401 protein-coding genes, 3 tRNA genes, 3 pseudogenes and 1 riboswitch (2 of these 408 running past the window's edge) are annotated in these 454,612 nt (G+C 71.9%); of the genes and pseudogenes, 178 read left to right on the top strand and 229 right to left on the bottom strand.

What is annotated here, in order from left to right; translation table 11 throughout:
* Positions 1-250, bottom strand: partial view of a hypothetical protein gene (locus tag ACZ6RC_RS10250; RefSeq protein ID WP_469580638.1) — the beginning only. Its footprint begins 428 nt before the window's first position; the window shows 250 of its 678 coding nt (coding positions 1-250); it begins with the start codon at positions 248-250; its stop codon lies off the left edge, out of view.
* A 156-nt stretch (positions 251-406) separates the two neighbouring features.
* On the opposite strand from ACZ6RC_RS10250, the gene ACZ6RC_RS10245 reads away from it, so the two are divergent.
* The 3 genes from ACZ6RC_RS10245 to ACZ6RC_RS10235 all read left to right on the top strand — a co-directional run bounded on the left by ACZ6RC_RS10245 (position 407) and on the right by ACZ6RC_RS10235 (position 4,285).
* A complete protein-coding gene (locus ACZ6RC_RS10245) occupies positions 407-1,621 on the top strand; it encodes a sensor histidine kinase (protein WP_469580635.1) in 1,215 nt (404 codons plus the stop codon).
* Positions 1,609-2,259: a response regulator gene (locus tag ACZ6RC_RS10240; RefSeq protein ID WP_469580632.1), complete on the top strand. Its 651-nt coding sequence runs from the start codon at positions 1,609-1,611 to the stop codon at positions 2,257-2,259. Before ACZ6RC_RS10245 ends, ACZ6RC_RS10240 begins: the two co-directional genes overlap by 13 nt.
* A 181-nt stretch (positions 2,260-2,440) precedes the next feature.
* Complete coding sequence (locus ACZ6RC_RS10235) at positions 2,441-4,285, top strand: glycosyl hydrolase family 18 protein (protein WP_391139203.1); 1,845 nt, start codon at positions 2,441-2,443, stop codon at positions 4,283-4,285.
* Positions 4,286-4,405: 120 nt separating this feature from the next.
* Here ACZ6RC_RS10235 and ACZ6RC_RS10230 read toward each other — a convergent pair whose 3' ends face one another.
* From ACZ6RC_RS10230 to ACZ6RC_RS10110, 25 genes are all read right to left on the bottom strand, one after another.
* Complete coding sequence (locus ACZ6RC_RS10230) at positions 4,406-4,852, bottom strand: DUF2550 domain-containing protein (RefSeq protein ID WP_391139204.1); 447 nt, start codon at positions 4,850-4,852, stop codon at positions 4,406-4,408.
* A gap of 127 nt (positions 4,853-4,979) precedes the next feature.
* The gene (locus ACZ6RC_RS10225) at positions 4,980-5,354 is read right to left on the bottom strand and encodes a F0F1 ATP synthase subunit epsilon (RefSeq protein WP_391139205.1); all 375 of its coding nucleotides are present in this window, start codon (positions 5,352-5,354) and stop codon (positions 4,980-4,982) included.
* Between the two features lie 109 nt (positions 5,355-5,463).
* Positions 5,464-6,906, bottom strand: a complete 1,443-nt coding sequence (gene atpD / locus ACZ6RC_RS10220) for a F0F1 ATP synthase subunit beta (protein ID WP_453613781.1) — start codon at positions 6,904-6,906, stop codon at positions 5,464-5,466.
* The gene (locus ACZ6RC_RS10215) at positions 6,906-7,823 is read right to left on the bottom strand and encodes a F0F1 ATP synthase subunit gamma (RefSeq protein WP_391139207.1); all 918 of its coding nucleotides are present in this window, start codon (positions 7,821-7,823) and stop codon (positions 6,906-6,908) included. Before ACZ6RC_RS10215 ends, atpD begins: the two co-directional genes overlap by 1 nt.
* Positions 7,824-7,843: 20 nt before the next feature.
* Positions 7,844-9,442, bottom strand: a complete 1,599-nt coding sequence (atpA, locus tag ACZ6RC_RS10210) for a F0F1 ATP synthase subunit alpha (protein ID WP_391139208.1) — start codon at positions 9,440-9,442, stop codon at positions 7,844-7,846.
* A 132-nt stretch (positions 9,443-9,574) separates the two neighbouring features.
* Complete coding sequence (locus tag ACZ6RC_RS10205; protein WP_391139209.1) at positions 9,575-10,390, bottom strand: F0F1 ATP synthase subunit delta; 816 nt, start codon at positions 10,388-10,390, stop codon at positions 9,575-9,577.
* Positions 10,387-10,929, bottom strand: a complete 543-nt coding sequence (locus ACZ6RC_RS10200; RefSeq protein ID WP_355107928.1) for a F0F1 ATP synthase subunit B — start codon at positions 10,927-10,929, stop codon at positions 10,387-10,389. The genes ACZ6RC_RS10205 and ACZ6RC_RS10200 overlap by 4 nt, the downstream gene beginning before the upstream one ends.
* 41 nt (positions 10,930-10,970) lie before the next feature.
* Positions 10,971-11,228, bottom strand: a complete 258-nt coding sequence (gene atpE / locus ACZ6RC_RS10195; RefSeq protein ID WP_158990502.1) for an ATP synthase F0 subunit C — start codon at positions 11,226-11,228, stop codon at positions 10,971-10,973.
* Between the two features lie 91 nt (positions 11,229-11,319).
* Positions 11,320-12,129 carry a F0F1 ATP synthase subunit A gene (gene atpB / locus ACZ6RC_RS10190; RefSeq protein WP_355107930.1) on the bottom strand — a complete coding sequence of 270 codons (810 nt, stop codon included), beginning with the start codon at positions 12,127-12,129 and terminating at the stop codon, positions 11,320-11,322.
* Between the two features lie 228 nt (positions 12,130-12,357).
* Positions 12,358-12,795 (bottom strand): hypothetical protein, encoded by a 438-nt coding sequence (locus ACZ6RC_RS10185; RefSeq protein WP_391139210.1) that lies wholly within the window; start codon positions 12,793-12,795, stop codon positions 12,358-12,360.
* Positions 12,796-13,058: 263 nt separating this feature from the next.
* The gene (locus ACZ6RC_RS10180) at positions 13,059-14,417 is read right to left on the bottom strand and encodes an MraY family glycosyltransferase (protein ID WP_391139211.1); all 1,359 of its coding nucleotides are present in this window, start codon (positions 14,415-14,417) and stop codon (positions 13,059-13,061) included.
* Between the two features lie 107 nt (positions 14,418-14,524).
* Entirely contained in the window at positions 14,525-15,772 is a 1,248-nt protein-coding gene (locus ACZ6RC_RS10175) for a serine hydroxymethyltransferase (protein WP_391139212.1), read from the bottom strand.
* A gap of 121 nt (positions 15,773-15,893) precedes the next feature.
* Positions 15,894-16,538 (bottom strand): arsenate reductase/protein-tyrosine-phosphatase family protein, encoded by a 645-nt coding sequence (locus ACZ6RC_RS10170; protein WP_391139213.1) that lies wholly within the window; start codon positions 16,536-16,538, stop codon positions 15,894-15,896.
* Complete coding sequence (locus ACZ6RC_RS10165; RefSeq protein WP_391139214.1) at positions 16,535-17,182, bottom strand: L-threonylcarbamoyladenylate synthase; 648 nt, start codon at positions 17,180-17,182, stop codon at positions 16,535-16,537. The genes ACZ6RC_RS10170 and ACZ6RC_RS10165 overlap by 4 nt, the downstream gene beginning before the upstream one ends.
* A gap of 73 nt (positions 17,183-17,255) precedes the next feature.
* On the bottom strand, positions 17,256-18,101 hold the full coding sequence (gene prmC / locus ACZ6RC_RS10160; RefSeq protein ID WP_391139215.1) for a peptide chain release factor N(5)-glutamine methyltransferase: 846 nt from the start codon (positions 18,099-18,101) through the stop codon (positions 17,256-17,258).
* A gap of 50 nt (positions 18,102-18,151) precedes the next feature.
* Positions 18,152-19,228, bottom strand: coding sequence for a peptide chain release factor 1 (gene prfA / locus ACZ6RC_RS10155; RefSeq protein ID WP_391139216.1), 1,077 nt, complete (start codon positions 19,226-19,228; stop codon positions 18,152-18,154).
* A gap of 106 nt (positions 19,229-19,334) precedes the next feature.
* Complete coding sequence (gene rpmE, locus ACZ6RC_RS10150; protein ID WP_137993330.1) at positions 19,335-19,553, bottom strand: 50S ribosomal protein L31; 219 nt, start codon at positions 19,551-19,553, stop codon at positions 19,335-19,337.
* 167 nt (positions 19,554-19,720) lie between these two features.
* A complete protein-coding gene (locus tag ACZ6RC_RS10145; RefSeq protein ID WP_391139217.1) occupies positions 19,721-20,842 on the bottom strand; it encodes an LCP family protein in 1,122 nt (373 codons plus the stop codon).
* A gap of 264 nt (positions 20,843-21,106) precedes the next feature.
* Positions 21,107-23,203 carry a transcription termination factor Rho gene (rho, locus tag ACZ6RC_RS10140; RefSeq protein ID WP_469580610.1) on the bottom strand — a complete coding sequence of 699 codons (2,097 nt, stop codon included), beginning with the start codon at positions 23,201-23,203 and terminating at the stop codon, positions 21,107-21,109.
* 419 nt (positions 23,204-23,622) lie between these two features.
* Positions 23,623-24,540, bottom strand: a complete 918-nt coding sequence (gene thrB, locus ACZ6RC_RS10135) for a homoserine kinase (RefSeq protein WP_453613763.1) — start codon at positions 24,538-24,540, stop codon at positions 23,623-23,625.
* A gap of 316 nt (positions 24,541-24,856) precedes the next feature.
* Positions 24,857-25,927: a threonine synthase gene (thrC, locus tag ACZ6RC_RS10130; protein WP_391139220.1), complete on the bottom strand. Its 1,071-nt coding sequence runs from the start codon at positions 25,925-25,927 to the stop codon at positions 24,857-24,859.
* A gap of 6 nt (positions 25,928-25,933) precedes the next feature.
* A complete protein-coding gene (locus tag ACZ6RC_RS10125; protein ID WP_391139668.1) occupies positions 25,934-27,232 on the bottom strand; it encodes a homoserine dehydrogenase in 1,299 nt (432 codons plus the stop codon).
* 107 nt (positions 27,233-27,339) lie between these two features.
* Positions 27,340-28,731, bottom strand: a complete 1,392-nt coding sequence (gene lysA / locus ACZ6RC_RS10120) for a diaminopimelate decarboxylase (RefSeq protein WP_469580606.1) — start codon at positions 28,729-28,731, stop codon at positions 27,340-27,342.
* Positions 28,732-28,742: 11 nt separating this feature from the next.
* Positions 28,743-29,876: an ArgS-related anticodon-binding protein NrtL gene (gene nrtL / locus ACZ6RC_RS10115; protein ID WP_469580604.1), complete on the bottom strand. Its 1,134-nt coding sequence runs from the start codon at positions 29,874-29,876 to the stop codon at positions 28,743-28,745.
* A gap of 220 nt (positions 29,877-30,096) precedes the next feature.
* Positions 30,097-30,651 (bottom strand): response regulator, encoded by a 555-nt coding sequence (locus ACZ6RC_RS10110; RefSeq protein WP_453613757.1) that lies wholly within the window; start codon positions 30,649-30,651, stop codon positions 30,097-30,099.
* A 111-nt stretch (positions 30,652-30,762) separates the two neighbouring features.
* Between ACZ6RC_RS10110 and ACZ6RC_RS10105 the strand changes: the two genes are divergently transcribed.
* A tRNA-Arg gene (locus ACZ6RC_RS10105) sits at positions 30,763-30,834 on the top strand.
* Positions 30,835-30,989: 155 nt separating this feature from the next.
* On the opposite strand, the gene ACZ6RC_RS10100 is transcribed toward ACZ6RC_RS10105, so the two are convergent.
* Both ACZ6RC_RS10100 and ACZ6RC_RS10095 read right to left on the bottom strand, forming a co-directional pair.
* Positions 30,990-31,619, bottom strand: coding sequence for a hypothetical protein (locus ACZ6RC_RS10100; protein WP_469580601.1), 630 nt, complete (start codon positions 31,617-31,619; stop codon positions 30,990-30,992).
* A gap of 32 nt (positions 31,620-31,651) precedes the next feature.
* Positions 31,652-31,873 (bottom strand): annotated as a pseudogene (locus ACZ6RC_RS10095) (tyrosine-type recombinase/integrase); the annotation flags it as partial.
* A gap of 167 nt (positions 31,874-32,040) precedes the next feature.
* On the opposite strand from ACZ6RC_RS10095, the gene ACZ6RC_RS10090 reads away from it, so the two are divergent.
* From ACZ6RC_RS10090 to ACZ6RC_RS10080, 3 genes are all read left to right on the top strand, one after another.
* Complete coding sequence (locus tag ACZ6RC_RS10090) at positions 32,041-32,493, top strand: cytidine/deoxycytidylate deaminase family protein (RefSeq protein WP_469580599.1); 453 nt, start codon at positions 32,041-32,043, stop codon at positions 32,491-32,493.
* Between the two features lie 232 nt (positions 32,494-32,725).
* Positions 32,726-35,428 carry a dsDNA nuclease domain-containing protein gene (locus ACZ6RC_RS10085; protein WP_469580596.1) on the top strand — a complete coding sequence of 901 codons (2,703 nt, stop codon included), beginning with the start codon at positions 32,726-32,728 and terminating at the stop codon, positions 35,426-35,428.
* 52 nt (positions 35,429-35,480) lie between these two features.
* On the top strand, positions 35,481-36,083 hold the full coding sequence (locus tag ACZ6RC_RS10080; RefSeq protein WP_469580593.1) for a tetratricopeptide repeat protein: 603 nt from the start codon (positions 35,481-35,483) through the stop codon (positions 36,081-36,083).
* Between the two features lie 345 nt (positions 36,084-36,428).
* Here ACZ6RC_RS10080 and ACZ6RC_RS10075 read toward each other — a convergent pair whose 3' ends face one another.
* Positions 36,429-36,773, bottom strand: a complete 345-nt coding sequence (locus ACZ6RC_RS10075) for a hypothetical protein (protein ID WP_469580591.1) — start codon at positions 36,771-36,773, stop codon at positions 36,429-36,431.
* 377 nt (positions 36,774-37,150) lie between these two features.
* On the opposite strand from ACZ6RC_RS10075, the gene ACZ6RC_RS10070 reads away from it, so the two are divergent.
* Both ACZ6RC_RS10070 and ACZ6RC_RS10065 read left to right on the top strand, forming a co-directional pair.
* A complete protein-coding gene (locus ACZ6RC_RS10070) occupies positions 37,151-38,053 on the top strand; it encodes a hypothetical protein (protein WP_469580589.1) in 903 nt (300 codons plus the stop codon).
* Positions 38,054-38,162: 109 nt separating this feature from the next.
* Positions 38,163-38,753: a hypothetical protein gene (locus ACZ6RC_RS10065; RefSeq protein WP_469580586.1), complete on the top strand. Its 591-nt coding sequence runs from the start codon at positions 38,163-38,165 to the stop codon at positions 38,751-38,753.
* Positions 38,754-38,765: 12 nt separating this feature from the next.
* On the opposite strand, the gene ACZ6RC_RS10060 is transcribed toward ACZ6RC_RS10065, so the two are convergent.
* The 3 genes from ACZ6RC_RS10060 to ACZ6RC_RS10050 form a co-directional block, all read right to left on the bottom strand.
* Positions 38,766-40,073 carry a hypothetical protein gene (locus ACZ6RC_RS10060; protein WP_469580583.1) on the bottom strand — a complete coding sequence of 436 codons (1,308 nt, stop codon included), beginning with the start codon at positions 40,071-40,073 and terminating at the stop codon, positions 38,766-38,768.
* A 106-nt stretch (positions 40,074-40,179) separates the two neighbouring features.
* Entirely contained in the window at positions 40,180-40,563 is a 384-nt protein-coding gene (locus ACZ6RC_RS10055; RefSeq protein ID WP_469580580.1) for a DUF6083 domain-containing protein, read from the bottom strand.
* A gap of 185 nt (positions 40,564-40,748) precedes the next feature.
* Complete coding sequence (locus ACZ6RC_RS10050; protein ID WP_469580578.1) at positions 40,749-41,348, bottom strand: nuclease-related domain-containing protein; 600 nt, start codon at positions 41,346-41,348, stop codon at positions 40,749-40,751.
* A 548-nt stretch (positions 41,349-41,896) separates the two neighbouring features.
* On the opposite strand from ACZ6RC_RS10050, the gene ACZ6RC_RS10045 reads away from it, so the two are divergent.
* Both ACZ6RC_RS10045 and ACZ6RC_RS10040 read left to right on the top strand, forming a co-directional pair.
* Complete coding sequence (locus ACZ6RC_RS10045) at positions 41,897-42,910, top strand: DUF5954 family protein (protein ID WP_469580574.1); 1,014 nt, start codon at positions 41,897-41,899, stop codon at positions 42,908-42,910.
* Positions 42,911-43,025: 115 nt separating this feature from the next.
* Positions 43,026-43,862 (top strand): hypothetical protein, encoded by an 837-nt coding sequence (locus ACZ6RC_RS10040; protein ID WP_469580572.1) that lies wholly within the window; start codon positions 43,026-43,028, stop codon positions 43,860-43,862.
* Between the two features lie 159 nt (positions 43,863-44,021).
* Here the strand turns inward: ACZ6RC_RS10040 and ku are convergent, their stop codons facing one another.
* A complete protein-coding gene (gene ku, locus ACZ6RC_RS10035; RefSeq protein ID WP_469580569.1) occupies positions 44,022-45,107 on the bottom strand; it encodes a non-homologous end joining protein Ku in 1,086 nt (361 codons plus the stop codon).
* A gap of 59 nt (positions 45,108-45,166) precedes the next feature.
* Here ku and ligD point away from each other — a divergent pair, with 59 nt between their 5' ends.
* Positions 45,167-46,051 carry a non-homologous end-joining DNA ligase gene (ligD, locus tag ACZ6RC_RS10030; RefSeq protein WP_469580566.1) on the top strand — a complete coding sequence of 295 codons (885 nt, stop codon included), beginning with the start codon at positions 45,167-45,169 and terminating at the stop codon, positions 46,049-46,051.
* A gap of 40 nt (positions 46,052-46,091) precedes the next feature.
* Here the strand turns inward: ligD and ACZ6RC_RS10025 are convergent, their stop codons facing one another.
* The gene (locus ACZ6RC_RS10025; RefSeq protein ID WP_469580563.1) at positions 46,092-47,063 is read right to left on the bottom strand and encodes an ATP-dependent DNA ligase; all 972 of its coding nucleotides are present in this window, start codon (positions 47,061-47,063) and stop codon (positions 46,092-46,094) included.
* 483 nt (positions 47,064-47,546) lie between these two features.
* On the opposite strand from ACZ6RC_RS10025, the gene ACZ6RC_RS10020 reads away from it, so the two are divergent.
* The 5 genes from ACZ6RC_RS10020 to ACZ6RC_RS10000 all read left to right on the top strand — a co-directional run bounded on the left by ACZ6RC_RS10020 (position 47,547) and on the right by ACZ6RC_RS10000 (position 55,222).
* The gene (locus ACZ6RC_RS10020; RefSeq protein ID WP_469580560.1) at positions 47,547-49,943 is read left to right on the top strand and encodes a PBS lyase; all 2,397 of its coding nucleotides are present in this window, start codon (positions 47,547-47,549) and stop codon (positions 49,941-49,943) included.
* A gap of 180 nt (positions 49,944-50,123) precedes the next feature.
* Complete coding sequence (locus ACZ6RC_RS10015; RefSeq protein ID WP_391139235.1) at positions 50,124-50,927, top strand: hypothetical protein; 804 nt, start codon at positions 50,124-50,126, stop codon at positions 50,925-50,927.
* Positions 50,924-52,279 carry an ATP-binding protein gene (locus tag ACZ6RC_RS10010; RefSeq protein ID WP_469580556.1) on the top strand — a complete coding sequence of 452 codons (1,356 nt, stop codon included), beginning with the start codon at positions 50,924-50,926 and terminating at the stop codon, positions 52,277-52,279. Before ACZ6RC_RS10015 ends, ACZ6RC_RS10010 begins: the two co-directional genes overlap by 4 nt.
* 94 nt (positions 52,280-52,373) lie before the next feature.
* Positions 52,374-53,753, top strand: a complete 1,380-nt coding sequence (locus ACZ6RC_RS10005) for an FtsW/RodA/SpoVE family cell cycle protein (protein ID WP_469580553.1) — start codon at positions 52,374-52,376, stop codon at positions 53,751-53,753.
* Positions 53,750-55,222 carry a penicillin-binding transpeptidase domain-containing protein gene (locus tag ACZ6RC_RS10000; protein WP_469580550.1) on the top strand — a complete coding sequence of 491 codons (1,473 nt, stop codon included), beginning with the start codon at positions 53,750-53,752 and terminating at the stop codon, positions 55,220-55,222. The genes ACZ6RC_RS10005 and ACZ6RC_RS10000 overlap by 4 nt, the downstream gene beginning before the upstream one ends.
* A 93-nt stretch (positions 55,223-55,315) precedes the next feature.
* On the opposite strand, the gene ACZ6RC_RS09995 is transcribed toward ACZ6RC_RS10000, so the two are convergent.
* Positions 55,316-55,870, bottom strand: a complete 555-nt coding sequence (locus ACZ6RC_RS09995; protein WP_469580547.1) for a hypothetical protein — start codon at positions 55,868-55,870, stop codon at positions 55,316-55,318.
* Positions 55,867-63,750, bottom strand: coding sequence for a ricin-type beta-trefoil lectin domain protein (locus ACZ6RC_RS09990; protein WP_469580544.1), 7,884 nt, complete (start codon positions 63,748-63,750; stop codon positions 55,867-55,869). The genes ACZ6RC_RS09995 and ACZ6RC_RS09990 overlap by 4 nt, the downstream gene beginning before the upstream one ends.
* Before the next feature lie 609 nt (positions 63,751-64,359).
* Here ACZ6RC_RS09990 and ACZ6RC_RS09985 point away from each other — a divergent pair.
* Positions 64,360-67,512, top strand: a complete 3,153-nt coding sequence (locus ACZ6RC_RS09985) for an FG-GAP-like repeat-containing protein (RefSeq protein WP_469580541.1) — start codon at positions 64,360-64,362, stop codon at positions 67,510-67,512.
* 133 nt (positions 67,513-67,645) lie between these two features.
* Here the strand turns inward: ACZ6RC_RS09985 and ACZ6RC_RS09980 are convergent, their stop codons facing one another.
* On the bottom strand, positions 67,646-68,524 hold the full coding sequence (locus ACZ6RC_RS09980) for a hypothetical protein (protein WP_469580538.1): 879 nt from the start codon (positions 68,522-68,524) through the stop codon (positions 67,646-67,648).
* A gap of 57 nt (positions 68,525-68,581) precedes the next feature.
* Complete coding sequence (locus ACZ6RC_RS09975) at positions 68,582-69,691, bottom strand: ferritin-like domain-containing protein (RefSeq protein WP_469580535.1); 1,110 nt, start codon at positions 69,689-69,691, stop codon at positions 68,582-68,584.
* 189 nt (positions 69,692-69,880) lie between these two features.
* Here ACZ6RC_RS09975 and ACZ6RC_RS09970 point away from each other — a divergent pair, with 189 nt between their 5' ends.
* The 5 genes from ACZ6RC_RS09970 to ACZ6RC_RS09950 all read left to right on the top strand — a co-directional run bounded on the left by ACZ6RC_RS09970 (position 69,881) and on the right by ACZ6RC_RS09950 (position 74,229).
* Positions 69,881-70,816 carry an AurF N-oxygenase family protein gene (locus tag ACZ6RC_RS09970; RefSeq protein ID WP_391139243.1) on the top strand — a complete coding sequence of 312 codons (936 nt, stop codon included), beginning with the start codon at positions 69,881-69,883 and terminating at the stop codon, positions 70,814-70,816.
* A gap of 194 nt (positions 70,817-71,010) precedes the next feature.
* Positions 71,011-71,742 carry a TetR/AcrR family transcriptional regulator gene (locus tag ACZ6RC_RS09965; RefSeq protein ID WP_469580532.1) on the top strand — a complete coding sequence of 244 codons (732 nt, stop codon included), beginning with the start codon at positions 71,011-71,013 and terminating at the stop codon, positions 71,740-71,742.
* A gap of 10 nt (positions 71,743-71,752) precedes the next feature.
* Complete coding sequence (locus ACZ6RC_RS09960) at positions 71,753-72,070, top strand: hypothetical protein (protein WP_453613719.1); 318 nt, start codon at positions 71,753-71,755, stop codon at positions 72,068-72,070.
* A gap of 76 nt (positions 72,071-72,146) precedes the next feature.
* A complete protein-coding gene (locus tag ACZ6RC_RS09955; protein ID WP_469580529.1) occupies positions 72,147-73,532 on the top strand; it encodes a C40 family peptidase in 1,386 nt (461 codons plus the stop codon).
* 61 nt (positions 73,533-73,593) lie between these two features.
* On the top strand, positions 73,594-74,229 hold the full coding sequence (locus ACZ6RC_RS09950; RefSeq protein ID WP_469580526.1) for a DinB family protein: 636 nt from the start codon (positions 73,594-73,596) through the stop codon (positions 74,227-74,229).
* 80 nt (positions 74,230-74,309) lie between these two features.
* Here ACZ6RC_RS09950 and ACZ6RC_RS09945 read toward each other — a convergent pair whose 3' ends face one another.
* From ACZ6RC_RS09945 to ACZ6RC_RS09925, 5 genes are all read right to left on the bottom strand, one after another.
* A complete protein-coding gene (locus tag ACZ6RC_RS09945) occupies positions 74,310-75,548 on the bottom strand; it encodes a styrene monooxygenase/indole monooxygenase family protein (RefSeq protein ID WP_453613711.1) in 1,239 nt (412 codons plus the stop codon).
* Positions 75,549-75,699: 151 nt separating this feature from the next.
* Positions 75,700-76,452 (bottom strand): GTP-binding protein, encoded by a 753-nt coding sequence (locus tag ACZ6RC_RS09940; protein ID WP_469580523.1) that lies wholly within the window; start codon positions 76,450-76,452, stop codon positions 75,700-75,702.
* Positions 76,433-76,846 (bottom strand): DUF742 domain-containing protein, encoded by a 414-nt coding sequence (locus tag ACZ6RC_RS09935; RefSeq protein WP_391139250.1) that lies wholly within the window; start codon positions 76,844-76,846, stop codon positions 76,433-76,435. Before ACZ6RC_RS09935 ends, ACZ6RC_RS09940 begins: the two co-directional genes overlap by 20 nt.
* Entirely contained in the window at positions 76,843-77,322 is a 480-nt protein-coding gene (locus tag ACZ6RC_RS09930) for a roadblock/LC7 domain-containing protein (RefSeq protein ID WP_391139251.1), read from the bottom strand. Before ACZ6RC_RS09930 ends, ACZ6RC_RS09935 begins: the two co-directional genes overlap by 4 nt.
* Positions 77,319-80,420 (bottom strand): sensor histidine kinase, encoded by a 3,102-nt coding sequence (locus tag ACZ6RC_RS09925; RefSeq protein ID WP_469580517.1) that lies wholly within the window; start codon positions 80,418-80,420, stop codon positions 77,319-77,321. Before ACZ6RC_RS09925 ends, ACZ6RC_RS09930 begins: the two co-directional genes overlap by 4 nt.
* 365 nt (positions 80,421-80,785) lie before the next feature.
* Here ACZ6RC_RS09925 and ACZ6RC_RS09920 point away from each other — a divergent pair, with 365 nt between their 5' ends.
* Complete coding sequence (locus ACZ6RC_RS09920) at positions 80,786-81,577, top strand: hypothetical protein (RefSeq protein WP_469580514.1); 792 nt, start codon at positions 80,786-80,788, stop codon at positions 81,575-81,577.
* A gap of 116 nt (positions 81,578-81,693) precedes the next feature.
* Here ACZ6RC_RS09920 and ACZ6RC_RS09915 read toward each other — a convergent pair whose 3' ends face one another.
* Complete coding sequence (locus ACZ6RC_RS09915; RefSeq protein ID WP_391139254.1) at positions 81,694-82,176, bottom strand: MarR family winged helix-turn-helix transcriptional regulator; 483 nt, start codon at positions 82,174-82,176, stop codon at positions 81,694-81,696.
* A gap of 243 nt (positions 82,177-82,419) precedes the next feature.
* Here ACZ6RC_RS09915 and ACZ6RC_RS09910 point away from each other — a divergent pair, with 243 nt between their 5' ends.
* Positions 82,420-83,256, top strand: a complete 837-nt coding sequence (locus tag ACZ6RC_RS09910) for a lysozyme (RefSeq protein WP_469580511.1) — start codon at positions 82,420-82,422, stop codon at positions 83,254-83,256.
* A 72-nt stretch (positions 83,257-83,328) separates the two neighbouring features.
* On the opposite strand, the gene ACZ6RC_RS09905 is transcribed toward ACZ6RC_RS09910, so the two are convergent.
* Both ACZ6RC_RS09905 and lon read right to left on the bottom strand, forming a co-directional pair.
* Positions 83,329-83,988: a DUF5701 family protein gene (locus ACZ6RC_RS09905; RefSeq protein ID WP_391139256.1), complete on the bottom strand. Its 660-nt coding sequence runs from the start codon at positions 83,986-83,988 to the stop codon at positions 83,329-83,331.
* A gap of 279 nt (positions 83,989-84,267) precedes the next feature.
* The gene (gene lon / locus ACZ6RC_RS09900) at positions 84,268-86,712 is read right to left on the bottom strand and encodes an endopeptidase La (RefSeq protein ID WP_469580506.1); all 2,445 of its coding nucleotides are present in this window, start codon (positions 86,710-86,712) and stop codon (positions 84,268-84,270) included.
* 137 nt (positions 86,713-86,849) lie between these two features.
* Here lon and ACZ6RC_RS09895 point away from each other — a divergent pair, with 137 nt between their 5' ends.
* The 7 genes from ACZ6RC_RS09895 to ACZ6RC_RS09865 all read left to right on the top strand — a co-directional run bounded on the left by ACZ6RC_RS09895 (position 86,850) and on the right by ACZ6RC_RS09865 (position 95,474).
* Entirely contained in the window at positions 86,850-87,476 is a 627-nt protein-coding gene (locus ACZ6RC_RS09895; RefSeq protein ID WP_469580503.1) for a GNAT family N-acetyltransferase, read from the top strand.
* 155 nt (positions 87,477-87,631) lie between these two features.
* Entirely contained in the window at positions 87,632-88,222 is a 591-nt protein-coding gene (locus tag ACZ6RC_RS09890; RefSeq protein ID WP_469580501.1) for a hypothetical protein, read from the top strand.
* Between the two features lie 305 nt (positions 88,223-88,527).
* The gene (locus ACZ6RC_RS09885) at positions 88,528-89,193 is read left to right on the top strand and encodes a spermidine synthase family protein (RefSeq protein WP_453613691.1); all 666 of its coding nucleotides are present in this window, start codon (positions 88,528-88,530) and stop codon (positions 89,191-89,193) included.
* Between the two features lie 59 nt (positions 89,194-89,252).
* A complete protein-coding gene (locus tag ACZ6RC_RS09880; RefSeq protein ID WP_391139261.1) occupies positions 89,253-89,990 on the top strand; it encodes a response regulator transcription factor in 738 nt (245 codons plus the stop codon).
* The gene (locus tag ACZ6RC_RS09875) at positions 89,987-91,072 is read left to right on the top strand and encodes a HAMP domain-containing sensor histidine kinase (protein WP_391139262.1); all 1,086 of its coding nucleotides are present in this window, start codon (positions 89,987-89,989) and stop codon (positions 91,070-91,072) included. The genes ACZ6RC_RS09880 and ACZ6RC_RS09875 overlap by 4 nt, the downstream gene beginning before the upstream one ends.
* Before the next feature lie 259 nt (positions 91,073-91,331).
* Positions 91,332-95,177, top strand: coding sequence for a multifunctional oxoglutarate decarboxylase/oxoglutarate dehydrogenase thiamine pyrophosphate-binding subunit/dihydrolipoyllysine-residue succinyltransferase subunit (locus tag ACZ6RC_RS09870; protein WP_469580496.1), 3,846 nt, complete (start codon positions 91,332-91,334; stop codon positions 95,175-95,177).
* Between the two features lie 111 nt (positions 95,178-95,288).
* Positions 95,289-95,474: a DUF6104 family protein gene (locus tag ACZ6RC_RS09865; RefSeq protein WP_260228030.1), complete on the top strand. Its 186-nt coding sequence runs from the start codon at positions 95,289-95,291 to the stop codon at positions 95,472-95,474.
* A gap of 69 nt (positions 95,475-95,543) precedes the next feature.
* Here ACZ6RC_RS09865 and ACZ6RC_RS09860 read toward each other — a convergent pair whose 3' ends face one another.
* Positions 95,544-96,359: a hypothetical protein gene (locus ACZ6RC_RS09860; protein WP_453613683.1), complete on the bottom strand. Its 816-nt coding sequence runs from the start codon at positions 96,357-96,359 to the stop codon at positions 95,544-95,546.
* 215 nt (positions 96,360-96,574) lie between these two features.
* On the opposite strand from ACZ6RC_RS09860, the gene ACZ6RC_RS09855 reads away from it, so the two are divergent.
* Positions 96,575-97,447, top strand: a complete 873-nt coding sequence (locus ACZ6RC_RS09855) for a DUF4097 family beta strand repeat-containing protein (protein ID WP_391139265.1) — start codon at positions 96,575-96,577, stop codon at positions 97,445-97,447.
* 1 nt (position 97,448) lies between these two features.
* Positions 97,449-98,393: a PadR family transcriptional regulator gene (locus tag ACZ6RC_RS09850; RefSeq protein ID WP_469580490.1), complete on the top strand. Its 945-nt coding sequence runs from the start codon at positions 97,449-97,451 to the stop codon at positions 98,391-98,393.
* A gap of 119 nt (positions 98,394-98,512) precedes the next feature.
* On the opposite strand, the pseudogene ACZ6RC_RS09845 reads toward ACZ6RC_RS09850, so the two are convergent.
* The 3 genes and pseudogenes from ACZ6RC_RS09845 to ACZ6RC_RS09835 form a co-directional block, all read right to left on the bottom strand.
* Positions 98,513-99,811: pseudogene (locus tag ACZ6RC_RS09845) on the bottom strand (cellulase family glycosylhydrolase); the annotation flags it as partial.
* A 211-nt stretch (positions 99,812-100,022) separates the two neighbouring features.
* Positions 100,023-100,988 (bottom strand): zinc-binding dehydrogenase, encoded by a 966-nt coding sequence (locus ACZ6RC_RS09840; protein ID WP_391139268.1) that lies wholly within the window; start codon positions 100,986-100,988, stop codon positions 100,023-100,025.
* Positions 100,989-101,192: 204 nt separating this feature from the next.
* Positions 101,193-102,404, bottom strand: a complete 1,212-nt coding sequence (locus tag ACZ6RC_RS09835; protein WP_469580487.1) for an NAD(P)-dependent malic enzyme — start codon at positions 102,402-102,404, stop codon at positions 101,193-101,195.
* Between the two features lie 535 nt (positions 102,405-102,939).
* Between ACZ6RC_RS09835 and ACZ6RC_RS09830 the strand changes: the two genes are divergently transcribed.
* The 3 genes from ACZ6RC_RS09830 to ACZ6RC_RS09820 are packed head-to-tail and all read left to right on the top strand — an operon-like array spanning position 102,940 to position 105,643.
* Entirely contained in the window at positions 102,940-103,914 is a 975-nt protein-coding gene (locus tag ACZ6RC_RS09830) for an ABC transporter substrate-binding protein (protein ID WP_391139270.1), read from the top strand.
* 29 nt (positions 103,915-103,943) lie between these two features.
* Positions 103,944-104,876, top strand: a complete 933-nt coding sequence (locus tag ACZ6RC_RS09825) for an amino acid ABC transporter permease (protein WP_391139271.1) — start codon at positions 103,944-103,946, stop codon at positions 104,874-104,876.
* A 5-nt stretch (positions 104,877-104,881) separates the two neighbouring features.
* On the top strand, positions 104,882-105,643 hold the full coding sequence (locus ACZ6RC_RS09820; protein WP_391139272.1) for an amino acid ABC transporter ATP-binding protein: 762 nt from the start codon (positions 104,882-104,884) through the stop codon (positions 105,641-105,643).
* A 104-nt stretch (positions 105,644-105,747) separates the two neighbouring features.
* Here ACZ6RC_RS09820 and ACZ6RC_RS09815 read toward each other — a convergent pair whose 3' ends face one another.
* The gene (locus tag ACZ6RC_RS09815; protein WP_469580482.1) at positions 105,748-106,512 is read right to left on the bottom strand and encodes a class I SAM-dependent methyltransferase; all 765 of its coding nucleotides are present in this window, start codon (positions 106,510-106,512) and stop codon (positions 105,748-105,750) included.
* A gap of 94 nt (positions 106,513-106,606) precedes the next feature.
* Here ACZ6RC_RS09815 and ACZ6RC_RS09810 point away from each other — a divergent pair, with 94 nt between their 5' ends.
* Positions 106,607-107,185: a CGNR zinc finger domain-containing protein gene (locus ACZ6RC_RS09810; protein WP_453613671.1), complete on the top strand. Its 579-nt coding sequence runs from the start codon at positions 106,607-106,609 to the stop codon at positions 107,183-107,185.
* On the opposite strand, the gene sodX is transcribed toward ACZ6RC_RS09810, so the two are convergent.
* Positions 107,140-107,592 carry a nickel-type superoxide dismutase maturation protease gene (sodX, locus tag ACZ6RC_RS09805; RefSeq protein WP_391139275.1) on the bottom strand — a complete coding sequence of 151 codons (453 nt, stop codon included), beginning with the start codon at positions 107,590-107,592 and terminating at the stop codon, positions 107,140-107,142. The two genes, ACZ6RC_RS09810 and sodX, sit on opposite strands and share 46 nt — an antisense overlap.
* A 151-nt stretch (positions 107,593-107,743) precedes the next feature.
* Here sodX and sodN point away from each other — a divergent pair, with 151 nt between their 5' ends.
* Positions 107,744-108,139: a superoxide dismutase, Ni gene (gene sodN / locus ACZ6RC_RS09800; protein ID WP_215065625.1), complete on the top strand. Its 396-nt coding sequence runs from the start codon at positions 107,744-107,746 to the stop codon at positions 108,137-108,139.
* 201 nt (positions 108,140-108,340) lie between these two features.
* On the opposite strand, the gene ACZ6RC_RS09795 is transcribed toward sodN, so the two are convergent.
* Genes ACZ6RC_RS09795 through ACZ6RC_RS09785 form a run of 3 tightly spaced genes read right to left on the bottom strand, consistent with a single transcriptional unit; the run spans position 108,341 to position 109,922 of the window.
* Complete coding sequence (locus tag ACZ6RC_RS09795; protein WP_453613668.1) at positions 108,341-108,808, bottom strand: GNAT family N-acetyltransferase; 468 nt, start codon at positions 108,806-108,808, stop codon at positions 108,341-108,343.
* Positions 108,805-108,969, bottom strand: coding sequence for a hypothetical protein (locus tag ACZ6RC_RS09790; protein ID WP_469580477.1), 165 nt, complete (start codon positions 108,967-108,969; stop codon positions 108,805-108,807). Before ACZ6RC_RS09790 ends, ACZ6RC_RS09795 begins: the two co-directional genes overlap by 4 nt.
* Complete coding sequence (locus ACZ6RC_RS09785) at positions 108,966-109,922, bottom strand: LysR family transcriptional regulator (RefSeq protein ID WP_469580474.1); 957 nt, start codon at positions 109,920-109,922, stop codon at positions 108,966-108,968. Before ACZ6RC_RS09785 ends, ACZ6RC_RS09790 begins: the two co-directional genes overlap by 4 nt.
* Before the next feature lie 186 nt (positions 109,923-110,108).
* Between ACZ6RC_RS09785 and snpA the strand changes: the two genes are divergently transcribed.
* Positions 110,109-110,771 (top strand): snapalysin, encoded by a 663-nt coding sequence (gene snpA / locus ACZ6RC_RS09780; protein ID WP_453613663.1) that lies wholly within the window; start codon positions 110,109-110,111, stop codon positions 110,769-110,771.
* Positions 110,772-110,861: 90 nt separating this feature from the next.
* Here the strand turns inward: snpA and ACZ6RC_RS09775 are convergent, their stop codons facing one another.
* Positions 110,862-111,281 (bottom strand): DUF6304 family protein, encoded by a 420-nt coding sequence (locus ACZ6RC_RS09775; RefSeq protein WP_453613660.1) that lies wholly within the window; start codon positions 111,279-111,281, stop codon positions 110,862-110,864.
* 459 nt (positions 111,282-111,740) lie between these two features.
* Entirely contained in the window at positions 111,741-112,328 is a 588-nt protein-coding gene (locus ACZ6RC_RS09770; RefSeq protein ID WP_469580470.1) for a dihydrofolate reductase family protein, read from the bottom strand.
* Positions 112,329-112,446: 118 nt separating this feature from the next.
* On the opposite strand from ACZ6RC_RS09770, the gene ACZ6RC_RS09765 reads away from it, so the two are divergent.
* Positions 112,447-113,049, top strand: a complete 603-nt coding sequence (locus ACZ6RC_RS09765) for a TetR/AcrR family transcriptional regulator (protein ID WP_453613656.1) — start codon at positions 112,447-112,449, stop codon at positions 113,047-113,049.
* Here ACZ6RC_RS09765 and ACZ6RC_RS09760 read toward each other — a convergent pair.
* Entirely contained in the window at positions 113,030-114,058 is a 1,029-nt protein-coding gene (locus ACZ6RC_RS09760; protein WP_391139670.1) for a family 2 encapsulin nanocompartment cargo protein polyprenyl transferase, read from the bottom strand. The genes ACZ6RC_RS09765 and ACZ6RC_RS09760 overlap by 20 nt on opposite strands.
* A 180-nt stretch (positions 114,059-114,238) precedes the next feature.
* The gene (locus ACZ6RC_RS09755; protein WP_391139284.1) at positions 114,239-115,654 is read right to left on the bottom strand and encodes a family 2B encapsulin nanocompartment shell protein; all 1,416 of its coding nucleotides are present in this window, start codon (positions 115,652-115,654) and stop codon (positions 114,239-114,241) included.
* 266 nt (positions 115,655-115,920) lie between these two features.
* Between ACZ6RC_RS09755 and ACZ6RC_RS09750 the strand changes: the two genes are divergently transcribed.
* On the top strand, positions 115,921-116,511 hold the full coding sequence (locus ACZ6RC_RS09750) for an N-acetylmuramoyl-L-alanine amidase (RefSeq protein ID WP_391139285.1): 591 nt from the start codon (positions 115,921-115,923) through the stop codon (positions 116,509-116,511).
* 142 nt (positions 116,512-116,653) lie between these two features.
* Positions 116,654-117,571, top strand: coding sequence for a 1-aminocyclopropane-1-carboxylate deaminase/D-cysteine desulfhydrase (locus tag ACZ6RC_RS09745; RefSeq protein ID WP_469580464.1), 918 nt, complete (start codon positions 116,654-116,656; stop codon positions 117,569-117,571).
* Positions 117,572-117,791: 220 nt separating this feature from the next.
* On the opposite strand, the gene ACZ6RC_RS09740 is transcribed toward ACZ6RC_RS09745, so the two are convergent.
* Complete coding sequence (locus tag ACZ6RC_RS09740; protein WP_469580461.1) at positions 117,792-119,390, bottom strand: Na+/H+ antiporter; 1,599 nt, start codon at positions 119,388-119,390, stop codon at positions 117,792-117,794.
* Positions 119,391-119,437: 47 nt separating this feature from the next.
* Here ACZ6RC_RS09740 and ACZ6RC_RS09735 point away from each other — a divergent pair, with 47 nt between their 5' ends.
* The 3 genes from ACZ6RC_RS09735 (at position 119,438) to ACZ6RC_RS09725 (ending at position 121,306) form a co-directional block, all read left to right on the top strand.
* Positions 119,438-119,698: a UBP-type zinc finger domain-containing protein gene (locus tag ACZ6RC_RS09735; protein WP_391139288.1), complete on the top strand. Its 261-nt coding sequence runs from the start codon at positions 119,438-119,440 to the stop codon at positions 119,696-119,698.
* Between the two features lie 259 nt (positions 119,699-119,957).
* Positions 119,958-120,371 (top strand): ATP-binding protein, encoded by a 414-nt coding sequence (locus tag ACZ6RC_RS09730; RefSeq protein WP_015036094.1) that lies wholly within the window; start codon positions 119,958-119,960, stop codon positions 120,369-120,371.
* Positions 120,368-121,306: an RNA polymerase sigma factor SigF gene (locus ACZ6RC_RS09725; protein WP_391139289.1), complete on the top strand. Its 939-nt coding sequence runs from the start codon at positions 120,368-120,370 to the stop codon at positions 121,304-121,306. Before ACZ6RC_RS09730 ends, ACZ6RC_RS09725 begins: the two co-directional genes overlap by 4 nt.
* A gap of 94 nt (positions 121,307-121,400) precedes the next feature.
* Here ACZ6RC_RS09725 and ACZ6RC_RS09720 read toward each other — a convergent pair whose 3' ends face one another.
* Positions 121,401-121,838 (bottom strand): hypothetical protein, encoded by a 438-nt coding sequence (locus tag ACZ6RC_RS09720; RefSeq protein WP_453613652.1) that lies wholly within the window; start codon positions 121,836-121,838, stop codon positions 121,401-121,403.
* A gap of 74 nt (positions 121,839-121,912) precedes the next feature.
* Between ACZ6RC_RS09720 and ACZ6RC_RS09715 the strand changes: the two genes are divergently transcribed.
* On the top strand, positions 121,913-122,881 hold the full coding sequence (locus tag ACZ6RC_RS09715) for a diacylglycerol/lipid kinase family protein (RefSeq protein WP_391139291.1): 969 nt from the start codon (positions 121,913-121,915) through the stop codon (positions 122,879-122,881).
* 317 nt (positions 122,882-123,198) lie between these two features.
* The gene (locus tag ACZ6RC_RS09710) at positions 123,199-123,456 is read left to right on the top strand and encodes a WhiB family transcriptional regulator (protein ID WP_003953983.1); all 258 of its coding nucleotides are present in this window, start codon (positions 123,199-123,201) and stop codon (positions 123,454-123,456) included.
* A 173-nt stretch (positions 123,457-123,629) separates the two neighbouring features.
* On the opposite strand, the gene ACZ6RC_RS09705 is transcribed toward ACZ6RC_RS09710, so the two are convergent.
* Together ACZ6RC_RS09705 and ACZ6RC_RS09700 are read right to left on the bottom strand one after the other, a co-directional pair.
* Positions 123,630-125,096, bottom strand: a complete 1,467-nt coding sequence (locus tag ACZ6RC_RS09705) for a sensor histidine kinase (protein WP_391139671.1) — start codon at positions 125,094-125,096, stop codon at positions 123,630-123,632.
* A gap of 354 nt (positions 125,097-125,450) precedes the next feature.
* On the bottom strand, positions 125,451-126,059 hold the full coding sequence (locus tag ACZ6RC_RS09700) for a TetR/AcrR family transcriptional regulator (protein ID WP_453613650.1): 609 nt from the start codon (positions 126,057-126,059) through the stop codon (positions 125,451-125,453).
* An 83-nt stretch (positions 126,060-126,142) separates the two neighbouring features.
* Between ACZ6RC_RS09700 and ACZ6RC_RS09695 the strand changes: the two genes are divergently transcribed.
* Complete coding sequence (locus tag ACZ6RC_RS09695) at positions 126,143-126,895, top strand: SDR family oxidoreductase (RefSeq protein WP_469580454.1); 753 nt, start codon at positions 126,143-126,145, stop codon at positions 126,893-126,895.
* Positions 126,896-127,091: 196 nt separating this feature from the next.
* Positions 127,092-127,877, top strand: coding sequence for a glucosamine-6-phosphate deaminase (gene nagB, locus ACZ6RC_RS09690; protein ID WP_391139294.1), 786 nt, complete (start codon positions 127,092-127,094; stop codon positions 127,875-127,877).
* Between the two features lie 148 nt (positions 127,878-128,025).
* On the opposite strand, the gene ACZ6RC_RS09685 is transcribed toward nagB, so the two are convergent.
* The 4 genes from ACZ6RC_RS09685 to ACZ6RC_RS09670 form a co-directional block, all read right to left on the bottom strand.
* Positions 128,026-129,543, bottom strand: coding sequence for a glycoside hydrolase family 3 protein (locus tag ACZ6RC_RS09685; RefSeq protein WP_391139295.1), 1,518 nt, complete (start codon positions 129,541-129,543; stop codon positions 128,026-128,028).
* Between the two features lie 8 nt (positions 129,544-129,551).
* Positions 129,552-130,415: a carbohydrate ABC transporter permease gene (locus ACZ6RC_RS09680; RefSeq protein ID WP_391139672.1), complete on the bottom strand. Its 864-nt coding sequence runs from the start codon at positions 130,413-130,415 to the stop codon at positions 129,552-129,554.
* A gap of 23 nt (positions 130,416-130,438) precedes the next feature.
* Positions 130,439-131,434 carry a carbohydrate ABC transporter permease gene (locus ACZ6RC_RS09675; protein ID WP_453613646.1) on the bottom strand — a complete coding sequence of 332 codons (996 nt, stop codon included), beginning with the start codon at positions 131,432-131,434 and terminating at the stop codon, positions 130,439-130,441.
* Between the two features lie 73 nt (positions 131,435-131,507).
* Complete coding sequence (locus tag ACZ6RC_RS09670; RefSeq protein ID WP_391139297.1) at positions 131,508-132,788, bottom strand: extracellular solute-binding protein; 1,281 nt, start codon at positions 132,786-132,788, stop codon at positions 131,508-131,510.
* A gap of 285 nt (positions 132,789-133,073) precedes the next feature.
* On the opposite strand from ACZ6RC_RS09670, the gene ACZ6RC_RS09665 reads away from it, so the two are divergent.
* The 5 genes from ACZ6RC_RS09665 (at position 133,074) to ACZ6RC_RS09645 (ending at position 139,582) form a co-directional block, all read left to right on the top strand.
* Complete coding sequence (locus ACZ6RC_RS09665) at positions 133,074-133,838, top strand: GntR family transcriptional regulator (RefSeq protein WP_046907340.1); 765 nt, start codon at positions 133,074-133,076, stop codon at positions 133,836-133,838.
* A 132-nt stretch (positions 133,839-133,970) separates the two neighbouring features.
* Positions 133,971-134,222, top strand: a complete 252-nt coding sequence (locus ACZ6RC_RS09660; protein WP_391139298.1) for a DUF3311 domain-containing protein — start codon at positions 133,971-133,973, stop codon at positions 134,220-134,222.
* Complete coding sequence (gene mctP / locus ACZ6RC_RS09655; RefSeq protein WP_391139299.1) at positions 134,219-135,844, top strand: monocarboxylate uptake permease MctP; 1,626 nt, start codon at positions 134,219-134,221, stop codon at positions 135,842-135,844. Before ACZ6RC_RS09660 ends, mctP begins: the two co-directional genes overlap by 4 nt.
* Positions 135,845-135,939: 95 nt before the next feature.
* Positions 135,940-136,062, top strand: a riboswitch (cobalamin riboswitch).
* Positions 136,063-136,196: 134 nt separating this feature from the next.
* Positions 136,197-138,566 (top strand): ribonucleoside-diphosphate reductase subunit alpha, encoded by a 2,370-nt coding sequence (locus ACZ6RC_RS09650; RefSeq protein WP_469580448.1) that lies wholly within the window; start codon positions 136,197-136,199, stop codon positions 138,564-138,566.
* Positions 138,566-139,582, top strand: coding sequence for a ribonucleotide-diphosphate reductase subunit beta (locus tag ACZ6RC_RS09645; RefSeq protein ID WP_391139301.1), 1,017 nt, complete (start codon positions 138,566-138,568; stop codon positions 139,580-139,582). The genes ACZ6RC_RS09650 and ACZ6RC_RS09645 overlap by 1 nt, the downstream gene beginning before the upstream one ends.
* A 68-nt stretch (positions 139,583-139,650) precedes the next feature.
* Here ACZ6RC_RS09645 and def read toward each other — a convergent pair whose 3' ends face one another.
* The 8 genes from def to ACZ6RC_RS09605 form a co-directional block, all read right to left on the bottom strand.
* Positions 139,651-140,280 (bottom strand): peptide deformylase, encoded by a 630-nt coding sequence (def, locus tag ACZ6RC_RS09640; RefSeq protein WP_453613640.1) that lies wholly within the window; start codon positions 140,278-140,280, stop codon positions 139,651-139,653.
* Between the two features lie 67 nt (positions 140,281-140,347).
* Positions 140,348-141,328 carry a tetratricopeptide repeat protein gene (locus ACZ6RC_RS09635; RefSeq protein ID WP_391139303.1) on the bottom strand — a complete coding sequence of 327 codons (981 nt, stop codon included), beginning with the start codon at positions 141,326-141,328 and terminating at the stop codon, positions 140,348-140,350.
* Between the two features lie 79 nt (positions 141,329-141,407).
* Positions 141,408-142,655 carry an HD-GYP domain-containing protein gene (locus ACZ6RC_RS09630; protein WP_391139304.1) on the bottom strand — a complete coding sequence of 416 codons (1,248 nt, stop codon included), beginning with the start codon at positions 142,653-142,655 and terminating at the stop codon, positions 141,408-141,410.
* Positions 142,652-144,184, bottom strand: a complete 1,533-nt coding sequence (locus ACZ6RC_RS09625) for an HD-GYP domain-containing protein (protein WP_469580443.1) — start codon at positions 144,182-144,184, stop codon at positions 142,652-142,654. The genes ACZ6RC_RS09630 and ACZ6RC_RS09625 overlap by 4 nt, the downstream gene beginning before the upstream one ends.
* 202 nt (positions 144,185-144,386) lie before the next feature.
* Entirely contained in the window at positions 144,387-144,713 is a 327-nt protein-coding gene (gene rsrA / locus ACZ6RC_RS09620) for a mycothiol system anti-sigma-R factor (protein ID WP_453613635.1), read from the bottom strand.
* Positions 144,710-145,363, bottom strand: a complete 654-nt coding sequence (locus ACZ6RC_RS09615) for a sigma-70 family RNA polymerase sigma factor (protein ID WP_391139673.1) — start codon at positions 145,361-145,363, stop codon at positions 144,710-144,712. Before ACZ6RC_RS09615 ends, rsrA begins: the two co-directional genes overlap by 4 nt.
* A gap of 252 nt (positions 145,364-145,615) precedes the next feature.
* Positions 145,616-146,248: an alpha/beta hydrolase family protein gene (locus ACZ6RC_RS09610; RefSeq protein WP_453613632.1), complete on the bottom strand. Its 633-nt coding sequence runs from the start codon at positions 146,246-146,248 to the stop codon at positions 145,616-145,618.
* A gap of 115 nt (positions 146,249-146,363) precedes the next feature.
* Complete coding sequence (locus ACZ6RC_RS09605) at positions 146,364-147,179, bottom strand: SOS response-associated peptidase (RefSeq protein ID WP_453613631.1); 816 nt, start codon at positions 147,177-147,179, stop codon at positions 146,364-146,366.
* A gap of 124 nt (positions 147,180-147,303) precedes the next feature.
* Between ACZ6RC_RS09605 and ACZ6RC_RS09600 the strand changes: the two genes are divergently transcribed.
* The 4 genes from ACZ6RC_RS09600 to ACZ6RC_RS09585 all read left to right on the top strand — a co-directional run bounded on the left by ACZ6RC_RS09600 (position 147,304) and on the right by ACZ6RC_RS09585 (position 150,781).
* Positions 147,304-147,990 (top strand): M50 family metallopeptidase, encoded by a 687-nt coding sequence (locus ACZ6RC_RS09600; RefSeq protein WP_391139308.1) that lies wholly within the window; start codon positions 147,304-147,306, stop codon positions 147,988-147,990.
* A gap of 29 nt (positions 147,991-148,019) precedes the next feature.
* Positions 148,020-149,348, top strand: coding sequence for a 3-phosphoshikimate 1-carboxyvinyltransferase (gene aroA, locus ACZ6RC_RS09595; RefSeq protein ID WP_391139309.1), 1,329 nt, complete (start codon positions 148,020-148,022; stop codon positions 149,346-149,348).
* 3 nt (positions 149,349-149,351) lie between these two features.
* Positions 149,352-150,365, top strand: coding sequence for a ribosome small subunit-dependent GTPase A (gene rsgA, locus ACZ6RC_RS09590; RefSeq protein ID WP_391139310.1), 1,014 nt, complete (start codon positions 149,352-149,354; stop codon positions 150,363-150,365).
* Positions 150,366-150,457: 92 nt separating this feature from the next.
* Positions 150,458-150,781, top strand: a complete 324-nt coding sequence (locus ACZ6RC_RS09585) for a DMT family transporter (protein ID WP_391139311.1) — start codon at positions 150,458-150,460, stop codon at positions 150,779-150,781.
* On the opposite strand, the gene ACZ6RC_RS09580 is transcribed toward ACZ6RC_RS09585, so the two are convergent.
* Positions 150,747-151,394: a TetR/AcrR family transcriptional regulator gene (locus tag ACZ6RC_RS09580; RefSeq protein ID WP_469580436.1), complete on the bottom strand. Its 648-nt coding sequence runs from the start codon at positions 151,392-151,394 to the stop codon at positions 150,747-150,749. The genes ACZ6RC_RS09585 and ACZ6RC_RS09580 overlap by 35 nt on opposite strands.
* A 106-nt stretch (positions 151,395-151,500) precedes the next feature.
* On the opposite strand from ACZ6RC_RS09580, the gene hisN reads away from it, so the two are divergent.
* Both hisN and ACZ6RC_RS09570 read left to right on the top strand, forming a co-directional pair.
* Positions 151,501-152,301, top strand: a complete 801-nt coding sequence (hisN, locus tag ACZ6RC_RS09575; protein WP_391139313.1) for a histidinol-phosphatase — start codon at positions 151,501-151,503, stop codon at positions 152,299-152,301.
* A 206-nt stretch (positions 152,302-152,507) separates the two neighbouring features.
* A complete protein-coding gene (locus ACZ6RC_RS09570) occupies positions 152,508-152,909 on the top strand; it encodes a CBS domain-containing protein (protein ID WP_391139314.1) in 402 nt (133 codons plus the stop codon).
* Positions 152,910-153,022: 113 nt separating this feature from the next.
* On the opposite strand, the gene ACZ6RC_RS09565 is transcribed toward ACZ6RC_RS09570, so the two are convergent.
* The gene (locus ACZ6RC_RS09565; protein ID WP_391139315.1) at positions 153,023-154,492 is read right to left on the bottom strand and encodes a catalase; all 1,470 of its coding nucleotides are present in this window, start codon (positions 154,490-154,492) and stop codon (positions 153,023-153,025) included.
* A 169-nt stretch (positions 154,493-154,661) separates the two neighbouring features.
* Between ACZ6RC_RS09565 and ACZ6RC_RS09560 the strand changes: the two genes are divergently transcribed.
* Complete coding sequence (locus ACZ6RC_RS09560) at positions 154,662-155,081, top strand: Fur family transcriptional regulator (protein WP_391139316.1); 420 nt, start codon at positions 154,662-154,664, stop codon at positions 155,079-155,081.
* Between the two features lie 173 nt (positions 155,082-155,254).
* On the opposite strand, the gene ACZ6RC_RS09555 is transcribed toward ACZ6RC_RS09560, so the two are convergent.
* From ACZ6RC_RS09555 to ACZ6RC_RS09540, 4 genes are all read right to left on the bottom strand, one after another.
* Positions 155,255-155,328: transfer RNA gene (locus ACZ6RC_RS09555), tRNA-Met, on the bottom strand.
* A gap of 68 nt (positions 155,329-155,396) precedes the next feature.
* Positions 155,397-157,379 carry an SEL1-like repeat protein gene (locus ACZ6RC_RS09550; RefSeq protein WP_453613627.1) on the bottom strand — a complete coding sequence of 661 codons (1,983 nt, stop codon included), beginning with the start codon at positions 157,377-157,379 and terminating at the stop codon, positions 155,397-155,399.
* Between the two features lie 208 nt (positions 157,380-157,587).
* A tRNA-Met gene (locus tag ACZ6RC_RS09545) sits at positions 157,588-157,661 on the bottom strand.
* A 52-nt stretch (positions 157,662-157,713) separates the two neighbouring features.
* Positions 157,714-160,725: a UPF0182 family membrane protein gene (locus ACZ6RC_RS09540; protein WP_469580430.1), complete on the bottom strand. Its 3,012-nt coding sequence runs from the start codon at positions 160,723-160,725 to the stop codon at positions 157,714-157,716.
* A 135-nt stretch (positions 160,726-160,860) separates the two neighbouring features.
* Here ACZ6RC_RS09540 and ACZ6RC_RS09535 point away from each other — a divergent pair, with 135 nt between their 5' ends.
* Entirely contained in the window at positions 160,861-161,415 is a 555-nt protein-coding gene (locus ACZ6RC_RS09535; RefSeq protein ID WP_469580428.1) for a PPA1309 family protein, read from the top strand.
* 133 nt (positions 161,416-161,548) lie between these two features.
* On the opposite strand, the gene ACZ6RC_RS09530 is transcribed toward ACZ6RC_RS09535, so the two are convergent.
* From ACZ6RC_RS09530 to ACZ6RC_RS09515, 4 genes are all read right to left on the bottom strand, one after another.
* Positions 161,549-162,637, bottom strand: a complete 1,089-nt coding sequence (locus ACZ6RC_RS09530) for a YlbL family protein (RefSeq protein ID WP_453613620.1) — start codon at positions 162,635-162,637, stop codon at positions 161,549-161,551.
* 75 nt (positions 162,638-162,712) lie between these two features.
* The gene (locus ACZ6RC_RS09525) at positions 162,713-162,952 is read right to left on the bottom strand and encodes a hypothetical protein (protein ID WP_391139702.1); all 240 of its coding nucleotides are present in this window, start codon (positions 162,950-162,952) and stop codon (positions 162,713-162,715) included.
* A 257-nt stretch (positions 162,953-163,209) separates the two neighbouring features.
* Positions 163,210-163,671: a molybdenum cofactor biosynthesis protein MoaE gene (locus ACZ6RC_RS09520; RefSeq protein WP_469580424.1), complete on the bottom strand. Its 462-nt coding sequence runs from the start codon at positions 163,669-163,671 to the stop codon at positions 163,210-163,212.
* A gap of 79 nt (positions 163,672-163,750) precedes the next feature.
* The gene (locus ACZ6RC_RS09515; RefSeq protein WP_391139322.1) at positions 163,751-164,860 is read right to left on the bottom strand and encodes an SDR family oxidoreductase; all 1,110 of its coding nucleotides are present in this window, start codon (positions 164,858-164,860) and stop codon (positions 163,751-163,753) included.
* A gap of 194 nt (positions 164,861-165,054) precedes the next feature.
* On the opposite strand from ACZ6RC_RS09515, the gene ACZ6RC_RS09510 reads away from it, so the two are divergent.
* Both ACZ6RC_RS09510 and ACZ6RC_RS09505 read left to right on the top strand, forming a co-directional pair.
* Positions 165,055-166,581: a zinc-dependent metalloprotease gene (locus ACZ6RC_RS09510; RefSeq protein ID WP_469580421.1), complete on the top strand. Its 1,527-nt coding sequence runs from the start codon at positions 165,055-165,057 to the stop codon at positions 166,579-166,581.
* Positions 166,578-167,111 carry an NUDIX hydrolase gene (locus tag ACZ6RC_RS09505; protein WP_469580420.1) on the top strand — a complete coding sequence of 178 codons (534 nt, stop codon included), beginning with the start codon at positions 166,578-166,580 and terminating at the stop codon, positions 167,109-167,111. The genes ACZ6RC_RS09510 and ACZ6RC_RS09505 overlap by 4 nt, the downstream gene beginning before the upstream one ends.
* 96 nt (positions 167,112-167,207) lie before the next feature.
* Here the strand turns inward: ACZ6RC_RS09505 and ACZ6RC_RS09500 are convergent, their stop codons facing one another.
* The 4 genes from ACZ6RC_RS09500 to ACZ6RC_RS09485 all read right to left on the bottom strand — a co-directional run bounded on the left by ACZ6RC_RS09500 (position 167,208) and on the right by ACZ6RC_RS09485 (position 170,975).
* The gene (locus ACZ6RC_RS09500) at positions 167,208-167,963 is read right to left on the bottom strand and encodes an AIM24 family protein (protein WP_453613607.1); all 756 of its coding nucleotides are present in this window, start codon (positions 167,961-167,963) and stop codon (positions 167,208-167,210) included.
* Positions 167,964-167,981: 18 nt separating this feature from the next.
* On the bottom strand, positions 167,982-168,662 hold the full coding sequence (locus tag ACZ6RC_RS09495) for an AIM24 family protein (RefSeq protein WP_391139326.1): 681 nt from the start codon (positions 168,660-168,662) through the stop codon (positions 167,982-167,984).
* A gap of 13 nt (positions 168,663-168,675) precedes the next feature.
* A complete protein-coding gene (locus ACZ6RC_RS09490; protein ID WP_469580415.1) occupies positions 168,676-170,289 on the bottom strand; it encodes a TerD family protein in 1,614 nt (537 codons plus the stop codon).
* Between the two features lie 107 nt (positions 170,290-170,396).
* Positions 170,397-170,975, bottom strand: coding sequence for a M48 metallopeptidase family protein (locus tag ACZ6RC_RS09485; RefSeq protein ID WP_391139328.1), 579 nt, complete (start codon positions 170,973-170,975; stop codon positions 170,397-170,399).
* Between the two features lie 189 nt (positions 170,976-171,164).
* Between ACZ6RC_RS09485 and ACZ6RC_RS09480 the strand changes: the two genes are divergently transcribed.
* Both ACZ6RC_RS09480 and ACZ6RC_RS09475 read left to right on the top strand, forming a co-directional pair.
* Positions 171,165-172,364, top strand: a complete 1,200-nt coding sequence (locus ACZ6RC_RS09480; protein ID WP_469580412.1) for a TOMM precursor leader peptide-binding protein — start codon at positions 171,165-171,167, stop codon at positions 172,362-172,364.
* Complete coding sequence (locus ACZ6RC_RS09475) at positions 172,357-173,727, top strand: ABC1 kinase family protein (protein WP_469580409.1); 1,371 nt, start codon at positions 172,357-172,359, stop codon at positions 173,725-173,727. The genes ACZ6RC_RS09480 and ACZ6RC_RS09475 overlap by 8 nt, the downstream gene beginning before the upstream one ends.
* A gap of 49 nt (positions 173,728-173,776) precedes the next feature.
* On the opposite strand, the gene ACZ6RC_RS09470 is transcribed toward ACZ6RC_RS09475, so the two are convergent.
* The 5 genes from ACZ6RC_RS09470 to ACZ6RC_RS09450 form a co-directional block, all read right to left on the bottom strand.
* The gene (locus tag ACZ6RC_RS09470; RefSeq protein ID WP_391139331.1) at positions 173,777-173,959 is read right to left on the bottom strand and encodes a hypothetical protein; all 183 of its coding nucleotides are present in this window, start codon (positions 173,957-173,959) and stop codon (positions 173,777-173,779) included.
* Positions 173,960-174,053: 94 nt separating this feature from the next.
* A complete protein-coding gene (locus ACZ6RC_RS09465; protein WP_391139332.1) occupies positions 174,054-174,377 on the bottom strand; it encodes a hypothetical protein in 324 nt (107 codons plus the stop codon).
* On the bottom strand, positions 174,374-174,751 hold the full coding sequence (locus ACZ6RC_RS09460) for a WhiB family transcriptional regulator (RefSeq protein ID WP_391139333.1): 378 nt from the start codon (positions 174,749-174,751) through the stop codon (positions 174,374-174,376). The genes ACZ6RC_RS09465 and ACZ6RC_RS09460 overlap by 4 nt, the downstream gene beginning before the upstream one ends.
* Positions 174,752-174,925: 174 nt before the next feature.
* Positions 174,926-175,294: a hypothetical protein gene (locus ACZ6RC_RS09455; protein ID WP_391139334.1), complete on the bottom strand. Its 369-nt coding sequence runs from the start codon at positions 175,292-175,294 to the stop codon at positions 174,926-174,928.
* Between the two features lie 171 nt (positions 175,295-175,465).
* Complete coding sequence (locus ACZ6RC_RS09450; protein ID WP_469580404.1) at positions 175,466-177,667, bottom strand: ATP-dependent DNA helicase UvrD2; 2,202 nt, start codon at positions 177,665-177,667, stop codon at positions 175,466-175,468.
* Between the two features lie 163 nt (positions 177,668-177,830).
* Here ACZ6RC_RS09450 and ACZ6RC_RS09445 point away from each other — a divergent pair, with 163 nt between their 5' ends.
* Complete coding sequence (locus tag ACZ6RC_RS09445) at positions 177,831-178,073, top strand: mycoredoxin (protein ID WP_328905725.1); 243 nt, start codon at positions 177,831-177,833, stop codon at positions 178,071-178,073.
* 98 nt (positions 178,074-178,171) lie between these two features.
* On the opposite strand, the gene nudC is transcribed toward ACZ6RC_RS09445, so the two are convergent.
* From nudC to ACZ6RC_RS09420, 5 genes are all read right to left on the bottom strand, one after another.
* A complete protein-coding gene (gene nudC / locus ACZ6RC_RS09440) occupies positions 178,172-179,116 on the bottom strand; it encodes an NAD(+) diphosphatase (RefSeq protein WP_391139675.1) in 945 nt (314 codons plus the stop codon).
* Positions 179,117-179,167: 51 nt separating this feature from the next.
* Entirely contained in the window at positions 179,168-180,607 is a 1,440-nt protein-coding gene (locus ACZ6RC_RS09435) for a dipeptidase (RefSeq protein ID WP_469580401.1), read from the bottom strand.
* A gap of 10 nt (positions 180,608-180,617) precedes the next feature.
* Positions 180,618-184,226 (bottom strand): UvrD-helicase domain-containing protein, encoded by a 3,609-nt coding sequence (locus ACZ6RC_RS09430; protein WP_469580397.1) that lies wholly within the window; start codon positions 184,224-184,226, stop codon positions 180,618-180,620.
* Positions 184,227-184,327: 101 nt separating this feature from the next.
* Positions 184,328-187,807, bottom strand: a complete 3,480-nt coding sequence (locus ACZ6RC_RS09425; protein ID WP_469580395.1) for an ATP-dependent helicase — start codon at positions 187,805-187,807, stop codon at positions 184,328-184,330.
* 173 nt (positions 187,808-187,980) lie between these two features.
* Complete coding sequence (locus ACZ6RC_RS09420; protein ID WP_453613585.1) at positions 187,981-188,337, bottom strand: MGMT family protein; 357 nt, start codon at positions 188,335-188,337, stop codon at positions 187,981-187,983.
* Between the two features lie 156 nt (positions 188,338-188,493).
* On the opposite strand from ACZ6RC_RS09420, the gene ACZ6RC_RS09415 reads away from it, so the two are divergent.
* The 3 genes from ACZ6RC_RS09415 (at position 188,494) to ACZ6RC_RS09405 (ending at position 194,745) form a co-directional block, all read left to right on the top strand.
* Positions 188,494-191,322, top strand: coding sequence for a lysylphosphatidylglycerol synthase domain-containing protein (locus ACZ6RC_RS09415; protein ID WP_469580391.1), 2,829 nt, complete (start codon positions 188,494-188,496; stop codon positions 191,320-191,322).
* A gap of 196 nt (positions 191,323-191,518) precedes the next feature.
* The gene (locus ACZ6RC_RS09410) at positions 191,519-193,093 is read left to right on the top strand and encodes an alpha/beta hydrolase (protein ID WP_469580388.1); all 1,575 of its coding nucleotides are present in this window, start codon (positions 191,519-191,521) and stop codon (positions 193,091-193,093) included.
* A gap of 83 nt (positions 193,094-193,176) precedes the next feature.
* Complete coding sequence (locus tag ACZ6RC_RS09405; RefSeq protein WP_469580385.1) at positions 193,177-194,745, top strand: alpha/beta hydrolase; 1,569 nt, start codon at positions 193,177-193,179, stop codon at positions 194,743-194,745.
* Positions 194,746-194,812: 67 nt separating this feature from the next.
* Here the strand turns inward: ACZ6RC_RS09405 and moeZ are convergent, their stop codons facing one another.
* The 7 genes from moeZ to ACZ6RC_RS09370 form a co-directional block, all read right to left on the bottom strand.
* Positions 194,813-195,991, bottom strand: coding sequence for an adenylyltransferase/sulfurtransferase MoeZ (gene moeZ / locus ACZ6RC_RS09400; protein ID WP_391139343.1), 1,179 nt, complete (start codon positions 195,989-195,991; stop codon positions 194,813-194,815).
* Between the two features lie 63 nt (positions 195,992-196,054).
* Positions 196,055-196,798: a spherulation-specific family 4 protein gene (locus tag ACZ6RC_RS09395; protein WP_391139344.1), complete on the bottom strand. Its 744-nt coding sequence runs from the start codon at positions 196,796-196,798 to the stop codon at positions 196,055-196,057.
* Complete coding sequence (locus ACZ6RC_RS09390) at positions 196,786-197,745, bottom strand: NAD-dependent epimerase/dehydratase family protein (RefSeq protein ID WP_365714467.1); 960 nt, start codon at positions 197,743-197,745, stop codon at positions 196,786-196,788. The genes ACZ6RC_RS09395 and ACZ6RC_RS09390 overlap by 13 nt, the downstream gene beginning before the upstream one ends.
* A 180-nt stretch (positions 197,746-197,925) precedes the next feature.
* Positions 197,926-199,278, bottom strand: coding sequence for a hypothetical protein (locus ACZ6RC_RS09385; RefSeq protein WP_469580379.1), 1,353 nt, complete (start codon positions 199,276-199,278; stop codon positions 197,926-197,928).
* A 13-nt stretch (positions 199,279-199,291) separates the two neighbouring features.
* A complete protein-coding gene (locus tag ACZ6RC_RS09380) occupies positions 199,292-200,926 on the bottom strand; it encodes a DUF3492 domain-containing protein (RefSeq protein ID WP_469580377.1) in 1,635 nt (544 codons plus the stop codon).
* A 262-nt stretch (positions 200,927-201,188) separates the two neighbouring features.
* A complete protein-coding gene (locus ACZ6RC_RS09375; protein WP_469580375.1) occupies positions 201,189-202,484 on the bottom strand; it encodes a DUF3152 domain-containing protein in 1,296 nt (431 codons plus the stop codon).
* 188 nt (positions 202,485-202,672) lie between these two features.
* Complete coding sequence (locus ACZ6RC_RS09370; protein WP_391139348.1) at positions 202,673-203,740, bottom strand: alpha/beta fold hydrolase; 1,068 nt, start codon at positions 203,738-203,740, stop codon at positions 202,673-202,675.
* 137 nt (positions 203,741-203,877) lie between these two features.
* Between ACZ6RC_RS09370 and ACZ6RC_RS09365 the strand changes: the two genes are divergently transcribed.
* The 4 genes from ACZ6RC_RS09365 (at position 203,878) to ACZ6RC_RS09350 (ending at position 205,776) form a co-directional block, all read left to right on the top strand.
* Complete coding sequence (locus ACZ6RC_RS09365) at positions 203,878-204,093, top strand: hypothetical protein (RefSeq protein WP_391139349.1); 216 nt, start codon at positions 203,878-203,880, stop codon at positions 204,091-204,093.
* Positions 204,094-204,240: 147 nt separating this feature from the next.
* Complete coding sequence (locus ACZ6RC_RS09360; protein ID WP_453613569.1) at positions 204,241-204,900, top strand: TetR/AcrR family transcriptional regulator; 660 nt, start codon at positions 204,241-204,243, stop codon at positions 204,898-204,900.
* A gap of 149 nt (positions 204,901-205,049) precedes the next feature.
* The gene (locus tag ACZ6RC_RS09355; protein ID WP_365714460.1) at positions 205,050-205,277 is read left to right on the top strand and encodes a DUF3107 domain-containing protein; all 228 of its coding nucleotides are present in this window, start codon (positions 205,050-205,052) and stop codon (positions 205,275-205,277) included.
* Positions 205,278-205,503: 226 nt separating this feature from the next.
* A complete protein-coding gene (locus ACZ6RC_RS09350; protein WP_391139351.1) occupies positions 205,504-205,776 on the top strand; it encodes a hypothetical protein in 273 nt (90 codons plus the stop codon).
* 267 nt (positions 205,777-206,043) lie between these two features.
* On the opposite strand, the gene ACZ6RC_RS09345 is transcribed toward ACZ6RC_RS09350, so the two are convergent.
* Positions 206,044-206,778 carry a ferritin-like fold-containing protein gene (locus ACZ6RC_RS09345; protein WP_391139352.1) on the bottom strand — a complete coding sequence of 245 codons (735 nt, stop codon included), beginning with the start codon at positions 206,776-206,778 and terminating at the stop codon, positions 206,044-206,046.
* A 520-nt stretch (positions 206,779-207,298) separates the two neighbouring features.
* On the opposite strand from ACZ6RC_RS09345, the gene ACZ6RC_RS09340 reads away from it, so the two are divergent.
* Positions 207,299-209,458 (top strand): DEAD/DEAH box helicase, encoded by a 2,160-nt coding sequence (locus ACZ6RC_RS09340; protein ID WP_469580368.1) that lies wholly within the window; start codon positions 207,299-207,301, stop codon positions 209,456-209,458.
* 108 nt (positions 209,459-209,566) lie between these two features.
* On the opposite strand, the gene ACZ6RC_RS09335 is transcribed toward ACZ6RC_RS09340, so the two are convergent.
* The gene (locus ACZ6RC_RS09335; protein ID WP_469580365.1) at positions 209,567-210,568 is read right to left on the bottom strand and encodes an endonuclease/exonuclease/phosphatase family protein; all 1,002 of its coding nucleotides are present in this window, start codon (positions 210,566-210,568) and stop codon (positions 209,567-209,569) included.
* A gap of 77 nt (positions 210,569-210,645) precedes the next feature.
* Between ACZ6RC_RS09335 and ACZ6RC_RS09330 the strand changes: the two genes are divergently transcribed.
* Complete coding sequence (locus ACZ6RC_RS09330; protein WP_469580362.1) at positions 210,646-211,503, top strand: alpha/beta fold hydrolase; 858 nt, start codon at positions 210,646-210,648, stop codon at positions 211,501-211,503.
* A gap of 124 nt (positions 211,504-211,627) precedes the next feature.
* Here ACZ6RC_RS09330 and ACZ6RC_RS09325 read toward each other — a convergent pair whose 3' ends face one another.
* Positions 211,628-212,563: an NYN domain-containing protein gene (locus ACZ6RC_RS09325; protein ID WP_391139356.1), complete on the bottom strand. Its 936-nt coding sequence runs from the start codon at positions 212,561-212,563 to the stop codon at positions 211,628-211,630.
* Positions 212,564-212,739: 176 nt separating this feature from the next.
* Between ACZ6RC_RS09325 and ACZ6RC_RS09320 the strand changes: the two genes are divergently transcribed.
* A complete protein-coding gene (locus tag ACZ6RC_RS09320) occupies positions 212,740-212,892 on the top strand; it encodes a hypothetical protein (RefSeq protein ID WP_086024648.1) in 153 nt (50 codons plus the stop codon).
* Between the two features lie 154 nt (positions 212,893-213,046).
* On the opposite strand, the gene ACZ6RC_RS09315 is transcribed toward ACZ6RC_RS09320, so the two are convergent.
* The 4 genes from ACZ6RC_RS09315 to ACZ6RC_RS09300 all read right to left on the bottom strand — a co-directional run bounded on the left by ACZ6RC_RS09315 (position 213,047) and on the right by ACZ6RC_RS09300 (position 216,636).
* Positions 213,047-213,652, bottom strand: a complete 606-nt coding sequence (locus tag ACZ6RC_RS09315; RefSeq protein WP_391139357.1) for a MarC family protein — start codon at positions 213,650-213,652, stop codon at positions 213,047-213,049.
* A 420-nt stretch (positions 213,653-214,072) separates the two neighbouring features.
* Positions 214,073-214,933, bottom strand: a complete 861-nt coding sequence (locus ACZ6RC_RS09310; RefSeq protein WP_469580358.1) for a PHP domain-containing protein — start codon at positions 214,931-214,933, stop codon at positions 214,073-214,075.
* A 251-nt stretch (positions 214,934-215,184) separates the two neighbouring features.
* Positions 215,185-215,823, bottom strand: coding sequence for a DUF6758 family protein (locus tag ACZ6RC_RS09305; protein WP_391139359.1), 639 nt, complete (start codon positions 215,821-215,823; stop codon positions 215,185-215,187).
* A gap of 228 nt (positions 215,824-216,051) precedes the next feature.
* Positions 216,052-216,636, bottom strand: a complete 585-nt coding sequence (locus ACZ6RC_RS09300) for a suppressor of fused domain protein (protein ID WP_469580354.1) — start codon at positions 216,634-216,636, stop codon at positions 216,052-216,054.
* Between the two features lie 425 nt (positions 216,637-217,061).
* Here ACZ6RC_RS09300 and ACZ6RC_RS09295 point away from each other — a divergent pair, with 425 nt between their 5' ends.
* Both ACZ6RC_RS09295 and ACZ6RC_RS09290 read left to right on the top strand, forming a co-directional pair.
* A complete protein-coding gene (locus ACZ6RC_RS09295; protein WP_469580351.1) occupies positions 217,062-218,189 on the top strand; it encodes a magnesium and cobalt transport protein CorA in 1,128 nt (375 codons plus the stop codon).
* A 49-nt stretch (positions 218,190-218,238) separates the two neighbouring features.
* The gene (locus ACZ6RC_RS09290; RefSeq protein ID WP_469580348.1) at positions 218,239-218,751 is read left to right on the top strand and encodes a hypothetical protein; all 513 of its coding nucleotides are present in this window, start codon (positions 218,239-218,241) and stop codon (positions 218,749-218,751) included.
* Between the two features lie 13 nt (positions 218,752-218,764).
* Here ACZ6RC_RS09290 and ACZ6RC_RS09285 read toward each other — a convergent pair whose 3' ends face one another.
* Entirely contained in the window at positions 218,765-219,571 is an 807-nt protein-coding gene (locus tag ACZ6RC_RS09285) for a hypothetical protein (protein WP_469580346.1), read from the bottom strand.
* A gap of 198 nt (positions 219,572-219,769) precedes the next feature.
* Here ACZ6RC_RS09285 and ACZ6RC_RS09280 point away from each other — a divergent pair, with 198 nt between their 5' ends.
* The 3 genes from ACZ6RC_RS09280 to ACZ6RC_RS09270 are packed head-to-tail and all read left to right on the top strand — an operon-like array spanning position 219,770 to position 222,829.
* On the top strand, positions 219,770-221,041 hold the full coding sequence (locus tag ACZ6RC_RS09280; RefSeq protein WP_391139364.1) for a magnesium transporter MgtE N-terminal domain-containing protein: 1,272 nt from the start codon (positions 219,770-219,772) through the stop codon (positions 221,039-221,041).
* Positions 221,031-221,651, top strand: a complete 621-nt coding sequence (locus tag ACZ6RC_RS09275; protein ID WP_469580343.1) for a DUF1003 domain-containing protein — start codon at positions 221,031-221,033, stop codon at positions 221,649-221,651. Before ACZ6RC_RS09280 ends, ACZ6RC_RS09275 begins: the two co-directional genes overlap by 11 nt.
* Before the next feature lie 44 nt (positions 221,652-221,695).
* Positions 221,696-222,829 (top strand): Mrp/NBP35 family ATP-binding protein, encoded by a 1,134-nt coding sequence (locus tag ACZ6RC_RS09270; RefSeq protein WP_391139366.1) that lies wholly within the window; start codon positions 221,696-221,698, stop codon positions 222,827-222,829.
* Between the two features lie 171 nt (positions 222,830-223,000).
* Here ACZ6RC_RS09270 and ACZ6RC_RS09265 read toward each other — a convergent pair whose 3' ends face one another.
* From ACZ6RC_RS09265 to sigE, 5 genes are all read right to left on the bottom strand, one after another.
* Complete coding sequence (locus ACZ6RC_RS09265; RefSeq protein ID WP_391139367.1) at positions 223,001-223,630, bottom strand: hypothetical protein; 630 nt, start codon at positions 223,628-223,630, stop codon at positions 223,001-223,003.
* An 80-nt stretch (positions 223,631-223,710) separates the two neighbouring features.
* Positions 223,711-224,178, bottom strand: coding sequence for a sec-independent translocase (locus ACZ6RC_RS09260; protein ID WP_391139368.1), 468 nt, complete (start codon positions 224,176-224,178; stop codon positions 223,711-223,713).
* A gap of 91 nt (positions 224,179-224,269) precedes the next feature.
* On the bottom strand, positions 224,270-226,312 hold the full coding sequence (locus tag ACZ6RC_RS09255) for a S1C family serine protease (protein ID WP_469580339.1): 2,043 nt from the start codon (positions 226,310-226,312) through the stop codon (positions 224,270-224,272).
* 76 nt (positions 226,313-226,388) lie between these two features.
* Positions 226,389-227,375 carry an anti-sigma factor family protein gene (locus ACZ6RC_RS09250; protein ID WP_469580336.1) on the bottom strand — a complete coding sequence of 329 codons (987 nt, stop codon included), beginning with the start codon at positions 227,373-227,375 and terminating at the stop codon, positions 226,389-226,391.
* Positions 227,372-228,130, bottom strand: a complete 759-nt coding sequence (gene sigE, locus ACZ6RC_RS09245; protein ID WP_453613531.1) for an RNA polymerase sigma factor SigE — start codon at positions 228,128-228,130, stop codon at positions 227,372-227,374. The genes ACZ6RC_RS09250 and sigE overlap by 4 nt, the downstream gene beginning before the upstream one ends.
* Positions 228,131-228,271: 141 nt before the next feature.
* Between sigE and ACZ6RC_RS09240 the strand changes: the two genes are divergently transcribed.
* Positions 228,272-228,937 carry an O-methyltransferase gene (locus tag ACZ6RC_RS09240; protein WP_391139372.1) on the top strand — a complete coding sequence of 222 codons (666 nt, stop codon included), beginning with the start codon at positions 228,272-228,274 and terminating at the stop codon, positions 228,935-228,937.
* Between the two features lie 116 nt (positions 228,938-229,053).
* Here ACZ6RC_RS09240 and ACZ6RC_RS09235 read toward each other — a convergent pair whose 3' ends face one another.
* The gene (locus ACZ6RC_RS09235; protein ID WP_006346801.1) at positions 229,054-229,221 is read right to left on the bottom strand and encodes a DUF3117 domain-containing protein; all 168 of its coding nucleotides are present in this window, start codon (positions 229,219-229,221) and stop codon (positions 229,054-229,056) included.
* A 323-nt stretch (positions 229,222-229,544) separates the two neighbouring features.
* Here ACZ6RC_RS09235 and chcB point away from each other — a divergent pair, with 323 nt between their 5' ends.
* Positions 229,545-230,348 carry a 2-cyclohexenylcarbonyl CoA isomerase gene (gene chcB, locus ACZ6RC_RS09230; protein WP_391139373.1) on the top strand — a complete coding sequence of 268 codons (804 nt, stop codon included), beginning with the start codon at positions 229,545-229,547 and terminating at the stop codon, positions 230,346-230,348.
* Between the two features lie 61 nt (positions 230,349-230,409).
* Here the strand turns inward: chcB and ACZ6RC_RS09225 are convergent, their stop codons facing one another.
* On the bottom strand, positions 230,410-230,994 hold the full coding sequence (locus tag ACZ6RC_RS09225) for a DNA-3-methyladenine glycosylase I (RefSeq protein ID WP_469580331.1): 585 nt from the start codon (positions 230,992-230,994) through the stop codon (positions 230,410-230,412).
* Positions 230,991-231,311, bottom strand: a complete 321-nt coding sequence (locus tag ACZ6RC_RS09220) for a DivIVA domain-containing protein (RefSeq protein ID WP_469580329.1) — start codon at positions 231,309-231,311, stop codon at positions 230,991-230,993. Before ACZ6RC_RS09220 ends, ACZ6RC_RS09225 begins: the two co-directional genes overlap by 4 nt.
* A 104-nt stretch (positions 231,312-231,415) precedes the next feature.
* Between ACZ6RC_RS09220 and folP the strand changes: the two genes are divergently transcribed.
* Entirely contained in the window at positions 231,416-232,276 is an 861-nt protein-coding gene (gene folP, locus ACZ6RC_RS09215; protein ID WP_391139376.1) for a dihydropteroate synthase, read from the top strand.
* A gap of 116 nt (positions 232,277-232,392) precedes the next feature.
* On the opposite strand, the gene ACZ6RC_RS09210 is transcribed toward folP, so the two are convergent.
* Both ACZ6RC_RS09210 and dapE read right to left on the bottom strand, forming a co-directional pair.
* Positions 232,393-233,142, bottom strand: coding sequence for an LOG family protein (locus ACZ6RC_RS09210; protein WP_391139377.1), 750 nt, complete (start codon positions 233,140-233,142; stop codon positions 232,393-232,395).
* A 75-nt stretch (positions 233,143-233,217) separates the two neighbouring features.
* Positions 233,218-234,309, bottom strand: coding sequence for a succinyl-diaminopimelate desuccinylase (gene dapE, locus ACZ6RC_RS09205; RefSeq protein WP_391139378.1), 1,092 nt, complete (start codon positions 234,307-234,309; stop codon positions 233,218-233,220).
* A gap of 29 nt (positions 234,310-234,338) precedes the next feature.
* Here dapE and ACZ6RC_RS09200 point away from each other — a divergent pair, with 29 nt between their 5' ends.
* Positions 234,339-235,322, top strand: coding sequence for a hypothetical protein (locus ACZ6RC_RS09200; protein WP_453613518.1), 984 nt, complete (start codon positions 234,339-234,341; stop codon positions 235,320-235,322).
* Positions 235,323-235,631: 309 nt separating this feature from the next.
* Positions 235,632-236,084: an ATP-binding protein gene (locus tag ACZ6RC_RS09195; RefSeq protein WP_453613515.1), complete on the top strand. Its 453-nt coding sequence runs from the start codon at positions 235,632-235,634 to the stop codon at positions 236,082-236,084.
* Between the two features lie 79 nt (positions 236,085-236,163).
* On the opposite strand, the gene ACZ6RC_RS09190 is transcribed toward ACZ6RC_RS09195, so the two are convergent.
* Together ACZ6RC_RS09190 and fdxA are read right to left on the bottom strand one after the other, a co-directional pair.
* On the bottom strand, positions 236,164-237,270 hold the full coding sequence (locus ACZ6RC_RS09190; RefSeq protein WP_391139381.1) for a bifunctional succinyldiaminopimelate transaminase/glutamate-prephenate aminotransferase: 1,107 nt from the start codon (positions 237,268-237,270) through the stop codon (positions 236,164-236,166).
* 84 nt (positions 237,271-237,354) lie between these two features.
* Positions 237,355-237,675: a ferredoxin gene (gene fdxA / locus ACZ6RC_RS09185; protein ID WP_003985062.1), complete on the bottom strand. Its 321-nt coding sequence runs from the start codon at positions 237,673-237,675 to the stop codon at positions 237,355-237,357.
* A gap of 112 nt (positions 237,676-237,787) precedes the next feature.
* Between fdxA and ACZ6RC_RS09180 the strand changes: the two genes are divergently transcribed.
* From ACZ6RC_RS09180 to ACZ6RC_RS09165, 4 genes are all read left to right on the top strand, one after another.
* Entirely contained in the window at positions 237,788-238,789 is a 1,002-nt protein-coding gene (locus tag ACZ6RC_RS09180; protein ID WP_469580322.1) for a GNAT family N-acetyltransferase, read from the top strand.
* Complete coding sequence (locus ACZ6RC_RS09175; RefSeq protein ID WP_469580318.1) at positions 238,786-239,619, top strand: transglutaminase family protein; 834 nt, start codon at positions 238,786-238,788, stop codon at positions 239,617-239,619. Before ACZ6RC_RS09180 ends, ACZ6RC_RS09175 begins: the two co-directional genes overlap by 4 nt.
* Positions 239,620-239,727: 108 nt before the next feature.
* Positions 239,728-240,051 carry a GatB/YqeY domain-containing protein gene (locus tag ACZ6RC_RS09170; protein WP_391139677.1) on the top strand — a complete coding sequence of 108 codons (324 nt, stop codon included), beginning with the start codon at positions 239,728-239,730 and terminating at the stop codon, positions 240,049-240,051.
* Positions 240,052-240,218: 167 nt separating this feature from the next.
* Positions 240,219-241,907 carry an alpha/beta hydrolase gene (locus ACZ6RC_RS09165; protein WP_469580315.1) on the top strand — a complete coding sequence of 563 codons (1,689 nt, stop codon included), beginning with the start codon at positions 240,219-240,221 and terminating at the stop codon, positions 241,905-241,907.
* Between the two features lie 64 nt (positions 241,908-241,971).
* On the opposite strand, the gene ACZ6RC_RS09160 is transcribed toward ACZ6RC_RS09165, so the two are convergent.
* Together ACZ6RC_RS09160 and ACZ6RC_RS09155 are read right to left on the bottom strand one after the other, a co-directional pair.
* The gene (locus ACZ6RC_RS09160; RefSeq protein WP_469580312.1) at positions 241,972-242,247 is read right to left on the bottom strand and encodes a DUF397 domain-containing protein; all 276 of its coding nucleotides are present in this window, start codon (positions 242,245-242,247) and stop codon (positions 241,972-241,974) included.
* Complete coding sequence (locus tag ACZ6RC_RS09155; RefSeq protein ID WP_469580309.1) at positions 242,219-243,058, bottom strand: helix-turn-helix domain-containing protein; 840 nt, start codon at positions 243,056-243,058, stop codon at positions 242,219-242,221. Before ACZ6RC_RS09155 ends, ACZ6RC_RS09160 begins: the two co-directional genes overlap by 29 nt.
* 116 nt (positions 243,059-243,174) lie before the next feature.
* On the opposite strand from ACZ6RC_RS09155, the gene ACZ6RC_RS09150 reads away from it, so the two are divergent.
* From ACZ6RC_RS09150 to ACZ6RC_RS09140, 3 genes are all read left to right on the top strand, one after another.
* The gene (locus tag ACZ6RC_RS09150) at positions 243,175-243,399 is read left to right on the top strand and encodes a hypothetical protein (protein ID WP_391139387.1); all 225 of its coding nucleotides are present in this window, start codon (positions 243,175-243,177) and stop codon (positions 243,397-243,399) included.
* Between the two features lie 289 nt (positions 243,400-243,688).
* The gene (locus ACZ6RC_RS09145; protein WP_391139388.1) at positions 243,689-244,267 is read left to right on the top strand and encodes a phosphoesterase; all 579 of its coding nucleotides are present in this window, start codon (positions 243,689-243,691) and stop codon (positions 244,265-244,267) included.
* Positions 244,264-245,838: an alkaline phosphatase D family protein gene (locus ACZ6RC_RS09140; RefSeq protein WP_469580305.1), complete on the top strand. Its 1,575-nt coding sequence runs from the start codon at positions 244,264-244,266 to the stop codon at positions 245,836-245,838. The genes ACZ6RC_RS09145 and ACZ6RC_RS09140 overlap by 4 nt, the downstream gene beginning before the upstream one ends.
* 94 nt (positions 245,839-245,932) lie before the next feature.
* Here the strand turns inward: ACZ6RC_RS09140 and ACZ6RC_RS09135 are convergent, their stop codons facing one another.
* The 4 genes from ACZ6RC_RS09135 to ACZ6RC_RS09120 all read right to left on the bottom strand — a co-directional run bounded on the left by ACZ6RC_RS09135 (position 245,933) and on the right by ACZ6RC_RS09120 (position 249,784).
* Positions 245,933-248,131, bottom strand: coding sequence for a hypothetical protein (locus ACZ6RC_RS09135; RefSeq protein WP_469580302.1), 2,199 nt, complete (start codon positions 248,129-248,131; stop codon positions 245,933-245,935).
* A gap of 173 nt (positions 248,132-248,304) precedes the next feature.
* Positions 248,305-248,649 (bottom strand): DUF6113 family protein, encoded by a 345-nt coding sequence (locus tag ACZ6RC_RS09130; protein ID WP_453613496.1) that lies wholly within the window; start codon positions 248,647-248,649, stop codon positions 248,305-248,307.
* Positions 248,650-248,657: 8 nt separating this feature from the next.
* On the bottom strand, positions 248,658-249,548 hold the full coding sequence (mshB, locus tag ACZ6RC_RS09125; RefSeq protein ID WP_469580298.1) for an N-acetyl-1-D-myo-inositol-2-amino-2-deoxy-alpha-D-glucopyranoside deacetylase: 891 nt from the start codon (positions 249,546-249,548) through the stop codon (positions 248,658-248,660).
* 41 nt (positions 249,549-249,589) lie between these two features.
* Positions 249,590-249,784: a hypothetical protein gene (locus tag ACZ6RC_RS09120; RefSeq protein WP_137993529.1), complete on the bottom strand. Its 195-nt coding sequence runs from the start codon at positions 249,782-249,784 to the stop codon at positions 249,590-249,592.
* A 166-nt stretch (positions 249,785-249,950) separates the two neighbouring features.
* Between ACZ6RC_RS09120 and ACZ6RC_RS09115 the strand changes: the two genes are divergently transcribed.
* Positions 249,951-252,122, top strand: coding sequence for a S9 family peptidase (locus ACZ6RC_RS09115; protein WP_469580295.1), 2,172 nt, complete (start codon positions 249,951-249,953; stop codon positions 252,120-252,122).
* 22 nt (positions 252,123-252,144) lie between these two features.
* On the opposite strand, the gene ACZ6RC_RS09110 is transcribed toward ACZ6RC_RS09115, so the two are convergent.
* From ACZ6RC_RS09110 to ACZ6RC_RS09050, 13 genes are all read right to left on the bottom strand, one after another.
* Positions 252,145-253,197, bottom strand: a complete 1,053-nt coding sequence (locus tag ACZ6RC_RS09110) for an ABC transporter ATP-binding protein (protein WP_391139393.1) — start codon at positions 253,195-253,197, stop codon at positions 252,145-252,147.
* Positions 253,190-254,173: an ABC transporter ATP-binding protein gene (locus tag ACZ6RC_RS09105; protein ID WP_391139394.1), complete on the bottom strand. Its 984-nt coding sequence runs from the start codon at positions 254,171-254,173 to the stop codon at positions 253,190-253,192. Before ACZ6RC_RS09105 ends, ACZ6RC_RS09110 begins: the two co-directional genes overlap by 8 nt.
* 6 nt (positions 254,174-254,179) lie before the next feature.
* A complete protein-coding gene (locus tag ACZ6RC_RS09100) occupies positions 254,180-255,166 on the bottom strand; it encodes an ABC transporter permease (RefSeq protein WP_391139395.1) in 987 nt (328 codons plus the stop codon).
* Positions 255,159-256,082, bottom strand: a complete 924-nt coding sequence (locus ACZ6RC_RS09095) for an ABC transporter permease (RefSeq protein WP_391139396.1) — start codon at positions 256,080-256,082, stop codon at positions 255,159-255,161. The genes ACZ6RC_RS09100 and ACZ6RC_RS09095 overlap by 8 nt, the downstream gene beginning before the upstream one ends.
* A 78-nt stretch (positions 256,083-256,160) precedes the next feature.
* Entirely contained in the window at positions 256,161-257,786 is a 1,626-nt protein-coding gene (locus tag ACZ6RC_RS09090) for a peptide ABC transporter substrate-binding protein (protein ID WP_391139397.1), read from the bottom strand.
* Positions 257,787-257,945: 159 nt separating this feature from the next.
* Positions 257,946-259,091: an ABC transporter ATP-binding protein gene (locus tag ACZ6RC_RS09085; RefSeq protein ID WP_391139398.1), complete on the bottom strand. Its 1,146-nt coding sequence runs from the start codon at positions 259,089-259,091 to the stop codon at positions 257,946-257,948.
* On the bottom strand, positions 259,084-260,142 hold the full coding sequence (locus tag ACZ6RC_RS09080; protein ID WP_391139399.1) for an ABC transporter ATP-binding protein: 1,059 nt from the start codon (positions 260,140-260,142) through the stop codon (positions 259,084-259,086). The genes ACZ6RC_RS09085 and ACZ6RC_RS09080 overlap by 8 nt, the downstream gene beginning before the upstream one ends.
* A gap of 14 nt (positions 260,143-260,156) precedes the next feature.
* Complete coding sequence (locus ACZ6RC_RS09075; protein ID WP_453613482.1) at positions 260,157-261,110, bottom strand: ABC transporter permease; 954 nt, start codon at positions 261,108-261,110, stop codon at positions 260,157-260,159.
* On the bottom strand, positions 261,103-262,035 hold the full coding sequence (locus tag ACZ6RC_RS09070; protein WP_469580838.1) for an ABC transporter permease: 933 nt from the start codon (positions 262,033-262,035) through the stop codon (positions 261,103-261,105). Before ACZ6RC_RS09070 ends, ACZ6RC_RS09075 begins: the two co-directional genes overlap by 8 nt.
* Before the next feature lie 171 nt (positions 262,036-262,206).
* The gene (locus ACZ6RC_RS09065) at positions 262,207-263,847 is read right to left on the bottom strand and encodes a peptide ABC transporter substrate-binding protein (protein WP_453613479.1); all 1,641 of its coding nucleotides are present in this window, start codon (positions 263,845-263,847) and stop codon (positions 262,207-262,209) included.
* A gap of 436 nt (positions 263,848-264,283) precedes the next feature.
* A complete protein-coding gene (gene typA / locus ACZ6RC_RS09060; protein WP_469580285.1) occupies positions 264,284-266,185 on the bottom strand; it encodes a translational GTPase TypA in 1,902 nt (633 codons plus the stop codon).
* A 312-nt stretch (positions 266,186-266,497) separates the two neighbouring features.
* Positions 266,498-269,110 carry an ABC transporter substrate-binding protein gene (locus ACZ6RC_RS09055; protein ID WP_469580282.1) on the bottom strand — a complete coding sequence of 871 codons (2,613 nt, stop codon included), beginning with the start codon at positions 269,108-269,110 and terminating at the stop codon, positions 266,498-266,500.
* A 254-nt stretch (positions 269,111-269,364) separates the two neighbouring features.
* A complete protein-coding gene (locus tag ACZ6RC_RS09050) occupies positions 269,365-270,390 on the bottom strand; it encodes a glycoside hydrolase family 18 protein (RefSeq protein ID WP_453613476.1) in 1,026 nt (341 codons plus the stop codon).
* Between the two features lie 127 nt (positions 270,391-270,517).
* Here ACZ6RC_RS09050 and ACZ6RC_RS09045 point away from each other — a divergent pair, with 127 nt between their 5' ends.
* Positions 270,518-272,767 (top strand): TPM domain-containing protein, encoded by a 2,250-nt coding sequence (locus ACZ6RC_RS09045; protein ID WP_469580279.1) that lies wholly within the window; start codon positions 270,518-270,520, stop codon positions 272,765-272,767.
* Positions 272,768-272,801: 34 nt separating this feature from the next.
* Positions 272,802-273,509, top strand: a complete 708-nt coding sequence (locus ACZ6RC_RS09040) for a PspA/IM30 family protein (RefSeq protein ID WP_469580276.1) — start codon at positions 272,802-272,804, stop codon at positions 273,507-273,509.
* A gap of 145 nt (positions 273,510-273,654) precedes the next feature.
* Here the strand turns inward: ACZ6RC_RS09040 and ACZ6RC_RS09035 are convergent, their stop codons facing one another.
* The 5 genes from ACZ6RC_RS09035 to ACZ6RC_RS09015 form a co-directional block, all read right to left on the bottom strand.
* Complete coding sequence (locus ACZ6RC_RS09035) at positions 273,655-276,228, bottom strand: SpoIIE family protein phosphatase (protein WP_469580275.1); 2,574 nt, start codon at positions 276,226-276,228, stop codon at positions 273,655-273,657.
* A gap of 147 nt (positions 276,229-276,375) precedes the next feature.
* Positions 276,376-276,795, bottom strand: a complete 420-nt coding sequence (locus ACZ6RC_RS09030) for an ATP-binding protein (protein ID WP_391139409.1) — start codon at positions 276,793-276,795, stop codon at positions 276,376-276,378.
* Positions 276,796-277,059: 264 nt separating this feature from the next.
* Positions 277,060-277,491, bottom strand: a complete 432-nt coding sequence (locus ACZ6RC_RS09025; RefSeq protein WP_469580270.1) for a (deoxy)nucleoside triphosphate pyrophosphohydrolase — start codon at positions 277,489-277,491, stop codon at positions 277,060-277,062.
* Between the two features lie 24 nt (positions 277,492-277,515).
* Positions 277,516-277,695: an SPOR domain-containing protein gene (locus ACZ6RC_RS09020; RefSeq protein WP_391139411.1), complete on the bottom strand. Its 180-nt coding sequence runs from the start codon at positions 277,693-277,695 to the stop codon at positions 277,516-277,518.
* Between the two features lie 549 nt (positions 277,696-278,244).
* Positions 278,245-278,997, bottom strand: coding sequence for a GntR family transcriptional regulator (locus tag ACZ6RC_RS09015; RefSeq protein WP_391139412.1), 753 nt, complete (start codon positions 278,995-278,997; stop codon positions 278,245-278,247).
* Positions 278,998-279,253: 256 nt separating this feature from the next.
* On the opposite strand from ACZ6RC_RS09015, the gene ACZ6RC_RS09010 reads away from it, so the two are divergent.
* Complete coding sequence (locus ACZ6RC_RS09010; RefSeq protein WP_469580268.1) at positions 279,254-280,642, top strand: glycoside hydrolase family 18 protein; 1,389 nt, start codon at positions 279,254-279,256, stop codon at positions 280,640-280,642.
* A gap of 117 nt (positions 280,643-280,759) precedes the next feature.
* Here ACZ6RC_RS09010 and ACZ6RC_RS09005 read toward each other — a convergent pair whose 3' ends face one another.
* Positions 280,760-281,809 carry a DUF4190 domain-containing protein gene (locus tag ACZ6RC_RS09005; RefSeq protein WP_469580266.1) on the bottom strand — a complete coding sequence of 350 codons (1,050 nt, stop codon included), beginning with the start codon at positions 281,807-281,809 and terminating at the stop codon, positions 280,760-280,762.
* A 466-nt stretch (positions 281,810-282,275) separates the two neighbouring features.
* Entirely contained in the window at positions 282,276-283,847 is a 1,572-nt protein-coding gene (locus tag ACZ6RC_RS09000) for a S8 family peptidase (RefSeq protein WP_469580262.1), read from the bottom strand.
* A gap of 191 nt (positions 283,848-284,038) precedes the next feature.
* Here ACZ6RC_RS09000 and ACZ6RC_RS08995 point away from each other — a divergent pair, with 191 nt between their 5' ends.
* Positions 284,039-285,169, top strand: a complete 1,131-nt coding sequence (locus ACZ6RC_RS08995) for a threonine synthase (protein WP_469580261.1) — start codon at positions 284,039-284,041, stop codon at positions 285,167-285,169.
* Between the two features lie 19 nt (positions 285,170-285,188).
* On the opposite strand, the gene ACZ6RC_RS08990 is transcribed toward ACZ6RC_RS08995, so the two are convergent.
* Positions 285,189-285,671, bottom strand: a complete 483-nt coding sequence (locus ACZ6RC_RS08990) for a cupin domain-containing protein (RefSeq protein ID WP_469580258.1) — start codon at positions 285,669-285,671, stop codon at positions 285,189-285,191.
* A gap of 150 nt (positions 285,672-285,821) precedes the next feature.
* On the opposite strand from ACZ6RC_RS08990, the gene ACZ6RC_RS08985 reads away from it, so the two are divergent.
* The 7 genes from ACZ6RC_RS08985 (at position 285,822) to ACZ6RC_RS08955 (ending at position 293,116) form a co-directional block, all read left to right on the top strand.
* Positions 285,822-286,250 (top strand): ester cyclase, encoded by a 429-nt coding sequence (locus tag ACZ6RC_RS08985; protein ID WP_453613459.1) that lies wholly within the window; start codon positions 285,822-285,824, stop codon positions 286,248-286,250.
* A gap of 251 nt (positions 286,251-286,501) precedes the next feature.
* Entirely contained in the window at positions 286,502-286,882 is a 381-nt protein-coding gene (locus tag ACZ6RC_RS08980) for a CPCC family cysteine-rich protein (RefSeq protein ID WP_469580256.1), read from the top strand.
* Complete coding sequence (locus tag ACZ6RC_RS08975) at positions 286,879-287,172, top strand: hypothetical protein (protein WP_469580254.1); 294 nt, start codon at positions 286,879-286,881, stop codon at positions 287,170-287,172. The genes ACZ6RC_RS08980 and ACZ6RC_RS08975 overlap by 4 nt, the downstream gene beginning before the upstream one ends.
* 308 nt (positions 287,173-287,480) lie before the next feature.
* Positions 287,481-288,728 (top strand): helix-turn-helix domain-containing protein, encoded by a 1,248-nt coding sequence (locus tag ACZ6RC_RS08970; protein ID WP_469580835.1) that lies wholly within the window; start codon positions 287,481-287,483, stop codon positions 288,726-288,728.
* A gap of 292 nt (positions 288,729-289,020) precedes the next feature.
* Entirely contained in the window at positions 289,021-289,815 is a 795-nt protein-coding gene (locus ACZ6RC_RS08965; protein ID WP_469580250.1) for a toll/interleukin-1 receptor domain-containing protein, read from the top strand.
* Entirely contained in the window at positions 289,812-291,782 is a 1,971-nt protein-coding gene (locus ACZ6RC_RS08960; RefSeq protein WP_469580247.1) for a hypothetical protein, read from the top strand. The genes ACZ6RC_RS08965 and ACZ6RC_RS08960 overlap by 4 nt, the downstream gene beginning before the upstream one ends.
* A complete protein-coding gene (locus ACZ6RC_RS08955) occupies positions 291,779-293,116 on the top strand; it encodes a hypothetical protein (RefSeq protein WP_469580244.1) in 1,338 nt (445 codons plus the stop codon). Before ACZ6RC_RS08960 ends, ACZ6RC_RS08955 begins: the two co-directional genes overlap by 4 nt.
* Positions 293,117-293,326: 210 nt before the next feature.
* On the opposite strand, the gene ychF is transcribed toward ACZ6RC_RS08955, so the two are convergent.
* Complete coding sequence (ychF, locus tag ACZ6RC_RS08950) at positions 293,327-294,415, bottom strand: redox-regulated ATPase YchF (protein ID WP_391139422.1); 1,089 nt, start codon at positions 294,413-294,415, stop codon at positions 293,327-293,329.
* Positions 294,416-294,619: 204 nt separating this feature from the next.
* On the opposite strand from ychF, the gene ACZ6RC_RS08945 reads away from it, so the two are divergent.
* Positions 294,620-295,234, top strand: coding sequence for a DUF6542 domain-containing protein (locus ACZ6RC_RS08945; protein ID WP_391139423.1), 615 nt, complete (start codon positions 294,620-294,622; stop codon positions 295,232-295,234).
* A gap of 24 nt (positions 295,235-295,258) precedes the next feature.
* Here ACZ6RC_RS08945 and ppgK read toward each other — a convergent pair whose 3' ends face one another.
* Both ppgK and ACZ6RC_RS08935 read right to left on the bottom strand, forming a co-directional pair.
* Positions 295,259-295,999, bottom strand: coding sequence for a polyphosphate--glucose phosphotransferase (gene ppgK / locus ACZ6RC_RS08940; protein WP_391139424.1), 741 nt, complete (start codon positions 295,997-295,999; stop codon positions 295,259-295,261).
* A gap of 34 nt (positions 296,000-296,033) precedes the next feature.
* The gene (locus ACZ6RC_RS08935) at positions 296,034-297,038 is read right to left on the bottom strand and encodes a 4-hydroxy-3-methylbut-2-enyl diphosphate reductase (protein ID WP_391139425.1); all 1,005 of its coding nucleotides are present in this window, start codon (positions 297,036-297,038) and stop codon (positions 296,034-296,036) included.
* Between the two features lie 184 nt (positions 297,039-297,222).
* Between ACZ6RC_RS08935 and ACZ6RC_RS08930 the strand changes: the two genes are divergently transcribed.
* The 4 genes from ACZ6RC_RS08930 to ACZ6RC_RS08915 all read left to right on the top strand — a co-directional run bounded on the left by ACZ6RC_RS08930 (position 297,223) and on the right by ACZ6RC_RS08915 (position 301,137).
* Positions 297,223-298,578 carry an APC family permease gene (locus ACZ6RC_RS08930; protein ID WP_469580830.1) on the top strand — a complete coding sequence of 452 codons (1,356 nt, stop codon included), beginning with the start codon at positions 297,223-297,225 and terminating at the stop codon, positions 298,576-298,578.
* A 199-nt stretch (positions 298,579-298,777) separates the two neighbouring features.
* Positions 298,778-300,142 (top strand): exodeoxyribonuclease VII large subunit, encoded by a 1,365-nt coding sequence (gene xseA / locus ACZ6RC_RS08925; RefSeq protein WP_391139426.1) that lies wholly within the window; start codon positions 298,778-298,780, stop codon positions 300,140-300,142.
* Between the two features lie 34 nt (positions 300,143-300,176).
* Entirely contained in the window at positions 300,177-300,404 is a 228-nt protein-coding gene (locus ACZ6RC_RS08920; protein ID WP_391139427.1) for an exodeoxyribonuclease VII small subunit, read from the top strand.
* 142 nt (positions 300,405-300,546) lie between these two features.
* Entirely contained in the window at positions 300,547-301,137 is a 591-nt protein-coding gene (locus tag ACZ6RC_RS08915; protein WP_391139428.1) for a malonic semialdehyde reductase, read from the top strand.
* Positions 301,138-301,281: 144 nt separating this feature from the next.
* On the opposite strand, the gene ACZ6RC_RS08910 is transcribed toward ACZ6RC_RS08915, so the two are convergent.
* Entirely contained in the window at positions 301,282-301,833 is a 552-nt protein-coding gene (locus ACZ6RC_RS08910; RefSeq protein WP_469580235.1) for a DUF4245 domain-containing protein, read from the bottom strand.
* A gap of 115 nt (positions 301,834-301,948) precedes the next feature.
* On the opposite strand from ACZ6RC_RS08910, the gene glpX reads away from it, so the two are divergent.
* A complete protein-coding gene (glpX, locus tag ACZ6RC_RS08905; RefSeq protein ID WP_391139430.1) occupies positions 301,949-302,980 on the top strand; it encodes a class II fructose-bisphosphatase in 1,032 nt (343 codons plus the stop codon).
* Positions 302,981-303,121: 141 nt separating this feature from the next.
* Here the strand turns inward: glpX and ACZ6RC_RS08900 are convergent, their stop codons facing one another.
* The 3 genes from ACZ6RC_RS08900 to ACZ6RC_RS08890 all read right to left on the bottom strand — a co-directional run bounded on the left by ACZ6RC_RS08900 (position 303,122) and on the right by ACZ6RC_RS08890 (position 306,316).
* Positions 303,122-303,490 carry a WhiB family transcriptional regulator gene (locus tag ACZ6RC_RS08900; protein ID WP_391139431.1) on the bottom strand — a complete coding sequence of 123 codons (369 nt, stop codon included), beginning with the start codon at positions 303,488-303,490 and terminating at the stop codon, positions 303,122-303,124.
* 248 nt (positions 303,491-303,738) lie between these two features.
* The gene (locus ACZ6RC_RS08895; protein WP_391139432.1) at positions 303,739-304,428 is read right to left on the bottom strand and encodes a DUF1707 SHOCT-like domain-containing protein; all 690 of its coding nucleotides are present in this window, start codon (positions 304,426-304,428) and stop codon (positions 303,739-303,741) included.
* Between the two features lie 166 nt (positions 304,429-304,594).
* Complete coding sequence (locus tag ACZ6RC_RS08890) at positions 304,595-306,316, bottom strand: hypothetical protein (RefSeq protein ID WP_469580230.1); 1,722 nt, start codon at positions 306,314-306,316, stop codon at positions 304,595-304,597.
* Between the two features lie 267 nt (positions 306,317-306,583).
* On the opposite strand from ACZ6RC_RS08890, the gene ACZ6RC_RS08885 reads away from it, so the two are divergent.
* Together ACZ6RC_RS08885 and ACZ6RC_RS08880 are read left to right on the top strand one after the other, a co-directional pair.
* The gene (locus tag ACZ6RC_RS08885) at positions 306,584-308,251 is read left to right on the top strand and encodes a fumarate hydratase (protein ID WP_391139434.1); all 1,668 of its coding nucleotides are present in this window, start codon (positions 306,584-306,586) and stop codon (positions 308,249-308,251) included.
* Positions 308,252-308,341: 90 nt separating this feature from the next.
* Positions 308,342-308,980, top strand: a complete 639-nt coding sequence (locus tag ACZ6RC_RS08880; protein ID WP_391139435.1) for a lipoprotein — start codon at positions 308,342-308,344, stop codon at positions 308,978-308,980.
* A gap of 91 nt (positions 308,981-309,071) precedes the next feature.
* Here the strand turns inward: ACZ6RC_RS08880 and ACZ6RC_RS08875 are convergent, their stop codons facing one another.
* Positions 309,072-310,625, bottom strand: coding sequence for a ricin-type beta-trefoil lectin domain protein (locus ACZ6RC_RS08875; RefSeq protein WP_469580225.1), 1,554 nt, complete (start codon positions 310,623-310,625; stop codon positions 309,072-309,074).
* A gap of 106 nt (positions 310,626-310,731) precedes the next feature.
* On the opposite strand from ACZ6RC_RS08875, the gene ACZ6RC_RS08870 reads away from it, so the two are divergent.
* The 3 genes from ACZ6RC_RS08870 (at position 310,732) to ACZ6RC_RS08860 (ending at position 315,042) form a co-directional block, all read left to right on the top strand.
* Positions 310,732-312,141: a class II fumarate hydratase gene (locus ACZ6RC_RS08870; protein ID WP_469580222.1), complete on the top strand. Its 1,410-nt coding sequence runs from the start codon at positions 310,732-310,734 to the stop codon at positions 312,139-312,141.
* Between the two features lie 94 nt (positions 312,142-312,235).
* Positions 312,236-312,901, top strand: coding sequence for a cytidylyl-2-hydroxypropylphosphonate hydrolase (gene fomD / locus ACZ6RC_RS08865; protein WP_453613383.1), 666 nt, complete (start codon positions 312,236-312,238; stop codon positions 312,899-312,901).
* A gap of 290 nt (positions 312,902-313,191) precedes the next feature.
* On the top strand, positions 313,192-315,042 hold the full coding sequence (locus tag ACZ6RC_RS08860; RefSeq protein ID WP_391139439.1) for a SpoIIE family protein phosphatase: 1,851 nt from the start codon (positions 313,192-313,194) through the stop codon (positions 315,040-315,042).
* A 188-nt stretch (positions 315,043-315,230) separates the two neighbouring features.
* Here ACZ6RC_RS08860 and ACZ6RC_RS08855 read toward each other — a convergent pair whose 3' ends face one another.
* Positions 315,231-317,420 carry a transglycosylase domain-containing protein gene (locus ACZ6RC_RS08855; RefSeq protein WP_469580216.1) on the bottom strand — a complete coding sequence of 730 codons (2,190 nt, stop codon included), beginning with the start codon at positions 317,418-317,420 and terminating at the stop codon, positions 315,231-315,233.
* A gap of 258 nt (positions 317,421-317,678) precedes the next feature.
* On the opposite strand from ACZ6RC_RS08855, the gene ACZ6RC_RS08850 reads away from it, so the two are divergent.
* From ACZ6RC_RS08850 to ACZ6RC_RS08840, 3 genes are read left to right on the top strand one after another with little or no spacing between them, the layout of a single operon-like run.
* Complete coding sequence (locus tag ACZ6RC_RS08850) at positions 317,679-318,203, top strand: PadR family transcriptional regulator (protein WP_391139441.1); 525 nt, start codon at positions 317,679-317,681, stop codon at positions 318,201-318,203.
* Positions 318,200-318,892 carry an ABC transporter ATP-binding protein gene (locus ACZ6RC_RS08845; RefSeq protein ID WP_469580212.1) on the top strand — a complete coding sequence of 231 codons (693 nt, stop codon included), beginning with the start codon at positions 318,200-318,202 and terminating at the stop codon, positions 318,890-318,892. Before ACZ6RC_RS08850 ends, ACZ6RC_RS08845 begins: the two co-directional genes overlap by 4 nt.
* Positions 318,889-321,240, top strand: a complete 2,352-nt coding sequence (locus tag ACZ6RC_RS08840) for an FtsX-like permease family protein (RefSeq protein WP_469580208.1) — start codon at positions 318,889-318,891, stop codon at positions 321,238-321,240. Before ACZ6RC_RS08845 ends, ACZ6RC_RS08840 begins: the two co-directional genes overlap by 4 nt.
* An 86-nt stretch (positions 321,241-321,326) precedes the next feature.
* On the opposite strand, the gene ACZ6RC_RS08835 is transcribed toward ACZ6RC_RS08840, so the two are convergent.
* The gene (locus tag ACZ6RC_RS08835) at positions 321,327-322,289 is read right to left on the bottom strand and encodes a hydrogen peroxide-inducible genes activator (RefSeq protein ID WP_469580206.1); all 963 of its coding nucleotides are present in this window, start codon (positions 322,287-322,289) and stop codon (positions 321,327-321,329) included.
* Between the two features lie 134 nt (positions 322,290-322,423).
* Here ACZ6RC_RS08835 and ACZ6RC_RS08830 point away from each other — a divergent pair, with 134 nt between their 5' ends.
* Both ACZ6RC_RS08830 and ACZ6RC_RS08825 read left to right on the top strand, forming a co-directional pair.
* On the top strand, positions 322,424-322,978 hold the full coding sequence (locus tag ACZ6RC_RS08830; protein WP_365714362.1) for a peroxiredoxin: 555 nt from the start codon (positions 322,424-322,426) through the stop codon (positions 322,976-322,978).
* A gap of 16 nt (positions 322,979-322,994) precedes the next feature.
* A complete protein-coding gene (locus tag ACZ6RC_RS08825; protein WP_365714361.1) occupies positions 322,995-323,528 on the top strand; it encodes an alkyl hydroperoxide reductase in 534 nt (177 codons plus the stop codon).
* A gap of 141 nt (positions 323,529-323,669) precedes the next feature.
* On the opposite strand, the gene ACZ6RC_RS08820 is transcribed toward ACZ6RC_RS08825, so the two are convergent.
* The 5 genes from ACZ6RC_RS08820 to ACZ6RC_RS08800 all read right to left on the bottom strand — a co-directional run bounded on the left by ACZ6RC_RS08820 (position 323,670) and on the right by ACZ6RC_RS08800 (position 329,463).
* Complete coding sequence (locus ACZ6RC_RS08820) at positions 323,670-324,368, bottom strand: hypothetical protein (protein ID WP_469580202.1); 699 nt, start codon at positions 324,366-324,368, stop codon at positions 323,670-323,672.
* Positions 324,365-325,882: an AI-2E family transporter gene (locus ACZ6RC_RS08815; protein WP_469580198.1), complete on the bottom strand. Its 1,518-nt coding sequence runs from the start codon at positions 325,880-325,882 to the stop codon at positions 324,365-324,367. The genes ACZ6RC_RS08820 and ACZ6RC_RS08815 overlap by 4 nt, the downstream gene beginning before the upstream one ends.
* Before the next feature lie 124 nt (positions 325,883-326,006).
* Positions 326,007-326,696, bottom strand: coding sequence for an aggregation-promoting factor C-terminal-like domain-containing protein (locus tag ACZ6RC_RS08810; RefSeq protein WP_391139447.1), 690 nt, complete (start codon positions 326,694-326,696; stop codon positions 326,007-326,009).
* Positions 326,697-327,071: 375 nt separating this feature from the next.
* Positions 327,072-328,394: a PhoH family protein gene (locus tag ACZ6RC_RS08805; RefSeq protein WP_391139448.1), complete on the bottom strand. Its 1,323-nt coding sequence runs from the start codon at positions 328,392-328,394 to the stop codon at positions 327,072-327,074.
* A gap of 307 nt (positions 328,395-328,701) precedes the next feature.
* On the bottom strand, positions 328,702-329,463 hold the full coding sequence (locus tag ACZ6RC_RS08800; RefSeq protein ID WP_469580195.1) for an isoprenyl transferase: 762 nt from the start codon (positions 329,461-329,463) through the stop codon (positions 328,702-328,704).
* 110 nt (positions 329,464-329,573) lie between these two features.
* Between ACZ6RC_RS08800 and mgrA the strand changes: the two genes are divergently transcribed.
* Together mgrA and ACZ6RC_RS08790 are read left to right on the top strand one after the other, a co-directional pair.
* Complete coding sequence (gene mgrA / locus ACZ6RC_RS08795) at positions 329,574-330,611, top strand: L-glyceraldehyde 3-phosphate reductase (RefSeq protein WP_453613365.1); 1,038 nt, start codon at positions 329,574-329,576, stop codon at positions 330,609-330,611.
* A 447-nt stretch (positions 330,612-331,058) separates the two neighbouring features.
* Positions 331,059-332,228 carry a winged helix DNA-binding domain-containing protein gene (locus ACZ6RC_RS08790; protein ID WP_469580191.1) on the top strand — a complete coding sequence of 390 codons (1,170 nt, stop codon included), beginning with the start codon at positions 331,059-331,061 and terminating at the stop codon, positions 332,226-332,228.
* Between the two features lie 44 nt (positions 332,229-332,272).
* Here ACZ6RC_RS08790 and ACZ6RC_RS08785 read toward each other — a convergent pair whose 3' ends face one another.
* Both ACZ6RC_RS08785 and ACZ6RC_RS08780 read right to left on the bottom strand, forming a co-directional pair.
* Positions 332,273-333,832 carry a DUF2079 domain-containing protein gene (locus ACZ6RC_RS08785; RefSeq protein WP_469580188.1) on the bottom strand — a complete coding sequence of 520 codons (1,560 nt, stop codon included), beginning with the start codon at positions 333,830-333,832 and terminating at the stop codon, positions 332,273-332,275.
* A 25-nt stretch (positions 333,833-333,857) separates the two neighbouring features.
* Entirely contained in the window at positions 333,858-334,673 is an 816-nt protein-coding gene (locus ACZ6RC_RS08780) for a prepilin peptidase (protein WP_469580185.1), read from the bottom strand.
* Between the two features lie 41 nt (positions 334,674-334,714).
* Here ACZ6RC_RS08780 and ACZ6RC_RS08775 point away from each other — a divergent pair, with 41 nt between their 5' ends.
* Positions 334,715-335,107, top strand: a complete 393-nt coding sequence (locus ACZ6RC_RS08775) for a DUF192 domain-containing protein (protein ID WP_469580183.1) — start codon at positions 334,715-334,717, stop codon at positions 335,105-335,107.
* Here ACZ6RC_RS08775 and ACZ6RC_RS08770 read toward each other — a convergent pair.
* Both ACZ6RC_RS08770 and ACZ6RC_RS08765 read right to left on the bottom strand, forming a co-directional pair.
* A complete protein-coding gene (locus tag ACZ6RC_RS08770) occupies positions 335,079-336,215 on the bottom strand; it encodes a hypothetical protein (RefSeq protein WP_469580180.1) in 1,137 nt (378 codons plus the stop codon). The genes ACZ6RC_RS08775 and ACZ6RC_RS08770 overlap by 29 nt on opposite strands.
* A 59-nt stretch (positions 336,216-336,274) precedes the next feature.
* Positions 336,275-336,670, bottom strand: a complete 396-nt coding sequence (locus ACZ6RC_RS08765; RefSeq protein ID WP_469580177.1) for a hypothetical protein — start codon at positions 336,668-336,670, stop codon at positions 336,275-336,277.
* Between the two features lie 122 nt (positions 336,671-336,792).
* On the opposite strand from ACZ6RC_RS08765, the gene ACZ6RC_RS08760 reads away from it, so the two are divergent.
* Complete coding sequence (locus ACZ6RC_RS08760) at positions 336,793-337,785, top strand: hypothetical protein (RefSeq protein ID WP_469580173.1); 993 nt, start codon at positions 336,793-336,795, stop codon at positions 337,783-337,785.
* Between the two features lie 23 nt (positions 337,786-337,808).
* Here ACZ6RC_RS08760 and ACZ6RC_RS08755 read toward each other — a convergent pair whose 3' ends face one another.
* The 14 genes from ACZ6RC_RS08755 to ACZ6RC_RS08690 all read right to left on the bottom strand — a co-directional run bounded on the left by ACZ6RC_RS08755 (position 337,809) and on the right by ACZ6RC_RS08690 (position 349,377).
* A complete protein-coding gene (locus ACZ6RC_RS08755) occupies positions 337,809-338,417 on the bottom strand; it encodes an OmpA family protein (protein WP_469580170.1) in 609 nt (202 codons plus the stop codon).
* A gap of 14 nt (positions 338,418-338,431) precedes the next feature.
* Complete coding sequence (locus ACZ6RC_RS08750; RefSeq protein ID WP_469580167.1) at positions 338,432-339,013, bottom strand: hypothetical protein; 582 nt, start codon at positions 339,011-339,013, stop codon at positions 338,432-338,434.
* A 32-nt stretch (positions 339,014-339,045) separates the two neighbouring features.
* Positions 339,046-339,699 (bottom strand): pilus assembly protein TadG-related protein, encoded by a 654-nt coding sequence (locus ACZ6RC_RS08745; protein ID WP_469580828.1) that lies wholly within the window; start codon positions 339,697-339,699, stop codon positions 339,046-339,048.
* 2 nt (positions 339,700-339,701) lie between these two features.
* Positions 339,702-339,926 carry a Flp family type IVb pilin gene (locus tag ACZ6RC_RS08740; protein WP_469580164.1) on the bottom strand — a complete coding sequence of 75 codons (225 nt, stop codon included), beginning with the start codon at positions 339,924-339,926 and terminating at the stop codon, positions 339,702-339,704.
* A 108-nt stretch (positions 339,927-340,034) separates the two neighbouring features.
* Positions 340,035-340,745 carry a response regulator gene (locus ACZ6RC_RS08735; RefSeq protein WP_469580162.1) on the bottom strand — a complete coding sequence of 237 codons (711 nt, stop codon included), beginning with the start codon at positions 340,743-340,745 and terminating at the stop codon, positions 340,035-340,037.
* A complete protein-coding gene (locus tag ACZ6RC_RS08730) occupies positions 340,742-342,112 on the bottom strand; it encodes a sensor histidine kinase (protein WP_469580159.1) in 1,371 nt (456 codons plus the stop codon). Before ACZ6RC_RS08730 ends, ACZ6RC_RS08735 begins: the two co-directional genes overlap by 4 nt.
* Before the next feature lie 5 nt (positions 342,113-342,117).
* On the bottom strand, positions 342,118-343,005 hold the full coding sequence (locus ACZ6RC_RS08725; RefSeq protein WP_391139464.1) for a DUF5936 domain-containing protein: 888 nt from the start codon (positions 343,003-343,005) through the stop codon (positions 342,118-342,120).
* An 18-nt stretch (positions 343,006-343,023) separates the two neighbouring features.
* Positions 343,024-343,962 carry a type II secretion system F family protein gene (locus ACZ6RC_RS08720; protein ID WP_469580154.1) on the bottom strand — a complete coding sequence of 313 codons (939 nt, stop codon included), beginning with the start codon at positions 343,960-343,962 and terminating at the stop codon, positions 343,024-343,026.
* A 15-nt stretch (positions 343,963-343,977) separates the two neighbouring features.
* Positions 343,978-345,318, bottom strand: a complete 1,341-nt coding sequence (locus ACZ6RC_RS08715) for a CpaF family protein (RefSeq protein WP_391139466.1) — start codon at positions 345,316-345,318, stop codon at positions 343,978-343,980.
* Positions 345,315-345,758 carry a TadE family protein gene (locus ACZ6RC_RS08710; RefSeq protein ID WP_469580150.1) on the bottom strand — a complete coding sequence of 148 codons (444 nt, stop codon included), beginning with the start codon at positions 345,756-345,758 and terminating at the stop codon, positions 345,315-345,317. Before ACZ6RC_RS08710 ends, ACZ6RC_RS08715 begins: the two co-directional genes overlap by 4 nt.
* A gap of 140 nt (positions 345,759-345,898) precedes the next feature.
* Positions 345,899-346,276 carry a TadE/TadG family type IV pilus assembly protein gene (locus ACZ6RC_RS08705; RefSeq protein ID WP_453613331.1) on the bottom strand — a complete coding sequence of 126 codons (378 nt, stop codon included), beginning with the start codon at positions 346,274-346,276 and terminating at the stop codon, positions 345,899-345,901.
* 3 nt (positions 346,277-346,279) lie between these two features.
* Positions 346,280-347,569: a CpaE/TadZ family protein gene (locus ACZ6RC_RS08700; protein WP_453613328.1), complete on the bottom strand. Its 1,290-nt coding sequence runs from the start codon at positions 347,567-347,569 to the stop codon at positions 346,280-346,282.
* Positions 347,570-347,576: 7 nt separating this feature from the next.
* Complete coding sequence (cpaB, locus tag ACZ6RC_RS08695; RefSeq protein WP_391139470.1) at positions 347,577-348,284, bottom strand: Flp pilus assembly protein CpaB; 708 nt, start codon at positions 348,282-348,284, stop codon at positions 347,577-347,579.
* Positions 348,285-348,438: 154 nt separating this feature from the next.
* Positions 348,439-349,377 (bottom strand): hypothetical protein, encoded by a 939-nt coding sequence (locus ACZ6RC_RS08690; RefSeq protein WP_469580145.1) that lies wholly within the window; start codon positions 349,375-349,377, stop codon positions 348,439-348,441.
* A gap of 405 nt (positions 349,378-349,782) precedes the next feature.
* Here ACZ6RC_RS08690 and ACZ6RC_RS08685 point away from each other — a divergent pair, with 405 nt between their 5' ends.
* Positions 349,783-351,492 carry a chitinase gene (locus tag ACZ6RC_RS08685; protein ID WP_391139472.1) on the top strand — a complete coding sequence of 570 codons (1,710 nt, stop codon included), beginning with the start codon at positions 349,783-349,785 and terminating at the stop codon, positions 351,490-351,492.
* Positions 351,493-351,564: 72 nt separating this feature from the next.
* On the opposite strand, the gene ACZ6RC_RS08680 is transcribed toward ACZ6RC_RS08685, so the two are convergent.
* Positions 351,565-352,872, bottom strand: coding sequence for a serine/threonine-protein kinase (locus ACZ6RC_RS08680; RefSeq protein WP_469580825.1), 1,308 nt, complete (start codon positions 352,870-352,872; stop codon positions 351,565-351,567).
* A gap of 174 nt (positions 352,873-353,046) precedes the next feature.
* Between ACZ6RC_RS08680 and ACZ6RC_RS08675 the strand changes: the two genes are divergently transcribed.
* The 4 genes from ACZ6RC_RS08675 (at position 353,047) to helR (ending at position 359,838) form a co-directional block, all read left to right on the top strand.
* A complete protein-coding gene (locus ACZ6RC_RS08675; RefSeq protein WP_453613320.1) occupies positions 353,047-354,384 on the top strand; it encodes a M14 family metallopeptidase in 1,338 nt (445 codons plus the stop codon).
* Between the two features lie 135 nt (positions 354,385-354,519).
* On the top strand, positions 354,520-356,634 hold the full coding sequence (locus ACZ6RC_RS08670) for a serine/threonine-protein kinase (RefSeq protein ID WP_469580140.1): 2,115 nt from the start codon (positions 354,520-354,522) through the stop codon (positions 356,632-356,634).
* Positions 356,616-357,497, top strand: coding sequence for a TIGR04222 domain-containing membrane protein (locus tag ACZ6RC_RS08665; protein ID WP_469580138.1), 882 nt, complete (start codon positions 356,616-356,618; stop codon positions 357,495-357,497). The genes ACZ6RC_RS08670 and ACZ6RC_RS08665 overlap by 19 nt, the downstream gene beginning before the upstream one ends.
* A gap of 199 nt (positions 357,498-357,696) precedes the next feature.
* Entirely contained in the window at positions 357,697-359,838 is a 2,142-nt protein-coding gene (gene helR / locus ACZ6RC_RS08660; protein ID WP_469580135.1) for an RNA polymerase recycling motor ATPase HelR, read from the top strand.
* 42 nt (positions 359,839-359,880) lie between these two features.
* Here the strand turns inward: helR and ACZ6RC_RS08655 are convergent, their stop codons facing one another.
* From ACZ6RC_RS08655 to ACZ6RC_RS08640, 4 genes are all read right to left on the bottom strand, one after another.
* The gene (locus ACZ6RC_RS08655; protein ID WP_469580133.1) at positions 359,881-361,326 is read right to left on the bottom strand and encodes a GntP family permease; all 1,446 of its coding nucleotides are present in this window, start codon (positions 361,324-361,326) and stop codon (positions 359,881-359,883) included.
* Positions 361,327-361,426: 100 nt separating this feature from the next.
* Positions 361,427-361,837 carry a RidA family protein gene (locus ACZ6RC_RS08650; RefSeq protein WP_469580130.1) on the bottom strand — a complete coding sequence of 137 codons (411 nt, stop codon included), beginning with the start codon at positions 361,835-361,837 and terminating at the stop codon, positions 361,427-361,429.
* Positions 361,838-361,847: 10 nt separating this feature from the next.
* A complete protein-coding gene (locus ACZ6RC_RS08645; protein ID WP_469580127.1) occupies positions 361,848-362,600 on the bottom strand; it encodes an IclR family transcriptional regulator in 753 nt (250 codons plus the stop codon).
* Complete coding sequence (locus ACZ6RC_RS08640; protein ID WP_469580822.1) at positions 362,597-363,724, bottom strand: sugar kinase; 1,128 nt, start codon at positions 363,722-363,724, stop codon at positions 362,597-362,599. Before ACZ6RC_RS08640 ends, ACZ6RC_RS08645 begins: the two co-directional genes overlap by 4 nt.
* 193 nt (positions 363,725-363,917) lie before the next feature.
* Between ACZ6RC_RS08640 and ACZ6RC_RS08635 the strand changes: the two genes are divergently transcribed.
* Together ACZ6RC_RS08635 and ACZ6RC_RS08630 are read left to right on the top strand one after the other, a co-directional pair.
* Complete coding sequence (locus tag ACZ6RC_RS08635) at positions 363,918-365,201, top strand: amino acid deaminase (RefSeq protein ID WP_469580124.1); 1,284 nt, start codon at positions 363,918-363,920, stop codon at positions 365,199-365,201.
* Between the two features lie 14 nt (positions 365,202-365,215).
* Positions 365,216-366,835, top strand: a complete 1,620-nt coding sequence (locus ACZ6RC_RS08630) for an N-acyl-D-amino-acid deacylase family protein (RefSeq protein WP_469580121.1) — start codon at positions 365,216-365,218, stop codon at positions 366,833-366,835.
* 65 nt (positions 366,836-366,900) lie between these two features.
* Here the strand turns inward: ACZ6RC_RS08630 and ACZ6RC_RS08625 are convergent, their stop codons facing one another.
* The 3 genes from ACZ6RC_RS08625 to mptB form a co-directional block, all read right to left on the bottom strand.
* Positions 366,901-368,067 (bottom strand): DNA gyrase subunit B, encoded by a 1,167-nt coding sequence (locus ACZ6RC_RS08625; RefSeq protein ID WP_469580118.1) that lies wholly within the window; start codon positions 368,065-368,067, stop codon positions 366,901-366,903.
* A gap of 320 nt (positions 368,068-368,387) precedes the next feature.
* Entirely contained in the window at positions 368,388-368,936 is a 549-nt protein-coding gene (locus ACZ6RC_RS08620) for a DUF4262 domain-containing protein (RefSeq protein WP_469580116.1), read from the bottom strand.
* A gap of 98 nt (positions 368,937-369,034) precedes the next feature.
* Positions 369,035-370,477 (bottom strand): polyprenol phosphomannose-dependent alpha 1,6 mannosyltransferase MptB, encoded by a 1,443-nt coding sequence (gene mptB, locus ACZ6RC_RS08615; RefSeq protein WP_469580114.1) that lies wholly within the window; start codon positions 370,475-370,477, stop codon positions 369,035-369,037.
* A gap of 199 nt (positions 370,478-370,676) precedes the next feature.
* Here mptB and ACZ6RC_RS08610 point away from each other — a divergent pair, with 199 nt between their 5' ends.
* On the top strand, positions 370,677-371,888 hold the full coding sequence (locus ACZ6RC_RS08610) for a pyridoxal phosphate-dependent aminotransferase (protein WP_391139483.1): 1,212 nt from the start codon (positions 370,677-370,679) through the stop codon (positions 371,886-371,888).
* Positions 371,889-372,024: 136 nt separating this feature from the next.
* Entirely contained in the window at positions 372,025-372,417 is a 393-nt protein-coding gene (locus ACZ6RC_RS08605; protein ID WP_391139484.1) for an SCO4983 family protein, read from the top strand.
* A gap of 202 nt (positions 372,418-372,619) precedes the next feature.
* Here ACZ6RC_RS08605 and ACZ6RC_RS08600 read toward each other — a convergent pair whose 3' ends face one another.
* On the bottom strand, positions 372,620-374,443 hold the full coding sequence (locus ACZ6RC_RS08600; protein ID WP_391139485.1) for a phosphoenolpyruvate carboxykinase (GTP): 1,824 nt from the start codon (positions 374,441-374,443) through the stop codon (positions 372,620-372,622).
* A 207-nt stretch (positions 374,444-374,650) separates the two neighbouring features.
* On the opposite strand from ACZ6RC_RS08600, the gene trhA reads away from it, so the two are divergent.
* Positions 374,651-375,325: a PAQR family membrane homeostasis protein TrhA gene (gene trhA, locus ACZ6RC_RS08595; RefSeq protein ID WP_469580109.1), complete on the top strand. Its 675-nt coding sequence runs from the start codon at positions 374,651-374,653 to the stop codon at positions 375,323-375,325.
* A gap of 8 nt (positions 375,326-375,333) precedes the next feature.
* Complete coding sequence (locus ACZ6RC_RS08590) at positions 375,334-375,957, top strand: TetR/AcrR family transcriptional regulator (RefSeq protein WP_391139487.1); 624 nt, start codon at positions 375,334-375,336, stop codon at positions 375,955-375,957.
* Here ACZ6RC_RS08590 and ACZ6RC_RS08585 read toward each other — a convergent pair.
* From ACZ6RC_RS08585 to ACZ6RC_RS08575, 3 genes are read right to left on the bottom strand one after another with little or no spacing between them, the layout of a single operon-like run.
* Positions 375,923-376,939, bottom strand: coding sequence for a glycoside hydrolase family 26 protein (locus ACZ6RC_RS08585; protein WP_469580106.1), 1,017 nt, complete (start codon positions 376,937-376,939; stop codon positions 375,923-375,925). The genes ACZ6RC_RS08590 and ACZ6RC_RS08585 overlap by 35 nt on opposite strands.
* A gap of 1 nt (position 376,940) precedes the next feature.
* Positions 376,941-377,585 (bottom strand): vitamin K epoxide reductase family protein, encoded by a 645-nt coding sequence (locus ACZ6RC_RS08580; protein ID WP_391139489.1) that lies wholly within the window; start codon positions 377,583-377,585, stop codon positions 376,941-376,943.
* Between the two features lie 18 nt (positions 377,586-377,603).
* Positions 377,604-378,107, bottom strand: coding sequence for a DUF5949 family protein (locus ACZ6RC_RS08575; protein WP_391139490.1), 504 nt, complete (start codon positions 378,105-378,107; stop codon positions 377,604-377,606).
* Between the two features lie 198 nt (positions 378,108-378,305).
* On the opposite strand from ACZ6RC_RS08575, the gene ACZ6RC_RS08570 reads away from it, so the two are divergent.
* Positions 378,306-378,761: a tyrosinase family oxidase copper chaperone gene (locus ACZ6RC_RS08570; RefSeq protein WP_469580102.1), complete on the top strand. Its 456-nt coding sequence runs from the start codon at positions 378,306-378,308 to the stop codon at positions 378,759-378,761.
* On the top strand, positions 378,745-379,611 hold the full coding sequence (locus tag ACZ6RC_RS08565; protein ID WP_469580098.1) for a tyrosinase family protein: 867 nt from the start codon (positions 378,745-378,747) through the stop codon (positions 379,609-379,611). The genes ACZ6RC_RS08570 and ACZ6RC_RS08565 overlap by 17 nt, the downstream gene beginning before the upstream one ends.
* Before the next feature lie 76 nt (positions 379,612-379,687).
* Here ACZ6RC_RS08565 and ACZ6RC_RS08560 read toward each other — a convergent pair whose 3' ends face one another.
* From ACZ6RC_RS08560 to ACZ6RC_RS08535, 6 genes are all read right to left on the bottom strand, one after another.
* Positions 379,688-379,972, bottom strand: a complete 285-nt coding sequence (locus ACZ6RC_RS08560; protein ID WP_391139493.1) for a chaplin — start codon at positions 379,970-379,972, stop codon at positions 379,688-379,690.
* A gap of 291 nt (positions 379,973-380,263) precedes the next feature.
* A complete protein-coding gene (locus tag ACZ6RC_RS08555) occupies positions 380,264-380,776 on the bottom strand; it encodes a hypothetical protein (protein ID WP_391139494.1) in 513 nt (170 codons plus the stop codon).
* Positions 380,777-380,941: 165 nt separating this feature from the next.
* A complete protein-coding gene (locus ACZ6RC_RS08550) occupies positions 380,942-381,946 on the bottom strand; it encodes a hypothetical protein (RefSeq protein ID WP_469580094.1) in 1,005 nt (334 codons plus the stop codon).
* A 259-nt stretch (positions 381,947-382,205) separates the two neighbouring features.
* Positions 382,206-382,472 carry a hypothetical protein gene (locus ACZ6RC_RS08545; RefSeq protein ID WP_391139496.1) on the bottom strand — a complete coding sequence of 89 codons (267 nt, stop codon included), beginning with the start codon at positions 382,470-382,472 and terminating at the stop codon, positions 382,206-382,208.
* Positions 382,473-382,717: 245 nt separating this feature from the next.
* Positions 382,718-383,206, bottom strand: a complete 489-nt coding sequence (locus ACZ6RC_RS08540; protein ID WP_469580091.1) for a hypothetical protein — start codon at positions 383,204-383,206, stop codon at positions 382,718-382,720.
* Positions 383,207-383,462: 256 nt separating this feature from the next.
* Positions 383,463-383,702 carry a chaplin gene (locus ACZ6RC_RS08535; protein WP_391139498.1) on the bottom strand — a complete coding sequence of 80 codons (240 nt, stop codon included), beginning with the start codon at positions 383,700-383,702 and terminating at the stop codon, positions 383,463-383,465.
* Between the two features lie 469 nt (positions 383,703-384,171).
* Here ACZ6RC_RS08535 and ACZ6RC_RS08530 point away from each other — a divergent pair, with 469 nt between their 5' ends.
* The 8 genes from ACZ6RC_RS08530 (at position 384,172) to ACZ6RC_RS08495 (ending at position 393,813) form a co-directional block, all read left to right on the top strand.
* Positions 384,172-385,323, top strand: coding sequence for a glycosyltransferase (locus tag ACZ6RC_RS08530; RefSeq protein ID WP_469580088.1), 1,152 nt, complete (start codon positions 384,172-384,174; stop codon positions 385,321-385,323).
* Positions 385,320-386,774 carry a sugar transferase gene (locus ACZ6RC_RS08525; RefSeq protein ID WP_469580087.1) on the top strand — a complete coding sequence of 485 codons (1,455 nt, stop codon included), beginning with the start codon at positions 385,320-385,322 and terminating at the stop codon, positions 386,772-386,774. Before ACZ6RC_RS08530 ends, ACZ6RC_RS08525 begins: the two co-directional genes overlap by 4 nt.
* Before the next feature lie 2 nt (positions 386,775-386,776).
* Positions 386,777-388,099 (top strand): O-antigen ligase family protein, encoded by a 1,323-nt coding sequence (locus tag ACZ6RC_RS08520; RefSeq protein WP_391139501.1) that lies wholly within the window; start codon positions 386,777-386,779, stop codon positions 388,097-388,099.
* Between the two features lie 223 nt (positions 388,100-388,322).
* Positions 388,323-390,104, top strand: coding sequence for a murein biosynthesis integral membrane protein MurJ (murJ, locus tag ACZ6RC_RS08515; protein ID WP_469580084.1), 1,782 nt, complete (start codon positions 388,323-388,325; stop codon positions 390,102-390,104).
* Positions 390,013-390,837 (top strand): polysaccharide deacetylase family protein, encoded by an 825-nt coding sequence (locus ACZ6RC_RS08510; protein WP_469580819.1) that lies wholly within the window; start codon positions 390,013-390,015, stop codon positions 390,835-390,837. The genes murJ and ACZ6RC_RS08510 overlap by 92 nt, the downstream gene beginning before the upstream one ends.
* The gene (locus ACZ6RC_RS08505; RefSeq protein ID WP_469580083.1) at positions 390,834-391,979 is read left to right on the top strand and encodes a glycosyltransferase; all 1,146 of its coding nucleotides are present in this window, start codon (positions 390,834-390,836) and stop codon (positions 391,977-391,979) included. Before ACZ6RC_RS08510 ends, ACZ6RC_RS08505 begins: the two co-directional genes overlap by 4 nt.
* The gene (locus tag ACZ6RC_RS08500) at positions 391,976-392,668 is read left to right on the top strand and encodes a YveK family protein (RefSeq protein ID WP_469580082.1); all 693 of its coding nucleotides are present in this window, start codon (positions 391,976-391,978) and stop codon (positions 392,666-392,668) included. The genes ACZ6RC_RS08505 and ACZ6RC_RS08500 overlap by 4 nt, the downstream gene beginning before the upstream one ends.
* Entirely contained in the window at positions 392,665-393,813 is a 1,149-nt protein-coding gene (locus ACZ6RC_RS08495; RefSeq protein ID WP_391139505.1) for a GNAT family N-acetyltransferase, read from the top strand. Before ACZ6RC_RS08500 ends, ACZ6RC_RS08495 begins: the two co-directional genes overlap by 4 nt.
* A 705-nt stretch (positions 393,814-394,518) precedes the next feature.
* Here ACZ6RC_RS08495 and ACZ6RC_RS08490 read toward each other — a convergent pair.
* Positions 394,519-395,733: pseudogene (locus ACZ6RC_RS08490) on the bottom strand (glycoside hydrolase family 26 protein); the annotation flags it as partial.
* Positions 395,734-395,987: 254 nt separating this feature from the next.
* Positions 395,988-396,218: a chaplin gene (locus tag ACZ6RC_RS08485; RefSeq protein WP_391139686.1), complete on the bottom strand. Its 231-nt coding sequence runs from the start codon at positions 396,216-396,218 to the stop codon at positions 395,988-395,990.
* A 612-nt stretch (positions 396,219-396,830) separates the two neighbouring features.
* On the opposite strand from ACZ6RC_RS08485, the gene ACZ6RC_RS08480 reads away from it, so the two are divergent.
* Positions 396,831-397,871: an LCP family protein gene (locus tag ACZ6RC_RS08480; protein ID WP_469580081.1), complete on the top strand. Its 1,041-nt coding sequence runs from the start codon at positions 396,831-396,833 to the stop codon at positions 397,869-397,871.
* Positions 397,872-397,932: 61 nt separating this feature from the next.
* On the opposite strand, the gene ACZ6RC_RS08475 is transcribed toward ACZ6RC_RS08480, so the two are convergent.
* From ACZ6RC_RS08475 to mca, 4 genes are all read right to left on the bottom strand, one after another.
* A complete protein-coding gene (locus ACZ6RC_RS08475) occupies positions 397,933-399,981 on the bottom strand; it encodes a thioredoxin domain-containing protein (protein ID WP_469580078.1) in 2,049 nt (682 codons plus the stop codon).
* 153 nt (positions 399,982-400,134) lie between these two features.
* Positions 400,135-400,527 carry a rodlin gene (locus ACZ6RC_RS08470; RefSeq protein WP_391139508.1) on the bottom strand — a complete coding sequence of 131 codons (393 nt, stop codon included), beginning with the start codon at positions 400,525-400,527 and terminating at the stop codon, positions 400,135-400,137.
* 389 nt (positions 400,528-400,916) lie between these two features.
* A complete protein-coding gene (locus ACZ6RC_RS08465) occupies positions 400,917-401,156 on the bottom strand; it encodes a hypothetical protein (RefSeq protein ID WP_391139509.1) in 240 nt (79 codons plus the stop codon).
* Complete coding sequence (mca, locus tag ACZ6RC_RS08460; RefSeq protein ID WP_391139510.1) at positions 401,149-402,030, bottom strand: mycothiol conjugate amidase Mca; 882 nt, start codon at positions 402,028-402,030, stop codon at positions 401,149-401,151. The genes ACZ6RC_RS08465 and mca overlap by 8 nt, the downstream gene beginning before the upstream one ends.
* Positions 402,031-402,130: 100 nt before the next feature.
* Between mca and ACZ6RC_RS08455 the strand changes: the two genes are divergently transcribed.
* The 4 genes from ACZ6RC_RS08455 (at position 402,131) to ACZ6RC_RS08440 (ending at position 408,145) form a co-directional block, all read left to right on the top strand.
* Complete coding sequence (locus ACZ6RC_RS08455; protein ID WP_391139511.1) at positions 402,131-402,532, top strand: DUF4307 domain-containing protein; 402 nt, start codon at positions 402,131-402,133, stop codon at positions 402,530-402,532.
* A 190-nt stretch (positions 402,533-402,722) separates the two neighbouring features.
* Complete coding sequence (greA, locus tag ACZ6RC_RS08450; RefSeq protein WP_391139512.1) at positions 402,723-403,220, top strand: transcription elongation factor GreA; 498 nt, start codon at positions 402,723-402,725, stop codon at positions 403,218-403,220.
* A 157-nt stretch (positions 403,221-403,377) separates the two neighbouring features.
* The gene (locus tag ACZ6RC_RS08445) at positions 403,378-405,837 is read left to right on the top strand and encodes a protein kinase domain-containing protein (RefSeq protein WP_469580075.1); all 2,460 of its coding nucleotides are present in this window, start codon (positions 403,378-403,380) and stop codon (positions 405,835-405,837) included.
* Positions 405,838-405,841: 4 nt separating this feature from the next.
* Positions 405,842-408,145 (top strand): protein kinase domain-containing protein, encoded by a 2,304-nt coding sequence (locus ACZ6RC_RS08440; protein WP_469580074.1) that lies wholly within the window; start codon positions 405,842-405,844, stop codon positions 408,143-408,145.
* A 49-nt stretch (positions 408,146-408,194) separates the two neighbouring features.
* Here the strand turns inward: ACZ6RC_RS08440 and ACZ6RC_RS08435 are convergent, their stop codons facing one another.
* The 3 genes from ACZ6RC_RS08435 to ilvA form a co-directional block, all read right to left on the bottom strand.
* A complete protein-coding gene (locus ACZ6RC_RS08435) occupies positions 408,195-409,055 on the bottom strand; it encodes an ABC transporter permease (protein WP_391139514.1) in 861 nt (286 codons plus the stop codon).
* Positions 409,052-410,083, bottom strand: coding sequence for an ATP-binding cassette domain-containing protein (locus ACZ6RC_RS08430; protein WP_391139515.1), 1,032 nt, complete (start codon positions 410,081-410,083; stop codon positions 409,052-409,054). Before ACZ6RC_RS08430 ends, ACZ6RC_RS08435 begins: the two co-directional genes overlap by 4 nt.
* A 179-nt stretch (positions 410,084-410,262) precedes the next feature.
* The gene (ilvA, locus tag ACZ6RC_RS08425; RefSeq protein ID WP_391139516.1) at positions 410,263-411,492 is read right to left on the bottom strand and encodes a threonine ammonia-lyase; all 1,230 of its coding nucleotides are present in this window, start codon (positions 411,490-411,492) and stop codon (positions 410,263-410,265) included.
* A 147-nt stretch (positions 411,493-411,639) separates the two neighbouring features.
* Here ilvA and ACZ6RC_RS08420 point away from each other — a divergent pair, with 147 nt between their 5' ends.
* The 4 genes from ACZ6RC_RS08420 to ACZ6RC_RS08405 all read left to right on the top strand — a co-directional run bounded on the left by ACZ6RC_RS08420 (position 411,640) and on the right by ACZ6RC_RS08405 (position 413,281).
* On the top strand, positions 411,640-412,155 hold the full coding sequence (locus tag ACZ6RC_RS08420) for a MarR family winged helix-turn-helix transcriptional regulator (RefSeq protein ID WP_391139517.1): 516 nt from the start codon (positions 411,640-411,642) through the stop codon (positions 412,153-412,155).
* A gap of 31 nt (positions 412,156-412,186) precedes the next feature.
* Entirely contained in the window at positions 412,187-412,768 is a 582-nt protein-coding gene (locus ACZ6RC_RS08415; protein WP_469580072.1) for a sigma factor-like helix-turn-helix DNA-binding protein, read from the top strand.
* Positions 412,765-413,010 (top strand): hypothetical protein, encoded by a 246-nt coding sequence (locus ACZ6RC_RS08410; protein ID WP_469580070.1) that lies wholly within the window; start codon positions 412,765-412,767, stop codon positions 413,008-413,010. Before ACZ6RC_RS08415 ends, ACZ6RC_RS08410 begins: the two co-directional genes overlap by 4 nt.
* Positions 413,011-413,089: 79 nt before the next feature.
* Positions 413,090-413,281 (top strand): DUF1059 domain-containing protein, encoded by a 192-nt coding sequence (locus ACZ6RC_RS08405; RefSeq protein WP_391139520.1) that lies wholly within the window; start codon positions 413,090-413,092, stop codon positions 413,279-413,281.
* A 208-nt stretch (positions 413,282-413,489) separates the two neighbouring features.
* Here the strand turns inward: ACZ6RC_RS08405 and ACZ6RC_RS08400 are convergent, their stop codons facing one another.
* Entirely contained in the window at positions 413,490-414,644 is a 1,155-nt protein-coding gene (locus ACZ6RC_RS08400; RefSeq protein ID WP_469580067.1) for a cystathionine gamma-synthase, read from the bottom strand.
* A gap of 218 nt (positions 414,645-414,862) precedes the next feature.
* Here ACZ6RC_RS08400 and ACZ6RC_RS08395 point away from each other — a divergent pair, with 218 nt between their 5' ends.
* The 3 genes from ACZ6RC_RS08395 (at position 414,863) to abc-f (ending at position 418,625) form a co-directional block, all read left to right on the top strand.
* Complete coding sequence (locus tag ACZ6RC_RS08395) at positions 414,863-415,975, top strand: hypothetical protein (protein ID WP_469580065.1); 1,113 nt, start codon at positions 414,863-414,865, stop codon at positions 415,973-415,975.
* A 79-nt stretch (positions 415,976-416,054) separates the two neighbouring features.
* Entirely contained in the window at positions 416,055-416,714 is a 660-nt protein-coding gene (gene msrA / locus ACZ6RC_RS08390; protein WP_469580063.1) for a peptide-methionine (S)-S-oxide reductase MsrA, read from the top strand.
* A 255-nt stretch (positions 416,715-416,969) separates the two neighbouring features.
* On the top strand, positions 416,970-418,625 hold the full coding sequence (abc-f, locus tag ACZ6RC_RS08385; RefSeq protein ID WP_469580061.1) for a ribosomal protection-like ABC-F family protein: 1,656 nt from the start codon (positions 416,970-416,972) through the stop codon (positions 418,623-418,625).
* On the opposite strand, the gene ACZ6RC_RS08380 is transcribed toward abc-f, so the two are convergent.
* Positions 418,593-418,964: a DUF1330 domain-containing protein gene (locus tag ACZ6RC_RS08380; RefSeq protein WP_469580060.1), complete on the bottom strand. Its 372-nt coding sequence runs from the start codon at positions 418,962-418,964 to the stop codon at positions 418,593-418,595. The two genes, abc-f and ACZ6RC_RS08380, sit on opposite strands and share 33 nt — an antisense overlap.
* 159 nt (positions 418,965-419,123) lie before the next feature.
* Positions 419,124-420,170, bottom strand: a complete 1,047-nt coding sequence (locus ACZ6RC_RS08375; protein ID WP_391139526.1) for an NAD(P)-dependent alcohol dehydrogenase — start codon at positions 420,168-420,170, stop codon at positions 419,124-419,126.
* A gap of 129 nt (positions 420,171-420,299) precedes the next feature.
* Between ACZ6RC_RS08375 and ACZ6RC_RS08370 the strand changes: the two genes are divergently transcribed.
* Positions 420,300-421,160 (top strand): helix-turn-helix domain-containing protein, encoded by an 861-nt coding sequence (locus ACZ6RC_RS08370; RefSeq protein WP_391139527.1) that lies wholly within the window; start codon positions 420,300-420,302, stop codon positions 421,158-421,160.
* 76 nt (positions 421,161-421,236) lie between these two features.
* On the opposite strand, the gene ACZ6RC_RS08365 is transcribed toward ACZ6RC_RS08370, so the two are convergent.
* Both ACZ6RC_RS08365 and ACZ6RC_RS08360 read right to left on the bottom strand, forming a co-directional pair.
* On the bottom strand, positions 421,237-422,502 hold the full coding sequence (locus tag ACZ6RC_RS08365; RefSeq protein ID WP_469580057.1) for a L,D-transpeptidase: 1,266 nt from the start codon (positions 422,500-422,502) through the stop codon (positions 421,237-421,239).
* 275 nt (positions 422,503-422,777) lie between these two features.
* A complete protein-coding gene (locus ACZ6RC_RS08360; RefSeq protein WP_453613235.1) occupies positions 422,778-423,149 on the bottom strand; it encodes a hypothetical protein in 372 nt (123 codons plus the stop codon).
* A 109-nt stretch (positions 423,150-423,258) separates the two neighbouring features.
* On the opposite strand from ACZ6RC_RS08360, the gene ACZ6RC_RS08355 reads away from it, so the two are divergent.
* A complete protein-coding gene (locus ACZ6RC_RS08355) occupies positions 423,259-423,543 on the top strand; it encodes a hypothetical protein (protein ID WP_453613234.1) in 285 nt (94 codons plus the stop codon).
* An 87-nt stretch (positions 423,544-423,630) separates the two neighbouring features.
* Here ACZ6RC_RS08355 and hutH read toward each other — a convergent pair whose 3' ends face one another.
* From hutH to ACZ6RC_RS08330, 5 genes are all read right to left on the bottom strand, one after another.
* Positions 423,631-425,172, bottom strand: coding sequence for a histidine ammonia-lyase (gene hutH / locus ACZ6RC_RS08350; RefSeq protein WP_469580814.1), 1,542 nt, complete (start codon positions 425,170-425,172; stop codon positions 423,631-423,633).
* 151 nt (positions 425,173-425,323) lie between these two features.
* The gene (locus ACZ6RC_RS08345) at positions 425,324-426,439 is read right to left on the bottom strand and encodes a GGDEF domain-containing protein (RefSeq protein ID WP_453613231.1); all 1,116 of its coding nucleotides are present in this window, start codon (positions 426,437-426,439) and stop codon (positions 425,324-425,326) included.
* Positions 426,440-426,532: 93 nt separating this feature from the next.
* Positions 426,533-427,330, bottom strand: a complete 798-nt coding sequence (locus tag ACZ6RC_RS08340) for an enoyl-CoA hydratase/isomerase family protein (protein ID WP_391139532.1) — start codon at positions 427,328-427,330, stop codon at positions 426,533-426,535.
* 165 nt (positions 427,331-427,495) lie between these two features.
* Positions 427,496-428,641 (bottom strand): adenylate/guanylate cyclase domain-containing protein, encoded by a 1,146-nt coding sequence (locus tag ACZ6RC_RS08335; RefSeq protein ID WP_391139533.1) that lies wholly within the window; start codon positions 428,639-428,641, stop codon positions 427,496-427,498.
* A 370-nt stretch (positions 428,642-429,011) separates the two neighbouring features.
* A complete protein-coding gene (locus tag ACZ6RC_RS08330; RefSeq protein ID WP_469580055.1) occupies positions 429,012-429,863 on the bottom strand; it encodes a biotin--[acetyl-CoA-carboxylase] ligase in 852 nt (283 codons plus the stop codon).
* Between the two features lie 133 nt (positions 429,864-429,996).
* On the opposite strand from ACZ6RC_RS08330, the gene ACZ6RC_RS08325 reads away from it, so the two are divergent.
* Positions 429,997-431,589, top strand: coding sequence for an acyl-CoA carboxylase subunit beta (locus tag ACZ6RC_RS08325; protein ID WP_391139535.1), 1,593 nt, complete (start codon positions 429,997-429,999; stop codon positions 431,587-431,589).
* Positions 431,590-431,598: 9 nt separating this feature from the next.
* Complete coding sequence (locus ACZ6RC_RS08320; RefSeq protein WP_391139536.1) at positions 431,599-431,811, top strand: acyl-CoA carboxylase subunit epsilon; 213 nt, start codon at positions 431,599-431,601, stop codon at positions 431,809-431,811.
* 121 nt (positions 431,812-431,932) lie between these two features.
* Here ACZ6RC_RS08320 and ACZ6RC_RS08315 read toward each other — a convergent pair whose 3' ends face one another.
* Positions 431,933-433,189 (bottom strand): SGNH/GDSL hydrolase family protein, encoded by a 1,257-nt coding sequence (locus tag ACZ6RC_RS08315; RefSeq protein WP_469580052.1) that lies wholly within the window; start codon positions 433,187-433,189, stop codon positions 431,933-431,935.
* A 76-nt stretch (positions 433,190-433,265) separates the two neighbouring features.
* Between ACZ6RC_RS08315 and ACZ6RC_RS08310 the strand changes: the two genes are divergently transcribed.
* The 3 genes from ACZ6RC_RS08310 to ACZ6RC_RS08300 all read left to right on the top strand — a co-directional run bounded on the left by ACZ6RC_RS08310 (position 433,266) and on the right by ACZ6RC_RS08300 (position 434,919).
* The gene (locus ACZ6RC_RS08310) at positions 433,266-434,009 is read left to right on the top strand and encodes a TetR/AcrR family transcriptional regulator (protein WP_469580051.1); all 744 of its coding nucleotides are present in this window, start codon (positions 433,266-433,268) and stop codon (positions 434,007-434,009) included.
* Between the two features lie 75 nt (positions 434,010-434,084).
* Positions 434,085-434,213 (top strand): morphogenic membrane protein MmpB, encoded by a 129-nt coding sequence (mmpB, locus tag ACZ6RC_RS08305; RefSeq protein ID WP_261992414.1) that lies wholly within the window; start codon positions 434,085-434,087, stop codon positions 434,211-434,213.
* 100 nt (positions 434,214-434,313) lie between these two features.
* On the top strand, positions 434,314-434,919 hold the full coding sequence (locus ACZ6RC_RS08300; protein WP_391139539.1) for a nucleoside triphosphate pyrophosphatase: 606 nt from the start codon (positions 434,314-434,316) through the stop codon (positions 434,917-434,919).
* A 180-nt stretch (positions 434,920-435,099) separates the two neighbouring features.
* Here the strand turns inward: ACZ6RC_RS08300 and ACZ6RC_RS08295 are convergent, their stop codons facing one another.
* Entirely contained in the window at positions 435,100-435,525 is a 426-nt protein-coding gene (locus ACZ6RC_RS08295) for a hypothetical protein (protein ID WP_453613218.1), read from the bottom strand.
* Positions 435,526-435,887: 362 nt separating this feature from the next.
* Between ACZ6RC_RS08295 and ACZ6RC_RS08290 the strand changes: the two genes are divergently transcribed.
* Both ACZ6RC_RS08290 and ACZ6RC_RS08285 read left to right on the top strand, forming a co-directional pair.
* A complete protein-coding gene (locus tag ACZ6RC_RS08290) occupies positions 435,888-437,642 on the top strand; it encodes an acetyl/propionyl/methylcrotonyl-CoA carboxylase subunit alpha (RefSeq protein ID WP_391139541.1) in 1,755 nt (584 codons plus the stop codon).
* Between the two features lie 101 nt (positions 437,643-437,743).
* Complete coding sequence (locus ACZ6RC_RS08285; RefSeq protein WP_469580048.1) at positions 437,744-438,289, top strand: TetR/AcrR family transcriptional regulator; 546 nt, start codon at positions 437,744-437,746, stop codon at positions 438,287-438,289.
* 53 nt (positions 438,290-438,342) lie between these two features.
* Here ACZ6RC_RS08285 and ACZ6RC_RS08280 read toward each other — a convergent pair whose 3' ends face one another.
* Together ACZ6RC_RS08280 and ACZ6RC_RS08275 are read right to left on the bottom strand one after the other, a co-directional pair.
* The gene (locus ACZ6RC_RS08280) at positions 438,343-439,272 is read right to left on the bottom strand and encodes a DeoR/GlpR family DNA-binding transcription regulator (protein ID WP_391139689.1); all 930 of its coding nucleotides are present in this window, start codon (positions 439,270-439,272) and stop codon (positions 438,343-438,345) included.
* Between the two features lie 224 nt (positions 439,273-439,496).
* On the bottom strand, positions 439,497-440,936 hold the full coding sequence (locus tag ACZ6RC_RS08275) for an NAD(P)H-quinone dehydrogenase (RefSeq protein WP_391139543.1): 1,440 nt from the start codon (positions 440,934-440,936) through the stop codon (positions 439,497-439,499).
* A 169-nt stretch (positions 440,937-441,105) separates the two neighbouring features.
* Here ACZ6RC_RS08275 and ACZ6RC_RS08270 point away from each other — a divergent pair, with 169 nt between their 5' ends.
* The 5 genes from ACZ6RC_RS08270 (at position 441,106) to ACZ6RC_RS08250 (ending at position 449,785) form a co-directional block, all read left to right on the top strand.
* Entirely contained in the window at positions 441,106-441,543 is a 438-nt protein-coding gene (locus ACZ6RC_RS08270) for a gamma-glutamylcyclotransferase family protein (RefSeq protein ID WP_058941468.1), read from the top strand.
* 231 nt (positions 441,544-441,774) lie between these two features.
* Complete coding sequence (locus ACZ6RC_RS08265; protein ID WP_453613213.1) at positions 441,775-442,578, top strand: purine-nucleoside phosphorylase; 804 nt, start codon at positions 441,775-441,777, stop codon at positions 442,576-442,578.
* A gap of 585 nt (positions 442,579-443,163) precedes the next feature.
* Positions 443,164-444,816, top strand: a complete 1,653-nt coding sequence (locus tag ACZ6RC_RS08260; RefSeq protein ID WP_469580046.1) for a phospho-sugar mutase — start codon at positions 443,164-443,166, stop codon at positions 444,814-444,816.
* A gap of 274 nt (positions 444,817-445,090) precedes the next feature.
* Positions 445,091-446,275: a mannosyltransferase family protein gene (locus ACZ6RC_RS08255; RefSeq protein ID WP_469580044.1), complete on the top strand. Its 1,185-nt coding sequence runs from the start codon at positions 445,091-445,093 to the stop codon at positions 446,273-446,275.
* 114 nt (positions 446,276-446,389) lie between these two features.
* Positions 446,390-449,785, top strand: a complete 3,396-nt coding sequence (locus tag ACZ6RC_RS08250) for a FlgD immunoglobulin-like domain containing protein (protein ID WP_469580042.1) — start codon at positions 446,390-446,392, stop codon at positions 449,783-449,785.
* A 73-nt stretch (positions 449,786-449,858) separates the two neighbouring features.
* Here the strand turns inward: ACZ6RC_RS08250 and ACZ6RC_RS08245 are convergent, their stop codons facing one another.
* Entirely contained in the window at positions 449,859-450,491 is a 633-nt protein-coding gene (locus ACZ6RC_RS08245) for a PH domain-containing protein (RefSeq protein WP_391139548.1), read from the bottom strand.
* A gap of 111 nt (positions 450,492-450,602) precedes the next feature.
* On the opposite strand from ACZ6RC_RS08245, the gene deoC reads away from it, so the two are divergent.
* Genes deoC through ACZ6RC_RS08230 form a run of 3 tightly spaced genes read left to right on the top strand, consistent with a single transcriptional unit; the run spans position 450,603 to position 453,888 of the window.
* The gene (gene deoC, locus ACZ6RC_RS08240; protein WP_391139690.1) at positions 450,603-451,562 is read left to right on the top strand and encodes a deoxyribose-phosphate aldolase; all 960 of its coding nucleotides are present in this window, start codon (positions 450,603-450,605) and stop codon (positions 451,560-451,562) included.
* A 6-nt stretch (positions 451,563-451,568) separates the two neighbouring features.
* The gene (locus ACZ6RC_RS08235) at positions 451,569-453,005 is read left to right on the top strand and encodes an aldehyde dehydrogenase family protein (RefSeq protein WP_391139549.1); all 1,437 of its coding nucleotides are present in this window, start codon (positions 451,569-451,571) and stop codon (positions 453,003-453,005) included.
* Positions 452,998-453,888: an aldehyde dehydrogenase family protein gene (locus ACZ6RC_RS08230; RefSeq protein ID WP_391139550.1), complete on the top strand. Its 891-nt coding sequence runs from the start codon at positions 452,998-453,000 to the stop codon at positions 453,886-453,888. The genes ACZ6RC_RS08235 and ACZ6RC_RS08230 overlap by 8 nt, the downstream gene beginning before the upstream one ends.
* Before the next feature lie 83 nt (positions 453,889-453,971).
* Here the strand turns inward: ACZ6RC_RS08230 and ACZ6RC_RS08225 are convergent, their stop codons facing one another.
* On the bottom strand, positions 453,972-454,379 hold the full coding sequence (locus tag ACZ6RC_RS08225) for a hypothetical protein (RefSeq protein ID WP_453613200.1): 408 nt from the start codon (positions 454,377-454,379) through the stop codon (positions 453,972-453,974).
* Positions 454,380-454,499: 120 nt separating this feature from the next.
* On the opposite strand from ACZ6RC_RS08225, the gene ACZ6RC_RS08220 reads away from it, so the two are divergent.
* A protein-coding gene (locus ACZ6RC_RS08220; protein WP_469580040.1) for a uridine kinase family protein crosses the window boundary here: on the top strand, positions 454,500-454,612 show its start. The gene runs 520 nt beyond the window's last position; 113 of the gene's 633 nt are visible here — the first part of the coding sequence; the start codon lies at positions 454,500-454,502; its stop codon lies off the right edge, out of view.

The raw sequence follows: 454,612 nt of genomic DNA, 5'->3' as shown, positions 1-454,612 counted from the left end.
TCACGGTGCGGTGGCCGTGGCCGACGGTGTAGCCGATGTAGAGCGCCGCGAGGCCGTGCTTCCAGCTCGGGTCGGCGCCGTTCTTCAGGTCGACGGCGGTGACGACGAGGAGCAGGACCTCCAGGAGCGGCTCGCACAGCAGCAGGGCGAGACCCGTGCGCGGCATCTTCAGCAGGTACCGGGTGGCCAGGCCGGCGGCCAGCAGCACCCAGAAGCCGACCTCGCAGATCACGATCAGCGTGACGATCACGGTACTCACCCTTTCGCTCGGGACCCCTCCAGCGTCCCGTGGCATCCCGCCCGGATCGTCGTCGCCGATGACGACCTGCGACTACATCCTTCGACGGAGGGCCGGATCGGCCCGCACGGCGAGGCTCGGCACCCGCCCGCCGTGTTGGATGAGGGGGTGACACTCCCCCGACCGCACCGCGACGACCTGCTCATCGCCGCCGGCGGCCTCGCCGTCGGTCTGCTGATGTGGTCCTTCGGGCTGCACACCCAGACCGACCGGCTGATCACCGCCCGCTGGGCGACGCTGGTCCCGCTCGCCGTCATGGCCGCGATGGCGACCCTGCGCCGCTCCCAGCCGCAGACCGCGCTGGCCGTCGGCACGCTCGCCCTGGTGGCGGACCAGTTCACCTACGGCAGCCTGGTGACCGCGCTGATGTTCACGGACCTGGTCTACGCGGCCGTGGTCTACGGCTCGCCCCGCTCCGCCCGGCGCATCCCGTACACCACGGGTCTGATCACCGTCGGCGTCACGATCGGCTTCCTCGTCTGGTGGCAGAACGCGATCGCCCTGCTGGTCGGCCTGATCACCGGCATGGTCTCCTTCCTGCCCGCCGTCACCGGTGCCGTCGTCCGCAATCACCGGCAGGCCGCCGACGCCGCCCGGCTGCGCGCCGAGCAGACCGCGCTGCTCGCCGAGATGGACCGCAGTCAGGCCGTCGTGGCCGAGCGTGCCCGGATGGCGCGGGAGCTGCACGACATGGTCGCCAACCACCTCTCCGCCATCGCCATCCACTCCACGGCCGCGCTCTCGCTCGACGACCCGGGGACCACCCGGCAGGCGCTGACCGTGATCCGGGAGAACAGCGTGGCCGGTCTCGCGGAGATGCGCCGGCTGATCGGGCTGCTGCGGGACAGCAGCGGGGACGCCGAGCCGGCGGCCGCGCCGACCCTGGACGGCCTGGACGCGCTGCTGGCCCAGGCGTCGACGAACGGCGGGCCGAGCGGGCTGACATTCGTGCTCGCGGACACCCGGCCAGAGGACGGCGGGGCGCTGCCGGCCCCGGTCGAGCTCGCCGCGTACCGGATCGTGCAGGAGTCGCTGACCAACGCCCTCAAGCACGCCGCCCCCGGCGAGGTGCGGGTCGAGGTCGGCCGCCGCCGGGACGGGGCCCTGACGGTGGGGGTGACCAGCGCGCTCGGCGGGCAGCCCGGGCCGCGCGCCCCGGGCTCCGGGGCGGGTCTGGTGGGGATGCGGGAGCGGGTGACGCTGCTGGACGGGGAGTTCGAGGCCGGTCCGGTGACGGCGGCCGACGGACGGAAAGAATGGCTGGTGCGGGCGGTCCTGCCCGTCGGTACGAGCGACAAGGAGCCGTCGGCATGGTACGGGTGATCGTGGCCGAGGATCAGAGCGCGGTCCGGGCGGGGCTGGTCCTGATCCTGGGCAGCGCACCGGACATCGAGGTCGTCGGCGAGGCCGCGGACGGGGAGCGGGCGGTCGAGCTGGCCCGCGCGCTCCGACCGGACGTCGTCCTGATGGACGTGCAGATGCCCCGCATGGACGGCGTGACGGCGACCGGCCTCGTCGTCTCCGAGGGCCTCGCCGATGTGCTGGTCCTGACCACCTTCGACCTCGACGCGTACGTCTTCGGCGCGCTGCGGGCCGGGGCGGCGGGCTTCCTGCTGAAGAACACGGAGGCCGGGGAGCTGATCGAGGCGGTACGGACCGTGGCACGCGGTGAGGGGATGATCGCGCCGGCGGTCACACGCCGGCTGATCGCCGAGTTCGCGTCGCCGAGCCGCCCGTCCCGGACGCCGGGCGGGACCGACCCCGCCGTCCTGGACGTGCTGACACCCCGGGAGCGGGAGGTGCTCTCGGCGCTCGGCGACGGCCTGTCGAACGCCGAGATCGCGGTGCGTCTCGACATGGCGGAGGCGACCGTGAAGACGCACGTCAGCAAGGTGCTGAACAAGCTGGAGCTGCGCAGCCGCGTCCAAGCGGCCGTCCTGGCCCAGGAGTTGGGTGTCTGATCGCCCCGGGGGCCACCGGCGCCGACGGGCGGCCGGTCCCTCCGGTGCGGCGGCGCCGGACCCCCCTCCGACTTTGGTCTGGACCTCTTGACGGTTGGTCCAGACCTTTCTACGCTCGCGGGGCGCGCGCACCTTTCACGGACCACCCCCAGATTGCCCGTCCGCAACTTGAGGAGCACCGTTGAGCACTCAAGCACCGACGCGCAGAACAGGGTTCAGACACCGGGCTGCCGCCGGTCTGACCGCCCTGATCCTGCCTCTGGCCGCCATGGTCGGCCTCGCCACACCCGCCGAGGCAGCCGCCGCGGCCACCGCCACCTACACCAAGGCCTCCGACTGGGGCTCCGGCTTCGAGGGCCGGTGGACGGTGAAGAACACCGGCACCACCACCCTCTCGTCCTGGACCGTCGAGTGGGACTACCCCTCCGGCACCTCCGTCACCTCCGCCTGGGACGCCACCGTCACCAGCGCCGGCACCCACTGGACCGCCAAGAACGTCGGCTGGAACGGCACCCTCGCCCCCGGCGCCTCCGTCTCCTTCGGCTTCAACGGCACCGGCTCCGGTTCCCCGACCGGCTGCAAGATCAACGGCGCCTCCTGCGACGGGTCCACCCAGCCCGGCGACAACGCGCCCTCCGCCCCCGGCACCCCGGTCGCCTCCGACATCACCAACACCTCGGTCAAGCTGACCTGGACCGCCGCCACCGACGACAAGGGCGTCAAGAACTACGACGTCCTGCGCGACGGCACCAAGGTCGCCACGGTCACCGGCCTCACGTACACCAACACCGGCCTGACCGCCGGGACCGACTACGCCTACACGGTCGTCGCCCGCGACACCATCGACCAGACCGGCCCGGCCAGCGGCACGGCGAGCGTCCGCACCACGGGCGGCGGCGGGGGCAACCCCGGCACCGCGGTCAAGATGGGCTACTTCACCAACTGGGGCGTCTACGGCCGCAACTACCACGTGAAGAACATCGTGACCTCCGGCTCCGCCTCCAAGATCACGCACATCAACTACGCCTTCGGCAACGTCACCGGCGGCAAGTGCACGATCGGCGACGCCTACGCCGACTACGACAAGGCCTACACCGCCGACCAGTCCGTCGACGGTGTCGCCGACACCTGGGACCAGCCGCTGCGCGGCAACTTCAACCAGCTCCGCAAGCTGAAGAAGGCCCACCCGAACATCAAGGTGCTGTGGTCCTTCGGCGGCTGGACCTGGTCCGGCGGCTTCGGCCAGGCCGTGCAGAACCCGACCGCCTTCGCGCAGTCCTGCTACGACCTGATCGAGGACCCGCGCTGGGCCGACGTCTTCGACGGCATCGACCTCGACTGGGAGTACCCGAACGCCTGCGGCCTGTCCTGCGACACCAGCGGCCCGGCCGCCTTCAAGAACATGATGCAGGCCATGCGCGCCAAGTTCGGCGCGAACTACCTGGTCACGGCGGCCGTCACGGCCGACGCCTCGGCCGGCGGCAAGATCGACGCCGCCGACTACGCCGGCGCGGCGCCGTACATGAACTGGTTCAACGTGATGACGTACGACTTCTTCGGCGCCTGGGCGGCGAAGGGCCCGACGGCCCCGCACTCCCCGCTCACCTCCTACGCCGGCATCCCCCAGGCGGGCTTCAACTCCGCCGAGGCGATCGCCAAGTTCAAGGCGCAGGGCGTCCCGGCGAACAAGCTGCTGCTCGGCATCGGCTTCTACGGCCGCGGCTGGACCGGCGTCACCCAGTCCGCGCCGGGCGGCACCGCCACCGGACCGGCCGCCGGAACGTACGAGCAGGGCATCGAGGACTACAAGGTCCTGAAGAACTCCTGCCCGGCCACCGGCACGGTCGCCGGAACGGCGTACGCCCACTGCGGCACCAACTGGTGGAGCTACGACACCCCGGCCACCGTCACGTCCAAGATGTCCTGGGCGAAGAACCAGGGCCTGGGCGGGGCGTTCTTCTGGGAGTTCAGCGGTGACACCGGCAACGGCGAACTGGTCGGCGCGATCAACGGCGGACTGAGCTAGCCCCACGGAAAACAACGGCGGGGACGGTGCAGCACACCGTCCCCGCCGTCATGATGTCTCAGGCCACATTCACCCTCCCCCAGACTTCGTCCGGGGGGACCCCCATCCAGAGGGGGCCGATCAGGCCACATTCACCCTCTGGCCCGGAGGCGCTGCCTCCAGCCAGGCGAGGAAGCCGGTCAGCGCGTCCTCGCTCATCGCCAGCTCCAGGCGGGTCCCCCGGTGCATACAGCCCTGGATCACCGCGTCGGAGAGCAGCGCCAGCTCCTCCTCGCCCTCGGGCATCCGGCGCTCCAGGACCTCGATGGCCGAGCGCTCCAGGACCCTGCGCGGGCGGGGGGCGTACGAGAAGACACGGAACCAGGCGACCTGGTCGCCGCTGTAGCGGGCGACGCCGTACACCCAGCCCTTGCCGGACGGGTCGGGTTCCTCGGGGACGTCCCAGCGCAGCGAACAGTCGAAGGTGCCGCCGGCCCGCTGGATCAGTCTGCGCCGCAGACCGAAGACGAAGAGCCCGATCACCACCAGTGCGACGACCAGGCCGCCCAGGAGCAGAGCGAGGAACATCTTCACCGACCTCCTCGCTGCGTCCCGTAACCGAATACAACCAGTATCTGCATCGCCTCAGCCGCGACACGGTCTGGAGAATTCCAGCCGTGCCGCGGCTGAGGGCACAACTCTCGGCGGCGGTCCGTCAGTGGACCGCTACCGCGCGCAGCCGGACATCGGCGCGACGCTCGGCGGCGGCGTCCGAATCCGACTTGGCGCGCTCCAGCGCGCGCTCGGCGCGCTGGGCGTCGATCTCGTCCGCCAGCTCGGCGATCTCCGCGAGCAGAGACAGCTTGTCGTCGGCGAACGAAATGAATCCACCGTGCACGGCGGCGACGACAGTGTTGCCCTCGCTCGTGCGGATGGTCACCGGGCCCGACTCCAGCACACCGAGCAGCGGCTGGTGGCCGGGCATGACGCCGATGTCGCCGGAGGTGGTACGCGCGATGACCAAGGTGGCCTCGCCGGACCAGACACTCCGGTCCGCGGCGACCAGCTCGACGTGCAGCTCAGCAGCCAAGGGTGGCTCCTCGGGTCACCACCCGGCGGTCGTGCCGGGTGTTGGGGTCAATTCTAGGGGGCGTGACGAGGGGGGCGGGCACACCCGCCCCCCTCACAGAGCACGGGGCTCAGGAGACGCCGAGCTCCTTGGCGTTGGCCTTGAGGTCCTCGAGGCCACCGCACATGAAGAACGCCTGCTCGGGGAAGTGGTCGTACTCACCGTCGCAGATCGCGTTGAACGCGGCGATCGACTCGTCGAGCGGAACGTCCGAACCGTCCACGCCGGTGAACTGCTTCGCCGCGTGGGTGTTCTGGGACAGGAAGCGCTCGACACGGCGGGCGCGGTGGACAACGAGCTTGTCCTCCTCGCTCAGCTCGTCGATACCGAGAATCGCGATGATGTCCTGGAGGTCCTTGTACTTCTGCAGGATTCCCTTGACGCGCGTGGCGGCGTCGTAGTGCTCCTGCGCGATGTAGCGCGGGTCCAGGATCCGGGACGTGGAGTCCAGCGGGTCCACGGCCGGGTAGATGCCCTTCTCGGAGATCGGACGGGAGAGAACCGTCGTCGCGTCGAGGTGGGCGAAGGTGGTGGCCGGAGCCGGGTCGGTCAGGTCGTCCGCGGGGACGTAGATCGCCTGCATCGAGGTGATCGAGTGACCACGGGTCGAGGTGATGCGCTCCTGGAGGAGACCCATCTCGTCGGCCAGGTTCGGCTGGTAACCCACCGCGGAGGGCATACGGCCGAGCAGGGTCGACACCTCGGAGCCCGCCTGCGTGAAGCGGAAGATGTTGTCGATGAAGAACAGCACGTCCTGCTTCTGCACATCGCGGAAGTACTCCGCCATGGTCAGACCGGCCAGGGCGACGCGCAGACGGGTGCCCGGGGGCTCGTCCATCTGGCCGAAGACCAGCGCGGTCTTGTCGAGAACGCCGGCCTCCTCCATCTCGACCATGAGGTCGTTGCCCTCACGGGTGCGCTCGCCGACACCGGCGAAGACGGAGACACCGTCGTGCAGCTTGGCCACACGGACGATCATTTCCTGGATCAGAACGGTCTTGCCGACACCGGCACCACCGAACAGACCGATCTTTCCACCCTTGACGTACGGGGTGAGAAGGTCGACGACCTTCAGGCCGGTCTCGAACATCTCGGTCTTGGACTCGAGCTGGTCGAAGGCCGGGGCCTTGCGGTGGATCGTCCAGCGCGGCGCGTCGGCCACGGTGGACTCGTCGGCGTTGAGCACCTGGCCCAGCGTGTTGAACACGCGACCCTTGGTGACGTCACCGACGGGGACGGTGATGCCCGTGCCCGTGTTGGTCACCGGGGCCTGGCGGACCAGACCGTCGGTGGGCTGCATGGAGATGGTGCGCACGACGCCGTCACCGAGGTGCTGGGCGACCTCGAGGGTCAGCGTCTTGGTCGCGCCCTCCTCGGCCGGGTCCGGAACCTCGACGTGCAGCGCGTTGTAGATCTCCGGCATCGCGTCGACGGGGAACTCCACGTCGACGACCGGGCCGATGACCCGGGCGACGCGGCCCGTGGCGGCGGCCGTCTCAACAGTGGTCGTCATTACTTGTCACTCCCCGCGGTCGCGTCGGCCAGGGCTGCCGAGCCGCCGACGATCTCGCTGATTTCCTGGGTGATTTCGGCCTGGCGGGCCGCGTTGGCAAGTCGGGAGAGGTTGTTGATCAAGTCTCCCGCGTTGTCGGTCGCCGACTTCATCGCGCGGCGCGTGGCGGCGTGCTTGGAGGCAGCCGACTGGAGCAGCGCGTTGTAGATCCGGCTCTCGACGTAGCGCGGCAGAAGGGCGTCGAGGACGTCCTCCGCCGACGGCTCGAAGTCGTACAGCGGGCGGAGCGTGTCCGACTCGCCCGCCTCCTTCGCCACCTCGTCGAGGCTGAGGGGCAGCAGCCGGGCCTCGACCGCCGTCTGCGTCATCATCGAGACGAACTCGGTGTAGACGATGTGGAGCTCGTCCACGCCGCCCTCGGCGGTGTCCTTCTCGATCGCCTCGATCAGCGGAGCCGCGATCTTCTTGGCATCCGCGTACTCGGGCTGGTCCGTGAATCCGGTCCACGAGTCGGACAGCTTGCGCTCACGGAAGTTGTAGTGCGCGATGCCACGGCGACCGACGACATAGATGTCGACCTCGCGGCCCTCGCCCTCCAGCTTCCTCGTCAGCGCTTCCGCCGCCTTGATGGCGTTGGAGTTGAACGCGCCGGCCAGACCGCGGTCGCTCGAGAGGAGCAGGACCGCGGCACGGGTCGGGTTCTCCACCTCGGTGGTCAGCGAGTGCTTGTCGTTCGCACCCGTGGCCACCGCGGTGACCGCGCGGGTCAGCTCGGTCGCGTACGGGGTCGACGCCTGCACCTTGCGCTGCGCCTTGACGACACGCGAGGCGGCGATCATCTCCATCGCCTTGGTGATCTTCTTCGTCGCGGTGACGGATTTGATGCGACGCTTGTAGACCCGGAGCTGCGCTCCCATGAGTCAGGTCCCTTCCGTCGTCACTTCGAGACGTTGACGGCAGCGGAAGCGTCGTCGCCCAGCAGCTTCCCGTCAGAGGTCTCGAACTGCTTCTTGAACTCCGCGATGGCGTCGGCGACGGCCTGCAGGGTGTCGTCCGACATCTTGCCGCCCTCACGAATGGAGCTCATGAGACCGGAGTGGCTCTGGCGCAGGTACGCCAGCATCTCGGCCTCGAAGCGGCGGATGTCGGCGACCGGGACGTCGTCCATCTTGCCGGTGGTGCCGGCCCAGACGGAGACGACCTGGTTCTCGGTGGGCATCGGCTGGTACTGAGCCTGCTTGAGCAGCTCGACCATGCGCTGACCACGCTCCAGCTGCGCCTTCGACGCGGCGTCCAGGTCGGAACCGAAGGCGGCGAACGCCTCCAGCTCACGGAACTGGGCCAGGTCCACACGGAGGCGACCGGAGATCTGCTTCATCGCCTTGTGCTGGGCGGAGCCACCGACACGGGAGACCGAGATACCGACGTTCAGGGCCGGGCGCTGGCCGGCGTTGAACAGGTCGGACTCCAGGAAGCACTGGCCGTCGGTGATGGAGATGACGTTGGTCGGGATGAACGCCGAGACGTCGTTGGCCTTCGTCTCGACGATCGGCAGACCGGTCATCGAACCCGCACCCAGCTCGTCCGAGAGCTTCGCGCAGCGCTCGAGCAGACGCGAGTGCAGGTAGAAGACGTCACCCGGGTAGGCCTCACGGCCCGGCGGGCGGCGCAGCAGCAGCGACACGGCGCGGTAGGCGTCGGCCTGCTTCGACAGGTCGTCGAAGACGATCAGGACGTGCTTGCCCTGGTACATCCAGTGCTGGCCGATGGCGGAACCGGTGTACGGCGCCAGGTACTTGAAGCCGGCCGGGTCGGACGCCGGGGCGGCGACGATCGTCGTGTACTCGAGCGCACCGGCCTCCTCCAGCGCGCCGCGCACGGACGCGATGGTGGAGCCCTTCTGGCCGACGGCGACGTAGATGCAGCGGACCTGCTTGTTCACGTCGCCGGAGCGCCAGTTGTCACGCTGGTTGATGATCGTGTCGACGCACAGCGCGGTCTTGCCGGTCTGACGGTCGCCGATGATCAGCTGACGCTGGCCGCGGCCGACCGGGGTCATGGCGTCGACGGCCTTGTAGCCGGTCTCCATCGGCTCGTGGACCGACTTACGGGCCATGACGCCCGGGGCCTGCAGCTCGAGGGCGCGGCGGCCCTCGGTCGCGATCTCGCCGAGGCCGTCGATCGGGTTGCCGAGCGGGTCGACGACGCGACCCAGGTATCCCTCGCCGACACCGACGGAGAGGACCTCACCGGTGCGCTGCACCGGCTGTCCCTCCTCGATGCCGCTGAACTCGCCGAGGACGATCGCACCGATCTCGCGCTCCTCGAGGTTGAGGGCGAGACCGAGGGTGCCGTCCTCGAACTTCAGCAGCTCGTTCGCCATGGCCGAGGGCAGACCCTCGACCTTGGCAATGCCGTCGCCGGCCAGGCTGACCGTTCCGACCTCCTCGCGCGAGGCCGCGTCCGGCTGGTACGACTGGACAAAGTTCTCCAGCGCGTCCCGGATCTCCTCCGGCCGGATCGTGAGCTCCGCCATCTGGGTTCCCTGCTCTCCTTGTTGGGCCCGAAGTTTCTTAAGGGGTCTGGGGGCCGACCCCCAGGAATCTTCTGCAATCTCTGCACGGCCCAACCGGGCCGCTGGTGATGCTTTGTTGTGTTGGTGGCAGACTCAGCCGGCCAGTCGCCGGGTCGCCTCGTCGAGGCGCTCCGCGATGGTCCCGTTGATGACCTCGTCACCCACCTGCACCGTGATCCCGCCGAGGACCGAAGGGTCCACGTCCAGGTTCAGGTGCATCTGACGGCCGTAGAGCTTCGCCAGTACGGCACCGAGGCGCTGCTTCTGCTGGTCGGTCATCGGCACCGCCGAGGTGACGACGGCGACCATCCGGTCCCGGCGCGCCGCGGCGAGCTTGGAGAGGGACTCGAGTCCCGCTTCCAGGCTACGTCCACGGGGCTGGGTCACGAGACGGACGACCAGGCGCTCGGTGACCGGGTTGGCCTTGCCGCCGAGCAGGCTGCGGAGCAGCTCGCCCTTGGCGGTCGCCGTGGCGGCCTTGTCGGTCAGCGCCGAGCGCAGCTCGGTGCTGGAGGTGACGATCCGGCCGAACCGGAACAGCTCGTCCTCGACGTCGTCCAGCGCGCCGGCCTGCTGCGCCGTGGTGAGGTCGGCGATGTTCGCCAGCTCCTCGACCGCGTCGACCAGGTCACGCGACTGCGACCAGCGGGAACGCACCATGCCGGACACCAGGTCGACGGTCTCGCCGCCCACCTGACCGCCGAGCAGTCGCCGGGCGAGCTCGGCCTTGGCCTCGCCACCCTGCGCCGGGTCGGTCAGGACCCGACGCAGCGACACCTCGCGGTCGAGCAGCGCGGTGACAGCCGCCAGCTCACCGGCGAGCTTCGCCGTGTCGACCGAGGTGTTGTCGGTCAGCGCGTCGAGGGACTCGCGTGCGGCGGCCAGCGCCTCACGGCTCGCTCCGTTCATCGGACGGCCTCGGCCTTCTCCTCGAGCTCATCGAGGAAGCGGTCGATCGTGCGGCTCTGGCGGGCGTGGTCCTCGAGGGACTCGCCGACCAGCTTGCCGGCCAGGTCGGTGGCGAGCTTGCCCACGTCCTGGCGCAGCGAGGTCGCCGCGGCCTTCCGGTCGGCCTCGATCTGGGTGTGGCCGGCCGCGATGATCTCCTCGCGCTGGCGCTGGCCTTCCGCCTTCATCTCCTGGATGATCGCGGTGCCCTGCTCCGTCGCCTCCTGGCGAAGACGCGCGGCCTCATGGCGGGCCTCGGCGAGCTGGGCCTTGTACTGCTCCAGCACGCTCTGGGCCTCGATCTGGGCCGACTCGGCCTTCTCGATGCCACCCTCGATGGCCTCGCGACGCTGCTCCAGAACCTTGTTGATGTTCGGGAGGAGCTTCTTGGCGAGGAAGCCGAAGACGATGACGAAGGCGATCAGGCCGATGACGAGCTCGTCGAGATGCGGGATCAGAGGAGGCTGGGGCTCCTCCGCCGCAAGAAGCAGAGCGTTCACATCAGTGCCTTCCGTAAAAAGATCTGGGCTGTCGGTCCGGCTTACTGGTAGACGAAGCCCATGACGATGCCGATGAGGGCGAGCGCCTCACAGAAGGCGAAGCCCATGATCTGGTTGGTGCGGATCAGACCGGCGGCCTCGGGCTGGCGGGCGAGGGCCTGCGTGCCGTTACCGAAGATGATGCCGACGCCGACGCCGGGGCCGATCGCGGCGAGGCCGTAGCCGATCGACGCGACGTTGCCGACGACGTTCTCCTTCGCGCTGGCGGCGAGGTTGACCATGTCGAGAGCAGCGGACATGCCGTTACTTCCTTCTCTTTCAATGACCCGGTGGGGGTTGGCCACCGGACGACTGATGGTTTTTGGGGGTGGAGCGGCTGGTCTGGTCGGCTCAGTGGTGCTCGGCGAGCGCGCCCTGGACGTAGCTGCAGGCCAGGAGGACGAAGACGTACGCCTGGACGGCCTGGATGAAGAGCTCGAAGGCGGTCATCACGAGCACCATCACGAACGAGGCGCCGGCGTAGACGAAGCCGAGGCCGTTCATGAGGTACCAGGTGGCCAGCGAGAACATCACGATCAGCAGGTGACCGGCGAACATGTTCGCGAACAGTCGGACCGCGTGCGTGAAGGGCCGGATGATCAGGTTCGAGAAGAACTCGAGGACGACGACCATGGGAAGGATCGCGCCGAGCGACTTGTCGTAACCGACGATGTTCTTCCACCCGCCGACGAAGCCGTGCTTCTTGAAGGTCAGCGAGATCCACATGACGTACACGATCAGCGCGAGACCGGCCGGGAAGGCGATCAGCGAGGTGACCGGGAACTGGGCGAGCGGAATGATCGACCAGAGGTTCATGATCCAGACGAAGAAGAACAGCGACACCATGAAGGGGACGTACTTCTCGCCGTCCTTCTTGCCGATGATCTCGTAGACGATGCCGCGGCGGACGAAGTCGTAACCGGCCTCGCCGACCATCTGCATCTTGCCGGGGATCAGCTTGGGCTTGTTGAAGGCGGCCCAGAAGAACCCGACGACCACGATGGAGCCGAGGAGGGCGAGCAGCATCGGCTTGGTGATGTCGATGCCCCCCACCGTCGCGACGGGCTCGTACATGAACGTGTGCAGGCCCGGCGCCGGGAAGCCGCATCCACTGAAGATGTGGCAATCCGGGTCGAAGGCAAGCGTCTGGTCAGCACTCACCGCGGGCTCCTTCAGCGTGGCGCATAGGTACGGCAACCTCGTTGTGTCGGCGCGGCACGCAGCCGCGGGTCGGCACTGGACTGGTGGTCTTACGGATAAGGGGGCGGCGGTTCGGCATCATGCCTCGCGCTGGGACAGGCGTCGGCTCGGATGCCCGCGCCCGCAGTGCCGCAGTTGGCACCGGACGATAGCAGGAAGCCGATGGAGCCTTTATCCCGGCCCTACCCCTCACGTCGACGACCCCGTGCTCCCGGGCTTGTCACCCTTCGAGGAGTCGGGCTCGACGTACATGATCTTGGCCTTCATGTAGGCGCGGGCCTGTGCGGCGATCCACACGATGGTCGCCGCGAGCAGGGTGAAGGCGAAGGCCTTGAAGTTGAACCACGTGGTGTTCTTGAGCAGGGCCATCAAGATGAAGAGAAGCAGCAACTGCGCCGTGTAGAGCAGCAGCCCCATGGCCTGGAACAGGTGCGGCAGCGACTTGGCGGTCCGTTGGAGCACCACCAGCCCGATGCCCATGAAGCCGATGACGACCGCGCAGCCGAGAACGGCGCCGAGCACTCCTTCGCCGCCGGCGACCACACCGCTGATGACCGCGGCGATGGCGCCGGTGGCAGCAGCGGGAATGGCAGCTGACAGAAGGATGCGTGCGTCGTTCGACGGCATGGCGGTGTCTCCGCATTGCTGGTGGGGGCGATGGTGTCGTCAGGGACGAGCGTAGGCCCGGTCCGAGGTGAGTCTCGGGGCCAAGGGACCGTCGCACTACGGTCCTTCGGCACTGTCGCCGGGTCTCGTGAACGGTATCACAAACTATTTGAATAGGTCTTTACTCATGAGGTGTGCGGACTGTCACACATGAGAGCTAACGCGCGCGTGTGTGCAGCGCGCGAGGGTGACTTGTCTGGTATTAACCGCCGATGCGACGTTCGTCAACTCGGCGTTCCGGCCTTCCGTCGGTCGGTGAAGCGCGAGCGGTGACCGATGGCGGTGGCGCCGTTGACTCCCGCGGGGACCGGCAGGCGTTCGGACGGGTCCCCCGACGGCTCCCCCGCCGCCTCCGCGGAAGCGGCGTCGTCCGCGTGGGCGTGGACCGGAGGCACGGCCTCCATGCGCGGCACCGGACGGCGCCGGTAGCGGGGCGGAACGAACGACTCCGCCCAACGCGGAGCGCGCGGGGTGAAGCGCGGGAGCAGCAGCAGGACCAGTCCGATCGCGCTCAGCAGGACGACCGTCAGGACGATCCACATCGACGTCGAGTGCACCGAGTACGCCAGCGTCCCGAAGGCGATCAGCGCCGACCAGAAGTACATGATCAGGACGGCCCTGCTGTGCGAGTGCCCGACCTCCAGGAGCCGGTGGTGCAGGTGCCCGCGGTCGGCCGCGAACGGCGACTGCCCGTTCCAGGTGCGGCGCACGATCGCCAGGAAGAGGTCGGCCATCGGGATCGCGATGATGGTCAGCGGCAGCACCAGCGGGATGAAGACCGGCAGGGCGGCGTGGGTGGCCTCGCGGGTCGAGCCCTCGAAGAGCCGCAGCACGTCCGGGTCGACCTGACCGGTGATGGAGATCGCCGAGGCGGCCAGGATCAGGCCGATCAGCATCGAGCCGGAGTCGCCCATGAAGATCCGCGCCGGATGCATGTTGTGCGGCAGGAAGCCCAGGCACATGCCCATGAGAATGGCGGCGAAGAGCGTCGCGGGGGCGGCCGCCTCGATGGTGTAGCCGTACCAGAGCCGGTACGCGTAGAGGAAGAAGGCCGCGGCGGCGATGCAGACCATGCCGGCGGCGAGCCCGTCCAGGCCGTCCACGAAGTTCACGGCGTTGATGGTGAGCACCACGAGGGCGACCGTGAGGAGGGTGCCCTGTCCGCGGGTGAGCGCGACGGTGCCGACACCGGGGATCGGCAGCCACAGGATCGTCAGACCCTGGATCACCATCACGCCCGCGGAGATCATCTGCGCGCCCAGCTTGATCAGCGCGTCCAGCTCGAACTTGTCGTCGAGGACGCCGATCAGCCAGATCAGGGCGGCACCGGAGAGCAGCGCGCGCGGCTCGTTGGAGAGCTCGAAGACGCTGTTCAGGTTCTGCAGGTGGTCCGCGACGAGCAGACCCGCGCACAGCCCGAAGAACATGGCGATGCCACCGAGCCGCGGAGTCGGTTCTCGGTGTACGTCGCGGGCACGGATCTCCGGCATCGCCCCGGTCGCGATGGCGAACTTCCGCACCGGACCGGTCAGCAGATAGGTCACCGCGGCCGTGACACAGAGCGTCAGCAGGTAATCACGCACGGGCTGCCCCACAGGAATCGCTGGCCATCTCAGCCCCACACCCTAGCCGTGCTGTCCATGTGGTTGAGGACATCGGGGGCCGGAGGATGGTTGCGGTCCGCTCTTCTTCACCGTCCATACGGGGGAAATCGCCCGGCAAGGTCCCGGACTTCCGCCCGTACCCGGGCCGTCTCCTCGGGGTCGTCGCGCAGTGCGGCGGTGAACAGCCGGGCGATCCGGTTCATCTCCGCGTCGCCCATCCCCTGCGTGGTCACGGCGGCGGTGCCGAGGCGGATGCCCCGGCCGTCGCCGTACGGCAGGGCGCAGGTGTCAAGGACCGCGCCGGCCGCGGCGAGCCGGGTGCGGGCGGTGGGACCGTCGACACCGAGGGGGGCGGGGTCGGCGGTGATCAGGTGGGTGTCGGTGCCGCCGGTGGTGATCGCGAAGCCCTCCGCGGCGAGGGCGTCGGCGAGGACGCGGGCGTGGGCGACGACCCGGTGGGCGTACGCGGCGAAGGCGGGCGCCGCCGCCTCGCCGAAGGCGACGGCCTTGGCGGCGATGGTGTGCATCTGGGCGCCGCCCTGGGTGAAGGGGAAGACGGCCCGGTCGACGCGTCCGGCGAGCTCCGCGCCGCACAGGATCATCCCGCCGCGCGGTCCGCGCAGCACCTTGTGGGTGGTGGCGCAGACGAGGTCGGCGTACGGGACGGGGTTGGGGGCCGCTCCCCCGGCGACCAGGCCCATGGGGTGGGCGGCGTCCACGATGAGGTAGGCGCCGACCTCGTCGGCGATGGCGCGGAAGATCGCGTAGTCGAGGTGGCGGGGGTACGAGATGGAGCCGCAGACGATCGCCTTGGGGCGGTGGTGGCGGGCGAGGGCGGCGACCTGTTCGTAGTCGACGAGGCCGGTCTCGGCGTCGACTCCGTACGGGACGAACTCGAACCAGCGCCCGGAGAAATTGGCCGGCGAGCCGTGGGTGAGGTGCCCGCCGTGGGCCAGGCCCATGGCGAGGACGGTGTCACCGGGGCGCAGCAGGGCGGCGTAGGCGGCGAGGACGGCGGAGGAGCCGGAGTGCGCCTGGACGTTGGCGTGTTCGGCGCCGAAGAGGGCCTTGGCCCGCTCGACGGCGATCCGCTCGGCGGCGTCGGCGAACTCGCAGCCGCCGTGGTGGCGGGCGCCGGGATAGCCCTCGGCGTACTTGTTGGCGAGCGGGGAGCCGAGCGCGGCGAGGACGGCGGGCGAGGTGAAGTTCTCGGCGGCGACGAGCTGGAGCCCCTCGGCCTGCCGGCGACCCTCCCCGAGCAGCACATCGGCGATCTCCGGGTCCTGCCGGCGCAGGACGTCGAGATCCTCATCGGGGGGAGCGGTGACCGGCATCTGTGGCTCCAGGCGCGTGGGCTGGGCTTCAGCTCCAATGTAGGCGCGTCCGGCCGGGTCCGCCCGGTGTCCCCCGGCGCTCTGGGCCGGACGGCCCAAGCGCCGGGTGCCGGCGTCCCGGTCAGCGGCGGGCCGGGACGCCGGTCAGGGCGGTGACCACGGGGTCCAGGGCCGTGTTGATCTCGTCGCCGATCGAGCGGAAGAAGGTGATCGGGGCGCCGTACGGGTCGTTGACCTCGTCCGCCTCGACGGTGGGGGCCAGCAGCCACCCGCGTAGAGCCGCCGCCGCGCGCACCAGCGCACGCGCGCGTTCGACCATGCCGTCGTCGAGCGGGTCCGGCAGCGTGGCCGGGTCTATGGCCCGTACCAGTCGGGTGAACTCCTTCAGGGTGAAGGTGCGCAGCCCCGCCGAGTGACCCATCGAGATGACCTGCGCCCGGTGGTCCCGGGTCGCCGTCAGGACCAGGTCCGCGCGGATGACGTGCTCGTCGAGGAGCTCACGGCCGACGAAGCCGGTGGCGTCCGCGCCGAAGTCGGCGAGGACCAGCTCCGCGTTGGCCTCCATCGGGGCCCCCTCGTGGCCCCAGGTGCCCGCGCTCTCCACGATCAGGCCGCCGCCCCGGGGGTCGCCCAGGCGGTCGCACAGGGCATGGCGAGTCAGCCGCTCGGTGATCGGCGAGCGGCAGACGTTGCCGGTGCTGACGTGGAGAATGCGGAAGGAAGTGCTCTCGTGCCCCGCTATGCCACGCCCCTCAGGGGCGGTCAATTGGCCACCTCGAGGTCGGGTACGACCTTCCGGAGCTCCTCCGGGGACAGCGCGCCCTCGCGCAGCAGCAGCGGCACCCTGCCCGTCACGTCGACGATGGAGGACGGCACGATGCCCGGGGTGGGGCCGCCGTCGAGGTAGACGGAGACGGAGTCGCCGAGCATCTCCTGGGCCGCGTCGCAGTCCTCCGGCGAGGGGTGTCCCGTCAGGTTCGCCGAGGACACCGCCATCGGGCCGACCTCGGTCAGCAGCTCGATGGCGACCGGGTGCAGCGGCATGCGGATCGCGACGGTGCCCCGGGTGTCCCCCAGGTCCCACTGGAGCGACGGCTGGTGCCGTGCGACCAGGGTCAGGGCGCCCGGCCAGAACGCGTCGACGAGCTCCCAGGCCTGCTCGGAGAAGTCCGTGACGAGGCCGTGCAGGGTGTTCGGGGAGCCGATGAGCACCGGCGTGGGCATGTTCCGGCCACGGCCCTTGGCCGCGAGCAGGTCCGCGACGGCCTCCGAGCTGAAGGCGTCCGCACCGATGCCGTAGACGGTGTCGGTGGGCAGCACGACCAGCTCGCCGCGGCGGACGGCGGACGCGGCCTCGCGCAGCCCGGTGACTCGGTCGGTCGCCTCGTTGCAGTCGTATCGCCGAGCCATTACTCGCCTGCCTCCCTCTTTCTGGTCACTCGGTCCGCCGGGACGGCGGCCGTCCTCGTCCCGTGCGGGGACGTCATGGCATCGCCTTGCGGGCGGTCGCGAAGCGCGGCCGGTTGTTCAGGTCGGGGTGGTCGGCGGCGTCCGCCCAGCCGGCCTCCTCGTTGAAGATCCACGGGACCTGTCCGCCCTGGGTGTCCGCGTGCTCGATCACCACCAGGCCGCCGGGCCGCAGCAGCCGGTGCGCGGTGCGCTCGATCCCCCGGATGGTGTCGAGACCGTCCTCGCCGGAGAACAGCGCCATCTCGGGGTCGTGGTCGCGCGCCTCCGGCGCGACGTACTCCCACTCGGTGAGCGGGATGTACGGCGGGTTGGAGATGACCAGGTCGACCTGGCCGTCGAGGTCCGGGAGCGCGCTGAGCGCGTCGCCCTGGTGGACGGTGACCCGGGAGCCCTCGGCGTTCTTGCGGGTCCACACCAGTGCGTCGTCGGAGAGCTCCACGGCGTGCACGCGCGAGCGCGGCACCTCCTGCGCCATGGCGAGCGCGATGGCGCCCGAGCCGGTGCACAGGTCCACGATCAGCGGTTCGACCACGTCCATCGCCCGTACGGCGTCTATGGCCCAGCCGACGACCGACTCGGTCTCGGGGCGGGGCACGAACACGCCCGGTCCGACCTGGAGTTCCAGGTAGCGGAAGAAGGCCCGCCCGGTGATGTGCTGGAGCGGTTCGCGCGCCTCGCGGCGGGCGATCGTCTCCCAGTAGCGGGCGTCGAAGTCGGTGTCCTTGACGTTGTGCAGCTCCCCCCGCTTGACGCCGTGCACGAACGCGGCGAGCTCCTCCGCGTCGAAACGCGGTGAGGGAACGCCGGCGTCGGCCAGCCGCTGGGTGGCCTGGGCCACCTCGGCAAGCAGCAGGTTCACGCTGGTCCTCCGTGGTGCGGGGGGTGGGGCTGACAACGTCCTACGCGGTGTTACGCCGCCGCGAGCTTCGCGGCGGAGTCGGCGTCGACGCAGGCCTGGATCATCGCGTCCAGGTCGCCGTCGAGGACCTGGTCCAAGTTGTACGCCTTGAAGCCGACGCGGTGGTCCGAGATCCGGTTTTCCGGGAAGTTGTACGTCCGGATCTTCTCGGACCGGTCGACGGTGCGGACCTGGCTGCGGCGGGCGTCGGCGGCTTCGGCCTCGGCCTTCTCCTGGGCTGCGGCGAGCAGCCGGGACCGGAGGATGCGCATGGCCTGCTCCTTGTTCTGGAGCTGGCTCTTCTCGTTCTGGCAGGAGGCGACGATGCCGGTCGGCAGGTGCGTGATGCGTACGGCGGAGTCGGTGGTGTTGACGGACTGGCCGCCGGGCCCCGACGAGCGGTAGACGTCGATGCGCAGGTCGTTGGCGTGGATCTCGACGTCGATCTCCTCGGCCTCGGGGGTCACGAGGACACCGGCGGCGGAGGTGTGGATGCGGCCCTGGGACTCCGTGGCGGGCACGCGCTGGACGCGGTGCACCCCGCCCTCGTACTTCAGGCGCGCCCAGACGCCCTGGCCGGGCTCGGTGGCGCCGTTGCCGCCCTTGGTCTTCACGGCGACCTGGACGTCCTTGTAGCCGCCGAGCTCGGACTCGGTGGAGTCGATGATCTCGGTCTTCCAGCCGACGCGCTCGGCGTAGCGCAGGTACATCCGGAGCAGGTCACCGGCGAAGAGCGCGGACTCGTCGCCGCCGGCGCCGGCCTTGATCTCGAGGATGACGTCCTTGTCGTCGCTGGGGTCGCGCGGGACGAGCAGCAGCCGCAGCTTGTCGGTCAGCTGCTCGCGCTGCTTCTCCAGCTCCTTGACCTCGGCGGCGAAGTCGGGGTCGTCGGCGGCGAATTCCTTCGCCGTCTCGATGTCGTCCGCCGTGCTCTTCCACGCCTTGTACGTGCCGATGATCGGGGTCAGCTCCGCGTAACGCTTGTTGAGCTTGCGCGCGTTCGCCTGGTCGGAGTGGACCGAAGGGTCGGCGAGCCTCTTCTCGAGATCGGCGTGTTCGCCGACCAGTTCCTCGACCGCTTCGAACATCGGTGCTCCTGATTTTGACTCGTGAAGGCGTGAAGGACTGCGGGGACGGCAAAGCGCCGGTCCGGTCCCCCCTGCGGGAGCGACCAAGGACCGGCGCAGTGACGTGCTACTTCTTGGCCGCAGCCTTGCCGAAGCGGGCCTCGAAGCGGGCGACGCGGCCGCCGGTGTCGAGGATCTTCTGCTTGCCCGTGTAGAACGGGTGGCACTCGGAGCAGACCTCGGCACGGATGGTGCCGTCGGTGAGGGTGCTACGGGTGGTGAACGACGCGCCGCAGGTGCAGCTGACCTGGGTCTCGACGTACTCGGGGTGGATCTCGCGCTTCAAGGTGTCTCCTAGTTTCGGGAGGGCTCCGGGTCGCCGTGCGGATTGCACCTGCGTGAACCGGGACCGACGTACCAGTCTGCCAGGACCGGCCGTATCTCCCAAAACCGGGTCCGTGGTGAAACTATTCCGGGTCGGGGCGGACGGTCGCGTACCGGCTCCCGGGAGGGTCAGCGCACGATGCCGTCGGCCTTGCCGGTGGCCGCGTTCTCGGTCGCCGAGGCGGGGATCGGGCGGTCCGCCTTCAGGGCCTTCCAGACCTGCTGCCCCTGGGCCTCCAGCGGGATGACCCGGTTGGGGTCGGCGGGGTCGTACTCCACCGGCATCGTGATCATGTGCACGTCGTCCGCGCCGAGGCCGGAGAGCCCCTTGGCGAAGCTCATCAGCTCGTTGACGGAGTCGAGCTCGGAGTCCGGGGTGATCGCCTTGGTGGCGGTGTCGGCGATGCCCAGGAGCTTCTTCGGGTCGGTGAAGACGCCGACGTCCTTCACCTGCTCGATGAAGGCCTTCATGAAGGCCTGCTGGAGCTGGATGCGGCCGAGGTCGCTGCCGTCGCCGACGCTCTTGCGGGTGCGGACCAGGCCGAGGGACTGCTCGCCGTCGAGGGTGTGGGTGCCCGGGGCGAGGTCGAGGTGGCTCTTGGCGTCCTCGATGGGCTCGGTGGTGGTGATCTCCACCCCGCCGAGCTTGTCGATCAGCTTCTTGAAGCCGGTGAAGTCGACCTCGACGTAGTGGTCCATGCGGATGCCGGACATCGACTCGACGGTCTTCACGGCGCAGGCCGGGCCGCCGACCTCGTACGCGGTGTTGAACATGGCCCGGGTCTCGGGGGCGACGGTGGTGCCGTCGGCGTCGGAGCAGCTCGGGCGCTCGACGAGGGTGTCGCGCGGTATGGAGACGACGCTGGCCTTCTTGTGGCCTTCGTAGACGTGGACGACCATCGCGGTGTCGGAGCGGGCGCCGCCCTCGTCCTTGCCGTAGGCGCCGTTGTCGCCAGAGCGGGAGTCGGAGCCGAGGACGAGGATGTCCATCGAGCCGTTGTCGAGGTTCTTGGGGCGGTCCGTGCCGAGCTGGGCGTTGATGTCGACGCCCTCGAGGTTGCCGTTGAGCTTGACGTAGACGTAGCCGAGCCCGGAGCCGCCGACGACGACGAGCGCGGCCGCGCTCCAGGCGGCGACGGTCAGCGCGCGGCGGCCCTTGGGAGGCTGCTTGCGGCGGCGGCCGCTCGGGGGCCCCACCACGCCACCCGGGCGGAGGGGGCGTATTCGGCCGCCCTTGTTCTGCTCGGTCATCTGCTTTCCTCAGGTCCTCGGTTCACCTTGTGTGACGGCGAAACACCCGAAAGGGTTGCACGGCTCCCTGTGTGGGCAAGCCGGGCGAGGCCCCGCGACGCACTGTGCCCACCGTACGAGGCACGGTGGGCACAGTGGTCTTTACGCAGGTCACGGCGGCACCGCGAGCCCGGGGGCCGCGCTGCCGCCGTGTGACCGAGGTCTCGCGTCCGGGAGCCTGTCGGCTCGGTGCGCGGGACCTCGGGGCGACTGCCTCAGAGGCGACTAGTCGTTGCCGTTGCCATTGCCGGCGCCGGGGGTCGTCTTCTGGATCTGGAGCAGGAACTCGCCGTTCGACTTCGTCTGCTTCATCTTGTCGAGCAGCAGCTCGATCGCCTGCTGCTGGTCGAGCGCGTGCAGCACGCGACGCAGCTTCCAGGTGACCGCGAGCTCGTCGGCGCCGAGCAGGATCTCTTCCTTGCGCGTACCCGAGGCGTCGACGTCGACGGCCGGGAAGATGCGCTTGTCGGCGAGCTTCCGGTCGAGCTTGAGCTCCATGTTGCCGGTGCCCTTGAACTCCTCGAAGATCACCTCGTCCATGCGCGAGCCGGTGTCGACGAGCGCGGTGGCCAGGATGGTCAGCGAGCCGCCGTCCTCGATGTTCCGCGCCGCACCGAAGAAGCGCTTCGGCGGGTAGAGCGCGGTCGAGTCGACACCACCGGACAGGATGCGGCCGGAGGCCGGGGCGGCGAGGTTGTACGCGCGGCCCAGGCGGGTGATCGAGTCGAGCAGGACGACCACGTCGTGGCCCAGCTCCACGAGACGCTTGGCGCGCTCGATGGCCAGCTCGGCGACGGTGGTGTGGTCCTCGGCCGGGCGGTCGAAGGTCGAGGAGATGACCTCGCCCTTGACCGACCGCTGCATGTCGGTGACCTCTTCCGGACGCTCGTCGACCAGGACGACCATCAGGTGGCACTCGGGGTTGTTGTGGGTGATCGCGTTGGCGACCGCCTGCATGATCATGGTCTTGCCGGTCTTCGGCGGGGCCACGATCAGGCCTCGCTGGCCCTTGCCGATCGGCGACACGAGGTCGATGATCCGCGTGGTCAGCACACCCGGGTCGGTCTCCAGGCGGAGCCGGTCCTGCGGGTAGAGCGGGGTCAGCTTGTTGAACTCCGGGCGGCCGCGGCCGGAGTCGGCGGCCATGCCGTTGGAGGAGTCGAGGCGGACCAGCGCGTTGAACTTCTCGCGGCGCTCCCCCTCCTTCGGCTGACGCACGGCACCGGTGACGTGGTCACCCTTGCGCAGGCCGTTCTTGCGGACCTGGGCGAGGGAGACGTACACGTCGTTCGGGCCGGGGAGGTAGCCGGAGGTCCGGATGAACGCGTAGTTGTCGAGGATGTCGAGGATGCCCGCGACGGGGATCAGGACGTCGTCGTCGGAGACCTGCGGCTCACCGGCGGCGAACTCGTCGCGGCCACGGCGGCCACGGCGGTCGCGGTAGCGGCCGCGACGGCCGCGACGGCCGCCCTCGTCGTCGAAGTCGTCCTGGGGGCCGGTGTTCTGCGGCTGGCCGCCCTGGCGCTGCTGGCGCTGGCCGCCCTGGCCACCACCCTGCTGGTCGTCGCCCTTGCCACCACGGTCGCGGCGGTCGCGCTGACGGTCACCACGGTCACCGCGGTCACCGCGGTCCCGGCGGTCGCCACGCTCGCCGCGGTCCCGGCGGCCACGGCCCTCGGCCGTGTCGAGGGAGCCATCGGCCTTGCCGTCGGAGGAGGTCTCGGGGCGGGGCTCCGTACGGGTGTCCGTACGGGTCTCGACCTTGGCCTCGGTCTTCACGGCCTGGGCGGTGTCGCCCTTGGCCTCGGCCTCCGGGCTGCCGGCCGGGGCGGTGGCGCGGCGGCGGCGGCGCTCGCCGGCGGGCTGGTCGTCTCCCCCGGAGCCTGCGGCCTGGGAGGGGCCCCCGACGGGCTGGCCCGGGATGTCGATCTGCTGCTGGGCCACGGCCTTCTCGGCCTTCTCGGCCTTCGGCGCGGCCTCGGCGGCGGTGTCGCCGGTACGGGCCTTGGAGGTGGCGCGGCGCTTGGGCTTGGTCTCGGCCGTGTCGGCGGCCTTGGCGGGAGCGGCGGCTCCCGCTCCGCCGGAGCCCCCGGCCTGCGCCTCCTTGATGACCTCGATCAGCTGGCTCTTGCGCATGCGCGCGGTGCCCCTGATGCCGAGGCCGGACGCGACCTGCTGCAGCTCGGCCAGGACCATGCCCTCGAGGCCGGTGCCGGAGCGGCGGCGCCGTGCGGTGGTGCCAGTGGCAGCACCTGCGGCGGGCGCGGCGGTGTCGACACTGTTGTCGGCAGTCACGCCCATCAGATCGGTGGTGTCGCTCACGAAGGGTCCTTCCCTGGAGCGGACGTCGGCCATCTGGCTCGGCGACCGGTTGTGCTGTCCGACGACGGTCCTGCTTGTGGACCGGGCCGGGGCGGTGGTCCCGCCGGGTACGGCGGAGAGAAACGTGCTGTGGGTCCGGCCCGAGGCCCCCTGCTCGGCCCTCACGGGGAAGAGCGAGGGGTGTCGTGCCGGTTCCGGAGCGTGCTCGAAACTGCTCAGGCAGGCTGCTCAGGCAGTTGGGGAGGCTCCCGGAAGAATGGGTGGTCCCTGATGGGGACACTCAGCACCGCGCCACAAAGACGTCGGGTGCAGACTTGAGGTTAACACTACCGGCTCCAACAAACATTCCCCCTCTCCCTCACCGGCAATCCCGTGTTCCGGGCGCGTACGGCGCGCTCAGGCCCTCGGACCGTCCGGTCTCAGGGCGCGAGCGGCAGCACGCTCGCTCCGGACACATCGAGGTCGAGCCGGTTCGCGGCCCATCCCTCGCCCGCCAGTCGGGCGACCTTGTCGGCCGTCCCGTGTTCGGCCAGCGCGAGGACCGTGGGGCCCGCGCCGGAGATGACCGCGGGGACGCCGTCCGCCCGCAGCCGGTTCACGAGCGCGATGCTCTCGGGCATCGCGGGGGCCCGGTACTCCTGGTGCAGCCGGTCCTCGGTGGCCGCGAGCAGCAGCTCGGGGCGGCGGGTGAGCGCCTCCACCAGGAGGGCGGCGCGCCCGGCGTTGGCCGCGGCGTCGACGTGCGGGACGGTGCGCGGCAGCAGCCCGCGGGCGGTCTCGGTGAGCACGGGCTTCCCGGGGACGAAAACCACCGGAACGATGGAATCGGCGGGATCCATCCGGATCGCCCGCGCGGCGCCGGACTCGGTCCAGGCGAGCGTGAATCCGCCGAGGAGACAGGCGGCGACGTTGTCGGGATGTCCCTCGATCTCGGTGGCCAGTTCGAGGAGGGCGGCCTCGTCCAGCCGGGCGTCCCCGCCTATGGTCACGGCCCGGGCGGCGACGATGCCGGCGCAGATGGCGGCGGAGGAGGAGCCGAGGCCGCGGCCGTGCGGGATGCGGTTGGCGCAGACGACCTCGATGCCGCGCGGCTGGCCGCCGAGCAGGTCGAAAGCGGTGCGCAGGGAGCGTACGAGCAGGTGGTTCTCGTCGCGCGGGAGCGTGTCGGCGCCCTCACCGGCGATGTCGATGTGCAGCCCGGAGTCGGCGACTCGGACGACGACGTCGTCGTACAGGCCCAGCGACAGCCCGAAGGCGTCGAAGCCCGGGCCGAGGTTGGCGCTGGTGGCGGGAACGCGCACCCGTACGGCGGCGGCGCGGAACGCGGGACCGGCCATCGCTCGATGACTCTCCTTGACTTGCGACTGCGGGGGTCTGCACTGCGGGATGTGGCGGCGGGGATGGTGACGCGGGTTTTCAAGAGAAGTACGCGAGACCCGGGGGCCGTTTCTGCCGCGGAGGCGACAACGGCAACGACACCGCGCATATGCAACGGGGCGGGTTCGGTACAGCCTATCGAAGGAAGGTTCTGTGGCGACATAGGGCGCACAGGAGGCGCACGATGCGTGTCGCGAGCCTTCCTGTGCGCCGATGTACGTTCCTGAGCGAGTCCGGCCCTCCGGGTGTCGCGGGAGGGCCGGGCCGCGAGGGGAGTTACGCCAGGCCGAGGCGCTCGGCGGCGGCGGCCGCGTCGACCGGGACGGTGACGGGCTGGGGCGCTCCGGCGACCGCCCAGTCGGGGTCCTTCAGGCCGTTGCCGGTGACGGTGCAGACGATCCGCTGGCCGGGGTCGACCTTGCCCTGCTCGGCGGCCTTCAGCAGGCCGGCGACGGAGGCGGCGGAGGCGGGCTCCACGAAGACGCCCTCCTGCGAGGCCAACAGGCGGTACGCGCGCAGGATCTCACGGTCCGTCACCTCGTCGATGAAGCCGCCGGACTCGTCCCGGGCCGCGATCGCGTAGTCCCAGGAGGCCGGGTTGCCGATGCGGATCGCGGTGGCGATGGTCGACGGGTCCTTGACGACCTCGCCGCGCACCAGCGGCGCCGAGCCGGAGGCCTGGAAGCCCCACATGCGCGGGCGGTGCGTGGAGAGCGCGTCGGCGGCGTACTCGGTGTACCCCTTCCAGTACGCCGTGATGTTGCCGGCGTTCCCGACGGGCAGGACGTGGATGTCGGGGGCGTCGCCGAGCATGTCGACGATCTCGAAGGCGGCGGTCTTCTGGCCCTCGATACGTACCGGGTTGACCGAATTGACCAGCGCCACCGGGTAGTTCTCGGAGAGGGAGCGGGCCAGGGTGAGGCAGTCGTCGAAGTTGCCGTCGACCTGGAGGATCTTCGCGCCGTGCACGAGGGCCTGGCCCATCTTGCCGAGCGCGATCTTGCCCTGCGGCACGAGGACGGCCGACACCATGCCGGCGCGTACGGCGTAGGCCGCCGCCGAGGCGGAGGTGTTGCCGGTGGAGGCGCAGATGACGGCCTGCGCGCCCTCCTCCTTGGCCCGGGTGATGGCCATGGTCATGCCGCGGTCCTTGAAGGAGCCGGTGGGGTTGGCGCCCTCGACCTTGAGGTGCACCTCGCAGCCCGTGCGCTCGGAGAGGACCTGGGCGGGGACGAGCGGCGTGCCGCCCTCACGGAGCGTGACGACCGGCGTCGTGTCCGTGACCGGAAGGCGGTCCCGGTACTCCTCGATGATGCCGCGCCACTGGTGGGTGCCCTTGCTGGTCATGGGTCCTTACTCCCCTTCAACACGCATGATGCTGGCGACACCGCGCACGGTGTCGAGCTTGCGCAGCGCTTCGACGGTCCCGGAGAGGGCGGCGTCGGGCGCGCGGTGGGTGACGACGACGAGGGAGGCCTCGCCGCCGCCGTCGGGTCGGCCTTGCTGGCGCACCGTGTCGATCGATACGCCGTGCTCGGCGAAGACCGTCGCGACCTGGGCGAGAACGCCCGGCTTGTCGGCCACGTCGAGGCTGATGTGGTACCGCGTCACCACGTCGCCCATGGGGCTCACGGGCAGCTGGGTGTACGCGGACTCGCCGGGGCCCGTGGCCTCGTTGAGCTTGTTGCGGCAGACGGCGACGAGGTCGCCGAGTACGGCGGAGGCGGTCGGAGAGCCGCCGGCGCCGGGGCCGTAGAACATGAGCCGCCCGGCGGCCTCCGCCTCGACGAAGACCGCGTTGTAGGCCTCGCGGACGGAGGCGAGCGGGTGGCTGAGCGGGATCATCGCGGGGTGCACGCGCGCGGTGACGGACCCGCCGTCCGCGGAGCGCTCGCAGATGGCGAGCAGCTTGATGGTGCAGCCCATCCGCTTGGCGGAGGCGAAGTCGGCTGCGGTGACCTCGGTCATGCCCTCGCGGTAGACGTCGTCGAGGCGCACGCGCGTGTGGAAGGCGATTCCGGCGAGGATCGCGGCCTTGGCGGCGGCGTCGAAGCCCTCCACGTCGGCGGTCGGGTCGGCTTCGGCGTACCCGAGGGCGGTGGCCTCGTCGAGCGCCTCGGAGTAGCCGGCGCCGTTGGTGTCCATCCGGTCGAGGATGAAGTTGGTGGTGCCGTTGACGATGCCCATCACCCGGTTGATCTTGTCGCCGGCGAGGGACTCGCGCAGCGGCCGGATCAGGGGGATGGCGCCCGCGACGGCGGCCTCGTAGTAGAGGTCCTGGCCGTGCTGGTCGGCGGAGGCGTAGAGGTTCGCGCCGTCCTGGGCGAGGAGCGCCTTGTTGGCCGAGACGACGGAGGCGCCGTGCTCGAAGGCGGTGGTGATGAGGGTGCGGGCCGGCTCGACACCGCCGATGACCTCGACGACGACGTCGATGTCGCCCCGTTTGACCAGGGCGGTGGCATCGGTGGTGATCAGCTCCGCGGGGATGCCCTCGCGGACCTTGTCGGGGCGGCGGACCGCCACGCCGGCGAGCTCGACCGGGGCGCCGATGCGCGCGGCGAGGTCGTCGGCGTGCGTCGTCATGATGCGCGCCACCTCTGAGCCGACCACACCACAGCCCAGCAGCGCAACCTTCAGCGGACGCGTACGCATCATCCGACCTCGTTTCTCGTACTTCTTCGTATCTCTACGGTGGGACCAGTCTCACTCACCGGACGGAGGTTTCTGCCCTCCGTCCGGATCCTGAGACATCTATTTCATCAGCCGACATCGAGACGCAGGAGATCTTCCTCCGTCTCGCGCCGGACGATCACCCGGGCCGCGCCGTCGCGGACGGCGACGACGGGCGGGCGGAGCGCGTGGTTGTAGTTGCTGGCCATGGAGCGGCAGTACGCGCCGGTGGCGGGCACGGCGATGAGGTCGCCGGGCGCCAGGTCGGCGGGCAGGAACGCGTCCTTGACCACGATGTCACCGCTCTCGCAGTGCTTGCCGACGACGCGGGAGAGCATCGGCTCGGCGTCACTCGTCCGCGACACCAGGGCGACGCTGTATTCGGCGTCGTACAGCGCGGTGCGGATGTTGTCGGACATGCCGCCGTCGACGCTGACGTACGTCCGCAGCCCTTCGAGGGGCTTGACGGTGCCGACCTCGTAGAGGGTGAACGCGGTGGGGCCGACGATGGCGCGGCCGGGCTCGACGGAGATGCGGGGGGTGCGGAGCCCGGCGGACTCGCATTCGCGGGTGACGATCTCGTTCAGGGCCTTGGCGATGTGGTGGGGCTCGCGGGGGTCGTCGTCGGAGGTGTAGGCGATGCCGAGGCCGCCGCCGAGGTCGATCTCGGGCAGTTCGACGCCGTGCTCGTCGCGGACCTCGGCGAGCAGCTGGACGACGCGGCGGGCGGACACCTCGAAACCGGCCATGTCGAAGATCTGGGATCCGATGTGCGAGTGGATCCCGATGAGTTCGAGCCCGTCGAGCTTGAGGGCACGCCGCACGGCCTCGGCGGCCTGCCCGCCGGCCAGCGCGATGCCGAACTTCTGGTCCTCGTGGGCGGTGGCGATGAACTCGTGGGTGTGGGCCTCGACGCCGACGGTGACGCGGATCTGGACGCGCTGGCGCTTGCCGAGGGACTGGGCGGTGTGGGCGACGCGGACGATCTCCCGGAAGGAGTCGAGGACGATGCGGCCGACCCCGGCCTCGATGGCGCGGCGGATCTCCTCGGGCGACTTGTTGTTGCCGTGGTAGGCGATGCGTTCGGCGGGCATGCCGGCGTCGAGGGCGGTGGTGAGCTCTCCGGCGGAGCACACGTCGAGGTTGAGCCCTTCCTCGGTGAGCCAGCGGACGACGGCCCGGGAGAGGAATGCCTTGCCGGCGTAGAAGACGTCCGCGTCGGCGCCGAAGGCCTCGGCCCAGGCGCGGCAGCGGGCGCGGAAGTCGGACTCGTCGAGGAAGTAGGCGGGTGTGCCGAACTCCTGCGCGAGCCGGGTCACCGGCAGCCCGGCGACGGTCACGACGCCGTCGTCGCCCCGGTCGACGGTCCTGGACCACACCTTCGGGTCGAGGAGGTTGAGGTCGGCGGGCGGGGCGGAGTAGTGGCCCTCGGGGTAGACGTCGGCGTGACGGGGCCCGGCGGGGTGGGCGGAACGGCTCATGTCTGCATCTTTCACATCTGGTCGGGGGCGCTGATGCCGAGCAGGGAGAGGCCACCGGCGAGCACCGTCCCGGCGGCTTCGGCGAGCGCGAGCCGGGAACGGTGGGCGGCCGAGGGTTTCTCGTCGCCGCGGGGCAGCACGGTGTGCTGGAAGTCGAGCAGCGCGTCGGCGGTGGCCTCGAGGTGCCGGGCGACCCGGTCGGGGGCGCGCAGGCGGGCGGCGGATGCGAGGACGAGGGGGTGGTCGCCGAGGTGGGTGGCGAGTTCCCGTCCGTCCTCAACGTGCTCCTCGGCCGCGCTCCGGAAGCCGAGCTGTCCGGCGTTGCGGAGGAGGGCGCGGGTACGGGAGTGGGCGTACCGGACGCGGAAGAGGGGGTTGCCCTCGGACTGGCGCAGGAGGTCGTCGCCGAGCCGGGGCGCGTCGTGCGCGGCGGCGGCGAGGAGCCCCCAGCGGGCGGCGTCGACGCCGAGGCGCCGGGCGAGCTGGGGGGCGGTGTACGGGGCGGGGAGGGGTGCGACGTCGGTGGCGAGCCGGCCGCGGCTGCCCTGGGCCTCGATCCGTACCCCGAGCCGGGTCCAGGCGGGGTCGGCGGCGTCCTCGCAGCTGGTGCGGACGAGGCAGCCCTGGGAGACGAGGATGCGCCGCAGGGCGTCGGCCGTGACGGCGGCCCGTACGTCGGCGCGGTAGGCGGGCTGGGCGCGTTCCCCGGTGGGTGGGCGCCATCCGTAGCGGGGGCCGAGGCGCAGGATGTCGCGCACGAGGGTCTGCTGGGCGTCGTCCCGGAGGGTGAAGTTGAGAAACCCGGGGCCGGTGACGTCGACGGAGGCGAAGGGGGGCTGGGGGTGGGGGGGCTGGGGGAGGATGCCGGGTTCGGTGGCGTCGGCGGGGAGGTCGCCGGCAGCGGGGCGGGGCTCGGGGTGGGGTGGCTCTTGGAGGATGCGGGCGAGGATCTCGGCGATGTCCCGGGGCGCGAGCCCGGCTTCGCGGGCCAGCTGGAGGGCGACCCCACTGACCCAGTCCCCGCGTCCCCCGGCCCGGGGCCGCTCGATCTTGACCCGCTCGGGCACGGTTCCCCGCAGCACACCACGGTCGACCGCGCTGCGCACGGCGTGCAGCACGGTGAGGGAGAGGTCCGCGGGGGTCACGGCACAAGCGTAGGGGAGGAGGGGGGTCGGAACGCGAACCGGTTTCGCGATGCGGGCAGGGGGGGGGGGGGGGCGGCGGGTCTCGGGTCTGCCGGGTCTCACGGGCGAAGAGGACAGGGAAGACGGGACCGGGGATACGGGACCGGGGATACGGGCAGACAGGGCAGGGCATCGGAGCGACGAGGGTCGGAGGGGGGCGGGCCGGAGGGAGGAGGGGGCGCTATCGAGGCGAGCGGCGGCTCGCGCTCCCCGCCTGTCCGGCCCCTAGTCTGCTGCCGTCGACGGACGGCGACCCCTCCTGCCCGCCACCACGGCGCTCCCCGCGCCGGCCACCGCGCTCGTGTTGTCCCCGGCCTTCCCGGCGCATGAGCTGCCGCACGACCCGGACGAGTTCGGTGGGCTCGAAGGGCTTGGCGAGGAACGCGTCGATGCCGGCGGCGCCACCGTCCAGGTCGTAGTCGGTGCAGGCGCTGACGATCGCGACGGGCAGATGACTGGTACGCGGATCGGACCGCAGCCGCTCGGCGGTCCGCAGCCCGTCCAGTCGGGGCATCACGACGTCGAGGGTGACGACATCAGGACATACCTGATGCACGACATCCAGACACTCGGCACCATCGGCCGCGGTCACGACCTCGAAGCCCTCAAGCTCGAGGTTGACCCTGATCAACTGCCGGATCACGCGGTTGTCATCGACAACGAGCACCCGGCCGGGCACGCCTGACACACGACGAGAGTAGGTCGCGGGCAGAGGCTGCGTCCGGGTTTTGCCCACTTCCGACCCGTGCGGGGGAACGAGGACGCGGTGACGCGACGGAAATACCTGTTCACAGGCACGTCCCGGATGCTGGTAGGGTTCTACCCGTCGCCGCCGAACGCGGCGGACGCCCCCGTAGCTCAGGGGATAGAGCAACGGCCTCCGGAGCCGTGTGCGCAGGTTCGAATCCTGCCGGGGGCACTCCAGCTACTCAGTGTGCAAGTGTCGCTGACCAGCTGAAGTGCCAAGCATGAAGGCCCGAACTCAGTCCCACTGAGTCCGGGCCTTTGTCATGGTTACGCACTGGTCCTGTGTGAGGAGCGTGTGGGCCACACGTCAGTCGGATGCCTCCCTGATCACCCGTCGCGCCCGCTCGTAGTACTGCTCACGCGTCCCGTCGAGCCCACTGGCATCCGGACGCGTCGTGAGATTCGACAAGGCTTCAGCAGTTCCTTCCGCCCACCCGCCATAGGCATCGAAGACGGCGTTGGCCCTCCGCCGGAGCTCCAGGTCCGGCATGACCTCGATGACGGGCAGGGCGTCGTCATGTGCCGGCGGACGACGGCGGCGCACTCGTCGTACAGGAGCGTGGCAGCCAGGGTGTCGGCTGCCTCCGTGGCCTCACCGATCTTCGCCCGGAAGTCCTGGAGCATCGTCGAGATGGTCGTAGAGGTGGCGATCACCTGCTCGCGAATGCGCTGCTCGTGGGCCAGCTTGGCCTCATGGTCGCGCTTCGCGGCCTCCAGGGCGTCGGCGTGCTGTTGCCTCCTCCCCTCGGTCCGTCCGGTGAAGTAGTGGGTGATCCAGACCGCGGCGGCCGAGCTGATGAGCACGGCTCCGGCAGAGATCGCCGCAGTGACCCACTGGCTGTCCTGCACCACCGTCGTGGTTACGGACCCCGTCGTGGTCGTCGTCTGCCGGCCGCCGCACCCGGAAATGACCAACAGGATCCCCAACAGCCCTAACCGGCTCGCCACTTGTCGCATGAGCGCAGATTAGTGTGAGCCATTCCTCGTGCTCACAGGGGTTCTGCCCATCCCATGGCTTTCGCGATCTTCGCGTTGTTCAGCTCCTCGTGGCCGTCGATGCAGCCTTCGTATCGCCGGTGAATGACCTCTGGCGAGTTGCCGGCACGGCGGGCGACCTCAGCCACCGGAACTCCGGCGTTCAGCCAGTTCGTGATGCAGGTGTGCCGCAGGTCGTACGGCCGACGCGCGAGCGGCGAGGCGGCCCGGTCGGGGGTCCACCTCGCCATCGCCCCGCTAGTCGTCGGCGACCCGGGCGCCCCCGCTTTCTGAACCCCGCCACCTACCCCGGCGGGTCCACCCGCCGTATGCGCCTCGCCGAGACCAGCACCATCGGTGACGTGGCCCTTCTCCGCTACCTGCCCAATCAGGAGGGATCCGCATGACGCACGCCGACGATGTGACCTGGATGGAACGGGCCATCGAACTCTCCCGCAAGTGCCCGCCGGCCGAGGGCGCCTTCTCGGTCGGCGCCATCATCGTGGGCGCCGACGGCGCGGAGCTCGCCAACGGCTACTCCCGCGAGACGGACGCCCACGTCCACGCCGAAGAAGCAGCCCTGGCCAAGCTCCCGCAGGATGACCCCCGACTGGCCGGCGCCACGCTCTACAGCACGCTGGAACCCTGCTCGGAACGCAAGTCCCGCCCCCTCACCTGCACCCAACTGATCCTCCGCTCCCCCATCCGGCGAGTGGTCATCGCCTGGCGCGAGCCAAGCCTCCTGGTAGCCGACTGCGTGGGCGTGGAGACCCTCCGCAGCGAGGCGATCGAGGTGATTGAGCTGTATGACCTCGCCGACCGGGCACGCGCCGCCAATGCGCACCTGCTGCCGTAGCCCAGTTCTCTTCGCATGCGCCGAGCAGGCGATGCGAAGCCTCTCCCCCGAAGCCTGACTAGGCAGTGAGGAACCTGCCACGAGAAACGTGCTGCCGCACGGCTGAAGTCCATGCATACCAAAGGCCAACGGCGCGTGCTGCCATCCACAGATGCGCTGCGAAGCACCTTGCTTAACGATCACTGCCAGTGTCAGAATGTTACACAGAGTGGTACGCGCAACTGGAGGCTTCGTGGGTGGGCAGCGGGATATTTCCGACCTGGCGAAATTGCTCATATCCGAGCCGGTGGAAGACTCGGGTAGCGACACGGCTTCGCGCTATAACTTCCAGTATCAGTGTGCTGCCCGCCACTGCTTTGCCATGCTCAACGACAGCCAGCTTTCAGTAATCATTTGCGAGTGGCATGTCGATTACATCCTCGGCTATCACGATGGAACCTACGAACTGGTTTCCGTAAAGCATCGCGAACCGAGCCTAGGCCCATGGTCCTTCTCTGACCTCTGGAACAGGGGCGGCCTAGCAACGCTATTCGAGCGCTGGAAGTCAACCCCGGAATCATCGTGTCGACTCGTAACTAACGGCGCCCTCAAGCCGACGCAAGGAGATGCACTCTCCTTCGCAACCGCCCTAACCAGGAAGTCGGCAGATAGCTGGACTACCGACGTAGCGAAAAAGCTGAGCTGCGGGGAGCAGCAAGCCAAGTCATTCTTGCTGAAGCTACGTATCGAGCATGGGATTCCTGATCGTGTTACTCTACGGTCTCATGAGATCCTCACGACGGTAGAAAAATCTCTCAAAGACGCTCAGTTAGGCGTTGCACCGTCAGACGCCTGGGACTCCATCGTGACTCTTGTTGCGTTTAAGTCCAGAGATCTCGATAATCGCGATTTATCTTCAATCGATCTCGCGAGCCCGGTGGCGCTCGATGCAGACACTCTAATCTCCTCCAAGGTAGCCCGGCGAACGATCCGACGCGTCGACGTCACTGAAGCTCTTTCCCCTGTCAACATTATCAGCCTGACCCAGCGCAGATCCGTATCGAATACTTGGTCGAGGGAGCCGGCATCCAACTTCGTGGGGCGCGGTGAAATATTCGACCAGATCGCGGAAGTCATTGACAGGCGGCGCACCGAAAATCCGGCGATCGCCTTGATCGGAATGAGCGGCGTAGGGAAAAGTGAGCTGCTCGCGCAATACGCATGGCGCCACGAGCACGAGTACGAATTCATTTGGTGGGTGCGCGCCGATTCATGGGGATCGATACGATCGGACTTGACTCCACTCTGCGAGAAACTCGGCCTGCCTACACCCGATTCCAACGACGGAATCTACCAGATGAAGGAATACTTTCGGACGCACCGGGGCTTAATCCTGCTCGACGGCGCCCCAGCAGATCGCAAGATCGTGAGTTTCCTCCCACGGGCATCGGAGGCACGGTTCATAATTTCTAGCCTCGATCAGAGGTGGGCGTCATACGTACCGATAGTCCAGGTTCTTCCGCTGGCCGAGGACGAGGCTCAATTGCTCTTGTCCGGGGTGCTCACTACAACCCCTCCGGATGATCTCGCCAAGCTGAACAATGCTCTACACGGATTACCTCTCGCCTTGAAGCAAGCCGCTGGATACATCAACGCCTCAGGAATCTCTCCAAGCGTTTACAGCGGAATGGTACGCCGTCGAACGCGAGAGCTTTTGGACCGGTCTGCACCACCAGAGCATATGGGCCTGACGGCCACCCTCTCTATCACCCTCGAAAGATTGCGAGAGCAACATCCCATCGCGCTGGAAATGCTTGGCGGTCTTTCTTACATTGCATCAACCGTGTTTCCTTCCGAACTCTTCGGGTTCGAAATTTCACGACATGATTCACAGGAGGACGTTGAGCCAACCCGCGATGCAAGCGGAATCGGAAGTCTCGCATCCGCCGAGTTGGGCAAGATCTCAGCCAGTACTACCCTCCTTCTGGAGAAGCTGAAGGACCCTCTTCTCCTTTTTGATGCAGTCGCAGATTTGCAGCGATTTTCTCTGATCGATGCACAGCAGACGGGAATCAGTTGCCACGCACTAACTCAGGCGGTCGTCCGGGGGTCTCTCACCACGTCGGAGCAGAAAGCGTCGGTCGAAGCAGCTGCAACACTCGTCCACAAGGTCGCGTGCTATAGCCCTATCGATTCGAGGAACTGGCCGGATTATCGGCAAATGATGCCGCACTTCGAGGCTCTTATTGAACACCTTGAGGATCAGAGCCAGCTCGTCTCCACCACCCTCATGTTCCACGTCGCTATTTCAATGAACCTTGGAGCTCAGGGCTCGCCGGAGGCCAGTCTCTTCCACGCGCAGCAAGCGGTAGAGACGTACCGCCGAATGGACTCACTCGATGCGAATATCGGCGCAGTTGTGCAGACCATTCTGATCGATGCTCTCGCTGGCGCTGACCGCTGGAATGAGGCACTTCGAATCGCGGATGAAGCTCTAGCCCTAACATCCCAACTCAACGCGGAATCAATCCTAACACTCCGCACCCATAAAGCATTGGTACTCCGCCTCATGGGTCGATTGGGAGATGCTGTTGCTGAATACGACGCGGTGCATGCACAGTTCGACTCGCTCGACCCCGAGAATGGTCTATCCTCGGCACGGGCAGCAGTCATGGCAAATATGGCCACTCTGCGCAGAGAACTGGGTGACGCCAAGGGGGCGGCCGCCGAATTTGAGAAGTTGATTTCCGAGTATCCGGAAGATTCGAGCCGCAACGGCCTCGCGACCCTCTACAGCAATCTGGGGCTTTCACATCTGGAGGCTACTCGATTCAAAGAAGCCCTGACTGCAGCGCAAAGAGCTCTAGAGATTTCCTTCGAGATCATGGGGGGGGCTACACAGGGACGCCGCGCGCGATTGGAACAACGCTGGGCTCGCACTCCTGGAGCTAGGTAAGCCAGATAAAGCAGCCGAAGCTTTCGAGGCCTCCCTTCATATTCATGAGCGTTTGAATACGAGGCAGTCAAGCGCCGCCCTAATTGTGCAGGTAAACCTCGGTCGGGCACAGATGGCGCAAGGGAATATGGTGGCGGCTTGCACCACCCTGGAAGCAGCACTCAAAGACCAGGAGAAGATTGTCGGACGCGATCACCGAGAAGTGGCAGCCACACTGACAAACCTGGCGGTGGCATACACGTCGCGTCGTCAATTCGGAAATGCTGTAGCTGCCGCTAGTCGTGCCATCAAAATCGACGTAATGGTTTACGGTGAGAGTCACCCTGAATTGCTCGCCGACTACCACAATATGGCTAGCGCCCTACTGCTCGACGAAAACTATCGAGCGGCACACAAATGGTTCATGAAGGCCTACAAGATTTCCGTCGACAGCTTCGGACGAGATAGCCTCAGGGCCGGTACCTGCCTTTACAAGATGGCCATCTGTGAATATTCCAGCGGCAACATACCTGAGGGCGTAAGGGCGATGCGGGAGGCCATGTCAATCCTGGAAGTCCAGCTACCTGCGAACCATTTCGAACTCAAGTCATGCAGAGGAGTTCTCTCCAGGATGCTACGAGGCGAGGCACCTGGAGAAGTCAACTTCTACGGATAGTTCTAGAGCTTGGAGTCGCCAGCTGGCCGAGTGGGTCTGTGTGATCCGCGTGTGAACCATCAGCAATAACGCGCGCTCCTGCGAGTTATTGCAGGTCAAGCCTCATTCGCTGCCCGAGCTGTGCATGCCCTCCGGAGCCGTGTGCGCAGGTTCGAATCCTGCCGGGGGCACTTCGCAGGAAGTGCCCGAACCCCGCCACCAGCGTTGACGCTGAGGACGGGGTCTTTCGCGTTGCGCAGGCGTGTGCCAGGGCTACGACCTATTCGCGGCCTGGGCCGTGGGGCGAAGCGTCAGGCGAGAGGGAGTCCCCCTGACAAGTCCAGGGGCCTTTGGAGTGCTGGTGGATCATCCTCGTATCTCTCGTACCGAGGTGTTGCTCTCGTCGCTCAGCTCCAGCGTGTACGCGAGCTCACAAGCAGCGAGGATCCGGCCCAACTCGTCGAGGCGCGCGGGGTCCACGACTCCGCTGAGCAGAACGTCCGAGCCGTCGACCGGATCGATCTCCACCTGGCACCAGCTGGTTTCCACCTCGTAGCCGTCCCAGGATGACGATCGCGAGCTCCAGCCGACTCGGACGAAGCAAGCGGCCACGGCGGAGGCGTCACTACAACCGTGCAGGACACCGCACAGGTTGTTGTCCACGTCGGTCCACAAAGCGTCGAGACTTGGACCTGCATCGGATATGTCCACGCCCGAAGTATGCAGTAGCTGACCAGCCACAATCACTCGTGCTCAAGAGGTCCTCGATGCGCCGATTCGTCACCTCCTGGCGGCTGCTGGGGCACTTCGCAAACCGGGCCAGCATGACCTCCACGCTCTTGCTTGCCGACCGTAGGGTGTGCAGGCGGGGGACGCAGAGCCACCGCTTCCGTCGGCCGCAGCCCACCGACGTACATGCAGGCGAAGAGTGCGACGAGTCGACGGCCACAGGCTCGACCGTAGCCACCGGCGTACGAAGCAGCCTCAGCTCGAACGACCCCGACGATCAGAGGGCCCGGCCACCCCCGCGCGGACCGGAACGACCGATTTCCCCTGAGGGCTCCCTCCTTGCGCTGTAGGTTCTCGCCATGGCCACGAGCAAAGTGATCGAAGATCCGGAATCGCGTTTCTCCGCGGTGCTGGCGGCGGCGGCGAACCTTCCGGGCGTGCGCATCCACAGGGAGGCGTACCTGCGAAAGGCCTTGGGTCGACACTGCTCCGAGGATGACATTCGCAAAGCGATCGAAGAGACCCCCGCGGCGGCGGGTATCCCCCTGGAGATCCTGGACAAAGCGGCCAACGACTCCATCAACTACGAAACCACCAAGGCCAGCGCCCTCTCCGCGGCTGCCGGCATACCGGGCTTCATCGCGCTGCCCGCCACTGTGCCCGCCGATATGGCGCAGTACTTCGGCCATATGCTGCGTATCGCGCAGAAGCTTGCCTACCTGTACAGCTGGCCCGATCTGTTCGCCGGCGACAGCGACGACATCGATGACGCGACCAAGGGAGTTCTCACGCTCTTCATCGGCGTCATGTGCGGAACCCAGTCGGCGAACACGGCCGTGGGGAAGGTCGCGGGGCTGATGTCGAAACAGGTCGCGAAGAAGCTGCCGCAGAAGGCACTCACCCAGGGCGTCATCTATCCGATCGTCAAGAAGGTCGCGGCCTACCTCGGCGTTGAGATGACGAAGCAGACCTTCGCGAAGTCCGTCTCGAAGGCCATTCCTGTCGTCGGGGCCGTTATCTCCGGCGGGCTCACTCTTGCGACCTACCTGCCGATGGCGAAGCGGCTGAAAAGGCATCTCTCCAGTTTGGAGTTGTCAAAGCCGACGCACCGGATCGTGGACCCGGACGTCGTCGTGGAGCACGAGTCCTCCATTGGCCACGTCGCGGAGCAGGAAGCGGACGACACTGTCGTCCAAACCCCGCCGGCAGCGGGAACCCTGAAGGCGAGGACTTCGCTCCTGCGCAAGCGCCGGCCGAGCTGAGCGGCGGGAGAAGGGCGAGGCGCCTGGGCGGGAGAGCGGAGACAGAAGGCCAGGCTCCTGGTCAGCCGCCTGGGCGTCAGAGGAGGCCGAGGGAAAAGGGGAGGACGGCATGTCCAGCGCGATCATTTCCATGATTGTTGCCATCGTCGGGGTCGGCGGGACACTGGCGTCGGCCGTGATCACGCAGATGCTGTCTCGACGGGCCGAGTTACAGCGGGCGGAGCGAGAAGAGCGGGTTCGCGTCGCGGAGCAGCGAGCCGCTGAGGATCAGCTCAGGATCGATCAGCTTCGTGTGTGTTATGTGCAGCTGCACACCCAGGATCGCGCTTACAGAGACGCGATGCTCGCCTATGCCTACGCGCTCAAGCAAGGTCTCGATGAGGCGGAAACTACCGAGTTGAGGGGCGCGCGACAGGCTCAGCGCGATGCGCGCGCTGAAGCGCAGCTGGTGGCGAGCGACCCTGTTCTCAAGATCGAGAGCCAGGTGAACACACAACTCACCAAGGCATATGGACTGCTGATGAGGTTGGCAGGGCAGGCGGACTCGCCCGCTCGGCAGGCGGGCCTCGATCAGGTCATCGGGCTCCTTGACCTCATCGTGGCCCAGCAAGCCCATGTGCGCGCACTCATGCGGCTCGAGGTGCGCGCCACTCAAGACCTGCCCGACTGGTACGACCCGGAGGTCGGAGCGCACCCATAGCCCCTGGCCCGGTCATGGCGTCTTCAGGAGGGCGGGGAGGGATCTGTGGATGGAGCCGCTCGGGGCGTAGGCGAGGCCGTAGCGTTCCCGCATGCGGTGTCTTTGTGTCGCGGTCGGTGCGTGGTTCAGGTCTTCCTTCGTGCCTACTACGGCCACGAGGTCGGGGGCGAAGGGGATTTCCGACGTCGGGGTGTGCAGGGCCCACCAGACGGTGACGTAATGCGGGGCGCGGGTGTTCTCCAGGACCGCGGTGCTGTGGGCGATGCGGGACTGGTGGCGGAAGGTGTCGACGGGGGCGGAATGGGTGACCCATTCCGGGGCCTTGTTCGTGGAGCCGTGGCGCAATTCCTTCGTCCAGGAGCTGGCGCCGGAGGCGGCGTAGTCGTCGAGGAGCTTCGCCCGGTCCTTTCTGAGGAAGACGATGTTCGCGGTGGCGGCGAGCACTTCGTAGGACTTCTCCTTCGGGAATTGGACGACCCGTTCCGTCACGACGTCGGCGCCCGGGTCGAGCACCATGGCCGCGGGGCCGGATCGGCCGATGAACTGGCCCTGGGAGAGGAGTTCGTAGCGGCCGGGAATGACGTCCGTATAGCGCATGAGGTCCCTCTGGCGGCTGTTGAGGTCCTGGAGCCAGTCCGTGTCCGGGCGGGGCTTGTCGACGTAGGAGTGTTCGCGTCCGCTCACCTGGTAGAGGGAGCCGAGGACGTACACGCCGACCTTGCCGGTGTTACGAGTGCGCAGGCGCACCGGGACGCTGACCGCGCCGTCCGGAGTGAGGGCGGTGGCGGGGCCGAAGTCGACGGAGGTCGTGAGCATCGCCGTCGCCGTGTAGGGCTGGTAGACCTGCGCGTGGGTGAAGTTGGCGACCGCCAGAATCCCCGCGAGCACCACGCCCGCCGCGAACCCCTTGGCGTGGGGCACATGCCGGAACACCCCGGCCCGATAGAGCCGGAGGAGAGCCCAGCAGGACCACGGCAGCAGGACGAGGAAGAGCGCGTACGGGGTGAAGCTGCCGTCCAGGTGCAGGATGAGCAGGACGACATTGGTCAGCAGCGCGATCAGGACGCCGAGGATGACGAAGGCGCCCGAGTAGGTCGCCGGACGGGGCTGCGGAAGGTTGAGCAGGGAGCCGAGGGCGACGACTTCGAGGGCCGCCGCCGTCAGGAAGACGACACCGCTGATCCGGCCGGCGTACGTCAGTGCTCCCGTCACGTCCTCCGCACCGAACAGGGCCAGTTCGACCGCGGTCGCTGCCAGGCCGGCCGCCATCAGGATCCAGGGGGCGGCGGCCCTCCAGGACGGGGTGCGCTGTGCGTTCATACCGGCACAGTGCCGAGCCCGGTCGGCGGGGCCAAGCCGCCCCTCCACGCCGTACGGGTGAAGCACGGGTGATGCGGGTGGCGCGCGCGGCCCTGGGCTCGCCCGGTCATCCGGCGTCCGGCCACTCCTGCGGGGGTGGGGGGAGCGTCGGTTCGGCCTGGCGGGACGCTCGCCGCGCGTTCTCGCCGCGCAGGGAGGTCAGCCACGGCCACAGGTCCGGCAGCGGTCGGGCCGCGCAGGCGAGCCGGTGTTCGATGCGGCAGCGCTGCTCCGGTACCGGCGGGCAGACGCCGTAGACGGTCACCCGGCCGTCGGACAGCACGATCCACCGGTGCTCCGCCGGCACCCTGTGCGCCGGCGGCATGACATCCGGCTCCAGCAGGACCCAGTCGTGTTCCGCCGTCGCCACGCGGTCCGCGAGGAGACCGCAGTGCGGGCAGCGCGACTGCCCGCCTCCCAGGCGACGCGGCCTGTCCTTGAAATCCCCCATACCGTGAGGGTCCGGCAGCCGGAGCGCCGCGCGAAGAGCGCGAATCGGACAGGTCGCATGGTGTCGTTGTGCTGTGGCGGGACGGAAGTCGACTCGGCAGGTGCATGGGGCAGCTTCCGACCGTCGGCTCGCGGCCGAGACATCGCGTCGTGTCCGTTCCCGTGGTCGTGCGGACGGCGGAGACGTCAGTGCCGTGTCCACGCCCGGCGGTGGCGAGCGACGTCGTGGATCCGCTCCACCTGGTGGGCGTCCAGCACCCCGCTCAGCGGCCCGAGCGCGGAGACCTCCCGTTCACGGCAGACGTGGACGTCGCCCGGGGCGCCGGACGCCGTGACCAGCTCGGTCACACCGACGAAGACGAGAGCCGGCCGTACGGGGACGGGAAAGCCGCAGTGGCGCTCCAGCACCCCGCGCACGCGGTCGGCTTCGCGTCTGCTGGCCGCCACATAGGGGACGGGGGGCCCGAAGCCGACCCGGGCCATCGTGTCCCCGACCCACACCGGCTTCCCCGCGTGGTGCTTGGTGTTGATGCAGAACACCCCGCCCGGCCCGACGAGCAGATGGTCGATGTCCGCACCCGACGGAAGCGTGATGCCGTGCAGCGCCCGCCAGCCGTACGGGGACAGCCGCTTCAGCTCCCGGCCCACCCGCCGCTCCCCCGCCAGCCCGGCGAACCACGGATCCCACTCGGAAGGGCGCCGGCACAGTCGCGCCCAGGCCCTCTCAAGCCGGGTCGGCCCCTTCGCGGCGATGAGGGAGAGGAGGGCGGCCCCGGGCCGGTTCAAGGCCAGGTCGTCGGCGGTCGTCAGGGCCGGTAAGCGGGGTACGTGCCCCCCGCGCGCCGCTCGGGCGGCAGCCGGAGGCGTCGCGGGAGGGGTCGTGGGAGGGGTCACGGGAGGTGTCCGGACCCCGGACGGGCTGCGAACCGGGGTCGGCGCCGGAGGTCGGGCGGGTGGTGGGGGCGCCGGGGAGGGCGGCGCCTTCGGGGACGACGGTGGAGGCGCCGCGGCGAGGTGCGGCCGGAGGGCTTCCAGGGCCGCCCGCCGGTACTCCTCCGCGAGCACCTGCACCCTGCCCGTGCGGCGGTCCGCCCACGCGACCGCCGTGCCGTCGGGCAGGTTCACGTACAGCCGATCGTGCCCGGGCCGCTTCCACTCACTGACTCTCAGACCGCTCATCCCGCCCCCTGACCTGTGTCATCCCCGCCGCTATCGCAGCAGCAGGGGACGAACCGCACAAGAGCGCCCGGGAGTCGGACGCCTTCTCGTCCCCGATCGGGGGGAGTTGAGGGAAATCCGCCCGGGCACCCGACGGAGCGGATCACAATGCGCGCATGAATGATGACTGGAAGCGACGGATCGATCGGATGCGTGACGCGCTCGAACGGGAGGGTGATCCGGTCGCCTGGGTGCGGGAGACCGATGCCGCGCGGGCTTCCGCCCTCTATCCGGGCGTTGCCGTGCGGGGGGCGGTGTTCGGGGTGGCGGTGGAGCGGGAGCGGGGGTGGGAGGTGGTCGTGGAGATGCGGGGGGCGACGCCGCAGGAGGCACGGGACGGGCTGCATTCGATGCTGTGGTTCCGCGCCAAGGACGACACCGACGACCCCGCCGTGCGCCGTGATCTCCTCGCCGCCGTCGCAATCATGGAGCGGGAGTCCGTCGACGAGGTCCGGGTCCGCGGGGAGCGGTACCGGGTCGTCCGGGGTGACGAGTTCGCGCGCTGCGGGGACGACGGGCTCGAGCCGCCCCGCGCCACCGATCCCGAGCCGGTCGACCCGGGCTGGGAGGAGAAGCACACGGCCGCCTCCCCGGACAAGGGGTTCGTCCTGGATCCCGTACGGGAGGAAGGGCTGATGGACGAGGTCCTGAAGCTGGGGATGCGCGAGTTCGTGTACTCCGGGGAGCGTTTTCCCGCCGCCGTACGGGATGACTCGCTGCGGGCCGTCGCCTCGCACGCGGACATCGCCCTGCTGCCGGTCGTCTTCGGCATCGCCGAGCGGCGCGGGGAGGGGTGGCGGCCCCGCGGCGGTCTGATGCCGACCCCGCACGACGCCCGGCGGCTGCTGTACGACGGGATGACCTCCACCTGGCCCCTCCTCTACGAGTTCGACGACGAGAAGCGCGAGCGCTACCGCCTCGCCGGCGAGCGGTTCCGGGCGGCCGGGCGAGCCGACGAGGCGCGGGTGGACGACCGGGTCTTCCGGATCTGCCGGATCTCGCGCCTGGTCCGCTTCGGACCCGACGGGCCCGAGCCGCCCCGCCCCTCGGACGTCGACGACTACGGGCCCATGAAGATGCACCCGACCATGGACGAGGACGGGACCGTCCACTACGCGACCGAGGGGTGAGGGGGGAGGCGGCCGGGGGGAGGCGTGCGGAGGGGACCGGTCGCAGAGTTCCCTCGCGGAGAGACCCGCGGAGGGGACCAGCCGCCGGGTTTCCGCGCGGTGCGAGGATGACCGCATGGGATCGCTTCTTTACGTCACCGACCTGGGCTATCAGGCGCGCGGCCGCCGCTATTGCGACGAGGACATCTGGCTCTCCGGCCGGCTGCGCGAGGAGTTCGATCTCGCCCTCGTCCACCCCCTCGACGCCGCCGCGCTGATCGACCGCTTCGACGCCGTCGTCGTCCGCAACAGCGGCCCCGTCCTCCACTACCAGGAGGCGTACGACCGCTTCCGCGCCGCCGCGCTCGCCGCCGGCACCCGGATGTTCAACTCCCTCACCGGCAAGGGCGACATGGCCGGGAAGGAGTACCTCCTCCATCTGTCGAGGGAGGGATTTCCGGTCATTCCCACGGCGGGGCACCGCGAGGAGTTCGCGAGGCTGCCGAAGGCCGACGAGTACGTCGTGAAACCGCTCCTCGGCGCCGACTCGGTCGGCCTGCGCTTCGTCGACGGGGCGGACCTCGCGGACGTCGACCCGGCCGGCATGCTCGTACAGCCGCGCATCCCGTTCACCTACGAGGTGTCGTTCTACTTCGTCGGGCGCGACTTCCAGTACGCGCTCCACGCACCCGACCCGGAGGCCCGCTGGGTGCTCCGGCCGTACGAGCCGACCGGCCCGGACCTGGAGTTCGCCCGGCGGTTCGTGGACTGGAACGACCTGCCGTACGGGATCCAGCGCGTCGACGCCTGCCGGGCGCCGGACGGGGAACTCCTCCTCGTCGAACTGGAGGACCTCAATCCGTACCTCTCGCTCGACCTCGTCGGAGAGGCCGAGCGCGAGCGGTTCGTCGCCGCCATGACCAGCTCGCTGCGGGAGCTGCTGCGGGAGCCGCGGGCGGCAGCCGGCCGGTAGGGGCAGCGGGGGTGCCTGGTGCTCGGGAGGAGGCGGGCCGGTGCTCGGGGAGGGGGCGCCGGGTATCGCGGCAGGGGTCGTTGAGCCGCTGAGCCGTTACGCCGCCCGCGGTCACGCCCGTCCGACGGCCCGCCGTCACGCCCGTCCGACGGCCCGCCGTCACGCCGAGCGCTTGCGCGGTGTCGCCTTCTTCGCCTGCGACTTCTTCGCCGTCGACGCCTTCGACCCTGACGTCGACGCCTTCGAAGACCCCGACCCCGACGTCGTCTTCTTCGCCGCCGCCTTCTTCGCCGTCGACTTCCGGGCCGGCTCGGCCGTCTTCTTCACCGCCGTCTTCGAGGTCGACTTCTTCGCGTCCGTCTCCTTCGGCGTCGTCCTGCTCCTCGTCGCCGCCGTCTTCTTCCGCGGCTTGAGCTCCGTCACCGAGGCCGGCTTCTCCGCCGCCGGCGCGGACGGCTGCTCGCCGCGGGCCTCCTTGGCCGCGCGGACGCTGCTCTCCAGCGCCGCCATCAGGTCGATCACCCTGCCGCCGCCCTCCGACGCCGGCTCCGGGGGCGCCACGGCCTCGCCGCCCTCCGCCTTCGCGGCGATCATCTCCTCGACCGCCTCCCGGTAGTCGTCGTGCAGGGTGGTGATGTCGACCTCGCCCAGCGTCGCCATCAGGGCGTCCGCCAGGTCGAGTTCGGCCTCCCGCACCGACACCGGCGTCTCCGGGGCCACGCCTTCCGGGGCGCGGATCTCGTCCGGCCACAGCAGGCCGTGCATCGCGATCACGTCCTCCACCACCCGGAGCATCCCGAGCCGCTCCCGCCCCCGCAGGGCGTACTTCACCACCGCCACCCTGTCGCTGCGCTTCAGCGCCTCGCGCAGCAGGGTGTACGGCTTGGCGGCGGGTACGCCGTTCGCCGAGAGGTAGTACGCGGCGTCCATCTGGAGCGGGTCGATCTCGTTCGCCGGGACGAAGGAGACGATCTCGATCGTCTTCGCCGTCGGGAGCGGAAGGGACGCCAGGTCGTCGTCGGTGATCGGGATCATGGTCCCGTCCGCGTCCTCGTACGCCTTGCCGATGTCGGCCTGGGTGACCTCTTCGCCGTCCAGCTCGCACACCTTGCGGTAGCGGATGCGGCCGCCGTCCTCGGTGTGGATCTGGCGGAAGGACACGGACCGGCTCTCGGTGGCGTTCACCAGCTTGATCGGGATGCTGACCAGGCCAAAGGAGATGGCGCCGTTCCAAATGGATCGCACGTTTCATCCCTTCCGTGTGGGCTTGCACAGAAATGCCGGATTCGTGGGATTCTCATCCTATGACGCCGATCACGGAGGTGGAGGGGCGGCGCCTGGCCCTCAGCAATCTGGACAAGGTCCTCCACCCGGCCACGGGCACCACCAAGGGCGAGCTGCTGCACTACTACGCCACCGTCGCGGACGCCCTCCTCCCCCATCTGCGGGACCGGCCGGTGTCCTTCCTGCGCTATCCCGACGGCCCGGACGGGCAGCTCTTCTTCACCAAGAACCCGCCGCCCGGCACGCCCACCTGGGTGACCACCGCGCCGGTGCCCCGCTCCGAGGACCCCCGCGCCCGCCAGATCGTCGTCCAGGACCTCGCCTCGCTGATGTGGGCGGCGAACCTCGTCGTGGAGTTCCACACGCCCCAGTGGCGCAACGACGCCCCCGCCGTCGCCGACCGCATCGTCTTCGACCTCGACCCGGGGCCGCCCGCCACCGTCGTGGAGTGCTGCCGGGTCGCCCTCTGGCTGCGCGAGCGGCTCGCCGCCGACGGCCTGGAGGCCTACGCCAAGACCTCCGGGTCCAAGGGCCTCCACCTCCTCGTACCCCTGGAGCCGACGCCCTCCGAGGAGGTCTCGGCGTACGCGAAGCAGCTCGCCGTCCAGGCCGAGGCGGACCACCCCGCGCTGGTCGTACACCGGATGAACCGCGCCCTGCGGCCCGGCAAGGTCTTCGTCGACCACAGTCAGAACGCCGCCGCCAAGACCACCGCCACGCCCTACACCCTGCGCGCCCGGGCACGGCCGACCGTCTCCGCGCCCGTGACCTGGGAGGAGGTCGAGGCGTGCGACGACCCGGCGCGGCTCGACCTCGTCATGGACGACATCGCGCCACGCATCGAGCGGTACGGGGACCTCCTCGGGGGGCTCTTCGAACCGGAGAGGGCCGGGGTCCTGCCCTGACCCGCTCGGCGGGGGTGAGGGGTGGGCGGGGTGCTCAGTGTCAGTCGAAGTCCGCCGCCGAGGTCTCCGGTGTCAGGTCCGGGCGCAGGCGCAGCCAGGAGGGCTGGCGGAGCATTCCGGCCCGGGTGCGGACGGCGTAGCGGACCTCGCCCACCAGCCGTGGCAGCACCCAGTGCGCCCCGGCCACCGGTGGCACCTCGGAGAAGGGGCACTCCTCGATCTCGGCGGCGTACAGCAGCCGGGCCAGGTCGGCGCGTTCCGGTTCGCTCCAGCCGGTGCCCACGCTGCCGACGTAGCGCAGCCCGCCCGCGTGCCGCTGGCCCATCAGGACCGAGCCGGGCAGGCCGGTCAGCCGGCCGCCGCCGGGGAGCCAGCCCCCGACGACGATGTCGGCGGTGCGCATGTTGCGGATCTTGATCCAGTGGCGGGAGCGTTCGCCCGGCTCGTAACGGGAGCTGATCCGCTTGCAGACCAGGCCCTCCAGCCCGTGCTCGCGGGTCGCGCGCAGCGCGGTCTCGCCGTGGCCGATGAGGGCGCCCGGGGTCGACCAGGTCGGGCCGCTCAGCGCGAGACCTTCGAGTTCCCCCCGGCGCTGCGCCCAGGTCCGGCCGGTCAGCAGCCGACCGTCCAGGAACGGGACGTCGAACAGGACCGCGTGCACCGGGTCCCGCGCGGCGAGCTGCCTCGCCCGCGCGGGAGAGGCCGCCAGACCGAACCGCGGCTGGAGCCGGGCGAAGTCGCTGTGCCCGTTCTCGTCGAGCATGACGATCTCCCCGTCGAGGACCGCCGTACGCCCCATCGGCAGCGCCCGGCCGAGCGGCCCCAGCTCCGGGTAGGCGGCGGTGACGTCCTCGCCCGACCGCGAACGGACCACCAGCCTGCCGTCCCCGGGGAGGTAGAAGATCGCTCTTTGGCCATCCTGTTTCGTCTCGAAGGCCCATGCGGTGTCCTGCCGGGCGGGCGGCAGCGCGCCGGCCGTGGCGAGCATCGGGGCGATACGGGGGAGGTCCACGGCTCAGAGGTCACCCGTGAGGCTCGCCGCTACTCCCCGATCCCGGCCGATTCAGCCATGAGACACACGGAGACGGCGGGCAGCGGAGCCCGAGGAGGCGCGTGGCCTGCGGGTTCCGGGTCGGTGCGGGCACGGTTCGGCTGGCCGCGATCCGCGCGTGGCCTGCGGGTTCGGGGTCGGTGCACAGGTCGGTTCCCCCGGCCGGGGCGGGTCCGTACGGCTCGTCCGCTTGGCCCCTGCCGTCGCGTCGACGCCGTGGCGGCCCCCGGTCGCCAGCGTGTCGCCGCCGCGTCGCCGTCGAGCCGTCGCGGGGTTGCACGCCGATCCGCCGGAGTCAACTCCCCTGGCGCGTGCGCCGGGTGGCGCAAAGCAAGCGCCTCGCGCCGTGTTCGCGGGACGCGTCCGTTCAGCGGGCCCTTGTTGACGGTGACGTGGTGCACACTTGCTGCCTGGTACAGCGCTCACGGGGAAGGCGGCGGCCGCATGCTGACGGGGATCGAGGAGGTCGACTGGGCCTCGCTGGGGCATGCGTACGGCCCCGCGGACGACGTTCCGGAGCTGCTGCGCGGGCTCGCCTCGGACGACTCCACGGAGCGCGAGGTCGCACTCGACGGCATGTACGGCACCGTGCACCACCAAGGCGATGTGTACGACTCGACGCTCGCCTGCATCCCCTTCCTCCTCGAACTCGTCGCCGACCCGGCCGTCCAGGACCGCGGCGGCATCGTGGAGCTGCTGACCAGCATCGGCGGCATCGACCTCGGCGCGGACGAGGATCTCGACGAGCTGGACCAGCTCGACGCGGAGGACGGCGAGTTCATCCCGGCCGCCAACTACGCGATGGCCTCGGCCGCCGTCGCCGCCGGGGCCGACGTCTTCCTCTCGCTCGTCGGCGACCCCGACCCGGAGGTGCGGCTCGCCGCCCCCTGCGCGCTCGCCTCGATGCATCCCGAGCCGGCGCGCGTCCTGACGCTGCTGCGGGAGCGGCTGACGGTCGAGTGCGATACGGAGGTACGGCTGGCCCTGGTGGAGGCGGTCGGGCGGATCGCCCGGCGGCACGAGTCGCTGCGGGCGGAGACGGTCGACTGGCTCGGCTGGCTCACCCGCGCGGCCCAGGCCCCCGGCCTTCGGCTGGCGGCCCTGGCGCAGCTGGCCCGCTGCGCGCCCGCCGAGGTCCCGGCGGACGTCGCCGAGCAGGTGGCCGCGCTGCTGGACGAGGTGCGTGCGGCCCCACCGGAGCCTTCGGTCCCCTCCGACTCGGGCTCCGTCGGTTCCCCTGGCTCCCCTGGCTCCTTCGGTTCCCCTGGCTCCCCTGGTTCCCCTGGCTCCTTCGGTTCCGGCTCCGCCGGCTCCTCGGGCCGCTTCGGCGAGGGAGGACCGGCGGACCCGCGCGCCTACGCGGACCCGGACGCCTTCCTGAGGCCGGGGCCGGGCCACGCCTCCGTGCCCGGTTCCGGGCACGGTCGCGGATCCGGCTCCGGGCCCGGGTGCGACTCCGGGTCCCGCGCCGCGCTCGCGCCCGACGCCGCCCTGGCGTACACCCCCGCCGCCACGCCGTGGACCGACGAACTCCTGCGCACCCTGCACACCGCCCTCGACGACCGTGTCGACGACCGGATCGCCCTGATCCTCGCCCAACTGCGCAGCCCCGACCGGTCACAGCGCTCGGACGCCATCTGGCTCTGCGGGGGGCTGATACGGATGTGGCGCGGGGGGTACGACGAGGTGGTGCGGCTCGTCGGGGCCCAGCTCGCCGACCCCGACCCGAGGCTGCGCGAGGCCGCCACCTCGTTCCTGGAACGGCTCTTCGAACTGACCGGCCCCGCCGCGGACGCCCTCGCCGCCCTGTCCGCACGGGTCTCCTCGACGCCCCCCGCTCTCCGGGGCCAGGAGGGGTGGGGCCCGCCGGCCGGGGCCCGGGCCGGCTCCCGCCCCGGGGCCGGGGCCGGGGCGAGCGCGTGGGTGCGCGCCGGGGGCTGCGGGGCGCTGCTCGCCCTGGCCCGCTCGGGTGACGCCCGGGCGGTGCCGCTCCTCGCCAAGGCGCTCGCGGAGCCGGAGGTCCGCCGCGAACTGCTCTACGCCGTCGACGCGCTGGGGCCTGCCGCCGTACCGCTCGCGCCCGCCCTGCGCCGAAGACTCGCCCGCGTCGAGCTGGACGACCGGCTGTACGACCATGCCGCGCCGCTGCTCTTCGCCCTGACGGCGATCCGGGGTGCGCAGGCGCTGCCCGAGGTGCTGCGGGTGCTGCGCGGGGCGCCGCCGAACCGGCGGGACTGGGTGCGGGAGGCGGCGCTGCGGGCGCTGGCCGCCTTCGGCCCGGCCGCGCGGGAGGCCGTCCCCGACATCCGGGAGCTGCTGCTCGGCGACGCGGCGACGGTCTCGGCGAGCGCGGCGCTCGCCCTGTGGTCGGTGGAGGGCGACGCCGTCGCCGTCCTGCCCGCTCTGGAGGCGTGGCTGCGGCCGGGCGTCCCCGACCCGGAGTGGTGCGCGGCCGCCCGCGCCCTGGGCTCGATCGGCCCGGCGGCGGCGGACGGCGCGCCCGCGCTGCGTCCTGGCCTGAAGGCCCGGGACCTGTGGGTGCGGGTGGCGGCCGCGGCGGCCCTGTGGCGGGTGACGGGGGACGTGGAGTCGACGCTGCCGGTACTGCTCAGGGCCTGGGAGGAGAACCCGCACGCGCGCGTGGACATCGCCGCGTGCCTCGCGGAGATGGGCCCGGCGGCGCGGGACGCCGAGCCGGCGATCCGGGACGAACTGGCCAGGCGCCGCCGCCACAACGTCCGCGAACACGGGTCGGGCAGCCACGACATCCACCAGGACGAGAAGCTCGTGACCCTGTGCCGCGCGGCCCTCGACCGGATGGAGTGGGGCCGACTCGGCTGACGGCCGGGCGGGCGGGTGTCCGCCGAGGGGGACACGTCGGGGCGCCGGGCCGGCCGGGCGGCCCGGTAAGAGGACCCGACCCCACCCCCCTTCCCTCCTCTCCCCCACCCCGTGGACAAAAAGGACTTCCCTACGAATAAGGTCGAGGGAAGACCGAGACGGATCGTCCCGAGGAGGAGCGTGAGACCGCGCCGCGTCCCGCGCGCCGCCGCCGTGGCCCTGGCCGCCGCGGCGGCGCTCGTCGGGCTCGCCGGCTGCGGCGACGAGGGCGGGCTGGAGAGCGCCGGCCCGACGCCCTCCGCCGTCGGCCCCGTCCGGCTCTGGCCCGACCTGCCGCCCGCGACCGCGCCGCCCCTCGACTACGGCGAGACCGTCACCGAGCGCGTCCCCGGCATCGAGGTCCCCGACGACGACGTCCACCGCGTCGCACCCGTGGCCGTCGTCCAGGCCGAGGTGAAGGCGCACCCCGACACGTACAGCGGGCCTGACGGCATGTACGAGGAGACCGCGCGCCGCATCGCCCGGTGCGGTACGGAACCGAAGGCGTGCCCGGTCATGCGGCCGTACTACCACGACCTGACCGGCGACGGCCGGGACGACCTGATCGTCGGCATCCGCATGCCCGACCAGCAGGTCGGCGTACGCGTCTACCTCGCCGAGGACGGCGGTCTCACCCGCGTCATGTCCACCGTCGACCAGGTGATCAGCGTTGACCTGGCGGGCCGGGACCTGATCATGCGGGTCAGTTCGGCCGGCATCCCGGGGTACGAGTACCGGACCGCCTGGACCTGGGACGAGCAGCAGCACGCGATGCTGGCGACCCGCGACGAGATCATCCGGGTGAAGCCGCGCGCTCCGTCCGCGTCGGCCGCCCCCGAGCCCCGCCCCGCCGACCCCACGCCGACCCCGGGCATCCCGTCCCGGACCACCCCGGCGCCGCCTCCGCCGCCGTCCGCCGCCGCCCCCGAGGCGGCCCGCCCATGAGCCCCCGGCCCCGGGTCCGCCCCCGGCAGCCTCGCCTCCGGCTTCCCGCCTGGACCGCGACCCTGACCTGGAAGGCCGCCGTCTTCATCGCGGTCATGTGCTGCGCGCTCGCGGCCCTCCTCGGCGTCCTCGTACATGTCTCGGTGACCGACCGGACCGTGGAGGACGCCCGTGAGCGGGCGCTGGCCCGGCTCACCACGGCCGCCCGCGCCTACGAGGCGGGCGAGCCGCTCCCCCGGACCGCCGGGATCGACCCCGTGGGCCTGCCCGACCCGCTCCGCGCCCTCGCGCTCGGAGGGCAGAGCGGCACGATGGTCGACTCGTACGAGGGCCGCCCGACGATGTGGGCGGCGGGCCCGGCCGACGGCCGCGCCCTCGCCGTGCGCACGGACTTCGCGGCGAGCGCGGAGACCATCAACGGGCTCGACCGTTCGATCGTCGGGTCCTCGGTCCTGGCGATCGGGGCGACCCTGCTGGTGGGCGCCTTCGCGGTCACCCGGATCACCCGGCGGCTGCACCTGACCGCCCAGGTGGCCCGCCGGATCAGCGCCGGCGACCTCGACGCGCGCGTCGACGACCCCCGTACGCACGATCCTTCGCGCCCGCAGGACGAGGTCGCCACCGTCTCCGGGGCGCTCGACACCATGGCCTCCTCGCTCCAGCGCAAACTGCAGAGCGAGCAGCGCTTCACCGCCGACGTGGCGCACGAGCTGCGCACCCCGCTGACCGGCCTGTCCGCCGCCGCCGAGCTGCTGCCGGAGGGGCGGCCGTCGGAGCTCGTACGGGACCGGGTGAAGGCGATGCGCGGGCTGACCGAGGACCTGCTGGAGATCTCGCGGCTCGACGCCCGTAACGAGACCGTGGACCTCGCCGTACACGAACTCGGACCGCTCGCGGAGCGGGTGGTGCGGGCCTCGGGGACGGACACCGCCGTACGGATCGAGCGCGACGCACCGGTGGAGACCGACCGGCGGCGGCTGGAGCGGGTGCTCGGCAACCTCGTCTCCAACGCCCACCGGCACGGCGCCCCGCCGGTCGTCCTGACGGTCGACGGGCCGGTCGTGACCGTACGGGACCACGGCGACGGCTATCCGCCCTACCTCCTCGACCTGGGGCCGCAGCGCTTCCGCACCGAGGGGCGGGGCAAGGGGCACGGCCTCGGGCTGACGATCGCGGCCGGCCAGGCCGAGGTGATCGGGGCGCGCCTGGAGTTCGCGGCCGCGCCGGGCGGCGGCGCCCTGGCCCGGCTGACCCTGCCGGAGTACGGAGGGGACCCGGACGGGACGGGCGGGACGGCCGAGCTGGACGGGACGGACGGGACGGACGGGACGGACGGGACGGACCATGCGTAGGGCCTCGACGCTCCGGAGCGGGCCCGTCGTCCGGCTGACGGCACACCGTCACACATAAGGGATATAAGGCATACAGCTTGCTACGTTGCGGACCATGACCGCTACGACGGCGGACGCTCCCCCGCCCGGGCTACGCGTCCCGAAGCGCCGCGGCGTGGAGCTCTCCCTCCTCGTCTGCGCCGTCCTGATCTCCGTCTACGGCTACGCCGAGGTCGGCCTCGCCGGTACCGGCGCCGTGCCGCCCGACGCCGTCCGCTACGGCGCCGGGCTCGGGCTGCTGGCGCTCGTCGCCCACCTCGCCGTCCGCTTCCGCGCGCCGTACGCCGATCCCCTGATGCTGCCGATCGCGGTCCTCCTCAACGGCCTGGGGCTGGTGCTGATCTACCGGCTCGACCTGGAGACGCCCCGCGACCCGGCCGCGCCGACCCAGTTGATCTGGTCGACGCTCGGGGTGGCGCTCTTCATCGCCGTCGTCGTCCTGCTGCGCGACCACCGGGTGCTCCAGCGGTACGCGTACCTGTCGATGGCCACCGCGCTCGTCCTGATGGTGCTGCCGATCTTCTTCCCGGCCGTGAACGGGGCGAGGATCTGGATCCGGATCGGCGGCCTCTCCTTCCAGCCGGGCGAGTTTGCCAAGATCCTGCTCGCCGTCTTCTTCGCCGCGTACCTCGCGGCCAACCGCAACGCGCTGGCGTACACCGGCCGCAGGATCTGGCGACTCCAGCTGCCCACCGGCCGGGTGCTCGGGCCGATCGTCGCGATCTGGGTGCTGAGCGTGGGCGTGCTGATCCTGGAACGGGACCTGGGGACCTCGCTGCTCTTCTTCGGCCTGTTCGTGATCACGCTGTACGTGGCGACCGGCCGGACCGGCTGGATCGCGGTTGGGCTGCTCCTGGCGGCGGTCGGGGCGTTCGCGGTCGGTTCGCTGGAGCCGCACGTGCACAGCCGGGTCGAGGACTGGCTGAACCCTTTCGCCTCGATCGAGGCGGGCGACGGGCCGAGCCAGCTGGCCCAGTCCCTGTTCGCGTTCGCCGCCGGGGGCATGCTGGGGACGGGGCTAGGCAGCGGGCACTCGGTGCTGATCGGCTTCGCCGCCAAGTCCGACTTCATCCTGGCGACGGCGGGCGAGGAGCTGGGCCTCGTCGGCCTGACCGCGCTCTTCCTGCTGTACGCCCTGCTCGTCGCGCGCGGCTACCGCTCCGGGCTCGCGCTGCGCGACCCGTTCGGACGGCTGCTGGCGACGGGCCTCGCCTCGATCGTGGCGCTCCAGGTGTTCGTGATCGCCGGCGGGGTGATGGGGCTGATCCCGCTGACCGGCATGGCGATGCCGTTCCTGGCGCAGGGCGGCTCGTCCGTGGTCACCAACTGGGTGATGGTGGCGCTGCTGATCCGGGTCAGCGACTCGGCGCGGACCCCGCGGCCCGAGCCGGTCGAGGCCGGGATCGTCGCGCCGGTGGCCGAGGAGGCCAAGTGATCCCGTACATCCGGCGCGCGGCCGCGCTCTGCCTCGTCCTGCTGGTGGCGTTGCTGGTCAACGCGGCGCGGGTGATGGTCTTCCAGGCGGAGTCGCTCGACGAGAACCCGGCCAACCGCCGTCCGGCGATCGCCGCCTGGGGGCAGCCGCGCGGCACGATCCGGGTCGAGGGCCGACCGGTGACCGGCGCGCGGGACAGCGGCGAGCAACTGCGGTACGAACGTACGTACACGCAGGGGCCGTTGTACGCGCCGGTGACCGGTCACGCCTCGCAGACGTACGGCACGACCCTGCTGGAGCACGCCGAGGACGCGGTCCTGTCGGGCACGGATCCGATGCTGATGCCGCTGCCGTTCTGGAACGACATCAGCCGGGGGCGGCAGCCGGGCGGGGACGCCGTGACGACGATCCGCGCCTCGATGCAGGAGGCGGCGTACCGGGGGCTGGCGGGGAAGCGGGGGGCGGTCGCGGCGATCGAGCCGTCGAGCGGGCGGATCCTGGCGCTGGTCAGCTCGCCGTCGTACGACCCGGGAGAGCTGTCGGGTACGGGGCCGGCAGTGAAGGAGGCGTGGGCGCGGCTGAACACCTCGCCGAACCAGCCGATGCTCAACCGGGCGATCCGGCAGACCTATCCACCGGGTTCCACCTTCAAGATCGTGACGGCGGCGGCGGCCCTGGACGCGGGAGCGGTGACGGACGTGGACGCGCCGACGGACACGCCGGACCCGTTCGTCCTGCCGGGGACCCGGCACGTGCTGCCGAACGCGGCGAAGGGGTGCGGGAACGCGTCGCTGGCGTACGCGATCCAGTGGTCGTGCAACACGGTGATGGCGGGGCTCGGGGTGAAGGTGGGCCTGGAGGGGATGGTGGACGCGGCCCGGAACTTCGGCTTCGACGACGCGGGGCTGCGGATCCCGTCCTGGGTGGCGAGGTCGAACTTCGACCCGGCGATGAGCGACGACCAGCTGGCGCTGTCGTCGATCGGGCAGTTCGACACGACGGCGACGCCGCTGCAGATGGCGATGGTGGCGGCGGCGGTCGCGAACAACGGCGAGATCGCGCACCCGTACCTGGTGGAGCGGACGACGACCGCGGGCGGCCGGACGGTCGACACGACGGGCCGCCGCAGCTACCGCCAGGCGATGCGCCCCTCGACGGCGACCCAGCTCCAGCGCCTGATGGTGAAGGCGGTCACGGAGGGCACGGGCACGAACGCCTCGATCCCGGGCGCGACGGTCGGCGGCAAGACGGGCACGGCCCAGCACGGCCTCGGCAACATCGGCACCCCCTACGCCTGGTTCATCGCCTGGGCCCAGTCGCCGGACGCGGCCCAGCCGGCGGTCGCGGTGGCGGTGGTGGTGGAGGACGCGGAGGCACGGAGGACGGAGATCAGCGGGGGCGGAAGCGCGGCGCCGATCGCACGGGCGGTGCTGGAGGAGGGGTTGCGGCTGGAGGGGGCGGGGCGGTGAGCGGTAACAGCAGGGACCCCGACCGATGTTCCGGTCGGGGTCCCTTGGGTACTCCGGTGCGTCAGGTCCGGCATGACCGGGCCGATCGCACAGCTAGTGGCTGTCGAGCCAGCGACGTGCCGACGGACTGAACGGCGGCTCATCCGGCTCGTCCATCGCGCCCGTCGCCACCCATTCAGCGAACCGACGCAGGCCTTGCGAGCGGTGTGGAGCCGTCAGCACGGAGGTGCTGATGTCATGCTCCCATGTCGTCGCGAAGCACAGCACGTTCCCGTCAAGCGAGAGCATGCGGAACTCAGGCCGGCAGGGCGCGCTGCCGAGCATGCCGGCAGCGCCCTTCCCCATGATGTCCCATTCGCTCTGCAACTCGACACAGAACCACTGTGCCGGGCTGTCCTCGTCGGGGCTGAGCGCGAGCAGGAACCTGCGGTCGGCCTCGGAGAAGAGCCCTCCTTCGACCGCCAGCCGGTACCAGTCGGCGTTTGCCTTCTCGTGCAGCAGTGGATCGTCGATGTCCAGCATCGCCTCCACGCGGCCTTCCTCGAAGGGACAGCTTGGAGCCTGGCCGGTGATGAGGGGTGGAATGAGCCCATCGGGTTCATTCCACCCGTCCACCATCAGCAGACCTGCTGCGGCAAGAGATCTCATGAGTGTGAGTCGTACCAACTCTGCGGTGGCCTATTCCATCTGCCTGGCAGTCGCCCGGCGTATCCGTACTCGTGAATCTGATTGTAATTGTGTCCGAGCACGTACCCGACCACTCCGTCCGCTCGAACGAGCACCCGGGTCAGGGTGTTGTTCGAGTTCGTGGACCGGCCATTGCCGACACCCGTGTAAATGGTCGCGCCGTACCACGGGTTGTTGGTATTGAAGGTGCCATTGGGACGACGCGCGTCGAACCAGTCCAGGCCGTTCGAATTGACCCGCTGGGTGATCGTGCCGTTCTCCACACCGTTGACGGTGTTGTGGACCTCCCTGGGGATCTCCCCCCAGTTGTCCGCGTTCTCGGCCTGACGCTCCTTCGTCTTCTCAGGCGAGTACGGGTCCCGCTCAGGGGCTTCGTCGCCCGTCGGGCAGGAGTCGTTGTGGACGAGGAGCGAGGTCGCCCCCGCCAGCGCGTAGTACGTGTGGAGTTCGCTGACGGTGAGGTTGTGGACGGTTGCAGACGGGGCCGTCCACCGCTCGATCGCGGCGATCTGGACGGACGTGCCGGCACCGGTCTGGAGCCACTGACCCGACTTCAGGTCCGTGGCCCGGACCCATTCACCGAGCTCGGGCACCCAGATCGGGTGACCGTCTGTCGCGGTGACCTGGGCTGTCTTCGAACCCGACGTACCGTCGGTGTCGATGGTGACCCTGACCAGGTGCTTGAGGCCCTGGCCCTTGATCTCCGCCGTGACCGTCTCGACGCGGGTCCGTCCGGTCTCCGGGTCGGTGGCAAGGACCTTGTCACCGACCTTGACCTTCTCGATCGGCTTCGTCGATCCGTCGGCCATCAGCACCTTCGTGCCGGGCACGAAGCTGTTGCATCCGGCCTTGCCCGAGCCGCCACTGCCGCTGGACCCGCCCTTGTTGCGGGACGAGCCGCCCGAGCTGCCGCCCGGCTTGCCGCCGGATGCCTTCTTGCCGCCGCCGGAGTGGGACGAGGCCTTCGGGGCCGCCTTCTTCTGTGCCTGCTTCTGGGCAGGGTTGCCGGTCTTCTTCTTCGCGGCGGCGGCTGCCTCGGCCTTCCGTTTCGCGGCCTCCGCAGCCTTCTTCTTCGCTCTTTGAGCGGCCTCCTTCTTGGCCTTCTCGATGGCGGCCTTCTTGGCCTTGAGTGCTGCCTCCTCGGCCGCCTTGGCCGCCTTGAGCACGGCTTCGGCTGCCTTCTTGGCGGCCTTGAACGCCTGGATGGCGTCGATGGTGCGGTTGACGGCCTTCAGGACGGAGGGGATCTTGCCGAGCTTGGTCCACGGGATGGCGCCGATGATCAGGCTGCCGCACGACCACATGTCACCGCCGAAGCAGGCCATGGCGTCGTTGATCCCGATGAAGTCCTTCAGCGTCGCCCAGGCCACGGAGAGGATCACCGAGGTCAGGGACTTGCCCATGGTGGACTGCGCTTGCGCGACCTGCGCCGCAGAGAGACCCGCACCCGCGAGGGCCGCGGCCTTCTCCGAAGCGGTCAGGACGATGGACAGACCCGTCGGGTCCGCGTGCGAGACCGGATTGTTGTGCGCGTAGACGTAACCGTTGGCCTGCAGCGGGTCATTCAGGTCCATCAACGGGTCGGCGGAGAGGAAGCGCCCCACGACCGGGTCGTACATGCGGGCACCCAGCAGCACGTAGCCGGAGGAGTCGTCCCCTGCCTTGTTGAGGAACCCGTTGTGCGTCTGCAGGTTGGCGCCGGCCGTGCCGATACCACGCTGATTGCCGAACGCATCCTGCTTGCGGATCCGCACCGCCATCGTGCCGCTCATGGCGACCTCGGTGTACACGCTGCCCTGGTGGTCGTGGGTCAGGGCGACCAGCTGGTCGCCACCCGTGCCATAGGCGTAGCGCATGACCGCACCACCGGGGGCGGTGTAGGTGCGCTGCGTGTTGACCAGGACGCCGCCCTGCTGGACGGTCACTTCGGTGTCGCCCAAGTGGAGCGTGGCCTGCTTGCCCTTGATCGTGAGCAGCTGCTCACCACCAGGGCCATAGATGTGACGGGTGTCGTTCTGCGGCGCCCACAGCTGCGCGGCGGAAGTGCCGTCGCAGGTGGCCAGGACGATCGCGGTGCCGCTGGCCGTAGCGCCGTCCTTGACCGTCACGCAGAGACCCGACGCGATATGCGTCAGCTGACCGGCAGTGTTCCGCTTCAGCTCCTGCGCGGCGGTGCCGTCGCACTTCTGGACCTGGAGCGCCGACCCGGCGGTGTTCGCAGCCGGCTGGAGGCACCAGTCGTCGTAAACGGACAGCGTTCCCCTGTTGGGGTCGTTCTGCGTCCCTCCCAGGGGGGCAGGAGTGGGGGTGAACTTCCAGTTCTGTGCCACGGTGCCGTTACAGCCGTACAGCTGGATCGGCTGGCCCGCGGCGCCCACGCCGGACTTCAGGTCGATGCACTTGTCGGCGAGGCCCAGGTAAGGACTCTTGCCACTCGCACCCTGACCGGTGATCCGGTCGACCTTGCCGTCGGGCGTCCAGGAGAGCGACTGCTTGTCGCCATTGTCGATGGAAGTGACCGACTTGGTCTCACCCGTGAGCTCGTACAGACGCTCCGCCTCGGCCTTGACCGCCGCACCTGCCGGCGTCGTGTACTTCTTCGACACCTTCGTGAGGGTGTGCGGCTGCTCCTTGGCAGCGCCCTTGCCGTAGGTGTAGTCGGTGACCGCGTCCTTGGCAGTGGCCCCGGTGAGGTCCTTCTCCGTCAGCTTGGTGCGGTTGCCCAGGAGGTCGTACTCGTACTGCTGCCAGTAGCCCGACTTGTCGTCACCAGAAGTGACGTTGAGGGTGCCGTCGGTGTTCTTCGGCGTGGTGCAGGCGGTCTGGTCCTTGGATGTCCAGGCCTCCTTCAGCTGACCCAGGGGGTCGTAGGTGAAGCACTGGCGTTCCTGGATCCCGGTTGCGTGCTCACGGATGCCCGTGACATTGCCCGCGGGGTCGTAGGAGTACTGACGGTTCGACACCAGGTTGCCGCCGGTGAGGGCGGTTGCATTCTGCTCGCGGTAGACGAGCTGGTTCTGCATCTCTCCCGTGGACTCGTCGTACGAGTTCTGCGTCCACACACGGTACGGCTGGGCACCGAGGGTGGATCGCATGACCTGGCCGTACGGGGAGTAGACGGTCTCCGCGCCGTACCAGTCCTTGCCCGAGATCGAGAGGGGCAGGCCCTCCTTGTTGTACCGAATGACCAGCTTCTCGGCATCGAACTTGCCGGCCTTGGGGAGGTTCGCCTCCTCCAGCATGCCGTTGTCCGAGAAGGAGTAGCTGTACGTGTAGTCCTTGGCCAGGCCCCACGTGTCGGCCAGCGACTGCGGGAGGCTCAAGGTCGTGGACGTCGGCTCGTAGTCCTTGGTGTAGCCGTTGACCTTCTGCGTGTACGGCAGGCCGTCGGTGTAGCGCGTGACAGCGGCGGGCATGCCCTTGCCGCCCGCGACGGTGTCGTACGAGTAGTCCGCGAGCAAGGCGCCGGTCGAACCGGTCAGACGCTGCTGCTTAGGCCGTGACAGCTCGTCGTAGCCGTTCCAGATCGTCACACCGCGGGCGTTGGTTGTGGTCAACAACCGATCACGCTGGTCATAGGTGTTGCGCGTCGTCCCCGTGTCGGGGTCGGTCGCGGTCTCCACCCGGCCACGCCGGTCATAGGTCCAGGACCACGGGTGAGTGGGATCGGCCGAGGCGGTGGCCTTGACCAGCTGGCCGCGTTGGTCGTAGGCGTAACGGGTCGATGTGAAGCCGCCGGGAGCCGCCGGGTTGATCGTGTCCGTGCGGGTCGTACGACCCAACGCGTCGGTGTAGACGCGGTAGGAGGACGCCCCCTGCGGGTGAACTACCTTCGACCAGTCCTGGCCGTACTCGTACCGCGTCGCCTTCTCGGGAATCTCCTGGGAGACGGCCTCCGTGGTCCCGGGAAGCTTGACCTTGAGGACCGGCATTTCCTCGAGCACGCGGCCGAGGCCGTCGTACTTGTAGCGGGTGATGTTCGGCACGGCGGTGTCCGCCAGCGGGGTGAACAGCTCACCGCTCGGGGCAGCCTCGTTCAGGTACGCGTTGTTGGTCTGGAAGACCTCGCCCGCGCTGTTGTACAGCGTGTCGGTGATCAGGCGACCGCCGCCGTCGGCCTCCTCCTGCGACTGCCGCTCACGGCCGAGGCCGTCATAGATCGTGACCGACTTCTCGACCCGGTCTTCGTAACCACGGGCGTACGTGGTGACGAAAGGAGGCTTCCGGATCTTGCGGGTCGCGTCCTCCGGATCGGCCTCCTCTGCCGGGACCGCGTACTCGGCGCGGAAGTCCGGCACTGCCGTGGGCGACGGAGTACGGCCGGCAGCCCATGCCTCGGCCGTACGGCCCAGGGGGTCGTACTTCGCCTCGCTGACGTGGCCATTGGCGTCGGTGGTCTTCAGCGCGACCCCACGGCCGGGCTCCAGCTCCTGGGTCTGGCTGTGGCCGAGCGCGTTGACCTCGGTGATCTTGAAGACCTGGCCCGACGGCGGGTCGAACGTGATCGTGGAGCTCTTGCCGTCGGTGTCGGTGTGGCGGATCACGCGACCTATGGCGTCGAAGGCGGTCGTCCCGCCGGACACGAAGCCGGTGCCCTCACCGTTCAGCGACCACGATTCGGTCGCGAGACCGCGCGTCGTTTCGGCCAGCGCGGTGCCGTAAGCCGTGCCATCGTAGGACGTCCTGGTCCCACCGCTGAGTGTGGTCAGGTCGGCCCAGTTAGCGTTGGCGCACGTCGTGGGGGAAACCAGTGCCTGCTTGGTCAGGCCGATGATGTTCCTGGCCGTGTTGTGCAGGTACTCGGACTTGGTGCAGGACTCGTCACCGGTCTTCTCGGTGTCCCCGAGGGACTCGACCTGCGTGGGCAGACCATAGGTCGGCTCGTAGGTCGTCAGGGTACGAACCGTGCGCTGCGTGCGCGGGTCGTCAGAGTTGGTTCCCGAGGACTTGGTGTAGGCGATTTCCTCGGGCTCGGTGACGCGCCAGGCCTTGAGATCGGTCAGGCCGTCCTCGCGGTCGCGCTTGCCGAGCTCGGTGGCCTCCAGCTTGGTGATCGAACGGGAGAGCCAGTTGGTGTCCGCGTCGGTGGCGTTGGTGTAGGTGAGTTCCTCGGCGATGCGGCCGGCGAACGCCTCGCGGTCCTTGCCGATCTCGACGCCGTGAACGTCCTTGACCGGGACAGTGTCGCCCAGGCCACGGTAGTACCGGGTGACGGCCTTGGTCCGCGGGGAGTCGACACCAGGGGTGTTCTCGCCCGAGGAACCCTCACCGCTGTCCGCGTCCGACGGCTTCGGACCCGTCAGGACGGTGGTCTGCTCGAAGCCCGCGAACTGCGAGTACGTGCGGGTGGACTTCTTGGTGAACTCAGCCTCGGCGAGCTTCCAGCCGGCGTTCTTGTACTCGTAGAACGTCTTGGTGCCGTACGACCCGGCGACGTTCGGGAGTTCTTCGATGGAGTCCACGACGTATTTGTGGAACCAGTCGATGTCCTCGACCTCAGGATCCGGGTTCCAGTACGACGGGTAGCACAGGCGGTTGTTCGCCTTCAGTGCCGCCGTGTCCGTCTTCGTCGGCAGGCCGGTGCCGGTGGCGCACTGGCCCTCGGCCGGCTTGTAGGTGACGACGGTCTCGCCGCCGTACTCGTTGATGACACGGTCGATCCGCAGACGCGAGAAGCCCGGCCGCGGGTCGTTCGTTCCGCGCATGACGCGGTTCGGCATGTCCTCGGCGTTGGACTCGAAACGCACCGAGTTCAGCTTCACGCTCGCGTCGGTCGAGCCGTTGCGGGCGTAGCCGGTGCGGGAGATCGACTCCAGCCACAGAGCGGTGTTCACGCCGGTCTTCAGCGCCGCGAAGTTCTGCTCGAGCTTGTACTCGTCCACGACCTGACGCGCGGTGGTGTCGGTACGACGCTGGGCCGAGGTGGTGATCTTGTCCAGGCGCTTGCGCGTCCAGAAGGTCGGGCCCGCGTTCCAGCACTTCTGCTTGTACGTCGAGGTGACCGCCGCGCAGCGGAGGTCGGCGGGAGTGTCGTACCAGATGCGGTACTTGCCCATGTCCTTCGATGCGAAGTTTTCCTCTACGCAGGTCAGCGTGCCTTCGGTGAAGCAGCGCTCCTCGACGGAGAAGTTGACCCGCGCCGGAGCCGGGGCCGAGAAGATCGAGTCCTTGCGCTGGCCGTAGTCGATCCGCGTCAGGTAGCCGTCGCGGTGGTACTCGACCGGGGCCTTGAAGTTGAAGTTCCGCGCGTAGTAGTTGACATCGCGCTTCCACCACAGCGACATGGCGTTGCCGTGGATGTCCTCGACGTAGTCGAGGTTCCAGCGCCAGGCCTGGTTGCAGAAGGAGTTCTTCCAGTCGCCGGCCTTGTAGCAGGGCTCGCCCGCGTGGTTGCCGTAGACCGGCACCGCGAGGACGGAGTCCGTGTACGGGTCGTCGGCGGCGGTGCCGTTGTCCGACCAGCCCGGGAGCTTGTTCAGGCCGAAGTGGTACTTCGTCCCGTCCTTGGTCGTGACGACCCAGTACTCGCCGTCCGCGTCCTTCATGCCCGAGCGCGGGTCCTTGGACGTGTCCTTGAGCCGCTCGATCTTCGAACCGTCACCATTGGCCGTGAACCACGTGCCCTTGGCCGCGTCCCACACCAGCTCGGTCGTCATCCCACCCAGCGACAGGGTGGCGTTCTCCGAGCCGTAGCACTGGTCCGCGGTCTTGTGGGTCGCGTTGTTCGACCCCGCACGCTTCGAGTCTTCGCGGCAGCTGGCGTACGTACGGGTGATGGAACCCGCGTTGTAGTCCCAACCATCGCCGATCCAGGAAGCCTGGTTGTTCGTCGCCGAGGTCCGGCCGTCCACGGACTGGGACGAATAGCCCAGGCCGATCTTCGGCATCAGACCGCCGGCCGTCTCCGGCACCTGAACCTGGTAGTTGTACGTGAACGCACCAGAGGACGCGCCCGCAGACCAAGAGCCCGAAGACAGCAGCGGGGAAGCGGTGAAGTCACCCTGCACCGACGAACCCGTGTCGAGCATGCCGACCGCGTTGCCACCGGTCGTCGTTCCCGCAGCCGAGAACGAAGCCTTCCGGGCCGAAGCGCCGGTGCTTCCCTCTTCCAGGAGCTTGGCGACCGGGATCGTGCCGCTGACGACCGTGCGGGTCTTGGCGCCCTTCGCCGCGGTGCTCTTGGTCGGAGCCTCCTTGGCGGGCACCTCCTCCACCGACGTCTTCAGGGGCTCGAAGCCGACGCCCTCGTCCTTGCCGCCCGCCATGGTCGTGGTGCCGTCGTCGGCACACTCACCCGCGGTCGGGTCGGAGTAGACACACTCCGGCAGCAGCGTCAGACCGAAACGCTGGGCGGCCTGCGGACCATAGAGGTCGGCGAAGCCGGTCGGGTCGATGGTCAGCGCGATCTGCGCGGCCGGGTCGGCCGTCGCCGGAGGCGTGACCTTCATGATCATGCCGGAGACGCCCGCGTCCTGCGACGCCTCGACCGGCTTCAGGTCGACGCTCCACTCGCCCGCGAGAGCCGCCGGGTCCCCACCCTCGGGAACGCCGATCGCGACCGGCAGGTTCTGCGACACCGGGACAGTGGTGCCCGGCTCGCTCGTCGCCGTCAGCGTCGCCTTGCCGAGGTCGGCCACCCATGGGGTGACGTTCTTCGGCACGTACGGCGTGATCGGGACTTCCTGCGCCGTGGTCAGCGCCTTCTGCGCGGTCTCGTCACCGTCGAGTTCGGTGCTCTTCGGAATGTCCGGGAGGTCGACCTCCGCGGTCTGCTCCTCGCGGCTCATGCCGTCGCCGGGGATCGCCAACGCCTGCGAGCTGAGAGATGTCACCGTCAGCATCGACGACAACAAAAGGACGGTCGCCGTGCGGCTGAGCCGCCGGCGCCGTCGTTGTGACTCCGTCACGGCTAGGCGTCCCCGCCCCAGCCATGACGGTGGACCTGAAGAACGCATCGCGTCGACTCCCACCCGGGTCATACAGACAACAGAGAGGTGCGCACACACCGAAAGGCGTGGAAACACCAAAAGCACGCGCCTGCATCAGACGCGTGCGTGCGAACTCTCTGTCATGTCCGCGTTGCATATCAACACGGTTTCATCGGGCGGAACTGATGCCGAGTGAGATGCCCCACGGTGCGGTTCCGATCAGAACGCCACCGTTATTGATCTTCCCCTCACAACGGGTAGATCATTACATACAGGGCCTATCCACCTGCTTAAACGGGCAACCTGCCCAAAACCCCTACCTACCCGCGTAGTTCCAAGGCATACATAACGCTTTCGCAACTCCTTCACCTGTGGACTCCCTGTGGCGCGCGTGTGATCGTGTGCGCACATATATGCCCCGCGGCCTGCCGTTGGGGCTGTCTGTGCTGCCCCTGTCCGCCCTGGTACCTACGGGAGTAGACCGCCGTGTCCGCGCCACCACCCAGATTTCTCAGCCCCTTCGTGCGCACGCGCACACGGCTGTCACTGACCCTCGGCCTCGTTCTGGCCGCCCTCACCGCTGCCCTCCTTCCGTGGTGGCAGCCTCAGACCCCGCCCGTGGCCCAGGGCAACAAGGCCACCGAGGCGAAGCCGGCGTCGACCGGCCCCCGTGACGAGTCCGCTGCCGTCGCCGAGGCCAAGCGCACGCGGAAGCAGGTGCTCGTCGACACGGCGACCACCGCCACGCAGCAGACCTGGGCGCTCCCCAACGGGCAGATGCGCTCCCAGATGCACGCCACGCCGCAGCGCGCGAAGAACGCCGACGGCGAGTGGGCCCCGATCGACAACAAGCTGGTCCGCTCGGCGAAGGCGCCCCGTGGGCTCGGCATCGTGCCGGTCAACGCCGCCGTTCCGGTGCGGTTCTCCAGCGGCAGCAAGGACGCGTCGCGTGCGGACCGTTCCTTCGCCCGCGCTCCGCAGCCCGGTCAGACCGTCCTCGCCGAGATGGACGTCGCCGGCCACACCGTCGCCTACACCTGGCCGGGCGCCCTGCCCGAGCCGGTCCTCGACGGCCCGCGTGCCCTCTACTCCGAGGTCCTGCCCGGTGTCGACCTGCTCCTGGTCGCGCGTGAGGAGGGCGGTGTCGCCCAGCTCCTCATCGTGAAGACTCCGGAAGCGGCCAAGCAGGAGGCGCTGAAGTCGGTCGCGTACGGACTCCAGTCCACGACGGCCACCTTCCAGCTGGACGCCCCCAAGGGTCGCGTCCTCGTGCTGGACAAGGCCGGCAAGGAAGTCGCGTCGATTCCTACGCCCTTCGCGTGGGACTCCAGCGGCCAGGACCCCGAGGCGCCCACCACCACTCCCCGTACGTCCGTGGCGACCCCCGCCGACGTGCTCAAGCTCTCCGGTCTGACCGGTATCGAGCCCGGCGCCCACTCCGCCCCGCTCCCCGTCGCCCTCGACGGGGACAAGACGAGCACCGCCCGGCTGTCGCTGAACGTCGCCGAGACGGGTCTGTTCACCAAGCCCGGCGTGAAGTTCCCGGTCTTCGTCGACCCGACGATGAACGCCGCCTGGCAGGCCTGGACCACCGCCTACCGCAAGTACCCCAACAGCAGCTTCTGGAACGGTACGAACTTCTCCTCCGGCACCTCCGACGCCCGCGTGGGCTACGAGAGCGACACCGGCGGCCTGGGCCGTTCCTTCTGGCGCATGGCCTTCGACCCGAAGATCAAGGGCGCCACGGTCACCCGCGCCTCCTACAAGGTGCTGAACAACCACTCCTGGTCCTGCACGGACCGTGAGTTCAAGTTCTACCTGACCGGCTCGATCTCCACGGGCACGACCTGGAACGCGCAGCCGTCCTGGTCCACCCACCTGCAGTCGAAGTCCTTCGCCCACGGCTGGTCCACCTCCTGCGGGGACGCGTACGAGGCGTTCGACAACGCCAACGTCAAGGCCGCCGCCCAGAAGGGCGCCGACAACGGCTGGTCGAACATCACCTTCGGCATGCGCGCCACCAGCGAGAGTGACACCCAGACCTGGCGCAAGTTCCGCGCCACCTCCGCCACCCTCGAGGTCGACTACAACCGTCCCCCGAGCGAGCCCACCGCCGGTACGACCTCTCCTGGCGGCGCCTGCACTCCGGGCCCCGGCTCCGGCGTGGTGGTCGGCCGGACCAACATCGTGCTCTCGGCCAACGCCAAGGACGGCGACGGGAACCTCTCCAAGCTGCGGTTCCGTTTCTGGCCCACGGGCGGAACGGTCCCGGCCCCGGTCGACATCACCCCGAACTCCTCCGGCACCGCGCAGCGGATCATCTCCGCGGCCGACCCGATGCTGAAGGACCTGAAGACCAACACGACCTTCTCGTGGGACGTCCACGCCATCGACCAGGTCGGTGCCGTGTCCACGTACTTCCCGCCGAACACCACCGAGCCGTGCCGCATCACGGTCGACCCGACCTCGCCCCCGCAGCCGGACGTCTCCAGCCCGGTCTTCAAGGAGGCCACGAGCGACGGCGCGACCTGGGCGACCGTGAAGTTCGGTGAGACCGGTCCGATCACCTTCACCTCCACCGGTGCGGCGAAGTTCCGTTACGGCTTCGAGGGTCTGAACTACAAGGACGTCACCGCGGTCAACGGCGCGTTCACCGACACCGCGCTGAAGCCCCCGCACGCCGGTCCGAACTGGCTGCACGTCTTCTCGCTGGACTCGCTGGGCAACGTCAGCGCCCGGACCGACTACGCGTTCTACGTGCCGCCGCGCGACACGGCCGACGGCCCCGGTGACGTCGGCGGCGACGGCATCGCCGACCTGATGACCGTCAACGCCAACGGCAACCTCGTCTCCATGTCCGGCGGCCCGGGCGGCGAGCTGTACGGCGGTATGGACGGCTCCTACACCAAGGGCCCGGACGGCAAGGTCGTCCTCAACCCGCCGGGTCACTGGTTCAACGCGACCACCGGCAAGGCGGCCCTGATCGCCCACCACAGCGACGCCTACCCCGGCGACGGCACCACCGACCTGTTCGCGGTCACCCCGGACGGCCAGTTCTGGCTCTACCCGGGCGACGGCTACGGCACCTTCAACATCGGCGACCGTCTGAAGGTCCGGCTGCCGGCGAACACGCCGGCCCCGTCGACGTGGACCATGATGAAGGCCGTCGGTGACATCACCGGCGACAAGAAGGCGGACGTGGTCGTGCGGGTCGGGACGGCGTTCTGGACGCTGTCCGGCTACAGCGGCGCCACGTTCGAGACCGCCACGCTGATGGAGGGCTCCGCGTGGGGCCGCCGCGACATCGTGAACGTCGCGGACATCGACAAGGACGGCACGCCCGACCTGCTGTGGCGCAACCTCGACAACGGCGTCATGTACATCCGCCACGGCAAGCCCGGCACCGTCGCGGGCAGCGTCGACCTCAACTCGCTGAAGGTCGCGGCCAACTCGCGCGAGGGCGTCGACACCCAGTACGGCACCGGCTGGACCGAGGCGGCCGTGAACAGCGCCATCGGCATCCCGGACGTGAGCGGGGACGGGATCCCCGACATCTGGACGCGTACGGCGGCGGACGGAACGATCAAGATCTACCACCCGTCCACCACCAACACGAACCCCGCCGTCAAGACGGTGCTTTCGGTCAACTGGAACGGCGTCAAGTCCTTCGGCTGATCCCCGTCCCACACCAGTCCCACCAGCCACGCCAGCTACACCCGTTACACCCGTTACACCCGTTACACACCAGTGAGCCCCCGGCGCTTCGTGCGCCGGGGGCTCACCCCGTTTCAGGGAGCGGGAGGGGTCGTCAGCCGCCGATCGGCTTGCGCATCTCGGCGCGGACCTCGGCCGTGGTCGCGGCGATCTCCGCGAGGTCGACGTCCTTCGGGTCGGCGACGGCCGACTCGGCGGTGACGACGGCGACGAAGGAGGCGGTGTTGTCGTCGCCCCAGGCGCACATGGGGAGGGTCGCGGTCCCGGTGGCGTCCTTCGAGGTGGTGACCTGGCAGGAGACGGTCAGACCGTCGTGTCCGGCCGGGGTGTAGTCCTTCGGCGGTACGACGAGGGTGGACTGCTTGTCGACGGCGCCCTTGAGGATGGCGGCGCGGGTGCCCTCGGGGTCCTTGAGGCGGCCGTGGAAGCCGGAGACGACGAGGACCGCGTTCTCCTTGCCGCCGTACTGGGCGATGGCGGCCTTGGCGTCCTTGACGGTGGGATCGTAGGTGTCCTCCACCTCCTTGCCCTCGGTCTTGGAGGCGTCGCTGATGAGCTTGTACTCGCCGCTCAGCAGGGTCTTGGGGACGACGAGCCGGTGCGTCGCCTCGGGGAACGAGCCGGTGGCCCCGGCCCCGTCGAGCACCTTGACCCCGAGGAAGCCCAGGCCGCCGACCACGACGACGGCGCCGACGACGATCCCGACGACCAGCCCGGTCCGCTTCTTCCTCGGCCCCTGTCCCGGCGCCCCGAACGGGGGCTGCCCCCACCCCGCCGGCCCCGGATACGGCCCCGGATATTGCCCCGGGACGCTCTGCCCGGGAACGGCCTGCGGATGACCCTGGGGCGGTCCGAACGCTCCCGACGGCTGCTGCGGGTACGCGGGCGCCTGCTGCGGGTACGCCTGCGGGGGCGGCACGTGCCCCCCGTACGGAGAGTGGGGCTGCGGGTTCTGCGGAGGCGGCATGCTCATGCCCCGCACGGTACGTCACCGCCGTCACCCCTCCCGCGGCCCCCTCCTCCACCGCCGTCACCCCTCCCGCGCCCCCTCCTCCACCGCCGCGCGTACCTCCTCCACCCGTGCCTTCTCCTCCGCCGCGAACCGCTCGCGGTCCAGCGCCTCCGCGAACTCCTCGTCCTGGGTCATCAGCAGGTCCAGGTTGGAGTCACCGAGGTCGAAGACGCCCATGTCCAGGTAGGCCTTCTGGAGGCGTTCGCCCCACAGGCCGATGTCCTTCACGCACGGGACGATCCGGCTGAAGAGGAGCTTGCGGAAGAAGCGCAGCGACTCGCTGTGCTCCGTGAGTTCCTCGGCCTCCTTCCTCGGGATGCCGAAGTTCTCCAGGACCTCCACCCCGCGCAGCCGGTCCCGCATCAGATAGCAGCCCTCGATCACGAACTCCTCGCGCTCGCGGAGCTCCGCGTCCGACAATTGCCGGTAGTAGTCGCGCAGCGCCATCCGGCCGAAGGCCACGTGCCGGGCCTCGTCCTGCATGACGTACGCGAGGATCTGCTTCGGCAGCGGCTTGTCCGTCGTGTCGCGGATCATGCCGAAGGCCGCCAGCGCGAGGCCCTCGATCAGGACCTGCATCCCGAGGTACGGCATGTCCCAGCGCGCGTCGCTCAGGGTGTCGCCGAGCAGACTCTGGAGGTTGTCGTTGATCGGGTACAGCATCCCGATCTTCTCGTGAAGGAAGCGGCCGTAGATCTCCGCGTGCCGCGCCTCGTCCATCGTCTGGGTCGCCGAGTAGAACTTGGCGTCCAGGTCGGGGACGGACTCGACGATCCGGGCGGCGCAGACCATCGCGCCCTGCTCGCCGTGGAGGAACTGGCTGAACTGCCAGGAGGCGTAGTGCCGGCGCATCTCCCCCTTGTCCTTCGGCGTCATCGCGGCCCAGTAGCGCGTGCCGTGAAGGGTCATCACCTCGTCAGGTACGCCGAGGGGGTCGTAGGGATCGACCTCCAGCGACCAGTCGATGCGCGTGGCGCCGTCCCACTGCTTGTCCTTGCCCTTCTGGTAGAGGGCGAGGAGACGGTCGCGTCCGTCGTCGTACTCCCAGGTGAAGCGGGCCGAACCCGTCGCCGGTACGGGCCAGATGGGCTCCCCGGGGGCCTTCGCGTAGAGGTCGTGCGTCGACACCGACGCCTCCTTCACTCGGAACGTTGAGCGGGCCGCCCTCTAGCTGACACCTTGGTAGACACGGGGTCAACAAGTGGCGCGCAAGGGATTGACGGCCTTACTGACGAGCAGTCTCATAAGAGTGACCATCGGTGACCCGACCGCCGTCCCGCTCCACCGGCCGCGAGCACAGCGAGGTGCCCCTCCGTCATGACCGCCCTGACCGAGCAAGACTTCACCCTCCTCCGGGACGCCCTGGGCCCCCTCCGCGACCGGGAACAGGTCGCCGAGCGGCTGCTCGAGTCCTCCCTCAAGCACTCCTTCGACCCCGAGACCGAACTCGACTGGGAGGCCCCGGTCGAGGACGGCAAGTGGTTCTGGCCGCCGGAGCTGGTGTCCCTCTACGACACCCCCCTGTGGAAGCGGATGTCCGAGGAACAGCGGATGGACCTCGCCCGCCACGAGGCCGCGTCGCTCGCCTCGCTCGGCATCTGGTTCGAGATCATCCTGATGCAGCTGCTCGTGCGGCACATCTACGACAAGTCGGTCACCAGCAACCACGTGCGCTACGCCCTCACCGAGATAGCCGACGAGTGCCGGCACTCGATGATGTTCGCCAGGATGATCCAGAAGGGGGGCGCGCCCGCCTATCCCGTCCCGCGGATCTACCACAACCTCGCCCGCGTCCTGAAGACCGTCTCGACCACACCCGGCTCCTTCGCCGCCACCCTCCTCGGCGAGGAGATCCTCGACTGGATGCAGCGCCTGACCTTCCCGGACGAGCGCGTCCAGACGCTGGTGCGCGGCGTGACCCGCATCCACGTGGTCGAGGAGGCGCGGCACGTGCGGTACGCCCGCGAGGAGCTGCGCCGGCAGATGGTGACCGCGCCGCGCTGGGAGCAGGAGTTCACCCGGCTCAGCTGCGGCGAGGCCGCCCGCGTCTTCTCCGTCTGCTTCATCAACCCGCAGGTGTACGACAACGTCGGCCTGAACCGCCGCGAGGCCGTCGCCCAGGTCAAGGCGAGCGGCCACCGCCGCGAGGTCATGCAGTCGGGCGCCCGGCGCCTGACCGACTTCCTCGACGACATCGGGGTACTGCGCGGGCCCGGCCGGCGACTCTGGAAGGCGTCGGGGCTGCTGGCGTGACGGGCGGGGCCGGGCCGGGGACTCCCCGGTGCCGTCCCGGCCCCGTCCGGCGCCGCTCGGTGCCCGTCTGTGCCAGTCGGGGCCGGTCGGTCCCGCTCCGGTGCCGCTGGACGCCACTCGGTCCCGCACCGGCGCCGCCCTGCCGGAGCGGACCGCGGCTGCCCGGCCGGGGGCGGCGGAGTTACGCTGCGTGCATGACCAGTCCCGGCACGCCCGCGTCGCCCGCGTACCGTCGGCTCAGTGTCGAGGAGCGCCGGATCCAGCTCCTCGGGGCCGCCCTGACGCTGTTCGCGCACCGGGCGCCGGACGACGTCTCGCTCGACGACGTCGCCGAGGCGGCCGGCGTCTCCCGGCCGCTCGTCTACCGCTACTTCCCCGGCGGCAAGCAGCAGCTGTACGAAGCCGCGCTGCGCTCCGCCGCCGACGAGCTGGAGCTGTGCTTCGCCGAGCCGCCCGTCGGATCGCCGACCGAACGGCTCTCCCGCGTCCTCGACCGCTATCTCGTCTTCGTGGACCAGCACGACGCCGGGTTCAGCGCCCTCCTGCGGGGCGGCAGCGTCGCCGAGACGTCCCGGACCACCACCATCGTCGACGAGGTGCGGCGCGCCGCCGCCGAGCAGATCCTCGTCCACCTGGGCGTCGACCGGCCCGGGCCTCGGCTCGGAATGATGGTGCGGACGTGGATCGCCGCCGTGGAGGCGGCCTCGCTGATCTGGCTGGACGAGGAGAAGCAGCCCCCGGCCCGCGAGCTGCGGGACTGGCTGGTCGACCATCTGATCGCCCTCCTCGCGGCGACGACCGCCCGGGACGAGGAGACGTCGGGGGTGGTGAAGCGGATGCTCGCGCAGGAGACGGCGGACGGGCCGGTGGGGACGCTGGCCCGGCGGGTCCTCCCGGTGGTCGGCGAGGCGGCCCACCTCATATGAGACTGGTGGGGTGAAAAGCGAGAACACCCCCTTTCGCGGCGGGCCCCTGGACGGCCGGGTCCTCCCTGTCCTCCTGGGTCCGACCGGCCATCCCCCGAAGTGGTACGAGGTACCGGTCCCCGACGTCGACGACGGGCCGCCGACCGTGTACGCGTACCGCCGTGAGCCCGCCGGACACACCAAGCGGCTCGGCATCCAGCGCGGCTGGGTCTACGAGTACGCTCCCGGCGGCCGCGAGCGCCGCGAGCTGAAGTGGCCCTGGTCCAAGCCCTCCGCCCCACCCGCCGCGCCACCGGCCGCCCCGCCCGCGTCCCCGCCGGACGAGTGAGCCACCCCCACCGAAACACCCCTTCATGCGTTAATCGGATGATTTGGTGCGCCATCATCTCCATGGAGGTGATGGCGTGTCAGGAAGGCTGCTGCGCACGATCTGTACGGGGGCGGTGCTCGCCGCGACGACGGCGCTGACGGTGGTCTCGCCGGTCGAGGCCCCGGGCGCCCCCGCGGCCGCCCTGGCGGGGGCTCCCGCCAAGGCCCCCACGCCCCCCGTGCCCGAGCCCGATCCCGAGGACGGGGACGGGGACGAAGCCGCACCGGTGGACGAGCTGGGCGAAGAGCCGGACGATCAGCCGGGTGAGGGCTCAGCCGGCGACCCCGCCGAAGCCGCCGCCCCCGCCACCGACCCCCCGGACGCCGAAGCCCCCGACCCCCCAGGCCCCGCCGACGCCGACGATGACGCCGCCGCTCTCCCGCCCCCCGGCGGTGACTCCGTCGCCTCCCTCCTCACCCGGCTCCGGACGCTCTACCGCCAGGCGGAACAGGCCACCGAGACCTACAACGCCACCGAAGAGGCCCTGACGCGCCACACCGCCGACACCCGGAAGGTCACCGACCGGTTCGCCGCCGCCCGGCGGGCCCTCGCCCAGGGACGGGACGCGGCCGGGCGGCTCGCGCGGGAGCAGTACCAGGGCCGGGCCGCCGCCTCGGCCCTCTCCTCGTACCTCGACGTGCTGCTCGCCCCCGACCCCCGGCACGCCCTCGACCGCAAGCAGCTCGTCACCCGCGCGGCCCGCGACCGGGCCGCGACCGTCGTGCGGCTCCGGAGCGCGGAGAAGCGGGCCGACGCGCTCGCGCGGGCGTCCCGCGAGGGCCTGGAACGCGAGCGGAAGCTCGCCGGGCGACAGCGCAAGCAACGCGACGACGTCCGGGCCCGGCTCACGGAGGTCGAGCGGCTGCTCGCCTCGCTCTCCGCCGCGCAACTGGCCCGGCTGACCGAGCTGGAACGGACGCAGACCGCGGGCGCCCAGCGCGAACTCCTCGGCTCCGGCGTCCTGGACGTGCGCCGCACGCCCTCCCGCGCGGGCGCCGAGGCGCTGCGCCACGCCGTCCGCCAGATCGGCAAGCCGTACGTGTGGGGCGCCGAGGGGCCGGAGTCGTACGACTGCTCGGGGCTGACCCAGCAGGCCTGGGCGAGCGCCGGTCTCGAGATCCCGCGCACCAGCCAGGAGCAGTGGCGGACCCTGCCCAAGGTGCGGCTGGACGAGCTGCGCCCGGGTGACCTGGTCGTCTATTTCCCCGAGGCCACCCATGTGGCCGTCTACGCCGGCGAGGGCATGGTCGTGCACGCCCCCCGCCCGGGCGGCCGGGTGAAGGTCTCCCCGATCGCGGCCAATCCCCTGCTCGGGGCGGTCCGCCCCGACCCCGGCGGGGCGCCCCTGGACGCGTACGCGCCGCCCAAGCTGCCGGAGGGGGCCACGGACGGCTCGGACGAGGGCTTCGACCAGCCCTGAGCAACCAGGGCGAGGGCGGGCGGTGGCCCGGGTCCTGGCCAGGGGTGGAAGACTGCGCGGCATGGTCGAACCGAGTGCGAAGGCGGACCTTCTCCGCTACCTGCAAGAGGGGCGTGAAGCCCTGCTGTGGAAGCTCGACGGGCTCTCCGAGTACGACGTGCGCCGCCCGCTGACCCCTACGGGCACGAATCTGCTGGGGCTGGTCAAACACCTCGCGGGCGTGGAGCTGGGGTACTTCGGGGACACGTTCGGGCGGCCGTTCTTCGTCGAGGAGCCGCCCGCCTGGTGGTACACGGAGGACGCGGAGCCCAACGCGGACATGTGGGCCACCGCGGGCGAGTCGCGCGACGACATCGTCGGGCTGTACCGCCGGGCATGGGAGCACTCCGACCGCACGATCGCGACGCTGGCGCTCGACGCGACCGGTCACGTCCCGTGGTGGCCGCGGGAACGGCGGGAGGTGACCCTGCACCACATCCTGGTGCGCGTGATCTCCGACACCCAGCGGCACGCCGGTCACGCCGACATCGTACGAGAACTCATCGACGGATCCGTCGGGCAGCAGGACGGCAAGCCGGCCCTGCACCCGGGAGACCGGGCCTGGTGGGAGGAGCACCGGAACCGGCTGGAGCGCGTGGCCCGCGACGCCGGCGACGGCAACGGCAACGGCATCGGCGACGGCGACGGCGACGGCTGATGCACGCCGGAGGGGGCGGGGCCGACGGTGCGTACCGTCGGCCCCGCCCCCTCCTGGAGGCTCCGGACCGGGTCGGCGGCCTACTGGCCGGCGGAGACCGAGGCCAGGTACGCGCCCGTCTTCTCCGGGTCGTAGAAGAAGTTCTCGAAGTCGGCCGGGTCGTTGAAGCCGTTGGCGAACCGGTCGGCGACGGGCTGCAGTTGGCCGGCCGCGCCGATCAGGTTCAGGACGTGCTCCGGCGGGACGCCGAGCATGGCGTTGGTCCACTTGGTGACGTGCTGTGCGGTGTCCCAGTAGCGGTCGAAGGTGGCCCGCATCCAGGACTCGTCGAAGGGCCGGTCGCCGTTCTCGACGATCGAGGCGAGGTACGCGGCCGCGCACTTGGACGCGGAGTTGGAGCCCTGGCCGGTGATCGGGTCGTTGGCGACGACGACGTCGGCGACGCCCAAGACCAGGCCGCCGCCGGGGAGGCGGCCGATCGGGTTGCGGACGGTCGGGGCGTAGCGGCCGGCGAGCGTGCCGCCCGCGTCGGTCAGTTCGACCTTCGTGGCGCGCGCGTACTCCCACGGCGTGAACCGCTCCATCAGCTCCAGCGTGAGCGCCAGGTGCTCGGAGGGGTCCTTGACGCCCTGGAAGACGTCGAGCGGTCCGCCGGGGACGCCCTCCCAGAAGAGGATGTCGGCGCGGCCGGAGGTGGTGAGCGTGGGCATGACGAACAGTTCGCCGACCCCGGGGACCAGGTTGCAGCGCACGGCGTCGAAGTCGGGGTGCTCGGGGCGCGGGCCCAGGCCGTGGACGTACGCGACGGCCAGCGCGCGCTGCGGCTCGGCGTACGGGGAGCGGGCGGCGTCCCGGCCGAACATGGAGACCAGCTCGCCCTTGCCGGCGGAGACGAGGACCAGGTCGTACGAGCGGGAGAAGTAGTCCAGGTCGGAGACGGCGGCGCCGTGGATGACGAGCTGGCCGCCGCGCTGCGCGAAGGTCTCCATCCAGCCGGCCATCTTCACCCGCTGGTCGACGGACTGGGCGTAGCCGTCGAGCCGGCCCACCCAGTCGATGGGGCGGGAGGCGTCGGGGGCGGCGACGGAGACGCCGAGGCCCTGGATCCGCGGGGCCTGGGACTCCCAGAAGTTGATCGCGAGGTCGCGCTCGTGCTGGAGCGCGGTGTCGAACATGCACTGGGTCGACATGACCCGGCCGGACCGGATCTCGTCCGCCGTACGGTTGGACATCAGGGTGACTTCGTACCCCTGCGACTGCAGTCCGAGGGCGAGCTGGAGACCGGACTGGCCGGCGCCGACGATGAGTATCTTCCGCATGGCGGGGGTTCCTTACGACTGATCAGCGTGGTTCTGGGGGGTGGCCCGTGTTCCGGCGTGCTCTGCTCCGGCCCGCTCCGGTGCGCGCCGGGTCCGTCGGCGGGCTCCGCGGCCCGCGGCGGCTCCTCGGGCGCGCTCCGGCCCGCTCCGGCTATTCCGGGGTGGATTCCAGCGCGTGCGCGACCATGGCGAGCAGGGACTCGACCACGCTGTACCGCTTGCGCGCGTCCATGATCACCACGGGTACGTGCGGCGGCACGGTCAGCGCCTCCCGGACGTCCTCGGGCTCGAAGCGCTCGGTGCCCTCGAAGTGGTTGACGGCGACGATGTACGGCAGCCCGCAGCTCTCGAAGTAGTCGAGGGCGGGGAAGCAGTCCGTCAGCCGGCGGGTGTCGGCGAGCACGATCGCGCCGATCGCGCCGCGCACGAGGTCGTCCCACATGAACCAGAAGCGCTGCTGGCCCGGCGTGCCGAAGACGTAGAGGACCAGGTCGCTGTCGAGGGTGATCCGGCCGAAGTCCATCGCCACGGTCGTGGTGAGCTTGTCGGGCGTCGCGGAGAGGTCGTCGGTCTCCTCGCTCGCCTGCGTCATCAGCGCCTCGGTCTGGAGCGGGGTGATCTCCGAGACCGCGCGGACGAAGGTCGTCTTGCCGACGCCGAAGCCGCCCGCGACCACGACCTTGGTGGCTATCGGGGCGCGGGTGTGGTCCAGCTGCCAGTCCTGCGCGCCGTCCTCGGCCGCCGGGCGCAGCGGATCGGGCCCGGCGTCGGGGCCGGTTCCCGGCGCGGCCGCGTGCCCTGCTCCGGACACTGTCTCGGCCTCGGTCCGGGGCTGGGCGGGGATGCCGGCGAGCGCCGGGGAGTCGGAGACGGCGGCGGTGACGTCAGAGGCGACGGAGTCCACTCAGCACCCTTTCGAGGAGCGCGCGGTCGGGCTGGCCGGTGCCGTGACCGGTCCCGTACACACGGATCTTTCCCTGGTCGGCCAGGTCGCTGAGCAGCACCCGGACGACACCCAACGGCATCTTCAGGAGGGCCGAGATCTCCGCGACCGTACGCATCCGGCGGCAGATCTCGACGATGGCCCGCATCTCCGGCATGAGGCCGCGGGCGCCGGGCCCGCCGTCCGTCAGTACCTTGCGGCGCGGCGGCGCTTCGAGGGCGGCCACGAAGGTCTCGACGAGCAGGACGTGGCCGAAGCGGGTGCGGCCACCGGTGAGGGAGTACGGGCGGACCCGCGCGGGCCGGCGGCCCTCTCCGCGGATCGGCAGGTGGGGGACGTGGGAGGCGGACGTCACTGGGTGCTCTCCATCGATTTGCGCAGCTCGCTGCGGAGTTCGGGGGTGAGTACGTGTCCGGCGCGGCCGACGAAGAGCGCCATGTGGTAGGCGACGACGCTCATGTCGCAGTCGGGGGTGGCGTGGACGCCGAGCAGCGAGCCGTCGCTGATCGACATGACGAAGACGCTGCCCTCCTCCATCGCCACCATGGTCTGCTTGACCCCGCCGCCGTCCATCAGCCGGGCCGCGCCGATGGTGAGGCTGCCGATGCCCGAGACGATGGTCGCGAGGTCGGCGCTGGAGCCCCGGGGGCCGGTGGGGCGTTCCTCGCTGGGCCCGACGTTCTGGGCCGGGTCGGAGGACAGCAGGAGCAGCCCGTCGGAGGACACGACGGCGACGGAGCGCACGCCGGGCACCTCCTCGACGAGGTTGCCCAGCAGCCAGTGCAGGTTGCGTGCTTCCCTGCTCAGTCCGAACGTTCCGGTCGCAGTCAACTGCGTGCCTCCTCGACTGTGTCCCCCGTCTTCTCCTCGGTCCGTGCTTCCGTCTGTGCCGCCGCGTCCGCCTCCGGTCCCGCTTCCCCGCGGGCCTCGGTGCGTTCTTCGGTACGGGCGGTCTGTACGGCCTCGATCTCCGCCTCCACGTCCCGGCGGCCCGCCTGGGCCCCCTGGTGGAAGCCCCCGAGCCTGCGGCGCAGGGCATCGGCGTCGACACCGCCCCTGCGCGGGGTGGTCGGGGTGTCGGCCTGGCGGACTATCTTCGGCGTGCGCTTGGGCAGCCCCTTGTCGGTGACGCGCGGGGTCTCCGCCGGTTCCTCCGGCTCGTTCGCCTCGTCCCAGGCGTGCGGCTCCGCGTGCGGGCCTTCCGGCGTGGCGCGCTCGTGGGTGTCCGGCTCGGGCGGCGGCTCGGGGAGACGGACCTGGAGGGTCGTCTCGGCGAGGGACTCCACGGCGGGTTCCGGTCCGGGGGCGGGGGCGGGGGCGGGTACGGGCGCGGGTTCCGGCTCGGCCGCCGCCGCGGGCGCGGGCCCCGGCTCGTACGGCTCCGCCGGGCCCGACTCGCCAAGGCCGGGCTCGCTGACGCCAGGCTCGCTGACACCGGACTCGCTGACGCCGGGCTCCGGAGCGCCCCGCTCCGCCACCGCACCGGCCTGTGCGACCTGCTCCGCCTGCTCGACCTGCTCCGCCTGCTCGATCTGCTCCGCCTGGCCGGCCTGCTCCGCCGCGATGGCCTGCTCCGCCTGGTCCGCCGCGATGGCCTGTTCCGCCGCCTCGACGAGCGGGTCGCGGGTACGGGACGGCAGGGTGTTGGAGTTGGCCTCGGCGACCGAGCCCGGGAGGTTCAGGGTGGGCGCCCCGCCCGCGACCGGCACGGTCGGCGGGACGGCGGTCGGCGGGGCCGTCGGCAGCAGCGGCAGCGGGAGAACGACGACGGCCGCGATGCCGCCCTGCTTCTGCTCGCGCAGCTCCACCCGTACGCCGTGGCGGGCGGCGAGCAGGGCCGCGACGCGGATGCCGAGCCCTTCCCCGTCGATGTCCGCCGGGTCGGCCTCGGCGAGGCGGGCGTTGAGCTCCGCGAGGCGGGAGTCGGTCATGCCGATGCCCTCGTCCTGGACGGAGAGCATCACCTCGCCGGATTCCAGGAGCCAGCCGGAGAGCTGGACCTGGGCGTCGGGCGGCGAGAAGGCGGTGGCGTTCTCGAGCAGTTCGGCGACCAGGTGGCTGAGGTCGTCCGCGGCGAACCCGGCGACCTGCGCGTGCGGCGGGAGGGACTGGATGGTCACCCGTTCGTAGCGCTCGATCTCGCTGACGGCGGCGCGCAGCACGTCGACGAGCGGGACCGGCCCCGGGTGGCCGTGGACGTGCTCATGACCTGCGAGGACCAGCAGGTTCTCGCTGTGGCGGCGCATGACGGTCGCCATGTGGTCGAGCTTGAAGAGGGTGGCGAGGCGCTCCGGGTCCTGCTCGCGCTCCTCCAGCTTCTCGATGACGCCGAGCTGGCGCTCCACCAGGCCGAGGCTGCGCAGGGAGAGGTTGACGAAGGTGTGGTGGACGCTGCCGCGCAGCCGCGCCAGTTCGGCGGTGAGCAGGGCCGTCTGTCCCTGCAGTTCGGCCCGCTGGGTGGCGAGGTCGGCGGCGACGGCGTCGCGGGCGCCCGCCAGGTCGGCGCGCTCGCTGTCGAGCTGCTCGGTGCGGGTGGCGAGGGCGGCCAGCTTGGTCTGGAGGGTGTTGAGGGACCGTACGACCTGGGCGAACTCGTCGTTGCGGCCGGTGAAGCGGATCGGCTCCTCGGTCTCGGGGGCGCCGGCGAGGCGGGCGGCTCCGATGCGGACCACGGCGAGCGGACGGGTGAGGGTCCGGGCGACGAAGGTGGAGATGCCGACCGCGACGAGGAGGCAGCCGCCGAGGAACGCGATGCGCACTTCGAGGGCGGTGACGTCGTCGTCGCGGAGCTCGGTGAACCGCTCGACCTGTCCGGTGGCGAGCGCGGACTCGACTCCCCGCATCTGCTCGATGCGGGCGGAGAGCGCGGACCCCAGCTTCTCGTGGTCCGTCTTCCGCTCGGATGCGGACAGTTCCGGCTGGTCGGTGAGGCGGGCGAGGTAGCGTTCGGCGCTCTTGACGTCCGGTCCCGTGACCGTGGCGGCGAGGGAGTCGCGGCCCTCCGCGGTGGCGGCCTGGTCGAAGTCGGCGAGGGCGGCCAGTTCCCGGACCCGGGCCTGCTGCGCGGCGGCGGTCAGGGCGTCCCGGGCGCGGTCGGCCTCCTCCGCCCCCTCGGGCTCGTCCGGTACGTACGTACCGGTGACGGGGTCGTAGTGGGTGGTGCCGGTGGACTCCGGCTCCGGGACGGCGAGGGCGGCCAGGAGCAGGCCGCGGGCGGCGGAGGCCTGCTCGACGGCGCGGCCGAGGGCGGCGGGGGCCCTGGTGGCCTCGGCGGCGCGGGGCGGGGTCTTCTCGGCGAGTTCCTCGGCGAGGCCGTGGAGCTTGGCGATGATCTCCGAGTAGGCCCGGTGGGCCTCCAGGGCGGTGCCCTTGCCGGTGAGGGCGGTACGGCGGACGGAGGGCAGGGCGGCAAGGTCGCGGCGCAGCTCGGAGCCGGCGGCGGGCCGGATCTCGTCGATCTGCCGGTCGACCCGGGTGGAGCCGGCGCTGGTGATCTGGCGGCGGTCCTCGCGCGGGCCCTGCTGCTCGTCCCGGCCCGCGGCGATGTACGCGACGACCTCGTCGCGCTCGTCGGCGAGGGAGTGGGCGAGGGTGACGGCCTGGCGGTCGAGCTGGGCGAGGGTGACGAGCCGCTGGGAGTCGCTCAGTTCGCCGGAGGCGGTGAGGACGGCGGGGGCGCCGGCGGCCAGGACGGTGATCCCGACGAGGGCCACTCCGGCGACCAGGCGGTTGCGGACGCGCTTGGGGCGGCCGACGGGCGCCGCGGGGGGCGTGGTGCCCGCACCGCTCACGGGAACTGTACCGGGGCCGGGCAGGGGGGTGTTCGCGCCGGGGCCCTGGGCGTCGCCCGTGGACAGCGGGTCACCCGGGGTCTGGCTCCGCGTGCCGCTGTTGCTCCGAGGCCGCTTCTTCTGCACCGGTGCTCGCATTCTCGACTCGTCCGCCCATGAAGCAGAGGTGACGACCGGTCACGTGATAGAGCGCCCCCACCCCTGGTACGGCTTCCGACCATTCCAGCGCTTTTCTGGGAAGGGGACGCGCATCGGCCGCACCGCCACCCGAACGAGTGAACAACACTCCCGAGTTGGCGAACAACTTCCGCGGACGCCCGGCAGGGGGTCGCGCGGGGCCCCGGTTGGATCTTCCGCGCGGGCTTTGGCAGGATGCCCGCCCGCAGCTTCCCGGAGGCCGCCGTTCCGCCTGCCGTCCGGGCGTCGGGGGCTCGGTACGGGCCTGATTCGGCCGTCTGGAGGTGCTGTGAAGGAGTGATGCGCACGGGGGCAGACTGGGGATCATGCGTACCGACGTGGCCACTCTGCCCGGCAGCCCCGAACGCCCCAATGAGGACTGGGCCGCCGCTGCTCTTCCCGCTTCCGGCACGGGCGGGACGGTCGTGGTGCTGGACGGCGTGACGCCGCCGCTCGGAGCGTACGGATGTGTGCACGGAGTCCCCTGGTTCACCGCACGACTTGGCGGCGCTTTGACCGAACTGTCCGCTTCTCGGCCCGAGATGACGTTGTCCGGGATCCTCGCGTCGGCAATCCGGCGCACCGCGGACGCCCACCGGGGCAGCTGTGACCTTTCTCACGTCCGTACGCCGCAGGCGACGGTCGCGATGGCGCGCTGGGACGGGGAGCGGGTCGAACACCTGGTGCTGTCCGACGCCGTTCTGCTGCTGGAGGCGCCCGGCGGGGCGGTGCGGGCGGTGCGGGACGACCGGCTGGACCGCGTCCCGGCCGAGACGCTGCTCTCGCTGGAGGCGACGGACCGGCTGCGCAATCAGGAGGGCGGCTTCTTCACGGCGGCGGCGGATCCGGCGGTGGCCCGGTGGGCGGTGACCGGCACGACGCCGGCGGCGGAGGTACGGGCCCTGGCGGCGCTCACCGACGGCGCGGCGCGCTGGGTGGAGCGGTTCGGGGCGGGCGACTGGGCGGCCTGCGTGGGGGTGCTGCGCGCGGAGGGGGCGCCCGGCCTCCTCCGGCGCGTACGGGCGCTGGAGACGGCGGACGCCGCGGCGGGCGGCTCCCGCCGGGGGAAGCGGCACGACGACGCGACGGCGGTGTACGCGGAGCCGGCGGGGGCGTAGGCCGTGCCCGGGCGGCCGGTCCCGGAAGGCAGCCGGTCCCGGAGGGCAGCCGCGGAAGGCCGGCCCGCGGCAGGTGCGCCCGGAAGAAGCGGTCCCGAGGGGCCGGCCCCGAAAGGTCAGCTCTCCGCGCGGGTGTTCAGCTGGTGCAGCAGGCGGGCCAGTTCGGCGACCTCGCCCCGGTCCCAGTCGGCGAGCTTGCGGACGTACCGCCCGCGCCGGGCGTCCCGTACGCGCCGGAAGCGGCCCTGGCCCTCCTCCGTGAGCCGGACGAGCGAGGCGCGCCCGTCGGCCGGGTCGGGGTCGCGGGCGACGAGGCCGAGGTCCTCCAGGGCGCGCAGCTGACGGCTCATGGTCGCCTTGCCGACACCGAAGTAGCCGGCGAGATCGGTGGCCCGCTGCGGGCCGGTGTCGTCCAGCCGTACGAAGAGGCCGTAGGCGGCGGGCTCCAGTTCGGGGTGGACTTCGCGGGCCATCTCGCCGGACTGGGCGCGGGCGCGCCGGAGGAAGACCGCCAGCTCCCGTTCCAGCGCCAGGAATTCCTGGTCCACACCACTTCCGCCGGTGGGCCCGCCTTCACTTCCCGTACCGCTGCCGTGCACGTCAGCCCCCTCGCGCGCTTTCCGGTCGCTGAAAGTTTCCTTCGCCGACGGCCGTTCCCGCAGCTCCCTCAGTATTTCGCAGGAGTAGACCAACGGCAGCACCCGGCCCCTCTTCCGTGGGGCGGGTCTACGTGCGTAGCGTCTCTCCCGGCACCCGAATGACATGTCCACCGCAAGACCGGCGGGGGCATGGCACGGCCCTGCCCCCTCTTCCCCTCCCACCGAGCCTTTCGGAGGCACGCCATGCCCGTGCACAGATCCGGAAAGAACCTCGCCGGGGCCGCCCTCGCGGCCCTGAGCCTGCTCCTCCCCCTCACCCTCTCCGGCCCGGCGAACGCCGCGGACGACCCCGGCGCCCGGCAGGTGCCCGCCCGGGGCTCCGCGTGGATGGGCATGGGGGTGCCCGCGCACGACGGCCACGGCGGCAAGCCCGGCGGCGTCTCGGTCCAGGCCGGCCAGACCGAGGGCGTGGACGTCTCCAGCCACCAGGGGAATGTGGCCTGGTCGACCCTGTGGAACAGCGGGGTGCGGTGGGCCTACGTCAAGGCGACGGAGGGCACGTACTACAAGAACACGTACTTCTCGCAGCAGTACAACGGTTGGTACAACGTGGTCATGATCCGCGGGACGTACCACTTCGCGACCCCCGACACGACGACGGGCGCGGCGCAGGCGGACTACTTCGTGAACAACGGGGGCGGCTGGTCCAAGGACGGCAGGACGCTGCCGGGGGCGCTGGACATCGAGTGGAACCCGTACGGCGCGGCCTGCTACGGCAAGACGCAGTCCGGGATGGTGACCTGGATCCGCGACTTCCTCGACCGGTACAGGGCCAGGACCGGCCGCGACGCGGTGATCTACACCGCGACGAGCTGGTGGAAGCAGTGCACCGGCAACTACGGCGGCTTCGGGGCGGCGAACCCGCTCTGGGTCGCGCGGTACGCCACGGCGGTCGGCGAACTCCCGGCGGGGTGGCCGTACTACACGATGTGGCAGTACACCTCGTCCGGCCCGACGGTCGGCGACCACAACCACTTCAACGGCGACCTCTCACGGGTGCAGGCCCTGGCCAACGGCTGAGGCGGCGGCCGGCGGCTTCCCGGGCGCGCGGCGCGCCCGGGAAGCCGCCGCGGCCGCCGTCGTCCCTGGGGACTAGGCGACCCGGCCCGTGGTGGAGGCGAAGCCGAGCCAGGTGTGGCGGTTGTTCCACCAGCACCAGCCGACCTTGGGGGCGTCGCGCCGCTCGCGGCCGTCCCGGCCCGTGCCGTTGCTGATCCAGATCGCGGGGGTGCGCGCGTCGAAGGTGCCGTTCGCCTTGCGCAGCCGGGAGCCGATGGTCATGAAGCAGAGGTTGCGCTCCAGGGCCGCCGGCTGCTGGAGCACCCAGTGGATGCCCTCGCTGAGCAGCAGCGGGGTGCGGTCCTCCTTGGCCAGGGCGGGCAGCGCCTCGTCCGGGCTCCAGTTGGACATGTGGTCGCCGCGGTCGACGCCGGTGACGAGGTACAGCGGAGCGTCGGGCACCGGCACGGTGTCGAGCGGGGCGAACGCGTCGACGTCGGGCATGTCGACGACGACGAAGCCGGCCTTGTCGCCGCGCCGGAGCAGCGGCGCGAGCGCGGAGGCGGGCGCACGGTCCGGGTGGACGGCGAGCAGCGCGTCCTCGCGTGCGGCGCCGGCCCCCTCGGCGAAGGCGCGCAGCTCGTCGGCCGGTATGCCCGCGAGCTCGTGCACGCCGAGCTCGATCAGCCGCTCGGCCTGGGCGGCGAGCGGCGGAAGCGGGGGCAGTGCGGGGTTCGACGGGGTGTCGGTCAAGTCTCTCCTCGGTTCGTACGACGGCGGTACGGGCGGTGCGCAGGCGGTGCGCACGGTTCGGCGGTACACCCGGTACACGCGGGTAGGCAGCAGCAGAACGGCACAACCCCGTGAAATGTTCCCGGCCACGCCGTTCATTCCGCGTCAACTCCCCGCACGACGGCGGCCCTCGGCCCGGTGACCCCGCACACGCGCGCGTGGGGCGCCCCTTCGGAAAGGGGCGCCCCACGCCGTACCCGGATCTCCGTACGCAGATCTCCGTAGGCGTACCTCCGTCGCCTACGCCACTACGCTCACCGGGACCTCCGCCGGGGAGAGGGCGATGTCGAGGACCTGGCGCACGTCCGTGACCGGGTGGACGTCCAGCTTCTCCAGGATCTCGGCCGGGACGTCGTCCAGGTCCGGTTCGTTGCGCTTGGGGATCACGACCGTCGTGATGCCGGCGCGGTGGGCGGCGAGGAGCTTCTGCTTCACGCCGCCGATCGGCAGGACGCGGCCGGTCAGCGACACCTCGCCGGTCATCGCCACGTCCGTGCGGACCAGCCGGCCGGAGAGCAGCGAGGCCAGCGCGGTCGTCATGGTGACGCCCGCGCTCGGGCCGTCCTTGGGGACGGCGCCCGCCGGGAAGTGGATGTGCACGCCGCGGTCCTTCAGGCCGGTGACGGGCAGCTCCAGTTCGGCGCCGTGCGAGCGGAGGAAGGAGAGCGCGATCTGCGCGGACTCCTTCATCACGTCGCCGAGCTGACCGGTGAGCGTGAGCCCCGCCGCCCCCGTCTCCGGGTCGGCCAGCGAGGCCTCCACGAAGAGGACGTCACCGCCCGCCCCGGTGACCGCGAGGCCGGTCGCGACGCCGGGAACGGCGGTGCGCCGCTCGGCCGGGTCCTGGGCCGACTCGGGCACGTGATGCGGACGCCCGATCAGTCCCCGCAGGTCATCCGGGGTGATCGTGAGCGGCAGCTCGCGGTCGCCCAGTTCGTGCTCCGCCGCGACCTTCCGCAGCAGCCGGGCGATCGAGCGCTCCAGGGTGCGGACGCCCGCCTCCCGGGTGTACTCCCCGGCCAACTTCCGCAGCGAAGCGTCCTCCAGGACGACCTCGCCGGGCTCCAGGCCGGCCCGCTCCAGCTGCCGGGGCAGCAGGTGGTCGCGGGCGATGACGATCTTCTCGTCCTCGGTGTACCCGTCGAGCCGGACCAGCTCCATCCGGTCGAGCAGCGCCTCCGGGATGGCCTCCAGGACGTTCGCCGTCGCCAGGAAGACGACGTCGGAGAGGTCGAGTTCGACCTCCAGGTAGTGGTCCCGGAAGGTGTGGTTCTGCGCCGGGTCGAGGACCTCCAACAGGGCCGCGGCCGGGTCGCCCCGGAAGTCGGAGCCGACCTTGTCGATCTCGTCGAGCAGGACCACCGGGTTCATGGACCCGGCCTCCTTGACCGCCCGTACGATCCGTCCCGGCAGAGCGCCGACGTACGTCCGCCGGTGGCCGCGGATCTCCGCCTCGTCCCGTACGCCGCCGAGCGCGACCCGGACGAACTTCCGCCCCATGGCGTGCGCCACGGACTCGCCGAGCGAGGTCTTGCCGACGCCGGGCGGGCCGACGAGCGCGAGCACGGCGCCGCCGCGCCGGCCGCCGACCACGCCGAGGCCCCGCTCGGCGCGCCGCTTGCGCACCGCGAGGTACTCGGTGATCCGCTCCTTCACGTCCTCCAGGCCCGCGTGCTCGGCGTCGAGGACGGCCTTGGCGCCCTGGATGTCGTAACGGTCCTCGGTCCGCTCGTTCCACGGCAGCTCCAGGACGGTGTCCAGCCAGGTGCGGATCCAGGAGCCCTCCGGGGACTGGTCGCTGGACCGCTCCAGCTTCTCGACCTCCTTGAGCGCCGCCTCCCGCACCTTCTCGGGCAGGTCGGCGGCCTCCACGCGCGCGCGGTAGTCGTCGGACTCGTCGCCCTCGGACTCGCCGTTCAGCTCGCGCAGTTCCTTGCGTACGGCGTCGAGCTGGCGCCGCAGCAGGAACTCGCGCTGCTGCTTGTCGACACCCTCCTGGACGTCCTTGGCGATCGTCTCGGCGACGTCCTGCTCGGCCAGGTGCTCGCGCAGCTGCGCGGTGGCGAGCCGGAGGCGGGCGACCGGGTCGGCGGTCTCCAGGAGTTCGACCTTCTGCTCGACGGTGAGGAAGGGCGAGTAGCCGGAGTTGTCGGCGAGGGCGGCGACGCCGTCGATCTGCTGGACGCGGTCCACGACCTGCCAGGCGCCGCGCTTCTTCAGCCAGCTGGTGGCCAGCGCCTTGTACTCCTTGACCAGTTCGGTCACGGCGCCGGGCAGCGGGTCGGGCACGGTCTCCTCGACGACGGTCCCCTCGACCCACAGGGCCGCGCCGGGGCCGGTCGTCCCGGCGCCGATCCGCACACGGCCGCGACCGCGGATGAGCGCGCCGGGGTCGCCGTCGGAGAGCCGGCCGACCTGCTCGACGGTGCCGAGGACGCCTGTCCCGGCGTACGTCCCGTCGACGCGCGGCACCAGCAGCACCCGCGGCTTGCCCGCACCGCCACCCGCCCCGTCCCCGGCTCCGGCGGAGCCGGAGCGCGCGGCGGCCTGGGCGGCCTCCACCGCGGCGCGTACATCGGCGTCGGACAGGTCGAGCGGCACCACCATCCCCGGCAGCACCACCTCGTCGTCGAGCGGCAGCACGGGCAGGGTGAGCGTCGGGTACTCCGTGGACTCGGCAGTCATGATCTCCCCTTCGGCAGTCAAGTTGAGCTATGCCGACTCAATGCATGTGAGCCTCCGAATGTTCCCCTGCCGCCGTTCGCTCTCAGCGATCACCCTCGCGCGGCCCGCCACCCTGCCGATGTAATACCTCCATGGATATGGGAGCTATTACAGCCGCGTGGGTGGCGGGCTGGACCGTCTCACGCGGCACCCCGCCCGCCGTCCCCGAGCCCTGGGGCTACCGCATCGACGTCGGCCTGCCGCGGCACGTCTTCCGCCATGTCCTGCCGGCCCCCGACGCGGTCTCGGTGGGCAAGCTCTGCGCGGACGTCACCGAGCCGTACGCCTGGCTGAAGATCATGGCGACGGCCGAGGAGGCCGCGGAGTGGATCACTCCGGGCTGGTCGATCCCCGACGACCCCGGCTTCATGATGTGCAAGCGCCTCGACGCGCGCGTGCGTCCGCCCGCGCCGGAGGGGTACGCCCGGACGACCGAGGTCACCGACGGCGTGATCCGCGTCAGGATCCTCGCCCCGGACGGCACCCTCGCCGCGCGCGGGCAGATCGCCCCGACCGGCTCGACGGCGGTCGCCGACCAGGTCGAGACCGACCCCGCCCACCGCCGGCGCGGCCTCGGCTCCAACGTCATGCGCGCCCTCGAAGCGGCCGCCGCGCAGACCGGGGCGGTGACAGGGGTCCTCTCGGCGACGACGGACGGCATCGGCCTGTACGGGACGCTGGGGTGGCGGTACGAGGGTCCGCTCACCGGGATCGTGCGTGCCTGAAGCCGGCTGTCTTGCCGTCACGGATGGACCGTGCCCCCGGCTCCGACCGCCGGCTCTCGGCGCCCGGCTGTCGGCTCGGATGCCCTCACCCGGCCTCTGTTCAACCGGACCCGCCGGAAGGCATGCTCGGGCGCATGGGACAGAGGGGTGGGCGCGTGAGGCGGGTCGGCCGGAACACGGGCGCGCGGACGGGGCGGGACCGTCGGCCGTACGCGAGGCTGTGGGCCGTCGCGGTGATGCTGGGCGCGGCGCTGACCGTGGCCGGCTGCGGGCCGGACGCGCCCCCACCCCGCGCCTACTCCCCCACGACGGCGCCCGGTTCCGACGCGCCGACCCCGCCCTCCGCTCCGCCCGAGGTGAGCGTCCCGCCGACCCCGACGGCGAGCGACCACCGGCCGGGCCCGCGGGAAGTCCTCGTCGAAGTCGGCGTCAGCGGCGGCTACGCCGGAGTGAACAACCAGCTGGTCGTCCACTACGACGGCGGCTACACCACCCGCTCCGGCACCGGGCCGGCGCGGACCGGCCGGATGACCCCCGCCCAGGTCGCGGAACTCCGCGCCGCGCTGGAGGCCCCGGCGTACGCGGCGGTGCCCGTACGCCCCACTGGTAAGCCCGTCTTCGACGGCTTCCGGTACGTCGTGTCGCACCGGTACCGGGTCGTCGTCGCCGCGGACGGCGAGCTTCCGGCGGCCCTGCGGCGGGTCTTCGACGCCCTTCCCGACGGCGGCCCGCCGACGACCCCCTGACCCCGCACCGCGTCCCCGACACCGGTCGGTGCGCCCGCCCGGGCCCGTACCCCCGCCTCCCGGACGACGCCGCGCCTCACCGAAGGACCCGCCGGAGAACTGCCGCCTCCTCCCCAGGTGCCTCTGGCGAGTGAGCCGAAGGGGCCGTCGGGGGAACACGGCCGAGCGCGCGCAGCTCCCGAGGAACGAGGGAGCGAGCACGTACGGCCGTGTGAGTCCGACTCTCAGGCCCCGGAGGCGAACCGAGCCTCCAAAAAAATAGGATGGCGGGACGACCCGCCGAGCCCGAGATCGGAGCGAGAACCATGTCGAGTCCCGTCACCCTCGACCGCCGCGAGGGACCGTACGGAGAGGTCGTGTTGCGCCGCCGCGGCGACGACTTCGAGATCATCGTGAACGGCACGTTCCTCATGGACACCTCCGATGGGCGTTCCGAGCGGACGCTGATCGACGCGGCGATGGAGGCGCTCGGCGGACGTCATGGCGCCTCGGTCCTGATCGGCGGTCTCGGTGTCGGCTTCTCCCTGGCGCACGCGGCCGCCGACCCGCGGTGGGCGCGGATCGCGGTGGTGGAGCGGGAGGACGCGATCATCGACTGGCACCGGGGTGGCCCGTTGGCCGCGGTCTCGGGCGCCGCCCTGGCGGATCCGCGGTGCGTGATCCTGCACACGGACATGATCGAGTACCTGCACGACTCCCCCGACACCTTCGACGCGATCTGTCTGGACATCGACAACGGCCCGGGCTGGACCGTCACCGAAGGCAACGAATCCCTGTACTCCGCCGAGGGTTTGGCGGCCTGTGCGGCCCGCCTCAACCCCGGTGGGATCCTCGCCGTCTGGTCCGCGCAGCCGTCCGCCGATTTCGAAGCAACCTTGCGGAATGCCGGATTCAGCGGGGTACGGACGGAAGAGATCCCGGTTGCCCGGGGCGTCCCGGACGTGGTGCACCTCGGCATCAGGCCTGCGTAGCCGGGACGCCGCCGCTGCCTCTACGCTGCTGACCGACATCAGCTACGCAAGGCAGGGCAATGGAGCAGACACACACCACTCACCACGGTGCGGCGGCCACTCCGGGCGCGCAGCGGCGTGTGCTGGTCGTCGAGGACGACACGACGATCGTGGATGCGATCTCCGCGCGGTTGCGGGCGGAGGGGTTCCTCGTCCAGACGGCGACGGACGGTCCGGCGGCCGTCGACGCGGCGGAGGCCTGGCAGCCGGACCTGATGCTGCTGGACGTGATGCTCCCGGGCTTCGACGGCCTGGAGGTGTGCCGCCGGGTCCAGGCCCAGCGGCCCGTGCCGGTCCTGATGCTCACCGCCCGGGACGACGAGACGGACATGCTGGTCGGGCTCGGCGTCGGCGCCGACGACTACATGACCAAGCCGTTCTCCATGCGCGAGCTGGCCGCCCGGGTGCACGTCCTGCTGCGGCGGGTGGAGCGGGCCGCGATGGCGGCCGTGACCCCGCGCAGCGGCATCCTGCGCCTCGGCGAGCTGGAGATCGACCACGCGCAGCGCCGGGTCCGGGTCCGGGCCGAGGACGTCCATCTGACGCCCACCGAGTTCGACCTGCTGGTCTGCCTGGCGAACACCCCCCGCGCGGTCCTCTCCCGGGAGCAGCTGCTCGCGGAGGTGTGGGACTGGGCGGACGCCTCGGGGACCCGGACCGTGGACAGCCACATCAAGGCGCTGCGCCGGAAGATCGGGGCGGAGCGGATCCGTACCGTCCACGGCGTCGGCTACGCCCTGGAGACACCGGCGCCGTGATCCGCCGCGAGGCGCGTACGAGACGCCGGATCGCCATCTCGATCAAGACCAAGCTGGGCACGCTGGTCGTCGGGGCGGTCCTGCTGACCTCCGGGCTCGCCCTGGTGGCGATCAGGACCTCGACGGAGTTCCGGTACATCACGGTCTTCGCGATGATCGCGACGCTGCTGATCACCCAGTTCGTGGCGCAGTCGCTGACGGCGCCGCTGGACGAGATGAACACGGTGGCCGGGTCGATCTCGCGCGGCGACTTCAGCCGGCGGGTGCGCGGCGCGGACCGCCGGGACGAGCTGGGGGACCTCGCCTCGACGATCAATCGGATGGCGGACGACCTGGAGGCGGTCGACCGGCACCGCAAGGAGTTGGTGGCGAATGTCTCGCACGAGCTGCGGACGCCCATCGCCGCGCTCCGAGCGGTTCTGGAGAACGTGGTCGACGGGGTCTCCGAGGCGGACCCGGAGACGATGCGGACGGCGCTGAAGCAGACCGAGCGGCTGGGCCGGCTGGTGGAGACCCTGCTCGACCTGTCACGTCTTGACAACGGTGTCGTCACGCTGAAGGCACGGCGGTTCGAGGTGTGGCCTTACCTGTCGGGGGTGCTGCGGGAGGCCAATCTGGCCGCGTCGCAGCGCGGTCTGACGACCACCTCCGGCCTGCACCGGCGTACGGACGTCCATCTGCACCTCGACGTCTCGCCGCCGGAGCTCACGGCGCACGCGGACGCGGAGCGGCTGCACCAGGTGATGGCCAATCTCATCGACAACGCGGTGAAGCACTCGCCCGCGCACGGCCGGGTGACCGTACGGGCCCGGCGGGGGGCCTGGCCGGACTCGCTGGCGCTGGAGGTGGAGGACGAGGGCCCGGGCATCCCGGAGCACCTGCGCCGCACGGTCTTCGAGCGGTTCAACCGGGGATCGGTGCCGGCCCAGTCGGGTCCGGGCAGCGACGGCGGCACAGGGTTGGGGCTGGCGATCGCCCGCTGGGCGGTGGATCTGCACGGCGGGGAGATCGGAGTGGCCGAATCGTCACGCGGCTGCCGTATCCAGGTCACCCTTCCGGGCGGCCCTCCGGCGCGGGATTGACGTAGGGTTCGAACCGGAAGGACCAGGCCCGCGGGTACGTGGTCAGGGTTGCGGGCCCCAGGGGGCCGCAACCCCCGTCTCCCCTACCCGGGAGAGGGCAGAACCACGCTTGTTTCCCGCCATTCCATGCCCCGAAACGCTCCGTCAAGTGTGACTTGCGCGACGTTGGAGTGCCCGGCCTGCACCTCCCGGCCAGGGAGGCGTAGCCTTTATTTCCGCTGTCCATCACCTTGTGAAGCGGAAGAGGGCGGTTACCGCCGTGTCGTCTCAGTCCCCCAGTAACTCGAGCATCTCCACCGACCAAGACGGGCAGGGTCAGAACCCTGCGACCGCCTTCGGCGCCAATGAGTGGCTCGTCGACGAGATCTACCAGCAGTACCTCCAGGACCCGAATTCGGTCGATCGTGCCTGGTGGGACTTCTTCGCCGACTACAAGCCCGGCTCTTCGGAGACTCCCGCCGCCGCGGGGGCGGCCGGAGCCACCCCGACCCCGCCGGCCACGTCGCCGGCCCCGAGCGCGCCCGCCGCGCCGCAGGCGGGCCCCGCACAGGCCGCGCCTGCCGCCCCGGCGGCTCCGGCGGCTCCGGCCCAGGCCGCGCCGGCCCAGGCGCCCGCCAAGCCCGCGGCGGCCGCTCCGGCCCCGAAGGCGCCGGCCCCGGCCGCCAAGGCCCCGGCCCAGGCTCCGGCGAAGCCCGCCGCCGCTCCGGCGGCCGAGGCCCCGGCCGGTCCCGAGCTGATCACCCTGCGCGGCCCCGCCGCCGCCGTGGCGAAGAACATGAACGCCTCGCTGGAGGTGCCGACGGCCACGTCCGTCCGCGCCGTCCCGGTGAAGCTGCTCTTCGACAACCGGATCGTGATCAACAACCACCTCAAGCGCGCCCGGGGCGGGAAGATCTCCTTCACGCACCTCATCGGGTACGCCATGGTGCAGGCGATCAAGGCCATGCCGTCGATGAACTACTCCTTCGCGGAGAAGGACGGCAAGCCGACCCTGGTCAAGCCGGAGCACGTGAACTTCGGTCTCGCGATCGACCTGGTGAAGCCCAACGGCGACCGCCAGCTCGTCGTCGCCGGCATCAAGAAGGCCGAGACCCTGAACTTCTTCGAGTTCTGGCAGGCCTACGAGGACATCGTCAAGCGCGCCCGCGTCGGCAAGCTGACGATGGAGGACTTCTCCGGCGTCACGGTCTCGCTGACCAACCCCGGCGGCCTCGGCACCGTCCACTCCGTGCCGCGTCTGATGCCCGGGCAGTCCGTCATCATGGGCGTCGGCTCGATGGACTACCCCGCCGAGTTCCAGGGCACCTCCCAGGACACCCTGAACAAGCTGGGCATCTCCAAGGTCATGACGCTGACGTCGACCTACGACCACCGGGTCATCCAGGGCGCCGCCTCCGGCGAGTTCCTGCGGATCGTCGCCAACCTCCTCCTCGGCGAGGAGGGCTTCTACGACGACATCTTCAAGGCCCTGCGCATCCCGTACGAGCCGGTCCGCTGGCTCAAGGACATCGACGCCTCGCACGACGACGACGTCACCAAGGCCGCGCGGGTCTTCGAGCTGATCCACTCCTACCGGGTCCGCGGCCACGTCATGGCCGACACCGACCCGCTGGAGTACCGCCAGCGCAAGCACCCCGACCTGGACATCACCGAGCACGGCCTCACCCTGTGGGACCTGGAGCGCGAGTTCGCGGTCGGCGGCTTCGCCGGCAAGTCGATGATGAAGCTCCGCGACATCCTCGGCGTGCTCCGCGACTCGTACTGCCGCACCACCGGCGTCGAGTTCATGCACATCCAGGACCCGAAGCAGCGCAAGTGGATCCAGGACCGCGTCGAGCGCTCGCACTCCAAGCCGGAGCGCGAGGAGCAGCTGCGGATCCTGCGCCGGCTGAACGCCGCCGAGGCGTTCGAGACCTTCCTGCAGACCAAGTACGTCGGCCAGAAGCGGTTCTCCCTGGAGGGCGGCGAGTCCGTCATCCCGCTGCTCGACGCGGTCATCGACTCCGCCGCCGAGTCCCGCCTGGACGAGGTCGTCATCGGCATGGCCCACCGCGGCCGCCTGAACGTCCTCGCCAACATCGTCGGCAAGTCGTACGCGCAGATCTTCCGCGAGTTCGAGGGCAACCTCGACCCGAAGTCGATGCACGGCTCCGGCGACGTGAAGTACCACCTGGGCGCCCAGGGCACCTTCACCGGCCTGGACGGCGAGCAGATCAAGGTCTCGCTCACCGCCAACCCCTCGCACCTGGAGGCGGTCGACCCGGTCCTGGAGGGTGTCGTCCGCGCCAAGCAGGACGTCATCAACAAGGGCGGCACGGACTTCACCGTCCTGCCCGTCGCCCTGCACGGCGACGCGGCCTTCGCCGGCCAGGGCGTCGTCGCCGAGACGCTGAACATGTCGCAGCTGCGCGGTTACCGCACCGGCGGCACGGTCCACATCGTCATCAACAACCAGGTCGGCTTCACCGCCGCCCCGGAGTCCTCGCGTTCCTCGATGTACGCGACCGACGTGGCCCGCATGATCGAGGCGCCGATCTTCCACGTGAACGGCGACGACCCGGAGGCCGTGGTCCGCGTCGCGCGGCTCGCCTTCGAGTTCCGCCAGACGTTCAACAAGGACGTCGTGATCGACCTCATCTGCTACCGCCGCCGCGGTCACAACGAGGGCGACAACCCGCAGTTCACCAACCCGCAGATGTACAACCTGATCGACAAGAAGCGTTCGGTGCGCAAGCTGTACACCGAGTCGCTGATCGGTCGCGGCGACATCACGCTGGAAGAGGCGGAGCAGGCGCTCCAGGACTTCCAGGGCCAGCTGGAGAAGGTCTTCGCGGAGGTCCGCGAGGCCACCTCGGCGCCGGCCCCGGCGCACGTCCCGGACGCCCAGCCCGAGTTCCCGGTCGCCGTCACCACCGCGGTCTCCCAGGAGGTCGTGAAGCGGATCGCCGAGTCGCAGGTCAGCATCCCGGAGCGGGTCACGGTCCACCCGCGCCTGATGCCGCAGATGCAGCGCCGCGCGGCCTCCATCGACGACGGCACCATCGACTGGGGCTTCGGCGAGACCCTCGCCATCGGCTCGCTGCTGATGGAGGGCACCACGGTCCGGCTGTCCGGCCAGGACTCCCGCCGTGGCACCTTCGGCCAGCGGCACGCGGTCCTGGTGGACCAGGAGACCGGCGAGGACTACACCCCGCTGCTCTACCTCGCCGAGGACCAGGCCCACTACAACGTCTACGACTCGCTGCTCAGCGAGTACGCGGCGATGGGCTTCGAGTACGGCTACTCCCTGGCCCGCCCGGACTCCCTGGTGATCTGGGAGGCCCAGTTCGGTGACTTCGTCAACGGCGCGCAGACCGTCGTCGACGAGTTCATCTCCTCGGCCGAGCAGAAGTGGGGCCAGACCTCCGGCGTCACGCTGCTCCTGCCGCATGGTTACGAAGGCCAGGGCCCGGACCACTCGTCCGCCCGCCCGGAGCGCTTCCTCCAGATGTGCGCGCAGGACAACATGACGGTCGCCATGCCGACCCTGCCGTCGAACTACTTCCACCTGCTGCGCTGGCAGGTCCACAACCCGCACCACAAGCCGCTGATCGTCTTCACCCCGAAGTCGATGCTGCGCCTGAAGGCCGCGGCGTCGAAGGTGGAGGAGTTCACCACCGGCGGCTTCCGTCCGGTGATCGGCGACTCCGCCGTCGAGGCGGGTACGACGAACGCCGCCGACATCCGCAAGGTCGTCTTCTGCTCCGGCAAGGTCTACTACGACCTGGAGGCCGAGCGGCAGAAGCGCGGTGTCACGGACACGGCGATCATCCGTCTGGAGCGCCTGTACCCGCTGCCGGGTGCCGAGCTCCAGGCCGAGATCGCCAAGTACCCGAACGCCGAGAAGTACCTGTGGGCGCAGGAGGAGCCGGCGAACCAGGGTGCCTGGCCGTTCATCGCGCTCAACCTGATCGACCACCTGGACCTGGCGGTCGGCGCCGACATCCCGCACGGCGAGCGCCTGCGCCGGATCTCGCGTCCGCACTCCTCGTCCCCGGCGGTCGGTTCGGCCAAGCGCCACCAGGCCGAGCAGCAGCAGCTGGTCAACGAGGTCTTCGACGCCTGATCCCGCTGTTCCGGTACGTTCCGCGTACGGAGGCCCGGCACCCCGCGAGGGGGCCGGGCCTCCGGCGTACGCGCCCGTCCCGGCCTGGGGCGCACGGCCTATCCTGAGCGCATGTACTTCACTGACCGTGGCATCGAGGAACTGGAGAAGCGGCGCGGCGAGGAGGAGGTCTCCTTCGAGTGGCTCGCCGAGCAGCTGCGTACGTTCGTGGACCTCAACCCCGACTTCGAGGTGCCCGTCGAGCGCCTGGCAACGTGGCTGGCGCGCCTGGACGACGAGGACGAGGACGAGGAGTAGGACCGGAGGGAAGCCGTCCGGACGGGGACGGCAGGGGCCGCTGGAGCCCGTGAGGGGTCCGGTGGGGGGTTACGTCCCGCGGATCCGGTCGTAGGCGAGGCCCAGTCCCCCGTGGGCGACGAGCAGGGCTCCCGCCGCCGCCCAGCCGCCGCTGCGGCGGGCGAGGCCCCAGGCGAGGAGCGGCAGGCCGGCCCCCAGCTGGGCCGCGCCGAGGAGCCGGGCCCGGGGCCCGCGCAGGTACGGCCCCAGGCGGCCCTCCTCCACCGCGGCCAGTTCGGCGCGTACGGCCTCGCGCCAGCCGGACCATTCGAGCTCTTCCGCCCCTTGGGCGAGGGCGACGGAGCGGAGCCGGTCGGCGCTCTCGCCGGGGGTGAGCCCGACCGGCAGATCCAGGCCCACGCGCGCGAGGACCGCCGTCAGACCGATGAGCCTGCTGTGGGCATCGGCGTCCGCGTCGGGTTCGGTGAGCGGCTCCAGGTCCTGGACGTCCAGGACGGGGTCGAGGGCGAGCCGGGCCGCGAAGGTGCGCATGGCCTCGTCCTCGCCGGCCGGGGTGCCGGCCGCCAGCCAGGTGTAGCCGACGGTGCGGCGGAAGCCGTTGGCCAGGGTGAACCCGGCCCGGTCCTCGTCCCACCAGAGCGCCAGGACGGGCCAGGTGGCGGCGGAGACGGCCAGCGCGGTGGCCCAGCCCGTGACGACCCGGTCGACGGGTTCGCCGCCGTGCAGCCACGGCTTCCCCTCGGGGACGATGACGCTCCATTCGCTGCCTGCCGGGGCGAGGAGCAGCTCCTCCCGCAGCAGTTGGGCCGGCGGGCGGACCGCCGCGGGGTCGGCACGGCAGAGCAGCAGGGCCCCGACGGGGCGGACGCCGGATGTCGCGTTCATGGCCCATACGCTAGGCCAATTTGTCACGGTTCGGGGTATTCCGGTGGCCCGAGGGCGAGCCGGATGTCCCCAGGCGCCCCCGGAGAGGGTTGACTTCCGACCACCGCGATATATCGTGTCTTTCGGAGACGCGATATGTTGCGTGATGCGTCACCGCGTCGGCGTGCCGGAGACCGGGCGTCGCGCATCGCGTCGTCAAACGGGAGGTCAGCACCATGACAGAGTGGTCCGTCGCCGAGCCCAGGAAGCTCACCCTGCCCGAGCCCGTGACCCGGCTGCGGGTCCGCATCGTCGGCGGCGCGGTGAACGTCGTCGGGACCGACGAGAGTGCGGCGCGCCTGGAGGTCTCCGAGATCGAGGGACCGCCGCTGATCGTGACCCAGGACGGCTCGACGCTGACCGTGAGCTATGAGGACCTGCACTGGAAGGGGTTCCTCAAGTGGTTCGACCGCGAGGGCCTGCGCCGCAGGGCCGTCGTCTCCGTCGCCGTCCCGGCCGGGGTGGACGTGGAGGTGGGCGTGGTCGGCGCCGGCGCGGTGGTCTCCGGGATCCGGGGCCGTACGGACATCCGCGGCGTCACGGGCGACACCACGCTCGTCGGTCTCTCCGGACCGGTCCACGCCGAGAGCGTCTCCGGCAGCCTGGAGGCGCAGGCGGTCACGGGCGCGCTGCGGGTCAACTCGGTGACCGGCGACGTCACGGTGATCGAGGGCGCGGGCTGCTCGGTGAAGGCCGAGACGGTCAGCGGGGACATGGTCATCGATCTCGACCCGGCCGACCGGGAAGGACCGCCCGCCGACATCCGGCTCACCAGCGTCTCCGGGGAGGTCGCCATCCGGCTGCCCCACCCGACGGACGCCCGGGTCCAGGCGAACACGACCAGCGGCTCCGTCACCAACGCCTTCGCCGACCTGCGGGTGGCGGGGCAGTGGGGCTCCAAGAGCATCACCGGCACCCTCGGGGCGGGCCGGGGCACGCTCAAGGCGACCACCGTCTCCGGCTCCATCGCACTGCTGCGCCGCCCCGACCCGGCCCCCGCCGAGGGCGAGGCCCCCGACGCGTCCACCACCTCCGGAAAGGTGCTCTGACATGCCGCCCGTCTTCGCCCACGGCCGACTCCGCCTCTATCTCCTCAAGCTCCTCGACGAGGCGCCCCGCCACGGCTATGAGGTGATCCGCCTCCTGGAGGAGCGCTTCCACGGCCTGTACGCCCCCTCGGCGGGCACGGTCTATCCGCGGCTGGCCAAGCTGGAGGCCGAGGGCCTGGTCACGCACGCCACCGAGGGCGGCCGGAAGGTCTATTCGATCACCGACGCGGGCCGCGCCGAGCTGGCCGGCCGCGGCGGCGAACTGACCGACCTCGAGCGGGAGATCCGCGAGTCCGTGTCGGAGCTGGCCTCCGAGATCCGTGACGACGTGCGCGGTGCGGCCGGCAAGCTGCGCAGCGAGATGCGCGCGGCGGCGAGCGAGACCCGACGCCAGGACTCCTCGTTCGCCGACGTCAAGGAGGAGCTGCGCCGCGCCAAGCAGGAGTGGAAGGAACAGACCCGCCAGGCCCGCGCCGAGGCGCAGTCGGCGCGGAGCGAGGCGAAGGAGTTCCAGCGGATCGCCCAGCAGGTGCAGGAGCAGGTGCAGGACCGGTTCGCCCGGGGCGACTGGCCCAAGGGCGTCTGGGAGGGCCTCTCGGACATCACCGCCCAGCTCGGCGGCCTGGTGACCGGTGTGCACGCCAAGGGCACGGCGCAGCAGCCGCAGACCCCGGAGCAGGCCGCGTCGGAGTGGGCGAAGGACCACACCCCCACCGGCGACCCGGCCCGCGATCTGGACCGTCTCCTGGACCGCTTCCGCGACGACATCCGCGACACGGCCCGGGACCACGGCGTGACCCCCGACCAGCTGGCCACGGCCCGCGGCCACCTGTCGACGGCCGCGGACCGGATCACCGCCCTGCTGACGCCCGCCCAGAAGGACGGGCAGCGGGGGCCGGCACACGGACAGGGACAGGGACAGGGACAGGAGAGAGACAGGGGCTAACGTCCCCGCCGCACGACCGGTCCGGGGACCCGGGCCCGGCCTCAGAGCCGGCCCGGAAGCCCGTCTCGGTCGCGGTCTCGATCTCGGTCTCAGTCCCGGTCCCGGCCTCAGTCGCGGCCTCAGTGGTCTCGGTCCCGGGTAACGGTGACCGTCACCCGGGCGCCCGGGGTGGCCAGGACCCAGGCGGCGCCGGGCCGCTCGCGCAGCACGACCGCCTTGCCGTGGGCCGTGACCGTCCAGTCGCCCGGCGGCAGGGAGAGCCTCGTCAGGCGGGGGCCGCGCCGCCCGGAGTCGTACTCCAGACGGTAGACCCCGCTCCCGGGGTCGTACGCGGAGGAGCGGACGGTGCCCGCGACCGCCTCCGCGTACGGCTCGGCCGTCAGCTCCTTGTTCGTACGGAAGGCCCCGGCGCCGTCCACCGCGCAGTAGCCGCCGCCGTAACACCACACGTAGCCGGCCCATCCGGAGCCGTACCGGCCGAGAGAGGCCATCGCGTCCCGGTAGAAGCGGCTCATGCGGGGCAGCGCGTTGTTGAGCGGCCCCCACTCCCCCACGACGACCGGGACCCGGTACGCCTCGGGGTAACGGGTCACCGCCCGCTCGTACGCCTCGATCCAGCCGGCCTCCGGGTCGTAGTCGGCGCCCGCCTCCATGGCGGTGTTGTAGAAGTGCGGGGCATAGACGATCTTCGGGTCGTGGATCCTGCCGAGGCCCGTGGGCACGCCCTCGCCGACGATCGGAGTGGGCTCGACGAAGATCCAGGTGTCCCGGTCGACCCAGCGGACCGCGTCCGCGAGGCGGTTGTACATCGGGGTCAGGTGCTCGCGCTCGATCCGCCGGGCGGCGGCCGGCAGCTCCTCGCCCTCCCGCAGCTCGCCCATCGGCTCGTTGATGAGGTCGTAGCCGAGGACGGCGGGATGGTCGGCGAACCGGTCGGCGAGGACCCGCCACATCCGGGCCTGGGCGCGCCGCAGGTCCTCGTCCTCGTAGAGATGGGTGAAGGCCCGCTGCACGGCGGGCTCGAAGTACTCGGCGAACCAGTCGTCGGGGTGCGGGGTGAAGGGCAGCCCGTCGGTGCGGGTCGCCCACTCGGGCACGCCCCGGTGGCCGAACGCCGGGCCGAAGACGTCCTGGTGGGCGTCGATCAGCACCTGCACGTCGTGCTTGTGGGCCCAGCCCAGGACACGTTCGATCTTCCGCAGATAGGACTGGCTGTAGCGGCCGGGCCGTGGCTCCAGGTCGTCCCAGAAGATCAGGAGCCGGGCGAAGTTGAAGCCCTTGGCCCGCATGTCCCGGAAGTGCCGCTCGGTGACGGCTGCGAGGGCCTGCTCGCCGCGGTTCGCCTTGTCCTCGACGTTCCAGCCGCGCAGGGTGAGGACCCGGCCCTGTTCGTCGGTGAGGGCGGGTATCGCGCCGCCGCCGGAGCCGGCGGTCACCGCGCGGGCGGCGAGGGCCGGGGCGGCGGGGCGAGCGGCGCGGCGAGCAGAGCGGCGGCGAGGACGCCTGCCGCCAGGGTCGTTCGCACGGCGAGCGATGTTCGTATGGTGGGCGACGTTCGCAACACGGGGACCTCCGGCACGACGAAGAGTTCGCGGTGCCGGAGATCCCATCAGTACATCTGACGAACCATCAAGACGTCGTGAGGACGATCTTTCCGAAGAGGTCGCCGGAGGCCATCTTCTCGAAGCCCTCGCGGGCGCGGTCCAGCGGCAGCACCTCGTCGATCACCGGGCGGACGCCGGTGGCCGCGCAGAAGGACAGCAGGTCCTCCAGCTCGTCCTTGGAGCCCATCGTCGAGCCGACGACCTTCAGCTCCAGGAAGAAGATCCGGGTCAGCTCGGCGTGCGACGGCCGGTCGCCGCTCGTCGCGCCCGAGATGACGAGCGTGCCACCCGGCCGCAGGGACTTGACCGAGTGCGACCAGGTGGCCGCGCCGACGGTCTCGATGACCGCGTCCACACGCCGCGGGAGCCGCGCGCCCGGCTCGTACGCCTCCAGGGCACCGAGCTCCACGGCCCGCTTGCGCTTGGCCTCGTCGCGGCTGGTGGCGAAGACCCGCAGGCCGGCGGCCTTGCCGAGGACGATCGCCGCGGTGGCGACGCCGCCGCCCGCGCCCTGCACGAGGATCGAGTCGCCGGGCCGCACGCCGGCGTTGGTGAAGAGCATGCGGTACGCGGTGAGCCAGGCGGTCGGCAGGCAGGCGGCCTCCTCGAAGGAGAGCTCCGCGGGCTTGGGCAGCACGTTCCAGGAGGGGACCGTGACCCGCTCGGCGAAGGTCCCCTGGTAGCGCTCGGTCAGGATGGAGCGGGGCTCGTCAGGGCCGACTCCGTGGCCGGTCTGGCCGATGACCGAGTGCAGGACGACCTCGTTGCCGTGTTCGTCGATGCCGGCCGCGTCGCAGCCGAGGATCATCGGCAGCTTCTCCTCCGGCAGCCCTACCCCACGCAGCGACCAGAGGTCGTGGTGGTTGAGGGAGGCGGCTTTGACGGTGACGGTGGTCCAGCCGGCGCGGGCCTCGGGCTCGGGGCGCTCGCCGAGCTCGAGTCCGTTCAGGGGCCGGTCGCGGTCGATGCGGGCGGCGTAGGCAGCGAACATGACCTTGAGCGTAGGGTCAGCGGCTCCGTCACGGAACCATGCCACGGTGTGACGCATGTCCCTGGCGACAGCCCTCGCGGCCGCCCCGCCGGCACCTCTCGAACGCACGGAGGGGCCGCCCTCGACAGGGCACGGGACGCACGGAGGGGCCCCGTCCTCGGAAGGAACGGGACCCCTCTCACACCCCTCGTGTGTGCCGTCGCGTCAGCGGCGCGCCACGCCCTCGGCGCGGGCCGTCGCCGCCACGGCGGCCGTGACCGCCGGGGCGACGCGCTCGTCGAACGGGGACGGGATCACGTAGTCGGGGGCGAGGTCGGTGCCGACCACGTCCGCCAGCGCGTTCGCCGCGGCGATCTTCATGCCCTCGGTGATCCGGGAGGCCCGGACCTGGAGGGCGCCCGCGAAGATGCCCGGGAAGGCGAGCACGTTGTTGATCTGATTGGGGTAGTCCGAACGGCCGGTCGCCACGACGGCCGCGTACTTGTGCGCGATGTCGGGGTGGACCTCGGGGTTCGGGTTGGCCATGGCGAACACGAACGCGTTCGGGGCCATCGAGGCCACCGCCGCCTCCGGGACCGTACCGCCGGAGACGCCGATGAAGACGTCGGCGCCGGCCAGGGCGGTCTCCAGCGTGCCGGAGAGGCCGGCCTTGTTGGTGAGCTCCGCGAGTTCACGCTTGACCGGGGTGAGGTCGTCGCGGTCGCGGCTCACGATGCCCTTGCGGTCCGCGACGGCCACGTCGCCGAGCCCCGCCTCCAGCAGGAACTTGGCGATGGCGACCCCGGCCGCGCCGGCGCCGGAGATGACTCCGCGCAGGTCACCGAGGGTCCGGCCGGTCAGCTTCGCGGCGTTGCGGAGCGCGGCGAGGGTGACGACGGCGGTGCCGTGCTGGTCGTCGTGGAAGACGGGGATGTCGAGGCGCTCCTGGAGCTTGCGCTCGATCTCGAAGCACCGCGGCGCCGAGATGTCCTCCAGGTTCACTCCACCGAAGGACGGGGCGAGCCGGACGACGGTCTCCACGATCTCGTCCGTGTCGGTGGTGGCGAGCGCGATCGGCACCGCGTCCACGCCTCCGAACTGCTTGAAGAGGATGGCCTTCCCCTCCATGACCGGAAGCGAGGCCTCCGGGCCGATGTCGCCGAGGCCGAGCACTGCCGTTCCGTCGGTCACGACCGCGACGACCTGCGACTTCCAGGTGTAGTCGTGGACCAGCTCAGGCTGCTCGGCGATCGCGGTGCACACCTTGGCGACTCCGGGCGTGTACGCGAGGGACAGGTCGTCCTTGTCCCGGAGCGGCACGGTGGCCGAGATGGCCATCTTGCCGCCGCGGTGCAGCGCGAAGGCCGGATCGAAGGGCTCTTCCTGAGCCCCTTCCGGACCGCTGTCGCTGCGAGGGTTGACGATCTCCGCTGCCATTGGGTTGACCCCTTAAGTCTTCATCATTTGAGGGTGGCCGCTCCTGGTTGAGGAGGGGTGGGTGGGTCCCGCGGCCACCGTGTCTGGTAGCCGCGCGGGCGCGCCGCACAACGCGCCCTGAGCCCCGGATGAGGGGTGTAAGGATCCTTCTTACCGGACAGACGGCACCGCGGACGAGTCCGAATTGGAGCGGTGATGCGACTCATACGGCCGTATCGTCACGTTGTCCTGGGTGGACACGTCACCCCATGTCCTGACTGATACCCGAGAGCACGAATTCGCGCGCTTCGTGTCGTCCGAATGGCGAGATCAACCGGAGATTTTCCGGTCCGTATCAGGTATCCCCGGAGAAGGTGCGGCCTTGCGGGAGCGGTCCGTCCGGGTTCGGGGGTCACCCGTTATCCGATTTTGACATGCGGGGCCCCCTGTTTGGGGTGGTCCGAATGGCAAGATGCCGTAATCACACGAGGTCGCGACACCCGAAGGTGCGTGCGCGGCCTATGGCAACTCCCTCACACGCCGGAGGAACCCGACCATGACCGCACGCTCCACGCGCTGTACGACCGCCGCCAAGACCCGCACCTCCCGTCTTGCCGCGGTCGCCGCCATCGCGGTCGCCGGCTCCATGCTGCTGACCGCCTGTGGAGACCAGACCGAGGGCGCGAAGACTCCCGAGGCCAGCGCCTCCGGCGGCGCCTCCAAGGCCCCGCTCTTCTCGAAGCTGCCCGCCGACATCCAGAAGGCCGGCGTCATCAAGGTCGGCACGGACGCCACGTACGCCCCGATGGAGTTCAAGAAGGGCGCGGAGATCGTCGGTGTCGACCCCGACATCGCCGCCGCCCTCTCCAAGCAGCTCGGCGTGAAGTTCGAGTTCGCCAGCGGCACCTTCGACACGCTGCTCACCGCCCTGCCGACCGGTCGTACGGACATCGTCATGTCCTCGATGACCGACACCAAGGCCCGCCAGGAGGGCCTGGACGACAAGGGCAAGAAGACCGGCACCGGTGTCGACTTCGTCGACTACTTCACCGCCTCCACCGGCATCCTGGTGAAGAAGGGCAACCCGGAGAACATCAAGTCGCTCGACGACCTGTGCGGCAAGAAGCTGGCCGTGCAGCGCGGGACGACCTACGAGCAGGCCGCCAAGGACCAGGCCGAGAAGTGCAAGAAGGACGGCAAGCCGGCCCTCACCTTCGAGTCCTTCCCGACCGACGCCGAGGCGCAGACCCGCGTCAAGGCCGGCGGCGCGGTCGCCGACCTGAACGACTCGCCGGTCGCCGCGTACATCGCGCAGACCGCGGGCGGCGGCAACGACTTCGAGGCCATCGCCAACAAGACGGACGCCGGTCTCTTCGGCATCGCGGTGGACAAGAAGAACACGCAGCTCCGGGACGCGCTGAAGGAAGCCCTGGACGCGATCATCAAGGACGGCACCTACAAGGCCGCGCTCGACAAGTGGAACGCCGGTGACGGTGCCATCCCCGCGGCCAAGATCAACGGCGGCTCCTGACCCCCACGCACCACTGAAGGGCAGTCGCAGTGACTGACAAGCTCGACAAGGTTCCCGCCGGGGCGTCGCCCGCCCCGGCCGGGATCCCGCCGGAGGCCATCAAGGCCATTCCGGTCCGCCACTACGGTCGCTGGGTCGCCGGCGTCGTGGTCGTCGCCCTCCTCGTCCTCCTCGCGTTCGCCTTCTCGCAGGGCGACGTGCGCTGGGCGACCGTGCCGGAGAAGCTGTTCGACCCCAGCATCCTGGAGGGCCTGGGGAACACCATCCTCATCAGCGTCGCCTCGATGGCGCTCGGTCTGGTGCTCGGTGTCCTCTTCGCCGTCATGCGGCTCTCCAAGAACCCGGTGACCAGCTCGGTCGCCTGGCTCTACATCTGGGTCTTCCGCGGCACGCCGGTCTATGTGCAGCTGCTGATCTGGTTCAACCTCGCCCTGATCTTCCCGATCTTCAACATCGGGTTCTACAAGGACGAGATGACCGATGTCATGACCCCCTTCCTGGCCGCCCTGCTGGGTCTCGGCCTCAACGAGGGCGCGTACATGGCGGAGATCGTCCGGGCCGGCATCCAGTCGGTCGACGAGGGTCAGACGGAGGCGTCGCACGCCCTGGGCATGAGCCAGGCGAAGACGATGCGGCGCGTGGTGCTCCCGCAGTCGATGCGGGTGATCATTCCGCCGACCGGCAACGAGTTCATCAACATGCTGAAGACCTCGTCCCTGGTCGTCGCCGTGCAGTACCCGGATCTGCTGCGCGCCTCCCAGGACATCGCGTCGACCTCGTTCGCGGTGATGGAGATGTTCTTCGTCGCCTCGATCTGGTACCTGATCCTGACGTCGGTGTTCAGCGTCGGCCAGTTCTACCTGGAGCGGCATTACGCACGTGGCTCGCTGCGCTCGCTGCCGCCCACGCCGTGGCAGAAGGTCAAGGCGAACATGCTCTCCCTCTCCAACTGGCGGCGGTGAAACACATGACGGCAATGGTGAAGGCCGAGGGCGTCCACAAGTCCTACGGTGCCGCCCACATCCTCAAGGGCATCGACCTCGAGGTGAACAACGGTGAGGTGTTCTGCCTGATCGGCCCGTCCGGGTCGGGCAAGTCCACCTTCCTGCGGTGCATCAACCACCTGGAGAAGATCAACTCGGGTCGGCTGTACGTCGACGGCGAGCTGGTGGGCTACCGCCAGAAGGGTGACAAGCTCTACGAGCTGAAGGACAGCGAGGTCGCGGCCCAGCGCCGGGACATCGGCATGGTCTTCCAGCGCTTCAACCTGTTCCCGCACATGACGGCCCTGGGCAATGTCATGGAGGCGCCGATCCAGGTGAAGGGCGAGTCCCGCGCGGTGGCCCGCGAGCGGGCCGAGCGGCTGCTGGACCGGGTGGGCCTGGCCGACAAGGCCGGGAGCTACCCCTCGCAGCTCTCCGGCGGCCAGCAGCAGCGTGTCGCCATCGCCCGCGCGCTGGCGATGGAGCCGAAGCTGATGCTCTTCGACGAGCCGACCTCGGCGCTCGACCCGGAGCTGGTGGGTGACGTCCTGGACGTCATGCGCGACCTCGCCGAGTCGGGCATGACGATGATCGTCGTCACCCACGAGATGGGCTTCGCCCGCGAGGTGGGCGACTCGCTCGTCTTCATGGACGGCGGCGTGGTGGTCGAGGCCGGCCACCCGCGCGAGGTCCTGACCAACCCGCAGCACGACCGGACGAAGGCGTTCCTGTCCAAGGTGCTGTAGGCGGTACGTCGTGAAGGGGCGGTACGGATCTCCCGTACCGCCCCTTCCCGTGTCCGCACTGTCCGGGGCGTCGGAGCCTTCGCGGGCCGGGCGCCGGCGGCGGTCTACTTCACCGCGAGGACGAGGGTGTCGGAGGGCGAGGCCCAGACCGGCCGGGCCTCGGCGAAGCCGGCGGCCCGGAGGATCTCGGCGTGGCGGCGGGAGGAGGGCATGTCCCCGTCGGCGTGCTCGCCGTAGATCTCGAAGCGGCGGGCGGTGGGCTCGGCGAGGACCGGGTCCTGGGCGGCCACGGCCCACCACGCCGCCCAGTCGAGGGCTCCGTCGGCCTTGGCCCGGTCCATGGCGGCGTGCCGGTGGGCCCGCTCCGCGGCGTTGATGCGGGGCGTGGTCTCGTCGATCATGTGGTCGGCGTTCATGAGGACGCCGCCGTCACGGACGAGGCCGGCGAGCTGCCCGTACAGCGCGGTCAGCGGCTCGGTGTGCAGCCAGTGCAGCGCGGTGGCGGTGAGCACGGCGTCGTACGTCCCGTACGGGAGCCGGGTCACCCATTGCGGGTCCTTGAGGTCGGCGGTGACGAAGGTGACGCGCGGGTCGTCGGCGAAGGAGCCCTCGGCGATGGCGAGCAGGGCGGGGTCGAGGTCGACGCCGGTACTGGTCGCCTTCGGGAACCTCTTGAGGAGCCTGTCCGTGATACTCCCTGTACCGCACGCCAGGTCCAGGACGCGGGGCTCCGTCCCCACCACGGCCTCGACCATGTCGAGCATCACGCGGAACCGGTCCTCCCGGTCCGGCATGTACCACTCCTGCTGACGGTCCCAGCTCTGCTGCCAGGCCGCCCAGTCGGTTCCGGTCGTCGCCGCGTCCGTCATCGCCGAACCTCGCCCTCTTCGTAATACCCTCGAAGGGGAAACAGCCGTTACCCCCTGTCGCCCAGACCCTAGACCGCCGGAGTAAGGACTACAAGTGGAACTGGCCTATTACTCGGATTACGCCGTGCGTCTGGTCAACACCGAGGAGCCGGCCCGCAACAAGGACTCCCTCACCTCCGTCGAGGCGGTCCGCGAGCTCTTCGGCACGGCCTCGCAGATGGCGCGGCGGACCACGGACGCGGACGTGACCCGCTTCCGGTCGGTACGGGGCCGGCTGCGGGGGGTCTTCACCGCGGCCGACGAGGGCGACCACACCCGTGCCGTGGACCTGCTGAACTCGCTCCTGCTGGAGTTCCCCGTCAGCCCGCAGATCTCCGGCCACGACTATCTGGACGACGAGGGGCGGCCGCGCTGGCACATGCACCTCGCCGACCACCCCTCGAACGCGACGGCGGGTTACGCGGCGATCGCGGCGATGGGCCTCGCCTTCCACCTGACGGAGTTCGGCGCCGACCGGCTCGGCCTGTGCCAGGCTTCGCCGTGCCGGAACGCGTACCTCGACACCTCGACCAACCGCTCCCGCCGCTATTGCTCGGACCGCTGCGCGACCCGCGCCAACGTGGCCGCCTACCGGGCCCGCAAGCGCCTGGAGGCCGAACGCTCCGCCCCGTAGGAACGGACCGTCACGACGGGCCTGAGGGCGGAGAACAGCCAGGAGAGGACCACGAGGGGCGAACGCCGGCGGCCGGGCGTCACGGGGCGGTAGCGCGCCCGCACCCGGCCGAGGACCATCTCGGCGGGCACCACCCCGAAGACCCGGCTGTCCCCCTCGGCGGCGGGATTGTCGCCGAGCACCCACCAGCCGTCGCCCCGGGGCTCGACCAGCCGCTTGACGATGAGCAGATCCTGCTGGAGCGGGTGGCGCAGCACGGCCACGCTCCCGGGTCGCGGGAGCGCTCCGTAGTGCACCAGCAGCCGGTCACCGTGGAGCAGCGTGGGCACCATGGACACCCCCGTCACCTCGGCGATCCCGAACAGGGGCCCGGACCCCCGCCCCGGCTCCCGCCCCGATTCCGTCATCCGGCACCTCCCGGTCCGATCGTCCACTCCTCCACGAGTCCCATGGTGACCCTGGACTTTTGCCCTAAGCCTCAGGGGGCGCTCGCGAAAACACGCTTCTCGGGGAGTAATCTCCCACCTGAGAAGACGATCACGAGGAAGGACCAGCTGCATGCTTTCCCGCCTGTTTGCCCCCAAGGTGAAGGTCAGCGCCCACTGCGACCTCCCCTGCGGTGTCTACGACCCGGCCCAGGCCCGGATCGAGGCCGAGTCGGTCAAGGCCGTCCAGGAGAAGTACCAGGCCAACGAGGACGCGCACTTCCGCGCCCGCGCCACGGTCATCAAGGAGCAGCGCGCGGAGCTCGCCAAGCACCACGTGTCGGTGCTGTGGAGCGACTACTTCAAGCCCCCGCACTTCGAGAAGTACCCGGAGCTGCACCAGCTCATCAACGACACCCTGAAGGCCCTCTCGGCCGCCAAGGCGTCGACGGACCCGAAGACCGGCGAGAAGGCTCTCGAGCTGATCGCCGAGATCGACCGCATCTTCTGGGAGACGAAGAAGGCCTGATCTCCCTCTAGGCGGTCTGACCCGCACTTTCGCGGGTCGCGCCGCTTAGCTGTCCGCACCCGGACCCCCAGACCGCCGAACCCGGCGTCCCTGGGGGCCCGGGTGCGGTCTTTTCCGGCCGGTTGTGGGGCGGGCCGAGGCGGCAGCCCGGACGACCTTCCGCCGCTCGTCAGGGCTCCGCCTGCTCGCCGGGGCTTGGCCCTACCCCGGGTCCACCGGGAGGAAGTAGCGGAGCTTCGGCTTCGAGGTGGCGCCCAGGCGGTCGTAGAAGCGGATGGCGCCCTCGTTCCAGGCGGGGGTCTGCCATTGGAGTTCGGTCAGGCCGAGGGCGCGGGCCTCGGTGTGAAGGGCGGTGATGAAGAGGGGGCCGAGGCCCAGGCCGCGCTGGGTGGGCGAGAGGTAGAGGCAGTCCAGGTGGAGGTATTCGGCGGCGTCCCAGGTGGAGAGTTCGGGGGCGCACGATGCGTAGCCCGCCAGGGTGCCGTCGGGCAGTTCGGCCACCAGGCAGCGCAGGCGGGTGGGTTCGGGGCCGAAGAGGAGGCGGGCGAGCCGGTCCGCGAGGCCCGGGGCCGGGGGCGGGGACTTCTCGTAGGCGGCGTGCTCGGCGGCCAGTTCGGCCACCCGCTCCAGGTCCTCCGGGCGTGCGTGGCGGACGCGGGCGGCGGTCACCGGATCTCCCCGCCGGCGAGGACGGCCGCCGCCCACGCCCCGACCCGGTCGCGCGCCGCGAGCTGCCCGCCGGCTTCCCGCGCCCCGAACGACCGTACGGCCCGAGCGTGATGTCCCCGCGGCGGCGAGAGCGGCGCGGCCTCGTCCACAAGATCCGTCATGCCGTCATCATGCACGGCCCCACGGACATCCCGTGCCGCCGCAGCCACCGCCGGTACGGTGCCGCCCGCAGCGCCGCCTCCCGGTAGGCCGCCGCGAGGTCGGCGTACAGGGGTTCCAGCGGGAGTCCCGGGCGGGCGTAGAGCAGCAGGCGGACGCCCAGCGGGTCGTTCCGCAGGGGGCGGATGGCCATGTCCTCCCGGGGGCCGGAGGTGGGCTGGCAGGGCGCCACGGCCTCGCCCAGGGCGATCAGCGAGGCCGCCGTGTGGTAGTCGCCGTGCAGCAGCGGCGGGTCGATGCCGGCCTCGCGCAGGACCCGGCGCAGCCCGTCCCACTCGCCGTCCACGGTCGGGTCGACCATCCAGCGGTCCTCGGCGAGGTCGGTCAGGTCCACCACCGCCCGCCCGGCGGCCGGATGGTCGCGGGCCATCGAGACGAACTGGGGCTCCCGCTCCACCAGGACCCGCGCCTGAAGGCCCTCGGGGACCCGCAGCGGGCACCCCTCGACCTCGTGGACGAAGGCCACGTCCAGCTGGCCGGTCGCGACCGCGCGCAGCAGCGCGTTGGCGGAGACGTCCATGTGCAGCGCGATGTCGGTCACCGGGCTTCCCTGGCGCAGTCGGCGCAGCCAGCCCGGCAGTGCGCGGCTGGCGGTCGATCCGACCCGTAACAGCGGTCCGTCGGTCCGGGCCGCCGCGGCCCTGGTCTCGCTGATCAGCGTGGCCATCTGGTCGACCAGCGGCCGGGCCCTGCTCAGGACGGCCCATCCGAGGGGCGTGGGCCGGCAGCCGGTGCGGCTCCGGGAGAAGAGTTCGGCGCCCAGGGCGTTCTCGATCCGGCGCAGCTGGGTGGTCAACGAGGGCTGGCTCATGCCGAGGTGGCGCGCGGCCTTGTGCAGACTTCCGGTGTCCGCGATGGCGCAGAGCGCGCGCAGATGCCTCACCTCCAGCTCCATGACCCAGAGGGTAGGGCGGCACCCCCCGTCGCACCAGACACCTGCGTCGCATCAATTCCTGTGCGGGCGGGGGCGGTTGGGGCCGACGGGGCGGGGGTGATGCGTTCGGGCTATCGGCGGCTGCCATCATCCGCGCACGCCCCGGCTCCCCCGACACTCTCCCCAACCGATCAGGAGGAGCCCCCCATGAGACGCCCCAAGGTCCTCACCGCCTCACTCGCCGCGACCCTCGGTCTCGGCCTCGCCGCCGCACTCGGAGCCGCCCCCACCGCCTCCGCCACCACCGTCGCCCCGTCCGCCGTGGCGGCACCCGCCGGGTTCGCGGCCTACGCCGGATCCACGGCGGAGGCCAAGGCGAACAAGGCGTTCTTCGACGCCGTCGTGAAGTCGGTGGCGAAGAAGCGTGCCGCCGCGCCGGGCGCGGCCGCCGTCACCGTCGTGTACAGCGCCGCCAACGCGCCCTCGTTCCGCTCGCAGATCTCCCGGAGCACCCAGATATGGAACAGCTCCGTGGTCAACGTGCGGCTGGTGGAGGGCAGCAACCCCGACTTCCGCTACTACGAGGGCAACGACTCCCGGGGCTCGTACGCGAGCACGGACGGCCACGGGAGCGGCTACATCTTCCTCGACTACCGGCAGAACCAGCAGTACAACTCCACCCGTGTCACCGCCCATGAGACGGGGCACGTCCTCGGTCTGCCGGACCGCTACTCCGGCCCGTGCAGCGAGTTGATGTCCGGCGGCGGTCCGGGCACCTCGTGCCAGAACGCGACGCCGAACGCGCAGGAACGCGCCCGGGTCGACCAGCTCTGGCGCTACGGTCTCGCGTCGGCGTTCAAGACCCCCTGATCCGACGGCTCCCCGCCCCCGGCGCCGACCGGGGGCGGGGAGCACCCCGCCGGGCAGGGCGGAGAGAACCCGGGAGCCGGAGCCGCCGGGTCAGGCGGCTTGCAGCACGGGGCGGCCGAAGGCGGCCCCGGCGGGCAGTTGGCGCCTGACCCGGGCGAGCGCCTCCTCGAAGTCGCCGCCGGCGATCCCGGATTCGTAGGCGGCGCCGCCGTAGTGCAGGGTCAGGCTGAGGTCCACCCGCTCCCCGAGGGCCAGCAGGCAGCCCAGGGTGGCCTGCTCGGCGACCCCTTCAAGGACGACGGGAAGGGGCAGGTCCCATTCCAGGACGCACCCGGTAAGCGGCTCGCCGCTCCCGTCGGCCGCGCGGAGCGCGCCGAAGCCCGCGCCCGTGTACTCGATTCCCCTGATGCGGGTGGACACCTGACGGCCGTCCACCGTGATGACGATCGCTTCCGCGCCGCCGCGGTCCCGGTACCAGCCGGTCCAGACTTCTGTCGACTCCGATGACATGCGCGGACTGTAGCGGTATGACCGGCTCCACCGCGCGGCCGGTCACCCGGGGGCCGGACTTCTCCCGGTCTCACCGTTCTTGCCGGTCACCTGCGTGGTAGTGGCTTCCGCGCCACCTGCCCCCGCGTTTTCCGCGCCCCGCGCGTGACCCACCGGCCCGGGTGCCTCCGGCATCGTCGGCGTCGCCGGGCTACGCCGCCCCGGTGCCCCCCGGCCGGGTGCCCTCCGGTTCGGCGCCGCGCGGCAGGGAGCCGTCCGCGCGGCGGCCGACGAGGGCACAGTCCGCGTGGGGGCACGGCCGTGCCTCCCAGAGCGGCACCCATGCGCCCAGGACCTTGTGCCGCCTGATGGCCGTACCGACAGGCCGTCCACAGGCCGGGCAGACCGGCTCGGCCTGTGGATCGTGACCGGTAAGGCGATGGTCGGTGCCCATACCTCCAGGGTAGGGCGCGCGACATGTCACCGCTTCCTGGTGTACGTCCGCACGAGGACGCCGTTGTCGTAGGCGCGCACCGCCCCCAGCGTGAAGTCGCGGGGCGTGAAGTCGGCGCCGAACATCGGCATGCCGGAGCCGTAGACCTGCGGATAGGTCTTGATGATCAGCTCGTCGATCTCCTCGATCAGCGCTCCGGCGATGGTCGAGCCGCCGCAGAGCCAGATGCCGAGCGGACTGTCCTCGGCCTTCAGTTCGCGGATGCGGCCGACCAGGTCGTCGGCGATCAGCTCGACGTGAGGGTCGGGCGACTCGGTGAGGGAGCGGGTGGCGACCAGCTCCCGCAGGTGTGCGTACGGGCTGGTGACGCCGATGTCGAGGGCGAGGCGGTAGGAGGCCATGCCCTGGACGACGGTGTCGAAGTGCCTGTTGGCGGTGGAGGGGTCGATCCCGAGCAGGTGCCGGACGTGCGCCGGGAAGGTCTCGGGATACTCGGCGGTCATGGCCGCCCCGTACTCGCCCGCGTGGAACGCGAACATCGACGAGGCGTCGCCCTTCGGGTCGCCGATAAAGCCGTCGATGGAGCAGGCGATGTAGTAGGTGAGCTTGCGCAAACCGGTCCTCTTCTATGCGGGAAGGCGGCTGCGATCGCAACCACGACGGTTATAGTGCTTCACCTGTAGTGGTTGCGCAAGGCTTTATCAGAAGAAGATCTTTTTACGAGGAGTCGGCATGGCAAGGAACCCGGAGCGGCGAACGACCCTTCTGGACGCCGCGATCGAGGTGCTGGCGGACGAGGGCGCCCGGGGCCTGACCTTCCGGGCGGTCGACGCCCGGGCCGGGGTCCCGACGGGCACCTCGTCCAACTACTTCACCGACCGCGACCAGCTCCTCTCCCAGGTCGGTGAACGGATCTTCGTACGGCTGACTCCGGACGCCGCCTCCGTCGACACGGCCCTGCGGCCCGAGCCGAGCCGGGAGCTCGTCGCCGAGCTGATGCGGTGGACCGCCCGGCGGATGGTGGCCGAACGCACCTGCTATCTGGGGCTCTTCGAGCTGCGCCTCGAAGCCACCCGGCGCCCCGAGCTGCGCGACCGGCTCACCACGGTCCTGCGCGCGGACCTGGACGAGAACACCCGCCTGCACCTGGCGGCGGGCATGCCGGGTGACGCCGAGACCGTCCGGCTGCTCTACCTCGCGCTGACCGGCCTCTTCCTGGACCACCTGACGGTGCCCGGTCTGCACGCCGAGCGGGAGCTCGACGAGCTGATCGACACGGTCGTCACCCGGATCGTGCCGGCGGACCGCCCGCCCCTCACCGCGTCCGGCGGGTGACGAACTCCGCCAGGGCCAGCAGGTCCCCCGCGGCCGACAGGTCCGGCACCGCCCGGGCCAGCTGCTGCACGGCCCGGCCCATCCGGTCGGCCGCCTGGGTCTGTGCCCAGTCCCGGCCGCCCGCCCGCTCGACGGCGTCCGCCGCCGCCCGCACCGCCGGACCGTCGAGCACCGGGCGGGCGTAGAGAGCGGCCAGCTCCTCCCCCGCCTCGGTCCCCGAGGCGAGCGCCGCCACCACCGGCAGCGACTTCTTGCGGGCGACGAGATCGGCACCGGCGGGTTTGCCCGTGCGGTCGGGGTCGCCCCAGATCCCCATCAGATCGTCGATGAGCTGGAAGGCGAGCCCGGCCTCGCGGCCGAAGGAGTCCATCGCCGCGACCTCCTCCTCGCCCGCCCCGGCGTAGAGGGCGCCCACCGCGCAGGAACAGCCCAGCAGGGCGCCCGTCTTGGCCGTGGCCATCGCCAGGCACTCCTCCAGCGACACCTCGTGCGGGGCGCGCTGCTCGAAGGCGCAGTCGGCCTGCTGTCCGGCGCAGAGCTCGATGATGCAGGCGGTGAGCCGGGCCGAGGCGGCGGCGGACGCCGGATGGCCGTCCTCGGCGAGCAGGCGCAGGGCCAGGGCGAGCATGGCGTCCCCGGCGATCAGCGCGTCCGGGATCCCGAACACCGTCCAGGCGGTGGGCCGGTGCCGACGGGTCGGGTCCTCGTCCACGATGTCGTCGTGGAGCAGGGTGAAGTTGTGGGCGAGCTCCACCGCGGCGGCCGCCCGCACCGCCGGGGCGGGGTCGCCGCCGAGCGCCCGGGCGGCGGCGAACACGAGCGCCGGCCGGATCGCCTTGCCCGCCTGTTCGGCGGCCGGTGTGCCGTCCGCGTGCTCCCAGCCGAGGTGGTACATCGCCACGCGCCGTATCGAGCCCGGCAGCGATTCCACCGTGCGGCGCAGTTGGGGGTGGACGACGGTCCTGGTCTCGTCGAGGAATGCCGCGGCGCCCTGGCCGCCGTCGGTCATGGCATCCGCGCTGGTCGTGGTCACGGTCACCTTCCTGTCTGTGTGGCTCGGCTCTCCCCTCGGCGGGGCCGGGGCCCCGCCGAGGGCTTCCCGGGCGTCCGGGACCGGGGCGGGACGGGGCCCCCGCCCCGGTCCCTGGCGGGGGTCCGGGCAAGGCTCGGGGGCCCCGTCCGCTCCGGCTCAGCGCCAGCGGCTGACCTCCACGTTCTCCAGGACTCCGAGGGCGTCCGGGACCAGCACGGCGGCCGAGTAGTAGGCGGTGACCAGGTACGAGATGATCGCCTGCTCGTCGATGCCCATGAAGCGGACCGAAAGGCTCGGCTCGATCTCGTCCGGGATGCCGGACTGCTGCAGGCCGATCACGCCCTGGTCCGCCTCACCCGTACGCATACAGATGATGGAGGTGGTCCGGGCGTCCGAGACCGGGATCTTGTTGCAGGGGAAGATCGGCACGCCGCGCCAGGTCGGGATGCGGTTGCCGTTGATCTCGATGGACTCGGGCACGAGTCCCCGGCGGTTGCACTCGCGCCCGAAGGCCGCGATCGCGCGCGGGTGGGCGAGGAACATCTTGGAGCCGCGACGGCGGGAGAGCAGCTCGTCCATGTCGTCGGGGCTGGGCACACCGTCGTGCGGCTGGAGCCGCTGGCCGTAGTCGCAGTTGGAGAGGAGGCCGAACTCCCGGTTGTTGACGAGCTCGTGCTCCTGGCGCTCGCGCAGCGCCTCGACCGTGAGCCGCAACTGCTGCTCGGTCTGGTTCATCGGCTGGTTGTACAGGTCGGCGACCCGGCTGTGGACCTTCAGCACGGTCTGGGCCACGGACAGTTCGTACTCGCGCGGCGAGGCGTCGTAGTCGACGTAGGTGTGGGGGACGACCGCCTCGCCGACGTGGCCGGCGGAGAGGTCGATCGCGGCCTCGCCGTATTTGTTGGTGCGCTGGTGGGGCAGGGCGGCGACGCCCGCCAGGTGGGTGGCGAGCGAGTCGGCGCGGTCCGCGAGGTTGCGCACGTCGTCACGGGTGAGCTCGAGGACGGTGCAGGCGGTGGCCGCTCGGGCGCTCCACTCCCAGGTGGCTCCCTCCTGGGTCAGCGAACTGTCGCCGAAATAGGAGCCGTCGGCGAGGACGCCGAGGATCGCCTCGTCGCCGTAGGGCCCCTCGCCCAGCTGCTCGACCTTGCCGTGGGCGAGCAGGAACACCCGGTCGGCGGGCTCGCCGGCGGTGGCGATCACCGCGCCGGCCGCGTACTCCCGCTGGCGGCAGCGGGACGCCAGCTCCACGAGGGCCAGCTCGTCGTCGTAACCACGCAGGGCGGGGAGTTCACCGAGCTCGGCGGGGATGACCGCGACGCGCTCGCCGGTCTGCACGAACGTGACACGCCCGTCTCCCACGGAGTAGCTGAGCCTCCGGTTCACCCGGTACGTACCGCCCTGGACCTGCACCCACGGCAGCATCCGCAGCAGCCACCGGGAGGTGATCTCCTGCATCTGCGGGGCCGATTTGGTGGTGGTCGCGAGGTTCCGCGCGGCGGCGGTACCGAGACTCTGCTGCGGACCTGCCTGATCCACGCGGACCTCGTCGCCAACCGAACCAACGGACATGGAACTCCCTCTCGTATGACTGAACTGCGAGACGAAGCCTTTCAGCACGGAGAGTGCGCGCGCCATTACACAAACGAGTGGCTTGGACCGGCTCCAGCTGGGCATGTCCCCCTGTTTCCACTCGAACAGCCCCCCTTCTGACAGCCGAACGGGCCGTTGTCCGAATCGGCTCGCACACGGTCCGAACGGATGGTCGCGGAGCGGGAGACTCCGGTACTCAGGTACCAGCGTCTCCTCCCGTCCAGCTCATCCGAAGGAGTCGGTCCATGGCACCACCCCTGTCCGCGAGCAGGTTCCTCGACGCGCTGCGCGACGAGGGACTCTCGGTCGTCGAGGTCGGCGACTGGCGTACCCACAACCGCAACCACAAGGGCCCGTGGGGCCCCGTCCACGGCGTGATGATCCACCACACCGTCACCCGGGGCACCGCGAACTCGGTCCGGCTCTGCCGCGACGGCCACGCCTCGCTGCCGGGGCCCCTCTGCCACGGCGTGATCGCCAAGGACGGCACCGTCCACCTGGTCGGCTACGGCCGCGCGAACCATGCCGGCGCCGGCGACGACGAGGTCCTGCGGGCGGTCATCGCCGAGCGGGGCCTGCCGCCGGACAACGAGGCCACCGTCGACGGCAACCGGCACTTCTACGGCTTCGAGTGCGTGAACCTCGGCAACGGGACGGATCCGTGGCCGAAGGTGCAGTTGGAGGCCATCGAGAAGGCGGCGGCCGCGGTGTGCCGCGCGCACGGCTGGTCCCAGCGCTCGGTCATCGGCCACCTGGAGTGGCAGCCCGGGAAGGTGGACCCGCGGGGCTTCACCATGGCCTCCATGCGGCAGCGCATCGGCGAGCGCCTGAGGTAGCGGCCCGGCGCCCCGGCCCCCGGCGAACCGGCACCTTCGCGCGGAACCCCTGCACCCCGGCCCCGCCCCCTCCCCGCGGCGCCCCGCCCGCCCGGTCCCGCCCTCGACGACCGCCCGCCCTCCCCCAGGGGACGGGCCCGCCATGGACAATGGCCTGGTGAACGCGTTCGACCACTCCCTCGCCCGGCTGCGGCCGCGGCTGCCGTCCCCCCTGGAGCCGGTCGCGGACGAGCGCTTCACCCGCCGCGGTCTGCGGCTCCTGCTCAAACGAGACGACCTGATCCATCCGGACGTGCCCGGCAACAAATGGCGCAAGCTCGCGCTCAACCTGCGGGCGGCCGACGGCCGCCCGCTCCTCACCTTCGGCGGCGCGTACTCCCACCACCTGCGCGCGACGGCCGCCGCCGGACGCCTGCTCGGCTTCGAGACGATCGGGGTCGTGCGCGGGGACGAGCTGGCCGGCCGGCCGCTGAACCCCTCGCTCGCGGGCTGCGCGGCGGACGGGATGCGGCTGGTGTTCGTGGACCGCTCCACGTACCGCGCCAAGAACGACCCCGAGGTGCGGGCCGCGCTCCTCGCCGACGCCCCCGCCGGGACGTACGTGGTCCCCGAGGGCGGCAGCAACGCGCTCGCCGTCGAGGGCTGCGCGGAGCTGGGCCGTGAACTGTCCGGGGCGGCGGACGTGGTGGCCGTGGCCTGCGGCACGGGCGGTACCCTCGCGGGCCTCGCCGGCGGCCTCGCGCCCGGTCGGCGGGCGATCGGCGTGCCGGTCCTCAAGGGCGGCTTCCTCGGCGCCGAGGTACGCGCCCTCCAGGCCGCCGCGTTCGGCGGTCCACGGGGCGACTGGAGCCTCGACGACCGCTTCCACTGCGGCGGCTACGCCCGTACGAGCCCGGCGCTCGACGCGTTCGCGGCGGACTTCGAGGCGCGGCATGAACTCGCCATCGAGCGACTGTATGTGGCCAAAATGCTGTTCGGGCTCGTGACCCTCGCCGAGGAGGGCGCGTTCGCCCCGGGAACCCGGATCGCCGCCGTGATCACGGGCGCGCCCCCGCGCTGAGGGCGCCCCTCTAGGGCGTGTCCGGAAAGTAGCGCCGTCTGCCCGCAGGGCAGGGCCCGCGGCGTCTGGTGCGTGCGATCGCAAGGCGGAGGGTCGCCCTCGTACTGGGCGTACTCGGGTGATCCCGACAACGCAGCGTGGGGGCACCTCCCGTGCCCGAAGGGCTACGGGGGAGCTCGTGACAGGCGTCGCGGGCCAGGCGGGACTCTCCGGAGACGGCCTAGGCCGTCTCCTCGCGGTAGGCGGCCGCCTCCTCCAGGTCCAGGCGGCGGAGCAGGGTGCGCATCATCTCGTCGTCGATGCGGCGCTCGTCGCGGAGCCGGACGAAGACCTCGCGTTCGGCGTCGATCATCTCGCGGGCCAGCCGGCGGTAGGTGTCGTCCGCCGTCTCCCCCGTGACGTCGTTGACCGCTCCGAGCCGTTCCCAGACCGCGTTGCGGCGGCGTTCCAGGACCGTGCGGAGCCGGTCGGCGAGCGGCAGGGGCAGGGTGTTGGACTCGTCGGCCAGGAGAAGGTCGAGGCGTTCCTGGGCGGCCCGGGACGCCTCGCTCTGGGCCTGGGCCTCGGCGAGGGTCTCGGCGTGGGTGTCGCGGCCGGGCAGCTTCAGCAGCCGGATCAGCGGCGGCAGCGTCAGGCCCTGCACCACCAGCGTGCCGATCACGGTGGTGAAGGTGAGGAAGAGGACGAGGTTCCGGGCGGGGAACTCCACGCCGTCCGTCATCACGGGGATGGAGAAGGCGATGGCGAGGGAGACCACGCCCCGCATGCCGGCCCAGCCGACGATCAGCGGAGCCCTCCAGTCCACGCCCGGCTCGCGCGCGCGGATGCGTTCGGACATCCAGCGGGGCAGGAAGGTGGCCGGGTAGACCCAGAGGAAGCGGACCACGACCACGGCCACGAAGACCCCGGCGGCGTACCAGGCCGCCTCGGCGATGCCGTACTGCCCGAGGCCCTGGACGACGTACGGCAGCTGCAGTCCGATCAGCGCGAAGACCGAGGACTCCAGGATGAAGGCGACCATCTTCCACACGGCCTCCTCCTGGAGGCGGGTGGCGAAGTCGACCTGCCAGTTGCGGTGGCCGAGGAAGAGGCCGACGACGACCACGGCGAGGACTCCGGAGGCGCCGACCTCCTCCGCCGCCGCGTAGGCGACGAAGGGGATCAGCAGGGAGAGGGTGTTCTGGAGCAGGGCCTGGCCGTCCAGGCAGCAGCGCAGCCAGTGGATGGGGACCATGAGCACCAGGCCGACGCCGATGCCGCCGACCGCCGCGAGGGCGAACTCGCCGATCCCGCCCGCCCAGCTGACGCCCTCCCCCACCGCCGCGGCGAGGGCGACCTTGAAGGCGGTGATCGCGGTGGCGTCGTTCACCAGTGACTCGCCCTGGAGGATGGTGGTGATCCGGTTCGGCAGCCCCAGCTTGCGGGCGATCGCGGTCGCGGCGACGGCGTCCGGCGGTGCGATCACCGCGCCGAGCACCAGCGCGGCGGTCAGCGGCAGATCGGGCACCAGGTTGTACGCCAGCCAGCCGACCGCCAGCGTCGCGAAGAGGACGTACCCCACGGAGAGCAGGGCGACGGGCCGGATGTTGGCCCGCAGATCGAGGTACGAGGACTCCACCGCGGCCGTGTAGAGGAGGGGCGGCAGGATCAGCGGCAGCACGATGTGGGGGTCGAGGGTGTAGTCGGGGACGCCCGGTACGTACGAGGCGGCGAGGCCGGCCGCCACCAGGAGCAGCGGGGCGGGCACCGGCGTCCTGCGGGCGGCGCCCGCCACCGCCGCGCTCGCCGCGACCAGTCCCACCAGCTGCAGAGCGTCCATGCCCCGTCCCCGTCTCGATGCGCCGCGTTCCACGTAACCTGGCCATCATGAGCGAGTGCCCGCACGTTGCCGAAATGCCGCGCCCCGAACCCGCGCCGCTGACCGACACCTGCCCGGAGTGCCTGGCGGACGGGACCCATCCGGTGCAGCTGAGGATCTGCCTGAGCTGCGGGCACGTCGGGTGCTGCGACTCCTCGGCGGGGCGGCACGCCACGGGGCACTTCTCGACCACCGGCCACCCGGTGATGCGGACCTTCGAGCCGAACGAGCGCTGGCGCTGGTGCTTCGTGGACGGTTCGATCGTCTGACGGTTGGGTACGTCACCCCTCCGCGGCCAAGGTGCCGTCGATCGCTCGCAATTGGGCTCTGCCGACCCCTAGCCACTGTGCGTTCTCATGGCCTTACCATGAGTCACAGGAGTGGTGGGGGCCCGGCGGGGTCCACGGCGACACGGCGGCACGGATCGCGATAGCGTCACGGCGGACTGCGCAACCGACTGCGTACCGCCCGGTTCGGGGGGCTTTCTCCCCGGGCCCCGAATGAGCTTGTGCCACCTTGGAGGTGAGGGTGTCCCAGATCGCAGGCGAGCCCGGGACCCAGGACTTCGTGGAAGTCCGGCTGCCCGCTGCGGGTGCCTACCTGTCCGTGCTGCGTACGGCCACGGCCGGCCTCGCGGCGCGCTTGGACTTCACCCTCGACGAGATCGAGGACTTGCGGATCGCGGTCGACGAGGCCTGCGCGATCCTGCTCCAGCAGGCCGTGCCGGGGTCCGTCCTCAGCTGCGTCTTCCGGCTGGTGGACGACTCCCTCGACGTGACGGTCTCGGCCCCGACGACGGACGGCCGGGCGCCCGAGCGGGACACCTTCGCGTGGACCGTCCTGTCCGCGCTGGCCGGAAAGGTCGAGTCGTCCGTGGCCGAGGACCGTACGGTCTCCATCAGCCTGTACAAACAGCGCGGCGCGGGGCCAGGCCCGGCGTGAGGAGCGGGGACGCGACGGCCGGCTTCCCTGAGCAGCAGGCGCGGCCGCATCCGGAGGTCGAGGTCGAGGTCGCTACGGAGCAGGCGGTCCACATGAGCGAGCACGAGCAGCACAGCAGGGTTCCCGAGGTCGTGGAGGCGCCCGCGGTCACGGAGACGGAGCCGCCGCGGGTTCCGGACCCGCACGACCGGAGCGGCGCGCGGGCGCTCTTCATCGAGCTGCGCACGCTGCCGGAGGGCTCCCCGGAGAAGGCGGAGCTGCGCAACCGGCTGGTGCGGATGCACCTGCCGCTGGTGGAGCATCTGGCCCGGCGGTTCCGCAACCGCGGGGAGCCGCTGGACGACCTGACCCAGGTCGCGACCATCGGCCTGATCAAGTCGGTGGACCGCTTCGACCCCGAGCGGGGCGTCGAGTTCTCGACGTACGCGACCCCGACGGTCGTCGGCGAGATCAAGCGGCACTTCCGCGACAAGGGCTGGGCGGTCAGGGTGCCGCGCCGGCTCCAGGAGCTGCGGCTGTCGCTGACGACGGCGACGGCGGAGCTGTCCCAGCAGCACGGCCGCTCGCCGACCGTGCACGAGCTGGCGGAGCGCCTCGGGATCTCGGAGGAGGAGGTCCTGGAGGGCCTGGAGTCGGCCAACGCCTACTCAACGCTCTCGCTGGACGTTCCCGACACGGACGACGAGTCCCCGGCGGTCGCGGACACCCTGGGCGCGGAGGACGAGGCCCTGGAAGGCGTCGAGTACCGCGAGTCGCTCAAGCCGCTCCTGGAGGACCTGCCGCCGCGGGAGAAGCGGATCCTGCTGCTCCGTTTCTTCGGGAACATGACCCAGTCACAGATCGCGCAGGAGGTCGGCATCTCGCAGATGCATGTGTCCCGGCTGCTGGCCCGGACACTGGCCCAGCTCCGGGAGAAGCTTCTCGTCGAGGAGTAGGCGGCGGGCGCCCGCGCGTCAGGCGCGGGCCGCGCCGCGGTGGTCACGCCACCGCGACGGTCGCGTCCCGGCGCCGCTCAGGCCAGGGCGCCGGTCACGCCTCGCCGCGGCGGCCGATGCCCAGGGCCTCGGTCGTCGCCGGGTTCACCAGGAGCACCAGGCCCGTCACGGCGAGGACCGCGAGGGCGATGCCCGCCGGGATCAGCGCGCTGTCCGCCTGGAGGAGCTGCCAGGCGACCGGCAGCGCCAGGATCTGCGTGATGATCGCCGGGCCGCGGCTCCAGCCCCGGCGCAGCAGCAGGCCGCGCGCCGCCAGCCCGGGGATCAGCCCGAGCGCGGCCAGGGTCGCGCCTCCGGTGACGGCCTGGGTGAGACTGTCCGGGTCGCCGGTGATTCCCGTCACGAGGACATAGAGCCCGCCGGCCACCAGGGCCAGCGCCTCGATGCCCGCCACCGCGGCCGCGGCGGCCAGGCGGGCGGGGCGGGGGGGCTGCTCGGCGGGGCGTTCCCCGGTCTGCTCCGTACTGCTCATACCAGGCAGGGTAGCCGGGTGCCCCCGACCTGCCCCTCTGGGCCCGGTACCACCGGGTAGGTACCCTGGCGACCATGCGCGCACTTCTCGTGGTCAATCCGGCAGCAACCACCACCAGTGCTCGCACCCGGGACGTCCTCATCCACGCGCTCGCCAGCGAGATGAAGCTGGAGGCCGTCACCACCGAGTACCGCGGCCACGCTCGTGACCTGGGGCGACGGGCCGCCGAGGCGGACGATGTCGATCTGGTCGTCGCCCTCGGCGGGGACGGCACCGTCAACGAAGTCGTCAACGGACTGCTCCACGGCGGTCCCGATCCGGAGCGGCTCCCGGGCCTCGCGGTGGTCCCCGGCGGTTCGACCAACGTCTTCGCCCGGGCGCTCGGTCTGCCGAACGACGCCGTGGAGGCGACCGGCGCGCTCCTCGACGCGCTGCGTGAGCGCCGCACACGCACCGTGAGCCTGGGGCTCGCCTCCGGCACGCCGGGAAGCGAGGACGAGGCGGTTCCGGCCCGTTGGTTCACCTTCTGCGCGGGATTCGGTTTCGACGCGGGTGTCGTCGGCCGAGTCGAACAGCAACGGGAACGCGGCAAGAGATCGACGCACGCCCTCTACCTCCGCCAGGTGGTGCGCCAGTTCCTGGACGATCCGCACCGCCGGCACGGGACGATCACGCTGGACCGGCCCGGCGAGGACCCGGTCGAGGACCTGGTCCTGTCGATAATCTGCAACACCTCCCCCTGGACCTACCTGGGCAATCGTCCGGTGTACGCGTCCCCGGAGGCGTCCTTCGAGACCGCCCTGGACGTGCTCGGCCTGAGCCGTCTGTCGGCCCCCGCGGTGGCCCGCTACGCCACCCAGCTGCTCACTTCCACCCCCGAGCGCGGCCCCCACGGCAAGCACGCCCTGTCCCTGCACGACCTGACCGACTTCACCTTGCATTCGAAGGTCCCGCTGCCCCTGCAGATGGACGGCGACCACCTGGGACTGCGTACGAGCGTGACGTTCACAGGCGTACGCCGTGCACTGCGTGTGATTGTGTGAGCGGAAGGGCCAAAAGTCCTTTCACTCGAACGTTTAGGCTGCCATCCACCCCTTAGAAGTACGGCTGTGACCTAGCCGACACCGAGGAATCAAAAAAAACTTTCCGGAAGGGGTTGTATCCGCAGCCGAGGTTTGCGAATCTCTTCATGGCGCTCGGGACGGCCCGCAAGACCGGCCTCCACTGAGAGTCAGAACCCCTCCTCGAACTCAGGACCACACCAGTTCATCTGGCAGTCGGCCCTTCACTTGCGGGGGGATTCGTGAAAGCGTTCACATTCACAAGCAATCCGCACGTCACACCAAGAGAGGTAGCAGCCATGGACTGGCGTCACAACGCCGTTTGTCGTGAGGAAGACCCCGAGCTGTTCTTCCCCATCGGCAACACCGGTCCTGCGCTGCTGCAGATCGAGGAAGCCAAGGCCGTCTGCCGCCGCTGCCCCGTCATGGAGCAGTGCCTGCAGTGGGCGCTCGAGTCCGGCCAGGACTCCGGCGTCTGGGGTGGCCTCAGCGAGGACGAGCGCCGCGCGATGAAGCGCCGCGCCGCTCGCAACCGGGCGCGCAACGCCAGCGCCTGAAGCCCCCTGTCAGCCTGAGGCAAGCGGCGCGTACATCGCGTGCGCAATCACCGCCCCCGAGCCGCAGCGCGCAGCAGTAACCCACAGCATTCGAGCCCCGGACCGATCTCCTCGGACCGGGGCTCGCTGCTGTACCGGCCCGTGCGCGCCCCCGCGAACGAGGGCCGGCCGGGCTACTTCTGCGGGTGGACGGGGATGTCGAGGACGACCCGGGTGCCGCGCTCGGAGCCGGGCTGCATGTCGAAGCTGCCGCCCAACTCGCCCTCCACCAGCGTCCGTACGATCTGGAGTCCGAGGTTTCCGGCGCGCTGCGGGTCGAAGCCCTCGGGCAGACCGCGCCCGTCGTCCTTCACGGTGATCAGCAGCCGGGCGTCGGCGCGGGGTTCGCCCCGGACGGCCGTGACCTCCACCGTGCCCTGCTCCCCCTGCGCGAAGGCGTGTTCCAGGGCGTTCTGGAGCACTTCGGTGAGGACCATGGAGAGCGGGGTGGCGACCTCGGCGTCCAGGATGCCGAAGCGGCCGTTGCGCCGGCAGGTGACCTTGCCGGGCGAGATCTCGGCCACCATCGCGATGACCCGGTCGGCGATCTCGTCGAACTGGACCCGCTCGTCCAGGTTCTGGGACAGCGTCTCATGGACGATGGCGATCGAACCGACCCGGCGGACGGCCTCGTTGAGCGCCTCGCGGCCCTGCGGGGAGTCCATCCGGCGGGCCTGGAGGCGCAGCAGCGCGGCGACCGTCTGGAGGTTGTTCTTCACCCGGTGGTGGATCTCCCGGATGGTGGCGTCCTTGGTGATCAACTCGCGCTCACGGCGACGCAGTTCGGTGACGTCCCGGAGCAGGACGAGGGAACCGATGCGGGTGCCCTTGGGCTTGAGCGGGATGGCGCGCAACTGGATCACACCGCCGTTGCCCTCGACCTCGGCTTCGCGGGGGGCGTAGCCGGAGGCCAGTTTGACCAGGGCCTCGTCGACGGCGCCCCGGGAGGGGGCGAGTTCGGCGGTGATCTGGCCGAGGTGCTGGCCGACGAGGTCGGCGGCGAGTCCGAGCCGGTGGTACGCGGAGAGCGCGTTGGGAGAGGCGTACTGCACGATGCCGTCGGCGTCGAGGCGGATCAGCCCGTCGCCCGCGCGGGGCGAGGCGTCCATGTCGACCGCTTCGCCGGGGAAGGGGAAGGAGCCGGCGGCGATCATCTGGGCCAGGTCGGAGGCGGACTGGAGGTACGTCAGCTCCAGCCGGCTCGGGGTCCGCACGGTCAGCAGGTTGGTGTTGCGCGCGATCACGCCGAGGACGCGGCCCTCCCGGCGTACGGGGATGGACTCGACCCGGACCGGGACCTCCTCGCGCCATTCGGGGTCGCCCTCGCGCACGATGCGGCCCTCGTCGAGGGCGGCGTCGAGCAGCGGACGGCGTCCGCGCGGGACGAGATGGCCGACCATGTCGTCCTGGTAGGAGGTCGGCCCGGTGTTCGGGCGCATCTGGGCGACGGAGACGTAACGGGTGCCGTCGAGGGTCGGGACCCAGAGCACGAGGTCGGCGAAGGAGAGGTCGGAGAGCAGCTGCCACTCCGACACCAGCAGGTGGAGCCACTCGAGGTCGGACTCACTCAGAGCGGTGTGCTGGCGGACGAGGTCGTTCATGGAGGGCACAGGTGCGAGCGTACCCGCGGAATTCGGGGGCCATGAACCTGGATCTCAGGGCGTTCGTGATGGAGGATGGGCCAGGAAAGATGCCGCGCGCATGGATGGACAGACAGAATGGTCTAGTCCACAATGCTCATGCGGCATCCTGGAAGACCTCCGCCCTCCCCGCACAGGAGGGTGGATCGAGGTAGCGACGCTCTCTGCCCTGACTGCGTCGGAACCTCCCATCGGCCGAGGGACCGCACACCCCCGGCCGGGCAACTCCGGGCTGCGGTGCCGGACGGGTTGAGGGTCCCGTCAGGCGCCGCGGCCCGCGGGTCTTTCTGGGCCTTTCGGGGCCGGGAGTCCGCTTCAGCCGGCGGCCGGCACGGCCGGCCAGACGAGCATCGCCGCCTCCGCGACCGCCTCCAGCTCTTCCCTCGTCGCCCCGTCGCGCGCCTGCTGGGACATGCCTTGGAGCACCGCTCCGAGCAACCGGGCGAGCGTCGCGACGTCCGTCCCGGCCGGCAGCTCCCCGGCGGTGACACCCCGCCCGATCCGCTCCTCGAACGAGGCCAGGTTGCTGTTGCGCCGGTCGCGCAGGGCCTGCTCGACCTCCGGATTCGAGCAGTTGGTCGCCGCGGAAATCATCAGGCAGCCGCGCGGGTGGGACGGGTCGGTGAAGACGTCCGCCGCCTCCACGAGCATCCGGCCGAACGCGCCGCGCGCGGTGGGCTCCTCGTCGAACGCCCGGCCGCCGTACGCGCCGTAACCGACGGCGTACGCCTCCACGACCTCCTCGAACAGAGCCTTCTTGTCACCGAAGGCGGCGTAGAGGCTCGGGGCGCTGATGCCCATGGCGCGGGTGAGGTCCGAGACGGAGGTGGTCTCGTAGCCGTGCTCCCAGAACGCCATCGTGGCCTGCTCCAGCGCCGTCAGGCGGTCGAAGGAGCGGGGCCGGCCGCGCGCTTTCGTCGTCATGGATGAATTCTATAGCGGACGCTACGGAAGGGTGCTACGGTTTCTTTCTGTAACGACCACTACGGAAGTGAGGGGGGCGTCCGATGGGTGCGCTCACGGGGAAGACGGCGCTGGTCACGGGCGGCAGCCGGGGCATCGGGCGGGGGATCGCCGAGCGCCTGGGGCGGGACGGGGCGCGGGTCGCGGTGCATTACGGGACCAATGAGACGGCGGCGAAGGAGACCGTCACGGCGATCGAGGAGGCGGGCGGCGAGGCGTTCGCGATCGGCCAGGAGCTCGGGGTGCCCGGGGACGCGGCGGCGCTCTGGGAGCGGTTCGACGAGCGGGCCGAGGGGCTCGACATCCTCGTCAACAACGCGGGGATCGGCGCCTCGGCACCGTTCGCGACGATCGACGAGGCGGAGTACGACCGGATCTTCGCGGTGAATACGAAGGCCGCGTTCTTCCTGGCCCAGCAGGGCGCCGAGCGCCTGCGCGACGGCGGTCGGATCATCAACATCTCCACCGGCCTGAGCCACGCCGCGATGATGCCCGAGCTGATCGCGTACGCGATGTCCAAAAGCGCGCTGGACACCTTCACGCGCTATCTGTCCAAGGTGCTGGGCGGCCGGGGCATCACGGTCAACGCGGTGGCGCCGGGGATCGTGGACACGGACATCAACGCGGGCTGGCTGCGAGGGAACGAGGAGGCGTGGAAGGGCGCCGCGGCCCTGTCGGCACTCGGCGAGGTCGGCACGCCCGCGGACATAGCCGATGTGGTGGCCTTCCTGGCCGCGCACGACGGGCGCTGGGTGACGGGTCAGTGGATCGACGCCACCGGAGGCTCGATCGCCTGAGGGGGGGTGCGGCGGGAGGCGTGGTGCACGGCCCGGCGGAGAGGCGGCTCCGGTGGCTCCGGAGGGCGCCCCGGCCGACCATGGGAGGGGCCGGTCCGGCAGGCGGACGGATCCTGGGTGGGCGCCCCCTTCTCTGCTAGATTTAGCTAAGATTGGTCTATACCACAGGCCCCTCTTCAGATCGGCAGGCACCAGCGTGGAAGTTGTCATCGTCCCGGACGCCAAGGCAGGCGGCGAGCTGATCGCGGACGGCATCGCCGGGCTCCTGCGCCGCAAGCCCGACGCGCTGCTCGGCGTGGCCACCGGCTCGACTCCGCTGCCCATCTACGAAGCCCTGCTCGCGCGGGTCGAGGCCGGCGCCGTCGACGCCTCCCGGGCGCGGATCGCACAGCTCGACGAGTACGTCGGGCTGCCGGCCGGCCACCCGGAGTCGTACCGCTCCACCGTGCTGCGCCAGGTCGTCGAGCCGCTCGGGCTCTCCCAGGACGCCTTCCTGGGCCCCGACGGCTCCGCCGAGGACGTGCAGGCGGCCTGCGAGGCGTACGACCAGGCGCTCGCCGACGCGGGCGGCGTCGACCTGCAGATCCTCGGCATCGGGACCGACGGGCACATCGGCTTCAACGAGCCCTGCTCCTCGCTCGCCTCCCGGACCCGGATCAAGACGCTCACCGAGCAGACCCGGGTGGACAACGCGCGCTTCTTCGACGACGACATCGAGCAGGTGCCGCACCACGTCATCACCCAGGGCATCGGCACCATCCTGGAGGCGCGCCACCTCGTGCTCCTCGCCACCGGCGAGGGCAAGGCCGAGGCCGTGGCGCAGACGGTCGAGGGCCCGGTCGCCGCGATCGTGCCGGCCTCGGCGCTGCAGCTGCACCGGCACGCCACGGTCGTGGTGGACGAGGCCGCCGCGTCCAAGCTGAAGCTGGCGCACTACTTCCGTCACACCTTCGCGAACAAGCCCGCCTGGCAGGGCATCTGACCGCACGGTCCCGGGACACGAGGCTCCCGGGACACGGGGCTCCCGTGACACGAGGCTTCTGGGCTACGAGGAGGGGCCCGGCACCTGGAACAGGTGCCGGGCCCCTCCTTTGCCTCCCGCGGGGCCGCCGGACCCCGCGGGAGTCGTCTCACACGCCGGCGATGGCCTCCGCCGCCGCCCGGCCGCAGACCCGGGCCGCGCCCCGGGTGGCGATGTGCAGGGCCCCCCGGGGCTCCGCCTGGCTCAGGCCCATCTCCACCACGACCGTGTCCGGGCGGGCCGCCAGCAGGGCGTCCAGCGCCTCGGTCATCCACGGGTGACGGTGGGCGTCCCGGACGACCGCGACGATCCGGCGGTCCCCCGCCGCCGCGAGCACCGCGTCCGCCGAGGGCGCGTCGTAGGTGCCCTTGACGGTCCCCGGGAGCAGCCGCTCCAGCTCCGCCGCGACGCCCCACGGTGTCTCGTCGCCGACGGCGATGTTGGCGACGGGCGCGAAGGAGGCGACGTAGGGAGCGCTGGTCATCGGCGCGTAGGGCCGCTCCCCGGTGGTCACCTCCAGGGCGCGGCGAGCCGCCACCAGACCGATCTCGGTGCCGGGCGCGGTCCCCTCCTGCACTGCCGCGCCCGGCCCCGATACAGCCCCCCTCGCCCGATGCGCCTGGGTCCAGGACGCCAGGGCGCGTACCCGCGCCGCGGCGTCCGCCAGCCGCTCCTCGGGCAGCTCACCGGTCCGTACCGCCTCGACCAGCGCGTCGCGCAGTCGAAGTACCGTCTCCTCGTCGGCCAGCCCGCCGCCGACGCAGATGGCGTCGGCGCCCGCGGCGATCGCGAGGACGGATCCGCGCTCGATGCCGTACGTCGACGCGATGGCCTGCATCTCCATGCCATCGGTGACGATCAGCCCGTCGAAGCCCAACTCCTGGCGCAGCAGACCGGTCAGGATCTGCGGGCTCAGCGTGGCCGGGCGGTCGGGGTCGAGCGCGGAGAGAAGAATATGCGCGCTCATGACGGCTTTGGTACCCGCCGCGATCGCCGCGCGGAAAGGCACCAGCTCACGGGCGTGCAGTGTGTCGAGTCCCACATCGATCCGGGGCAGCGCGTGGTGCGAGTCCACGTTGGTGTCGCCGTGTCCGGGGAAGTGCTTGGTGCAGGCGGCGACGCCGACGGCCTGGAGGCCCTCGACGTACGCGACGGTGTGCCGGGCGACGAGTGCGGGGTCGGCGCCGAAGGAGCGGACGCCGATGACCGGGTTGTCGGCGTTGGAGTTCACGTCGGCGGAGGGCGCCCAGTTGAGGTCGACGCCGCACTCGGCGAGACGGCGGCCGAGCTCGTGGGCGACGGCCCGGGTGAGGTCGGGGTCGTCCACGGCGCCCAGCGCGTAGTTGCCGGGGAACGAGGAGCCGTGCCGGACCTCCAGGCGGGTGACGTCGCCGCCCTCCTCGTCGATGGCGACCAGGACGTCGTCGCGCTCCGCGCGCAGCCGCGCCGTGAGGGCGGTGAGCTGCTCGGGGGTGGCGATGTTCCGGCCGAAGAGGCCGACGGAGGAGAGCCCTTCGCCGATCCGGCGGAGCAGCCAGTCGGGGGCGGTGGTGCCGAGGAACCCGGGCTGCAGGACGGTGAGCGCGTCGCGGGTCAGGGTGTCCGTGCCGGTGGTGAGCGTGGTCATGGGAGGCGTCATCCCTTCACCGCGCCGGCGGTCAGACCGGCGGCCATCTTGCGCTGGACGAGGAGGAAGAGGATCACGATGGGGACGGCCATCATGGTGGAGCCCGCCATCATCGGGGCGTACTCGGTGCCGTTCTTCGTGATGAAGTTGCCGAGCCAGACGGTGGCGGTCTGGTTCTGCTGGCTCATCAGCATCAGGGCGTAGAGGTACTCGTTCCACGCCTGGATGAAGCCGTAGACGGAGGTGGCGACCATGCCGGGCGCGAGGAGCGGGAAGACGACGCGGATGAAGGCGCCGGTGCGGGTGCAGCCGTCGACCTGGGCGGCCTCCTCCAGCTCCTTGGGGATGTTGACGATGAAGCCGCGCAGCGTCCAGACCGTGAAGGGCAGGATGAAGGTCAGGTACGTGATGATCAAGCCGGTGATCCGGTCGTACTGTCCCAGGTCGTTCAGCATCAGGAAGACCGGGATGATCATCGCGACGAGCGGGACCATCTGGACGGCGAGGATGCCGACGATCACGATCTTGCGGCCGCGGAAGGCGAAGCGGGAGATGGCGAGCGCCGCCAGCATGCCGACGACGATGCCGATGACGACGACCACCGAGGAGACGATGAGGCTGCGGGTGACCGGGCCCCAGAAGTCCGCGACCTCCAGCGCCCGCTTGAAGTTCTCCAGCGTGAAGGTGGAGGGGAAGAAGTGCGGGTTCGGGTCGATGGCGTCCTTCGCCGGCTTGAACGCCGTGTTCACCATCCAGTAGACCGGGAAGCCGATCACCACGACGACGAGGAGTCCGAGGAGGTTCCAGCCGAGCTTGGGCGTGCGGCGGCGGGTGGTCGCGGGGGCGGCGGGGGCCGCGGTCTTGGTGGTCACGCGGCCCGGTGCGTTCGCGGTGCTCACTCCACTTCTCCGATCTTGAGCATCTGACGCATGTAGACGGCGACCACTCCGAGGAGCAGGAAGACCGTGACGAGCGCGATCGCCGAGCCGGTGCCGTAGTCGTTGACGACGAACGCCTTGTCGAACGAGTACGTGGTGAGGACCTGGAACTCCGCCTCGGGGTGGCCGTTGCGCATCACGTAGACCTGCGGGAAGACGCCCATGTCCCAGATCACCGAGAGCGTCGTCAGCATGACGATGATCGGCTTGAGGATGGGGAGCGTGACGAAGCGGAAGACGCCCCAGGCTCCGGCGCCGTCGAGGCGGGCGGCCTCTTCGAGCTCCTTGGGTACCTGGGTGAGGCCGGCGCTCAGCGTGATGACCACGAAGGGGACGGCTCCCCAGACCACGAGCAGCATGATCACGGCGAGGCCCTGGGGGCCGCTGGCGAACCAGTTGTGGCCGATCATGTCGACGCCCGGCACCTTGCTGAGCAGCCAGTTGAGCACGCCGTAGTCGGCGTCGAAGAGCCACTTGAAGATGGCGGTGGCGACGATGATGGGCATGCCCCAGCTGGCCACGAGCACGATGTTGATCAGGGCCTTGACCCAGCCGGAGACCTTCTGCAGCAGCAGCGCGATCATCATGCCGAGGACCATGGTGAGGATGACCGCGCCGGCCGTGAAGACCACGGTGCGCAGGACGACGGCCCAGAACTCGGTGTCCCCCAGGATCTTCGAGAAGTTCTCGAACCCCGCCGACTCCGCCTCCTGGAAGCCCCAGAGCTGGGGCTGGCCGAAGTGCTGGAAGGAGAGGGTGACCAGTCGCAGCAGCGGATAGCCGAGGACCAGGACCAGGACGAGCAGGCAGGGCGCGAGGAGGAGCCAGGGGATCCCGGCCGCGCCCTTGGTCGTCTTCTTCCCCGGCGTGCCGGGCGTGCCGGCTCCAGAGCCGGATGGTGGCGATTGCCGCAACGGCGGCACCTTCGCGGTGGTTGTGTCTGCGGCACTCATCCCGTGCTCCTCAGCGATCCCTCTCTGGTACGGGCGGCGGGGCCCCGTCGGGAGGACGGGGCCCCGCACAAGGTCACTTGGTGTTGATGACCTTGTCGATCGCGGTGTCCGCGTCCTTCGCGGCGGCCTCGACCGACTTCTTGCCGTTGGCGATCTCGATGAGCATCGTCTTGAGGATCTGGGCCTTCTCGACCTGGCCCCAGCCCGGAGCGGTCGGGACGAACCAGCTGGACTCGGCGGCGGTGGCCGGGACCGTGGTGGCCGGGTCGGCCTTCAGCGGGGCGAGGTCCGCCTTGTTGTTGGGCAGGTTGCCCTTGGCGACGAGGCCCTTCTGGCCCTCGGCGCCGGTGAAGGCGGCGATCCACTCGGCGGCGACGCCCTGCGCCTTGGACTTGACCGGGATGGCCAGGTCCGAGCCGCCGAGGAAGACCGGGAGGTTCTTGCCGGACGGGCCGGGCATCACGAAGTTCTCGAGCTTGTCCTTCAGCCCGCCGACCTTGTCGCTCTTCGGGTCGGCCGCGGTGGCGCCTTCCCAGCCGGCGGCGAACATCGTGGCGGCGTTGCCCTGGCCGAAGACGACGGGACGGTCGGACTCGTCCTTCGTCTTGTCGCCGTGCATGTACTTGTCGATGATGTTCTTGTACTCGTTGAGGCCCTTGACGGACTCCGGCGAGGAGAGGTTCGCCTTCCAGGTCTCGCCGTCCTGCTTGGCGATCGAGCCGCCGGCGTCGAAGACGAAGGACATCGCGGCGTACCAGTCGGGCGACGGCTGGTACCAGGCGCTGAACTTGCCGCCCTTCTTCTTCTGGATGGCGTCGAGGGCGGCGGTCAGCTCGGCCCAGGTCTTCGGGGCGGCCTTGACGCCCGCCTCGGCGGCGATGTCCTTGCGCCAGGTGCCCACGCGGCCACCGGCGTAGTAGGGGACGCCGTAGGTCTTGCCGTTGTAGGTGACCGAGTCCTTGAGGGCGTCGAGCCACTTGTCCGAGTTCTCGAACTTCGACGCGTCGACCTCGGCGAAGGCGCCCTTGGCCATGTAGCTGATCATCTCGGAGTTGCCCATCTCGACAACGTCCGGGGCCTTGTCCGTGGCGAGCACCGCGTCGAGCTTGGTGTTCTTGTCCGGCCAGCCGTAGTACTCGTGCTTGATCTTGATGCCGGGGTGCTTCTTGACCACGGCGTCGTCGGCGGCCTTGACCAGCTCGGGCCAGTTGTTCTGGGCGTCCACCGTCAGCCAGACGGTGATCTCCTTGACGTCGCCCCCGGCCGAGTCCCCACCCTTGTCCGAACCGCCACACGCCGCGATCGAGACCATCATGCCCGCGACGCCGATCGCCGCGATGAGCTTGCGCTTCACGCCACCCTCCTCAGGGATGCCTGCAACCCCTGCCCACCGCGCGAAGACATACGCCGAGTAATGCTCGTGGGGCTGGGACCTGGTCTTTAATGGTTTAGACCAGTACCGGGAGCTTGGCCTAGACCTTTAGGGGTGTCAAGGGTGTATAAGAAGGGCAGTCGGGTCCGTTATCGGACCGACACCTGAGGGAGGGCGACGACCCGTGACCGGTCCGTGCCACCATGTGAGCCGCGACAGACGGAGGAGCCGGTGACGGCAGCAGCACAGGAGTCGGGAAGGCAGGCCATGGCCACGGACGCGGGCAGCACGGAGACGGAGGGCGGGGCCGCCACCCGCACCGCGCGCGTGCCCAAGTACTACCGACTGAAGCGGCATTTGCTCGACATGACGGAGACCCTGCCGCCCGGCACGCCGGTCCCGCCGGAGCGCACCCTCGCCGCCGAGTTCGACACCTCGCGCACCACCGTGCGCCAGGCCCTGCAGGAGCTGGTCGTCGAGGGCCGCCTCGAACGCATCCAGGGCAAGGGCACCTTCGTGGCCAAGCCCAAGGTCTCGCAGGCGCTGCAACTGACCTCCTACACCGAGGACATGCGGGCCCAGGGCCTGGAGCCCACCTCCCAGCTGCTCGACATCGGGTACGTCACCGCCGACGACACCCTGGCCGGACTGCTCGACATCTCCGCGGGCGGCCGGGTGCTGCGCATCGAGCGGCTGCGCCTGGCGAGCGGCGAGCCGATGGCGATCGAGACCACCCACCTCTCGGCCAAGCGCTTCCCGGCGCTGCGCCGTTCGCTGGTGAAGTACACCTCGCTCTACACCGCGCTGGCCGAGGTGTACGACGTACACCTCGCCGAGGCCGAGGAGACGATCGAGACCTCCCTGGCCACTCCGCGCGAGGCCGGGCTGCTCGGGACGGACGTGGGCCTGCCGATGCTGATGCTCTCCCGTCACTCCCTGGACGCCCAGGGGGAGCCGGTCGAGTGGGTGCGCTCGGTCTACCGCGGCGACCGGTACAAGTTCGTCGCCAGGCTGCAGCGCCCCAACGGCTGAGCCGCCGCCCGCCATTCCCCGACAAAAAACCCCAGCCGCGTCCGATATTCGGACGGGGGTTCCATACGGCGTACCCGTCCCCTAGATTTCCTGCCCATTACACAGGTGATCAGCGAGGGGACGGTTCGCCGTATGCCGGAAACACAGCAAAGACAACCAACCGTCACACCCGTGCGAGTGGTGGTGGCGCTCTGCCTGTTCGCGCCGTTCGTGGCGATGCTCTGGGTGAGCTCGTACGCGAAGGTCGAACCGACCTTCATCGGCATCCCGTTCTTCTACTGGTACCAGATGGCCTGGGTCGTCATCTCGACCGTGCTGACCATGATCGCGTACCAGCTGTGGCAGCGTGACCAGCGCTCCCGCAAGGGAGGTGGGTCGAAGTGAAGGACGGCGTGAACGGCGTCGCACTCGCCGTCTTCATCTTCTTCTTCCTGGCCGTCACGGTCATGGGCTTCCTCGCCTCGCGCTGGCGCAGGGCCGAGAACGAGCACAGCCTCGACGAGTGGGGCCTGGGCGGCCGCTCGTTCGGCACCTGGGTGACCTGGTTCCTGCTGGGCGGCGACCTCTACACCGCCTACACCTTCGTCGCCGTCCCGGCGGCGATCTACGCGGCAGGCGCGGCCGGCTTCTTCGCCGTGCCGTACACCATCCTGGTCTACCCGCTGATCTTCACCTTCCTGCCGCGCCTGTGGTCCGTCTCGCACAAGCACGGCTACGTCACCACCTCGGACTTCGTCCGCGGCCGGTTCGGCTCCAAGGGCCTGTCGCTGGCGGTCGCGCTGACCGGCATCCTCGCCACCATGCCGTACATCGCGCTCCAGCTCGTCGGCATCCAGGCCGTCCTAGACGTGATGGGCGTGGGCGGCGGCGAGACCACCCACTGGTTCATCAAGGACCTGCCGCTGCTGATCGCGTTCGGCGTCCTCGCGGCGTACACGTACTCCTCGGGTCTGCGCGCCCCGGCGCTCATCGCCTTCGTCAAGGACACCCTGATCTACATCGTCATCGCGGTGGCGATCATCTACATCCCGATCAAGCTCGGCGGCTTCGACGAGATCTTCGCCAAGGCCGGCGAGGCCTACGCGACGGTCAACCCGGCGACCGACAAGCCGCGCGGCGCGCTGGTGCCGGGCGAGATGGGCCAGTGGGGCTATGCCACGCTGGCGCTCGGGTCGGCGCTCGCGCTCTTCATGTACCCGCACTCGATCACGGCGACGCTCTCCTCGCGCAGCCGTGACGTCATCCGCCGCAACACCACGATCCTGCCGCTCTACTCCCTGATGCTGGGTCTGCTGGCGCTGCTCGGCTTCATGGCGATCGCGGCCGGGGTCAAGGTCAGCAACGGCCAGCTCGCCATCCCGCAGCTGTTCGAGAACATGTTCCCCGACTGGTTCGCGGGCGTGGCCTTCGCCGCGATCGGCATCGGCGCGCTGGTGCCGGCGGCGATCATGTCGATCGCCGCGGCCAACCTCTTCACCCGCAACATCTACAAGGACTTCCTGAAGCCGGACGCCACGCCGGAGCAGGAGACCAAGGTGTCCAAGCTGGTGTCCCTGCTGGTGAAGGTCGGCGCGCTGGCCTTCGTCCTCACCATGGACAAGACCGTCGCCATCAATTTCCAGCTCCTCGGCGGCATCTGGATCCTGCAGACCCTGCCGGCGCTGGTCGGCGGCCTGTTCACCCGCTGGTTCCACCGCTGGGCGCTGCTCGCCGGCTGGGCCGTCGGCATGGTGTACGGCACGGCGGCGGCGTACGGCGTGGCCAGCCCGACCCAGAAGCACTTCGGCGGCTCGTCCGCCGAGATCCCGGGCATCGGCGAGATCGGCTACATCGGTCTCACCGCCTTCGTGCTCAACGTCGTCGTCACCGTCGTCCTCACCTTCGTCCTGAGGGCGGTCAAGGCGCCGGACGGCATCGACGAGACCTCTCCGTCGGACTACACCGCGGACGCGGGCGACCCGGGGGTCGAGACCGAGCTTCCCAAGCTCGGCGCGAACACGCACTGACCGCTCGCTCCGGGGCGGAGGGGCTGAAAGGCGGACGCACCGGAGGAGGAGCGACACAACATGTGGGGGGTGCCGCAAGCGGCGCCCCCCACATGTATGCTCATCTCGCTGTCGCCGCAGGGGAATCCGGTGGAAATCCGGAACTGTCCCGCAACGGTGTGTTGGTGTGCTTTTGCGCTCACGCGAGTCCGAAGACCTGCCGACAGTGCGCCCGGTCCGTCCGTTCCGGGTGCCAGAGTCGTCCGGGCCTCGCGGAGTGGGCCGGTGGACACGGCGCGCGCCCGCGTGAAGGGGTGCCCCCTGCCGTCCGCCTCCCGCCGCCGCCCCCGGGCCGAGCGAGGGAGAGCCCCACGTGACCATCGCGCCAGCCGATCCGGCCACGGCGATCGAGAGCGACGGACCCGGCACCATGCTGCTGCGGACCCTGACCGACCTCACCGCCGATCTCCCCGACACCGACCCGGGCAAGGTCGCCGCCGCCGCGCTGCGCGGCCGCAACGCCTCCTCCGACGAGGCGGAGCTGCGGGAGCTGGCCACCGAGGCGGCCGCCGGTCTGATCGCCGAGGACCCGGCCTACTCGCGGCTCGCGGCCCGCCTGCTGACGATCACCATCGCCGACGAGGCCGCCGGCCAGGGCGCGATCACCTTCTCCTCCTCGGTGGCCGTCGGCCACCACGAGGGTCTGATCGCCGACCGCACGGCCGCGTTCGTCCGGCAGCACGCCGCCCGGCTGGACACGCTGATCGACTCCGCCGCGGACGACCGCTTCGGCTATTTCGGCCTGCGCACGCTCTTCTCCCGCTACCTCCTGCGCCACCCGATCACCCGCAAGGTGATCGAGACCCCGCAGCACTTCATGCTCCGGGTGGCCTGCGGCCTCGCCGAGGACGACAGCGCCCGCGCGCTCGACGAGGTGGCGGCGCTCTACGGGCTGATGAGCCGGCTCGACTACCTCCCCTCCTCCCCCACGCTCTTCAACTCCGGCACCCGCCACCCGCAGATGTCGTCCTGCTATCTGCTGGACTCGCCGAAGGACGAGCTGGACTCCATCTACGACCGGTACCACCAGGTCGCCCGGCTCTCCAAGCACGCCGGCGGCATCGGCCTGTCGTACTCCCGCATCCGAGCCCGCGGCTCGCTGATCCGCGGTACCAACGGGCACTCCAACGGCATCGTGCCGTTCCTCAAGACGCTGGACGCCTCCGTCGCCGCCGTGAACCAGGGCGGGCGGCGCAAGGGCGCGGCCGCCGTCTACCTGGAGACCTGGCACGCGGACATCGAGGAGTTCCTGGAGCTGCGCGACAACACCGGTGAGGACCAGCGGCGTACGCACAACCTCAACCTGGCGCACTGGATCCCGGACGAGTTCATGCGGCGGGTCAACGCCGACGCCCCGTGGTCGCTGTTCTCCCCCGCCGACGTGCCCGAGCTGGTCGACCTGTGGGGCGAGGAGTTCGACACCGCCTACCGCGCCGCCGAGGCCAAGGGGCTGGCCCGCAAGACCATGCCGGCGCGCGAGCTGTACGGCCGGATGATGCGGACCCTGGCGCAGACCGGCAACGGCTGGATGACCTTCAAGGACGCCTCGAACCGGACCGCCAACCAGACGGCGGAGCCCGGCCACACGGTGCACTCCTCCAATCTCTGCACGGAGATCCTGGAGGTCACGGACGACGGCGAGACCGCGGTCTGCAACCTGGGCTCGGTCAACCTCGGCGCCTTCGTCGACCTGTCGACCGGCGACATCGACTGGGAGCGGCTGGACGCGACCGTCCGTACGGCCGTCACATTCCTCGACCGGGTCGTCGACATCAACTTCTACCCGACCGAGCAGGCCGGGCGCTCCAACTCCCGCTGGCGGCCCGTCGGCCTGGGCGCGATGGGCCTCCAGGACGTCTTCTTCCAGCTGAAGCTGCCCTTCGACTCGCCCGAGGCCCGCGCGCTGTCGACGCGGATCGCCGAGCGGATCATGCTCGCGGCGTACGAGGCCTCCACCGACCTCGCCGAGCGCAACGGCCCGCTCCCGGCCTGGGAGAAGACCCGCGCCGCCCGGGGCGTCCTGCACCCCGACCACTACGACGTGGCGCTGACCTGGCCCGAGCGCTGGGCCGCGCTGCGCGAGCGGATCGCGGCGGTCGGCATGCGCAACAGCCTCCTCCTCGCCATCGCGCCGACGGCGACGATCGCGTCGATCGCGGGCGTGTACGAGTGCATCGAGCCGCAGGTCTCCAACCTCTTCAAGCGGGAGACGCTCTCCGGGGAGTTCCTCCAGGTCAACTCCTACCTCGTGGACGAGCTGAAGCGGCTCGGCGTGTGGGACGCGCAGACCCGTGAGGCGCTGCGCGAGGCCAACGGCTCGGTCGCCGACTTCGGCTGGGTGCCGGCCGAGGTGCGCGAGCTGTACCGCACGGCGTGGGAGATCCCGCAGCGCGGCCTGATCGACATGGCGGCGGCCCGCACCCCGTTCCTGGACCAGTCGCAGTCCCTGAACCTGTTCCTGGAGACGCCGACGATCGGCAAGCTGTCGTCGATGTACGCGTACGCCTGGAAGCAGGGGCTGAAGACGACGTACTACCTGCGCTCCCGCCCGGCGACCCGGATCGCCCGCGCGGCCCGCGCCGCGACGCCCACCGCCGCCCCCATCCCCGTCCAGCAGGCCGCCGACCCCGACGCGGTCGCCTGCTCCCTGGAAAACCCCGAGTCCTGCGAGGCCTGCCAGTGATGAGCTCCCACGACCAGAAGAACCTCCTCGACCCGGGCTTCGAGCTGACGCTGCGTCCCATGCGCTACCCGGACTTCTACGAGCGCTACCGGGACGCGATCAAGAACACCTGGACAGTGGAGGAGGTCGACCTCCACTCCGACGTCGCCGACCTCGCCAAGCTGACGCCGGGCGAGCAGCACATGATCGGCCGGCTGGTGGCGTTCTTCGCGACCGGTGACTCGATCGTCGCCAACAACCTCGTGCTGACGCTGTACAAGCACATCAACTCGCCCGAGGCTCGGCTGTACCTCTCGCGCCAGCTGTTCGAGGAGGCCGTGCACGTCCAGTTCTATCTGACGCTGCTCGACACCTACCTCCCCGACCCGGACGACCGCGCCGCCGCGTTCGACGCCGTCGAGAACATCCCCTCCATCCGCGAGAAGGCGCAGTTCTGCTTCCGGTGGATGGACTCGGTCGAGAAGATGGACCGGCTGGAGACCCAGGCGGACCGCCGGCGGTTCCTGCTCAACCTGATCTGCTTCGCCGCCTGCATCGAGGGCCTGTTCTTCTACGGCGCCTTCGCCTACGTGTACTGGTTCCGGTCCCGCGGTCTGCTGCACGGTCTGGCCACCGGCACCAACTGGGTCTTCCGTGACGAGACGATGCACATGAACTTCGCCTTCGAGGTCGTGGACACCGTCCGCAAGGAGGAGCCGGAGCTGTTCGACGACGCCCTGCGTCAGCAGGTCACCGACATGCTGAAGGAGGCCGTGGAGGCGGAGCTGCAGTTCGGCCGCGACCTGTGCGGCGAGGGGCTGCCGGGCATGAACACCGAGTCGATGCGCGAGTACCTCCAGTGCGTCGCCGACCAGCGCCTCCAGCGCCTGGGCTTCGCCCCGGTCTACGGCTCCGAGAACCCGTTCGCGTTCATGGAGCTCCAGGGCGTCCAGGAGCTGACCAACTTCTTCGAGCGCCGCCCGTCCGCCTACCAGGTGGCGGTGGAGGGCTCGGTGGACCTCGACGAGGACTTCTAGTCCTCCGTACGCGACGAAGGGCCCCGCTCCGGGGGGAGCGGGGCCCTTCGTCGTACGCGGGTACGGGATCAGTCGTTCGGGACCGTCTCGTAGCGCGGGGTGCCCTCGGCCATCTGGCGCAGGGCGTCCTTGCGGTCGCGCTTGGAGAGGCGGTCGATGTAGAGGTAGCCGTACAGGTGGTCCGTCTCGTGCTGGAGGCAGCGCGCGAAGTAGCCCGTGCCGCGGACCTTGATGGGGTTCCCCTGGGGGTCCTGCCCGCGCACCACGGCGTAGTCGGGGCGGGCCAGTTCGGCGTAGGCGGTGGGCACGGACAGGCAGCCCTCGTTGGACTCGTCCAGGACCCGCAGCTCGGCCGGGATCTCCTCCAGGACGGGGTTGCAGACGACGCCGACGTGGCGGACGCCCTCGTCGTCCATGCAGTCGTAGACGAAGACCTTGAGGTCCACGCCGATCTGGTTGGCCGCCAGGCCCACGCCCTCGGCGGTCTTCTGGCTGGCGAACATGTCGTCGATCAGCGTCGCGAGGCCGTCGTCGAACTCGGTGACGTCCTTGCACTCGCGGTGGAGCACGGGATTGCCGACGACCGTGATCGGACGCGACGTGCCCCGCTCGCGGTGGGCGAGCTCGCGCGCCTCGCAGTCCTCCGTGTCCACGACGAAGCCGTCGTTGATCTGCTCGTCCGTCTCCTGCTGCGCCATGTCCGGCCGCGCCTTCCTGAAAACCCGATTCCGTCGGAGGACAGCCTACGGGCCCGCGGGGACGGACTCAGCAGACCTCTTCGAGATCCCGCCACTCACGGCTGTCGGGGCTGTCCGCCACCCAGCCGTCGAGGAGCCCGCGGACCAGACCGACGGGAGCGGCGATGCCGCACTCGCGTTCGGGCACCCAGAGCTCTCCGGGCGAGCGGTGTCCCAGCGGGCCGGGGTGGCCCGGTTCGCTGTGGTCGTGGGGGTCGAGGTGCTCGCCCTCGCCCTCGGCGCTGGGCATCGTCGACTCGGAGCAGGAGCGGCAGAGCAGCCGGACCGACGAGGACCAGTCCTCGGCGGCGAATCCGGCGTCGGCGGCGAGCCGCTCCAGGGCGTCCCGGTCCTCCTCGGTCGCGGCCTCCAGGAGGACCACCCAGGTCGGCACCGGCGACGGCGCCCACAGCTCGATCTCGTCGAAGACGGGATAGGAGGGGCCGGCGGTGGTGGTCCGCTCGCCGTTGGGCACGCCGTCGTGGAGGACGACCTCGCCCCAGCGGCGGCCGGAGGACGGCAGCGGGATGGAGAGCACCTCGATGCGGGCCGGGTCGAGCCGGCGGCCCCAGACGACCTCCGCCTCGCCCTCCGGGGAGAGCCGCACGGCCGCGCTGCCCAGCTCCATTCCGGCGGGCTCGCCGGTCCCGGCGGAGGCGCCGGGCACCTTCAGTCCGTAGGCCTGCCAGGCCCGGCGGGCCAGCGGCCAGTCCTGGAGCGCGGTGGCGGCGATGCCGACGTTCCACCAGTCCGGGGCGCCGGTCTCCTTGTCGAGCAGCGCGACGGCGCGCAGCCCGGCGGCCCGGGCCTGCTCCCAGTCGTGCCGGAACTTGTGCAGCAGCGCCAGGTTGAACCAGGACTCCGAGAGCCAGGGCTCCAGATCCGCCGCGCGCGTGAGCAGCGCGCCCGCGTCCTCGTACCGGCCGTCACCGATCAGCGTGAACGCGCGGTCGGTGGCCTGCCGCCACGAGGCGGAGGGCCGATGCCGTACCTTCCCGAAGATCCTCACGATTCCCGCCTGCCGGTCGTTTCACCCTCTTGTTCGCATCCAACCATGCCCGGTTGGACGCGCGCTCATTACCCATGGGTTACCCAGGAGGGACGGGGGCGACGCCGCCGCGTCCCAGGACTCTGGCCAGGGACTCCACGACCTCGGGGTGGAAGTCGCGCGCGGTCCCCAGCCGCAGCCGCTCCAAAGCGCTCAGGGCACCTCCGACGCCTTCCCGCGCCCAGTCGTCGTACGCGTTGACGGTGCGGACGATCCGGGCGGGCAGCGGCTGCTCCCCGTACGGGTCGGCCTGCCGCTCCACCACCACGGCGACGGCGGGCGGGACCCCGGTCTGGCGTACGACGGCTCCGCCGAGCAGCGCTATCCGGCGCTGCTCCTCGGCCGGCAGGGGGGCGGTGGCCCCGTCGGGGACGGGGTCTACGAGGGAGAGCTGGCCGATGTCGTGCATCAGGGCCGCGTACTCCAGAACGGTCAGGTCGGGCCCGGACAGGCCCAGCTCGCGCCCGACGGCCGTGCTGAGGGCGGCGACCCGGCGGGCGTGGCCGGGCGGGGTGTAGCCGGCGATCTCGGTGGCGCGGGCGAGGGAGGCGATCGTCTGTCCGTTGGTGGTGCGGACTGCGGTGTAGCGCCGGAAGGAGACCTGGGCGAGCAGCAGCGGGACGCAGAAGACGGGCAGCGCCCAGAGGCCGGTGGCGGCCACGCCGAGGGCCATGACGCAGCCGGTGGCGCCGACGGCGGAGCCGATGCCGATGAGGGCGCGCAGCTCGTCGCGGAGCAGGGGGCCGTAGGGGTGGCCCGTACGGGCGCGGAGCATCAGGGCGGCGAGGACGGCGTCGCAGAGGGCGGTGAGGAGGAGGAGCACGAGCAGGAGGAGGGCGTAGGAGGGGCCCTGGCCGATCCGGTGGGCGATCTCGCCGCTGTTGTAGAGGGGCTGGAAGCAGAGGGCGGCGAAGCCGACGGTGAGGATCCGCCGGGCGAGGTGGTCGAGGTCGGGTCCGGCGCCGCGGGCCACGTGCGGCACGATGCCGAGGAGTCCGCCGGCGACGGCGACGGCGATGATCTGCGGGACCCCGTGGGTGGTGGGGACGCCGCCGCTCTCGCCGAGGAGGGCGTACGCGAGCGCTCCGGCGGCGGCGAGCGGGGCGGGCTCCCGTTCGCCGGGCAGGGCGCCCCAGCGGGCCAGCTCGCCGAGGGCGATGAGGACACCGAAGGCGAGGGCGTTGCCCGGTTCGGCGACGCCGTACCAGAGGGTGGCGGCGAGGGATCCGGCGGTGAGCAGGAGCGCCGCGCCGTAGAGCGCCCCGACGGTGACGGCGCCGCCTCTCACGCGCTGCCCCGGCGGCGGGGCGGGGCGGGCTCGGACCCGGCCGTCCGGCCGGCGGCCGGTCCGGCCTGGGGTCGCGGCGGCGGGAGGCCGGGCCCGGTGCGCGGCTCGTCGGCTGCGGGCGCGGTGGGCCGCCGGCCGGCCTGGCGGCCCGTACGCGGCTGGTCGGTCCCACGGCCCGGGCGCGGTTCCCCGGCTTCGGGGGTTCCGGATGCCTGGCGCGGCTCCTCGTCGGCGGTGACGGCCGTCTGCCAGCCGTGCCGGTCGAGGGCGCGCACCAGCGCCCGTACCATCCGCGGGTCGAAGTGGGTGCCGGCGCACCGCTCCAGCTCCGCCAACGCCGTCCCCACTGGCCGGGCGCGGCTGTAGGAGCGGGTCGACGTCATGGCGTCGAAGGCGTCGGCGACGGCGACCACCCGGGCGAACTCCGGGATCTGTTCCCCCTTGAGCCCGTAGGGGTAGCCGCTGCCGTCCATGCGTTCGTGGTGGTGGAGGATCGCCGTCCGTGCCTCGCCGAGGAAGCCGATGCCCCGGACGATCTCGTGGCCGTACTCCGGGTGCAGCTCGATGACCCGCCGCTCGGGCGGGGTCAGGGGCCCGTCCTTGCGCAGCACGCGGGTGGGCACGCCGAGCTTGCCGACGTCGTGGAGGATCCCGGCGAACCGCAGGAGCTCCAGCCGTTCCTCCGTCATGTCCAGCTCACGGGCGATCAGCACCGAGGCGCGGCCGACCCGTTCGCTGTGGCCGCGGGTGTACCGGTCCTTGATGTCGACGGCCTGGACGAGGGCGCGGATGGTGGCCTGGTGGGCGGCGCGTTCGCGGTGGTACTGGGCGAAGACCCAGCAGGAGATGTACATGGGCAGCAGGACGAAGAGGGCGGCGACGGGTCCGTACGAGCTGCGCCACAGCACCGCCATCATCAGCCCCGCGAGCCCGTGGACCGCGTGCGGGGCGAGCGCGCGGCCGAAGAGCCCGCGCCAGGCGGTGCGCGGGGCGAGCCCTTCGGCCGTGGCCCGGATGCCGCCGTCCAGGGCGGTGAGGACCAGGCAGAAGGCGAGTGCGGCCGCGCCGGCCGGGAGCAGGACGTAGGGGAAGTCGGGGGTCCGCGGGCCGTCTCCGAGGGCCTCGTGGGGGCGCAGCAGCTCCGCGACGAGCGCGGCCGCGCCGACCGCGATCATCAGTTGGGCGGCCCGCCAGGCGCGGCGTACCACGACGGGCGGCTTGTCGATCCGGGCGAGGAGGGCGCCGGGCAGCGGGGTGAGCGCGGCGGCGGCGGGCGGCAGGAGCAGCGCGGCGGCCAGCAGGACGGCGAAGAAGGAGCCGGCGCCGAGCGGTCCGCCACCGGCTGCCCGGCCGAGGGGCCGGCAGCGGGCGGGCAGCTCGCAGACGGCGTAGAGGGCGGCGAGCAGCGCCACCGTGCCCCAGGGGGTGGCGGCGCCGGGGCGGAGCGCGGGGGCGCCGCACGCGGCGGCGCCGAGGAGGGCGCAGCAGACGTACGCGCGTGCCGCTCGCGGAATCACCATCACGCCCATCACCCTTGTCACGCTAGCGAGTCGGGCGCGCGGGAACGGCCGGCTGTCACCGATTCGCACCATCGGGTGATACAAGCTGATATACGCGGGAGGGCCACCGCGATCGCGTCGCGGTGGCCCTCCTCGTCGGCGTCTTCCGGCGGCCGGCCGCCCGGCGCCCGTCAGGCGCCCGGCTGCTCGGCGGCGGCTGCTCGCCCGGTGGCTACTCCTGGGCGGTGGCCTTCACGTCGCCCGTCTCGGTCACGTCCGTCACGTCCTGTTCGGGGACAAGTTGACCCGAACGGATGAGGTCGATGCGGCCCATCACCTTGGCCCGCAGGTCGCTGGGGACGTCGTCGCTGCCGCAGCAGCGCTTGACGAGCTTCTTCACCGCCTGCTCCAGGCCGTACTTCTCCAGGCACGGGGAGCACTCCTCGAAGTGCACCTCGAACTTGGTGCAGTCGCTGTCGGGCATCTCGTGGTCGAGGAACTCGTAGAGATGGTCCAGGACCTCTGAGCAGTCCGTCTCGTGCGGCTCTCCGCAGCTCATGAGCCCGAGCCTTTCAGATCGTTCGACTCTCCGGCGCCCGCGGGAACCAGCCCGCGGTCGCGGGCGTAGTCCTCGAGCATGCCGCGCAACTGGCGGCGGCCCCGGTGCAGCCGGGACATCACCGTACCGATGGGTGTACCCATGATGTCCGCGATCTCCTTGTACGCAAAGCCCTCGACGTCCGCGAGATAGACGGCGATGCGGAACTCCTCGGGGATCGCCTGGAGGGCTTCCTTCACGTCGGAGTCCGGCAGGTGGTCGAGGGCCTGGGACTCGGCGGAGCGCAGGCCGGTCGACATGTGCGACTCGGCGCGGGCGAGCTGCCAGTCCTCGATCTCCTCGGCGGCGCTGCGCTGGGGCTCGCGCTGCTTCTTGCGGTACGAGTTGATGAAGGTGTTGGTCAGGATGCGGTACAGCCAGGCCTTCAGGTTCGTACCCTCGCGGAACTGGTGGAACGAGCCGTACGCCTTGGCGTACGTCTCCTGCACCAGGTCCTCGGCGTCCGCGGGATTGCGCGTCATGCGCAGCGCGGCGGAGTACATCTGGTCGAGGTAACCGAGGGCGTCCCGCTCGAAGCGCGCGTTGCGCTCCGCGGTCGTCTCCTCGGGGCCGTCGTCGGTCCCTGTGTCGGTCCCAGTGACCGGACCCACCTCCTCCAGCGCGGTGGCGAGCCCGAGTGCGGACCCGCTCGTTTCGGAGGATAGACGAGGAACCGCTCCGCCCGCCGCCCGAATAGGGGCGATCTTGGCCGCGGGCAGGACCGTCCAGTCGAGGTCAGCGGCCTGCGGGCGCTGGGGGCAGATGGTCGAACCCATACGACGGACTCCCTCTTCCTTTGCTCTCTCACCGATGTCCGTCACAACCAAGGTCCCCCGCCCGGCATTCCCGCCGACGGCCCGGTGTCAGCGAAGTGACGTGACCCACGTGGCGACTTCGGCGGTGAGGAGCGCCAGGGCCTCGTCCTGGCCGAGGGGGGCGCGCTTGGGGAGGGCGAAGCCGTGGTCGCCGTGGGGGATCTCGACGAGCCGGTACTCCCCCCGGGGGAATTCCCCGGGCTTCCCGAAGGGATCGTTGCCGCCCTGGACGACGAGGGTGGGCAGACCGGTGCCGAGGAGTTCGTCGGCGCGCGTGCGCTCGGGCTTGCCGGGCGGGTGGAGCGGGAAGCTCAGGGCGAGCACGGCGGCCGCGCCGAGCTCTCCTCCAGTGCGGCAGGCGACCCGGGCCCCGGCGCTGCGGCCGCCGGCGATCACGGGGAGGCCGGGCCGGGCGAGCGCCGGCCAGAGACCGCGCCAGCCGGTGTCGAGGGTCTTCGGCGCGGGGGCGAGCTTCTTCCCGGCGACCCGCCAGGGCTGTTCGACGAGGGCGACGGTCACGCCGTGCTCGGGGAGGGCAGCGGCGAGGGCCACCAGGTCGCGGGCCTCGATCCCGCCGCCGGCGCCGTGGCTGACGGCGAGGACCGTCCAGGGCTTCTTTCCGGGGTGCCAGGTGATCCGCGCGTCCCCGGTCTCGGTCGATACGATCTCGCTCTTCGTCACGGGCCCATCCTGCCGTCCGGGGGTGCCGGGGCGCGGCAGCCGGGGGCGCCGAGCGCGGGCGGGGCGGGGCCTAGGAAGGCGGAGGCTCGGAAGGCGGGTTTCGGAGAGCGGGGTCTCAGAAGAGGGTGGCGAGCTCCGGACCGTCCAGCTCCGCGAGCAGGTCGGGTCCGTTGTTGCGGACGTTGCTGACGGCGGTGGCCACGGGATAGGCCCGCATCAGGCCCTCCTGCGGCGGGGCGAGGAGGGAGCGCAGCTCCTCCGGGTCGGTCGTGCGCGGGTCGAGCCAGGTGTCCCAGCGGTCCGGCGTCAGCATCAGGGGCATCCGGGGGTGGATGTCGGCCAGCGACCCTGGGCCCTCCGCCGGGGCGACCCCCAGGGGGCCCGTCTCGGCCTCGGTGGTGATGACCGAGCACGTCACCCACCACGCTGAGGGGTGGTCGTCGGGCAGGGTCCGGTCACGCCAGAACTCGTAGAGCCCGGCCATCGCGAAGACCGAGCCGTCCGCCGGGGTCACGAAGTACGGCTGCTTGCGCGGGCGCTTCTTCTTCCCATCGACCTCCAGCTCCCGCTCGCCCGAGCCGGTCACCCACTCGTAATAACCGTCGGCCGGCAGCAGGCAGCGCCGCGCGGAGAACGCCCGCTTGAACGACGGCTTCTCGTGGACGGTCTCCGCCCGGGCGTTGATCATCCGGGCCGCGCCCTCGGGCGTCTTCGACCAGGACGGGACGAGTCCCCACTTCAGTGCCCGCAGCTGGCGAACCGGCCGGGGCGATTCCGCGTCTTTCAAGGGACGCTCCAGAACGGCGTAGACCTCCTTCGTGGGGGCCACGTTCCAGTCGGGAGCGAGGGTCTCCTCGGGCTCCCACTTCTCGATTCCGAAGAGCCCGACGAGGTCCTCGGGCCGTCGGCTCGCCGCATACCGTCCGCACATACGTGCCACACTGCCACTCCCTCCCGTCTCCCGACCACCGCCTTCCGCATCCCGAACGCCCCCTCCCGGCGGCGGAGTCCCGCCCCGGCGGCCCGCCCCCCGACCCGAGGAGCACGTCCCGCACATGACCGAAGTCCTCGGCACCCAGTCGCCTCCGGAGCTGTGGCTGGTGATCGCCACCGCCGTGGCCGCCCTGGCCGCCGTCCTTCCCCGGGCGACCTGGCGCCTGTCGCGCAACGCGATCACCATCGCCCACGAGGGCGGCCACGGTCTGATCGCCCTCGCGACCGGCCGCCGGCTCCAGGCGATCCGGCTGCACTCCGACACCAGCGGCCTGACCGTCTCCCGCGGCCGGCCGCGCGGCATCGGGATGATCCTGACCGCGGCCGCCGGCTACACCGCCGCCCCGCTGCTGGGCCTCGGCGGGGCGTGGCTGCTCGCCGACCACCGGATCACGCTGCTGCTGTGGGTCGCCACCGGGCTGCTGCTGGCCCTGCTCGTGATGGTCCGCAACGCGTACGGGATCTTCACCGTCCTGCTGACGGGCGCTGCCTTCCTGCTGGTCTCCTGGCTGACCGGGCCGGACGTCCAGTCGGCGTTCGCGTACTCCGTCGTCTGGTTCCTGCTCCTCGGCGGGGTCCGTCCGGTCTTCGAACTCCAGCGCAAGCGCCGCCACGGAGGCGCCCCCGACTCCGACGCCGACCAGCTCTCCCGGCTCACCCACGCGCACGCGGCGATCTGGCTCTTCTTCTTCCACGCGGTCTCGCTCTGCTCCCTGATCGGCGGAGGCCGCTGGCTGCTGGGGCTGTAGCCGCCGCGTGCCGCACTAAAGTGAGGGGCATGACCGATACCTCCCCGCGCTCCGACCTGCACACCGACCTCTGGCCCGCGCCCTGTGCGAGCGGTGCCGTCGACGCGACCGTCACCGTGCCGGGATCGAAGTCGGTCACCAACCGCGGCCTGGTCCTCGCGGCGCTCGCCGCCGAGCCGGGCTGGCTGCGGCGGCCGCTGCGGTCCCGTGACACGCTGCTGATGGCCGAGGCCCTGCGCACGCTGGGCGTCCGCATCGAGGAGGGCGTCGGCCCGGACGGTACGGGCGAGGCCTGGCGGATCATCCCCGCCCCCCTGCGCGGCCCCGCGACCGTGGACGTCGGCAACGCCGGCACGGTCATGCGCTTCCTGCCGCCGGTCGCCGCCCTCGCCGACGGGCCGGTGCACTTCGACGGCGACGCCCGGTCGCACGAGCGGCCGCTGCACGGGGTGATCGACGCGCTGCGCGTGCTCGGCGCCCGGGTCGAGGACGACGGCCGGGGCGCGCTGCCCATGACCGTGCACGGCGGTGGCGCCCTGGACGGCGGGCCGGTGGAGATCGACGCCTCCTCGTCCTCGCAGTTCGTCAGCGCCCTGCTGCTCTCGGCGCCCCGCTTCAACCAGGGGGTGGAGGTGCGCCACACCGGCGCCAAGCTGCCCTCGCTCCCCCACATCCGGATGACCGTCGACATGCTGCGGCAGGTCGGCGCCCAGGTCGACGAACCGGAGACGGGCGGCGAGCCGAACGTCTGGCGGGTCTCCCCCTCCGCGCTGCTCGGCCGCGACCTGACGGTCGAGCCGGACCTCTCCAACGCCCAGCCGTTCCTGGCGGCGGCCCTGGTCACCGGCGGGCGGGTCACCGTCCCGGACTGGCCGGCCAGGACCACCCAGCCCGGTGACGCGCTGCGGGAGATCTTCACCGAGATGGGTGGCTCCTGCGAGCTGACCGAGGCCGGTCTGACCTTCACCGGCACCGGCCGGATCCACGGCATCGACGTCGACCTCGGCGAGGTCGGCGAACTGACCCCCGGCATCGCGGCGGTCGCCGCGCTCGCCGACTCGCCGTCCACGCTCCGCGGCGTCGCGCACCTGCGGCTCCACGAGACGGACCGGCTGGCGGCGCTCACCAAGGAGATCAACGAGCTGGGCGGCGACGTGACGGAGACCGAGGACGGTCTGGTCATCCGCCCGCGCCCGCTGCACGGCGGTGTCTTCCACACGTACCACGACCACCGCATGGCGACGGCGGGCGCGATCATCGGCCTCGCCGTCGAAGGCGTGGAGATCGAGAACGTGGCGACGACCGCCAAGACCTTGCCGGACTTCCCGAGGATGTGGACCGAAATGCTCGGGGCCTGAGCCATGCGGCGTTACGGCAAGAACACCGACGAGGACGACATCCGCCAGCGGCCCAACCGCAAGGGCAACCGTCCCCGCACGAACATCCGCCCGAAGCACGAGGACGCCGTCGAGGGCATGGTCCTCACCGTGGACCGGGGCCGGCTCACCTGCCTGGTGGACGACCGGGTCATTCTGGCCATGAAGGCCCGCGAGCTGGGCCGCAAGGCCGCGGTGGTCGGGGACCGGGTCTCCCTGGTGGGCGACCTGACGGGCGAGAAGGACACGCTGGCCCGGATCGTCCGGATCGGTGAGCGCAGCTCCGTGCTCCGCCGAACGGCCGACGACGACGATCCGTTCGAGCGGGTGGTGGTCGCCAACGCCGACCAGCTGGCGATCGTCACCGCGCTCGCCGACCCCGAGCCGCGCCCGCGACTGATCGACCGGTGCCTGGTCGCCGCGTACGACGGCGGGCTCACCCCGCTCCTCGTCCTGACCAAATCGGACCTGGCCAAGCCGGACGAGTTGCTGGAGATGTACGGCGCGCTGGGCGTGCCGTACATCGTGACCACCCGCGACGAGTTCGTCGACGGGGTCGCCGCGGAGCGGGTCCACGAGCACCTCAAGGGGCGGACCACCGCGTTCGTCGGGCACTCGGGGGTCGGGAAGACGACGCTGGTCAACGCCCTGGTCCCGGAGGACAGACGGCGCTCGACCGGCCATGTCAACGCCGTCACCGGCCGGGGCCGGCACACGACCACCTCGGCGCTGGCGCTCCCCCTGAACGACCCGTCCGGCGGCTGGGTGATCGACACCCCGGGCGTGCGCTCCTTCGGCCTGCACCACGTCGACCCCTCCCGGGTGATCCTCGCCTTCCCCGATCTCGTACCGGGCACGGAGAACTGTCCGCGGGCCTGCAGCCACGACGAACCGGACTGCGCGCTGGACGCGTGGGCGGCCGAGGGGCACGCCGATCCGGCCCGGCTGTACTCACTGAGACGGCTGCTCGCCACCCGGGAGCGACGCGAGGGTGACTGAGTCGCGCACGTTTGCGTTCGGTTGCCGCTGGTAAGTGCATAATCGCACCGAGTGGGACGAAGCAGTCACCGACGGCGTGGGAGGCACTGAGGATGGCGTGGCTGCTGGTGTTCATCGCCGGAATCCTGGAGACGGGGTTCGCGGTCTGCCTGAAGCTGTCGCACGGCTTCACCCGCCTCTGGCCGACCGTCGCCTTCGCGGTCTTCGCGCTGGCCAGTTTCGGACTGCTCACGCTCTCCCTGAAGAAGCTCGACGTCGGTCCGGCGTACGCCGTGTGGACGGGGATCGGCGCGACCGGCACCGCGATCTACGGCATGGTCTTCCTGGGGGACGTCGTCTCCGTCCTCAAGATCATCTCGATCACGCTGGTGATCTGCGGCGTCATCGGTCTCCAGCTCTCGGGTTCGACGCACTGAGCGACTGCCGCACCCGCATCCTCGCCAGCTCCTCGCGGACCAACCGCACCGGATCGGCCGGGTCCGGCGGCGCGACGACACACGACAGCGTCAGGCGCAGCACGATCTCGCACAGGCGCGACGCCTCCGCCTCGTCCTCGGTCCGGTGCGCCGCGAGCAGGGCGGCGGCGGCCAGGTCCCGGGCCTGGCCGAGCAGCTCGGCCGGCGACGGCGGGCCCGCGTCGGCGCGCCGCTGCACCGGGAGGCCGGCGGCGCGGGCGCGGGCGCGCGCCGGGCGGGGCGCGGGAAGCCGCTCGCTCCAGCAGCCGGTGAGGAGCGCGCGCAGCAGCGGACGGGCGCGGGCCACGCCGACGGTCCACTCCGCGACGGCGGCGAGGTTCCGCTCCGGCGCGGCCGGGGCGGAGAGCAGCCGCTCGACACCCCGGACGTACGCGTCGGCCTCGCGGCGCACCAGGGCCCGGGCCAGGCCCTCCTTGCTGCCGAACTCGTTGTAGAGCGTCTGCCGGGAGACGCCCGCGGCGGAGGCGACGTCGACCATCCGGACCGCGGACCAGGGCAGCCCCCCGAGCGCCGCGAGGGCGGCGTCGAGCAGGGCCTCACGGGCAGTAGGCATCGTCGCCTCCGGGCCAGAACGGTTCTGCGCTCAGGGTTGACGGGCGACCACGCACTGTCAAGGCCTGTCGTGGGCCCGTGTGTCTCCGGGGGATAGAGTTTCGACCATGGCCGATTACCACGATGATCTGCGTCTCGCCCATGTCCTCGCGGATGCCGCCGACGCGGCCACCATGGACCGCTTCAAGGCGCTCGACCTGAAGGTCGAGACCAAGCCGGACATGACGCCGGTGAGCGAGGCGGACAAGGCGGCCGAGGAGCTGATCCGCGGTCAGTTGCAGCGGGCCCGGCCGCGGGACGCGATCCTCGGCGAGGAGTACGGCGTGGAGGGCTCGGGCCCCCGCCGCTGGGTGATCGACCCGATCGACGGCACCAAGAACTACGTCCGGGGCGTGCCGGTCTGGGCGACGCTGATCTCCCTGATGGAGGCCGGGGACTCCGGTTTCCAGCCGGTGGTGGGCGTGGTCTCGGCCCCGGCGCTCGGCCGCCGCTGGTGGGCCGCGAAGGGCGCGGGCGCGTTCACCGGCCGCAGCCTGACCTCCGCCACCCGGATCCACGTCTCGAAGGTCGGCGAGCTGTCGGACGCGTCGTTCGCGTACTCCTCGCTGAGCGGTTGGGAGGAGCGCGGGCGGCTGGACGGTTTCCTGGACCTCACGCGCGCGTGCTGGCGGACACGGGCGTACGGCGACTTCTGGCCGTACATGATGGTCGCCGAAGGGGCCGTGGACCTCTGCGCGGAGCCGGAGCTGTCCCTGTGGGACATGGCGGCCACCGCGATCGTGGTGCAGGAGGCCGGGGGCACCTTCACCGGCCTGGATGGCCGGCACGGCCCGCACAGCGGGAACGCGGCGGCCTCGAACGGGCTGCTGCACGGCGAGCTGTTGAGCTATCTGAACCAGAAGGACTGAGTCCGGGCGGCTGCCGGGCCGTTGCCCGCGAACGCTCCGGGCCGTCATCCCGTCATGTGATCGCTTCGGGCGCCCCCCACGGGCGCCGTGCGCGCCCCCTTGTCGCGAAGGTCACCCGATGCAACTCTGAGAGTCCCCCCACTTGTGAACTTGTGAATCCGTTCTCGTTGAGGCGGGAACGATTCACCGAGGAGGTGGCTCCTTTCATGCTCGTCCGTGACGCCATGAGCACCGTGGTCCTGACCATCGGACCCGCGCACACCCTCCGGCAGGCGGCCCGACTGATGTCGGCCCGCCGCGTCGGTGCGGCCATCGTTCTGGACACCGACACCAGCGGCCTCGGCATTCTCACCGAGCGCGACATCCTCAACTCGATCGGCGCGGACCAGGATCCCGACCACGAGACCGCGGGCGCCCACACCACGAACAACGTCGTCTTCGCCGCACCCACCTGGACCCTGGAGGAGGCCGCGGAGGCCATGACGCACGGCGGCTTCCGCCACCTGGTGGTGCTCGACGGCGCCGGGCCGGTCGGCATCGTCTCGGTGCGCGACATCATCCGGTGCTGGATCCCGGCCCACCGGCGCACCCACTCGCTGACCGGCTGAGGCACCGCCGGTCGGCTCGGGCAGCCCGCCGGCCGGGACGCACAGCGCACGCGAAAGGGCCGGACTCCCCCTTACGGGGAGTCCGGCCCTTTCCCTACCTACGACAAGCGTCCTCAGCCGCGCAGGGCCTGGACAGCGGCCTCGAGCCGCTTGCCGAAGTCACCGTCCGCCTGACGGAAGTTGTTGATCGCGCGCTCGGCGATGTCGTCGCGCGACACCTTGGCGATGAAGCCCGCCAGGTTGTCGACGAGGCGGCCCTTCTCGTCCTCGGACATCAGGCGGTAGAGGTTGCCCGCCTGGACGAAGTCGTTGTCCTCGGAGTGGATCGGCGCCGCGTGGTCGCCGGTCACGCCCGTCACCGGCACCGACTGCCACAGCGGGCGGTCGATCTGGTGCGGGCCGCCGAAGGAGTTCGGCTCGTAGTTCTTCGCGCCCTTGTGGCGGCCGTCGTACAGGAAGCCGTCACGGGAGTTCGTCCGCGCCTCGGTGGCGTGCGGGCGGTTCACCGGCAGGTGGTCGGCGTTGATGCCGACGCGGTAGCGGTGGGCGTCGCCGTACGCGAAGAGACGGCCCTGGAGCATCTTGTCCGGGGAGGGGCCGATGCCCGGCACGAAGTGCGCGGGGCTGAAGATCGACTGCTCGACCTCGGCGAAGATGTTCTCCGGGTTGCGGTTGAGCTCCAGCTTGCCGATCTCGATCGGCGGGTAGTCGTCGTGCGGCCACACCTTGGTGAGGTCGAACGGGTTGAAGCGGTAGTTCTCCGCCTCGGCCGCGGGCATGATCTGCACCTGCACGGTCCAGGTCGGGAAGTCACCGCGCTCGATGGCCTCGCGCAGGTCGCGCTGGTGGCTGTCCGGGTCCACGCCGGAGAGGCGGACGGCCTCGTCGGTCGTGAGGTTCTTGATGCCCTGGTCGGTCTTGAAGTGGTACTTGACCCAGAAGACCTCGCCGGCCTCGTTGTTCCACTGGAACGTGTGCGAGCCGTAGCCGTTCATGTGGCGGTACGAGGCGGGGATGCCACGGTCGCCGAAGAGCCAGGTCACCTGGTGGGTCGACTCCGGGGAGAGGCCCCAGAAGTCCCAGACGTTGTCCGCCTCCTGCGAGCCCGTGTACGGGTCGCGCTTCTGGGTGTGGATGAAGTCGGGGAACTTGATGGCGTCCTTGATGAAGAACACCGGGGTGTTGTTGCCGACGAGGTCGTAGTTGCCCTCTTCGGTGTAGAACTTCAGCGCCCAGCCGCGCGGGTCGCGGACCGCGTCGGCCGCGCCGAGGTTGCCGGCGACGGTGGAGAAGCGCAGGAAGGTCTCGGTCTCCTTGCCGACCTCGGAGAGGAACTTGGCACGCGTCCACTGCGAGACGTCACGGGTGAGGGTGAAGGTGCCGTAGGCGCCCGCACCGCGCGCGTGGACCACGCGCTCCGGGATGCGCTCGCGGTTGAAGTGGGCGAGCTTCTCGAGGAGGAGCTGGTCCTGGACGAGGACGGGACCGCCGGCGCCCGCCGTCTCGCTGTTCTGGTTGTCGGCGACCGGAGCCCCGGCCTCCGTAGTGAGCGGTCCCTGCGTCACGTGCGCCTCCTGCGTCATTTACTGCGAGTCCTGTCCCTCGGCCGTCGGGCCCCCCGATCACACGCCCGGGGACGGACCACTTGGCCAATGCCGAGTTCGATCCTACGATAGACATTGTCTAAGTCAAGTGAACTTCCAAAGTCACACCCGTTCGGGAGACGCTCCCCCGACTGTTAGGCTGGTCCTCATGAGTGACCTGTTGGAACGACTGCGCGGCCGCGGCTGGCGGATGACCGCGCAGCGGCGTGTCGTCGCCGAGGTCCTCAATGGGGACCATGTCCACCTGACCGCCGACGAAGTCCACGCGCGCGCCGTGGAGAGGCTTCCGGAGATCTCGCGGGCGACCGTCTACAACACGCTGGGCGAGATGGTCACGCTCGGCGAGGTGATGGAGGTCGCGACGGACGGCCGCGCCAAGCGGTACGACCCGAACGCGCACCGTCCGCACCAGCACCTGGTCTGCGGCCGCTGCGGCGCGATCCGTGACGTGCACCCGGCGGGCAACCCGCTGGCGGACCTCCCCGACACCGAGCGCTTCGGTTTCACGATCTCGGACGTCGAGGTCACGTACCGGGGCATCTGCCCGAACTGCGCCGCCTCCGCCTGACCCCCGCACTCCTTCGCACCGCGCACACCTTTCGCGCCACGCGCACCCAGGCCCCCGACTCCGGTCGGGGGCCTTCGCGTCCTCCGGCGTCCGGCCCGCCTCCGCTGCCGCCCGGGGGCATACGACGAAGGCCCGGATCCAGTGACTGGATCCGGGCCTTCGTTGCTACTGAGTAGCGGGGACAGGATTTGAACCTGCGACCTCTGGGTTATGAGCCCAGCGAGCTACCGAGCTGCTCCACCCCGCGTCGGTGAACCCAACCTTACGGGACGCCCTCCACCAGCGCAAATCGCTTCCGGCGCGGCCGGGAGCCGGTCAGGCGGTCAGCTCCTGGTGCAGCGCCTCGCTCAGCCGGGCGGCCCGTTCCGCGACCTCGGCGGGGCCGAGCTCCACGGCGTGGGCGCACCAGCGCCGCCCCTCCGTCAGCTCGCCGCGGCGGGCCGCGAGGAGCGCGAGCCGCAGGGCGGCGCGGCCGTGGCCGGCGCGGGCCGCGCGGGCCCACCAGAGGGCGGCCTCCCGCTCGCTGCCCTCGCGGGCCAGGAGCAGGCCGAGGTTGAACGCGCCGTTACGGCTGCCCGCCTCCGCGGCCTCCCGGTACCAGTGCGCGGCCTCGGCCACGTCGCCGCGCCCGGCGGCGAGCATGCCGACCCGCACCTGGGCCCGGCGGTGACCCTGCTGGGCGGCGCGCTCGTACCACTCCTCGCACTCGCTCTTCTCCTCGCGGGAGGCGCCCAGGGCGGGCGGCCCCGGCTCGGGCCGGCGCGCGTCGAGGACCGTCGCGAGCCGGAAGGCGGCCTCGGCGCTGCCGCCGCCCGCTGCGCACCGCAGGTGCCGCTCGGCGGACTGCTCGTCGCCGTCGCGCAGGCAGGCGATGCCGACCTGGAGGGCGGCCTCGGTATGCCCCGCGGCGGCGGCGCGCTCGTACCAGCTCAGGGCCGTACGGTCGTCGTCGCGACCCGCGTAGAGGATGCCGAGGTTGAAGGCGGCGTCGACGCTGCCGGCCTCGGCGGCCTTGGAGAACCAGGGCTCGGCGCCGCCCGCGTCACCGGCCTGGAGGAGCAGCACCGCGAGGGCGTTCGCGGCCTCGCGGTGCCCGGCGTAGGCGGCCCGGCGGTACCACTGCTCGGCCTGCTGGTTGCGGTCCTGGGCGGCGCAGAGCAGCCCGAGGTTGTACGCCCCGTTGACGTCCCCGGCGTCCATGGCGGCGCGGTACCAGCGCTCGGCGGTCTGCTGCTCGCCCCGGGCCGCGTGCAGGGCGCCCAGGGCGTTGGCGGCATTGCCGTCGCCGTCCTGGGCGGCGCGCAGCCACCAGACGGCGGCGCTCTCCTCGTCCCCGGCGTCCCGCAGCAGGAAGCCGAGCGCGCAGGCCGCCTTGGCCTCGCCCTCCTTGGCCGAGCTGAGGTACCAGCGGCCGGCCTCCTTCAACTCGCCGCGCTTCTCCAGGATCGCGCCCAGGTGCAGCGCGGCCCGCCGGTGTCCGCGCGCGGCGGCCTGGCGGAACCACTGCTCGGCCTCGGCCAGGTCGCCTCCGGGCTGACCGGCGGCCCCGGGGCCCGTCCCCGCGCCCGTGCCGGCGCTCGCACCCGCGCTCCTGCCGGCGCCGGTGGAGAGGTCGTCGGCCGTGGCCGCGCCGATGCCGTGCGGGGCCGTCGCCGCTCCCGTGGTGGCGGGGCCGGCGGCCGCCTCCGCGGCGCGGCGCTCCAGGGTGCGGGCCAGCCGGTAGGCCGCCTCGCGGTGGCCGCGCTCGGCGGCGGACCGCAGCCAGCGCTCGGCCCCGACGTCGCTGCGGTGCTCCAGGAGGTCGGCGAGGGCGTACGCGCCCAGGGCGTGGCCCTGTTCGGCGGACTGGCGCAGCCAGTACTCGGCGGCCGGCTCGTCGCCTCGCTCCCGGTGGTGGCGGCCGAGCGCGTGGGCGGCGGGCGCGGAGCCCGCGACGGCGGCGACCCGCCACCATCCGGCGGCCTCGTCGGCGTACCCCCGCTGGTGCAGCAGCACGCCCAGGTTGTTCGCGGCGGCGCGGTCCCCCTCGGCGGTGGCGCCGCGCAGATACGGCTCGGCGCCGTCCAGGTCCCCCCGGCGCAGCAGCAGCGCGCCGAGCACGCTCATCGAGGCGGCGTCGCCGCTCTCGGCGGCGCGCCGGTGGCGTGCCTCGGTCTCCGTCTCGGTCTCGGCGGTGGTGTCGACGGTCGCATCGGCGGCCACCGCCGCCTCGATGATGTCATCCGCGGCGTTCTTGGTATGCCGCTGCACAAACCGCCCTGTCTCCAACAGAGTTGCCCTGTCCCCCATAAATCCCATCGTCGCACCACCCGCAACGCGCGTACACCTGGTATACCGCAGCCAGTGAGGTCACTTCAGCGTTTTGTCGACATGCCCACAGAGAGACAAGTCAAACACGTTTCACCCCAACTCGCCCTCACTCTCCCCCACTTCACGGGCCGCGCGGTACGCCTGACGGAACACGACGAGGGCCCGGATCCTGATGGATCCGGGCCCTCGTCTTCAGTAGCGGGGACAGGATTTGAACCTGCGACCTCTGGGTTATGAGCCCAGCGAGCTACCGAGCTGCTCCACCCCGCGTCGTTGTGTCTTTAAGGTATCACGACGCGGGGGTGGTGCCTGACCAGGCCTCTCAGCCGCTCGGCGGGCTCGCGCTGCTGGACGGGGTCGTCCCCGGCTTGGGGGCGTTGCCGGCCGGCTTCTGGTCCGCGGGCTTCTGGTCGGCCGGCTTCTGGCCGGCGGGCTTCTGATCCGCCGGCTGTTCCGACTTCAGCTTGGCCCCGGCTTCCGCCGCCCTCTCGAGCGCCTGCTGCAGGGCGTCCTGCGCCTTGCCGTACGCCACCCAGTCACCCTTCTGAAGCGCGGCCTCACCGTCGTCGTACGCCTTCTGCGCGTCGGCGATGGCCTGCTTGAGGGCCGCGTCGTTCGTGCTCGGCGTCGTCGGCGGGGTCGTGCCCGGCTGCTCGGGCTGCGGCGGTGCCACACCGTCGACTCCGAACACCTTGTTCAGCGCCTCGGTGAGGTTGTTCTCGAACACCGTGGTGTCCTTGGTGGTGTCACCGGCCGGCTGGTCGGCGTCCACGTACGACACCGCGACCTTCTTCAGCAGCGGATAGAGCGCGTTGCGGCCCTGGGCGTACACCGGCTCGACGTAGAGGAAGCCTCCGTCCAGCGGCACGGTCAGCAGGTTGCCGTACTGGATGTCGGAGTCGGCGCCCTTCATGTCCCGGACGAACTGGGCCACGTCCGGGAGGCCGTTGAGCTTGCTCTGCACCTGGGCGGGGCCCGGGACGTCGGAGGTCACCCTCAGCAGATTTATGCGGCCGTAGTCCTTGCTGCGCGCGTCGGCGTCGACCGCCATGAAGCCGCCCAGGTTGGGCCGCCCGTTCGGGGTGAACGTCGTCGTGAGCGAGAACCGCTGCTGCGTGTCCCCGGGCATCTTCATGCTCAGGTAGTACGGCGGGACCGCGTTGCCGTCCTTGTTGGTCGGGTCGTCCGGCACCTGCCAGGCGTCCGAGCCGCTGTAGAACTGCGCCGGGTTGGTGACGTGGTACCGCGTGAGCAGCTCCCGCTGGACCTTGAACATGTCCTGGGGGTAGCGCAGGTGCTGCATGAGGCTCGGCTTGATCGCCGAGCGCGGCTCCACGGTGTCCGGGAACGCCTTCATCCAGGTCTTCAGGACCGGGTCCTTGGTGTCCCACTGGTAGAGGGTCACCGAGCCGTCGTAGGCGTCGACGGTGGCCTTCACCGAGTTGCGGATGTAGTTGACCTGGTTCTGCTGGGCGACCACCGCGCGCTGCTGGTTGCCGACCGTCAGCGCGTCGGCCGTGGTCTCCCCGAGCGTGGTGCGCGAGGCGTACGGGTAGCCGTTGGTGGTCGTGTAGGCGTCGACGATCCACTGGATCCGGCCGTCGACGACGGCCGGGTAGGCGTCACCATCGATGGTCAGCCACGGGGCGACCGCCTCGACGCGCTCCTTGGGCGTGCGGTTGTAGAGGACCCGCGAGCCCTCGCCGATGGCCCCGGAGTAGAGGATCTGCGGCTCGCTGAAGGCGACCGCGTAGGCGGCGCGGTTGAAGGTGCTGGAGAGGTCGACCCCGCTCTTGCCGTCGTAGCTGGTGGTCTTCTCGCCGTTGTCCTCGTAGTCCAGCTCCTTCTGCGGGCCGCCGACGATCGAGTACTGGTCGGTCTTCTCGCCGTAGTAGATCCGCTGCTGGTACGGGCCGAGCTTGCCCGTGGTCGGCAGGCCGGCCTCGGTGAAGATCGGGGAGCCGTTGGCGTCCGTCTGCGTGCCCGCGGCCATGATCGCGCCGTAGCCGTGGGTGTACGTGAAGTGGTCGTTGATCCAGTTCCGCTTCGGGATGCCCTTGATGTTGAGCTCACGAAGGCCCACGACGGTGTCCTGACCGGCGTAGCGGTCGATGTCGAGGGTGGTCGGGAACTGGTAGTACTTCCGCTTCTGCTCCAGCTGCTGGAACGTCGGCGACACGATGTTCGGGTCGAGGACACGGTAGCTGGCCGCCGTGTCGGCGTCCGTGCGGAGCTGGTTCTTGTTCTTGACGGTCGACTTGCCGGAGTAGTTCTCCGGCTTCGTGCCGTCGATGGCGTACGCCTTGCGGGTGGCGTCGATGTTCTTCTGGATGTACGCCGCTTCCTTGGCCTGCTCGTTCGGCTGGACCTGGAACTTCTGCACGATGGCCGGGTACAGGCCGCCGATCAGGATCGCCGAGAGCACCATCAGACCGAAGCCGATCACCGGCAGCTGCCAGGTGCGCCGCCAGAGCGTCGCGAAGAACAGCAGGGCACAGATCACCGCGATGCAGAACAGGATCGTCTTCGCCGGCAGGTAGGCGTTGGCGTCGACGTAGCGCAGGCCCGTCCAGTTGCCCGCCGCCTTGAAGTCGCTGGACTTCACGGCGAGGCCGTACCGGTCGAGCCAGTACGCCACGGCCTTCAGTGTCACGAAGACGCCGAGCAGGACCGACAGGTGGCCGGTCGCGTGGGCCGTGGCGCGGGCGCCGGGGCTGGTGACGCGCAGTCCGCCGTACAGGTAGTGCGTCAGCGCGGCGGCGACGAGCGACAGCACGGCGGCGGCGAAGCCGAAGGCGAGCAGGAAGCGGTACCAGGGCAGGTCGAAGGCGTAGAACGCCACGTCCAGGCCGAACTGCGGGTCCTTCTGGCCGAACGGCACGCCGTTGACCCACATCAGCCACGTGCGCCACTGCCCGGAGGCGGAGGCTCCGGAGATCAGGCCGATCAGGGCCGAGATCGCGAGGAGCACCCACTTCTTGTACGGGGCAAGCCCCATGCGGTACCGGTCGAGGCTCTGCTGCTCCATCGACATCGCGCTCAGCGGGGGCCGCAGGCGGTGCGCCAGCCAGATGTTCAGGCCGACGACGACGCTCATGAGCAGCCCGAAGACCAGGAACAGTCCGACCTTGGTCCACAGGGTGGTGGTGAAGACGGACGAGTACTGGACCGAGCGGTACCACAGCCAGTCCGTCCAGAACCCGGCGAACATGACGAACGCCATGGCCAGAACGGCCAGCACGCCCAACGTCATGAGCAGGGTGCGGGCCCGCCGGGACGGCCGACCGACTCTGATCCTTGGCCCGGACGGGCCGCCGCCTCCGCGGTCCGGCATCTGGAAAGCCAACGTGCGCCCCTCGAGGTTGATGCGTCGATAAGCAGGCCCCGCGATCGTAGAGCCCACTGGTGCAACTTACTGAGGCTTTACCTAGTTCCCGTCTTCGGGGCAGGAGGAGGCAGGATGTCATCCATGTCCAATGTTTCCCCCTCCGGCACCCCCATGGCCGCCAGCCCCCTCACCCGCGCGGTGCTCGAGATCGACGAGTACGCCTCCGGCCTCGGCTGGGACCGTCCGGCCCGGCTCTTCGCCCTGGTCGACACCGCCCGACTGCGTGCCCAGGAGCCGGGACTCGCCTCCCAGCTGGGCCTCCAGGACGGCGCGGCAGCCGCCTACACCCCGATCGAGCAGGAGGAGCTGCCGGCCGGCAAGCCCCTCGACGAGTTCCTCGGCACGATCGCCTGGCCCGACGCGGTGGCGGGCTGCGCGCTGACCGTGGAGCGGCTGATGCTGCCGCCGTCGGCCGAGGCGTCCGTGCCGGACGGTCTCGACGAGGCCGGCCTGGGCAGGTGGGTGGCGCGCCACCCGGACCGCCAGGAGGTCCGGATGACGGTGGCGGTCCTGCGGGACGGCGCGCGCGAGGCGGCGATCCGGCTCCGCGAGAAGGACTCGCCGAACGAGGTGCTGACGGGTGCCGATCTGGTGCCGGGTCTGGCCGACGCCCTGGCGGCGACGTTCGAGTCCTGATCCCTGGGGCTGCCCGCGGCCTTATCCGGAGCGTCCGTACGAGCTCGTACGGACGCTGCACGGAGCCTTGTACGCGGAAGGGGGCGCCCCGGTCGGTGACCGGGGCGCCCCCTCGCGTGCGGGGGTGGGCGGCTCAGCTCGTGGAGCAGCTGGGCAGGCCCTTGGTGTCGCCCGCGCGGAGCTTCTCCAGGGACGCCGTCGCGTCCTTGATGGTGTTCACCTTGATGAGGGTGAGGCCTTCGGGGATGTCGGAGGCGGCGGACTCGCAGTTGTCGGCCGGGGTGAGGAAGTAGCGGGCGCCGGCGTTCCTGGCGCCGACGAGCTTCATCTCGATCCCGCCGATCGGGCCGACCTTGCCCGTCTCGTCGATGGTGCCCGTGCCGGCGATGAACTTGCCGTCGGTCAGGCTCTCGGGCGTCAGCTTGTCGACGATGCCGAGCGCGAACATCAGTCCGGCGCTGGGGCCGCCGACGTCGGCGAGCTTGATGTCGACGGTGAAGGGGAAGACGTGGTCGGTGCCGGCCTGGATGCCGACGATGGCCCGGTCCCCCTCCTTCGACTTGGCGGTTGTCAGGGTGATCTCGCGGGTGGTGGTCGGCTCCTTGCCGGCCTTCTCCGCGGCGGCGGCGTCCTTGGCGGGGACGATCGTGAAGACGACCTTCTCGCCGGGCTTGCGCTTGGTCACCTGCCCGGCGACGTCGCCGGGCTCCTTCACCGGTGCGCCGTCGACGGCCTTGATGACGTCTCCGGCGTGCAGCACACCCTGGGCCGGGCTGTCCTTCACCACGGAGGCGACGACGACCCGGGTGGTCACGGGGATGCCCAGCTCACCGAGGGCGGCGACCTTCGCGCTCTCCTGCGACTGGGAGAACTCCTCGGCGTTCTCCTGGGTCGACTGCTCCTCGGTCTTGCCGTCCGGGTAGAGGGTCTCCTTGGGGACCACCACGTTGTCGTGGGCCAGCCAGCCGTAGATCGCCTCGACCATGTTCATCCGGTAGTCGGCGCTGGTGACGCGGACGGTCGTCATGTTGAGGTGCCCGTCGGTCGGGTACGTCCGGCGACCGGAGATCTGCAGCACGGGCTCTCCGCGGGCCTCGCCGAGGGTGTTGACCGTGGGACCGGGGCTCATCTCCGCGTACGGCACCGGGACAAAGACGCCCACACAGAGCAGAGTGATGAGGACCAGGGTGGAGGCGAGCATCGTCGCAGTGCGGCGTGGCATGGAACGACAGTACGGGACCGGTCTGTGAGTGCACCTGTGGGGCGGGTCCGTACGAGGCGGGCGGCGGAGGGGGCCTCAGCCGGAGACGTGGCTGCTGCGCACGGCGGACGACGCAGCCGTCGGCGCCACCTCGGTCAGTTCGGTCAGCTCGCCCGTCGTACCGGCGGCGGAGCGCTCCATCGCGTCCCGGAAGCGGGCGTAGCCGGCGAGTTCGGCGACGTCTCCGGTGGTCTTGTCGCGCGAGGCCCAGCTTCCCCATATCGCCGAGCCGACGACTGCGAAAAGCGGTATGAGCAACCAAGTGAGCGCTGCCATCCCGACCTCCCATCCCCGTGAGCGACCGCACCGGCCGTGCGGCCGATCAGCAGATTAACGATCCGCTGCTTCAACGCTGCCGCCGGGGCCTCGGTTACGCAAATCGGGCGTTCGGCTACGGTCCGTCGGCGCGGCGGCTTGCCAGGCGTTCCGCCTACCCGGCCCGCCGCGCCCCACGCTTCCGCGTACTCCATCCGGGGGGCCGGTCGTCTGTGCCGGGATTCGTCCGGGGGTACCCCCAGTCCTGTGCCCGAGGCTCAGCAGGAGCCGACCCACTCCTCTGTGCCGTCCGAGAACTTCTGGTGCTTCCAGATGGGGACCTCGTGCTTGAGGTCGTCGATGAGCTTGCGGCAGGCCTCGAACGCCTCGCCGCGGTGGGGGCAGGAGACCGCGACGACGACCGCAATGTCGCCGATGCCGAGGTCACCCACCCGGTGGACGGCGGCCAGGGCGCGGACCGGATAGTCGGCGACGACCTTCTCGGCGACGCGGCGCAGCTCGGCCTCGGCCGACGGATGACTCGAATAACCGAGCCCGTCGACGTCGGCGCCCCCGTCGTGGTTGCGCACGGTGCCCACGAAGAGGGTCATGCCGCCGGCGGCGTCGTCGCCCACCGCCCGGAAGACCTCGTCGACCGAGAGCGGGGACTCCCGGATCGCGAGCAGCTTGATCGGGTCGGCGGCGGTCTGCTCGCCGGGGTGGTCGTGGGTGCGTGCCATGGTGCCCATGGTGCCGTACCGCACGGACATCCCGGAATTGCGGTTTCGACCGGCTGTCCCGACCCTCCGTAGGAGGGTCCTACAGGCCGCGCCGCTTCCGTGCCCGCCGTACCAGCGCCGCCGTGCCGAGCAGCGCCACCGTCGCACCGGCCGCGCCGGCCGCCGTCGCGTCCTTGCGGCCGAGCCGCCGGCCCGCGAGGGTGTGCCGGCCCTCGACCTCCTCCAGGAGCGCGGCGAGCACCTCCTCGTTGGTCCAGCGGGGCCGCCACCCCGCGTCGTGCAGCCTTCCGACGCTCACCACCCACGGGTGCATGGTGTAGGCGAGGTCCCCGGCCGGTGACGGGGTGAGGCCGATGCGGTGCAGCCGCGCGGCGGCGCCGAGGGCGACGGCGGAGGGCAGCTCCATGCGCCGGATCCCGGACAGCTCCTCCACCTCCTCCTGCTCCAGCCAGCCGTCGCAGCCGACCGCGAACTCCCCCTCGACCTTGCCGAGCGCCGCGTACTCCAGCGCGCTGACCAGGTCGTCCACGTGGCAGAACTGCCAGGTGGGGCGGGATCCGGCGACGACGAGCAGCCGGGGCGACTCGAAGTAGCGGGTGAGGGCCGTGTCCGTACCGCCGACCAGGACGGCGGGCCTGACCACCGTCACATGGAGGCCGGGGTGGGCACGGGGCGCGCGGCGGCCGAGCCGTTCGATCTCCAGCATGTCGCCGACACCGGTGGCCTCGGCGGTGGCCCGCAGCTCGGCGTCCTCCGAGAGCGGGATGTCGTTGTCGGGCAGGGCGCCGTAGACCATCGCGGAGGTGCAGAGCACCACCCGGTGCACCCCGGCCGCGGCGGCGGCCGTGAGGACGGTCTGGGCGCCGCGCACGTTGTAGGCCGTTCGGGCGGCGGCGTCGGATTCGAGATCGAGGTCGACGGCGAGGTGCACGACCACGTCCGCGCCCCGCAGCTTCTCGGCGATGGCCGGGTCGCGGACGTCGAGGATGTGCCACTGCGCCTCGGCGACCTCGCCGCGCCGCTCGTCGATGGCGACGACCCGCTTGATCTCTTCCGACGCGGCAAGGCGCCTGGTCAGCAGGTCGCCGACCCCGGAGGCGGCGCCGGTGACCGCGACGACGGGGCCGCGCCCGGCGGACCGGGTCGAGTGGTTTCGCGCTGCGCGAACCTGAGGATCTGGGGAACTCACCGGGCGTCTCCAGCGGTTGTCTTCAGTACGTACCCGAATGACGCGTACGTACCAGGTGGCGTCCATCCTGCCGCAGGCCACGGCCCGGCGGAGCACCGAGCCCATATCCGGCCCGGATGTCTACGCTGGTGGTGTGGAGAAAAGGGCAGTCGCCGTCGGCAGGAAGCCGACGGCCCTACGAGCCGAGGAAACCTGTGAGTGACACCCCATTCGGATTCGGCCTTCCGCCGGAGGAGCCGGAGAACGGCGACGAGGGCAAGAAGAAGGACCCCGCCGGAGGTGGCCAGGGGTCCGGTGACCAGGGCGGGGGCAACCCGTTCGGGGCCAATCCGTTCGGGTTCGGCGGTCTGCCCGGCGGCCAGGGCGGCGCCGACAACCCGTTCGCGGCGATGTTCGGCTCGCTGAACCCCAACGACCTGGGCGCGGCCTTCCAGCAGCTCGGCCAGATGCTGAGCTATGAGGGCGGTCCCGTCAACTGGGACATGGCCAAGCAGATCGCCCGACAGGTCGTCGCGCAGGGCACCGCCGACGGCACGAAGGACGCGAGCGTGGGCCCGGCCGAGAAGTCGGCCGTGGAGGAGGCCCTGCGCCTCGCCGACCTGTGGCTGGACGGTGTCACGTCGCTGCCGTCCGGGGCGAGCACGGCCGTGGCGTGGAGCCGCGCGGAGTGGGTCGAGGCGACCCTGCCCGCGTGGCAGCAGCTGGTCGACCCGGTCGCCGAGCGCGTCGGCACGGCGATGGGCGATGTGCTGCCCGAGGAGATGCAGGCCATGGCGGGCCCGCTGATCGGCATGATGCGCTCCATGGGCGGCGCCATGTTCGGCCAGCAGATCGGCCAGGCGGTCGGCGCGCTCGCGGGCGAGGTCGTCGGTTCGACCGATGTGGGCCTGCCGCTCGGGCCGGCCGGCAAGGCGGCGCTGCTGCCGCTGAACGTCGAGGCGATCGGCAAGGACCTGGGCGTCCCGAAGGACGAGGTGCGGCTGTATCTGGCGCTGCGCGAGGCGGCCCACCAGCGGCTCTTCGCTCACGTCCCGTGGCTGCGGGCACATCTGTTCGGCGCGGTCGAGGGGTACGCCCGCGGGATCAAGGTCGACACCTCCAAGCTGGAGGACGCGGTCGGCCAGCTGGACCCGACCCATCCCGAGCAGCTGCAGGAGGCCCTTCAGCAGGGCATGTTCCAGCCGGAGGACACGCCCGAGCAGAAGGCGGCCCTGGCCCGTCTGGAGACGGCGCTCGCGCTGGTCGAGGGCTGGGTCGACGCGGTGGTCCACGAGGCCGCCAAGTCGCGGCTGACCTCGGCGGGCGCGCTGCGGGAGACGCTGCGGCGGCGCCGGGCGAGCGGTGGGCCGGCCGAGCAGACCTTCGCCACGCTGATCGGTCTCGAGCTGCGTCCGCGCCGGCTGCGGGACGCCTCGCGGCTGTGGGCCTCGCTCACCGACGCACGGGGTGTCGACGCGCGCGACGACCTCTGGGAGCACCCGGACATGCTGCCGACGGCGTCCGACCTGGACGACCCGGACGGCTTCGTCCACCGCGAGCAGCTGGACTTCTCGGAGCTGGACAAGATGCTGGGCGAGGCGGCCGACAAGCGCGACCGCGGCGCGGGCACCGGGAACGTCGGCAAGGGCGACGTCACGGGCGACGCCGAGGACGATGCCAAGAACGAGGGCGAGACCGGCAAGGGCGGCTCCGAGGACGGCAAGGGCGACGACGCGACGTGAGCCTGCACGAAGACGCCGGCCTCGTCCTGAAGGCGTACGACAGCGCGGACGAGGCCCAGCAAGAGCTGCGCCGGGTCTATCGGGAGCATCTGGACGCCCACCCCGACGGCATGTGGAAGGCGTGCGGGGCCGGGCACCTGACGGCCAGCGCGCTGGTGGTCGACCCTGAGCGGGGCCGGGTCCTCCTCACGCTGCACCGGAAGCTCGGCATGTGGCTGCAGATGGGCGGCCACTGCGAGCCGGGGGATCCGACACTGGCCGCGGCGGCGCTGCGGGAGGCGACGGAGGAGTCCGGCATCCTCGGCCTGACGCTGCTGCCCGGCGGCCCCGTGCGGCTCGACCGGCACTCGATCCCCGCGCCCTGCCACTGGCACCTGGACGTGCAGTACGCCGCGCTGGCGCCGACCGGCGCGGTGGCGGAGATCAGCGACGAGTCGCTGGACCTGCGCTGGTACGCGTACGAGGAGGTGGCGGCCGTCGCCGACGCGTCGGTGGTGCGCCTGACGGAGGCCACGCTCGCCCGGCTGTAGCGAACCTCCCCGCGGCCGGCGCGGGGTGACGTGAGGGCGTGCGGAACGCGTGTCAGGGGCGGTCGCCGTGGCGACCGCCCCTGACGCGCGCGGTGTTCAGTTCCAGGCGTTGTTCTGGTTCTGCGCGTGCGCGCCGTGCTGTCCCGCGCCGAACTGGGCCGCGAGGCCCTGGCCGATGGCGGCGTTCTGCGGCGGCATGACCTCGCTGGGCTGGACCAGGGCGAAGCCCTGTCCGAGGAAGCTGAGTTCCCAGCCCTCGCCCGTGTCGCCGCGGCGGCGGCGGACGTTGGAGTTCGTCGTCTGCGCCTGCATCTGCACCCGCAGCCCGGTGGACCAGGCGACGATCGCGTCCGCGTCGACGTTGACGTACTTGTCGGGCGTCACGTGCATCATCAGCGGCTGCCCGGAGGTCATCAGGGCGACCTTGCCGCGGCCGGAGATGTTGAGCTGGTACTTCCCGGAGCCGGAGATGCCGTACTGGCTGTCCACGGCGATGACCTCGGTGTGCAGGGTCGAGTCCAGCGCCAGGACGTAGGAGCTGTCCACGGTCATGCCCTCCTGCTCGACCTCCACGACGTGGACGTACTGGGCGAGGTTGGCGAAATAGACCGTGCCCTGGCCGGAGCAGCGCATCAGGTCGAGGCCCTCGCCGGTCCTGGCGCGGGACCGGCGCTGGCTGGGCGTCTGGTACTCCCCGTCGAAGTCGACGAGGCCCTGGTAGGCGACCATCGCACCCTTGCGGGCGAGGATGTCGTCCTGGCCGGTGAGCGCCACCCGCAGCAGCTGCGGGTTCTGGACGACGTACCGTTCCTGGCTCTGCTGTTCGGCGTGGTTGAAAAGCGGGCTCTGCATGGTTGTTCTCGCTCCCCCTCAGCCCCGGATCCGCAGGCGGTCGGTGCTGTCCTCGCTCGGCTGTACGACGACGATGCCCTGGCCGGAGAAGGCCATCTGGTAGGCCTCGCCGCTGCCCCGCCCGATCAGGGAGGAGGCCTTGAAGCTGCGCTTGCCCTTGACCTTGAGCGCCGGCGACCAGGCGACGAGCGCGTCCGGGTCGACGTACGTCTCGTCCTCGCCGCGGCCGCAGTCGACGACGATCGGGGTGCCCCGGGAGGTCAGGGCGACCCAGCCGGTACCGGCGATCTCGACGTTGAACAGGCCCTGGCCGGCGAACTTCGCCAGCCCCTTGACCCGTTCGACGCCCCACTGGAGGTGGGCGTCGAAGGCGAGGATGTTGGAGCCGTTGACCGACAGGGAGTCGTTGTTCAGGTTGATCACGACGACGTCCGCGCCGTAGTCGGCGAGGTAGAGCAGTCCGTCGCCGGAGCACTTCATGATGGGCGCGCCCTCACCGGTGGCCCACGCCTGCGCGACCTGGCGGACGGCGGGCGGGTTGGGCTCGTAGGTGATGAAGCCTTCGTAGGCGACCATCGAGCCGGTGCGCGCGTACAGGTCCTGGCCGGAGGCCATGGCGACCTTGAGCATGGCGCGGCCGTGGTTCTCCATCCGGGCGGCCATCGGGGTCGGGGCGAAGCCCGCGAGTTGCTGGTTCATGGTTCGGGCTCCCTCAGACCTCGTACGGCTGGACGACGATGAAGTTGCCGGGGGCGCCCCGGAACTGGAGGTTGACGGTCTCCCCGCTGTGACCGGGGTACGCGTTGCGGCGCAGCCGGACCTGGCTGGAGAGGATCACCTGCGAGGCGGACGACCAGGCGACGACGGCGTTGCAGTCGGCGAAGGTGGTCGGCGTGACCGGCAGCACCACGGGGATGCCGTGGGTCTTCACCACGACCGTGCCGGTGCCCTGGAACTGCATGGTGAACAGCGCGCCGCCGGGGATGCCGTGGCCCTCGATCCTGCGGACCTCGTACTGCAGCGACTCGTCGAAGGCGAGGACGTTCTCGGCGGAGACGCAGATGCCGTCGCCCTGCAGCTCGATCGGGTGCAGGTGGGCGCCTTCCTCGGCGAGGAAGACCTGGCCGCGGCCGGTACAGCGCATCAGCTGCATCTCCTGGCCGGTGGCGTTGCCGACGATCCGGCCGGTGAAACCGGCTCCCTTGTGGCCGAAGTCGACTTTGCCCTGGTACATGACCATGCTGCCCTGGCGGGCGAGGACGGGCACGCCGCCCATGGCGAGGTCGACCCGCATGAGCTGCTGGTTCTGCGGGGTCCACCGGGCCCCGGTCGCCGTCTCCTTGTACGGCTGGAGCGCGGCGGCGAGCCCGGCACCGGCGGCGGGGGCTCCCTGGGGGACCCCCATGCCGGCCGGCGGCATACCCGCGGGGGGCTGCTGGCCGAACGCGGGCTGACCGTAAGGAGCGGGAGCCTGCTGCCCGTACGGGGCGGGGGCCGGCTGGCCGTACGGCGACGGCGCGGCGGGCGGTGCGGTCTGGCCCGGGACCTGACCGAACTGCGGCTGCGGCGGCTGACCGTACGGCGCCGGAGCGGGCGCGGGCGGCGGGGCCAGGGGCGCGGCCATCGTGGGCGCCGCGTGCACCGGGGCCTGCGGGGCCGGCGCGGGAGCACCGAACGCGGGGGCCGGCTGGGGCACGTGCGGCGCGGGGGCCGGGGCGCCGAAGGCGGGCGGGGCGGCGGCCTGCGCCGGCGCGCCGAAGCCCGGCGCGGCCTGCGGGGGCTGCGCGGCCGGCTGGTCCTCGGCGACCTCGCCGCCGAAGTTCCGCAGCAGCGCGTCCAGACCGCCGTCGAAGCCCTGGCCGACGGCGGCGAACCGCCAGACGTCCTTGAGGTAGAAGTCCCCGAGCATCACGGCGCGCTCGGTGGTGAACTCCGCGCCGGTGAAGGCGTACCGAGCGACCTCCTCGCCGCCCGCCACCACGCGGATGTAGCCCGGGCCGATCTGCGACATCTGGCCGGCGCCGTCGATCGTGGCCGTGAACGACAGCTTGTGGATGTTCGCCGGGATGCGGTCGAGCGTGACGCGGAAGGACTCGGTGTCGCCGGACTGGGCGCCGAGCAGCTGGATGGACTCCTCGGGCGACTTCGGCTGGTTGAAGAAGATGAAGTACCGGTCGTCCGAGAGCTGCTCGTCGGCGTCGAGGCCGAAGCAGCTGATGTCGAAGGACAGCCCGGGCGCCGCGATCTGCACACCCACGTACAGATCGGTCCCCGGTGTCAGATCACTGATCTTGGCCTTGTGGCCGCGTTGGAATTCCCTGGCCATGCGTAACGACCGTCCCCCATCCCGAAATGTGAATGCGTCGCGTCAGGCTAACGGCTGTCTGTGACATTGAGCCAAGCCGGTACACATTCGGTACAGGATTGTCGCGGTCACTCCTCGTGGGCGCCGGGGAGGTGCGGCAGGCGGTCGGCGGCGACGACGCCTTCGAGGTAGCCCCGGGCACGCTCGGTGCGCGGATACGCCTCCAGGAGCCGCCAGAACCGGGGACCGTGGCCCGGCACCAGGAGGTGCGCCAGCTCGTGGACCAGGACGTAGTCGACGACGTACTCGGGCATGCCCTGGAGCCGGTGCGACAGCCGGATGCTGCCCTCCGACGGGGTACAGGAGCCCCAGCGGGTGTTCTGGTTGGTCACCCAGCGCACGGAGGCGGGGCGCGCCCGGCCGTCGAAGTACTGCTCCGAGAGCCGTTCGGCCCGCTCGTTCAGCTCGGCGTCGCCGAGGACGCGCTTGCTCTCCTGGGCGGCGAGCTTGTCCAGCATGACCGACACCCAGCGCTGCTCCTCGGCCTCGGACATCCGGGCCGGGATCAGCACGATCGTCCGGTCGCCCTCGCGGTAGGCGGAGACGGTCCTGTTCCGCCGAGGGCTGCGGCGGACCTCGACCGCACTGGTCCCCGGGCCGCGGGGCGGCGGCTTCCTTGTCACGCTGCGCTGTGGGTCGGCGGGCACGGGCCCGACGTTACCCGCTGTCAGCGGGGGAAGTCCCGCCTCCGGGTCGGTTCGGCCGTGATGCCGTCACGCGGCGCACCAATTGAATGACTAATACCCCGGGGCTGTGGACAACTTTTTCCGCCGGTCGCCGTTCCCGGGCAATGTGATCGCAGAGCAAGATCACGGGTCGAGATCACGGGGGCGGATATGCATCCGATGGTGAAACCGGCGCTGAGGCGCGCCTGGCGCAATCTGCAGAGCGTGCAGTTCGGGGCCACACCGGCGCACGCGGTCCTGGTCGGGCCGCTGGACACGACCACCGGCAGCCTGCTGGAGCTGCTCGACGGCACCCGCGGCATCGAGCTGCTGCGCGCGGAGGCCCGGGCGCTGGGGCTGCCGGAGGGGCAGCTGGAGGCGCTGCTCGGCCGGCTGGCCCGGGCCGGGCTGATCGCGGACGCCACCGCGCACCGCCCGGGGAAGCCCGGGGCGGCCGGGCGGGCGGACCCGGCGCTCGATCCGCTGCGGGCCGACCTCGCGTCACTTTCCGTGGTCCATCCCGAGCCGGACGGGGCGGCACGGCGGCTGGCCGCCCGGCGTGCCCAGCGGGTCCAGGTGCGGGGGGCGGGCCGGGTGGGCGCGGCCGTCGCCGCCTTGCTCTCGGCGTCCGGGGTGGGCCGCGTGGAGGTGCTGGACGCGGGCTCGGTGGAGCCGTGGGAGGTGTCGCCCGGCGGGCTGCCCGCCGAATCGGTCGGCGAACGGCGGGCGGTGGCGGCGCGCCGGCTCGTGCGCGCCGCCGCCCCGGGAGGCAGGGCGCCCCGGCCCGCGGCCTGCGGCCCGGGTGAGAGCGGCCGGGAGCCGGGACTCTCGCTGGTCGTGGTGGCGCCTCGGGACGGACTCGGGGCGTACGTCCCCGACCCGGTGCCGGCGCACGGCTGGATGGCCACCGGCACCCCCCACCTCTACGCGGGGGTGCTGGAGGCCACCGGGGTCGTCGGCCCGCTGGTGCTGCCGGGCGAGACGGCGTGCGCGCGGTGCGTGCAGGAGGAGCGCACGGACCGGGAGCCGGTGTGGCCGCGGCTGCTCGCCCAGTGGCGCTCGGGCCCGCCCCACGCGCTGCCGGCCTGCGACCTGTCACTGGCGACCGCCGTCGCGGGGATGGCCGCCGCCCATGCGCTGTCCTTCCTCGACGGCGAGTCGCCGGCGACCGTCGGCGCCCGGTGGGAGGTGTCGCTGCCGGTGCTCGAGTGGCGTGCGGAGCAGGTGAGGCCGCATCCCGCGTGTCCGTGCGGAGCCGTACGTAACAGAGAAGGGGAGCGCGCCTCGGGGGCCGGGTCGGCGCAGGACACAATGGCGGGGTCACCGTCCTGCGCGGCACGCAGTCTGGGAATTGGAGGGGCGTATGTCTGATCTTCCCCGAAAGGCGGTCACCCGGACCGCCAAGTTGGCCGCGTTGCCGCTGGGCTTCGCCGGACGGGCCACCTGGGGCCTGGGCAAGCGGATCGGCGGCAAGTCCGCCGAGATCGTGGCCCGCGAGCTGCAACAGCGCACGGCCGAGCAGCTCTTCAAGGTCCTCGGCGAACTGAAGGGCGGGGCGATGAAGTTCGGGCAGGCCCTGTCCGTCTTCGAGTCGGCGCTCCCCGAGGAGGTGGCGGGGCCCTATCGGGCGGCGCTCACCAAACTGCAGGAGGCCGCGCCGCCGATGCCGACGCGGACCGTGCACGGAGTGCTGGAGGAGCGGCTCGGGGAGGCGTGGCGGGAGCTGTTCCTGGAGTTCGAGGACAAGCCGGCGGCCGCGGCCTCGATCGGGCAGGTGCACCGTGCGGTCTGGCACGACGGCCGTGAGGTCGCGGTCAAGGTGCAGTATCCCGGGGCGGGCGAGGCGCTCCTGTCGGACCTGGCGCAACTGAGCCGGTTCGCGCGGCTGCTCGGCCCGCTGATTCCCGGGATGGACATCAAACCGCTGATCACCGAGTTGCGCGACCGGGTCTCCGAGGAGCTGGACTACGCCCTGGAGGCGGAGTCCCAGCGGGCGCACGCCGAGGAGTTCGCCGACGATCCGGACGTGGTGGTGCCGGCGGTGGTGCACCAGTCGGAGCAGGTGCTGGTGACGGAGTGGATCGAGGGGATCCCGCTCTCCGAGGTGATCGCCGACGGCACCCAGGAGCAGCGCGACCGGGCCGGTCAGCTGCTCGCCCGCTTCCTCTTCTCCGGCCCGGCCCGCACCGGCCTGCTGCACGCCGACCCGCACCCGGGCAACTTCCGGCTGCTGCCGGGCGGCCCGGACACCCGGGACGACGGCGGTCCGGAGAGCTGGCGGCTCGGGGTGCTGGACTTCGGCACGGTGGACCGGCTGCCGGGCGGCCTGCCCGAGACGATCGGCGCCTGTCTGCGGATGACGCTGGACGGCGACGCCGAGAGCGTCTACGCCACGCTCCGCGAGGAGGGGTTCGTCAAGGAGTCCATCGAGCTCGACCCGGACGCGGTCCTCGCGTACCTCCTGCCGATCATCGAACCGGCCGAGGTGGACGCCTTCGGGTTCTCCCGCGGCTGGCTGCGTGCCCAGGCCGCCCGTATCGCCGACCTCCGCTCCCCCGCGCACCAGTTGGGCAAGCAGCTCAATCTGCCGCCCTCCTATCTGCTCATCCACCGGGTGACGCTGAGCACCATCGGCGTGCTCTGTCAGCTGAACGCGACGGTGCGGCTGCGCGACGAGCTGGAGGAGTGGCTGCCCGGCTTCCTCGCCGAGCAGGAGGAGCCGACGGATGGGTGAACGTCGGAGGGGCGAAGGTCGGAGGGGTGAGAGGAAGGGCGGCGGGCGCTCACCACCAGGTGGAGTCGAGGCGTCCTTCGATGGACCTGATGTTCTCTCGGGCGCAGGTGTCGCAGAGGTAGCGGCGGGTGCCGTCCTCCAGGGACCAGGTCCATGTCACCGGCAGCTCCTCCGCGGTCTTGCCGCAGTGGGCGCACACGACGGGCTCCTCGGGTGTCCGGGCGTCTGTCACGGGGGTGACGATAGTCCCGCGGAGGCGCCGGCGGTACGGCAACGCACCGCGGGGGCCGGTCCGTTCGGACCGGCCCCCGCGGGGTTCTTCCAAGTCAGTTCATGACGGCCATGGCCAGCGCGCGCCGGGCGCGCAGCGAGACGCGCTCGGCGCGCCGCTGCATCCGCCGGGCGGCGACCAGGCGCTGGGCCTGGCGTTCCGCGTCGGCTTCCCGCAGGCGGTCGTGCATATGCGCACGAGCCAGGGCTTCTGGGATGAGTTGCATTTCGCGGGTCCTGTTCTGACGCGAGGCGTTCGCGCCGGTGATGGAAACGTCAGGGGTGGCGGAGCCGGACGGCTCGCTCGTGGAAGAGGTCATCGGGGCCTGCTTCTGGGGATCGTGCGTGAGGGGTCGGTCGATGGTTCCGGTGATGTTCATGCCATGACCGGGTTCTTGCGCGGACGGCCACGCGGCCGCTTGCGGGCGACGACGACACCCTGGACGAAGAGCTCTCCGCCCCACACACCCCACGGCTCACGCCGCTCCTTGGCGCCGGCGAGGCAGGCCTCCATCAGCGGGCAGGTGCGGCACAGCGACTTGGCGTACTCGACGTCGGCCGGGGACTCGGCGAAGAAGACCTCCGGGTCGAACGAACGGCACGGGACGGGTACGCCGAGGTTCTCGATGGCGTCGTCGAGCGCGGTGAGCGCGGTGAGGGGGGTGAGCGCGGTCAAGGTGGAGTCCTCCGTGAGGCCGGGCGGGGGGATCGTTTCGGAAGGCGGTACGGACGGGGCGTGCGCTTCGAGTTGCACGGGGTGTCTTTCCTCGTCTGTTGTTCCGGCCTGTTGGCCGGGGGTTCGGCTGGTACCGGGTCTTGCTTCGTCCCGAGGCCCCTTCGCTCCGTCATCCCCGTTCGGGGACAAACAGAAGGGCCGCGGATCCCGGGTGGGGTTCCGCGGCCCTGAAGGCGCCGGCCTGATCGAAGATCAGGCTGGATCACTCCAGGGTTCGAGCCCACGGAAGGCCCACATCGTGTGGTGGTGCGTCTGCTGCTGGGTTCCGGCACCGGTCGCCGCAAAGCCATAGGCCGTGGCCTTGCCTGCTGCTACTCCTGCTTCCAGTGCCTTGGTCGGTCGCTCATTGCGCTCCATGACGGGAAGAGCCGCCAGGAGGGCCGCGGGCCGCAGGGCCGCGGCACCGGCCAGGCCAGCGCCGGACATACCGGTGCCAGGAAGACCGCTGCCAATGAGGATCGAACCGGAGACGACGAGCGAGCAGGTGGAGACGACCGAGCGATCGGTCATTTTGTCGGTGCTGACGAAGCTGACGTTGGTGCCGTTGATGTTGCTGATCACTGGAATCGCCTCCTCTCGGCGTCTCGGAGGGCTCGGTGTGAGCCGGACCCTCATGTTTATTTGGACAAGTACAGCACGAAGACAGGGCTTCGAAGAAGCCGCTGTTTCCGTGGTTAAGAACCTATGGGGCTTGACGGGGCGTACGCAAACTATTTTTCCGACGAGTTTTCCTCAGGGTCCCTCGTCGACTCCTACAGGCGCCTGACCTGCCTCTTCGCCCGGCTCCTCGCCCGCGCAGAGGGCCAGGACGGCGGCGCCGAACCGGTCCAGCTTACGGGCGCCCACGCCGGAGATCGAGGCCAGCTCGCCATCGCTGGACGGGACGCACTCGGCGATCGCCATCAGCGTCTTGTCGGTGAAGACGCAGTACGCCGGCTGCCCGAGCTCCTTGGCCTGGTCGGAGCGCCATTCACGCAGCCGCTCGAACAGCGCCTCGTCCATGTCCGAGGGGCAGCCCTCGCAGCGCATCAGCTTCATCTCGCCCGCCTCGGTGAGCGTGGCACCGCAGACACGGCACAGCACCGGGCCGCGCCGCTTGCGGCGACCGCCGCCGCTCCCCCGGTCGACCGAGCCGCCACCGCCCGCGCCCGCCGCCCCGAGGGGCCCGGAGCCCGGCCGCAGCCCCTTGAGGAAGCGGCTGGGGCGCCGGGAGGCGCGGCCGCCCGGAGCCCGGGAGAGCGCCCAGGAGAGCGAGAGGTGGAGCCGGGCGCGGGTCACGCCGACGTACAGCAGCCGGCGCTCCTCCTCGACCTGCTCGTCGGTCTTGGCGTACGTGATCGGCATCATGCCTTCGGTGAGGCCGACCAGGAAGACGGCGTCCCACTCCAGGCCCTTGGCCGCGTGCAGCGAGGCGAGGGTGACGCCCTGGACGGTGGGGGCGTGCTGGGCGGCGGCCCGTTCGTCGAGCTCGGCGACCAGGTCGGAGAGGGTCGAGCCGGGCTTGGCGCGGGCGAAGTCCTCGGCGAGCCGGACGAGGGCGGCGAGCGATTCCCAGCGGTCCCGGACGGCGCCCGAGCCGGCGGGCGGCTCGGTGGTCCAGCCCTTGGTGGAGAGCACCGCCCGGACCTGGGAGGGAAGGTCCTCGGCGTCGTCGAGCAGCGAGTCGTTCCCCCCGGCGCGGGCGGCGCCCCGCAGGGCGATGCCGGCCTCGCGCACCTCCTGGCGCTCGAAGAAGCGCTCGGCGCCGCGCAGCTGATAGGGCACGCCGGCGTCGGCGAGGGCCTGCTCATAGACCTCGGACTGGGCGTTGATGCGGTAGAGCACGGCGATCTCGCCGGCCGGGACGCCCGCGGCGATCAGGTCGCGGATGCGGCGGGCGGTGCCCTCCGCCTCGGCGGGCTCGTCGGCGTACTCGCTGTAGGCGGGCTCGGGGCCGGGGTCGCGCTGGGAGATCAGCTCCAGCCGGTGCTCGGCGGCGCGGCCGCGCGCCTGGCTGAGCAGGCCGTTGGCCAGGTGGACGACCTGGGGGGTGGAGCGGTAGTCGCGGACCAGCTTCACGACGGTGGCGTCGGGGTGCCGGGTGCGGAAGTTCAGCAGGTGGTCGGGGGTGGCACCGGTGAAGGAGTAGATCGTCTGGCTGGCGTCGCCGACGACGCAGAGGTTGTCCCGGTCGCCGAGCCACAGGTCGAGCAGGCGCTGCTGCAGCGGGGAGACGTCCTGGTACTCGTCCACCACGAAGTGCTGGTACTGGCGGCGGATCTGGTCGGCGATGTCGTGCCGGTCCTGGAGGATGCCGACGGTGAGCAGCAGCACGTCCTCGAAGTCGATCACCGAGCGGTCGCGCTTGAGCTGTTCGTACATGGCGTAGATCTGGCCGATCTCCGCCGGGTCCCGGGGGGCCTCGCGCACGGACTTCGCGACGGCCGCCGGATAGTCGGCGGGGACGGTCTGGGTGACCTTCGCCCACTCGATCTCGCCCGTGACGTCGCGCAGCTCGTTCCGGTCGAGCCGGACGCGGCAGCGCGCGGCGGCCTCGGCGACCAGCTGGATCTTGCGCTCCAGGAGCCGGGGCAGATCACCACCGACGACTTTCGGCCAGAAGTACTGGAGCTGGCGCAGCGCGGCGGAGTGGAAGGTGCGCGCCTGGACGCCGCCCGCGCCGAGCTCGCGCAGCCGGCCGCGCATCTCGCCGGCGGCCCGGTTGGTGAACGTGACGGCCAGCACACTGCCGGGCTGGAGTATGCCCGCCCGCACGCCGTAGGCGATGCGGTGGGTGATGGCCCGCGTCTTGCCCGTGCCGGCTCCCGCCAGCACGCACACCGGGCCGTGCAGGGCCAGGGCGACCTCGCGCTGCTCGGGGTCGAGCCCGTCGAGCACCGCGTCGGCCGAGTCCGGGACCCGCGGGAAGAGAGTGGAGTGCGTTGCTGCTGTCACCCCGCCATGCTGCCAGGTTCGGCGGGGTGCGTGCGGCGCGTCGTCCACAGGCCCGGGGCGCCGGTCATATGAATCGGTCGCGGCCCGGGGCGCCGGGAATGGTCGGGCGAGCGCGTACGTTCTCCCCCTCGGCACCCATCCGCGAACAGAGGAGCGCCAGGTCATGCAGGGCACTGTGACGATGTACAGCACCACGTGGTGCGGCTACTGCCGTCGGCTGAAGGGCCAGATGGACCGCGAGGGCATCGCGTACACGGAGATCAACATCGAGCAGGACCCCGAGTCGGCCGCGTTCGTGGAGAAGGCCAACGGAGGCAACCAGACCGTACCGACCGTGCTCTTCCCGGACGGCTCGACGCTGACGAACCCGTCGCTCGCCCAGGTCAAGCAGAAGGTCGGCGTCTGAGCGGACGTCGCGCGCGTACGAAGGAGCCCCCGTCCGGCGCTGCCGGGCGGGGGCTCTTTTCGGCCATCGGGGCCGTCTGACGGCGGCGCCCCACGGGTTCAGGCCGGGTCGCCCGGCTTCGGCAGGGGCTTGCCGTACCAGAGCTCGATCAGGCGGGAGGCGATCGAGATGCCGTACGGGGGCAAGACCTCGCCCGACGCGAAGGCCGCCGTCAGGTCGTCGCGTGAGAACCAGCGGGCCTCGTGGATCTCCTCGCCGTCGACGGTGATCTCGGAGGACGTGGCGCGCGCGAAGAAGCCGAGCATCAGGCTGGAGGGGAAGGGCCAGGGCTGGCTGGCGACGTACTCGACCTCGCCGACCGTGACGCCCGCCTCCTCGAAGACCTCGCGGGCCACCGACTGCTCGATCGACTCGCCGGGCTCGACGAAGCCCGCCAGCGTCGAGAAGCGGCCCTCGGGCCAGTGGACCTGCCGGCCCAGCAGCGCGCGGTCGTGCTCGTCCGTGACCAGCATGATCACCGCGGGGTCGGTGCGCGGGTAGTGCTCGGCGCCGCAGGCCTGGCAGCGGCGGATGTGCCCGGCGGCGGCGATGACCGTGCGCTCGCCGCAGCGGGAGCAGAAGCGGTGGAGGCGCTGCCAGTTCTCCAGGGCGACGGCGTGCACCATGAGTCCCGCGTCGCGGGGCGAGAGCAGCAGACCGGCCTCGCGCAGTCCGGCCGGGCGGGCGGACTGGTCCATGCGGCCAGGCAGGGAGTCCTTCTGCAGGGCGAAGTAGGAGACGCCGTCGGCGTCCGTGCCCAGGAAATAGCGGTGGGTCTCGGTGACCGGGGCCTCGAAGGCCGGGGTCATCACCAGCTCGGTGCGGCCGTCGGGGGTGTCGTCGATCAGCACCTGGCCGCCGGAGACGACGAAGACGCGGGTCTTCGGGTGGCTCCAGGCCGCGGCCAGCCAAGCCTCGTCGAGACGGTGGTGCGCCGCGCGGTCGATGCCGCTGGGGGCGGTGAGCCCGATCGGTCGGGCCGCGGTATCGGTCTCGTGGTTCATGCTGCTCACAGGTGCTTCCAACTCCCCCGGTTCGGTGTGTGGGTTCGGCGTTCAGCGCTGCGGGGCGGCTGCCGGGAGGGCAGCGGGCAGGTCGGCCCACAGATGAGCGGTGGCCTCGACGCCCTTGAGGAGGAGGTCGAGCTCGACCTTCTCGTCGGGGGCGTGCCACCCGTCGGACGGTACGGAGATGCCGAGGAACAGCACCGGCGCGTCCAGGACGTCCCTCAGGTCGGCGGCGGGGCCCGAACCTCCCTCGCGGGTGTAGCGGATCGGGGCGCCGTCGAAGGCCAGGCTCATGGCGCGGGCGACCGATTGCAGGGCCGGGTGGTCCAGCGGGGTCAGGCACGGCCGGGTCGGGGCGCCGAAGACGATCTCGTACCGGATCCCGGCGGGGACCCGGGCGGCGAGCCAGTCGCGTACGGCGCGTTCGATCGTGGCCGGATCCTGGCCGGAGACGAGCCGGAAGGAGAGCTTCAGCTGGGCGGAGGCGGGGACGATCGTCTTGCCGCCCGGGCCTTGGTAGCCACCGCCGATGCCGTTGACCTCGGCGGTCGGGCGGGCCCAGACCCGCTCCAGGGTGGAGAATCCGGCCTCGCCGAGGGTGCCGTGCGACTTGGCCGTGCGCAGCCAGGCGGCCTCGTCGAAGGGGAGTTCGGCGATCAGGGCGCGCTCGGCGTCGGAGAGTTCGGTGACGCCGTCGTAGAAGCCGGGGATGGCGACCCGCTCGTCCTCGTCGTGGAGGGCGGCGACGAGCCGGCCGGCGACGGTCGCCGGGTTGGGCACGGCTCCGCCGAAGGCGCCGGAGTGGATGTCCTGGTCGGGGCCGTACAGCTCGATCTCGCAGTCCGCGACCCCGCGCATGCCGGTGCAGACGGTCGGGGTGTCCTCGGACCACATCCCGGTGTCGGAGACGATCACGATGTCGGCGGCGAGCCGGTCGGCGTGGGCCTCGACCAGATCGCGGAAGTGCGGGGAGCCGGACTCCTCCTCGCCCTCGACGATGAGCTTGAGGTTGACGGCGGGGGCGGTACGGCCGGTCGCGGCGAGGTGGGCGCGGACGCCGAGGGTGTGGAAGAAGACCTGGCCCTTGTCGTCGGCGGCGCCGCGGGCGTACAGCCGGCCGTCGGCGATGTGCGGCTCGAACGGGTCGGTCCGCCAGCCGTCCTCGCGGGCGGCGGGCTGGACGTCGTGGTGGCCGTAGACGAGCACGGTGGGGGCGTCGGGCTCCCCGGAGGGCCAGGAGGCGAAGACGGCGGGGGCGCCGTCGGTCTCCCAGACCTCGGCCGTGGTGAACCCGGTCTCCGTGAGCTTGGCGGCGAGCCAGTCGGCGCTGCGCCGGACGTCCCCGGCGTGGGCCGGCTGCGCCGACACGGAGGGGATGCGCAGCCACTCGGCGAGGTCGTCGAGGAAGGCGGCACGGTGCCGGCCGATGTACGTGCGTACGGCCTGGGTACGTGCGGTCTGGACGGCGCTGTCCGGGGTGTCGCTCATGCTCCTGAGCCTATCCGGCGTCCGGGTCCGCTCCGCCCGGCGGTCCGTACACCTGTCCGGGCCGCCGGCCGCCGCCGTGTCCTCGCGGGGCCGGGTCCCGCCGCTCCTCCCGCGCTCCGCCCAGGAGGATGTCCTCCAGCTCCGCGCGGCCGGGGAGGCGGGCGGGGCGCACGACGTCTCCCGTGCGGACGTAGACGAACGCGGCGGCGACCTCGTCGACGGGGAGGCCGTGCTGCTCGGCCCAGGCCAGGCGGTAGATCGCGAGCTGGAGGGGGTCGGCGGTGCGCAGGTGGCTGGTCTTCCAGTCGACGATCTCGTACGCGCCGGATTCCGGGTCGCGGTAGACGGCGTCGATCCGGCCGCGCACCACCCTCCCGGCGAGCGAGAGGTGGACGGGGACCTCGACGCGGTACGGGGTGCGATGGGCGTACGGGGTGAGGGCGAAGGCGTCCTTGAGGGTGTCGAGGTCGCGCTCGTCGGCGATCTCCGGTTCGCCGGCGAAGTCCTCGCCGCCGGGGAGTTCGTCCGGGCCGAGCATGGGGAGCGGCAGCTCCTCGAACCGCGACTCCACCCAGGCGTGGAACCGGGTGCCGCGGCGGGCGGCGGGCTGCGGGGGGCGGGGCATGGGGCGGGCCAGGTCCTGGGCGAAGCCGTCGGGGTCGGCGGCGAGGCGGAGGACCTGGGAGGCGGAGAGGTAGGCGGGCAGCAGGACGTCGCGGGTCGTGGCGCGGGCCCGGCGCAACTCGGTGGTGAGGGTGGTGAGGTCGCGGTCCCAGGAGGCGAGGGTGCGCTGTTCCTCGGGGGTGAGGGTGGGCGGGGGCGCGGGGGTGCGGGGGGCGGGCCGGGGCTCGGCCGGGGTGTCGTCCCTCGAGGTGCGGGGGGCGGGGATCTCGTCGGACGGCGGGCGGGCCGCCACCGGCGGTTCGGCGGCGGCCGGGGGTGCCGGCGCGGCCGGGGGCGGCTCCTCGTCCCCGAAGGGTTCCTCGTAGGGATGCTCGTACGGGTGCTCGTAGGGGTCCTCGTGCCACCGCGGCTCGTCCGCGTCGTCCCACAGGGGTTCCTCGGCGGACCACAGGGGTTCCTCCGCGGACGGTTCCGCCGCCCGGGGCGCGAGCGCCTGGGCCGGCAGCGCGTCCGGGGCCCAGAGCAGGGCCATCACCCGCTCCGCCGCCCGGCGGCGGCGGGCCAGGGAGTCCGGGTCGAGCGGGAGGGGCCAGGCGTGGTCCTTGGCGGACTGCGCGAGGGAGGGGTTCTCGGTGTCCGCCTCCGGTTCGTCGGCCCAGGCCTCGATCTCGCCGTACCCGGCCGCGCAGTGCTCGTACAGGTCGTGGAGGAAGGCGGAGGGGCCGCGGGGCTTCTTCTGCGCCGGGCCCCACCAGTGGGCGGAGCCGAGGAGGAGGGAGCGCGGGCGGGTGAACGTCACATAGCCGAGGCGCAGCTCCTCGGTGTGCTGGTGCTCCCGCATCCGTTCCTTGAAGCCCTTCAGGGCGGCCGCGTCCCAGCCGTCGACGTCCGGCAGGGTGGCGGCGTCGCCGCGCAGGGCGTGCGGCAGCACCTGGGGCTGCGAGGTCCACGACTCGCGGGCCCGGGCGCTGGGGAACTGGGAGGCGACCAGGCCGGGCACCGCCACCACGTCCCACTCCAGGCCCTTGGACTTGTGGGCGGTGAGGACCTTGACCGTGTTCTCGCCGCCCGGCAGGGCGTTGTCCAGGCCCTTTTCGTACTGCGCGGCCGTGCGCAGGAAGCCGAGGAAGGCCAGCAGCGTCGCCTCGCCGTCCACGGAGGCGAAGCCGGCCGCGATGTCCAGGAAGTTCGAGAGGGTCTCGCGGCGGCGGGCGGCCAGGGCGTGCGGGGAGGCGGAGAGCTCGACCTCCAGGCCGGTGGTGGCGAGGACCCGGTGCAGGACGTCCATCAGGGGGTCGGCGAGCGAGGAGCGCAGGCTGCGCAGCTCGGCGGCGAGGCGGGCGAAGCGGACCCGGGCCTCGGCGGAGAACGGCAGGCCGTCGTCCTCGCCGCCGGAGTCGAGGAAGGTGTCGAGCGCGTCGGCGAGCGAGACGACCTCGGCGGGGTCGACGCCCTCGACGGCGGCGGCGAGGCGCGCGTCGGCGTCGCCGTCGCCCCGTTCGCGGTGCACGAGGAGCCGGGCGCGGCGGCCGAGGAGGGCCAGGTCGCGGGGGCCGATGCGCCAGCGGGGGCCGGTGAGGAGGCGGACCAGGGAGGCGTTGGCGCCCGGGTCCTGGAGGACCTCGCACACGGCGACCAGGTCGGCGATCTCGGGGAGGTGGAGGAGCCCGGAGAGGCCGACGACCTCGACGGGGACGTCCCGGGCGACGAGGGCCGCCTGGATGGCGGGGAAGTCGGTGGCCGTACGGCACAGGACGGCGATGTCGCCCGGTTCCCTGCCGGTGCGGACGAGGTGGGCGAGGGAGTCGGCGAGCCAGTCGATCTCCTCGGCGTGGGTGGGCAGCAGCGCGACGCGGACCGTGCCGTCGCGCTCCGCGCCGGGGGCGGGCCGCAGCGCCTCCACGCCCGCGTGCATGGCGCGGAGGGGGGCGGCGAGACCGTTGGCGAGGTCGAGGAGCCGGCCGCCGCTGCGCCGGTTCTCGGAGAGGGCGTAGCGGGTGGCGGGGGCTCCGTCCTCGTACGGGAAGTGCTCGGGGAAGTCGTCGAGGTTGGCGACGGACGCTCCGCGCCAGCCGTAGATCGCCTGGCAGGGGTCGCCGACGGCGGTGACGGCGTGGCCGGTGCCGCCGCCGAAGAGGCCGGAGAGCAGCAGCCGCTGGGCGACGGAGGTGTCCTGGTACTCGTCCAGGAGCACCACCCGGAATTCGTTCCGGAGGATCGCGCCGACCTCGGGGCGGGTGGTGGCGAGTTCGGCGGAGAGGGCGATCTGGTCGCCGAAGTCGAGGAGGTCCCGGGAGCGCTTGGCGGCGCGGTAACGGACGACGAGGTCGAGCAGTTCGCGGCGGGCGGCGGCGGTCTCGGGCACCTTGCGCAGGTCGGCGTTGGAGAGCTTGGCGCGGGAGAGGGCGTCGAGGAGCCCGGCGTCGTACGCGTCCAGCCGCCGGGGGCTCACGAGGTGTTCGGCCAGCTCGGCGTCGAGGGCGAGGAGGTCGCCGACCAGGGTGGGGAACGACTTGGTCAGGGCGGGGTACGGGCCGGGGGCCTCGCGGAGCACGCGGGCGGCGAGCTGGTAGCGAGTGGCGTCGGCGAGGAGGCGGGAGGTGGGCTCCAGGCCGATCCGGAGCCCGTGGTCGGTGAGCAGTTGGCCCGCGAAGGCGTGGTACGTGGAGATGCGGGGCTCGCCCGGGGGGTTGTCCGGGTCGATGGCCTCGGGGTCCGTCACGCCGGCCCGGACGAGGGCGGTGCGGACGCGTTCGGCGAGTTCGCCGGCGGCCTTGTTGGTGAAGGTCAGGCCGAGGACCTGCTCGGGCGCGACCTGGCCCGTGCCGACCAGCCAGACCACCCGGGCGGCCATCACCGTCGTCTTGCCGGAACCGGCTCCGGCCACGATGACCTGCGGGGCGGGCGGCGCGATGATGCAGGCCGTCTGCTCCGGGGTGAACGGGATGCCGAGGAGCTCCTTGAGCTGCTCGGGGTCGGTGATGCGTGCGGTCACTCCAAAGAGGCTAACGGGGACCGCTGACATTCCCGTCCACGGCCGCCCCTGGCCACCGGTGACCTGTCGCTCCGGGGCCGGGCGGGGCGCCGGGCGCGCGGTCACTCGACGATGTGGCGGCCTTCCGGCTGGGCGCTGCACGAGGCGCGGAACGCGCAGTGGGTGCAGTGCTGGCCGGTGGCGGGGGTGAAGCGCTCGTCGAGGACCCGGCCCGCCGCGGTGGCGAGCAGGTCGCCGACCCACTCCCCCGCCAGGGGCTCCTGCGCCTGGACCTTCGGCAGCGCCTCCCCGCCCTCCTTCTTGGGGGCGGGCTGGCGCAGCTGGACGAGTTCGGCGCCGCCGGGGTCGGGCCGGCGGCCGTCGAAGACCTCGTCGAGGGCCCCCTCGCGCACCGCGAGCTGGTAGACGGCGAGCTGGGGGTGGTGGGACACCTCGTCGCGGGTGGGGGCGGACTTGCCGGTCTTGAAGTCGACGACGTAGGCGCGGCCGTGTTCGTCGGCCTCGACCCGGTCCATGGAGCCGCGGATCCGGACCTCGTAGGCGCCGGCTTCGAGGGTGACGTCGAAGTCGTGCTCGGTGGCGGCCGGGGTGCGGCCGCCGCGGTCCAGGACGTGCCAGCGGAGGAACCTTTCCAGCGCCACGCGCGCGTGCTCCTTCTCCTGGGCGGACTTCCAGGGGGCGTCGAAGGAGAGCCCGTCCCAGACGGAGTCCAGGCGGGCCATCAGGACGTCCAGGTCGGCCGGGGTGCGGCCGGAGGCGACCTCGTCGGCGAGGACGTGGACGACGTTGCCGAAGCCCTGGGCGGCGGTGGCGGGGGCGTCGGCCTTCACCTCGCGGCCCAGGAACCACTGGAGGGCGCAGGTGTTGGCGAGCTGGTCGAGCGCCGATCCGGAGAGGGCGACGGGACGGTCGCGGTCGCGGAGCGGAACGGTGCTGTGGGTCGGCTCGAACAGGCCCCACCAGCGGTCCGGGTGCGCGGCCGGGACGAGCGGCTGGTCCTCTTCATCGGTGAGGGCGGCGAGCCGGGCCAGCCGTCGGGCCGCCGCGTCGCGCAGCGCGGGCGAGGCGGCGGGGTCGACGGTGGTGGCGCGGAGTTCGGCGACGAGCGCGGCGACGGCGAGGGGGCGGCGGGGGCGGCCGGGGACGTCCTTGGGCTCGGCGCCGAGCTCGGTGAGGAAGCGGGAGGGCTGGTCGCCGTCCTCGGCGGGGGCCTTCACCGCGGTGACGACGAGGCGGTCGCGGGCGCGGGTGGCGGCGACGTAGAAGAGGCGGCGTTCCTCGGCGAGGAGGGCGCCGGGGGTGAGGGGTTCGGCGAGGCCGTCGCGGCCGATCCGGTCGGCTTCGAGGACGGAGCCCCGGCGGCGCAGGTCGGGCCAGAGGCCCTCCTGGACGCCGGGGACGACGACGAGGCTCCACTCCAGGCCCTTGGAGCGGTGGGCGGTCATCAGCCGGACGGCGTCGGGGCGGGCCTGGCGCCGGGAGAGGGTGTCCGCGGCGATGTCCTGGGCGTCGAGCTCTTCGAGGAAGTTGAGGGCGCCCCGGCCACCGACCCGGTCCTCGGCGCGGGCGGCGGTCTCGAACAGGGCGCAGACGGCGTCGAGGTCCCGGTCGGCGTTGCGCCCGGCGGCGCCGCCGCGCAGCGCCGCCCGTTCCAGGCGGCCGGGCCAGGGGGTGCCGTTCCACAGGAGCCAGAGGGCGTCCTCGGCGGTCCCGCCGGCGGCGAGGCGGTCGCGGGCCTGCCGGAGCAGTTCGCCGAGCCGCTTGGCGCCCCGGGCGTACGACTGGTCGTGCGCGACGAGCCGCTCGGGCTCGACGAGGGCGCGCGTGAGCAGGACGTCGGACGGCGGCGGCACCCTGTTCCCCCCGGCCCGCTCCTCGTCCCGCAGCGCCCGCCCGAGCCGCCGGAGATCGGCGGGATCCATCCCGGCGAGCGGCGAGGCGAGCAGCGCGAGCGCCGTCTCGGTGTCGAGCCGGTTCACGGAGGCGGGGGCGGCGGCCGCCTGGTCGTCGGAGGTGTCCGGGGCATCAGGGGTGTCCGGCGCGTCGGGGGTGTCCGGGGCGGCGGCCGCCTGGGCGTCAGGGGTGTCCGGGGCGGCGGGGGTGTCCGGTTCCCCCGGCTCCGGCGGGGCGTCGGCGACAGGGCTCGGGGCCGAGTCCTCCCCGTCCGAGGGGGTTCCCGTCGCCGCGGCGCGCAGGGCGAGGAGGAGAGGGGCGACCGCGGGTTCGTGGCGCAGGGGGGTGTCGGCCGTGTCCGTCTCCACGGGGACGCCCGCCGAGGTCAGGGCGCGGCGCAGGACCGGGATCGGGGTGCTCGCGCGGACGAGGACGGCCATGGCGTGCCAGGGCACGCCGTCCTCCAGGTGGGCGCGGCGCAGCAGGTCGGCGATGTTGTCGAGTTCGGTGGAGGAGGTCGGGTACGTGTACGTCTCCACCTGCCCCCCGCTCCGTACCGCCCCGAGGGCCCGGTGCGCGCGCACCTTGTCGGCGGGCAGCCGTGGCAGTGGCATGCGCTGGGTGAGGAGGCGCGTCGCGGCCAGCAGGCGCTCGCCCGAGCGGCGGGAGGTCGTCAGGACGCGTACGTCCGCCGGGCGGCCGTCCGGCCCGCGGAAGGTGTCCGGGAAGTCCAGGATGCCGTTGACGTCGGCGCCCCGGAAGGCGTAGATCGACTGGTCGGGGTCGCCGAAGGCGACCACCGTGCGCCCGCCCGTCGCCCGGCCGCCACGCGTGGTGGAGGCGCCCCGGGCGGCCCCTGTCGCTCCCCCGGCCAGCGCGGTCAGCAGCCGCACCTGTGCCGGATCGGTGTCCTGGTACTCGTCCACGAAGACGGCGTCGTACTCGGGCAGCGTCACCCGCTCGGACAGCAGGACCGCCCGGTGCACCAGCTCCGTGTAGTCGAGGACCCCCTGGAGGTCGAGGACGTCCAGGTACTCCGCGAGGAACCCCGCCGCCGCCTTCCAGTCCGGGCGGCCGACCCGCTGGGCGAACTCCGCCAGCGCGCCCGGTGACAGGCCCAGCTCCCGGGAGCGCGCCAGTACGGCCCGGACCTCGTCGGCGAACCCGCGGGTCGTCAGGCAGGCCCGCAGCTCGTCGGGCCAGCGCACCCGGTCGAGGCCCGCCTTCTCCAGGTCGAGCTGGCCCGCGAGCAGCTCCCGTACGGCCAGGTCCTGCTCGGGTCCCGAGAGCAGCCGCAGCGGCTCCGCGAAGAGGTCGGCGTCCTGGTGGGCCCGGATCAGGGCGTAGCAGTACGAGTGGAAGGTCGTCGCCTGCGGCGGCCGGGCGCCCCCGAGCCGGGCCGCCATCCGGTCGCGCAGTTCCACGGCGGCCTTGCGGCTGAAGGTGAGGACGAGGATCCGTTCCGGGTCCGCGCCCTTCTCGATCCGGGCCGCGACCGCCTCCACCAGCGTCGTCGTCTTTCCGGTGCCGGGCCCGGCCAGGACGAGCAGCGGTCCGCCGGCGTGGTCAACCACTTCCCGCTGCGCTGCGTCCAGCAGAGGGGGGTCCACCGGGGCCGGCGCGGTACGCACCAGCCGGTACGCGCCGGGGGCCCGCCGCGTACGTCGGGTGGTGGAGGAGGTACTCACGTGGATCGCCGGTCCTGGTGGATGGTGTGCTGGTGCTGAAGGCAAGCCCGTACGGGCACCCGTACGGGACGAACGACGACGTTACGGGAAACGGACGGCGTCCGAGTCCCCGTCCGAGCCGTCATCCGTACGGTGCCGTCGCGCGCCGGGTGCTCCCGTCATGGCCGAAGCTGTCACGTGTGAGTTCCGCCATCCCACCGCGCCCGCCGCATGTCGAGCTTGGGCAGATGCCCCTCGGCGGCCCGCCCCGCCTCGCGCAGCGGAGTCCCCTCCGCGCGGTAGTGGCCGAGGGCGCGCAGCTCGTGGCCGGGCAGCAGCGTGCCGTCGGCGCGCACCACGCGCCACCACGGCCCCGCGCCGCCGTACAGGGCCATCACACGGCCGACTTGGCGCGGGCCGCCCTCGTCGAGCCATTCGGCCACGTCGCCGTAGGTCATCACCCGGCCCGGCGGGATCAGCTCGGCGACGTCCAGCACCCGTTCCGCGTACGCGGGAAGTTCCGCAGGTTCCTCGGCGCTCATCCGCCCCATCCTGCCTCACCCCACCGACAACACCCTGATGCCTCCGTCGGGCCCCGCTTCATGCCACCATCGTGCGGGCGGTGACGGGTGATACGAGACCAGGCGCGACAAGAACACCGAGACGAGCACGCGGCGCGAGCGGCACAGACAGAGACGGACATGGTGATGGGGCACGACGCTCAGCCTCCGGAGGAGGAGGCTCACCCCGGCGTGCCCGGCGCACCCCCTCGCCAGGCCGCACCCGCGAACGGGGACGAGACGGCCCCCCGGCCGGAGGCCGGACCCGAGGCCGGACCCGAGGCCGACCCGGAGCGGGGCCCGGAGCCGAGGCCCGCCCTCGCTCCGAAGGCCACCCGCGCCCCCGACCCCGACGCCGACCCCGAGACCGACCCCGAGCCGGAGCCCAGTGAGCGGCTCTCCGGGGACGAGCCGCTGCTCGCCGCCCGGGTGCACCGGCCCTCCGACCTCATGCGGCTCCTCGTCGGCGTCCTCGCGATCGCCCTCGTCATCGCCATCGCCGCCTTCGCCCACGGCACCACCTCCGGCCTCGAACAGGACATCAACAAGGGCGCGGGCGGCGCCCCCGACCTCTTCGTCAAGATCGCCGGACTGGTCTCCAGCATCGCCGTCCTGCTCGTGCCGGTCGCCTTCGCCATCGAGCGGCTGATCAAACGCGACGGACTGCGGATCGCGGACGGCGTCCTCGCCGCCGTCCTCGCCCACGGCGTCACCCTCGCCACCGACCTCTGGGTCGCCAAGGCCGCGCCCGGCACCATCCAGGACGCGCTGACCCAGCCGCAGTCCGGCGGCGGTCTCACGGACCCGGTGCACAACTACCTCGCGCCGGTCATCGCGTACATGACCGCCGTCGGCATGGCCCGCAGGCCCCGCTGGCGGGTGGTGCTGTGGATGGTGCTGCTGCTCGACGCCTTCACGATGCTGGTGGCGGGGTACACCACCGCGTTCTCGATCATCCTCACCGTCCTCATCGGCTGGACCGTGGCGTACGGAACGCTGTACGCCGTGGGCTCCCCCAATGTCCGCCCCACCGGCCAGACACTCCTCGCCGGTCTGCGGAGGGTCGGCTTCCGGCCGGTCTCCGCGATGCGCGCGGAAGGGGTCCCGGACGCGGCGGACAGCGGCGACCGGGGCCGCCGCTACCTCGTGACGATGGAGTCAGGGCCACCGCTCGACGTCACCGTCGTCGACCGGGAGCAGCAGGCGCACGGCTTCTTCTACCGCGCGTGGCGGCGGCTGACCCTGCGCGCCATCACCACCCGGCGCTCGATCGTGTCGCTGCGCCAGGCGCTGGAGCAGGAGGCCCTCCTGGCGTACGCGGCGATCGCCGCCGGCGCCAACGCGCCGAAGCTGATCGCCACCTCCGAGCTGGGTCCGGACGCCGTCATGCTCGTGTACGAGCACCTGGGCGGCCGGACCCTGGACTCGCTGGACGACGAGGAGATCACCGACGACCTGGTGCGCAGCGCCTGGCGTCAGGTGCGCGCCCTCCAGTCGCGCCGGATCGCGCATCGGCGGCTCGCCGGGGACGCGATTCTGGTGGATCGTTCCGGCAACGTCATCCTGACCGATCTGCGGGGCGGTGAGATCGCCGCGGGCGACCTGGTCCTGCGAATGGACATCGCGCAGCTCCTCACCACCCTCGGGCTGCGGGTCGGCGCCGAGCGGGCGGTCGCCGCGGCCGTGGAGGTCCTCGGCCCCGACGCCATCGCCGGCTGTCTCCCCCTCCTCCAGCCGATCGCGCTGAGCCGCTCCACGCGCGCGACGCTGAGGAGAATGGCCAGGGAGCGTTCGAAGCGGGAGCGCGAGGCCGTCCTCGAAGCGTCGGAGGCGACGAAGCGGGCCCGGGCGGAGGCCGCCGACGGCGCCGGGGACGCGAAGGGCGACCGCAAGTCGGACCGGCGGATCGAGAAGGCGGAGAAGCAGGCCGAGAAGCGCGCGCTGGACGAGGCGCTCGACGAGGCCCGCGACGAGGACCTGCTGGCGCAGATCCGTCAGCAGGTGCTGCTGATCCGGCCCCAGGCGCCGGTGGAACCGGTCCGTCTGGAACGGATCAAGCCGCGCACCTTGGTGAGCCTGATCGCCGGCGCGGTCGCCGCGTACTTCCTGCTGTCGCAGATCGCCCGGACCCCGCTCTCCACCATCAGCCAGGCGGACTGGCGCTGGGTGGCGGCGGCGGTGCTGTTCTCGGCGCTGAGCTATGTGGCGGCGGCGATGAGCCTGCTCGGCTTCGTCCCCGAGCGGGTGGGGTTCTGGCGGACGGTCGTGGCGCAGGTCGCCGGCTCGTTCGTGAAGATCGTCGCCCCGGCGGCCGTCGGCGGAGTGGCGCTGAACACCCGGTTCCTCCAGCGCTCGGGGGTGCGGCCGGGGCTCGCGGTGGCGAGCGTCGGCGCGTCGCAGCTGTTCGGGCTCGGCGCGCACATCCTGCTGCTGCTCGCCTTCGGCTATCTGACGGGTACGGAGAAGTCGCCGTCCTTCAGCCCGTCGAGGACGGTCATCGCCGGGCTGCTGACGGTGGCGGTCCTGGTCCTCGTCGTCACCGCGATCCCCTTCATGCGGAAGTTCGTCTCGACGCGGCTGCGGTCGCTGTTCGCGGGCGTGGTGCCGCGCATGCTGGACGTGCTGCAGCGCCCGATGAAGCTGCTCACCGGCATCGGCGGCATGCTGCTGCTGACCGGCCTCTTCGTGCTCTGCCTCGACGCGTCGATCCGCGCGTTCGGGCACGACAGCGAGGGGCTCAGCTACGCGAGCGTGGCGGTCGTCTTCCTCGCCGGCAACGCGCTCGGCTCGGCGGCGCCGACACCGGGCGGCGTCGGCGCCGTCGAGGGCGCGCTGACCTTCGGCCTGGTGGCGGTCGGCCTCCCCTTCGAGGTCGCCACCCCGGCGGTCCTGCTCTACCGGCTCCTGACGCTGTGGCTGCCGGTCCTGCCCGGCTGGCTGTGCTTCAACTGGCTGACGAAGCGGGGGGCGCTCTAGGTCGTGCCAGCGGGGCGGCCGGCGGGGGCTGCCGGCGGGGAGTGCCGGGGGACGTGGCCTCCCGCCCCGCCCAAGGGCCGCCCGCCCAAGGGCCGCCCCACCCTCGCCCGCCCCGCCCAAGGGCCACCCCGCCCCCGGCCACCCGCGTGGCCCACGCGCCCGCGCGGGGTCGGCGGGGGCGGCACAGGATGGCTGTATGCCGATCTCCGCCGCGCAGCGCGCCGCCCTGTTCGCCCTGTCAGCCGTGCTGCTCGCCGCCGGATGCTCGGACGACGGGGGCACGGCGTCCGAGCCGGCGAAGCCGACCGTCTCCGCCGCGCTGGACCAGCTCGCCGCGCAGGAGCTGGAGTGGTCCCCCTGCCCGGCGCCCTCCGCCGCCCAGGGCGGCGGACCCTCCCCCTCGCCGCTGCCCGGCGGCGCCACCTGGGAGTGCACCTTCATGCAGGCGCCCCGCGACTACGCCGACCCCGGCGGCGAGACCGTCGAACTGGCCCTGATCCGTGCACGGGCCTCCGACCGGAACAATCGGATCGGCTCCATGGTGTTCAACTTCGGCGGCCCCGGCGGCTCCGGCGTGACCGGCCTGCCGTCCTTCGCGGCGGACTACGAGAAGCTCCGCACCCGCTACGACCTGGTCTCCTTCGACCCCCGCGGCGTCGGCCGCAGCGAGGGCGTCGAGTGCGAGAGCGACCAGGCCCTCGACGCGTACTACGCCCTCGACTTCACCCCGGACGACACGGCCGAGGAGCGGACCCTGTCCGACGCGCAGAAGAAGTACGCGGCCGGCTGCGAGGACAACTCCGGCCCCATGCTCCCCCACGTCGGGACGGAGAACGCGGCCCGCGACCTCGACCTGATGCGCCAGGTCCTCGGCGACGACAAGCTGCACTACTTCGGCATCTCCTACGGCACGGAGCTGGGCGGCGTGTACGCCCACCTGTTCCCGAAGAACGTCGGCCGCGCCCTGTTCGACGCGGTCGTCGACCCGTCCGCCGGCACCGAGGAGGGCGCCCTCGGCCAGGCCCAGGGCTTCCAGCTCGCCCTCGACAACTTCGCCAAGGACTGCGTCTCCCGCGGCGACGAGTGCGCCCTGCCCGGCTCGAACGTCGCCGAGATCCAGTCCTTCATCACCGGCCTCCTCGCCGAACTCGAGAAGAAGCCCATCGCGGGCATCGGCGACCGCAAGCTGACCCAGACCCAGGCCACCAACGGCATCGCGCAGGCCCTGTACTCCCGGGAGTTCTGGCAGTACCTGGAGCAGGGCCTGGAGGCCGCCGAGGGCGGCGACGGCGGGCTGCTCCTTGCGCTCTCCGACTCCATGAACGGCCGCGACGAGAACGGCCACTACAGCAACATCCAGGCGGCGAACGCGGCCATCAACTGCCGGGACTTCAAGGAGCGGTACACCCTCGGGCAGGCCAAGGAGCGACTCCCCGAGTTCCGCAAGGCCTCCCCCGTCTTCGGCGACTACATGGGCTGGGCCCTGTCGAGCTGCTCGCAGTGGCCGGTGCCCGGCGGCTGGGAGCACCCGGACGTCTCAGCGCCCGGCGCCGCCCCGATCCTGGTCCTCGGCACGACCGGCGACCCGGCGACGCCGTACGCGGGGGCCCGGGCGATGGTGGAAGCGCTGGGCAAGGGCGTCGGCGTGGAGGTGACGTACCGGGGCGAGGGCCACGGCGCCTACAACAGCGGCAACAAGTGCGTGCAGAACACGGTCAACGCGTACTTCCTCGACGGCAAGGTCCCGGCCGCCGGAACGGTCTGCAAGTAGCCCGGCCGGGCCAGGGCGCCCCGGGCGCTTCTCCGGGGCGCCGCCTAGGATGGCGTTTTTCCGTCCGGGTCACGGGGGTCCGCTTGTCCACACCACGTCCGTCGATACGGGTACGGGTGACCGCGCTGGCCGTCACCGGGCTGCTGGCCGCCGGCTGCACGAGCGGCGGGAGCGCCTCCGACGCTCCCCGCGCGACGGCCTCCGCCCCGGCCGACGGCAAGCCGTCCGCCGCCCCGGCCCGCCCCGCCCCCGGGCTTCCCGCCGCCCTCACCGGGCAGCGGCCGCGGTGGCAGCCCTGCGCGGCGCCGGAGGGCGGCGAGCGGCCCGGGGACGAGTGGCGCTGTGCGACCGTCACGGTCCCCCTCGACCATGCCCGCCCCACCGGGGAGACCATCCCCGTCGCGCTGATCCGCAAGGAGGCCCGCGACAAGAAGGCGCGCATCGGCTCGCTGCTGTTCAACTTCGGCGGCCCGGGCGCCTCGGGCGTCGACGTCCTCCCCCGCGCGGCCGCCGAGTACGGCAGCCTCAACCGCCGCTACGACCTGGTGGCCTTCGACCCCCGGGGCGTCCAGCGGAGCGCGGGCGTCGTCTGCCGGGACGACGCGGAGCAGGCGGCCGCCGAGGCGGCGGTCGACCTCAGCCCGGACACGGCCGCCGAGGAGCAGGCGTTCGTCGAGGACGCCACCGCCTTCGGGGCCGGCTGCGCCCGCCGCTCCGGCAAGGTCATCCCGTACACGACGACCGCGAACACGGCCCGCGATCTGGACCTGATCCGCCATGTCCTGGGCGACGCCGACCTGCACTACTTCGGCATCTCCTACGGCACGCAGCTCGGCGCCGCCTACGCCCACCTCTTCCCCGCGAACGTCGGCCGGACCGTCCTCGACGCGGTCGTCGACCCCACCGCCGACGGCACGGGCCACGCGCGGAACCAGACGGTCGGCTTCCAGCGGGCCCTGGACAACTATCTGAAGAGCGCCGGGCAGGACCCGAAGGCCGGGACGGCGCGGATCGCGGCGCTCCTCCAGCGGCTCGACCGGCAGCCGCTGGCGGCCGGCGAGCGGAAGCTGACCCAGAGCCTGGCGACCCTCGGCATCGCGACCACGCTGTACTCGCAGAGCAACTGGCCCATGCTGACCTCGGCCCTCAAGGCGGCGGAGAACGGCTCCGGCGCCGAACTCCTCCGGCTCGCCGACTTCTACAACGATCGCGACGCGTCGGGGCACTACTCGACCCAGTCGCACTCCCAGCGGGCGATCTCCTGCGCCGACTCCAGCGAGCGGTCCACTCCGGCGCGGGCCCGCGGCCTGCTGCCGGAGTTCCGTCGGCTTTCGCCGGTCTTCGGCGAGTTCCTGGCCTGGGACACGGCCGGCTGGTGCGCGAACTGGCCCGTGAAGGGCGAACGGGCCGTCCAGGACGTGAGCGCGCCGGGCGCCGGTCCGGTCCTCGTCGTCGGCACCACCGGCGACCCGGCGACCCCGTACGAGGGCGCGGAGCGGATGGCGAAGGCGCTGGGCGAGGGGGTCGGCGTCCTCGTCACCAACACGGGCGAGGGCCACGGCGCGTACGGCTCGGGGGCCTGCGCGACGCGGACGATCGACGCGTACCTGCTGGACGGCGAGGTCCCCCCGTACGGCAAGCGCTGCTCCTGACGGCATGCGGAAGGGCCCGGACCTGATGTCAGGTCCGGGCCCTTCCGCATGCCGTGTGGCCGTGTGGCTAGTAGACCGGCTTCTCGGGCTCGATCTGGTGCACCCAGCCGATGACTCCGCCGCCGACGTGGACCGCGTCCGCGAAGCCCGCGGACTTGAGCACGGCGAGGACTTCCGCACTGCGGACGCCCGTCTTGCAGTGCAGGACGATCCGCTTGTCCTGGGGGAGGTCCTGGAGGGCGCTGCCCATCAGGAACTCGTTCTTCGGGATCAGGCGGGCGCCGGGGATCGAGACGATCTCGTACTCGTTGATCTCCCGGACGTCGATGATGTCGATGTTCTCGCCCTCGTCGATCCACTCCTTGAGCTGCTTGGGAGTGATCGTCGAGCCCAGCGCCGCCTCCTGGGCCTCCTCGGACACGACGCCGCAGAAGGCTTCGTAGTCGATGAGCTCGGTGACGGTCGGGTTCTCGCCGCAGACGGCGCAGTCGGGGTCCTTGCGGACCTTGACCTGGCGGTACTGCATCTCCAGGGCGTCGTAGATCATCAGCCGACCGACGAGCGGGTCGCCGACGCCGGCAAGGACCTTGATCGCCTCGGTGACCTGGATGGAGCCGATGGACGCGCAGAGCACGCCCAGGACACCGCCCTCGGCGCAGGAGGGGACCATGCCCGGCGGCGGGGGCTCCGGGTAGAGGCAGCGGTAGCAGGGGCCGTGCTCGGACCAGAAGACGGAGGCCTGGCCGTCGAAGCGGTAGATCGAGCCCCAGACGTACGGCTTGTTCAGCAGCACGCACGCGTCGTTGACCAGGTAGCGGGTGGCGAAGTTGTCCGTGCCGTCGACGATCAGGTCGTACTGGCTGAAGATGTCCATCACGTTCTCGGCCTCGAGCCGCTCTTCGTGGAGGATCACGTTCACGTACGGGTTGATGCCGAGGACGGAGTCCTTCGCGGACGCCGCCTTGGAGCGGCCGATGTCCGCCTGGCTGTGGATGATCTGACGCTGCAGGTTCGACTCGTCGACCTCGTCGAACTCCACGATGCCGAGCGTGCCCACGCCCGCCGCGGCCAGGTACATCAGGGCCGGCGAACCCAGGCCGCCGGCGCCGACACACAGCACCTTGGCGTTCTTCAGCCGCTTCTGCCCGTCCATCCCGACATCGGGGATGATCAGGTGGCGGGAGTACCTGCGGACCTCGTCTACGGTGAGCTCGGCAGCCGGCTCGACCAGGGGTGGCAGCGACACGGGGGCTCCGTTGGTCGGTATGTCAGTACGGTTGTTCTCCCCGTAACACTGCCACGCCCCTTCTCATTCCGAGACACCCGGTCCAATGCGCGAGACGATTTCGTCCCAGTAGCCGGGCAGGGCCTGGAACGGGTCGGTTTGCCCGCTCTGTTCCCCGCGGTCGGTGAAGAAGATCGTCCCGGCGCCCTGCCAGCGCGCGATCCGCATCGCCTCGTCGAGGTGACTGCGGGGCACCCCGTGGACGAGGTGCACGAACTTCTCCGGCGGGTACTCGGCGGTCCACTCGGCCACCTGCGACCAGCGGTAGTCCGTCCACGGTCCGGTGAAGGTGACCAGCTGGTCGGCGGTCTCGGCGTAGCCGGGGTACGGGTGGGTGCCGTGGCCGAGGACGAGGTGGGCCTCGCCGTCGAGAACCGCCTCCAGGGTGGCGCAGACCCGCCGGACCTCGGGCAGGTCCGCCCGGTCGGCCGGGCAGCGGTCCAGATAGAAGCCGTCGACCTTGTACCAGTCCAGGAACCGGTGGGCGTCCGACACGATCTCGCCGAAGACGCGGGAGCCGTGGCACAGGTCCAGGTGTCCGAGGACCCGGACGCCGGCGTTGCGGAGCTTGCCCGCCGCCTCCAGACAGTGCGGGTCGGGGCGGGCTCCGGGGCCCTCGGCGACGTTGAGGACGGCCCAGTGGAGGGGGGTGCCGGGGCGGGTCAGCTCGGCCCACTCGACCGGTGCGAGCAGCGGGTGGGCGTAGCCGGGGACGCCGAAGCCCATCTCCTGGACGGCGCCGGTGGTGCTCGTCGTCAGATGCGGCATGCCGCCTCCATCCAGATGTCGGCGAGGGACTCCTCGAGGTTGATGCGGGGCCGCCAGCCGAGCCGGTCCCGGGCGGTGCGGACGTCGGCCTGCTGCCAGCTGCCGCAGCCGTCGGGGTACGGATAGGGGGCGGCGGCCAGCTGCTCCGCGATGGTCTCGGTGCGCGGGGCGCCGATGACGGGCCGCTGGGGCGGGCCGTCCAGCTCGTGGAGGGTCCCGGCGTATCCGGCGACCCGGGCGAGGACGGCGGCGGCGTCGCGGAGTTTGACCGCGCGTCCGGTGCCGATGTTCACGACGCCCTGGGCCGCGGAGAGCGAGGCCGCGTGGACCGCGCGGGCCACGTCCCGTACGTCGACGAAGTCGCGCTGCACGCCGAGGCCGCTGAGCTTGAGCTCGCCGTCGCCGGCCTGCATGGCGCGGCGCATGGCCTCGGCGAGGCGGCCGAGCGGGGAGCCCGCGGGCGTGCCCGGTCCGACCGGGGAGAACACCCGCAGGACGACCGCGTCCAGTCCGGAGCCGAGGACGAGTTCGGTGGCGGCGAGCTTGGAGACGCCGTACGGCCCTCCGGGGCGGGGCACGGCGTCCTCGGCGGTGGAGGAACCGGGCTGGGAGGGCCCGTACTCCGAGGCGCAGCCGACCTGGACCAGGCGGGCGCCGCAGCCGCTGCGGCGCAGGGCCTCGCAGACGGTGGCGACGGCGACGGTGTTGTGCCGGGTCAGGTCGCGGGCGCCGCCGCGGGTGGCGCCGGCGCAGTTGACGACGACGCCCGGGTGGACGGCGTCGAGGAAGCGGGTCAGCGCGCCGGGGCTGCCGCCGGCGAGGTCGAACCGTACGTCGGCGTCGTCGCCGCGCCCGAGGGCGGTGAGGTGGACGGCCGGGTCGGCGAGCAGCCGGTCGGCGACGAAGCGTCCGATGAATCCGTTGGCTCCGAGCAGCAGCACCCTCATCGTGCGGCCCCTTCTCGCCGACCGGCCGTTGCTGGGTATAGGGAGGTCATGTCTCTTTCGTCTCCTTGAAGTGGGTCCTGCGCGGGGGACGCGCCCGCGGCGTCGGCTCCGCGGGTGCGTCGGGGTTCAGGGGGCGTCATGGCGATCGGCGCGACCCCGGCAAGGTCGGCATGGCACCCCCTAGGGATGGGCGTGGGCCGAGGCCCGGGAGAGGGCGACGGTGGCGTGGGCCAGGAGGCCGACGGCCGCGGCGCCGCAGACGAGGGTGGGCAGGGCGCCGGGGCCCCAAGCGCCCACGAGGGTGCGGACGGGGACCGCGAGGAGGTCGCAGCCGGGGATCCGGGCGGCGAGGACGGTCGCGACGGCGAGGGCTTCGCCGGCGCAGGCGGCGGCGAGGCCGTTCGCGGCGGTGTCGGCGAAGCCGTGGACGGTGAGGAGCCGGGCGAGCAGGAGCAACACGCCGAGGGCGAGGGCACCGGGCGCGAAGCCGGTCAGGCCGAGCAGGGCGGCGAGGGCGGCCGTGTGCAGGGCGACGGCGAGAAGCAGCAGCGGGCGGGCGCCGGCGGCGAAGTCCTCCAGGCCGCGGCTTGCGGCGAGGCGGTGGCGGGCCCGTACGGAGAAGAGGTGGGCGCACCAGGCGGCGGGGGCGACGGCGAGAGCGAGGCCGAGGAGGGGCCCTGGGGCGACCGGCCAGCCGCCTTCGGGCCCGCCGGTGAGCGTCTCCTGGAGGAGACCGTCCCCGCCGAGCGCGTACGCGAGGAGCCACAGGGTCCAGACGCGCGCGGCGGGGGCGGTGCGGCCGGCGGCGCGCAGGGGGCCGCGCCGGACGGCGATGACGAGCGCGACGGCCAGGCCGAGGGCCCCGGCCACGCCGACGGCGAGGCGCACGGACCCTTCGGTGAGCGCGAGTCCGCCGACGGCGAGGGTGGCGACGGCTCCGGGCACGAGGGCCCGGACCGTCCACCCGGACCGTCCGGGGCGCGCGCCGGTCTCGCGCGCGGGGCGCACGGGCGCCCCGCTCCCGCGCGGCACGCGGGCGTAGAGCTCCTCGGCGAGCGAGAAGACGTCCCGGTGCCGGAACCGCGCGGCGGTGCGGTCGGTGACGCCGTGCGCCTCGAGACCTGCGGCGATCTCCAGGGGGTCGACGGCCCGCTCGCACAGCTCCCGGTGCCGGTGCATGAGCACCCGCACGGGGTCGACGGGCCCCCGTCGGGGGGCGTTCACGGGCACGGTCGCGGTGGTCTTGAGCGGGACGGTGTCGGCCTCCGCGTCGAGGCCGGGAAGGGCGCCGGCCTCCGGACCACGGCCCGGGAGGGTGTCGGCCTCCGCGCCGAAGCCCGGGAGGGTGTCGTCCTCGGGGGCGAGGACCGGGAGGGGGGCGTCCTGCGCGCCGAGGGGCGCAACGGTGTCCCCTTCTCCTTCCCATGCGGCGGTGGGGTGAGGGATGAGGGGCGTCAGCGCCTTCGTCTCCAGCAGGGCCTCGGAGTGGGCGTCCCAGGGGCCGGGGCTGGTGGGGGCGGCGGGGCCGCGCATGGGGGTGCCTCCTTCAGGCATCGGGGTCTCCCTGGCCGGCGGTCGCGCTCACCGGCTGGTCCGCCCAGGCGCCGGGGACGTACGCCTCGGCCGGGTGGGCGAAGGGGACGCCCTCGGCGGCGCGGCGGCGCACCGGCGCGTGGGAGAGGAGTTCGAGGTACATGTCGCGGAACGCCGCGAGGTTCTGCTCGACGGTGAAGAGTTCGAGCGCGCGGGCGCGTGCGGCCGCGCCCAGGCGGTGGCGGCGCTCCGGGTCGCGCAACAGCGCGAGGCACGCGTCGGCGAGCGCCCGGGGGTTGCGCGGGGGTACGACGAGTCCGGTGCCGCCGATGACCTCGACGACCGCGCCGACATCGGTGGAGACGGTGGCGCGGGCGCAGAACATGGCCTCGACCAGGCTGATCGGGAAGCCCTCGACGACGCTGGAGAGGACCACGACCGCGCCGGCGCCGTACGCCTCGGCGAGCGTCGGGGCCTCGGGTCCGCCGATCTCCTCGAAGGTGACCGGGTTCTCGCCGACGGCGTGCGCGCCCGTCGCCTCGTCGGGGAAGAGCTGGGCCGCGAGCCCCCGGCAGTGCGCGAGGTACGCCTCCGCGCCGGGCTCGCGCGCCGGCGCGGCGATGATCCGCAGCCGGGTGTCGGGCTGGGCCCGGCGCACGTCGGCGAAGGCGTGCAGCAGCGCGATCAGGTCCTTGGCCGGTTCGACCCGGCCGACCCAGACGAGCGTGGCCGGGTCGCCGCTCTCCTCGTTCTCGCCGATCTCGGCGAACCGTGCGGCGTCCATGCCGGGGTGGACCGTGCGCAGCTTGGCCCGGTCGGCGCCGCACCTCTCCTGCCAGCGGCGGGCGTGGGCGTTGCCGGGGGTGAGGAGTGCGGCCTCGCGGTAGACCTCGGCGGCCAGCCGGCCGTGGAAGGCGGCGAGCAGGGCGCGTACGGGGGCGGAGACGGGTGCGTCGAAGGCGGTGAGGTAGTGGGTGCGGAGCTGGACGCCGTACTCGGTGACCAGCAGCGGGGCGCCGAAGAAGCGTTTGGCCAACAGGCCGGGGAGAGCCGCCGATCCGCCCGAGGCGGCGTGGCAGAGGTCGGCCGCGCCGAGGTCGTCCTCGCCGTACCAGTCGAGGGAGAGCGGGCGCAGGGCGCGCTCCAACTGGTCGGCGAAGTCGAGGTAGTCGGGGACGGTGGCGCCTGCCAGGCTCCGGCGTGCGCCGGGGGCGCGACAGGCGGACTCCAGGGTGCGGACGGCGAGTTCGGAGCGGAGCGCGGCGTAGAGTCCGCCGCGCTCCCTGGCGAGTTCGGCGAGGCCGTAGAGCCCCTGGGCGAAGGAGCGCCCCGCGGCCCCGCCCGCGGGCTCGTCGCCGTCCGCGCAGATGCCGGTCGCGAGTGCCCGGAAGTGTCCGGCGAAGAGGCGGCGGTCGCGGCGACCGTAGGTGCGGCCGTCGTCCTCGGGGGCCCAGAGGGGTGCCGTACGGACGCGGCGGACGCCGTCGGGCAGGTCGACCCAGCCGCCGTCCTCCTGGCGGGCGCTGCGGCTGAGGGCGTAGACGTCGAACTCGTGCGGGGCGAGTCCGCGCACGAGCCGGTCGCACCAGAGCCTGGACTCACCCGTGGCGTACGGATAGCCACCCTCCGTGAGCAGTCCGATCCGCATGAGGCACACCCCCGCTCTCCCTTGGTCGCCGTCGCCTTCGGTCGGGCGACGCGCAGCGGGAAGAACGTAAGCGGATATGCGGGTGGCGCGATGGACGGTTGTCCATCGCGCCACTGGAAGGGGTGAATGCACGTAACTTTCACACTCGGGTCGCGTTCTGTCGCGCTACGAGGTGATTCGGTGACGAAGCGTGAGGCCCCGGCCGGTCCTGGGGCGTCTGTCCGGCCTCGCCGGTCCGGCCGTCAACGGCCACCGGGGCCCGTCAACGGCCCGGGTGGACCCACGGGTTGGGGCGGCACTTGATGCCGTCGACGTTCAGGGACTTGGTCTGCTGCTGCATCACCGGGGCGAGCGCGCCCGGGGTCTGGCAGTTCACATGGCCGTGTCCGAGCCGGTGGCCGACCTCGTGGTTGATGAGCATCTGGCGATAGGCGAGCATCGCCTTGGCGCCGTAGGTCTCCGATCCCTGCGCCCACCGGAAGGCGTTGATCATCACGCGCGAGGTGGAGGCGGAGTCGCAGGAGACGTTGTCGACGGTGGTGTCCAGGTCGGACTTGGCGCACCAGACGCCGGTGGTGCCGGGGCTGGCGAGGGTGACCACGAACTCGGGCTCCCCGCTGGAGATCCGCTCGAAGGTCATCTCCCCCTTGCCTGCCCAGCTCCGTTCGTCGTTGAGGGTCGTCTGCACGGCCCGCGCGAAGAGCTTCGCGTCGAGCCCGAGCCCCTTCTCGACGTCGATCCGGTAGCGCACCTTGTCCCCCTTGCCGGGGGCCTTGTCGAAGCCGGGGACGGTCTCGAAGTCGCCCGGCCCCCGGAGCGAGGGGTCGATGGGGAACTGGCTGTCCATCAGCTGTTCGTAGGTCGGCTGGGCGGCGGGCACGGCCGGGCCGGCGGGCGCCGGCTCGGCGGGCCGCACGGGCGTGTTCCGCTCGTCGGAGCGCGAGGCGGTCCCGTCCTCGGCACCACGGTCGGCGGGTCCTTCGGCGGCCTGGGCGAGGGCGCCGCCGGCTTCGCTCTCGGCGACCTGGCCGGCCACGACGACGGCGAGGACGGTGGTGACGGCGGCGGCCGCGATGCCGGTGAGGGTGCGGCCCTTGCCGCTCTTGGCCGGCCGCGTCCCGGGCAGGTCCTCCTCGGGGGCGTCGGCGGAGCCCAGCGCGGAGGTCTCGGAGGACGGATCGGCGGGCGTCCCGGTGGCGGTCTCGCGTCGGGGGCCGGGAATGAACGGGTCCTGCGAGCCGGGAGTTCGGCCGGTGGGGCGCGGGGCGCCGTGCCAGTCGCCGTAGCGTTCGGAGGGGGAACCGGTATCGGCGTGACCGGGGTGCCCGCCCCGTACGGGGGTGTCGGTGTGCGCGGCGGGGGTGCCGTGCGCCGGGGTGTCCCAGACGGCCTGGCCGTACGCCGTCGCCGTCCGGCCGTGGCCCTGCCCGTAGGGGGCCTGCCCGTACGGGTCCTGGCGGTACGCGTCCCCGCCGTAGGCGCTCTGGCGCTGCGCGTTCCGACCGTACGCGGCCTGCCGGTCGTACGTGTCCTGGTCGTACGTGTCCTGGTCGTACACGTCCTGGTCGGGCGAGCGCCTGCGGCGGCCCGTCCCCTGACCCTGCGGCTGGGCCTGACCCTGCGCCGACGCCTGTGCCGGCGTCCGCCCCTGTCCCTGCTGCCCTTGCCCGGCGGTCCCCCGCCGGGCCGTATCGGCCGCGGGAGCGGGCGCGGGCCCCCTCCGACTATGTCGTCCCACGCCCTGGATCAGCTCCCGCCGCTGTCGTCTGTGCCGGCCTCGTCGAACATCTCGGCCGGTTCGGTCCGTTCGGCCCGTCCGGACCGCCCGGCCTCTTCGGTTGTCCTGCCCCGCTCGGCCGCTTCGGCCTCGATCAGCTCCCGCACGGCCTGGGCGACCGTCTCGGGGTACTCCATCATGGCCACGTGCCCGGCGTCCGGAAGGGTCAGGAGCCGCGAGCCGCCGAAGGCCGCCGCCGCCCTGCGCGCCATCCGGTACGAGACGAGCCGGTCGCGGACACCGTAGACGAGGAGCGTCGGCGCGAGCACCCGCTCCGCCTGACGCCACAGGCCCTGCTGCCCTCCGAGGGTGTACGCGTCCACGATGCCACGCGAGGAGCGTGCCATGACATCCCAGAAGTACGGGAGTTCCAGGCGGCGTTCCATCTCCTCGACGGCGTGCTGGAAGCCCTCGTCGGTGACCCGTCCGGGGTCTCCGTAACAGAGTGCCATGACGCCGCGGACCCGCTGCTCCGGCGTCCAGTCCCGGCTCAGCCGGGAGAAGAGGGAGGCGACGCCCGGCAGCGCGAGCAGCGCCGTCGGCCAGGCGGTGCGCTGGGCGCGCAGCTCGGGCAGGGCCGGGGAGACCAGGGTCAGGGTGCGCACCAGGTCGGGCCGGACGGCGGCGACGCGGGTGGCGACGGCGCCGCCGAGGGAGTTGCCGATGAGGTGGACCGGGCCGCGGCCGCCGGCGTCGAGCAGCCGGATGACGGCGCGGGCGTGCCCGGTGACGGAGTAGTCGGAGTCGTCGGGCGGCGGGGAGTCGCCGAAGCCGGGGAGGTCGACGGCCTCGCCGTCGACGAGGTCGGCGAGCAGCGGCATCATGGCCGACCAGTTCAGGGAGGAACCGCCGAGGCCGTGGACGTACAGCGCGGGCGGGAGGCCGGGCCGGACGCCCGGCCGGGCGCGCACGGTGAGGGTGAGCCCGGGCAGTGCGACCGAGCGCAACTCCTCGCCGTCGGCGACCCGTACGGTGCGGGTGCGCGACGCGGGCGGGGCGGCGGAGGTCCGGGGCTCCGGGTACTCGGTCGACGACATGGCCGCAATATTACGAGACGATCACGCCGTGGCGCGTGTGTGGGGCGTCACAGGCTCGGGTGCGCCGGACGGGCTGTGCTCCTACGCTCGTAGGAGAGGGTCATCCGGAGAGCGACCGTGTGCCGGGGAGGAAGCCCATGACTGCCGATCCGAACGAGCCGGACACATTCGCCGAGGAAGAGGCCGGAGTGCTCGACGAGGAAATCCCCGAGGCCGACGCGGCCGAGCAGCAGACCGATGTCCGGCAGGACGAGGACGAGCCGCACACGCATCTGGAGCAGGAGTCGGCGAACGAGGCGGACGCCTCCGAGCAGGCTCGGGTGGTCTCTTTGGACGAAGACGACTACCGCTGATTTGTTCGGTTTAATGTTGAATTGCCGACCATTCCGGGCGTCCGGTCCGTGAAATTGTGCGTCCGCACCGCGCACAGCCGGGTTACCCAAAAGTACGATGGCGGGCGCGACGCCACAGCGCGCATGGATCGATTTTTGGGAGGCGGCGTGACAGCCATCGAGCAGACAGAGGCAGCACGCCCTCGGGGCACGCGCCTGCCGCGCCGAGCCCGACGGAACCAGCTCCTCGGGGCGGCCCAGGAGGTGTTCGTCGCGCAGGGCTACCACTCCGCCGCGATGGACGACATCGCCGAACGGGCGGGTGTCAGCAAGCCGGTGCTGTACCAGCACTTCCCGGGAAAGCTGGAGCTCTACCTGGCACTCCTCGACCAGCACTGCGAGGCGCTGCTCCAGGCGGTGCGGACCGCGCTCGCGTCGACCACGGACAACAAGCTCCGGGTCGCGGCGACCATGGACGCGTACTTCGCCTACGTCGAGGACGAGGGCGGCGCGTTCCGTCTCGTCTTCGAGTCCGACCTGACCAACGAGCCGGCCGTGCGCGAGCGGGTGGACCGGGTCAGCCTGCAGTGCGCGGAGGCGATCTCCGACGTCATCGCGGAGGACACCGGGCTCTCCAAGGACGAATCGATGCTGCTCGCCGTGGGCCTCGGCGGGGTCTCGCAGGTCGTCGCGCGGTACTGGCTCTCCAGCGAGTCGGCGATCCCGCGCGACAAGGCGGTGGCGCTGCTGACCTCGCTGGCCTGGCGCGGTATCGCGGGGTTCCCGCTGCACCCCTCGGAGGGCCAGCTGAGCGCCGAGGGCCACTGACCGGTCCGGGGGCGCCGGCCGCGCGCCTTTCGCGCGCTGTTCGCTCCTGGCGTTGAGCGGCTGCGCCGTACGTGTCCCCTCACCGGGCTAATGTGTGCAGCGTACGGCGCGGGAGACGCGCAACGCTGACCGTTCGGAGGGACATAGCCGTGGAGGTCAAGATCGGCGTGCAGCACGCACCCCGGGAGATCGTTCTGGAGAGCGGGCAGTCCGCCGAGGAGGTCGAGCGCGCCGTGGCCGACGCGCTGGCCGGCAAGGCGCAGCTGCTCAGCCTCACGGACGAGAAGGGCCGCAGGGTCCTGATCCCGGCCGAGAAGATCGCGTACGTGGAGATCGGCGAGCCGGCGGTGCGCCGGGTGGGCTTCGGCGCGCTCTGAGACGTACGTCCGGTACGTCCGGTACAGCGAAAGGCCCGGCGGATGTGATCCGCCGGGCCTTTCGTGTGTCCGGCGGCCGGACGAGGGCCGGGCGCGCGGTCGGTCGATGGCGGGTGTCCGCCGAATGTGCTGGTGGGGACGGCCGGGGAGGGTTGTATCGCGATGGGTTCGGGTAGGACGGCCTACGACCGAATTGCCCGCTCCGCTCCGCACGCGAGGTGATCCCGTGTTCCTGGAAGCCATCGGCTCCGCCCTGCTCGGACTCGCCCTGGCCTGGGCGGCCGTGCACCGGCTGCCCGACCGACTCCCCGGACGAAGGGCCGTCCTCCTGACGGGCTCGCTCGGCGCCGTCTTCGGCGCTCTGGTGACCCACGGGGCCCTGGGCCCCGGCCATGGCCTGGCGACCCTGATCGGGGCCGTCGCCGTGGCGGCGGTGCTGCTCTCCCTGCTCCTCCGCCCGGCCACCCGCCGCCGCCTCCGCCGATCAGCGGCGGCCTGACGGGCGGCTTGACCGGCGGTTCTGACCGGCGGCTTCCGCCTCGGCGCCTGCGCGGCCGGCGCCGGGCCGGCCGGCTGGCCGGCGAAGAAGGGTGACGGGCGGGCCGGCCGGACCCTGACCGGCAGCCGCGCACGGGCCGTGCCCTGAACCGGTGCCGTCCCCACCAGGACCGCGCTCCGCGGCCCCGCCTCGCCGCGACCGGCCCCGTGAGCGCCACGCCGTGGCGGGGAGACCGCCTCACCCGCGGTCTTCGGCGCCGAAGGCGTCCTAGGCCGCGAGGCCCAGGGCCGCCATGCGCTTGGTGTGGGCTTCGGTGATGCGGGAGAACATGCGGCCCACCTCCGCGAGGTCGAAGCCGTCCGCCACGCCGCCGACCAGCATCGTCGAGAGGGCGTCGCGCTCGGCGACCACCCGCTGGGCCTGGGAAAGGGCCTCGCCCATCAGCCGGCGCGCCCAGAGCGCGAGCCGGCCGCCGAGGCGCGGGTCGGCCTCGATCGCGGCGCGGACCTTCTCCACGGCGAAGTTGCCGTGGCCCGTGTCGTCGAGGACGGAGAGCACCAGCCGACGCGTGTCGGAGTCCAGACGGGCCGCCACCTCGCGGTAGAAGTCACTGGCGATCGAGTCGCCGACGTACGCCTTGACAAGGCCCTCCAGCCAGTCGGACGGCGCCGTCTGGCGGTGGAAGTCGTCGAGCGCCCTGGCGAACGGCTCCATCGCGGCCGTCGGCTCGGCGTCCACGGCGGTGAGCCGGTCGCGCAGCTGCTCGAAGTGGTGGAACTCGGCGGAGGCCATCTTCGCCAGCTCGGCCTTGTCCGCGAGGGTCGGCGCGAGCTTGGCGTCCTCGGCGAGGCGTTCGAACGCCGCCAGCTCGCCGTAGGCCAGCGCCCCCAGAAGATCGACGACCGCGGCGCGGTACTGCGGCTCGGCGGATGCCGTGGCCCAGTCCTGGGCGGCGATCCCGGTGGGTTCCTCGGCGGATGTGGCGTTGTCAGGCGTCTCCATGAAGCGCACAATAGCCCGCCCGCAGCACCGGGTAAGGCCCTGGTCAGTCACTGTGACCGCGCCCTCATTACGAATTCTCCCAACACACCTGCGCGAATCCGGGGTACAGTGATAAAGCGCCTGCTGAGTATGTGGACATGCTTTCGCACGTTCGGACGTACCCGGTGGGCCATCTCATGAATGAGGATGCCCGGTCGGTGGCCCGACTGGCTCCGACCCGACAGCCCTCCCCGCGCACCGCGGAAGGGTCCCTCAAGCGGCATGACGCTCGAGCGACGGCAGTGGTCCCGCGCCACCCGGTTGTGATCTTCACGATCCAGGATCGATCCGACTGATCCGGGACGTGTCCGATCCGGCCGGAAGTGAATCGGCACGGTACGACCCCCATCGTTCGCCTCGCGCCGCGTCTCACAGAAGAGGCAGCACCCTGACTACGACTTTCCGAGAGCTCGGAATCCTTCCCGAGACGGCCGAGGCGCTCGAAGCCGTCGGCATCGTGACCCCCTTTCCCATCCAGGAGATGACCCTCCCGGTCGCACTCTCCGGCAGCGACGTCATCGGCCAGGCCAAGACCGGCACCGGCAAGACGCTCGGCTTCGGCCTGCCGCTCCTGGAGCGCGTCACCGTCCCCGCCGACGTCGAGGCGGGCCGGGCCAGGCCCGAGCAGCTGACCGACGCCCCGCAGGCGCTGGTGGTCGTCCCCACCCGAGAGCTGTGCCAGCAGGTCACCAACGACCTGCTGACCGCCGGCAAGGTCCGCAACGTCCGCGTGCTCGCCATCTACGGCGGCCGGGCGTACGAGCCCCAGGTCGAGGCCCTGAAGAAGGGCGTCGACGTGATCGTCGGCACCCCCGGCCGGCTGCTCGACCTGGCCGGCCAGCGCAAGCTCGACCTCTCCCACGTCAAGGCCCTGGTCCTCGACGAGGCGGACGAGATGCTCGACCTCGGCTTCCTGCCCGACGTCGAGAAGATCATGAACATGCTTCCGGCGAAGCGCCAGACCATGCTGTTCTCGGCCACCATGCCGGGCGCCGTCATCGGCCTGGCCCGCCGCTACATGTCGCAGCCGACGCACATCCGCGCCACCTCGTCCGACGGCGAGGGCGTGACCGTCGCCAACATCAAGCAGCACGTCTTCCGCGCGCACTCCATGGACAAGCCGGAGATGGTCTCCCGCATCCTGCAGGCCAACGGCCGCGGGCTAGCGATGATCTTCTGCCGTACGAAGCGCACGGCGGCCGACATCGCCGAGCAGCTGCAGCGTCGCGGCTTCGCCTCCGGCGCGGTCCACGGCGACCTCGGCCAGGGCGCCCGCGAGCAGGCGCTGCGCGCCTTCCGCAACGGCAAGGTCGACGTGCTCGTCTGCACCGACGTCGCCGCGCGAGGCATCGACGTCGAGGGCGTCACCCACGTCGTCAACTACCAGTCGCCGGAGGACGAGAAGACGTTCCTCCACCGCGTGGGCCGCACCGGCCGCGCGGGCGCCAAGGGCACCGCGGTGACCCTGGTCGACTGGGACGACATCCCGCGCTGGCAGCTCATCAACAAGGCGCTCGGCCTCGACTTCCACGAGCCGGTCGAGACGTACTCCAGCTCCCCGCACCTCTACGAGGAGCTGGACATCCCGGCGGGCACCAAGGGCGTCCTGCCCCGCGCCGAGCGGACCCGCGCGGGTCTGGGCGCGGAGGAGCTGGAGGACCTGGGCGAGCCCGGCGGCCGCGGCCGGAAGAAGGCGGCCTCGGCCGCCCCGGTCGAGGAGCTCCCGGCGCGTACGCGCACCCCGCGCCAGCGTCGCCGCACGCGGGGAGGGTCGACGGCCGACGAGACCGTCGCGACCACCTCGGCCGCGACCACCACTGCCGCGCCCGCGACCGCGCCGTCCGCCGCCCCCGCGGCGACGGAGGAGTCGGCGGAGCCGCGCACCCCGCGCCGCCGTCGCCGCACCCGCACGGGCGGCGGCACCGCCACGGCCGTGGCCCCCACGGCCGCCCCGATCGCTCCGGTCGCGGAGGCCCCGGCGGCTCCCGTGGCCCAGCCGAAGGCCCCCCGGGCCCGCGCGGCCGAGAAGGCTCCGGTCGCCCAGGCGGCGCCCGTGGCCGTGGAGACGGTCGAGGAGGCCCCCCGGGCCCCGCGCCGTCGCCGCCCCCGCATCATCCGCACCGAGGCCGACGCGGTGACCTTCCAGACCCCGGAGACCGCCGCCGCCGCGGCGGCCGCCGCGGCCGCCACCCCCGCGCCGGCCGAGGTCGTCGAGGCGCCGGCCGAGGCCCCGAAGGCCCCCCGCCGTCGGGCCGCGAGGAAGGCCGTCGCCACCGAGGCCCCCGCGGTCGCCGCCCCGGCGGAGGCCGTGGAGGCACCGGCCGAGGCCCCCAAGGCCCCGCGCCGCCGCACCACCAAGAAGGCGGCCGCCGCCACGGAGGCCCCCGCGGCCGCCGAGGTCACGGAGACCGTCGCCGAGACGGTCGAGGAGACCCCCAAGGCTCCCCGCCGCCGTGCGGCCAAGAAGGCCGTCGCCGCCGAGGCCCCCGACGCGTCGGAGCCGAAGACGGCACCGCGCCGCCGCACCACCAAGAAGGCAGCCGCGGCTCCGGCGGAGGCCGTCGAGGCACCGGCCGAGGCTCCCAAGGCCCCGCGCCGCCGCACCACCAAGAAGGCCGCGGCCGCCCAGCCCGAGAGCTGACGCCCGCACCGCACCACGACACGGCGGCCCGTCCCCTGCGCAGGGGACGGGCCGCCGTGTCGTTCCGTACTCCGGCGCCGGTGCGCGCCGGTCGGCGGGCCCGCCGGGTCAGCCGATGAGGACGGGGACGGTTCCGACGAGGACCCGGTGGTCGGAGCACTGGGTCGGGTCGGCCGGCGGGGCCATCGGGTCGGGGGCGGTGCAGCCGGTCGGGATGGTCAGCGCGTCGGCGCTGTACGGTCCGGCGACGCGGCTCTCCCGGACGAATACGTGGTCGATCTTCGCCTTGTCGCCGCACGGCGGCGCGTTCCCCGGCACGGCGTCGGCGGTCCACTCGCCGTATCCGGGGCAGTTCGCCGCGTCGGCGTCGTCCAGCTCACGGTGCGCACCGGTGTTGTTCCCGTTGTTCCCGGCTACCGACGGCGCGTAGTAGCCGTCGAGGCGGCTGTAGTCGGGCTGGGCGTTGAAGTCGCCCGCGACGAGGTAGGTCTCGCCGGCGGCGTCGAAGCCGTCGAGGACCGCGCGGACGTCGTCGAGCTGGCGGACGTTGTCGGCCTTGGTCTGCCCCGGGCCCACGACGTTGCTGGTGGTGATGTGCACGGTGCAGAACTTCATCCTGGCCTGCTCGGCCAGGGGCGCGCACAGCATCTTGCGGGGCTCGGGCGTCGGCCGCTCCGCCGTCGGGGTGTCCGCCGGCAGCGGGTACTGCCGCGAGGAGCCGAGCGCCCGCTTGCTGAACAGCGCGTTCCCGAAACCCGACGCGCCGTCGCAGAGCCCGGAGCTCGGGGCGAGGGTCTCCGCGAAGCGCGAGAAGTTCCCCGTGTCCTCGGGCCATCCGGCGGCGATCAGGCCCTGCTGGATCGCCTTGTACTGGCTGAAGCAGATCTCGTTGAAGGACACGAAGTCCGCGTCGCGGTTGTCGATGGAGGACACGGCCTTGGTGACCATGCCGCCGGTGGTCTTCCCGTCCCACATGACATGGCCCGAGACGTTCCAGTGCCAGACCGTGTACGTCGCCGTGGTGCTCGCCGCCGAGGCGGGCGACGCCGCCGTCAGGACCAGACCGAAGAGTGACAGAACGACCGTGAGCCGTCGTTGTCCGCGCTTCACATTCCCTCCCCTGTTCAAAGGCGATCATCGTAGAGGGCGGCCCGGCGACCGCCCCCATCTGCGGATAAAGTCCTGTCATGAGCAAGCCCCGGTCCCTGGCGCTGCCGCCCCGCACCCGCCCCCGCCGGCTGCTGACGGGACGCGGGAGCTTCGCCGTGCTGGAGGCCGTTCCCCTCGGGGAGACGCGGGGCACGGTGCTGCTGCTGCCGGGTTACACCGGCAGCAAGGAGGACTTCCTCGCGCTCCTCGGACCGCTGAGCGACGCCGGCTACCGAGCGGTGGCCGTGGACGGCAGGGGGCAGCACGAGACGCCGGGGCCGCGCCGCCGCTCCGCGTACAGCCGGCAGGCGCTGGCCCGGGACGCCGTCGCACAGGCCGCGGCGCTCGGGGACGGCCCGGTGCATCTGGTGGGGCATTCGTTCGGCGGCCTGGTGGCCCGGGCGGCGGCCTGGCACGCGCCGGAGGCCTTCCGGTCGCTGACGCTGCTCTCCTCCGGGCCCGGGCGGGTCTGCCGGGCCCAGCGGGTGCGGGTGCGGGCGCTGCGGGCCGCGCTGGCCGTGCTGTCCAAGGATCGGGTGTGGCAGGCCATGCGCTGGCTGGACAGCCGGGGCGAGGCGCCGGGCGTGGTCGACCCGCCGGAGATCACGTGGTTCCTGCATCGCCGCTGGATGCGTACGCGGATCGTCCAACTCTCCGTCACGGGAAGGCTGTTGGTCTACGGCCAGGAGGGGACGGAGCAGCTGGCGAAGCTCACGGTCCCGCTGCACATCGCGTACGGCGACGGCGAGATGGTCTGGCCGGTCGCCGACCTGGCGGCCGCCGCGCGCCGGACCGGGGCCCACCACACGGTGGTGGCGGGCGCCGGCCACTCGCCGAACGTCTCGCACCCCGAGGAGCTGGCCGACCGGCTGACCGCGTTCTGGGAGCGCTGCTAGGGCGTGTGCGGGCGGCCCCGGACGGCACATCCCGTACGGGGCAGGCCGTACGGGGAGGCCGTACGGGGAGGCCGTACGGAGAGGCCGTACGGATGAGCCCCTACGGGATCGGCGTACGGGCGGGTCAGAACTGGTTCTGGAGGTGCTGCCAGAACCCGTCGCGCAGGGCCCTGCGCAGGGCCGCGTGGCCGCGCAGCGAGCGGCTGAGCAGCTTCTCCGCCTCGATCAGCAGGTCCTGGTCGACCGGTCCGGGCAGATAGGGGTGGCCGGGCAGCAGCTCGGCCATCGCGTCGCGGCCGCGCTCGCCGAGCCAGGTGGCGGCGATCTGCGCGCCGATGAACCGGGCCTCGTCGCGCGAGGGCGGGGGCTCGCCCTCGTTCTCGTACGTCGTGACCGGCCGGCGGGTGACGTACGGGCGGCAGAAGTCGAGGTCGAAGGTGCGCTGGCTGTCGACCTCCCACAGCAGCGGCTCGGCCTGGTTGCGGCCCTCGGCGGCCTCGATGCCCCAGAGGTGGACGCGGGCGCCGTACCCCTGGGCGGCCTCCACCGCGGAGACCAGGTCCTCGTCGCCGCCGACGAGGGCGGCGTCGCTGATGGCGCGGTGCCGGGCGAGGGACTCCAGGTCGGAGCGGATGAGGGAGTCGACGCCCTTCTGCTGGTTGTTGGCGTTGAGGTTGCCGAGGCGGACCTTGACGTCCGGCAGCTCGGCGATCGACTGCTGCTCGGGGGTGTGGGTGCGGCGCCGGGCACCGTCGTACCAGTAGACGCGCAGCAGCCGGCTGTCCGCGAAGATCGTGCGGGCCTTGTCGATGAAGGCCTCGATGATGCCTTCGGCGTCGAGGTCGAAGGAGCGCCGGTCCTCGGTGCCGACCACCAGCAATCCGGCCGCAGCATAGACGTAACCCGCGTCGACGAAGATGGCGTGGGTAGAAGGTGTCTTGGCCACCTCCGCCAGCATCCGCTGGAGGAGTTCGTTGGTGCGCTCCACGCGGGCGCCGAGCGCCCTGAGCTGGTCGGCGGTCGGCTCGGGCGGCGTCTGAGGGTTCTCTGCGTCGTTCATACGGGGCTCATTGTCCGCCGGGCAGGGGCCTGCCGCCAATGTCTCTTACCAGTCAGTAGTTAGCCATCCGAAAATTTTCCTTAGCGTAGGGAATGTTTGCAGGATGCATGCCGTTGTAGCCGTACGTAACCCCAGTTCTCCACCAGGAGGATCAACTCAGACGAAGGGAGAAGCCCGTGCGCTTCGAAATCCTGCGACTTGACGACATCGACGGCACGCCCGTCGACCGGACAGTCGTGGACGCCGCCTCCGTCAACCGGATCGTGCAGCAGGCCGCCTCGATCGGTCAGCGCATCTGGATCCGCCCGGCCGAGACCTCGGCCTCGTAACACCGTGACGCCCTGGCGCCGACGCCTCGCGCCGTGAGGCCGTGCCGCGTGTGGCCCGTAGGGCACCCACTCAAGCACCGCGCCCCCGCATGGACTCCGGAAACCGGAATCCGTACGGGGGCGCAGTGACGTCCGGGGGCGGCCCGGGGGCCGCTCAGGCGCCCTGGATGACCTGGGTGACACCGTTGATGATCTGCTGCACGGCGATGGCCGACAGCATCATGCCGGCGAGCCGGGTGACGAGCACGACGCCGCCGTCCTTGATGACGCGGATGATCAGCAGCGAGTTGCGCATGGTCAGCCAGAGGACGACGTGCATGGCGACGATCGCGGCCCAGACGGAGATCTGCGCGGAGGCGCCGTCGGCGTGCTGGACGGCGAGGATCACGGACACGATCGCGCCGGGCCCGGCGAGCAGCGGCATCCCGAGGGGGACGAGGGCGACGTTGACGTCCTTGGTCTGCTTGGGCTCGTCGGTCTTCCCGGTGAGCAGGTCGAGCGCGATGAGCAGCAGCAGGAGACCGCCCGCGATCATCAGCGCGGGGACGGAGACGTGGAGATAGGCGAGGATCTGCTGCCCGAGGATGCCGAAGACGGTGATGACACCGAAGGCGACGGCGACCGCCTGCCAGGCCATGCGGCGCTGGACCTTGGCCGGCCGGCCGGAGGTGAGGGCGAGGAAGATCGGGGTGATCCCGGGGGGATCCATGATCACAAAAAGGGTCAGGAAGAGCGAGCCGAAGACGGCGACGTCGAACACGGTGAGCCTTGCACGAGTTGGGGTGTACGAGAGGTGGGGGCGCCCTTGCGGGAGCGGGGAGCCGCCCCGGGGAGGGCGGCGGGGACGTCATGGCGCGGCGGGGCGAGTCCGTACGGGCCGAGGGCCTACGAGACCACTCCGGTACGAGGGCCGGGCGGGCCGGACCGTACGCACTGCTCGGTGCCGGAGCCGTGGCCTGGGCCGGGATTCGGTCCGGGTCGGCGGGCCGGTCGGGCCCGCACCGCGGATCCCGGCACCGGAGGCCGACTCTGATCGCCGCACCGGGAGCCCCGGGTGCCGGAGCGGTCGGTCCGTCGGCGCCGGAGGTCGGGGACCGGCCGCGTCGGGACGGGCTTCCGGGCCCTCGGACCGCACCCGGGCAGCCCGCCCGGGCGGACCGGGGCCATCGCCGCGCGAGGGTCAGGCGGGTCCGCCCGCACCGGGGACCGGGAAGGCTCCGGTGGCGCGGCGGGTGATCTCGCCGTAGATCTCGGGGTCGGTGGTGTACTCGCCGAGGCGGCAGGTCTTGCGGCTGCCGTGGTAGTCGCTGGAGCCGGTGGCGAGCAGCCCCAGCTCCTTCGCGAGCCCCCGCAGGCGGGCGCGGGTCGCCTCGTCGTGATCCATGTGGTCGACCTCGATGCCGTCGAGGCCGGCGTCGGCGAGCCGGGCCAGCGCGGCCTCCGGCACGACCTGGCCGCGCTTGACGGCGGACGGGTGCGCGAAGACGGTGACCCCGCCGGCCGCCTTGACCAGGCGGATCGCCTCGAAGGGGTCCAGCTCGTGCTTGCCGACGTACGCCCGTCCGCCGTCCGCGAGCCACTGCGGGGTGAAGGCGCCGGAGACGTCGGGGACGACCCCGAGCTCGACGAGCGCCTCGGCGACGTGCGGGCGGCCCACGGAGCCGTCGCCCGCGATCCGGGCCACCTGGTCCCAGGTGACGGGGACGCCCAGCTCCCGGAGCTTGCCGACCATGGCCTGGGCGCGCGGCACCCGGTCGTCGCGGACCAGCTCCCGCTCGGCGGCGAGCGCGGGCTCGTCGGCGTCGAAGAGGTACGCCAGCATGTGCAGACCGACGCCGTTGAGCCGACAGGACAGCTCGGCGCCGGTCACGAGGGTGAGCCCCTCGGGGAGCGCGGCGATCGCGTCGGCATGGCCGCGCGTGGTGTCGTGATCGGTGAGGGCGACGACGTCGAGCCCGGCGGCGGCCGCGTTCCGGACCAGGTCGGCCGGGGAGTCCGTACCGTCCGACGCCGTGGAGTGGGTGTGCAGGTCGATGCGCACGACGCGGTACTCCGGAGGCTCGGGGCGGACGAGGGGGACGCTTCAGCATAACGGGCGAATCGAACACCCCGGGCCCCGGACCCCGCCCGCCACACGGACCGCCCGCACGCCCGCCCGCACACGGACCGCACGACCCCGCACACGCCGTAACCCCCCGGCCGCCCGCGAGCGGTGACCCGGTGGCGGTACGCGCGGAACCCGCGGGTTGCGCGCGGCGAATCAGTGAGCCACGACGCTTGCCCGCCGGCCGGTCATCTCAGTAGGCGCGGTGTCAGCGCCCCGCACGGCAGGAGTTCCACTTCGGCTCCCGCGTCGCGCAGGTCCGTCAGCACCAGCTCGTCGTACATCAGCAGTCCCGACTGCTCGGGCCAGACGATCGCCCACAGCCAGAGCCCCCGCGCCTCCCCCGCGAACACCGCGCGGTCCTCCGGGCAGCCGTTGACGTGCCAGAGCGGGGTCGGGCGGCCGGCGGCGAGGACCTTCGTCTGGGCGGGTTTGTCGATGGCCATGCCGGGGCCGGGGTCGGGTCCGTCGATGCCGGCGTACCGCGCGCCGAGGCCGACGCCGAGTTCCTCGGCGATCAGCAGCAGCTCACCCAGTCCGCCGAGCGGCCCGGGTCCCGAGCAGGCGACCGCCGTCGCGCGTCCGCCGCTGCGGTCGTCCCCGGCGTACGCGACGCCGGTGAAGAGCCAGCCGACCGGGAGGGGCCACGGCATCCACACCGGCACCTCCGCACGGTGCACGACGACGCCGAGGGCTTCGACGCTGGGCGGGATCACGGGTTGCAGCGGGTGCACCGAGCCGTGCGTGTCGCACTGCCAGGAGTCGGCAAAAAGTCCGGGCGCCCTGACCCGGCCACCGCACTTCGGGCAACTGGGTTCGCCCCTCATAGAGCCCAACGGTCCTACCCCACCGCGTCCACGTCAAGGACGATCACCCGTCTGGAGGGGCGGGATTCCGAGAGTGACGGGCGCGCCGGCTCCCCGCCGCGCCGCGACACGCCACGACACGCCCGGGCCGGGCACCGATTCCGCCGGGCCGGACGGACGAGGGGCCGGGCGGGAGAGGGGCCGGGCGGAGCGGATGCCCGCCGGCAGCGGCGGACGGTCGGGGTCCGGTCAGTCCAGCCGGACCGACGTGCGCAGTGGATCGCGCAGGTCCGTGCCGTGCGTCAGCCAGCGCTCCTCCAGGGCCTTCGCCCCGTGGACCCGCTTCCAGGCCGCCTCGTTGGACGTCATGGGCAGCAGCGGGAGGAACCGGACCGGATCCATCGGCTCGTCCAGCTCCAGGTCCTCCACCAGGCCGCCGGACTCGGCGACGAGCACCGAGCTGAACGGGGCTCCCGGCCACAGGGGTTCACCGACGTCGAGCGAGGCGCCCGCGGCCACGATCACCCCTTCGACCTGCGGGGCCGAGGCGAGGACCGCGAGCGGGCGCAGCACCTTGTCGGTGTCGGCGAGCCCTGCCCGTACCGTCAGGACGAGCTCCGCGCGCGGGCCCTTCACCGGGTCGGCGAGCGCCGCCGTCGGGTCGGCCATCGGCTGGGCCGACATGCCGAGCGTGGCATACCGGACCACGTCTCCGTCGAGGAACCGGAGCACCTCGATCCGGTCCGTGCCGAGGAAGGTCACGGCGGCCCGCGCGTCCGGTTCGCCGAGCGCCGTACGCAAACGGGCCTCGACCAGAGCAAGAACTTGTCCCATGCGGCGAGCATAAAGCGCGTATGGAATGGGCAGGGGACGGGATTGACCCTCTGTCGGCTGATAGTCTTGGCCGCTGGTCGGGACTCCCGACTACACGTCACACGTCATCCCCCAAGGGGGACCGGCTGGAGGAGGTGGGGCTGCGGTGGATCGAAGTCGATCGGGCAGTACCAAACGCTCTTCCGCCCCGCACCCGAGCCCGGTGCGTATCTCCCGTTTCCGGTGATCCAAGGCCCGTTACGCGGCCCGGCCCCCCGGCATCGCGCACGACGGAAGAGCACTTCGCCTTTGCCTGTCTGTAGCGAACGCCGTCACCGCGACGCAGCGGTGCCGCCCGCTTTGCGGACGTAGGACATCAGGTCCACGCCCCCATTCCGGGCTGTGCCACGCCTCGCCGGCGGCTCCGACGTGAAGGAGCATGCCAGATGTCGATGATCCGTGACCTGCGTGCCGCGGTCCGCCCGTCCCTGCGGCCCTCCCTGCGCAAGACCAGCACCCCCTACGCGGCCTACGACTCGACCCGCGACCCGTCCGCCTCCAGCGCCGTCGTGGACTGCGCCGTCTACCGCGACGGAAGCCGGGTGGACGACCTGGACTGCCTGACCCCGCGCGGCGCGATGAGCCAGGTGCGGGAGGGCGGGGGGTTCGCCTGGATCGGGCTGCACGAGCCGACCGAGGCCGAATTCGCCGGTATCGCCGCGGAGTTCGGGCTCCACCCGCTCGCCGTCGAGGACGCCGTCCACGCCCACCAGCGGCCCAAGCTGGAGCGGTACGACGACACCCTCTTCACGGTCTTCAAGACCATCCACTACGTGGAACACGCGGCTCTCACCGCCACCAGCGAGGTCGTCGAGACCGGCGAGGTGATGTGCTTCACCGGCCCGGACTTCGTCATCACCGTCCGGCACGGCGGTCAGGGTTCGCTGCGCAACCTCCGCCATCGCCTCCAGGGCGAGCCCGAGCTGCTCTGCAAGGGTCCCTCGGCCGTGCTGCACGCCATCGCCGACCACGTCGTCGACGGCTACATCGCGGTCGCCGACGCCGTCGAGCTCGACATCGACCAGATCGAGATCGACGTCTTCTCGCCGCCCGCCAAGGGCTCCACGCGCGGTGCCGACACCGGCCGGATCTATCAGCTCAAGCGTGAGGTACTGGAGTTCAAGCGGGCCGTCACCCCGCTCCAGCGTCCGATGCAGCTGCTGAGCGAGCGCCCGATGCGGCTGGTCGACCCGGACATCCAGAAGTACTTCCGTGACGTCGCCGACCACCTGGCGCGCGTCCAGGAGCAGGTCGTCGGCTTCGACGACCTGCTCAACTCCATCCTCCAGGCCAATCTGGCGCAGGCGACCGTCGCGCAGAACGAGGACATGCGCAAGATCACGTCCTGGGCGGCGATCGTGGCCGTCCCGACGGCGGTCTGCGGGGTGTACGGCATGAACTTCGACCACATGCCGGAGCTGCACTGGCGGTACGGCTACCCCATGGTGCTCCTCGGCATCACGGCCATCTGTTTCACCATCCACCGCACCCTGAAGCGCAACGGCTGGCTCTAGCCCGTCTGCGGCGCGGGTCCGGTGACCGGTGCTCGGTAGGCTTCCCGCCATGACTAGTACGCCGCTCGGCCCCGCGCTCGTCGAGGAGGCCACCAAGAAGTCCGGCCTCATCTGGGTACGGGGCGACGCGCCGGCCGCCGCGCGGGCCCTGTGGCACGTGTGGCACGAGGGCGCGGCGCACGTCGTGGGCGACGGCCCCGGCGAGCAGCCGCTGCCCGGTCTGGTGGCCGGCTCCACCGCCGAGGTGACCGTCCGCAGCAAGGACAAGGGCGGCCGGATCGTCGCCTGGACGGCGGCGGTGAGCGAGCTGGCCCCCGGCACCGAGGAGTGGGACGCGGCGGTCGCCGAGCTGAAGGGCAAGCGCCTGAACGCCACCGACGGCGAGGCGATGCCGGGGCGTTGGGCGCGGGAGTGCCGGGTGCTGCGGCTGACGCCGCTGGCCTCCACGACGGAGCTGCCCGACGGTTCCCTCGCGGCCGCTCCGCTGCCGTCGGAGGCGACGACCCGCCGCCCCGTCCCGGCCGGGCTCCCCCGCCTGCTGCTCAAGCGCCGCAAGCGCTGACGGCGGCGGGCCGTCAGGTCCTCGGCAGTTGCCTGCCGTAGTCCACGGTCTGGCCGGGCGCCGGCTCCTCCAGCGGGAAGTCCTTGTCCCACTCGGAGAGCACCACCACGCCCGCGCCGCCGCCCCGCGCGAACTGCAGCGGGAACGGGACGCCGTCCAGCGAGACGTCCAGCGTGCCGCCCTCGCCGTCCTCGCCGCCCTTGACCTTGACCGTCCGCAGGCCGCCGATCTTGTCGCGGTCGCCCTTGACGACGTCCCCGTGCAGCCCGATGAGCCCGTCGAGGAGCAGGTCCATGTCGGTGAAGCCGCGCAGCTGTTTGTACGCGGGGTCGTCCTGCGGGACCTTGACGTACTTGTCGTCGAGCTTGTCGGCCGCGTCGCTGTCGGAGTCCCCGTCGGAGCCGTCCGCGTCCCCGTCCGCGTCCTCGCCGGCCGGGCCGCTCGGCGTCCCGGACGGCTTGTCGTCGGGCTCCCAGAACCCGGCGTCGGCCTTCAGATAGAGCGCCTCGCCGACCCGCAGCAGCTCGAAGGTGCTGTTCTTCGTGGTCACGGAGCCGCTCGCGCCGTCCTGCTTGAGCCGCATGTTGAGCTTGTACGTACCGCCCTTGCTGACCAGCGTCCCGGCCAGCCGTACCGATCTGGCCGCGTCCGCCGCCGACTGGGCCTTCTCCTCGATGGCGGAGGCCGAGAGCTTCCCGACTCCGTTCGTCCCCTCGTCCGGGTCCGCGGCGCAGCCGGCGAGCACCGCCGTCAGCCCGGCGCCGAGCGCCACGGGCAGGACGGCCCTGCGAATACGCGATGTCGGAGGGAGAGCGGCCACCTGCGCTGCCTCTCGTGTCGGAGCGGGAGGGGAATGGAGCAGTCCGCAGCGTACCCGGCAGGTGGGCCCCCACCGCAGGCAGCCGTACGGGGGCGCTGCCGGGGCGCGCCGTAAGGGCACGGGCTAGCCTGAATCAGGCATGGATCAGCATCGACACGGGACCGACCCGAATCGTGCGGCACCGAGGAGGCGCGTGGCATGGCGGCAGGCGCCCCCCGGATCTTCGTCTCCCACATCGCCGGCGTGCCCGTCTTCGATCCCAACGGCGACCAGGTGGGCCGCGTCCGGGACCTCGTGGTCATCCTGCGGGTGGGCCGCCGCCCGCCGCGCCTCCTCGGCATGGTCGTCGAGGTGCTGAGCCGCCGCCGGGTCTTCGTGCCGATGACGCGGATCACGGGCGTCGAGTCGGGCCAGGTCATCACCACGGGCGTGGTGAACATGCGGCGGTTCGAGCAGCGTCCCACCGAGCGGCTCGTCCTGGGCGAGCTGCTGGACCGGCGGGTGAGCCTGGTGGAGAGCGGCGAGGAGGTCACGGTGCTCGACGTGGCCATCCAGCAGCTGCCGGCCCGCCGCGACTGGGAGATCGACAAGGTCTTCGTGCGGCGCGGCAAGGCGGGGGCGCTGCGCCGCAAGGGCGAGACGCTGACCGTGGAGTGGTCGGCGGTGACCGGCTTCTCCCTGGAGGAGGAGGGGCAGGGCGCCGAGAACCTGGTCGCCACCTTCGAGCGGCTGCGCCCGGCCGACCTGGCGAACGTACTGCACCACCTCTCCCCCAAGCGGCGCGCCGAGGTGGCCGCAGCGCTCGACGACGACCGGCTGGCCGACGTCCTGGAGGAGCTGCCGGAGGACGACCAGATCGAGATCCTCGGCAAGCTGAAGGAGGAGCGGGCCGCGGACGTCCTGGAGGCGATGGACCCGGACGACGCGGCCGACCTGCTGTCCGAGCTGCCCGAGGAGGACAAGGAGCGGCTGCTCACCCTGATGCGGCCGGACGACGCCGCCGACGTGCGCCGGCTCCTGGCGTACGAGGAGCGGACCGCGGGCGGTCTGATGACGACGGAGCCGATCGTGCTGCGGCCGGACGCCACCGTCGCGGACGCCCTGGCCCGCGTACGGCAGCAGGACCTGTCCCCGGCGCTCGCGGCGCAGGTGTACGTCTGCCGGCCGCCGGACGAGACGCCGACGGGTAAGTACCTCGGCATGGTGCACTTCCAGCGGCTGCTGCGGGATCCGCCGTTCACGCTGGTCAGTTCGCTGGTGGACAGTGATCTTCCACCGCTCTCGCCGGGCACCGCGCTGCCCGCCGTGACCAGCTACCTCGCGGCCTACAACATGGTCGCCGCGCCGGTGGTGGACGAGAGCGGGTCCCTGCTCGGCGCGGTCACCGTCGACGACGTACTCGACCACCTGCTGCCGGAGGACTGGCGGGAGACGGAGTTCCACGACGAGGGGCGAGGTCATGGCGGCTGAGCGGACGCAGGACCGGGACCGGGAACGCGACCGGGAACGGGAGCGGGACCGGGAGCGGTCGATGCCCCGGATCCGGCTCGACCTGCCGCGCGAGCGGCGGTCCCGGCTGCTGCCGGAGTACGACCCCGAGGCCTTCGGGCGGCTCTCCGAGCGGATCGCCCGCTTCCTGGGCACGGGACGCTTCCTGGTCTGGATGACCCTGACGATCATCGTCTGGGTGCTGTGGAACATCTTCGCGCCGGCCCCGCTGAAGTTCGACGAGTATCCGTTCATCTTCCTGACGCTCGCGCTGTCGCTGCAGGCGTCGTACGCGGCCCCGCTGATCCTGCTCGCGCAGAACCGGCAGGACGACCGTGACCGGGTCAACCTCGAACAGGACCGGAAGCAGAACGAGCGGTCGATCGCGGACACGGAGTACCTGACGCGGGAGGTCGCGGCGCTGCGGATGGGCCTGGGCGAGGTGGCCACGCGCGACTGGATCCGGTCGGAGCTCCAGGATCTGATCAAGGAGATGGACGACCGCCGGGAGGGTCACCGGGAGGGTCACCGGGAGCACCGGGATCTATTCCCTCCGGGCGGCGATCACCGAAGTGACGTACCCGACCGCTGACAAGTCTTTCCGGGCCCGGGTGTCGGCGCCGTACCATCGTCCGTATGGCTACGGAAGACGCGGTGCGCGAAGCGCTGGCGACGGTGAACGACCCCGAGATCAACAAACCGATCACCGAACTCGGCATGGTCAAGTCGGTGGAGATCGGAGCCGACGGCAGGGTCGCCGTCACGGTCTACCTCACCGTCTCCGGCTGTCCGATGCGTGACACGATCACGCAGCGCGTCACCGACGCCGTCTCCCGGGTGGAGGGTGTGACGGGCGTCGACGTCACGCTGGACGTGATGAGCGACGAGCAGCGCAAGGAGCTGGCCGCGGCCCTGCGGGGGACGACGGCCGAGCGTGAGGTGCCCTTCGCCAAGCCCGGTTCGCTGACCCGGGTCTACGCCGTCGCCTCCGGCAAGGGCGGTGTCGGCAAGTCCTCCGTGACCGTGAACCTGGCCGCGGCGATGGCCGCCGACGGGCTGAAGGTCGGTGTCGTGGACGCCGACATCTACGGCCACTCGGTGCCCCGCATGCTGGGCGCGGACGGCCGTCCGACCCAGGTCGAGAACATGATCATGCCGCCGTCCGCGAACGGCGTGAAGGTCATCTCCATCGGCATGTTCACTCCGGGCAACGCCCCGGTGGTGTGGCGGGGCCCGATGCTGCACCGCGCGCTGCAGCAGTTCCTCGCGGACGTCTACTGGGGCGACCTGGACGTCCTCCTGCTCGACCTGCCGCCGGGCACCGGCGACATCGCGATCTCGGTGGCGCAGCTCGTGCCGAACGCCGAGATCCTCGTCGTCACGACCCCGCAGCAGGCCGCGGCCGAGGTGGCCGAGCGGGCCGGCTCGATCGCGGTGCAGACGCACCAGAAGATCGTCGGCGTGGTCGAGAACATGGCGGGCCTGCCGTGCCCGCACTGCGACGAGATGGTGGACGTCTTCGGCACCGGCGGGGGCCAGAAGGTCGCCGACGGTCTGACGAAGACGACCGGCGCGACGGTTCCGGTCCTCGGCTCCATCCCGATCGACGTCCGGCTGCGCGAGGGCGGCGACGACGGCAGGCCGGTCGTCCTGACCAACCCGGAGTCCCCGGCCGGCGCGGCGCTGCGCTCGATCGCGGGCAAGCTGGGCGGCCGTGCGCGCGGCCTCTCGGGCATGAGCCTCGGCATCACCCCGCGCAACAAGTTCTGAGGGTCCTTCCGGACCGGAGAAGGGCGCCACTCGTGACGAGCGGCGCCCTTTCTCACGCCCTCCCGGTACCGTCAGGACGCCCTTGCGAGAGTCCCGTCGGGCCCGGAACGCCCGGCGCGCGCGTACGCCTCCGGACGGCGGGGCGCGCGTACGCCTCCGGACGGCGGGCCGTCAGCGGTAGGCGCCGAGGTCCGCCACCGCGGCGAAGCCGAGCCCGTAGGCGCTCATGCCGCGCCCGTACGCGCCGATGTGCACCCCGGCGCGGGTCTCGCCCGCCAGGACCCATCCGAACTCGGACTCCCGGTAGTGGAACGGCATCGGGACCCCGTCCACCGGCAGCGACAGCGAGGACCACTCCGGCCCGTCGAGGTCGTCCGCCAGCTCGAAGGCCGTCTCCGTCTGCTGGTCCAGCCAGTCGTCGCGGAGCGTGTGGTCCAGCTGGGCGGGCCAGGTGTACGCCAGGAGCCCCGAGCCGGCCAGCCAGGCGGCGGAGGAGACCGTGGTCGCGTCCAGCACGCCCGTACCGTCACCCGTGCGGCGCACGGGGCTCGCGGCGACCGTGACGACGACCGCGAAGCGCTCCTTCTCGGGCACACTCGCGTCGGACTTTATCGACGGCTCGTCGCCGTGGCCCATCGCCCCGTGCTGAACGCTCCCGTCCGCCGCCGTGCCGACCTGCATCAGCCACCGGTCACCGGTGAACGCGTCGTCAAGGCCGTACCAGGCGAAGTGCGCGCGCTGATAGCCCTCGGCCGTGCGCCGGGCCGCGGGCATACCCTCCACCCGACTCGTGGTCTCCATCTCGGCCGCCTCCTCGATCCGTCGTGTCCGCGTCGGCGGACAACAGATGGAGGATAGCGACCGGCTTGCACCAGGTTGTGTCAGGTCGCGTCGGAGTCGTACGGAGGTCGCTCGACCGTGTCCGGCTTGTCCTGCTTCTTGGTCAGCGCGTCGGCCGAGCCGTTGACCGCCGCGGGGACGGAGGAGGCGGCGACGGAGGAGGCCGCCGACGACGTCTGCTCACGGCCGTGGACCGCGTCGGCGACGTCGTTCATCTCCTTCTTGAGATCGAAGCTGCCGCGCAGGTCCTTGAGCTCCTTGAAGTCCTCGCTGTCCTCCAGCTGCTTGCGGAGGAAGGTCTTGGGGTTGAGGTCCTCGAACTCGAAGTCCTTGAACTCCGGCCCCAGCTCCGTGCGGATGTCCTGCTTCGCGCTCTCGGAGAAGTCGCGGACCTTGCGGATGAAGCGCGAGACGTCCTGGATGACCTTCGGCAGCTTGTCCGGTCCGAAGATGAGCACGGCGAGGACCACGAGCGCCACCAGCTCGAGTATGCCGAGGTCGTTGAACACCTTGCCGCTCCTTACACAGGGTCCGGGGCCCGCTCCACGGTACCCGCCCGAACTGCCGGGCGGGTACCGTGCGGCGTCTGCCACATGACGCTCAGGTGCCCTGCGAGGAGCCGAGCGTCAACGTCTTGGTCTGCTCTTTGCCTCCGCGCAGCAGGGTGAGCTCCAGCCGGTCGCCCGGGCGGTGGGCGCGGATCTTCACGATCAGCTCCTCGCCGTTGTGGACCCGCTGGCCGTCGACCTTGGTGATGACGTCGCCGGGGCGGATGCCCGCCTTGGCGGCCGGACCGCCGGGGGTGACGGACGCGGAGCCGTCCTTGCCCTTGTCGCCGACGCGGGCGCCGTCGCCGCTGAACTGCATGTCGAGGCTGACGCCGATGACGGGGTGGCTGGCCTTGCCGGTGTTGATGAGCTCCTCGGCGACGCGCTTGCCCTGGTTGATCGGGATGGCGAAGCCGAGGCCGATGGAACCGGACTGGCCGCCGCCCTCGCCGCTCGTGCCGTCGCCGGCGGCGCGGATGGCGCTGTTGATGCCGATGACACGGGCCTTGGAGTCGACCAGCGGGCCGCCGGAGTTGCCGGGGTTTATCGGCGCGTCGGTCTGCAGCGCGTCGACATAGCTGACGTCGCTGCCGTCGCCCTTCTCGCCGCCGGCCGTGATGGGCCGCTCCTTGGCGCTGATGATGCCGGAGGTGACGGTGTTCTGGAGGTCGAAGGGGGCGCCGATGGCGACGACCGGGTCGCCGACGCGGACGTTGTCGGAGTTGCCGAGGGGCAGCGGCTTGAGGCCGGAGACGCCGGTGACCTGGACGACGGCGAGGTCGTAGCCGCTGTCCTTGCCGACGAGCCGGGCGCGGGCGGTCTCGCCGCTGCTGAAGGTGACCGAGATGTCCCCGGCGGAGGTGGCCGAGTCGACGACGTGGTTGTTGGTGAGGATGTGGCCCTTGGTGTCCAGGACGAAGCCGGTGCCGGTGCCCGAGGAGCCGGCGCCGTTGACGTGCAGGGTGACCACGCTGGGCAGGGCGCTGGCGGCGATCCCGGCGACGCTGTCGGGGGCGCGTCCGGAGTCCTCGGGGCCTGCCTGGGGCAGCTCGATGGTGGAGATGCCGCCGTTGCGCTCGACGTAGGCGCCGACCGCGCCGCCCAGGACGCCGGTGGTCAGGGCCAGGACGAGCGCGCCGACCAGCCCGAGCGCCCGCCGGGAGCCGCGCTTGCCGCCGGTCGCGACGGAAGCGGCCGCGCCGGGCGAGGACCAGGGGTCGTACTGCACCCACTGCCCCGCGGCGGGCGCGGCCGGCGGCGGCGGTACGGGCCCGCCGGGTGCGGGGGCCGGCATCGCCTGCGGCACGGTCGGCGGCGCGGCCTCCGGCACCGGGGCGGGCGCGGCGGCGTGCGCTCCCGGCGCGGGAGCCGGCCGCTGTACGGGCGGGGCGGGCGCCCAGGGCCCGGGCCCGCCGTAGGGCGGGGTGCGGTACTCGTCGGGCTCGTGCAGCGGCCGCGGCTCGGGCTGCGGAGGAGGCGGCACCTGCGCAGGACTCTGCCGCGGCACGTGCGCGTCGGCGGCCGGGGCGTCGGTGGGCGCCGGGGCCTCGTGCTTGGTCAGCAGGCCGGCGGGCCGCTGCTCCGGGGCCGGTGACGGGTCCGCGGGCCGTTGCTCCGGCCCGGCGGCCGGGGCGTCGGAAGGCGGCTGGGCCTCGTGCGTGGTCAGCAGATCGGCGGGCCGCTGCTCCGGAGCCGGTGACGGGTCCGCGGGCCGCTGCTCCGGCCCGGCGGCCGGGGCGTCGGAGGGCGCCGGGGCCTCGTGCTTGGTCAGCAGGCCGGCGGGCCGCTGCTCCGGCCCGGCAGCCGGGGCGTCGGAGGGCGCCTGGCTCTCGTGCTTGGTCAGCAGGTCCGCCGGCTGCTGCTCCGGGGCCGGCGACGGGGCCTCGGGCCGCGTCAGTGGGTCCGCCGGGCGCTGGTCCGGGGTGGGCGGGGCCGTCGCCGGGGGTGCGGGCGCGTCCGTGGGGGTGGGCGCGGCGAGGGTGAAGTCACCCTCGTCCGCGACCGGTGGCTCCGGCGCCGTCACCGGCGTGTCCGCCGTGCTCGTAGGCCGGCTCCACCACTTCGGCTTCTGGCCGGTGGGCTTCCCGTCGTCCATGCTCTCCCCGCAACAGCTGACCTGTCCGCGCCCCCTGGCGAAGGGCGCCCCTGCCTGGATTCAACCAGGTCCGGGCTCAGCGGTGTGCGGTGAGCGGGGTCGCGGTCGGGCCGGGGGCCGCCTGGTGGGGCGCGGGCGGGGTCACCGTCGGGCCGGCGGCCGGGAGCGGCCCCGGCGCGAAGGCCAGCCGGAGGGCGGGCCCCGTGGGGCGTATGAACGGCGAGAGCGCGAGCAGGGACTGCGTGGCCGGCGCCTGGAGCCGCAGGGGCATCACGGGCGCCGAGGTGCCGTCGGCCGCGTCGCCGCCGGGAACCAGCGGTCCGGCCACGATCGTGCCGGGCGCCGAGATCGCTCCGCCGGGCGCGGCCGCCGTGGCGGGGGTGGGCCGCTCGCCGGAGCGGGCTCCACGGCCGGGTGCCGTGCTCGCGTTCGTACCGACCGCGGTGCCGGTGCCCGTGCCGCCGACGCCGGTGGCGGCGGTCCGCTGCGGGGTGACGTTGTTTCCCGTGCCCGCGCCGCGCGCACCGGCGTTCACCGACGCCTCCAGCGGCAGGGCGCCGCCGAGGGCGATGGCGGCGAAGGAGACCGCGCTGGCCGCGGCGATGCCGAAGCGCCGGCCGCGCCAGGGGGAACGGTCGTGCTCGGCACGCGGGCCGACCTCGTGGATGCGGAAGCCGGAACGCGGGGAGACGGGCGCGGCGGTGGCGAAGCCGGCGGACCTCATCCCGGCGATACCGCCGCCGGAACCGGTCCCGCCCAGGTCGAAGAGGTCGTCGAAGCCTCCGCCCCTGCGGTCGTCACCCCCGGGGTCGCCCGGTCCCCCGGGCAGCCCTTGGAGCCGGGCGAGCAGCCCGGCGGAGGGCGGTGGCGGGGCCGTGGAGGCGAAGACGCTCTTCAGCCTGCGCTGGGCGTCGGCCTCGGCCTTGCACTTGGCGCAGGTCGCGAGGTGCGCGAGGACCCGCTCGCGGGCGTCGTGGCCCAGTTCGCCGTCGACGAGCGCGGCGAGCCGGTCCCCGAGATGCTGCTCCGCGGGGGTCGGGCCGACAGGACGAGAACCGCTCACGCCGTCCCGCCCTCCCAGCCGACGGCGGCCAGCGCGCGCTCCGCCCGGGCCTCGGGCGAGCGGTGCTTCAGCGCCTTGCGGAGGTGCGAGCGGCCGCGGTGGATGCGGCTGCGCACGGTGCCGAGCTTCACGCCGAGGGTGGCGGCGATCTCCTCGTACGAGAGTCCTTCGATGTCGCAGAGGACGACCGCGGCCCGGAACTCGGGCGCGAGGGTGTCCAGGGCCTGCTGAACGTCGGCGTCGAAGTGGGTGTCGTTGAACACCTGCTGCGGCGACGGCTCGCGGCTGGGCAGCCGCTCGGCGGCGTCGTCGGCGAGCGCGTCGAAGCGGATCCGCTGCTTGCGGCGGACCATGTCGAGGAAGAGGTTGGTGGTGATGCGGTGCAGCCAGCCCTCGAAGGTGCCCGGCGTGTACGTCGACAGGGAACGGAAGACGCGGACGAAGACCTCCTGGGTGAGGTCCTCGGCGTCGTGCTGGTTGCCGGTCAGCCGGTAGGCGAGGCGATAGACCCGGGCACTGTGCGTGCTGACGATCTCCTCCCATGTGGGCGGAGTCCACGCCTGCGATTCCGCATCCGATGCGAAGGTCGCGGTGGTGGGTGCGGCGTCGGCGGTGTGGAAACGGTCAGCGGTGTCGGTCACGGATTTCGGCTCACCCGCCGACCTGAGAAGACGCCGAAGCACTCCTCCCCGGTCCCCAGGCGCAGCCGCACCTCCCCTGTCGGCTCTGGTGGTGTCCAGTGGAGCCCCTACCATAGCCACCTCGCCCGTTAGCTCCGGATAAGAATCTTTACGCGAATTTGGGGACGGCTCGCCGGCCGTCCCGTCCGCGTCCTCACCCTCTAGGAACGCCCGGTCCCATCTGCGGGTTCCCGTACGCAGCGGATACAGTCACCGTTGCGCCAACTAAGGGGACAGGAGAGGGCCATTACCGCCAACCGGCAGACGAGCTGGGCGTTCGCCGACGCCTTTGTCGCCGAGGACGAAGCGCTGCGCTGGGCCCGTGAGCGGGCCCGGGAGACAGCGCTCCCCTCGGTGTCACCGGGCACCGGCGCCGCGCTGCGCCTGCTGGCGGCCACGGCGGACGCCAAGGCGGTGGCGGAGATCGGTACGGGCACGGGCGTGTCCGGTATCTATCTGTTGCACGGGATGCGGCCGGACGGGGTACTGACCACGGTCGACATGGATCCGGAGCGCCAGCAGTTCGCGAAGACGGCGTTCCGCGCGGCCGGTTTCGCGGGGAACCGGGCGCGGTTCATCCCCGGGCGCGCCCTGGAGGTCCTGCCCCGGCTGGCGGACGGCGGATACGACCTCGTCTTCTGCGACGGCGACCGGCTGGAGAGCCTGGACTATCTCGCTGAATCGTTGCGCCTGCTGCGACCGGGGGGTCTGGTCTGCTTCGAGGGCGTCTTCGCGGACGGCCGCACGGTCGACTCGGCGGCTCAGCCGTCGGAGGTGCTGCGGGTGCGGGAGCTGCTGCGGGCGGTACGGGAGAGCCAGGAGCTGCTGCCGACGCTGCTGCCGGTCGGGGACGGCCTGCTGTGCGCGGTGCGCCGGGGCTGATCCGCCCCCGCGGGCGGTGCGCGGCCCGCGGGTGCGGGGCCCGGGCAGACACGCCTCTGCCCCGGCGCGGTGGGTACCGGGCCGGGGCAGAGGCGGGAAATCCTGGCGTTATCGCGTCAGCCGACTACCTGCTTCAGGGCGTCGCCGAGGGCTTCGGCCTCGTCCGGGGTCAGCTCGACGACAAGCCGACCGCCGCCTTCGAGCGGAACGCGCATGACGATGCCCCGCCCCTCCTTGGTCACCTCGAGCGGGCCGTCGCCCGTCCGCGGCTTCATGGCCGCCATGCTCGTTCCCCTTCCTGAAACCAGCTCATCTCAGCCGACGGCTCCTGTCGAGGAGCATGCGTCACCGGCATCGAACACATTGCTTCCAGGTCATTATCCCGCATCACAGGACCCGATGACCAACATCGGGATGCATCGCTTGTGCAACGCGCTCTCTCAAAACCACCTATTTCGGCGATCGGCCTGCGATACTTCGCCGCTGCTTCCCCTCATGTCTTTGACGCAGGTCACATGTGCGGGGTGGGTGATCTCCGTCATGCTGGGGGTCCTCCCGACGAAGTCCGGGGAGGGTCAAGGACGCGAAGACGCGAAGGGAAGCCGTGATGGCCGACACCGTGCTGTACGAAGTGAGCGACGGGCTCGCCACGATCACGCTCAACCGGCCCGAGGCCATGAACGCGATGAACGTCGAGGCGAAGGTCGCGCTGCGGGAGGCGGTGGAGACGGCCGCGGCGGACCCGGCCGTACGGGCGGTGCTGCTGACGGCGGCCGGGGACCGGGCGTTCTGCGTGGGCCAGGACCTGAAGGAGCACGTGGGCCTGCTGATGTCGGACAAGGAGTCCGGGACGCAGGCCACCATGAACACCGTGCGGGACCACTACAACCCCATCGTGCGGGCCCTGACCGGCATGCGGAAGCCGGTGGTGGCGGGCGTGAACGGCGTCGCGGCGGGGGCCGGTTTCGGCTTCGCGCTGGCGGCGGACTACCGGGTGGTCGCGGAGACGGCGGCGTTCAACACCTCCTTCGCGGGCGTGGCGTTGACGGCCGACTCCGGGATGTCGTGGACGCTGCCCCGGCTGATCGGCGCGAGCCGGGCGGCGGACCTGATGCTCTTCCCCCGCTCCATCGACGCCCGCGAGGCCTACGACCTGGGCATCGTGAACAAGCTGGTCCCCGCGGAGTCCCTGGCCGAGGAGGCCGCCAAGGTCGCCAGGACGCTGGCGGAGGGCCCGACGGTGGCGTACGCGGCGCTGAAGGAGTCCCTGGCGTACGGCGCGGACCACTCGCTGGCCGAGGCGCTGGAGAAGGAGGACGAACTCCAGACGAAGGCGGGCGCGTCGGAGGACCACACGATCGCGGTCCAGGCGTTCATCGCGAAGGAACGCCCGAAGTACCTCGGCCGCTAGGCCGTGTCCTGTCGATCACGCCGCGACCCTGGCAGGGTCGGCAGGACACCCCCGGGGGGCGTCACCCGTCCCGGCGGGCGACGCAGTCCTTCAGGTGGTCGTCGACCAGGCCGCAGGCCTGCATCAGGGCGTAGGCGGTCGTCGGGCCGATGAAGCGCAGGCCGCGCTTCTTGAGGGCCTTGGCCAGGGCGGTGGACTCGTCGGTGACGGCCGGCACGTCCGCCGTCGTGAGCGGGGCCGTGCGCGTCTTCGGGTCCGGGGCGTACGACCAGATCAGCGTGTCCAGCTCGCCGGGCTCCCACCCGGCGAGCACCTTCGCGTTGGCGAGGGTCGCGTCGACCTTGGCGCGGTTGCGGATGATCCCCTCGTCCGCGAGGAGCCGCTCGCGGTCCGCCTCGCCGAACTCGGCCACCGCGGCGATACCGAAGCCGGCGAAGGCGCGCCGGAACCCCTCGCGGCGGCGCAGGATCGTGATCCAGGAGAGCCCCGACTGGAAGGCCTCCAGGCAGAGCCGTTCGAAGAGGGCATCGTCACCGTGGACCGGCCGCCCCCACTCCTCGTCGTGGTACGCGACGTAGTCGGGGGTGGAGAGCCCCCACGGGCACCGCGGCCGCCCGTCGGGGCCGGGGACCGCCTCGCCGGTCACGGCGCCTCTCCGTGCCCGGGGCGGGCCGCGTCGGCCAGCTCGGCCTCCAGCTCCGCGATGCGGGCGTCCCGCTCCGCGAGCTCGGCGCCCAGGCGGCCGAGGACGTCGTCCACGTCCGCCATGCGGTAGCCGCGGGCCGTGACCGGGAGGCGGAGCGCCTCGATGTCGGCGCGGCCGACGGGACGGGTCGCCGGCAGGGGGTCCACCGGCTGCTCCGGCGCCACCTCGGGCAGCACCTCGCTGTCGCCGCCGCCGACCACCGCGAGAGTGACCGCGGCGACGACCACGACCATCGCGATCAGCAAAAACCAGAACACCAGCGCGCGCCTCTCCGGAGGTGGAAAACGTCCCGTGCCGATCGTGCCATGCGCCACCGACGGTTAGGGTCGCAGGCGAACGGATGCGAGGGAGGACAAAAGGGATGCTGCGCTTGGGACGGCGTGAATTCGGGCCGCACGAGCCGGTGATCATGGCGATCGTCAATCGGACCCCGGACTCCTTCTACGACCAGGGCGCCACCTTCCGCGACGAGCCGGCCCTCGCCCGCGTCGAGCAGGCTGTGGCCGAGGGCGCCGCCATCGTCGACATCGGCGGGGTCAAGGCCGGCCCCGGCGAGGAGGTGTCGGCCGACGAGGAGGCGCGCCGTACGGTCGGTTTCGTGGCGGAGGTACGGCGCCGGCATCCGGACGTGGTGATCAGCGTCGACACCTGGCGCGCCGATGTCGGCGAGGCGGTGTGCCAGGCGGGCGCGGACGTCCTGAACGACGCGTGGGGCGGGGTCGACCCGGGCCTCGCGGAGGTGGCCGCCCGGTACGGCGCCGGGCTCGTCTGCACCCACGCGGGCGGCGCGGAGCCGCGGACGCGCCCGCACCGGATCGCGTACGAGGACGTGATGGCGGACATCCTGCGGGTGACCGTGGGTCTGGCCGAGCGGGCGGCCGCCCTGGGGGTGCGGCGGGACGGCATCATGATCGACCCGGGTCACGACTTCGGGAAGAACACCCGGCACAGCCTGGAGGCGACCCGGCGGCTCGGCGAGATGGCGGAGACGGGGTGGCCGGTGCTGGTGTCCCTGTCCAACAAGGACTTCGTCGGCGAGACGCTCGACCGGCCGGTCAAGGAGCGGCTGCTGGGGACGCTGGCGACGACGGCGGTCTCGGCGTGGCTCGGGGCCCGGGTCTACCGCGTGCACGAGGTGGCCGAGACCCGGCAGGTGCTGGACATGGTGGCGTCGATCGCCGGTCACCGTCCCCCGGCGGTGGCCCGCCGCGGGCTCGCCTGACGCCCGCCCCCGTCCACGGGGAAGGGCCGGGCCCCCTCGGCGGGAGCCCGGCCCTTCCGCTCGTCCTCAGCGCCGGACGGCCGGCGCCCGGCCTTCCACCCGGCCTCGGGGGGCGGTCAGCGCCCGGTCTCCTTCGACACCAGCTCCACAGCCTCGTGCACGTCGTCCGTGACGTGGAAGAGCAGCAGGTCGCGTTCCGACGCCTTGCCGCCCGCCACCACCGTGTCGCGGAGCCAGTCGACGAGCCCCTTCCAGTACTCCGTGCCGAAGAGCACGATCGGGAAGCGGGTCACCTTCCGGGTCTGGACGAGGGTCAGCGCCTCGAACAGCTCGTCCAGGGTCCCCAGTCCGCCCGGCAGCACCACGAACCCTTGCGCGTACTTCACGAACATCGTCTTGCGGACGAAGAAGTACCGGAAGTTCACGCCGATGTCGACGTGCGGGTTGAGCCCCTGCTCGAAGGGCAGCTCGATGCCGAGGCCGACCGAGATGCCCTTGGCCTCCCGCGCCCCCTTGTTGGCCGCCTCCATGGCGCCCGGGCCGCCGCCGGTGATCACCGCGAAGCCGGCGTCGACCAGGGCGCGGCCGAGGCGGACGCCCGCCTCGTACTCGGGCGAGTCGGGGCGCGTTCTGGCCGAGCCGAAGACGCTGATCGCGTTGGGCAGTTCGGCAAGCGCGCCGAAGCCCTCGACGAACTCGGACTGGATGCGCATGACCCGCCAGGGGTCGGTGTGCACCCATTCCGAGTCACCCTCGGTGTCCAGCAGACGCTGATCCGTGGTGCCGGACTGGACCTGGTCCCGGCGCCGCAGCACCGGCCCCTGTCGCTGCTCCTCCGGCTTCCACGCTCCCTCGGGGACACCCATGGCCTGCTCCCTCCACCGATCCACTGATCTTCTGGTTCGGTCAGGGTAGGTCCCCAGACGTGACAAAAAGCGAAATTACGCCTGTCCGTCAGTGAGCCAGTCGCGGAGGCGTGTCTCGCAGTGCCGGATCCGCTCGACGATCACGTGCTCGTCGCGCTTGTGCGCGTACAGAGGGTTACCGGGGCCGTAGTTGACCGCGGGCACGCCGAGGGCGCTGAAGCGGGAGACGTCCGTCCAGCCGAACTTGGGCTGGGCGGTGCCGCCGACGGCCTCCATGAAGGCGGCCGCGGCCGGGTGGGAGAGGCCGGGCAGGGCGCCGCCGCTCTCGTCGTCGACGACGATCTCGGCGACGCCGCAGTCGGCGAAGACCTCGCGGACGTGGAGCAGCGCCTCGGCCGGGGAGCGGTCGGGGGCGTAGCGGTAGTTGACGACGACGGTGCAGGCGTCGGGGATGACGTTGGTGGCGACGCCGCCCTCGATGCCGACGGCGTTGAGCCCCTCGTGGTACTCCAGGCCGTCGATGACCGGCTTGCGCGGCTCGTAGGCGGCGAGGCGGGCGAGGATCGGGGCGGCGGCGTGGATGGCGTTGGAGCCCATCCAGGAGCGCGCGGAGTGGGCGCGCTCGCCTTCGGTGCGCAGGTGGACCCGGAGGGTGCCCTGGCAGCCGCCCTCGACCTGGCCGTCGGAGGGTTCCAGCAGGACGGCGAAGTCGCCCTCCAGCCAGTCCGGGTGGGCCTCGGCGACCTTCCCGAGGCCGTTGAGGTGGGCGGCGACCTCTTCGTTGTCGTAGAAGACGAAGGTGAGGTCGCGGTTGGGCGCGGGGACGGTGGCGGCGATGCGGAGCTGGACGGCGACGCCGGACTTCATGTCGGAGGTTCCGCAGCCCCACAGGATGCCGTCCTCGTCGAGGCGCGAGGGCACGTTGTCGGCGATCGGGACGGTGTCGATGTGGCCGGCGAGGACGACCCGCTCGGCGCGGCCCAGGCGGGTGCGCGCCACGATGTTGTTCCCGTGCCGGTCGACGGTGAGGTGGGGCAGGGTGCGCAGGGCCTGCTCGATCGCGTCGGCGAGCGGCTTCTCGGTCCCGCTGACCGAGGGGAAGTCGACGAGTGCGGCGGTGAGCGCCGGCCCGTCCAGCGTGAGGTCGAGGGGAGCGTTGTCAGCCATGTGCCGACCCTAACCCGGCCTCCAGTACGGTGGGCCTCGTGTCCGAGTCCGCCTCCTTCCCCGGCCGAAACCGCACCTCTCGCCGTCGTGGCCGCGTCGCCAGGGCCACGGCCGGCTTCGCCGTGCTGCTGGCCGTGGTCGCCTATGTGGCCGTGCACTACGTCATCGGGGGCGGCGGCCCCGCGCGGTGCAGTGTGGGCACGGGCGAGAACACGTACGAGTTCACGCCGGAGCAGGCGGCGAACGCCGCCACGATCTCGGCGGTCGGCACGACCCGCGGGATGCCGGAGCGGGCGGTCACGATCGCCCTGGCGACGGCCTTGCAGGAGTCGGCGCTGCGGAACATCGCGCACGGCGACCGCGATTCGCTCGGTCTCTTCCAGCAGCGTCCCTCGCAGGGCTGGGGGACCGCCGAACAGATCCTGGACCCGGTGTACTCCTCGGGGAAGTTCTACGAGGGCCTGGAGAAGGTCCCGGGGTACTCGCGGCTGCCGCTGACCGTGGCGGCGCAGAAGGTGCAGCGCAGCGGTTTCCCGCAGGCGTACGCGAAGCACGAGCCGGACGCGGCGCTGCTGGCGGCCGCACTGACGGGCCGTTCGGCCGCGGCGCTGAGCTGTACGACGGGTCCGGCGCGCGACGGGCTGCCGGGCGATCCGGTGAAGGTGCGTGCCGAGCTGGTGCGGGACTTCGGTGAGAAGGCGTTGCCGGAGGCGGGTCTGGGCGGCGCGGGGAGCGCGGGCGCGCGGGCGGGTGCCGGTCCTGCGGAGCTGGCGGTGCCGGTGCGGGCGGCGGCCGGTTCGCGGGAGCGGCGCGGCTGGGAGCTGGCCCACTGGGCGGTGGCGCGGGCGGACGGGCTGCGCGTGGTGGAGGTCGCGTACGCGGGCAAGGTGTGGCGCGCGGGCGAGGCCCTGGGCGGCTGGTCGAAGACGGGCGATGCCCCCTCCGGTGGTGCCGAGGCCGCCTCCGGGACGGATTCCGTATTCGGCAGCGTCCGAATTCGCCTCGCACAGTAGCCGGTCATCCGTACGGGAATTCACTCGTCCGTGGCGGATACGGGGAACGGGCACCGGGTCATTCACCGGTCGCCGCGCGGGCCTTGGCGCGTCCTTTCATGTCACGGCAATGACCTTGCGGGACAAGGGAAGTGACGGTTCGGCAGCGTTTGACGCAATGACGTGTTCGCCCGTTTTCCTCCCCACCCGACAATACGACGCATTGCCAATTCTTTACCTTCGGCCGCCGCAACCTCTCCCTCCCCCCGGGCGGTTGTCACTGCGTCCGAACGCCGGACACCGCAATGTCCTCTCCGTCGAAGGAGCACCATGTCCCTCCCCCTGACCCGTCGGATCGCCCGCGCCGCCCTCATCGTCGCGGCCGGAGCAGCCCCCGTGGTCGGTGCGGCCGGCTCCGCGAGCGCCGTGGACCAGAGCCTCGCGCCGACCGGCGCGCTCTCCGGCATCAGCTCGCTCGACGGCGCCGGAGTCGGCAACGCCGTGGACGGGGCCTCGCAGACCGCCACCGGTGTCGCCGGTGACACCGGCAGCAAGGCCGTCGGCAAGGCCGTCCCGGCCGCCGGCAAGACCGTCGGCACGGCCGGCAAGACCGCCACCCCGGCCGCGCAGAAGGCCGCGGGCGACACCGCGGGCAGCGCGGGCGAGATCCTCGGCGAGACCGCCGGCTCGGCCACCGACAGCGCCCCGTCCACGGGCGCCCTCGGCGAGACCCTGCCGACCCAGGGCGTGCCGTCCCTGGGCGGCCTGCCGCTCGGCGGCTGACCGCCCGCGCCCACGGGCGCACGACGAGGGGCCCCGGGGAGCGCTGCTCCCCGGGGCCCCTCGTCGTGCGTGCCGGCCGTCAGCCGAGGCGCTTGACCGCCGCCTCGACGCGCTCGTCGGTGGCGGTGAACGCCACCCGGACGAACCGCTCCCCCGCCGCGCCGTAGAAGTCGCCGGGCGCGACCAGGACGCCCTTCTCGGCGAGGTACGCCACCGTCTCCCAGCAGGGCTCGTCCCGGGTCGCCCACAGGTAGAGGCTCGCCTCGCTGTGCTCGATCCGGAAGCCGTGCGCCTCCAGCGCCGTCCGCAGCGCCGTGCGCCGGGCGGCGTACCGCTCCCGCTGCTCGGCCACGTGCGCGTCGTCGCCGAGCGCGGCGACCGTGGCGGCCTGCACGGGGGCGGCCGTCATCATGCCGCCGTGCTTGCGGATCTGCAGCAGCTCGCCGAGGACGGCCGCGTCGCCCGCGATGAACGCGGCGCGGTAGCCGGCCAGGTTGGAGCGCTTGGAGAGCGAGTGGACGGCGACGACGCCCTCGTACGTACCGCCGCAGACGTCCGGGTGCAGGACGGAGACCGGGTCGGCCTCCCAGCCCAGCTCCAGATAGCACTCGTCGGAGAAGACGAGGACGCCGTGCTCCCGCGCCCAGGCCACGATCCGGGTCAGTTCGTCCTTGCCGAGGACCTTGCCGGTGGGGTTGGACGGCGAGTTGAGCCACAGCAGCTTCAGACCGGCGGGGTCGAGCTCCGTCGGGTCGTCGTACACGACCGCCTCGGCCCCGCAGAGCCGTGCGCCGACCTCGTACGTCGGGTAGGCCAGGCGCGGGTAGGCGACCCGGTCCCCGGCGCCGAGGCCGAGCTGGGTGGGCAGCCAGGCCACCAGCTCCTTGGAGCCGACGACCGGCAGCACGTTGCGGTGGCCGAAGCCGACCGCGCCGAGGCGCCGCTCGCACCAGCCGGTCAGCGCGTCCCGCAGCTCGGTGGTCCCCCACACCGTGGGATAGCCCGGGGAGTCGGCCGCCGCGACCAGCGCCCGCCGGATCAGCTCCGGCACCGGGTCGACCGGCGTGCCCACGGACAGGTCCACGATGCCGTCCGGGTGGGCCGCCGCCGTCTTCTTGTACGGCTCCAGCTTGTCCCAGGGGAAGACCGGCAGGCGCGATGAGACGGCGCCCGAGACTGCGCTCACGAGATGGCTCACTTCCTCGTACGTACGGAGAACGCGTCGGTCCCGTACAGCGGGCGAGGCCGTACGGGACCGAGGGCGGTTCGATCAGCCGTTCTGCGGCGGCAGAGCGGCGATGAAGGGGTGGTCACGCTCGATCAGGCCGAGCTTGGAGGCACCACCGGGCGAGCCGAGCTCGTCGAAGAACTCGACGTTCGCCTTGTAGTAGTCCTTCCACTCCTCCGGGGTGTCGTCCTCGTAGAAGATGGCCTCGACCGGGCAGACCGGCTCACAAGCACCACAGTCGACGCATTCGTCCGGGTGGATGTACAAGGACCGGGAGCCCTCGTAGATGCAGTCGACGGGGCACTCCTCGATGCATGCCTTGTCCTTGACGTCGACACAAGGCTGCGCGATGACGTAGGTCACGCTGTCGTTCCTCCTCGGTAGGGCTGGTCTGCGCGGGAGCGCGGCGTCGTCGATGCCCGCACCTAGTATCTCCGTTCTTGGGGACGATCCGAACAGGAGGGCCGGAGAAGCCGTGGAATTCACCGCCGGAGGGCGCCTTGAGGTGCGTATCACTCACGCTGACGTGGGGAAACGTGTCTCAGTTCGGTACGTGACGGACTCGGGCGGTCCCGGCGCGCGGTTCACCGACGCGGTCGGCGTGCTCACATCATGGGACGCGGGTGTGGTGCTGATCACACGACGGACCGGCCAGAGCGTCCGGATCGCGGAATCCGCGCTGGTCGCGGGCAAGGTGGTGCCCGCCGCGCCGGCCCGCAGGCGGGGCCCGGCGACCTCCTTCGAGGAGCTGGCCCGGGTCACGGCGCGCGCCTGGGAGCCGGTGGAGAGCGAGCGGCTCGGCGAGTGGACGCTGCGGGCGGCCGCCGGATTCACCCGGCGGGCGAACTCGGTGCTGCCGCTCGGCGAGCCCGGCCTGCCCCTCGACTCCGCCCTCGCGCGCGTCCGTGCGTGGTACGCGGCGCGGGAGCTCCCGGCCTACGTCCAGACGGCCACCGGCGCCGAGGGGACGCAGGAGCTGCTCTGCGCGGAGCTGGAGGAGCGCGGCTGGCGCCGGGAGGTCTCGGCCGAGGTACGGACCGGGGGCCTGGCGCCGGTCGCCGACCTCGACGCGGACGTCTCCCCCGTCGCGCTCTCCCGCTCCCTGGACCCCTTCTGGCTCCACCGCTACCAGCGGTTCGGTGTGCCCGGCCCCCATGTGCTCACGGTCCTGGAGAGCGGCCCCCGTGTGTGGTTCGCCTCCATACCGGGCACGGGAGACATACCGGCGGCGATCGGACGGTGTGTGGTCGACGGCCGCTGGGCCGGGTTCATGGCCGTGGAGGTCGACCCCGCGCAGCGGCGCCGGGGCCTTGCCACGTCCGTCATGACGGCGCTCGCCCGGAAGGCGCTGGACGAGGGCGCGTCGGCGGCCTGGCTCCAAGTGGAGGCGGACAACGCCGGCGGCCGGGCACTGTACGAAGGCATGGGCTTCGCGGTCCACCACCACTACCACCACTACCGAGCGGCGGAGGCGTGAGCGACGTGACCGACTGGCGGCGGGAGTTCGCGCAGGAGGCCCGGGCGCGACGGCCGGATCTGGCGCGGCTCTGTCTGCTGATCGGCGCGGAGGCGGACCCGGCGGTGACCCGGCACGACCTGGACTCCGCCGAGATCGAACTGGACCGCCTGGCCGGTCTCCTGCCGTACCGCACGCGCGGCGCCGGCGCCGACGCCTGGGTCGCGGCCCTGGAGGAGCTCCTGGGCCGCGAGTGCGGCTTCCAGGGCGTCCCGGCCGACTACCAGCGACTGGACTCCTCCCTGCTGCACGAGGTCCTGCGCCGCCGCCGGGGCCTGCCGATCCTCCTCTCCGTGGTGTGGATGGAGGTCGCCCGCCGGGCGGGGGCGCCGGTGTACGGCCTCGGCCTGCCGGGTCACTTCGTCGTGGGCTTCGGCGACCCGGCCGAGCAGGTCTTCGCGGATCCATTCGCCGGGGGCCGTGCGATGACCGGAGTCGACGCGGAACTGCTGGTCGCGGGCGCCACGGGCGCGCCCCTGGAACCGTCGATGCTGCGCCCCGCGGACTCGCTGGAGATCGTCCAGCGCATCCTGAACAACATCCGCGCCTGGGCCTCCCCCCGGCCGGAACGTTCGGAGGTCGCCCTCTGGGCGGTGGAGCTCTCCCTGCTGCTCCCCTCGCACCCGGCGCGCCTGCGTTACGAACACGCGGAGCTGCTGGTGCAGCGGGGCGAGTTCCAGGCGGGCGCGGCGGAGATGGAGGCGTACGCGACGATCGTGGACGCGGTCGAACCGAGCGCGGCCGCCTCGATCCGCCACCGCGCCCAGGCGGCCAGGGCCCTGCTGAACTAGGGCGTGCCCGGCCCCGCGGGCGATATCGCGTTGTGGGGTCCCGGGGACCGGCCTAGGGTCACCGGCATGTCTCTGCGTCTCCGTATGCGTCAAGCCCTGCCGGAAGCGATGCGCGCCCGCGACAAGGCCGCCGTGAGCGCCCTGCGCTCCACGCTCGCCGCGCTGGACAACGCCGAGGCGGTGCCGCTGTCCGAGGACCGGCTCCGTGGCACGGCCCTGGAGGCGTCCCCCGCCGGCGTCGGCGCCACCGAGGCCGTGCGCCGCGAGCTGACCGAGCGCGCGGTGCTGGACGTCGTACGCGCCGAGGCCGCCGAGCGCCTGGACGCCGCCGAGCAGTTGACCGCCCCCGCCCACGCCGACCGGGCGGCACGGCTCCGCGCGGAGGCGGAGGTCCTGCTCCGCTTCCTCGACGGCCCGCACCACACCCCCTAGGAGGGTGTCCGCGGCCTCGCCTCCGGACGGGACGAGACGGCCGGTTCGGCCATCCAGCCGCAGCCGACTCGTGCGGGTTCCCGGGGTGCGGTGCCGTGGACCTGGATGCGTGCCGACGTCCCCGAGCGCCGGGCGGCGGGCCCGCGTCCGGAAAGGCGGGACAACCCATGCCCATACCAGGAGCGGCAGCGCGCCGCCGAGGTTACGTCGCCGTCGTCGCCGCGCTGGTGACCTGCTCGGCCGCCTGGGCCGGCCAGGGCCCGGCCGTGGCCGGCGGGGCTCCCACCCCGTCGCTACCCGCCCCGGAGCCGAACTGGAAACCCTGCACGGAGGGCAGCCCGTTCGACTGTGCGGCCGTGAGGGTTCCTCTGGACTACGACGACCCGGGCGGCCGCGGCATCGAGCTGGCCGTGGTCAAACGGAAGGCGACCGGCCCCGGCCCGCGGATCGGCACCCTGTTCTTCAATCCCGGCGGGCCCGGCGGGCCCGGAACGGTCCAGATGCCACAGAACTACGAGTCCTTCCCGCGCGAGGTGCGGGAGCGGTTCGACATCGTCAGCTGGGATCCTCGTGGCATCGGCAGCAGCACCGCGGTGAACTGCTTCGGGAGCCCCGAGGAAGCCGCGGAGTGGAACGCGAGCAAACCGGCGGGCTTCCCGGTCGGGGAGAAGGAGCGAGCGGCGTTCAGCTCCGCGTACGCGGAGCTGGGCCGGCGCTGCGAACAGCGCGCCCCCGAGCTCCTGCGCCACGTGTCGACCGCCGACACCGCCCGCGACCTCGACCAGCTGCGCAGGGCGGTGGGCGACGAGCAGCTCACCTACTACGGGATCTCCTACGGCACCTACCTGGGCGCCACCTACGCGAACCTCTTCCCCCAGCGGGTCCGCGCCATGGTCCTCGACGCCAACTGGGATCCGCGGGCCTGGACGGACAACGCCTCCGACGCGGTCCCACGAACCACGGCGTTCCAGCGCCTGGGCTCGGGCCGGAGCGCCGCGGCCGCCGTGGACCGGTTCCTCACCTTGTGCGGATCCACCACGACGGCCCGCTGCGCGTTCTCCGCCGGCACCCCGCAGGCGACCCGGGACAAGTACGAGCGGCTGCTGGAGCGGCTTCGAAAGGAGCCGGTGGGCACGTGGACCTACGCGGGAACCGTGGCGGACACGGTGAGCAGCCTCTACGTCGTCCAACCCGGGGCCACGCAGCTCGCCGGCAGGCTGCAGGACCTGTGGCAGGGCCGCGTCCCCGAGCCCTCCCCGCCTCCGCCCCCGCCGCCGGTCGCCCAACCGAATCCGTACCTGGGCGAGGAGCAGAGCACGGCGGTCGTCTGCGGTGACAGCCCCAACCCCCGGGACGCGGACGCCTACCGCACGCTGGCGGACGCCGCGGCCATCGGCGCGGGGGACACCGGGCGCTTCTGGGTCTGGGCCTCCGCGGGCTGCGCAGCCTGGCCTGCGATCGTCGAGGACCGCTACCGCGGCCCGTGGAACACGCCGACGGCGAACCCCATCCTGGTGGTCGGGAACACCCACGACCCCGCCACGCCCCTGTCGGGCGCACAGGCCATGACGAAGGAGCTGGCCAACGCCCGCCTGCTGACCCAGGACGCCGTCGGGCACACGGCCCTGTTCAACCCGAGCACTTGCGTCGACGCCCGGACGAGCCGCTACCTCGTCGACGGAACCCTCCCACCGGTCGGCACCCGGTGCCGCCAGGACGCGCCCCCCTTCGCGGCACCTGAGTTGGCCGCGACCGGCGGTACCACCACGGCCAATCTCGCGGGCCTCGGCGCGGCCCTCCTCCTCACCGGAGGCGCACTGCTGCTCGCCCTGCGCAGTCGGCGCCGCGACCGCTGACACCCCCGACGCGTACGGACCCCGCCCACGCCCTCGCGTGGCGGGGTTCGGCCCCCTTCGGCGCCTAGCCCTTCACCCCGCCGACGAACGCCGCCCAGGCGGTGGCGCTGAAGACCAGGGCGGGGCCGGTGGGGTTCTTGCTGTCACGGACGGGGACGTGGGCGGAGCAGGCGGCGTCGTTGACTTCGAGGCAGTCGCCGCTGTTGCCGCCGCTGTAGGAAGACTTCCGCCAGGCGTCGCTCACCTCGAGGCAGTCGCCGCTGTCGCCGCCGCTGTACGAGGACTTGCGCCAGCCCGGGATCACCGAGGCGTCAGGGATGCTGGTCGGTGCGTGCTGCATGCTCGTATTCCTCCGCGACGGACCTGATCAGAGCCAGCGACTCGCGATGGGACAGCGCGTCGCCCAGAGCGTGATCGTAGGCCACCTGGCAATCCCGTACCACGGCCGGATCCTCCCAGACCCGCCCGGACTTGAGGCCTTCCACATACGCGATCGGCGGCTGATCCCCGAACCACATCAGCTTCACCTCGCCTTCGATCAGCGCGTGGTAGCCAGCTGCGAATGGCAGCACATGTACGCGGATGCGGCGGTTCTCCCCTAAGCGCCCGATGTGGCGAAGCTGCTCGCACATCACCACCGGGCCGCCGACGTGCCGCCGCAGAACGGCCTCGTCCAAGAGGGCCCACACCACCGGAGAGTCGAAGTTCTCCAGTATCCCGGCTCGCTCCAGCCGTGTGACGAGGAGCCTGTCACGCTCCTCGTCGCTCTTCGGCGTCGAACCGGAACTCAGGACTTCCTTGGCATAGGCCCCGGTCTGGAGGATGCCCGGTACGAGCTTCGGGGCGTACTCCCGGATCACAATCGCCTGGCTCTCGAACTCCAGCGCCTCCGCGAAGTGTTCCGCGACCTTCTTCCCGTCCAACGTCGGCAGGAACCGCTCGAAGAAGCCCCCCGCGTCCAGCACCTGGTCCAGGCGTCTCGCGTCCGCCACGTCCGGGCGACGGCGGCCCGCCTCCATGTGGGCCAGGTGGGTGCGCGAGATGATCGTCAGTTCACTCAGGCGCTCCTGGGTGAGGCCCGCCGACTCCCTTCGGCGTTTCAGCTCTTCACCGTATTTTCGGCGCGACTCCGGATTGTCCTCGATTGCCATGGCCAACTCCCCGACGTGCTGGTCGCGTTGTCACGGGCGAACCCCTGTCGAGCGTAACGTGATCCACGCCACTGTGTGACCGGAACAACACACAGAGCGAAAGGGCTCAGCACGTAATGGAAACCCCCCACGGTCCGGGCGACTTCGTCGCCCATACCGGAACCGACGTCTACGGCCCCGGGAAGGTCATCGGCGTGGACGGCGTCCACCGGCGTGTGCGATTCGTGCACTTCGTGGCGACGATCCGCGCCGACGACCTCCGGGCCGCCTCGCCCCGCGAGACGCGCGAGATGCAGGACTGGCTCCGCGAGAAGCGCCGGCGGTACGGCGGCGAGTGGTGATGACGCTGCGCGTCTCGCGCGACGGCGGGCGGACCTGGTCCGCCACGCGGACCTTCACACCCCGGCGGGGAGAGGTGCCGGTCGAGTCGGCTCTCCGCTATCCGCCGTGCCGCTGCCCCGCCTGCCTCGTCGCGCCGACGCGGAGCCTGCGGGCGGGCGGGTAGCGGTTCGCCGCGCGCGAGTTGTCCGCGCCACCCGGCACCGCTGTTCGCCGGGGCGTCCACGACGGTTCACCGGCGACTGCTGCGATACACGCGCCATGCGAACGGCGCACGATCGAGGAGGTCGAGTGAATCTCGTAGTCAACGGCGACGCGGAGAGCGGACCCGGCGGGACCGCCCGGCCGGTCACCGCCGTGACCGGCTGGGAGGTGCGGGAGGGAGCGCCCGCGCTCGTCGCGTACACCCTGGGCGGTGGCTATCCCGGACCGGCGGACCCCGGGCCCGCCGACCGGGGAGGCAGGTTCTTCTCCGGCGGCGACAGCCCCCGTACCGCCCTCGTGCAGGACATCGCCCTGCCCGAGCGGGGCTCCACGGGCCGCCGGGCCGTCGACACGGGGAGCGTGCGCTACACCCTCGCCGGCTGGCTGGGCGGCTACGCGGCGCAGGAGGACGGCGCCAGGCTGTCCGTGGAGTTCCGGGACGCCCAGGGGACCCCGGTCGCGCTGTCCGTGCTCGGCCCGGTGACGGCCGGCGAGCGGCTCTCCCGTACCGCGCTCCTGGAGCGCACCGCTACCGCCACGGTGCCGCCCGGCGCCCGCACCGCGCGGGTGCTGCTCGTCTTCACCCGCAGCGGCGGCGGGACGTCCAACGACGGTTACGCCGACTCCATATCGCTCACCTTGCACGCCACCGGGGGACGCTCGTGACCAGGCTCAACCGCCGCGATCTGCTCAAGGCGGCCGGGGCCGCCGGCGCCCTGAACCTCGCCTGGCCGCTGGCCGCCGGGCTCTCGCCCGCGCAGGCCCTGGAGGCCGCCCGGGCGCTCGGCGCCGACTACGACCCGGCGCCCTTCACCCTCGGCGTCGCCTCCGGCGACCCGCAGCCGCACAGCGTGCTGCTGTGGACCCGGCTCGCCCCCGAGCCGCTGGCCGCCGAGCAGAGCCTGCCCGAGATCGTCGAGGTCGACTGGGTCGTCGCCACCGACCCCCGGCTGCGGCAGGTCGTCGCGCGCGGCACCGCGCCCGCCTCGGCGACGCTCGGGCACAGCGTGCACGTCCCGGTCCCGGGGCTCCGCCCGGGCACCCGCTACTGGTACGCCTTCACGGCGCTGGGCAAGCGGAGCCGGACCGGCCGCACGCGGACGGCGCCCGTCGGCCGCGTCTCCTCCGTCCGCTTCGCCGCCGCCAACTGCCAGGCCTTCCACGACGGGTTCTACGCCGCCCATCGGGGCATCGCCCGCGAGGACGTCGACTTCGTCGTCCACCTCGGCGACTACATCTACGAACACGGGCAGGTCGGCGGCGTCCCGGCCGACCACGTCCGCGACCACGAGGGCCCCGGGGTCTTCACGGTCGCCGACTACCGCCGCCGTCACGCCCTCTACAAGGGCGACGCCTCCCTGCGCGAGGCGCACGCGGCCCACCCCTGGTTCCTCACCTGGGACGACCACGAGGTCGTCAACGACTACTCCGGTACGGGCGGAGGCGCGCCGTTCATGCGGCGGCGGGCGGCCGCGTACCAGGCCTGGTACGAGAACATGCCGCACCGCGACGGCGGCGCCGGCGTCTCGGCCGGGCTGCCGGACCCGGAAATCCACCGGGTGCGCCGCTGGGGGGACCTGCTGGAGCTGACGGTGCTCGACCTGCGCTCGTACCGCTCGGCGCAGAACCTCGCCGACGGCACGATCCTGGGCGCCGGTCAGAAGTCCTGGCTGAAGGGGACCGTCGACCGGGCCCCGGACTCCTGGCACGTCTGGGCCAACTCGATCATGCTCAGCCAGCTGCGGCGGAGCCCCGGCGGCTCCTACATGTTCACCGACCAGTGGGACGGCTTCCTCGCCGAACGGAAGGAGGTCCTCGGCCATGTGCACGACTCGGGCATGGAGGACCTCGTCGTCGTCACGGGCGACTGGCACTCGGCGTTCGTCGACGACATCCGGCCCGACTTCGACGACGTCACCTCGCCGGTCATCGGCACGGAGTTCACGGCCCACTCGGTCACCTCGGGGGCGTACGCGCCGAGCTGGAACGCCGCGAACGGGCCGGTCATGGGCGCGGCCAACCCGCATCTGAAGTACTTCGAGGGCGACCGCTACGGCTATGACGTGTACGAGGTCACCCCGGAGCGGTTCAGCGCCCACATGCGGGTCGTCGACGACCGACGCGACCCGGCGTCCCGCGTCTCGACGCTGACCACGTTCCACGTGGACCGGGGGCGGGCGGGGTCGTACGAGGACCCGGCGACGAGGAACTCCCCGGCGCAGTACCGCCGGGACTGAGACGCCGAAGCGCCCGTCCCGCCGGTCGTGACCGGCGGGACGGGCGCCCGTGTGCTGCCGGTGGTGGGCCGGTCGGCCGTGTCGGGAGCGGCGGTCAGCCCTGCCCGTCCAGGTCGATGACCTTGGTGCGTTCGGCCTGCGTCTTGCCCACCAGGGCGTCGCGCATCGCGAAGGCGACGTCGTCGGCGGAGACCTGGTGCTTCTTGCCGTCCCCCTTGGTGATCATGATGCCGTCGAAGACGCCGTCGAGGAGCTGGTCGATGGCGTTCTTGTCGTAGACCTCCACCAGGCGGCCGTCGACCGGCTTCATGGAGAGGATCTTCGGCAGGGACTTCGCCGGGCCGAACTGGATGCTCTTCGAGCCCGCCTTGATCGTGATCAGGCCGGACATGGCGGGCTTGGCGAAGGCGTTCATCGCCCGGTCCAGCTCGGCCCGGGTGATCGTGGGCTGGCGGGTCGTGACGGGCAGCTCGACGGTGTTCGGCCGGCCCGTCTGGACCTGGGCGCGGTACGCGTCCTTCACCGAGATCATGGAACGCGCGACGTCCACGCCCTTGCCGGGCTTGCCCTCGACGGCGGTGACCTTGCCGGGGGCGAAGACGATCGTGCCCTCGGTCGCCGAACCGGAGGCGCCGGCCACGTCCTTGAGGGCGACGCTCAGCTTCTCCTCGTCGACCGGGAGCACCGGCTCGGCGACGCGCTCGCCGCCGAAGAGGGTGCTGATGACGGAGACGGGGTTGTAGTCGCTGCCCGCGGCGCCCCGGACGGTCTCCTGGCTGTCGAGTGAGAGGCCCGCCTTGTCCGGGGCCAGCTCGACCTTCTTGCCGTCGACGCTGAGCTGGAGGGGGGCGGCGGCGCGCTGGCCGAGGGCCGCCTCCAGCTTGTTGACGGCCTCCTCGCGCGTACCGCCGCCGATGTCCACGCCGAGGACGGTGGTGCCCTTGGGGACGTCGGAGTGGTTGAGGAGCAGACCGGCGCCGTAGGCGACACCGGCGAGACCGACGACGCCGAAGGCGAGGAGGGGCAGCTTGGAGCGGCCCTTCTTCACCGGGGCGGGGGCGGGCCGGGTCGCGGAGGACGGGCGGGCGGGCTCGCGCGCCGGGGCCGGGGCCGCCGGCCTGCCGGAGGAGGCGACCTCGGGGGCAGAGAAGCCCTCGGGGCCCCGCCGGGCCGGGTCGGGGCCCGAGGGGACGACCGGGATGCCGCTCGTGAGCGTGTCGCCCGAGACGTGGCCGCCGTCGGCCGGGGCGCCCGAGCCGGGGCCCTGCGGGGTGAGGACCGCCGTGTCGTCGGACATGCGCGGTGCGCAGGGGAACGCGGGGTCGCCGTGCGGGCCGGCCGCGAAGGGGTGCGGGGTCCCGGTGTGCGGGTCCGCGGCGAGCGGGTTCCCCGCGTGCGGGCCTTCGGCGAACGGGTGCGGGACGGGCGGGGCCAGGGGGTTCCCGGCGTACGGGTCCGCGCCCCTCGCGCCGTGGTCCGGCACGGGGCCTGCCGACGGGCCCGCGCCCGGGCCGGACATCGGGCCGGTCATGGGGCCGGTCGTCGGACCGGTGGGGGGCTGCGGGGCCTCGCCGCCGTAGCCGCCGCTCTCGTCGAGGGGCGGGGTGGCGAGGTACATCGGCGTGCCGCCCGGCGGGGTGGCCGCCATCGAGGAGCCGCCGACCGTCGGGATGCCCCCGGTGGCGGGACCGGCGAAACCGGAACCGCGCGGGCCGCCCGGCTTCCCCGACGGTCCGGGCGTCCCGGAGGCGGGGGTCCGCGGGCCGTTCGGGCCGCCCGGCGCCGGGGCCCCGGGGCCCGCGGGCCCGGCGGGTGACGACGGCGCCGCGGGCGCCGCGGACTTGCGCGGGGCGAACCAGTCGCTGGTCGGCCTCTCCTCCGCCTTCGCGGGCTCGGCCGGCGCCGGAGCGGGCTCCGGCTCGGCGGGCGGGGCGGGCGCCGGAGCGGGGGTGCGGGACGCCGCGGCCTTCCCGCCGCCGTCCCCGGACGGGTCCGAGGGGGCGGTGTCCGAGGCCGAGTCCCCGACGGTCTTGCGGACCACCACGGGCGGGATCGGACGCGAACCCGGAATGTTGATTCTGATCCGGGTCGTCAGCGTCGTCTCGGTCTTGGGCTCCTCGGGCTGCGGCCGCACGGGCGCCGCGGGACTCTCCTCCGCCGCGTCCTGCGTCGGATGGAGCGACGGATACTGACGGGATCCGTACGGCGGTGTACCCGAGGGGTACGCGGCTCCACCGCGCCCCTGGGCGCCGGAGGAGGAACTGTCAGTCTCTCGACCAGTTTCACGACTCAAAGCAGGATCTCCCGGTTGGCTCCGCCGCCCGCTCTTGCTGATGCTCGTATACCCGGGCGGTTCGGCGGCGCGCACCACCATACTGTCCGCCGCCGGCACATAGCGGACGGCCTGGCGCCGAGCTACGGTCATTCCGGCCGAAGTCCGGGCACCCTCCGCTCAAGTCGGCCTGTTCACGGGGCCGGTCGCGGCAGCCGCCCCACCGTGGCGCACATCACAGCGATGGCCATGCCTCCCAGCAGGTAGAGCATCTCGGCGAAGCCTCCCGCGAAGAGGCCGTCGCCCTCCGGCCGTCCGAGGCTCAGCAGCACGACGGCGGCCAGCCAGCCGGCCGCCGGGGCGACCACCCCGAGCTGACGGTCGGTGGCGCGCAGCCCGCCGTAGAAGAGGCCCGCGACGCCGAGCAGCCCGGCGAGCAGACCGCCCGGAAACCACGCGTTCTGGACGAGCGCGCCCGCCGCGGCGACCACCGCGCCGAGGACGAAGAGGAGTACGTACCAGACCACTCGTACGTTCATGCGGTCGTTCACGCGCTCACTCCGGCGAAGAGGTCGTCCTCGCGCACGCCCTCGGGGGCGCCGGACGTCCCCGCCACCAACTGGTAGTACTCCGTGGTGAGGATCGGCTGACCGAGGTTGTTGGAGAGGGCGAAGAAGGGCCCGTCCACGGCGATTTGTGTGACATGGGCACGCATCGCGGCGATTTTGCGGGCGGCCCAGACGGGATCCCCGTCGATCCGGGCGGTGATGAGCGACTCGTCGACCACGCCCGGGACGTCACCGATGTCCGCGATGCCGGGGAAGGCCGCTCCCTCCGCCCGCAGCCGGGCGAAGCCGGCTTCGGCGGCCGGCCGGGGCACGCGGTTCCAGTAGATCTTCGCGAGGGTGTGCGCGGGGCCGAGGTCGGGGCGGTAGCCGGTGTCGGCGGCCAGTTCGGCGGCGCGCATGGCGACGCGGTGGGCCTGGATGTGGTCGGGGTGGCCGTATCCGCCGTCGGGGTCGTAGGTGACGAGGACCTGCGGGCGGGTCTCGCGGATCACCTCCACGAGGTACGGGGCGGCGTCGTCCACGGCCGTGTTCCAGAAGGCGCCCGCACGGCGGTTCTGCTCCACGCCCATCATTCCGGAGTCGCGGAACCGGCCGGGGCCGCCGAGGAAGCGGTGGTCGGTGACGCCCAGCTCCTTCATGGCGGCGGCCAGTTCGCCGACGCGGTGGTCGCCGAGGCGGTCCTCCCGGTCGGGGGCGAGATGGGCGAGTCCGGGCGGGATGACCTCGCCCTCCTCGCCGAGGGTGCAGGTCACCAGGGTGACCAGCGCGCCCTCCGCCGCGTACCTGGCCATGGTGGCGCCGTTGTTGATCGACTCGTCGTCGGGGTGCGCGTGCACCAGGAGCAGACGACGGGCTGGGAGATCCGTCATGGCCCCACCCTACGAGGCGGGGCCGGTGACCAGCACGAGGCTCAGAACTTGAGGCCGCCGATCATGCCGGCGACGTTCGTGGTCAGGGTGCTGATGGACGGGGCGATGGAGGAGCTCGCCAGGTAGAAACCGAGGAGCGCGCAGACCGCCGCATGTCCCGCCTTGAGTCCGGATTTCCGGATCAGCAGGAAGACGACGATCGCCAGCAGCACCACCGCCGAAATCGAGAGTGCCACGGCGGTTCACCTCCACACTTCTTCGGTCGGATATTCGGACGGTCAGGTCAGCGAGCATGTGCCAGGAGTCCTCTACCCACCTAGCGCTACGGATCATAACTATGTGTGGCTTCGTATCCATGGTGTACGGAGGCACAGGGGGGCGCACAGCGCTAGGTTCGATCGCATGACCTCGCCGCGGCACCAGTCGTATCCCCTCTCGTTTCCCCGTCAGTACGCCCGGACCCAGCGCTTCTCCCTGGGGGCTCCGCGCGCCTTCACGGTCTCGCCGGACGGCGGGCGGGTGGTGTTCGTCCGCTCCGCCTCCGGCACCGAACGCTCGCACGCGCTCTGGGTGCTGGACCTCGACGGGGCGGCGGGCGGGGCCCGGGAGCGGGTCACGGCCGATCCGGAGACGTTGCTGGGCGGCCTGGCCGAGGAGTTGTCGGCCGAGGAGCGGGCACGGCGGGAGCGCGCCCGCGAGGGCTCGGGCGGGATCGTCTCCTACGCGGTGGACGCGGCCGTGGAGTTGGCCGCCTTCCCGCTGTCGGGGCGGCTGTTCGCCTCGGAGCTGAGGGCGGGGACGGCGCGGGAACTGCCGGTCCCGGGTCCGGTGCTCGATCCGCGGCCCTCGCCGGACGGGCGGCTCGTCGCGTACGTGGCGCGGGGCGCCCTGCGGGTGACGGGCGCGGACGGGGAGGGGGACCGGCCGCTCGCCGAGCCGGAGGACGCGCGGACGTCGTACGGTCTGGCGGAGTTCGTGGCGGCCGAGGAGATGGGGCGCGGCCGGGGCTTCTGGTGGTCGCCGGAGTCGGACCGGCTGCTGGTGGCGCGGGTGGACGAGGGGCCGGTGCGCAGGTCCTGGATCGCGGATCCGGCGCATCCGGACCGGGAGCCGCAGGAGGTGGCGTACCCGGCGGCGGGGACGCCGAACGCGGAGGTCCGGCTGTACGTCGTGGATCTGGCCGGCGAGCGGACGGAGGTCGTGTGGGACCGGGAGCGGTTCCCGTATCTGGCCCGGGTGCACTGGTCGTCGGACGGGCCGCCGTTGCTGCTGGTGCAGGCGCGTGACCAGCGCTCCCAGCTCCATCTGGCGGTGGATCCCGCGACCGGGGCGACGCGGACGGTGCACGCCGAGGAGGATCCGGACTGGCTGGAGCTGCTGCAGGGGGTGCCGGCCTGGTCGCCGGACGGGCGGCTCGTGCGCGTCGAGGACCGTCCCGGCCCGGACGGGGCGCGGGTGCTCATGGCCGGGGACCGGGCGCTGACAGGGGCGGAGCTGCACGTCCGGGCGGTCCTGGACATCGGCGTGGACGACGTGCTGGTCGCCGCGTCGGCCGGGGAGGCGGCGGCGGATCCTGAGACCGGCGAGCTGCACGTGTACCGGGTGGGCGAGCGGGGTGTGGAACGGCTCTCCCGGGGTACGGGAGTGCATTCGGCGGTGCGCGGCGGCCCGGTGACGGTGCTGGCCTCGGCCCGTCCGGACGCTCCGGGGACCGTGGTGCGGGTGCTGCGGGACGGCGTGGAGGTGGCGGTGGTCGCCTCGTACGCCGAGACGCCGGTGCTGGCCGCGCGGGTCCGTCTCACGACGGGGGGCGCACGGCGGATTCCGTGCGCCGTCCTGCTCCCCGAGGGGTACCGCGAAGGTGACGGACTACTCCCCGTGCTGATGGATCCGTACGGCGGTCCGCACGCCCAGCGGGCGGTGGCCGCGCACCAGCCGCATCTGACGTCGCAGTGGTTCGCCGACCAGGGGTTCGCGGTGGTGGTGGCCGACGGGCGGGGCACCCCGGGCCGGTCCCCCGCCTGGGAGAAGGCGATCGGGAACCGGCTCACGCTGGCTCTGGACGACCAGGTCGAGGCGCTGCACGCGCTGGCGGGGGATCACCCGCTGGATCTGGGCCGGGTGGCGATCCGGGGCTGGTCGTACGGCGGGTACCTCGCCGCGATGGGGGTGCTGCGGCGGCCCGACGTCTTCCACGCGGGGATCGCGGGGGCGCCGGTGACGGACTGGCGGCTGTACGACACCCACTACACCGAGCGGTACCTGGGGCTCCCCCAGGAGGCTCCGGAGGTGTACGCGGCGAACTCGCTCCTCACCGACGAGGGCCTGTCCGGGCTGGAGAACCCGGCCCGGCCGCTGATGATCGTCCACGGCCTGGCGGATGACAATGTGGTGGTGGCCCACACCCTGCGGCTTTCGTCAGCGCTGCTGGCGGCGGGGCGGCCCCACGAGGTGCTGCCGTTGACGGGGGTGACCCATATGACCCCGCAGGAACAGGTGGCGGAGAACCTGCTGCTGCTCCAGGTCGACTTCCTCCGGCGGTCGCTGGGCATCCGGCCCGACGAACGGGAGTGATCCCGCCGCCTGACCGCCGGGTTCAGGCCCGTTCGTCGTCCGTCGGCACCACGTGCTTCTCCTCCGCGAAGTGGCAGGCGGAGTCGTGCCGCGCCGGGCTCTCCGTCAGGCGGAAGACGGCCGGCACCGCCAGCTCCGGGACCTCCAGGGCGCAGCGCTCCCGCGCCTTCCAGCAGCGGGTGCGGAAGCGGCAGCCGGAGGGGATGTTCGCCGGGGAGGGCACGTCACCGGTGAGGATGATCCGCTCGCGGTGGGCACGGGCCTCGGGGTCCGGCACGGGGACGGCGGAGAGCAGCGCCTGGGTGTAAGGGTGGGTGGGGTGGTCGTAGATCTCGGCGTCGGTGCCGATCTCGACGATCCGGCCGAGGTACATCACGCCGACCCGGTCGGAGATGTGCCGCACGATCGACAGGTCGTGGGCGATGAAGACGTACGACAGGGAGAACTCCGCCTGGAGGCGTTCCAGGAGGTTGACGACCTGGGCCTGCACGGAGACGTCGAGCGCCGAGACGGGTTCGTCGGCGACGATGATCTCCGGCTGGAGCGCGAGGCCGCGGGCGATCCCGATCCGCTGCCGCTGGCCGCCGGAGAACTGGTGCGGATAGCGGTTGATGTACTCGGGGTTGAGGCCCACGACGTCGAGGAGGTCCTGGACCTTCTTGCGCCGCGAGCCCTTGGGGGCGACCTCGGGGTGGATCTCGTACGGCTCGCCGATGATGTCGCCGACGGTCATGCGGGGGTTGAGCGAGGTGTACGGGTCCTGGAAGACCATCTGGATGTTGCGGCGGACCGCGCGCAGGGCCTTCGCGGACATCGTGGTGATGTCCTCGCCCTTGTAGAGGATCGAGCCGGACGTCGGGCGTTCCAGGTTGACCAGCATCTTCGCCACGGTGGACTTGCCGCAGCCGGACTCGCCGACGATGCCGAGGGTCTCGCCGGCCCGGAGGTCGAAGGAGACCCCGTCGACGGCCTTGACGGCGCCGATCTGCTTCTTGATCAGGACGCCCTGGGTGAGCGGGTAGTGCTTGTACAGGTCCCGGACGCGGAGGATCGGTTCGTCCCGCACCTCAGCCATGGAGGCATTCCTTCCAGTAGTGGCAGGCGCTCGCGCGCGGGACCGGCGACTCGGTCACCTCGTAGAGCGGGGGGACGTCGGTGCGGCACCGGTCGCGGGCCAGCGGGCAGCGGGGGTTGAAGGCGCAGCCGGGCGGGATGGCGAGCAGGTTGGGCGGCAGGCCCTTGATGGCGAAGAGCTCCGAGCCCTTCTGGTCCAGGCGCGGGATCGATTCCAGGAGCCCCTTGGTGTAGGGGTGGGCGGCCGACTTGTAGATCTCGTGGACGGGGGCGTGTTCGACGATCCGGCCCGCGTACATGACGGCGATCTTGTCGGCGACGTCGGCGACGACGCCCAGGTCGTGGGTGATGAGGATGAGGCCCATGTGGAGTTCGCGCTGGAGCTCGGCGAGCAGGTCCATGACCTGGGCCTGGACGGTGACGTCGAGGGCGGTGGTCGGCTCGTCGGCGATGATCAGCTCGGGTTCGAGGGCGAGCGCCATGGCGATCATGATGCGTTGGCGCATGCCGCCGGAGAACTGGTGCGGGTACTGGCCGACGCGTTCCTTCGCGGCCGGGATGCGGACCCGGTCCATGAGCTCGACGGCCTTGGCGCGGGAGTCCTTCCTGGACATGCCGCGGTGGACCTGGAACATCTCCCCGAGCTGGTCGCCGACGCTGATCACGGGGTTGAGCGAGGAGAGGGCGTCCTGGAAGATCATCGCCATCTTGGCGCCGCGGATCTTCCGCCGCTCCTCTTCCTTGAGCGTGAGCAGGTCCTGGCCCTGGAAGAGGATCTCGCCCCGGGTGATCCTGCCCGGCGGGACGTCGAGGATGCCCATGACGGCCTGGGCGGTGACGGACTTGCCGGAACCGGATTCGCCGAGCACGGCGAGCGTCTCGCCCTCGTCGACGGAGTAGTCGACGCCGTTGACCGCCTTGGCCACCCCGTCCCGGGTGTGGAACTCCACGTGCAGGTCACGGACTTCGAGCAGCATGGGCGCCTACCTCAGCTTGGGGTCGAGGGCGTCGCGCACCGCGTCGCCGAGCATGATGAACGCCAGCACGGTGACGGCCAGCGCGCCCGCCGGCCAGAGCAGCATGTGCGGGGCGTTGCGGATGTACTGGGAGGCGGAGGAGATGTCGATGCCCCAGGAGACGGTCGGGGGTTTGAGGCCGACGCCGAGGAAGGACAGGGTCGCCTCCAGCGAGATGTACGTACCGAGGGCGATGGTCGCGACGACGATGACCGGCGCGAGGGCGTTGGGCGCGATGTGGCGGAGCAGCATGCGGGAGTGTGAGGCGCCGAGGGCGCGGGCGGCCTGGACGTAGTCGTTCTGCTTGGCCGTGATCACGGAGCCGCGGGCGATCCGGGAGAGCTGGGGCCAGCCGAGGAGCACCATGAAGCCGATGACGGGCCAGATGGTGTTGCTGGTGACGACCGACAGCAGGACGAGGCCGCCGAGGATGACGGGGATGGCGAAGAAGATGTCGGTGAGGCGGGAGAGGATCGCGTCCCAGAAGCCGCCGAAGAAGCCGGCGAGACCGCCGAGGACGGAGCCGAGGACGGCGACGCCGAGGGTGGCGAGGACGCCGACGGCGACGGAGGTCCGGGCGCCGTACACGGTACGGGTGTAGACGTCGCAGCCCTGGCCGTTGAAGCCGAAGGGGTGCCCGGGCTGGGAGCCTTCCTGGGCCTTGGCGAGATCGCAGTCGAGGGGGTCCCCGGAGGCGATGAGCGAGGGCCAGACGGAGATGACGACCAGGAAGAGGATGACGAGGGCGGAGACGAGGAAGACGGGGTTGCGGCGCAGGTCGTGCCAGGCGTCGGACCACAGCGAGCGCGGCCGGTCGGCGGGGCCGGTGCCCTGGGGGCCTCCGGGGGTCTTCTCGAGGGTCTCGCCCTCGTCCATGGCGAGGTCGGTCCCGCCGCCGGCGCCGGTGTGGGCGATCGCGCGTCCGTCGTCGTACGGCTCGTGGCGTTCAGGCATAGCGGATCCTCGGGTCAAGGACGGCGTAGAGGAGGTCGACGAGCAGGTTGGCCACCAGGAAGACGAGGACGAGGACGGTCACGAAGCCGACGACGGTCTGGGTGTTCTGACGGACGATGCCTTGGTAGAGCTGGTAGCCGACGCCGTGGATGTTGAAGATCCGTTCGGTGACGATGGCTCCCCCCATCAGGGCGCCGACGTCGGTGCCGATGAAGGTGACCACGGGGATGAGCGAGTTGCGCAGCAGGTGGCGGGTGACGACCCGGCGGCGCGGCAGGCCCTTGGCGACGGCGGTGCGGACGTAGTCGGCGCGCTTGTTCTCGGCGATCGAGGTCCGGGTGAGCCGGGTGACGTAGGCGAGCGAGACGGAGGCGAGGACGAGGCCGGGGACGATGAGCTCGTCGAGCGGGGCCTCGGGCGAGACGGCCGGCTTGATCCAGCCCCATTCGACGCCGAGGAGGAGCTGGAGCAGGAGGCCGGTGACGAAGGTCGGCACGGAGATGACGACGAGGGTCAGCAGCAGCACGCCGGTGTCGACGGGGCGGCCGCGGCGCAGGCCGGTGACGACGCCGAGGGTGATGCCGATGACGATCTCGAAGACGATGGCGACGAGGGTGAGCCGGATGGTGACCGGGAAGGCGTTGGCCATCAGCTCGGTGACCGGCTGGCCGTTGAAGGCGGTGCCGAAGTCGCCGGTGAAGACGTTGCCCATGTAGGTCAGGTATTGCTGCCAGACCGGCTTGTCGAGGCCGAACTCGGCCCGTAGCTGGGCGGCGGTGGCCGGGTCGCAGGCGCGGTCGCCGCAGAGTCCGGCGATGGGGTCGCCCATCACGTTGACCATCAGGAAGATCAGCAGGGTGGCGCCGAAGAAGACCGGGATCATCTGCAGCAGACGCCGGATCACATAACGACCCATGGGAGGCTCCGGGGGGTGGGGGGAAGGCGTACGGCCCGGCGTGGGGGTGCCGCCGGGCCGTACGCCGCTGCCCTTGCGTCAGTTGACCTTGATCTCGTTGTAGACGGGCACGCTGAACGGGTCGAGCGCGACGTTCGAGATCCGCTCCGAGTAGCCGGCGCTGCCGTTCTGGTACCAGAGCGGGATGGCGCCCATGTCGTCGCGGAGGACTTCCTCGGCCTGCTGGAACAGCTGGACGGCCTTCGCGGTGTCGGACTCGGCGTTGGCCTGGTCGACGAGCTTGTCGAACTCCGGGCTCGTGTACTTGCCGTCGTTGGAGGAGGCGTTGGTGTAGTACATCGGCTGGAGGAAGTTCTGGATGAGGGGGTAGTCCATCTGCCAGCCGGCCCGGAAGGGGCCGTTGAGCTTCTGGGTGGTGACCTGGTTGCGGTAGTCGGCGAAGGTGCCGACGGGGTTGCCGACGCAGGCCCGGTTGTTGCCGAGGGCGTTGTTGACGGAATTGCAGAGGGCGTCCACCCACTCCTTGTGGGAGCCGGTGTCGGCGTTGTACGAGACCTTCATCGTGCCGCCGGGGATGCCGCCGCCCTCGGCGACCAGCTTCTTCGCCGCGGCCGCGTCGTACACGCACAGGTCGCCGCAGACGTCCTTGAAGCCGCCCTCCTCGCCGAGGACCGGGGAGGTCCAGTCGACGGCCGGGGTGCGGGTCTTCTGGAAGATCGTGTCGGTGATCTGCTGCCGGTTGATGGCCCGGGAGATGCCCTGCCGGAGCTTCTCCTGGCCGGGCTTGTTCCAGGCGGGGTCGTAGAACGGGATGGAGAGCGTCTGGATGATGCCGGCGGGGACGTTGATGTAACGGTCGCCCAGGTCGGCCTGGACGTTCTTGAGCTGGGAGGCGGGGACGTCGTCGACGAGGTCGAGGTTCCCGGCCGTCAGGTCGGTGTAGGCGGTGTTGTTGTCGGTGTAGACCTTGAGGGTCACTCCGCCGTTCTGCGCCTTGTCGGCGCCGGGGTAGGCGTCCCAGCGCTTCAGCTCCATCTGCGAGCCCTTGGAGTACGAGCCGACGGTGTACGGGCCGTTGCCGACGGGCTTGGACAGCCAGGCGGCGTGGTCGTCGTAGAACGCCTTGGGCAGCGGGGCGAAGGCGACGTAGCCGAGGGTCTCGGGGAAGGTGGAGAACTTCTGGCTGAGCTTGACCGTGAAGGTCTTGTCGTCGACCACCTTCAGGCCCGACATGGTCTCGGCCGTCGGCCGGCCCTTCTCCGGGTGGACCTGGGCGTAGCCCTCGATGTAGCCGAAGAAGTAGGCGTTCTTCTGGTTGTTCTTCAGATGGGCGCCGTAGTTCCAGGCGTCGACGAAGGACGCGGCGGTGACCTTCTCGCCGTTGGAGAAGGTCCAGCCGTCCTTGAGGGTGACGGTGAAGTTGACCGAGTCGGTCGTCTCGATCTTCTGGGCCAGCATGTCGGTGGCCTCGCCGGTCTTCGGGTCGTACTTCTTCAGCCCGCGGAAGATCATGTTGAGGACCTTGCCGCCCTGCACCTCGTTGGTGTTGGCGGGCTCCAGGGGGTTCTGCGGATCGCCCCACGAGGAGCTCACGATGCCGTCGGCGCCACTCCCGCCGCTGTCGCTCCCGCCGCCACAGGCCGTGGCCGTGAGGGCGACGGCCGCGGCCAGAGCGGCCCACTTGGCGTGCGTGGCTCCGCGCATGAGGTGCCTCCTGAGTGTCCTGGATCTCACGTAGGCCCCAATATCACCCCCTTTGCGCCCCTATGCACGTCTATCGCGTCCGTACGCATACGGCGAGCCCCCGGCGCCGCGAAGGGCACCGGGGGCTCGCTGTCACCCGATCGGGTCAGGCCACCTGGCTCAGCTGACCAGGACGGCCTTCTCCTCGGCGAAGTGGCACGCCGACTCGTGCGCGGCCGGGGTGTCCTGACCCTGGAAGCGCTCCGGGATCGCCAGGACCGGCACCTCGACGGAGCACTTCTCCTCCGCCTTCCAGCAGCGGGTGCGGAAGCGGCAGCCCGACGGCGGGTTGGCCGGCGAGGGGACGTCGCCGGTGAGGATGATCCGCTCGCGGTGCGCGCGGGCCTCCGGGTCCGGGACGGGGACCGCCGACAGCAGCGCCTGGGTGTAGGGGTGCGTCGGGTGGTCGTAGATCTGCGTGTCCGTACCGATCTCGGCCATCTTGCCGAGGTACATCACGCCGACCCGGTCGGAGATGTGCCGGACGATCGACAGGTCGTGCGCGATGAAGACGTAGGAGAGGTTGAACTCGTCCTGCAGCTTCTCCATCAGGTTGATGACCTGCGCCTGGACGGAGACGTCCAGGGCCGAGACCGGCTCGTCGCAGATGATGATCTCCGGGTTGAGCGCGAGGCCGCGGGCGATGCCGATGCGCTGGCGCTGGCCGCCGGAGAACTGGTGCGGGTAGCGGTTGATGTACTCGGGGTTCAGACCGACCACATCGAGCAGCTCCTGCACCTTGCGGCGCCGGTCGCCCTTCGGGGCCACCTCGGGGTGGATGTCGAAGGGCTCGCCGATGATGTCACCGACGGTCATGCGCGGGTTGAGCGAGGTGTACGGGTCCTGGAACACCATCTGGATGTTCCGGCGGACGGCCTTCAGCGCGCGGCCGGACAGCCGGGTGATGTCCTGGCCCTTGTAGAAGACCTCGCCCGCGGTGGCGCGCTCCAGGTTCATCAGCAGCTTGGCGACGGTGGACTTGCCACAGCCGGACTCGCCGACGATGCCGAGGGTCTCGCCCTGGTAGAGGTCGAAGGAGACCCCGTCCACGGCCTTGACCGCGCCGACCTGCTTCTTGAACAGGATGCCCTGGGTCAGCGGGAAGTGCTTGACCAGGTTGCGCACCTGGAGGATCGGCTCCCCGCGCTCGACCGGAGCCTCGATGGCGGCTACGGCCTCCGCCTCGGTGGCCGCGTCGACCGTCTCCACCTCGGTGACGTTCGGGGTCGCGTCCACGGCGTCGTCCTTCTTGCCGAGCTCAGCCATGGATCGTCTCCTTCCAGAAGTGGCAGGCGCTGCCACGGCCGGGCAGCTCCGTGCCGTCCCGCTCGGACACCGGCGCGAGCGCCGGGATCTCGGTGCGGCAGATGTCTTCGGCCTTGGGGCAGCGCGGGTTGAAGGCGCAGCCGGCGGGCACGCGGAGCAGGTTGGGCGGCAGGCCCTTGATCGCGTAGAGCTCCTGGCCCTTCTGGTCCAGGCGCGGGATCGAGTCCAGCAGGCCGCGGGTGTAGGGGTGGGCCGGGCGCTTGTACAGCTCGTGGACCGGGGCGGTCTCGACGATCCGGCCCGCGTACATGACCGCGATCTTGTCCGCGACGTCGGCGACGACGCCGAGGTCGTGGGTGATCAGGATCAGGCCCATGTTGTATTCCTGCTGGAGCTCCGCGAGGAGGTCCATGACCTGGGCCTGGACGGTCACGTCGAGCGCCGTGGTGGGCTCGTCCGCGATGATCAGGTCGGGCTCCAGGGCGAGCGCCATGGCGATCATGATGCGCTGGCGCATACCGCCGGAGAACTGGTGGGGGTAGTCGTTCACCCGCGCCGCGGCGGCGGGGATCTTGACCCGGTCCATCAGCTCGATGGCCTTGGCCTTGGCCTCCTTCTTGGAGAGGCCGTGGTGCACCCGGAACATCTCGCCGAGCTGGTAGCCGACGTTGAGGACCGGGTTGAGGGAGGACAGGGCGTCCTGGAAGATCATGGCGATCTTCCGGCCGCGGATCTGCCGGCGCTCCTCGTAGGACATCTTCAGCATGTCCTCGCCGCGGAACAGGATCTCGCCCCGCGGGATCTTGCCGGGCGGCATGTCGAGGATGCCCATGATGGCCTGCGCGGTGACGGACTTGCCGGAGCCGGACTCGCCGAGCACGGCGAGCGTCTCGCCCGCGTTCACGGAGTAGTTGACACCGTTGACCGCCTTGGCCACACCGTCGCGGGTGTGGAACTCCACGTGCAGGTCACGGACTTCGAGCAGGGGCCCGTTGTGGTCGTCGCCGTCTCGCGGCGCGGGAACGGTCGCCGTCTTGTCGATGGTGGTCACGTTTTACGCCCTCCTCAGCGCAGCTTGGGGTCGAGGGCGTTGCGGACGGCTTCGCCGAGCATGATGAACGCCAGAACGGTGATGCTCAGCATGATCGACGGGTACAGCAGGATGTGCTGCGCCGTACGGATCTGCTGGACACCGGCGGAGATGTCGACACCCCACGAGACGATGGGCGAGGACAGTCCCAGGCCGAGGTACGACAGGGTCGCCTCGGCCGAGATGTAGCCGCCGAGGGCGATGGTCGCGACGACGATCACCGGGGCCATCGCGTTCGGCAGGATGTGCCGGAACAGGATGCGGCCGGTGCCGGCGCCGAGCGCCTTGGCAGCGTGGACGTAGTCCGCCTGCTTGACCGTGATCACGGCACCGCGCATGACGCGGGTGATCTGGGTCCACCCGAGGAACGCCAGGGCGAAGACGACCACCCAGATCGTGCGCTCGGTGAAGGACTGCAGGACGACCATGGCGCCGAGCAGGAACGGGATGCCGAAGAAGATGTCGGTGACCCGGGACAGGATCGCGTCCGTGATGCCGCCGAAGTAGCCGGCGATCATGCCCATCACGCTGCCGATGATGGTGACGATCAGGGTGACGCAGATGCCGACGATGACCGAGGCACGGGTGCCGTGGATCAGGCGGGCGTAGACGGAGCGGCCCTGGATGTCGTAGCCGAACCAGCCCTCGGAGCCGATCTTGCTCAGCTCCGGCTTCCCGACGTAGTGGTTCACGAGGTCGCCCGCGGTGGGCGAGGCGCTGGTGAACAGGGTCGGCCAGGCGGCGATCAGCAGCAGGAAGAAGATCAGCACCGACGACACGAGGAAGTACGGGTTGCGGCGCAGGTCCGCCCAGGCGTCGCCCCACAGGGAGCGCGCCTTGTCCGCCTTCGCCTTCGGGGCCGGCTCCGCCGCGGACGGCGGCGCGATGGCGTCCTCGACGGCGGCGACGGTCTTGGTCACGTCAGGCATAACGGATCCTCGGGTCCAGGACCGCGTACAGCAGGTCGATGAGCAGGCTGGTGGCGAGGTAGACGATCACCAGGATGGTGACGAGGCCCACCAGGGTGGAGCCCTCGCGCCGGGTGATCGACTCGTAGATGAGACCGCCGACGCCCTTGACGTTGAAGATGCCCTCGGTGACGACCGCGCCGCCCATCAGGGCGCCGATGTCGGTGCCCAGGAAGGTGACGACGGGGATCATCGAGTTGCGCATGAGGTGGACACCGATGACCCGGCGCCTGGGCAGGCCCTTGGCGACGGCCGTGCGCATGTAGTCGGCGCGCAGGTTCTCCGCCATCGACGTACGCGTCAGGCGCGCGACGTACGCGAGGGAGAGACCACCGAGCACGATGGCCGGCGCGATCAGCTCGGACCACTTCTGGTCGTTGCTGACGTTCGGCTCCATCCAGCCCAGCTCGAAGGCGAACACCATCTTGATGATGAAGCCGAGGACGAAGACCGGGATCGAGATGATCAGCAGGGTGAGGATCAGGACCGCGTTGTCGGCCAGACGGCCGGCCTTCAGGCCGGCGATGACGCCGAGCGCGATACCGAAGGTCAGCTCGAATGCGAAGGCCAGAGCCGCCAGTTGCAGGGTGACGGGGAACGCGTCGCCGAGAACTTCCGTGACCGGTCGTCCGTTGCGGATCTGGGTACCGAAGTCCTGGTTCCAGATGATGTCCCACATGTAGTTGCCGTACTGGACCAGAATGGGCTGATCGAGGCCCAGGTCGTGTCTGATCTTGGCAAGGGTCGCCGGATCCACGCCCTTGTCACCGAACAGACCCGCCACGGGGTCGCCGGGCAGGCTGTAGACCATCAGGAAGATCAGCAGGGTTGTCCCGAAGAAGACCGGGATCATCTGGAGCAGTCGTCGTGCGACATAGCGCCCCATCATGCCTCCGTTGAGATGTGACAGCCGCAGCCGGACGGGCCCTCCCTCGGCATCCGTGTCCCGATGGGTACACGGATGTCGTGGAAGGGCCCCCCAGCCACTGCGTAAGGCACCGGGGCGGGGCCGACGGACGGTCGGCCCCGCATCGGCGTGCGGACTACGCTCGGGTGATTACTTCTTGACCTCGACGCCGGTCAGGATCGGGTCGCCGTCCTGGCCGTATGCCACGCCGGAGACCTTCTCCGAGTAGCCCGCGTTGACCTTGTAGTACCAGAGCGGGATCGACGGCATGTAGTTGACCAGGTCCTTCTCGATGGCCTGGTGCAGCTTCACGGACTCGTCCAGCGTCGCGGCGCCGTCGGCGGCCTTGATCTTGGCGTCCAGAGCCTTGTCGGAGAAGTCACCCTGGTTGCCCGCCGCACCCGTGCGGAACAGGTCGGAGATGAAGTTGGAGTTCACCGGGTAGTCGAGCACCCAGCCGGAGCGGTACAGGCTCTTGACCTGCTTGCTCTTACGAGCGGTCAGGTCGGCCTGGAAGTCCGGCTTGCCGTCGCCGACGCACTGGACGCCGGTGGCCTGCGTGATGCTGTTGCAGACCGCGTCGACCCACTCCTTGTGACCGCCGTCCGCGTTGAACTGGACGGAGATCTTGTTGCCCGGGACGCCGCCGCCGGCCTTGATGAGCTCCTTGGCCTTGGCGGGGTCGAACTTGGTGATGTCGCCCGCGGCGTTCTCCTGGAAGCCCAGGACGCCCTTCGCGACCCAGCCGGTCGCCGGCTCACGCGTACCCTGCAGCACCGTCTTGGTGATGGTGGCACGGTCGATCGCCATGGACAGACCCTGGATGACCTTCGGGTCGACCGGCTTCGGCTTCTTCCACTGGTCGGCGTAGAAGGCGACGGCGATGGACTGGACGGCGGAGTACGCCTGGTCCACGGCGCGCTCGCCGAGGTCCTGACGGTAGACCGGGAGGTCCTTCGGGCCGATCTGGCGCAGGACGTCGACGTTGCCGGACTTCAGGTCCTCGTACGCGGCCTCGAGGGTGGTGTAGTTCTTGAAGACCACACCGCCGTTCTTCGCCTTGTTCGGACCCTTGTAGGCGTCGTAGCGGACGATCTTGATCTGCTTCTTGTGGTCCCAGGACTCGAACTTGTAGGGACCGTTGCCGACCGGCTTCTGGCCCGCGGCCTTGGTGTCCTTGTAGAAGGACTCCGGCAGCGGAGCGAAGACGATGTAGGCGAGCTTGTGGCCGAAGGCCGGGACCGCGCCCGTGAGCTCGATCGTGAAGGTGTTGTCGTCGACGACCTTCAGACCGTCGAGCTTGTCGGAGGACGGCTTGGCGCCCTCCGCCTCCGGGTGGAGCTTCTCGAAGCCCTTGATGTCCGCGAACCAGGACGACAGGCCCTGGGCGTTGTTGATGTTGGCGTTCCAGTTCCACGCGTCCACGTAGGACTTCGAGGTCACCGGGGTGCCGTCGTGGAACGTCCAGCCGGGCTTCAGCTTGACGGTCCACGTCTTCGAGTCGGTCGTGGTGACCGATTCGGCGTTGATCATCTCCAGCGAGCCGTCGGCCTTGTAGTCGACCAGGGTCGAGAACAGGCCGGCCATGACCGCGGAGCCGTTGGACTCCATCGTGTCGCCGGTGTAAAGGGGCTTCTCCGGCTCACCGAGCTCGATCGAGAAGATCCCGTTCGGGTCAACAGCGCCCTTGGCGTCGCTGCCACCGTCGCTCTTACCCCCGCCACAGGCGGTCGCTGCCAGGGCGACGACGATCGCGCCCACTACCCACTTGGCGCTCTTGGCACCGCGCATGGGTTCCTCCTCATGAGTCCACTTAGTCACTACAAGAAGGGCACTCCGAGTCCGCCGACACCCCTGACGGCGTTGCACTCAAGTGCCCTGAGTGTGCTCGTGAGTCGGCACTCCCCACAGTGCGTGACCCATTGACCCGAGCTCAATGGAGCCAACTATTAAGTACGCCAGAGCTGTAAACCACACTTAAGCGGTCTCGTTTTGGCAACATCACCACGGGCCATGAGACCGAAATCCGGACAAAGCGATCACAGACAGACACCCCCGAAACGGACCGTTAACACACGTTCCGGAGAGCGACGGCCGATATCCGGACACGGCGCCCATGAAATCGAGTTGACGAAAGGCCCGGGCCCCCACAGTGTCTGCGGGGGCCCGGGCCTTGCGGTGAGACGGCGTCAACCGGCGTGTTATAAGCGGAAGGCGCCGTTCAGCGTCAGTTGTGCTTGGCGCGCGAGGCGGTGCGGCCGCGCTCCTTCTGGTCCAGGACGACCTTCCGGATGCGCACGGCCTCCGGAGTCACCTCGACGCACTCGTCGTCGCGGCAGAACTCCAGGGACTGCTCCAGGGAGAGCTTGCGCGGCGGGACGATCGCCTCGAAGGAGTCCGCCGAGGAGGAGCGCATGTTGGTGAGCTTCTTCTCCTTGGTGATGTTGACGTCCATGTCGTCGGCGCGGGAGTTCTCGCCGACGATCATGCCTTCGTAGACCTCGGTGCCCGGGTCGACGAAGAGGACGCCGCGCTCCTGCAGGTTGGTCATCGCGAACCCGGTGACCGCACCCGCGCGGTCGGCGACCAGCGAGCCGTTGTTACGGGTCGTCAGGGTGCCGAACCACGGCTCGTGGCCCTCGTGGATGGAGTGCGCGATACCCGTACCGCGGGTGTTGGTGAGGAACTCCGTACGGAAGCCGATGAGGCCGCGGGACGGAACGACGAACTCCATGCGGACCCAGCCGGAGCCGTGGTTCGACATGTTGTCCATGCGGCCCTTGCGGACGCCCATGAGCTGCGTGACCGCGCCCATGTGCTCCTCGGGCACGTCGACCGTCAGACGCTCGACCGGCTCGTGGACCTTGCCGTCGACGAGCTTGGTGACGACCTGCGGCTTGCCGATGGTCAGCTCGAAGCCCTCACGGCGCATCTGCTCGACCAGGATGGCGAGCGCCAGCTCACCACGGCCCTGGACCTCCCAGGCGTCCGGACGCTCGGTGTCGAGGACGCGCAGCGAGACGTTACCGATCAGCTCGCGGTCCAGACGGTCCTTCACCTGGCGGGCGGTGACCTTGCGGTCCTTCACGGCGGACTTGGCGTCCGCGCCCTTGCCGGTGCCACCGCGGCCGACGAGCGGCGAGGTGTTGGTACCGATGGTCATGGAGATCGCCGGCTGGTCGACCGTGATCAGCGGCAGCGCGATCGGGTTCTCCGGGTCGGCCAGCGTCTCGCCGATCATGATGTCGGGGATACCGGCGACGGCGCAGATGTCACCGGGGCCGGCGACCTCGGCCGGCTTGCGGGTGAGCGCCTCGGTCATCATCAGCTCGGTGATGCGGACGCTGGAGATGGTGCCGTCACGCTTGATCCACGCGACCGTCTGGCCCTTGCGCAGCTCGCCCTGCTCGACGCGGAGCAGCGCGATGCGGCCGAGGAAGTTGTCGGCGTCCAGGTTGGTGACGTGGGCCTGCAGCGGCGCCTCGTCGTCGTACACCGGGGCCGGGACGTGCTCCAGGATGGTGGAGAAGAACGGCTCCAGGTTGGTGGAGTCGGCGGGGACGGTGCCGTCCTCCGGCTTGGTCAGCGAGGCGACGCCGTCACGGCCGCAGGCGTAGACGATCGGGAACTCGATCTGGTCCTCGTCCGCGTCCAGGTCGAGGAAGAGGTCGTAGGTCTCGTTGACGACCTCGTCGATCCGGGAGTCCGGGCGGTCCGTCTTGTTGATGCAGAGGATGACGGGCAGGCGCTGCTGCAGGGCCTTGCGCAGCACGAAGCGCGTCTGCGGCAGCGGGCCCTCGGAGGCATCCACGAGGAGAACGACCGCGTCGACCATCGACAGACCGCGCTCGACCTCGCCACCGAAGTCGGCGTGGCCGGGGGTGTCGATGATGTTGATCGTGATCGGGGCCCCGCCGTCCTTGGGGTGATACTTCACCGCCGTGTTCTTGGCGAGGATCGTGATGCCCTTCTCACGCTCCAGGTCGTTCGAGTCCATCATGCGGTCGTCGAGGTGCTGGTGGGCGGCGAAGGCACCGGCCTGCTTGAGCATGGCGTCGACGATGGTCGTCTTGCCATGGTCGACGTGGGCGACGATGGCGACGTTACGGATGTCGTGGCGCGTGGGCATGGGTGCTTGCGCTTCTCTCGGATCGTGGGATGCGGCGTCGGTTCCTCTTACGCCCGCCGGGCGGACGCGCCACGGCTACGTCCCATGGTACGGGGCCGCCATGCAAGGGGCTTCCCCGACCGGATCCGAGAGGTGGGACCGGAGGTTTTGGGATGCCTCCGGAGTGTGATGGTGCCGTGGTGCCGGTGCACTGGGGGTGCGGAGTGCGGATACAGCCGGCCGGGTCAAAGGGCCGGTGGTGATCCTGCCCGCCGGGGTCACCGGCGGGCAAGCAACTTGAGCTGCATCTGAGGTTGTGACCTGCTCTTTCCGCTACTTGGCGGTATTGCGCTCGGCTCCCTTGGCCGTTTCGGGCTTCTTGAACCCGATGTCCTGGTAGCGCGGGGTCGCGAAGCCCCAGGCTCCCGCGTTCACGACGTTGTTCCGCGCGGCGACGAGCTGGGGGCGCTGATAGAGGGGAATCGATCCTGCAGCGGCCCAGATCCGGGCGTCGGCCTGACGGACCAGCTCCCGGGCCTCCTCTTCGTCGAGCGTGGCCACCGCCTGGTCGAACAACTGGTCGATGCGGTCGGTGCCGACACGGGCGTAGTTCTGCTCGACCAGCAGGGATCCGTCCGATGCGGGCTCGGGCTTGGCGAAGATCGGCCGGGCGTCGGTGGCCGGGAAGGCCGTGGCGGGCCAGGAGTAGAGCGCCAGGTCGTACTCCCCCGACGCGATGTGGTCCTTGAAGAAGCTGTCGTCGGAGACCTTGGTCACCGTGGTGCGGATGCCCACCACGTCGAGCATCTGGACGATCTTGTCGCCGACCGCCCGGAGCGTCTCCGAGCCCGGTCCCGAGGGAAGGACGAAGCGGAGACTGAGCGCCTTGCCGTCCTTGCCGAGGGGCTGGACGGCGGCCGCCGGCACGGCCGGGGCCGCGGTGCCGCGCGGGGCGTAGGCCCCGGCGACGCCCTTGTCGGTGGTGGTGGCCCGGTCGGACCGCTGGGCCTGCGCCTTCGACTCGGTCGCCGTGCCGGCCTCGGTCCCGGCGGCCCGGCGGGCGGCGCCCAGGGAGGCGGCCTGGCGGAGCAGGGCCACGTTCTGCAGGGCCGCGCCGGGGGCGGGGGCGAGGATGTCGACGCCGCTCCCGGGTCCGGTCGCGGCGAGCGCGGGCTCGGCGGCCCGGGGGGCCTTGTCGTCGGCCGTGCGGGCCTTGTCGTCCGAAGGGGCCGCCGCCGTGTCGCCCGGCTTGTCGTCGCCGACGATGTAGAGGCCCTCGTCGGAGGCGACGTCGGCCGCGGGCTTCCCGGCCGGCGGCCGGGCGCCGTCGGTCCTCTCCCCCGGGTTCTTCTCCGCCGTCTTCGAGGCGGCGCCCGGCTTCCCCTCCATGGGCGTCGCACCCGCCGGCTTCGTCTCCGCCGGCTTCTTCTCGGCGGCCGGTGCCTTCTCGGCCGGCTTCTTCTCGGCGTCCGCCGTGGCGGAGGCCGAGGCCGCCCCCTTCTTCTTCTCCGCCTCGCTGCCCGCCTTCGTCCCGCCCGGCTTCGTGGCGGCACCGCCGGGCACCCAACCGGCGTCCGCGAGGAGCGCGCGCGCCTCCTCGGTGTCCTGGCCGCCCAGCGCCTCGCTGCTGTCCTTGTACGCCGCCTGCCCGGCGAGGGCCAGGTGGCTGCCGGGCGGCTGGGCCGGCAGCCCGAGCGGCTTGAGCACGAATTCGGCCAGGGCCTGGCGGTCGATCGCCCGGGCCACCGCCCGCCGTACCCGCTCGTCGGAGAGGGGCCCCGACTCGCCGTTCAGCGACAGCTGGGTGTAGACGGGCTCCAGGGACTTGCGTACGGCGAACGCGCTCAGGGCGCCCTGCTCCTTCGCGTACCGCGCGACGGCCTGCCGGTTCTTCTCGCGGGCCGCCTGGACCGTGGCCGCCTGCTCCTCGTCGGAGCCGTGCGCGAGCGCCCAGGACTTCAGGGCCGCCGACGGGGTGATCGCGGCGCCGGGCCCGTGCAGAAGCGGCCGGCTTCCGTGCTGGCCGGACCGGGCGTCCTTGACGGCCAGGGCGATCCGGTCGGCGGCGGAGCGGTCGATCTCGGCCAGGTCGAGGTTGCCGGCGGCCATCGCCTCGACCCGCTCCGCGCGGGGCACGGCCCGCAGGACCACCTTGTCCAGCTTGGCCGGCTGGCCCCACCAGCGGGGGTTGCGCGAGAGGGTGACGGTGCCCGCGTCACGGTCGACGGGCCCGAGCAGGAACGGTCCCGCGGTCGTCTTGAGCGCGGCGCGGGCGCCGTCGTTGAAGCTGTCGGGGGACCCCATCACCTCCTTCGGGTAGAGAGGGGTGAAGAGGGACTGCCAGTCGGCGTACGGCTTGGCGTAGGTGACCCGTACCTCCAGGTCGTTCTTGCCGCGCTCGATCTTCTCGATCCGCTCGTACCCGGCGTTGCGGGCCGTCCAGTACGCCGTGTCACGGCCGCTCAGCGCGCGCCACTGGGCCACGAAGTCGGGGGCGCCGACCTCCCGGCCGTCGCTCCACACCGCCTGCTGGTTGAGCTTGTAGAGGACGACCTGCTTCGGCTCCGTCTCGATGATCTGCGCGGACTCCAGGAAGTCCGGGTTGCGCTGCGGCCGGCCGCGCTCGTCGAGGACGTAGAGGGAGGGGAGCACGGCCTGGGTGACGCGGGTGGTCGCCGCGTCGGCGTCCGCCTGGAAGGTGTTGAGGGTGGCGGGCAGCGCGTCCACGGCCCAGCGCAGAGTGCCGCCGTCGTCGACCCGGGCGCGCGCGGCGGGCGCGTGGTCCGGGGCGGCGACCAACGAGGAGTCGGCGTCGTCGCCGGAGCTGCAGCCGGCCAGCACGGAGACGGCGAGCACCGCACTGGTGAGCGTGGCGACGGAGGCGAGTGTGCGGGAGCGGGGGCTCCTGGAGCATGTCCTCCCGCGAGGGGCGCCGACTTGGGACATGACTTGTACCCCTTCGTCCAGTTTTATGGCATTTGGCGATGATCACACCTATTGCTCATCCACTGAAGAGGAAGGAGCCGCGCCGTTCCCGGCGACACGGCGACACGGCCGCTCAAGCCCACCCGTGCGGCCCAACCGCGTACCGGGCGGCCCCCCGGGGCGCGGGTCGGCGGGGCGCGGGTCGGCGGGGCGCGGGTCGGATGGGTGCGGGGCGGCGGGGGCTCGGGTCGGCGGGGCAGTCCGCCGGCCGGGACTCAGTGCCAGCCCTCGCGGTACGCCGTCCAGTCCCCCTCCCGCGCGGCGAAGTCGACGTAGAGCGCGACGCCGAACCGCGCCCGGCCGGGGTCCGTGCGCCCCAGCCCCAGGCGGGTGCCGCGGATCGCGGCCTCGACGGTCTCCGCCGACTCGTGGTGGCCGAGGTCGTCCTCGTGGAAGAACGGCAGGCCCATCAGCAGGTCGGTGGTGTCGGGCGTGACCTCCAGGGCGAGGCTGGTCTGCTGCGCGACGTAGCCGCCGTACATCCCCTCCAGCGGCATCCAGGTGTCGTACGACATGACGGCTATCTGGTCGACCCGGCGGGCGACCTCCCCGAAGAACCGCTGGGACCACCACTTCTCGCTGCCGCTCACGGCGCCGTTCACCGCGTGCAGGGCGGGCAGGGGGTCGATCTGGTGGGCGGCGACCGAGAGCGGCACCTTGCGGGCCCTGGTCAGCTCACCGAGGTCGTCGAGGAGGGAGAGGTAGTTCCGGTCGTCCGAGAGCAGCGGCTCCAGGTCGAAGTGGACGCCGTCGAACCCGGCGTCCAGGATCTGCCGCGTCGAGCCGACCACCGCGGCCCGCGATCCGGCGTCCTCCAGCCGCAGCCCCTCCGGGCCCTCGGTGGCGAGGATGTCGCCCAGCCACGCCTGGACCCGCACTCCGGGCATCGTCCGGTGCACGCCCTCGATCAGCCACTTCGCGCGGGGGTAGCGGTCGGCGGGGAGGGTGCCGTCGTGCTCAAGCGGGCCCGCGTGGACGTACAGGTCACGGATGCCGGTGTCCTTGATCCGCGCGGCGAACGCCGTGAGATCGGCGTCCTTCTTCCGCCCGTCCACCCAGGCGTGGCCCAGCCAGATCGCGTCCTTGCCGCGGGTCTGCGTCCCGGGCCGCAGGTCTCCCGCGTAGTTGAGCCGCAGCGCGAGAGCGCTGCCGACCGGTGGCAGGACCAGCAGCAGGACGAGGCCGAGGACGATCCACCGCCCCCGTCCCCGCCGCCACCAGTTCCGTACGCGTCCGCTCACCCGTGCCCCCAAAGGTCGCCGTACTCGTGATCACCACCGTAGGGGTGGCCACTGACAGTGACGCCTTGCCCAGCAATCGGGGTTCCGCCCGGTCGCGGGTGATCAGAACGGGACATAACCTCCCCATGTGACGCGAAGAGCCACCCGACTCCTGCTCGCGGCGCTGGTGGCGGCGGGGTGGCCGGTCGTGCCCGCCGTCTCCGCCGCCCGTGCCGACTCCCCCGCCGTAGCCCCTGCCGTAGCTCCTGTCGTACGGTCCGACGACCCCGTCGTCCTGTCCCGCGAAGGGCAGGTCACCGACACGGTGGGAGCGCTCGGCGACCGCCGGAGCGCGGTCACCCGGGCGCTCGACCGCCTCTACGACGACCGGCGCGTGCAGCTCTTCGTCGTCTACGTCCGCGACTTCTCCGGCCGCTCCGCCCAGGACTGGGCCGACGCCACCGCCGTCCGCAACGGCCTGGGCGTCGACGACGTCCTGCTCGCGGTCGCCACGCACGACCGGCAGTACGGCTACTCGGCCGACCCCGACGCGCGCCTCACCCAGGCCCAGCTCGACGACGTGGCGCGGACCGCCGTGGAGCCCGCGCTGCGGCAGAACGACTGGGCGGGGGCGGCGATCGGCGCGGCGAACGGCTTCGACGCCGTGCTCGCCGGACGGCCGGTGCCCACGCCCACGATCACGCCCGGGGCCGCCGATCCCGGGGGCGCGGACGACGGAAGCGGCTGGGCGACGGACCTGGTGCTCCCGGTCGTCCTCGTCGGCGGCGCGGGGGCCGTGGTGGCGTACGCGTACACCAAGCGGCGTCGGCGCACCGCGACCCGTACGACCCCGGCGGGCGGCCGGGAGGGCTGGGGCGCGCGGGAGCCGGGCGGGGACGCCGCCGACGGGGGCGGCGCCCCGGGCTGGGGCGAGGGCGCGGGGCCGGGGGCGCCGAGGAAGCCCGCCGCGCCGTCGCTGTCCGAGCTGGACGGCCAGGCCCGCCGGACGCTGGTGGCCACCGACGACGCGCTGCGCACCAGCCGGGAGGAGCTCGGCTTCGCGACCGCCCAGTTCGGCGAGGAGGCGGTCGAGCCGTTCACCGAGGCCGTCGCGTTCGCGCAGGAGGAGCTGACGGCCGCGTTCCGGCTGCGTCAGCGGCTCGACGACGCGTTCCCGGAGGACGACGCGACCCGCCGCTCCATGCTGGAGGAGATCCTCCGGCGGTGCGGCGAGGCGAACGCCCGGCTCGACGGCGAGTCCGAGGACTTCGACCGGCTGCGGGACCTGGAACGCCGGGCCCCCGAGGCGCTCGCCGCGGTCGAGGCCGCGTGCCGGGAGCAGTCCGGGCGGGTCGTCACGGCGGAGGCGGCGCTGACCGCGATGCGCGGCCGGTACGCCGAGTCGGCGGCCTCCCCCGTCGGGAGCGACGTCGAGCAGGCCAAGGACCGGCTGGTGTTCGCCACGGCCAACCTCGACCAGGCCCGGCAGGCCGTCGACGCGGGCGACCACGGCGCCGCGGCCGTGCACATCAGGGCGGCCGAGAGCGCCGTCGACCAGGCGGCCCGGCTGAGCGAGGCGGTGGACCGGCGGGCGCGGGAGCTGGCCGAGGCGGTCGGCAGGCTGGACACGGCGCTGAGCGAGACCGAGGCCGACCTCGCCGATGCCCGCGGTCTGCTCCAGGGCACGGCGGAGGGGGTCTCCACCGCCGATCTGCGGGGTCGTATCGCGCGGGCGGAGTCCGTCGTCGCCGATGTGCGGCGGATGACGGAGGCGGGCCGCTACGACCCGATCGACGCGCTTCGCCGGGTCGAGGAGGCCGACGGCGCGCTCGACGAGGCGCTGGAGGGCGCGCGGGAGCGGGAGTCGGGGTCACGGCGGGCCCGTGCGCTCCTGGAGCAGGCGCTCCTGACGGCCCGTTCGGCGATCGGCGCGGCCACCGACTACGTCACGACGCACCGGGGCGCGGTGGGCAGTGAGGCCCGTACCCGACTGACCGAGGCGCAGCGCCGGCTCGCGGAGGCGCAGGCGCTCGCCGCCGAGGATCCGCAGGGCGCGCTCGCGGAGGCCCGGCAGGCGGACGCGCTGGCCCGGCGGGCGCAGGAGCTGGCCGAGCAGGACGTCCGTACGTACGGGAATCCGAACGGTCCGGGCGGCCCGGCGGGCGGCGGTTTCGCCGGCCCGGGAGGAGGGGGCGGCGGTCTCGGCGGCGCGGTGCTCGGCGGGATCATCCTCGGCGGGCTCTTCGGAGGCGGCCGGGGAGGCGGCGGCCTGGGCGGCTTCGGAGGCATGGGCGGCATGGGGGGCGGTGGCTTCGGGGGGACGGGCGGCGGGGGCGGGCCCGGCAGCTTCGGCGGTGGGGGCACCCGCGGCCGGCGGGGCGGCGGCGGCCGTTTCTGAACCTGTCGACCATTCGCGCGCAAGGAGAAGGACCATGACGAAGCAGACGATCCTCGGCCGTGTCGCCCAGCTGGCGAAGGCGAACGTCAACGCCCTGCTCGACCAGGCCGAGAATCCGCAGAAGATGCTGGACCAGCTGATCCGCGACTACACGAGCAACATCGCGGAGGCGGAGGAGGCCGTGGCGACGACCATCGGCAATCTGCGGCTGATGGAGCAGGACCACCAGGAGGACGTGGACGCCGCCAAGGAGTGGGGCGAGAAGGCGCTGGCCGCCAGCCGGAAGGCGGACGGGCTGCGGGCCTCGGGGCAGACGGCGGACGCGGACCGGTTCGACAACCTGGCGAAGGTGGCGCTGGGCCGGCAGCTCCAGTCGGAGAAGGAGGCGCGGACGGCCGAACCGACGATCGCCTCCCAGACCGAGGTGGTGGAGAAGCTCAAGCGCGGGCTCGACCAGATGGGGAACAAGCTCGGTGAACTGAAGGCGAAGCGCGACGAGCTGGTGGCCCGCTCCGCGTCCGCGCAGGCGCAGAACCGGATGATGGACGCGGTGAAGGACATCGACGTCCTGGATCCGACGAGCGAGCTGAGCCGTTTCGAGGACAAGGTGCGCCGGGAGGAGGCGAAGGCGATGGGCAAGCAGGAGCTCGCCGCCTCCTCGCTGGACGCGCAGTTCGAGCAGTTGGACGCGCTCGGCGACAGCGCGGAGATCGAGGCCCGCCTCGCGGCGCTCAAGGGCTGACGCGGCCCGCACTTCGCGCCGCCAGTCCGGCGGGGGTGCGGGGTGCGGGCCGGGGCGTCGAGCCGTACGCCACCGGGCTGCCGGGCGACCGGGCCGTCCCGCCGCCAAGCCATCACGCCGTCGCGCTCGCCAAGCCGTCCCGCCGTCAGAACATGCTGAGGAGCTGCTCCACCGTCGGCTCGGCGACCCCGTCGCCGTCCGGCAGGGGCAGTTCGAACCAGACCGTCTTGCCCCTCGGTGTGCGGCGCGAGCCCCAGGCGGCGCTGAGCAGGCCGACGAGCTGCAGCCCGCGGCCGCCCTCGTCGGTGTCCCGGGCCCGGCGGCGCCTCGGCTGGACCAGGCCGGCGTCCCAGACCTCGCAGACCAGGGTGCGGTCGCGCAGCAGCCGCAGTCTGATCTCGCCCTCGCCGTACCGCAGGGCGTTGGTGACCAGCTCGCTGACGAGCAGTTCGACGGTGTCGACGAGGGGTTCGAGGTCCCAGGCGGTGAGCTGGGCGCGGGCCAGTTCACGGGCCCGGCCGACCGAGCGGGGCTCCCTCGACAGCCGCCAGTCGCCGACCGCCTCCGTGGGCAGGCCCTGGATCCGCGCCATCAGGAGCGCGATGTCGTCCTCGCCGTGCGAGGTGTCCAGGGTGGTCAGGACGTGGTCGCAGACGTCCTCGAGGGGGCACGCGGGGTCGGTGAGGGCGCTGCGGAAGGCCCGCAGCCCGTCGTCGAGGGTCTGGTCCCGCGACTCGACGAGCCCGTCGGTGTAGAGGGCGAGCAGGGAGCCTTCCGGCAGTTCGACCTCCACCTCCTCGAAGGGTTCGCCGCCGACGCCGAGCGGCATCCCGGGCGGCACGTCCAGGAGGAGCGCCCGCTCGCCGGGTTCGACGAGGACCGGGGGCAGGTGGCCGGCGTTGGCGAAGGTGCAGCGCCGGGTGACCGGGTCGTAGACCGCGTAGACGCAGGTGGCGAGGTAGACCTCGGAGAGTTCGGGCCCGCGGGCCTTGTGGGCGCGGCCACTCTGCTGCGCGCCGGCCGGGGCGCCGAGGCCGCGGGCGATCTCGTCGAGGTGGGAGAGGACCTCGGCGGGTTCGAGGTCGAGCTGGGCCAGGGTGCGCACGGCGGTGCGGAGTTCGCCCATCGCGACGGCGGCGCGCAGGCCGCGGCCCATGACGTCGCCGATGACGAGGGCGGTGCGGTGGCCGGGCAGCTCGATGACGTCGAACCAGTCGCCGCCGACCTCGGTGGCGGCGGTGCCGGGGAGATAGCGGCAGGCGATGTCGAGACCGGCGGCCTCGGGGTCGCCGGGCGGCAGGAGGCTGCGCTGGAGGATCAGGGCGCGTTCGTGCTCGCGGCGGTAGAGGCGGGCGTTGTCGATGCAGACGGCGGCGCGGGCGGCCAGTTCGACGGCGAGGGCCCGGTCCCGCTCGCCGAACGGCTCGCTGCCCTTGGTACGGGAGAACTGGACGAGTCCGACGACGGTGTCGTGCGCCACCATCGGCACGACGAGGGTGGACTGGACGAGGCCGCCCTCCTCGCCGGGCATCGTGCGCAGCCGCCCGGTGCGCAGGGCGCCCGCGCAGGGCGAGTTGAAGGGGTAGCGGTGGACGGAGCCGACCTCGACCGGTTCGGTGCCGCAACAGCCGCCCTCGGCGCCGGGCTCCCCGAGCGGGCCACGGGTCGGGGCGTCGGAGACGGCGCTGGCGAAGGCGACCCGGCGCAGCTCGGCGCTGCCCGCGCCGTAGCCCACGTCGTGGGAGCTGCCCCACCGCCCGGGCGGGGCCTCGTCGCCGGTCAGCAGCCCTTGGTAGAGGTCGACGGAGGCGAGGTCGCAGAAGCCGGGGACGGCGACGGCGAGGAGTTCGCGGGCCGTGGCCTCCAGGTCGAGGGAGTTGCCGATCCGGGCGCCCGCCTCGTTGAGGAGGGCCAGGTTGCGGCGGGCGTTGCGGGCCTCCCGGGCGGCGTTGTGCCGGCGGGTCACGTCGATGCCGAGCCCGGCGACCCCGATGGGCCGGCCGGTGCCGCTGTGCACGCGGTAGAGGTTGATGGCCCAGTGGCGCCGGTCGCGGGACCCGGGGGCGGCCCCGACGATCTGGAGGTCGTTGACGGACTCGCCGGTCTCCAGGACCCGCCGGAGCGCGGCGGTCATCCGGTCGGCCTCGGGGCGGGAGAGGTAGTCGTGGACGGTACGGCCCCGGTGGTCGTCGGCGGAGCCGCCGAAGACGGTGGCGAAGCGCTGGTTGGCGCGCTGCACGGTGAGGTCGGTGCCGAACAGCAGAAAGCCGAAGGGCGATTGGCCGAAAATGGCCTGTGAGGCGGCGAGGTCGGTCTCGATGCGCCGCAGCGCCCGCACGTCGACGACGATGCACAGCGCGGCCCGCTCCCCGTCGGAGGTCTCGCTGGGCATGACGTACATCTCGGCGATGCCCTCGGGACGCTTCTGGCCCGGGATGCGGAAGGGGACGAGGCCCGTCCACTCCTTGCCGTCGAGGACCTCCGCCACCCGGCGCCGGCCTCGTTCCCGCAGGTCGGCGGGCATGAAGGCCTCGACCGGGTCCTTGCCCATCGCCTCCTGGGCGGGCACGCCGAAGAGGTCGACGGCCCGGCGGCTCCACTGGTCGACGAGCCCGTCGGGCCCTATCGAGAAGGAGGCGACCCGGATGTAGTCATAGATCGAGCCGGGCGGGCTGCTCTGCCACACGACGCCGCTCGCCGACTCAGGTATCTCGCTCACGCGACCGTCCCCTCCAGCTCACCGCACCGGACCGGCCATGCCCGCAGTATTCAGCACTACGGCCCCCGACGGCACGACGTTCACGATCACAGGGTGGTCTCGTTCATTTTGAGCCGAGCTCCCGTTGATCGTCGTCCCACCCGTCTTCTAACCAGGCAGAGCCAGCTCGAACCACACTGTCTTGCCCGTCCTGCCCTTGCGGGTTCCCCAGCGGCGAGCGGAACAGGCCACGAGCTGCAGACCGCGACCGCCCTCGTCGTCGGGGCCCGCGGAGCGTTCGGTGGGCGGATCCGGAAGCGGATCGGAGACTTCCACGAGGAGCGCGGAGTAGTGGGCGGAGCCCTCGCCGTCGGCGTGGAGGAGGACGAGCCGCACCCCGATCGGGCCGGAGGCGTAGCGCAGGGAGTTGGTCACCAGCTCGCTCACCAGCAGGACCGTGACATCACCGATCGCCGCGTCGAGCCGCCAGGCCCGGAGTGTGTCGCGTACCGCGTGGCGGGCGGTGCGCACGGCGTCGGCCTCCGCGGGGAAGGACCACTCGGCACAGTCGCCTTCGGTGTCGATCACACCCGATCACTTCCCCAACCCAGCATCAGCAGGAAGACCCAGTCCTCTTTCGGGGGGTTATTCAGGACATACCCGATATTCGGGGCGGGATATCGCGGGATGTCACTCGCAGGCGCATGGTGGCACGAACGGCGTACGAAGGGTCGCGCGGAGGGGCACACGGAAGCGGGGCCTCCCCTTACGACTCCTCTTCCCGGGCTTTCGGGGCCGGCCCGAAGGGGTGGCGGCGGCCCCGCGCTCCGGTCGCCCCGGAGCCCTGGCCCTTCAGGCGCGCGCGTCGTCCGCCGGGATGGCCGGGAGCCGTCGTCCCGCCTCGGCGACGGCGGGGCGGTCCTGGTCGAGCCAGTCGACGGAGTCGAGTTCATGGCGGGCCAGCCAGCGCAGTTCGTCGTGGTCCTCCAGAGGGCGCGGCTCACCGGAGAGGAGCCGGGCGGTCCACACCTGGAGGACGTAGCCGGGCTTGAGGGGCCATTCGCCCGGGATGCGCTCGCCGGGCTCGGTCTCGACGCCGAGCTCCTCGCGCAGCTCGCGGACGAGGGCGTCCTCGGCGCTCTCCCCCGGCTCCAGCTTGCCGCCGGGCAACTCCCACCGGCCGGCGAGTTCGACGGGGGCGCTGCGGCGCGCGGCCAGCAGCCGCCCCCGGTCGTACACGGCTCCGGCGACCACGATCACACGGTCCGCGCTCTGCTCTGTCATGGGCGGGAGCGTATCCCGCGGGGGTCAGAGAGCGGGCTGGCCGATGCGCTCCACCCAGTAGAGCTGCCGGTGTCCGCTCGCGTCGAGGCTGTCGGCGATCTTCTGGGCCTCGTCCTGGGTGGCGTACCGCCCGACGCGATAGCGGTTGCCGTTGTCGTCCTGCCGTATGACCAGCCAGGGAAGGACAGGACCACTGTCGGTCATCGGGCTTCTCCCTCCGCCGGTACGGACATCTCAAAGGATCTCCAGGAAACCGCAATCCGCATATGCCTGAGCTTACGCCTGACCTTTACACAGCGGATACGGGTTTTCACGAAGAGGTACGAATCCGGCCGGGAACCATCGAAGGGAAGCCCAACGACCTGACGGGGCGTCGGCTCTTGGGCAGGAGGACATCGTCCGGCGCCGGGGCCGGGGCAGGGCCCGCGGCCTCGGGTTTCTTACCGCCGACCGGGCCGGGCGGCGGCGCCCGAGAGCTGTTCGCCGAGCGGACAGGGGCCGGCGGGAAGGGCCGACGGCGATGTCCGGAATTTCATGCGAGGTGTCGGGAAAGGGGGGCGTGGCCAGGCGGGGGGAGGGGGCAGGGAGGAGGGTTCAGCGGGAAAGGCCCGGCGGGCGGGCGCGGAGGCAGGGCCCGGCAGGCGGGGGCGTCCCGATGCGCGGGGTCGGCGCGGCCGCGTGCAGCGCCGTCGGACGGCCGCCCTCGCCCCGCGCTCGCGCCCGCCGGTCAAGCCCTCGGATCAAGCCGCCGGGTCAGCGCACCGGGAGGTGGTAGGCGATGCGGTAGCGGTCGGCGGGGACGACCACGTCCGCGGTCTCGACCGCCCGGCCCGACGCGTAGTACGTCCGCTCGACGACCATCACCACATGGCCGGGCACGCCGCCGAGCGCGAGCAGCTCCTCCGCCAGGCCGGGGCGCGCCCCGACCTCCTCCACCACGTTGTCGACGACCACGTCGATCGCGGCCATGCGCTCGACGACCCCGCAGCCGCCGAGCGGGCCCTCCTCGGGGAGCATCACGGGGGTCCGGCCGGTGACCTCGAGGGGCTCCCAGGAGGTGGAGAGCATCATCGGCTCGCCCGCGTCGCGATAGACGTACCGCGTGCGCATCACGCGCTCCCCCGGCTCGATGCCGAGCCGCGCGGCCACGGTCGCGCTCGCCTGCTCCTGCTCGCTGCTGGACTCCCAGGTGCCGCGCGCCCCGTCGGCGGCCTGCTCCTGGCGGAAGGGGCTGGCGCCGGACGGCGGGCGGTACCCGGACCGGGCGATCCGGCGCGGCACCGGCCGCTCGCGGACATACGTCCCGGACCCGGAGCGGCCCTCCACCAGGCCCTCGGCCATCAGCACCTTGCGGGCCTCCAGCGCGACCGTGTCCGAGACGCCGTACTCCTCGCGGATGCGGGCCTGCGAGGGCAGTCGGGTGTGCGGCGGCAGCGAGCCATTGGCGATCTTCTCCCGGAGATCGCTCGCCACGCGAAGATAGGCGGGCTGCTCACCGAACGTCACTGGACACTCCCCTCAGCTTGACGGACAGCTACAGAGTGACAACCCACGGTGCACACCCGCAAGCATGGGCCAAAGTTTCACTCGAAGTGATGACTTGCCTTTACGCACGCTCTTACCGCAGGTATGACCACGGGGCGCACGCAGCGGCCCGCCGGGAAGTGCCGAGATCCGCCGAACCCCTTGACCCCATTGGTCCAGACCAATACGTTCCTGTGAGCACAGCTCCCTTCCGGCACACGCACAGGAAACGAGCCTCATGCGTCGAACACCCCTTGCCCGGCTGGCGATCGCCGCCGTGTCCCTCGGTCTGGTGGCCGCCTTCGCGCCCACCGCCGGCGCGGCCCCGGGCGACCGGGCCTCCTCGTCCCCCGCATCCCCCACCTCCTCGGGCCACGGCCACGGCCACGGCGGCCCGTCGTACAAGCGCGTCGGGTACTTCACCCAATGGGGCGTCTACGGACGCGACTTCCAGGTGAAGGATCTGGAGACCAGCGGGACCGCTGCCAAGCTGAGCCACATCAACTACGCCTTCGGCAACGTCGGTCCCGACGGCAAGTGCTTCACCGGCAACACCCCCGGCGAGGCCGACGCCTGGGCCGACTACGTCCGCCCGCTGGACGCGGCGGGCTCGGTCGACGGAGTCGCCGACACCGCCGAACAGCCCCTGGCCGGCAACTTCAACCAGCTGCGCGAGCTGAAGGCCAAGCACCCCGGCCTCAAGGTCATGATCTCGCTGGGCGGCTGGAGCTGGTCCACGCACTTCTCGGACGCGGCCCTCACCCCCGCCTCCCGCAAGGCGTTCGTCTCCTCCTGCATCGACCTCTACATCAAGGGCGACCTGCCCGTCGACGGCGCCCGCGGCGGCGCCGGAGCCGCCGCCGGAATCTTCGACGGCATCGACCTCGACTGGGAGTGGCCGGGTTCGGCCGGTGACGTCGACACCGTCCACCGCCCGGAGGACAAGCAGAACTTCACCGCTCTCGTACGGGAGTTCCGCAGCCAGCTCGACGCGTACGCCAAGGCCACGGAGCGCGGCAAGAAGCGCAAGCACTACGAGCTGACCGCCTTCGTCCCCACCGCCCCGGCCAAGATCGACGCGGGCTTCGAGGTCCGCAAGATCATGCGCGACCTGGACTTCGTCAACCTCCAGGGGTACGACTTCCACGGCCCCTGGGAGTCCACCACGGCGCAGCAGTCGGCCCTCTTCGCGGGCCGCGGCGACTTCAGCGTCGACCAGACCGTCGGCGACTGGCTGCGGCGCGGCGCGCCCGCCCGCAAACTCGTGGTCGGCATGCCGTTCTACGGCCAGGGCTGGACGGGAGTGACGGGCGGCGGGAACGGCATGGGCCACCCGGCGGCCGGCCCCGCCCCCGCCACCTGGGCGAACGGTTACGAGGACTACAAGGCCCTGAAGAAGCTCGCCGACTCGGGGGCGTACACCGTGCACCGCGACTGGCGGAACGGCCACGCGTGGCTCTTCGACGGGACGACGCTGTGGACGTACGACGACCCGCAGGTGCTGCGCACCAAGGCGGCGTACGTCCGGGCCAAGGGGCTCGGAGGCGCGATGTTCTGGTCGCTGGACGGCGACACCCCCGACGGTGAGCTGATCAACTCGGTCGACCGGGGCCTCGGCCGCCGCTGAGGCGCGCGGCGTACGGCAGTGGGGCCGGGTCTTCTTGAGACGACCCGGCCCCACTGCCTGCCTCAGACCGCCTCCGGGGCCGGGTCTCCTTGAGGCGACTCGGCCCCACTGCCTGCCTCAGACGGCCTCCCCCGGCTCCGAGCCGGGCCCGCCGCCCTGCGTACCGCCCTCCCCCGCGCCCTGCGTCCCGCTCTCGTCGGGGAGTCCCAGGGCCGTGCGCACGTCGAACACCGACCCCCAGGCCGTGAGGTCGTAGGCCGTGTCGTACCGCTCGCGGAAGGCGGCCGCGTCGGCCGCCCCCGCCAGCGCGGCCCACTCCTTCGCCGCCGCGTCCATCTCCTTGACCAGCTCGGCCACCGGAGCGGCCGCGTCCCCGGGCCAGCGGTGGCCGGCCAGGCTCCGGCTGGACCCGGTGAGGGCGGTGCGGACCCGGGAGGCCCAGGCGGTGTTGGCCTTCAGGTCCTCCGACGGGCCCGCCTCCGGCTCGTCGAACAGGGCGGCGTCGAAGGTGTTGAGGGCCCGGAGGAAGTGGACCTGGTCGGCGTCGAGCATCGTCTCGTCGTTGCGCAGCGACCCCGTGACCGGTTCGCTCTCGGTGACGAGCGCGCAGATCACGGTCCGGTCGCCGGTCCGCCAACTCTCCCTCGTGGGGAGGTAGTAGTACGTCCAGACGTTCTCGGGGACCACCCAGGAGTCCAGGGCGTACTCATCGCCGAGCCGCTCGCAGCGGTCCCACGCGATCCCGTCGAGCACCGTGTCGCCCGGCCACTTCGTGAAGCCGGTGAGCGGGAAGGTGGCGGTGACCTCCCCCTCGTGGGCGACGGCGCAGTTCACCTCCTCGACCGGAGCGTCGAGGGCGTCCAGGGTGCCGTCGACGTCGAAACACTCGCCGGTGCGCAGCCCGTACGTCGACGCGGAGCGGGACGCCTCGCCGAGCCCCTCCTCGACCCCCTTCCAGGCCTTGCCGATCCCGCCGGTCACCAGACCGAGGGTCAGCAGCAGGGAGCTGGTGAGGGACAGGGCGATACCGGCGATCGCGAGGCCCTTCCCGGTCTGGTTCCTCTTCTTGATCCGCGGCAGGGCGATCACGCCGAGGACCAGCCCGAGCGGCGGGAGGCAGCAGAGGATGCCGGAGACCAGGGAGGCGATGGCCAACCCGTTGGTCACGCGCGGCGGCGCACCGAGCGGGCCGGGGCCGGTCCCGTAAGGGGGCGCGTAGGGGTTGGACCCGGGGCCGGGGACGGGACCGGGCGCGGGGCCGGGGCCGTAGGGGCCCCCGTAAGGGCCGGAGGGGGTCGGTCCGGGGTCGGCCGGCCCCGTGCCGGGAGCGGCCCAGTTCTGCCGCGGGGGCGGGGAATCCTGGGGCGGCGGAAGGGACTCCACGGGTACGGCGCTCCTGTTGGGCCTGGCGATACGAACACACGAACGGGCGCGCGCATCGTACGCGGTCCGGGGAGCGGGGCCGAAGGGCGGGGGACTCGATCCGGTGGCCCGGGGCGGCCGCGCTCGACCCGTACGGGCATGACGGAAGGGGCGGCCGCCCGTCGGCGACCGCCCCCGGTGTCACGCGCTATGCCCTGCGGTCCAGGCGATCAGGCGTCACCGCCATGGACCACGCACCACGGGCAAGGCTTCAGAACTGCACCGCCCAGGAGTCGATCTTCCCGGTGTCGTAGTTCGCGTTGTCGCTGACCCGCAGCTTCCACGTGCCGTTCGCGACCTCGGAGGAGGCGTTGACGGTGTACGTGGTGTTGATGTTGTCCGCGCTGCCGCCGGTGCCGTACCCCTTGAGCGTGTACGCCGTGCCGTCGGGGGCGATCAGCTGGACCTGGAGGTCACCGATGTAGGTGTGGACGATGTTCACCGGCACCTGCAGGGCGGCCGGCGCGTTGCCGGCGACGCCGCTGACGGTGACCGGGGACTCGGCGGTCGCGTTGTCGGCGATGGCGTAGTCCGCGGTGTTCTCGAACTTCTTGCCGGGCGGCGGGGTGGTGCCGCCGCCGACGAAGAGGAGCTTGTTCGGCGAGCCGGTGCCGGGGTTGGTCACCACGTTCGGGGTGGCGGCGGTGGTCAGCGCGGTCGAGACCTGCGCCGGGGTCGCCGACGGGTTGTCCGCCAGGTAGACGGCGGCGGCTCCGGCGACGTGCGGGGTCGCCATCGACGTACCGGAGATGGTGTTGGTGGCGCTGTCGCTGCTGTTCCAGGCCGAGGTGATGGAGGAGCCCGGGGCGAACAAATCTAGGACGTTGCCGTAGTTGGAGAAGCTGGAGCGGGCGTCGGTGTTGGTCGTGGAGCCGACCGTGATCGCCTCGGTGACGCGCGCCGGCGAGTAGTTGGAGGCGTTGGAGTTGTCGTTGCCCGCCGCGACGGCGTACGTGACGCCCGAGGCGATCGAGTTGCGCACGGCCGTGTCGAGGGCCGAGTCGATGCCGCCGCCGAGGCTCATGTTGGCGACGGCCGGCTTCACGGCGTTCCGGGTCACCCAGTCGATGCCGGCGACGACCTGCGCGGTCGTGCCGGAGCCCTGGTTGTTGAGCACGCGGACGCCGACGATCTTGGCCTTCTTGGCGACACCGTAGGCCGAGCCCGCGACGGTGCCGGCGACGTGCGTGCCGTGGCCGTGGCCGTCCTGGGCGACGTTGTCGTTGTCGATGGCGTCGAAGCCGTTGAACGCCCGGCCGCCGAAGTCGCTGTGGGAGATCCGTACACCCGTGTCGATGATGTACGCCGTGACGCCCTGACCCGCGCTGTCCGGGTAGGTGTAGCTCTGGTTCAGCGGGAGGGCCCGCTGGTCGATCCGGTCCAGGCCCCAGGACGGCGGGGAGGGCTGCGTCCCGCTGACCGTGAAGACACGGTTCTGCACGACGGACTCGACGGCCGGGTCCGCGGCGAGCTTCTTCGCCTGCGCCTCGGAGAGTTCGAGGTGGTAGCCGTTGAGCGCCGAGGTGTACGTCTTCTTGATCGTGGCGCCGTACTCGGCCGCGACCGCGCGGCCCTTCGCCGTCTCCGCCTGCGCGGACTCGTCGAGGGTGACGATGTAGCTGCCGGCCACCGTGCCGGGTGCTCCGGCGTTCTGGATGACACCTTCCGGAGCGGCCTCGGCCGCGGTGGCCGGGAGGGCGGAGACGGAGCCGAGGGCCAGAGCGGCGACGGCTATGGCGCTGGCGGCGGCGAGTCTGCGCCGCGAGTCACGCATCACTGACATGTGAGGGGTCCTCCTCATAGGTGCTGCGCTGCTGTGGGGGAATGGCAGGTGCATGACAACACGGCGTCCGAGGACACCGGGACGCGTCCTCGCCGGGTCGTACATCCGGCTGCCGAGCGAAAGATTGACGGATCCATAGGAATCTCACAAGACCTGCGAGCGCCCCGTCACACAGCGGCCACACGGCTGCCATGCTGACCCGCATGACGGCCTACGTCTGCCCCCGTTGCCGGGTCCACGCCCCCGCCGACTCCCTCACCTGGTGTTGTCCGCGATGCCGCGGTCCCTGGGATCTCGAGTTCACGAGCGGGCCCGTTTCCCTCACGTCTCCCCCGTCCCTCACGTCCCGCGTGAATTCACTGTGGCGTTACACAGAGGCACTGCCGCTCGCCACGCACGCCCCCGCCGTGACCCTCGGCGAGGGCCGTACGCCCCTCGTCCCCCTCACCGAGGGCGTTTCGGCCAAACTCGACTTCCTCATGCCGACGCTCTCCTTCAAGGACCGCGGCGCCGTCATGCTCGCCGAACTCGCCCTCCGGCTCGCCGAGGGGGGCGGTCTCGGCCATGTCGTGGCGGACAGCAGCGGGAACGCGGGGACGGCGATCGCCGCCTACTGCGCGCGGGCGGGCCTCGACTGCGTCGTCCACGTACCGCAGGGCACCTCGCCCAAGAAGCTGGAGCAGATCCGCGCCCACGGCGCGCGCCTGACGCAGGTCCCGGGCGACCGCGAGGCCACGGCGCGCTCCGCCCGCGCGGCGGCGGACGAGCCCGGCGTCTTCTACGCCTCGCACGTCCACAACCCGCACTTCCTGCACGGCACCAAGACGTACGTGTACGAGATCTGGGAGGACCTCGGCGGCAGCCTTCCGGACACGCTCGTCGTCCCGGTCGGCAACGGCACCCTCCTCCTGGGCGCCGCGCTCGCGGTCGAGGAACTGTACGGCCACGGGCTCGTCGACCGGCGCCCGGCGCTGGTCGCCGTGCAGGCCGAGGCGGTCTCCCCGCTCGCCACGGCCTTCCACGCGGGCGAGGCGGAACCGGCCGCGCCCGCCCCCGCCCGACCCACCCTCGCCGAGGGGATCGCGATCACCGCCCCGCCCCGCGCCCGCCAGATCCTGGCTGCGGTACGCGCGTCGGGCGGGACCTTCCGCACGGTGACGGAGGACCAGATCCGCTCGGCCCAGCGGGACCTGGCCCGCCGCGGGCTCTTCGTGGAGGCGACGGGCGCCGTGTGCTGGGCGGCGGTGCGGGCGGCGCCGCCCGCGGGGCGGTGCGTGGTGCCGCTGTGCGGGGCGGGCGCGAAGACGGGCCTGGTCCCCTGAGGACGGCTCGGGGGCCGCTTCAGTCGACCCAGTAGGTGTCGTGTTCGAGGAAGAACTCCGCCCGCTCCTCGTCGGTCATCCGCGCCACCGTCCCGACCTTCTCGAAGTACTCCTCACGGGGCGCGCCCGGCGCGAAGAGCAGCAGGAGGGAGGCAGGTTCGTCCGACTCGTTCCGGAAGGCGTGCAGCCCGCCGGTCGGTACGTACAGGAAGTCGCCCTTCGTGGCGTCGACCCACTGGGCGCCGTCGTAGAGGCGGACGGTCCCGTCGAGGATGAAGAAGCTCTCGGAGATCGTCCGGTGGAAGTGGGTGCTGGGCCCGCCGGCCTTGGGCGTCATGTCGACGCGGTAGAGACCGAACTCGCCGCCGGTGGAGGCGGTGGTGGCGAGATAGTGCGTCCGGGTCCCGTTGGAGACGGTGAGTTCGGCGGGGGCGCCGGCGGGGCGGAAGGAGGCGCTGATCTCTCCGTCGTCGCCGTGGTAGCGGGGCGGGGGGTACGACATGGTGCGCTCCGTTCGTCGTGGAGAGCCGGGCGGGGGTGTCGGGTTCCTGCGGTGCGCGCAAGATCCAGGATGCCCCGGGCGTACCCCGCGGGGGCGGCCTTTCGGTGGGAAAATGGGGGTGAGCCACCCATTCCTCTGAGGAGGTGGATCATGGGAGAGGCACGTGTCCTGATGGAGCGCCTCACCGAGGCGATCACCGGGAAGCCTGACCTGGAGGCCATCGCCGGCCTCTTCGCGGAGGACGCCGTCGCGTACACCCCGGACGGCGGCGAGATGCGCGGACGCGAGGCCATCGTCGAGTACTGGCGCCTGATGACGGAGGCCGTCCCGGAGGCGACGTACACGTCCCTGCACGCGTACGAGGTCGGCGACACCGCCATCGACGAGGGCATCTACAGCGGCCGCAACACCGGCCCGATCGCACTCCCCACGGGGGAGACCCTCCCGCCGACGGACAAACACCTCACGATGCGCGGCATCGACCTGGCGACGGTCGCGGACGGCCGCATCGTGAGCTACCGGCTCTACTTCGACCAGATGGAGTTCCTGGACCAGCTGGGGTTGCTGCCGGCGACGTAGGGGGGCGGGGGGCGCGCACGGGAGGCCGCGCCCTCGCGCCGGCGAGCACCCTCCACACGCCGAGCGGGGATGAAGGAATGCCCCTCTTACGAGGGCCACCCCTGTGCGGCCCTCGTGGAGGTCGTCAAGGTCTGAGGCAGTCTCCCTGCTGGCCGTGAGGGGTGCCCTGCGGACTGGCCGCGGACTGGTCGAGGGTCCTGAGGCAGAGAAATCCATGGCGCACCGGCAGGACCCGCCACGAGACTGCGCAGGTGAGCGATTCCTACCCCTGCCCCTGCTGCGGACACCACGTGCTGGGCGCGATGCCCGGCTCGTACGAGATCTGCCCCATCTGCTTCTGGGAGGACGACGGGGTCCAGTTCCGCTGGCCGACCATGCCCGGCGGCGCGAACAAGGTGTCCCTGATCGAGGCTCAGCGCAACTACCAGGACTTCGGCGCCTGCGACGAGCACGACCGCCGGTTCGTCCGCCCGCCGGCGGAGGACGAACCGCTCGACCCCGCCTGGCGACCCATCGACCTGACGCGCGACTCCTTCGAGGACTGGGCAACCGAGGACCGCGCCCCGTGGCCCGAAAACCGCTCGGTGCTCTGCTGGTGGCTGCCTACTTTCTGGCGCCGGGACCAGCCATGACCACCCACATCGAGAGACTCGTCCAGCAGCTGGACGAGTCGGCCGGTCCGTCGTACGACGCCCGCGCTGAACTGATCGGCATCGGCTCCGACGCCCTTCCCGCCGTCATCGACGGACTGCCCTCCCTCGGCGGCTTCGGGCAGCTGACCGCCATCGAGGTCTACGAAGAGGCGGCCGAACTGTGGCCGACGGCGTCGTGGCCGCGTCTCGTCTTACCCAGCCTGGCGGTCTCTGGACCAGTGGTCCACCCGGACCGGGCCGACCCACGCAGCTGGATCGATCAACTCTGAGACTGCGTGAACGGCTGGACGCGCCCGCGATCTGACACTAGCGATCACTTTGTCCCGATAGTGGTCAACGCCAGTCACTCCAGGAACGGACGGGGAACAACGGGGAACAAAGGAGGCAACGGGCAACACCCCCGAACCCCAATTCTCCAGGCGCGCGTCGTGCCAGACTCGCTCTCGGATGCAAAGCGAAGTGGCGTCGTCACAGCGGGTGTTCGTCGTCGTGTTTCGTGGCGACCAATGATCGTCGCATGACGGCTCGCCACGAGGACGGCCGGCTCTCGCGGTCACTGTTCAAGGGGAGGTTAATGATGGACGCAACTTTACGTTTCGGACCGGAGCTTCGCCGCTTACGAGTAGAAGCGGGGCTGACACTGACCGAGTTCTCCGCAGCGCTCAACTACGACAAGGGGCACCTCAGCAAAGTCGAGCGCGGGGAGCGTTGCGCGTCCCCCGAACTGGCCCGGCGGTGCGACGCCTTCCTCGGCGCGGACGGCGAGCTGCAGCGCCTGGTCACCCGTCCCCAGTCGGACTCGGGCACCGCCGAATCCCCCGCCGGTCCGAGCCGTTGGCTCGTCGGGCGCCGGGCGGTCCTCTCGGCGGGTACAGGAGTGCTGATCGACCTCGGCCTGAAACTCGGCAGTCAGGCGCTGCCCTCCACCGACGACCCCCTCCTGCCCTCCTTCCGCATGCAGTTCGACCAGCTGCGGAAGCTCGGCCAATCCACGGCACCCAAGGTCCTGTTGCCTCTCCTTGAGACGCAGACCCGCATGATCACCGGGCTGGCCAGCGCCGCCCCGTCCGCTTCTCGGGCCCCCGCACTCCTGCTCGCCTCGCGGTTCGCGGAGTTCACCGGCTGGATGGCCCAGGAGGCCGGAGACCGGGACGCGGCACTCGGCTGGACGGGCGAGGCCGCCGAGATGGCGCGCGCCGGGGGTGACTCGCACCTCGGTTCCTACGCATTGGTGCGACGTGCCCTGGTCACGATGTACGGCGGGGACGCCGTCGGCACCGTAGCCCTGGCCCGGCGCGCCCAGAGCAGCGAACTCCCGCCGCGCATCCGGGGACTCGCGGCCCAACGGGAGGCCCAAGGGCACGCGCTCGTCGGCAACGAGGTCGACTGCCTCCGCAGCCTCGACAGGGCGCGGGAACTACTCGCCAGCGACGACTCCCGCAACGGCGCGGAGCCCGTGATCGGCACATCCCATGTGAGCGATCCGGCGGCGATGTCGACCGGCTGGTGCCTGCACGACCTCGGCCGCCCCAAGGCCGCCGCCGAGGTGCTCGACCGGGAGTACCGCCGCATCCCGCCGCACGCGCTGCGCACGCGCACCCGGTACGGATTCCGCAGGTCCCTGGCCCATGCCGCTTCCGGAGAGGTCGAGCACGCGTGCACGATCGCCGCAGAGCTGCTCGGCGTCATGTCGGCTGTTCCGTCGGCGACGGTGAACAGCGACGTTCGGCGTCTCTCACGGGAACTTGCCCGGTTCCGGAGCAGCCGCGCTGTGCGTGATCTGCAGCCCGCGCTGGCACGCGTACTCGCCCCCGCGCACGACTGACAGCCTCTCCACGACCGACACAGGCTCGAGCCGCCGGCTCGCCGCTCTACCTGCTCCCCCCGGCCCTCCGGATCCGACGATCCCCGGCGGGACCCTCCGATGACCGCTCGGCGCGTTCGCATCGCACTCCGGCTTCTTCGAGCCGTCCGCGAAGTGAGCACCAGGTGGCGCCTTCCGTCCTCAAGCTTTCCCGTGGATGCGCCATGCCGTCCCACGGTCGGAACCGCATGGCCGGGCGGACCACAGCCCCGTGCCCGTTCACCCCGTCTTCCTTTTCCCGAAGGGAACCTTCATGCCCGACGTCTTCGTCAACTACCGCACAGGCGACGAGGAGTCCGCCGCAACCATGATCGCGCGAGAGCTCTCGCGCCGGTTCGGATCCGAGCGGATCTTCTTCGCCAGCAACTCGATCGAGGCCGGACGCCGTTTTCCGGTGGAACTGGTCAAGGCAGTGGAGGAGTGCGAGGCGCTCCTCGCCGTGATCGGCCCGCGCTGGGCACAGGTGCGGGGGGCCGACGGCCGCCTCGCCCTCGAGACGGAGCAGGACTGGACCCGTCGTGAGATCCAGACCGCGCTCGACCGCGGTGTCCTGGTGATCCCCGTGCTCGTCGGCAAGGCCACACGGATCGACCGCGCTGTCCTCCCGGACGACCTGCTGGAGCTGGCGGACTGCCAGTACAAGCGGTTCGACCACCGGAACGCGGAGTCGGACCTGACGGCGCTCGGCGACACCCTCGCCCGGCTGCTGCCCGGACTGGGCACGGAGGATCTCGACGCCCATGCGGCGCGGGAGCGAGCGGAGGCGAAGTCCCGCGAGAAGCCGACCCGGGAGGGTGGGCACCCCAGGATGCGGACGCGCGATGTCGAGCAGCGCGTGCGCGGCGGCATCGGAAACCTCAACGGAGATCTCTCCGGCACCTTTGTCAACGAGCCGCAGGGACCCGTGAACACCGGTCGGGGCCACCAGTACAACGCGCCTCACTTCGAGGGTGACAACACCGGGGTCCAGTTCACGGCAGGCGACAACAGCGGCACGGTCCACCAGCGCTTCGAGCGCGAGCGCCGGCGCTCGGACGACGGACGATGACCGAGCAAGACCGCGTCACCGTCACGGATGCATATGGTCCGGTGAACAGCGGCCCGGGTCCCCAGAACATCTTCTACGGCATCGGCGCGGATTGGATGATCCGCAAAGGGGTCGAGTCCCTCCGGATCACCCGAGAGGACCGGTTGCGCCTGGCTGACCGGTTCGTTCCGCCGGTGGGCTATCGCCATGCCGCCGAATGTCTGGAGAAGCCCGGATCGGTGGTGTTGCTGGAAGGGCAGCCCGGCATCGGCCGCCGCGCCGCGGCGATCATGCTGCTGCACGGGTTCGGTGAGGACGAGGGCGCTGACCAGGAGGGGGGGCGGTTCGAGGAGCTTCCCAACGGCAAGGACGAGAACCCTCTCGTTCCCGGCGCGGGGGACCGTTTCCTCCTCGATCTCTCCGGAATCGCCGACGAGGAGGCGTACGACACGGCCCAGCGCCGCCTGGCCGTGCGCCGTTCACAGGTCCAGGAGGCAGGGGCCCACTTGGTCGTCGTCCTGCCGTCGGGCCTGGAGCACGCCCACCCGCGGAACCTCGCACCGCAGACGGTGAGGCTTGGACGCCCCCGGGGCATCGCCGTCATCACCCGGTACCTCCGCATGGACCGGATGCCCTTCCGCCCCGCGGACCTGGGGAGCGCCGTCCTCCAGAGTCTGTGCGACCGCTCCCCCATGTGGGAACTGGCGCAGCTCGCGGGCCTGGTGAGAGCCGCCCGCGACAGCGGCCGGTTCGGTGCCGACTTCGCGGGATGGCTCGACCAGGCAATGCACGCGGTGACCGACCGTGCCGGTGAGGTGGGCCGGCAGGTGGCCGCGGTCCGTACCGCACCCGAGCGTGCCCTACTGCTGGCGACGGCGATGTTCGAGGAGGCCCGCGCTGACGTCGTCTACGAGGCGTGGCACGGTCTCATGAAGACAGTGAGGCTTGAGGAGGAGGCGACGACCGAGCTCGGTCGGACGGATTTCGGAGAGCGGTTGGCGGGGCTCGGGGTCAAGCGGGATCCAAACGGGCGGCTTCACTTTGAACGATTGGCCTACGCCGACGCAGTACGGACGTACTTCTGGACGAACTTCCCCGGGGTACGCGACGACCTCAGTAGCTGGGTCGGCCGCGCCGCCGGGCTGCGCGGTCTGACCGCCGACGACCGGGTGAGCGTCGTCGTCCGCTTCGGCGAACGAGCCCTGGACGTCGGGCGGCCTGACCACCTCTTCGACCTCGTATGCCTCTGGGCGGGAACCGGAACGCTCCGCGATCCGCGAGCCGTGGCGGCACTTGAACTCGGTCTCGGCCACGAGAGGTTCGGGGGTTGGTTCCGCAAGCGGATGTACGAGTGCGTCGTGAGATCCAATTCCTTGCCGGACGGCCTCGCGCGTGTCCTGACTACAGCCTGCGTTCAGAGCCTCAGCGCGACCCACCCGGATCAGGCGGTGGTACGGCTCCACTACCTCGCCGTACGGAAGGGGGAGGTGGCGCGCGAGGCCCGGGAGGCGCTCCTCGAACTCGCCGGCCGCGACCGCAGGCTCTACCGGCTGCTGATCGACCGCTTGCGGGACAGGGCGCTTCTGGAGCCGCACGAGGCAGAGCCCCATCTCCGTCTGCTGACAGAACTGTTGAGCAGCGAGCGCGCACCGGATCCTCCGGCGTGGCCGGACCTGTTCCTGGGCTGGGAGGCGGTGTTCTCCCAGCCGCCGACGGAGCTCTGGAACCCGCTGGTGAGCAGCTGGCTGAATGCCGTGGCGGGCGACACCACACGGAAGATGGCGCTGGATGTGATGGTCGGGGCGACACGCGGCCGCGCGGTGGCCCTCCACCGTCTCTACACCATCACCTGCGACTGGGCCGGGTCCGCGCGCCAACCGTCCCGGGCAGCGGTCGCCGCGCTCTTCTGGCAGTACATCGACCAGGTGCAGTACGGCCGCACGAAGCGTGCGGATACCGGACCACGAACCACGGAAGAGGCACGATGAGACACCGTTTTTCCAGCTTGTTGTTCGTCGCCCTCTGCGGCCTCGCACCGATTGTGCTCGGAAACCTCCTGGACTGGTCGGCCTGGCTGTGGGGCTTCCTGTCCATGGTCACGGCCTCGGGTTCCCTGCTGGTCGTGATGACGGTAGTCAGCAGTGGTCGCACGTCGGCCGGCCCGTACGAGCCAGGGGAACCCGAACCGCCCGCGGTACCGGTGGAGCAGCCGTACCAGGAGACACGGGTGATCGATGCGGTCTTACCGAGCGCGACGGACGGCTACGACTTCCTCTTCTCCGCCACCGTGTGGTGGAAGCCTGTTCCCGACCACGCCGGCAGGTCCGACGACGCCTCCCCGGCCCTCGCCGCCTCCTCGGTCGTCAGCCGGGCCCGTGAGGTCGTCCGCCACGAGGAACCCCGCCGGGCGAGCTTCGCGCAGTATCTCCTGGACGGGGAGTTGGGCGTCCTACTCCCCGACCGGAACGATCGGGTGAAGGCCCTGGCCACCGATGTGACGCTGACCCTCGCTTCCGCCGACCGCGAGCGCCTGCGGAAGCTGAACGATCTTCGCAAGGACGAGGAGATTTGGGAGTACGAGCGCGAGCACGAACGCAACAAGCGGCGCTACCTCGGCGACGACGTACTCAAGAGTGCGGGCAGCGCGGTGGTGTGGTGGCTGGCCCGCCACGAGAACGAGATCGAGAAGGCGGTACACATGATCGGCCCGCTCGCCCAGATCGCGGCGGCCGCAAACGACGAGGAGGTGCCCGAGCTCTTCCGCCACCTGCTCGTTCCGCCCGTGGGCGTGCGGAGCGAGGCGACCGTTGGGGGACCGCTTTGGGACGAGGGTGCCCACGGAGGGGAGATGCTCGACCGCGAGGAGGAAGTGGGGGTCTCGGATCGGCTGCGGCTGTTGCTGACGGCTGCGGGCCTCAAACCGGACATGGACGGGTACACGGTGCTCGTGCACCGTGTGATGCGGTTTCTGCAAGCTGAGGGGCTGGATGAGGCCGCCGACGAGATCAGGCGGGCCTTCGGTCTGGCCCCCGACGAGGGGCCAGAGGGCGAGACCTCGGACGAGGGGGGCACTACTGCGCCCTGGCCGCCCTACTCTCCAGCTCCTGAGGACCCGCCGTTCACCGACATGGCCGCGGACCCGGATGACGACACGGGCGAAGACACGTTCACGCCCCGGGCGGCGGAGAGCAGCGCAAAAGAAAGGAACAGCGATTGGTGGGAGAGAGGAGAGGACGACGTGACGTCTTCGCCCGTCTGGGACCCCTCGCACAGCCCTCGCCGTCCCGCCGAACCCCGCACACGAGACGAGGACGGGAGTTGATCTGGTAGACGGTCGGCTCTCCGAGGCTCGGAGGGGGCTTGGCCTTAGGGTCAGGCCCCCTCCAACCTGCGCATTACTAGATCATCGACGTGACGGCGGCATCCGCTCCACGTTGAAACGCATGTATGAGGGATCGCGGCGTCGAGCACCGTCCTCGGCTGGCCGCCGAACCCACTCCACCGCAGGTCAGACGGCCTTTCACCGAACGTATTAGACGTTGAAGCGGAACTCCACCACGTCGCCGTCCTGCATCACGTACTCCTTGCCCTCCATGCGCGCCTTGCCCGCCGCGCGGGCCTCTGCCACCGAGCCCGTTTCGACCAGGTCCGCGAAGGAGATGACCTCGGCCTTGATGAAGCCCTTCTGGAAGTCCGTGTGGATCACGCCGGCCGCCTCGGGGGCCGTCGCGCCCTTCTTGATCGTCCAGGCGCGGGATTCCTTCGGGCCCGCCGTGAGGTAGGTCTGGAGGCCCAGGGTGTCGAAGCCCACGCGGGCGAGGGTCGCCAGGCCCGGCTCCTCGGCGCCTACGGACTGGAGGAGCTCCATGGCGTCCTCCTCGTCGAGCTCGGCGAGGTCCTGCTCCAGCTTGGCGTTGAGGAAGATCGCCTCGGCCGGGGCGACCAGCGCGCGCTGCTCGTCCTTGAAGGCGTCGTCCGTCAGCTCGTCCTCGTCCACGTTGAACACGTAGAGGAAGGGCTTCGTCGTCAGCAGGTGCAGGTCGTGCAGCAGCTCCGCCTTCTCCGAGCCCTGCAGGATGCCCTGCGAGAAGAGGGTGTCGCCCTTCTCCAGGATCTCCTTCGCCGCCTCGACCGCCGCGACCTTCGGCGCCACGTCCTTCTTGATCCGCGCCTCCTTCGCCAGGCGCGGCAGGACCTTCTCGATCGTCTGCAGGTCCGCGAGGATCAGCTCGGTGTTGATCGTCTCGATGTCGTCCTTCGGCGAGACCTTGCCGTCGACGTGGACGACGTTCTCGTCCTTGAAGGCCCGGATGACCTGGCAGATCGCGTCCGACTCGCGGATGTTCGCGAGGAACTTGTTGCCCAGGCCCTCGCCCTCGCTCGCGCCGCGGACGATGCCCGCGATGTCGACGAAGTCGACCGTCGCCGGCAGGACCCGCTGCGAGCTGAAGATCTCCGCCAGCTTCGTCAGGCGGGGGTCGGGGACCCCGACCACGCCGACGTTGGGCTCGATCGTGGCGAACGGGTAGTTGGCCGCCAGCACGTCGTTCTTGGTCAGGGCGTTGAACAGGGTCGACTTGCCGACATTCGGCAGGCCGACGATTCCGATCGTGAGCGACACGTTGGCGACTTCCCTAGCGATGGATGCGGTGGACGCGGTGTGGGCCACGGTGTGGACGGTGGGCCGATCCCTCAGTTTACGGGCGTGGCGAACCGGCCAGCGACGTGCGTTCCCCGTCGACTCTCGGTCGATATCGACTTCAAGGTCACCCAAAGGGCGTGTCCCACGGCGGTGACCGACCCCTACCCGACCTACGTTGGTGGAGTGGAGCAGCACAGGACAAGTCAGCCTCAGGGCCGCCGGCGGCCGCACGCCCCTCTGACCCCGCCCGGCGCGCTCGTCGAGGGCGCCGCCGTCTACCGCGTCGCCGCCCGCCCCGGCCCCACCGGCCGCGGCCGGGTCGAGCGCGCCGCCGCGCCCGCCCGCCCCAAGCCCGTCGCCCCCGCGGCGTCCGCCGGCCAACGGCTGCCCGGCCCCCGCCTGACCGGTCTCGGCGCCGGGCTCTTCGCCTCCGCCGTCATGCTCGTGCTCGGCTTTCTCGACCAGCTGCTCCTCGACGGATCCCCGGTCGTCTACGGGCTGCTGTTCCTCCCGGTCAGCGCCCTCACCGCGCTCTGGGTCCGCACCGCCGACCTCGTCACGGCCCCGATCAGCGTGCCCATCGCCTTCGCCGTGGGCGTCATCCCCATCGCCGGCGGCTCGGGCGGCTTCGGCGGCCAGGCGATGGCCGTCGTCACCGCCCTCGCCGTCCACGCCGGATGGCTGTACGGGGGCACGCTCGTCGCCGGTCTGATCAGCAGCGTCCGGAAGGTACGGGACATGGGGCGGCGCCGGCGCACCGGCGCCCGCCCCCTGCAGCGCCGCCGCCCCGCCCCGTAAGCGCGGCGAAAGCGGGGCGCGCCGTCAGCTCCGCTTCGACGCCATCGCCGCGCCCACGATCCCCGCGTCGTTCTGCAGCGCCGCCGGGACGATCTCGGCCTCGATGCCCTCGATCAGCGGCAGGAACTTGTCCGCCTTGCGGCTCACTCCCCCGCCGAGGATGAACAGATCCGGCGAGAACAGCATCTCCACGTGCGCGAGATACTTGTGCAGCCGCCGCGCCCAGTGCTCCCAGCTGAGGTCCTCGTCCTCCTTCGCCTTCACCGAGGCCCGCTTCTCCGCGTCGTGCCCCTTCAGCTCCAGGTGGCCCAGCTCGGTGTTCGGCACGAGCCGCCCGTCGACGAAGAGGGCCGAGCCGATGCCCGTACCCAGCGTCAGCATGATCACCGTGCCCTGACGGTCCCGCCCGGCCCCGAAGGTCATCTCCGCGACCCCGGCCGCGTCCGCGTCGTTCAGGACCGTCACCGCCCGGCCCCCGAGCCGGTCCCCGAACAGCTTGCCCGCGTCGACGCCGACCCATCCCTTGTCGACGTTGGCCGCCGTACGGATCGTGGAGCCGGTCACGACGCCGGGGAAGGTGACGCCCACCGGCCCGGACCAGCCGAAGTGCTCCACGACTTCCGCGACGCATCCCGCGATGTCGTCCGGCGTCGCGGGATGCGGGGTCAGTACCTTGTGGCGCGGTTCCGCGAGGGCTCCCCGTTCCAGGTCCACGGGAGCGCCCTTGATGCCCGAGCCGCCGATGTCCACTCCGAAAACGTTCATGGAATCAACGGTAGGGGGAAACACCGTCCGGTGTTCACTCCTCCAGGAGCGCGGCGGCCTCCGCCCGCAGATCCTTGTTGCGCAGCTCCTTCGGGAGCGAGAACGTCAGGGACTCGTCGGCGGTCTTCACGATCTCCACGTCGGCATAGCCGCGCTCGGAGAGCCACACCAGGACCTCCTCGACCAGGACGTCCGGCACCGAGGCTCCCGAGGAGAGACCGACCGTCGTGACGCCTTCCAGCCACGCTTCGTCGATCTCGCTCGCGAAGTCGACGAGGTACGCCTCCGGCACACCGGCCTGCTTGGCGACCTCGACCATGCGGATGGAGTTCGAGGAGTTCTTCGAGCCGACCACGATCACCAGCTCCGCCTGTCCGGCGAGCTCCTTGATGGCCATCTGCCGGTTCTGCGTGGCGTAACAGATGTCGCTCGACGGCGGGGAGATCAGCTGCGGGAACTTCTCCTGCAGCGCGTCCACCGTCTCCATCGTCTCGTCGACGGAGAGGGTCGTCTGGGAGAGCCAGACGACCTTGGACGGGTCGCGCACCTCCACCTTCGCCACGTCCTCCGGGCCGTCGACCAGCTGGATGTGGTCGGGCGCCTCGCCGGAGGTGCCGATGACCTCCTCGTGGCCTTCGTGGCCGATCAGCAGGATGTCGAAGTCGGCGTCGGCGTACCGGACGGCCTCCTTGTGCACCTTGGTGACCAGCGGGCAGGTCGCGTCGATGGTCGCGAGCCGGCCCTGCCGGGCCTCGTCGTGGACCGTCGGCGCCACGCCGTGCGCGGAGAACATGACGATGTTGCCCGGGGGCACCTCGGTCGCCTGGTCGACGAAGATCGCGCCCTTCCGCTCCAGGGTCTGGACGACGTACTTGTTGTGGACGATCTCGTGGCGGACGTAGATCGGCGACCCGTACTGCTCCAGGGCCTTTTCCACGGCGATCACGGCACGGTCGACGCCCGCGCAGTAGCCGCGGGGAGCGGCGAGCAGGACACGCTTCGGGCGGTTGGTCGCGGGCGTAGCAGTCATGCGTCCCATCGTAAGGCCGCGCCATGAGGGCCCCGGCGCGCAGCCACCCGTACGCCCCCCTCACGACCCCGACCCGCCCCGCTCGCCCCCGCCCGCCCGCCGCACGCGCGCGTACGGCGGGTCGCGGCGCGTACGGGCTCGTACGGTCGCGTCGGTCAGGCGGATGATCCGCTCCGTGGCCGAGACTGACCCCATGGCGCAGGAATCACCGCAGGATCCGCCGGTCGCGGAGCACACCGGGCTGCGGCGGACGCTCGGCTTCCGTGACCTCGTCGTCTACGGACTGCTCTTCATCGCGCCCATGGCCCCGGTCGGCGTCTTCGGCACCCTCGACGCCAAGTCGCACGGCGCGGTGGCGCTGGTCTACCTCGTCGCGACGGTCGCCATGGCGTTCACCGCCTTCAGCTACGCCCTGATGGTGCGGGTCGCCCCGCAGGCGGGTTCCGTCTTCACCTACGCCCGCAAGGGGCTGGGCGAGGGCCCCGGTTTCATCGCGGGGTGGATGGCGATGCTCGACTACCTCCTCATCCCCGCCGTGGCCTACCTCTTCGCCGGGATCGCCATGGAGGCACTGGTTCCGGAGGTCGACCGGTGGGTGTGGACCGGGATCGCGGTGATCATCACGACCCTCCTCAACCTGTGGGGCGTCCGCGCGGCGGCGCGGGTCGGCTTCGCGGTGCTCGCGATGGAGATCGTGGTGCTGCTGATCTTCGTCGTGTCGGCCGTGACCGTGCTCGTACGGGACGGGGCACGGCGCGACTGGTGGTCGCCGCTCGTCGGCGACGCGTCGTTCTCGCTCGCCGCCGTGTTCGGCGCGGTGTCGGTGGCCGTGCTGTCGTACCTCGGCTTCGACGCCATCGCCTCCTTCGCCGAGGAGGTCACCGGCGGTTCGGCGAAGGTCGCGCGGGCGGTGCTGTTCTGCCTCGCCCTCGCCGGTGTGCTCTTCATCGCCCAGACGTATCTGGTGGCGCTCCTCGAACCGGTGTCGTCGGCGGAGCTGGCGGCCGAACCCGTGAAGCAGGGCTCGGCCTTCTACGACGCCGTCGACGCGTCCGTCGGCGGCTGGCTGCACGACCTGGTGGCGGCCTCCAAGGCGATCGGCGCGGCGTTCGCGGCGTTGGCGGGGCAGGCGGCGGGAGGCAGGCTCCTCTTCGCGATGGGCCGCGACCGGCGGCTTCCGCGCGCCCTCGCCCGGACGGATTCGGGTGTGCCGCGGGTGGCCCTCCTGGTCGCGGCGACCGTGACGATGGTCGCCGCGGTGTGGGCCGCGCGGCAGGACGACGGGCTCGACCACCTGGTGTCGGTGGTCGACATCGGGGCGCTCACGGCGTTCGTCCTGCTCCACGCGAGCGTGGTGGGCTGGTTCGCCGTACGGCGGGCGGAGGGTCCGCCGCACGTGCTCAAGCACATCGTGGCGCCGGTGCTGGGCGCGGCGATCCTCGTGGCCGTGATCGCGGAGGCGGCGACCTCAGCGCAGCTGGTGGGCGTGATCTGGCTGGGCGTGGGGCTGGTGATCCTCGCGTTGCAGGGGACGACGAGGCGGGCGTGACCTCCACTGGCGGGGCGGGCTTCGGCGCGGGCGTCCCGGGGGGCGGGGCCGGGCCTGTACCGGGGATGGGTCGGGCCTGTCGCGCTCGTACGGGGGATGGAGCTGGGCCTGCCGGGCCCGTAGGGGGGATGGGTCGGGCCCGTCTGCGCCTCCCCCGGCGGGTCCCTCCGATGTCCGAGCGGGGCACTAGTCTCGGCGCATGGCTCTGAACACGTCCGCCGAAGCTCCGATTCCCGTCGGGGAGGTCTCCCGGCTCATCGGGGGGTGGATCGACCGGCTCGGGGCCGTGTGGGTCGAGGGGCAGATCACGCAGCTGTCGCGGCGCCCCGGCGCCGGTGTCGTGTTCCTGACCCTGCGGGATCCGTCGCACGACATCTCCATCGGCGTCACCTGCTACCGCCAGGTCTTCGACGCCGTCGCCGACATCGTCTCCGAGGGCGCGCGGGTCGTCGTGCACGCCAAGCCCGAGTGGTACGCCCCGCGCGGACAGCTCTCGCTGCGGGCCGTGGAGATCAAGCCGGTCGGCATCGGGGAGCTGCTGGCCCGCCTCGAACAGCTGAAGCGGAGCCTCGGCGCCGAGGGGCTGTTCGCGCTCGACCGCAAGAAGCCCCTGCCGTTCCTGCCCCAGCTCATCGGCCTGGTCTCGGGCCGTGCCTCCGCCGCCGAGCGGGACGTCCTGGAGAACGCCCGGCGGCGCTGGCCGGCCGTCCGCTTCGAGGTCCGCAACGTCGCCGTGCAGGGTGTGAAGGCCGTGCCGCAGGTGGTCCAGGCCGTCAAGGAGCTCGACGCGCACGAGGGGGTGGACGTGATCATCGTGGCGCGGGGCGGCGGCAGCGTGGAGGACCTGCTGCCGTTCTCGGACGAGCAGTTGATCCGGGCCGTCGCCGCCTGCCGTACGCCGGTGGTCTCCGCGATCGGCCACGAACCCGACTCGCCGCTGCTCGACCTGGTCGCCGACCTGCGGGCCTCCACGCCGACGGACGCGGCCAAGAAGGTCGTGCCGGACGTCGGGGAGGAGCTGGACCGGGTGCAGGGACTGCGGGACCGGGCGCTGCGGACCGTACGGGGGCTGCTGGAGCGCGAGGAGCGCGGGCTGGCGCACGCCCTGGGGCGGCCGGTCATGGAGCATCCGCAGCGGATGGTGGAGCTGCGCGAGGACGAGCTGGACGCGCTCCTCGCGCGCAGCCGGCGGACGCTCGGGCACCTCCTCGACCGGGCCGACTCCGAGCTGTCCCACACCCGCGCGCGGGTACGGGCCCTGTCGCCGGCCGCGACGATGGAGCGCGGCTACGCGGTGCTCCAGCGCGGGGACGGAACCGTGGTGCGCAGCCCGGAGGAGGTGGGGGCGGCGGAGGAGCTGCGGGCCAGGGTGGCGGCCGGCGAGTTCGCGGTCCGCCGCGTCGACGGTGAGGCGCCCACCCCGCACCGCCCCGACGCGAACGAGGCCGACGCGAACCGCCCCGACGCGAGCGAGACGGGCGAGGACGGCACGGGCCCGGTCGCGGCGCACCAGGCCGCCGCGCACCGGGTCGCCACGAGCCCGGTCGACGCGGACGGATCGTGATCCCTTGTCCGACCCCACGCATAGGGTGGTACGCATGGCAGGCACGGTGGAAGAGGCAGCGCTCGGCTACGAGCAGGCGCGGGACGAGCTGATCGAGGTCGTCCGGCGCTTGGAGGCGGGCGGCACGACCCTGGAGGAGTCCCTCGCCCTCTGGGAGCGCGGCGAGGAGCTGGCGAAGGTGTGCCGGCGCTGGCTCGAAGGGGCCAGGGCGCGGCTCGACGCCTCCCTCGCGGCGGAGGCGGCGGACGACGAACGGGGCTGATCAGGGACCGGGGCTGCCCCTGCGCTCCGCCGGGCGCCTGTGAACCGGATCACTATCCGCATTGTTTAGTTGAAAATTAACCAATCGCCGTCGTACGGTCGGGACATCGCTCGAACCCCTTGCTTGTCCGGAAGGTACGCAGATGTCTCTCGCCCTTGACCCCGCCGCCCAGGACCTCCTCTTCCGTGAGGCCCGCACCGCCAACACCTTCACCGACGAGCCGGTGACGGACGAGCAGGTGCAGGCGATCTACGACCTGGTGAAGTACGGCCCGACCGCCTTCAACCAGACCCCGCTGCGCATCACCCTGGTCCGCTCCCCCGAGGCCCGCGAGCGTCTGGTCAAACACATGGCCGAGGGCAACCAGCCGAAGACCGCCGCCGCCCCGCTCGTGGCGATCCTCTCCGCCGACAACGAGTTCCACGAGGAGCTCCCGGCCCTGCTCCCGCACTTCCCGCAGGCCAAGGACATGTTCTTCGCCGAGCGCCCGGCCCGCGAGGGCTCCGCGCTGCTCAACGCCGCCCTTCAGGCCGCGTACTTCATCATCGGCGTCCGGGCCGCCGGCCTGGCCGCCGGCCCGATGACCGGCCTGGACTTCGCCGGCGTCCAGAAGGAGTTCCTGGACGGCGACCACACCCCGCTGATGGTCGTCAACATCGGCAAGCCCGGCGAGGACGCCTGGTTCCCGCGCTCCCCCCGTCTGAGCTTCGACGAGGTCGTCACCACCGTCTGACATCCGCGCCGCGACCCGGAACCTCCCGGATCCGGCACGGCGAAGGCCCCCGGCGCATCGCGCCGGGGGCCTTTCCCGTCTCCCGTCCGCCCCGCAGGGCCGAAGGACACCCGCACCTCGCCCGGACCTTCGCCTCGCCCGGACCTAGACCTTGCTCGGCCCGGCGGGCTTGCCCGCACGCAGCGAGCCCGCCATCTCCGCCAGCCGCTCGAACGACGCCGTACCGGTCACCACGGTCGTCGCCTTGCCGTCCGTGCGCACCAGGGCGTCGTAGTGCGGGCCCTCCCAGCGCTGCCAGACCTGGCCGGCCACCGTCTGCGTCTTCCCGGAGTTCTCGGCCTGCTGCGTCACGTCCGGGACGAACTTCTTCGGCTCCGACGTCGACTGGTACAGGGCCACGTACTGCGTGTCCGGGTCGAGGAAGCCCAGCCGCCACGTGTCGCCCTGCTCGCGCTTGTACGAGACGACCGTCGCCTTCCAGTCCGCGCCGAGCCCCTCGGGAGCCAGCACCGGATAGGGCGCCGCCCGCTGGGCCGTCAGGAGCTCCACCCGGTAGTCCTTGGTCGGGACCGGGTTCGCGTCCTCGTCATGCGGGATGAAGTAGTACATCACGCCCGCGGCGACCAAAATCACCGCGAGGGACTGGATCATCCCGCGTACCGTCTGCCTGCCTCGCATACCTGCCACGCCCCCCATGGTCGCATCATGGTCCCGTGCTCATACGTGGACCCCTCTGCTCAATTTGTCGACGTACCGATAGAGTCGCAGCACCCTCCATTCCGGCCGTCGCCGTACAGAAAGGTGCGCTCCGATGACCGAGCATCATCTGCCGTCCGAGCTCGAGGTCTCGCCCGAGGCCCCCGACCGCAACCTCGCCCTCGAACTGGTACGTGTCACCGAGGCCGCCGCCATGGCCGCCGGCCGCTGGGTCGGCCGCGGGGACAAGATCGGCGCCGACGGCGCCGCGGTCAACGCCATGCGGACCCTCGTCTCCACCGTCTCGATGAACGGCGTCGTCGTCATCGGCGAGGGCGAGAAGGACGAAGCCCCCATGCTCTACAACGGGGAGCGCATCGGCGACGGCACCGGCGCCGAGGTGGACATCGCCGTCGACCCGATCGACGGCACCACCCTCAACGCCAAGGGCATGCCGAACGCCATCGCCGTCCTGGCCGCCGCCGACCGCGGCACCATGTTCGACCCGTCCGCGGTCTTCTACATGGACAAGCTGGTCACCGGCCCCGAGGCCGCCGACTTCGTCGACATCAACGCCCCGGTCTCGGTCAACATCCGCCGCGTCGCCCGGGCCAAGAACATGGCCCCCGAGGACGTCACGGTCGTCATCCTGGACCGCCCCCGCCACGAGGGCATCGTCAAGGAGATCCGCGAGACCGGCGCCCGGATCAAGTTCATCTCCGACGGCGACGTCGCCGGCTCGATCATGGCGGTCCGCGAGGGCACCGGCGTCGACCTGCTGCTCGGCATCGGCGGCACGCCCGAAGGCATCATCTCGGCCTGCGCCATCAAGTGCCTGGGCGGCGTGATCCAGGGCAAGCTGTGGCCGAAGGACGAGGCCGAGCGCCAGAAGGCGATCGACGCGGGCCACGACCTGGACCGGGTGCTCTCCACGGACGACCTGGTCAGTGGCGAGAACGTGTTCTTCGTCGCGACCGGCATCACGGACGGCGAGCTGCTGCGCGGCGTGCGCTACCGCTCGGAGACGGCGACCACGTCGTCGCTGGTGATGCGCTCGAAGTCCGGCACGATCCGCCAGATCGACTCGACGCACCGGCTCGCGAAGCTGCGCGCCTACAGCAAGATCGACTTCGACCGCGCGAAGTAGCACCCCGCCCCGGTCTCCTTCCGGAGGCCGGAGGCCCACCGGCGGTCGCGAAGAGCTACGAGGTACGAAGAGGGGCGCCCCCATGTGCGGTGGGGGCGCCCCTTCTCGTACGGCCTGGCCTCCGGGGCCGTCGGCCGAAGGTCAGCCGGCCGCGGCGATCCGGTCCGTCGCCGCCTTCCGCAGCTCCACCTCGCGCCGCCGGCGCCGGGCGAGCACCACGCGGCGCTCGGCCGCGGTCAACCCGCCCCACACGCCGTACGGCTCCGGCTGGAGCAGCGCGTGCTCCCGGCACTCGACCATCACGGGGCAGCGGGCGCAGACCCTCTTGGCGGCCTCCTCTCTGGAGAGCCGGGCGGCGGTCGGCTCCTTCGAGGGGGCGAAGAACAGCCCCGCCTCGTCCCGGCGGCACACCGCCTCCGTGTGCCAGGGGCCTGCCTCGTCCTCCCGTGCGGGGGCACGCTGAGGGGGGACGGCAGCGACCTGGAGGGGCTGATGCGGCGGATGCAGCACGGTCTACTCCTGACGACGGCTTCGCGAGCGAGAGACGATGCAGCAGCCTTACCCGCTGTGCGTACGCCTATGCACCGCGTGCCGTGGAGTTCCGGAGTGCGGAATCCGAGGGGCGGAATCCGGTCACCGGGATCCACGCCGACACCGGCCCCCGCGCCGGCCGGACCGCCTGGGCACGTCCGTACCACCGGCACGTCCCGACCGCCCGGACACCTCCGTACCGTCCGGGCCCCTCTGCCCGCGTCCGGTCAGTGGCCGAGGTGCTTGCGCACCTGGTTCTGCAGGTCGGTGATCCACTTGCCGCGCTTGGGCTTGGCCTCGACGTTGCCGAACACCGAATAGCCGTTGATGACGACCACGGGGGCCTGCGGGTCGGCACCCTCCAGGTTCACCACCTCGAAGTTGCCGAAGATGCCCGTGCCGTTGCCGCGCAGGGTGATGTTCTCCGGAACCCGGACCTCGACGTTGCCGAAGATGGAGGTGGCGTTGATGGTGGTGAGGCGCTGGGCGAAGAGGGCTTCGGTCAGGTCGATCTCGATGTTGCCGAAGAGGGAGAAGGCGTTGGTCCGCCGGCCCACGCGCCAACGGCCCTTGCGGGTGGTGCTGGAGAAGACGGCCACCAGATTGTCCGCGGGGCCCGAGGCGTCGTCGGGGCCGTAGGCGTACGCCGATTCGGGCGTGGGGCGGGGATGGGTGCCGGCGGGCAGGTCGCGGACGATGGGCTCCAGCTCGCCCACGGTCTTCGCGCGGTAGACGGCGTCGATCCGCTCGGAATGCTCCTCGGCGTCGAGCCGCCCCTCGGCCAGGGCGTCCCGGAGGATGTCCGCGATCCGGTCCCGGTCGGCGTCCGAGGCCCTCAGGGAGTCGCCGACGGCGGCGGGCGCCGGGGCGGGCTCGGCGGGGGCGACCGGCTTCTGAGGCTGCTTATCGAGGTCCACGTCACCACCTTAGCGAAACGCGATAGATCGCGACTAGCCCACCGCGCGGGTGGTGTGGACAACAGCCGAGTCGCCACCCGCGCCGGCACCCGGCTCCCCGCCGGTTCCGCACCCGCTCCGGACCCGCTCCGGACCCGCCAGACGCCCGGGCGGCCCTGACCGGGATTCAGCCCACCGTCGTCCGGAGGGACGCGGTGTTGTCGCTCGGATCCGGGTCGGACGTGGCCGCGCCCACCGTCGCCGTGTGGGTGACCGTCGACCCCGACGGGGCCCGGACCGCGACCCTGACGGTCACGGTCGCCTGCGCGTGGGCGGCGACGCGGCCGAGCGCGCAACTCACGGTGTCGGACGACCCGCCGCGCGGCAGGGCCGTGCAACTCCCCTGGCTGGGCGACGCGCTGACGAACCGTCCCTCGCCGGGCAGGTTGCCGTCGAGCACCACGTCGTCGGCGGCGGCCGGCCCGTCGTTGTGGACCGTGATCGTGTACGTCAGGCCGTCGCCGCTCGCCACGGACGCGTCCGGGGTGATCGTGACCCGCAGATCGGCGCGGGGCAGGACGACGGCCAGACTGTGCGCGAAGCCCGCGGTGACCGAGCCCACGCCCTCCAGCGGCCGGTCGCAGTCGGCCGTCTGGGCGGCCGCGCAGAGGCGGTTCGGGGTGGTCCTGCCGGTCCCCCAGAGGCGGGCGGTGCCGTCGGAGTGCCGGGTCAGGCTGGACCGGAACCCGGCGTCGACGGCGGTCGCCCCGCCGAGGAACGTGGTGCACCCGGCGCCCGTCCCCGTACCGCAGACGCGCACCGGCGTGTACCGGTCCGTCGTCGTACCGTCGCCCAGCTGGCCCTGGCTGTTGCGGCCCCAGGCCCGTACGCCACCGTCCGACAGCACCGCCAGGCCGTGGTCCTCGCCCGCGGCCACCGACGCCACACCGCCGAGGAAGGCGGTGCAGCCGGCCGTCGTCCCCACCGCGCAGACCCGCACGGGCGCGGTCCGGTCGGTGGTGGTGCCGTCGCCGAGGTGGCCGTGGAAGTTCTGGCCCCAGCCGCGGGCCGTGCCGTCCGTCATCGCGCCGAGGCTGAAGAAGAGGCCCGCGGCGACGCCGCGTACCCCGCTGGTCAGCAGGCTGGGCACGGGCACGAGCCGCTGTGCGGTGGTGCCGTCGCCGAGGGCTCCGTGGCGGTTGTCGCCCCAGGCGCGCACCCCGCCGCGCGTCCCGACGGCGAGGCTGTGGGCGTAGCCGGCCGAGAGGGAGGTGACGCCGGTGAGGAAGCTGGTGCACCCCGCCTCCGTGTTCTCGGCGCAGACCTGGACGGGGACGTTGCTGCCGGTGGTGGTGCCGTTGCCGAGCTGGCCCTGGCCGTTGTGCCCCCAGGCCCAGACCGTGCCGTCCGAACGCAGCGCCAGGGTGTGCAGCCGCCCGGCGGAGAGGGCGGTCACCCCCGTCAGCGAGCCCACCCGGACGGGCGCCCGGCGGCTGACGTAGGTGCCGTCGCCCAACTGCCCGGTCGCGTTGCTGCCCCAGGCCCAGACCGTGCCGTCGGCGGCGAGGGCCACGCTGTGGTGGTAGCCCGCCTCCACGGCGATCACCTGGCCGAGCGCCTTGGGGCAGGGGGCGGCGCCGCAGACCGCGACCGGTCCCTGGGTCGCGCCGACGGTCGAGGCGTCGCCCACCTGCCCGTACTCGTTCGACCCCCAGGCCACCACCTGGCCCGGATCGGCCGCCAGGACCCGGGCGGTACGCGGCGGCGCGGCCGCGGAATGCGCCCTGCCGGCCGTATCCGCCCCGCCCGCCGCGGCCTGCGCGGGGGTGAGACCCGCCCACAGCAGGGCGGTCAGCCCGAGGGCCGCGGCCCGCCTCAGGGGCCGGCGTTGCCGTACCGCACGTTCCATGGCTCGTCCTCCGAACACGTTCGAGGCCCCCGGCGGCGCGGAAGCAGGCGGCCGGCGCGCAGGGCACGTACGAGCACAATCTGGACCTCTCGCCCGGGGCGAGGGGGCAGACACGCAGCGTGAGTGTCACTTGGCCGATACGGACATCACCCGCCCGGAACTGAGCCTTACCTCACAGACCCGGCCCGAGAGCCGCGCTCTACGCTGGAGGACGCGCCGCCAATGGAGGCGGCGCAGCTGTCTGCCGAGTGAGGAATGGCCGCCGTCATGCCAGAGTTTTCGTACTCCGATCTGCTCCCCCTGGGAGAGGACACCACGCCCTACCGCCTGGTGACCGCCGAAGGTGTCTCCACCTTCGAGGCCGACGGCCGTACGTTCCTCACGGTCGAGCCGGAGGCCCTGCGCCGGCTGGCCGCCGAGGCCATCCACGACATCCAGCACTACCTCCGCCCGGCCCACCTGGCCCAGCTGCGGCGGATCATCGACGACCCGGAAGCCTCGGGCAACGACAAGTTCGTCGCGCTCGACCTCCTCAAGAACGCGAACATCGCCGCCGCCGGTGTCCTCCCCATGTGCCAGGACACCGGCACCGCGATCGTCATGGGCAAGCGCGGCCAGAACGTGCTGACCTCCGGCCGCGACGAGGAGGCCCTGTCCAAGGGCGTCTACGACGCGTACACCAAGCTCAACCTGCGGTACTCGCAGATGGCCCCCGTCACCATGTGGGAGGAGAAGAACACCGGCTCGAACCTGCCCGCGCAGATCGAGCTGTACGCGACCGACGGCGGCGCGTACAAGTTCCTCTTCATGGCCAAGGGCGGCGGCTCCGCCAACAAGTCCTTCCTCTACCAGGAGACGAAGGCCGTGCTCAACGAGGCGAGCATGATGAAGTTCCTGGAGGAGAAGATCCGCTCGCTCGGCACGGCCGCCTGCCCGCCGTACCACCTGGCGATCGTCGTCGGCGGCACGTCCGCCGAGTTCGCGCTGAAGACCGCGAAGTACGCCTCCGCGCACTACCTGGACGAGCTGCCCACCGAGGGCTCGGCCGAGACCGGCCACGGCTTCCGGGACAAGGAGCTGGAGGAGAAGGTCTTCGAGCTCACGCAGAAGATCGGCATCGGCGCGCAGTTCGGCGGAAAGTACTTCTGCCACGACGTCCGCGTCGTCCGGCTGCCGCGCCACGGCGCCTCGCTGCCCGTCGCGATCGCCGTCTCCTGCTCGGCCGACCGCCAGGCCGTCGCGAAGATCACCGCAGAGGGCGTCTTCCTGGAGCAGCTGGAGACCGACCCGGCGCGCTTCCTGCCGGAGACGACGGAGGAGCACCTCGCCGCCGACGGCGACGTGGTGAAGATCGACCTGAACCAGCCGATGGACGAGATCCTGGCCGAGCTGACGAAGTACCCGGTCAAGACCCGCCTCTCGCTGACCGGCCCGCTGGTCGTGGCGCGCGACATCGCGCACGCCAAGATCAAGGAGCGGCTGGACGCGGGCGAGGACATGCCGCAGTACCTGAAGGACCACCCGGTCTACTACGCCGGCCCGGCTAAGACCCCCGAGGGCTACGCCTCCGGCTCCTTCGGCCCGACGACGGCCGGCCGGATGGACTCCTACGTCGAGCAGTTCCAGGCGGCGGGCGGCTCGAAGGTCATGCTGGCCAAGGGCAACCGCAGCAAGCAGGTCACGGACGCGTGCGGCAGCCACGGCGGCTTCTACCTGGGCTCGATCGGCGGCCCGGCGGCGCGTCTCGCGCAGGACTGCATCAAGAAGGTCGAGGTCGTCGAGTACGAGGAGCTCGGCATGGAGGCGGTCTGGAAGATCGAGGTCGAGGACTTCCCGGCGTTCATCGTGGTGGACGACAAGGGCAACGACTTCTTCCAGAATCCGGCTCCGGAGCCGACGTTCACCCACATCCCGGTGCGCGGGCCCGGCCTGTAGCCGGTCCGGGGCGGGGTTTCCGGTGGGGCGGCGGGTGGTCGGCCGCCCTGCCTCCCCCGTCCCTGATCGACCCTCATTAGGCTGGCGCCCATGAGACATCACATACGGGTGCGAGCCGCCCTGGCTCCCGCCCTCCTCGCCGTCGCCTCCGTCGGCGTGCTGGCCGGATGCGGGACCGAGAAGGCGTCGACGGCCTCGCCCGAGGCCGCCAAGGACGCGCCGGCCGCCGCCGGGGCTAAGGCCGCCGCGTCGCTCGGCGAGCCCGGTACCGCGTGCGTGCTGCCGGTCTCCTTCGGTCTCGCCGCGGACTGGAAGCCCAAGGCCGTCACCGTCGACGCCGGCGACGAGCTGTCCGCCGCCCTCGGCAAGCAGGGGCCCGCGACGATGGTCTGCGAGATCGACGCAAAGCCCGCCGGGAACATCGGCTATCTGCGCGTCTGGACGGCCCCGGGGGACTCGGCCCGTACGGCGCTCGAAGGGTTCGTGAAGGCGGAGAAGAACAGCTCCAAGGTCGCGTACGAGGAGACCAAGGCGGGCGCGCTCCCGGTCGTCGAGGTCACGTACACCGTCTACAACAAGATCATGGAGGAGTCCAAGGAGGAGAGCGCCTTCGCGGTCTCCACCCCGAAGGGCACGGTCATCGTGCACCTCGGCGGGCTCGACAGCGAGGAGCACCGCGAGATGCTCCCCGCGTACGAGCTGGCCCGTTCGAGCGTCAAGGCCCTCTGACCGAGCGCCCGCCGAGGCCCCCGTCCCGCACCGGACGGGGGCCTCGGCGCACGGGACTGCGCGCCGTCGCCTCGCGCGCGCCCCGTTCGACCTACACGAACCGCTGGTTCACCGAGCCGGAGCAGTTCTGCAGCCGCAGCGGCTCCTTCGCCGCCGCCTGGGTCAGGCAGAGCCCCGTCGCGGCCGCCGGCCGGACCGTGGCCCCGTCGCGTACGAACCTCTGGTTCGCCGCGCCCGAGCAGTTCCAGAGGACCACCGCCGTGCCGGCCTGGTACCGCGCGCCCGGTACGTCCAGGCAGCGGTCCTGGGTCAGCTCCGTGTGGAAGGTGGAGCGGGCGGGGTCGTACCACCAGCCCTGGTTGCGGCCGCCGTGGCAGTCCCAGCCGAGCACGGCGGTGCCGTTGGCGCTGGCGGAGGCGTGGACGTCGGCGCAGTCGCCGGTGGCGGCGTTCCGCAGCGGCTTGTACGCGTCGTCCCAGGCGTACGGGACGAGGAGCGGTCTGCCCGTGGAGTTCACGTCCGCGCAGCCGGCTTCGCGCAGGCCGGTGGCGTACAGCTGGGTGAGGCAGGAGGCGAAGGCGGCGTGACCGCGGGCGTTGGGGTGGAAGGACTGCCGGACGGAGTTCTCGTCCGGGGTGCCGGGCTTGGAGAGGTCGATGTAGAGGCCCCGGGCCCAGGGGTCCTCCATGCAGACCTCGTGGCCCTGGAAGAGGCGGGAGTTGTCGAGGTAGGTGGCTCCGGTGTTCGCGGCGGCCCTGCGCATGCCGCGTTCGAAGGCGGGGACGGCGGTGTTGCGGCCCCAGACGGTGTCGGAGTCGTAGCCGAGGCCGCCGCAGGCGAGCTTGCCGGGGAAGTTCGGGTTGTCGCGGAAGTCGGGGCCGATGGGGCTGGGGTAGCCCATGACGACGAGCCGGTAGTCGCCGTCGGCGTAGCCGGCGTCGCGCATGACGGTCCGCAGGTCGCGTACGGTCTGCTCGACCTTGGGGACGAGCGCGTCGACGCGGGCCTGCCAGCCGGGGGCGTACTTCGGTTCGCAGGCGCCCTGGAGGGTGAGGTAGCGCGTGACGCAGTCCGTCATCACCGGGCCGAACTGGAGGTCGTCGTTGGCGCCGGCGACCAGGAGCACCATCTTGAGGCGGGTGTTGCGGGCCTTGACGGCGAGGTTGTCGCTCTGGACGAGTTCGTCGGCGTACTGCTTCGAGCCGCCGATCCTGATGTTGCCGCTGTAGGCGCCGGAGCAGGACACGTTGAAGGTGAGGTCCGCGGGGATTCCGGTGCGGTGGATGGCGGCGTCGGGCGAGCGGTGGCACCAGTTGGTGGGGCCGTTGGTCGGCGGTTCGTAGCTGCCGACGCCCTCTCCGGAGATCTCGCTGTCGCCGAGGGAGATCAGCCCGGTCTTGCGTTCGGCGAACGGGCGCTCGGCGGGGTCGCCGTAGATCCTGGTCGCCTCGGCGGCGCGGACGGCTTCCAGTTCGGGCGGGAGCGGTACGGATGCGCTGCGGGTGACGCGGTCGGTGGCGCCGGTCGTGCCGTCGGTCGTGTCGGCCGCGCCGGCGGGTGCCGCGGCTGCCATGGTTCCGAGGGCCGTCACGGCAGCGGCCGTGGCCGCGATCGTCCAGCGGAGTCTGCGCCTGGTGCGCCTCATCGCGCCTCCTGGAGGTGGGGTTACCCACGGTTTCTACTGGTCGGTACGCGCCTTGGGAATAGGCGGAACAAGACAACTGCTCAACTTTTACAGGAGGTTGCGAACCATGAGTGACACGAGTGACAACCGGGAGTTCCGGATCGAGCACGACTCCATGGGCGAGGTGCGGGTCCCCACCCACGCCAAGTGGCGCGCCCAGACCCAGCGCGCGGTGGAGAACTTCCCGGTCTCCGGGCAGCGCCTCGAACGCACCCACATCGAGGCCCTCGCCCGCATCAAGGCGGCCGCCGCCAAGGTCAACGCCGAACTCGGCGTGATCGACGAGGACATCGCGGGCGCCATCGAGGAGGCCGCCGCCGAGGTCGCCGAGGGGCGCTGGGACGAGCACTTCCCGGTCGACGTCTTCCAGACCGGCTCGGGCACCTCGTCCAACATGAACACCAACGAGGTGCTGGCCACCCTGGCCGGTGAACGCCTCCCGGAAGGCCGGGGCGTCCACCCCAACGACCATGTGAACGCCTCCCAGTCGTCCAACGACGTCTTCCCGTCCTCGATCCACATCGCCGCGACGGCCGCCGTCACCCGTGATCTGATCCCGGCCCTGGCCCGTCTGGCCGACTCCCTGGAGCGGAAATCGGCCGAATTCTCGGAGGTGGTGAAGTCCGGCCGTACGCATCTGATGGACGCCACTCCGGTGACCCTGGGCCAGGAGTTCGGGGGGTACGCGGCCCAGGTCAGGTACGGGATCGAACGGCTGGAGTCCGCTCTCCCCCGGCTCGCCGAACTGCCCCTCGGCGGTACGGCGGTGGGCACCGGCATCAACACGCCACCCGGCTTCTCGGCCGCCGTCATCGCCGAGGTCGCGCGCGCGACCGGTCTGCCCCTGACCGAGGCCCGTGACCACTTCGAGGCGCAGGGCGCCCGGGACGGTCTGGTGGAGACGTCCGGGCAGCTCAGGACCATCGCCGTCTCCCTGACGAAGATCTCCAACGATCTGCGCTGGATGGCGTCGGGACCGCGCACCGGCCTGGCCGAGATCAATCTGCCCGATCTCCAGCCGGGCTCCTCGATCATGCCGGGCAAGGTGAATCCGGTCATTCCCGAGGCGGTCCTGATGGTCGCCGCGCAGGTGACCGGAAACGACACCACGGTGGCGGTGGCGGGCGCGGCCGGGAACTTCGAGCTCAACGTGATGCTGCCGGTGATCGCGAAGAACCTCCTGGAGTCCGTCCGGCTCCTCGCCAACGCGGCCCGCCTGCTGGCGGACCGTACGGTGGACGGCATCACCGCCAACGTGGAGCGGGCCAGGGAGTACGCCGAGTCGTCCCCGTCCGTCGTCACGCCGCTGAACAAGTACATCGGCTACGAGGAGGCCGCCAAGGTCGCCAAGAAGTCCCTGGCGGAGCGGAAGACGATCCGCGAGGTCGTCCTGGAGGCCGGGTACGTCGAGCGCGGCGACCTGACCGTGGAGCAGTTGGACGAGGCCCTGGACGTGCTGCGCATGACACGTCCGTAGGCGCCCGTGGGCGCCCGAAACCGGCTCGGACGTATCTGACTCATCCGTGACCTGTGCCGCAGCGGTGCGGGGGGCACGCCCCTAAGATCTGCGCATGACAGGATCGGGCGGCCCCCAGCACTGGGCGCCGGGGGAGCACATCCTCTGGCGCTACCGCGGCAACGGCTCCGGCGCTGTGCACATCTGCCGGCCGGTGACCGTCGTCCAGGACACCTCCGAGCTGCTCGCCGTCTGGATGGCGCCGAACACCGAGTGCGTCAAGCCCGTGATCGCCGACGGGACTCCCGTACACGAGGAGCCGCTGGCCACCCGCTACACCGCGCCGCGCACCACCACCCGCTCGCGCTGGTTCGGCACGGGCGTGCTGAAGCTCGCGAGACCCGGGGACCCCTGGTCGGTGTGGCTGTTCTGGGACCGCGGCTGGCGCTTCCGCAGCTGGTACGTGAACCTGGAGGAGCCGCGGACCCGCTGGGACGGCGGCATCGACTCCGAGGACCACTTCCTCGACATCTCCGTCTACCCCGACCGTAGCTGGATGTGGCGGGACGAGGACGAGTTCGCGCAGGCCCAGCGGGCCGGTCTGATGGACGCGCCGCAGGCCGCGCGGGTGCGGGAGGCCGGCCGGGCCGCCGTAGAGGTGATCCGGTCGTGGGGCGCGCCGTTCTCGGACGGCTGGGAGGACTGGCGTCCGGATCCGCACTGGGGCGTTCCCGAGCTTCCGTCGGACTGGGATCGCACTCCGGCGCACACCGCACCATGAGACCCTTGATGCGCCCCCGGGGTGCAAACGTAGGATCGTCCTCCGCAAGACCGTGATCAACCGAACGCCGTGTCAACCACTGAGCACAGCGCAGGACCTGACCGTAAGTCATCCAAGAGGGGGAGAGCCGTGCCGGACGTGTGCCCGGGTGTTCCGACCCCTGCCGCCGTCGCCGCCCGCGGGGTCTTCGGATCCGGCGCCCGCCAGGGGTTTATCCCCGGTGAAGGAGCGGCATCGGCGAGAAGAGCGAGTGCATCGCACCACCGGCCCGGACGGACGGAACCCCACGCGTGACGGAGCATCCCACCTCCCACGAAGGCCGCCAGCCGCTGGCTGCCCGGTCGCAGGAGCGCACCCGCCCCCGGCAGGAGGCGGCCCCGGCCGCCACGACGGCCGCGGCCGTCGCGGTGCCCGCGCCCGGCGGCGGGGTGGCGCAGGACGCCGCCGCCTCGCGGCGGGAGGGTGACCGGCTGCGGTTCGTGGGCGCGGCGACCCGGCGGATCGCCCGCGGCATAGACCTGGACGAGATCGTGCTCGGCCTGTGCCGGGCCACCGTGCCGACCTTCTCCGACGTGATCCTGGTCTATCTGCGCGATCCGCTGCCGGTGGGCGACGAGCGGCCGGTGGCGCCGTTCGTGCTGCGGCTGCGCCGCACCGACCGGCTGCGCTTAACGGACCTGGAGGGCGAGGAGCTCGTCCTCGTCCCCGATCCGGATCCGACGCCGGCGGCCGAGCTCTGCGAGGTCCGCTCCGGCGGAGCCCTCGCCGAGGTGCTGCGCGGGGTCCGGCCGGTCTTCGGCGACTCGGCGGCCGCGCGGGCCGCGCTGCCCGAACTGCTCGGCTCCGACCATCCGGTGCCGGGCGGGCACCGGGCGATCCTCGCGCCGCTGCGCGGCCGGCGCCGGGTCATCGGCGCCGCGGTCTTCCTGCGCCGCCCCGAGCGTCCCGGCTTCGAGCCGAACGACCTGCTGGTCGCGGCCCAGTTGGCGACGCACACGGCGCTCGGCATCGACAAGGCGGTGCTGTACGGCCGTGAGGCGTACATCGCGGACGAGCTGCAGCGCACGATGCTGCCGGACTCGCTGCCGCAGCCGACCGGTGTGAAGCTCGCCTCCCGCTATCTCCCGGCGGCCGAGACGGCCCGGGTGGGCGGTGACTGGTACGACGCGATTCCGCTGCCGGGCAGCCGGGTGGCGCTGGTCGTCGGCGACGTGATGGGCCACTCCATGACGTCCGCCGCGATCATGGGCCAGCTGCGGACCACCGCGCAGACGCTGGCCGGTCTCGACCTGCCGCCGCAGGAGGTGCTGCACCACCTCGACGAGCAGGCGCAGCGGCTGGGGCAGGACCGGATGGCGACCTGCCTGTACGCGGTGTACGACCCGGTCTCGCACCGGATCACGATCGCGAACGCGGGTCATCCGCCGCCGATACTGCTGCACCTCGGCGGCCGGGCGGAGGTGCTCCGCGTGCCGCCGGGCGCCCCGATCGGCGTGGGCGGGGTGGACTTCGAGGCGGTGGAGCTGGACGCTCCGGCGGGCGCGACCCTGCTGCTGTACACGGACGGTCTGGTGGAGTCGCGGCTGCGGGACGTGTGGACCGGGATCGAGCAGTTGCGGGAGCGGCTGGCGGCGACGGCGCAGTTGACCGGCCCGGACCATTCGCCTCCACTGGAGGCGCTCTGCGACGACGTCCTCGACATGCTCGGCCCGGGTGACCGGGACGACGACATCGCGCTGCTGGCGGCCCGGTTCGACGGGATCGCGCCCAGTGACGTGGCGTACTGGTTCCTAGAGCCGGAGGACGCGGCTCCGGGGCGGGCCAGGCGGCTCGCGCGGCGGGCGCTGACCCGCTGGGGTCTGGAGGAGCTGTCGGACTCGGTCGAGTTGCTGATCAGCGAGGTTGTGACGAACGCGGTGCGGTACGCGGAGCGGCCGGTGACGCTGCGCCTGCTGCGGACCGATGTGCTGCGCTGCGAGGTCGGCGACGACTCGCCGCAGCTGCCCCGGCAGCGGCGGGCGCGGGACACCGACGAGGGGGGCCGGGGGCTCTTCCTGGTGAACCGGCTGGCGCGGCGGTGGGGGGCGACCCGGCTGTCGGGCGGCAAGGTCGTGTGGTTCGAGCTGTCCACGCGGACGTAGGGCGCGAGCACCGAGTATGACGATGGCCGGGCCCTTGAAGGGCCCGGCCATCGTCATACTCGCGGGAGCCGGGCGGTCGCCGGGCACGGACCCGGCTCACCGAATACGGCTCCGGCTCACGGGCGCCCGGGCCCGGGTCCGGCGCACGGGCGCCCGGGCCCGGGTCACCAGGTCACCAACTCACCCGGTCACGGGAAGGAACGTGCGCCCTCGTCGCCGCCGTTGACCGGGGGTTCGATCGTCGGGTCCGTCGTCTCCGTCGGTGTCGGCTTCGGCTTCGGCGGCGGCGGGATGGTGATCGTCCGGGTGGGCTGCGGCGGCGTCGAGCCGGTCGGCTTCGGCGGCGGCGTCGGGTCCGGGGTGTCGGAGGTGGGCGGCGGGCTCGACGACGGGGACTCCTCGGTCCGGGACGGCGTCGGCTCCGGATCGACGACGCCCGAGTCGCCGGTCTCCAGGTCGAAGCGGGCGTCCGAGCCGCCGCCGAGCGCGCTGGTGGTGTAGGCGCCCCAGATCTGGGCCGGGGTGCGGCCGCCGTTGGCGCGGCCGGCGTTGATCGTGTCGGTCAGGGTGACCTGGTTGCCCTTGGGGTCCTCGCCGAAGAGGCCGACGGCGGTGACCAGTTCGGGGGTGTAGCCGACGAACCAGGCGGAGCGGTTGTTCTCCGAGGTGCCGGTCTTGCCGGCCGCCGCGTAGTCGCCGGCGGCGCGGAAGCCGGAGCCGCTGGAGACGACGCCGGTCATCGCCTTGGTGACGGTGTCGGCGGCCTCGCGGCTGAGGACCCGCTCGCCGATCCCCTTGACCGGTTCGGCCGTACGGTCCTTGTGCTCGGCGGACTTCACGATGGTCGGGGTGACCTTCACACCGTGGTTGTCCAGGGTCGCGTAGGCGGCGGCCATGTCCCAGGTGGAGGCGCCCATGGTGCCGAGCGACATCGCGGGGCTCTCGCCGAAGTCGGCGCCGTCGCGCAGGCCGAGGTCGAGCGCGGTCTTCTTCACGTTGCCCGGGCCGACGTCGACGATCATCTGGGCGTACACCGAGTTGATCGAGCTGTTGGTCGCCTTCTGGACGGTGACGGGGCCGTAGCTCCTGTTGTCCTCGTTCTCCGGCCGGAAGGCGACGTCGCTGCCCTCGACCGGGCGCTTGCTGGTGCCGTCGTAGACGGTGCCGAGGCCGATCTTCCGGCCGTCCTGGGTCTCGGCGCCGTTCTCCAGGGCGGAGGCGAGCACGATCGGCTTGAAGGTGGAGGCGGGCTGGTAGTCGCGCCGGGTGGCGTTGGACAGCCAGTGTTCGGTGGCGCCGACGCCGCCGTAGAGGGCGAGGACCTTGCCGGTCTTCGGGTCGACCGAGGTGGCGCCGGCCTGGACGGTGGCGTCCTTCTTGTCGCCCTCGCGGTCGAGCTTGTCCTCCAGCTGCCGCTCGACCGCCTTGATCAGCGACTTCTGCTTCTTCTCGTCGATGTTGAGGGTGATCGTCCAGCCGCCGGCCCTGATGTCGCCCTCGCTGATGCCCTGGCGCATCAGCTCCTGGTTGGCGGCCTCGACGAGGTAGCCGGTCTGGCCGCTCATGCCGGGGGCGGGCTTGGGCTTCTGCGGGACGGGGAACGTCAGGCCGGCCCGCTCGCTCTGCGGCAGCCAGCCTTCCTCGACCATGTTGTCGAGGGTGTAGTTCCAGCGCTCCTCGACGAGCTTGCGGCCGGTGGGGCTTGCGGAGGTCCAGTCGTACTGGTTCGGGGCCTGGAGCAGGGAGGCGAGGTAGGCGCCCTGGGCGACCGTCAGCTTGGAGGCGTCGACACCGTAGTAGGACTGGGCGGCGGCCTGGATGCCGTAGGCGCTGCGTCCGTAGTAGCTGGTGTTCATGTACCCGGCGAGGATCTCGCTCTTCGAGGAGCGCTGGTCGACCTTGAGGGCGATCACCATCTCCTTGAGCTTGCGGGTGACCGTCTGGTCCTGGTCCAGGTAGTAGTTCTTGACGTACTGCTGGGTGATGGTCGAGCCACCCTGCTTGCCCTTGCCGGTGATGGTGTTCAGCGCACCGCGCGCGGTGCCCTTGATGTCGACGCCGTGGTCCTTGTAGAAGGTCTTGTTCTCGGCGGCGACGAAGGTCTTCTGGACGCCCTCGGGGATCTTCTCCAGGCCGACGATCTCGCGGTTGATCTCGCCGGTGCGGGCGAGGACCTTGCCGTTGGCGTACTTGTAGACGTTGCTCTGCATGGTCGCCTGGGCGTTGGCGGTGGGCACCGGGACCAGCAGATAGACGGCGTAGAAGGCCCCCATGACGAGGAGGCAGCCGACGAAGAACGTGCCCAGGAGTTTCCTCCAGGTGAAGAGGCGGCGTATCCGCCCGCCTTTTCCTCCCTGGCCCTTGTCCGCTCGGCCCATGTGCCTCGTCGCTCCGCTCGTCGTCGTTCCGGCTCGGTGTCCGCCGTCCGGCTCGGTGCCCGCGCCGAATCAGCTCAGCAAGCTAACACCGCTCATGCAGACAAAGGGCGATCGATCCGGTCTTTCCGGACGTGACAATCAGCACCTGTCTCCACGGGAACCGACGCGTCCGGGGCGGCGATGGTTGTGCGATACCGGTCACAGGCTGCCCGAACAGGCGTATACATCGCGCGTATACACCGGGTGTAGAGTGCGGCCATGTCCATCGGTCACACCCTTCTCGGGCTCCTGGAGTCCGGACCGCGCCACGGCTACGACCTCAAGCGCGCCTTCGACGAGCGATTCGGCCACGACCGGCCCCTCCACTACGGGCAGGTCTACTCGACCATGTCCCGGCTGCTGAAGAACGGCCTGGTCGTGGTGGACGGGACGGAGGCGGGCGGCGGCCCCGAGCGGAAGCGGTACGCCATCACCGAGGCCGGCATCACCGATGTCGAACGGTGGCTGGCCCAGCCCGAGAAGCCCGAGCCGTACCTCCAGTCCACCCTCTACACCAAGGTCGTCCTGGCCCTGCTGACCGGGCGCGGGGCGGCCGAGCTGCTGGACGTGCAGCGGGCCGAGCACCTGCGGCTGATGCGCGACCTCACCCGCAGGAAGAAGGACGGCGACCTCGCCGACCAGCTGATCTGCGACCACGCGCTGTTCCACCTGGAGGCCGACCTGCGCTGGCTGGAGCTGACCGCCGCCCGCCTGGACCGCCTCGCCGAGGAGATCCGCCGATGACCGGCGCGCCCCGCCCTCCCCTCCTCCGCGCGAGCGGCCTCGTCAAGGCGTACGGACCCACCCCCGCGCTCTCCGGCGCGGACTTCGCCGTCCGGGCCGGAGAGGTCGTCGCCGTGATGGGCCCCTCCGGATCGGGCAAGTCCACGCTCCTGCACTGCCTGGCCGGAATCGTCCGGCCCGACGCCGGCACCATCACCTACGACGGACGCGACCTCACCGCCCTCTCGGACGGCGCGCGCAGCGCCCTGCGCCGCACCGACTTCGGCTTCGTCTTCCAGTTCGGCCAGCTGGTGCCGGAGCTGACCTGCGTCGAGAACGTCGCCCTGCCGCTGCGCCTGGGCGGCGAGCGGCGCAAGGCCGCCGAGGCGCGGGCGCGGGAGTGGCTGGACCGTCTGGAGGTCGACGACGTCGCCGGCAAGCGGCCCGGCGAGATATCCGGCGGACAGGGCCAGCGGGTCGCGGTCGCCCGCTCGCTCGTCACCGCGCCCCGGGTGCTCTTCGCCGACGAACCGACCGGCGCGCTCGACTCCCTCAACGGCGAGCGCGTGATGCACCTGCTCACCGACGCCGCCCGGGACACCGGCGCCGCCGTCGTCCTCGTCACCCACGAGGCCCGCGTCGCCGCCTACTCGGACCGCGAGGTCGTCGTCCGTGACGGCTCGGTGCGCGACACGGAGTGGGCGGTATGAGGCTCCGCACCTGGTCCCGCGACCTCGCCCTGGGCGCGCGCTTCGCGGTCACCGGAGGCCGCCGCGGCTGGATCCGTACGGCGCTGACGGCCGTCGGCGTCGGCCTCGGCGTGGCCATGCTGCTCGTCGCCGCCGCTGTCCCGCACATGTCGTTCGCCCGCGAGGTGCGCGAGTCGCAGCGCAGCGTCGACGCGAGCACGGAGGTGAAGAGCCCCACCGCCGACTCGTTCCTCTACGCCGACCCGGCCACCGTCTACCGCGGCGAGGCCGTCACCGGCCTCGTGCTGCGCCCCGAAGGCGCCCGCGCCCCCGCCCCGCCCGGGATGCCGAAGATCCCCGCGCCGGGCGAGATGTGGGTCTCCCCCGCGCTCGGGAGTCTGCTCGGCTCCCCCTCGGGCGAGCTGCTCCGGGAACGGCTGCCTTACCGGATCGCCGGGACGATCGGGGACGCCGGGCTCATCGGCCCGGCCGAGCTGCGGTACGTCGCCGGTGACGCGACCCTCTCCGCGGACGCCTTCGACGGCCGGGGCCGCGCCTACGGCTGGTCCGTGCCGGAGGAACCGCTGAACGCCTTCCTGCTCCTGCTCGTCGTCATCGCCTGCGTCGTGCTGCTCCTGCCGGTCCTCGTCTTCATCGCGACCGCCGTCCGCTTCGGCGGCGAGCAGCGCGACCGGCGGCTGGCCGCGCTGCGGCTGGTCGGCGCGGACACGGCCATGGTCCGGCGGATCGCGGCCGGCGAATCCCTGGCGGGCGCCCTCCTCGGGCTGGCGGTCGGCGGCGTCTTCTTCGCCCTGGGCCGGCGGCTCGCCGGCCTGGTGCGGGTGTGGGACGTCAACGCCTTCCCCTCCGACGTGGTGCCGCTGGCCCCGCTCGCCGCCCTCGTCCTCACCGTGGTGCCGGTCTCGGCGGTCGTGGTCACGCTCTTCGCGCTGCGCGGGGTCGCGATCGAACCGCTGGGGGTCGTCCGCACCGCCACGCCCCGGCCCCGCCGGCTCTGGTGGCGGCTGGCGCTCGTCGCGGCCGGGACCGCGCTGCTGATCCCGATGGCCGGCGACATCGACCTGCGGGACACCGCGATCGACACCTCCGGGGTGGCGGTGGGCGCCACCCTCGCCCTGATCGGTCTCACCACCCTGCTGCCCTGGCTGGTGGAGGCGTGCGTCGGACGGCTGCGCGGCGGTCCGGTCGCCTGGCAGCTGGCGACCCGCAGGCTCCAGCTGAGCAGCGGTACGGCCGCCCGGGCGGTCAGCGGCATCGTCGTCGCCGCGGCCGGGGCGATCGCGCTCCAGATGATGTTCCACGCGATGCAGAGCGACTTCATGAGGCCGACCGGCATGGACACCGCGCGGGCGCAGATGCAGTCGACGATCGACGCGAGGGACGGAGGCGAGGCCCGCGAGATGATCGAGAGGTTCTCGCGGACCGAGGGCGTCGCGGGTGTCGTCGGCACGATCGAGTCGCACGCCTGGCGGCCCGGACCGCTGCGGAAGGGCGAGGACTTCGGTCCGATCACCTCGCTGGTGGTCGCCGACTGTCCCTCCCTCAAGGAGCTGGCGCGGCTCCCTTGGTGCGCGGACGGCGACGTCTTCGTCGCCCTCGCCCACGGCCGGGAGGGCGGCGCACCGGACGACTGGGTCCAGGAGACGGCCAGGGCGGGCGCCGTGGTCGCCCTGCGGGACCCGCTGGAGCACCGGGGCGGGCCCATGCCGACCTGGCGGATCCCGGACTCGGCCCGCACGGTCGACGCACGGCCCGACCCGGTCGGGGACCTTCGGTTCGGGATCTTCGCCACCCCGTCGGCGATCGATGCGGCCCGTCTCGACGAGGCGCGGGCGACGGCGATGGTGCGCGTCGACCCGAAGGCCGCGGACGCCGCCGAGCACGTGCGGAACACGGCGGCGGCGATCGACCCCCTGGCCTGGGTCCGCACCCTGCAGAACACCGAACGGGACGCGCAGTACAGCAGCGTCCGCACCGGGATCCTCGCCGGCGCCACCGCGACGATGATGCTGGTCGCCGCCTCGCTGCTGGTCACGACGCTGGAGCAGCTACGGGACCGCAAGCGGCTGCTGTCCTCGCTGGTCGCCTTCGGCACCCGGCGGTCGACGCTGGCCTGGTCGGTCCTGTGGCAGACCGCGGTCCCGATCGGGCTGGGCCTGGCGCTCGCCGTCGTGGGCGGCCTGGGGCTCGGCGTCGCGCTCCTGAACATGATCGGCAAGCGGGTCGAGGACTGGTGGGTCTTCCTGCCGGTGACCGGCGTCGGCGCGGCGATCGTCCTGGGTGTGACCCTGCTGAGCCTGCCGCCGCTGTGGCGCCTGATGCGCGCCGACGGCCTGCGGACCGAATAGCCGCGCGGGCGGCGGAAGGAGTACGAGAGGGGCGGGGCGCCCGGGCCGGTTTCAGGCGCTGTCGCCGGGCGGGGCGCGGGGCCGGTTCAGGCGCTGTCGCCCACCACCCGCACCGGGAGCCGCCGCATCGCGCCCCGCAGCGAGCGGGCCAGCTCCTCGAACTCCTCGTGCCGAGCGGCCCCGGCGCGCATCGCGAGGGCGACCCGTCGCGAGGGCGCCGGGTCGGTGAAGCGCCCGGTGAGCAGGGCGGTGTCGCGGGCGGTCTCGACCTTGACGGCGGTGCGCGGGAGCAGGGTCACGCCGAGGCCGCCCGCCACCAGCTGGACCAGGGTGGAGAGCCCGGCCGCCGTGGTGGTCACCGGGGCCCCCTCCGTACGGCCGGCCTCGCGGCAGATGTCGAGGGCCTGGTCGCGCAGGCAGTGGCCTTCGTCGAGGAGCAGCAGGTTCAGCTCCTTGAGGGCTTCGCGCGGGATGTCGTCCCGGCCGGCCAGGGGGTGCCCCTGGGGGGTGACCAGCACGAAGTCCTCGTCGAAGAGCGGGAGTTCGGTGACACCGGGCACGCCGAGCGGCACGGCGAGCAGCAGCAGGTCCAGCCGCCCGGCGGCCAGGCCCTCCAGGAGCGAGGACGTCTGCTCCTCGTGCACCTGGAGGTCGAGTTCGGGATAGCGCTCGTGGACCAGGCGCAGGACGGTGGGCAGGAGGTACGGCGCGACCGTCGGGATCACGCCGAGCCGCAGCACCCCGGTGAAGGGCGCCTGCGCCGCCTCCGCCTCCTCCATCAGCTCCGCCACGGCGTCCAGGACGGCCCGGGCGCGGACGGCGAGGCGCTCCCCGGCGGGCGAGAGCAGCACCTTCCGCGTCGTACGCTCGAGGAGCTGGACACCGAGTGCCTCTTCGAGAGCCGAAACCGCGCCCGAAAGCGCGGGCTGGCTCATGCCGATGGCGGCCGCCGCATCGCGGAAGTGCAGATGCTCGGCGACCGCCGAGAACGCCCTGAGCTGCGAAAGGCTGGGCTGCTTGCCTCGGTAAGGGTTGTACGGGAATCCCACTGATAACCACCTTCAATCAACACGCCGCAGTCTAGCTATTTCACTGATCAATGCACTGCGTGCCATGCTGTAGATCGTCCAACCCCCACGGAAGACCTCAAAAGGGACTTCCACACCCTCTACGAGGAGAGCGCGTGCTCACTGTCGGTGACCAGTTCCCCACCTACGACCTGACCGCCTGCGTGTCGCTGGAGAGCGGCAAGGAGTTCGCTCAGATCGACCACAAGACCTACGAGGGCAAGTGGCGTGTGGTGTTCTTCTGGCCGAAGGACTTCACCTTCGTCTGCCCCACCGAGATCGCCGCGTTCGGCAAGCTGAACGAGGAGTTCGCCGACCGCGACGCCCAGATCCTCGGCGTCTCCGGTGACTCCGAGTTCGTGCACCACGCCTGGCGCAAGGACCACGACGACCTGCGTGACCTGCCCTTCCCGATGCTCGCCGACTCCAAGCACGAGCTGATGCGCGACTGCGGCGTCGAGGGCGAGGACGGCTTCGCGCAGCGCGCCGTCTTCATCGTGGACCAGAACAACGAGATCCAGTTCACGATGGTGACCGCCGGCTCCGTCGGCCGTAACCCCAAGGAGGTCCTGCGGGTCCTCGACGCCCTGCAGACCGACGAGCTGTGCCCCTGCAACTGGACCAAGGGCGAGACCACCCTTGACCCGGTCGCGCTCCTCTCCGGCGAGTAAGGACGGCTGAACTGACATGGCTCTCGACGAACTCAAGTCCGCCATACCGGACTTCGCCAAGGACCTGAAGCTGAACCTCGGTTCGGTGATCGGCAACAGCGAGCTGCCGCAGCAGCAGCTCTGGGGCACCGTCCTGGCCTGCGCGATCGCCTCGCGCTCGCCGAAGGTGCTGACCGAGCTGGAGCCGGAGGCCAAGGCCAACCTCAAGCCCGAGGCGTACCAGGCCGCCAAGTCCGCCGCCGCGATCATGGCGATGAACAACGTCTTCTACCGGACCCGTCACCTGCTGTCGGACCCCGAGTACGGGACGCTGCGCGCCGGTCTGCGGATGAACGTCATCGGCAACCCGGGCGTCGAGAAGGTCGACTTCGAGCTCTGGTCGCTGGCCGTGTCCGCGATCAACGGCTGCGGCCAGTGCCTGGACTCGCACGAGCAGGTCCTGCGCAAGGCCGGTGTCGACCGCGAGACGATCCAGGAGGCCGTCAAGATCGCTTCGGTGATCCAGGCGGTCGGCGTGACGCTGGAGGCGGAAGCGGTGCTGGCCGAGTAAGGCCGTCACCCTCCGTACGTACGTCGGAAGGGCCCCGGGGCACATCGCCCCGGGGCCCTTCCGACGTTTCGCCGTCGCTCTCCCGGCCGTTTTCCCCGCCGAGCGGCCGGGCGTCGCGTCCCGCTGCCGGGGCCCGGGCGTTCACGCCTTGAGGGCGGCCATCAGCGCTCTCATGTCCTGGACGAGCAGGGTCTCGACACCCGACAGGTCGGACTTCCCTGCGCCCTCGACCGCCTCGCCCTTCTCGACGTCCCAGGTCTGCTGCCTGCTGACCCAGATGTCCAGCTGCGCCTGACCGTCGAGGACGGCGATCCAGGGACCGGAGGAATCCGCGTCGGTCGAGACGTACGCCGCTTCCCCGAGCCCCTCGACGGGCTCGGCCTGCTTCGCCATGTCGCCGAGATCGGGCACGAACTCCGGCCCCGGGTCGGTCTTCTTGTGCAGGTCGTACCGCACGTCGACGGTGTAGCCGCTGTCGGGCGACCCCAGCGTGACCGAGCATCGCGCCCTGTCGAGGGCGGGGTGACGCGCCGTCGGCTCGTTCGCCGCGGGATCCACCGCCCGCTTGCCCAGCTCCGCCGAGAGCGCCTTGAGCTCGACCTTCTCGCAGAGGGACTCGACCGTGCGGTAGCCCCCGAGGTCGGGCCCCGCGTCCTGGACCCTGTCCCACACGACGAGGCCGCCGGCCCACACCGCCGAGGCGGTCAGCGCGCCGCCGAGCGCCCACTGCCAGGGCCGGCGCGGCCGGGGCGGGCTCGGCGGCACGGGGCCCGGTCCGAGGCGGAGCGGCTCGGGGGCCGGCGCGGCCGGCCCGCCCATCAGTTCGGGTTCGGAGATCACTCGCCGTCCCTGTCTCGTGCGCCGGGGGCGGGGGTGGGGGCGACCGCGTGGGCGGTCGCGCCGCGCGGTTCGGGGGTGCTGAGCAGGGCTACTTCGGTGGTGTACGCGCGGAGGTAGCCGACCACCGTGTTGGTGACGGCGACCAGCGGGACCGCCACCACCGCGCCGCCGATGCCCGCGGTCAGGCCGCCGGCGGCGACCGCGAGGACGACGCCGAGCGGGTGGACCCGCACGGCCCGGCCCAGGATGAAGGGCTGCAGGACGTGGCCCTCGATCTGCTGCACGGCGAGGACGACCACCAGCACCATCAGGGCGGTGAACACGCCGTTGGTGACGAGGGCGACCACGACCGCGAGGGCTCCGGAGATGACGGCGCCGACGAGCGGGATGAAGGCGAAGAGGAAGATGAAGACGGCGAGCGGCACGGCCATCGGGACGTCGAGGAAGTACAGCCCGAGGCCGATGAAGACCGCGTCGATCAGGGCGACGAGGACCGTGCCTCGGACGTAGGCGGTCAGCGTGCGCCAGGCGCGGGGACCCGCGCCCGCGACGCCGGGCCGGGCCTGGGCGGGCACCAGCCGCAGTGTCCAGTTCCAGACCTTCTTCCCGTCGTAGAGGAGGAAGAGCGTCGAGAACATGGCGAGCAGTATCCCGGTCATCGCCTCGACCACCACGGTCACGCCCTGGAGGCCGGCGGAGGTGATCTGCTCGGTGTTGGCGCCGATGGTGTCGCTGAGGTTCTTCGCGATCTCGTTGATCTGCTGCTCGGTCACGTGGAACGGGGAGTCGAGCAGCCAGCGCTTCAGCTCCTCGATGCCGTCCCTGACCCGGTCGGACAGGTTGTCGATGTTGTCCATGACCTGCCAGACCACGAACCAGCCGACCAGGCCCATGATCACGAAGCCGGAGACGGCGGTGACGGCGGTGGCCAGCCCGCGCGGCAGTCCCGCCTTGCGCAGCCGGGCCACGGTGGGCTGGAGCAGGGCGGTGATGAGGAGCGCGGCCACGAAGGCGAGGACGACGAGCCTGACGGAGCTGATCACCTTCATCAGCACCCAGAGGGTCCCGGCGAGGACGAGCAGCCGCCAGCCGGCCTCGGCGGCGACCCGGATGCCCCACGGAATGGCGTCGACGGGGTCGGGCCGCGCGGCGACGGCGGGGGCGTAGGCGGGGGGCGCGGGGACGGCCGCCGGGGCGGGCCCGCGGCGGCCCGGCCACCGGCCGGAGCCGGCGCGGCCGGACTCCCGTCCACCGGTGTCCTTGCCCGTCGGGGCCTCGCCCTCCGGCCCGTCGTCTTCGCCGCCGGCAGCGCCGGGGTCGTCGGAGGAGCCGGGTTCGCCGGACGTGTCGGCCGCGCCCGGGACGCGGGAGGTGCCGGAAGCGCCGGGGCCGTACGGCCGTTCGCCCAAGTCGTCGTCGTCGGCTTCCGCACGCGCCCGGCGCTCGTCAAGGCGTTCACCCATGCGGCTCAGGCTGTCGCCCAGCCGGCCCAGCCATCCTGGCAGTCTCGACATGACCTTCCCTCTTCCCCCCGCTCACTCCCCCACTCGCCCCGGGAGCCCGACGAACCCCGAACCTACACGCACGGAGCCCCTCACCGTACGGCGGTGAGGGGCTCCACGAGGTCGGGACGCCGGTCTAGTACCAGCGGTTGGCCTGCCAGAACGACCACGCGCCACAGGGGCTGTCGTAGCGGTTGTTCATGTAGTTCAGGCCCCACTTGATCTGGGTGGCCGGGTTGGTCTGCCAGTCGGCGCCGGCCGACGACATCTTTGAACCCGGGAGGGCCTGGACGAGACCGTACGCACCCGAGGAGGGGTTGACCGCGCGGTAGTTCCAGCCGGACTCGTGGTCCACGATGTTGCTGAAGCACTGGAACTGGTCGCCCGGGATCATCTGCCGGGCCATCGCCTTGACGTCGGAGATGGAGTACGACCCCTGGGCGGCGAAGCTCGACGCGTCGCGCACGGAGGAGCGGTTGGCGCGCTCCTCGGCTTCCTTGCGCGCCTTCTCCGCCTTGTCGGCGGCCTTCTTCTTCGCCTCCGCGTCCTTGGCGGCCTGGTAGCGGGCCGTCTCCTCCGCGGACTTCCTCGCGGCCGAGTCGGCAGCGGCGGCCTGGGCGTCGGCCTGCTGCGAGAGCGAGGAGACCTGCACCTGCGCCTGCTCGCCCGCGGGGATGTCCGCGAGCAGCGTGGTGTCGGCGGCGGTGGCCTCGAAGTTGTCGTCCGCGGGCTGGGTGCTGCCCGACGCAACGCCGACGACGGCGCCGACGGTGGTGACCGCAGTGGCCGAAGCCACCGCGAATCCCCGGACCGAGATCCGGCTCACACGGTTTCCTTCCAGCATCGCCCGCACAGGTGACCACGTGGGCGAAATCGTGCCCCTGGCGCTGGTCTCCGAACTACTGGGTCACTGAAGACACGGGCCCGTGGTGCTGTGGGCGGCATACGGCGAACAGTTGTTGAGTTGTGTGGTGCCGCACCCCTGAGGGTGCACGTGTGCCGTATGCGGGGCCTGACGGAAGCAAGACTCTGCCGGACGGCAACGCCGCAAGGCAATTATTCGTTGCGTGTGAAAGCTCACACCCCTTCCGCCCCAGGGGTTTTGGCCATACGGGGGACAGCGCGGCGCCGCCCGGCTAAGCTCGTGCGCTTTGCCGGGCGGCGCCAACTCCCGTATCCCTACGGGGCGGTACGAACAGGGTCAGATCTGGCCGTCCTCCAGCATTTCGGTCACGAGCGCGGCGATCTGCGAGCGCTCGGAGCGGGTGAGCGTGACGTGCGCGAAGAGCGGATGCCCCTTCAGCTTCTCGACCACGGCGACGACTCCGTCGTACCGGCCGACCCGGAGGTTGTCGCGCTGGGCCACGTCGTGGGTCAGCACGACCCGGGAATTCGCGCCGATCCGGGACAGAACGGTCAACAGGACGTTCCGCTCCAGGGACTGGGCCTCGTCGACGATCACGAAGGCGTCGTGGAGGGAGCGGCCCCGGATGTGGGTGAGCGGCAGGACCTCCAGCATGCCGCGCCCGAGCACCTCCTCGATGACCTCACGGCTCGCCACGGCCGAGAGCGTGTCGAAGACCGCCTGCGCCCAGGGGCTCATCTTCTCGGCCTCGCTGCCGGGCAGATAGCCGAGCTCCTGTCCGCCGACCGCGTACAGCGGACGGAAGACCATCACCTTCTGGTGCTGACGGCGCTCCAGGACCGCCTCCAGGCCCGCGCAGAGCGCCAGCGCGGACTTGCCGGTGCCGGCCCGGCCGCCCATGGAGATGATGCCGACGTCCGGGTCGAGGAGCAGGTCGAGCGCGATCCGCTGCTCGGCGCTGCGCCCCCTGATCCCGAAGACCTCCCGCTCGCCGCGGACCAGCCGGACGTTGCCGTCGGGCGTGACCCGGCCGAGCGCCTTGCCCCGCTCGGACTGCAGCACCAGGCCCGTGTGGACCGGAAGCTCGGCCGCCTCCGGGACGTACAGGGTCTCCTGGTCGAAGAGGATGTCCACCTGATCGGCCGCGAGGGCCAGCTCGGACATGCCGGTCCAGCCGGAGTCCGTGACGGCGAGCTCGGCGCGGTACTCCTCCGCGAGGAGGCCGACCGAGGACGCCTTGATGCGCAGCGGCAGGTCCTTGGAGACGACCGTGACGTCGTACCCCTCCGCCTGGAGATTGCGCGCGACCGCCAGGATCCGTGTGTCGTTGTCCCCCAGCCGGTAGCCGGCCGGAAGCACGCCGGGGTCGGAATGGTTGAGTTCGACACGCAGCGTGCCGCCCAGGTCCCCGATGGGGAGCGGGGCGTCCAGGCGCCCGTACCGGACCCGGAAGTCGTCCAGGAGGCGCAGGGCCGCCCGGGCGAAGTAGCCGAGTTCGGGGTGGTGGCGCTTGGCCTCCAACTCGGTGACCACGACGATCGGGAGCACGACCTCGTGCTCGTCGAAGCGGGACACGGCGTTGGGGTCGGCCAGCAGGACGCTGGTGTCGAGAACGTAGGTGCGCCTGTCGGACAAGCGGCGCTTAGTGCTGGTCACCACGGAAGGACAGACCCCCTTTGACGACCCCTGTGAGGTCGGGGCGCGACGGAACCTGTGTCGCTGCGGGATGGGACCGGGCTGTGGCCGCGAAACGCGGGCCGAGCGCCGGCCCTCCGCTTCGTCCGTACATGTCCTGCACGGTCGTCCTGGTGCAACGGGCCTCCCGGGTGGCGGTCTCCGTGCCGCTCACTCTGCAAGGGATATGCCCTCGAACGAGCCACGCCATGCCATGGCATATGACGACGCGTTCATGAACGCGGGATGACCTCTCCCGCCGGGGTGGTGCCGGTTCCGTGACGGGAGGGTGTCAGGTGCCGTAGCGCCGGTGCCGGGCGGCGTAGTCGCGCAGTGCCCGGAGGAAGTCGACCTTGCGGAAGGCCGGCCAGTGGACCTCGCAGAAGTAGTACTCCGAGTGGGCGCTCTGCCACAGCATGAAACCGGACAGGCGCTGCTCGCCGCTCGTGCGGATGACCAGGTCCGGGTCGGGCTGGCCGCGCGTGTAGAGGTGCTCGGAGATGTGCTCGACGTCGAGGATCTCGGCGAGCTCCTCGAAGCTCGTCCCCTTGGACGCGTGTTCGAGGAGGAGGGAGCGGACCGCGTCGGCGATCTCCTGGCGGCCGCCGTAGCCCACGGCCACGTTCACGAGTATCCCCGTGTTGCCGCGGGTGGACTGCTCGGCTTCCTTCAGTACGGACTGGGTGCGGGCCGGCAGCAGGTCCAGCGTGCCCACGTGGTGGACCCGCCAGCGGCCGTCGGCGGCGAGGGAGCGCACGGCGTTCTCGATGATGCCGAGCAGCGGGACGAGCTGCTCCTCGGGCCGGTTCAGGTTGTCGGTGGAGAGCATCCAGAGCGTCACGACCTCGACGTCGGTCTCGGCACACCAGCCGAGCAGCTCCTGGATCTTGTCCGCGCCTGCCTTGTGCCCCTGCTCGGGAGTCCCGCCGGACGCCTTGGCCCAGCGACGGTTGCCGTCGAGGATGACACCGATGTGCTTGGGCACCTGGTCGTGGTCGAGGCGGCCTTCCACCTGGCGTGCGTAGAGCCCGTACACCAGGTCGCGCAGGTTCACTGTTCTTAACCCCTCCATGCCGCGTTGGTCCCCGAAGCCGCCACATTACTGCGCACGGGTCAATGGCACCCAGCCCGGGACTGTCACAAGTCCGTGATAAGCAGAGATACGTGACTGACACCCCCTTGTACCGCGCCTCGGCCGACCGCTACGACCACATGGAATACCGCCGCACCGGCCGCAGCGGCCTCAGGCTCCCGGCCGTCTCGCTGGGCCTGTGGCACAACTTCGGCGACGACCGCTCGCTCGACTCGCAGCGGGCGATCTTGCGCCGCGCCTTCGACCTCGGCGTCACCCATTTCGACCTGGCGAACAACTACGGACCGCCGCCCGGCTCCGCCGAGCTGAACTTCGGCACGATCTTCGCCCAGGACTTCGCGGCCTATCGCGACGAGCTGATCGTCTCGACGAAGGCCGGCTATCTGATGCACCCCGGCCCGTACGGCGAGTGGGGCTCCCGCAAGTACCTGATGTCGTCGCTCGACGCCTCCCTGAAGCGGATGGGCCTGGACTACGTCGACATCTTCTACTCCCACCGCTTCGACCCGCACACCCCGCTGGAGGAGACGATGGGGGCCCTGGCCTCCGCCGTCCGGCAGGGCAAGGCGCTGTACGTCGGCGTGTCGTCGTACACCAGCGAGCAGACCGCCGAGGCCGCCGGGATCCTCAAGGAGATGGGCGTTCCCGCCCTCATCCACCAGCCGTCGTACTCGATGATCAACCGCTGGACCGAGGACGACGGTCTCCTCGACACGCTGGAGGCGGCCGGCATGGGCTGCATCTCCTTCGTGCCGCTGGCGCAGGGCCTGCTCACGAACAAGTACCTGAAGGGCGTGCCGGAGGGTTCGCGGGCCACTCAGGGCAAGTCCCTCGACCCGGGCCTGCTCTCCGACGAGGTGCTGCGGCGCCTGCGCGGCCTGGCGGACATCGCGGAGCGCCGGGGCCAGTCCCTGGCGCAGCTGGCGCTGTCGTGGGTGCTGCGCGACGAGCGGATGACCTCGGCGCTGATCGGCGCGTCCAGCGTCGGACAGCTGGAGGAGAACGTGGCCGCGCTGGCAGGTCCGCCGCTGACGGCGGAGGAGCTCGAGGAGATCGACACGTTCGCGGTGGACACCGTCGGCACGAACATCTGGGCCGGACGGGGCTGAGTCGCCGCCGCTCTCGTGAACCGGTGCGGCGGGGTGCCGGCCTCGCCGTACGGCCGAGAAAAAACGGGCCGGTCCGTGGGGGGGGGTTACGGACCGGCCCGAGGGGGGGTTTCCACCATAACCCTTCGTCCGTCGTGATGGGTGCCACCGGGAGCCGGCGAACGAGCCCGGAGCCGCCGGAGGCCAGGCGCGGCACGGGTCGTAGGGCTCGGTGGCGGGTTTACGCCCCGGCGTGGCGGCGGTTTCGGTACCTCCCACGGGGGACCCCCGGGGACGTGCGCGGGGTTGACGCGACGGCGGACGGGGAGGGGCGGCACGACGCCGGTCGCCGCGTCGACTCCTCAGTCGTACCCCTCTCCCCTCGGCCCGCGCCAACTCCTGGATTCGTCGCCCCCGTTCGGTCAAGGCGGACAGCCCCTGACCTCATTCGCGCCTACCGTCGGCCGCATGACCTCGATCCCCTCCCCCGTCACCTGGGCCCAGGCCGCCACCCGCCGGATGAGCCGTCAGTTCCTCGCCGGGCCGACCGGTCCCACCCCCGCGGCCGCGACCGCCGCCATGCTCGGCGCGCACGCCCAGGTCCTGTCGGCCGCCGAGCTGTCCGTGGCGCTGCGGACCGCCGACGCGACCCGCGCGGACGTGCGGGAGGCGCTGTGGGAGGACCGCTCGCTGGTCAAGACGTACGGACCGCGCGGCACGGTCCATCTGCTGCCCGCCGCCGACCTGCCGCTGTGGACGGGGGCGCTCTCCGCGCTCCCGGCCGGGCCCCAGCCGCTGCCCCCGGACGTGCGGATGTCGACGGCGCAGACGGACGAGGTCGTGGCGGCGATCGGGGACGCCCTCGCGGGCGCGGAGCTGACCGTCGACGAACTGACGGACGCGATCGTGGCGCGGACCGGGCCGTGGGCGGGCGAGCGGGTGATGGACGCCTTCCAGGACAAGTGGCCGCGTTGGCGCCAGATGACCCACACGGCCGCCCACCGCGGGGTCCTGTGCTTCGGCCCGAACCGAGGCCGGAACGTCACGTACACCAGCCCCGGCGTGCGGCCCGACGAGGGCACGCGGGCGCTCGCCGCGCTGGTCGAGCGGTATCTGTACGCGTACGGGCCGGCGACTCCGCAGCACTTCGCGAAGTGGCTGGCGGCCCCGGCCGGGTGGGCCGGCACGCTCTTCACGACGCTGGCCGGGGAGGGGCGGATCGAGGAGGTCGCCTTCGAGGACACGAGGGCGTGGGTGGTCGCCGGGGACACGGAGTTCCCGGCCGGCCCGGCCCGGGGGGTGCGGCTGCTGCCGTATTTCGACGCCTTCACCATCGCCTCCCAGCCACGCGAACGGCTCTTCCCGGGCGCCGCCTGGGGTCGGGCGCTCTCCCGCGGGCAGGCCGGGAACTATCCGGTGCTGCTCGTCGACGGAACGGTCGCGGGGGTATGGCATCAGCGGCGCTCCGGGCGACGGATCGCGATCACGGTCGAGCCGCTGACCCCGCCGACACCCGCGACCCGGCTGAACGCGGCGCGGACGCGGCAACTCAAGGCCGAGGCCGAACGGGTGGCGGCGATTCTGGAGGGGACGGCGGAACTGACCGTGGGGACCGTGACGGTGGGCCCGCACGCGTGACCCCCGTCGGGGGCCCGGCCAGCGAAGGGCGGTGGAGGGGGCGGTCAGCGCACGGTGGTGGCGGGGGCGGGCGCGGGGGTGGCCGTCGTACGGCGCAGCAGGGTGAGGCCGTCGCGGGCGGCCACCAGCCGGTAGCCGTACTTCTCCCGCGCCGCGGCCAGCTCCGCCAGCTGCCGCTCGATCGGGTACGGCCAGTGCCCGACCTTGTACGGCCAGGCCTCCGGCGCCTGCGCGTCGTGGACGATCCACTCGGCGGTGGGCGCCGGGAAGCTCGTCCGGTCGTACGCGTAGAGCTTGCTGTCCACCGGGAAGGTCGGGAAGACGACGACCGTGCACCGCGAGGTGAGCTGCGGGACCAGCCGGTTCGAGGCGGCGACGGTCGCGCCGTCCGGGATCCTCGCGAGGAGCGCGCGGGCGGCCTCGATGTGCGGGGTGGTGCGCCAGGTGGCCCGTTGGGCGAGCTGCGCCAGCGGGAAGGACGGGAGCATCACCACAGTCACGGCGAGCACGGTGGCGAGCGAGGCCCGGACGTGGCGGGCGGCGAGCGGGTGGCCGTCGCGCCGCCACCCGGCGAGGGCGTCGATCAGTCCGGCGAAGACGACCGGCATGAGGATCGCGCTGTAGTGGAAGGCCGTGCCCCAGTGGAAGCCGTTGTCGGAGACCATCCGCCAGGCGAGCGTCGGGACGGCGATCAGGGAGAGCGGCGAGCGCAGGGCGAGCAGCGCGGACGGGGCGAAGACCAGGACGAGGGTCATCGCCTTGATGTCGGGGCGCAGCGCGTCGAGCGGGGCGTGGGCGAGGGTGGAGAGCAGCGAGCCGTACCCGTCGGAGAGGTTGTCGCCGTGGGCGTAGCCGCCGCCGGGGTTGACGGCGGGCAGCAGGAGCTTGATCTCGATCAGCGAGCCGAGCAGACCGCCGACGGCGACCAGGGCGCCGAGCCGGCGCGGGCCCTTGAGGGCGATGTAGAGGCCGATCGCGGCGAGGGTGAGGCCCAGATCCTCCTTGACGAGCAGCAGGGGCGCGGCCCAGGCGACGGCGGCGCCCCAGCGCCGTCGGCCGAGCGCCTCCAGGGAGAACGCGAGCAGCGGTACGGCGAGGGCGATCTCGTGGAAGTCGAAGGCGGCGGCGGAGGCGATGCCCCAGCTCAGGCCGTAGCCGGCGGCGACGACATGGGCGGACCGGCGGCCGAGCGCGCGCACGGCCCAGCGGGCGAGGGGGACGACGGCGAGGGCGAGCAGGGCGGACTGGGCGACCAGCAGACAGACGGGCGAGGGCCAGAGGCGGTAGAGGGGGGCGAGGACGGCGAGCAGGGGGTGGAAGTGGTCGCCGAGGAGGTTGAAGCCCTCGCCGCGCAGGGGGACGACGGGGGTGCGGAGGTCGGCGTAGGCGCGGACGGCCTGCTCGAAGATGCCGAGGTCGTAGCCGGTCGTACGGAGCAGGACGTGCCGGCGCACGGCGACGGTGGCGTAGAGCAGCGTGAGTCCCGCGGCCCACGCCCAGGGCAGGAGGGCGGAGGGGTTCGGGGGGAGGAGGGCGGACGCCCGCGGCGGCAGCCGCAGGACCGCTGGTACCACCTGAATGTTTTTGTCGGTAGATGCCCGCATATGACGGGATGCTAGGGCGCGAGGGTCAGGGGGTGGCGGAGAGCGCGCCGAGGAGGAGACCGAGCAGGGCCCCGGCGAGCATGAAGGGGCCGAACGGGATCGCGGTCCCCCGGCCGCCGCGCCGGCGCAGGAGCAGACCGAGCCCGTACACCGCGCCGAGGAGGAAACCGGCGAACGCCCCGGCGAAGAGGACGGCCCAGCCGTACCAGCCGAGAGCGGCGCCGAGCGAGAGCGCGAGCTTGACGTCGCCGAAGCCCATGCCCTTCGGGTTGATCAGGAACAGGACGAGATAGCCGCCGCCCAGGGCAAGCGCGCCAAGCAGAGCGTGGGGCCAGGATCCGGCGTCGTCCGGGAGGAGCGCGGCGCCGCCGAGGAGCAGCGGCGTGACGAAGGCGAGGGGGAGCGTGAGCCCGTCGGGGAGCCGGTGCACGCGGACGTCGACGGTCGCCAGGAGCACGCCGAACGGCGCGTACAGCAGCCAGACGGCGAGCTCGGGACGGGGGCCGGCGGCCGCGGCGAGGGCGGCACAGAGGAGGGCCGTGAGGGGGACGGGGGTGGTGGGGGTAGGGGTGCGGGCGGTGGTGGGGGTGGGGGTGGTGCGGGCGGTGGTGGGGGTGGTGCGGGTGGGGGCCCCGGGGGGTGGGGTGTCCGTGGTGGTGCAGGTGCCGCAGGCGGGGCGGCCGAGCCAGGCGCCCACCGGGCCGGTGAGGGGGTGCCCGGCCGGACAGTCGATCCGCCACGCCTCCCCCGGCTCGACCGAGAGACGGTACGCGGCCCGGGGCACCAGCAGCCCCGTGGCGGCTCCCCACAGGGCGGCGACGACGATCAGAGCGGCGAACACGGTCCTGACCCTAGGGTCGGGGCACCGCTACCGTCTCCCCTATGGGGAAGTGGCGTGACGGTACGGGGACGTTGACGGTCCGCGACGCGGGCGGGGGCGAGCGGGGCGGGGGCCCGGGTGCGGGAATACCGCTGGAGATCGCGGCCTCCTACCGGGCCCGGCGGCGCGGGCTGCTCGGCCGGGACGGGATCGCGGGCGCCCTCCTCATCACCCCGACGAACAGCGTCCACACGTTCGGGATGCGCTTCGGCATCGACGTGGCCTACCTGGACCGTTCGTTCCGGGTGCTCGACGTCGTGACGATGAAGCCGGGCCGGATCGGCATGATCCGGCTGCGGGGCCGGCACGTCCTGGAGGCGGAGGCCGGCGCGATGGCGGCCTGGGGGTTGCGGCCGGGCGTACGGGTCACGGTGGCCCCGAGCCGAGAAGCGTGAACGCACCGTAGACGGCGGAGGCCGACGCGAGGCCGGTCAGGACGAGGATCCGGTTGCGCACCCGGAGCCGTACCAGCGCCACCGCCGCCGGAAGCAGCAGACCGAACGCGGGCATCATCAGGCGCGGCCGGGAGCCGAAGTACGCCGCGCCGACGAGGGAGATCACGACGACGGCGATCGTGTACACGAGCAGCGGCAACGGCTGGCCCTGCCGAACGCACAGGACCACCAGCCACGCGAGCAGGCCGAGGGCCGCGCAGAGACCGAGGGCGGCCAGGGGCGGCAGGCCCCAGATGAAACGGGCGAGGGCGACCCCGCCGTCGATCGAGTTCCCCCAGGCGGCCTGGACGTCGAAGTAGGCGGTGGCGCTGCCTTCCCGTACGCCGACGTAGACGACGTATGCGAGCCAGCCCAGCGGCGCGAGCAGCGCACCGGCCGCCACGCGCGCGTGGAGGCGGCGGTCGCGTACGACGGTGACCAGTGCGGTGATCCCGATGGCGGCGACGAGCGCGGCGGCGGTCGGGCGGGTGAGCCCGGCGAGCACGCAGAGGGCACCGGCCAGGATCCAGCGCCCGCGCAGGACGGCGAGGACCGACCAGGCGGCGAGGGCGGTGAAGAGCGTCTCGGTGTACGCCATCGACTGGACGAAGGCGGTCGGGTAGACGCCCCACAACACGGCGAGGGCGGTCCCGGCGGGCCGGCCCGCGACGTGCGTGCCGACGGCGTAGATGCCCCAGGCGGCGGCGAGGGAGGCGGCCCAGGAGACGAGCAGCCCGGCGGTGGCGGCGTCGACGGGCAGGACGGTGGACAGGGCCCGTTCGAGGAGGGGGAACAGCGGGAAGAAGGCCAGGTCCGCGTGGACGCTGCCGTCGGGGAGCGTGACCTGGTAGCCGTACCCCTGCTCGGCGATCCGGACGTACCAGACGGAGTCCCAGCGTCCGTTCAGCCGGTGCAGCCCGTCCTTGCCGGTGACGGCGGCCGCGATCGCGAGGACCGCGAGGCCGAGGAGGCGGGTGGCGGCGTAGCCGCCGAGAGCGGGCCACGGGACGGCCGCGAAGACACGCGCGAGGTCGGGCCGCCGCGGGGCGGTGGGCTGAGCTGGGGACATGCGGTCGATTATGTCCGGGGCGCGCAAGGGCTCCGACGGGGCGTCCGCATCGGGGGATGTCAGCCGCCGGGCCGTATCCTGCCGAATTTCGCCGCCAGCCGGGGCCCCAGCTCGCGGACGATGCCGTGGCCGGGTTCGTGCGGGTACGGGAGGTCGTTGAGGAACGACGTGACGATGACCTCGTCGATCCCGAGGACCCCGCGGCCGCTCTGCTCCTCCAGGAAGTCGAGGGTGCGGCGCCAGGGGGGTGGCGGGGCGGGGGCGGGGGTCGGTCCCGTGTCGGGCCCGGGGCCGAGGAAGGACCGGACGGTGTCCTGCACGACGTCCCAAAAGAACACGTGCGGACGGACGACGCCCTGGTGGAAGACATGGGTCTCGAACGCGGCCCGGAATTCGGGGATCCGGGCGACGAGGTCACTGACCAGTTGCACGCTCGGCGGCGTTGTCGTCGTCATCACGTACAGGATGGGGCACGTGACGGGGAGTTATCCACAGGGGATGCGAACAATCCCTCATCCGTGGATCGTTGGGGCGTGAGGTCGAGAGGCGTAAGGCGTGAGGCGTAAGACGTGAGGTCGTGACGGGGGTGACGGTGGTGGAGGTGTGCGGCGCGGGGAGCGTGGGGGGCGCGGTCGTGGAGGACTTGGTGCAGACGGCTCGGGGCGGGGTGCTGCTGACCGAGTGGGCGTATGTGGCGGGCTGGTCGCGGGGACGCCTGCGGGGGCGGTTGCGCGGCGAGGGGTGGCAGTGGATCTGCCGGGGGGCGTGGGCCGTCCCGGGAAAGGAGGTGGACTGGCGGGTCAGGGCGAGAGCGGTGCAGTTGCTGCGGCCGGGGTGGGTGTGCAGCCACGCGACGGCGGCGGCGCTGCACCGCGTCGAGACCCTGCACGGGCCGGCGGACGGGGGCGGAGGGGAGGTGCTGCACTTCACCGTGGCCCGGCGGGACGGTAGCGGCGGCTCGCGCCGGACGGGGCTGCGCGTCCACGCCACGGCCGTGCTCACCGACCGGGACGTGTGCATACGGTCGGGGCTGCGGGTGACGACCCCGGCTCGGACGGTCGGGGACCTGATGCGGTGCGGCAACCGCGAGGAGGCCGTGGTGGCGGCGGACTCGGCGCTGTCCCGCCGCACGATCCGCGGCGTCCGCCGCGACCCCCTGGTCCGCCCCGACGACCTGGCCGCGCACCTCACCGCCCGCCTCCCGGGCGCGGCCCGGGCCCGACGGTGCCTGCCTCTGGCCGACCCGGCGACCGGCTCCCCCGCGGAGACGATCGCCCGCCTCCACATGCACGACGCGGGCCTCCACCCGGAGTCCCAGCCCCTGCTCCACACCCCGTCGGGCCGCCCGCTACGCCCCGACTTCCTGTTCCGCGAGGCGGGCCTGGTCATCGAGATCGAGGGCTACGCCTTCCACGGCACCCCCCACGCCCACGCCCGCGACATCGCCCGCTTCAACGCCCTGACGGAATGCCCCGAGGTCCGCCGCATCCTGCGCTTCACGGCGACGGAGGTCTTCCACCACCCGACCCGGATGATCGCGACGATCAGGGGGGTGGCGGGGCCGGGGTGAGGGGGGCGGTAACCGCATGGACGTCAGCCGCCCGTCGTACGGGGGAAGGAGATCTCGACGCGGCGGTTCTTCGTGCGGCCTTCCTCGGTGTGGTTGTCGGCGATGGGGTAGTCCTCGCTGTAACCGCGGATGTCGAACGTCATCCCCGGGTCGAGGGTCTTGGCCAACTCCTGCTGGACGGCGTTGGCGCGCTCCTTGGAGAGCTTCACACCGTGTTCGTACGTACCGAGATTGTCCGTGAATCCGAAGACGCGGACCTTGCGCGAGTCCTGCTTGTTGATCTCGACGGCGATGGCGGCGATGCGGGCACTGGCGGCGCCGCTGAGCTTGGCACTGTCCTTCGGAAACAGCACCTCCGCCTGAAGCGCGAAGGTGACGTCCACATTGGTGTCCTCCCGCCGCTGCTCGCCGCCCTCCTCCTCGACGATCTGCTTGATGTCGAGCACCTTGGCGGGCGCGAGGGTGGCCCCGTCGGGAAGCATGAGCTCGGGAGAGTTGGCGTCGATGGGGGGCGGCGGGGAGGCGCTGGAGGTGGAGTTGGGCGGGTCGTCGGCGAGGGCGGGGGCGCCGGGGAGAAGGACGAGGAGGAGGGTGGCGGCGGCGAGGGGGGCGAGGCGGCGGGGATTCGTCATGGCAGCGGCGTCCGTCAGGAGAGTTTGATGGTGCCGGGCTCGAAAGTGGGCAACTGGAACGAGACCTCTGTCGTACTTGCGGGTGGAGCGGGGAACTGCATGAAGACGGCGATCGATCGGCCGGCCCCGAGGCCGGGCATCCCTGTTGTGGTCAATGGCCGACCATCGGTGTCCCGCAGCACGTAGTAGCGCTTCTTCCCGGCTGAATCGACGAGAGTGGCACCGCCCAACGAGTTGCCGTGCTTCACCACCTCCGTCTCGTCTCCCGCCGTCTGGGCAGGGATGGCAGTGGCGGAGTCAGAGGTATTGGCCAGCCTGCCCTTGATCGTCAGGAATCCACCGGCGTCGCGCTCCGCCGTGTTGATGGAGAGCTCCAATCCCTTCTGCCCCTTCAGTGCCGCCAGCACTTCGGCAGGCTCTTGGGTCTGTGTCTCCTTGGGGCTGCCATCGGCCGTCGGAGCGGCGGTGCTTGCGGCGGGCTTGTCGTTCTTCGGCTTGTCGTCGCTTCCGCATCCGGTTGCGACGAGGGCCAGTCCGACCGCACATACAAGTGCGGCCGCGCCCCCTCGGGACTTGCTCGCATACCGAACGCTCATGAATCGCGTTTCCTTTACTCGTCATTGGTGGGTCAGTCGGCAAGTCGGACAGTGAAGAGGTCTGCGACGTCAGGCAGTCGCGGTTGCTCCGGATCGATCTCCCAGGGCTCGCCGCCGCACCACAGACCGACGATCGGACTGGGCTCCGTTGGACCGGGATCAGGCTCAGGGGGCAGCTCAGGTCCCGGATCCGGTTCCTGAGTCGGCTCGGGAGGGTCGAACGTACAGCGTGGTTCGATCACCGCTTTGGCGCTCGCCGTAGCGTGCTGCCGTTCTGTGCCGGGCACCACGGACTCTCCCACAGCTCGGAGGGTCCGAACTTCCACTCTGAAGCCCTCTGCATCCATCGGCAGACGTGAGCATCCATCACCCCAGAGCAACGCGTCGTTCTTTGCAGCGAAGGACGCAGCTCTACGGCAGGCGCTCCCCTCGACGTAGGACTCGCCGTTGATGAAGTCGTCCCACCGTCCGGGATCCGTGATCACTTCGAGCCAACCGTCCCGGAGCTGATCCCGTGCGTCCTGCGCTGCTGCGAGCGCGGCCGCGTCAGCGGCCGTCTGGGCACCATTGCGGGTCGCTGCGGCTTGTCCGACTGCGAAGTACACGAACGCAAGGAGGAGCAGTCCCGCCACCACGGTGATGTAGATGGGGAACGCCTGGCCCCGATCTGCTCGCCGACCGTGCAGCGTTACTCGCCGCCGCCCCCGGTCAGTTCGGTGATCTTCTGAGAGATGGCGGTCTTGATCGACTGGCCGATGTCCGTGCCGGTGATGGCGATCACGATCGCGACCACCACCACGATGATCCCCAGGTACTCCACCGCCGTCTGCCCCCGGTCCTTCGACGCCTCTCGCGTCCAGGCAGTCATGTGCACCTTGGCCCTCGTCACGGCCTTCAACATGACGTCGCTCATGGTGGTCCCCTCCGGATACGTACATCACGGCGCCGATTCCGCCCCGCTCACCGTACGCGTCCGGGCCGTCACCGCGACAGGGTCCGTGGGCCCAAAGGCGGGGTCTGGTCATGAGGTGGTCCTGGTGCCGAGCCAGGCGGCTATGGCCTCGCTGCGGGTGGTGCTGTGGAGTTTGGCGAAGATGCGGTTGATGTGGTTCTTCACCGTCTTCTCGCTGATGAAGCACGTGTCCGCGATCTGGCGGTTGTTCAGGCCCGATGCGATCAAGTCCATCACCTCCCCCTCCCTCCGGCTCAATCCGAAGCATGACACATCTCGTTGCACGTGCGAAGTAAAATCGCCAAACTGCGATCGCTCGGGGGCTCTTACCCACTCACTCACGTGTGCAGTCGCACCCGGATCCATTCCGCGCACCACCCCCAGTACCGCCTTCGCCGCCGTCGGCGTGAAGTGGGGGCGGCCGGATCGGACGTCCCGTACCGCCGTCACCAGTTCCTCCACCGTGAACTCCCCGTGGACCAGATAGCCCCCCGCGCCCAGGCGCAGCGTCTCGCGGACCACCGCCGTCTCGCCGCTGTACGTCAGCATCAGGACCGGGGCCAGGCGGGTCAGGGAGGGAAGGGCGCTGAGGCCGTCGATCAGGGGCATGCGGACGTCGAGGAGGATCACGTCCGGGCGGTGGTGTTCCGTCGCCTCGATCGCCGTGCGGCCGTCGCCGGCCTCCGCCACCACCTGGAGGTCGGGGTGGTGGGACAGAAGGGACGTCAAGCCCGCGCGGACGACCGGGTTGTCGTCGGCGACCAGGACGGTCAGCGTCATCGCGCGCCACCTCCCACCGGAAGCTCCAGGCGTACCTCCGTGCCCCGCACCGACTCGCCCCTTCCGATCCTGAGCCGCGCGCCGACGCCCGCCGCCCGTTCGACCATGCCCACCAGGCCGAAGTGGCCGGTCCGGCGCAGGCCGTCCAGGGTCGTGCCCGGGGGGAGGCCCGGGCCGTCGTCCCGGACGCTGATGCGGAGCAGGCCCGCGACCACTCCGGCCGAGACGTCGACCCGGGTCGGCCGGGCGTGGCGTTCCGCGTTCTCCATCGCCTCCGACGCGATCGTGAGCAGCTGTCGGGCCACGGCGTACGGCACGGGCGGTACGGCGCCCTCGCCGACGCCCCGGTAGGCCGCGTCGATGCCCGAGCGTCGGCTGAAGTCGCGTACGCGATCGTGGAGTTCGGCCGCGACGTCGACGCTCTCCCCGCCTCCGTACGACTGCCTGCGCAGGTCGGCGAGGAGTTCGCGGGATTCGCCGGCCGCCCGGCGGGCCGCGCGCGCGACGAGTTCGGCCTGGTGGCGGACGGTCCGTGGGTCCTCCGTCGCGGCCAGGGCGTCGGCGGCGAGCGCCAGGCCGTGCAGGGTCTTGGCGACGGAGTCGTGCATCTCGCGGGCGAGGCGGGCGCGTTCCTCCTCCACCGCCTGGGCCGCCGCGAAGCGGGCCCTGACCCGGGTGAGGGAGTGGGTCGCCGTACCGAATCGGAGCAGGAGGTTCCGGTGTGTCACGCCCCAGGCTCCGGTGATGACGCAGAGGCCCGGGAGGAGCGTCGCCTCGCCCGGCGACACGTCCAGGTGGCGCGGGTCGGCGGCGTAGATCGCCAGCAGGATCAGGGCCTGGAGGCAGGCGAAGAAGGCGGCGCCCCGCCAGCCGTAGACGAGTCCGGCGAGCAGCGGCGTGCAGACGCTGACGTAGCCGAGGGTGCTCTGCGGGCCGGCCGTGACGAGCAGCAGCGCGCCGAAGAGGGTGTCGGCGGCCAGCAGGGCGGGGTGCTTCAGGAGCAGCGGGCCGAACCGTTCCCAGTCCCGGAACAGGACGTACGACACCATGAAGGTGACCAGGACCGCCGCGCCGACGAGCCGCTGGGCGAGGCCGGGGGCGGCGTTCAGGAGCGCGGCCGGGGTCGCCAGGGCGATCATTGCGAGGCGGAAGCCGAAGACCTGGCGGCACAGGGCCTGGAGGGCGTTCACCTGGAGGTCCACCCCCAGGTGAACCCCCGGCCCCGCCCCTAAATCCACCCTCGGCCCCACCCCCGGATCCACCGCCGCGTCCACCGCCCCCGGACCCGAAGCCGAGGTGCCGGCGGAGGCAGCGCCGGCACCCTCGGCACCGCCCCCGCCCCCGCTCCTCGTCCAGCCCCACCCCATCCGGCTCACTCCCCCGTGACCGAGCCGAAGTCGGTCCCCGTGCCCAGGAACAGGCCCGCTCCGAGCAGGATCATCGTCGCCGGGACCATCAGCGTCGTGATCACCATGGTCGCCTTCGGGACCGCCTTGGCCGCCTTCCTGCGGGCGTTCTGGGCGTCGGTCCTGCGCATGTCGTTGGCGATCTGGATGAGGGTGTCGACGATCGGCGCGCCCAGCTCCTCGCCCTGCTGGAGCGCGGTGACGAACTGGGCGACCTGTTCGGAGTCGTTGCGGCGGCGCAGCTCGTCGAAGGCCTGGCGGCGGCTGACGCCCATGTCCATCTGGCGCAGGGTGATGCGGAGTTCGTCGGCCCAGGGGCCTTCGTACTTGTCCGCCACCCGGTCGAGGGCCTGGCGGAAGGCGAGGCCGGCGCTGACGACGACGGCGAGGACGTCGAGGAAGTCGGGCAGGGTGCGTTCGATCTGGTCCTTGCGGATGCGGATGGCCGACCAGATGCCGACCTCGGTCCAGAAGACGCCGAACGCGAAGAGGAGGAGGGCGACGAGGACGTCTCCGTTGGAGAGCATGACCAGGCCGCCGAGGCCGCCGAGGAAGCCGTAGACGGCGCGCCGGGCCCCGTACCGGTCGATGGTCAGGCCGCCGGGGTTGCCCGCGAGGTCGATGCGGCGCCTGACCTGGTTGACGCGGGTGGGGCCCATCGCGCGCAGGACGGCCGGGGAGTAGCGCATGCCGAGGCGGTCCACGACGGAGTCCACGGCTCCGGTGCGGGTGGAGCCGACCTCCAGGGCGAGCCGGAGGTCGTCGGGGAGCCGGGCGTCGGCGCGGTAGAGGCGGATGCCGTAGAGGATTCCGGTGACGGAGAGGGCGGCGGCGAGCGCGAGCAGCAGGTCCATGGTGTGTCTCCCGGCCCCTCAGACGTCGATCTTCGAGAAGCGGCGGATGACGGCGAAGCCGAGGACGTACAGGCCGAAGGCGAGGACGACCGCGGCCTGGCCGAGGCCGGATCCGGTCATCCGGTCGAGGGCGCCCGGCTGCATGTTGTCGATCAGGAACAGGGAGCCGATGCCGATGACGGGTACGGCGTAGGCGGTCATGCTCACCTGGGAGAGCTGGGTGCGGACCTCCCGCCGGGTCTCCTTGCGTTCCTCGAGGGTCTCGGTGAGGTTGCGCAGCGAGGCGACGACGGTGCCGCCGGCCTTGTTGGCGAGGACGAGGGTGGTGACGAGGACGACGAGTTCGCGGGAGGGCAGGCGTTCGGCGAGTTCGCCGAGGGCGTCGTCGATGGAGGTGCCGACGGCGAGCTGCTGGGCGACTTTCTCCAGTTCGTCGCCGGCGGGCGCCTCCATCTCGTCGGCGGCCATGCTGAGCGCCATCCGCAGGGCGAGTCCGGCCTCGGTGGCGTTGGCGAGGATGCGGGAGAGCTCGGGGAGCTGGTTGATGAACCTCTCGATCCGCTTCTGCCGCTGCCAGTTGAGGAAGCCGAGCGCGACCCAGACGCCGAAGAAGCCGCAGAGGGGGCCGAAGAACGGGGAGAGCAGCGCCTGCCCTGCGATCCACAGCGCGGTCACGGTCGCCGCCATGGCGGCGACGAACTCGCCGGGGGTCAGGTCGAGTCCGGTGGCCGAGATCCGCAGGTCGAGGCCGCGTCCGAAGCGGGTCCTCCGCAGGCGCCGGTCGAGGGCTCGGAAGCGGCGCCGTCGGCGGCCGGTCCGTTCCGGTTCGCCGGTGTGGGTGAGCCGGGCGACCAGGGCGGCGCGCTGGGCCGCCCCGGCGGCGTACAGCTGGACGCCGATCACGCCGAGGACGCAGCAGAGGAGCGCGACGCCGATCGTCAGCAGGGTCGGATTCATCGTTCGTGGCCTCTCCTACTTCGCTTCCCGGGTCGCGAGCTGCCCGTCCGACGCGGCCACGCCGTAGGCCTGGGGGATGGGCTGGCCGGCGAGGTAGAGCCGTTCGGCGACCCGGCGCGGCAGCGGGTGGTACGTGAACTCGCCGTGCACGCGCCCGTCGGCGGCGAGCGGCCGGGCGCGGAAGCGGCAGACGGTGGCGAGGGTGAACCGTTCGCGTCCGTCCGAGGCCAGGACGGCGATCTCGGTGATCCTGCGGGTGCCGTCGGCGTGCCGGGTGAGCTGGACCAGGACGTCGACGGCGCTGTTGATCTGGTCCCGGAGCGCCTCGAAGGGGACCTTGACCTCGGACATGGAGGCGAGGGTCTGGAGCCGCATGAGGGCGTCCTCGGCGGAGTTCGCGTGGACGGTGGCGAGGGAGCCGTCGTGGCCGGTGGACATCGCCTGGAGCATGTCGAGCGTCTCGCCGCCGCGGACCTCGCCGACGATGATGCGGTCGGGGCGCATGCGCAGGGAGTTGCGGACGAGGTCGCGGATGGTGACCTGGCCGCGGCCTTCGATGTTCGGGGGGCGGCTTTCGAGGCGGATGACGTGGGACTGCTGGAGCTGGAGTTCGGCCGAGTCCTCGATGGTGATGACGCGTTCGCCGTCGGGGATCAGCCCCGAGAGGGCGTTGAGGAGGGTGGTCTTGCCGGTGCCGGTGGCGCCGGAGACGATGATGTTGAACTTCGCCTGGACCAGGCCGGCGAGCAGCAGCAGCATGTGCTCGTCGAGCGAGCCGAGGCCGATCATCTCGGTGAGGGTGTACGCGCGGGGGAAGCGGCGGATCGTCAGGGTGGCCCCGGTCAGGGACAGCGGGGGGATGACGACGTTGACGCGCTCGCCGGACGGCAGGCGGGCGTCGACCATGGGGTTCGACTCGTCGACCCGCCGGTTGACGGTGGAGACGATCCGTTCGATGGTCTGCATCAGCTGTTCGTGGGAGGCGAAGCGGAGCGGGAGGAGTTCGACCCGTCCGGCGCGTTCGATGAAGATCTGGTCGGGGCCGTTGACCATGATCTCGGTGATGGACGCGTCTTCGAGGAGGGGTTCGAGGACGCCGAGGCCGAGCGCTTCGTCGACGACGCGGCGGATGAGCTGGGCGCGTTCGGCGGTGGAGAGGACAGGGCCCTCGCGGCTGATGATGTGTCCGAGGACGCGCTCCAGGCGGGCCCGGCGCTCGGCGGCGGCGAGCGCGGACATCTCGGTGAGGTCGATCTCCTCCAGGAGCTTGGCGCGGAAGGAGGCGACGAGGTGGCCGTCCTCCCTGCCGCCCGGGCCGTTCTCCTCGGGGGTGCTGATGCGGGCCCGCAGGCTCATGAGTCGTCCTCCTCGGACGCGGACATCGGCAGGGTCGCGGTCTTGGTGACGTTCCCGAAGTCCCAGAAGGGGACGACCGACGGGATCCGGACGGTCACCGTCGCCGTGACCTCCTCGGCCCCCTCGGGCGCGCCCACGGTGCTGCGCTCCGCGATCCAGTCGCTCATCGCCGCCCGGCCGGCCGCTTCCGGGGCGAGGGTCGTGTCGTCGTGGGAGGCGGCGCGGGCGGCGGCCCGGGCGCCCGTCCCGGCCTGCTGAGCGGCGTAGGCGGCGATGCCGAGCTGGATGCCGGCGAGGGCGACGAGGAGCAGGATGGGCAGGAAGCCGAGGTACTCGACGGCGACCTGGCCCCGGTCCCGGTTCCGGTGCCGACCCCCGATTCCCAGGCTCCCGCCGCTGACGGCCCCGTCCCGCCCGGCCCCGTGCCGTTTCCCGCGCACGCCGAAGGCCCCGGCCCCGCGCCGTTTCCCGCGCACGCCGACAGCCGCGTCCCGCCCGGCCCCGTGCACGCTGAAAGCCCCGTCCCTCCCGGCCCGCCGTACGCCGAAAGCCCCGTCCCGCCCCTCCCCGCGTACGTTCCTCACGGCCCCTCCCCCTCTTCCCGTACGGCTCCCGCCTCGCCGGTCACCGTGAAGGGGAAGCTGATCGCCCCCGGGAACAGCACCGGCACCCGGAGTCCGACCTCGGCGCGCACCATGCCGCCTCCGGACGGTCCGCAGTCGACGGACGCCCCCGAGGCCCACGCGCCGTCCAGGTGTCGTCTCGCGGCGCCCGCGCAGTCGCCGTCCACGGCGGCCTCCCGGGCCGCCTCGTCGGCCGCGTTGCCCGCGAGGGTGAAGGTGTAGCCGACCAGGACGCACTGCCAGAGCAGGACGAGCGTGAGCAGGATGAGGGGGACCATGCCGAGGAACTCGACGGCCACCTGTCCCCTGTCGTCGTCCCGGTACGACGTCGGCACGGCTCAGCGCCCCTTGCCGCGTCCGCGCCGCAGGCCCGTCGGCCCCCGGTCGCCTGACCGGTCGGATCCGCGCGCCACCCGTGCGAGCTGCTTCCCCGGCCCCGTACCGCCGCTCTGGTCGGCCGGGGCGACCAGGCCCAGTTCGCCCGCCAGGGACCACAGCGCCTGCTTCACCGTCGAGCGGGCGTCCAGTTCGTGGAGGCGGCCCGCGTCGACGACGCCCTGGAGCTCCTTGAAGTGGGCGGGGACGACGACGCCGGCCATCCGGGTGCCGGTGATCTTCTGGATGAGGGCCGGCTGGATCTCGGTGGCGCGGGTGTAGCGGTTGACCAGGCAGACGCTCTCCTCCGCCTTGCGGATCTGGAGCCGGTCCCACATCCGTACGATCCGCTTCGCCGCCCGGACGGCGACCACGTCCGGGGTGGTGACGAGGACGGCGGCGTCGGCCATCTCGACGGCGACCGCGCCGGCGCCGGTCAGATAGGTGCCGCAGTCGATGACCACGACGTCGTAGCGGGAGCGGAGCGCACCGATGATCTGGCGGGCGGAGCGGTCGGCGACCTCCTCGCCGCGTTCTCCCTCGCCGGGGGCGAGGAGCAGGGCGATGCCCGTCTCGTGGGTGTAGACGGCGTCCTGGAGGACGCGGGGGGAGATGTCGTCGACCGCCGCGAGGTCGGCGAGGGAGCGGCGGAACTGTACGTCGAGGTAGGAGCCGATGTCGCCGCCCTGGAGGTCCAGGTCGACGAGGGCGACGCTGCGGCCGGAGGCCTGGGAGGCGAGGGCGAGCTGGACGGCCGTGACGGTGGTGCCGACCCCGCCCTTGGCCCCGCTGACGGTGACGACCGTGCCGCCGGGGCCGGTCAGCACGTCGGGTCCCGCGCCGAGGTGGCGGCGGACGCCGACGGACCACTGGGCGGCGGCGTGAACGCGGCTGGCCAGTTCCTCGTATCCGAGGGGGAGGGTGACGAGGCCGCGGGCGCCGGAGTCCATGGCGGCGGAGAAGAGGACGGGGCTCGCGTCGGCGGTGATGAGGACGACGCCGACGGCGGGGAAGCGGAGGGCGACCTCGCGGACGAGCTCTAGGGCGGGGACGGGGCCGATGCGTTCGTGGACCAGGACGACTTCGGGGAGTTCGTCGAGGGATGCGGCGGCGAGCCGGGCGAGGGTGTCGACGAGGTGGGTGGAGTCGGCCACGGGCGCGGCCGGCTCGGCGTCGGGGAGCTGGCTGAGCAGGGTGACGACGGCCCGGGCCGCGTCCGGGTCGCCGACGGCCGGCAGGATCCTGGTGGTCATACCGGCCTCACTTGTCCTTGTCGAGCGTGTAGGTGCGGTCGCCGGGCTTGACGGGGGGTTCGCCGCCGGGCGCCACGAGGGCGAGTCGTACGTGTTCGGCGAAGGACTCGGCGTAGGCGACGCGCTGGGTGTCGAGGGTGCTCAGGGCGAAGGTGATCGGCACGGCCTCGGTGGCACGGTCGGCGCGGTCGTCGCGCTTGGCGTCGATCGGGGTGAGTTCGCCGACGTCGATGACGCGGGCGTTGCTGACGATGACCTTGGACTGGGCGGGCTGTCCGCCGCGTTCGCCGGCGAAGGTGGCGTAGATGTTGACCGTGGCACCGGGGGTGATCTTGCCGGCCACTCCGGTGGCGGCGTCGATCATGATGGCGATCTCCTGCTGGCCCGGCTGGAGCGCGGGACGCTCGACGATCATGTCGCTCTGCAGCAGCGAACCGGCCTTGAGGCCGGTCACGGCGATCTTCCCGTCGATGCGGGAGAGATCGGTGACGGCATTGGCCGAAAGCCATCGCTTCGGCATGGTGATCTTCTCGAAGTGGCGGGCGCCGAGCGGGGTGTACGGCGCCACGTCGCCCTTGACGCGGTACGCCGTCACTTCGGGGCCGACCTTGGAGTTCACGTCGCTCATCACGGAGAGGACGCCGGCGAACGCTCCCAGGGCACACAGGACGGACAGCAGCAGGATGATGACGCCACGGCGCTGGCGGGAGTTCATTGCCGTACAACCTCGATCGGTGACATGGGACTCGGCGGGCAGGGACCGGAGGGCGGGACCATCGGGCGGTGCGGGACCAGCGGGCGGGACGAGAACATCGGGCGGTGCGGGGGCGCGGGCGTCGGGCGTGACACGGATGGGGTTCCGGGTGGCGTTACGGGATGCGGGCCGTGGAGGCGTGGCGGCCGGATGCCGGGGTGTGACGCCCGGCGGCCGCAGCCCGGTGTCCGGCGGCGGCCTCCTCCGGCCGGCCCGCCGGGGCCTGATGACGGACGGTCGGCAGCGGGGCGGAGCAGAAGCCGCAGCGGTCCCCGATGAGTTCCATCGCGCACCAGTGGCAGGTCTCGCGCCGGACGGAGGAGACGAGTTGGTGCAGGACCGGCAGGTCGGGCAGATAGGCGGCGAACTCGACGATCCTGCCGGTGCCCCACCATCGTGGCGACTCGGCGGGCAGCGGGGCCTCCTGCACGCCCCTGACCTGCCATCCCGGTACGAGGGTGCCGGTCGGCCAGTCGCTCTGGAGCTGCCCCCGGGCGAGGACGAGTTCGGTGACGAACTCCGGTCCGGGGGGCGGCGGGACGCCCGGGCCGATCCTGTCGAGCTGGGGAACGGGCCCGGCGAGGACGGCGAACTGGGCGCCCGGGAGCCAGCCCTTGACGTGGGACTTCAGGCTGACGGGCACCCGGTCGAGCTTGGCGACGGAGCCGAGGACGGCCCCGGCGTAGATGTAGTGGGCGAGGAGCCGGGCGGCCGAGGCGATGACGCCGGGGCTGAAGTCGCAGACGGAGAGCTGCCGCAGCTGGCGGGCGAGGACGGCGGTGCCGAGGGGCGGCAGGTCGGTCTTGACGAGGGCGATGCGGTCGCTCTCCAGCAGTGCCCGGATCGCGTGCAGACGTCGCTCGGTGGCGGTGGGCACGGAGGAGGGGCAGAGCACGATGACGTAGCCGTACCGGTCGAGGAGGAGCTGGAGTTCGGCGACGGCGGAGGCGAGCGGCTGGGTCTCGGGCGCGGGCAGGACGACGGCGGCGGGGGTGCGGGGGTCGGTGGGCGGCAGCACCAGGTCGGCGCTGGTGACCGCGATCGCTGTCGGCACGTCGAGCTCCCCCGTCCACGTCACTCACTGCGGTCACCGCGTCACTGCACTCGCGGATGCCACTGCACTTTATCCACGTCTCGCGGGCTGGTGAACACACAATCCGCCAAGCGGCAGGGGTTTTCCCGGGTCCGGCGCTGGGCCCCCGGTGGGCCCGGCGTAGGCCCGGGCCTGGGCCGCCCCTGGGTCCGCACCTGGGCCCCCGCTGGGCCCGGCCGTGGGCCCGCCTCCGAGCGCCCCGCCGGGCACCCGGAACCGCCCCCGCCGCCCGGTTCCTCCATCCCCCGCCCAACGTCCCGTCGTGCCACAGGTCTTGACAACTGAATTGGTCTGGACCAACTTGTTCCCTCAGCGGTGGCCACCGTTCCGTACCTCCACCTCCCACTCCCCCTCCGGAGGCAGCCAGTGGACCGCACCACCACACGCTCGTACCGTCGCAGAGCACTCGGCGGAGCGCTCGCGCTCGCCGTCGGCTCCGGACTCGTCCTCGTCGGCGGCGCCGGCACCGCCCAGGCCGCCGACGTCAACGTCGCCAAGAACGCGGGCTTCGAGTCCGGTCTCGCCAACTGGTCCTGTAGCGCGGGCAGCGGCGCGGCCGTCTCCTCGCCGGTACGCACCGGCGCCGGGGCGCTTCAGGCCACCCCCGCCGGCCTCGACAACGCCAAGTGCACCCAGACCGTGACCGTGAAGCCCAACGCGCGCTACACGCTGAGCGCCTGGGTGCGGGGCGGCTACGCCTACCTCGGCGCGGCCGGCACCGGAACGACCGACGTCTCCACCTGGACGCCCGACAGCCCGTCCTGGAAGCAGCTGACGACCACCTTCACCACCGGCGCGAGCACCACCTCCGTGCAGATCTACACCCACGGCTGGTACGGCACGGCCGCCTACCAGGTCGACGACGTCAGCGTCTTCGGCCCCGACGGAGGCGGCGGCACCGACCCCGACCCCGTCGTCCCGGCCACCCCCGCGGGCCTCGCCGCCGGTGCGGTCACCACGTCCTCCGTCGCCCTGAACTGGAACGCGGTCTCCGGCGCCACCGGCTACAACGTCTACCGCGGCACCACCAAGGTGCAGTCCGTGAGCGGGACGTCGGCCACCGTCACCGGGCTCGCCGCCGACACCTCGTACCAGTTCCAGGTCTCCGCGACGAACGCCGCCGGCGAGTCCGCGAAGTCGGCCGCCGTGACCGCGAGGACGAGCAAGACCACCGACCCCGGCCCCGGGCCGGCCGTGCCCAAGCACGCGCTGACCGGCTACTGGCAGAACTTCGACAACGGCGCCACGGTCCAGAAGCTGCGGGACGTGCAGTCGCAGTACGACATCATCGCCGTCTCCTTCGCCGACTCCACGGCCACGCCCGGTCAGATCGTCTTCAACCTCGACCCGGCCGTGGGCTACGCCTCGGTCGCCGACTTCAAGGCCGACATCGCGGCCAAGAAGGCGGCCGGCAAGTCCGTGATCATCTCGGTCGGCGGCGAGAAGGGCAACGTCACGATCAACAGTGACGCCTCCGCGACCGCCTTCGCGAACAGCGCGTACGCCCTGATGCAGGAGTACGGCTTCAACGGCGTCGACATCGACCTCGAGCACGGCATCAACTCCACGTACCTCACCAAGGCGCTGCGCCAGCTGTCCGCCAAGGCCGGTTCGTCGATGGTCCTGACGATGGCCCCGCAGACCATCGACATGCAGAACACCGGGACCGAGTACTTCAAGACAGCGCTCGCCGTGAAGGACATCCTCACGGTGGTCAACATGCAGTACTACAACAGCGGTTCCATGCTCGGCTGCGACGGCAAGGTGTACAGCCAGGGCTCGGTGGACTTCCTCACCGCGCTCGCCTGCATCCAGCTCCAGGGCGGTCTGGACGCCTCCCAGGTCGGCCTCGGGGTGCCCGCCTCGACCCGGGGCGCCGGCAGCGGCTACGTCGACCCGTCCGTCGTGCGCAACGCGCTGGACTGCCTGACCCGCGGCACCGGCTGCGGCACGTTCAAGCCGTCGCAGACCTGGCCGAGCCTTCGCGGCGCGATGACCTGGTCGACCAACTGGGATGCGACGGCCGGGAACGCCTGGTCGAACGCGGTCGGCCCGCACGTCCACAACCTGCCGTAAGACCCGCCGGCAAGACACTTCTTAGGAACCTCCCCCGCAGCGCCGCCGTTTCCCCGGCGGCGCTGCGCGCGTTCACCCCTCCAGATGGCGGTCGAGGACGAGGTCGAGCTGGGCGGCCCACTCCCGTACGCGGGCGGCGCGGCCGTTCACCTCGCACTCGTACGTGCTGCCGTCCCGGAGCGTGACGACGACGCGGAACTGCCGTCCGCGCCACGGGGTCTCCTGGGCGACGGCTCCGATCTCGTCCCAGCCGAACTCCGCCTGCTCGCCGAACAGCTCGAAGGCGATCCCGTCGGCGTCGGCGATGATCCCGCACTCGCCGTCGGCGGCGATGAGCGCGGGCCCGGACGGCGGGGCCGACGGCATCGGCGGCATCGGCGCCGGGGAGGAGGGCGAGGCGGCGGCCGGCGGCGCTACCGGAGGCGGCGGAGGCCCGGCGGGCTGCTCCGGCGGCGCTACGGAACCGGGCGCGCGGTCCCGTACGGGGGCCGGCGCAGGGGCGGCGGCCGGTGGCCCGACCCGTACGCCCGGCCCGCGCCGCGCCTCCCCCACGTCCTGGGTGGGCAGCGCGTGCGGAGGGACCGCGTCCCGCACGTCGGCGGGCACGTGCGGCGCCGCGACCACCGTCGGCGTCGGGGCGGGGCCCGGGGCGGGCGCCGCCGGGGCGGTGAGGACGTCGAGGATCCCGCCCGGTGCCGGCCGGGCGGCCGGGTCCTTGGCCAGGCATGCCGCCACCAGCCCCCGCAGCGCGGCCGGGACCGCGGAGAGGTCGGCGGGCTCGTGGACGGAGCGGTACATCAGGCCCATCGGGGTCCCGTCGCCGAAGGCCCGGCCGCCGGCCGCCGCCACCAGGACCGCGCCCAGCGCGAAGACGTCGGCGGCGCCGGTCACCTCCTCGCCGAGGGCCTGCTCGGGGGCGAGGTACCCCGGCGTCCCGAAGGCCGTCCCGGTGGCGGTGAGCCGGGTCGACTCGACGGCGCGGGCGATCCCGAAGTCGAGGACCCGGGGCCCGTCCGAGGCCATCACGATGTTGCCGGGCTTGAGGTCGCGGTGGACGAGCCCGCAGCCGTGGATGGCCTCCAGCGCCTCGGCGAGCGCGGCCCCGAGCGCGCGCAGCCGCGCTTCGGGCAGCGGGCCCTCGGCGGCGACGAGCCCGGCGAGGGTCGGCCCGGGGATGTACGCCGCGGCCAGCCAGGGCGCTTCCGCGTCCGGGTCGGCGTCCACCACCTGCGCGGTGTGGAAGCCGCCGACCCTCCGGGCGGCGGCGACCTCGGCGCGGAAGCGGGCCCGGAAGCCCGGGTCCGCGGCGAGTTCCGGCCGGGCGACCTTGACGGCGACCGCGCGTCCGCCGCGCGAGCGCGCCAAATACACGGTGCCCATGCCGCCTTCGCCTAGCTTGTGCTCGACCTCGTACGTACCGATCAGCGTCCCCACGCGGGACAGTATGGCCGAACCCGACACCTTGACCTGTGCATGCCAGGACTTCACGATGTGGCCCGGACACCCGCACCGAGTTCTGTCGCACACCCCCACACTCCCCACCCAGGAGACAGCATGCGACTTCGCATCCGCGGAGGAAGGTCCGCCACACTCGCGGCCCTGCTGGCGTTCGCCGTGGCGGCGCCGCTCTCCGTCAGCGCGACCCCCGCCGGGGCCGGCCCGGCGCCGACCGCCGCCACCGAGGAAGTGATCCGTCAGTACGAGGTCACCGGACCCGCCACCCCCGCCGCCAGGACCGCCCTCGCCGCCACCGGAGTCTCGGTGGACGAGGTCGACGCCCGCTCGGTCGTGGTCAGCGCCACCGCCGAGCAGCTGAGGAAGGTCAAGGCCCTCGGCTACCGGGTGACGCCCCTGCCCGGACCGCCCGACCGTTCCATCGAGGGGCTCGGCGTCCGGCCGCTGGACTTCCCCTCCGCCGACTCGAAGTACCACAACTACGCCGAGATGAACGCGGAGATCGACCAGCGCCTGGCCCAGTACCCGGGCATCATGAACAAGCGGGTCATCGGCAAGACGTACCAGGGCCGGGACATCATCGCCGTCAAGATCAGCGACAACGTGGGCACGGACGAGGCCGAACCCGAGGTCCTCTTCACCCACCACCAGCACGCCCGCGAGCACCTGACCGTCGAGATGGCGCTCTACCTCCTGCGCGAGCTCGGCGCCGGCTACGGCACGGACTCCCGGATCACCAACGCGGTCAACGGCCGCGAGATCTGGATCGTGCCGGACCTCAACCCGGACGGCGGCGAGTACGACATCGCCTCCGGCTCCTACCGCAGCTGGCGCAAGAACCGGCAGCCCAACAGCGGCTCCAGCTACGTCGGCACCGACCTGAACCGCAACTGGGACTACAAGTGGGGCTGCTGTGGCGGCTCATCGGGCTCCAAGAGCTCCGAGACCTACCGGGGCACCGCCCCCGAGTCGGCCCCCGAGGTGAAGGTCGTCGCCGACTTCGTCCGCTCCCGCGTGGTGGGCGGGAAGCAGCAGATCAAGGCCGGCATCGACTTCCACACGTACAGCGAGCTGGTGCTCTGGCCGTTCGGCTGGACCAACGCCGACACCGCCCCGGGGATGACCCAGGACGACCGGAACGCCTTCGCCGCCGTCGGACAGAAGATGGCCGCCAGCAACGGCTACACCGCGGAGCAGTCGAGCGACCTCTACATCACGGACGGGTCGATCGACGACTATCTGTGGGGGTCGCAGAAGATCTTCGGGTACACCTTCGAGATGTACCCGGCCTCCTCCTGGAACGGCGGTTTCTACCCGCCCGACGAGGTCATCGAGCGCGAGACGAGCCGCAACCGGGACGCCGTCCTGCAGCTCCTGGAGAACTCCGACTGCATGTACCGCTCGATCGGCAAGGCCCAGCAGTACTGCACCGGCTGACGGGCCGACAGGCACCCGTCGATATCGATTCCGTGAACTCCCCGTCCCGGATCCGTCCGGGACGGGGAGTTCCATGGCCGACCCGCCCCTGTCGTGCCACTGTGGAGCGGTACGGGTACCAGGGGGAGGTACGGCATGACGGGGGCGCGCCTGGAGGAGCTGCGCGGGGACGATCCGCCGCGGCTCGGGCAGTACCGGCTGCTGGGCAGGCTCGGTACGGGCGGCATGGGCCGGGTCTATCTCGGGCGCGGCCGGGGCGGACGGCTCGTCGCCGTGAAGACCCTGCTCGCCGAGGGAGTGGTCGGCGAGACCGACCGGCGCCGCTTCGCGCGCGAGGTGGCGGTCGCCCGGCGGGTCACCAGCGTCCACACCGCCCGGGTCCTGGACGCGGACGCCACCGCCGACCGGCCCTGGATGGCGATCGAGTACATCGCCGCCCCCTCGCTCTCCGAGCTGGTCCGCGCCAAGGGCGTGCTGCAGGCATCGGCCGTCCGCTGGGTGGCCGCCGGGACGGCGGAGGCGCTGGTCACCCTCCACCGGATGGGGATCGTCCACCGCGACGTGAAGCCGCAGAACATCCTGCTGCCGGCGGCCGGGCCGCGGCTCATCGACTTCGGCATCTCGCACGCCAGCGACCTCACGCGGACCCAGCTCACCCTGGGGACCATCGCGTTCACCTCGCCCGAGCAGGCGCGCGGCGAGGTGTCCACGGCCGCCGCCGACGTCTACTCCCTCGGCGCCACCCTCTTCCACCTCTCCGTCGGCCGGCCGCCGTACCCGGAGGACGGGGACACGCTGCGGCTGCTGGCCCGGGTGCAGCGCGGCGATCTCGACCTGGGCGGGCTGCCCAAGGAGCTGGCCCCGCTGATCCGGCCCTGCCTGGCGGTGGATCCGGGCGCCCGGCCGGCCCCGGCCGAGGTCCTGGACCAGTTCACCTCCGCGATCGCGGGCCTGCCGAACGCCCCCGGCTCGCCCGCCGGGAACCGGTGGCTGCCGCCGCGGTGGACGGAGCTGATCGGCGCGTACGAGCGTCAGGCGCGCGTCTTCCAGACGGCCGGCTCGGGGGGCTCCCTGGGGCCGGCCGCGGACCAGCGGACGAGCGCGGTCCCGCCGCCCGGCCCGACCCGGGTCCTCCCGGAGGAACGGGCCCGCCGCGAGGCGCAGGCCCGGGCGGAACGGGAACGGGCGGAACAGGCCCGGGCCCGACAGGCGCAGGCCGAGCGGGAGCGAGCGGAACGAGCCGAACGGGAACGGGCCGATCGGGAACGGGCCGAACGGGAACGGGCCGAACGGGAACGAGCCGAGCGGGATCGGGCCGAACAGGCGCGGGCCGCGCGGGAGTCCATGGCGGCGGCCCTGGCGGCCCAGGAGGAGGCCCTCAAGCGGGCCGCCCCGAACCCGCGGCCGGCGCCCGCGAGCCGTCCCGACCGCCCGAACCGTCCGAGCGGTCCCCGTGCGGGGGCGACACCGCCGACCCGTACACCGCCCGCCCGTACGACCCCACCCGCCCCACCCACACCCGCACCCGCCCCGAAGAGCGGCGGGGGCGGAGACGGCTGGTTCTGGCTCGTCCTGCTCGCCGTCATCGCGTTCTTCGTCTACCAGGCGAACGCCGACGACGACACGGGTTCGACCGGTAGCGGCTCGTCGCCGTCGACGAGCTCCACCGCCACCTACGGCTCCCGCACGACCCCGACGCCCACCGCCACCTACGGCTCCCGCACGACCCCGACGCCCACCCCGGACGCCGAGGACCGCGCCTTCCGGGCCGTCGACACCAGCGACTGCCTCACCGCCTTCGACGACGGCTACGCCTCCTGGTCGACCTCCGTCCCGCAGACGGTGGGCTGTGCGGCCGCCAACGCCTTCCTGCGGGTCACCGCGGCGACCGAGGGCATCGACTTCGCGGACTGCCCGACGGGCACCGGGCGCAGCTACTGGTACCACGCGGGCTCGCGCGCCGCCTTCTCCACGACGCTGTGCGTGGAGCGGCAGTACCGCAAGGGCCAGTGCTTCGTCGCCAAGCGCAGCGGCACCACCATCACGGCGTCCCGCCCGATGAACCTGTGGAACTGCGACGCGGACACGGTGCCGAACGGCTACAACACGGTCCTGCAGATCACCGGCTACCACACGGCGCAGTCGTCCTACCCGGCCGGCTACTGCTCCCGAAGCACCGGCGACCGGAGCGTCTACTGGACGTACGCGGTCGACGGAGGAAGGAACGTGCTGTGTACGACAGCGGTCTGACCGTGCTCCTGCCCGCCCTGGCGGGCGGGGCGTCGGCGTGGATGCTGGTGCGGACCCGACGGGCCGCGGAGCGTGCGCCCGTGGCACCGGCGGAGTGCCCTGACCCGGTCGACCCGGCGGGGATCGCGCTGCTCGCGGGCGGTCCGGCGCGGGTCGCGGACACGGTGCTCTTCGGGATGCACACTGCCGGCGTCCTCGTGCTGTCCGGGAGGAGGACGCGGTGGGGCGAGGGCCGGGCGTACGACGCGGATCCGCTGCGCCGGCAGGTGCGCGCGACGTTCTCGGCGGAGAAGAAGTCGGCCAAGGGCGACGTGGCGTCGAGCCGGCTGCACGAGCGACTGGTCGCCTCGGCGGCCGTGCGGGCGCTGGACGAGGCTCTCGTCGACGACGGGCTGCTCCGCCCGCTAGGTCCGCTGCGCACCTGGCGGTCGGTCTGGTTCCTGCACATGGCGGTCTGCGCCGTGTCGGCGTTCGTGGGGTGGGGGGTGTACGCCTCGGCCGGGGAGGGGACCGCGGCCTGGTGGAACCCCGCCTCGCTGCTCGCGGTGGCCCTGCTGATCGCGGGCTTCTGCCTGTCGCCGTTCGGGCGGTTCACCCCCGAGGGCAGGCTGACCCCCGCGGGCCGCGCGGCCCTGCGGCGGCTGCGGGAGACGCACCGCCACCTCGCCGGGTCCGCCTGGGCCGAGGCTCCCGCCTGCGGTGACGATCACGGGCACGTCGACCCGGACGGGATCGGCGTGGCGCTGTTCGGCACCGGCGGGATACGGGACAAGGGGCTGCGCCGGGCGATCAGGAAGGCCAACGAGCGACCGTCCGGCGGGAGCGGCTGCGGCGGAGGGTGCGGGGGCGGCTGCGGCGGCTGAGGGCCGGAGACCCGGGGGAAAGGCCGTGCGGAGAGGCGGGGCGCCTTCGATCCTGAGGCCGGCGGGAGGGGGCACGGAAGAGTCCGTACTCCTCGCCACTCTCAACTTATAGCGCACAGGGGGGCTTGCGGCAAGGCCCCCGTCGTACCGCAGAATCACTCACCTGTCCCGGAGCCTGCAGAATTGGGTGATTCACGAAGTGCGCGTTTCTCTGTCAGCTTTCGACCTTCCCGACCGTCTCGCGTCCAAGGCCGATCCCGCGCTCATCGCCGACGACGAGCGGCACTTCGCGGCCGTCGCGGAGAGCCTGGAGCAGTCGATCGCCGAGCTGTCGGACCGTCTGGACGCCGCCCGCCGGGCGCCCGGGGGCGTCGGCCGGGAGGCGTTGGAGCGTGACCTGGAGGTGCACCGGCTGACCGGCCGGCTGCGCGCCCTGCGGCGCTTCGGCCTCGACCTGTGCCTCGGCCGGGTCGTCGGCGCGGACGGCTCCGAGCCCGTCTACATCGGGCGGCTCGGTCTCACCGACAGCACCGGGCGGCGGCTGCTGATCGACTGGCGCTCCCCCGCCGCGGAGCCGTTCTTCGCGGCGACCCACGCCCGGCCGATGGGGCTGGCGAGCCGCCGCCGCTACCGCTGGACCGGCGGGCGGGTGAGCGACTACTGGGACGAGGTGTTCACCGCCGACGGTCTCGACCACCACGCCGCCCTGGACGACCAGTCCGCGTTCATCGCCAGTCTGGGGAGCAACCGCTCGGCCCGGATGCGCGACGTGCTCGCCACCATCCAGTCCGACCAGGACGCCGTGATCCGGGCGGGGTCCCGCGGCGCCCTCGTCGTCGACGGCGGCCCGGGTACGGGCAAGACCGTCGTCGCCCTGCACCGCTCGGCGTACCTCCTCTACTCCGACCCGCACCTCGGTCAGCGTCGCGGGGGCGTGCTGTTCGTCGGCCCGCACCAGCCCTATCTGGCGTACGTCGCCGATGTCCTCCCCAGCCTCGGCGAGGAGGGCGTGCGGACCTGCACGGTGCGGGACCTCGTCACCGAGGGCGCCACGGCGGTGCCCGAGGCCGATCCGGAGGTGGCCCGGCTGAAGTCGTCCGCGCGGATGGTGGGGGCGATCGAGAAGGCCGTCCGCTTCTACGAGTCGCCTCCCGAGGAGGGGATGACGGTCACCACCCCCTGGGCCGATCTCCGGCTGAGCGCCGCGGACTGGGCCGAGGCGTTCCGGGCGGCGGAGGCGGGCGTCCCGCACAACGAGGCGCGGGAGCTGATCTGGGAGGAACTGGTCGCGATCCTGCGGGACCGGCTCGACGCCGAGGTGCCCTCGGACCTGTTCCGCCGGGCGCTGCTGCACGACGAGGAGCTGACCGGGGCCCTCTCCCGCGCCTGGCCGCTCCTCGAAGCGGCCGACCTGGTCGGGGACCTGTGGTCCGTGCCGGCGTACCTGCGGATGTGCGCCCCGTGGCTGTCCCCGGACGAGGTCCGCGCGCTGCGGCGGGCGGACGCGCAGGCCTGGACGGTGTCCGACCTGCCGCTCCTGGACGCGGCGCGGCAGCGGCTCGGCGATCCGGAGGCGTCCCGGCGCAAGCGGCGCCGGGAGGCGTCCCTGGCCGCCGAGCGGGAGCGCATGGCGGGGGTCATCGACAACGTGCTCGCGGCCGACGACGACGGGGAGGGGGCGGTGACGATGCTCCGCGGGCAGGACCTGCGGGACACCCTGGTCGACGAGTCCGCGGCGCCGGCCGCCGACCCGGAGCCGCTCGCCGGGCCGTTCGCGCACATCGTGGTGGACGAGGCGCAGGAGCTGACGGACGCGGAGTGGCAGATGCTGCTGCTGCGCTGCCCCTCGCGGAGCTTCACCGTCGTCGGTGACCGCGCCCAGGCGCGGGACGGTTTCACCGAGTCGTGGCGGGAGCGGCTGGAGCGGGTGGGTCTCGACCGGATCGAGATGGCCTCGCTGACCGTCAACTACCGGACACCGGAAGAGGTCATGGCGGAGGCCGAGCCGGTCATCCGCGCCGCGCTGCCGGACGCGAACGTGCCGGCGTCCATCCGCAGCAGCGGCGTGCCCGTCCACCACGGGCGGGTCGCGGAGCGGGACGGGATCCTGGCGGCGTGGCTGGCCGAGCACGCCGACGGGACCGCCTGTGTCATCGGCGATCCCGCCTTCCGGCCGGCCTCGCCGCGGGTCCGGTCCCTGACCCCATCGCTGGCGAAGGGCCTGGAGTTCGACCTGGTGGTCCTCGTGGACCCGGAGGCGTTCGGGACGGGGGTGGCGGGAGCGGTCGACCGTTACGTGGCCATGACCCGGGCGACCCAGCGGCTGGTGGTCCTCACCTAGAACGGGTGGTTCTCCGGGGAGGCGGCTCCCCGGGGAGCCCCCCTACACCACCAGGCTCAGGGCCGCCGCGACCGCGAAGCCGGCCAGCGAGAGCACCGACTCCAGGACCGTCCAGGACTTGAGGGTGTCCCGCTCCGAGATGCCGAAGTACTTGGAGACGATCCAGAATCCGCCGTCGTTGACGTGCGAGGCGAAGATCGAGCCGGCCGAGATCGCCATGATGACCAGGGCGAGGAAGGCCTGCGAGTGGTCGCCGCCCTCGACCAGGGGCAGCACGATCCCGGCCGTCGTGACGATCGCGACGGTCGCCGAGCCCTGCGCGACCCGCAGGACGAGCGAGATCAGGTAGGCGAGGACGATGACCGGCAGTCCGACGTCGTGGAAGGTGTCGGAGAGCGCCTGGGCCACGCCGCTCGACTTGAGGACGGCGCCGAAGACCCCGCCGGCACCGACCACGAGCAGGATGTTGCCGACCGGCTTCAGCGACGAGGTGGAGACCTGCTCGAGCGAGGTGCGCGACCAGCCGCGGCGGATGCCGAGGAGGTAGTACGCGAGGAGCAGCGCGATCGTCAGGGCGACGAACGGGTTGCCGAAGAACTCGATCACGGACCGGAGGGTCGAGGGGTCGAGCCCGATGGAGGAGAAGGTCGCGGCGAGGATCAGGACGAGCGGGGTGCCGATGATGAGGAGGACGGTGGAGAGCGGGACCGGGGCCTCGGCGACTCCGGTGCGCTCGGCCTCGACCTTCGCCCTGGCCTCCTCGGCGGCCTCCACCATGTCCTGGGGGACCTCGACGAACAGGCGCTTGCCGATCCAGGCGGCGTACCCCCAGGCGGCGAGGACGGCGGGGATGCCGACGAGGACGCCCATCAGGAGGACCCAGCCGAGGGAGACGTGCAGCAGACCGGCGGCGGCGACGGGCCCGGGGTGCGGCGGCAGGAAGGCGTGGGTCATGGACAGGCCGGCGAGCAGCGGCATGCAGTAGAGCAGGATCGACCTGCCGGACCGCTTGGCGGCCGCGTAGACGATCGGCGCGAGGACGAAGATGCCGACGTCGAAGAAGACGGGGATGCCGAAGATGAGCCCGGTGAGGCCCATGGCGAGGGGCGCGCGCTTCTCTCCGAAGAGGCCGAGGAGGCGTGAGCTGAGCACCTCGGCGCCGCCGGAGACCTCGAGTATCGCGCCGAGCATGGTGCCCAGGCCGATGATGATGGCGACGTGGCCGAGGATGCCGCCCATGCCGTTCTCGATGACGGAGGTGGCGGCCGACTTCTGGACCGTGCCGAAGAGTTCGGTGACGGAGAGGCCGGCGGCGAGGCCGACGGTGATCGAGACGGCGAGCAGGGCGACGAAGGGCTGCAGCCGGACCTTGATGATCAGCAGGAGGAGCAGGGCGATGCCGAGGGCGGCGACGGTGAGCAGTCCCGCGGTGCCCGGTATCAGGAGCAGCAGGCCGCCGGTGTGGGGTGGTGGAGCGGTGGGGGTCATGGGGCGGGGGGCCTCGTTTTCGGGTAGGGGGGAGCGCGGCACGGCGTTCCGGTGACGGACGCCGTGCCGTGGAGCGGGTGTTCAGGGAGGGCCGTCCCGGTCAGCCGAGGACCGCGAGGGCGTCGATCTCGATGAGGAGGCCCTGGGGGAGACCGACGTAGACCGTCGTACGGGCGGAGGCGGGGGCCTTCAGGCCCTGCTCCTCGAAGTACTGGTTGTAGATCTCGTTCATCTCGGCGAAGTGGTCCACGTCGGTGAGGTAGACGCGCATCATCATCACGTCGTCCCAGCTCGCGCCGCCCTCCTCCAGGATCGCCTTGACGTTGGCGAAGGTCTGGAGGGTCTGCTCGCGCAGGGTGGGCCCGGCCGGGGTGGGGGCCTGTCCCTCGACGGCGGGGAGGAAGCCGACCTGGCCGGCGACCTGGAGGATGTTGCCCTTCCTGACGCCATGGGAGAACTTCGCCGGCGGGGCGGTGTGGGTGGCGGGGGTGAGGGCGGTCTTCTCGGTCATGCGCTGTCCTTCAGTCCTTGGCGGGGTTGCCTGAGTACTCCCGGCTGATGGTGTCGGCGGTGCGGCGCACCAGGGGGAGCAGGGTGAGGAGTTCCTCGGCCGTGACGACCACGTTGGGGGCCGAGACCGACATGGCGGCGACGACGCGGCCGTCCGCGCCGCGGATGGGCGCGCCGATGCAGTTGATGGACTCCTCGTGGCCACCGAGGTCGGTGGCCCAGCCCTGTTCGCGTACGGTCGCCAGCTCCTTGAGGAAGGCGGTGGCGTTCGGGGTCGAACGGGGCGTGTACAGGGGGTAGTCGAGCTTGGCGGCGACGGCGCGCCGCTCGGGCTCGGGGAGGTCGGCGAGCAGCAGCTTGGCGACGGCGGCGACGGTGATCGCGACGGGCTTGCCGATCCGGGAGTACATCCGGACGGGGTAGCGGCTCTCGACCTTGTCGATGTAGAGGACTTCGCTCTCCTCGTACACCGCGAGGTGGACGGTGTGTCCGATGCGTTCGTTGAGCGCGGTGAGGTGGGGGTGGGCGATCTCGCGGATGTCGAGGTTCTCGACGGCCTCCTGCGCGAGGGCGAAGAGGCGGGCGCCGAGGCGGTAGCGCTGGTCCTGCTGGCGGTAGACGAGCCCGTGCTCGTGGAGGGTGCGCAGCAGGCGCAGGGCGGTGGACTTGTGGACGCCGAGGCGTTCGGCGACCTGCCCGAGGTCGGCGGGGCCCTGCGCGAGCAGCGGCAGGATGCTCAGCGCGCGGTCGACGGTCTGGCTCATGGCGTACGTACCTCCTGGTCCTCCCCCGTCCAGCCGGGGCCGAGGTGAAGTGTCTCCCAGGCGCCGTCGTCGAGTCCGGCCAGCCGGTCGGCGTGCGCGGGCGTCGCGGGCGTCCCGAGGTCGCCGGGGACGGTGAGGGCGGCGGCGGCCATGAGGTGGCCGTGCCGGATCCGTGCCGTCACGTCGAGGCCGCGGAGGGTGGCGGAGAGGAATCCGGCGGCGAAGGCGTCCCCGGCGCCGACGGCGGCGACGACGTCGACGCGGGGGGCGGGGACGGAGGTGACGATGTCGACGGGGGGCGCGGGAGCGGCCGCGGCCGCCGGCCCGGGGGTGCGGTCCGGGCCCGTGCGGGCGCCCCGGCCGCCGGGCGCCACCGGCGCGTGCTGGAACACGTCCACGGGCGCCGCCGGCCCGTGCTGGAACACGTCCCCGGCCTCCGCCGGCCCGTGCTCGAAGACGACCGCACCCGCGCCGCCCCGCTTGACCACGAGGACCGCCGGCTCGGGGAGGATCGCCCGAACCGCGTGGGGACCGTGGACCCCCCAGGCCTCCTCCGCCTCGTCCTCGCCGACGAAGACGAGGTCCGCGGCCCGCGCGAGGTCCAGCAGGATCCGGCCGCCCGCGGCGGGGTCGCGCCACAGTCCGGGGCGGAAGTTCACGTCGAAGGAGACGGCCGGCCGGCCGGCCCGCGGGGCGGTGAGCTCCCGTGCCAGGGCCAGGCAGTCGTCGGAGAGGGCTGCGGTGATACCGGACAGGTGGAGGACCCGCCCGTCCGCGACGGAGTCGTACGGCACCGTCGCCGGGGACATCGTCGAGGCCGCCGATCCGGCGCGGTAGTAGGCGACCTCGTGCGCGGCGGTCGCCCGGTCGGTGGCGGTACGGAAGTAGATCCCGGTCGGCCGCGCGGTGTCCCGTCCGACCGCCGACACGTCGACGCCGTACGCCCCGACGGCCGCCACCAGGTGGTCGCCGAAGCCGTCCGCCCCCACCCGGCTGACCCACTTCGCGCGGTGCCCCGCGGCGGCCAGCGCGCAGGCCACGTTGGACTCGGCGCCTCCGATGGCGCGGGCGAAGGAGGGGACGTCGGCGAGGCGGCCCGGCCGGGAGGGCAGGAAGGTGACCATGGACTCGCCGAGGCAGACGACATCCACGGGTGGCGCGTCCCCGGGCGGGTCTACGGTCACGGTCACGTACGGGCTCCTCGTCGGTCGTCGGCCTCATGGATCCATTGACCCGGCATTGGCCCGGATGTTAGACACCACTAAGCGATATGCGCAATGACTGTTGCACATAATGCAACGCCCTTGAGGAGGCCCCATGCAGCAGCCCACACCCACCCAGCGGCTGGCGGACGAGCGCGTCGACCACCGCTTCAAGGCCCTGCCGCCCGACGCCGAGGGCCTGACCGTCGGCGAGCTGGCGGCCCAGCGCCGCAACCTCTTCACCGGCGGCTTCACCACCCCGGTCCTCGCGCTCTCCGCCGAGTCCGTCGCACACAACCTCCGCCTCCTGGAGACCTACGCCGAGCGGCACGGCCTCGCCTTCGCCCCGCACGGCAAGACCTCCATGGCCCCGCAGCTCTTCGACCGCCAGCTGGAGCACGGCGCCTGGGGCATCACGGCCGCCGTCCCGCACCAGGCGCGCGTCTACCGCGCCCACGGCATCGCCCGGATCTTCCTCGCCAACGAGGTCGTCGACCCGGCCGCCCTGCGCTGGCTCGCCGCCGAACTCGACGCCGACCCCGGCTTCCGGTTCATCTGCTACGTCGACTCCGTCCGCGGGGTCGAGCTGATGGACGCGGCCCTCACCGAGGCGGCCGCCCACCGCCCCGTCGACGTCGTCGTGGAGCTGGGCGCGGGCGACGGGGCGCGCACCGGAGCCCGTACGGAGGCCGACTGCACGGCCGTCGCCGACGCCGTCGCCGCGAGCACCACCCTGCGCCTGGTCGGCGTGGCGGGCTACGAGGGCGAGGTCCCCGGTGCCACCACCGAGCGGGTACGGGAGTGGCTGCACCGGCTCGTCTCCCTGGCCGCCGACTTCGACAAGGCCGGCCGTTTCCCGCCCGACGTCGAGCAGATCGTGATCAGCGCGGGCGGCAGCGCCTGGTTCGACACGGTCGCCGACGTCTTCGCCGGGATCCCCGAACTCTCGCTGCCCGTCCTGAAACTGCTCCGCTCCGGCGCGTACGTCTCGCACGACGACGGGCACTACCGCAAGCTCACGCCCTTCAACCGGGTCCCCGAGGAGGGCGCGCTCCAGCCCGCGTTCCGCCTCTGGGCGCAGGTCGTCTCCCGCCCGACGCCCGAGCAGGCGTTCGCCAACGCGGGCAAGCGCGACGCCGCCCACGACCTGGACCTTCCCGAGGCGCAGGTCGTCCGCGACGCCCGCACCGGCGAGGTCCGCCCGGCCGACGGCATCACGGTCACCGGCCTGTCCGACCAGCACACCTGGCTCCGCACCGCGCCGGGTGCCGGGATCGAGGTCGGGGACTGGGTGGGCATGGGCCTGTCCCACCCCTGCACGTCCTTCGACAAATGGCAGTCGATCCCGCTGGTCGAGGCGGACGGCACGGTCGTCGACTACATCCGCACCTTCTTCTAGAGGAGCCGGTCACCATGGACCTCGTCATCCGCGACGTGGACGTCATCGACGGCTCCGGCGGCGACTCGTACCGCGCCGACGTCGCCGTGGACGGCGGCCGGATCGCCGCCATCGTCAAGGAGGCCGCGGCGGCGGGCTGCCAGCGCCCCACCGCCCGGCGCGTCCTGGACGCCGAAGGGCTCGCCCTGTCCCCCGGCTTCATCGACATGCACGCCCACAGCGATCTGGCGCTGCTGCGCGACCCGGAGCACACCGCGAAGGCCGCGCAGGGCGTGACCCTCGAAGTCCTGGGCCAGGACGGCCTGTCGTACGCGCCGGTCGACGACCGCACGCTGGCCGAGGTCCGCACGGCGATCACCGGCTGGAACGGCGGCGCGCCCGGGGACACGTCCGTCGACTTCGACTGGCGCACGGTCGGCGAGTACCTGGACCGGCTCGACCGCGGGATCGCGGTGAACGCGGCGTATCTGATCCCGCAGGGCACGGTGCGGATGTACGCGGTCGGCTGGGACGACCGCCCGGCGACCGACGCCGAAATGGACCGGATGCGGCAGCTCGTCGCGGAGGGCATGGAGCAGGGCGCGGTCGGCATGTCCTCCGGCCTGACGTACACCCCCGGCATGTACGCGCCCGACTCCGAACTCACGGAACTGTGCCGGGTCGTGGCGGGGTACGGCGGCTACTACTGCCCGCACCACCGCTCGTACGGCGCCGGCGCGCTCCAGGCGTACGAGGAGATGATCGCCCTCACCCGGGACGCCGGCTGCGCCCTGCACCTGGCGCACGCGACGATGAACTTCGGCGTGAACAAGGGCCGGGCCCCGGACCTCCTGTCCCTCCTCGACGAGGCGCTGGAGCGGGGCTCCGACATCAGCCTCGACACCTACCCGTACACGCCCGGCTGCACGACGCTCGCGGCGATGCTGCCGAGCTGGGCGAGCGAGGGCGGGCCGGAGGCGGTCCTGGCGCGCCTGCGGGACGCGGAGACCTCGGAACGGATCCGCCGGCACCTGGAGGAGATCGGCTCGGACGGCTGCCACGGGGTGCCGATCGAGTGGGACACGATCGAGATCTCGGGGGTGAGCGACCCGGGGCTCGCGTCCTGCGTCGGCCGGACGGTCGCCCAGTCCGCGCGGATGCGGGGTGAGGCGCCCTGGACGACCGCCCGGCGCCTGCTGATCGACGACCGGCTCGGCTCGACGATCCTCCAGCACGTCGGCCACGAGGAGAACGTCCGCGCGATCATGCGCCACCGGGTCCACACCGGCGGGTCGGACGGCATCCTCCAGGGCCTCAAGCCGCACCCCCGGGCGTACGGCACGTTCCCGGAATACTTGGGGAAGTACGTACGCGAGGAGGGCGTCCTCTCCCTGGAGGAGTGCGTGGCCCACCTGACCTCCCGCCCGGCCGCCCGCCTCCGCCTTCCGGACCGCGGCCTGGTCCGCGAGGGCTACGTCGCCGACCTGGTCCTCTTCGACCCGACGACGGTCGCGGCGGGCTCGACGTACACCCACCCGCGCACCCTCCCGGTGGGCATCCCGCACGTCCTGGTGAACGGCACGTTCGTCATCGAAGACGGCAAACGCACCCCGGCCACCCCGGGCCACGCAATCCGCCGGACCCCGCCCTCCTGAACGCCGGGCGACCCCGCTCCCGGACGGGCCGACGCTCCGCCGGGGGCAGGGCTGTTCGCCGCTCCTCAGTCCCGGCAGGCACCTCGGACGATCAGGCCGACGACGGCTGCCGCGCGCTCCGGGTGGTCGCGCAGCCATCGTCCGAGGTGTTCCCGCACGGCTTGTCCGACGCACGCGCGCGCCGAGGAGTTGCCCAGCCCACCGCGCGTGCAGCCGGTGAACTCGGGTTCGTCCAGCTTCACGGACACGACCGCCGTCAGGCCTTCGCCGATCCGGTCGGCGCCGAGGTCGGGATCGGATGCTGCCAGCAGGCCCTGCGCCCGCGCGTACGCGGTCACCGCGGCCGCCACCCCGTCGCGGAAGCCCGCCACATGCGCACCACCCTCGATCGTGGGCCGGCTGTTGGCAAAGCTCCGCAAGCGTTCCTCACGGGAGCCGGACCAGCGCAGGGCCACCTCCATCGCCCCCGCCATGCGCGGGTCCTCGCACTCGAAGGCGACGGTGTCCGGGAGAGCGGCGGCCGCCGGGTGTCCGTCGAGGAAGGCGACGAAGTCCCGCGCCCCGCCCGGGAACCGGAACCGGACCGAACGGGAATCGTCAGGGCGGCGCCGGTCGGTCAGCGAGACGTCCAGGCCCCGGTTCAGGAAGGCCAGTTCCCTGAAGCGTTCCGCCACGTCGTCGAACCGGCACTCCGCGGTTCCGAAGATGTCGGCATCCGGCCAGAAGGTGATGGTGGTCCCACTGTCGGCCGCCGTCCCCGCCTCGGTGAGCGGGGTGACGGCAACGCCACGGGCGTACTCCTGTACCCAGCGAACTCCCGCCCGCCTCACCTCGGCTGTCACCCGGCGCGACAGCGCGGTCACGACGCCCGGCCCCATGCCGCAGTAGCCGAGCGTCACATCGTCGCGGCCCCGGGGCCCGGCCCCGGACCGCATGTGCGTCAGCAGGACTTCCAGCCCGGACACGCCGGTGCCCGCCACCTCGTCGACGGAGACACCCGGCCCGTCATCGGCCACGCGCACGCCGCCGTCGGGCAGGAAGGTGATGTCGAGGGAGGCGGCTCGGCCGGCCAGGATCTCGTTCACCCCCCGGTCGGCGATCTCGTTCACCAGGCGCCACAGACCGCGTTCGCCGGTCGACCCGATGTACAGCCCCGGCCGCTTCCGGACGGCTTCCCACCCCTCCAGTACCTCGATGTGGCTGGCTTCGTACGTGGCGGCTTCCTCGCTCACGCCATCCCCTCCCCTTGGTGCCCGGCGGAAGCTCCCATGCTAGGCAGATCCCGAGAAAACACCAGGTCAGAGCCGCTTTCCCGAAGCGTCAGGCGGGCGGATGAGGGGCGCTACGGAGGGAGCCGACCCCGGGGCCGCAAAGCGCCGCCGGAGCGCACCCGCGGCCCCGCCGAGCCCGCGCACGGCACCGTTCCCGACGGCCCCGCGGCCATCATGTGACCCGCTGTCCGGAAGTGGACAGCGGCGCGGCTTGTGCGCCCTGGCGAAGCGCTCAGCAGTGCGTCGCCCGAGTGCCGAACCACCGCTTTCCGACCAGGGGATCAGAGTTCGGTCGTCCAGATCCCAGCAGGATGGTCACGCGGAGGCAGCCACAACCGAGGCTGTGACTCGCGATGCCTCTCATCTGCCTGCCGATCCCAGTGGAAACGGCCCTCGGTGTCAGGCCACGCGACTTGCAGTACGGGGAGAGGAGGCCGGCGGTAGAACCCGATGGCCTGCCCGAAGAAGGTCCGATACCAACCGCGATCAGCCCGCCTGAGCGCCAGTCGGCAGCCGGCGACAACATCAGGGTGACTCTGGCCGTCCGCCAGCGCCTCACCCGCGGCGGACTTCTCTCCCAGCATGTTGAGGATGCGGTGCATGGTGTGGACATCGAGCCCGAACATGGCGAGTTCAGGCCCACCGTGAGTGTGCGCGAGGCCGACCGTGTAGGCGAAGCCCGGGCCGACCTCGTCTTCGGGAACCATCACGACGTGCCATCCGTGCTGCCGCACATGCTCGATGACCGTCAGATCCATGTGGTCCGCTTCGTCCCGGTCGCCGTAGTCATGGCAGAGGACGCAGCGGCACTCGAACGGATCATCAGTCATGTGCGGAGGGTATGAGGTGAGCAGTCACATCGAGCAACCAGGATCCCTGCCTCGATCGCTCAGCTCCGGTGGGGCCGACACTCCAGTGCTGCCCGGCTTCACAGCCGGCTGGCGGGCGTCCCCTCCGACTGTCCGCCCGCCGAAAGGGCGGCGGCGCCATGGGAACGGCCCCACGGCTCCCTCCGCACCCAGACGAGCCCCGCCGCCAGCACCAGCCCCGCGACCACGAACCCGTACCACGGCGTCGCCCCCGTCGGCGCCGTCTCGTACGCCAGGGCCGCCGAGAGGACAGCGAGCAGTTGCCCCGCGCGCGTGTCCCAGGCGACCGCGGCGACCGCGCAGACACCCCACAGCAGGTACCACGGCTGCACCATCGGTGACAGCGCCACCAGTGCCACCAGCGCCAGTCCCAGCCCCCGCACCGGGTCGATCCGCCCCTTCCACGCCCGCCACGCGAGCGCCAGGATGACCGCCACCGCCGCCAGCAGGCCCAGCTTCTGCACCACACCCTTGACCGGCTCCGGGCCGTCGCCGAACAGCAGCCCGAGACCCAGGCCGATGTCGCTCGTCAGGGAGAGCGCGGTGTGGATCGTCCCGGCGACGCTCTGCGTGCGCAGCCAGCCGAACCCGGTACCGGCCACCACCGTGGCGCCCGCCGCGACCGCCCCCGCCACCAGCCCCGGCAGCACGAGCCCCCGCGCCACGCCCCGTACGCCCCCGTCCCGCCGGGCCACCGTCACGCCGATGAAGAGCAGCGCCACGGCGGCCGGGGACTTGATCATCATGGCGAACCCGACGAGGACGCAGCCGAGCACCCACCGCCCCCGGGTCGCCAGCAGGACCCCGCTCAGCATGAGGCCGATCATGAGCCCGTCGTTGTGCATCCCGCCGATGACATGGATGAGGAGCAGGGGGTTGAGCGCGGCCAGCCAGAGCGCCCCCGGGCCGCCGCCGAGACCCCGCACGGCCCATACGATCAGCGCGAGCGCGCCCAGTGCGATCAGCCGCATGCCGAGGACGGCGGGCACGATCTCGCCGCCGGTGAGCTTCACGACGGCCTGGGCAAGGACGAGGAAGACGGGGCCGTAGGGGGCGGGGGTGTCGGTCCAGTGCCCGCCGACGCTGGCCGCCGCGTCCGCCCCGAGGTCCCCGGGGCCCAGGACCGACGGCCCCGCGCCGTACACGTCGTGACCCTCCAGGACCATGGCGCCCTGCGCGATGTAGCTGTAGACGTCCGCGCTGTGCAGCGGCGGGGCGAGGAGCAGCGGCGTGGTCCACCAGGCGAGGGTGACGAGGACCCGGTCGCGGACCCCGGCCGCGAGGAGCCGGCCGTACCGCCACCAGGCCGCGACGAGCAGGGTGAGTCCGGCGTACGCGAGGACGGTGGCGGCGAGGGTGATCCCGGAGCCCCGGGGCTCCCAGAGGCCCCACGGCTCGCGCTCCGGCAGGGTGCCCGCCGCCAGGCCGCCGACCGCGACGGCCAGCGATCCGGCCGCCCCCAGCCACCGGCATCCGGAGGCGCTCACACGTGAAACCCACATGACGGGTCAATGTAGCCTGACGCGCCGAGCGCCCCGGCCGGCCGCCGGCCGTCCCCCGTTCGGCCGCCTCCGGCCCACTCGCCGCCCCCTCCCGTACCGGCGTACGCCCCCGCCCGCGGGCGTGCCCGACCCGCCCCGTACCGCCCGACGTGTCCCAAAACACGAGGCGCCCGGCTCGGCACCGCCGTAAGCTCGCGTCATGCAGGTGATCCAGTCCACGAAGCTCGCCAACGTCTGTTACGAAATCCGGGGCCCGGTGCTCGAAGAGGCGATGCGGCTGGAGGCCGCCGGTCATCGCATCCTCAAGCTGAACACCGGCAATCCCGCCGCCTTCGGCTTCGAGTGCCCGCCGGCGATCCTCGAGGACGTCCTGCGCAATCTGGCCGACGCGCACGGCTACGGCGACGCGAAGGGGCTGCTCGCCGCCCGCCGCGCGGTGATGAGCCACTACGAGACGAAGGGCATCCCGCTCTCCGTCGAGGACATCTACCTCGGCAACGGCGTCTCCGAGCTGATCCAGATGTCGATGCAGGCCCTGCTCGACGACGGCGACGAGGTGCTCGTCCCCGCCCCGGACTATCCGCTGTGGACCGCCTCGGTCTCGCTGGCGGGCGGCACGGCCGTGCACTACCGCTGCGACGAGCAGGCGGACTGGATGCCGGACCTCGCCGACATCGAGCGGAAGATCACCGACCGCACCAAGGCGATCGTGATCATCAACCCGAACAACCCCACGGGCGCCGTCTACGACGACGAGATGCTCCGCTCCCTCACCGAGATCGCCCGCCGGCACAATCTGGTCGTCTGTTCGGACGAGATCTACGACAAGATCCTCTACGACGGCACGACCCACACGCCGACCGCCGCGATCGCGCCCGACCTGCTGGTCCTCACGTTCAACGGCATGAGCAAGAACTACCGGGTGGCCGGTTTCCGCTCCGGCTGGCTCGCGGTCTGCGGCCCGAAGGCGCACGCCACGTCGTACATCGAGGGCCTGACGATCCTGGCCAACATGCGGCTGTGCGCCAACATGCCGGCGCAGCACGCGGTGGCGGCGGCGCTCCAGGGCCGCCAGTCGATCGAGGACCTGGTCCTGCCCGGCGGGCGACTGCTGGAGCAGCGGGACGTGGCGTACGACCTGCTCACGCAGATCCCCGGTGTGACCTGTGTGAAGCCGAAGGGCGCGCTGTACCTCTTCCCGCGTCTGGACCCGAACGTCTACAAGATCAAGGACGACCGCCAGATGGTCCTCGACCTGCTGCGGACCGAGAAGATCATGGTGGTGCACGGCACCGGCTTCAACTGGCACGAGCCGGACCACTTCCGGATCGTCACGCTGCCCAACGCCACGGACCTGGCGGACGCGGTGACGCGGATCGGCACCTTCTTGGACGGTTACGGCCAGCCCTGAGCCCACCCACCCGCACCGCCCGCAGCACCCCCGTCCGCCCCTCACGGGCCCCGACGGCCACCGACCCGGACGTCACTCAACTTTAGACGGAATCTAAGCTAGGATGGCTCCAGAGCTACCGTAGGAGGCCATCCCCATGTACGAGCCGATCCGCACCAAGTCGGTCCACCGGATGGCCGACGACGACCGCGACGCGTATCCCCACCGCTCCCGCGAGGAAGAGCTGGACATCCAGCTCGCCGGACACCTCTCCGCCCTGCTCGCCGTCACGGACGAGCTGGGCGACACGGCGGCCGGTGAGCGGATCGCCGAGCAGGTGGCCCGGCTGCGCGGCGCGCCCCCGGCCCGCCACGCCGGACTGAGCGGCTCCGCCGCCCCGTCCCTGCACCGCCGCGCCCACGCCCTCGCGGGCCGCGCCCTCGTCGTCGCCGCCTCCCGGGCGGACACCGCCGCCGCGATCCTCGCCGCCGAGCGCATGGACGCGCACTCCGCCGCACTGACCTCGCCCGACCTGGTCAGCGCCCCCTGACGGCCCCGGTCCGCGTGCCGTCGAGGCGCGCGGACCGGGTGCCACCCACGCGCGCGACCCCGCCGTCCGACCGGACCGGGGAAAGGGGCCGGCCCCCGAAGCTGAGGGGCTTCGGGGGCCGGCACGCGTCGTGACGAGCCGTCGTGACCCCACTGGTCAGGGCGGTTGTCGTGGGCAGCCCGTCACGAGTCTCGGGCGGGGCTCAGCCCAGGCGCTCGACCAGCGCGCGGTACTCGTCCCACAGCTCCTTCGGCGTGTGGTCGCCGAAGGTGTTCAGGTGCTCGGGGACCAGGGCGGCCTCCTCGCGCCAGACGTCCCGGTCGACCTTGAGCAGGTACTCCAGGTCCTCGGCCGGCATCTCCAGGCCGTCGGTGTCCAGGGAGTCGACGGTCGGCAGGATGCCGATCGGGGTCTCGACGCCCTCGGCCTTGCCCTCCAGCCGCTCCACGATCCACTTCAGGACGCGGCTGTTCTCGCCGAAGCCGGGCCAGACGAACTTCCCGGCCTCGTTCTTGCGGAACCAGTTGACGTAGTAGATCTTCGGGAGCTTGGCGGCGTCCGCCTGGGCGCCGACCTTGACCCAGTGGGCCATGTAGTCGCCCATGTTGTAGCCGCAGAACGGCAGCATGGCGAAGGGGTCGCGGCGCAGCTCGCCGACCTTGCCCTCGGCGGCGGCGGTCTTCTCGGAGGCGACGTTGGCGCCGAGGAAGACGCCGTGGTTCCAGTCGAAGGACTCGGTGACCAGCGGCACGGCGGAGGCGCGGCGGCCGCCGAAGAGGATCGCCGAGATCGGCACGCCCTTCGGGTCCTCCCACTCCGGCGCGATGGTCGGGCACTGTCCGGCCGGGACGGTGAAGCGGGCGTTGGGGTGGGCGGCCGGGGTGCCGGACTCCGGCGTCCAGTCGTTGCCCTTCCAGTCGGTGAGGTGCTTGGGCAGCTCTTCGGTCATGCCCTCCCACCACACGTCGCCGTCGTCGGTGAGCGCGACGTTGGTGAAGACGGAGTTGCCCCACAGGGTCTTCATGGCGTTGGCGTTGGTGTGCTCGCCGGTGCCGGGGGCGACGCCGAAGAAGCCGGCCTCGGGGTTGATGGCGTAGAGCCGGCCGTCCTCGCCGAACCGCATCCAGGCGATGTCGTCGCCGATGGTCTCGACCGTCCAGCCGGAGATCGTGGGCTCCAGCATGGCGAGGTTGGTCTTGCCGCAGGCGGACGGGAAGGCGGCGGCGACGTACTTCGCCTCGCCCTGCGGCGGGGTGAGCTTGAGGACGAGCATGTGCTCGGCGAGCCAGCCCTCGTCGCGCGCCATGACGGACGCGATGCGCAGGGCGTAGCACTTCTTGCCGAGCAGGGCGTTGCCGCCGTAGCCGGAGCCGTACGACCAGATCTCGCGGGTCTCGGGGAAGTGCGAGATGTACTTGGTGGTGTTGCAGGGCCAGGGCACGTCGGCCTCGCCCTCGGCGAGCGGCGCGCCGAGGGTGTGGACGGCCTTGACGAAGAAGCCGTCGGTGCCGAGCTCGTCGAGGACGGCCTGTCCCATGCGGGTCATGGTGCGCATGGAGACGGCGACGTACGCGGAGTCGGTGATCTCGACGCCGATGGCGGAGAGCGGGGAGCCGACGGGGCCCATACAGAAGGGCACGACATACATCGTGCGGCCCTTCATGGAGCCGCGGAAGATCCCGTCGCGGCCGGCGAAGATCTCCTTCATCTCCGCGGGGGCCTTCCAGTGGTTGGTCGGGCCCGCGTCCTCCTCCTTCTCGGAGCAGATGAAGGTCCGGTCCTCGACGCGCGCGACGTCGGACGGGTCGGAGGCGGCGTAGTACGAGTTCGGGCGCTTGATCGCGTCCAGCTTCTTGAACGTGCCCTTGGCGACGAGCTCCTCGCACAGGCGCTCGTACTCGGCTTCGGATCCGTCGCACCAGACGATGCTGTCCGGCTGCGTGATCGCCGCGATGTCGTTCACCCAGGAGACGAGTTCCTGGTGCTGGGTGGGGACGGTGGTGGGAGCCGCGTTGTCGCGCGCCACGATTGCTCCTTGATGAGGGGTTTTTAGATGTAGGCCCCTTGGGGGCTGCGACCCGGATGCTTCTCGTGTGGAGACGCTCGCGCTCATCCGGTGCCGACCGCACTCATTTGATCATCCGACGCATGCGCCCATATGTCCAGAGGGCCGCCCACGTGAGCATCGCCACTCCTCTTCGGGACCTACGGGGGCGTAGGTAGCATTCGGTCCATGAATTCCGCCATGCCGTCGGTGAACGAGATAGAGCAGTTCGTGAAGCCCCGACTCAGGGGCTGGCTGCACGCCGGTATGTTTCCCGCCGTGATCGTGGCCGGTGTGGCCCTGGTCGCCCTGTCGGACTCGCCCCGGGCGAGGATCGCCTGCGGCATCTACGTCCTCACCGCCTGTCTGCTCTTCGGGATCAGCGCGCTGTACCACCGGGGCAACTGGGGCCCGCGCGGCGAAGCCGTCCTGCGCCGCCTGGACCACGCCAACATCTTCCTGATCATCGCGGGCACCTACACCCCGCTGACCCTGCTGCTGCTCCCCGACTCCACCGGGCGTCCGCTGCTGTGGGCGGTCTGGGTGGCGGCCGTGGCCGGCATAGCGTTCCGGGTCTTCTGGGTGGGCGCCCCTCGCTGGCTGTACACGCCCTGTTACATCGCGATGGGCTGGGCGGCGGTCTTCTTCCTGCCCGACTTCATGCGGGCGGGCGGCGTCGCCGTCCTCGTCCTCGTCGTCGTCGGCGGGCTGCTCTACAGCGCGGGCGGCGTCGTCTACGGCATCAAGCGCCCCAACCCCTCCCCGCGCTGGTTCGGCTTCCACGAGGTCTTCCACTCGCTGACGCTGGCGGCCTTCGTCGCCCACTACATCGGCATCTCCCTGGTGGCCTACCAGCACGCCTGACCCGCACAATGACGACCATGCCCGTCGACCCCGCCACCCGTCCCGGCCTGCGCGAACGCAAGAAGACCCGTACCCGCGCGGCGATCCGGAAGGCCACCTACCGGCTCGCCGCCGCGCACGGCTGGGACGCGGTCACCGTGGAGCGGATCGCCACCGCCGCCGAGGTCTCCCCCTCGACGGTCGTGCGCTACTTCCCGGTCCGGGAGGACATCCTCCTCACCGACGAACGGGACCCGCTCCTGGAGGCCCGGCTGCGGGCCCGCCCCGCCGACGAGGAGCCGCTGGAGTCGCTGCGCGCCGTGATCCTCGAAGCCGTGACGGCGGCCCTCGCCGACGAGCCCGAGGAGACCCGGCTGCGCGCCCGACTGATGGTGGAGATCCCGGCCGTACGGGCCCGGTTCACCGAATCCACCGCCGACACCGCCCAGCGCCTCGCCCGCGCCCTCGCCGACCGCACCGCCCGCGACGCCGACGACCTGGAGGTACGGGTCTTCACGGCCGCCGTCCTCGCCGCCCTCCGCGAGGCCACCGTCCACTGGGCCGAGCACGGCCGGAGCGAGGACCTGATCCCGCTGCTGAACCGGACCGTCGACACCCTCAAGGGCGGGCTGACGCTCCGAACGCGCCCCTGACGACCCGCCCCGACTCCGGGTTGTCCGCGCACGCCCACACCCCGTGCGGGCAGTAGTCCGTGAAGGTCTGGTAGACCGGCCGGTACCGGGCGAACCAGTCGAGCATCCCCCGGACGTACTCCGGATTGTCCCCGTTGCGGAAGAGACCCCATTCCGGGTATGAGACGGGCTTGCCGTGCGCCGCCGCGAACCGCACGTGGTCCGCGAGCCCGTACTCCTCGGCCACCTGCCCGGCGAAGTCGAGGCCCTCCGGCTGGTCGTAGGCGTCCATCCCGATGATGTCGACGAACGCGTCGCCGGGATAGCAGCGCGTCCACTCCACCGCGTCCCGGCCCCGGCTCGCCGTGAAGTCGAAGCGGAACCGCTGCCCGGGCACCTCCCGCAGCACCCCGACGATCCGCCGCCAGTACGCCTTCCAGCTCTCCGGGTCCGGGCCGCAGCGATGGCTGTAGGTGGTGCCGTTCATCTCCCAGCCGAGGACCAGGATCGCGTCGGAGAGCCGGTGCTCCACCAACCGCCTGCCCAGCGCGCGGAAGTGCGCGTCGTACGCCCCCGTCGACCCGCCCCGCAGCCCCGCCCGGACCTCGGTGTCCGGCAGGCCGTCCTCGCTGCGGTCCATCATCGGCACGTTCAGCACGAAGAGCCGCCCTGGCCCGGCCTCCTTCCACCGCGCCCACGGCTCGAAGAGCGCCGGATGCCCCTCGATGTTCGACCAGCGGTCGCCCGGCAGATACGTGTGCCCGACGGTCAGCGACGCGCCGCCCAGCCAGCTCTGCACCTCGCCGATCCGCCGTACCCCGGTCTCGTCGGAGCCGGTGAAGAAGCCGGACGGCACCGTCAGCGGCGCCGGGGCCGCCTCGGGCGCGGCGGGCTCCCCCTCCTGCCGGGAGCCCGGGGCGAGCCGGTCGCCCGGCAGGACGAGAGCGAGAACGGCCGCGAGCAGCACGGTCAGTGCAGCCCGCGGCCCGAAGGACGACGTCACGTCAGCCGGTCCAGAAGTCCCACCACCGGGTCAGGACGAGCATCCCGATGATCCCGATGTGCAGGACGGGCAGGGCGAAGGTGAACTCCTCGAAGAACCCCTTCAGGGCGGCCGGCGCCGGCAGCAGGCCCGCCCGGACGTTGAGCGAGGTGACGTACCAGAACATGACGATCGTGGCGACCCAGGCCAGACAGCACCACAGGCAGAGCGAGTTGATCTCGTACAGCGACTGGTACATCAGCCAGGTGCAGAAGCCGACGCCGAAGAGCATCCCCGCGTTGAGTCCCAGCCAGAACCAGCCGCGGTAGCGCGCCCCGGCGAGCAGCCCGGCGCCGACCGCGACGACCACCGCGTACGTCACGAGCCCCAGCATCGGGTTCGGGAAACCGAACACCGCCGCCTGCTCGCTCTTCATGATGTTGCCGCAGGAGACCACCGGGTTGAGGCTGCACCCCGGCTGGAAGTTCGGATCCTCCAGCAGCAGGATCTTGTCGATCGTGATGACCCAGCCGGACAGCACGCCCGCCGCACCGGTGATCATCAGCATCCAGGCGAAGGCCCGGCTCGCGCCGATCACCCCGCCGCTCTCCCGGGCCCCGTCCTGCCGCTGCTCCGGCACCCCGCCCCGTACGTTCACCGTCGCCATGACGCCGCCCCCCGCCGCTCAGCGCTGCAGTCGCCGTACCGGCAGCAGCAGGTGCGCCCCGGCCGCCAGGACGTCGTCGTCCGAGGCGAAGGCCCGCAGCCGCTCCTCGGAGAGCGGCTCGCCCGGCACGGCCTCCGGCCAGGGGCGCACCGAGCAGATGAGGTAGGCGTGCCCGATCTCCTTCGCGGCCGCCTCCCACTCCGCCGGCACCGGACACTGCACCTTCATGAACGGCAGGGTGAGCACGGCCTGCTGGGCCTCGACGAGCAGATGGGCGCCCACACCAGGCTCCTGCGCCACGTCGACCACCTGACCGCCGAGCGGCAGGCCCATGGCCTCCAGGGCGGCCCGCATCGCCTCCTCGCCGGCCTGGGGGCCGTCACGGCCGTCGCCGAGCGAGTACACCATCAGGAAGGGGGTGACGGGGGTGTCGCCGACGGGTCCGGTCGTCCACGAGACGACGGTCAGCGTGCCCAGCGGGGAGGCGCTGCGCTCCGAGGAGACAACATTGGGAGTGGTCATGGGTCGGGATGCTAGTGGCCCAACTCTCCTTTACCGGGCACGAATTCACCCGATCGGCCGACATTCACCCCGGCGCTCCGCCTGCCGCAACAAAGGCGCGTTCCCCTCGTTAAGCCCTGAGGGCATTCTGCCTCCGCCTGCGCCGGAGGGCCCCGATCAGCCGTTGCCGGAGGATTCCCGACCACCAGGAGATCCCTCATGATCGTTTCGCGCCGGGTGGCGCTGCGGTCCCTGTTCACCCTGACCGTGGCCGCGTTCACGGGCGGCGTGCTCGCCCGTATCACCACCACTCCCCGCGGCGGCCGCCCCCGGGCCGCCGCCGGTCTCCCCGCCGCGCCGGCGCCGTCCGCCGCGGACGCGGAGGAGACCTTCGACGAGATGTACCGGGGGCGCCGCATCCAGGCCCGCGCCACGCCCGCGGGCGTGCCGGAGGTCCTCGTCGACGGGCGGCCGCTGCACCTGATGCGGTGCGCGGACGGCGGCTATCTCACCCCCGTCGACCACTACGAGTCCTGTCCGACGCCACGGGCGGCCACCCGCGCGGCCGTGGACCAGCTGGGGTCCGCGCCCCTCTCCCCCCTCGCCGCCTCCCACGGCGCCCGGGGCGACCACGGCGCCGGCCCGGGAGGGAGCCCGCGTGGCGTACACGCGTAAGAACCAGCGCGACCTGACCAGCGCCGAGCGGAAGAAGTTCGTCTCCGCCGTCCTGGAGCTCAAGCGCCGCGGGACGTACGACGAGTTCGTCCGTACGCACATCGACTACTACGTCGCCGACGGCGAGGGCCGCCTCCGCGTGGCCCATATGACGCCCAGTTTCCTGCCCTGGCACCGCAAGTTCCTGCTGGAGTTCGAGCGGGAACTGCGCCGGGTCGACCCGACGGTGAGCGTGCCCTACTGGGACTGGACCCGCGACAACACCCCGGCGGCCGGCCTCTGGGCCGAGGACTTCATGGGCGGCAACGGCCGCCGCGGCGACCTGCAGGTGACGACCGGCCCGTTCGCCTTCGGCGGCGGGCAGTGGACCGTGAAGCACGCCATGACCGAGACCACCTTCCTGACCCGGGACTTCGGGAACCCGTCGAACCCGATCACGCTGCCCACCTCGGCGCAGGTCGACGCGCTGATGCGGGAGACGGTGTACGACGTGGCGCCCTGGAACTCCACCAGCTCCTCCGGGTTCCGCAACGGCCTGGAGGGCTGGGGACCGGGCCGGACCAACGACCGCTTCCGCGTGCACAACCGGGTGCACCGCTGGGTCGGCGGCATGATGCTGGGCGGCGCCTCGGTCAACGACCCGGTGTTCTGGCTCCACCACTCCTTCGTCGACCTGCTCTGGTCCCGCTGGCAGCAGCGCCACCCGCGGGCCGGCTATCTGCCGGAGCGGCAGCCGCCGCCGGGCGACGCGCAGCGCGGCCGGATCGCGGCCCGCGACGAGCGGATGGGGCCGTGGAACGTCACCCCGGCGCAGATGCTCGACCACAGCGACCTCTACCGCTACGCGTAGCGGACGGGTGTACGGAAGCGGCCCCCCGGCAGTCTGCCGGGGGGCCGCTCGCCGTTCGGCTCGGTGATCGCCTGGGTCAGGCGCCGTAGCCGCCGCCGTCACGGTGCTGGTCGCCGCCGCCGTCGACGTTCGCGCACTGGTTGCCGAACGCCGGGTTGATCAGACCGATGACGGTCACGGTGTTGCCGCACAGGTTGACCGGGATGTGGACCGGGACCTGCACCACATTGCCGGAGGCGACACCGGGCGAGTTGAGCGCGGCACCCTGGGCACCCGAGTCGGCGACGGCCATGCCGGCTCCGCTGAGGGCAACGGCACCCGTGCCGGCGAGAACAGCGGCAGCCTTCGCGATGCGAGACATCAAGAACTCCTTGGACGTGGAAAGGCGACCGCGAGAATCACGGCCGTCGTTCCCCTTCAACGCCGAAAGGGCGCGCGAGTCACGGCCTTTAGGCCGGACGGGACGACTTCGCGGAGAAGTGGCCCGCAGACCGGTGGTCCACCCGCCGTCGGATACGACGGAGCGAACCCCCGGGTCTGCGAGCCGCGGCCATGCGACAGGCATTCTGTTGTAACGAACAACGACCCCTCGGGTGGCGGGGAAGAATCGTGTCTTCACCCGCCGGGTCATCGGTCGTACGCCAGAACGCCGTCAGGCCGTCGGCTGCGCCAGGCCCAGCTGGGGGCCGAGCGTTCCCCGCACGGCGGGGCCGATGACGCCGAGCTGGGGCTCCGCGAGGGCAGGGAGGCCGGCGTGCTCACCGCGCGGCTGGGTGACGGGGTTGCCGAGCGTGGCTCCGGGGGTGGCGGTGGCCATCGGGGCGCGCGGGTTGGTCAGCAGGGCGGTGCCGGGCTCGCTGCCCTCCAGGACCTCGGGCAGCGGGGCGGCCACGAGGGTCTCCGGGACGGTGGTGCCGAGCGGCACCTGGGGCACGCCCAGGTCCGGCAGGGCGGCGGAGCGGCCGTGCTGGAAGCCGGTGGGGGCGCCGGGGACGGGCGTGGGGACTCCGCTCGCCACGGTGGGGGCGTCCATCGGGATCACCGGCTCGAGGCCCTGGAGCGGAACGATCACCGGCGCCTCGGCGGCGGTAGCGGGGGCCGCCATGGCCGCGGAGGCGAGAGCGGTCATGAGGATTCCCATGCCGGCTTGAGCTCGCAGATTCATGACTGCGTACGTCCTTCAGAGCAGGAGACAAGGGTGCGGTGGTGCTGTGCCGTGTGAACGAGCCCTCCGCGGGGAACGTCGCGAAATTCGCCTGATTGCAGCAACGTGAAAGCCCCCCACCGGTGACGGCGGGGGGCTGGGTTGACGGCCCGTCCGTGGCTCGGGTCAGCCGTCGTGTCCGGAGCGCCGGACGCGGACGAGGCGGCTGCCGCGGAGACGGACGAGCGCCCCGCCGACGATCAGCGCCGCACTCGCGGCGGCGGCGCCCCTCAGCTCGGCCTCACTCCCGGTCTCGGGCAGGGTCCCGCCGGGCGCGCCCGGAGCGGGGGAGGTGTCGGGTCCCTGTGGCCCACCCGGGTTGCCGTCACCCGGCGACCCGGGCCCGTCGGGAGCGGAGGGCGGGACCGTGGGGGGCGTGCCGGGCTGGTCCGGGGTACCGGGCTCGTCCGGGTTTCCGGGCTGACCCGGCGTACCCGGCTCGTCCGGGTTTCCGGGCTGGTCCGGAGTACCGGGTTCGTCGGGGTTACCGGGCTGCCCCGGGTTCCCTGGCTCGTCCGGGTTTCCGGGCTGGTCCGGGGTACCGGGCTCGTCGGGGTTACCGGGCTGCCCCGGGTTCCCCGGCTCGTCGGGGTTGCCCGGCTGACCCGGCGTACCGGGCTCGTCAGGCGTCCCGGGCTGCCCTGGGTTCCCCGGCTCGTCGGGGTTCCCCGGGTTCCCCGGCTCGTCCGGATTGCCTGGCTGGCCTGGCGTACCGGGCTCGTCCGGGTTGCCCGGCTGGCCTGGCGTACCGGGCTCGTCCGGGTTGCCCGGCTGGCCTGGCGTACCGGGCTCGTCAGGGTGGCCACCGGGGCCGTCCGGGTTCTCCGGGGTGCCGGGGTTGCCCGGCTGGTCGGGGGTGCCGGGCGGCGGGGGGTACTCCTCGTCCGGCTCGTCGCCGTAGCCACCGGGCTCGTCGCCGTATCCGCCCGATGCGTCGCCGGAGCCGTAACCCTCGGAGTCGTCGCCGTCGCCGTAGCCGTCGGACCCGTCCGGGGCGGAGTGGGCGTGCGGGTGCCGGTCCGGGGTGGTGGAGGGTGTGGCTTCCGCCGTCGCGGCGAAGCCGCCGGTCAGCGACAGGACACCCGTCGCGGCCGCGGCGGTGAGCAGTTTCCTGCTGATGATGGATCGCATACCGCTCTTCCTCTGGGGAAAGGGAGACCGGCAGGGAATCCCCCCTCGCTCCGACCGGCCTGTCCCCACACTCGATCCGTCGGTCGTCTGCGGCGACCGGTGGTCGTGGGGGTGGCGAGAGCCTAAGGAGCGGCGCACCGCGTGACCGGACCACACGGTCGGCGATCGGGGAAAGTCATACGATCGGCCGACGCGGGGCGGTGGTGGGGCGCGGAGGGAGCGAGCGCCCGCCGGGGGTGGAGCGAGGGTGGGGGAGTCGTCAGCCGCCGAGCGGAAGGCCGCCGAGGAGCTGCGTGCCCTTCTTGGCGTCGTTCAGCGACTCGGCGGTCTCGCCCACGGTCTTGACCATGGAGCCGTCCGTGGTGCTGCTCAGCGTGTCCGTCTTCAGACCGTCGCTGCTGAGCGCCTCCAGACCACCGTCCAGGCTGGTGGGGACGGCCGTCGGCTCGGCGGCCATGGCGGGCGCGGCGGCGGCCAGGGCCATCATGGAACCGGCGACGACCGCGGCAACCTTGGTGGGCTTCATGGAGTGAGTCCTTCCTCGATGACGTCTTCACAAGCAAGTCGCTTGCCGTACAGGCCTCTTGGCCGATTCCTGTACGTCGTTCCGTCTTCTGTAACGAGAGGTTCGCTCCCCGGAAACTCCGGGAGGAAGGATTTCTCGACACTGCACCCGAACGAAGGGGCGCGCGGTCCTATTTGCCGATCGGACGCGCGAGCGCCGTGCCGGTCCAGGGGTGCTGGACCGGCACGGCGCAAGCCGGACACGCTCTAGGACGTCGACGCTCCGACGGGGAGCTGCGGGGCGGTCGCCGGCGCGGCCGGGAGTTCCGGCAGGGCCGGGAGCGCCGGGAGCGGCAGTCCGCCGAGGAGCGACTGCACGAGTGCGTTCACCGTCGCGGTGATCTGCGTGACGATCCCGGTGACGCCCCCAAGGGGGAGGGAGGCGAGCAGATCGGCCACCGCCTGCTCGACGGCGGCGACGGTGTCGCCGATGAGGTCGGCGGGTGCCGCCGCGCGGGTGGCCGCCTCGGTGGCCGCCTCGGTGGCGGCCTCCGTAGCGGCCGCGGTGGCGGCCTCGGTGGCGGTTCGGGTAACGGCCTCGGTGGTCGGCGTCGTCGGGAGCGCGTCCGCTTCCGTGACGACGGCGGTGGGCCTGATGGGTTGGTGTTCGTCGGCGACGGCGGGTCCCGCCGCGCCGAGGGCGAGTGCGGCGGATATCGCCAGGACGGTGAGACGGCGTGATGCCAGGGGACGCATATTTGTTCCTTTTCCTTATGCGTCGGACAACTTCTCTGTCACCGTGCCTGCGGTGATAGCGCTCCGCAACGGCTGAGCTACACAGCGCCATGCCTCCGTTCGGGTGAATCCACCCCTCTGACCTGCCCCTCCAAGGGGCGTACGCCGTTGCACCGGACGGCGCACAAGGGTGCGTCCGAATGAGGAAAGGCCGACACGCCGCACCCGGAAGGGGCGGCGCGCCGGCCTCGGAGGGACCGCGATGCGGGGCGCTCGATCAGACGTTGGCGCAGGTGTTGCCGAACGCCGGGTTCAGGAGACCGATGACGTTGACGGTGTTGCCGCAGACGTTGACCGGCACGTGGACCGGGACCTGCACCAGGTTGCCGGACAGGACGCCCGGGGAGTGCAGGGCCGCGCCCTCGGCGCCGGAGTCGGCGGCGGCGATACCGGTGGCACCCGCGACGGACGCGGCGACACCGACGGTCAGGACTACAGCCTTCGCGATACGGGACATGGGGAAGCACTCCTCGATTGTTTTCTAGCCTCTTGGACCGGACGGCCGGCTCGCAGACGGATTCGCCCGACTCCCTCAACAACGCGGGCCCATTTCATTGGTTGCGCTCCCGAACGGGTGACGTTCAACCGATCTTTGGGCCACAAGAGGGCCATTTGGGCGAGCGAGCCTGGAAAGGCGCAACACGCACAACGAGGAACCGGCCCAAGGGATACGGGAGTTAGCGTTTCCGGGCATCTAATGCTTACTATCGCCCGGCATCGGGGTTATAACGTTCCCGAACGTTGCTTCCGGGCCCGCCGCGCGTTCACCCATTTCGTGCGGACGACATCTCACTCTCTCCCGATCTTCACGGGTCTTCCCTTCCTCCTCTCATCAAAGCGGAGAACCTGTATGCGGAATTCAACGGTTCGTGACGCGCGCCGCGGTGCTTTGGGCGCCCTTTCCGCGAACGTCGTCCGGCGCTGACGTGCGGGCCTCTCGAGAATCGGATTCCTCCCCCTTCACCGTTCTGCACGCGGTCCAGCCCGGTGACGCCGGGGTCGCCCGCGTCGTCACCGACCTGGTCCGGGCGCAGCTCGGCGAGGGGATGCGGGTGGCGGTCGCCTGCCCGCCCGGCACGCCGCTCGCCGCCGCGGTCCGCGCGGAGGGCGCCGTGGTCCACGACTGGCGGGCGGGGCGCGAGCCCGGGCCCGGGCTGGTCCGCGAGACCCGCGACCTGGCCCGGCTGATCGACGCCGTGCGCCCCTCCCTGGTCCACGCGCACAGCGCCAAGGCCGGGCTGTGCGCGCGGCTGGCCCTGCGGGGGCGGGTGCCGACGGTGTACCAGCCGCATGCCTGGTCCTTCGAGGCGGCCGACGGCGCGGTCGGGGCCATGGCCCGCCGCTGGGAGCGGTGGGCGGCGCGCTGGACGCAGCGGATCGTCTGCGTCAGCGACGCCGAGCGTCGTACGGGTGAGGAGGCCGGGGTGCGGGCCTCCTGGTCGGTCGTACGCAACGGCGTGGACGTGACCCGGTTCGCGGCCGCGGCGGCTCAGACCCCCGATCCGGGGCCGGGCGAGGGTCCCCTCGTCGTCTGTGTCGGACGGCTGTGCCGGCAGAAGGGCCAGGACGTGCTGCTCGCCGCCTGGCCCGCCATCGTCGCCGAGGTGTCGAAGGCACGGCTGGTCCTCGTCGGCGACGGGCCGGACCGGGTGCGGCTGCGCACCGGGGCGCCGAAGGCGGTGCGCTTCGCCGGCGCCGTGGACGACATCGCGCCCTGGTACCGCGCGGCCGACCTGGTCGTCCTGCCGTCCCGTTGGGAGGGCATGGCGCTGGCGCCGCTGGAGGCCATGGCGAGCGGCCGGCCGGTGGTGCTCACCGATGTGGCCGGCGCGCGCGAGAGCCTGCCGCCGGACCACGAACCGCACTGCCTGGTCCCGCCGGAGGACCCGGCCGCCCTCGCCGCCGCCGTGGTCCGCCTCCTCGGCCGGCCGGAGCTGCGGCACTCCCTGGGCCGCCAGGCCCACGAGCACGTACTCAGCAGATTCGATGTGCGGCGCACCGGCGCGGCCGTCGCGGACGTGTACCGCGAGCTGGCCGGAGTGCGGTGCACCGAGCACAGAGAGCCGATTGCGCAGTGACTACGGAAAGCACCAGCGTTCCCTCTTCGCCGGGCCCCTGGCCCTCGACGCGCCAGGCCGTCCACGGTCTCGCCTCCCTCGCCCCGCCGCGCGGCACGTCGGACCGGCTGGCGCTCCCGCCGCGCCGTCCCGCGCCGGTTCGGTCCACCGCGGCGCCGCTGATCGCGGCCGACGCGCTGGCCGTGCTGTGCGCCGCGTGGCTGGTGCCCGAGCCGTACCCCGCCGTCCGGCTGCTCCTGCTGGTCGCGGGGTGCGTCCTCGCGCTCAACTCGTACGCGGGGCTGCACCGGCCCGGCTCCCTCACCGCCGTGCTCGACGAGGTGCCGGCGCTCGCCGCCCGCGCCGGGGTCGCCTGGTGCGTGGCGGCCGCCGTCGTCGCCGCGTTCACGCCCTCCCTCGCGCTCGGCCCCGGCGCCCTGTGCACCGCGTACGCCGGGCACGTGGCCACCGTGTGCGTGGCGCGGGGCGCGGTGCGGGCGCACCGGCGGCGGACGGCCCGGGCGCAGCCGCGCTCGGCGTTGGTGGTCGGCGGGCCGGGCGCGGCGCGCCGGTTCGCGGCGACGATCGGACAGCACCCGGAGTACGGCATGCGGCCGGTCGGGATCGTCGGCAGCCGGCAGGACGGCGGGACGCCGCAGCCGCCCGGGGAGGCGGGGCTTCCGGTCCTGACGAGCATGGAGGAGATCCACCGGGCGGTCATCCAGAACACCGTCCGCGACGCGGTCTTCCTGACCGAGGACGCCGCTCTGGTGAAGCTCTTCCAGCACTACGGCTGCACGACCTGGCGGGTCGGCGGCGAGGGCCAGGACGGGCCGATGAGCGACCACCTGTGGGGGTACGGCTGCCGCCGTCTCGTCCCGCCGGGCGAGCGTCGCGGGCTGACCGCGAAGCGGGCCCTCGACCTGGCCGTGGCCGGACCGGCGCTGGCGCTCGCGCTGCCCGTCCTGCTGCTGTGCGGTCTGGCGGTGCGGCTCGCGGACGGCCCCGGGGTGCTCTTCCGACAGGAGCGGGTGGGCCAGAACGGGCGGCTCTTCACGCTGCTGAAGTTCCGTACGCTGCGCCCGACGGACGAGGCCGAGTCGGCGACCCGGTGGAGCGTGGCCAACGACCGGCGGATGAGCGCGGTCGGCAACTTCCTGCGGCGGACCTCGCTCGACGAGCTGCCGCAGCTGTGGAACGTGCTGCGCGGTGACATGAGCCTGGTCGGGCCCCGTCCGGAACGCCCGTACTTCGTGGCGCAGTTCAGCCGCATCCACGCCGGTTACGCGGCCCGCCACCGGATGCCGGTGGGGCTGACCGGGCTGGCGCAGGTGCACGGGCTGCGCGGTGACACCTCGATCGAGGACCGCTGCCGGTTCGACAACCACTACATCGATCACTGGTCGCTCTGGCAGGACGTCCGCATTCTGCTGCGGACCGCCGCCGGACTCGTACGGCCGGCGGGGAGCTGATGATGGCGACGGCCGTGGCGGTCGCCGCCCCGCTCGACGGGGCCCGCGACGAGGTCCGGGACGGGGTGCGCCGGGTGGTGGCGCTGTCCCCGGTCCTGGCGGTGATCGCGCTGCTGCTCGTCCCGTCCGCCGGTGGCGCGGAGGGCGGGACCGGCGGTACGGGCACCATCGCGGACGCGGCCTCGGGGCTGCTCGTGCTGATCTGTCTGGTGCGGGTGGTGCGCGGCGGGGCGCGGCCGCTGACCCGGTGGGCGGCGTTCGTGCTCGGGCTGCCCGTCCTCGGGATCTGTCTGGCGGCGATCACCTCGCAGGACCCGGCGGCGAGCCTGCCGGGCGTCGCCCGTTACGTCCAGATCTTCGTGCTCGTCCCGGCGGCCGTCCTGCTGACGATCCGCGACCGGCGGGACTTCGCCGTGGTCGCGTGGGCGCTGGTCGCACTGGGGCTGGTGCAGGGCGCGGTCGGGGTGACGCAGTATCTGACCGGCACCGGCGCCTCGTACATGGGCGAGGACGTCCGGGCGGTCGGGACCTTCGGGCCGACCGACGTGATGGGGATGGCGACGGTCGTCTCGTACGGGCTCGTCGTCGTCACCGGCATCGCGCTGGGCAGCGGACGCGGGCGGGCGCGGACGGCCGCCCTGGTGTGCGCGGGTCTCCTCGCCGTGCCGCTGGTGCTGTCGTTCAGCCGGGGCGCGTGGATCGCGACGGTCCTGGCGTGCGCGATCCAGCTGCTGCTCTCCGGGTTGCGGCGCGCCGGGCGGGTGGCGCTCGTGACGGGCGCGCTCGGGGTGGTCCTGGTGGGCGGCCTCGGGATCGGCTCGGCGATGGTGAAGGAGCGCGTCGCCAGCATCACGCAGGTGACGGCGGCGCCGGACCAGTCGGTGACGGACCGGTACACGATGTGGGCGGCGGCCGGGCGGATGTGGCGGTCGGAGCCGGTGACCGGCGTGGGCCTGAAGGGCTTCCCGCAGTACCGCGACGGGCACGCCTCGCTGGCGCTCTCCTCGGGCAGCGACACGGCGGGCGCGGGAGCGGCGTTCCAGCGCCAGCCGCTGCTCTCCCCGCACAACATGTACCTGCTGGTGCTCAGCGAGCAGGGCCTGGTGGGCCTGCTGGCCCTGGCCGGCAGCTGGGCGGCGCTGCTGGTCGGGGCGCTGCGGCGGCGTACGCGCGGCGCGGACTGCGCGCTGGTGGCCACCGGTCTGCTGTCGTGGCAGCTCATCGACTTCTTCTACGCGGACATCGGCGGCCCTTCGACGGTGCTGATGTCGGTCGTCCTCGGCCTGGCGGCCTGGTGGTCGCTGGCGGAGGTGAAGCGTGCGTGACCCGTGGCGCGGGGAACCGGAGCCGACGGACGGGCCGCGCCCCCCGGAGGCCCCGGATCTTCCCCGCCCGATCCCCGCGCCCGCTCCCCGGTCCGCCGAACAGCCGCCGGCGCACCGGCCCCGGGTGGTGGCGACGGCGGCCCGCGTGCCGTCCTGGGCGGCGGAACGGGCTGCGGAACGGGCGGGCGACGGCGCGGCCGGTCGGGACACGACCCGGGGCGCGATGCGAGGCAAGGCTCGGGGCAGGCCCCGGGGCAAGGTGCGGGGCGGGGACGGCGGAAGCGCGCCTCGGGGCGCGGAGGGACGGCGGGGCGTGGTGGGGCGACGGCGGGGCCCGAAGCGGCGGCCGTGGTCGCCGTCCGGCCGGTTCCTGGCGCGGGCCGCGGCCGTCACGGCGGGCCTGACGGCCGCCGGGGCCGTGCTCGGCCTGGTCCGGGACCAGATCCTCGCCCGTTACTTCGGGGCGGGGGCGGAGACCGACGCGTTCCTGGTGGCCTGGACGGTGCCGGAGTTCGCCTCGACGCTGCTCATCGAGGACGCGATGGCGCTGATCCTCGTGCCCGCGTTCGCCCGCGCCCTCACCCGGCGCGGCGGCGGCCCGGCCGGCGACCCCGTCCGTACCCTCGTACGCTCCACACTGCCCCGCCTCGCGCTCACCGTCAGCGCCGTCTCCGCGCTGCTGATCGCCGGCGCGCCGCTCCTCGTCGCGGGCCTCGCACCCGGGCTCCCCGACCCCGGGCTCGCCGTCGACTGCACCCGGCTGACCGCGACCTGCGTGCTGACCTTCGCGCTCGCCGGCTACTGCTCCGCCGCCCTGCGCGCCCACGGCCGCTTCCTGTCGCCCGCCGCCATCTACGTCGCGTACAACATCGGGATCATCGGCACGATCGTGCTGCTCCGCGAGCCGTTCGGCGTACGGTCGGCCGCGGCCGGGGTCGCCGTCGGCGGCGCGCTGATGGTGCTCGTCCAGGCGCCGTTCCTGCTGCGGGAGTTGCGCCGCCCGACGGAGGCCAAGGAGCGGCCGGCCGTGCCCGGCGCGGGCGACGGGCGGCTCCTCGTGCTCGGGCTCATCGCCCCCGTCATCGCCTTCGCGCTCTCCCGCCAGTCCCAGATCCTCGTCGAGCGGTTCCTCGCCTCCTCCCTGCCGTCCGGGGCCATCTCGCATCTGAACTACGCCCAGAAGGTGGCGCAGATGCCGATGATCCTCTCCCTGATGCTGTGCACGGTGAGCTTCCCGGTCGTCGCCCGCGCCCTGGCCGCCGGTGACGCCGAGGGCGCCCGCCGCCGCGTCGAACGGGATCTGCTGCTCGCCGCGGTCGTCGTCCTCGTCGGCGCCTCGATCGTGATCGCCGCCGCCCCGCAGATCGTCTCCCTGCTCTTCCAGCGCGGCGCGTTCGACGCCACCGACACCGCCGCGACCGCCGCCGTGATGCGCGTCTACGCCCTCGGGCTGCTCGGCCAGACGATGGTCGGCGCCCTGGTCCGCTGCTACTTCTCCGCGGCCCGCCCGTTGTGGTACCCGGCCGCCGTGATGGCCGCCGGACTCGCCGCCACGGCCGTCACCGGAGTACCGGCCGCACGGGCGTGGGGCGCCGTGGGCATCGCCGCCGCCAACGCCTTCGGGATCACCCTGACCGCCGTGATGCTGCTGGCCGGGGCGCACCGCCAGTCCATCCCGGTCCGCGTCCGCCACCTCGGCGTGGATCTGCTGCGGCTGGCCACCGCCGCCGCATGGGCCACCGCCGCCGGCTGGCTCTGCTCGGTCCTCATCGTCCCGGCCGTCCTCTCCCTCACCGTCGCGGCCCTCGCCGCCACCGGCGTCTTCCTCCTCTTCCTCGCCTGCGCCGCCCACGCGCCGGACATCCCACCCCTCACCCGCACCGCATCACGAAGGCTCGCCCATGCCCGTAGTCATGGCGCCCCGCGCCGCCGCGATTCGTCGTCTGCTGCCGAAGCCGCCCCCGTGGGTGGCGATGTACCACTCGATCACCGACACCCCGGATGATCCGTACCGGGTGACCGTCCCCCCCGGGCGGTTCACCCGGCAGCTGCGCTGGCTGAGCGACCACGGCCTGCGCGGTGTCTCGGTGGGCGAGCTGCTCACGGCGACCGCCGCCGGGCGCGCCAAGGGCCTGGTCGGTCTCACCTTCGACGACGGTTACGCCGACTTCCTCGACACGGCCCTCCCCCTGCTGCGCGGCCACGGTTTCACCGCCACCGTCTACGTCCTGCCCGGCCGGCTCGGCGGCGAGAACGCCTGGGACGCGGACGGGCCCCGAAGACCGCTGCTGACCGAGGACGGGATTCGGCGGGTCTTCGAGGCCGGGATGGAGATCGGCTCGCACGGGCTGCGGCACGTCTCGCTCCCCGCCGCCGACGACAAGGCCCTCGCCGAGGAGACCCGGAAGAGCCGCGCCCTCCTGGAGGAGATCACCGGCGCCCCGGTGGCGGGCTTCTGCTACCCGTACGGACACGTCGACGCCCGCGTCGTCCGGGCCGTACGGGAAGCGGGCTACGGCCACGCCTGCGCCATCGCCCCGGGGCGCCTGACCGGCGCGTACGCGCTGCCGCGGGTGCACATCGACGGGCGGGACACCTCCTGGCGGCTCACCGCCAAACGCGCCCTGCACCCCCTGCGCCGCCGCCACCCCGGCCCGACGGCCGCCCCCGACGCCCCCGGCACCCGGCCGGCGCCGGCCCCCGAGGCCGGCCGGCGGGCCGCGGCGGACGTGTCATGAAGGTCCTGCACGTCATCACCGGCCTGAACATCGGGGGTGCGGAACAGCAGCTGCGGCTGATGCTGCGTCACCTGCCCGTGCGCAGCGAGGTCGTCACGCTCACCCACCCCGGCGCCGTCGCCAAGGGCATCGAGGCGGACGGCGTCCCCGTCACCCACCTGGGCATGGCCGGCAACCGCGATCTCGGCGCGCTGCCCCGCCTCACCCGGATCGTCCGCCAGGGCCGCTACGACCTCGTCCACACCCACCTCTACCGCGCCTGCGTGTACGGCAGGATCGCCGCCCGGCTCGCCGGGGTCCGCGCGGTCCTCGCCACCGAGCACTCCCTCGGCGACACCCAGATCGAAGGCCGGCCCCTCTCCCCCGGCACCCGCGCGCTCTACCGGGCCACCGAACGGCTCGGCACCGCCACGGTCGCCGTCTCGCCCAGCGTCGCCCGGCGCCTGGAGGGCTGGGGCGTCGCCCCGTCCCGTATCCACGTCGTGCCCAACGGCATCGAGACGGCCCGCTTCCGGTACGCGAACGGGGCCCGCCCCCGTACCCGGGCGGCGCTCGGGCTCCCCGAGGACGCCTTCGTCGTCGGCGGGGTGGGGCGGCTCGCGCCCGGCAAGCGCTTCGACCGTCTCGTACGGGCCGTGGCGTCGGTGCCGGGGGCGCGGCTCCTCCTCGTCGGCGAGGGCCCGGAGCGGCAGGCCCTCCTGGACACCGCCCGGGAGTGCGGGGCCGCCGACCGGGTGCTCCTCGCGGGGGCGTGCGAGGACCCCCCGCCGGCCGGGGCCGACGGGGCCGATCTGCCGTCGCTGCTCGCCGCGATGGACGTCTTCGTCTCCACCTCCCCCGACGAGACCTTCGGACTCGCGGTCGTCGAGGCGCTGGCCGCCGGGCTGCCCGCGCTCTACGTGGCCTGCCCGGCGATCGACGACCTGCCGCCCGACGCGGCGCCCGGGGCCCGGCGGATCGGACCCTCCGTCCCCGAGCTGATCAGCGCGCTGAGCGGGATCCGGGACGCCCGCCTCGCCCGGCTGCCGCAGCCTGCCGCCGCCCACCGCTACGACATCGCCCACAGCGCCCGGCAGTTGATGTCCCTCTACGAACAGGCCGTCCACGGCACCCCTTCTCCCGCTAAGCGAGCTGCTCCATGAACCCGTCACGCTCCGCCCTGAGAATCGTCCTGCGCACCCCGCGCCGATGGTGGGTGCTGCCCGCCTCCGTCCTCGTCGGCGCCACGCTCGGCGGCGGCTACGGCGCGCTGAAGACCCCGCAGTACGCGGCGACCAGCTACGTCATCGTGGTCCCCGGCGAGAAGTCGGACCCGGCGGCCGCCCTCGGGTTCGCCCAGGCGTACGGCAGGGTCGCCACCGACATCGCGGTGACCGGCGACGCCCAGGTGTGGGCGGGGGTGTCCGCCGCGACCCTGCGCTCCGCCGTCCAGACCGCCACCTCGCCGGACGCGCCGATGATCTCCATCACCGCGCGGGCGGCCAAGCCCGCCAAGGCGGTCTCCATGGCCGACGGTGTCGCCCGGGCACTGGTCCTCAACAGCACGCACGTCTCCGGCAGCACCGGCGTGAAGGTCGTGCAGTTCTCCCGCGCCACCAAGCCGCTGGCGCCCGTCTCGCCCTCCGCGCCGCTCTCCGCGCTGGTCGGCGGCTGCGCGGGCGGGCTGCTCGGCGGACTGGCGCTGCTGGTACGCCCCCGGCGCGGCGCCCGTGCCGAGCAGGGACCCGGACGCCCGCAGCCGTCCGCGTCCGTCCCGGGTCCGGCGGTGGCCTCCTCCTCGGCCTCGTCCGGGGCGGCGAGCGCGCACCAGCCGGAACCGGAGTCGGTGTGACCGCGGGCGGCGCGCACGGTCTGCGCGGCGAGGTCTGCCGCGACGCCGCCGAGTTCGGCCGGCTCGCCGAGCGGTGGACATCCCTCTATGGGCGCTGCGCCACGGCGACACCGTTCCAGTCCCACTCGTGGCTGCACTCCTGGTGGCTGTCGTACGGCAGACCGGGCGCGCTGCGCGTGGTTCTCGTACGGCGGGACGACGGCGCGCTCGTCGCGGCCGCGCCCCTGATGCGCGCCCCCGGCCCCCTGCCGGTCCTCACCCAGCTCGGCGGCGCCATCACCGACTTCACCGACGTCCTCCTCGACGACGACTGCCCCGAGGCAGCGTCCGCGCTGACCGAGGCGCTGGCCGGAGCGGCGCGCGGTGCCGTGATCGACCTGCGGGAGGTACGGCCGGGGGCGGCGGCCGAACGGATCCACGCCCAGTGGCGCGGCCCGCGCCGGCGTCTCCCCGACTCGCTCTGCCTGGAGCTCCCCGCGGTGCCGATGGACGCCCTGCTCGCACGGATCCCGTCGGGCAAGGCCCAACGGGTGCGGGCCAAGCTGCGGAAGCTGGACGCGCTCGGCATCGACGAGCGGATCGTGAGCGGCGAGGAGGTCCCGGCGGCCCTGGAACGCCTGCTGAGGCTGCATCAGCTGCAGTGGAGCGGCCGCGGGGTCACCGCGGAGCACACCAGCGACCGGTTCGCCCAGCACCTCACGCGGGCGGTACGTCCCATGGTCGAGCGGGGGGACGCGATGGTGACCGAGTTCCGGCTGGCCGGGGACGTGGTGGCCGCCGACCTCACCCTGATGTCGCCCCGGCTCGCCGGAGGCTATCTGTACGGCGCCGACCCCGAGCTGCGCGCCCGCAAGATCGACGTGGCGACGATGCTGCTGCGCCACGGGTCCCGCCAGACCAGTGCGAGCGGGCGGGCGACGCTGAGCATGCTCCGGGGCACCGAGCCGTACAAGCTGCACTGGCGGCCGGAGACGGTCCCCAACCAGCGGTTGATGCTGGCCGGTCCGGCGACGGCACCGCTGTTGTGGCTGCGGGCGGGCGCGGCGGACGGCCGGCGCTGGGCGGCGCGGCAGGCGCGGGAGCGGGAATGGGTGGGCCGGGCGGTGCGCAGGTTGCGCGGGCGGACGAACGGCGGCGGAGGATGATCTCCTCCGCCGCCGTGGCGGGCCGGTGACGGATCAGAACGGCCAGACGCTGTTCATGAATCCGGTCACGTCGATCTTCACGGCCTCCTTGTAGCCGCTCTTCGGGACGCAGACGGGTCCGCCGATCCAGCTCTCCACCCACGAACCGAGGTTCACCGTCCAGCACTCGGCCGCGGGAGCGGGAGCGGGCTCAGGAGCCGGCTCCGGCAGAGGCAGCGGGACGGGCAGGGGCTTCGGAGGAACCTGGGGGGCGGGCTCGGCCTTGGGCGGAACCTCGGGCGCAGGTTCCGTCTTCGGCGGGACCTCAGGCGCGGGCTCGGGCTTGGGCTCGACCTTGGGCGGAACCTCGGGCGCAGGTTCCGTCTTCGGCGGGACCTCGGGGGCGGGCTCGACCTTGGGCGGAACCTCGGGCGCAGGTTCCGTCTTCGGCGGGACCTCGGGGGCGGGCTCAACCTTGGGCGGAACCTCGGGCGCAGGTTCCGTCTTCGGCGGAACCTCGGGCGCAGGTTCCGTCTTCGGCGGCACCTCAGGCGCGGGCTCCGTCTTCGGCGGCACCTCAGGTGCAGGCTCGGGCTTGGGCTCGACCTTGGGCGGTACCTCGGGCGCCGGCTCCGGCTTCGGCGGGACCTCAGGCGCAGGCTCCGGCTTGGGCTCGGGGGTCTTCGGTACGTCGGGGTCCGCCGGCTCCGGGACGACGGGCTCCGCCGGGAAGGGCCAGTCCGGGTCCTCCGGAATGTCGGGGTCCGGGAAGTCCGGGAAGTCCGGGTCCTCGGGGAACTCGGGCCACTCCGGGAAGTCGGGCCACTCCGGGACCTCGGGCACCTCCGGCGGCTCCGGCGCCTCCGGGATCTCGGGGATCTCCGGGGGTACGGGCGCGTCGGGACCGGACGGGGTCTCGGGCGCCTCCGGAGCGTTCCCGTACAGCATCTGCCGGAAGACCTCCGAGGCCTTCGGGTTGCTGTCGCACTGCCAGACGCCGTGCGGGCAGTAATCCGTGATCGTGTGGTACAGCGGCTGGTGCTCGTCCATCCACTCGAGCATCCGCCGCATGTACTCGGCGTTGTCGCCGTTCCGGAAGAGCCCCCATTCCGGATAGGAGATCTCCTTGCCGTGCTCGGCCGCGAATTCGACCTGCTTCTTCAGGCCGTACGGCTCGTTCACGTGCTCGTCGAAACGGGAACCCGGCGGCTGGTCGTACGAGTCCATGCCGATGATGTCGACGACATCGTCGCCGGGATAGCACTCCGTCCACGGAATGGCGTCCGTGCCCCGGCTCGGGTTGAAGTCGAAACGGAACTTCTGGCCGGGAACGGAACGCATGGCGGTGACGATCCGGTTCCAATACTTCTTCCACGCGGTCGGGTCGGGCGCGCACCGGTGCGTGTAGGTGACGCCGTTCATCTCCCAGCCGAGGACGATGACGGTGTCCGTCGCCTTCATCTCGACCAGGCGTTCGGCCAGCGTACGGAAGTGGTGGTCGTAGTGGCCGGCCGCGCCGAGCTGGAGCTGGCGGCGGACCTCGTGGTCGGAGACCCCGGCCTCGTTGCGCTCCAGCATCGGGACGTTGAGGACGAAGAGCCGGTCCTCCCGTTGGTTGCGCCAGTCCGCCCAGGCGTTCAGGAAGCCCGGGGGACCCTCGATGTTCGACCACAGGTCGCCGGGGAGGTACGTGTGACCGACCCGCAGCTCGCGTCCGCCGAGCCACCGCTCCAACTGGGCGATCCGGCTGACGCCGACGGGGCCGGATTCGAGGAACGCCCCCATCGCCTGGGACAGAGCCGGTTCGGGCACCTTGGCCCTGCCCGTCGCGGATTCGGCGGCGAAAGCGGGAGAGGACAGCACGACTGAGCCCGATGCGAGGAGACCGGCGGTGAACACCCCCAGCCACGCACTCGAGATTTTCCGCTTCCGGTCGCCCATGGCCACTCCTTCACGTCCAGCACCATTTGATGGTCCGTCAGTCTGATCTTCAGAAAGTATTCCTAATGACCCGACCGTGAACGCGAAGATGATCTGATCCGTAGTCCATTGGTGTATTTCATTGCCCGGTTGGGGCACCGCGAGCCGTGTCGCCCTTGCAATCCCGGGCACGGGAAGGGGCCGGCCCCGGGAGACGTCGTGGACGTCTCGGGGAGCCGGCCCCTCAGAGCGCACCCGTTGCGGGGCGCGCGGTGTCAGGCGTTGATGCAGGTGTTGCCGAAGGCCGGGTTCACCAGGCCGATGACGTTGATGCTGTTGCCGCAGGCGTTGATCGGGATGTGGATCGGCGCCTGGATGACGTTGCCCGAGAGCACGCCCGGCGAACCGATGGCCGCACCATGCGCCTCCGAGTCGGCGAAGGCGGGCGACGCCGCACCCATGGCCATGACGATTCCGGCGACGACGACCGCAGCCTTCTTGCCCATCATTTCGTCTGGATCCTTTCCGCGGCGGAAGACACTTCACGGATTTCGTGATGCACGGGCGCAATTGCCGCTCCCGGCCTCCGCTGCACACATGACAACGACCATGCCGCACAAAGGAAACCGGCTACTCGCCGGGACTCCTTTTTCACTCCATCGCGCCCACAGAATTCGGCCGTACGCCGCACATTCCCCGCGACGGGCGCCCTCACCGCCGCACCCCCCGCGAAGGCCGTGGCGGCCGCGCGGAACTCAGCGCGGCCAGATCGGGGTGGTCGTGAGCCGTTCCCACTCCTGGTCCGGGATTCCCGGTACCGTACGCCCCGCCCGGGCCCAGCGCTGCACCATCGAGGAATAGACGGGGAATGGACCCCGGTCGGCAGGTGGTGGCGGGTCCGCCACGTAACGGCTCTTCGGAATGAAGGCCATCCGCTCCCATTTTCCGGGATCGGGTGCCATCGTCGCCCTCCCATCCACTGCGGTCCCCCAATCATTCCACAGGCCACGCAGGAGAGTGATTCCTCCCGCCCATGTCGCGTCGCGTACCTGTGTGCGACGGCTTTCGATTTACCGTGCGCGCATCCCCCCATTCCCGAGCCCCGGTGGTGTCCGCCCGTGTCCCTCAGGAAAAGACCGACCCGTCCACGGCGGGCGGCGCTCGCCTCGGCCGCGCTCCTCGCCCTCGGCTCCGGAGCCCTCGCCGCCGCCCCCGCCCCCCTGCCGGCCCCGGCCGGCGGGCTCAACATCCTGGTGGCGGGCGTCGACAGCCGGCAGGGCGTCACCCCGCAGGAGAAGGCTAAGCACCGCCTCGGCGGCAAGGGCTGCGACTGCACCGACGTGCTGATGCTGGTGCACGTCTCGGCCGCCAACGACCGTGTCAGCGTGGTCAGTCTCCCCCGCGACTCGCTCACCTCCTTCCGCGCGGGCCACCACGACCAGCGGACCGGCGCCGAACACGGAGCCCACCAGGCGAAGATCAACGCCGCCCACACGGAGGGCGGCCCGGCCTTCACCGTCGAGACCGTCGAACGGATGACGGGCACTCCGGTCCACCGCTACCTCGAGATCGACTTCCGGCGGTTCATGGACGGCGTGGACCGCCTGAAGGACGGGGTGCCCGTCTGCACCAAGGCGCCGCTCAAGGACCCCGTCACCGGCCTCGACCTCGCCCCCGGCACCACCAGGGTCGGCGGCGGCGAAGCCCTGCAGTACGTCCGGTCCCGGCGCGCGGACGGCAAGATGGACTTCGGCCGCATGCAGAAGCAGCAGCAGTTCTTCGTCAACACCCTGCGGAAGGTACGCACCGACCTGCTCGGGGACGCCGGCGCGCTACGGGCGTTCGCCTCCACCCTGCGCGGTACGGCGACGGTGGAACGCGGTCTGTCCGTCACCGACATGCTGACGCTCGCCACCCGGCTGCGAAACCTCCCCCCATCCCGTACGGAGTTCGCGACCGTCCCCGTCAGCGGCTTCAAGACCGTCGACGGCGTGGGCTCCACTGTCGCCTGGAACGAGCGGCAGGCCGCCGAGATCTTCGAGCGGCTGCGCACCGACCGGCCGCTGCCCGCGCCCGCCACCACCCCGACGAGCACCATCCCGCAGGGACTCGGCGAGTACCGTCCGGCCGGCGGCTCCTCGCTGCTCTGCGCCCCCTGACACGACGCCGCCCCGGCGACCCTCCGAAGAGAGGTCGCCGGGGCGGCGTCCCGTATCCCCGTCAGCGGGCCAGCGAGCGGGCCAGTTCCGCCGGGTCGGTCGTCGGCGCGTCGCAGGCGAAGTGCCGGCAGACGTACGCGGCGGCCGCCCCGCCCACCAGCGGGCGGTCCTTCAGCAACGGGAACTCGTCGCTCTCCGGCGTACCGAACGCGACGACCGCGCCCGGCGCGTCGGCCAGCAGCGCGGTCCGATGCAGCGCACGGGCCGCTCCGGCGCCGTCCCCCTCGCCTGCGGGGCCGACGACGACGATCTCACGGGGCCCGTCGAGCAGCGCCTCCGCCGTGGCAAGCCCCCAGCCGATGAACCGGGGCGCGCGCGGCCCCAGCGCCTTCACCACCCCGAGCGCCCCCTCGGCCGCGGCACGGTGCGCCTCCGAGCCGGTGTGCGCGGCGTACGACAGCAGCGCCCCCGCCGCCGCCGTCCAGCCGGACGGGGCCGCGTTGTCCGTCGGGTCCTGCGGCCGGCGGATCAGGCTCTCGGCGTCGTGGGCCGTGTCGTACAGCGCGCCGCCCTCGGCGACGAACTGGTCCAGGACGATGTCGAGGAGGAACCCGGCGAACTCCAGCCAGGCCCCCTCCCCGCTGACCCCGGCGAGCGCCAGGAAACCCTCGGCCACATCGGCGTAGTCCTCCAGGACCCCCGCGTTGGCCCCGGCCTGCCCGTCCTTGGAGGTACGCGTCAGCCGCGCGCCCTCGCCCATGTGGAGGCGTACGAGCAGATCGGCGGCCTCGGTGGCGCGCTCGACCAGGTCGGGACGGTCGAAGAAGGCACCGGTCTCGGCGAGCGCGGCGATGGCCAGCCCGTTCCAGGCAGCGACGATCTTGTCGTCCCGCCCGGGCCGTTCGCGCCGCTCCCGGGCGGCGAGCAACCGCTCCTTGACCGAGGCGACCCGCTCGGCACCGGCCACGGCCGCGTCGCCCTCCCCCGGCGGAAGCTGAAGGACGGAGGACCCCTCCTCGAACGTCCCGTCCTCGGTGACCCCGAAGTACCGGGCCGCGAACCGCGCGTCCTCCTCGCCCAGCACCTCGGCCAGCTGCTCCGGCGTCCACACGTAGTAGGCGCCCTCGACGTGCCGCCCGGTCCCGTCGTCGGAATCGGCATCGAGCGCGGAGGCGAACCCGCCCTCGTTGGTCCGCAGTTCGCGCACCATGAAGTCCGCGGTCTCCAGCGCGACCCGCCGGGCCAGCTCGCTGCCGGTGACCCGCCACAGATGCGCGTACACCCGGCAGAGCAGGGCATTGTCGTACAGCATCTTCTCGAAGTGCGGGACGACCCAGTCGCGGTCCACCGAGTAGCGGGCGAAACCGCCGCCGAGCTGGTCGTAGATGCCGCCGCGGGCCATCGCCTCGCAGGTGTCGGCGGCCATCTGCAGGGCGCCTTCGGCCCCGGTGCGGGCGTGGTGGCGCAGCAGGAACTCCAGCGCCATGGACGGCGGGAACTTGGGCGCGCCGCCGAAGCCGCCGCGGGTCGCGTCGTACTCCCGCGTCAGGCCGAGGAGCGCCTGGGCCAGCTCCTCCTCGCCGGGGACGCCGTCGCCGCCGTAGGCCAGCGACCGTCCCGCGAGGTCCTTGACGATCCTCCCGGCGACCTCGTCGACCTCGTCGCGGCGCTCGGTCCAGGCGCGGGAGACGCCATCGAGGACGTCACCGAAGGACGGCATGCCGTGGCGGGACTCGGGCGGGAAGTAGGTGCCGAAGTAGAACGGTTCGGCGTCCGGGGTGAGGAAGACCGTCATCGGCCAGCCGCCCTGACCGGTCGCCGCCTGCACCGCCTCCATATAGACGGCGTCGACGTCGGGGCGCTCCTCGCGGTCGACCTTCACGGCGACGAAGTGCTCGTTGACATAGGCGGCGGTGGTGTCGTCCTCGAAGGACTCGTGGGCCATCACATGGCACCAGTGGCAGCTGCTGTAGCCGACGCTGAGCAGGACGGGGACGTTCCGGCGGCGCGCCTCGTCGAACGCCTCGGTCGACCACGGCCACCAGTCGACGGGGTTGTCCGCGTGCTGCAGGAGATAGGGGGACGTCTCATGGGCCAGTCTGTTCGGCATACCCCAATCCTTGCGCACTCGGCGGAGCCGTGCCTCTACGCCACGGGGAGGGCGGGTCGGGGCCGGCGCCGTGGCCGGGTGGAAACGGGAGCGGCCCCGCTCCCTCGCAATGGATATGCGAGGAGCGGGGCCGCTTCAGCGGAGATGCTGGCGTCAGCCGCCGACGTTTCCGTTGTCCGCCAGGACGTTGCGCAGGAGGTTCGACAGCGGGTCGTCACCGGTCTGCTGCACGGAGTTCTGGGTGCAGGTCTGGTTCGACATGTCGTTGCCGATGACGTCCTGAACCGCGACCGGGATGGCGATGACGCCGACCGGGACCTGGGCCTGGACCTTCTGGATGTCGAAGCAGTGGAGAACGCCACCGTTGACAAGGCCGAAGTTCGGGCTCATGTAGCCACCGGTGGAGTTGCTGCCGATCGCCTGCTTCGACGAGTTGCCGATGATGTTGGCGCTGTTGCCTTCGTCGCCCGCCGCCATCGCCGTCGTCGCCGAGACGCCGACAACGGAGGCCGCAACTGCCGCCGTGGCAAGAACCTTCTTGATCACGAGATTTCCTTCTTGAGCTGGAGGGCCCTGGAATGCTCCGTTACCGAAGCATGCTGATCAACTGCCGGAAAATGGATTGGTTCCGGAGCCTCACCCGGACGCGCTATTCGGCAGATGAACGCCATCGGACGCGATGTCGAGGGGCAGCCGTTCGGTCCGGCCCGTTTCCGTCCCGGGCGCGGGCGGGACACGGGCGGGGGGCCGGTCGCGGGCCGCGGCTCCTCGCCGGGGCGCGCGGTCGGCAGGACACGTGTTCCCGGAAGAAGGGGTCCCCGAGGAAGGGGAGGTGCCGGCGGGTCGCCGGGGGCTGAAGGGCCCGGTGATCAGTGGGCGGGCATGCCACGAGGGCCCCGGGTGCCCGGGGCCCTCGTGTCAGGTCGGGGGAGCCGCTACTCCCGCGTGGCCGTCTTCTCCGCCGTGGGGGCGGAGGCGGCCGGATCGGCGGCCTCCTCGAAGGAGACCTTGCCCATGTGGCGGTTCATCGACTTCATCAGCATCCAGACGGCCAGGGCCATCACGGCGAAGACGACGAAACCGAGGACGCCGGGGGTCACCTTGTTCTTGTCCAGCTCTTCGGCGGCGAAGGGGACAAGCTGGGTCAGTGCCAGGTGTGCGCTCATATCAGGCATTGTCGCGGATGCCCGCGAAGAGGTCGCTCTCGGGGAGGGAGGTATCGACCAGCGACTTGCTGAGCTCGTACTCCTCCGTCGGCCAGACCTCCTTCTGGATCTCCATCGGGACGCGGAACCAGCCACCGTCCGGGTCGATCTGCGTACGGTGCGCGACCAGGGCCTTGTCGCGGGTCTCGAAGAACTCCGCGCACGGGACGTAGGTGGTCAGCGTGCGCTCGGCGCGCTGGAAGTCCTTCCACCGCTCCAGCCACTCGCCGTACGGCGACTCCAGGCCCCGGGCGAGCAGGGCTTCGTGCAGGGCGAGCGTGCGGGGCCGGTTGAAGCCCTGGTTGTAGTAGAGCTTCTGCGGCTGGTACGCCGGGCCGAACTCCGCCTCCGGGTACTTCTCGGTGTCGGCCGCGGCCTCGAAGGCCACCATCGAGATCTTGTGGGTCATGATGTGGTCGGGGTGGGGATAGCCGCCGTTCTCGTCGTAGGTCGTGATGACCTGCGGACGGAAGGAACGGATCTTGCGCACCAGCTCGCCGGCCGCCTTGTCGATGTCCTCCAGGGCGAAGCAGCCCTCGGGCAGCGGCGGCAGCGGGTCGCCCTCGGGAAGGCCGGAGTCGACGAAGCCCAGCCACTCCTGCCGGACGCCGAGGATCTCGCGCGCCTCGTCCATCTCCTTGCGGCGCACCTCGTGGATGTTCGCCTCGATGTAGGGGTCGCCCTGGAGCTTGGGGTTGAGGACGGAGCCGCGCTCGCCGCCCGTGCACGTGACCACAAGGACGTCCACCCCCTCGGACACGTACTTGGCCATCGTGGCCGCGCCCTTGCTCGACTCGTCGTCGGGGTGGGCGTGAACGGCCATCAGTCGCAGCTGCTCAGTCAAGACTCGGTCCTCGGGTGATCGGTCGCGAAGGGAGGTCTCTATAGTGACGGAACCGGGGGGCGGAAAATTCCGGGTGCCCCGGCGGCGAGAGGTAAAGATCATGAGCGCGGTTCGAGAGCAGCGGCCCGAAGGGCGCTACGGCCGCTCGGCGGACGAGCGCGCCGACCGCACGCTCAGGATCGCGGGCGCCGTGCTCGGAGCGCTCTTCCTCGGCCTGCTGGGCTGGTTCGCCTGGTACTACGTCGCCGACAACAAGATCAGCGCCGAGATGATCAAGTTCGATGTGGTGAGCGACACCGAGGTGCAGGTGCACCTGGAGATCCGCAAGGACACCGACGCGCGGGGCGTCTGCACGCTGCGCTCGCGCTCCGAGGACGGGGCCGAGGTCGGCCGCAAGGACGTCCGCGTCGAGGAGGCCGGCGACCGCGTCGACCGCGTGTGGTCCGTGCGCACCACCGCGCGGGCGACCAGTGCCGAGCTGGTCGGGTGTACGGCCCGGTAGCAGCGGGTAGGGAGCGTGCGGCGTGTCGGGCTTCGATGCGGGGTCTGACCTGGGGTGATTCCATCCCTGTGGTTTTTGTCCTCCCCCTTTTCGCCACTAATTGTTAGGCTCGTGGTTTCGCCCACTCAGGAGGGAACATCCTTCCGGGTAGGGCGATGCTTTGTATTCCCGGTACCTACGAGGAGCACCCGTGACCCAGACCAGCGACAACGTCACCTGGCTCACCCAGGAGGCGTACAACCAGCTCAAGGCCGAGCTGGAGTACCTGTCTGGTCCCGCGCGAACCGAGATCGCCGCCAAGATCGCCGCGGCGCGCGAGGAGGGCGACCTGCGCGAGAACGGCGGGTACCACGCGGCCAAGGAGGAGCAGGGCAAGCAGGAGCTCCGGGTGCGTCAGCTCACCCAGCTCCTCGAGCACGCCAAGGTGGGCGAGGCCCCGGCCGACGAGGGCGTCGTCGCGCCCGGCATGGTCGTCACGATCGCGTTCGACGGTGACGAGAACGACACGATGACCTTCCTGCTCGCTTCCCGCGAGTACGCGAGCGGTGACATCGAGACCTACTCCCCGCAGTCCCCGCTCGGCGTGGGCGTGAACGGCAAGAAGGCCGGCGAGGACGCCGAGTACGAACTGCCGAACGGCAAGAAGGCCGCGGTGAAGATCCTCAGCGCCAAGCCGTACACCGGCTGACCCGTCTCCGCGCACGTGAAGGGCCGGACCCCCCGAGGGGTCCGGCCCTTTACGCTGCGTGCCCATGCGATGATGCCGTGCTGACGTCGCGTCAGTCGTGACCCTGTCATGACCGACGGTGGCGGTCGCGACGGTCGTCACTTGGGGGGATGGCAGGGTGCTGGGGCCACTGCGCGCGGGAGCGCCACGGCGGATCGGTCCGTACGAGGTCATGGCGCGGCTCGGGGCGGGCGGCATGGGGGAGGTGTTCCTGGCACGCGCGACGGGCGCGGACGGCACGTTCGTGGCCGTGAAGACCGTCCGCCGGGACTTCGCCGGCGACGCCGCCTTCCGGCAGCGCTTCCGGCGGGAGATCAAGGTCGCGGCGATGGTGCGGAGCGCGTACGCCGCGGCGCCGGTCGGCGGAGACGCGGACGCCGAGGTGCCCTGGCTCGCGACGGCGTACGTCCCCGGTCCCAGCCTCTCCCAGGCCGTCCGCCGGACCGGTCCGCTGCCGGTGGCGACCGTTCGGGAGCTGGGCGCCGGGATCGCCCGGGCGCTGGCCGACCTGCACGGCGCCGGTGTCCTCCACCGCGACCTCAAGCCGGGCAACGTCATGCTGTCCGTCGACGGGCCCCGGTTGATCGACTTCGGCATCGCTCGTAACGGCGGTGCCACGACGATGACCGCGACCGGGATGATGGTCGGCACGCCCTCCTTCATGTCCCCCGAGCACGTGGCCGGCGCGCGCTCCGTCACCGGCGCCTCGGACGTCTTCTGCCTGGGCTCGCTGCTCTGCTACGCGGCGACCGGCGAGGATCCCTTCGGGGACGGGCCCGTGGCCGCCGTCCTCTACCGCGTCTCCCAGGCCGAGGCCGACCTGGAGCGGGTGCCGGAGGAGCTGCGCGGGGTGATCGGCGCGTGTCTGCGGCTCGCCCCGGCCGACCGGCCGTCCGCGGCCGAGCTGGTGGGGCTGCTGGGCGGGGAGCGGCGGCCCGCGTGGCCGGCGGGCGTACGGGAGCACATCGGGGAGTACGGCAGGGAGCTCGCGCAGCTGGTGGCGTCCGGGGGCCCGCTGCTCCCGCCCGGCGACCCGGCCCCCGTCGCGGTGGCGGCCCCGCGTCGCGACGAGCTGCCGACGATGCCGCCGACGGCCCCGCCCGCTCCGCCGGAGACCCCGCGCCGGGGGCGCCGCCGTGCGCTGGTCGCGGGCGTGGTGGCGCTGGCCCTGGTGGGCGGCGGCCTCGGCACGTATCTGCTGTGGCCGGAGCGGCCCCCGGCCACGGCGGTTCCGCCCGCCGACTCCGCGCCCGAGGCGCCCGTCGTCTCCGCCGCCGGGGTGCACGGCGTCGACGACCGCGGCCCGGCCGACGCCTCCGGTCTCGTCCCGCAGGACGCGGCGCAGCGGCCGGCCGCGTGGAAGCCGTGGCGGGCGAAGCTGACGGCGTCGGCGTTCGGCTGCTCGGCCGGCGCGTCCGTGCTGGTGTGCCGGACGACCGACGGGCGGTACGAAGCGCTGGACACGGCGAGCGGGGCGAGGCTGTGGGAAGCGGACCTGGTGGCGGACCCGCGCGACAGCGAGAGCTTCATCGGCCCCACCGGCGGGGTCTTCGTGGCGGGCGGCACCGCGAGGCCCGCCGTCCACGGCTCGTCCGTCGCCCTGCTCTCCGGCGGTCGCCTCCAGGTGCGGGACGCCCGCGGTGGCGCGGTGCGGTGGGAGAAGAAGGGGCCGGGCGGGGGCGGGGTGGAAACGCAGCCGATCGTCGCCGACGGCATGGTCTTCGTCCCGACCGGTGACGACACCAGCGGCCGTATGACCGCCTTCGCGCTGGCGGACGGCCGTGAGCTGTGGACGAAGGCGCTGACCAACACCGAGCTGGCCCGGTCGGAGTTCCGCGACTTCGAGCCGGTCGCGTACGCGAACGGGCTGGTGTACGCGCTGAGCGACGCCGGGTTCGTCGCGTACGACGCGAAGACCGGCGCCCAGCGGGGCCAGGTGCCGTCCGAGGCCGTGGGCTGCGACAGTCTGCGGATCCAGGGCCGGTACGCGTACTGCGCGCCGCTGGACGCGACCGCCGAGGAGCCGCTGGTGCTGTACCGGCTGGACGCCACCACCCTCGCCCTGGTGGGCGGGGGCCCGCTCCCGGTGTCCGCAGGCGTCGCCGCGTCGGGGCCCCGGCCGACCGCCGTCTCCACGGCCGCGGCCGTGGTCTTCGACCAGGGGCCCGAGCGCTGGGCCGACTGGGGCGGGGCGGGTGCCCACAGTGGCGTGCACGTCCTCGATCCGGCCACGGGTACGAGCCTCGGCCGCCGGCCGGTGCCCTCGCTCGTCTCGGCGGACGGGCGGCGGCAGCGCCTCTCCGACCCGCTGATCGCGGGGGACGCGTTGGTGTACGCGGACTTCTCCTCGCTGCGGTGGGTGCCGCTGGGCGAGGGCGGTGTGCCCGGCACGGAGCGGGTGGTGCCGGTGCCGGGGGCGCCGGGGCCGCGTGCCGAGGAGACGTACGAGCGCTCCGGGGGCACCTTCATGGACCGGGAGGTCCGTGCGCCGCAGGTGCTGCCGCTCGGTGGTGTGGCACACGTCGTGTACGACACCGGGGTCGTCGTATCGGTCGAACTCCCCGGCAGGAAGGGATAGTTCCGTGCTGGAGGCACTGCCCGTCGGGCAAGGACCACGGTTGGTCGGGCCGTACCGGCTGCTCGCGAGGCTCGGCGCGGGCGGCATGGGCGAGGTCCATCTGGCGTGTCGTACGGACGCGCCGACGGCCGACCCGTACCGCATGGTGGCGGTGAAGACCGTACGGGAGGACCTGGAGGTCGACGGGGACTTCCGGACCCGGTTCCGGCGGGAGGTCGGGGCGGCCCGGGCGGTCGGCAGCCCCTACGCGGCCCGGCTCGTCGACGCCGACGCGGACGCGGCGGTGCCGTGGCTGGCGACCGAGTACGTTCCCGGGCCCTCGCTCGCGGAGGCGGTCACGCGGGCGGGCGCGCTGCCGGTCGACGCCGTACGGGCGCTGGGTTCGGCCCTGGCGCGGGCGCTCGTGTCGGTGCACGCGGCGAAGGTGCTGCACCGGGATCTGAAGCCGGCGAACGTCCTGCTCGGGGCCGCCGGGCCCAAGCTGATCGACTTCGGCATCGCGCAGGCCTTCGAGGCCACGGCGCTGACGTCGACCGGACTCGTGGTCGGTTCGCCGGGGTTCATGTCCCCGGAGCATCTGGTCGGGGGCGGGGCGGTCGTGCCGGCGTCGGACGTGTTCTGTCTGGGCGCGGTGCTCGCCTTCGCGGCGAGCGGGCGCGGGCCGTTCCACGACGAAGAGATGGCGTCGGTCGTCTTCCGGATCAGCCGTGCCGACGCCGAACTGGACGGCGTGCCGTCGGAACTGCGGCCGGTGGTGGAGCGGTGTCTGCGGCTCGACCCGGCGCAGCGGCCGTCGGCGGAGGAGCTGGTGGGGCTGCTGGGCGTCGAGGTGCCGAGGGTGTTCCCGTGGCCGGGCGGGGTGCTGTCCCTGCTCGCGGAGTACGGGGACACGGCGCGGCGGATCGGTGAGGCGGCGGCCTCGGGCACGGGCGTGGCGGATCTGCCGACCCTCGGCCCGGCGGTCCCGTACTCCCCTACGGCGGCGGGGTACCGGCCGGCCGGCGCGGGGCCGGAGAGCCGGCGCACGCGGTGGGGGCGGATCACGGCGGGGGTCGCGGCGGTGGCCGTCCTGGCGGCCGTGGGCGTGGTGTTCGCGGACCGGCAGGACGGGCAGGCCGGTTCGGCCGGGGACACGCCGGGCGGTGGCGGAGGCACGGCCGGTACGTCGCCGTCGGCCGGCGCGGGGCCCGTGGCGCTCGACCGGGTGATCCAGCCCTACGGCGGTGAGGGGCGGACCGGGGACTTCGGCGCGGGCGGTTCCGACCGCGAGTCCCGCCCGGCGGGCTGGTCGCCGTGGGCCACGACGGTGGACGCGGGCGTCGGCCCGTGCGCGGTGGGGCCGGAGCTCCTGGTGTGCTCGGGCGACGGGGGCGCGGCGGTGGCGCTGCGCTCCGCCGACGGGAAGAAGGCGTGGTCGAAGCCGTCGAGGGTTTCCGCGCCGCTGACCGGCGGGCAGTACCCGGCAGTCGTCGGGGAGGTGGCCTGGATGACCGGGCCCGAGGGGCTCGTGGGGTACCGGCTGAGCGACGGCGAGGAGGTGGGGCGGCTCGCGGCGCCGGGCGGGGCGTACGCGGTCAAGGGGACGGACCTGCGCAGTGACGTCCTGTACACGACGTACATGGACGGCACCGACTTCGAGAAGCCGGCCGGTCTGGTGACGGCGGTCTCGCTGGCCGGCGGCGTGCCGGAGGAACGGTGGCGGACGGCTGTCGACGTCTTCCCGGAGACCCCCGTGGCAGCGGGCGGGCAGGTGTACGTCCCCGGGAACGGCACGGTCCTCGCGCTGGACGCCCGCGGCGGCGGGCGGACGGCCCGGGCGGACGGGCTCGACAGCTGCTCCGACGACCTCGTCGTCCGCGCCGGGCGGGTGCTGTGTCCGCGGGTGGGGGAGCCCGGGGTCGAGGTGCTCGACGCCCGCACCCTGCGGCGCGAGCGGATCCTCGGGCGGAGCATGCTGGTGACGGCCCGGCCCGCGGTGAGCTCGGCGGGAGTGGTGGCGCTGAGCGACGGCACGAGGCTCGCGATGTACGACCTGGAGACCGGTGCCGAGCGGTGGAGCGGGGAAGCGGGCGGGCAGTGGGTGGCGTTCGTCGGTGACCGGCTGCTCTCCGGGACGCGGACGGCGGTCTCCGCGGTGACCGTGGACGACCCGCCGGCCTCTCCGGGCGGGGCGGACCGCCGGGTGTACAACGGGCCCGAAGGGGCGGCGGTGGAGGGCGAGTCGATCGCCACCGGCGCGGTCGCCGCCGGCGGGGCCCTCTTCATCGGCCTCGCCGACGGCGTGGTGGTCTCGGGCTACGCGCCCTGAGGGTGCTCTCGGTTCCGGGCGCCCCGGGTGTCCGGGGCGCCCGGGGCCGTCAGGCCGTGGCCGAGCGGTACTTGCGGACCGCGAGGGTGCGGAAGGCCACGATGATCAGGACCGACCAGATGATCGAGGCCCAGACCGGATGCTGCATCGGCCACGCGTCCGGCGCCTGGTAGCCGGGCGGGAAGTTGCCGAAGAGTTCACGGGCCGCCTGGACCGTGGCGCTGAAGGGGTTCCATTCGGCGATGGTCCGCAGGAACGTCGGCATGTTCTCGGACGGGACGAACGCGTTGGAGATGAACGTCAGCGGGAAGAGCCAGATCAGGCCGCCCGAGGTGGCCGCCTCCGGGGTGCGCACGGACAGGCCGATCAGCGCGCCGATCCACGAGAAGGCGTAGCCGAGGAGGAGCAGCAGGGCGAAGCCCGCCAGCACCGAGCCGATGTTCTCGTGGGTGCGCCAGCCGACCAGGAGGGCGACGACGGCGAGGACCACGAGGGTGAGGGCCGTCTGCACCAGGTCGGCGAGGGTGCGGCCGGTCAGGACCGCCCCGCGGGCCATCGGCAGGGACCGGAAGCGGTCGATGAGGCCCTTGTGCATGTCGTCGGCGATGCCCGCGCCCGCGCCGGCCGTGGCGAAGGTGACCGTCTGGGCGAAGATGCCCGCCATCAGGAACTCGCGGTAGGCCTCCGGCGACAGGCTGCCGTCGACGCTGATCGAGCCGCCGAAGACATAGCTGAACAGCACGACGAACATGATCGGCTGGATGAGGCCGAAGATGATCATCTCGGGGATCCGGGTCATCCGGATCAGATTGCGCTGGGCGACGACCAGGGAATCGCTGATCGACTGGACGATCCCGCCCCGCGGGACGGGGGTCTTGCGGTGCGGGGCGCTGTCCGTGACTGCGGTCACTTGGCCGCCTCCTTCCGGCTCTTTCTGCGGTCCTTGGCGTCCTGGGGCGTCTCGCCGCTCTCCTCGTCCGCCAGCTCGGCCGCGTGGCCGGTGAGGGAGATGAAGACGTCGTCGAGGGTGGGCCGCCGCAGGCCGATGTCGTCGATCCGTACGCCCCGGGCGTCGAGGTCGCGGATGACCTCGGCGAGCAGCTTGGCGCCGCCGGTGACGGGGACGGTCAGCTTGCGGGTGTGGTCCTCGACGGAGACCTCGCCGTGGCCGGTGCCGGCCAGGCCGTAGCGGGCGAGGACGTCGCGGGCCGGGTCGATCATCCCGCGGTCGTGGACGACCACCTCGACGCGCTCGCCGCCGGTCTGGGCCTTGAGCTGGTCGGCCGTGCCCCGGGCGATGACCTTGCCGTGGTCGACGACGCAGATGTCGTGGGCCAGGTGGTCGGCCTCTTCCAGATACTGGGTCGTCAGGAGCAGCGTCGTACCGCCCGCGACGAGTTCCTGGATGACCTCCCAGAGCGCCTGCCGGTTGCGGGGGTCGAGGCCGGTGGTCGGCTCGTCCATGAACATCACCGGCGGGGAGACGACGAGGGCCGCGGCGAGGTCGAGCCGGCGGCGCATGCCGCCGGAGTACGTCTTGGCGGGGCGGTCGGCCGCGTCCGCGAGGCTGAAGCGTTCGAGGAGCTCGCCAGCCCGCTCCTTGGCCCGCTTGCCGTTCATCTGGTAGAGCCGGCCGACCATCTGGAGGTTCTCACGGCCCGTCAGGTATTCGTCGACGGCGGCGAACTGGCCGGAGAGGCCGATCGAGCGGCGGACCTCGTTGGGGTGCTTGAGCACATCGATCCCGGCGACGACCGCCTTCCCGCTGTCCGGCTGGAGCAGCGTCGTCAGGACGCGTACGGCGGTCGTCTTCCCCGCGCCGTTCGGGCCGAGCAGACCCAGGACCGTGCCCTCGGGGACGTCGAGGTCCACGCCGTCCAGTGCTCGTACGTCACCGAAGGTCTTGACCAGACCCTCGGCATAGATCGCGCCTGGCATGTGGTTCTCCCAGCGATTCGGGCGTTTGCCACCCCAGCTTAGGGACGCCGGGCCCCCGCCGCCCACCCATTTTGTGACGGGTGCCACACGGTGTCGCCGCACAGGGGCGACGCGCCTTCCGCCGCGCTTGTCTCCTCGCGCGCGGGGGGGCCGCCCTAGTGTCCCCGCGCGCGCGGGGGCTAGCCGATCACCGCGTAGCCCGCCTCCCGCAGGGCCGCCGCGACCTCCTCGCAGTGCTCGGGGCCCTTCGTCTCCAGATGGAGTTCGACCTCCGCCTCCGTCAGGCCCAGACGCGGATCGGTCCGCACATGGCTCACGTCGAGCACGTTCGCGTCGACCACCGTGAGCACCGCGAGGAGCGTCGCCAGCGCCCCCGGCCGGTCCGTGACCCGCAGCCGCAGGCTCAGATAGCGGCCGCCGGCCGCCATGCCGTGCCGCAGGACCCGCTGCATCAGGAGCGGATCGACGTTCCCGCCCGACAACACCGCCACCACCGGCCCCCCGAACGCCTTCGGATCGCTCAGGAGCGCCGCCACCGGACTCGCCCCCGCCGGCTCCACCACCAGCTTCGCCCGCTCCAGGCACAGCAGGAGCGCCGTCGACAGCGCGTCCTCGGAGACCGTACGGACCTCGTCGACGTACTCCCTGACCAGCGCGAACGGTACGTCGCCGGGGCGCCCCACCTTGATCCCGTCGGCCATCGTCGCCGGCGCGTCGACCATGACCGGATGCCCCGCGGCCAGTGAGGGGGGATAGGCGGCCGCGCCCTCCGCCTGGACGCCGACGACCCGCACGTCGGGGCGCACCGACTTCACCGCGAGCCCGATGCCGGCCGCCAGACCGCCGCCGCCCATGCCGACCACGATCGTCCGGACCTCCGGGCACTGCTCCAGGATCTCCAGGCCGACCGTGCCCTGACCGGCGATGATGTCCGGGTGGTCGAAGGGGTGGATGAAGACCGCTCCCGTGCGGGCCGCGTACTCCTCCGCCGCCGCCAGCGTCTCGTCCACGACCTGCCCGTGCAGCCGCACCTCGGCGCCGTACTCCCGGGTCGCGGCGACCTTCGGCAGCGGGGCGCCGAGCGGCATGAAGACCGTGGAGCGGACCCCCAGCAGCGAGGAGGCCAGTGCGACGCCCTGCGCGTGGTTCCCCGCCGAGGCGGCGACGACCCCGGCCGCCTTCTGCTCGGGCCGCAGCCCGGAGATCCGTACGTACGCCCCGCGCAGCTTGAACGAACCCGTCCGCTGGAGGTTCTCGCACTTGAGGTGGACCGGGGCCCCCACCAGCGAGGACAGGTGCCTGCTCCCCTCCATCGCGGTCACGCGGGCCACCCCGGAGAGCATCTTCTGCGCCCCGCGGACATCGTCGAGGATCAGCGGATGCAAGGGGCCTGGCGTACGGAAGCTCATGACAGCAAGTCTCGCAGCTCACGGGCCTCGTGGCCGCCCGGCCGGCGGGTGGCCGAGCGGGTTTGCGCAGCGCCGGTACGGACTCCCACAGCTCCGCGTACTCTGTCCCCCACCAACCGACCACCGCACGAGAGAGCCCTTGCAGCCATGCCCACATCTCAGGACATGACGACTGAGCTTGACCCCGGTCTCCTCGATGCCCTCCAGCACCAGGTGGCCGTCTTCGCCCGCCGGGCCGAACAGACCCGCCTCGGCGGCACCGGTCAGCTCCGCAACTCCATGGACCGCGCCGCCTACCTGCTCCTCAACCGGCTGGACCAGGAAGGCCCGATGGGCGTGAAGGCCCTCGCGGCCGGCATGGGCATCGACTCGTCCACCGTCACCCGGCAGGTCGCCCCGCTCGTCGACACCGGTCTGGTCAAGCGGACCTCGCACCCCGAGGACGGCCGCGCGGTCGTCCTCCAGCTCTCCCCGCGCGGCCTGACCCGCCTGGAGGAGGTCCGCTCCTCGCGCCGGCAGCTGATGGCCGAGGTGACGGACGGCTGGACCCCCGCCGAGCGCGAGTCGTTCTGCACCCTGCTCACCCGCTTCAACTCCGCGCTCTCCGCCCGTCAGTCGGGCCTCCCCGCGAACCCGGAAGCGGAGTCCGGCCCGACCTCTTGACCTGGGCCGCGCCCTGTCCTCATATGAGGACGTGCGAGAAGGACGGGACGGCATCCGGCGGACGCCCGGACCCAGCGGCGAAGAGCGCCACCGCACCCGGCAGTTCGAGGCGTTCGTGGCCGGGGCGGCGGGGCGGCTGCTGCACGCCGCGACCCTCCTCACCGCCGAGACACCGGTCCGCAACCCGCGCGCCCAGGCGCTGTTGACCGCCTCCCTCGCGCACACCTACGCCCAGTGGGCGCGGCTGCGCGGAGAGGATCCGTACGACGTCACCCGCGCCGACCTCGTGGCCCGCTTCGCCCGCGCCGCCTGGCGGCACCACCGCGCCCGGGGCGGCGGCGTCCTCGCCCCGCTCACCCCGCAGGAACGTCTCGTCGTCGTGCTGCGGCTCTACGAGAGCGTCGCCGAGGAGCAGACCGCGGCGCTCCTCGGACTGCCCGAGGAACGGGTCCGGGCGATCTGCGCCCGCTCGGTCGTCGCCCTGCGTGGGGCGGCCGCGCGCCCCGGGGCCGAAGCGGCGGGAGAGCCGGGATCGACCGAGGGGCCGGGCAGGACCGGGCGGCCGGGATCGGCGGACGGGCCGGGCACGACGGAGACGAGGGCCGCCTCATGAGGCACGAACGGCGGGAGGACGAGGTCCGGCGGATGCTCGAAGCGCCGCATCCGCGGGTCCCCCGCGACCTGTCGGCCCGGGCCGTCGAGCGCGGGATCCGTCTGCTGCACCGGGACCGGGCGGTGCGCCGGGTCCTGTGGACGCTGCTCGTCCTGGCCGCGGTCGCCTTCGCCGTGTGGGCGTCGGCGGTCCGGCCCTGGGAGGTCCCGCCCGGCACGACTCCACCCCTCGAAGGCTGGTGAGGAGGGGCATAGCCTGGAAGGAGCGGTACGCGGCCACGGGACGAAGCGGTGGTACGCGGTCCGAGCCGAGGAGGTCGTCATGGCCAGGAAAGTCGCCGACTGCCGCAAGACTCCCAGCGTCATGAACTGCACGCTCACCATCATCGGTGACGAGGAGGAGGTCGTACGGGCCGCCTCCGAGCACGCCGTCTCCGTGCACGGCCACACCGACAGCCCGGAGCTGCGCGCGATGGTCCGTGACTCGCTGGAGGACGAGAAGGTCCCCGCCTGAGGCGCTTCGCGGAGCGGCGGGCCCGATGGGCCCGGTGGGCTCGGGCGCCGGAGGGTCCCGCGGGCCGGTGCGACGGGTTCTCGGTCGGGCCGGTAGGCCGGTGCGATGCATGGCCTGGCGGGCCGGTGCGACGGGTTCTCGGTCGGTCGCAAGCGGCCCACGGCCCGGGCGCCCGCGAGGGGCGCCCGGGCCTGGGTCCGGCGAAGGACTAGCCCAGCGCCTGGCGCAGGTCGGCCAGCAGGTCGTCGACGTTCTCGATGCCCACGGAGAGCCGGACCAGGTCCGCCGGGACCTCCAGGGCGGAGCCCGCGACGCTCGCGTGCGTCATGCGGCCCGGGTGCTCGATCAGCGACTCGACACCGCCCAGGGACTCGCCCAGCGTGAAGAGCTCGGCGCGGTCGCAGACCGCGACGGCCGCCTCCTCGCCGCCCGTCACCTGGAACGAGATCATCCCGCCGAAGGACTTCATCTGCTTCGCGGCGATCTCGTGGCCCGGGTGGTCCGGCAGGCCCGGGTACAGCACCTTGGTGACCTTCGGGTGCTGGGTCAGCATCTCGGCGATCTTCTCTGCGTTCTCGCTGTGCCGGTCCATCCGGACGGCGAGCGTCTTGATGCCGCGCAGCACGATCCACGAGTCGAACGGTCCCGCCACCGCGCCCATCGCGTTCTGGTGGTACGCCAGTTCCTCGCCGAGCGCCTCGTCGGCCGTCACCAGCGCGCCGCCGACGACGTCGGAGTGCCCGCCCATGTACTTGGTGAGGGAGTGGACGACCACGTCCGCGCCGAGCGCCAGCGGCTGCTGGAGGTACGGCGAGGCGAAGGTGTTGTCGACGACGAGCTTCGCGCCGGCCGTGCGGGCCACGTCCGCGACGGCCGCGATGTCGGTGATGCCGAGCAGCGGGTTGGAGGGCGTCTCGACCCAGATCACCTTCGTACGGTCGTTGACCGCTTCCCGCACCGAGGCGAGGTCGGAGGTGTCGGCGACGGAGAAGTCGACGCCCCAGCGCTGGACGACCTTGGCGAAGAGCCGGAAGGTGCCGCCGTAGGCGTCGTTCGGGATGACCACGTGGTCGCCGGGGGCCAGCAGCGTGCGCAGCAGGCAGTCCTCGGCGGCGAGGCCGGAGGCGAACGCGAGCCCGCGGCGGCCGCCCTCGAGCGCGGCGAGGTTCTCCTCGAGGGCGGTGCGCGTGGGGTTGGCGCTGCGGCTGTACTCGTAACCGCCGCGGAGCCCACCCACGCCGTCCTGCTTGTAGGTGGACACCTGGTAGATGGGCGGGACGACCGCGCCGGTCAGCGGGTCGGCCGTGTTGCCCGCGTGGATGGCGCGGGTCTCGAAGCTCTGATGAGAGTGCTGGTCGCTCATGGTTCAGGAGCGTAGTCCCGAGACCGGCTCCGCGCCGCCCACCGTCTCGACCGGTGTCTCACGGACGCCGGATCCGTGGCCGACGGACGCCGGATCCGTGGCCGACGGGCGCCGGGTCCGGGCTCCGGGGGGCGCCGGGCCCGTCTCCCCCCGGGCGGCCGGTCCCGGCCGGCGGGCGCCCCGGCCGGTGTCCGACGGCCGTACGGGACAATGGACGCATGGAGATTCTCTGGTTCCTGCTCGCGATGGGTCTGCTCTTCGCGGTCGTCGCTCCCTTGGTACGGCGCCGCCGGGGCGATGTCGTCGGCATCCACCAGGTGGCGCCCGGCTCCCCCGACGCCGCCGATCCGGAGGCGTACGGCTTCCTCCGCCAGGAGGAGCAGGACGTGCGGATGCCCGGCCCCGACCCCGACCTGCTCGATGTCCTCGACGTGGTGCAGGCGACGCAGGACTGGCGGGCGGCCGCGCAGCTCCTGGCCGGGACGGAGAAGGAGGGCGAGGTCCGCTGGCAGCGCGTCCAGGCGTTCGCGGGCGCGGCCGCACTGGATCTCCAGCAGCGGCCAGGGGTGGGCGGCGCGTGGCTGCGCGCCTGGCGCGCGGACGCGCCGAAGGACGCGGGCGGGGCGGCCGTGCACGCCGAGTTCCTCGTGCAGCAGGCGTGGCGCTCCTCGGCGGCCGGCACCGACGACTTCCGGATCATCCTCGAAGAGGCCCGCAAGGTGACCGAGGAGGCGGCGCTGCTGGCACCCGGCGACCCCGTCCCGTACATCACGCAGCTCGCCATCGCCCGCGGCCTCGGCTACAGCCACGAAAAGTTCGACCAGGTCTGGGCGAAGATCATCGACCGGGCGCCGCACCACATGGGCGCCCACCTCTCCGCGCTGCACTTCTGGTGCGAGAAGTGGCACGGCTCGCGCGAGGACGCCGACCGGTTCGCGACGGCGGCCGCGGCCCGCGCCCCGCGGGGTTCGCTGCTCGCCGCGCTGCCGCTGTTCGCGGTGTACGAGCACCTGCCCGAGGTCATCATGGTGCGGGACTTCTACCGCTCGGCGGTGGTCGGCAAGGCGATGGAGGGCGCGCTGTACGCGGTCCACTCGGCCCGCCCCGACGACCCGATGCTCGCCCACGTTCGCCACCTGCTCGTCCTGTTCCTGGTCCGCGGGGAACGGTGGGCCGAGGCGATGCGGCAGCTGGTGCACGTGGACGGGCATGTCGGCGCGCTGCCGTGGACGCTGAACGGCGACCCGGCGGCGGAGTACACGGTCTACCGCAACCTGGCGGTGGCGGGGTACGAGGCGAACGGCGGCAGCCCGGCGACGCTGTCGCACTGAGCCGCGCCCGGGGGCCGGGAGGGAATCCCTCCCGGCCCCCGGGCGTTGTGCGTACTGCCCACCGTCGAGGAGATGCCGCATGTTCCTGTCACGCACCCCCGTCCTCCCCACCCCCGAGCAGGCGCTCAAGGGCCGCCCTGAGCCCGAGTTCGCCGTGCCGGAGCGCCACACGGTCCTCGGCAACCCGCTGCTCGGGCCGTATCCCGAGGGGCTCGAGGTCGCGGACTTCGGCCTCGGCTGCTTCTGGGGCGCCGAGCGCACGTTCTGGCAGACCGAGGGCGTCTGGACGACGCTCGTCGGCTACCAGGGGGGTCACACCCCTAACCCGGCCTATGAAGAGGTGTGCTCGGGCCTCACCGGCCACACCGAGGCCGTGCGGGTCGTCTTCGACCCGTCGGTCGTCTCGTACGAGCGGCTGCTCAAGCTCTTCTGGGAATCGCACGACCCGACCCAGGGCTTCCGCCAGGGCAACGACGTCGGCACCCAGTACCGCTCGGCGATCTACACCCACTCCCCCGAGCAGGCCGAGACGGCGGAGTCTTCCCGCGCCTCCTACCAGCGGGTCCTGACCGGCTCCGGCTTCGACACGATCACCACGGAGATCCTCCCCGCCGAGGGCCGGACCTTCTTCCCCGCGGAGGGGTACCACCAGCAGTACCTCGACAAGAACCCGGCGGGCTACTGCGGCATCGGCGGGACGGGCGTCTCCTGCCCGATCGGCGTGGCGAAGGCCGAGTAGGAGCAACGGGACAGCGGTGAAGAGGGGCGGGCCGGCGCGACCGGCCCGCCCCTCTCGGCCGCGCCCCTAAATCGCTGGGACCCCCTGGGAGCCCGGCGTTAGACTCGCTCGCATGATGGGTTCGTACTACTTCTTTCTCTGATCCCGGCCGCGGACACGGCTCGACCCGCTGACGGCGTCTCGCGACGCGGCGGTGGCGGTCGCCGGTGTCCCCTTCGTCCGGCCAGGAAGAACCCAGCATCCAGGGAAAGAACCATGCGCGATCGCGCCCAGCTCACGCTCAGTCATGTCTCCAAGGCCTATGGGGACCGCTCCGTCCTCGACCAGGTCTCCCTCACCGTCCGTCCCGGCGAGAAGGCCGCCGTCATCGGCGAGAACGGCGCCGGGAAGTCCACCCTCCTGCGGTTGATCGGCGGGGCGGAGGCCCCGGACACCGGGGAGGTCACCGTCCGGTTCCCCGGTGGCGTCGCCCGGCTCGCCCAGACGCTCGCCGAGACGTACGGCGTCGGCCCCGACCGGACCGTGCGGGACACCGTCGACGCCGCGCTCGCCGGCCTCCGGGCGATGGAACGGGAACTGCGCGCCGCCGAGGAGACGCTCGGCACCGCGACGCCCGAGCGGCTCGCCGCGTACGGCGAGCTGCTGACCTCCTTCGAGGAGCGCGGCGGCTACGAGGCCGACGCCCGCGTCGACGCCGCACTCCACGGGCTCGGCCTCGGCCACGTCCCGTACGAGCGCCGGATCGGGACGCTCTCCGGCGGGGAGCAGTCGCGGCTGGCGCTCGCCTGCGTGCTCGCCTCGGGCGCCGAGCTGCTGCTCCTCGACGAGCCGACGAACCATCTCGACCGGGCCGCCGCCCGCTGGCTGGAGGAGCGGCTGCGGGCCCACCGCGGCACGGTGGTGGCGGTCACCCACGACCGGGCGTTCCTGGAGGGGATGGCGACCTCGATCCTGGAGGTCGACCGGGACACCCGGGCGGTGACGCGGTACGGCGACGGCTGGTCCGGCTACCGCGCCGCGAAGGCCGCCGCCCGCCGCCGCCGGGCGCGGGAGCACGAGGAGTGGCGGGAGGAAGTGGCCCGTACGCAGGGGCTGGTGGCCGCGGCCGGGCAGCGGCTCGCCGTCTCCGGCAAGGATCCGGGGCAGGGCTTCGGCAAGCACCGGCGCTCGCACGAGAACAAGCTGTCCGGGCAGGTCAGGGCGGCCCGTCAGCGGCTCGAACAGCTCCTCAGGGAGCCGGTGCCGGCGCCGCCGGAGCCGCTGCGGTTCACGGCGCGGCTCGCCACGGCCCGGGCCGGGGGCCCGGATCCGGCGGGGTCCGGTGACGTCCTCGCCGCGCTCGCCGACGTCGTGGTCGGCGATCGGCTGAGGATCGACGAACTGCGGGTCGGGGCCGGGGAGCGACTGCTCGTCTCCGGGCCCAACGGCGCCGGCAAGACCACGCTGCTGCGGGTGCTCGCCGGGGACCTGCGGCCCGACAGCGGCACGGTCAGCCGTCCGGACCACGTCGGCTATCTGGCGCAGGAGCTGCCCGCCGTGCCGGTCCGCGCGCCGCTGCTCACGGCGTACGCCGCGGGCCGTCCGGGACCGCCGGAGGAGTACGGGCCGGAGCTGCTCGCCCTCGGGCTCTTCCGAGAGGAGGACCTGGGCGTGCCGGTGGCCGCGCTCTCGGTGGGGCAGCGGCGGCGGCTGGAGCTGGCCCGGCTGGTGGCCCGGCCGGCGGATCTCCTCGTCCTGGACGAGCCGACGAACCATGTGGCGCTGTCGCTCGTGGAGGAGCTGGAGGCGGCCCTCGCTGCGTTCGCGGGCGCGGTGGTCGTGGTCTCGCACGACGACCGTTTCCGCGCGGGCTTCGACGGCAGGCGGCTCGATCTGTGCTCAGGCCGTGCCGTCGCCCGACCCCGCGCGTGACTCCGCGCGCAGGAGCGCGGCGGTGCCGGCCGGGTCGTAGCCGGGGCCGACGCCGTCGATGAGCTGAATGTCGCCCGGGATGTGCCGGGTGCGCAGCGGGATCAGCTCCTGGTAGGCGGCGGAGTCGTACCAGCGGCGGGCGTGGTCCATGGAAGGGAAGCCGATGAGGACGACGCTGCCGGGCCACTCGCCCTCCTTGACCTCGCGCTCGGGGGCGCCGTGGACGAGGAAGCGGCCGTCGTAGGGGTCGAGGGTGGCCTGGATCCGCTCCATGTAGACGAGGACGTCCTCGACGGGGGCGGTCCGGGGGTACAGGTTGGCCAGCGCGTAAGCGGTCATGACGTCAGGATGCCGGGGCATGACGTACGGGGTCGATGACCCCGGAGGTCATGCCCCGGCCTCCGGGGTGACCGCCTGGACGGCGGGTGCGCCCCGGGCGGCCGGCGTGCCCCGGCGTCCTGGCGTGGGCGCCGATGCCTCGTCGCGCCCGGGCGTCTGTCAGATCGTCGACGCGTCGATCACGAAGCGGTAGCGCACGTCGCTCGCCAGCACCCGCTCGTACGCCTCGTTGATCCGGTCGGCGCTGATCAGCTCGATCTCGGCGCCCAGGCCGTGCCGTGCGCAGAAGTCGAGCATCTCCTGCGTCTCGGCGATGCCGCCGATCATGGAGCCGGCGAGGGTCTTGCGGCCGCCGATCAGCGAGAAGAGGTTGAGCGCGATCGGCTCCTCGGGGGCGCCGACGTTGACGAGCGCGCCGTCCGTCTTGAGCAGGCTCAGATAGGCGCCGAAGTCGATCGGGGCCGAGACGGTGGAGACGATCAGGTCGAAGGAGCCGGCGAGCCGGGTGAAGGTCTCCGGGTCGGCGGTGGCGTAGTAGTGGTCGGCGCCGAGCTTGAGGCCGTCCTCCTGCTTCTTCAGGGACTGGCTGAGCACGGTCACCTCCGCGCCGAGCGCGTGGGCGATCTTGACGCCCATGTGGCCGAGGCCGCCGAGGCCCACGATCGCGACCTTCTTGCCGGGGCCGGCGTTCCAGTGGGCGAGCGGGGAGTAGAGGGTGATGCCGGCGCAGAGCAGCGGGGCGGCCTCGTCGAGGGCGATGCCCTCGGGGATGCGCAGGGTGTAGTTCTCGTCGACGACGATGTGGGTGGAGTAGCCGCCGTAGGTCGGCTCGCCGCTCTTGTCGAGGGCGTTGTACGTGCCGATCATGCCGCCGCCGGCGCAGTACTGCTCCAGGCCCTGGAGGCAGTACGCGCACTCCCGGCAGGAGTCGACGAAGCAGCCGACGCCGACGCGGTCGCCGACCTGGTGCCGGGTGACCGCGGAGCCGACCTCGGTGACGATTCCGGCGATCTCGTGGCCGGGCACCATCGGGAAGATGCCCTCGCCCCAGCCGTCGCGCGCCTGGTGGATGTCGGAGTGGCAGATGCCGGCGTACTTGATCTCGATGAGGACGTCGTGTTCCCCCACCGGACGGCGCGGCACGGTGGTGCGCTCCAGCGGGGCGTTGGCGGCGGGTGCGGCATAGGCGGAAACGTTCGTGGTCATGCTGTCGAGCATGCCTGGCCGGGCGGAACGTACCCAGCCCCCTGTTCTGCCTACGTCCAGCGTGCCTACCACTGGCAGGGACAGGCTGGCCGGTCCGTCCGGGCGCGCGGCCTGGGATAATCAGGACACATGGATCTCAGTGCCGAACTCAGCGAATTCCTGCGCTCGCGCCGGGCCCGGCTGAAGCCGGAGGACGTGGGTCTGCCGGAGTTCGGGCGTCATCGGCGGGTGCCGGGGCTGCGCCGGGAGGAGCTGGCGCAGCTGGCCGGGGTGTCCGTGGCGTACTACACCCGTCTCGAGCAGGGCAACGGCCGCAATGTGTCGATGGAGGTCCTGGACGCGATCGCCCGGGCGTTGCGGCTGAGCGACACCGAGCGGGCGCATCTGACGCATCTGGCGAAGCCGACGGCGAAGAAGAAGCAGCAGCGGGCGGCGATCGTCCGGCCCCAGCAGGTGCGGCCGGGGCTGCGTCATCTGCTGGACTCGCTGGACGGTGTCCCGGCCTTCCTGGTCGGCCGGCGGCTCGACGTCCTGGCGTGGAACCGGATGGCCCGGGCGCTGCTCGGCGACTTCGCGGCGATGGAGCCGGAGGAGCGCAATCTGGCCCGGATGGTCTTCCTCGGGCCCAACTCGCGTGATCTGTACGTGGACTGGGAGTGCAAGGCGACCGAGGTGGTGAGCGTGCTGCGGCTGTACGCGGGCTGCTATCCGGAGGACCCGGCACTGCTCGCGCTGGTCGGCGAGCTGTCGGTGCGCAGTGAGGAGTTCCGCTCGCTCTGGGCGGCGCACACCGTCGCGGACAAGGGGCACGGCACGAAGCGGCTGCGGCATCCGCTGGTGGGCGAGATGACGCTGGCGTACGAGAGCCTGAAGGTGGCGGGCGGGGACCCGGACCTGGTGCTCGTGACGTACCAGGCGGAGCCGGGGACGGCGTCGGCGGACGCGCTCGCGCTGCTCGCGCAGTGGGGGGTCGAGGAGGTCGTGCGCTGAGGCCGGCCGGTACGCGTACGGCGGCCCCCTCCCGGTCGGGAGGGGGCCGCCGTTTCTCGTACGGGTGGCTCGCGGGTCAGACCGCCGAGCCGGCCTTCCACGCGGACCAGCTCATGTTCCAGCCGTTGAGGCCGTTGTCCGGGGCGATCGTCTTGTCCTTGGAGTTCTTGACGATGATGACGTCGCCGACGATCGAGTGGTCGTAGAGCCAGGCGGCCGTCTGGTTCGGGTCGCCGGCGCCCTTGACGTCGTTCAGGCCCACGCAGCCGTGGCTGGTGTTGGAGTTGCCGAAGATGGAGTCCGGGCCCCAGTAGTTGCCGTGGATGAAGGTGCCGGACGTGGAGAGCCGCATGGCGTGCGGGACGTCCTTGATGTCGTACTCGCCCTTGCCGTCGTCGTCCGTGAAGCCGACGGTGGCGCCGTTCATCCGGGTCTCCTTGAACTTCTCGGAGATCACCATCTGACCGTTGTAGGTCGGGTTCTCCGGGGAGCCGGCGGAGATCGGGATGGTCTTGACCGTCTTGCCGTCCTGCGTGACCTTCATGGTCTTCGTGGCGACGTCGACGGTGGAGACCTGGTTGCGGCCGATCTTGAAGGTGACGGTCTTCTGCTGGACGCCGAAGACGCCGTCGGCGCCCTCGACGCCGTCGAGCTGCAGTTTCAGGGTGACGGTCGAGCCCTCGGTCCAGTAGTCCTCCGGACGGAAGTCCAGGCGCTGGGAGTTGAACCAGTGCCCGACGATCTCCTGGCCGCTGCTGGAGGTCACCGTGACGCCGCTCTGGACGGCCTTCTTGTCGGTGATCGCCTTGTTGAAGTTGATCGAGACCGGCATGCCCACGCCGACGGTGGAGCCGTCCTCGGGGGTGAAGTTGCCGATGAAGCTGTTGGCCTGGGAGACGGTGGTGAAGGAGGAGTTCTCGTGCGCCTCCAGGCCGTCCGCGTCCTTCGCCGAGGCGGCGATCTTGTAGACCGTGGACCGCTTCAGCTGCTCGGTCGGGGCCCAGCTCTTGCCGTCGGCGGCGATCTCGCCCTTGACGCTCGCGCCGTCGGCCGTGGTCATCGTGACCTCGGTCAGCGTGCCGTCGACGACGGTGACCTTGGCGTCCTTGTTGATCGAGGCGTTGTCGGCGCCGTTCTTCGGCGAGATGGATATCTGGGCCTTCGACGTCTTCTGCGCCGCCGCCTCGTCGACCTGCGCCTGTGAGTTCGGCGTCGGCGAGCCGGCACTGCCCTTGTCCCCGTCGTTGCACGCCGAGAGCACCAATACGCCACCGAGCACCGCGGCCGCGGCCGCCAGGCTCTTGCGGCGGCGCTTGCCGTCCGTCATCACACGCTTCTCCATCGTCGCCGAGTCCCTGCCCACACTGCTCTGAACATCCATGACACCCCTTCCGGTTCCGGAACCGGAAGGATTGTGGGAAACACCACTGATCGACACGCTGACGCGGGCCGCCCGGTTCCCGTACACGTGAAAGCCCCGGCGGACGTCGCGCCGAGCGACGTCGCACCGGGGCTCGTGGCGGGGGGCGGCAAGCGCCGCGGTCCCCGCCAGGCCCTGCCGTCGTGTCCCCGCCAGGCTCTGTCCTCACAGACCCGCCTGGCCCGTGACGACGGGCCCTAAACCCGTTCCTCGTCGTCCGCCTCGTCGGCGTCGTCCGCTTCGTCTTCCTCGTCCTCCCCATCTTCCTCGTCGAGGTCCCACTCCTGTGCGTCGGGGTCGTAGTCGATCTCCTCGCTGCTCCAGGACGCCTGGACGAGTTCGACGCCGGGCACGGTGCTGACCAGATCGAACGGCTCGACGAGATAGGCGAGCGCCTCGGCGCTGTCGTCCTGGACGGAGGAGCGGGCGTGGACGCGCTCGTCGTCGGGCATGAACTCGTCGGTGTCGATCCGGCCGACGGCCGCCTCGGTCAGCTCCTCGGGGCCGTCGATCTCCAGGACGACCTCCACCCGAAGCCGTACGTAACGTGATGTCTCGGAAGTGCTCATACGACCGAGCGTAGGCTCCGCGAGCCCTCGGCTTTCCCGCGACCCGCTGTGTTCATTAGCATCGGCGCCACACACCAATTCGCGGTTTCCGCAAGGGGGATCGAAATCTGTGTCCGTCGCACGACGCCCGCTGCTGACCGCCACCGCCGCCGGGACACTGCTGTGCGCTCTGTGGTTCGTTCCCTCGGCGAACGCCACGAACGATGAGCTTCCCGGGGGCGCGCGGACAGCGGTGACCGAGGACGGGGGCGCGGCCGGGGAGACCGGTGGAGCGCGCCTGGCCGAGACCGGTACGCCGACCACGACGCCGTATCTGATCGGCGGGACGGGTTTCCTCGCCGTGGGCGCGGGCTTCGTGGCGCTGGCGATGAGACGCGGCGGCCGGGCTTCCTAGGCCGCCCGTACGACGACGAAGGGCCGCCCCCGGCGTGGGGGGCGGCCCTTCGTCGTCGTACGGGCGGGCGGGATTCCGCCCGGCCGGTCACGCCAGCTTGCCGGTGACCTGCTCGACGGCCGCGACGAGCTTTCCGTCCCGTACGAAGGCGTCGGCGGCCTCCAGGTCGGGGGCGAGGAAGCGGTCGGGGCCGGGGCCCTGGACGCCGGCGGCGCGCAGGGCGTCGATGGCGGCCCGGGAGGCGGGGGCCGGGGTCAGGCCGTGGCGGAGTTCGATGCCGCGGGTGGCGGCGTACAACTCGACGGCGATGATCCGGTTGAGGTTGCCGATCGCGGTGCGCAGCTTGCGGGCGGCGGACCATCCCATGGAGACGTGGTCCTCCTGCATCGCGGAGGACGGGATCGAGTCGGCGGAGGCCGGGACGGCCAGCCGCTTCATCTCGCTGACCAGGGCGGCCTGGGTGTACTGGGCGATCATGAGGCCGGAGTCGACGCCGGCGTCGTGGGCGAGGAACGGCGGCAGGCCGTGGGACCGGTTCTTGTCGAGGAGCCGGTCGGTGCGGCGCTCGGCGATGGAACCGAGGTCGGCGGCGGCGATGGCGAGGAAGTCCAGGACGTACGCGACGGGGGCGCCGTGGAAGTTGCCGTTGGAGCGGACCTGGCCGTCGGGCAGCACGACCGGGTTGTCGACGGCGGCGGCCAGCTCCCGCTCGGCGACCAGGCGGGCGTGTGCCATCGTGTCGCGTCCGGCGCCGGCGACCTGCGGGGCGCAGCGCACCGAGTACGCGTCCTGGACGCGGGGCGCCTCGTCGGCCTGGAAGTGGCCGGTGAGCCCGGAGCCCTGGAGCACGGCGAGCATGTTGGCGGCGGAGGCGCCCTGGCCGGGGTGGGGGCGGATGGCGTGCAGCTCGGGGGCGAGGACCTTCTCGGTGCCGAGGAGGGCTTCGAGGGAGAGGGCCGCGGTGATGTCGGCCGAGGTGTAGAGGGTGTCGAGGTCGGCGAGGGCCATGATCAGCATGCCGAGCATGCCGTCCGTGCCGTTGAGGAGGGCGAGGCCCTCCTTCTCGCGGAGCTCGACGGGCCGGATGCCGGCCTCGGCGAGCAGCTCGCCCGCGGGCCTGACCGTCCCGTCCGGGCCCTCCGCGTCGCCCTCGCCCATCAGCGCGAGCGCGCAGTGGGAGAGCGGGGCGAGGTCGCCGGAGCAGCCGAGGGAGCCGTACTCGTGCACGACCGGGGTGATGCCGGCGTTGAGGACGTCGGCCATCGTCTGCGCCACCTCGGGGCGGACGCCGGTGTGCCCGGAGGCGACGGTCTTCAGCCGCAGGAACATCAGCGCGCGCACCACCTCGCGCTCGACGCGCGGGCCCATGCCGGCCGCGTGGGAGCGGACGATGTTGCGCTGGAGCTGGGCGCGGAGTTCGTGGCTGATGTGCCGGGTGGCCAGCGCGCCGAAGCCGGTGGAGACGCCGTAGACCGGCTCGGGCTTGGCGGCGAGCGCGTCGACGATGGTCCGGGCGGCGGCGAGCGCCTGCACGGCTTCGGCCGACAGCTCGACGCGGGCGCCGTGGCGGGCGACGTCGATCACGTCCTGCGCGGTGGTGCCGGACGGACCAAGGACGACAGAGTGCATATCCATATTCAGCACCCTACGGACTGAATCTCAACGTGTCACTAGGCATCGAGTCACCATCCAGTGGACCGACGGACCCTTACCCGGCCGACGGGTCCGGATCAGGCGCGGAACGCCCGGGCGGGCCCGGAACCGACGGGCGTACGGCCCCTCATACCGGCGGGGCGTCGCGGAAGCGGCGGCGGTCGCGCGCTCCGGGCGGGGCGTCGGCGAGCGGGATGACCGAACCGTCGCGCCCGGCGACCACCGGCTTCGCCGAGCGCGCGGCCTTCGCCTGGTACTGCGCCGCGTCCGCCAGGCGGAAGAGGCGGCGCGCCGACTTGAGCGGGCCGATCGGGTCGCCGGTGGAGGCGACCCCGCACGCCACACCCTCACCGAGCTCCAGCTCCCCGGCCCGTACGCACAGCTCGTCCGCGACGGCCACCACCTCGTCGGCGGTCGGCCCCACCGAGAGGAGGCAGAACTCGTCGCCCCCGAGGCGGGCGGAGAGGGCGCCCGGCAGCATCGCGCCGCAGCGGGAGAGGACGGAGCCGAACCGTTCCAGCAGGCGGTCGCCGACCGCGTGGCCGTGGGTGTCGTTCACCCGCTTCAGGCCGTTCAGATCGCACACCACGAGACTGACCACGGAGCCGTCCACGCGGTACCGCTCGACGGCCTCGTCGAGCCGGGTGTCGACGGCCCGGCGATTGGCGAGCCCGGTCAGCGGGTCGGTGAAGGCGAGCTTGCGCACCTCCTCCAGACGCTCGGCCTGGGCGATCCCCGCCGCCACCACGGCGGCGACGACCGCCGCGAAGTCGGCGTCGTCCCGGTCGAAGACGGGCGCCCCGGCCCGGCGCGCCACGTACAGCTCGCCCCAGGCGCGGCCGTGGAGCACGACCGGCGCGACCACGCAGCAGCCGCGGCCGCGCCGGCGCAGCCCGGCGACCCGGCCGGTCACGACGTGGTCGTCCGCGGTCTCCACCCAGGCGTCCGGCTCGGCGCCGCCCGCCCACTGCTCGTGCAGGAACTCGGTGATCTCGGGGAACTGGTGGACGGGGTAGGTCTCGGCGTCGGGGAACTCCTCCTCCCCCAGCGCCCGGTCCCCCGCGTTCACCAGCACTTTCAGCCGACCGTGGTCGCGTTGCCAGACGGACAGTGCGGCGAAACTGCCGCCGAGCGCATCGCGGGCGCCGAGCGCCGCCGCCCGCCAGAACTCGCGCGGAGTGTGCGTCGCCGCCATCGCCTGCGCCAGCGCCACCACGGCTCGCAACCGCACATCCTCTCCCATTTCTACAGCTTAGGGAGGGTTGGCCCTTTTTCACCTGTGGAGCGTCACGGAAAGTTACATGACGGACAAAAGGGGGCGTTTCTCAGGGCTTTCTCACTCGCCGGGCCACTGCGGCTTCCGCTTCTCGTTGAACGCCGCCACGCCCTCGGCCCGGTCCCCGGAGAACGCCACCGACCGCCACGCCGCGTCCTCGACCTCCAGGCCGGCCCGCAGGTCCAGGCCCTGGCCGAGCCGCATGGCGCGCTTGGCGGCGCGCAGCCCGACCGGGGAGTTGGCCGCGATCCGCCCCGCCAGCTCCAGCGCGGCCGTCCTGGCGTCCTCCTCCAGCAGGTCGACCAGACCCAGCTCGCGGGCTTCGGCCGCCTCCACCCGGCGGGCGGTGAAGACCAGCTCGGCGGCGCGGGCCGCGCCGACCCGGCGCGGCAGCAGCTGCGTACCGCCGCCGCCGGGGATCACACCGACGGAGACCTCGGGCAGGCCGACCACGGCCGTCGCGTCCGCCACGATCACGTCGCAGGCGAGCGCCAGCTCGAAGCCGCCGCCAAGCGCGAAGCCGTGCACGGCCGCGACGGTCGGCATCGGCAGTTCGAGGACGCCCGTATAGGCGCCGCGGGCGGTGGGCCGCTGGCGGACCAGCTCGGCGTCGGTGAAGGAGTTGCGCTCCTTGAGGTCGGCGCCGACGCAGAACGCCCGGTCGTTCGACGAGGTCAGCACCGTCACCCGCACCTCGGCGTCGGCCGCGAGCGCGTCGCAGGCGGCGCCGAGGGAGCGGGCCATCTCGGAGGAGACGGCGTTCATCGCCTTGGGCCGGTCGAGGACCAGCTCGGCGACGTGCCCGTCCTTCCGGACCACGACGAACTCACCAAAGCGCTGCTCGGACTGGACCGACATGACCGCACCCTCCCGGTTAACGACTGTTCACCGGGATCCTAGGCGGGGCGACGGCCCGGCTGCCAGGCCTGTGGACGAGCACGGCCGCCGGACCGCGGAGGCGGGTGCCCGGCTGCCTGGGCCTAAGTCGGGCCCGGCTCGGCCGCCGGGCCCTCAAGGGCCGGTTCAGCTGCCAGGGACCGGGCGGCGGCTGAGGTGCCAGGGCTCCACGACGCCGAGACCGCGCACCGGCCGCTGCCACATGGGCTGGAGCGCGAAGCGGTACGCCGGCGCCTCCTCGCCCTCCTTCTCGGCGCGGGCCGCCTCCTCCGCCGCCTGGGTCTCGGAGACGGGAGCCTCGCCGGTCCTGGTCAGCTCCTCGGCGAGCGCCCCGTCCACCAGGACGGTGTCCTTCGGGGCTATCGAGGTGAGCCGGCTGGCGAGGTTCACGGTCGTGCCGAAGACGTCGCCCATCCGGGTCGTCACCGTGCCGAAGGCGATGCCCACGCGCAGGGCGGGCATCGTCTCGTCGTGGCCGAGCGTCTCGATCAGCCGCAGCGCGATCTCGGCGGCGGTCCCCGCGTCGTCCGCCGCGTACAGCACCTCGTCGCCGAGCGTCTTGATCAGCCGGCCGCCGTGCGCGGCGACCAGATCCGCGCAGGTCGTCTCGAAGGCCTCGACCAGCTCGCCGAGCTCCTCCTCCTCCAGGCGCCGGGTGAGGCGGGTGAAGCCGACGAGGTCCGCGAAGCCGACGGCCAGCCGCCGGTCGACCATCTCCTCGTCGTCACCGGCCTGGACGACCCGGCCGGTGGCAGCGGCGAGCTGGCGGCGCCAGACGTAGATCAGGAACTCCTCCAGCTCGGGCAGGAGCAGCTCGACCAGGGGGTACGTGACCTCGGTCCGGGTCATGCCGGGCTCGGGCGGCTCGGTCAGGCCCTCCAGGAAGGAGTCGATCTGCCACTCCGCCAGCCGGGCGGTGGTCTGGCCGGTGGAGCGGGCGACCTGGACGGCCATCGGCTCGCTCAGCAGCCCCGCCTCGACGAGACCGGCCAGGCGCCGCAACGCGAGGACGTCGGCCTCGGTGAGCGCCTTGGCCTGTCCGATGTCGGCGAAGCCCATCGCGCGCCAGAAGCGGGAGGCGAGCTCCATGGAGACGCCGGCGGTGCGGGCCGCCTGGAAGGGGGTGTAGCGGCGCTCGGCCCCGAGGATGAGCTGTTCGAGGCGGATGGCCAGGGGATCGTCGGTCGGCTCGGCCGTGTGGTCGACGACATGGTGGGGGGTGGGATACGTGGCCGGCTCGTCCCCGCCCGCGTTCTCGTCGTCGACGGTCACCGGCCGCCTCCTGCCCGTTCCCTGCCCACTGCCCTGCCGATCTGTCGCCTGGATCGCGCTCCACGATACGACAGGTGTGTGCCAGCTCACGCCGTAACCGTGTGCCGGGCCCCCGTCGTCACGCCACGGCGGGTGCCGGGCACCCGCCCCAGGGGGCGGGCGCTCCGGGTCCCTCACCGGGGAGGAGCCCCGGGCCGTGTCCGGTCAGTCTGGCCCGGTCCGCGGCGCGCCGCACTCCCGGCTCCGCGACGCGCCGCCTCCCGGCCCCCCGGCGGTCGGCTCCTCCGCGTGAGCGTCCGCTCCGAGCAGCGGCCGGCTCCTCCGCGAGGCGGTCGGCTCCTCCGCGCGGGGGCTACTCCTCCGCCGGGTGCTACTCCTCGGCGCGCAGGTGGACGATGTCGCCCGCCGAGACCGCCTCGGTGCCGCCGCCCTCCGTCGCCACCACCAGCCGGCCGTCGCCGTCCACGGCCACCGCCTCGCCCTCCAGCATCCGCTCGCCCGGCAGCTCGGCCCGGACGCGCCGGCCGAACGTGGCGCAGCCCGCCGCGTACGCCGCCTGCAGGCCCGAGCGCTCGGGGTCGCCGCCCGCCCGCACCCACTCCCCGTACCACTGCTCCAGGGAGCGCAGCACGGCCCGCAGCAGCGTGTCGCGGTCGGTGGAGACGGCGTTCGCGAGGAGCAGGGAGCCGGCCGCCGGGACGGGGAGTTCGTCCTCACGGAGGGTGACGTTGATGCCGAGCCCGAGGACGACCCCGTCCTCCCCGGCGCGCTCGGCGAGGATGCCGCCGGTCTTGCGTTCCTCGCCGCTGACCGAAACCAGCAGGTCGTTGGGCCACTTGAGGGACAGGTCGGCGCCGGCGGCCTTGGCGAGGCCGGTCGCGGCGGCGACGCCGGTCAGCAGCGGGAGCCAGCCCCACCGGTGGACCGGCACGTCGGGCCTGAGCAGGACGGAGACGAAGATGCCCGACCGGGCCGGCGCGACCCAGTCGCGGTCGAGGCGGCCGCGTCCCGCGGTCTGCTCCTCGGCGACCAGGACCGCCCCCTCGGGCAGGTCGCCGGCGCGGGCGGCCAGGTCGGAATTGGTGGAGCCGGTCGTGGGGACCACGTCCAGGGAGGTCCACAGGCCGTCGGGGAGCAGGAGCGCGCGGCGCAGCGCGGCGGCGTTGAGCGGGGGCCGGTCCAGGTCGGACCAGGGCCCTCCTGAGCCATGAGAGGACGTCATGCAAGGCAGCCTAGGTGTGGCAAAGACCGCAGTGCCGAACGGTATCGGCGTCGATACCCTACGGATCAGTAGCCCAGCAGTAGCCCATTGGTAGTCAACGTACCCCCGTGACCAGGCAGGGAGCCGCATCCCGATGTCCGAGTCGGTAGAGCCGCAAGAAATCGACATTCACACGACCGCGGGCAAGATCGCGGATCTGAGGCGCCGCATTGACGAGGCGACCCATGCCGGCTCCGAACGTGCCGTGGAGAAGCAGCACGCGAAGGGGAAGCTGACCGCGCGCGAGCGGATCGAGCTGCTGCTCGACGAGGGCTCGTTCGTGGAGCTGGACGAGCTGGCCCGGCACCGTTCGACCAATTTCGGTCTGGAGAAGAACCGGCCGTACGGAGACGGTGTCGTCACCGGTTACGGCACGGTCGACGGCCGTCCGGTCGCCGTCTTCTCCCAGGACTTCACGGTCTTCGGCGGCGCCCTGGGCGAGACCTTCGGGCAGAAGATCATCAAGGTGATGGACTTCGCCCTGAAGACCGGCTGCCCGGTCATCGGCATCAACGACTCCGGCGGCGCCCGCATCCAGGAGGGCGTCAGCGCGCTCGGGATGTACGGCGAGATCTTCCGCCGCAACACGCACGCCTCGGGGGTGATCCCGCAGATCTCGCTGGTCGTCGGCCCGTGCGCGGGCGGCGCGGTCTACTCCCCCGCGATCACCGACTTCACGGTGATGGTGGACCAGACCTCGCACATGTTCATCACCGGCCCGGACGTCATCAAGACGGTGACCGGCGAGGACGTCGGCTTCGAGGAGCTGGGCGGAGCCCGGACGCACAACGCCACCTCCGGCGTCGCGCACCACATGGCGGGCGACGAGAAGGACGCGATCGAGTACGTCAAGTCCCTGCTGTCGTACCTGCCGTCGAACAACCTCTCCGAGCCGCCGGCCTTCCCGGAGGTCGCCGAGCCGGACGTGACGGACGAGGACCGCGAGCTGGACGTCCTGATCCCGGACTCCGCGAACCAGCCCTACGACATGCACCGGGTCATCGAGCACGTCGTGGACGACGGCGAGTTCCTGGAGACGCAGGCGCTGTTCGCGCCGAACATCCTCACCGGCTTCGGCCGGGTGGAGGGCTTCCCGGTCGGCATCGTCGCCAACCAGCCGATGCAGTTCGCCGGCTGTCTGGACATCGACGCGTCCGAGAAGGCCGCGCGGTTCGTCCGGACCTGTGACGCCTTCAACGTCCCGGTGATCACCTTCGTGGACGTGCCGGGCTTCCTGCCGGGCGTGGACCAGGAGTACGGCGGCATCATCCGCCGGGGCGCCAAGCTGATCTACGCGTACGCCGAGGCGACGGTCCCGCTGATCACGGTCATCACCCGCAAGGCGTTCGGCGGCGCGTACGACGTCATGGGCTCCAAGCACCTGGGCGCCGACCTCAACCTGGCCTGGCCGACCGCGCAGATCGCGGTGATGGGCGCGCAGGGCGCGGTCAACATCCTGCACCGCCGGACGATCGCGGCGGCCGAGGACCAGGAGGCCGAGCGGGCGCGGCTGATCCAGGAGTACGAGGACACGCTGCTCAACCCGTACACGGCGGCCGAGCGCGGGTACATCGACGGTGTGGTCATGCCGTCGGACACCCGTCTGCAGATCGTCAAGGGTCTGCGTCAGCTGCGGACGAAGCGGGAATCCCTGCCTCCGAAGAAGCACGGCAACATCCCCCTGTAAGGAGCCGTTGTGATCAAGGTCGTTCGAGGCAATCCGACCCCGGAGGAGCTGGCCGCCGCACTGGCGGTGGTCCAGGCCCGGGCCGCGGCGACGGCGGCGGCGTCCGCCGCCGAGGGCGGCCCGGGGGTTCCCGAGGGCTGGTCCGACCCGTCGCGGATCGCCCGCGGGGTACGGCACCGGCCGGGGCCGCGCTCGTGGGCGCGCTCCTACTGGCCCGTCTGACGCCTGCGCGCACGGAAGGCCGGACCTCTTGTGCGGGAGGTCCGGCCTTCGCGCGTCCCGGGGCCGGCCGGCAGCGCCGTACGGAAGAGCTTCGCGCGTCCCCCGGTCCGGCCGGGCGCGGTCAGACGAGGGGGGCGACCGCCTCGGCCATGAGGCGGTAGCCGGCGTCGTTCGGGTGCAGCCGGTCCTCGTACGCGTAGGCGGGGTGCAGCGCCCGGGGGTCGGCCGGGTCGGCGAGGAGCCGGGCGAAGTCGACGACCGCGTCGAACTCCCCGGACGTACGGATCCAGTGGTCGACCTCGGCGGCGGTCCGCTCGGCCGTCGGGCCCCAGTGGCTGCTGCCCTTGAAGGGCGGCAGCGTCGCGCCGACGATCCGCACGCCCCGGTCGTGGGCCGCGTCGATCAGCGTCCGGTACCCGGCGATGAGTTCGGCGGAGGTGACGACCGGCGAGGGCTTGTAGGTGGGCGAGGGGTCGGCCTTGAGCGCGGCCTCGCTGAAGCCGATGTCGTTGACCCCCTGGAGCAGGACGACGGTGGAGACGCCGGGCTGGTCGAGGGCGTCGCGGCGGAAGCGGGCGGTGGCCCGTTCGCCGTACCAGGCGGAGTCGTTGAGGACGAGGTTGCCGCCGATGCCGGAGTTCACCACGGGCCGGTCGAGGCGCTCGGCGAGCGCGTCGGAGTAGCGGCGGTCGGCGTGGGGGGTGGAGCCGAAGCCGTCCGTGAGGGAGTCGCCGAAGAGGACCACCGCGCCGGAGCGGGGCGGGGTCCCGCCGCTCACGTCCACCCCGCTGAGGTAGTACCAGGACGAGGTGCGGGCGGTGAACGCCCGGCCGCTCACATCGGCGCGGTGGTCGCCCTCGGCCCGGTAGCTGTCGGCCCAGGCCTGGGAGTGGAAGGTCGCGGGGCCGGTCGTCCCGGCGAAGTGGAGCGTGACGGTGACGGAGTCCAGCCGCCGCACCGGGAGGGCGGCGGGGTCGCTGCGCAGTTCGCCGCGGGCGGGGACGGTCACGGAGCGTCTGCCGCCGAAGGTGAGGTGGCGGACCGAGCCGGGTACGACCGCGGCGACCCGGCCGGGGCCGGTGTCCGTACGGGCGAGGGTGGCGCCGGTGACGACGAGCGGCGAGGTGCCGTACGCGTGGGAGAGCCGGATCCGGAGGTGGTCGCCGTCCTCGGTGACGCGGACGACCTGACGGACGGTCTGGCGCGAGAACCCCTCTTGCGACCAGTTCGGGGTGAAGCCGGTGGCGGGCGCCTGCGGGGCGGCGCCCCAGGCGGCCTGCCAGCCGGGCCCGTGGGCGGGGCGGGCGCCGGCCGGGGGGCCGGAGAGGAGGGTGAGGCCGAGGGCGGCGACGAGCAGCGGCGGGAGGAACTTCTTCATGACACGACCCTTCCGAGGGCTAACGGGAACCGAGTTCCATTAAGATGGAAGGACGGTAGCAGAGTCGGAGGCGTTAATGGAACAGCAGACCCATTTGGATGGAGCCGATGGCCCGGAGGGCGGCGGTCGCCAGGACGGCCCGGAGGCCGGGAACGGAGCCGGGAACGGACCCGAAGGCGGAGAGAGGGCCGGGACAGGAGCCGGGACGCCGGCCGCGGAGGGCACGCCCGGCACGGTCCGGCCCGGCGGCCGTACCGCCAAGGTCCGCGCGGCGGTCCTGGCCGCGACCGAGGACGCCCTCGCCGGCGCCGGCTTCCACGCGCTGAACATGGACCACGTCGCCGCCGCCGCGGGGGTCGGCAAGACGACCGTCTACCGCCGCTGGGGCTCCCCCGTCGGCCTCGTGACCGACCTCCTGCGGGACATGGCGGACCGCTCCCTGCCCGCCTCCGACACCGGGAGCCTCGCCGGCGACCTGCGGGCCAACGCCACGCTCGTACGCCACACCCTCACCGACCCGCGGATGGGCGCGGTCTTCCGCGCGGTCATCGCCGCCGCGGCCTGCGACGAGGAGTGCGCCGCCGCGCTGAACGGCTTCTACCGCGCCCGCCTGGAGGAATGGGCCCCGGTCGTCGAGCGGGCCGCCGCCCGCGGCGAGGTCCCGGCGGGGACCGACGGCCTCGAACTGCTCCGGGCCGTCTCGGCCCCGCTCTACTACCGCTTCATGATCACCCGCGAGCCGCTGGGGGCCGACGACGCCGAGCGAGCGGTCACGGCGGCCCTCACGGCGGCCGGTGCTGGCGTCTTCACCCGGGGGTGAGTAGTCCATCGGGACCGGGGGTCTTGAGTACGGGTACTCAGGCGCACCGGCCGCCGCCGGCCGCAGGATCGGGACATGCTCTGGTCCGACCCGAAGAACGAGCCCCCCAAGGAGATGCGCGACATGCAGGCGATGCTGCGGCGCGCGTCCATCCTGCTGGCTCTGGCGATGCTGGTGGCGATGCTCGCGGCGGGCCTGCACTGACGCCGTCACCCACGCCCGGGGAGCCGAAGGCCCCCGCCCGCGCCGGGCGCGCGGGCCGGCGCGCCCCCGGCCGGTGCCGCGGACTGGCTACGCTTCCCCCATGACTGCTGATCGCCGCCGTGTCGTGCTCGCCTCCGCCTCCCCCGCCCGGCTCGGACTGCTGCGGCAGGCCGGACTCGCCCCCGAGGTCATCGTGAGCGGCGTCGACGAGGACAAGACGCACGCCCCGACCCCGGCCGAACTCGCCCTCGCCCTCGCCGAGGCGAAGGCCGCCCACGTGGCCGCCCGCCCCGAGGCGTTCGGCGCGCTCGTCATCGGCTGCGACTCCGTCCTGGAACTCGACGGCCGCGCCCTGGGCAAGCCGGCCGACGCCGAGGAGGCCACGGCCCGCTGGAAGGCCATGCGGGGCCGGGTCGGCATCCTCCAGACGGGCCACTGCGTCTACGACACGGCCGCCAAGCGGTACGAATCGGCGACCGCCTCCACCGTGGTCCGCTTCGGCGAGCCCACGGACGACGAGATCGCCGCCTACGTGGCGAGCGGCGAACCCCTCCACGTGGCGGGCGCGTTCACCCTGGACGGCCGCTCGGCGCCGTTCATCGAGGGCATCGACGGCGACCCGGGCAACGTGATCGGACTGTCCCTGCCGCTGCTGCGCACGCTGCTCGGCAAGCTCGGGGTCCCGATCACCGACCTGTGGACCTGAGCGCCCGCCAGGTCCCTAGGGGGTGTCTGACAATTCCCCGTGGAAGAAGGAGCGGTGTCCGGCGCGTGCGATTCGCAAGGCGCCGGAGAGCCCTCGTAGCGGAGCTACTAGGGCTTTTCGGCAACGCGGCGAGCGTGCGTGCCGGACACCGCGACGCCGCGGGGAATTGTCAGACACCCCCTAGGCGGTCGCCGGAGCCCCTTCGGGGGCTCCCTCGGTCTTCCCGTACGCCACGAGCGTCAGGACGACGAGACCGAGCACCACGGACAGGAACGCGAAGGCGCCCCAGCCGATCAGACCGACCGTCACCGCGGCGAGGATGCCGTGGATCACCGCGCAGCCGATGAGGAGGGCGCGGCCCGCCCGGCCCGGACGCCGGTCGCGGATGCCCGCCAGGGCGGCCACCAGGGCGCACAGGGCCAGCAGGACGCCCGAGACGATGCCGAGCGCCCAGGTGCCCGTCACCATCGCGTCCGGGTCGAGCCCGTCGAGTGACATCGACTGGATCTCCACGAACCGCGCCATCACGGCGTTGAGGACGACGATGCCCGGCGCCTCCAGGAGGAGCACCGCCGCCGTCACGAGTGCTATCGGTCTTCGGGCCACGCGGGCCACCCCCTGAGTACGGCTGTTACCTGCAGTACGGACGACAGCGCGAAGGCTACTGACTGGTAAACCTTCGGACAAGGGTCCGCGCAGCCGGAGCCGACCGCAAAGAATCATTGGGCCATTCGTAGGGACTCCACAAAGAAACCCGCTCGGCGACTGGCCGCTGGAACAGAGACCTGCGCCACACCTCGGAGCTACTGTGCCGTAAAGGAACCCTGCGTACCGTGGTGCGACAAGGGATTTCACGACCCGAGCGGGCCTCGTATCACGCTCCGTGTGGGCAAGCTCACCACTGGGGACGGGTCGAAAGGCCGTGTCGGCAGTCCCTAAACTCAGCTTGTTTCAAGGAGGGAGCCATCGTGCGCAAGGTGCTCATCGCCAACCGTGGCGAAATCGCTGTCCGCGTCGCCAGGGCGTGCCGGGATGCCGGGATCGCGAGCGTAGCCGTCTACGCCGACCCGGACCGGGACGCTCTGCACGTCCGCGCGGCCGACGAGGCGTTCGCTCTGGGCGGTGACACCCCGGCCGCCAGCTATCTGGACATGGCCAAGGTGCTGCAGGCGGCCAAGGACGCGGAGGCGGACGCGATCCACCCCGGGTACGGCTTCCTCTCCGAGAACGCCGAGTTCGCCCAGGCCGTGCTCGACGCGGGTCTGACCTGGATCGGCCCGCCGCCGCAGGCCATCCGCGACCTCGGTGACAAGGTGGCCGCCCGTCACATCGCCCAGCGCGCCGGTGCGCCGCTGGTCGCGGGCACGCCGGACCCGGTGTCCGGCGCGGACGAGGTCGTCGCCTTCGCCGAGGAGCACGGGCTGCCGATCGCGATCAAGGCCGCCTTCGGCGGTGGCGGGCGCGGCCTGAAGGTCGCCCGCACCCTGGAGGAAGTCCCGGAGCTGTACGACTCCGCCGTCCGCGAGGCCGTGGCCGCCTTCGGTCGCGGCGAGTGTTTCGTCGAGCGCTACCTCGACAAGCCGCGTCACGTCGAGACGCAGTGCCTGGCGGACACGCACGGCAACGTCGTCGTGGTCTCGACCCGTGACTGTTCCCTCCAGCGCCGCCACCAGAAGCTCGTCGAGGAGGCGCCCGCGCCGTTCCTGACGGAGCAGCAGAACGCGGAGCTGTACGCGGCGTCGAAGGCGATCCTGAAGGAGGCCGGCTACGTCGGCGCCGGCACGGTCGAGTTCCTCGTCGGCACCGACGGCACGATCTCCTTCCTGGAGGTCAACACCCGTCTCCAGGTCGAGCACCCGGTGACCGAGGAGGTCACCGGCATCGACCTGGTGCGGGAGATGTTCCGCATCGCCGACGGCGAGGTCCTCGGCTACGACGACCCGCCGGTGCGCGGTCACTCCTTCGAGTTCCGTATCAACGGCGAGGACCCGGGCCGCAACTTCCTGCCGGCGCCCGGCACCGTCACCGTCTTCAACCCGCCCACCGGTCCCGGTGTCCGGCTGGACGCCGGTGTGGAGTCCGGTTCGGTGATCGGCCCGGCCTGGGACTCGCTGCTGGCGAAGCTGGTCGTGACCGGCGCCACCCGTGAGCAGGCTCTGCAGCGCGCCGCCCGCGCGCTGTCGGAGTTCACGGTGGAGGGCATGGCCACGGCCATCCCGTTCCACCAGGCCGTCGTGGTCGACCCGGCGTTCACCAGCGATCCGTTCCGCATCCACACCCGGTGGATCGAGACGGAGTTCGTCAACGAGATCAAGCCGTTCGCCCCGGCCGGTGCCGAGGCGGAGGAGGACGAGTCCGGTCGCGAGACGATCGTCGTCGAGGTCGGCGGCAAGCGCCTGGAGGTCTCGCTGCCGGTGTCACTGGGCATGAGCCTGGCCCGCACCGGTCTGGCCGCGGGTGCCAAGCCGAAGCGCCGCGCCGCGAAGAAGTCGGGCCCGTCCGCTTCCGGTGACACCCTGGCCTCGCCGATGCAGGGCACCATCGTGAAGGTGGCGGTGGAGGAGGGCCAGGAGGTCAAGGAGGGCGATCTGATCGTCGTCCTGGAGGCCATGAAGATGGAGCAGCCCCTCAACGCCCACCGTTCGGGCACGGTGAAGGGCCTGGCGGCGGAGGTCGGCGCCTCGGTCACGTCGGGCGCCCCGATCTGCGAGATCAAGGACTGATCCGGGCACACCGGTACCGTACGAAGGGCCCGCAGGCGCACTCCGCCTGCGGGCCCTTCGTCGACGGGGCCGGGTCGACCGCAACGGGGGTGGGGAGACGGATGCGTGCCGACGCGCGCCGCAATCACGAGCGGCTGCTCGCCGAGGCCCGTGCCGCGTTCGCGGTGCACGGTACGGATGCCTCGCTGGAGGACGTCGCCCGCCGGGCGGGGGTCGGCATCGGCACGCTGTACCGGCATTTCCCGAGCCGGGACGCGCTGGTGAACGCGGTCTTCCAGGAGGCGCTGGGGGCGCTGCTCCAGCGCTCCCGTGACCTGGCGGAGGCGGCGGATCCGTGCGGGGCGCTCACCGAGTGGCTGCGCGCCCTGATCACCCATGCGGGTGAGTACCGCGGGCTCGCGCGGGCGCTCATGTCGGCTTCGTACGACGAGAGTTCGGCGCTCGCGCCGTGCAGTGTCCCGCTGCGGGCGGCGGGCGAGCGGCTGCTCGACCGGGCCGTGCGGGCGGGTGCGGTCCGCGCGGACGTGTCGATCGGCGATCTGATGCAGCTCACCAAGGCGATCGCCCTGGCCGCCGAACAGTCGCCGGACGACCGGGGCCTGGCGGACCGGCTGCTCGCCCTGACGCTGCGGGGCCTCGCGAGGTGACGGGGCGCCGCCGCGCCCTCGGCGGGCGGGGCGGTTCGCGGCGGCAGGGAGGGTCAGCGGCGGCGCATGTCCGCGACGCGGGCGGTCCTCTCCTGCGCGAGCGGCTCGGCGGCCATCGCGGCGGCGCCGCGGAACTGTCCGGCCGGATACCGCCCCCGCTGACCGGGCAGCGGTACGTCACGTCGGGGGCGGCCGCCGCCCGGGGGGACCTGGTCACCTCCCGCGCCCGGAGCCGCGCCCGTGCCCGCCACCGCGATCTGGACGCCCTGGTCGGCCAGCGCCTGGAGCTCCGTCGCCGCCCGGTCGTCGTGCGGCGGGGGCTCGTCGGTGACCAGGCGGGTGATCACGTCCGTGGGCACCGTCTGGAACATCGTGTCGGTGCCGAGCTTGGTGTGGTCGGCGAGGACCACGACCTCCGCGGCCGCCTGCACGAGGGCCCGGTCCACGCTCGCCGAGAGCATGTTGGAGGTGGACAGGCCGCGCTCGGCGGTCAGTCCGCTCCCGGACAGGAAGGCGCGGGAGACCCGGAGCCCCTGCAGGGACTGCTCGGCCCCGCTGCCCACCAGGGCATAGTTCGACCCGCGCAGCGTGCCGCCGGTCATGACGACCTCGACCCGGTTGGCGTGGGCGAGAGCCTGGGCGACGAGCAGGGAGTTGGTGACCACGGTCAGACCGGGCACGCGGGCGAGCCGGCGGGCCAGCTCCTGCGTGGTCGTCCCGGCGCCGACGACGATGGCCTCGCCCTCTTCGACGAGGCTCGCGGCGACGTCGGCGATGGCCGTCTTCTCCGCGGTCGCGAGATGGGACTTTTGCGGGAAGCCGGACTCTCGCGTGAACCCGCCCGGCAGTACCGCACCGCCGTGCCGGCGGTCGAGGAGTCCTTCTGCCTCCAGTGCCCGCACGTCTCGCCGTACGGTCACTTCTGAGGTCTGGACGACGCGGGCGAGCTCACGGAGCGACACGGCACCGTTGGCGCGCACCATTTCGAGGATCAACTGACGACGTTCTGCAGCGAACACGAAACTGACAGTAACCTGAGCGGCCGATACTTTTCAGCAGTATGCGCCGAATTGCAGAAGATGCGCACAGACGGGGCTCCCAACTGATATGGGAAGCCCCGTCGTCGATCCCCTCATGCGCGCGGTGGCCCCGATTTCGCCGGGGCTCGCCGGGGGGCGCCGCGCGCTCCCCCGGCCCGCCGGGCGGACTACGCCTCGCCCGTCGCCTTTCGGGTGTGCAACTGCCGTGCCACTTCCGCGATCGAGCCCGACAGGGACGGGTACACGGTGAAGGCGTTCGCGATCTGCTCGACGGTCAGATTGTTGTCGACCGCGATCGAGATCGGATGGATCAGCTCGCTCGCCTTCGGGGCGACGACACAGCCGCCCACCACGATCCCCGTGCCGGGACGGCAGAAGATCTTGACGAAACCGTCCCGGATGCCCTGCATCTTCGCGCGGGGGTTACGCAGCAGCGGCAGCTTGACGACCCGGGCGTCGATCTTGCCCGCGTCCACGTCCGCCTGGGTGTAGCCGACGGTGGCGATCTCCGGGTCGGTGAAGACGTTGGAGGAGACCGTCTTCAGGTTCAGCGGCGCCACCGCGTCCCCGAGGAAGTGGTACATCGCGATCCGGCCCTGCATGGCCGCCACCGAGGCGAGCGCGAAGACGCCCGTCACGTCACCGGCGGCGTACACGCCCGGGGCGGAGGTACGGGAGACCTTGTCGGTCCAGATGTGGCCGGAGTCCTTCAGCCGGACCCCGGCCTCCTCCAGACCCATTCCGGCCGAGTTCGGGATGGCGCCGACCGCCATCAGGCAGTGGGTGCCGGAGATGACCCGGCCGTCGGCCAGGGTGACCTCGACCCGGTCGCCGACCCGCTTGACGGACTCGGCGCGCGAGCGGGCCATGACGTTCATGCCCCGGCGGCGGAAGACGTCCTCCAGGACGGCGGCGGCGTCCGGGTCCTCGCCGGGCAGCACGCGGTCACGGGAGGAGACGAGGGTGACCCGGGAGCCGAGGGCCTGGTAGGCGCCGGCGAACTCGGCGCCGGTGACACCGGAGCCGACCACGATGAGCTCCTCGGGGAGCTCCTTGAGGTCGTAGACCTGGGTCCAGTTCAGGATCCGCTCGCCGTCCGGCTGGGCGTCGGGCAGCTCGCGCGGGTGCCCGCCGGTCGCGATCAGCACGGCGTCGGCGGTGAGCGCCTCCTCCTTGCCGTCGGCGACGGTGACGATCACCTGGCGGGAGCCGTCCACGGCCTGCTGCCCCGACAGCCGGCCACGGCCGCGCAGCACCCGCGCGCCGGCCCGGGTGACGGAGGCGGTGATGTCGTGGGACTGGGCGAGCGCGAGGCGCTTCACCCGGCGGTTGACCTTCCCGAGATCGACACCGACGACGCGGGCGGCCTGCTCCACGTGCGGGGTGTCGTCGGCCACGATGATGCCCAGCTCCTCGTACGAGGAGTCGAAGGTCGTCATCACCTCGGCCGTCGCGATGAGGGTCTTCGAGGGGACACAGTCGGTCAGGACGGACGCGCCGCCGAGGCCGTCGCAGTCGACGACGGTCACCTCCGCGCCGAGTTGGGCGCCCACCAGGGCCGCCTCGTATCCGCCGGGTCCGCCACCGATGATCACGATCCGGGTCACGTGGGTTACGCCTCGCGCTCTCGTTCTGCCGGGGGGTGACCCCGTGGGGCTGCGTGCAGTGCGTACCCCATTGTCCCGCACGCTTCAAGGGTGCTCTCGTCGGGGCCTCCATACGGCCCCCACCACGGGCTTCCGCGATCACGCCTCCCCCTCCCGTACCCTCGGACCCATGTCGCTCTACGCCGCGTACGCCGGCAACCTCGACGCGCGGCTCATGACCCGCCGCGCCCCGCACTCCCCGCTGCGCGGCACCGGCTGGCTCAACGGCTGGCGGCTCACCTTCGGCGGCGAGCAGATGGGGTGGGAGGGGGCGCTGGCCACCATCGTGGAGGCGCCGCGCTCGCAGGTCTTCGTGGCGCTGTACGACATCGCGCCGATGGACGAGGACTCGATGGACCGCTGGGAAGGCGTGGGGCTCGACATCTACCGCCGGATGCGGCTGCGGGTGCACACCCTGGACGGCGAGGAACCCGCCTGGGTGTACGTCCTCAACGGTTACGAGGGCGGCCTGCCGTCCGCGCGCTACCTCGGCGAGATCGCCGACGCGGCGGAGTCGGCGGGCGCGCCGCACGACTACGTGATGGAGCTGCGGAAGCGGCCCTGCTAGGTCGTCCTCCTCGCCTCGGCGGAGGAGGCCCGACCTGTCGGCCGGAAGCCGGTTCGGCGGAAGCGGGGCGCCGTGCGGCGGCGCCGTTCGTCGGAAACGACAAGACAACGATCGCATGTCCGTCAGCATCGTCATCTACGCGCGTAGGCAATCTCGGGCTACGCTTCTGCGCGTAGGAAATCCGTCCGGGGCGCTCCCCTCGGACATCCCCTCCCCGAGGCGAGAGAGTCAGTGAACGCAACTGCCACCCCGTACGAGGCCGCCGAGGCCGCTGCCACGCGCCTTCGCGAGCTCACCGGCACCGAGAACCACGACGTCGCCCTGGTGATGGGTTCCGGCTGGGCGCCGGCCGTCGACGCGCTCGGCGCCCCGCAGGCCGAGTTCCCGGTCACCGAGCTGCCCGGCTTCCCGCCGCCGGCCGTCGAGGGCCACGGCGGCACGGTCCGCTCGTACAAGATCGGCGAGAAGCGGGTGCTGGTCTTCCTGGGCCGCACGCACTTCTACGAGGGCCGGGGCGTCGCCTCCGTCGCCCACGGCGTGCGCACCGCCGTCGCCGCCGGCTGCAAGACCGTCGTGCTGACCAACGGCTGCGGTGGTCTGCGCGAGGGCATGCGCCCCGGCCAGCCGGTCCTGATCAGCGACCACATCAACCTGACGGCCGCCTCCCCGATCGTCGGCGCGAACTTCGTGGACCTCACGGACCTGTACTCGCCGCGGCTGCGCGCACTGTGCCAGGAGATCGACGCGACCCTGGAAGAGGGCGTGTACGTCCAGTTCCCCGGGCCGCACTACGAGACCCCGGCCGAGATCAACATGGTCCGCGTCATGGGCGGCGACCTCGTCGGCATGTCCACCGTCCTGGAGGCGATCGCGGCCCGCGAGGCCGGCGCCGAGGTCCTGGGCATCTCCCTGGTGACCAACCTGGCGGCGGGGCTCTCGGGCGAGCCGCTGAACCACGAGGAGGTCCTCCAGGCGGGCCGCGACTCGGCCGCGCGCATGGGCGAACTGCTCACCCGCGTACTCGACCGCATCTGACGTCCGACCGGCCCGGCCTTCCGGCGGACCGCTCGTACTCCGGGGCCGCTACCGGATCGGCAGCTGTCCGACGCCGAGACCGGGTCGCGACCCGGCCGGCTCGACGTCTGCCGGTCCCGAGGCCCGCACCCAGCCCTCCCCGCGCCCGGCGTGCCCCGGACGCCAGGGCCCCTGCGGGGCGCGGGGCGTGCGCCCAGGGCGCCAGTGGCCGGTCGGGCTGCCAGGCGTGGAGGCCTGCGGCATTCCCAGCGCGCGCGGCTCCGGCGCCCGACGGGCACCGAGGCCCGGCCTCGGTGCCCGTCGGCCCGGGTCCGTAAGGCTTCGTGGCTCGGAGCGCTCGTCGCGCCACGGCCCGGCGTCCGGGAGGCCGCCTCCCGGCCCGTACGCCCGGCGCGGCACGGGGGCGGCTCGTGGCCCCGGTCGGGTTCGACGACCGCGGCCCGGCACCCGGTACCGGCACCCTCAGGGCGGCATCCGCAGGAGCCGCGCCGCCTCCCCGGCCTCCTCCCCCGTTCGGGAAGGGGCGGGGCGGGGAAGAGAACCCGCCCGCGCCCTCCCGTCCGTACCCTCCGAAAGGCACACACCGTGACGCAGGACGACCTCCTCGCCCGGGCCCAGGCCTGGCTCGCCGAGGACCCCGACAACGAGACCCGCGACGAGCTGGCCCGGCTCCTCGCCGACGGCGAGACCGACGAGCTCGCCGTCCGGTTCGCCGGCACGCTGCAGTTCGGCACCGCCGGCCTCCGCGGGGAGCTGGGCGCCGGACCCATGCGGATGAACCGCTCGGTCGTGATCCGCGCGGCCGCCGGACTCGCCGCGTACCTCAAGGCCAAGGGCCAGGAGGGCGGCCTCGTCGTCATCGGCTACGACGCCCGCTACAAGTCCGCCGACTTCGCCCGCGACACCGCCGCCGTGATGACCGGCGCCGGCCTGCGCGCCGCCCTGCTCCCGCGCCCGCTGCCGACGCCCGTCCTCGCGTTCGCCATAAGGCACCTGGGCGCCGTCGCCGGTGTCGAGGTGACCGCGAGCCACAACCCGCCGCGCGACAACGGCTACAAGGTCTACCTCGGCGACGGCTCGCAGATCGTGCCGCCCGCCGACGCGGAGATCGCCGCCGAGATCGCCGCCGTGCGCTCGCTCGCCGACGTGCCCCGCCCGGAGTCCGGCTGGGAGACCCTCGGCGACGAGGTCCTGGAGGCCTACCTGGCGCGCACGGAGGCCGTCCTGACCCCTGGGTCGCCCAGGACCGTGCGGACCGTCTACACCGCCATGCACGGCGTCGGCAAGGACGTCCTGACCGCCGCCTTCGCGCGCGCCGGGTTCCCGCCGCCGGCGCTCGTCGCCGAGCAGGCCGAGCCGGACCCGGCGTTCCCGACGGTCGCCTTCCCCAACCCGGAGGAGCCGGGCGCGATGGACCTCGCGTTCGAGGCGGCCCGCGCCGTGGACCCCGACATCGTGATCGCCAACGACCCCGACGCCGACCGCTGCGCGGTGGCGGTGCCGGACGCCGGTGCCGAGGGCGGCTGGCGGATGCTGCGCGGCGACGAGGTGGGCTCGCTGCTCGCCGCGCACCTCGTCCGCAAGGGCGCGCGGGGCGTCTTCGCCGAGTCGATCGTGTCGTCCTCGCTGCTCGGCCGCATCGCCGAGGCCGCCGGGGTCGGTTACGAGGAGACCCTGACCGGGTTCAAGTGGATCGCCCGCGTCGACGGCCTGCGGTACGGCTACGAGGAGGCGCTGGGGTACTGCGTCGACCCCGAGGGCGTCCGCGACAAGGACGGCATCACCGCCGCGCTGATGGTCGCCGAGCTGGCCTCGGAGCTGAAGGAGAAGGACCGGACGCTGACCGACCTCCTGGACGACCTGGCGGTGGCGCACGGCCTGCACGCCACGGACCAGCTGTCGGTACGGGTCGAGGACCTGAGCGTCATCGCCGACGCCATGAGCGCGCTGCGCGAGCGGCCGCCGGTCTCGCTGGCCGGCCTGACCGTGACCCGGGCGGAGGACCTGACGAAGGGCACGGAGTCGCTGCCCCCGACGGACGGTCTGCGCTACTACCTGGACGGCGAGCACAAGGCCCGGGTGATCGTCCGCCCCAGCGGCACCGAGCCCAAGCTCAAGTGCTACCTGGAGGTCGTGGTCCCGGTCGGCGGCGCAGGCGAACTGGCCGCGGCCCGCGCGAAGGGCGCCGAGGTCCTCGCAGCGATCAAGCGGGACCTGGCGATCGCCGCCGGCCTCTGAGCACCCGCCGGTCCCAGGCGCCGGCCTCCGAGCACCCGCCCGGCCCAGGCGCCCGCCCGGTCGGCGGTGCTGCGACGACACGCCCGAGGGGCCCGTACGGAATCGCTTCCGTACGGGCCCCTCGCCGTTTTCCCCCCGCGCCCCCGGTCACGTCCTCCGTCCTTCCCGTACGAGTGAATCCGGTACGGCAACGGATGCAACGCGCGTCCCGCGATCAGGTGCCCCGGGCCAGGGTGACCCGGTATCCCGAACGTCCACCCCTGGAGCCGCCGCGGTGCCCCCGGTGCTGACCGTCCGCCCCACCGTGCCCGCCTCGCGACGGCCTCAGGACCCGCCGCGCGACGCCCTCCCGGAGCGGGTGCGCGGAACCCTGCGGCACGCCGCCCCCGCGCTGCTGGGCTATCTGGTGGTACGGCTCCTGGGCCTGCTGGTCCTCACCCGCTGGGCGCATCTGCGCGGCCACGGCGTCTGGCCGACGCTGGCGACCTCCTGGGACTCGTCCTGGTACCTGGGCATCGCCGAACACGGCTACGCCCAGGAGCTCGGCGAGCGGACCTACGGCAACAACCTCGCGTTCTTCCCGCTCTACCCCGCGCTGATCAGGGTCTTCTCCGCCCTCGCGCCGGGCTCGCCCGCCTCCGTGGCGCTGGTGGTCGCCGGGGTCTGCTCGCTGATCGCCGCCTGGGGCGTCTTCGCCGTCGGCGACCGGCTGCACGGCCGCCGGACCGGCACCGTCCTCGCCGTGCTGTGGGGCGCGCTGCCGGTCGCCGTCGTCCAGTGGATGGGCTACACCGAGTCGCTGTTCACCGCGCTGACCGCCTGGGCGCTGTACGCCGTGCTCACCGGCCGCTGGGCCTGGGCGGCGGGGCTCGCGGTGGCCGCGGGGCTGACCCGGCCGACCGGGATCGCCCTCGCCGCGGCGGTGACGGCCGCCGGCCTGCTCGCGGCCCGGCGCGGCTGCCGCCCCGCCCTGGCGGCGGCGCTCGCGGCCCCGCTGGGCTGGCTCGGTTATGTGGGCTGGGTGGGGCTGCGCCTGGGCCGCTGGGACGGCTACTTCGCCGTCCAGCGACTGTGGACGAACGAGTGGGACGGGGGCGCCGAGACCGCGCGGACCCTGCGGGAGCTCCTGGTGTACGACCGAAGGCCCCAGCTCTTCCTGGTCGTGGTCTCGGTGGTGCTGATCGGCGCGGCGGCGCTGTTCCTGCTCTGCCTGGGCGACCGGCAGCCGCTGCCGCTGCTGGTCTTCACGGGGGTTCTGCTGCTGGTGGTCCTCGGCAGCGGCGGCGTCTACTTCCCGCGCGCCCGCTTCCTCCTGCCGGGCTTCCCGCTCCTCCTCCCCCTGGCCCACGCCCTGGCCCGCGCCCGCCTCCACGCGGCCGCCCTGGTCCTGGCGGCGGCGGCCCTGTCCTCGGCCTGGCTGGGCGGTTACATGCTCCTCGTCTGGCACGGGCCCCCGTGACCGTCACAGAGCTGTGACAGTCGGGACGGAGTCGTGACGAGGGAAGCAGAGGGGTCGTCAGAGTCCGTTGTTAGCCTCGAACCTTTGACCGTTTAACCACAGTGGGGGGCCACTTTGCGCTATCGCGCGAGAAGACACACGGATCAGGCACGTCGGCGACCGGCGGCGATCGCCGTCGCCGTCGCCGCGGCGGCGGCCGCCACGCTCCTGCCGCTCACCGGCGGACCGGCGGTCGCGGCGGAGGGCGCGACCCCGACGGCACCGCTCACCATCCCGGCCCAGAAGTCCCGGGTCCCGGGGCAGATCGTCTACGCGGGGGCGACCGGCTTCCTGCAGAAAGACTGGCAGGGGTACGTCTGGGTGACGTACGCCGACGGCGCCGCCGTCCGGTACGACGCCAAGGACGCCCACAACGTGTACGGCACGGGTACCGGGATCGCCCGCCTGTACGAGCCGCTGGGGGGACCCAAGCGGGTGGTCTTCCAGGACGGCCCCACGGCTGCCGAGCGGACCGTGACGGTCCCCGTGAACCAGTCGTTCGCCCATGTCGAGGCCGGCTCGGTCGTCACCACCGAACACGCGGGCGCGAAGACCGTCCATGTCCTCTCCCACGAGAACGGTGTGCTGAAGGACCGCACGGTGATCGCGCCGGCCGGTGCCGAGCGGGTCACGGCCCACAGGGATCAGGGCAACGGCAAGGGGTTCTTCGTCTCGTACACGGCGGACGGCGCCCAACGGGTCGGCTGGGTCGGCCTCGACGACCTGGTCGTCCGTCCGACGGGAATCGCGTACGACATCACCGGCCGCACCGCGCCGCTCGTCGGCTCGCGCGTCATGGACTTCGACTACCGAACCGGCCGCCTCAAGGTGTGGGACACCGAGGGCGACCTCACCCGGCCGGTCGCGGAGATCTCCGTACCCGAGCCGCCCTCGGCGCTCCTGGGCGACTACGCGGTGGTCCGAGAGAAGTACCAGGACGGTGACGACCCGCACGCGCTGTATCCGCTGGACGGGGGCGAGCCACGCCCGGCGTTCGACGCCGACGCGGTCCTCGGCGCCCCGGACGACGGCGCGCTGGCGACGGTCAAGGGCGCGGACGGGACGTACAAGGTTCATCGGGTCCAGATCCCCGAGGACGGGTCCGAGCCCGTCCTCACGCCGCTGTACGAGACCGCGCTGGGCATCACCCGCACGGAACAGCTGGTCGTCGCGCAGGGCGTCCTGCACGGCACCGAGAACTACGAGTACGACCGGTACAACGCGGCGGCGGTCGTCTCCCGGAACCTCACCCTCAGCGGTGACCTCGCGGCGGGTCCGAGGATCGACCGCGGCCAGGACGGCTACAACAACGTCCCGGGATACTGCCGCGATTCGTGCGAGACGATCGTTCCCTCCGGCGACGGCCGGCTCCTCTGGACCGGATACCCGGGCAACGTCCGGGTCGCCGAGGAGGGGAGCGTTCTCGAGCGCAACCAGTGGACGGACACCCGTCTCGACCCGTCCGGATTCCAGTCGTCCGGCCGGTACGTCGCGTACGTCGAAGACCACAGCACGCCGAAGACGTACAAGGTCCACGACATCGACACCGACAAGAACGTCTTCTCCCGTGCGATCGGGGACCGGCTGACCTCGCTCGACGGCGGCACGCTGTGGGTGGAGAGCGGGACCGCCGGGGTCGTCGACGCGGTCGACGTCAGGACCGGCGCGACCACGCGCTCGGTGAAGGTGGCGAACTGCGACCTGACGGGGCTGCAGGCGGTCGGCGCCGCCGTGTACTGGAAGTGCGCGACGGCCACCGGGGTGAAGAACCTCGACACGTCCGCGAACGTCTCCCTGCCCGCCCACACCTCCGCACTGCTCGGCGACGGCTACATCGCCCACGTCCAGGGCCACACGGTCTCCGCCACCCCCCTGCGCGGGGGCGGGGCGACCCGCGTCATCGGGACCGTGGCGGATCCCGTACCGCATCGCGGCTGGACCGTGGACCGGTTCGGCGGCCACGTCTCCTACGTGGACGCCGCGGAGAACATCCATGTCGTACCCGTCGGGGTGGCGGCGCCGCCCCTGCGGGTGCTCGACACCCTTGCCCCCGCCGGGATCCTGGACCGCAAGGCCGCCGACCCGACGTGGTCGGGCAGCTGGTGGCTGTCCAAGCCCGCCTCGTCCTGGCGGATCGCCGTCCGCGACGCGGCCGGCACCGTCGTCCGCACCCTCCAGGGCGGCGAGACCCGCGGCCGGATCGAGGCGACCTGGGACGGCAAGGACGCGTCGGGGACGACGCTACCGGACGGGCTGTACGACTGGTCGCTGACGGCCGTCCCGGCGGACGGCGAGGGAGCGGCGCTCACGCTGACCGGTGACGTCGCGCTGACCCGCGCCCAGTCCCTGGCCTCCGGGGCGTACCAGCCGGTGACGCCGTCGCGGGTGATGGACACCCGGGACGGCACGGGCGTGGCCAAGGCCAAGGTCGGCGCCGGCAAGACGGTCTCCCTGACGGTCGCGGGCAAGGGCGGCGTCCCGGCCAGGGGCGTCTCCGCGGTGGTCATGAACGTCACCGCCACCAATCCGACGGCGGGAACGTTCGTCTCGGTCCACCCCTACGGCACGGCCCGCACCAGCGCGTCGAACCTCAACGTCACCGCGGGGAAGACGGTCCCCAACCTGGTCGTGGTCCCCGTCAAGGACGGCAAGGTCAGCTTCTACAACCGCAACGGCAGCGTCGACCTCATCGCCGACGTCGCCGGGTACTACACCCTCACGGGCTCCGGTTCCCGGTTCGAGCCGGTGACGCCGTCGCGGGTGATGGACACCCGGGACGGCACGGGCGTGGCCAGGGCCAAGGTCGGCGCCGACAAGACCGTCTCCCTGACGGTCGCGGGCAAGGGCGGCGTCCCGGCCACCGGAGTCACCGCCGTCGTCCTCAACGTCACCGCCACCAACCCCACCGCGGGGACCTTCGTCTCCGTCCACCCCTACGGCACGACCCGCACCAGCGCGTCGAACCTCAACATCACCGCGGGACAGACCGTCCCCAACCTGGTCGTCGTCCCCGTCAAGGACGGCAAGGTCAGCTTCTACAACCGCAACGGCAGCGTCGACCTCATCGCCGACGTCGCCGGGTACTACACCGACACGCAAGCGGGTTCGCTCTACGAGCCGGTGACACCGTCACGGGTGATGGACACCCGGGACGGCACGGGCGTGGCCAAGGCCAAGGTCGGCGCCGGCGAGGCGGTCACCCTGACGGTCGCGGGCAAGGGCGGCGTCCCGGCCACCGGAGTCACCGCCGTCGTCCTCAACGTCACCGCCACCAACCCCACCGCGGGAACGTTCGTCTCCGTCCACCCCTACGGCACGACCCGCACCAGCGCGTCGAACCTCAACGTCACCGCGGGACAGACCGTCCCCAACCTCGTCGTCGTCCCCGTCAAGGACGGCAAGGTCAGCTTCTACAACCGCAACGGCAGCGTCGACCTCATCGCCGACGTCCAGGGCTTCCACGCCCCCTGAGCCGACGGTAGGCAGAGCGAAGGGCCGGGTGCGCACCGCGTGCGTCCCCGGCCCTTCGTCGTACGGCGGACGCTCAGCCCGTCGCGAGCAGCACCACGAGCAGCACCAGGCCGGCCGCCGCGGGCGCGATGATCTCGTACGCCCACCGCAGCCGCGGCTCGCCCTGGGCTCCGGGTCGGGTGCCGCACCGCTCCGCGAGGTCGCGGAGGTCGGCCACTGTCCGGTCGGCGGGGGCGAGCCGGGAGGCGTCGCTCACATCGGCGTGGACGGACGTGCGGCCGTGCGGGTCGTCCTGCGCGGCACGGGTCTGGCGCCGCGCGGCCCGCTTGCGCTGGCGCAGCGACACGGGGACGGCCCAGAGCTGGTACTTCGTCCCGGACCGGGTGAGCGCCTCGCTGGAGTACCCGGCCCGGACGTCGGCGACGGCGGCCCAGGGCAGCGTGATGTCGCGGAACGGGTTACGGATCCGGAGCCGGTCCTCGCTCGCGTAGACCGCGGGCCGGAAGGTGAACGCCACGATGAGCGGCACGAGGAACAGGAGCGCCGCCAGCGCCACCCACGGGGTCCGCCCGTGCCCGCGGACGATCGCGTCACCGCAGAACCAGCCGACGAGTGCGAGCGTCAGGACACCGCCCGCGATCCCGAAGGGCGAACGGAAGACGCGGTCGGCGTAGGCCGGCTCGGCGGGCGGCTGGGGGCTCGTCATACCGCCGATTCTGCCTCAGCGCCCCCGCCACGGCTCAGGCGGCTCGGGCACGCGAAGGAAGGCGGGGCCTGTACAGGTCGCTACGCGCGTAGATATGCTCGACTGGTGACCATGCCCACCACTGCACCTGCAGCACACACTTTCGCCGACGTGACCGCGTCCGACAGTGCGCTGCGTCGCTTCCTCCACGGGCTGCCCGGCGTCGACGCCGTCGGCCTGGAGGCGCGCGCCGCGTCCCTCGGCACCCGCTCGATCAAGACGACGGCCAAGGCCTACGCCATCGACCTGGCCATCTCGATGATCGACCTGACGACGCTCGAAGGCGCGGACACCCCGGGCAAGGTCCGGGCGCTCGCCGCCAAGGCCGTCCATCCCGACCCGTCCGACCGTACGACCCCGACGACCGCCGCCGTCTGCGTGTACCCCGACATGGTGGCCACCGCCAAGGCCGCCGTCGCGGGCTCCGACGTCAAGGTCGCCTCCGTCGCCACGGCCTTCCCTGCCGGGCGCGCCGCGCTCCCCGTGAAGCTCGCCGACACCGCCGACGCGATCGCCGCAGGCGCCGACGAGATCGACATGGTCATCGACCGTGGCGCCTTCCTCGCGGGCCGGTATCTGCAGGTCTTCGAGCAGATCGCCGCGATCAAGGCCGAGTGCGGCGACCGCGCCCGCCTCAAGGTGATCTTCGAGACCGGCGAACTGTCCACGTACGACAACATCCGCCGCGCCTCCTGGCTCGGGATGATGGCCGGCGCCGACTTCATCAAGACCTCGACCGGCAAGGTCGCGGTCAACGCCACCCCCGCCAACACGCTGCTGATGCTGGAGGCGGTGCGCGACTTCCGCGCGCAGACCGGCGTCCAGATCGGCGTGAAGCCGGCCGGCGGCATCCGCAACACCAAGGAAGCCCTCAAGTTCCTGGTCCTGGTCAACGAGACCGTGGGAGCGGACTGGCTGGACAGCCACTGGTTCCGCTTCGGCGCCTCCAGCCTGCTCAACGATCTGCTCATGCAGCGTCAGAAGCTGGCGACCGGCCGCTACTCCGGCCCCGACTACGTCACGGTGGACTGATCGATCATGGCATCTGTATTCGAGTACGCCCCGGCGCCCGAGTCGCGCTCGGTCGTCGACATCGCCCCGTCGTACGGCCTGTTCATCGACGGCGAGTTCGTCGAGGCGGCCGAGGGCAAGGTCTTCAAGACCGTCTCGCCCTCCTCCGAGGAGGTCCTCGCCGAGGTCGCCCAGGCGGGCGCCGAGGACGTCGACCGCGCGGTGAAGGCGGCCAGGAAGGCGTTCGAGAAGTGGTCGGCGCTGCCCGGCTCCGAGCGCGCCAAGTACCTCTTCCGCATCGCCCGGATCATCCAGGAGCGCAGCCGTGAGCTGGCCGTCCTGGAGACCCTGGACAACGGCAAGCCGATCAGGGAGACCCGCGACGCGGACCTCCCGCTCGTCGCCGCGCACTTCTTCTACTACGCCGGCTGGGCCGACAAGCTCGACCACGCCGGCTACGGCGCGAACCCCCGCCCGCTGGGCGTGGCCGGCCAGGTCATCCCGTGGAACTTCCCGCTGCTGATGCTGGCGTGGAAGATCGCCCCGGCCCTGGCGACCGGCAACACCGTCGTCCTGAAGCCCGCCGAGACCACCCCGCTCTCCGCCCTGTTCTTCGCGGACATCTGCCGCCAGGCGGGACTGCCCAAGGGTGTCGTCAACATCCTCACCGGCTACGGCGACACCGGCGCCGCGCTCGTCGAGCACCCGGACGTGAACAAGGTCGCCTTCACCGGCTCCACCGCGGTCGGCAAGGCCATCGCCCGTTCGGTCGCCGGCACCCGCAAGAAGCTGACGCTGGAGCTGGGCGGCAAGGGCGCGAACATCGTCTTCGACGACGCGCCCATCGACCAGGCCGTCGAGGGCATCGTCACCGGCATCTTCTTCAACCAGGGCCAGGTCTGCTGCGCGGGTTCGCGCCTGCTGGTCCAGGAGTCGATCCAGGACGAGCTGCTCGACTCGCTCAAGCGGCGCCTGTCGACGCTGCGTCTCGGCGACCCGCTGGACAAGAACACCGACATCGGAGCGATCAACTCCGCCGAGCAGCTGTCCCGGATCACCACGCTGGTGGAGAAGGGCGAGTCGGAGGGCGCCGAGCGCTGGTCGCCGTCCTGCGAACTGCCCGCGTCCGGGTACTGGTTCGCCCCGACGCTCTTCACCAACGTCACGCAGGCGCACACCATCGCCCGCGACGAGATCTTCGGCCCGGTGCTCTCCGTGCTGACGTTCCGTACGCCGGACGAGGCGGTCGCCAAGGCCAACAACAGCCAGTACGGCCTGTCGGCGGGCATCTGGACGGAGAAGGGCTCGCGGATCCTGGCCGTGGCCGGCAAGCTCCGCGCCGGTGTCGTCTGGGCCAACACGTTCAACAAGTTCGACCCGACCTCGCCCTTCGGCGGCTACAAGGAGTCGGGCTTCGGCCGCGAGGGCGGTCGCCACGGCCTGGAGGCGTACCTCGATGTCTGATGAGAACCGTCTGAGCGTCTTCAAGACCTACAAGCTGTACGTCGGGGGCAAGTTCCCCCGCAGCGAGAGCGGCCGGGTGTACGAAGTGCAGGACCACAAGGGCAAGTGGCTGGCGAACGCGCCGCTCTCCTCCCGCAAGGACGCCCGTGACGCCGTCGTGGCGGCGCGCAAGGCGTTCGGCGGCTGGTCCGGCGCGACGGCGTACAACCGCGGCCAGATCCTCTACCGCGTCGCCGAGATGCTGGAGGGCCGCAAGAGCCAGTTCGTGCGCGAGGTCGCGCAGGCCGAGGGCCTGTCGAAGTCCAAGGCGGCGGAGATCGTCGAGGCGGCCGTGGACCGCTGGGTCTGGTACGCCGGCTGGACGGACAAGATCGGCCAGGTCGTGGGCGGGGCGAACCCGGTCGCGGGTCCGTTCTTCAACCTCTCCACCCCGGAGCCGACCGGTGTCGTCACCGTCGTGGCGCCCCAGGACTCCTCGTTCCTCGGCCTGGTGTCGGTGATCGCCCCGGTGATCGCGACCGGCAACACCGCGGTCGTGATCGCGAGCGAGAAGGCCCCGCTGCCGGCCCTGTCCCTGGGCGAGGTGCTCGCCACCTCCGACCTTCCGGGCGGCGTCGTCAACATCCTCTCCGGCAAGGCGTCGGAGATGGGCCCGCACCTCGCGGCGCACCAGGACGTCAACGCCATCGACCTGACCGGCGCGGACGCGGACCTCGCGCGCGAGCTGGAGATCGCGGCGGCGGACAACCTCAAGCGCGTCCTGCGCCCGCGGGCGACGGACTTCACGCGGCCCCAGGGCACGGAGCGGCTGACCGCCTTCCTGGAGACGAAGACGGTGTGGCACCCGACGGGTTCACTGGGCGCCTCGGGCTCCTCGTACTGACGCACCGAGCACCACCGCGCGACGGCCCCCGGGGAACCGACCCCGGGGGCCGTCGCGCGCGTTCCGTACGGAACCGGGCGTCGCTACCGGGGCAGCAGAGCCTTCACCGCCTCGCCGGCCACCGGCAGATCGGCCAGCGCCCCGCCCTTCGTGACGGGGTCGGTCACCAGGTTCGTGCCCACCGGGCGGAAGTCCGCGACCTGGGTGCCCACGCCGTTGGCGAGGGGGTCGACGCCGGTGTTGGCCAGCGGGTCGAGCTGCAGCTCCGTCAGGGGGCCGACGCCGTGGCCGACGGCACCGAGGACGCCCGCCCCGGCGGCCGCCGCGTCCGAGCCGACGACCGAGTCGACCGGCAGCGGCGCCGGGGCGGACGGGGCCGCCTGGGCGGCGGCGCCCAGCCCGAGGACCGCCGCCCCCGCGGCCGTGACGGTCAGCCCGGCCTTCGACCAGGCACCGCGGCGAGAGGTCCCGGATGCTGCGTGACGCGCCATGAAAAGTCCTCCGACTTCGAGTAACCACGAAGGCACCGAGAGTAGTGGCGCCGTGATGCGCACACCAACGTCCTCCCGGGTGGGTCCGCTCCCCCGGGTGATGCCTCACACTGGTGTCCCGTGAGTTCCCCTTCGCTTGTGACCCGTGTCGTCCTGCTCGCGGGCCCTTCCGGCTCCGGCAAGTCGTCCCTCGCCGCCGCCGCCGGCCTCCCCGTCCTGCGCCTCGACGACTT

The organism is Streptomyces sp. NPDC048353 (assembly GCF_055587165.1).
The sequence above is the reverse complement of the archived record's forward strand: the minus strand, read 5'-3'. Positions and strand labels throughout refer to the sequence as shown.

Coding starts and splice junctions, on each gene's coding strand:
- ACZ6RC_RS08720 (WP_469580154.1), bottom strand. CDS start 343,962: ATGAATCCGACCCTGCTGACGATCGGCGTCGCGCTCCTCTGCTGCGTC.
- trhA (WP_469580109.1), top strand. CDS start 374,651: ATGAATTCCGCCATGCCGTCGGTGAACGAGATAGAGCAGTTCGTGAAG.
- ACZ6RC_RS10040 (WP_469580572.1), top strand. CDS start 43,026: ATGGGATCGCTTCTTTACGTCACCGACCTGGGCTATCAGGCGCGCGGC.
- murJ (WP_469580084.1), top strand. CDS start 388,323: ATGCGAGGCAAGGCTCGGGGCAGGCCCCGGGGCAAGGTGCGGGGCGGG.
- ACZ6RC_RS10045 (WP_469580574.1), top strand. CDS start 41,897: ATGAATGATGACTGGAAGCGACGGATCGATCGGATGCGTGACGCGCTC.
- ACZ6RC_RS08755 (WP_469580170.1), bottom strand. CDS start 338,417: ATGACGAATCCCCGCCGCCTCGCCCCCCTCGCCGCCGCCACCCTCCTC.
- ACZ6RC_RS09490 (WP_469580415.1), bottom strand. CDS start 170,289: ATGGCCAGGGAATTCCAACGCGGCCACAAGGCCAAGATCAGTGATCTG.
- ACZ6RC_RS09660 (WP_391139298.1), top strand. CDS start 133,971: ATGCCGGAAACACAGCAAAGACAACCAACCGTCACACCCGTGCGAGTG.
- ACZ6RC_RS08785 (WP_469580188.1), bottom strand. CDS start 333,832: ATGCGGGCATCTACCGACAAAAACATTCAGGTGGTACCAGCGGTCCTG.
- ACZ6RC_RS09895 (WP_469580503.1), top strand. CDS start 86,850: ATGGGAGCTATTACAGCCGCGTGGGTGGCGGGCTGGACCGTCTCACGC.
- ACZ6RC_RS09970 (WP_391139243.1), top strand. CDS start 69,881: ATGACCGCCCTGACCGAGCAAGACTTCACCCTCCTCCGGGACGCCCTG.
- ACZ6RC_RS08610 (WP_391139483.1), top strand. CDS start 370,677: ATGCAGGTGATCCAGTCCACGAAGCTCGCCAACGTCTGTTACGAAATC.
- cpaB (WP_391139470.1), bottom strand. CDS start 348,284: ATGAACTCCCGCCAGCGCCGTGGCGTCATCATCCTGCTGCTGTCCGTC.
- ACZ6RC_RS09020 (WP_391139411.1), bottom strand. CDS start 277,695: ATGACCGACAGTGGTCCTGTCCTTCCCTGGCTGGTCATACGGCAGGAC.
- ACZ6RC_RS09945 (WP_453613711.1), bottom strand. CDS start 75,548: ATGCGGAAGATACTCATCGTCGGCGCCGGCCAGTCCGGTCTCCAGCTC.
- ACZ6RC_RS08915 (WP_391139428.1), top strand. CDS start 300,547: ATGTCTCTCGCCCTTGACCCCGCCGCCCAGGACCTCCTCTTCCGTGAG.
- ACZ6RC_RS08635 (WP_469580124.1), top strand. CDS start 363,918: ATGCAGCAGCCCACACCCACCCAGCGGCTGGCGGACGAGCGCGTCGAC.
- ACZ6RC_RS09445 (WP_328905725.1), top strand. CDS start 177,831: ATGCAGGGCACTGTGACGATGTACAGCACCACGTGGTGCGGCTACTGC.
- ACZ6RC_RS08500 (WP_469580082.1), top strand. CDS start 391,976: ATGAACCCGTCACGCTCCGCCCTGAGAATCGTCCTGCGCACCCCGCGC.
- ACZ6RC_RS08380 (WP_469580060.1), bottom strand. CDS start 418,964: ATGACCGCTTACGCGCTGGCCAACCTGTACCCCCGGACCGCCCCCGTC.
- ACZ6RC_RS08870 (WP_469580222.1), top strand. CDS start 310,732: ATGAGTGACACGAGTGACAACCGGGAGTTCCGGATCGAGCACGACTCC.
- msrA (WP_469580063.1), top strand. CDS start 416,055: ATGTTCCTGTCACGCACCCCCGTCCTCCCCACCCCCGAGCAGGCGCTC.
- ACZ6RC_RS10125 (WP_391139668.1), bottom strand. CDS start 27,232: ATGCGTACGCGTCCGCTGAAGGTTGCGCTGCTGGGCTGTGGTGTGGTC.
- ACZ6RC_RS09270 (WP_391139366.1), top strand. CDS start 221,696: ATGGCTACGGAAGACGCGGTGCGCGAAGCGCTGGCGACGGTGAACGAC.
- ACZ6RC_RS08535 (WP_391139498.1), bottom strand. CDS start 383,702: ATGTCCCGTATCGCGAAGGCTGTAGTCCTGACCGTCGGTGTCGCCGCG.
- ACZ6RC_RS09840 (WP_391139268.1), bottom strand. CDS start 100,988: ATGTTCGCTGCCTACGCCGCCCGCATCGACCGCGACCGGCCCCTGAAC.
- ACZ6RC_RS09560 (WP_391139316.1), top strand. CDS start 154,662: ATGAGTGACCTGTTGGAACGACTGCGCGGCCGCGGCTGGCGGATGACC.
- ACZ6RC_RS09855 (WP_391139265.1), top strand. CDS start 96,575: ATGACAGAGTGGTCCGTCGCCGAGCCCAGGAAGCTCACCCTGCCCGAG.
- ACZ6RC_RS08740 (WP_469580164.1), bottom strand. CDS start 339,926: ATGAGCGACGTCATGTTGAAGGCCGTGACGAGGGCCAAGGTGCACATG.
- ACZ6RC_RS09910 (WP_469580511.1), top strand. CDS start 82,420: ATGCCCGTGCACAGATCCGGAAAGAACCTCGCCGGGGCCGCCCTCGCG.
- ACZ6RC_RS09420 (WP_453613585.1), bottom strand. CDS start 188,337: ATGGGGCGGATGAGCGCCGAGGAACCTGCGGAACTTCCCGCGTACGCG.
- ACZ6RC_RS09170 (WP_391139677.1), top strand. CDS start 239,728: ATGCGCGCCCGCGACAAGGCCGCCGTGAGCGCCCTGCGCTCCACGCTC.
- typA (WP_469580285.1), bottom strand. CDS start 266,185: ATGCCCACGCGCCACGACATCCGTAACGTCGCCATCGTCGCCCACGTC.
- ACZ6RC_RS08650 (WP_469580130.1), bottom strand. CDS start 361,837: ATGACCGAGAAGACCGCCCTCACCCCCGCCACCCACACCGCCCCGCCG.
- prfA (WP_391139216.1), bottom strand. CDS start 19,228: ATGTTCGAAGCGGTCGAGGAACTGGTCGGCGAACACGCCGATCTCGAG.
- ACZ6RC_RS09255 (WP_469580339.1), bottom strand. CDS start 226,312: ATGGACGACGGGAAGCCCACCGGCCAGAAGCCGAAGTGGTGGAGCCGG.
- ACZ6RC_RS09835 (WP_469580487.1), bottom strand. CDS start 102,404: ATGGCAGCGGAGATCGTCAACCCTCGCAGCGACAGCGGTCCGGAAGGG.
- ACZ6RC_RS10060 (WP_469580583.1), bottom strand. CDS start 40,073: ATGAACGCACAGCGCACCCCGTCCTGGAGGGCCGCCGCCCCCTGGATC.
- ACZ6RC_RS09570 (WP_391139314.1), top strand. CDS start 152,508: ATGCTCGTCCGTGACGCCATGAGCACCGTGGTCCTGACCATCGGACCC.
- deoC (WP_391139690.1), top strand. CDS start 450,603: ATGCCCACCACTGCACCTGCAGCACACACTTTCGCCGACGTGACCGCG.
- ACZ6RC_RS08995 (WP_469580261.1), top strand. CDS start 284,039: ATGCTGACCCGCATGACGGCCTACGTCTGCCCCCGTTGCCGGGTCCAC.
- ACZ6RC_RS09750 (WP_391139285.1), top strand. CDS start 115,921: ATGGCACCACCCCTGTCCGCGAGCAGGTTCCTCGACGCGCTGCGCGAC.
- ACZ6RC_RS09740 (WP_469580461.1), bottom strand. CDS start 119,390: ATGGACGCTCTGCAGCTGGTGGGACTGGTCGCGGCGAGCGCGGCGGTG.
- ACZ6RC_RS09760 (WP_391139670.1), bottom strand. CDS start 114,058: ATGACCGACGGCGGCCAGGGCGCCGCGGCATTCCTCGACGAGACCAGG.
- ACZ6RC_RS08730 (WP_469580159.1), bottom strand. CDS start 342,112: ATGGGGTGGGGCTGGACGAGGAGCGGGGGCGGGGGCGGTGCCGAGGGT.
- ACZ6RC_RS08930 (WP_469580830.1), top strand. CDS start 297,223: ATGGCGCAGGAATCACCGCAGGATCCGCCGGTCGCGGAGCACACCGGG.
- ACZ6RC_RS09535 (WP_469580428.1), top strand. CDS start 160,861: ATGTCCAATGTTTCCCCCTCCGGCACCCCCATGGCCGCCAGCCCCCTC.
- ACZ6RC_RS08580 (WP_391139489.1), bottom strand. CDS start 377,585: ATGGCGACGGTGAACGTACGGGGCGGGGTGCCGGAGCAGCGGCAGGAC.
- ACZ6RC_RS08790 (WP_469580191.1), top strand. CDS start 331,059: ATGACCTCGATCCCCTCCCCCGTCACCTGGGCCCAGGCCGCCACCCGC.
- ACZ6RC_RS10090 (WP_469580599.1), top strand. CDS start 32,041: ATGACGCACGCCGACGATGTGACCTGGATGGAACGGGCCATCGAACTC.
- ACZ6RC_RS09115 (WP_469580295.1), top strand. CDS start 249,951: ATGACCTCGCCGCGGCACCAGTCGTATCCCCTCTCGTTTCCCCGTCAG.
- ACZ6RC_RS08395 (WP_469580065.1), top strand. CDS start 414,863: ATGGAGATTCTCTGGTTCCTGCTCGCGATGGGTCTGCTCTTCGCGGTC.
- def (WP_453613640.1), bottom strand. CDS start 140,280: ATGGCGCAGCAGGAGACGGACGAGCAGATCAACGACGGCTTCGTCGTG.
- mshB (WP_469580298.1), bottom strand. CDS start 249,548: ATGACGGATCTCCCAGCCCGTCGTCTGCTCCTGGTGCACGCGCACCCC.
- ACZ6RC_RS09785 (WP_469580474.1), bottom strand. CDS start 109,922: ATGGAGCTGGAGGTGAGGCATCTGCGCGCGCTCTGCGCCATCGCGGAC.
- ACZ6RC_RS08890 (WP_469580230.1), bottom strand. CDS start 306,316: ATGGAACGTGCGGTACGGCAACGCCGGCCCCTGAGGCGGGCCGCGGCC.
- ACZ6RC_RS09395 (WP_391139344.1), bottom strand. CDS start 196,798: ATGCCGCATCTGACGACGAGCACCACCGGCGCCGTCCAGGAGATGGGC.
- ACZ6RC_RS09390 (WP_365714467.1), bottom strand. CDS start 197,745: ATGAGGGTGCTGCTGCTCGGAGCCAACGGATTCATCGGACGCTTCGTC.
- ACZ6RC_RS09665 (WP_046907340.1), top strand. CDS start 133,074: ATGGCCACGGACGCGGGCAGCACGGAGACGGAGGGCGGGGCCGCCACC.
- ACZ6RC_RS08410 (WP_469580070.1), top strand. CDS start 412,765: ATGAGGCACGAACGGCGGGAGGACGAGGTCCGGCGGATGCTCGAAGCG.
- ACZ6RC_RS09695 (WP_469580454.1), top strand. CDS start 126,143: ATGGGTGCGCTCACGGGGAAGACGGCGCTGGTCACGGGCGGCAGCCGG.
- ACZ6RC_RS09325 (WP_391139356.1), bottom strand. CDS start 212,563: ATGAACGACGCAGAGAACCCTCAGACGCCGCCCGAGCCGACCGCCGAC.
- atpD (WP_453613781.1), bottom strand. CDS start 6,906: ATGACGACCACTGTTGAGACGGCCGCCGCCACGGGCCGCGTCGCCCGG.
- xseA (WP_391139426.1), top strand. CDS start 298,778: ATGGCTCTGAACACGTCCGCCGAAGCTCCGATTCCCGTCGGGGAGGTC.
- ACZ6RC_RS09920 (WP_469580514.1), top strand. CDS start 80,786: ATGCGTACCGACGTGGCCACTCTGCCCGGCAGCCCCGAACGCCCCAAT.
- ACZ6RC_RS09105 (WP_391139394.1), bottom strand. CDS start 254,173: ATGCTGCTCGAAGTCCGTGACCTGCACGTGGAGTTCCACACCCGGGAC.
- ACZ6RC_RS09830 (WP_391139270.1), top strand. CDS start 102,940: ATGACCGCACGCTCCACGCGCTGTACGACCGCCGCCAAGACCCGCACC.
- ACZ6RC_RS08620 (WP_469580116.1), bottom strand. CDS start 368,936: ATGACTGATGATCCGTTCGAGTGCCGCTGCGTCCTCTGCCATGACTAC.
- ACZ6RC_RS09480 (WP_469580412.1), top strand. CDS start 171,165: ATGCATCCGATGGTGAAACCGGCGCTGAGGCGCGCCTGGCGCAATCTG.
- ACZ6RC_RS08985 (WP_453613459.1), top strand. CDS start 285,822: ATGGGAGAGGCACGTGTCCTGATGGAGCGCCTCACCGAGGCGATCACC.
- folP (WP_391139376.1), top strand. CDS start 231,416: ATGCTGCGCTTGGGACGGCGTGAATTCGGGCCGCACGAGCCGGTGATC.
- ACZ6RC_RS08315 (WP_469580052.1), bottom strand. CDS start 433,189: ATGAAGAAGTTCCTCCCGCCGCTGCTCGTCGCCGCCCTCGGCCTCACC.
- ACZ6RC_RS10020 (WP_469580560.1), top strand. CDS start 47,547: ATGCTGACGGGGATCGAGGAGGTCGACTGGGCCTCGCTGGGGCATGCG.
- atpA (WP_391139208.1), bottom strand. CDS start 9,442: ATGGCGGAGCTCACGATCCGGCCGGAGGAGATCCGGGACGCGCTGGAG.
- ACZ6RC_RS09705 (WP_391139671.1), bottom strand. CDS start 125,096: ATGAACGACCTCGTCCGCCAGCACACCGCTCTGAGTGAGTCCGACCTC.
- ACZ6RC_RS08670 (WP_469580140.1), top strand. CDS start 354,520: ATGACGGGGGCGCGCCTGGAGGAGCTGCGCGGGGACGATCCGCCGCGG.
- ACZ6RC_RS09525 (WP_391139702.1), bottom strand. CDS start 162,952: ATGGCAGCGCTCACTTGGTTGCTCATACCGCTTTTCGCAGTCGTCGGC.
- mmpB (WP_261992414.1), top strand. CDS start 434,085: ATGCTCTGGTCCGACCCGAAGAACGAGCCCCCCAAGGAGATGCGCGAC.
- ACZ6RC_RS09675 (WP_453613646.1), bottom strand. CDS start 131,434: ATGAGTGCCGCAGACACAACCACCGCGAAGGTGCCGCCGTTGCGGCAA.
- nudC (WP_391139675.1), bottom strand. CDS start 179,116: ATGAACCACGAGACCGATACCGCGGCCCGACCGATCGGGCTCACCGCC.
- ACZ6RC_RS10215 (WP_391139207.1), bottom strand. CDS start 7,823: ATGGGAGCGCAGCTCCGGGTCTACAAGCGTCGCATCAAATCCGTCACC.
- ACZ6RC_RS08340 (WP_391139532.1), bottom strand. CDS start 427,330: ATGTCGGTCCAGTCCGAGCAGCGCTTTGGTGAGTTCGTCGTGGTCCGG.
- ACZ6RC_RS09765 (WP_453613656.1), top strand. CDS start 112,447: ATGGCAAGGAACCCGGAGCGGCGAACGACCCTTCTGGACGCCGCGATC.
- ACZ6RC_RS09710 (WP_003953983.1), top strand. CDS start 123,199: ATGGACTGGCGTCACAACGCCGTTTGTCGTGAGGAAGACCCCGAGCTG.
- ACZ6RC_RS09735 (WP_391139288.1), top strand. CDS start 119,438: ATGAGCGAGTGCCCGCACGTTGCCGAAATGCCGCGCCCCGAACCCGCG.
- ACZ6RC_RS08725 (WP_391139464.1), bottom strand. CDS start 343,005: ATGGACCTGCTGCTCGCGCTCGCCGCCGCCCTCTCCGTCACCGGAATC.
- ACZ6RC_RS08270 (WP_058941468.1), top strand. CDS start 441,106: ATGTCGCTCTACGCCGCGTACGCCGGCAACCTCGACGCGCGGCTCATG.
- ACZ6RC_RS08455 (WP_391139511.1), top strand. CDS start 402,131: ATGAGCGCGGTTCGAGAGCAGCGGCCCGAAGGGCGCTACGGCCGCTCG.
- ACZ6RC_RS08645 (WP_469580127.1), bottom strand. CDS start 362,600: ATGAGCCAGACCGTCGACCGCGCGCTGAGCATCCTGCCGCTGCTCGCG.
- ACZ6RC_RS08575 (WP_391139490.1), bottom strand. CDS start 378,107: ATGACCACTCCCAATGTTGTCTCCTCGGAGCGCAGCGCCTCCCCGCTG.
- ACZ6RC_RS09865 (WP_260228030.1), top strand. CDS start 95,289: ATGTACTTCACTGACCGTGGCATCGAGGAACTGGAGAAGCGGCGCGGC.
- ACZ6RC_RS08430 (WP_391139515.1), bottom strand. CDS start 410,083: ATGCCAGGCGCGATCTATGCCGAGGGTCTGGTCAAGACCTTCGGTGAC.
- ACZ6RC_RS09280 (WP_391139364.1), top strand. CDS start 219,770: ATGGCGGCAGGCGCCCCCCGGATCTTCGTCTCCCACATCGCCGGCGTG.
- rsgA (WP_391139310.1), top strand. CDS start 149,352: ATGCGGCGTTACGGCAAGAACACCGACGAGGACGACATCCGCCAGCGG.
- ACZ6RC_RS09880 (WP_391139261.1), top strand. CDS start 89,253: ATGGAGCAGACACACACCACTCACCACGGTGCGGCGGCCACTCCGGGC.
- ACZ6RC_RS08510 (WP_469580819.1), top strand. CDS start 390,013: ATGGCGCCCCGCGCCGCCGCGATTCGTCGTCTGCTGCCGAAGCCGCCC.
- ilvA (WP_391139516.1), bottom strand. CDS start 411,492: ATGAGCTTCCGTACGCCAGGCCCCTTGCATCCGCTGATCCTCGACGAT.
- ACZ6RC_RS09090 (WP_391139397.1), bottom strand. CDS start 257,786: ATGCGCGGAGCCACGCACGCCAAGTGGGCCGCTCTGGCCGCGGCCGTC.
- ACZ6RC_RS09085 (WP_391139398.1), bottom strand. CDS start 259,091: ATGGCTGAGCTCGGCAAGAAGGACGACGCCGTGGACGCGACCCCGAAC.
- ACZ6RC_RS10175 (WP_391139212.1), bottom strand. CDS start 15,772: ATGCCGGTCACCGCTCCCCCCGATGAGGATCTCGACGTCCTGCGCCGG.
- ACZ6RC_RS09025 (WP_469580270.1), bottom strand. CDS start 277,491: ATGACAGAGCAGAGCGCGGACCGTGTGATCGTGGTCGCCGGAGCCGTG.
- chcB (WP_391139373.1), top strand. CDS start 229,545: ATGGCCGACACCGTGCTGTACGAAGTGAGCGACGGGCTCGCCACGATC.
- ACZ6RC_RS08285 (WP_469580048.1), top strand. CDS start 437,744: ATGCGTGCCGACGCGCGCCGCAATCACGAGCGGCTGCTCGCCGAGGCC.
- ACZ6RC_RS09820 (WP_391139272.1), top strand. CDS start 104,882: ATGACGGCAATGGTGAAGGCCGAGGGCGTCCACAAGTCCTACGGTGCC.
- ACZ6RC_RS09815 (WP_469580482.1), bottom strand. CDS start 106,512: ATGACGGACGCGGCGACGACCGGAACCGACTGGGCGGCCTGGCAGCAG.
- snpA (WP_453613663.1), top strand. CDS start 110,109: ATGAGACGCCCCAAGGTCCTCACCGCCTCACTCGCCGCGACCCTCGGT.
- ACZ6RC_RS08840 (WP_469580208.1), top strand. CDS start 318,889: ATGAGGCTCCGCACCTGGTCCCGCGACCTCGCCCTGGGCGCGCGCTTC.
- ACZ6RC_RS09265 (WP_391139367.1), bottom strand. CDS start 223,630: ATGGAGACCACGAGTCGGGTGGAGGGTATGCCCGCGGCCCGGCGCACG.
- ACZ6RC_RS09925 (WP_469580517.1), bottom strand. CDS start 80,420: ATGCGAGCACCGGTGCAGAAGAAGCGGCCTCGGAGCAACAGCGGCACG.
- ACZ6RC_RS08875 (WP_469580225.1), bottom strand. CDS start 310,625: ATGAGGCGCACCAGGCGCAGACTCCGCTGGACGATCGCGGCCACGGCC.
- ppgK (WP_391139424.1), bottom strand. CDS start 295,999: ATGAACGTTTTCGGAGTGGACATCGGCGGCTCGGGCATCAAGGGCGCT.
- ACZ6RC_RS09070 (WP_469580838.1), bottom strand. CDS start 262,035: ATGGGGCGCTATGTCGCACGACGACTGCTCCAGATGATCCCGGTCTTC.
- ACZ6RC_RS09465 (WP_391139332.1), bottom strand. CDS start 174,377: ATGAACATCACCGGAACCATCGACCGACCCCTCACGCACGATCCCCAG.
- ACZ6RC_RS09210 (WP_391139377.1), bottom strand. CDS start 233,142: ATGGGTGTCCCCGAGGGAGCGTGGAAGCCGGAGGAGCAGCGACAGGGG.
- ACZ6RC_RS09965 (WP_469580532.1), top strand. CDS start 71,011: ATGACCAGTCCCGGCACGCCCGCGTCGCCCGCGTACCGTCGGCTCAGT.
- ACZ6RC_RS09130 (WP_453613496.1), bottom strand. CDS start 248,649: ATGAACGTACGAGTGGTCTGGTACGTACTCCTCTTCGTCCTCGGCGCG.
- ACZ6RC_RS09790 (WP_469580477.1), bottom strand. CDS start 108,969: ATGACGGATCTTGTGGACGAGGCCGCGCCGCTCTCGCCGCCGCGGGGA.
- ACZ6RC_RS08245 (WP_391139548.1), bottom strand. CDS start 450,491: ATGACGAGCCCCCAGCCGCCCGCCGAGCCGGCCTACGCCGACCGCGTC.
- ACZ6RC_RS08590 (WP_391139487.1), top strand. CDS start 375,334: ATGACGACCATGCCCGTCGACCCCGCCACCCGTCCCGGCCTGCGCGAA.
- ACZ6RC_RS09585 (WP_391139311.1), top strand. CDS start 150,458: ATGGCGTGGCTGCTGGTGTTCATCGCCGGAATCCTGGAGACGGGGTTC.
- lysA (WP_469580606.1), bottom strand. CDS start 28,731: ATGAGCCGTTCCGCCCACCCCGCCGGGCCCCGTCACGCCGACGTCTAC.
- ACZ6RC_RS08825 (WP_365714361.1), top strand. CDS start 322,995: ATGGCTCTCGACGAACTCAAGTCCGCCATACCGGACTTCGCCAAGGAC.
- ACZ6RC_RS09065 (WP_453613479.1), bottom strand. CDS start 263,847: ATGCGCGGTGCCAAGAGCGCCAAGTGGGTAGTGGGCGCGATCGTCGTC.
- ACZ6RC_RS08310 (WP_469580051.1), top strand. CDS start 433,266: ATGGAACAGCAGACCCATTTGGATGGAGCCGATGGCCCGGAGGGCGGC.
- ACZ6RC_RS08655 (WP_469580133.1), bottom strand. CDS start 361,326: ATGACCCCCACCGCTCCACCACCCCACACCGGCGGCCTGCTGCTCCTG.
- ACZ6RC_RS10100 (WP_469580601.1), bottom strand. CDS start 31,619: ATGCGACAAGTGGCGAGCCGGTTAGGGCTGTTGGGGATCCTGTTGGTC.
- ACZ6RC_RS09475 (WP_469580409.1), top strand. CDS start 172,357: ATGTCTGATCTTCCCCGAAAGGCGGTCACCCGGACCGCCAAGTTGGCC.
- ACZ6RC_RS09720 (WP_453613652.1), bottom strand. CDS start 121,838: ATGAGCAGTACGGAGCAGACCGGGGAACGCCCCGCCGAGCAGCCCCCC.
- ACZ6RC_RS09410 (WP_469580388.1), top strand. CDS start 191,519: ATGCCGATCTCCGCCGCGCAGCGCGCCGCCCTGTTCGCCCTGTCAGCC.
- ACZ6RC_RS08235 (WP_391139549.1), top strand. CDS start 451,569: ATGGCATCTGTATTCGAGTACGCCCCGGCGCCCGAGTCGCGCTCGGTC.
- ACZ6RC_RS08475 (WP_469580078.1), bottom strand. CDS start 399,981: ATGCCGAACAGACTGGCCCATGAGACGTCCCCCTATCTCCTGCAGCAC.
- ACZ6RC_RS09155 (WP_469580309.1), bottom strand. CDS start 243,058: ATGGCAATCGAGGACAATCCGGAGTCGCGCCGAAAATACGGTGAAGAG.
- thrC (WP_391139220.1), bottom strand. CDS start 25,927: ATGACCAGCAAGGGCACCCACCAGTGGCGCGGCATCATCGAGGAGTAC.
- ACZ6RC_RS08770 (WP_469580180.1), bottom strand. CDS start 336,215: ATGTCCCCAGCTCAGCCCACCGCCCCGCGGCGGCCCGACCTCGCGCGT.
- ACZ6RC_RS08520 (WP_391139501.1), top strand. CDS start 386,777: ATGGCGACGGCCGTGGCGGTCGCCGCCCCGCTCGACGGGGCCCGCGAC.
- ACZ6RC_RS08400 (WP_469580067.1), bottom strand. CDS start 414,644: ATGAGCGACCAGCACTCTCATCAGAGCTTCGAGACCCGCGCCATCCAC.
- ACZ6RC_RS10185 (WP_391139210.1), bottom strand. CDS start 12,795: ATGCCGTCGAACGACGCACGCATCCTTCTGTCAGCTGCCATTCCCGCT.
- ACZ6RC_RS10065 (WP_469580586.1), top strand. CDS start 38,163: ATGTCCAGCGCGATCATTTCCATGATTGTTGCCATCGTCGGGGTCGGC.
- ACZ6RC_RS09330 (WP_469580362.1), top strand. CDS start 210,646: ATGAGCAAGCCCCGGTCCCTGGCGCTGCCGCCCCGCACCCGCCCCCGC.
- ACZ6RC_RS08540 (WP_469580091.1), bottom strand. CDS start 383,206: ATGCGTCCCCTGGCATCACGCCGTCTCACCGTCCTGGCGATATCCGCC.
- ACZ6RC_RS10005 (WP_469580553.1), top strand. CDS start 52,374: ATGACCGCTACGACGGCGGACGCTCCCCCGCCCGGGCTACGCGTCCCG.
- ACZ6RC_RS08775 (WP_469580183.1), top strand. CDS start 334,715: ATGGGGAAGTGGCGTGACGGTACGGGGACGTTGACGGTCCGCGACGCG.
- ACZ6RC_RS09775 (WP_453613660.1), bottom strand. CDS start 111,281: ATGTCATCGGAGTCGACAGAAGTCTGGACCGGCTGGTACCGGGACCGC.
- ACZ6RC_RS09165 (WP_469580315.1), top strand. CDS start 240,219: ATGCCCATACCAGGAGCGGCAGCGCGCCGCCGAGGTTACGTCGCCGTC.
- ACZ6RC_RS09885 (WP_453613691.1), top strand. CDS start 88,528: ATGTCGAGTCCCGTCACCCTCGACCGCCGCGAGGGACCGTACGGAGAG.
- ACZ6RC_RS09530 (WP_453613620.1), bottom strand. CDS start 162,637: ATGCCACGCCGCACTGCGACGATGCTCGCCTCCACCCTGGTCCTCATC.
- ACZ6RC_RS09340 (WP_469580368.1), top strand. CDS start 207,299: ATGACCCTCCCGGTCGCACTCTCCGGCAGCGACGTCATCGGCCAGGCC.
- ACZ6RC_RS08965 (WP_469580250.1), top strand. CDS start 289,021: ATGCCCGACGTCTTCGTCAACTACCGCACAGGCGACGAGGAGTCCGCC.
- ACZ6RC_RS09295 (WP_469580351.1), top strand. CDS start 217,062: ATGTCGATGATCCGTGACCTGCGTGCCGCGGTCCGCCCGTCCCTGCGG.
- ACZ6RC_RS09095 (WP_391139396.1), bottom strand. CDS start 256,082: ATGGGTCGTTATGTGATCCGGCGTCTGCTGCAGATGATCCCGGTCTTC.
- ACZ6RC_RS09580 (WP_469580436.1), bottom strand. CDS start 151,394: ATGCCTACTGCCCGTGAGGCCCTGCTCGACGCCGCCCTCGCGGCGCTC.
- ACZ6RC_RS08845 (WP_469580212.1), top strand. CDS start 318,200: ATGACCGGCGCGCCCCGCCCTCCCCTCCTCCGCGCGAGCGGCCTCGTC.
- mptB (WP_469580114.1), bottom strand. CDS start 370,477: ATGTGGGTTTCACGTGTGAGCGCCTCCGGATGCCGGTGGCTGGGGGCG.
- aroA (WP_391139309.1), top strand. CDS start 148,020: ATGACCGATACCTCCCCGCGCTCCGACCTGCACACCGACCTCTGGCCC.
- ACZ6RC_RS09995 (WP_469580547.1), bottom strand. CDS start 55,870: ATGAGATCTCTTGCCGCAGCAGGTCTGCTGATGGTGGACGGGTGGAAT.
- ACZ6RC_RS08505 (WP_469580083.1), top strand. CDS start 390,834: ATGAAGGTCCTGCACGTCATCACCGGCCTGAACATCGGGGGTGCGGAA.
- ACZ6RC_RS09305 (WP_391139359.1), bottom strand. CDS start 215,823: ATGAGGGGCGAACCCAGTTGCCCGAAGTGCGGTGGCCGGGTCAGGGCG.
- thrB (WP_453613763.1), bottom strand. CDS start 24,540: ATGGCCGGTCCCGCGTTCCGCGCCGCCGCCGTACGGGTGCGCGTTCCC.
- sodX (WP_391139275.1), bottom strand. CDS start 107,592: ATGACGGAATCGGGGCGGGAGCCGGGGCGGGGGTCCGGGCCCCTGTTC.
- ACZ6RC_RS09600 (WP_391139308.1), top strand. CDS start 147,304: ATGACCGAAGTCCTCGGCACCCAGTCGCCTCCGGAGCTGTGGCTGGTG.
- ACZ6RC_RS09745 (WP_469580464.1), top strand. CDS start 116,654: ATGGACAATGGCCTGGTGAACGCGTTCGACCACTCCCTCGCCCGGCTG.
- sigE (WP_453613531.1), bottom strand. CDS start 228,130: ATGGTAGGGGCTCCACTGGACACCACCAGAGCCGACAGGGGAGGTGCG.
- ACZ6RC_RS10070 (WP_469580589.1), top strand. CDS start 37,151: ATGGCCACGAGCAAAGTGATCGAAGATCCGGAATCGCGTTTCTCCGCG.
- ACZ6RC_RS09370 (WP_391139348.1), bottom strand. CDS start 203,740: ATGTCGTCGACCGAGTACCCGGAGCCCCGGACCTCCGCCGCCCCGCCC.
- ACZ6RC_RS09275 (WP_469580343.1), top strand. CDS start 221,031: ATGGCGGCTGAGCGGACGCAGGACCGGGACCGGGAACGCGACCGGGAA.
- rsrA (WP_453613635.1), bottom strand. CDS start 144,713: ATGAGCTGCGGAGAGCCGCACGAGACGGACTGCTCAGAGGTCCTGGAC.
- ACZ6RC_RS08555 (WP_391139494.1), bottom strand. CDS start 380,776: ATGAATCTGCGAGCTCAAGCCGGCATGGGAATCCTCATGACCGCTCTC.
- ACZ6RC_RS09385 (WP_469580379.1), bottom strand. CDS start 199,278: ATGCGCGGCCCCGCCGCCCCCACCAGCCCCGGCCCCTGGGACGCCCAC.
- ACZ6RC_RS09380 (WP_469580377.1), bottom strand. CDS start 200,926: ATGCGGATCGGACTGCTCACGGAGGGTGGCTATCCGTACGCCACGGGT.
- ACZ6RC_RS10145 (WP_391139217.1), bottom strand. CDS start 20,842: ATGACCGAGCAGAACAAGGGCGGCCGAATACGCCCCCTCCGCCCGGGT.
- ACZ6RC_RS08910 (WP_469580235.1), bottom strand. CDS start 301,833: ATGGGGGGCGTGGCAGGTATGCGAGGCAGGCAGACGGTACGCGGGATG.
- ACZ6RC_RS09755 (WP_391139284.1), bottom strand. CDS start 115,654: ATGTCCGTTGGTTCGGTTGGCGACGAGGTCCGCGTGGATCAGGCAGGT.
- ACZ6RC_RS08280 (WP_391139689.1), bottom strand. CDS start 439,272: ATGGTGCGCGCCAACGGTGCCGTGTCGCTCCGTGAGCTCGCCCGCGTC.
- ACZ6RC_RS08550 (WP_469580094.1), bottom strand. CDS start 381,946: ATGCGATCCATCATCAGCAGGAAACTGCTCACCGCCGCGGCCGCGACG.
- ACZ6RC_RS08485 (WP_391139686.1), bottom strand. CDS start 396,218: ATGGGCAAGAAGGCTGCGGTCGTCGTCGCCGGAATCGTCATGGCCATG.
- ACZ6RC_RS08225 (WP_453613200.1), bottom strand. CDS start 454,379: ATGGCGCGTCACGCAGCATCCGGGACCTCTCGCCGCGGTGCCTGGTCG.
- ACZ6RC_RS09435 (WP_469580401.1), bottom strand. CDS start 180,607: ATGAGCGACACCCCGGACAGCGCCGTCCAGACCGCACGTACCCAGGCC.
- ACZ6RC_RS08880 (WP_391139435.1), top strand. CDS start 308,342: ATGAGACATCACATACGGGTGCGAGCCGCCCTGGCTCCCGCCCTCCTC.
- ACZ6RC_RS08330 (WP_469580055.1), bottom strand. CDS start 429,863: ATGACGTCCTCTCATGGCTCAGGAGGGCCCTGGTCCGACCTGGACCGG.
- ACZ6RC_RS09235 (WP_006346801.1), bottom strand. CDS start 229,221: ATGGCGGCCATGAAGCCGCGGACGGGCGACGGCCCGCTCGAGGTGACC.
- ACZ6RC_RS09520 (WP_469580424.1), bottom strand. CDS start 163,671: ATGGCACGCACCCACGACCACCCCGGCGAGCAGACCGCCGCCGACCCG.
- atpE (WP_158990502.1), bottom strand. CDS start 11,228: ATGTCCGCTGCTCTCGACATGGTCAACCTCGCCGCCAGCGCGAAGGAG.
- ACZ6RC_RS09950 (WP_469580526.1), top strand. CDS start 73,594: ATGGTCGAACCGAGTGCGAAGGCGGACCTTCTCCGCTACCTGCAAGAG.
- ACZ6RC_RS09605 (WP_453613631.1), bottom strand. CDS start 147,179: ATGTGCGGACGGTATGCGGCGAGCCGACGGCCCGAGGACCTCGTCGGG.
- ACZ6RC_RS08360 (WP_453613235.1), bottom strand. CDS start 423,149: ATGAGCACTTCCGAGACATCACGTTACGTACGGCTTCGGGTGGAGGTC.
- ACZ6RC_RS08370 (WP_391139527.1), top strand. CDS start 420,300: ATGGATCTCAGTGCCGAACTCAGCGAATTCCTGCGCTCGCGCCGGGCC.
- ACZ6RC_RS09345 (WP_391139352.1), bottom strand. CDS start 206,778: ATGGAGACGCCTGACAACGCCACATCCGCCGAGGAACCCACCGGGATC.
- ACZ6RC_RS08420 (WP_391139517.1), top strand. CDS start 411,640: ATGCCCACATCTCAGGACATGACGACTGAGCTTGACCCCGGTCTCCTC.
- ACZ6RC_RS08815 (WP_469580198.1), bottom strand. CDS start 325,882: ATGTCGAGACTGCCAGGATGGCTGGGCCGGCTGGGCGACAGCCTGAGC.
- ACZ6RC_RS09110 (WP_391139393.1), bottom strand. CDS start 253,197: ATGGCTGAGGTGCGGGACGAACCGATCCTCCGCGTCCGGGACCTGTAC.
- ACZ6RC_RS09540 (WP_469580430.1), bottom strand. CDS start 160,725: ATGCCGGACCGCGGAGGCGGCGGCCCGTCCGGGCCAAGGATCAGAGTC.
- ACZ6RC_RS09055 (WP_469580282.1), bottom strand. CDS start 269,110: ATGTCCCAAGTCGGCGCCCCTCGCGGGAGGACATGCTCCAGGAGCCCC.
- ACZ6RC_RS08465 (WP_391139509.1), bottom strand. CDS start 401,156: ATGCCTGATATGAGCGCACACCTGGCACTGACCCAGCTTGTCCCCTTC.
- ACZ6RC_RS09195 (WP_453613515.1), top strand. CDS start 235,632: ATGTCCCTCCCCCTGACCCGTCGGATCGCCCGCGCCGCCCTCATCGTC.
- dapE (WP_391139378.1), bottom strand. CDS start 234,309: ATGGCTGACAACGCTCCCCTCGACCTCACGCTGGACGGGCCGGCGCTC.
- ACZ6RC_RS09010 (WP_469580268.1), top strand. CDS start 279,254: ATGCGTCGAACACCCCTTGCCCGGCTGGCGATCGCCGCCGTGTCCCTC.
- ACZ6RC_RS08715 (WP_391139466.1), bottom strand. CDS start 345,318: ATGAGCCTGCGGGCCCGCATCAGCACCCCCGAGGAGAACGGCCCGGGC.
- ACZ6RC_RS08935 (WP_391139425.1), bottom strand. CDS start 297,038: ATGGGACGCATGACTGCTACGCCCGCGACCAACCGCCCGAAGCGTGTC.
- ACZ6RC_RS10055 (WP_469580580.1), bottom strand. CDS start 40,563: ATGGGGGATTTCAAGGACAGGCCGCGTCGCCTGGGAGGCGGGCAGTCG.
- abc-f (WP_469580061.1), top strand. CDS start 416,970: ATGCGCGATCGCGCCCAGCTCACGCTCAGTCATGTCTCCAAGGCCTAT.
- ACZ6RC_RS10205 (WP_391139209.1), bottom strand. CDS start 10,390: ATGAACGGAGCGAGCCGTGAGGCGCTGGCCGCCGCACGCGAGTCCCTC.
- ACZ6RC_RS08345 (WP_453613231.1), bottom strand. CDS start 426,439: ATGGGAGAGGATGTGCGGTTGCGAGCCGTGGTGGCGCTGGCGCAGGCG.
- hisN (WP_391139313.1), top strand. CDS start 151,501: ATGGCCGATTACCACGATGATCTGCGTCTCGCCCATGTCCTCGCGGAT.
- ACZ6RC_RS08735 (WP_469580162.1), bottom strand. CDS start 340,745: ATGACGCTGACCGTCCTGGTCGCCGACGACAACCCGGTCGTCCGCGCG.
- ACZ6RC_RS08365 (WP_469580057.1), bottom strand. CDS start 422,502: ATGGAGAAGCGTGTGATGACGGACGGCAAGCGCCGCCGCAAGAGCCTG.
- ACZ6RC_RS09500 (WP_453613607.1), bottom strand. CDS start 167,963: ATGCAGAGCCCGCTTTTCAACCACGCCGAACAGCAGAGCCAGGAACGG.
- ACZ6RC_RS09040 (WP_469580276.1), top strand. CDS start 272,802: ATGACGAAGCAGACGATCCTCGGCCGTGTCGCCCAGCTGGCGAAGGCG.
- ACZ6RC_RS09850 (WP_469580490.1), top strand. CDS start 97,449: ATGCCGCCCGTCTTCGCCCACGGCCGACTCCGCCTCTATCTCCTCAAG.
- ACZ6RC_RS09000 (WP_469580262.1), bottom strand. CDS start 283,847: ATGTCAGTGATGCGTGACTCGCGGCGCAGACTCGCCGCCGCCAGCGCC.
- ACZ6RC_RS10165 (WP_391139214.1), bottom strand. CDS start 17,182: ATGGCTCGGCGATACGACTGCAACGAGGCGACCGACCGAGTCACCGGG.
- ACZ6RC_RS08375 (WP_391139526.1), bottom strand. CDS start 420,170: ATGACCACGAACGTTTCCGCCTATGCCGCACCCGCCGCCAACGCCCCG.
- ACZ6RC_RS09415 (WP_469580391.1), top strand. CDS start 188,494: ATGGGGCACGACGCTCAGCCTCCGGAGGAGGAGGCTCACCCCGGCGTG.
- ACZ6RC_RS09685 (WP_391139295.1), bottom strand. CDS start 129,543: ATGACCACGCTCACCACCGGCACGGACACCCTGACCCGCGACGCGCTC.
- glpX (WP_391139430.1), top strand. CDS start 301,949: ATGACCGAGCATCATCTGCCGTCCGAGCTCGAGGTCTCGCCCGAGGCC.
- ACZ6RC_RS09100 (WP_391139395.1), bottom strand. CDS start 255,166: ATGCCTGAACGCCACGAGCCGTACGACGACGGACGCGCGATCGCCCAC.
- ACZ6RC_RS08765 (WP_469580177.1), bottom strand. CDS start 336,670: ATGACGACGACAACGCCGCCGAGCGTGCAACTGGTCAGTGACCTCGTC.
- ACZ6RC_RS08630 (WP_469580121.1), top strand. CDS start 365,216: ATGGACCTCGTCATCCGCGACGTGGACGTCATCGACGGCTCCGGCGGC.
- ACZ6RC_RS09990 (WP_469580544.1), bottom strand. CDS start 63,750: ATGCTGACGGTGACATCTCTCAGCTCGCAGGCGTTGGCGATCCCCGGC.
- ACZ6RC_RS08970 (WP_469580835.1), top strand. CDS start 287,481: ATGGACGCAACTTTACGTTTCGGACCGGAGCTTCGCCGCTTACGAGTA.
- ACZ6RC_RS08570 (WP_469580102.1), top strand. CDS start 378,306: ATGATCGTTTCGCGCCGGGTGGCGCTGCGGTCCCTGTTCACCCTGACC.
- ACZ6RC_RS09075 (WP_453613482.1), bottom strand. CDS start 261,110: ATGCCTGACGTGACCAAGACCGTCGCCGCCGTCGAGGACGCCATCGCG.
- hutH (WP_469580814.1), bottom strand. CDS start 425,172: ATGCACTCTGTCGTCCTTGGTCCGTCCGGCACCACCGCGCAGGACGTG.
- ACZ6RC_RS09645 (WP_391139301.1), top strand. CDS start 138,566: ATGAGCTCCCACGACCAGAAGAACCTCCTCGACCCGGGCTTCGAGCTG.
- ACZ6RC_RS08300 (WP_391139539.1), top strand. CDS start 434,314: ATGACTGCTGATCGCCGCCGTGTCGTGCTCGCCTCCGCCTCCCCCGCC.
- ACZ6RC_RS08990 (WP_469580258.1), bottom strand. CDS start 285,671: ATGTCGTACCCCCCGCCCCGCTACCACGGCGACGACGGAGAGATCAGC.
- ACZ6RC_RS08675 (WP_453613320.1), top strand. CDS start 353,047: ATGCGACTTCGCATCCGCGGAGGAAGGTCCGCCACACTCGCGGCCCTG.
- ACZ6RC_RS08955 (WP_469580244.1), top strand. CDS start 291,779: ATGAGACACCGTTTTTCCAGCTTGTTGTTCGTCGCCCTCTGCGGCCTC.
- ACZ6RC_RS09625 (WP_469580443.1), bottom strand. CDS start 144,184: ATGGGCGTGATGGTGATTCCGCGAGCGGCACGCGCGTACGTCTGCTGC.
- ACZ6RC_RS09365 (WP_391139349.1), top strand. CDS start 203,878: ATGACTGCCGATCCGAACGAGCCGGACACATTCGCCGAGGAAGAGGCC.
- ACZ6RC_RS08700 (WP_453613328.1), bottom strand. CDS start 347,569: ATGACCACCAGGATCCTGCCGGCCGTCGGCGACCCGGACGCGGCCCGG.
- ACZ6RC_RS08855 (WP_469580216.1), bottom strand. CDS start 317,420: ATGGGCCGAGCGGACAAGGGCCAGGGAGGAAAAGGCGGGCGGATACGC.
- ACZ6RC_RS09565 (WP_391139315.1), bottom strand. CDS start 154,492: ATGACGCAGGAGGCGCACGTGACGCAGGGACCGCTCACTACGGAGGCC.
- ACZ6RC_RS08960 (WP_469580247.1), top strand. CDS start 289,812: ATGACCGAGCAAGACCGCGTCACCGTCACGGATGCATATGGTCCGGTG.
- ACZ6RC_RS09290 (WP_469580348.1), top strand. CDS start 218,239: ATGACTAGTACGCCGCTCGGCCCCGCGCTCGTCGAGGAGGCCACCAAG.
- ACZ6RC_RS10230 (WP_391139204.1), bottom strand. CDS start 4,852: ATGTTCCTCGCTCTGCTCCTGGGCGGCCTGGTCGTCGCACTGGTGGTG.
- ACZ6RC_RS08230 (WP_391139550.1), top strand. CDS start 452,998: ATGTCTGATGAGAACCGTCTGAGCGTCTTCAAGACCTACAAGCTGTAC.
- ACZ6RC_RS09700 (WP_453613650.1), bottom strand. CDS start 126,059: ATGACGACGAAAGCGCGCGGCCGGCCCCGCTCCTTCGACCGCCTGACG.
- ACZ6RC_RS08750 (WP_469580167.1), bottom strand. CDS start 339,013: ATGAGCGTTCGGTATGCGAGCAAGTCCCGAGGGGGCGCGGCCGCACTT.
- ACZ6RC_RS09160 (WP_469580312.1), bottom strand. CDS start 242,247: ATGCAGCACGCACCGACCAGCATCCCTGACGCCTCGGTGATCCCGGGC.
- ACZ6RC_RS08605 (WP_391139484.1), top strand. CDS start 372,025: ATGTACGAGCCGATCCGCACCAAGTCGGTCCACCGGATGGCCGACGAC.
- ACZ6RC_RS08405 (WP_391139520.1), top strand. CDS start 413,090: ATGGCCAGGAAAGTCGCCGACTGCCGCAAGACTCCCAGCGTCATGAAC.
- ACZ6RC_RS08560 (WP_391139493.1), bottom strand. CDS start 379,972: ATGTCTCGCATCGCGAAGGCTGCCGCTGTTCTCGCCGGCACGGGTGCC.
- ACZ6RC_RS09860 (WP_453613683.1), bottom strand. CDS start 96,359: ATGAACGCGACATCCGGCGTCCGCCCCGTCGGGGCCCTGCTGCTCTGC.
- ACZ6RC_RS08325 (WP_391139535.1), top strand. CDS start 429,997: ATGTCCGAGTCGGTAGAGCCGCAAGAAATCGACATTCACACGACCGCG.
- fomD (WP_453613383.1), top strand. CDS start 312,236: ATGACAGGATCGGGCGGCCCCCAGCACTGGGCGCCGGGGGAGCACATC.
- sodN (WP_215065625.1), top strand. CDS start 107,744: ATGCTTTCCCGCCTGTTTGCCCCCAAGGTGAAGGTCAGCGCCCACTGC.
- ACZ6RC_RS09495 (WP_391139326.1), bottom strand. CDS start 168,662: ATGAACCAGCAACTCGCGGGCTTCGCCCCGACCCCGATGGCCGCCCGG.
- ACZ6RC_RS08885 (WP_391139434.1), top strand. CDS start 306,584: ATGCCAGAGTTTTCGTACTCCGATCTGCTCCCCCTGGGAGAGGACACC.
- ACZ6RC_RS08850 (WP_391139441.1), top strand. CDS start 317,679: ATGTCCATCGGTCACACCCTTCTCGGGCTCCTGGAGTCCGGACCGCGC.
- lon (WP_469580506.1), bottom strand. CDS start 86,712: ATGACTGCCGAGTCCACGGAGTACCCGACGCTCACCCTGCCCGTGCTG.
- ACZ6RC_RS08545 (WP_391139496.1), bottom strand. CDS start 382,472: ATGAAGCCCACCAAGGTTGCCGCGGTCGTCGCCGGTTCCATGATGGCC.
- ACZ6RC_RS10240 (WP_469580632.1), top strand. CDS start 1,609: ATGGTACGGGTGATCGTGGCCGAGGATCAGAGCGCGGTCCGGGCGGGG.
- ACZ6RC_RS09550 (WP_453613627.1), bottom strand. CDS start 157,379: ATGGGATTTATGGGGGACAGGGCAACTCTGTTGGAGACAGGGCGGTTT.
- ACZ6RC_RS10010 (WP_469580556.1), top strand. CDS start 50,924: ATGAGCCCCCGGCCCCGGGTCCGCCCCCGGCAGCCTCGCCTCCGGCTT.
- ACZ6RC_RS08640 (WP_469580822.1), bottom strand. CDS start 363,724: ATGGTCACCTTCCTGCCCTCCCGGCCGGGCCGCCTCGCCGACGTCCCC.
- ACZ6RC_RS08975 (WP_469580254.1), top strand. CDS start 286,879: ATGACCACCCACATCGAGAGACTCGTCCAGCAGCTGGACGAGTCGGCC.
- ACZ6RC_RS09300 (WP_469580354.1), bottom strand. CDS start 216,636: ATGGGACAAGTTCTTGCTCTGGTCGAGGCCCGTTTGCGTACGGCGCTC.
- ACZ6RC_RS08920 (WP_391139427.1), top strand. CDS start 300,177: ATGGCAGGCACGGTGGAAGAGGCAGCGCTCGGCTACGAGCAGGCGCGG.
- ACZ6RC_RS08680 (WP_469580825.1), bottom strand. CDS start 352,872: ATGGGCACCGTGTATTTGGCGCGCTCGCGCGGCGGACGCGCGGTCGCC.
- ACZ6RC_RS09980 (WP_469580538.1), bottom strand. CDS start 68,524: ATGAGCATGCCGCCTCCGCAGAACCCGCAGCCCCACTCTCCGTACGGG.
- ACZ6RC_RS09150 (WP_391139387.1), top strand. CDS start 243,175: ATGGAAACCCCCCACGGTCCGGGCGACTTCGTCGCCCATACCGGAACC.
- ligD (WP_469580566.1), top strand. CDS start 45,167: ATGACGCCGATCACGGAGGTGGAGGGGCGGCGCCTGGCCCTCAGCAAT.
- ACZ6RC_RS09715 (WP_391139291.1), top strand. CDS start 121,913: ATGCGCGCACTTCTCGTGGTCAATCCGGCAGCAACCACCACCAGTGCT.